Below are 458618 nucleotides of genomic sequence, written 5' to 3' on the forward strand. Positions count from 1 at the left end.
AGATGGCAGACACCCGTGTGAGATGTCGCCGAGCCCTCTGGACTGCGGCTTGCGCCGGTCGGGGCTGAATGTGCGGCGTAGCATACAAGGGCACGCTCTGGATGCCCAGCAAAAAATGGCACAGGGTGTTTCAACCGGGCCGCTGCTGGCGAAAATACGACCAGTGGAACACCCAGCCAAGCACTTCCAGGCCCTGCGCCTGGCGCTGCGCCGGGGTATAGCGCTCAACCGCATAGTTGCGCCGGTCATGGCTGTGCAGGTACAGCGTGCCATGTTGGCCGAGGCTGAGGGTATTCACCCGCAGCGCGCCGTTGTGCAGCAAGGCGTAGGTTTCGCCCTGGAACACCTGGGTCATGCTCACGTCGATCACCAGCACCGCCTCCTGCGGGATCAGCGGCAGCATGTTGCTGTCGGGCATCGTCACGCTGATTGCATCGTCGGCCCGAACCCCCAACCCCTGCAGCGCTTTTGCCGGCAGGCGCAGGTGTTTGCTGGCGACTGGGCTGAGCAGGCCGTCATGCAGTTCGTAGTACGGCACCTTGACCAGCCGGCCATGGTCCACCAGCAGCGGGGACGGCGCAGGCGTGTGCAACTTTCGCGGCCGGGCGTTGCGCAGGATCGGGCTGGGGTGCTTGGGCCCTTCGCCCGTGTGCAGCCAGCGGCGATGCACACAGAACAGGTCTGCCATTTCGTCCAGCCGTGCCAGGGGCACGCCGCGCTTGACCCAATTGTTGACGTGCTGCGGTGTGACGCCGCGTTGGGCAGCGAAATCGGAAGGGGTAAGGCCGCATTCGTGAAGCAGGGCCCTGAGGCGGTCACCGGAGGTCTTCATGCCAGCGAGTGTAGCGGCGCGGTGCCAGCAAGGATATCAACTTGATGTTGACGGGGCTTGTATGAAAAGTGGCTGGTTGTAGGGCACAGCTGTAGGGCTGTGTAGGAGTATTCGCCGAGTACAGCGATTGGCCATAAAAAAACCCCGCCATGGCGGGGTTCTTCCTGCAACCGGTATCAGCCCTTGTAGGCAGCGACCGATTTGGTGATCGCGGCACGGGCAGCGTCAGCGCCTTCCCAGCCTTCGATCTTGACCCACTTGCCCTTCTCGAGGTCTTTGTAGTTGGCAAAGAAGTGCTCGATCTGCTGAATCAGCAGGGCTGGCAGGTCGGTGTATTCCTTCACGTCGACGTACAGCTGCGACAGCTTGTCGTGAGGAACCGCGATGACCTTGGCGTCGCCGCCGCCGTCGTCGGTCATGTTCAGTACGCCAACCGGGCGGGCGCGGATAACCGAGCCTGGGGCGACCGGGTACGGGGTAACGACCAGCACGTCGAGCGGATCACCGTCGTCCGCCAGGGTGTTCGGGATGAAGCCATAGTTGGCTGGGTAGAACATCGGGGTAGCCATGAAGCGGTCGACGAACAGCGTGTCGCTGTCCTTGTCGATCTCGTATTTGATCGGCGCGTGGTTGGCCGGGATCTCGATGGCGACGTAGATGTCGTTCGGCAGGTCTTTGCCCGCCGGAATCTTGCTGTAGCTCATTGGGCAGTGCCCCCATGTTTGACCAAAAAAGTGGCGGCGATTATAGGCACATTCTGCCGGGGCATGCCACGCCTGGCCTGATGTGCGGCCGCGTCAGGCGTGGCTTTCGCGGTAGTCGGGGTGCTCGGCCTGAAGCCGGCGCAGGCGCGCCAGCGGGTCTTGCCGGTAGAACAGCGCCAACTGCTGATAGACCAATGGATAGGCCTGATGGAGCAGGTCGGGGGCACTAAAGAAGTATTCGCTGGTGACGGCAAAAAACTCGGCGGGGTTCTCTGCCGCATAGGGGTCGATGGCGGTTTCGGCGTCGGGGTTGGCATCGAGCTGGCGGTTGAGGTCGTCGTAGGCCTGTTGCATGGCGGTGGCCCACTCGGCCACGGGCATGCCGCTGTGCAGCGGCGGCAGGCCGTTGGCATCGCCATTGAGCATGTCGAGCTTGTGCGCCAGTTCGTGGATGACCAGGTTGTAGGCCTCCCAGCCGCCACTGGCCAGTACGCCGTTCCAGGCCAGGATGATCGGGCCCTGCTGCCAGGCCTCGCCACTGTGCTCGCCGTCCCACACGTGCTCCACGCCACTGGCATCGCGGTGGCGCTGCGGGCTCTTGAAGTCGTCGGGGTAGAGCACGATTTCGTGAAAGCCCTGGTACCAGTTCAGTTCGCCCAGGTGCAGCAGTGGCAGTTGCGCCTGGGCGGCGAGCAGCAGCCGCTGCTGGTCGCCCAGTTCAACGCCCGGCAGGCACGTGAGGTGCTTGTCGAGCAGGAACAGGATGCAGGCTTCGCGCAGCCGGTGGTCTTCTTCGTCGGTGATGCCGTCCAGCATCGGCAGGCATTCGCGTACGGCCTGCCATTGCTGTGGCGTGATCGGGTAGCGTGCCAAGGCCCGCTTGCGCCGCCAGGCGCGGAACGACCACATGCTGGCCGGTCAGTGCGCCTTGGCTGCGCGGCCCAGGCGGGTACGCAGCAGGCCGAGGATCATCGGGACCAACGACAGGATGATGATGCCCACTACCATCAGCGACAGGTGTTGCTTGATGAACGGCACGTTACCGAAGAAGTAGCCCAAGGTGACCAGGCCACCTACCCACAGCAACGAGCCGGCCACGCTGAAGCCCAGGAAGCGCGGGTAATGCATGTGGGCAATACCGGCCACGAACGGGGCGAAGGTGCGCAGAATGGGCAGGAAGCGCGCCATGGTCACGGTCTTGCCGCCGTGGCGCTCGTAGAAGTCGTGGGTCCGCTGCAGGTAATCGCGACGGAAGATCTTCGAATTGGGGTTGTTGAACAAACGCTCGCCTGCCGTGCGCCCGATCACGTAGTTGGTGCTGTCGCCCATGATTGCAGCAGCCATCAGCAGGCCGGCCAGCAAGACCGGGTCCATGCCGCCCCCTGCGGCTACGGCGCCGGCGATGAACAGCAACGAATCGCCCGGCAGGAAGGGCATCACCACCAGCCCGGTTTCACAGAAGATCACGGTAAACAGGATGGCGTAGATCCAGGGGCCGTAATTGGTGACCAGCAAATCGAGGTAGGCATCGAGATGCAGGATAAGGTCGAGCGGGTTGAAATCCATGTACAGCACCTGTGTTCTTGGGCGTAGGCTCGGTTTACCGGCGGATCGGTAAATTTTCACACATGACAGGCCGGCCATTATACGGCTAAGTGACGATCATGCCCGGGGAGTTTGTAGCGGGGGGTTACTGCACGCGGTAGTGCCGTATCCGCCCCTGGGTGGGCTTGCCCGCGCAGGGGCGGACGCAGGTCAATCCGGGTTGATGGGCAGAATGTAGCTCTTGAACTCGGTATCTTCACGAAAACCGATGGACTCGTAGGTCTTGTGCGCCGTGTCATTGTTGCTGCTTGTGGACACCCGCATGCGCACGGCGTTGGTGTCCTTGGCCATTTTCTTCGCTTCGCGCATCAGGTGGTCTGCTACCAGCATGCGCCTGGAGTCTTCGGCCACGTAGATATCGTTGAGGATCCATACCCGCTTCAGCGACAGCGACGAGTAGCTCGGGTACAACTGGCAGAAGCCCAGCAGCTTGTTGTCGTCATCATCGGGGAGTGCCAGGTAGATCACCGATTCGTCCCGCTGCAGGCGTTTTTCCAGGAAGCTGCGCGAGCTGTCGGGATAGGGCAGTTGCCCATAGAATTCACGGTATTTGACGAACATAGGCGTCAACAGGTCGAGGTGTTCCAGTTTTGCCTTGATGATGCGCATGTGCGGCCCTCAGAGTCCATTAGGGAAAACAGCGGATTGCCAGCAGCTTCGAGGGCATGCTGCCCCAAGCCCGGCCCGCGGCGCAATCCGCTTTGCATGACAGGGTGTTCAGCCCTCGCCAAGCAGGAAGTTGCCTCGCTGCGCGGGGCCATGTTCGCTGTCGATGCTATGGACCTCGGCTTCGTCCTTCAGATTCACCCCCGACAGCTGGCGCCGGCAGGCTTCACGCATCAGGTACAGCAGGCGGTGTGCGGCCATGCCATAACTCAAGCCCTCCAGGCGTACGTTGGAAATGCAGTTGCGGTAGGCATCGGTCAGGCCGACCTTTGGCGCATAGGTGAAATACAGCCCCAGGCTGTCGGGCGAACTGAGCCCGGGCCGCTCGCCGATCAGCATTACTGTCATGCGAGCGCCCAGCAGTTCACCCACCTCATCGGCCACTGCCACGCGGCCCTGCTGCACCAGCACCACCGGTGCGCTGGTCCAGCCGTCGGCGGCGGCCTGTTCCTCGAACCGGCTCAGCAACGGCAAGGTATGCCGGTGCACGGCAAGCGCCGATAGGCCATCGGCAACCACGATGGCCAGGTCGACCCCGCCTGGGTTGGCCTGGGCGTGCTGGCGCAGGGTGGCGACCGATGCTTCGTTCAGGCGCCGGCCCAGGTCGGGCCGTTGCAGATATTCGTGGCGGTCGCTGGCGGCGCTGTGCAGCACCAGGCTTTCGCGGCCGCGTTCAGCCAGCTGGGTAGCCAGGCCAGCGTGGTCGAACGCCAGGTGCACGGCATCACGGGCCTGGGCATGGGCGAACTGGAAGTCCAGTTGCGCCCCGGTCGGCAGGCTGGTACCGCTGCGGCCCAGGGCGATACGCGCCGGGGTCAGCGTGCGCAGGGCCAGCCAAGGGTTTTCAGGGGTAGGGGTGTGATGGTCCATGGTGATCCCTATGCAAGCTGTGCCAAGGCCTGGCGGAAGGCCGGCGGCAGGTTGTCACCGAAGCGCACCCGGCCATCGGCCTGGGTGAAGATGCCGGTGTGGGCCAGCCATGCCTCGAATTCCGGCCCGGGCTTCAGGCCCAGGGTCTGGCGCGCGTAGAGCGCGTCGTGGAACGAGGTGGTCTGGTAGTTGAGCATGATGTCGTCGGAGCCGGGGATACCCATGATGAAATTGATCCCGGCCACACCCAGCAGGGTCAGCAGGGTGTCCATGTCGTCCTGGTCGGCCTCGGCGTGGTTGGTGTAGCAGATGTCGCAGCCCATCGGCACGCCCAGCAGCTTGCCGCAGAAGTGGTCTTCGAGGCCGGCGCGGATGATCTGCTTGCCGTTGTACAGGTACTCCGGGCCAATGAAACCGACCACGGTGTTGACCAGGAACGGCTTGAAGTGGCGGGCCACGGCATAGGCGCGGGTTTCGCAGGTTTGCTGGTCGACCCCGTGGTGGGCATTGGCCGACAGCGCACTGCCCTGGCCGGTTTCGAAGTACATCAGGTTCTGCCCCAGGGTGCCGCGCTTGAGCGAAAGGCCGGCTTCGTAACCCTCCTGCAGCACGTTCAGGTTGATGCCGAAGCCGGCATTGGCCGCTTCGGTACCGGCGATGGACTGGAACACCAGGTCCAGCGGCACGCCGCGGTTGATCGCTTCGATGGAGGTGGTGACGTGGGTCAGCACGCAGGACTGGGTGGGTATGTCGTAGCGCTGGATGATGGCATCGAGCATTTCCAGCAGGGCGCAGATCGAGGCAATGCTGTCGGTTGCCGGGTTGATGCCGATCATGGCATCGCCGTTGCCGTACAACAGGCCGTCGAGAATGCTGGCGGCAATGCCGGCCGGCTCGTCCGTCGGGTGGTTGGGCTGCAGGCGGGTCGACAGGCGCCCGCGCAGGCCCATGGTGCCGCGAAAACGGGTGACCACACGGATTTTTTGCGCCACCAGCACCAGGTCCTGCACGCGCATGATCTTCGATACCGCCGCCGCCATTTCCGGGGTCAGCCCTGGCGCCAGGGCGCGCAGGCTGTCCTCGTTGGCCTCTTCACTCAGCAACCAGTCACGCAGGCCGCCGACGGTGAGGTGGCTGACCGGCGCAAATGCCTGGGCATCATGGCTGTCGATGATCAGCCGAGTGACCTCGTCGGCTTCGTAGGGGATCAGGGCTTCGTTGAGAAAATGCGTCAGCGGGATATTGGCCAAGGCCATCTGCGCGGCTACGCGCTCGCCGTCGTTGCTTGCCGCAACGCCTGCCAGGTAGTCCCCGGAGCGCGCCGGGCTGGCCTTGGCCATGACATCCTTGAGGCTGTCGAAGCGGTAGACCAGGTGGCCGACCGTGTGTACGAAACTTGCCATACAGAATCTCCAGAGCCGCGGGTTGCCCCGCGGCGGGTGGCGCCGGTCAGTGCAGAGCCTCTTCGGCCTGCTGGATCGCGGCGAATTCCTCTTCCGGGGTGCCCGCTACCAGGTGGTGGCGGCTGTAGAAAGCAAAGTAGGCAATTAATACCGCATAGATCACTGCGGCGCCAATCACCACGCGCGGGTCCACCAGGAAACCGGCGACCACGGCGATGCACGCCAGCACCAGGGCCAGGCCGGAGGTGAAGATGCCGCCAGGGGTACGGTACGGGCGCTCCATCTTCGGCCGGCGGATGCGCAGGGTGATATGCGCGGCCATCATCAGCACGTACGACAGCGTAGCGCCGAATACCGCGACCAGGATCAGCAGGTCGCCCTGGCCAGTCAGCGACAGCGCAAAACCGATGATGCCAGGAATGACCAGGGCCATGACCGGCGCCTTGCTCTTGTTGGTTTCCGACAGCTTGCGCGGCAGGTAGCCGGCGCGGGACAGGGCGAAAATCTGCCGCGAATAGGCATAGATGATCGAGAAGAAGCTGGCGATCAGGCCGGCCAGGCCGACCAGGTTGACGAAGCTGCCCATCCAGGTAGCGCCGCCGTAGGCTTTGGCCAATGCTTCGACCAGGGGGTTGCCGGAAGCTTTCAGCGCCTCGGAACCCGCGCCGCCAGGGCCGACCACCAGGATCAGCAGGGCAAAGGCCAGCAGCACCAGCATGGCGCCGATCAGGCCGCGTGGCAGGTCACGCTTGGGGTTCTTGGTTTCTTCGGCGGCCAGAGGCACGCCTTCGACGGCGAGGAAGAACCAGATGGCATACGGGATCGCCGCCCATACCCCGACATAGCCGAACGGCAGGAAGCTGCTGGCGCCGACAGCGTCCGTTTTGGCGATGTCGAACAGGTTGGCTGCATCAAAATGGGGCACCATGGCCACCAGGAACACCGCCAGGGCAATGGCGGCGATGGCCGTGATGATGAACATCAACTTCAGTGCTTCGCCCACCCCGAAGATGTGGATGCCGATGAACACCACGTAGAACGCCAGGTAGATCATCCAGCCGCCAATGCCGAACAACGACTGGCAGTAGGCGCCGATGAAGGTCGCGATGGCGGCGGGGGCGATCGCGTATTCGATGAGGATCGCCGTGCCGGTAAGGAAACCGCCCCAGGGGCCGAAGGCGCTGCGGGCAAAGCCGTAGCCACCGCCAGCGGTCGGGATCATCGAGGAAAGCTCGGCCAGCGAGAAGCACATGCACAAGTACATGGTGGCCATCAGCAGGGTCGCGAGGAACATGCCGCCCCAGCCACCTTGGGCCAGGCCGAAGTTCCAGCCGGCGTAGTCGCCGGAAATGACATAGGCCACCCCCAGGCCGACCAGCAGCACCCAGCCGGCCGCGCCTTTTTTCAGTTCACGTTGCTGGAAATAGTCCGAACCGACCTTCTCGAAGTCGACGGAAGAGCCTGCCGGCGAGCCGGCGGATTGATCGCTTGGCATAGTTTCACCTGTTGTTTTTCTTGGTGCGCGGAAGGGATCCGCGCCGATGGTGATGGGTACTGCAGGAAGCGAGCCAGGGAGCTGCAAGACTGAAGCTGCAAGCTGCAAGAGAAAAGCGAGTCGGCGGGCGATTCGCTTTATTCTTGCGGCTTGAAGCTTGAAGCTTGAAGCTTGAAGCTAGTTGCTTAGAAGAAGCCCAGCGGATTGATGTCGTAGCTCACCAGCAGGTTCTTGGTCTGCTGGTAGTGGTCGAGCATCATCTTGTGGGTTTCACGCCCAACCCCGGACTTCTTGTAGCCACCGAACGCGGCATGCGCCGGGTACAGGTGGTAGCAATTGGTCCATACACGGCCAGCCTTGATCCCGCGGCCCATGCGGTAAGCGCGGTTGATGTCGCGGGTCCACACGCCGGCGCCCAGGCCGAACTCGGTGTCGTTGGCGATCGCCAGCGCTTCGGCTTCGTCCTTGAAGGTGGTGACGCTGACCACCGGGCCGAAGATTTCCTCCTGGAACACGCGCATGCGGTTGTTGCCCTTGAGCAGGGTCGGCTGGATGTAGTAACCGGTGGCCAGCGAGCCTTCGAGTTTTTCAACCTTGCCACCGGTCAGCAACTCGGCACCTTCCTGCTGGGCGATCTCAAGGTACGAGAGGATCTTCTCGAACTGCTGCTGCGAGGCCTGTGCGCCAACCATGGTGTCGGTGTCCAGAGGGTCGCCGCGCTTGATCTGCAGCACCTTCTTCATCACCACTTCCATGAACTGCGGGTAGATCGACTCCTGCACCAGCGCACGCGATGGGCAGGTGCACACTTCGCCCTGGTTGAAGAAAGCCAGCACCATGCCTTCGGCCGCTTTCTCGATGAAGCTCGGCTCGGCTTGCATGATGTCTTCGAAGTACACGTTCGGCGACTTGCCGCCCAGTTCCACGGTGGACGGGATGATGATTTCGGCGGCGCATTTCATGATGTGCGAGCCAACCGGGGTAGAGCCGGTGAAGGCAATCTTGGCGATGCGCTTGCTGGTCGCCAGCGCTTCACCTGCTTCGCGGCCATAGCCCTGCACCACGTTGAGCACGCCTTTGGGCAGCAGGTCACCGATCACTTCCAGCAGCACGGTGATGCCCAGCGGGGTCTGTTCGGCCGGCTTGAGCACCACGCAGTTGCCAGCGGCCAGGGCCGGTGCAAGCTTCCAGGCGGCCATCAGGATCGGGAAGTTCCACGGGATGATCTGCCCGACCACGCCCAGCGGTTCGTGGATGTGGTAGGCCACGGTGCCTTCGTTGATTTCGGCGGCGCCACCTTCTTGTGCACGAATGCAGCCAGCGAAATAGCGGAAGTGATCGACCGCCAGCGGAATGTCGGCATTCAGGGTTTCGCGGATCGGTTTGCCGTTGTCCCAGGTTTCGGTAATGGCCAGCAGTTCGAGGTTCTGCTCGATGCGGTCGGCGATTTTCAACAGCACATTGGAGCGGTCCTGCACCGAGGTGCGGCCCCAGGCGTCGGCGGCAGCGTGGGCAGCGTCCAGTGCCTTGTCGATGTCTTCGGCAGTGGAGCGGGGGAATTCGGCAATCGGCTGGCCGTTCACCGGGGACGTGTTGGTGAAGTATTCACCCTTTACCGGAGGAACGAACTCACCACCGATGTAGTTACCGTAGCGGTTCTTGAAGGAAACCTTCGCGCCTTCGGTACCGGGATGTGCGTAACGCATGGTGTGTCTCCTGGCTATTGTGTTTGTTAGGGAGTTGGAAAGCGTAGAGCAAAGGTTGGGCCAGCGTGGGCGGCACCCGTAAAATCAATGGCTTGGGCGGGTGTGGCGGGCACTTGGCAGCCAGCCTGTGCCGGTTGCGGTACGCCTGGGGGTGACATTTTGTGCCGTTCACGACACGTCACCCGTGGGTGCATTGCAATGCCTTCGCCGGTGGAGGATGCTGGTGGCACGCTCTATCTGCGGAGAACTACAACAATGCAGAGCAATCACTTCAGCCGCCATGCCCGGCAGGTCCACACTGTGGCCCATGGTGGTGCTGGCGAGGGCGTCAGCGACCCCTCCATTGCCCGCTCCTGGCTGCGTTGCCTGGAGGACTACCACCTCGACCCAACGGTGATCGAGGCGCCGGTGGTGCTCGAGCACGGGCGCTTGCTGGAAAGCCGCGAGCGCTTGCGCCAGGTGCTGCAGATCGCCGACCACGAAATGAACAGCCTGCACCAGCAGCTCTCCGGGGCCGGCCATGCGGTGTTGCTGACCGATGCCCGCGGGGTGATCCTCAATTGCGTCAGCGCGGCCAGCGAACGGCGCAGCTTCGAGCATGCCGGGCTGTGGCTGGGCGCCGACTGGAGCGAGGCGCGTGAAGGCACCAATGGCATCGGCACCTGCCTGGTCGAGCGCCAGGCGCTGACCATCCACCAGAACGAGCACTTCCGCGGCCGCCACACCGGGCTGACGTGCTCGGCCAGCCCGGTGTTCGACCCCCATGGCGAGTTGCTGGCGGTGCTCGACGTATCCTCGGCACGCCCCGACGTTTCACGGCAAAGCCAGTTCCATACCATGGCCTTGGTCAACCTGTCGGCCAAGATGATCGAAAGCTGCTACTTCCTGCGCCATTTCGAGCAGCAGTGGCTGCTGCGTTTCCACCTGCAGGCGGAGTCGGTTGGCCTGTTCAGCGAGGGCCTGCTGGCCTTCGACGGTGATGGCCGGATCTGCGCGGCCAACCAGAGCGCCCTGAACCTGCTGGGCAGCGTACGCAGTGGTGTGCTGGGCCAGCCGTTGGAGCGGTTTTTTGCCTGCAGCCACGATGAGCTGTTCGGCCGCGCCACGCCCGGGGGCAGCACGGCCTGGCCGCTGCGCACCCTGGACGGCCGCCAGGTGTTCGCCAGCCTGCGCGGGCAGGCGCGCGCGCCTGTATGGTCGGTGCCCGTGGCCCAGCCGCGGCCTACGCGTTCTGCAGAGCCGCTGGTATGCCTGCTCGACCCGGCGTTGCAGAATGATTTCCGCCGCAGTGTGCGGGTGTTCGAGCGCGATGTGCCACTGCTGCTGCGCGGCGAGACCGGCTGCGGCAAAGAGGCCTTTGCCCAGGCCGTGCACCAGGCCAGTGAGCGCCGCAGCCAACCCTTCGTGGCCATCAACTGTGCCTCGATCCCTGAAAGCCTGATCGAGAGCGAGCTGTTCGGCTACCGCGGTGGCAGCTTCACCGGTGCGCGCAAGGAAGGCATGCGCGGCAAGCTGTTGCAAGCCGATGGTGGCACCTTGCTGTTGGACGAGATCGGTGACATGCCGCTGGCCCTGCAGACACGCCTGCTGCGCGTGCTGGAGGAGCGTCAGGTAGTGCCGATCGGCGGCGAGCCACAGGCAGTGGACGTGCGCATCGTCAGCGCCACCCACCGTGACCTGCTGCAGCGGGTCGAGCAGGGCAGTTTCCGTGAAGACTTGTATTACCGCCTCAACGGCCTGGAAGTGGCATTGCCGGCCGTACGCGAGCGCAGTGACAAGGCGCAGTTGCTGGACTTCCTGCTGCGCCAGGAGGCGCAGGGCCAATTGATCGACATCGAACCGAGGGCGCGCCAGGCGCTGCTGGACTTCGCCTGGCCGGGCAACGTGCGGCAGATGCGCAACGTGCTGCGTACCCTGGTGGCGCTTTGCGAAGGTGCCCGCATCACTTTCCCGGATCTCCCTGCCATTGTGCGCAGCCACACCGGGTCTGTGGGAGCGGGCGCGCCCGCGAAGCCGCCTGCCCAGTCGACACAAGGCGAGGGCGTTGCCCCGGTTCGCGGGCTCGCCCGCTCCCACAGGTCCGACAATGGATTAGGTGAGGGTACCGAGGTGTTGCAGGACGCAGAACGGCAAGCGCTCATTGAGGTGCTGCAGGCAAAACACTGGCACCTCACCCGTGTCGCCGAACACTTGGGCATCAGCCGCAATACCTTGTATCGAAAACTGCGCAAACACGGCATCACCCGGGGCGACTGAGCGAAACAGCGGGTGCGATTTGTCGCGCCCTGGGCTACCCTGCCTCGATGTTTTGCGAGGTCGACCATGCATATTCACATTCTCGGTATTTGCGGCACTTTCATGGGCTCGCTGGCAGTGCTGGCCAAGGAGCTTGGCCATCGCGTGACCGGTTCGGACGCCAACGTCTACCCGCCGATGAGCACGCAGCTCGAAGCCCAGGGCATCGAGCTGACCCAAGGCTACGACCCGGCTCAACTGGAGCCGGCACCCGACCTGGTGGTGATCGGCAACGCCATGTCGCGCGGCAACCCGGCGGTTGAGTACGTGCTGAACAAGGGCCTGCCTTATGTTTCCGGCCCGCAGTGGCTGGCCGACCACGTGCTGCAAGGCCGTTGGGTGCTGGCCGTTGCCGGTACCCACGGCAAGACCACCACCAGCAGCATGCTGGCCTGGGTGCTGGAGCACGCCGGCATGAGCCCGGGCTTCCTGATTGGCGGTGTACCGCAGAACTTCTCGGTGTCGGCCCGCCTGGGGGCTACGCCGTTCTTCGTGGTCGAAGCCGACGAGTACGACAGTGCCTTCTTCGACAAGCGTTCAAAGTTCGTGCACTACCACCCGCGCACTGCGATCCTCAACAACCTTGAGTTCGATCACGCAGACATTTTCCCGGACCTGGCCTCGATCGAGCGGCAGTTCCACCACCTGGTGCGCACCATCCCCAGCGAAGGCCTGGTCATCCACCCGACCACCGAACAAGCGCTGGAGCGGGTCATCGGCATGGGCTGCTGGACGCCGGTACACACCACGGGTGAAGGTGGCCAGTGGCAGGCCCGCCTGCTCAGCGCCGATGGCTCGCGTTTCGAAGTGCTGTTCGAGGGCCAGGCGCAAGGCGTGGTGGACTGGGCGCTGACCGGTCAGCACAACGTCGCCAACGCCCTGGCTACCCTGGCAGCCGCCCGCCATGTAGGCGTGGTGCCGGCCATGGGCATCGAGGGCCTCTGCGCCTTCAAGAGCGTCAAGCGACGCATGGAGAAGGTTGCCGAAGTGCAGGGCGTGACGATCTACGATGACTTCGCTCACCATCCTACTGCCATCGCTACTACCCTCGACGGCCTGCGCAAGCGCGTTGGCGAGGCGCCGGTGATCGCGGTAATCGAACCGCGCTCCAACTCGATGAAGTTGGGTGCACACCGCGATGGCCTGCCAGAAAGCGTCAACGACGCCGACCAAGTGATTTGGTACGCGCCGGCCAACCTGGGCTGGGACCTCGCTGCTACTGCTGCGCAGTGCAAGGTACCGAGTGTGGTTGCCGACAGCCTCGAAGCGATCATCGAACGCATCAAGGGCCAGGCCCGCCCGGGCACCCACGTGGTGATCATGAGCAACGGCGGCTTCGGCGGCCTGCATGGCAAGCTGGCCGAGGCGCTGAAGTGAACGGGCCGGAACGCGTTACCCTGGCCATGACGGGCGCTTCAGGCGCCCAGTACGGCCTGCGCCTGCTCGATTGCCTGGTGCGCGAGGACCGCGAGGTGCATTTTCTGATCTCCAAGGCGGCGCAACTGGTAATGGCCACCGAGACCGATGTGCTGCTGCCGGCCAAGCCCCAGGCGATGCAGGCCTTTCTCACGGAATACACCGGTGCTGCCGATGGGCAGATCCGCGTGTATGGCAAGGAAGACTGGATGTCCCCAGTGGCCTCGGGCTCGGGCGCGCCAGCAGCGATGGTGGTGGTGCCGTGTTCCACCGGCACCTTGTCGGCGATTGCCACCGGGGCCTGCAACAACCTGATCGAGCGCGCAGCCGACGTGACCCTCAAGGAGCGCCGCCAGTTGATTCTGGTGCCCCGCGAAGCGCCATTCTCCACCATTCACCTGGAGAACATGCTCAAGTTGTCGCAGATGGGCGCGGTGATTCTGCCGGCGGCGCCGGGCTTCTATCACCAGCCGCAAACCATCGACGACCTGGTCGACTTCGTCGTGGCGCGTGTTCTCAACCTGCTGAACATTCCCCAGGACATGCTGCCGCGTTGGGGCGAGCACCACTTCGGGGTGGATGATTGAAACGGGCGCTGGCCGGCTTGCTGGCGCTGGGGTTGCTCAGTGGTTGTGCCACGGTGCGCACGCTGGATGCCAACAAGCCGGGGGCGCCGGTGGTGTATGCCGGTACGCGTCTGGATCTGTATGTGATCAACGGTGGTTGCTGCCCGCAGGATCGGTTTGGGGCTCAAGCCCCGAGCTATCCGGGGCTGGACCTGCCAGGGAGCATGCTGCTTGATACCCTGTTGCTGCCGTTGTCCTTGCTGACTGCTGCCGGTGTAGGCTTCCAGGCCACAGGGGGGCTGTGAGGGGTTGCACGCTCCCACAGGTACCGTGCAATGCTTGCGGCTTACTTCTTGCCCAGCTTGCGCAGTTCATCCGACTCCACGATCCGCACCCCGTCTTCTTCCTCGAGGGCCAGGCGCCATAGCGCACGGGCCAGGGTGCAGGCCTCGATCCCTCGGTATTTGCCCGGAATCAGCCGGGACAACGGTGAAACCAACTGCTCTGCCAGCCGCGGCTTGATGCGCTCGCCCAGCAGCAGAGACGGCCGCACGATGGTCAGTTGCGGCCAATCCTGCGCTTTGAGCGCCTCTTCCATCTCGCCCTTCACCCGATTGTAGAAAATCGATGATTTCGGGTCGGCGCCCAAGGCACTGACCACCAGCAAATGCCGTGCGCCCATTTCCCGGGCCCGTTTGCTGAACGCCACCACCATGTCCAGGTCCACCGCGCGGAACGCCGACTCGGAGCCGGCCTGTTTGAGGGTGGTGCCCAGGCAGCAATAGGCAACGTCGACCCTGCCGGCCAGCTGCGGCAGGAACACTGCCGGGTCACCCACCGGGTTTTCCAGGTGCGGATGTTCGGCCAACGGCCGGCGGGTCGGGGCCAGCACGCGGGTGATGGTGGGCTCGTTGAGCAGGCGGTCGAGCAGGTGTTCACCGGTGAGGCCGGTGGCACCGGCAAGCAGGACATGCTGAGGCGTCAAGTACATGATGTCTCTCCCTTGTTACACCCAAGTCTAGTGGTTGCCCGGGTTTTTTGCCTGTGCGCCCACCTTGGCCTGGGTCGTGTTGCGCAATGCTTCTTCGGCCTGTTGCCGGCGCAGCTGCTGCCAATGCTCAAGCACCGCCGGCGGCGCCCACAACTGAGGCTCAGAGGCGTCGAAACCTTCCCTTTGTTCCCTTTCGGCAACACTGCCGCGTGCCAGTTCAAACGCCTGTTTCAGGTCGTCGGTCTGGTTCAGGGCCTGGGCGAACAGGGCTTCGCCAAAGTAGGTGAAATCAGCTTCCTCCGAGCAACCGAAGGAGACACGGTCGGCGCGTGCGGCAGTCATGATCAGGGTACGCTCATCTTTCAGCGGGGCGATATACCCCCCTGAATAGCAGGCCGAGATGACAATGACCTTGTCGCGATCCTTCAGCGGCGCAAGGGCCGTTGCCAGCTCGTCGGCGGACAAGTCGGCCAGTTGCAGGCGGGGTTGGTCGAGCACCAGCTGGTGGTCTGCGCTGCCGTGGCTGGTGAGGTAGATGAACACCAGGTCTTCCGGGCCGCTGCGCTCGGCCAGGGTGCGGGCGGCACAGGTGAGGTTCTCGCGGGTTGCCATGGGGCGGTTGGCCAGGTGGTCGCGGTGGTTGACCAGCGTCACCTGGCCGCGGGCGCCAAAGCGTACCTTGAGCATGTTGCTGACGTAGTCGGCTTCACGTAGGAACACACTCTGTTGCCCATCACCGCCCACCACCAGGCTGTACAGCTGAATCGGCGGGGCCGAGCGCGGCACTGCGGCCAGCGCCTGTTGAAGTAGCCGGCCCTGGTTGAGCAGGGCCAGGTCAAGCGGGTCGGGCAGCAGCGTGCCATGCTGGTCGCGCACGCGCACCCCGTTGGCCCACACGCCGCTTTCGACCTTGCCGTTGGGCAGGATCAGGCGCCCCTTGCCGTTGTAGGCATCGTTGAGGAAGCCGCCTACGTACTGGCTGCCGTCGGCCAGTTGCAAGCTGCCTTGGCCAGACAGCCGCCAGTCGGCGAACGTGCCTTTGTAATGGCTGCCGTCGCTGCCCAGCAATTCACCTTCGCCGATCAGCGAGCCGTCCTTGAATTGGCCGATCCAAACATCGCCATCGGCACTCTCGTAGCGGCCACGGCCTTCAATACGGTTGTCCTTGAACTCGCCGATGTACTGCTCGCCATCGACGCTGTCGTAGGTGCCGCTGCCTTGCAGTTGGCCATTGCTGAAATGGCCGCTGAACCGGTTACCGCTGGCGTCGCTGCGCACCCCCGCGCCGTTGGGCTTGCCCTTGGCGAACAGGCCCTGGTAACGGCTGCCGTCGGCCAGCACCAGCTCGCCGGCGCCGTCGTACAGGTCGTCCTTGAATTGGCCGCGGTAGGTTTGGTCGGCTTGCTTGAGGGTGCCTTCGCCATCGCGGCGGCCGTGCTTGAACGTGCCGGCATAGTGGCTGCCCGGTGTGGTCAGGTCGCCCAGCCCCTCGAACAGCCCCGCGGCGAACTGGCCGCGGTACACCTCGCCGTTCTGGCCATGCCATTCGCCCTGGCCATGCCACTGGCCGTCCTTGAAGGTGCCGGCATACCAGCTGCCGTTGGGGTAGTCGATCCGCCCCTCACCCTGCAGCAGGCCATCGACCACCTGGCCCCGGTAGCGCCCACCGTCGGGCAGGCGGGCATCCGGCGGCAGCAACGATTCGCCATCGCCACAGGCGGCGAGCAGCAGGACCAGGGTAATGGGGAGCAGTGGACGCATGGCGAGAACCGGGCAATAGGTCTGCCGATTATGACGCAGATTGGGATCCTGAAACAGCGAGCGCCTGCGCTGACGCACACCCCTGTAGGAGCGGCCTTGCGTCGCGATGGGCCGCGCAGCGGCCCCACGATTTCAGCTTCGCCGCAGATATCGCCGGGGCCGCTTCGCGCCCCATCGCGACACAAGGCCGCTCCTACAGGATTTGTGCTGGCCCTTGGTCTTGTGCAGTACCTGTGGGCTTACCGGAGATGAAGCCAGTCAGCTCAACCTCAATGCCAGGTGATATCCCCGGCCTGGCGATGTAACAGCAACTCGGCCAGTACCTTGGTCATCTGTACGTGATGTACCGCATTGACCAGCATGTTGATACCCGGCTCACCGGCATTGGCGCAGATGTACTCGTCCAGGGTGTCTTCAATGCCGGCCATCAACTGCAGGGTGTGGATTACTGCGTCGACCGAGGGCATGTCCTGGTTGATGGTGTAGAAGGGGCGGGAAGTCAGTGTTTTGGGTGGATCGGGGACAATCTTTTTCATGATCACAACTCACACGTCGGTTCAGGAAATAGTCACCACTGCATCCTTTCTCACGGGATAGGGTGGCGACCGTGCACGGGGTGAGAAACCCGAGGACGTGTGAGCTCGGCCAGACCGAAGCCTGCCCGCGCACGGCTGCCATGACAAATGCCGCAATCACACATCTTCGGGTTTCTCACGCCCGGCCACCATACATGGCGACTCTGTGACGGTATCCCTGAGGTGTTTCCCCGACAATGGAGCGACTTCCGACAAGCTCGTAGGATAATTCGCTAGATGATCCAAGCTGAAGCATTTGGTTTCAGATTCAGAAATGTCTTACATCCCTTGAGCCTTGTTCGATAACTGTGGGAGCGGGCGTGCCCGCGAACACCGGCGAAGCCGGTGCCATCTACCGAGTCGTCGGCTTCGCGGGCACGCTCGCTCCCACAGGTTGAGGTGCAATCAATGCCCGCCTGGTGACACGATGATCTTCACGTTTTCCTCCTTGTTGTTCACCAGTTCCTCAAACCCCAGCTCGACAATCTGCTCCAGCCCGATCCGCCCGGTCACCAGCGGTCGAATGTCCAGCCGCCCGTCTGCAATAAAGGCAATGACATCGGCAAATTCGCCGTTGTACGCCAATGCCCCCAGCACCTGCTTCTCGGTGGATACCAGTTCGAAGAAGTTGAATTCGCTGGGCTCTTCAAAAATGCCTACCAGCACGCACTTGCCGGCCTTGCGGATGGTGTCGATGGCCAGCTTGGCCGTGTGCTTGTTGCCGATGCACTCGAAGCTCACATCCGCCCCCAGGCCGCCGGTAAGCGCGCGAATCTCTGCCAGGGCATCGCACTGGCTCGGGTCGAGCACCACACTGGCGCCGACTTCCCTGGCCTTGGCCTTGCGCGCAGATGACATTTCCAGCGCAATCACCTGCGCCGCACCGGCTGCCTTGGCGCACATGATGGTGCACAGGCCGATGGTGCCGGCGCCCACCACCACCACGGTCTGGCCCAGCAAGCTGCCGGCCTTCTTCACCGCATGCATGCCCACCGCCAGCGGCTCGATCAGCGCGCCAGCCTCTGCCGGAAAGCCCTGCGGCAAGCGGTACAGCAGGTTCGCCGGCACATTGACCCACTCGGCGAAGGCGCCGTTGTTCATAAGGCCGGTGAAGGCCAGGCGTTCACAGATGTTGTACAGGCCATGGGTACAGTAGTAGCAGGTGCCGCAATGCTGGCAGGCGTCTGCAGCCACCGGGTCACCGACGGCAAAGCCTTCGACGCCTTCGCCCAGTTTGGCGATCTGACCACAGAATTCGTGGCCGAGAATGCACTGGCCCTGGATGCCGGTCAGCGGGTGCGGCGCCTCGACCGGGATGAATACCGGCCCGGCGACGTACTCATGCAGGTCGGAGCCGCAAATGCCGCACCAGTCGACCTTGATCTGCACCCAGCCCGGCGCCGGGTCGGCTGGCAGGGGGACCTGTTCTACGCGAATGTCGTTGCGGCCATGCCATACGGCAGCGCGCATGTGGGTGTGGCTCAAGTCATTCATGGTTGTTCTCCAGGCTCACGGAATAGGTTCAGTGCTTGCGCAGGAATGCGAGCAATTGCTGGTTGACCTGGTCGGCCGCCTCCATCTGCACCATATGGCCGGCTTCGGGCAGCACCAGTACTTCGGCCTCCAACCCTTCGGCATGGCTGGCCGGGATGATCGCGTCCTTGCCGCCCCACACCACCAGCGCCGGGTGCTGCCCCAGCACGCCACGCAGGTCGTGGCGTTGGCGGTCGCCTTCGGCCAGTGCCGCAGCCAATTGCTGCAGGGCCTGGTCAACGCCTTCCAGGCGCTTGAACCTGAGCATGTCTTCCAGCATCTGCCGGGTGACCAGCGCCGGGTCGGCGAACAGCTGCACCATCTGTGGCTTCAGGGCATTGCGGTTGGCTGCGCTGACGAAGCCTTGCAGGTATTGCCCGTTGATCGCTTCACCCAGGCCGGCACTGGCCACCAGGCTCAGGCTGGCCACCCGCTGCGGTGCCAGGCGCGCCAGGTTCAGGCTGACTGCACCGCCCATCGAATGCCCCGCCAGGTGCGCCTTGGCAATGCCCAGGTGGTCAAGCAGGGCCAGCACGCTCTCGCTCAGTTCATCCAGATCGCCGCGCTGCAGGGCCTTGGCCGACTCGCCATGCCCCGGCAGATCAAGGGCGATCACCCGCCGCTCGGCCGCCAGCGCCGGGTGGTTGAACAGCCAGTTGTTAAGGTCGCCGCCAAAGCCGTGCACCAGCACCAACGGCGTGCCGCCTTCACCCAGCTCGAACCAGCGCAGCAGGCGGCCGCCCACTTCAGCCTTTTGCGGGGCCGGGCCCTGGGCCTGGTCGGCGCCGCCTTCGGCGACGAACTCGGCCTGGAAGCGCTGCACCACGGCATCGATCTCGGCCTCTGCGGCTTCGCCTTCCACCACCACGGCCAGCAGCGCGCCCACCGGCAGGGTTTCATCCGGCTTGGCCACCTGGCGGCGCAGCACGCCGCTGAACGGGGTCTCGACACTGCTGCTGATCTTGTCGGTCTCGACGTCCAGCACCTCGTCGCCCTTGGTGATCGGGTCGCCTTCCTGCTTGAGCCAGGTGTCTACCCGGCCCTCGGTCATCGACAGGCCCCACTTGGGCATGGTCAGGGTATGGATCTGGCTCTGGCTCATGCGGCACTCCTTGCAGCTTCGATCACTTTGCGCACGGCGGCCTCGATCTTCGCCGCGTCGGGGATGTACAGGTCTTCCAGGGCGTCGGAGAACGGTACCGGGGTGTGCGGTGCGGTGACCATCTCGATCGGGCCCTTGAGCGCAGCGAAAGCCTTCTGCGCCACCAGGGCACTGATATCGGTGGCCATCGAGCAGCGCGGGTTGGCTTCGTCGATGACTACCAGGCGGCCGGTTTTTTCCACGCTTTCCAGAATGCTGTCTTCGTCCAGCGGGCTGGTGGTGCGCAGGTCCAGTACTTCGCAGTCGATGCCCTGGCGGGCCAGGTTGTTGGCGGCCTCCAGGGCTACATGCACCATGCGCCCGTAGGTGACCAGGGTCACGTCATCGCCATCACGCAGGAAGTTGGCTTCGCCGAAGGGGACCGTGTACACCTCTTCCGGCACCTCGCCCTGCATGCTGTAGAGCAGCTTGTGCTCGCAGAAGATCACCGGGTCGTTGTCGCGGATCGCCTGAATCAATAGCCCCTTGGCGTCGTAGGGCGAGGATGGGCACACCACCTTCAGGCCTGGAATGTGCGTCCACAGCGAGGTGAGCATTTGCGAATGCTGGGCCGCTGCGCGCAGGCCTGCGCCGTACATGGTGCGCATCACCAGCGGGGTGACTGCCTTGCCGCCGAACATGTAGCGAAACTTGGCGGCCTGGTTGAGTATCTGGTCCAGGCAGCAGCCGGCGAAGTCCACGAACATCAGCTCGCACACCGGGCGCAGGCCCTGGGTGGCGGCACCGACCGCTGCGCCGACGTAGCCGATTTCCGACAGGGGAGCGTCCAGTACCCGGCCCGGGAACTGGTGGTACAGGCCCTTGGTCACGCCCAGCACGCCACCCCAGGCGTCTTCCTCACCGGGCGCCCCGGCACCGCCGGCAACGTCCTCGCCAATGATGAACACACTGTCGTCGCGGCGCATTTCCTGGGCCAGTGCTTCGTTGATGGCCTGCTGGTAGCTGATCTTTCTTGCCATGGTGGTTCTCCTGTTGTTCTTGTAATGCGCGGCTCAGGGGTAGGCGACGTAGACATCGCTGAGCAGGTCGGCGGGCAGTGGCTTGGGGTCGGACTTGGCGCGGCGCACAGCGTCTTCGATCAGGTCCTCGACGCGTGCGTCGATGGCGTCCAGCTGCTGGGCCGTGAGCAGGCCGGCGCGGGTGGTCTTGTTGCGGAACTGCATCAGGCAGTCGCGCGATTCGCGCAGGTTCTTGACTTCATCCGCCGCGCGGTAGGTTTGCGCGTCGCCCTCGAAATGGCCGTAGTAGCGGCTGAGCTTGACCTCGACCAGCGATGGGCCTTGCCCGGAACGGGCGCGTTCGATGGCCGCACCGGCGGCCTCGTACACGGCAAAGAAATCGAAGCCGTCGATGGTCACCCCGGGCATGCCGAAGCCGGCCGCGCGGTCGGCGATGTGGTCGCAGGCCACCGACCAGTTGGAGGCGGTGGCTTCGGCGTAGCCATTGTTCTCGGCGACGAAGACGCACGGCAGGTTCATGATCGACGCCATGTTCATGGCTTCGAATACCGCGCCTTCGTTGGAGGCTCCGTCGCCGAAGAAGGCCACCGCCACGTCGTCGCGCCCCTTGAGCTTGGCCGCCAGCGCCGCGCCGGCCACCAGGGGGGCGCCGGCACCGACGATACCGTTGGCCCCGAGCATGCCTTTCTCCAGATCGGCAATGTGCATCGAGCCACCCTTGCCACCGCATACGCCGGTCTTCTTGCCGTAGATTTCGGCCATCATGCCGTACACATCCACGCCCTTGGCGATGCAATGGCCATGGCCGCGATGGGTCGAGGCGATGCAGTCGCTGTCGCGCAGGTGGGCCATTACCCCGGCAGCCGAGGCCTCTTCGCCGGCGTAGAGGTGCACGAAACCGGGGATTTCGCCAGTGGCGAACTCCACGTGCAGGCGTTCTTCAAAGGCGCGGATGGTGCGCATCACTTCATAGGCATGCAGCAGTTGTTCGGTACTGAGTTGATTGGACATGTTGTTGTTCTCCGGGGTTGTCTCAACACGGGTTTGCAGGGTGCAGTCGATGGCCGCGAGGCACGGCCAGCAGGTGGTGACGGGCGGCATGCGCCAGCACGGCCTCGACGTCCACACTGAGCGGGCCGCGGTGGTCGAGGGTGATGGTGGGGGTGTCGTGTTCGGCGAATTCGATTTCGCGCTCGCCGTCCAGGGCCAGGGTGCCGCTGGCCAGGCTCAGGCGGTGGGCAACATCGGGCAGCAGCGTGCCGCTGGCGGTGATGCCACAGGCTTGCAGCAGGCCGGGGGCCAGCGGCGCGAGCAGTGCCTGTTCAGCGCCGGGTGCCAGGCGAACCCAGGCGCCGTGCGGGGCCTGGCGCGACACCGGGCACCACAGGCCACACAGCGCCGACAGGCCGATGGCATGCGGTTCGGCGAAGCAGGCGAAAACTTCGGCAAGGTCTTCGCGGCGGCTGAGTGCGCGGGCGCCGATGAAACGCTGCGGTGACACTGCCACTTCCACCAGGGCCCATTCGGCCAGTTGCTGCTGCGGCACTGTCACCACCAGGCGCTTGTTGCGGCGCAGGCCAATGCTGGCCGGTACCCGGCCGGTGGCCAGCAGGCCACCGGCAAGGCCGGCGCTGGTGGCCTCGCGCAGTTCGGGGAAGGCATTGTTGGTGCCGGTGGAGAGGGTCAGCAGTGGCACATCTTGCGCCTCGGCGGCGACGGCCTTGTGGGTGCCATCGCCCCCCAGCACGGCGATCAGCGCCACACCGCGCTCGACCATGCGTCGGGTGGCCAGGCGGGTGTCGGCTACGGTCTGCGACAACGGCAGGTCGAGTATTTCGATGGCTGGCCAGTGCTGGTCGAGCGCAGCCGGGCCGTGGCTGGCCTTGAGCACGGCGGCGGCGATGCCGGTCATGTCGCTGGGCAGCAGCACCTGGCCGATGCCGGTGGCGCCGAAGGCGGCCAGCAGGCGCTGGATTGCCGAAGCCTTGTCGGTGCTCGAATAGAGCCCGGCGCTGGCCGTCAGGCGGCGCAGGTCACGGCCGGAGGCAGGGTTGGCAATGATCCCGACAAGCGGGGCGGGTAGCGGCATGGCGCACCTCGTATTCTTGTTTGCCAAGACAGGAGCAAGGGCGGTGCCAGCTTTGCCCAAGGGCGCCGAAGGGGCCGTTGCAGAGCGCTTTGGCCTGCCTTGGTGGCGGCTGCAGGGCGGGCACGGCGAGACGCGCGGTGCCAGTGCGCAGCCGCGTTGGGCGAGACGCTGAGACGCTGCGTCTCAAGCCAGCCGGTAACCACACAGTGCTTGTCGGGGCGGGCGCGCAAGCGCTTAATGGCCGAACAACGATAAAAACAGCAACGAGAACCGGAGGGCCCGAATGCTTGCCGCGAACTCCCGAGCCCATGTCGATTGCGTCAGCAGGGTGCTGAAGAATGCCGACCGCCTGCCACAGGCGCCGGTACCGCCGCTGATCCTCGATTCATGGCGCCGTTCCATGGAGCTGTACCGCCTGGACCCCGCCTCCCAGCAGGGCCCGCGCATCCTTTCCCAAAGCCTGCTCAATGAGTGCCGTGAACGCGCGCAGCTGTTTCTGCGCATCGCCAGCGACGCCGTGGCCCGCCTGCACGAGCGCGTGCGGGGCGCCGACTATTGCGTGCTGCTGACCGACGCCCAAGGGCGCACCATCGACTACCGGGTCGAATCGGCCATTCGCAACGACTGTCGCAAAGCCGGCCTGTACCTGGGCACTTGCTGGTCGGAGGGCGAGGAGGGTACCTGTGGCGTGGCGGCGGTGCTCACCAGCAAGGCCCCGGTCACGGTGCACAAGCGCGACCACTTCCGGGCGGCATTCATCGGCCTGACCTGCACGGCGGCCCCGGTGTTCGACCCGTTGGGTGAGTTGCTGGGGGTGGTGGATGTGTCGGCCTTGCAGTCACCGGACGACCGCCGCAGCCAGCACCTGATCCGTCAGCTGGTCGAGCAAACCGCTCGCGACATCGAAAACGCCTTTTTCATGCACACTGCCCAGGGCCACTGGGTGATGCGCGCCCATGGCACGCCGGGCTATGTGGAAAGCCAGCCTGATTACCTGCTGGCCTGGGATGCCGATGGTCGCCTGCAGGCCATCAACAGCCTGGCCCGGCAGCGCCTGGTCGAACGCCTGGGCCGTTTGCCGGTGCACATTGGCGAGCTGTTCGACATGGACCAGCTACGCCGGGTCAGCGCGTCGTCGGCCCAGCGCCTGCCTGGCCTGGGTGGTTTGTACGGCCGGGTCAGCGCCCCTCGGCAACGCCAGCGGGCGCAACCGCTGCAGCAGGCCCAGGACAGCCGCATCGAACAGCATCTGCGCTTGGCTACCCGTGTCAAGGACTGCAACCTGGCCGTGCTGGTGCTGGGTGAAACCGGGGCCGGCAAGGAGGTGTTCGCCCGTCAGTTGCACCAGCAGAGCCAGCGCTGTGACGGCCCCTTCGTGACCCTGAACTGTGCAGCCATCCCCGAGAGCCTGATCGAGAGCGAGTTGTTCGGTTATGTGGCGGGGGCTTTCACCGGTGCTTCCAGCAAAGGCATGCAAGGGCTGTTGCAGCAGGCCCACGGCGGTACGTTGTTCCTCGACGAGATCGGTGATATGCCGCTGAACCTGCAAACCCGGTTGCTACGGGTGCTGGCCGAGGGCGAAGTGGCGCCGCTGGGCGCGGCGCGGCGGGAGCGGGTGGATATCCAGGTGATCTGTGCCACCCACCGTGATCTGGCGGCAATGGTAGAAGACGGGCGTTTCCGCGAAGACTTGTACTTCCGCCTGGCCAATGCCCGCTTCGAGTTGCCGCCGCTGCGTGAGCGGGAGGACCGGTTGGGGCTGATTCACCAATTGCTGGCCGAAGAGGCTGCGGCCTGTGGCGTCGAAGTTGTACTGGCGGACGATGCCTTGCAGGCGCTGCTGGTTTATCGCTGGCCGGGCAATTTGCGCCAGCTGCGGCAGGTGTTGCGCTATGCCTGTGCGGTCAGTGAGGCCGGGCAGGTGCGGGTGCAGGATTTGCCGCAGGAGGTGCGGGGTGTGGCGGTAGGCTCGGTCGCAAGCGAGGTGTCGTGCGCGGCGCGGCAACTGTTGCTGGATGCGCTGATTCGCCATCGCTGGAAGCCGGCCGATGCTGCGCGGGCGTTGGGCATTTCGCGGGCTACCCTGTATCGGCGGGTGCATGAGCACCGTATCGAGATGCCGCGGATGAAGGGGTAACCTGCGGTCCCTGTAGGAGCGGCCTTGTGTCGCGATGGGGCGCGCAGCGGCCCCACGATCTCAGCTTCGCCGCAGATATTGCCGGGGCCGCTTCGCGGCCCTTTCGCGACGCAAGGCCGCTCCTACAGGGGGTGTGAGCCTTGGCTAAGCAAAAAAAAACCCCGGCACAAGTCCGGGGTTCTGGTCCATCACACTACACGATCACTCCTGGTTGGCCAGTTTGTGCTCGAGGTAGTGAATGTTGACGCCGCCTTCGCAGAAACCTTCATCACGCACCAGGTCGCGGTGCAGCGGGATGTTGGTCTTGATGCCGTCGACGACGATCTCGTCCAGGGCATTGCGCATGCGCGCCATGGCTTCATCGCGGTCTTTGCCGTAGGTGATCAGCTTGCCGATCAGCGAGTCGTAGTTCGGGGGTACCGAATAACCGCTGTACAGGTGCGAATCCACGCGCACGCCGTTGCCACCCGGGGCGTGGAAGTGCTTGACCTTGCCTGGGCTCGGGATGAACTTCTTCGGGTCCTCGGCGTTGATCCGGCACTCCAGCGAGTGGCCACGGATGACAACGTCTTCCTGGCGGAACGACAGCTTGTTGCCAGCGGCGATGCTCAGCATCTCCTTGACGATGTCGATACCGGTGACCATCTCCGACACAGGGTGTTCAACCTGCACCCGGGTGTTCATCTCGATGAAGTAGAAGCGGCCGTTTTCGTACAGGAATTCGAACGTACCGGCACCGCGGTAGCCGATCTCGATGCACGCATCGACGCAGCGCTTGAACACTTCCTGGCGGGCCTTTTCATCGATACCCGGGGCTGGTGCTTCTTCCAGGACCTTCTGGTGGCGACGCTGCAGCGAGCAGTCACGGTCACCCAGGTGAATGGCGTTGCCCTGGCCGTCGGACAGCACCTGAACTTCCACGTGGCGTGGGTTGGTCAGGAACTTTTCCAGGTAGACCATCGGGTTGCCGAAGGCAGCACCGGCTTCGGTGCGGGTGAGCTTGGCCGAGGCGATCAGGTCCTCTTCCTTGTGCACCACGCGCATACCGCGACCACCACCGCCACCGGCGGCCTTGATGATCACCGGGTAGCCGACGTCACGGGCGATTGCCAAGGCGACTTCTTCGTCTTCCGGCAGCGGGCCATCGGAGCCCGGTACGGTCGGTACGCCCGACTTGATCATCGCGTCCTTGGCCGAAACCTTGTCGCCCATCAGGCGAATGGTGTCGGCTTTCGGGCCGATGAAGGCGAAACCGGATTTTTCCACCTGCTCGGCGAAATCGGCGTTTTCCGCCAGGAAGCCGTAACCCGGGTGAATCGCGGTGGCGCCAGTCACTTCGGCGGCAGCGATGATCGCCGGGATATGCAGGTAGGAATCCTTCGACGATGCAGGGCCGATGCAGACCGACTCGTCTGCCAGGCCCAGGTGCATCAGTTCACGGTCGGCAGTGGAGTGCACGGCGACGGTCTTGATGCCCAGCTCTTTGCAGGCACGCAGGATCCGCAGGGCAATTTCCCCGCGGTTGGCGATCAGGACTTTTTCGAGCTTCCCAGACATCGTTGGCTCTCCGCGATTCAAACGATGGTGAACAGCGGCTGGTCGAACTCAACCGGCTGGCCGTCTTCTACCAGGATGGCGTCGATGACACCGCCAACATCGGCTTCGATGTGGTTCATCATCTTCATGGCTTCGACGATGCACAGGGTGTCGCCCTTCTTCACGCTCTGGCCAACTTCAGCGAAGTTCGGCGAGGTCGGCGAAGGTTTGCGGTAGAAGGTACCTACCATTGGCGAACGGACCACGGTGCCTTTCAGCGCCGGGGCAGCAGCAGCGGCTTCGGCGGCTGGCGCAGCAGCGGCGACCGGGGCAGCAGCGGCCGGGGCGGCAGCCATCGGGGCCGGTGCGTAGAACTGCTGGGCAGCTGGGGTCTTGCTGTGACGGCTGATACGAACCGACTCTTCGCCTTCCTTGATCTCCAGCTCGTCGATGCCAGACTCTTCCAGCAGCTCGATCAGTTTCTTGACTTTACGGATATCCATTAATCATCAACTCCCAAAGGTTCGGTCAGGGGGCGAAATACAAAAACGTATCTAGAACGTTTCTCTGGAACCCCGGCCCATCGGGGCCGGGGTTTTCATCATTTGGGCTGTGCGTTGGCAGCCAGTTGTTCCAGTGCAGACTCCAGGGCCAGGCGATAACCGCTGGCGCCCAGGCCGCAGATCACCCCTACGGCCACATCGGAAAAGTAGGAGTGGTGACGGAACGGTTCGCGTTTGTGCACGTTGGACAGGTGCACTTCGATGAATGGGATGCTCACCGCAAGCAATGCGTCACGTAATGCGACGCTCGTGTGGGTGAAAGCAGCCGGATTGATCAGGATGAAGTCCACACCCTCGTTGCGTGCCGCGTGAATGCGGTCGATCAATTCGTATTCGGCATTGCTCTGCAGGTACTGCAGATGGTGGCCTGCGGCGCGGGCACGTTGCTCCAGGTCCTGGTTGATCTGGGCCAGGGTCACGGCGCCGTAGTGGCCAGGCTCGCGAGTACCGAGCAGGTTGAGGTTGGGGCCGTGAAGCACCAGTAGCGTTGCCATCTGTGGATTCCTTGGATTTGTAGGGCAATTCGACACAGCGCGGCGAGTGTGCCGTAAAGCGACGGCAAGTGTCCAGTTCCCGGCAATAGCCAGCACGATGTCCGAGATTCGCGCGAAGTATGTGACCAAATATTTAAATCTGGTCACCTAATCGAGGATTTTTCCCGGCCCGCGGGAAGTTATAGACCGAGTTTGCCGCGCACGCGCGTGAGAATCTGCGCGAATTCCCCGGCATTTATCTCGCCAATCACCCGATCGGCGGTAATTTCGCTGCCGTTCGCGGCAAAGAACAACAGCGCAGGCGGGCCGAACAGTTGGTAGCGGTCAAGGAGCGAGCGTTGCTCGGCGTTGCTTGCGGTGATGTCGAACCGCAGCAGCTTGAACGCCGCCAGTTGCGGCTGCACCTGGGCGGCGTTGAGCACCTCGTGTTCGATGACCTTGCAACTGATGCACCAGTCGGCGTACCAGTCCAGCAACACCGGTTGGCCGGCTGCCTTGGCCTGTGCCAGCGCGGCATCCAGGGCTTGCGGGGTGGTGATGGTTTGCCAGGCCTGCGCTGTGGCCGCGGTAGTGCCAGCGCTGGCCGCCTGGCTGGGCACGGGCAGGGGCCGCAGCGGGTCGCCCTGGCCACTGAGGGCGCCATACCAGCAAGCCAGCGCGTATACCAGCAAGGCCAGGCCGAGCAGTTGCGCCAGGCGCTGGCGCGCAGTCTTGACCACGAACTCCAAGGCGCCGAGGAACAGTGCCACGCCTGCGGCAAGCAGGCCGACCAACAACAGGGTTACCGGGCCGGGCAGCACCCGGCTGAGCAGGCCGATGGCCAGCCCCAGCAGCAGTACGCCGATGGCGTTTTTCACGGTGTTCAGCCAAGGGCCGCTTTTCGGCAGCCAGGCTGCGCCACCGGTGGCCACCAGCAACAGTGGCGCGCCCATGCCCAGGCCCAGGGCGAACAGTTTGAGCGCCCCGCCCAAGGCATCGCCGCTGGCGCTGATGTACAGCAGCGCGCCTGCCAGGGGCGCCGACACACAGGGCGAAACCAGCAGGCTGGAGAGCACGCCGAGTACTGCAGCGCCCAGTAGCGAACCACCCTTGGTGTGGTTGGCGACGTTGTTCAGGCGGTTATTCAGGGCTTGCGGCAGCTTCAGTTCGAACAGGCCGAACATGGCCAGGGCGAACACAACGAAGAACAGCGCGAAGGGCACCAGTACCCAAGCCGATTGCAGGCGTGCCTGCAGGTTCAGGCCGGCGCCGAACAAGCCCATCAGCGCGCCGAGTGCGGCGAAGCTGGCGGCCATTGGCAGTACGTACGCCAGCGATAGCGCCAGCCCGCGTGGCCCACCGACCTGCCCGCGCAGTACTACGCCGGAGAGAATCGGCAGCATCGGCAGCACACAGGGGGTGAAGGTCAGGCCGACCCCGGCGAGGAAGAATAGCAGCAGCGATTTCCAGCTCCAGGCCTGTTCGATTGCGCCAGGGGTGTTTTTGCCGGCTTCGCCATCGATGCTCAGCCGGGCGGTTTCCGGCGGGTAGCACAGGCCCTTGTCGGCACAGCCCTGATAGCCCACCAGCAGGGTAAAGGCACGCGGATCATTGCGCGGCAGTTCGATATCGAGCACGCCGTGGTACACCTCCACGTCGCCGAAGAACTCATCGTGCTTGGCCTCGCCCTTAGGGATGTTCGGCGTGCCCAAGGCGATGTCGGCGGGTTCGGTGTGGAACTGGAAGCGGTGGCGGTAGAGGTAGTAGCCGTCGGTGGCGATGAAGCGCAGCTTGATGGTATGCGCATCGGCCTGGATCAGGTCGAGCTTGAACGCCTCGTGCACTGGCAGGAAGTCGGCGTTGTTGGCCAGCGAAGCGGCGCCGAGGGTGGCGCTGGGGCGGTTGTCGAGCAGGCTGGTGGCGAAGACAGGGCTGGCCAGCAGCAGGAACAGCAGGAAAAACAGGCGGCGCATGGCGAACTCGCGAGGTGGAACGTGCCGGGCATGATAACGGAGTTGGCGCAGGTTGAAAGGGACGGCGACACCTGGCGCCACTTGTGTATTGTCTGTGCCGGCCTCAGACCCTGAAGGCCCGCACCGCCTTGCTCAGCTCCCCGCCGAGGCTCAGCAATTGCTCACCCTGCTCACGCCCTTCACCAATGCGCTGCAGGTTGTCTTCACCCAACGCGTGAATCCGCTCGCTATGATCACGAATCTCACTCACCGCGCCAGTCTGTTGCGCGGTGACGTCGGCAATGCGTACCGCCGTATCGGCGATCGTGCGGATCGCGCTGACGATCTCATCCAGCGCGCCATCGGCGGCCTGGGCCTGGTTGGCGGTGGTTTCGGCGTGTTCGAGCTGGGTGCGCATGCCGGCCACCGACTCCCGCGCCGCCTGCTGCAAGCGGTCGATCAGTGCCTGGATTTCGCCAGTAGCCCCGGTGGTGCGCTGCGCCAGCGAACGCACCTCGTCAGCCACTACGGCAAAGCCGCGGCCCATCTCGCCAGCCCGGGCCGCTTCGATGGCGGCGTTCAGCGCCAGCAGGTTGGTCTGTTCCGCAATCGAGCGTATCACCGTCAGCACCCCGCCGATGGTGGCCGACTCTTCGGCCAGTTGCTCGATCATGCGCGCATTGCCCTGTACCTCATCGACCAGTTCCCGCAAGCCCGACAGGCTCTGGCCAATCACCGCCTGGCCCTGTTCCACCGCACGCCCGGCATCGCGGCTGGCATGGGCAGCAGCGCTGGCGTCACCGGCCACTTGCTGAATGGTGGCTTCCAGCTCGCCCAAGGCGTCGCGGATCTGCCCGGTATCGCCGGCCTGGCGGTGGGCGCCATCGTGCAACGCGGCGCTCATGTCGGCCAGGGCATGGCTGCTGCCGGCGACCTGCTCGGCATTGTGGCGAATGGTGCCCACCAGATCGACCAGGTACTGGCGCAGGCGGTTGAGCGATGCCTGAATGTCATGCAGTTCGCGGTTGGTCTTGCCCAGGGCGATCACTTGGGCGAAGTCGCCCTCGGCCCAGCACGATAGCGCCGGGGCCAGGCCGGTCAGGGTGCGCGCCAGGCGCCGTTGCAGAGTATCGATCAACAGGGCGATGAACAGGATCAGGGCGATCATCAAACCCTGGATGATGCGCACCTCGCCGGCAATTTGGCCATGTTGGGCGCGCACTTGCGGTTCCAGCGCGGCGATGGCCTGCTGTACGGCTTCCAGGCGCTGGCCGGTGCTGGCAGCCAGGGCGGCACGGCGCTCGATTTGTTCGCGCGTGCGCTGCAATTCGGCCGGGTAGCGGCCCAGCAGGTTTTGCAGCTCACGCTTCAGGCCCACGGCGATGTCTTCCTGCCGGGCGCTGGCCTGGGTTTGCAGGCCCATCATGGCGGCGAAGTCGTCGGCACCAGAGGCCGCAGCGCGGGTGACACCGAGCAAAGGCAGGGCATCGATGGCCTGTGCCTGGCTGCGGATCAGTTGCAACTCACGCTGCACTTCGTCAGCAAGCTCCGGGCGGCCGCTGCTGACCAGCTTGTCGCGGGCCAGTGCCAGCCGGCCCAGGTGCACGCTGGCGTCGAGCAGCGGGAGCAAATAGCGGTCGGCCTCGGCAGTGCCGCTGTCGCGGGCGTATCCGGCCAGTTGCTCGAAATTGGCCCCCAATTCCCGTTCGGCCTGCAACAGCAGCGCTTGCGGGTCGCCAGCCAGCTTCCCGGCCGCCAGCAACTCGTTGCCGGTGAAGGCCTGCAGGCTGGCCAGGCTGGGGCGCAGGTTGGCCGCCAGTTCGGCGGGCCAGTCGGCCAGGGCGCCTTGCAGTTGCTGGATGGCCTGCGTGGCGGCGGCATGGCGCAGGGCATCCCCGCTGCCCAGGTAGGCGTGGATATTGCCCGCCACCTGCTGCTGGAACTGCTGGGACAGGCCCAGGTAGCGCTCCATCAGCTGATAGGGCCGTTCCAGCGCCCGTTGCGACCACCATAGGGTAGCGGCCAGGGTGAAACACACAGTCACCAGCAACAGCGTATTGAAATTGGTCAGCCACTTCAGGCGCATAGCCGCGAACTTCCTGCGGAGGGGAGTGGGGGTAGGCGGCTGAAGTTATTGCGATTGTGTGACCGGATGATGACGCCGAGGGCTTGGCGTCAGAAAAAAGTGGCAGAGTGCCTCTATCTTATGGCGCTATCGATTCCTCGCAGGCAGGGCCGTTTCAGCGCTCTACCCGTACTACACAGTTACGCCCGGCATGCTTGGCGCGGTACAGGGCTTCATCCGCCGCGCTGGCCATGGTCAACGCGTCCAGCCCCTCATCCATCTGCACCACCCCGGCACTGAAGGTGCACTGCAAATCCTGCGGCTGTGCCGGGTAGATGATCTCGGCAAAGCGCCGACGAATCTCGTCAAGCACCTTGTGGGCGGCCTCCAGCGCGGTATTGGGCATGACGATGGCGAATTCCTCGCCGCCGTAACGGCCAATGAAGTCGGTCTTGCGCAGGCGCTGCTTGAGGAACAGCGCCAGGCTCTTGATTACCCGGTCCCCCATGGGGTGGCCGTGGCGGTCGTTGATCTTCTTGAAGTGGTCGATGTCGAGCATGGCGAAACTCAACGGCTGCTGCTCACGGCGGGCGCGGAAGCTGCAATCCTCAAGCAATTGCAGAATATGGGTGTGGTTGTACAGCCCGGTCAGGCTGTCACGCACCATGCGTGCCTTCAGGTGCCGCGCGCGGGCCGCACGGTTGCGCACGGTGGTGATCAGGTGGCGCGAGCGAAACGGCTTGGTCAGGAAGTCATCGCCGCCTTCGCTCATGGCATCCAGTTGCTTGTCCAGGTCGTCTTCGGCGGACAGGTAGATGATCGGCACGCTCACATAGCGGTCACTGTGGCGGATCACCTTGGCCAGTTCCGGGCCGGTGCAAGCCGGCATGTACAGGTCGAGAATGATCAGGTCGGGCTGAAAGTCGGCCAGCTCGGCCATGGTGCGGATCGGGTCGGTCAGGCTGCGGGTCAGCATGCCGGCGCTGGCCAGCACCCGTTCGGTGTGCAGCGCCTGGGTGCGTGAGTCGTCGATGATCAGCACTCGCAATGGGTCGTGCGGGCCGGCGTTGGTCAGCAATTCGACCTTTTCCAGCAGGCTGGATGCTTCCAGGCTGCCGGTCAGAAAGTCCTGCCCACCGGCGCGCACGGCAGCCAGGCGCGTCGGTGTGTCAGCTTCGTGGTGGCTGAAGAACAGCAGCGGAATGTTCTGCGCCAGGCCGTGTTGTACCTGGGCGGCCAGCAGCAGGCCCTGGCCGCTGCCGGTGAAGTCGACATCCATGATGATGGCCGCAGGCGGGTATTCGCCGACCGAAGCCAGAAACGCGGCAGCGTTGGGCAGCGCCTGCACCAGCAGCCCGAAGAATTCCAGTTGCTGGGCCAGGCGCTGGGCCCGCTCGTGGTCCTGCAACAGGATGTACACCGGCTTGCGCAGGGGCACCAGTACCTCGTCAAGGGAGTCGTCCTTGCGCAGGCCGCTACGCGACAGTTGCGGGTCGGGGCACAGCGGGCTTGGCTCGACGGCTTGGCTCATGACCTGGCTACTTGTAGGTTGGGATATGCAGGGGCAATGATGGCTCTATGCTAGCAGCTCTTTTCCCTCGCATGAGTGCCCTGTATCAACATTGCGTTCAGAACGAATATTCAGTTACCGACTGATTGGTCGCTTATGCGTAAGGCGGTGTCTGCTTTATAGTGCTGCCACGCGGGCTTGCCGTGGCACCCTGGCGCAGGCCTGTGGTCAAAGCCCCTGAACCGTCGTGACTGATTAAGGACAAAGCCATGCTGGATTGGAAAAACCGCGAGGCCAAAGCCGAGCCCCGTGAGCGTGTCGACGGCCGCGGCGCTGCCGCCCGTAGCTACCTTGGCGGCCTTTGGAGCCGAGCCCTGGGAACCCTGATCGGGTTGTATCTGCTGGTGTGCATCGGCTTGGGCTGGTACTGGAGCCAGGAACCTGCGCTGTTCCCGGTGCAGCAGAATGCCCAGGCTGCTGCCGAGCGCAATGGCCAGCAGATGGTGATTGGCTACACCACCGTGGAAACCCTCAAGACCGTGGCCGGCACCCTGCTGAACAAGCCGGGCGGCTACATTTCCAACGACCGCTTCCCGCCAGGGCTGTGGATGGACAACATGCCGAGCTGGGAGTACGGCGTGCTGGTCCAGGTGCGCGACCTGTCCCGCGCCTTGCGCAAGGACTTCGCCCGTTCGCAGTCGCAATCTACCGAAGACGCCGACCTGGCCAAGGCCGAGCCGCGCTTCAACTTCGACAACAAGAGCTGGATCCTGCCCTCGAGCGAGTCGGAGTTCGAAGAGGGCATCAAGTCGCTGTCGCGCTACCAGACCCGTCTGGCTGCTGGCGACAAGGGCGCGATCTTCTATACCCGCGCCGACAACCTGAACAACTGGCTGGGTGACGTCGCCACCCGCCTGGGTTCGCTGTCGCAGCGCCTGTCGGCCAGCGTTGGCCGGGTCAAGCTCAACACCACGCTGAAGACCGAGTCGGTGGTTGCCGGCCAGGCGCCGCAAGTGGACGAAGAGCTGGTGGAAACCCCATGGCTGCAGATCGACAACGTGTTCTACGAGGCCCGTGGCCAGGCCTGGGCGCTGTCGCACTTGCTGCGTGCCATCGAGGTCGACTTTGCCGATGTACTGGCGAAAAAGAATGCCACGGTCAGCGTGCGGCAGATCATTCGTGAGCTGGAAGCCTCGCAAGAGCCGCTGTGGAGCCCGATGGTGCTCAACGGCAGCGGCTTCGGCATGTGGGCCAACCACTCGCTGGTCATGGCCAACTACATTTCCCGGGCCAACGCGGCGGTCATCGACCTGCGCCAGTTGCTGTCGCAGGGTTGAGCATGGCCATCAGCGCCAACGAGGCCGCCCACCGGGCGGCTTCCGACCGTGAGCTGGTCACCTGGGTCGACGAAGCCGACAAGGTACTTGGCGCCTTGCCCCGCGCCGAGCTGCGTGAGCGCGGCCTGATTGGCCGCTGCACGTTCATTCTGCTGTTCAACAGTGCTGGTGAGTTGTGTGTACACCGGCGTACCTTGAGCAAGGCGCTGTACCCAGGGTACTGGGATGTGGCAGCGGGTGGCATGGTCACGGCCGGCGAAGGGTATGCCGAGTCGGCGGCGCGTGAACTGGCCGAGGAGCTGGGCATTGAAGGCGCGGCACTGCGTTTTCATGAGCGGTTCTACTTTGACCAGCCCGATAACCGTTTGTGGTGTGCGGTGTATTCGGCGGTGTCGGATGCGCCGCTGCGGTTGCAGCCGGAAGAGGTGATCGAGGCGCGGTTCATTGGCCTGGCGCAGGCTGAGGAAGAAAGCCTGATGAAGCCGTATTGCCCGGATTCGCTGGCGGCGTTGCAGCGCTACAAAGCCAGCCTGGGATGACGTGGGGACCGCTTTGCGGTCCTTTCGCGACGCAAGGCCGCTCCCACATCGATCGGCGTATGCAGGACCTAGTGGGAACGGCCTTGCGTCGCGACAGGGCTGCAAAGCAGCCCCAGTTCCCGGGTAGTCGCAAAACATTCGCAAAATGCCGCAATCCTGTACTTAGCAATCGCCGCATTTATCGTTACACTGCGCGCCCTTTTCGGGCTGCCGCATGTCTTGCAGCAGTAGCGCCGCCCCTGCCAGAGTGGGGCTTCGCGGTCGGCCTCATCCCCAAGGTACGACCAGTTTTTGTCCTCTGCACCGAGGAACAAAAGTGGCCAAGAAAGCTTCTTCCTTCGCCGCCCTTGGCGGTCTCGTTTACTCCACCGACGCCGGTCGGCACTGCCCCGACTGTGGCCAGCCGGTGGGTGCCTGTACCTGCAAGCAGCAGGTCATCCCCGAAGGCGATGGCATTGCCCGTGTGCGCCGTGAAAGCAAAGGCCGCGGCGGCAAGACCGTGACGACCGTCACCGGTGTGCCATTGCCGCCCGATCAGCTCAAGGAGCTGGCCACCACCCTGAAGCGCCGTTGCGGTACCGGTGGCGCGGTGAAGGATGGGGTCATCGAAATCCAGGGCGAGCATGTCGAGCTGCTGATCGCCGAGCTGATCAAGCAGGGCTTCAAGGCGAAAAAGTCCGGCGGCTGAGCCGGCGCGCATTTTTGCCCAGTGCTTTCTAAACTCGTTGCCGTGGCCAGGGTCTACCCTGGGGCACGGACGAATCGTCATTTTCGGCTTTTACACTGCGCCCGCCAGCATGCAGGGCAGTGTCTTCGACTTATCTATAGGGGACTTGAATGTCCGTACGACGCACACGCAAAGACGATGGTAGCCAATGGACCGTGGCCGACAGCCGCAGTGTTTATGGCATCCGCCATTGGGGCGCTGGTTATTTCGCCATCAATGAGGCCGGGCGCGTCGAAGTGCGCCCCAACGGCCCGAACAGCGCGCCGATCGACCTGTTCGAACAGGTCGACGAACTGCGCCAGAGCGGCTTGTCGTTGCCCTTGCTGGTGCGCTTCCCCGACATTCTGCAGGACCGCGTTCGCCAGCTGACCGGCGCTTTCGACGCCAATATCGCGCGCCTGGAGTACCAGAGCCAGTACACCGCGCTGTACCCGATCAAGGTCAACCAGCAGGAAGCGGTGGTGGAGAACATCATCGCCACGCAGAACGTGTCGATTGGCCTGGAGGCCGGCTCCAAGCCAGAACTGTTGGCGGTGCTGGCGCTGGCGCCGAAAGGCGGCACCATTGTCTGCAACGGCTACAAGGACCGTGAATTCATCCGCCTGGCGCTGATGGGCCAGAAGCTCGGCCACAATGTGTTCATCGTCATCGAGAAAGAGTCGGAAGTGGCCCTGGTGATCGAAGAGGCCGCCGAGCTCAAGGTCAAGCCCCAGGTTGGCCTGCGCGTACGCCTGTCGTCGCTGGCTTCGAGCAAGTGGGCCGACACCGGGGGTGAAAAGTCCAAGTTCGGGTTGTCGGCCGCGCAGTTGCTGTCTGTTGTCCAGCGTTTCCGCGATGCCGGGTTGGACCAGGGTATCCGCCTGCTGCACTTCCACATGGGTTCGCAGATCGCCAACCTGGCCGACTACCAGCACGGCTTCAAGGAAGCCATCCGTTACTACGGTGAGTTGCGTGCGCTGGGCCTGCCGGTGGACCACATCGATGTGGGTGGCGGCCTGGGTGTCGATTACGACGGTACCCACTCGCGCAATGCCAGTTCGATCAACTACGACATGGACGACTACGCCGGCGTGGTGGTGGGCATGCTCAAGGAGTTCTGCGATGCGCAGGGCCTGCCGCACCCGCACATTTTCTCCGAGAGCGGCCGTTCGCTGACCGCGCACCACGCCATGCTGGTGATCCAGGTGACCGACGTCGAGAAGCACAACGACCAGGTTCCGACCATCGAGAACAAGGAAGCCTTGCCCGAGACCGTGCAGTGGCTGGTCGACCTGCTTGGCCCGACCGACATCGAGATGGTGACCGAAACCTACTGGCGTGCCACCCACTATATGGGTGACGTGGCTGCGCAGTATGCCGATGGCAAGCTCACCCTGAGCGAGAAGGCCCTGGCCGAGCAGTGCTACTTTGCGGTCTGCCGCCGCCTGCACAACTCGTTGAAGGCGCGCCAGCGTTCGCACCGTCAGGTGCTGGACGAACTCAACGACAAGCTGGCCGACAAGTACATCTGCAACTTCTCGGTGTTCCAGAGCCTGCCCGACACCTGGGCCATTGGCCAGGTACTGCCGATCATCCCGCTGCACCGCCTGGACGAAGAGCCCCTGCGGCGTGCGGTATTGCAGGACCTGACCTGCGACTCCGACGGCAAGATCAACCAGTACGTCGACGAGCAGAGCATCGAGACCAGCATGCCGGTGCATGCGGTGCAGGAGGGCGAGGATTACCTGTTGGGCGTGTTCCTGGTCGGTGCGTACCAGGAAATTCTGGGTGACATGCACAACCTGTTTGGTGACACCGACTCGGTGAACATCTACCAGAACGCCGATGGCAGCGTGTACCACGCGGGCATCGAAACCCACGACACCATCGAGGACATGCTGCGCTACGTGCACCTGTCGCCCGAAGAGTTGATGACCCACTACCGTGACAAGGTTGCCAGCGCCAAGATCACGGCCCGTGAGCGCACGCAGTATCTGGATGCCTTGCGGCTTGGTCTGACCCGGTCGTCGTACCTGTCGTCGTAAATGCCGGGGCCGCTTTGCGGCCCATCGCGACACAAGGCCGCTCCTACAGCTCATCCCTGTAGGAGCGGCCTTGTGTCGCGAAATGAGGGCGAAGCCCTCACCGGCGCTGTCACAGCCACACACAATCCCAATGTGGATATTCACCCGCCTTGCGCACCAGACCGGCGCGAATGGGGTTGGCGATGATATAGCGTGCGGCAACTCTCACATCTTCGTCTTTGCGCAGCGCGCGGTCGTAGAAGCCTGGCTGCCATATGTGCTGGCGCGCAGCACCGGTACGGTAGAGGGCACAACTGCTCCGCGACTTGAAGGCGCACATGAGCTTGCTCAGATGGGTTGGCCCAAGCTCGATCAGCCAATGCAAATGGTCCGGCATCAATACCCAGGCCAGAGTCCGGCAGTCGCCTTGCTGATCGCTGAGTTGCAACTGCCGGATCACCGCGCGCGCAAACCAGAGGTTGCGGAACAAGGGGTACCGCTGGCGAGTAATGGTTGTGAGCAGATACAGTCTGCCCGGCTCTGAGAAGCGCCCTTGGCGCAAACGGTGATTGCCGCGACGATCCATGTCGATTTCCTTTGAACATCCCGTTCGCAGGATAGGAGGCGGGACAAGGATCGGCGCAGGTGGATCATTACTGACTATGACAGTTGGAGCCGCGTTATCCGGTCGATGGGCTATCCCCGCTCAGCCAACCCACAGCCCCCGCTGCTGCAACCGCCACCCCACCCACCCCAACGTCACCGCCCGCAACCCCATGAACCCGAGAAACGCCAACCACAAGCCATGGTTGCCAAACCCGCTCATGGCCACCGCCACCGGCAGCGCAATCAGCACCGAAACCAGCATCGCATTGCGCATCTCCCGCGCGCGGGTGGCGCCGATGAACAAACCGTCCAGCAAGTAGCTCCACACCGCAATCAATGGCAGCAACGCCAGGTAAGGCAAGTACGGGTAAGCCGCTGCGCGGACGCTGTCGATGTCGGTCTGCAGATCGATGAACAGGTGCCCACCCAGCAGGAACATCCCGGCAAACCCGAGACTGGTGATCAGTGACCAACCGCAGGCCACCACCAGCGAGCGGCGCAAGGTGAGGCGATCACCGGCACCGATGGCGTGGCCGCACAGTGCCTCTACCGCATGCGCCAGCCCATCCAGCGCATAGGCGGTCAGCAGCAGGCCATTGAGCAGCAATGCGTTGGCCGCTACGGTCGCCTCGCCCAGGCGTGCGCCTTGCAGGGTGATCAGCAGGAACACCAACTGCAGCGCCAGGCTGCGCAGGAAAATGTCGCGGTTCACGGCCAGCAGCGGTCGCCAGGCGTGCCAGTGCTTCAGTGCTGCCCATGCGACCTGCCCCGGGTAGGCGCGCAGCGCCGGGCGGGTCAGGGCCAGGCCAAGCAGGGCGGCACTCCACTCGGCAATCACCGAGGCCCGCGCTGAACCCAGCACACCCCAGTCCAGGCCCAGAACGAACCACAGGTTCAGCGCGATGTTCAGCAGGTTGGTCGTCAGCAGGATCGCCAGCGGCGCGCGGGCGTTCTGCGTGCCAAGGAACCAGCCGACCAAGGCATAGCTGGCCAGCGCCGCAGGCAGCCCGAGCAGGCGGGTGTGGATGAAGTCTTCGGTGGCTTGCTGCAGCGCGTCGCTGGGTTGCATCGCATGCAATGCCAACTGGCTGAAGGGAATGGCCAGCAGGCCAATCAACAGGGCGAAGCCGACCGCCAGCAGCAGCCCTTGAACCAGCACCTGGCGCAACGCCGCGCCGTCGCGCCGCCCGGCGGCCTGGGCGGCGAAACCGGTGGACCCCATGCGCAGGAAGCCCATGAGCCCGACCATGAACGTGAACAACGTGGCGCCCACGGCCACTGCGCCCAACTGATGGGCGTGGGGCAGGTGGCCGATGACGGTGCTGTCGACCAGGGCTACCAAGGGCACAGAGATGTTGGACAGGATCATCGGCGCGGCCAGCGCCCAGACCTTGTGGTGGGTGGGGCGGTGGCGCCAGTCGGCGGTCAGTGCAGTCATTGCGGTCCTTGGGAATCTGGGGCTGCTGCGCAGCCCAATCGCGACACAAGGCCGCTCCCACATTGATCGGCGTACGCAGGCCTTTGTGGGCTATTCTGAATGGGCACAGTGTAACGGCCAGGCAAGCAAACCGCGCGAACATGATTCCGGCCAGCTATAATTGCGGCCCTCAAGTACCCGCTGCCAAAGAGTTCCTACTCCATGTTCAACAAAGGATTGTTGCTGGCCTGCGCGCTGGCCTTGCTCAGTGCCTGTGACTCTTCCACGCCGGACAAACCGGCGCCGGCCGAGAAGCCGGCAGCCACCGCGGCCGCCGAGGCCCCCGCTGCCAAACGCGAAGACCCTGCTGTGCTCGCCAAGCGCTATGCAGGCCGCGAGCTGACTGTGCTCGACGTTTCCGAAGTGCAGCTCGACGGCGCCGCGACGCTGTCGATCAGCTTCTCTGCCCCGCTGGATGCCAAGCAGGACTTCGCCACCAAAGTGCACCTGGTCGATACCGTCAAAGGCAAACTCGATGGCGCCTGGGAGCTCTCCGACAACCAGATGGAGCTGCGCCTGCGCCACCTCGAACCCCAGCGCAAGCTGGTGCTGACCGTGGACAAAGGCCTGCTGGCGGTGAACGGCGAGCAACTGGCCAGTGAGTCGGTGACCCGCCTGGAAACCCGCGACATGCAGCCGACCATCGGCTTCGCCAGCCGCGGTTCGCTGCTGCCCACACGCCTGGCAGAGGGCCTGCCGGTCATCGCCCTGAACGTCGACAAGGTCGATGTCGAATTCTTCCGGGTCAAGCCGGAGATGCTCTCGAACTTCCTGGCCAGCTGGGGGCGCAACAGCAGCCTGTACTACTACCAGTCCAAGGAAACCCTGGACATGGCCGAACTGGTCTACAGTGGCCGCTTCGACCTGAACCCGGCACGCAACACGCGCGAGACCGTGCTGCTGCCCATCGCTGGCATCAAGCCGCTGCAGGCGCCTGGCGTGTACCTGGCGGTGATGCGTGCCTCCGGCACCTACGATTACTCGCAGCCGGCCACCCTGTTCACCCTCAGCGACATTGGTGTTTCCGCGCACCGCTACCGTGACCGCCTGGACGTGTTCGCCCAGGCGTTGGAAGGCGGCAAGGCCATGAGCGGCGTCAACCTGGAAATCCATGACGACAAGGGCAAGCTGCTGGCCCAGGCCGCCACCGATGGCAAGGGCCACGCCCAGTTGCCGATCACGCCCAAGGCCGACACCCTGATCGCCACCCAGGGTGTGCACACCACGCTGCTGCGCTTGAACACGGCCGCGCTGGACCTCGCCGAGTTCGACATCACCGGGCCCCAGGCCAACCCCTTGCAGTTGTTCATCTTCGGCCCGCGCGACCTGTATCGCCCAGGCGAAACGGTGCTGCTCAACGGCCTGCTGCGTGACCAGGACGGCAAGCCCGTCAAGGCCCAACCGGTGAACGTGGAAGTGCGCCGCCCGGATGAACAGGTCAGCCGCAAGTTCGTCTGGGAGGCCGATGCCAATGGCCTGTTCCAGTACCAGTTGCAGCTGGCCAGCGAGGCCCCGACCGGTCGCTGGCAGCTGTTGCTCGACCTCGGCGGTGGGCGCCAGCAGGTCTACGAATTCCTGGTTGAAGACTTCCTGCCCGAGCGCCTTGCGCTGGAGCTCAAGGGCAGCAGCCAGCCACTGTCACCGGATGAAAACGCGCGTATCCAGGTCACTGGCCGTTACCTGTACGGCGCTCCGGCGGCCGGCAACCGCCTGAGTGGCCAAGCCTACGTGCGCCCCTTGCGCGAGGCGGTGCCGGCGTTGCCGGGTTACCAGTTCGGCTCGGTCACCGAAACCGAACTGAACCAGGACCTGGAGCTGGATGAAGTCACCCTCGACCAGGCGGGCAAGGCCGTGGTCGATATCGAAAGCCGCTGGGCCGAAGCCCGCTCGCCGTTGCAACTGACCGTGCAGGCCAGCTTGCAGGAGTCCGGCGGCCGGCCGATCACCCGGCGCCTGGAACAGCCGATCTGGCCGGGCGAGCGCCTGCCAGGCTTGCGCGGCCTGTTTGACGGTGAGGAAACCGATAGCGACGGGCCAGTGGAGTTCGAGGTACTGGTGGCCGACCACGACGGCAACAAGCTGGCGGCCAACGACCTCAAGGTGCGCCTGGTGCGTGAGCGCCGTGATTACTACTGGAACTACTCGCAAAGCGATGGCTGGAGCTATGCCTACAACGAGAAGTTCCTGACCCAGAACGAAGAGACGGTCAGCGTCAAGGCCGGCTCCACGGCCAAGCTGAGCTTCCAGGTGGAATGGGGCCCATACCGGGTCGAGGTGGAAGACCCGCAGACCGGCCTGGTGTCCAGCGAGCGCTTCTGGGCCGGTTACCGTGCCCAGGACAACGCCGAAGGCGGTGCCGTACGCCCCGACCAGGTCAAACTGGCGCTGGACAAGCCGGCCTATGCTGATGGCGCTTTGGCCAAAGTCACCGTGACCCCGCCGGCTGCGGGCAGCGGTTACCTGATGATCGAGTCCAGTGACGGCCCGCTGTGGTGGCAGGAAATCGACGTGCCCGCCGAGGGCAAGACGTTCGACGTGCAACTGGACAAGGCCTGGGCCCGCCACGACCTGTACATCAGTGCGCTGGTAATCCGCCCTGGCGAGCGCAAGGCCAATGCCACGCCCAAGCGTTCGGTCGGTGTGCTGCACCTGCCGCTGGACCGCGCCGGCCGCAAGCTGGCGGTGAGCCTGCAAGCCCCTGAGAAAATGCGCCCCAAACAGCCGCTGACGGTGAACGTCAAGGCCGCCAACGCCGACGGTAGTGTGCCGCGGCAAGTGCATGTGCTGGTGTCGGCAGTGGACGTAGGTATTCTCAATATCACCGACTTCAAGACCCCTGACCCGTTCGCCAGCCTGTTCGGGCGCAAGGCCTACGGTGCCGACCAGCTGGACATCTACGGCCAGTTGATCGAGGCCGGGCAAGGCCGCCTGGCCAGCCTGGCATTCGGCGGTGACGCGGCCATGGCCAAGGGGGGCAAGCGCCCCAACACCACGGTGACCATCGTCGCCCAGCAAAGCGTGCCGGTTACCCTGGATGACAACGGCCAGGGCCAGGTAACGGTCGATATCCCCGACTTTAATGGTGAACTGCGCCTGATGGCCCAAGCCTGGACCGACGACCACTTCGGCATGGCCGAAGGCAAGACGGTAGTCGCTGCGCCGCTGATCGCCGAGCTGTCGGCACCGCGTTTCCTCGCCGGCGGCGACCGCACCAACCTGGCCCTGGATTTGGCCAACTTGTCGGGCCGGGCCCAGCAGTTGCAGGTTGAAGTCAGCAGCGAAGGGCAACTGAGCCTGGCCGCCAATGCCTTGCATACCGTGGCCCTGGCCGAAGGCCAGCGCTCGACGCTGCTGATTCCAGTGCAGGCCCAGGGCGGCCTGGGGCAGGGCAAGGTCCGGGTGCGTGTCACCGGGTTGCAACTGCCCAACGAGCCAAGCACCGCCTTCGAGCGCGAGTGGGCGCTGGGCGTGCGCCCTGCCTACCCGGCGATGCTCAAGCACTACCGCGTGGCCTTGAAGGACCAGCCATGGACGCTGCCCGAAGCAGACCTGGCGGCCTTCGAACCGGCGGGCCTGGAAGCCAGCCTGGCCTTGTCGAGCCGGCCACCGCTCAACCTGGCCGAGCAGATCCGCGCGCTGGAGGCGTACCCGTACGGTTGCCTGGAGCAGACCACCAGTGGCCTTTACCCGTCGTTGTATGCCGATGCCCAAAGCCTCAAGCGCCTGGGCATCAAGGGTGAGCCGGCAGATGTGCGCAAGCGCAAGATCGAGATGGGCATCGAGCACCTGCTGGGCATGCAGCGCTACAACGGCAGCTTTGGCCTGTGGAGTTCGGACAGCGAGGAGGAATACTGGCTGACCGCTTATGTCACCGACTTCCTCCTGCGGGCCCGCGACCAAGGTTATGGGGTACCGGCCGAAGCGCTGAAGAAGGCCAGCGAGCGCCTGCTGCGCTACCTGCAGGAGCGCAACCTGATCGAGGTCGACTACAGCGAAAACGCCGAACATACCCGCTTCGCCGTGCAGGCCTATGCCGCGCTGGTGCTCGCGCGCAGCCAGCAAGCGCCGCTGGGCGCGTTGCGTGGTTTGTTCGAGCGCCGGGCCGATGCCCGCTCTGGGCTGCCGCTGGTACAGCTGGCGGTGGCACTGGACAAGATGGGCGACAAACCGCGTGCCCAGCAAGCCCTGCAAGCCGGGCTTGGCATCAGCCGCAGCAAAGGTTGGATGGCTGACTATGGCAGCCCGCTGCGTGATCAGGCGCTGATCCTGGCGCTGCTGCAGGAAAGCAACCTGGCCACCAACCAGGTCGACCAGCGTCTGTTTGCCCTGTCGGATGAACTGGCGGCCAACCGCTGGCTGTCGACCCAGGAGCGAAATGCCTTGTTCCTCGCCGGCCGTGGCCTGCTGGGCAAGCCCGAGGGCCAGTGGCAGGCGCGCCTGGACAGTGCCGGCGAAGTGCGCGAAATGAACAACGCCGAGTCTGGCATGAAGCTGGATGGCCCGCTGCTGGCCTCGCCGCTGAGCGTGCAGAATGAAGGCAGCGCGACCCTCTACCAGCAACTGACATTGTCTGGCTACCCGCGCCAGGCGCCTGCCGCCGGCGGTAACGGCATGCAGATCCGCCGCGAATACCTGGGCATGAATGGCCAGCCACTGGACTTGCACAACCTGCGCAGTGGCGATCTGGTCCTGGTACACCTGGCGCTCAAGGCCCAGGACCGCGTGCCCGATGCGCTGGTAGTGGACCTGCTGCCGGCTGGCCTGGAGCTGGAGAACCAGAACCTGGCGCAAAGTGCCGCCAGCCTGGACAACGCCAGCACTGCGGTGAAGGAATGGCGCGAATCGATGCAGAACGCCAGCGTGGTGCATCAGGAGTACCGTGATGACCGTTATGTGGCGGCGCTCAAGCTCGACGGTTATGGCACCACGCACCTGTTGTACCTGGCGCGGGCGGTGACCCCGGGCACCTACCGCGTACCGCCGCCGCAGGTTGAGTCGATGTATCGGCCGAACCTGCAGGCGGTGGGTGATGGGCAAGGCGAGATGACGGTAAAAGCCCGCTAGGCTTGTGCTGCTGTTACCGGCCTCATGCTGGCAAGCCAGGTGCTGCACCTGGCTTCGATGCCGCTGCGGTCACCGTGGCAGCCGGCTTGCTGGCGATCGGGCCGCCGTGCGGTTTCCCGGGTGGCCCCCGGGATGGCTCAGTGGATCACCCAGCTCATGACCCACAACCCCAGCACCAGCCAGATGATCCCAAGGATGATCGACGCACGCATGAATGCGCGGATGGCCGAGTACAGCAGCATCAGGCCGATGATCAGGGCCAGGATGCTGACCAGCGAGGTGTCCATGCCCAAGGTGCGCGCCAGGCCGTCGATGAAATTGCCACCGGCATTGGCCAGCAGGTTGAACAGCCCGCTCAATGCGTCGACGATGAAGCGAATCAACGATCCCAGTGCCTGGCCCAGCCACTCGAAAAAACCTTCTACATGCATAGTTGCTTCCTGATGAACGAGTCGGCGAGTTTGCCGTCCCAAAGCCTTTGGCCATCACCTGGCCAGGTCGGTTCCCGATGCCAAGCTTAGCGCGGCCACGCAGCCGTGCGGGCAGGTTGTTGCGCGCCGTGCTGATCGGCCTGCTGTTGCTGGCTGGCCTGTTGTGGCTGGCAGACCGCATCTGGCCCCTGCCCATGCCGGGTGACGACCTGGCGCGGGTAGTGCTGGCCGAGGATGGCACACCGTTATGGCGGTTTGCCGATACTGATGGCGTGTGGCGTTACCCGGTCAGCCCTGATGAGGTTTCACCGCTGTATCTGCAGGCGTTGTTGACCTACGAAGACCGCTGGTTCTATCACCACCCCGGGTTCAACCCGCTGGCGCTGGCCCGTGCTGCCTGGCTGAACCTGCGCGGTGGGCGAGTGGTGTCGGGCGGCAGCACGCTGTCGATGCAGGTGGCCCGCCTGCTCGACCCGCACGACCGCACCCTGGCTGGCAAACTGCGCCAGCTGTGGCGCACGTTGCAACTGGAATGGCACCTGTCCAAGCGCGAGATCCTGCAAATCTACCTGAACCGCGCGCCGTTCGGCGGTACCTTGCAGGGGGTGGCCGCAGCCAGTTGGGCCTACCTGGGCAAGTCGCCGCGGCACCTGACCCCGGCCGAAGCCGCGTTGCTGGCGGTGTTGCCGCAGGCACCCAGCCGCCTGCGCCCCGACCGCCACCCCGAGCGGGCACAGCGCGCACGCGACAAGGTACTGCAGCGCCTGGCGGAGTATCAGGTGTGGCCGGCACGGCAAATTCGTGAAGCGGCCGAAGAACCGCTGGTGCTGGCCCCACGGCAAGAGCCAGCGCTGGCGCCATTGCTGGCGCGGCGCTTGAACAGCGCCAACAGCCCACCGCTGATCCGCACCACGCTCGATGCCGCCTTGCAACGGCGCCTCGAAGACTTGCTGCTGGGCTGGCGCGCACGGCTGCCAGAGCGCACGTCTGCCGCCATTCTGGTGGTCGAAGCACAGACCATGGCCGTGCGTGCCTACCTGGGGTCGATCGACCTGGCCGACGAGCGCCGCTTTGGCCATGTCGACATGGTGCGTTCGCTGCGCTCGCCCGGCTCTACGCTCAAGCCTTTCCTGTACGGCATGGCATTGGACGACGGCCTGATCCATTCCGAATCGCTGCTGCAGGATGTACCGCGACGCTACGGCGACTACCGGCCCGGCAATTTCTCCATGGGTTTCAGCGGCCCGGTGTCGGCCAGCTCGGCGTTGGCGCTGTCGCTGAACCTGCCGGCAGTGCAGCTGCTGGAAGCCTACGGCCCCAAGCGCTTTGCCGCGCAACTGCGGATGGCGGGTATGCCACTGGCACTGCCGCCTTTGGCAGAGCCCAACCTGTCGCTGATCCTGGGCGGCGCCGGCAGCCGCCTGGAAGACCTGGTTGGCGGCTACGCCGCGTTTGCCCGGGGCGGCAACACCGCGCAGGTCCGCCTGCAGCCGCAGGACCCGCTGGTCGAGCGGCGTCTGTTGTCGCCGGGTGCAGCGTGGATCGTCCGGCGTATTCTCAGCGGCCAGGCACGCCCCGACCGCGACCCGCATGCCGAACTGGTGCAGCGCCCGCAACTGGCCTGGAAGACCGGCACCAGCTATGGCTTTCGCGATGCCTGGTCGATTGGCGTGGGCCCGCGCTACTTGATTGGTGTGTGGATCGGTCGCCCAGACGGTACGCCGGTAGCCGGGCAGTTCGGCCTGGCATCGGCCGCCCCCCTGATGTTGCAGGTGCACGACCTGTTGAGCAATCGCGACAGCCAGCGGGGTATCAGCGTGCCAGTCTTGCCGGTGCCCGCCAGTGTCGGCGTGGCCGCGATCTGTTGGCCGCTTGGCCAGCCCATGGCCAGGCAGGACACTAACTGCCGGCGCCAGCGGTTTGCCTGGACCTTGGACGGCACCACGCCGCCAACCTTGCAGGCCGCCGACCAGCCGCTGGGCCTGGGCTTGCGCGAGACGGTGTGGGTCAACCCGCATGGCTTGCGTGTGGATGGGAGTTGCCCAGGCGCCACGGCCCGCGATATTGCCCTGTGGCCGGCACCGCTGGAGCCTTGGCTACCGCGGATGGAGCGGCGTGCCGCACGGTTGCCGGCCATCGACCCAAACTGCCCGCCACAGGTACCGGCCAGCGCACCACCGCTGTCGATCGTGGGGGTGCGCCCGGGCGACAATCTGCGGCGGCCGGCCACCAGCAGCGAGCCTTTGCAGTTGCATGTTTCGGCCCTGGGGGGCGGCGGCCGGCGTTGGTGGTTCCTCAATGGCCAGCCGCTGGGGGAGACCCAGGGGCAGGACAGCCTGCTGCTGCGTTTGCCCCAGGTTGGCCAGGCCGAACTCAGCGCCCTGGATGAAAGCGGTGAGACTGCCCGGGTGGCGTTTCAGGTCAGTGAGTAGGTGCCCGAGCGCAATGTGGAGCGGTAATACGCCCCGGGTACAACAGGCCGCCGCTCAGTGGGTAGTGAAGCGTTGATGCACTGGCGATGAGCTGGGCGTCAGCGCCAGCGCCAATTGGGTACGGTTATGCATATGTGTCAACCGCAGCACCTGCGACACGTACAGTTTGACCGTGTTCTCGGTGATCCCCAGTTCACAGGCAATCTGGTAATTGGTCTTGCCCTTGCTCACCAGCCGCGCGACCTCCAACTGGCGGGGCGACAGTTTCTCGAACGCTGCGGGTAGCTCGCTCTCGCTCTCTTCGCCATCCGTGGCACGCCGGTGGGCGCCTTGGCCGCGGGCTTTCTCCAGCTCCTGATAGAGCTCGTCCACAGACTCGGCCAAGTCTTGCAAACGCTGGTTCAAGCCGCCCAGGTTGCGGAGGTTGCGCTGGCGCTCGAGCAAGGCCTGCTCCTGCTGGCGCACACCTTCGAGCAGTTCCTCAAGGTCCATGGGTTTCTGGTAATAGTCGGCAAAACCTGCGCGCAGGGCGCGGATCACGTCCTGTTTTTCCCCCCGGCCGGTCAGCATGATGGCCTCGAACATGCGTTGGCTGCCGTCGATCTCCTTCAAGGCGCGCACCAGCTCGATGCCGTCCCGTTCGGGCATTTCGAGGTCGCAGATGATGAGGCCAACTGCGGGGTCCGACGTATACCGCTCTATGGCTTCGTCGGTGGAATAGGCGGGTACGCAGGTGTAACCCGCGGTTTCAAGGTATTCACATAGCTGCTCGACAATGACCGGTTGGTCGTCGACCACCAATACCTTCACTTCACTCACTGGTCTGGACACGATCAACTCCCTGTTCGTATACGGCCCTGCTCCCGGGCCAGACGCTCTGGCAATGTAAAAAGTAGTCGCACACGGCGATTCTGTACAAAACCTGTACACATTGTCCGACCACAGGCATCGCTATTGGATCCATACGGCTGTCAGCAGAAAGCCGGTGAGCACATAGGGGACGAACGCCTGCTTGTCGCCCATTTCCTCGGTCAGGGCTTGCAGGCGCTTCTTGATCTTGGGGTTGAGCAGCAGCCATAGACGCCGACGGGCCAGCAGCCAGACCAGCACGCTGACCCCAGCGCCAATGAACGTGCCAAGCACGTATTGCGTGCCGCTGGCCAAGGCCAGGGCGCCCATCAGCTTGACATCATCGGCGCCGAAGTGGCCGTACATATAGCCGGGCAGGGTCAACAGCATGACGATGGCCAGCGCCCATCCGGCATCGCTGGCATCGGCCCCCATCCAGCTATGGCCAGTGGCGAACAGCCAGAGCAGGGCACAGCTGGCCACACCCAGGGTGAGCAGGTTGGAGATCTGGCGTTGACGCACATCCTGTTCGGAGCACAAGGCAAGCCACAGCAGCAGAACAATGCTTTGCATTGGCAGGTCGCCCTTCCTAAAAGTTGAACACTTCTACCCGGTCAGTCAGGTTTCCTTGACTGAAGATAGACCGGAACGTGCGCACGAGTAGGCCTTGCAACCGAAAAAGGCGTAGTCGGAACGGATTTTGTCGTAGCTGTCACCGGGGGCTGCGCTTGAGCCCCTGGCTGCTTTCGGAGGTTATTTCCGGCTACCCGGCGGGTAATTGCCCATCACCTTGGCCACGGTGTCTTGAATGGCGCTGTTACGCTCTTCAGGGCCCGGTGGGTAGTTGTTCATGATCTGCTCGGCACTGCCGCGCCAGACCAGCTTGCCGTCACGGCCATCGAAAAGGTCGACCTGAATGGTGGCCACCTTGTAATCGACGCTGCGGGTTTCGTTGTACATGGGGCCACCCCAGTACCCGCCCCAATAACCACCCCAGCCCCCGCCGTAATTGGTGGTGATCTGTTGCTGGCGCTGCTCGACGATCAGGTAGGTGCGTACGGTCAGGTCTGGCCGCGCGCCGCCTTGGACCGGGCGCAGGCCGCGCTGGTCGAGCTGCTCGGCCACTGCCGTACGAATGCGCTGCTCGGTCAGGTCGCTCTTGATGCGAGGGTCATCCGGGCGGTACTGCAAACCTGGCTCCTGCCATGCCCAGCTGCGGTAGGCGGCAAAGTCGCGGCTGGCATCGAAATCCTGCTGAACGTTAGTGCTCGAGCAGGCTGACAATACCAGCGCGAATGACAGTAGAACGAGGCGGCGCAACATGATGGTTCTCCGTTGGCTATTAACTGGGAGGATAGCCGCTGAGCGCCTTGTGCACAGCATCGCGCACGGCGTTTTCGCGTTCGCGTGGCGAGTCCTTGTCGCTGCCGCTTTCGGCGCTGGCGCTCCATACCGGTTGGCCGGTACGGGCGTCGTAGAGGTCGATGCGCACCACCATCACCTGCACCTCGTAGGTCCGCACCACTGGCACGCTGGCATAGCCGCCGTAGCCATGGCGGTAACCGCCATAGCCCACGCTGCCGTAGGGGTAAGGGTCATAGGTGTCGTAATCGCGCACTTGCCGCAAGCGCCTTTCCAGGCGCATGTCGGCGCTTACCAGCAAGTCGCCGGGGCCGCCCCGCGCCGGGCGCAGGCCATGCTGGTCGAGGGCACCACCAACGGCATCGGCCAGGGGCGCCGGGTCGGCCCCCGCCGAGCCACTGGGCAACCGGCCGTTACGCCAGTTCCAACTGCGGTAGCGCCCGTAATCGCGTGCCGGTGCCGGGTAGGCGCTGGCATCGAAGGTAGCGGCCGCCTGGGCCGGCGCCGGGGGCAACGGCCGGCTGCTGGCAACATACGGATTGGGGCTCTGGCAGCCAGCCAGGGCCAGCGGCAGCAGGGCCAGGTACAACAGACGGTATGGCATGTATTCCTCCCGGCAGGCCGCTCAGCGAGGGCGGCAAACCCAGTGCAGATAGCGCCCGAGCCGGGCGAACCCAGGGTGGCGGCGGTACGCCAGCTCCATCTCCAGCAGGTCGAGCAGTTCGGCCTTGGCCTGGAACTCTTTGGGCATGTAGTCGTGGAACACCCGCACACCGCTTTCACTTTGCACCTGCCACAAGGGTTCAAGGTGCGCCTTGAGCTCGCGTGGATCAAGCGGTTTCTGTGGCGTCAGGCTCTGCTTTTCACCTTCCAGACGGTTGCTGCGCAGCTTGCGGAAATGGCCTTTGAGCAAGTTGCGGTAGACCAGGGCGTCGCGGTTGTAGAACGCCAGCGACAACCAGCCACCCGTGGCGGTGAGCTGGTGCAGCACGGGCAGGATGCTCTCGGGTTCGGCCAGCCATTCCAGCACAGCGTGGCACAGCACCAGGTCGTAGGGCTCGTTCAATTGGCCGAGCAGGTCTTGCCAGGGGGCCTGGACGAAGGTGGCCGTCTGGCCGGCTTCGGCAAAACGGGCCCGGGCGCCGTCGAGCATGGGTGCAGCCGGTTCTGCCAGGGTCACCTGGTGGCCACGTTCGGCCAGCCACAAGGCCATGTGACCCAGGCCGGCGCCGATATCCAGAACACGCAACGGGCGATCAGGCAGCGCCTCGGCCAGGTCGGCCTGCAAGACGGCCAGGCGGATCGCGCCCTTGGCGCCGCCGTAGATCTTTTCCGCGAAGCGGGTGGCCAGTTCATCGAAATGACGGTCGTTCATCGAGCGAAACGCCTCTCGCTGTCGGCCAGCTTGGCTCGCACCACCTGGTCCATGTCCAGGCCCAGCTCACTGCACAACAGCAGCAGGTAGAGCACCACGTCACCGACTTCCTGCCCGGCGTGGGCCAATTTGTCGGCAGGCAGCTGGCGCGATTCGTCTTCGCTCAGCCACTGGAAAATCTCGACCAGCTCGGCCATTTCGACGCTGGCGGCCATGGCCAGGTTCTTCGGGCTGTGAAAGCCACGCCAGTCGTTGTTGTCACGGATCTGGTGCAGGCGTTGGGTAAGCTCTTGCAGGTTCATCGGGTTTCTCCAAATGCTGCATAGCTTCTGCCCTGGCCCGATGCAAAGCAAGGGGCCGCCGCGTTGCGGCCCCTGGGCCCGGCAATGAGCTCTAGAGCTGATCCCAGCGGCCGAGCATATGCAGTATGCCCCCATGCCCATCCAGCCGCAGCACCCCTGCAGGCCACGCCTCGCTGGCACTGAGCACCACTTCGGAGGGCAACCTGACCGGCTTGCGGAAAGCCACCTCAAAGGCATAGCCGCTGTGCGGCAGGTGCCCGCGCAATGCGGCCAGTGCCATGGCCTTTGTCCACATGCCATGGGCAATGGCCGTGGGAAAGCCGAACAACCGTGCACTCACCGCACTCAGGTGGATAGGGTTGTAGTCCCCGCACACCTTGGCATAACGCCGACCGATGTCACTGTCGGCATACCAGCGGGTGGCCTCGGGCAAGCAGGGCGGTTCGTCGTCGGCACGCCCGCCGGCCTGGCCATCCAGCTTCAGCCCACGTACCAGCATGCGGCTTGTTTCACGCCAGAGCACGCCGATGCCATCTTCGGCTTCGGTCACCAGGTCGAAGGTGCCACCTTTGTCATGCGCCTGCAGGTTGTGCGCATACACCGCAAAGCGCAGCCCTTCGATAGCGCCCAGTGGCCGCAGCACTTCGATGCGATTTTGCAGGTGCACCAGCCCCAGCAGCGGGAAGGGAAAGTCACGGGCGGTCATCAGCTGCAATTGCAGCGCAAAAGCCATGATGTGTGGATAAGTAGCCGGCAGGCGGCCATCGTCGGGGAAGTGGCAAAGCCGCCGATAGGCGTCCAGGTTGGCCGGCTCAACCTGGATGAAACAGCGCAGGCCATCGTCGGGCAGGTGCTCACCGCTGATCGTGCGCTTGCTGGCGGCACGCAGGTACAGGCTGGGGCGGGCAGCCGGGCTATGCAGGTCGTGCCATTGTCGGCTCATGGTCAGGCCCCCATCAGTGCCTGGCCGCAAACACGCAGCACCTGGCCGTTGACCGCCCCCGAGCCCGGCTGGCTGAGCCAGGCAATGGCCTCGGCCACGTCCTGCGGGCGACCGCCCTGGCCCAGCGAACTCAAGCGTCGCCCGGCTTCGCGCAGGCCCATGGGCATGGTTGCGGTCATGTGGGTTTCGATGAAGCCGGGGGCTACGGCGTTGATGCTCGCGCCCCGCTCGGCGAGCCTCGGCGCCCAGGCCTGGGCCAGGCCGATCAGCCCGGCCTTGCTGGCGGCATAGTTGGCCTGGCCGCGGTTGCCGGCAATGCCGCTGACCGAGGCTAGCAAGGTTATGCGCGCATGTTCACCCAACGCGCCACCGTCAAACAGCGCCTGGGTCAGCACCTGTGGCGCCTGCAGGTTGACCGCGAGCACGGCGTCCCAATAGTCCGGGGTCATGTTGGCCAGGGTCTTGTCGCGCGTGATGCCAGCATTGTGCACAACGATGTCTATGGCGTCGGGCAGGGCAGCCAGCAGTTGTGAGGCGGCATCGCTGGCGCAGATGTCCAGCGCCAGGGCCTTGCCGCCAAGCCGGGCAGCGAGCGCATCGAGTTCTCGGCTGGCCTGTGGCACATCCAGCAGCAGAACGTCGGCACCGTCACGTGCCAAGGTTTGCGCGATGGCCGCGCCGATTCCGCGCGCGGCGCCGGTAACCAGTGCACGGCGGCCAGCCAACGGGCGGGTCCAGTCCTCGACCTGGCTGGCGCAGGCTCCAAGGCGCAGCACCTGGCCGGAGATGAACGCGCTCTTGGGCGAGAGGAAGAAGCGCAAGGCACCTTCCAGTTGGTCTTCAGCGCCGGGGCCGACGTACAGCAACTGAGCGGTTGCGCCATTGCGCAGTTCCTTGGCCAGCGAGCGGCTGAAGCCCTCCAGGGCGCGCTGGGCGATACTGGCCTGCGGGTTGTCGAGGCTTTCCGGTGGCCGGCCCAGCAGCACGACGTGGGCGCACGGGCCCAGGCTGCGCAGCAGCGGCTGGAAAAATTCGCGCAACTGCTTCAGCTCATCGCTGTCGGACAAGTGACTGGCGTCGAACACCACGGCTTTGATTTTAGGCCCCAGGCCAGCGACCCAAGGCTCGCCCTGCAGGTGGTCGGCATTGAAACGGTATACGTTATCGGTAAGGCGCGCGGCGAAGGCTTCGACCTGGCCTGCCAGGGGGCCGCCGCCCAACACCAGCGCCCCCTCCACCGGGCGCAGGCGGCCAGCCTGCCAGCGCTCCAGAGGCGCAGGGCGTGGCAGGCCCAGGGCATCCACCAGGCGGCGGCCAAGGTTGGAGTTGGCAAAACCGAGGTAGCGATCGCTCATGAGTAGGTCTCCGCAAAGGCAAGCTTGAAAGTGTGGACCAAGTTTGTGGCATGGTCGTTCGACCATGGGTAAGAACACCCAGGCAGTACGGTTCAATTTGTTTCAGGAGGAACAGGCATATGCGTTCACTTCGCCGGGTCGCGATCTTGGGCGGCAACCGAATTCCCTTTGCCCGCTCCAATGGGGCCTACGCCACCGCCAGCAACCAGGCGATGCTGACCGCGGCCCTCGAAGGGCTGATCGAGCGCTATCGCCTGCATGGGCTGCGCTTGGGTGAGGTGGTCGCTGGCGCGGTGCTCAAGCAGTCGCGCGACATGAACCTGACCCGCGAATGTGTGCTGGGCTCGCGGCTTTCGCCGCAAACCCCTGCCTACGACCTGCAGCAAGCTTGCGGCACCGGCCTGGAGGCGGCGCTGCTGGTGGCCAACAAGATTGCGCTGGGGCAGATCGACAGCGGCATCGCCGGTGGCGTGGACACCACGTCGGAAGCGCCGATTGCGGTCAGCGAAGGCCTGCGTCATATCCTGCTGCAGGCCAACCGTGGCAAAAACCTGGGCGAACGGCTCAAGCCTTTTCTGCAGTTGCGCCCGCACCATCTGCGCCCTGAGTTGCCACGCAACGGCGAGCCGCGCACCGGGTTGTCGATGGGCGAGCATTGCGAACGCATGGCCCAGGCCTGGAAGATTGACCGTGCCGCCCAGGACGAGTTGGCGTTGCTCAGCCACCAGCGGCTGGCGGCTGCCTATGCCGAAGGTTGGCACGATGACCTGCTGACACCATTTCTGTCGCTGATGCGCGACAACAACCTGCGCGCGGACCTGACACTGGAGCAGTTGGCCAAGCTCAAGCCAGCCTTCGACCGCAGTGGCCAGGGTACGTTGACGGCAGGCAATTCCACGCCCTTGACCGATGGTGCGTCGCTGGTGCTGCTGGCCAGTGAAGAGTGGGCCGCGCAACAGGGGTTACCGGTGCTGGCCTACCTGGTCGATGGTGAAACCGCAGCAGTGGACTTCGTCACTGGCCGCGAGGGGCTGCTGATGGCACCGGCGTATGCAGTGCCACGCTTGCTGGCCCGCAACGGCCTGACCTTGCAGGACTTTGACTACTACGAAATCCACGAAGCCTTTGCGGCCCAGGTGTTGTGTACGCTCAAGGCCTGGGAAGACGCTGGGTACTGCCGTGAGCGGCTGGGGCTGGATGCGCCGTTGGGGGCCATCGACCGCAGCAAGCTCAACGTCAAGGGCAGTTCGCTGGCTGCCGGGCACCCGTTTGCCGCGACCGGCGGGCGAATACTGGCCAACCTGGCGAAATTGCTGGCAACGGCAGGGAAGGGGCGCGGCTTGATTTCCATTTGTGCGGCGGGCGGGCAAGGGGTCACGGTCATCGTCGAGCGGTGAAGAACCGCCGTCTGTTTGGCAGGCATGCCCGCGAAGCAGGCGGCAGATATCCCGCAGGCGTCGACCGTAACTGTTAGGCTTGTCTGGTCAGCACTAACAGAAGCCGCCATGCCGATCATCGGACAGCCCCGTCCCATTCCTGAACTCAAGCAGTTGCCCAGGCCACTGTACGCACGTGCCGAAAGCCTGGGCGCCGGCTCCTGGACCACACGCCACCAGCACGACTGGGTACAGTTTTCCTACGCTATCAGCGGCGTGCTCGGTGTTTACACCGACGCAGGCAGCTACTTTGCGCCACCGCAGTGGGGGGTGTGGATCCCGGCTGACGCCGAGCATGCGGTGGTGACCTCGATGCAGGCCGAAATGCGCAGCCTGTATGTACGCCGGGACGCCTGCCCCTGGGCTGCCCCGCAGTGTCGGGTATTGGAGGTGACGCCGCTGGCGCGTGAGTTGATCAAGCAGTTCTGCCTGTACCCAGCCGATTACCCTGAGGGCGATAGTGCGCATGCGCGGCTGGTGGCGGTGCTGCTCGACCAGTTACGAACCCTGCCGGAAGTCGGCTTTTCCTTGCCGTTGCCGCGCCACCCAGGTTTGCTGGCGCTGTGCAATGGCTTGATCGCAGCGCCGGACCAGGCGCAGACCTTGCAGCAATGGGCGCGGCAACTGGGGTGTTCCGAAAAAACGCTGATGCGCCTGTTCCAGCGTGAAACCGGCTTGAGCTTTCGCAACTGGCGCCAGCGCATGCGCTTGCTGTCGTCGCTGGCCTTGCTGGAGGCGGGGGAGAGCGTGACCGAGGCGGCGCTGGGTTGTGGGTATGATTCCACATCCGCGTACATTGCGGCGTTCAAGCAGCTGTTTGGGGCAACGCCGGGGGAGTTGAGGCTCTGACCAGGGGTTGCCGGTGCTGGCCTATGTGTAGCTGAAGCCGCCCCGGTACGGGGCGGCCTGCACCGGCGCCTTGTCAGGTGCGGAACCTGCGCACCAGTACGTCCAGTTCATTGGACAACCCGGCCAGGCTTTCCGAATCCTGGCGTGCTGCCTGGGCCAACTCGGCCACCAACTGCGCATCCCCATGAATCTGGCTGATGTGGCGGTTGATATCTTCGGCTACCTGGTGCTGTTCCTCGGCTGCGGTTGCAATCTGCGTGTTCATGTCACGGATCACGTCCACCGACTCGCGGATCTGCCCGAAACTGTCGCGGGCCAGGCCGATACGGCTGACCGACTGCTGCGAAACTTCCAGGCTGGCGTGCATCTGTGCAGCCACCTCGGAGGTGCGGTTGGCCAGGTTGCCCAGCAAACCGTCGATTTCTGCGGTGGAGTCGGCCGTGCGCTTGGCCAGCGCCCGCACTTCATCGGCTACCACGGCAAAGCCACGGCCTTGCTCGCCGGCCCGCGCGGCCTCGATGGCGGCGTTCAGGGCCAGCAGGTTGGTCTGCTCGGCAATCGAGCGAATGGTGCCGAGGATCGACTGGATGGCATTGCTGTCACGCTCCAGTTGCTGGATCGACTGCGCCGACTGCTCGATTTCCTGGCTCAGGCGGTCAACGCTGTGGACCGCCGCATCGATCTGCTGCTGACCTTCACGGGCCTGTTGCTGGCCGCTGTCCGCAGACTGGGCCGCCTGGCTGCACGAGCGCGCCACTTCGTTGGCGGTGGCAACCATCTCGTGGAAGGCGGTGGACACCATGTCCACGGCCTCGCGCTGGCGGCCGGCCGCTTCGGCCATGTTGCTGGACACCTGGGTCGAGCTGTGCGAGGTGCTGAGGATCTTGCTGGCCGCCGCACCGATATGCTGGATCAGGCTGCGAATGGCACCGAGGAACTGGTTGAACCAGTTGGCCAGCTGGGCGGTTTCGTCGCGGCCTCGAATTTCCAGGCTGCGGGTCAGGTCGCCCTCACCCTGGGCAATGTCTTCCAGCCCGTTGGTGACGCTGTTGATCGGGCGCACGATCAGTTTGGCGAAGGCGGCGCCGACCACGGCGAACAGGGCGGCCAGGACCAAGGCGACCACGCCGATCAGCCAGGTCAGGCGGGTAGTGGTCTGCATCACTTCGCCTTGCTCGATCAGGCCGATGAAGGTCCAGCCCAGGCGCTCGTCGGGGTAGACGTTGGCCATGTAGCGCACACCATTGAGCTCGACTTCGACCAGGCCCTTGCCGGCCTTGGCCAACTCGGCATAGCCGTCGCCAAAACTGGCCAGTTGCTTGAAGTTGTGGCTGGCGTCGCGTGGGTCGACCATCACGTTGCCATTGCTTTCCACCAGCATCAGGAAGCCGCTCTCGCCCAGCTTGATCTGCTTGACGATCTCGGTCAGGCCTTTGAGCGAAACGTCGATGTTGACCACACCGCCGGGGTTGCCCAACTGGTTGGCTACCGTGCGCACGGTACTGATGAGCACCGCGTCATCGGCAGCCCAGTAATAGGCGCCGGTGCGCACGGTCTTGCCCGGGTTGGCCATGGCCAATTGGTACCACGGCCGTGTGCGTGGGTCGTAGTTGACGAACTTCTGCCCGGCTGGCCAGCCGATGTAACCGCCGTCATTGACGCCGTAGGACACGTAGGCATAGTTGGGGTGCGAATCTGCCAGGCGGGTGAAGAAGTCCAGCACTTGCTTGTCCTGATCGCCCAGCTCGTAGGACGGGTTGGCACTCAGGAACTTGTTCAGGTTGCTGCCTGTGGCGGCCACCATCGGTTGCGCGGCCAGGTACTCGACGTTCTGGTTGATGCCCTGGAAGAAGATGTTCATCGCGTTGCTGACCTGGCGGATTTCCCGGCTGCTGCCGTCAAGGAATCCATCGCGGGCTTCGCCACGCAGGTTAAGGACCACCAGGGTGGCCACCAGCACGATGGGCAAACCGGCGATGACCGCGAATGCCCAGGTCAGTTTCTGTTTGATGCTCATCGACGCTCCCGGAATTGTTGTAGTCGATACACGAGGCAGGTAACCAGTGCATCGGCAGCAGCCGGGTTTTATGTAGCCGAAGCGCCCGTATTTATTGGATAAAGTCGTGATTGGTGACTATTCGGTCGTGTATGGACGCTTTTGGCATACCAAACGCTAGTGGCAGCAGTTGCCAGCAGTGCCATTGGCCAGGTCGCTGAGGATCGGGCAGTCCGGGCGGTCGTCCCCCTGGCAGTGGGATACCAGCTCGCCAAGGGTGTTGCGCAGGCTGACCAGTTCCTCGATGCGCCGGTTCAGTTCATCGATATGCTGCATCGCCAAGGCCTTCACATCGGCGCTGGCCCGCTGGCGGTCTTGCCACAGCGTCAGCAGCTTGCCCACTTCTTCCAGGGAAAACCCCAGGTCGCGGGAGCGCTTGATGAACGCTAGGCTGTGCAAGTCCTCGTCCCGGTACAGGCGGTAGCCATTGTCGCTGCGCGTGGCCGGCTTGAGCAGGCCGATGGACTCGTAGTAACGGATCATCTTGGTGCTGAGCCCGCTGCGGCGGGCGGCCTGGCCAATGTTCATTTTGCCTCCTGGGGGGCGCGGGCGGGTTTCCAGGCCTTTAGCCACAGCGCGTTGCTGACCACGCTGACGCTGGACAAGGCCATGGCGGCGCCCGCCAGTACCGGGTTGAGGTAGCCCAGTGCAGCCAGCGGGATACCGATCAGGTTGTAGATGAATGCCCAGAACAGGTTCTGGCGGATCTTGGCGTAGGTCTTGCGGCTGATTTCCAGGGCAGCGGGCACCAGCCGCGGGTCGCCGCGCATCAAGGTGATGCCGGCTGCCTGCATCGCCACGTCGGTGCCACCCCCCATGGCGATGCCGATGTCGGCGGCGGCCAACGCCGGCGCGTCGTTTATGCCGTCGCCGACCATGGCGACCACGCCAGCCTGCTTGAGGGCCGCCACAGTTGCGGCCTTGTCGGCCGGCAGCACTTCGGCGTGCACATCGTCGATGCCCAAGGCTTCGGCGACCACTTTGGCGCTACCCCGGTTATCGCCAGTCAGCAGATGGCTGCTGATGTGCTGCGCATGCAGGGTGTCGATGGCCTCGGCGGCCCCGGGCTTGAGGCTGTCACCAAAGGCGAACAGGCCCAGCACCTGAGTTTGCTGACCGCGTTCGATCAGCCACGACAGGGTACGCCCCTCGGCTTCCCAGGTGCGTGCCTTGTCGGCCAGGCCGCCGGGCTGCAGCCCGCTTTCATCGAGCAGGCGGCGGTTGCCCAGTGCCAGCTCACGGCCTTCGACACGCCCGGCAATGCCGCGCCCGGTGAGCGACTGGCTGTCGCTGACGCTGGGTACCTGCAGGCCTTGCTCGGTGCAGGCCTGCAGCACCGCCTTGGCCAACGGGTGTTCACTCCCCCGTTGCAGGGCGCCGGCCAGGCGATGCAGGCTGGCGCTGTCGCCGACCAGGGCCTTGCTGTGGACTACCCGCGGGCTGCCCGAGGTCAGGGTACCGGTCTTGTCGAACACCACACGGTTCACCGCATGCGCGCGCTCCAGCGCCTCAGCATCCTTGATGAGGATGCCGTGGCGGGCGGCGACGCCGGTACCGGCCATGATCGCTGCGGGTGTGGCCAGGCCAAGGGCGCAAGGGCAGGCGATGACCAGCACGGCCACGGCGTTGATCAGGGCGGTTTCCAGCGCCGCGCCAGCCAGCCACCAGCCGAGCAGGGTCAGCAGCGCCAGTACCAGCACGGCGGGGACGAATACCTGGCTGACCCGGTCGACCAGCTTCTGGATCGGCGCCTTGGCGGCCTGCGCGTCTTCCACCAGGCGGATGATGCGCGCCAGCACGGTCTCGGTGCCCAGGGCTTCGGTACGTACCAGCAACCGGCCTTCGCCATTGATGGCGCCACCGGTGACGCTGTCGCCGGGTTGTTTGGGCACTGGCAGGCTCTCGCCGCTGATCAGGGCTTCATCGGCATGGCTGCTGCCATCCTCGACCACGCCATCGACCGGAAAGCGCTCGCCGGGCTTGACCAGCACCAGGTCGCCCAGGCGCAGCTGGGCGATCGCCACATCTTCTTCCCGGTCGCCAACCACGCGCACTGCGCGCTCCGGGCGCAGTGCCTCGAGCGCGCGAATGGCGCTGGCGGTCTGGCGTTTGGCACGGCTTTCCAGGTACTTGCCCAGCAGCACCAGGGCGATTACCACCGCCGAGGCCTCGAAGTACAGGTGCGGGGCCATGCCGGCGGGGGCCTGGGCCCATTCGTAGAGGCTCAGGCCGTAACCGGCGCTGGTCCCCAGGGCAACCAGCAGGTCCATGTTGCCGGCCCCGGCACGCACGGCTTTCCAGGCGGCGATATAAAAGCGGGCGCCGAGAATGAACTGCACAGGGGTGGCCAGCAGGAATTGCGCCCAGGCGGGCAGCATCCAGTGCAGGCCGAATGGCTGTACCAGCATGGGCAGCACCAATGGCAGCGCCAGCAGCAATGCTGCTGCCACTGCCAGGCGTTCGTTACGCAGGCGGCGCTGGGCGGCGGCCTGCTCGTCTTTGGCGGCTTGCGGCACACTGGCGCTGTAGCCGGCCTTGTGTACCGTTTCGATCAGCAGGTTGTCATCGAGGGCGGCCAGCACTTCAAGGTGGGCACGTTCATTGGCCAGGTTGACACTCACCCGCTCCACCCCGGGCACTTTGCCAAGGGCCCGCTCCACGCGGCCCACGCAACTGGCGCAGGTCATGCCGCCGATCTGCAGTTCCAGCGTGCGCGTGGGCACGCCGTAGCCGGCTTCGCGTACCGCATCGACCAAGGCTGGCAGGCGGTCGGCCGGGGCCTGGACACGGGCTTTTTCAGTGGTGAGGTTGACGCTGACGTGTTCAGCGCCGCTGACCTTGCGCAATGCGCGCTCGACCCGGCCAGCACAGCTGGCACAGGTCATGCCGGAGATCGGCAGGTCATAGGTGGTGGATGCGGGCATGGCTCTCCTCCTTGGACAGGGCTCCAGCATCAACCTTGCCATGCGGGGAAGGTCAATAGCCTAGATCGGCGCGCTTCAATTCCAGCCCATATCGACCCATGGTGATGCGATATTTGTTGATCTGGCCCGCCTGCAGGTTCAAACGTGTGCTGCGTTGGTCCTCGATGCCTGGCGCGCAACCCGGGGTTTGCCCAGGCAACCGGCGCAGGCGCACATCGACCGGGCCAGGCGGCAGGTTGAACGAGGTGGACTGCTCCTGAAACACCCGCCCGGAAAGCTGATCATTGAGGTACACCCCGATTTCACAGCTGGTAGCCACTTCCAGGCGCTCCCGGGAAATGATCAGTACGCTGTAGGCCGAGTTGTCCTCTGCGCTGGCCGGTGGCACCACAGCCAGTGCGCTGACCAACCCGACGACGCCCAATGCTGCCCTGAACATGAAAAATCTCCTGCTTGGCTGATCGTCAAAGGCGCAGCTTGGCCGACGCGCGTGCGGATTTCCACCCCAGCTGTTCCACACGGCACTTGACCTTGCCCTGATGGCAAGCTTGAAACTCGTGGAAAACCTGAAGGAGGCAACCCTATGCAAGTGTTCAATGTACAAGGCATGACCTGTGGCCACTGTGTAAAGGCCGTGACGCGGGCAGTGCAGCAGCTGGATGCGTCCGCCAAGGTAGAAGTCGACCTGGCGGCCAAGCAGGTGCGGGTGCAGAGTGAGTTGGTGCAGGAGCAGGTTCTGTCGGCCATCCGCGAGGAAGGGTATCAGGCTGAGGTGGGGTAACAGGTGTCGACCCGGGTTTTGGGTTGAGGCTTTGACGGTGGTGCCGCTGTGCGGCCCATCGCGACAGGGCCTAGGTTTGTTGCAAATGTTTTCACATTCCTAGGGGCGACAGCAGGTAGAATCATCTACTTGCTTAGCCTGCTATGGATTCCTGATGAACCTGCGAATGGTGCTCATCCTGGGCGCACTCAGTGCGTTCGGGCCCTTGGCGATCGACTTCTACCTGCCGGCCTTCCCGGCCATGGCGCAGGCGTTCGCCACCGACGAAAAACACGTCCAGGCCACATTGGCCGCCTATTTCCTTGGCTTGTCCATCGGCCAGTTGGCTTACGGCCCAGTGGCTGACCGTTTTGGCCGGCGCAAACCGCTGATGTTTGGCGTGACCGTGTTCACCCTGGCGTCGCTGGCCTGTGCCTATGCCCCCAACCTCGACACCCTGGTGCTGGCACGCTTCGTCCAGGCCCTTGGCGGTTGTGCGGGCATGGTGCTGTCGCGGGCCATCGTCAGCGACAAGTGCGACCCGGTCGCCTCGGCCAAGGTGTTCTCGCAGTTGATGCTGGTCATGGGCCTGGCCCCGATCCTGGCGCCGATGCTGGGTGGGGTGCTGGTGAATGTGGCCGGCTGGCAATCGATTTTCCTTACCCTGGGCCTGTTCAGTGCCGCTTGCCTGTTGGCGGTAAGCCTGGGGTTGCCGGAGAGCATGCCTGAGGACATGCCGCGCCAGCCCTTGTCCGGCGCTTTGCGCCAGTACCTGCGCCTGCTGGCAGACCGGGTGTTCCTCGGCCATGCGGTGACGGGCGGTATCGCCATTGCCGGCATGTTCGCCTACATCGCCGGTTCACCTTTCGTGTTCATCAAGCTGTACGGCGTGCCAGCCGAGCACTATGGCTGGCTGTTTGGTGCCAACGCAGCGGGCTTTATCCTGGTGGCGCAGGTGAACGCCCGCTTGCTGGCCAAGCGTGGGCCGGCCTTCCTGCTGGCCCGTGCCGTGTGGCTGTACCTGGGGGCCGGGCTGGCGCTGCTCGGGGTGGCGGCGTTGCGGCCGACCGCGTTGTGGCCGCTGCTGGTGCCGTTGTTCATCTGCATTGCCAGCCTCGGTTGCATCATCCCCAATGCCTCGGCTTGCGCCATGAGCGGCCAGGGCGCGCGTGCCGGCAGTGCCTCGGCGCTGATGGGCTGTGTCCAGTTCAGCGTGGCGGCGGGCGCAGCGGCGCTGGTGGGGCTGCTGCACGATGGCAGTGCCGTGCCGATGGCCCTGGTGATCTGCCTTTGCGGTGTATTGGCAGTCAGTGCCGCGGTACTGACCCGCCGTTTGCAGGCCAGGGTTCGCACTTGAGCGGGTGCGGGGCGCGCAGGCGGGTTTCCAGCGTGGCGACAAAGGCCCGTGCCTCGGCCTCGCTGCGGAACCCGACCACATGCTGATCGAGCTGGACCTGCCAGGGGCAGGCGGGGTTTCGGCGTGAAGCGCTGACGACAATTTTCATCGCGGCTTACCTCCAGAAGGGAGCGGCATCAGTTTAGCGCTGCTGTTCTCGTCTGCCATGCGCTGGGTCAGTGTCCTGACTGGCGGTGCCTGATTGTGTGTTTGCCGGTTGCGCTGCAATGCCTGCAAGGCCGGGAAACGTTCGCTTTAGTTTGCGCTACTTGTAGTACCTGGCTGTCGGCTACGTCCGAACGTGCCGAAGGTTTTTTTCCTGCTGAGTTAACAAGCCCCCTGTCTCAACGGGCCGAAAACGCCTACGCGCAGGGTTTTCGCCGGTCGCGTCGGTCCTGTTCCCGCCTTGCAATGGGTAGGTATACCCAGTGGCTTTTTTACGAGGACTGGGCGGTGTGGGGCTGCCAGATTGGGCATTTCTGCGGCTTATACTGGCGATCCAGGCCAGTGCCAGCGAGAGGTGCTTCCCTGCCAGGGTTGGCCATCGCATCCACACAGTGAACTTGCAGGGAGTTACAGGGACATGAACGCAGTCAGCAGTATCAGCCAGATCGCCAGCCTGATGGCAGACCCCAAGCGCAGTGCCATGTTGTGGGCATTGATCGACGGTACGCCGCGCCTGGCCAACGAGCTTGCGATGATGACCGGCCTGACCTCGTCGTCGGCTTGCGCGCACTTGTCGTTGCTGTCATCGGCTGGGCTGCTGAGGCATGAAGCCCGTGGCCGCAAACGCTATTTTCGCCTGGCTACCCCGCAGGTCGGGGCGGCGGTAGAGGCGCTGGCCAGCGTGCAACTGGAAAGCGCCAGGGGGGAGCGGGCCAAGGCGCCGATGTCACCGCTGCCCATGTCGCTGCGCCGGGCGCGTCGCTGTGGGGATCACCTGGGGGGCGAGCTGGCCAGTGAGCTATACCACCGCATGGTGGTCGCGGGCTGGCTGGAAGGCAGTGGCCGCCTGTTGATGGTCAGCGATGAAGGGCGGGCGCAGCTGGCCCTGGTAGGGGTGTACATCGATGCCTTGGCGCCGCACCAGCAGCGCGGCTGCGTGATCTGCCGCTGTACCGAGTGGAACGACCAGGCGCCGCACCTGGGGGGCGTGTTGGGCCAGGCCCTGTTCAGGCTGTTCCTGCAATCTGGCTGGATGCGCGAGGCCGAGGACACGCGGGCATTGCATATCTCGGCGCTGGGCATCCAGCAGATCAACCGCATAGCCCGCGTTGCCACCTTGCAGGTGGGTTGAGCCGCGCGTCAGGCAAGCCTGGCGTCCAGGCTGTTCTGGGCCAGGCGGCGGGCCTGGTCTTCGGTCATGCCCAGGTGAGTGTGCAGGGCGTGGAAGTTTTCCGTGACGTAGCCGCCGAAGTACGCCGGGTCGTCCGAGTTCACCGTGACTTTCACGCCACGCTCGAGCATGTCGAGGATGTTGTGCTGGCTCATGTGGTCGAACACGCAGAGCTTGATGTTGGACAGCGGGCACACGGTCAACGGGATCTGTTCGTCGATGATGCGCTGCATCAGCCGCTCGTCTTCGATGGCGCGTACGCCGTGGTCGATTCGCTTGATCTGCAGCAGGTCCAGCGCCTCCCAGATGTACTCGGGCGGGCCTTCTTCGCCAGCGTGGGCGACGGCAACCAGGCCTTCGCTCCGCGCGCGGTCGAATACACGCTGGAACTTGCTGGGTGGGTGGCCCATTTCCGAGCTGTCCAGGCCAACGGCAATGAACGCATCGCGGAAGGGCAGCGCCTGGTCGAGGGTTTTTTGCGCCTCCTCTTCACTCAGGTGGCGCAGGAAGCTCAGGATAAGGCCACTGCTGATGCCCAACTGCTCGCGGCCATCCTTGAGCGCCTGGTTGATACCGTTGAGCACCACTTCAAAGGGGATACCCCGGTCGGTGTGGGTTTGCGGGTCGTAGAACGGCTCGGTATGGATCACGTTCTGCGCCTTGCAGCGCTGCAGGTAGGCCCAGGTCAGGTCATAGAAGTCCTGCTCTGTGCGCAATACATCGGCGCCCTGGTAATACAGGTCCAGGAACTCCTGGAGGTTGTTGAAGGCATAGGCCCCGCGCAGGGTTTCCACATCGGCCCATGGCAGGGCGATCTTGTTGCGCTCGGCCAGGGCGAACAGCAGCTCAGGCTCCAGCGAGCCTTCGAGGTGCAGGTGCAGCTCCGCCTTGGGCAGGGCGTTCAACCAGTCATACATAAGGGCATATCTCGATCAGGTACGGTTGCCGGCATTCTACAGGGGCTGGCCGGGTATTGCGCCCGGCCGGGCTGCGACCTGATGAATCACCAGGTCAGGGTTTCGCCTTTGTAATTGATGAAGCGCAGGCCGCCTGTACCGCTTTGCGCCTTGATTTGTTCAAGCATGCCGCGGGTGCTGGTGAGCACGTCGATCTCTGCGTGCTCGCCACCCATGTCGGTCTTCACCCAGCCAGGGTGCATGGCCAGAACGCACAGGTCGGGGCGTTGTTGTTCGACGACGAAGCTGTTGATCATCGAATTCAACGCCGCCTTGCTGGCTTTGTACAAGCAGAGTTCGCCGCCGTCGGGGACAGTGACGCTGCCCAGGACCGAACTCATGAAGGCCAGCACGCCACTGCCGTTGCGAACTTGGCCGACCAGACGGCGGGCGACGCGAATCGGGGCCACGGCATTGGTCATGAACAGGTCGCCGATGGCGTCTTTGTGCACGCTTTCAAGGTCTTGCGGCAGTGGGCCCATGACCCCGGCGTTGACGAATACCAGGTCGAATACCTGGCCTTGCAGGCGTTGCTTCAGGCCATCGAGCTGGGCGGTGTCGTTCATTTCCAGTTGCTTGATGTGCACACCAGGCACAGCTGCCAGGGCTCCGGGCTGCTGAGGGTTGCGGACGGTGGCGGTAATGCTCCAGCCGTCTTCCTGCAGGCGTTGCACCAGGCCCAGGCCGAGCCCGCGCGAGGCGCCGATGATAAGTGCGTGCTTTGCGTCAGCCATGGGGCGCTCCTTGTTGGTTTTTCGGATGGAGGTGGTTAAAAAATGTGCAGCAGCGGTAAACCCCGTGCCGCTGGGGGCTTTGCACGGTGGCGCACGGGTTATCCACAGGCTGCTCCACAGTTAATGTGTGAAACACGGGCTGACCCTGCCGGTTGTGGCGGGTGTGAGGCTGGGGATAACCTGAATTCATTCAATGCCTTGAGCCTGCCGATAGTGCCGATCAAATAATGATCAAAGCGCTACAGGCCATGCCTGCTCTGGCTTGCAGCATGATGCCCCAAGCTTATCCACAGGCACGCCCACAGCAGTTGTGGGCAGATTCAGCGCGCTTGCAGCAGTATACGCCCGCGGCTAAGGTCGGCCAGTTGCTGCTGCAACGCTGCGAGGTGGGCTTCACCCAGAGCGATCAACAGGTCCACGCCATTGGCTGTGAACTGCTCGTCGAGCACCAGCCCATCGACCTCGGCCAGGCGCAGTTTTACCAGTGCCAGTTCGCTGAAGCTGCAACTGCAGGCGAACTCGCTGCGCTGCACCAGCAGCCGCTTGGGGGCCTGTTGCAGGCATTTGTTGGCGCCCCCACCGTAGGCCCTGGCCAGGCCGCCCGTACCCAGCTGGATACCACCGTACCAGCGAATCACCAGGACCACGACCTGATCGCAGTCCTGCGCCTCGATCGCGGCCAGGATGGGCCGCCCGGCAGTGCCACCGGGTTCGCCGTCGTCGCTGCTGCGGTACTGCGCGCCGAGCTTCCAGGCCCAGCAGTTATGGGTGGCGGCCAGGTCGCTGTGGCGTTCGATGAAGCTCATCGCTTCGGCGGCACTGGTGATCGGCCCGGCCAGGGTGATGAAGCGGCTTTTACGGATTTCCTCGCGGTATTCGCAGAGGTCGAGCAGGGTAGAGGGCATAAATGTGGGTCAGGCAGCCGGCTTGATGCCGCAGCCCTTGAGAATGATGTGGATAAGGTTGTTGCTCGCTTCTTCCATGTCTTGCTTGGTCAGGCGGCTACGGCCGGTAACCTGGCAGATCTGGGTGGCGAAATCGGCATAGTGCTGGGTGCTGCCCCATAGCAGGAATATCAGATGCACGGGGTCTACCCGGTCCATCTTGCCGGCATCCATCCACGCCTCGAATACGGCGGCGCGGCCACGGAACCATTCGCGGTAGTCGGCACTGAAGTACTCGGTCAGGCAGGTGCCGCCGCTGATCACTTCCATGGCGAAAATACGCGATGCCTGGGGGTTGCGCCGCGAGAACTCCATCTTGGTGCGAATGTAATGGCTCAGTGCTGCACCGGGGTCGTCCTCGACGCTCAGGGCGTTGAAGGTGCTGTCCCACAGCTCGATGATGTTGCTGAGCACGGCAATGTAGAGGCCCAGCTTGTTGGTAAAGTAATAATGCAGGTTGGCCTTGGGCAAGCCTGCCTTCAGCGCAATGGTGTTCATGCTGGTGCCCTTGAAGCCATGGCGGGCAAACTCGTCTTCGGCGGCCTGGATAATGGCCTGTTCGTTCTTCTGGCGGATGCGGCCCGCGGGCTTGCCCGAGGCGGATAGGCGATGCGCAGGGACTTCTAGGGTCATGGACGATTCCGTACGGGTCAGTGGCTGCGGCTATCGGACAAGATTACCTGCCTGTGCCAAGGTGACAAGCGTTTGCGGCAGAGACAGGCATCAGCGTGTCGCAGCCAGGCTGTCGAGAAAGCTTTCCAGGACCAGGTTGGGTCGCCTGCCTTTGCGTGTCACCCAGCTCAGGCTCAGGTCGTAGAAGCGCTCGCGCGGTTTGAGTGCCCGCAAGCGGCCCTGCTGGACCCAGAACGTGGCGTAGTGGTCGGGCAGGTAACCGATGTAGCGCCCGGTAAGGATGAGAAACGCCATGCCCTCCCGGTCCGAAGCACTGGCCGTGCAGTGCAGCGCCTGGTAATGCGCCTGGATTTCGGCCGGCAGGCGGAACGTGGGGGTGATGGCTTCCTGGCTGTTGAGGCGCTCGTCGTCGATCTGCTGGTCGTCGGCATAGAACAGTGGGTGACCGACCGCGCAGTACAGCAAGGAACGCTCGCTGTACAACGGTTGATATTCCAGGCCCGAAAGCGGGCTGGTCTGTGGCACCACGCCTACATGCAGGCTGCCGTCGAGCACGCCGTGTTCGACCTGGCTGGGCGCGATCATGCGGATCTGGATGCGCACATCGGGGCCACGGTCCTTGAGTTCGGCCAGGGCATGGGTGATGCGCATGTGCGGCAGGGTGACCAGGTTATCGGTCAGGCCGATGTTCAGCTCGCCGCGCAGATGCTGGTGCAGGCCATTGACCTCGGTACGGAAGCTTTCCAGTGCGCTGAGCAGTTGCAGGGCTGAATGGTAGACCTCGCGGCCTTCCTCGGTCAGCGAGAAACCGGCGCGGCCGCGCTGGCACAGGCGCAGCCCCAGGCGTTGCTCGAGGTCGTTCATTTGCTGGCTGATGGCCGAGCGGCCGATGCCCAGCACGTTCTCGGCGGCCGAAAAACCACCGCATTCGACTACGCTGCGGTAGATCTTCAGCAGGCGGATGTCGAAGTCGCTGACCTGCGCAAGTGGATCGGGGCGTCGGCTCATTAGTTTAGTAGCGGCCTGTGTAAAGATTAGAAATGTAGGCTTTTTCAGACTCTATCCGCGTGCCAACTTAGCTGCAACCACATCCATCGTTGCCTGATCGTCTTTCGAGGAACCACCGATGAACATGCCTGAAACCGCCCCCGTGGGTATCGCCAGCCAGCTCAAGCTTGACGCCCACTGGATGCCGTACACGGCCAACCGCAACTTCCAGCGGGACCCGCGCCTGATCGTGGCGGCCGATGGCAACCACCTGGTCGATGACCAGGGGCGCAGGATCTTTGACGCGCTTTCCGGCCTGTGGACCTGCGGCGCCGGGCACACCCGCAAGGAAATCACCGACGCGGTGACCCGCCAGTTGGGCACGCTCGATTACTCCCCGGCGTTCCAGTTCGGCCACCCATTGTCGTTCCAGCTGGCGGAAAAGATCGCCGACCTGGTGCCAGGTAACCTGAACCACGTCTTCTATACCAACTCGGGCTCCGAGTGCGCCGACACGGCGCTGAAGATGGTGCGGGCCTACTGGCGCCTGAAAGGCCAGGCGACCAAGACCAAGATCATCGGCCGTGCCCGTGGCTACCACGGCGTGAACATCGCCGGCACCAGCCTGGGTGGGGTCAATGGCAACCGCAAGATGTTCGGCCAACTGCTGGATGTCGACCACCTGCCTCATACCGTATTGCCGGTGAACGCGTTCTCCAAAGGCATGCCCGAAGAGGGTGGCATCGCCCTTGCCGAAGAAATGCTCAAACTGATCGAGCTGCACGACGCGTCCAATATCGCCGCGGTGATCGTCGAGCCCATGGCCGGTTCCGCCGGTGTGCTGCCGCCGCCGAAGGGCTACCTCAAGCGCCTGCGTGAAATCTGCACCCAGCACAACATTCTGCTGATCTTCGACGAAGTGATTACCGGCTTCGGCCGCATGGGCGCCATGACCGGCTCGCAGGCCTTCGGCGTAACCCCGGACCTGATGTGCATCGCCAAGCAGGTGACCAACGGCGCCATTCCGATGGGCGCGGTGATTGCCAGCAGCGAGATCTACCAGACCTTCATGGACCAGCCAACGCCAGAGTACGCCGTGGAGTTCCCGCACGGTTATACCTACTCGGCCCACCCGGTGGCCTGTGCCGCAGGTATCGCTGCCTTGGACCTGCTGCAGAAGGAAAACCTGGTGCAGGCCTCCGCCGAGCTGGCACCGCACTTCGAAAAGCTGCTGCACGGCGTGAAGGGCACCAAGAACGTCGTCGATATCCGTAACTATGGCCTGGCTGGCGCGATCCAGATCGCCGCCCGTGACGGTGACGCCATTGTTCGCCCTTACGAAGCGGCGATGAAACTGTGGCGCGCGGGCTTCTATGTACGCTTTGGTGGCGACACCTTGCAGTTCGGCCCAACCTTCAACACCCAGCCGCATGAACTGGACCGCCTGTTCGACGCTGTCGGCGAAACCCTGAACCTGATCGACTGACCTTTCTGATTTTGCTGCGCGGCGCGTGCGCAGACGCGCGCCGGCCTCTACCTTCTTCATCTGGAGTTTTGCATGAGCATTGTTCAGCACCTGATTCACGGCGAGCTGGTTACCAAGGGTGAGCGCACCGCCGATGTCTTCAACCCATCCACCGGCCAGGCCGTGCGCAAAGTCGAGCTGGCCAGCCGCGCGACCGTGCAGGAAGCGATCGATTCGGCCAAGGCGGCGTTCCCGGCTTGGCGCAATACGCCACCGGCCAAGCGGGCTCAGGTGATGTTCCGCTTCAAGCAACTGCTGGAGCAGAATGAAGCGCGTATTTCGCAAATGATCAGCGAAGAGCATGGCAAGACGCTTGAAGACGCCGCTGGCGAACTGAAGCGTGGTATCGAGAACGTCGAGTTTGCCTGCGCCGCGCCAGAGGTGCTCAAAGGCGAGTACAGCCGCAACGTGGGCCCGAACATCGATGCCTGGTCTGATTTCCAGCCTTTGGGTGTGGTTGCCGGTATCACGCCGTTCAACTTCCCGGCCATGGTGCCGCTGTGGATGTACCCGCTGGCGATTGCCTGTGGTAACGCCTTCATTCTCAAGCCGTCCGAACGTGACCCTAGCTCAACCCTGTTCATCGCCCAGTTGCTGCTGGAGGCCGGTCTGCCGAAGGGCATCCTCAACGTGGTGCACGGTGACAAGGAAGCGGTGGATGCGTTGATCGAAGCGCCGGAAGTAAAAGCGCTCAGTTTTGTGGGCTCTACGCCGATTGCCGAGTACATCTATGCCGAGGGCACCAAGCGCGGCAAGCGCGTGCAAGCCCTGGGTGGTGCCAAGAACCATGCGGTACTGATGCCGGACGCCGACCTGGATAACGCGGTCAGCGCACTGATGGGGGCGGCCTACGGTTCGTGTGGCGAGCGCTGCATGGCCATTTCGGTGGCGGTGTGCGTGGGTGACCAGGTGGCTGATGCGCTGATCGCCAAGCTGCAACCGCAGATCAAAGCCTTGAAGATCGGTGCAGGCACCTCGTGCGGTCTGGACATGGGGCCATTGGTCACTGCCGCTGCGCGTGACAAGGTGGTGGGCTACATCGATGAGGGCGTTGCAGCGGGGGCCGAGCTGGTGGTGGATGGCCGTGGCTTCCGAGTGGCCGGGAATGAAGATGGCTACTTCGTGGGCGGTACCTTGTTCGACAAGGTCACGCCAGAGATGCGTATCTATAAAGAAGAGATTTTCGGCCCGGTATTGTGCGTCGTGCGGGTCAACAGCCTGGAACAGGCCATGCAACTGATCAACGATCATGAATATGGCAACGGCACCTGCATCTTCACCCGTGACGGTGAGGCCGCGCGTTTGTTCTGCGACGAAATCGAAGTGGGCATGGTGGGGGTCAACGTTCCGCTGCCGGTGCCGGTGGCGTATCACAGCTTTGGTGGCTGGAAACGTTCGTTGTTCGGTGACCTGCATGCGTACGGGCCGGACGGGGTGCGCTTCTATACCCGTCGCAAGGCTATTACCCAGCGTTGGCCGCAGCGGGCCAGCCATGAAGCATCGCAGTTTGCGTTCCCAAGCTTGTAAGGGGTGAGGGGAGCGGGGAGGCCGATAGGCCTCCCCGTTTTGCTTTTTAGGGTTTTCTTGAAATTAAAGGTTGACGCCCTCTCGAATCCCCTTATAATGCGCCCCACTTCCAGCGACAACGGAACGACAAACTCCTTGAAATTCAATGAGTTAATCGATTCGGAAGGTGCTGTAAGGGCTACGATCGAATGATCGAATGCGGTTGAGATGATGGTTGACAGCGCTTCTAAACGCTGTATGATTCGCCTCCCGCTACGAGAGATCGCAGCGAGTCAAGTGTTTGAAGCTAAACGAGTTTCTCGAAAATCTTCAAAATTAACGCTTGACAGGCTCTGAGGAAAGCGTAGAATGCGCGCCTCGGTTGAGACGAAACGCTCTTAACCACCGCTCTTTAACAAATCGAATCAAGCAATTCGTGTGGGTGCTTGTGAGTACGGACTGATAGTCAAAAAGATTATCAGCATCACAAGTGGCCATGCGAGAAATCACATAGTCATTTGAGATTGCTGAGCCAAGTTTAGGGTTTCTTAAAAACCCAAGCAGTATTGAACTGAAGAGTTTGATCATGGCTCAGATTGAACGCTGGCGGCAGGCCTAACACATGCAAGTCGAGCGGATGACGGGAGCTTGCTCCTTGATTCAGCGGCGGACGGGTGAGTAATGCCTAGGAATCTGCCTGGTAGTGGGGGACAACGTTTCGAAAGGAACGCTAATACCGCATACGTCCTACGGGAGAAAGCAGGGGACCTTCGGGCCTTGCGCTATCAGATGAGCCTAGGTCGGATTAGCTTGTTGGTGAGGTAATGGCTCACCAAGGCGACGATCCGTAACTGGTCTGAGAGGATGATCAGTCACACTGGAACTGAGACACGGTCCAGACTCCTACGGGAGGCAGCAGTGGGGAATATTGGACAATGGGCGAAAGCCTGATCCAGCCATGCCGCGTGTGTGAAGAAGGTCTTCGGATTGTAAAGCACTTTAAGTTGGGAGGAAGGGCAGTAAGTTAATACCTTGCTGTTTTGACGTTACCGACAGAATAAGCACCGGCTAACTCTGTGCCAGCAGCCGCGGTAATACAGAGGGTGCAAGCGTTAATCGGAATTACTGGGCGTAAAGCGCGCGTAGGTGGTTTGTTAAGTTGGATGTGAAAGCCCCGGGCTCAACCTGGGAACTGCATCCAAAACTGGCAAGCTAGAGTACGGTAGAGGGTGGTGGAATTTCCTGTGTAGCGGTGAAATGCGTAGATATAGGAAGGAACACCAGTGGCGAAGGCGACCACCTGGACTGATACTGACACTGAGGTGCGAAAGCGTGGGGAGCAAACAGGATTAGATACCCTGGTAGTCCACGCCGTAAACGATGTCAACTAGCCGTTGGAATCCTTGAGATTTTAGTGGCGCAGCTAACGCATTAAGTTGACCGCCTGGGGAGTACGGCCGCAAGGTTAAAACTCAAATGAATTGACGGGGGCCCGCACAAGCGGTGGAGCATGTGGTTTAATTCGAAGCAACGCGAAGAACCTTACCAGGCCTTGACATGCAGAGAACTTTCCAGAGATGGATTGGTGCCTTCGGGAACTCTGACACAGGTGCTGCATGGCTGTCGTCAGCTCGTGTCGTGAGATGTTGGGTTAAGTCCCGTAACGAGCGCAACCCTTGTCCTTAGTTACCAGCACGTTATGGTGGGCACTCTAAGGAGACTGCCGGTGACAAACCGGAGGAAGGTGGGGATGACGTCAAGTCATCATGGCCCTTACGGCCTGGGCTACACACGTGCTACAATGGTCGGTACAGAGGGTTGCCAAGCCGCGAGGTGGAGCTAATCTCACAAAACCGATCGTAGTCCGGATCGCAGTCTGCAACTCGACTGCGTGAAGTCGGAATCGCTAGTAATCGCGAATCAGAATGTCGCGGTGAATACGTTCCCGGGCCTTGTACACACCGCCCGTCACACCATGGGAGTGGGTTGCACCAGAAGTAGCTAGTCTAACCTTCGGGAGGACGGTTACCACGGTGTGATTCATGACTGGGGTGAAGTCGTAACAAGGTAGCCGTAGGGGAACCTGCGGCTGGATCACCTCCTTAATCGACGACATCAGCCTGCTGATGAGCTCCCACACGAATTGCTTGATTCATTTGCTGATGAGAATTCAGAAATGAACATTCGTTGATGAATGTTGATTTCTGACTTTTGTCAGACCGTTCTTTAAAAATTCGGATATGTGATAGATATAGACTGACACGCACTTTCACTGGTGTGTGATCAGGCTAAGGTAAAATTTGTGAGTTCTGCTCTTAATTGAGCGAAATGCGAATTTTCGGCGAATGTCGTCTTCACAGTATAACCAGATTGCTTGGGGTTATATGGTCAAGTGAAGAAGCGCATACGGTGGATGCCTTGGCAGTCAGAGGCGATGAAAGACGTGGTAGCCTGCGATAAGCTTTGGGGAGTCGGCAAACAGACTGTGATCCAGAGATCTCTGAATGGGGGAACCCACTCAGCACAAGCTGAGTATCTTGTACTGAATACATAGGTGCAAGAGGCGAACCAGGGGAACTGAAACATCTAAGTACCCTGAGGAAAAGAAATCAACCGAGATTCCCTTAGTAGTGGCGAGCGAACGGGGACCAGCCCTTAAGTTGATTTGAGATTAGTGGAACGCTCTGGAAAGTGCGGCCATAGTGGGTGATAGCCCCGTACACGAAAATCTCTTATCAATGAAATCGAGTAGGACGGAGCACGAGAAACTTTGTCTGAATATGGGGGGACCATCCTCCAAGGCTAAATACTACTGACTGACCGATAGTGAACCAGTACCGTGAGGGAAAGGCGAAAAGAACCCCGGAGAGGGGAGTGAAATAGAACCTGAAACCGTATGCGTACAAGCAGTGGGAGCCTACTTTGTTAGGTGACTGCGTACCTTTTGTATAATGGGTCAGCGACTTATATTCAGTGGCGAGCTTAACCGAATAGGGGAGGCGTAGCGAAAGCGAGTCTTAATAGGGCGTTTAGTCGCTGGGTATAGACCCGAAACCGGGCGATCTATCCATGGGCAGGTTGAAGGTTAGGTAACACTGACTGGAGGACCGAACCGACTACCGTTGAAAAGTTAGCGGATGACCTGTGGATCGGAGTGAAAGGCTAATCAAGCTCGGAGATAGCTGGTTCTCCTCGAAAGCTATTTAGGTAGCGCCTCATGTATCACTGTAGGGGGTAGAGCACTGTTTCGGCTAGGGGGTCATCCCGACTTACCAAACCGATGCAAACTCCGAATACCTACAAGTGCCGAGCATGGGAGACACACGGCGGGTGCTAACGTCCGTCGTGAAAAGGGAAACAACCCAGACCGTCAGCTAAGGTCCCAAAGTCATGGTTAAGTGGGAAACGATGTGGGAAGGCTTAGACAGCTAGGAGGTTGGCTTAGAAGCAGCCACCCTTTAAAGAAAGCGTAATAGCTCACTAGTCGAGTCGGCCTGCGCGGAAGATGTAACGGGGCTCAAACCATGCACCGAAGCTACGGGTATCATCTTATGATGATGCGGTAGAGGAGCGTTCTGTAAGCCTGTGAAGGTGAGTTGAGAAGCTTGCTGGAGGTATCAGAAGTGCGAATGCTGACATGAGTAACGACAATGCGAGTGAAAAACTCGCACGCCGAAAGACCAAGGTTTCCTGCGCAACGTTAATCGACGCAGGGTTAGTCGGTCCCTAAGGCGAGGCTGAAAAGCGTAGTCGATGGAAAACAGGTTAATATTCCTGTACTTCCAGTTATTGCGATGGAGGGACGGAGAAGGTTAGGCCAGCCTGGCGTTGGTTGTCCAGGTTTAAGGTGGTAGGCTGGAATCTTAGGCAAATCCGGGATTTCAAGGCCGAGAGCTGATGACGAGTTGCCTTTAGGCGACGAAGTGGTTGATACCATGCTTCCAAGAAAAGCTCCTAAGCTTCAGATAACTGGGAACCGTACCCCAAACCGACACAGGTGGTTAGGTAGAGAATACCAAGGCGCTTGAGAGAACTCGGGTGAAGGAACTAGGCAAAATGGCACCGTAACTTCGGGAGAAGGTGCGCCGGCGAGGGTGAAGGACTTGCTCCGTAAGCTCATGCCGGTCGAAGATACCAGGCCGCTGCGACTGTTTATTAAAAACACAGCACTCTGCAAACACGAAAGTGGACGTATAGGGTGTGACGCCTGCCCGGTGCCGGAAGGTTAATTGATGGGGTTAGCGCAAGCGAAGCTCTTGATCGAAGCCCCGGTAAACGGCGGCCGTAACTATAACGGTCCTAAGGTAGCGAAATTCCTTGTCGGGTAAGTTCCGACCTGCACGAATGGCGTAACGATGGCGGCGCTGTCTCCACCCGAGACTCAGTGAAATTGAAATCGCTGTGAAGATGCAGTGTATCCGCGGCTAGACGGAAAGACCCCGTGAACCTTTACTATAGCTTTGCACTGGACTTTGAATTTGCTTGTGTAGGATAGGTGGGAGGCTTTGAAGTGGGGACGCCAGTTCTCATGGAGCCATCCTTGAAATACCACCCTGGCAACTTTGAGGTTCTAACTCAGGTCCGTTATCCGGATCGAGGACAGTGTATGGTGGGTAGTTTGACTGGGGCGGTCTCCTCCCAAAGAGTAACGGAGGAGTACGAAGGTGCGCTCAGACCGGTCGGAAATCGGTCGTAGAGTATAAAGGCAAAAGCGCGCTTGACTGCGAGACAAACACGTCGAGCAGGTACGAAAGTAGGTCTTAGTGATCCGGTGGTTCTGTATGGAAGGGCCATCGCTCAACGGATAAAAGGTACTCCGGGGATAACAGGCTGATACCGCCCAAGAGTTCATATCGACGGCGGTGTTTGGCACCTCGATGTCGGCTCATCACATCCTGGGGCTGAAGCCGGTCCCAAGGGTATGGCTGTTCGCCATTTAAAGTGGTACGCGAGCTGGGTTTAGAACGTCGTGAGACAGTTCGGTCCCTATCTGCCGTGGACGTTTGAGATTTGAGAGGGGCTGCTCCTAGTACGAGAGGACCGGAGTGGACGAACCTCTGGTGTTCCGGTTGTCACGCCAGTGGCATTGCCGGGTAGCTATGTTCGGAAGAGATAACCGCTGAAAGCATCTAAGCGGGAAACTTGCCTCAAGATGAGATCTCACTGGGATCTTGAATCCCCTAAAGGGCCGTCGAAGACTACGACGTTGATAGGTTGGGTGTGTAAGCGCTGTGAGGCGTTGAGCTAACCAATACTAATTGCCCGTGAGGCTTGACCATATAACACCCAAGCAATTTGCTAGCGCAGATTGCGGTGGTGAAGATGACATGAACCGAAAGTTCGCAAGGCATCACAAACATCACATATCCGAATTCGCTGGGCTGTCCATCTGGACATTCTGGCTACAGAATTTCTTGACGACCATAGAGCATTGGAACCACCTGATCCCATCCCGAACTCAGTAGTGAAACGATGCATCGCCGATGGTAGTGTGGGGTTTCCCCATGTGAGAGTAGGTCATCGTCAAGATTCATTTCGCAAAACCCCTATCTGCACATGCAGGTAGGGGTTTTGTCTTTGTGCTCCCAAAAAGTCCCCTGGCCTCACAACAATCCCTGTGGGAGCGGGCGCGCCCGCGAACACCGGCGCAGCCGGTGCCATTCACCGCGCCGTGTGCTTCACCGGCACGCCGGCTCCCACAATTCGAGCCAGAACACTAGAATAGGCCCACGCACCTACTCAGAAGTACTCCATGTCCAATCCCATCGAACCTGAATCGCTGGCCCGGTTGCCGCTGGAAGAGCTTGTGGCCTGCCACGAATGTGACCTGCTGCTGCGCAAGCCCGTGTTACAACATGGTGAAAAGGCCCTCTGCCCGCGCTGCGGTTACGAGCTGTATGCTCACCGGCACAATGTGGTCAATCGCAGCCTGGCCCTGGTATTGACGGCCTTGTTGCTGTTCGTGCCAGCCAATTTTCTGCCCATCATGCAGCTGCACCTGCTTGGCCAAACGTCTGACGATACTGTCTGGAGTGGTGTGCTAGGCCTGTACAACTCGGAAATGCGTGGCGTGGCGGTGGTGGTTTTTCTTTGCAGCATGGCTATTCCATTAACCAAGTTGCTGTGCCAACTGGCTGTATTGCTGAGTATTCGCCTGAACGTGGGGCGCGGTTTGGGCCTGCTGTTCTACCGTATCTATCACCACCTGCGCGATTGGGGCATGCTCGAGGTCTATTTCATGGGTGTACTGGTGGCCATCGTCAAGCTGGTCGACCTGGCTGAATTGACCGTAGGGTTGGGGTTGTTCTGTTTTATCAGCCTGTTGTTGATCCAGGTTTGGCTGGAAGTGGTGATGTCACCGCATCAGATCTGGAGTGCGCTATCGGGGGAGGACCTGCATGCGGGCGATTGATGCGGGCATTCTGGTCTGCAATGAATGCCATGAGCTGAACCGGCAGGCGCCGGACAGTAAATCGCAAAGCTGCACACGTTGTGGCGCTGTAGTGCATGCGCGGCGTCCGAACAGCATCATGCGCACCTGGGCGCTGCTGATTGCCGCGTCGATTCTGTACATCCCGGCCAACGTGTTGCCCATCATGACCGTGAGTACCCTCGGCCAAGGCAGCCCGGACACGATCATGTCCGGGGTCATCACCTTGCTCAAGCACGGCATGGTGCCGATCGCTGCAGTGGTGTTCATTGCCAGCATCCTGGTGCCGACCTTCAAGCTGGTAGGCATCGGTTTGCTGCTGTACTCCGTACAACGGCGGCAACCCCTTTCGGCCCGGCAACGGATATTCATGTACCGCTTCATCGAATTCATCGGGCGCTGGTCCATGCTGGACATCTTCGTCATTGCCATTCTCGTGGCAGTGGTGAATTTCGGCCGAATCGCCAGTGTCGAAGCCAATTTGGGCGCCGTCGCCTTCGCAACTGTGGTGATCCTGACAATGTTTGCTGCTTTAACTTTCGATCCCCGACTGATTTGGGATAACACGGAGTCGGATGACGACCATGAGTGACCTGCCAACGGCTAAAACCCGCCCAGCCTCGAACTGGTCGGCCATCTGGATCCTGCCTTTGATCGCCTTGATGATCGGTGGTTGGCTCGCTTGGCAGGCTTACCGCCAGGCCGGTGTGGAGATTGAAGTGCGCTTCGAGTCGGGCGACGGGATCGTCGCCAACAAGACCGAGGTGATCTACAAAGGGATGCCGGTTGGCAAGGTCAAGAGCCTGGTGCTCGATGCCGAGGGTGAGAACCAGGGTGTTATCGCCACGATCGAAATGAACAAGGATGCCGAGCCGCATCTGACCAAGGGGACGCGCTTCTGGCTGGTGAAGCCCAGTGTCACCCTGGCAGGCATTTCAGGCCTGGAAACCCTGGTGTCTGGTAACTACATCGCAGTCAGCCCGGGCGAAGGTGAGCCTACCAAGCGCTTTACCGCGCTGAAGGTGGCGCCGCCACTGTCGGACAGCGAACCTGGCCTGCATCTTGTACTCAAGGCTGAACGGCTAGGTTCGCTCAACCGTGACAGCCCAGTGTTCTATAAACAGATCCAGGTCGGCCGGGTGAAGAGTTATCGCCTGTCCGAAGACCAGAGCACGGTGGAGGTAAAAATATTCATCGAGCCGGCTTACGCCAGCCTGGTGCGCAAACACACGCGCTTCTGGAATGCCAGCGGGGTAAGCATCGACGCTTCGCTTTCGGGTGTGAAAGTGCGTAGCGAGTCGCTGTCGAGCATCGTTGCCGGGGGTATCGCCTTTGCAACCCCGGAGTATCGCAAGGACAGCCCGCCAACCGACCCCAGCCTGCCGTTCCGCCTGTATGAAGACTTCGATGCAGCCCAGGCGGGGATCCGGGTAAAGGTCAAGCTTACCGATTACGAAGGCCTGCAGGCGGGTCGTACCCCGGTCATGTACAAAGGCATCCAGGTTGGCTCGCTGAAAACGCTGAAGATGGAAGACAACCTGGCCAGCGCTTCGGCCGAGCTGACACTGGACCCGCTCACCGAGGACTACCTGGTGGAAGGGACCCAGTTCTGGGTGGTCAAGCCTTCGATTTCCCTGGCGGGTATCACGGGGCTGGAGGCGCTGGTAAAAGGTAACTACATCGCCATTCGCCCCGGCGAAAAGGGCGCGCGGCCAGAGCGCGAGTTCGAGGCGCGTGCCAAGGCGCCGCCGCTGGACCTCAAGGCGCCTGGCCTGCACATGGTGCTGTTCGCCGATACCCTCGGTTCGCTGGAGGTCGGCAGCCCGGTGATGTATCGCCAGGTCAAAGTGGGGAGCGTGCAAAGCTATCAGTTCGCCCGCAACAGTAACCGCATCCTCATTGGTGTGCACATCGAGAAAGAATACGAAAAACTGGTCAACGGTTCGTCGCGCTTCTGGAACGCCAGCGGTATTACGCTGACTGGCGGCTTGTCCGGCATCAAGGTGAAGAGTGAGTCGCTGCAAACGCTGATGGCCGGTGGCATTGCCTTCGACACGCCGCGTGCGGATGTTCCGCTGAAGCGGCACATTCCGCGCTTCCGGCTGCACGAGAGCCAAGAGGCGGTGAACCGTGCGGGCACCTTGATCACTATCCGTGTCGACCGCGCGGATGGCCTGAAGCCAGGTACAGCGATTCGCTTCCGGGGCCTGGATGTGGGCAGCATCGAGAGCGTCGACTTGACCAATGACCTGCAGGCGGTGCTGCTGCGGGCGCGTATCACCGAAGCGGCAAATCGCATCGCCCGGGCCGGGACGCAGTTCTGGGTAGTCAAACCTGCGTTTGGCCTGGTGCGCACTGAGAACCTGGATACCCTGGTGACCGGCCAGTACCTGGAAGTGCAGCCGGCTACCAAAGACCGCGGGCCGCAAAGTGACTTCATTGCGCTGCCCGAGGCGCCGCAGGTGGCAGGGCCAGAGGTCGGCCTGCCGTTGACCCTCAGTGCACCACGCCGTGGCTCGATCAAGCCTGGGGTACCGGTTACTTACCGCGAGGTAGCGGTGGGTAAGGTGACAGGCTTCGAGCTTGGGCAGAGTGCTGACCGCGTGCTGATCCATATCCTGATCGAGCCGCGTTATGCCGCGCTGGTGCGCAGTGGCAGCCGTTTCTGGAACACCAGCGGCTTCGGCTTCGACTGGGGGCTGTTCAAAGGCGCGACCGTGCGCACCGAGTCGCTGGAAACCGTGATCGATGGTGGCATCGCCTTCGCAACGCCGGACGGCGAGCGGATGGGTAACCCGGCCCGGCCGCAGCAGACCTTCGCCTTGTTCGACAAGGCCGAGGACGAGTGGCTGCAATGGGCGCCGAAGATTCAGATAGGCAAGTAACAGCAGGCAAACACAGTCACTGGGGCTGCTTTGCAGCCCGGTGGCGACCAAGGCCGCCCCTGCAAAATTGCGGTTACACCTTGGCGCATGCCCAAATCGCAGGCAACAAAAAGCCGACCCTAGGGTCGGCTTTTCGACTTTAACGTCGCTTAGGCAGCTGCAGCTTCTTTCAGCGCCTTGATGTGGCCATTCAGACGGCCTTTGTGACGAGCAGCCTTGTTCTTGTGGATGATACCTTTGTCGGCCATGCGGTCGATTACAGGTACAGCCAGAACATAAGCGGCTTGTGCTTTTTCAGCGTCTTTTGCGTCAATGGCTTTAACTACATTCTTGATGTAGGTGCGGACCATGGAACGCAGGCTGGCGTTGTGGCTGCGACGCTTCTCAGCCTGTTTTGCACGTTTCTTGGCGGAAGGTGTGTTGGCCACCGTCGAGCTCCTCGAAAGACTTTAGGTAAATAGCAAACAAAATAGGCCGCGAATCATGCCGATCAGTCGAGCGGATGTCAAGGCCACCTGCAAGGTTCCGCCGAGCGGTGCGCCAACAAGCGGGAAAGATTCCTTTCTGCTGCGCGACCTGTACACTCGGGAATTTTTGGCTCCCCTGCGAAGGCGCGGGAGTATCGCACATTCGGATGCTGTCTGGCAGCGTCCTCTGTCATTGGCGTGAATCTTTTCGATGAACCTGCTCAAATCCCTGGCTGCAGTAAGCTCGATCACCATGATTTCGCGGGTGCTGGGCTTCATTCGCGACACCATTCTGGCGCGTATCTTCGGTGCGGGCATTGCCACCGACGCTTTCTTCATCGCTTTCAAGTTGCCCAACCTGCTGCGGCGCATTTTCGCCGAAGGTGCATTCTCCCAGGCCTTCGTGCCGATCCTGGCCGAATACAAGACGCAGCAAGGCGAGGAGGCGACCCGCACTTTCGTTGCCTATATCACCGGTTTGCTCACCCTGGTCCTGGCGCTGGTGACCGCCATCGGCATCCTGGCGGCACCCTGGGTGGTGTGGGCCACGGCCCCGGGGTTTGTCGACAGCACGGAAAAGTACGAACTGACCACGGCCCTGTTGCGGGTGACCTTTCCTTATATATTGCTGATCTCCCTGTCGTCCCTGGCCGGGGCGATCCTCAATACCTGGAACCGTTTCTCGGTACCGGCCTTTACCCCGACCCTGCTCAACGTGGCGATGATCGCCTTCGCGGTGCTGCTCACGCCGTACTTCAACCCGCCGATCATGGCCCTGGCCTGGGGCGTACTCGCCGGTGGCCTGGCGCAACTGTTGTACCAGTTGCCGGCGCTGAAGAAGATCGGCATGCTCGTGCTGCCCCGCCTGAACCTGCGCGATACCGGCGTGTGGCGGGTGCTCAAGCAGATGCTGCCGGCCATTCTCGGGGTGTCGGTGAGCCAGATCTCGCTGATCATCAACACCATCTTCGCCTCGTTCCTGGTGGCTGGCTCGGTATCCTGGATGTATTACGCCGACCGCCTGATGGAGCTGCCTTCCGGCGTGCTGGGCGTGGCCTTGGGTACCATCCTGCTGCCGACCCTGGCCAAAACCTACGCCAACAAGGACCGCGAGGAGTATTCGCGGATCCTCGACTGGGGCCTGCGCCTGTGCTTCCTGCTGGTGTTGCCGTGCACCCTGGCACTGGCCATTCTGGCCGAGCCGCTGACCGTGGCGCTGTTTCAGTATGGCAAGTTCAGCGCGTTCGATGCCGCCATGACCCAGCGGGCGCTGATGGCCTATTCGGTGGGCTTGCTGGCGATCATTCTGGTCAAGGTACTGGCACCCGGCTTTTATGCGCAGCAGAATATCCGCACGCCGGTGAAGATCGCGGTCTTCACCCTGGTCTGCACCCAGCTGTTCAACCTGGCCCTGGTCGGCCCGCTGGCGCATGCCGGGCTGGCCTTGGCCATCAGCCTGGGTGCCTGCCTGAATGCCGGCCTGCTGTTCTGGAAGCTGCGCAGTCAGCGCCTGTTCGAGCCGCAGCCGGGCTGGGCGATGTTCCTGGCCAAGCTGGTGCTGGCCGTGGCGCTGATGTCGGCAGTGCTGCTGGTGGGCATGCACTACATGCCGGCCTGGGAGCAGGGCATCATGCTGCAGCGCTTCATGCGCCTCGGCGTGCTGATCGTGGCGGGGGTCGTGACCTATTTCGGCTGTTTGTTCCTGTGCGGTTTCCGCCCCCGGCATTTCGCTCGCAAGGCCTTGCACTAGGGCTACCTGCGGGTCAGGCGTCGGTTTTTCGCATTCCACGCCGCCCCTGGGCGCTGCTGCCTGTCACCGGCGCCCGGGTGTGGTTATAATCGGCCACTTTATGAGCAAGAAGCGCGTTATGCAGCTGGTTCGAGGTCTTCACAACCTGCGCCCCGAGCACCGGGGCTGTGTCGCCACCATTGGCAACTTCGACGGGGTTCACCGTGGCCACCAGGCAATCCTGGCGCGCCTGCGCGAGCGCGGCCAGGCCTTGGGCCTGCCGACCTGCGTGGTGGTCTTCGAACCGCAACCGCGCGAGTACTTCGCGCCCGATACCGCACCTGCGCGCCTGGCCCGCCTGCGCGACAAGCTCGAGCTGCTGGCCGCCGAAGGCATCGACCGGGTGCTGTGCCTGGCCTTCAACCAGCGCCTGAGCAAGCTCGGCGCCGATGCGTTCGTCAAGACCATCCTGGTCGATGGCCTGGGCGTGCGTCACCTCGAAGTGGGCGACGATTTCCGCTTTGGCTGCGACCGCGCCGGCGACTTCGCTTTCCTGGTCGAGGCCGGCAAGCAATATGGCTTTACCGTCGAAGCTGCCAACACCGTGATTCAGGACGGCCTGCGGGTCAGCAGCACCGAAGTGCGCCAGGCCTTGGCCGACGGCAACTTCGAGCTGGCCGAGCACCTGCTGGGCCGCCCGTACCGCATTACCGGCCGTGTGTTGCACGGCCAGAAGCTGGCTCGCCAGCTTGGCACGCCCACTGCCAACATCCAGCTCAAGCGCCGCCGCGTACCGCTGTCCGGGGTCTACCTGGCCAGCATCGAAATCGACGGCAAGGCCTGGCCGGGTGTCGGCAACATTGGCGTGCGCCCCACCGTTGCCGGTGATGGGCGCCCGCACCTGGAAATTCATCTGCTGGACTATGCCGGCGACCTTTACGGCCGGCGCCTTACGGTGGAGTTCCACCACAAGCTGCGTGAAGAGCAGCGATTCGCCTCCCTGGAGGCGCTGAAGTCGGCGATCGATGCGGATATCGCCGCCGCACGTGCACATTGGCACGCTCAACCGCTAACGAAGAGCCTGAAATGACCGACTACAAAGCCACGCTTAACCTTCCGGACACCGCCTTCCCCATGAAGGCCGGCCTGCCTCAGCGCGAACCGCAGATCCTGCAGCGCTGGGACAGCATTGGCCTGTACCAGAAGCTGCGCGAAATTGGCAAGGATCGTCCAAAGTTCGTCCTGCACGACGGCCCGCCCTATGCCAACGGCAAGATTCACATCGGTCATGCGCTGAACAAAATTCTCAAGGACATGATCGTCCGTTCCAAGACCCTGGCCGGTTTCGACGCGCCGTACGTGCCGGGTTGGGACTGCCATGGTTTGCCGATCGAGCACAAGGTCGAGGTTACCCACGGCAAGCACCTGTCGGCCGACCGCACCCGTGAGCTGTGCCGCGAGTATGCTGCCGAGCAGATCGAAGGGCAGAAGACCGAGTTCATTCGCCTGGGCGTGCTGGGTGATTGGGACAACCCGTACAAGACCATGAACTTCGCCAACGAGGCGGGTGAAATCCGTGCCCTGGCCGAAATGGTCAAGCAAGGTTTCGTGTTCAAGGGCCTGAAACCGGTGAACTGGTGCTTCGACTGCGGTTCGGCGCTGGCTGAGGCGGAAGTCGAGTACGCCGATAAAAAATCGCAGACCATCGACGTGGCCTTCCCGGTTGCCGATGAAGCCAAGCTGGCTGCCGCCTTCGGCCTGGCGTCGCTGGCCAAGCCTGCCGCCATCGTGATCTGGACCACCACCCCGTGGACCATTCCAGCCAACCAGGCGTTGAACATCCATCCCGAGTTCACCTACGCCCTGGTCGACACCGGTGAGCGCCTGCTGGTGCTGGCTGAAGAACTGGTCGAGTCGTGCCTCAAGCGTTACAACCTGGAAGGCTCGGTCATCGCTACCGCCCAAGGCGCGGCGCTGGAGCTGGTCAACTTCCGTCACCCGCTCTACGACCGCCTGTCGCCGGTATACCTGGCCGACTACGTCGAGCTGGGCGCCGGTACCGGGGTGGTGCACTCCGCGCCAGCCTACGGTGAAGACGACTTCGTCACCTGCAAGCGTTACGGCATGGTCAACGATGACATCCTTACCCCGGTGCAGAGCAACGGTGTGTTTGTCGAGTCGCTGCCATTCTTCGGCGGCCAGTTCATCTGGAAGGCCAATCCGGCCATCGTCGAGAAACTCGGTGAAGTCGGTGCGCTGATGCACACCGAAACCATCAGCCACAGCTATATGCACTGCTGGCGCCATAAAACCCCACTGATCTACCGCGCTACCGCGCAGTGGTTCGTGGGTATGGACAAGCAGCCGACTACCGGCGAGCCGCTGCGTGAGCGCGCGCTGAAAGCCATCGAGCAAACCAAGTTCGTTCCGGCCTGGGGCCAGGCACGCCTGCACGCGATGATCGCCAACCGCCCAGACTGGTGCATTTCGCGTCAGCGCAACTGGGGCGTACCGATTCCGTTCTTCCTGCACAAGCAGACCGGCGAGCTGCACCCGCGCACCGTCGAACTGATGGAAGAAGTGGCCAAGCGCGTCGAGCAGCAGGGCATCGAAGCCTGGTTCAAGCTGGACGCTGCCGAACTGCTGGGCGCTGAAGCCGAGCAGTACGACAAGATCGCCGACACCCTCGACGTGTGGTTCGATTCGGGCACCACCCACTGGCACGTGCTGCGTGGCTCCCACAACATCGGCCACGCCACCGGCCCGCGCGCCGACCTGTACCTGGAAGGCTCCGACCAGCACCGCGGCTGGTTCCACTCGTCCTTGCTGACCGGTTGCGCCATCGACAACCATGCGCCGTACCGCGAGCTGCTGACCCACGGCTTCACCGTGGACGAAAACGGCCGCAAGATGTCCAAGTCGCTGGGCAACACCATCGAGCCGGAGAAGGTCAACAACACCTTGGGCGCCGACATCCTGCGCCTGTGGGTTTCGGCTACCGACTATTCCGGTGAAATGGCCGTTTCCGAGCAGATCCTGCAGCGCAGCGCCGACGCCTACCGGCGTATCCGCAATACCGCACGCTTCCTGCTCTCGAACCTGTCCGGTTTCGACCCGGCCCGCGACCTGCTGGCCCCGCAAGACATGCTGGCGCTGGACCGCTGGGCCGTGGACCGCACCTTGTTGCTGCAACGCGAACTCGAAGAGCACTACAGCGAGTACCGTTTCTGGAACGTGTACTCCAAGGTGCACAACTTCTGCGTGCAGGAGCTGGGCGGCTTCTACCTCGACATCATCAAGGACCGCCAGTACACCACCGGCGCCAACAGTGTCGCCCGCCGTTCCTGCCAGACTGCGCTGTATCACATCAGCGAAGCGCTGGTGCGCTGGATCGCACCGATCCTGGCGTTCACCGCCGACGAAATCTGGCAGTACCTGCCGGGCGAGCGCAACGAGTCGGTCATGCTCAATGGCTGGTACCAGGGCCTGAGCGAGCTGCCGGAAGGCACCGAGCTGGACCGTGGCTACTGGGACCGCGTCATGGCGGTGAAGGCCTCGGTCAACAAGGAGCTGGAAAACCAGCGTGCCGCCAAAGTCATTGGCGGCAACCTGCAGGCTGAAGTGACCCTGTACGCCGATGAGGGCCTGAGCGCCGACCTGGGCAAGCTGGGCGACGAGCTGCGCTTTGTGCTGATCACCTCCGCTGCCAGCGTGGTGCCATTTGCCCAGGCGCCTGCCGAAGCGGTTGCCACCGAAGTCGAGGGCCTGAAACTGCAGGTGGTCAAGTCCGGCCACGCCAAGTGCGGCCGTTGCTGGCACTTCCGCGCCGACGTTGGCAGCCACCCGGAGCACCCGGAAATCTGCAGCCGTTGCGTCGACAACCTGACCGGCTCGGGTGAGGTGCGCCACTATGCCTAACCCTGCAGCGGGCCGCTTCGGGCGCCTCGCATGGCTGTTGCTGAGCTTGCTGGTCCTGGTCATCGACCAGGCCACCAAGCTGTATTTCAACAACGCCCTGACCATGTACCAGCAGATCGTCGTCATACCTGACTACTTCAGCTGGACCCTGGCCTACAACACCGGCGCCGCGTTCAGCTTCCTGGCCGACGGCGCCGGCTGGCAGCGCTGGTTGTTCGCCCTGATCGCCGTGGTGGTCAGCGCAGTGCTGGTGGTGTGGCTCAAGCGCCTGGGGCGCAATGAAACCTGGCTGGCCGTGGCGCTGGCGCTGGTGCTCGGTGGGGCGATCGGCAACCTGTACGATCGCATCGTGCTGGGCCATGTGGTCGACTTCATCCTGGTGCACTGGCAGAACCGCCACTACTTCCCGGCTTTCAACGTGGCCGACAGCGCCATCACCGTTGGTGCGGTAATGCTGGCGCTGGATATGTTCAAGAGCAAGAAGTCCGAGGATCCGGTCCATGACTGACACCCGTATCGGCCAGAACACCGAAGTCACCCTGCACTTCGCGCTGCACCTGGAAAACGGCGACACCGTAGACAGCACGTTCGACAAGGCCCCGGCAACCTTCAAGGTCGGCGATGGCAACCTGTTGCCGGGCTTCGAGAACGCCCTGTTCGGCTTCAAGGCCGGTGACAAGCGTACGCTGCAGGTTGCGCCAGAAAATGCCTTCGGCCAGCCCAACCCGCAAAACGTGCAAGTCATGCCGCGGTCCAACTTCGAAGGCATGGAGCTGTCCGACGGGCTGTTGATCATCTTCAACGACGCCGCCAACGCCGAACTGCCAGGGGTGGTCAAAGCGTTCGACGACGACCAGGTGACCATCGACTTCAATCACCCACTGGCTGGCAAGACCCTGACCTTCGAGGTGGAGATCCTCGAGGTGAAGGCCCTGTAAGCCTGGAGCCGAGCATGCAAATCAAACTCGCCAACCCTCGCGGCTTCTGCGCGGGGGTCGACCGGGCGATCGAGATCGTCAACCGCGCGCTGGAAGTCTTCGGCCCGCCGATCTACGTGCGCCATGAAGTGGTGCACAACAAGTTCGTCGTCGAAGACCTGCGCAACCGTGGCGCCGTCTTCGTCGAGGAGCTGGACCAGGTGCCGGATGATGTCATCGTCATCTTCAGTGCCCACGGTGTTTCCCAGGCTGTGCGCCAGGAGGCTGCTGGCCGTGGCCTGAAAGTGTTCGATGCCACTTGCCCACTGGTGACCAAGGTGCATATCGAAGTCGCCAAGTACAGCCGCGATGGCCGTGAGTGCATTCTCATCGGCCACGAAGGGCACCCGGAAGTCGAAGGCACCATGGGCCAGTACGACCCCAGCAACGGTGGCGCCATCTACCTTGTCGAAGACGAGGAAGACGTGGCCAAGCTGCAGGTGCGCGACCCGGACCACCTGGCTTTCGTCACCCAGACCACCCTGTCGATGGATGACACCAGCCGTGTGATCGACGCCCTGCGTGCGCGCTTCCCGAACATTGGTGGCCCGCGCAAGGACGACATTTGCTACGCCACGCAAAACCGCCAGGACGCCGTCAAGCAACTGGCCGATGAAAGTGACGTAGTGCTGGTGGTTGGCAGCCCGAACAGCTCCAACTCCAACCGGCTGCGCGAGCTGGCCGAGCGCATGGGCACCCCGGCCTACCTGATCGATGGCGCCGAGGACCTGCAGCGCGGCTGGTTCGACCAGGCTGCGCGTATCGGCATCACCGCCGGTGCGTCGGCCCCGGAGGTGCTGGTGCGTGGTGTGATCGAACAGCTCAAGGCCTGGGGTGCTACCGGCGCTGAAGAGCTGGATGGGCGGGAAGAGAACATCACGTTCTCGATGCCCAAAGAGCTGCGGGTTCGCTCGCTGATCTGACCGGCCAGGGCTTAGGTGCACGAGCGGCCTTGCGCGACGCAAGGCTGCTCGATAAGCGCGTTAGCCGGGGCAGCGCTGATTGTCGCGGTGCTCAGCCAGCAAGTTGACCCTCCCTGAAGAGGCCATCACCACTTGGTGGCGGCTGCTGGCCGCCGAGCGCTCGCACACCTCCAGGGTGATGGCGAACCAGCCGTTGCCCAGCTTCATTGGCACACCCAGGGCACTGAACTTGAACTGTTCGTCGCTGTTGCCGACGATTACCAGCGGCCTGGCCAGGCGCTGCTCACGCAGTACCTGCCGGTTGTGCTCCAGGGCTACACGCCAACCATTTCCCCAATTGCCATCCAGCGCCTGCACCAGCACCGGTTGCCCCTGCAACAGCGCGTGGCTACGGGCGCTACGCAGTGCCTGGGCCAAGTCGCGCGCCACCGCCGCCCGCTGCAGGTCATCGCTCATCCTGGCGTAGGCCGGTAGGCCGATTTGCGTCAGCAACGTCGCCACAGCCAAGGCCGACAACATCTGTATCAGTGTTACCCCACGTTGCTTCACCGTGCATTCCTCCCAGGAAGTGCTTCGCTAATAGCTTCTCGGTGGCTGGCCAGGAGGTCCAGTCGCTCAAGTTGAAGGCAATAGCGGGAAAAATCGCAGGAGGTGCAGGGATGCACGCATGGCAAAAGGGCATGACGCTGCTGGAGGTGTTGTTGGCGGTGGTGGTCGTGGCCGTGGGCATGTTCGCCGCTGCGGGGCTGCAACTGCAGGCCTTGCAAGCCACAGACAGTGCGCGCCGCGATGGGCAGGCGGCAATGGCGGCACACAGTGAGCTTGAAAGGGCACGGCGATGAGGCGCCGGCAAACGGGTGCTGGTTTGCTTGAGTTGCTGCTGGCGCTGACCATCGGGTTGATGGTGCTGGTGGCGGCCAGCCAGCTATTCGCCTCTGTGCACCAAGCCTGGCGGCTGCAAGGCACCGCGCTGCGCATGCAAGGGGAGGCGCGCCAGGCGCTGCTGCGCATGGCCCAGGATATTCGCATGGCGGGCATGTTTGGCTGTTTGCGCCTGAAACCTGGCGACTTTCCGGCCCAGGCTGTGCCGCCTGGCTTCGCCCGGCCAATGGAGCTGGGGCCGTCCAGCTTGAGCCTGATGGTCGCCGAGTTGCCGGGGCATACCGGCGACCCGGACTGGACCTTGCTGACCAACTGTATCGACGAGGTCAAGGTGCTGAGCCGCCGGGCACAGGCTAGCGCCACACAGATGGCGGTGCCCATCAGCCATCACCATTATGCGCACAGCGGCGGCAGGCTGTATTTCAAGCGCCGGGGCAACAATCAGCCGCTGGTCGAGCATGTGCGGGAGCTGCGCATCGTGCAGGTTGCCGGTGAGCGGGTGGATATTCAGCTGACCTTGTATGAGCCCACGCTGCAACTTGAGCAGCACCACGCGCTGAGCGTGGCATTACGCAACCCGGTACCGGCTTCATGAGCCGCCAGCGGGGTGTGGTGCTGCTGTTGGCCTTGGTCCTGAGCCTGCTGCTCGGCCTGCTGGCCGCATCGGCGCTGCGCGACGCGCTGGTCGAAACGCGTACGAATGGTTACCTGAGCGATGGCCTGCACGCACTGGAAGAGGCCGAGGCCGCCTTGCAGGCCGGGGTGCGCAAGCTGGAACAGGGCCCGCCGCCGCCCTCGTGCAATGCCTGCCTGCCGCCACCACAGCCACACGACCTGGCTGGCCAGTGGCAAGCCACCCCGACCGGCTATTTCCAGCTACAGAACCTGGGCATCAGCCAGCGTGCTGCGCACGTGCCCGAAGGGCAGGCGGTCACCCTGTTGCGCATTACTGCCGTCAGCAAGCGAAGCCAATCCAGGCATGTATTGGAGGCGGTCTACGCCGCAGCCGACGGCACATTCCAGCGCATCACCTGGCGACAGAGACTCAGAGGAGACTGACATGCAGCAAGGTTTGAGCCTGATGGAGTTGTTGATTGTCCTGGCCGTGACCGGCATTCTGGCAGCCATTGCCTATCCCAGTTACAGCGACCAGCTTCGGCGAGCCGCGCGCAGCGAAGTGGTTGGCCTGCTGCACGATGCCGCCCTGCGCCTGGAGCGCCACCGCGTACGCACCGGCCAATACGCCGAGGGCGACCCGGCGCTGCCCGGCGGCACCCGCCATTACAGCCTGCAGGCGCAACGCGACAGCGACAGCTTCACGCTGCGCGCCCGGCGCTTGCCGCATGGGCTGATGGCGCAGGATGGCTGTGGCGACTTCCAGCTGGACCAGGCAGGGGTGCAGCGCAACCCAGGTGCCGTTGAGCACAGCGCGCACTGCTGGGGGAGCTGAAGGTTGAATGGTGCCCGGCGCATCGCGGTTTTACTTCAGGTGTTGGATCGACAGATGAGCAAGCAAGTAGTGGTGGTTGGCGGCGGGGTGATCGGCCTGTTGACGGCGTTCAACCTGGCGGCCAAGGTCGGCCATGTGGTGGTGTGCGATCAGGGCGAGGTCGGCCGTGAGTCGTCGTGGGCCGGTGGCGGCATCGTTTCGCCGCTGTACCCGTGGCGCTACAGCCCGGCAGTGACCGCCCTGGCGCACTGGTCACAGGACTTTTATCCACAGTTGGGCGAACGCTTGTTCGCCAGCACCGGTGTCGACCCCGAAGTGCACACCACTGGCCTGTACTGGCTGGACCTGGATGACGAAGCTCAAGCGCTGGCCTGGGCCGAGCGCGAACAACGGCCGTTGCGTGCGGTGGATATTTCGGCAGCCTATGACGCGGTGCCGGTACTGGGCCCGGGTTTCAAGCGCGCCATCTACATGGCGGGCGTGGCCAATGTGCGCAACCCGCGCCTGGTGAAATCGCTGAAGGCGGCGTTGCAGGCAATGCCGAACGTGACTTTGCGCGAGCACTGCCAGATCACCGGTTTCGTCCAGCAAGGCGGGCGTGTGACCGGGGTGCAGACGGCCGACGGTGTGCTGGCGGCGGATGAGGTGGTGCTCAGTGCTGGCGCCTGGAGTGGCGACCTGTTGCGTACGCTTGGCCTGGCGCTGCCGGTGGAGCCAGTGAAGGGCCAGATGATTCTGTTCAAATGTGCCGAAGACTTCCTGCCGAGCATGGTCCTGGCCAAGGGGCGCTATGCGATCCCGCGGCGTGATGGGCACATTCTGGTGGGCAGTACGCTTGAGCATGCCGGGTATGACAAGACCCCGACCGGGGATGCACTGCAGAGCCTGAAGGCTTCGGCGGTGGAGTTGTTGCCTGAGCTGGAAGGGGCCACCGTGGTGGCGCACTGGGCCGGGCTGCGGCCGGGGTCGCCTGAGGGCATTCCGTATATCGGGCCGGTGCCGGGGCATGCGGGGTTGTGGTTGAACTGCGGGCACTACCGGAACGGGTTGGTGCTGGCGCCGGCTTCGTGCCAGCTGTTCACCGATTTGCTGACCGGTGCCGAACCGATCATCGACCCAGCGCCCTATGCCCCAGCGGGGCGTTTGGGCTGAGAATGCCGGGGCCGCTGTGCGGCCCTATCGCAGGCAAGCCAGCTCCCACAAATGGACTGCCCCCAATAAGTTGGACACCGATCCAATTTCTTGGGGGCAGTCCACCCTGTGGGAGATTCTATGGTTCCTGGCAAGGGTAGCCGGAGCATCTTCAGCGCCTGTGAGATCGAGCGCCGCCCGCGCGGCGCATCGCGAGCTGCGCTCGCTCCTACGTTTGTTTCGGGCCAGTAACGCCTGTGACAGGCGCGCGCGGCCGCCTGGTTTGTACGGCGCGATATTGAGGCATGCACCAAGGCGTTCGCGCGCGAATCCCACAGGAATAATTGGCCCGAAACAAACGTAGGAGCGAGCGCAGCTCGCGATGCGCCGCGCGGGCGGCGCTCGATCTCACAGGCGCTGCATATCTTGTGACAAACACCTGTCAGCCCTAAGGCGATCCCTGTGGGGGCTGGCTTGCCTGCGATGAGGCAGGGGAGGCCAGTAGCGATATCAGCCTGTAATCGGCGCCTGTAAATGCCGGCTCGGGTAATGCTGCTCATACACCTTGCACACCCGCAGCACCTGATCATCGGCAAAGCGCCCGGCCACGACCTGAAGCCCCACGGGCAAGCCTTCGCGGGTGAACCCGCAAGGCACTGACGCTGCTGGTTGTTGGGTCAGGTTGAAGGGGTAGCTGAACGGCGTCCATTCCATCCATTGCGCCATCCCCGACCCAGGCGGCACATTGTGCCCGGCCTCGAACGCCACCAGCGGCAGCATCGGCGAAACCAGCACGTCATAGCGCTGGTGGAAGGCGTTCATCTTCGCAATCAACTCCGCCCGCGCCTCCAGTGCTTGGGTGTACTGGCTCAGGCTGATGCGAGCCCCCTGTTCGGCAATCCGGCGCAGCCCAGGGTCAAGCAGCGCTCGCTGCTCATCGCTCAACGCACTGGCCAGCCGCGCTGCACCGGCAAACCACAGGGTATTGAACGTTTCCAGCGGGTCGCTGAAGCCGGGGTCCACTTCTTCGACCTGCGCGCCCAGCCGAGCCAGGCGCTGTACCGCTTGCGCCACCAGCGCCTCGATCTGCGGGTCGACCTGCACGTGACCAAAATTGGCACTGTAGGCGATGCGCAGACCATTCAGGTCTTGCTGCTGGCCCAGCCACGGAGCCTGTCGTGGCGCACCGGCCAACCCGTCACGTGGATCGGGGCGGGCGACACAGTCGAGCATCAGCACCGCGTCGTCCACCGTGCGCGTCATCGGCCCCAGGTGCGACAGTACGGTCATGGCACTGGCCGGCCATTGAGGCACATAGCCAAACGTGGGCTTGATGCCGAAGGTGCCGGTAAAGGCGCAGGGTATGCGGATAGAGCCCCCGGCATCGCTGCCCTGGTGCAGTACGCCCAGGTTCAATGCGGCAGCGGCGGCGGCACCACCCGACGAGCCACCGGCAGTCAGCCGTGTGTTCCAGGGGTTACGGGTGATGCCGTACAGCGGGTTGTCGGTTACGCCCTTCCAGCCGAACTCGGGGGTAGTGGTCTTGCCCACCAGGACTGCACCGGCCTCACGCATGAAAGCGCTGAACGGGGCATCGACCTCCCATGGCCCGGCCGCGGACGTGGTGCGGGACCCTTTGCGGGTGGGCATGCCACGGGTCAGGGTCAGGTCCTTGATCGAGGCGGGTAGGCCATCGAGCCGGCCGCAAGGCTCGCCCCGTTGCCAGCGTTGTTCGCTGGCCCGGGCAGCGGCACGGGCGCCTTCGCCGTCGACGTGGCAATAGGCGTTGACCGCCGGGTTGTGCTGGTCGATGCGCGCCAGCACATCGTCGACCACCTCCACAGGCGACAACTGGCGGCGCTGGTACAGTTCGAGCAGTTCGGCAGCGGTGAACTCGCCAATCGCGGTTTTCTGAGGCATTTCAGCGGGCTCCTGGGTTGGCGGCCTGGAACATGGCGCGCAGCAATACGTCGCAACCATCTGCCAGGTCCTGCGGCGCGGCATTTTCGATTTCGTTGTGGCTGATGCCGCCTTCGCACGGTACGAATATCATCCCGGCCGGGCCCAGCTCGGCGAGGAAAATCGCATCGTGGCCGGCACCACTGACAATATCCATGTGGCTCAGGCCCAGCGCACGCGCCCCTTGGCGCACGGCATCCACGCACTGCTCGGCGAAGTACAACGGCGGGAAGTCGGCCGTTGGGGTGAGCTGCCAGGCAAGGCCGTGTGCCGTTGCGCTGGTTTCGATGGCCGTGCGCACTTCACTGACCATGGCAGCGAGGTGCTCTGGGTCGAGGTGGCGCAGGTCGATGGTCATGTGCACCTGGCCGGGAATGACGTTGCGCGAGCCCGGGTGCAGGGTCAGGCAGCCTACCGTGCCGCAGGCATGCGGCTGGTGGGCGTGGGCAACACGGTTGACCGCAGCCACGACCTCGGCGGCACCGACCAGCGCATCCTTGCGCAAGTGCATGGGGGTGGGGCCTGCATGTGCTTCTACACCGGTCAGCACCAGGTCGAACCATTTCTGCCCCAGGCAGCCCTGGACCACGCCGATGGTCGTGCGCTGGTCTTCCAGTATCGGGCCTTGCTCGATGTGCGCTTCGAAGTAGGCACCCACGGCATGCCCGGTAGGTACGCGCGGGCCGGCATAGCCGATGCGCTGCAGCTCGGCCCCCACCGACAGGCCCTGGTCATCGACCTTGTCCAGGGTCTGCTGCAGGTCGAACTTACCGGCGAATACCCCGGAACCCATCATGCACGGTGGAAAGCGCGAGCCTTCTTCATTGGTCCACACCACCACCTCCAGCGGCGCTTCGGTGGCCAGCTTCAAGTCGTTGAGGGTACGCATGACTTCGAGGCCGGCCATGACCCCGTAGCAGCCATCGAACTTGCCACCGGTGGGCTGGGTGTCGATGTGGCTGCCGGTCATGACAGGCGGCAGGGCCGGGTTGCGGCCGGGGCGGCGGGCAAAAATGTTGCCGATGGCGTCGACGCTGACGGTGCAGCCGGCTTCTTCGCACCAGCGTACGAACAGGTCGCGGGCCTGGCGGTCGAGGTCGGTCAGGGCCAGGCGGCACACACCGCCCTTGGCGGTGGCGCCCAGTTGGGCCAGGTCCATCAGCGATTGCCAGAGGCGTTCGCGGCTGACCAGTGGGCCTTGGGCAAGCAGGTGCTGCGGGGGATCGATGCGGGTGTTCATGGTTCATCTCTCCTGAAAGTATTGGGTTGCTGGTACCGGCCTCTTCGCGGGCTTGCCCCCTCCCACAGGTCCTGCGTAGTCCTTAGAAGAGGCCGGTACAGAAAAGCAGGTCTGGGTCAGGCACTCAGGGCCAGATAACGGTTCTTGATACTCGGGTCCTCACGGAACTGCGCTGCGCTGCCCTGGTAGGCAACCCGACCCTGCTCCAGCACGTAGTGGCGGTCTGCAAGGGCATCGCAGACCATCAGGTTCTGCTCCACCAGCAGGATCGACAGCCCTTCGTCCTTGATGCGCCGCAGAATCTTCACCAGCTCGTCGACAATCACCGGCGCCAGACCTTCAGTCGGTTCATCGAGGATCAGCAGCTTGGGCCCGTTGAGCAGGGCGCGGGCGATGGCCAGCATCTGCTGCTCGCCACCGGACAGCGCGAAGCCACCGTTACGGCGCCGCTCCTTAAGCCGCGGAAACATGCTGTACACGTCCTCCAGCTGCCAGCGGCTGGTCTTGCGCACGGCGATCTTCAGGTTCTCCTCGACACTGAGCTGGCGGAAAATGCCGCGGTGCTCTGGCACCAGGGCAATGCCCAGCCGGGCAATGTCGAAGATTTCACGGCCGACCAACTGTTGGCCGTTGAAGCTGATCTGCCCCTGCCGAGGGCGAACGATGCCAAGAATGCTGCGCAAGGTGGTGGTCTTGCCGGCACCGTTGCGCCCAAGCAGTGTGACCAGTTCGCCAGCCTCGACCTTGAGCGAGACGCCTTCGAGCACATGGCTCTTGTCGTAGTAGGAATGGATCGAATCGACGTTGAGCATCAGGCGGCCTCACCAAGGTAGGCAGTGCGCACGCGTTCGTCGTTGCGCACCTGTTCAGGGGTGCCCTCGACCAGGATCTGGCCGTGGCTCATTACCGTGATGCGCTGGCTGATCGACATGACGATGCTCATGTTGTGCTCGATCAACAGCACGGTATGGTCACGGCCCAGGTCGCTGATCAGGTCGGTCATGACCGGGATGTCATCAATGCCCATGCCCGAGGTGGGTTCGTCGAGCATCAGCAGGGTAGGCTTGGCGCAGATGGACATGCCCACTTCCAGCACCCGTTGCTGGCCGTGCGAAAGCTCGCCGGCGAGGGTGTTGGCGCGGCCAGTCAGCTGCAGGCGCTCCAGTACCTGGTCGGCGGTGTCCCAGTGGCTGCGCTTGTGCTCGACGCTACGCCAGAAGTTCAGCGCGCCCAGGCCATCGCGGCCCTGGGCCGCCAGGCGCAGGTTCTCGCGTACCGACAGGTTCTGGAACAGGCTGGTGAGCTGAAACGAACGCGCCATGCCCAGTGCCACACGGCCGTGGGACGGCTTGCGGACGATGTCCTGGCCATTGAACAGGATCTTGCCGGCGGTGGCCTGGCGCTCACCGGTCAGGCAGTGGAACAGGCTGGTCTTGCCGGCGCCGTTGGGCCCGATAACGGTGTGAATGGTGCCGGCGCGCACGTTGAGGTCCACGCCCGCGACCGCCTTGAACGGCCCGTATGCCAGCTCCAGCTGGCGGGTTTGCAGGAGGTAGTCGCTCATCACAAGGTCTCCTTGGTCTTGGCCTGGGGTTTGTCGTGGGAGGCACGGCTAGCGAGCAGGCGCTTGGCCAGTTCGGCCAGGCCGCCCCACAGGCCACCGCGCATGAACACCACGACCAGGATCAGGATCACCCCAAGCAGCATCAGCCAGCGTGGCCACAGTTCGGACAGCACATCGCCCAACAGCACGATGGCGCCGGCCCCCAGCAGCGAGCCGAACAGCGAGCCGGTACCGCCGACGATGGTCATGATCAGAATGTTCTCGCTCATCATCAGGTCGATGTTCGACAGCGGCGCAAAATGCAGCAGCATGGCGTACAGCGCCCCGGCAATCCCGGTGATGGCGCCCGACAGCATGAACACCAGAATCTTGAAATGGCGGGTGTCATAGCCGATGGCAGCAGCGCGGGTCTCGTTCTCGCGGATGGCCAGCAGGGTGCTGCCGAACGGCGAGCGAATGACCCGCAGGGCGCCGGCGAAGATCAGCAGGAACAGCACGGCGACAAACACATAGAAGTGCCGCGGGTCGGCCAGGTCGACCAGCACATGGCCGGCGATCTCGATGTTCGGCCGTGGTACATCGAGCAGGCCGTTGTCGCCGCCGGTCCAGCCACTGAGGGTATAGGCCAGGAAGTAGGCCATCTGGCTGAAGGCCAAGGTCAGCATGACGAAGTAGATGCCCGTGCGGCGTATGGCCAGGGCGCCCACCAGCAGCGCGAGGAAGGCGCCGAATACAGCGGCGCCAAGCAGCGCGGCGAACATGCCCCACTGCAGGTGGATCATCAGCAATGCCGCGCCATAGGCGCCCACACCAAAGAAGATGCCTTGGCCGAACGACAGCAGGCCGGTGTAGCCCAGCAACAGGTTGCAGGCCAGCGCGGCCAGGGCAAAGATCAGGATTTCAGTGGCCAGGGTGGCCGATGGCAGCAGCAACGGCAGCGCCACCAGGCTGGCGACTACCAGCAACAGCAGTGCCGGGGCACGGCCCCTGGCGACTGGCAAAGGGTTTTTTTCACTCATCTCAGGCTCTCCCGAACAGGCCATACGGACGCACCAGGATCACCGCCGCCATGGCGCCGTAGATCATCAGGCTGGCGCCTTGTGGCCACAGGCTGGTCATCATGCTTTGCACCACACCCACCAACAGGCCGCCGACCAGCGCACCGCCAAACGAGCCCATGCCGCCGATCACCACCACCACGAAGGCGATGCCGAGGATTTCCGGGCCGACGAAGGGCTGGGCACCGCGCAGCGGCGCGAACAGCACACCGGCCACGCCGGCCAGGCCTACGCCCAGGGCGAATGTCAGGGAGAACAGGCGGAAGATATTGGTACCCAGCAGCGACACGGTTTCGGTGCTCTCGCTGCCGGCCCGCACCAGGGCGCCGAAGCGGGTGCGCTCCAGTAGCAGCCATAGGCCAACGCCGATCAGTGCGGCGAAACCGATCAGGAACAGGCGGTAGTACGGGTAGATGAAGTCACCCAGGATCAACACCCCGCGCAGCTCGGGCGGCACGGCGATGTTCTTGCCTACCGGGCCCCAGATCAGCACCGAGGCTTCCTGGATGATCAGGGCGATGCCAAGGGTGACGAGGATCTGGAAGGTGTGTGGCAGGTGATAGATGCGTTTGATCAGCAGGCGCTCGACCGCCCAGGCCAGGGCGGCCACCACCAGAGGGGCGATCAGCAGCGCCAGCCAGAAGCTGCCGGTGATGGCCACGGCGGTGTAGCACAGGTAGGCGCCAAGCAGAAAGAACGCACCATGGGCGAAGTTGACGAAGTTGAGCAAGCCGAAAATGATCGTCAGGCCTACGGCGATGAGGAAGTAGATCATCCCCAGGCCCAGGCCGTTGAGCAGTTGGAACAGGTACAAATCGAGCATGAGCGTGCCCTCGACAGCGCGCGGCGCGGCTGCCTGTACGAGTGTGAGTGACTAACGCCGCGGCTTCAGGCCAAGGCGCAACCGGTGTGGTCGGGCTCGACGAACGAGCGGCCCGAGCTGATGATTTCGGCCAGGTCGTCTTCGTCGCGCATCTGCCCTTGGGGCTTGCCGCGCAGCAGGTAGTAATCCTTGAGCACCTGGTGGTCGCCCGGGCGGATCAGCTCGTCGCCGGTCGGCCCCTGGAAACGCATGCCCTGCAGTGCTGCAGAGACGGCGGCCCCGTCCAGGCTGCCGGCCTTGACGATGGCTTCGAGCATGACCTTGGTGCCGATGTAGTCGGCGGCCAGCGGGTAGTTGGGGTTGATGCCGTAGGCCTTGCGGGTGGCGGCAACCAGTTGCTGGTTCAGCGGCGTATCCACCTGGTGCCAGTACTGCGCGCCCAGGTACACGCCTTCGAGCACGTCGCTGCCCAGTTCCTGGAACTGGTCGAGGCCGGCTGACCACACCATCAGCACTTTCATGCGGTCCTTGATGCCGAAGTTGACCGCCTGGCGCAGCGCGTTGGAGGCCTGGCTGCCGAAGTTGAGCAGCACCAGCACGTCGGGTTTGGCCGCGATGGCATTGGTGAGGTAGCCCGAGAATTCCTGCTCTTGCAGCGAGTGATAGCTGTTGCCGATATGTTCCACGCCCTGCTCGGCGAAGACTTTGCGGGCGTTGTCCAGCAGCGCGTCGCCGAACACGTATTGCGGGGTGATGGTGTACCAGCGCTTGGCCTGCGGAAGTTGGCGAATCATCGGCACCAGGGTTTCGCGGATGGCGCCGTAGGTCGGCACCGACCAGCGGAAGGTCGAGGCGTTGCAGTCCTTGCCGGTGATTTCGTCGGCGCCCACCGGGGTCATGAACACGCCACCGGCCTTGTGTATTTCCTTGGAAACCGCCAGCGCCGAAGACGACAGGGTGCAGCCCTGGAAGAAGCGGGCGCCATCCTGGCCAATGGCTTCCTGTACCTTGCGCACGGCCTTACCGGCGTTGCCTTCGGTGTCGATGACTTTGTACTTGAGCGGGCGCCCCAGCAACTGCGGGTATTCGGCGATGGCCAGGCGCGAGCCCATGTCGGCGTACTTGCCGTAGCTGGCGAAGGCACCCGACATGGACTTGAGCCCATAGAAGGTCAACGGTTGATCGGCGAATGCCCGGTGTGCTCCCAAGGGGAGGCTACCGAAGGCACCCAGGGCAAGGCCTGCCTTGAGCAGGGTACGTCTTTGCATGGGTAACTCCTTGGTTGTGGTTATTAGGCAGGAGTGGCAATGACAAAGCGGGTACGGCCGGGCCTGTGAGCAGGCCTCTTTCCAGGCGGATCAGTGGTGGTGGTTGAACTCCAGCAGGAAGTGGCGGGCGACCTCGCCCTCCAGTGCGGTCATGTGGTGTTCGGCGTCGCACATGTGCTCGTGCATCAGCCGGCGTACGCTGGGCTCGTCACTGGCGCGCAGGGCGCTCAGCAGTTGTTTGTGGTAGTCGATGTTGGCTGCGGCGAACTGCTGGCGCTTGGGCAGGTAGGCCTTTTTCAGCACCACCAGGTCGCGCAGCAGGTCGTTGAGGAACACCGCCATGAAGCGCAGCAACGGGTTGGGGCAGCGGTGGGCCAGCAGGGTGTGGAACTCCAGCTCCGCCAGGCGCTGTTCGCGCTGGCCCTCTTCGCTGTCTTCCGGCGCACTGCAGAAGTCGATGTTGGCCTCAAGCGCGGCATAGTCCGCTTCGCTCAGCTGGCCCATTACCGACACTGCCAACTCGACCTCGATGACTTTGCGCAGCTGGTAGACCTGCTCGCCGTCCAGGTGCTGAAAGTGCAGGTAGTTGCGCAGCGCTCGGCTGGCGGGCTCGGTGCCGACCTCGGCCAGGTAGGCACCACCGGCAGGGCCGGTGCGGGTGCTGACCAGGCCTTCGACCTCAAGTGCCTTGAGTGCCTCGCGGGCAGTGCCCTTGGAGCACTCGAAGTGCTCCATCAGCTCACGCTCGGTGGGCAGGCGGTCGCCGGGGTGCAGCGCTTCGGTGACGATCGAGCGCTTGACCGATTCGACGATCACATCCGACAGCTTTTGGCGCTTGCGTTTGGGTTTGAGCATTTCGCTATTTTTCATATTTATGCGGATAAATAGGATTTAGCGAATTTTGCCGGGGTGGGTCAATGCTGGGGGAGGGGGAGGGGTCGTATTTGGTGTGAAAGGGTCGGGGAGGGATATGTGAAGAGGTGTAGGACTGCAGACCCTGTGGGTGCGGGTAAACCTGCTCCCACAGGGCTCTTTGTTCAGCCTTGGCGGCCAGGACCTTGCTGCAGGTGGGCCTGGCTGCAATACCACTCGTTGCCCTGCTGCAGCGCCCGATCATTGGGCAGGTGCACGCCGCAATGGGCGCAGCGCACCATCGTCAGTGGCGCATCGAGCTTGGCGTCGGGGCGCGACTGCTGGCTGATTTTGAATTTGCGCCACAGCCAGAACGCGGCGGCGATCAGGGCGATCCAGAAAAGTAGGCGAACCATGGTGTCCAGCTTGTTGATGGAAGAAGCCGACAGTCTAGGATGCAGCCGACAAAAAAGGGAGGCCCGAGGCCTAATGCCAGTCAGTTAAGCGTTACTGGGGCTGCTTTGCAGCCCTTCGCGGGCACGCCCGCTCCCACACGTTTGGCGCTCAACTCAAGAAATGCGCAATGCCCTGTGGGAGCGGGCGTGCCCGCGAAGGGTCGCAAAGCGGCCCCAAATCACTTAACTGACGGGTATTGGCCCAAGGCCTCCCTTTCACTTACCGCGGTCGGTCAATCGAACAGACCAAAGGTCATGTAGCTGAACCAGGAGCGGTCTTTCTCGGCCTCTTTCGGGCCCTCGGGCACGATCGGGTCGCCGTTTTCATCCTTGGGCAGCAGCTCTTGCGGCATCTCGTCGCGCGCGTCCTGGAACTGCTTGACCACGTCCTGGTTGGCGCGGGTTTCACCCGGCGGCAGCGGCGTGTCGGTCTCGATCAGGCCCAGGGTGGCCTTGGACAGCCAGCCGCGGCCGTCAGACTCGGTCTGCTTGGGCTGGAACTCGCCATCGACCAGGCTTGGGTGGTCCGGATAGTTGAGCTTGAGGGTTTCCAGGCTGGTGGCGGCCAGTTCGTCCAGGTGCATCTTCTGGTACGACTCGACCATTACCGCCAGGCCGTCGCCGACCGAAGGCGTTTCCTGGAAGTTCTCGACCACGTAGCGGCCACGGTTGGCGGCAGCCACGTAAGCCTGGCGGCTCAGGTAGTAGTCGGCCACATGGATTTCGTACGACGCCAGCAGGTTGCGCAGGTAGATCATGCGCTGCTTGGCATCGGGCGCGTAGCGGCTGTTGGGGAAGCGGCTGGTCAGCTGGGCGAACTCGTTGTACGAGTCGCGGGCAGCACCCGGGTCACGCTTGGTCATGTCCAGCGGCAGGAAGCGCGCCAGCAGGCCACGGTCCTGGTCGAACGAGGTCAGGCCCTTGAGGTAGTAGGCGTAGTCCACGTTCGGGTGCTGCGGGTGCAGGCGAATGAAGCGCTCGGCAGCCGACTTGGCAGCCTCGGGCTCGGCGTTCTTGTAGTTGGCGTAGATCAGCTCGAGCTGCGCCTGGTCGGCATAACGGCCGAACGGGTAGCGCGACTCCAGGGCCTTGAGCTTGTTCACGGCGCTGGTGTAGCTGGAGTTGTCCAGATCAGCCTGGGCCTGCTGGTACAGCTCGGCCTCGCTGAGGTTCTCGTCGATGACTTCCTTATTCGAGGAACAGGCCGCGGTGAGCCCAAGGATGGCGATCAGCAGCAGGTGTTTCACTTGCATGGCGGCTTGCGTCCCTTTGACGGCCGCTGTTTTGGGCGGTGCCGTCCTGTTATGATGAGCGCCCCGGCCAACCCCGGGACAAAAGAAGCCGTATTTAACCACAAGCTCGCAGCCGAAACCAAAGGCTGTGCGCCCGCCGAATCGAGCATGTCCGAGATCATTCAACTTAGCGCAGAGGTCCCGTCCGAATTGGGCGGCCAACGCCTCGACCAGGTCGCCGCCCAATTGTTCGCCGAGTACTCGCGTTCGCGGCTAACTTCGTGGATCAAAGAGGGCCGCCTGACGGTCGATGGTGCCGTCGTGCGCCCTCGCGACCTCGTTCACGGTGGCTCCCAGCTTGCCCTGCAGGCCGAACAGGAAGCCCAGGGTGAGTGGGTAGCAGAAGATATCGAACTGGATATCGTCTACGAAGACGACCACATCATGGTCATCAACAAGCCCGCCGGGCTGGTCGTGCACCCGGCTGCCGGGCACGCCAGCGGCACCCTGCTCAATGCGCTGCTGCACCACGTGCCAGACATCGTCAACGTACCGCGTGCCGGTATCGTTCACCGCCTGGACAAGGACACCACCGGGCTGATGGTGGTGGCCAAGACCCTGCAGGCGCAGACCAAGCTGGTCGAGCAGATGCAGGCGCGCAAGGTCAGCCGTATTTATGAGTGCATCGTCATCGGCGTGGTCACCGCCGGTGGCAAGATCGACGCCCCGATCGGTCGCCACGGCGGCATGCGCCAGCGCATGGCGGTCACCGACGGCGGCAAGCCAGCCGTCAGCCACTACCGGGTGCTCAAGCGCTTCCGCTCGCACACCCATGTACGGGTCAAGCTGGAAACCGGCCGCACCCACCAGATCCGCGTGCACATGGCCCATGTGGGCTTTCCGCTGGTCGGCGACCAGACCTACGGTGGCCGCTTCCGCATTCCGCCGGCTGCCAGCCCAACCATGGTCGAGGCAGTGAAAAGCTTCCCGCGCCAGGCGCTGCACGCGCGGTTCCTTGCCCTGGCCCACCCGATCACCGGTGAAGTCATGAAGTGGGAGTCGCCACTGCCCGACGACTTCGTCTGGTTGCTGTCGCTGCTCAACCAGGACCGTGAGAGCTTCATCGGATGAGTGACCTGGCGCAGACGCTGCTGTTTCCCGACTGGCCAGCCCCGGCCTCGGTACGCGCCTGTGTCACCACCCGTCAGGGCGGTGTGAGCCTGCCGCCCTACGCCACGTTCAACCTGGGTGACCATGTGGGGGATGACCCTGCCGCGGTTGCCGAAAACCGTCGCCGCCTGCGCGAGCAATTCGCCATCCAGCCAGCCTGGCTCAAGCAGGTGCATGGGCTGGAGGTGGCGGATGCCAACCCGGCCCTGGTAGCCGAGGCCGATGCCAGCTGCACCAGCCAGCCCGGCATTGCCTGCACCGTGATGACGGCCGACTGCCTGCCTGTACTGTTCTGTGACCGTGCGGGCACCCGCGTGGCGGCGGCGCATGCGGGCTGGCGCGGGCTGGCGGGTGGCGTGCTGGAAGCCACCCTCGACCGCCTGGCGCTGGCGCCCCAGGAGGTGCTGGTGTGGCTGGGGCCGGCGATCGGGCCCAAGGCTTTCGAAGTGGGGCTGGAAGTGCGCGATGCCTTTACTGCCGTGCACCCTGAAGCCGCCCGGGCTTTTGTCGAGGGCGAGCGGCCAGGCAAGCTGATGGCAGACATCTACGAATTGGCGCGCATTCGCCTGGCGGCCCGTGGGGTATCGGCTGTTTATGGCGGTGGCTGGTGCACGGTCAGTGACGAGCGGTTTTTCTCCTACCGCCGTACGCCGCAGGGTGGCCGCTTCGCTTCGCTGGTGTGGTTGCAGCCGCTCTAGCCTTGATGGGCACCGCCTGCCCCAAGCGCTAATCCAACCCGTTGATCCCGGTCAACCCCGCTACGCTTGAATCTTCCAGAATCAGCCTTATCTATAAAGTCATCTCAGGCAGGTTTCTTTATAAACAGGCGCTGTCCATCGCTCCGACCTGCCCTTTAAAGGAAGGTACACCATGCGAATAGACCGTTTGACCAGCAAGCTGCAACTTGCAATATCCGATGCCCAATCCCTGGCCGTGGGCATGGACCACCCTGCCATCGAGCCCGTGCACCTGTTGCAGGCATTGCTCGAACAGCAGGGCGGCTCGATCAAGCCACTGCTGATGCAAGTGGGCTTCGATATCAATAGCCTGCGCCAGGCACTGGTGAAAGAACTCGACCAGCTGCCGAAAATCCAGAACCCCACCGGCGACGTCAACATGTCGCAGGACCTGGCGCGCCTGCTCAACCAGGCCGACCGCCTGGCCCAGCAAAAGGGCGACCAGTTCATTTCCAGCGAGCTGGTGTTGCTGGCCGCCATGGACGAGAACAGCAAGCTGGGCAAGTTGCTGCTCAGCCAGGGTGTCAGCAAAAAGGCCCTGGAAAATGCCATCAACAACCTGCGCGGTGGCGCGGCGGTGAACGACGCCAACGCCGAAGAGTCACGCCAGGCGCTGGACAAGTACACCGTCGACCTGACCAAGCGTGCCGAAGAAGGCAAGCTGGACCCGGTCATTGGCCGCGACGACGAAATCCGCCGTACGGTGCAGGTGCTGCAACGCCGTACCAAGAACAACCCGGTGCTGATCGGCGAACCCGGCGTGGGCAAGACCGCCATCGCCGAGGGCCTGGCCCAGCGCATCATCAATGGCGAAGTGCCCGACGGCCTGAAAGGCAAACGCCTGCTGGCGCTGGACATGGGCGCGCTGATTGCGGGTGCCAAGTACCGCGGTGAGTTCGAGGAGCGCCTGAAAGGGCTGCTGAACGAGCTGTCCAAGCAGGAAGGCCAGATCATCCTGTTCATCGACGAACTGCACACCATGGTTGGCGCCGGCAAGGGCGAGGGTGCCATGGACGCAGGCAACATGCTCAAGCCGGCCCTGGCCCGTGGCGAACTGCACTGCGTGGGCGCCACTACGCTGAACGAGTACCGCCAGTTCATCGAGAAAGACGCTGCCCTGGAGCGCCGCTTCCAGAAAGTGCTGGTAGAGGAACCGAGCGAAGAAGACACCATCGCCATCCTGCGTGGCCTGAAAGAACGCTATGAAGTGCACCACAAGGTGGCCATCACCGACGGTGCCATTATCGCTGCGGCCAAACTCAGCCACCGCTACATCACCGACCGTCAGTTGCCGGACAAGGCCATTGACCTGATCGACGAAGCGGCCAGCCGCATCCGCATGGAGATCGACTCCAAGCCGGAAGTGCTCGACCGCCTCGATCGCCGCCTGATCCAGTTGAAAGTGGAATCGCAGGCGCTGAAGAAGGAAGAAGACGAGGCAGCGAAAAAGCGCCTGGAGAAGCTGACCGAAGAAATCGAACGGCTGGAGCGCGAGTATTCCGACCTGGAAGAAATCTGGGCTTCGGAGAAAGCCGAAGTACAGGGCTCGGCGCAGATCCAGCAAAAGATCGAGCAGGCCCGCCAGGAGCTGGAAGCTGCCCGCCGCAAGGGCGACCTGAGCCGCATGGCCGAGCTGCAGTACGGGGTAATCCCGGACCTGGAGCGCAGCCTGCAGATGGTCGACCAGCACGGCAAGACCGAGAACCAGTTGCTGCGCAACAAGGTGACCGAGGAAGAGATTGCCGAGGTGGTGTCGAAGTGGACCGGTATTCCGGTATCCAAGATGCTGGAGGGCGAGCGCGAAAAACTGCTGAAAATGGAAGCGTTGCTGCACCAGCGCGTGATCGGGCAGGGCGAAGCGGTAACCGCCGTGGCCAACGCTGTGCGCCGCTCACGTGCCGGGTTGTCCGACCCCAACCGGCCAAGTGGTTCGTTCCTGTTCCTGGGCCCTACCGGTGTGGGCAAGACCGAGCTGTGCAAGGCACTGGCCGAGTTCCTGTTCGACACTGAAGAGGCCATGGTCCGCATCGACATGTCCGAATTCATGGAGAAACACTCCGTGGCTCGCCTGATTGGTGCGCCACCCGGGTACGTAGGGTACGAAGAGGGCGGTTACCTGACCGAGGCGGTACGGCGCAAGCCCTACTCGGTGGTGCTGCTGGACGAGGTGGAGAAGGCCCACCCGGATGTGTTCAACGTGTTGCTGCAGGTGCTGGAAGACGGCCGCCTGACCGACAGCCACGGGCGCACCGTGGACTTCCGCAATACGGTGATCGTGATGACCTCCAACCTGGGCTCGGCACAGATCCAGGAGCTGGTCGGCGACCGCGAGGCACAGCGTGCGGCAGTGATGGATGCAGTAGGGGCGCACTTCCGTCCGGAGTTCATCAACCGTATCGACGAAGTGGTGGTGTTCGAGCCGCTGGGCCGCGAGCAGATCGCCGGCATTACCGAGATACAGCTGGGCCGCCTGCGCAGCCGCCTGCTGGAGCGCGAGTTGTCGCTGAGCCTGAGCCCGGAAGCGTTGGACAAGCTGATCGCCGTGGGTTACGACCCTGTCTACGGTGCCCGCCCGCTGAAACGGGCGATCCAGCGCTGGATCGAAAACCCGCTGGCGCAATTGATCCTGGCAGGCAAGTTCATGCCGGGTACCGCGATCACTGCCAAGGTGGAAGGCGACGAAATCGTCTTTGGCTGACCTGCTTCACCATGAGCCCCGCGTTTGCGGGGCTTTTTTTTCCTGGCTGCCTGCGCTGGCCTGTTAGGGGGTCATACGTTTACCTGCAGCCTTGAAGCCTGCGCATAACCCTGGAGGAGCGGGTTCACCCGCGAAGAAGCCGGCACCGCCCCAGCAAATTCGGGCTTTCCCAGCCTGTCTGGATAACCCGCTGAAATTTTTGAAATTTTTGCTTGCATCAAAAAACGAGTGCCCCTAATATACGCCGCGTTGTCAGGCACTAAGCGAATCATCAGCAGTAACGATGGCCGCAAAACAACTTACAAATCAGTAAGTTGAATGAAAAAAAGTGGTTGACAAGCTAAACGAAGAATGTAGAATAGCCGGCCTCAGCAGCTACAACGCGAAAGCAGCGAAGCTCAAGAGTCCGAAGCGAACACAGTCTTCGGAGTAGCAAATCGGAAAGTAGTACCGAAGTTCAGTTCCGCGATAGCTCAGTCGGTAGAGCAAATGACTGTTAATCATTGGGTCCCTGGTTCGAGTCCAGGTCGCGGAGCCATCTCGGGGTGTAGCGCAGTCCGGTAGCGCGCCTGCTTTGGGAGCAGGATGTCAGGAGTTCGAATCCCCTCACCCCGACCATTTTCCGGGTCGTTAGCTCAGTTGGTAGAGCAGTTGGCTTTTAACCAATTGGTCGTAGGTTCGAATCCTACACGACCCACCATGTAAAGAAGGGCATCTCAAAGAGATGCCCTTTTTTTTGAAAGACCTCGGGGTGTAGCGCAGTCCGGTAGCGCGCCTGCTTTGGGAGCAGGATGTCAGGAGTTCGAATCCCCTCACCCCGACCATTTTTGGGTCGTTAGCTCAGTTGGTAGAGCAGTTGGCTTTTAACCAATTGGTCGTAGGTTCGAATCCTACACGACCCACCATGCAAAAAAGGGCATCTCCTACGAGATGCCCTTTTTCTTTGCCTCGGGAAAATGCACCCTTGCCTTGTTGGAGCGGGTAAAACCCGATCCAACAAGGGGCAAATCAAGGCCTTGAGCCTGTGGCAGCCTCTGGGGCGGGCTGGCCGGCGATGAGGCCTGTACAGGCAGCCTCTATTGCATGTGTGTCAGTGCAACTTCAACCGCGGCTCGGTACCCCGGCCAATCTTGCTGCCCAACATCATCAATGCCGTACGGAAGAACCCGTACAACGCCATCTGGTGCATGCGGTACAGCGACACATAGAACATCCGCGCCAGCCAGCCTTCCAGCTTCACGCTGCCCATCAGGTTACCCATCAGGTTGCCCACCGCCGAGAAACGCGACAGTGAAACCAGCGAGCCGTAGTCCTTGTAGGCATACGTGGGCAGCGGCTTGTTCTCCAGCCGTGCTTTAAGGCTTTGCGCCAGCATCGACGCCTGCTGGTGCGCTGCTTGCGCGCGTGGCGGTACATTGCGGTCGCTGTCTGGCTGCGGGCACGCCGCACAGTCGCCAAAGGCGAAAATGTTGTCGTCGCGGGTGGTTTGCAGGGTAGGGCGTACCACCAGCTGGTTGATGCGGTTGGTTTCCAGGCCATCGATGTCCTTGAGGAAACCGGGCGCACGGATACCGGCCGCCCACACCTTCAAACTGGCCTGGATCACCTCGCCGTCCTTGGTTTTCAGGCCGTCTTCGGTGACTTCGCTGACAGCGGCATTGGTCATTACCTTGACCCCGAGTTTTTCCAGGGTCTTGTGCACCGGTACGCTGATGCGCTCCGGTAGCGCCGGCAGAACGCGCGGGCCGGCCTCGATAATGGTGATGTGCATGTCCTTGGGCTGGATGCGGTCCAGGCCATAGGCCGCCAGCTCGTGGGCCGCGTGGTGCAGCTCGGCCGCCAGCTCCACACCGGTGGCGCCCGCACCCACAATGGCTACGCTGATTTTCTCGCTGGCCACGTCGCCGGCGTGGGCACGCAGGTAGTGGTTGAGCAGTTGCTGGTGGAAGCGCTCGGCTTGCTTGCGGGTGTCCAGGAACAGGCAGTGCTGCGCCGCGCCCAGGGTGCCGAAGTCGTTGGTATTGGAGCCCACGGCAATGACCAGAGTGTCGTAACCCAGGGTACGTGCAGGCAACAGCTCGCGGCCCTCTTCGTCCAGGGTGGCGGCCAGTTGGATCTGCTTGCCTTCACGGTCCAGGCCGCTCATGCGCCCCAGCTGAAAGTTGAAGTGGTTCCACTTGGCCTGGGCCACGTAGTTCAGTTCGTCTTCCGAGGAGTTCAGCGAGCCGGCGGCCACTTCGTGCAGCAATGGCTTCCAGATGTGCGTGAGGTTGGTGTCGACCAGGGTGACATCGGCCTGCTTGCGCTTGCCCAGGGTTTTACCCAGGCGGGTCGCCAGTTCCAGGCCGCCGGCGCCGCCGCCGACAATCACGATGCGATGAGTCATGGGGATATCTCATAAGGTTTACGGAATGCTTGCCCTTTGGGGGCGGCCGCAAACTGCACGAGGGGAGGGCGAGCGCAAGGCAGCTCATAGCACCAGTCCACTCAGCAGGCGGCTGACAAGGCCCAACCCGATGGTCACGGCCACCACCAGCACAAGGAGCAGCCATGGCCGGAAGGGCCGGCGCTCGACTTGGTGCTGAGGGGCTCGCAGATACTCATCGACACGACGCTGATCTTCCGGGTTCAGGCGGCTGGTCATGGTAGGGCCTCGTCAGGTAGACGTAAGAGACTGCACAAACGCTACAGCGTTCGTGCAAGCGCTTGAAACAAATGATAATGCTTTCTATCCCTGGCGCCGAGTGTACGCCATCGCAAACACTCGCTGCACTGGATCAAAGACTGATGCCAACGTCGAAGACGATGCTGCGCCCCAGGTTGCTGCGCAGGAAATCCGGTGCATCGGGGTGAGCGAACAGCACGCGGGCAAAGGTTGGCCCGACCAGCGATAGCGAGCGCCAGCCCTGGCGCAGGTATTCGGTGGGCGGCGGGAAGTGGGTGTTCAGGTCCAGCACCTCGCGCTTGAGGCTGGAAAACGCAATGATGTCCAGCTCGTTCAGCTCCAGCCCGCGCTCGCGGTAATTGCGCGCCTTCTTGCGCAAGGTGGGCGCCAGCCGCCCGAGCAGTTCGGTGGCACTGATGCGCCGTGGGCGGGCTTCGCGGCGCACCAGTTGCGCCAGGGAAAATGCACTGCGCCGGCGCTGCAGCTCCTCGCGCCATTCATCATTCAGGCGGCGGCCCTCGTCGAGCACGAAAAACACCTCGAAGGCGGCGTCGCGGAACAGCACATCGGGCGGCTCTTGCCCGGCCGGGGTGAAGTCTTCGCTGCGGTAGGGAATGTTCAGCCCCTGCAACAGGCGCTGGCACACCCACCGCTCCCGCTCCCACTTGCGGGCGTTGGAGAGGAAGGCATTGGCTTGTTCGGCCTGAATGGTCAGCAGGCGCAGGTAGTCGGAGTCATCCATGCACACAAGCTTAGCCGTTAATCGATGACAGCAAGAGGCACGCATGCGGCCGCAGGCCATCCGCCGCAAAGGGGCCGGGAAGTTTGCGTGTACACTGCCCTTATCCACAGGCCGGCAGGGGGCATTATTCAGGTGATCAGCGCACAGGTGTTGTCTGGCACCACCCTGAGCCTTGGCTGGCTGGGTTACGTGCAGCTGCTGGCCTGGGCCGCCAGCCAGGTTCGCTGGGTGGAACTGCTTACCGACCGGCGCCGCCAGCACCTGCTGTTTGGCACGGTGTTCTGCCTGTTCGCGTTGTGGCTGGTAAGGCGCGATTTCGATACCGGCGTGGCGTACCACTTCATCGGCATGACGGCGGTTACCCTGTTGCTGGACTGGCCACTGGCCGTGCTGGGCGGTTTCATGGCCCAGCTTGGCCTGCTGGTGCTGGGGCGCCAGGACCTGGCGGCGTTGGGGGTCAATGGTCTGTTGCTGGTGGGTTTGCCGGTGCTGATCACCGAGGTGTGCGCCCTTGTAGTGGAGCGGGCACAACCGCGGAACCTGTTCGTTTACATCTTCTGCTCAGGGTTTTTCCCTGCCGCACTCACGGTGCTGGTCTGCGTGCCGGTGGCGCTAGGGCTATTGTGGCTGGACGGGCGCTTTGCGCTGCCAGAGTGGCTTGGCGACTTTATTGGTTACCTGTGGCTGATGATGTTCCCCGAAGCGTTCATCAACGGCATGGTGATCAGTGCGCTGGTGGTGTTTTGCCCGGACTGGCTGGAAACCTTCAACCGCACGCGGTATTTGCAGGCGCCGTGGAAGGACGATGAGCACTGAGCCCGCAGGCTAGGCCGGTGCATCATCGCCTAGCCCGGCAGGTGGATCAATTCAATGCCGCGACTCCAGGTCACCTGAATACAGCTCGTCCTCGGACTCCTGCGCCCCAGGAATCTTGTGTTCCTCCGCTGCCCAGGCACCCAGGTCGATCAGCTTGCAGCGGTCTGAGCAGAACGGCCGGAACGCGCTTTTCTCGGTCCATTCCACAGGTGCGCCACAGGTCGGGCAATCGACGGTCAATGGCTGGCTCATGGCTGGCCTCCTTTCAAAGTCAGGTAAAAGTGGTGCAGGCGGTCAATCTGCTGATGCAGCGCGGCGAGGTCGCCGTCATTGACCAGCACATCGTCGGCATGGCGCAAGCGTTCCTCACGGGCCAGTTGGGCCTTCAGGATCGCCTGCACCTGCTCGGTACTGGTGTTGTCCCGGGCCAGCGTACGCGCCACTTGCAGCGCCTGCGGCGCATCGATCACCAGCACGCGCTGGGTCTTGTGGTGCTGCCCCGACTCGATCAGCAGCGGCGACACATAGATCGCATACGGCGACTCTGCCTTGGCCAGGTAGCTGAAAATCTCTTGCCCGATCAGCGGGTGCAGCAGTTGCTCCAACCATTTGCGCTGCGCGGGGTCGGCGAAAATCAGCTGGCGCAGCGCGGCACGGTCGAGCTGGCCATCGGCCTGCAGCACCCCCGCGCCAAAGCGCTCGACAATGCTGGCCAGGGCCGGGCGGCCGGGCTCGACCACCCAGCGCGCAGCCTGGTCGGCGTCGACCAGGTGCACGCCAAGCTCGACGAAGCGCTCGGCGGCGGCGCTTTTGCCGCTGCCAATGCCGCCAGTCAGCCCGAGAATCCAGGGGGTAAACGCCGCAGTGGTCATCAGTATCCCAGCAGTTGCAGGTAAGAGGCGTATATTTCATCACCCCAGAGCACGGCAATCCACCCCGCAATGGCCAGATAAGGGCCAAACGGCATCGCCGCGCCTAGTGCGTGCCGGTGCAAATGCAACAAGCACAGGCCAACCAGCGCCCCGACCACCGACGACAACAGCAGCGTCAACGGCAGCACCTGCCAGCCACCCCAGGCGCCGATCAGCGCCATCAGCTTGAAGTCGCCATAACCCATGCCTTCCTTGCCGGTGACCAGCTTGAACAGCCAGTACACCGACCACAGGCAGAGGTAACCCGCCACCGCCCCCCATACCGCACTGCCCAGCGGCACATACACGGCAAAGGCGTTGACGATCAGCCCCAGCCACAGCATCGGCAGCACCAGTACGTCCGGCAACAGCTGGTGATCGGCATCGATCAGGCTCAGGGCCAGCAGGCACCAGGTCAAGGGCAATGCCAGCAATGCCTCGGCTGACGCACCAAAACGCCAGGCCACCAGCAGCGACAGCAGCGCACTGGCCACTTCCACCAGTGGGTAACGCGGGCTGATGCGGGCCTTGCAGGCAGAGCAGCGCCCACGCAAGGCCAGGTAGCTGAGCACTGGAATGTTTTGCCACGGGCGAATCGGGTGTGCGCACTGCGGGCAGCGCGAAGCGGGCAGGCACAGGTCGAAGCGCGGGTGCTGCGTAGTCGGCAGCCCCAGAACCTGCTGCGCTTCACGCTGCCATTGGCGCTCCAGCATGATCGGCAGGCGGTACACCAGCACATTCAGAAAGCTGCCTACCAGCAAGCCGAGCACGCTCGCCAAGGTGTAGAAGTACGCCGGCTGTTCAGCCAGCAAGGTCCATAAAGTCATGTTCAGATCAAGCTACCCAACTGGAAGATCGGCAGGTACATCGCCACTACCAGGCCACCCACCAGCAAGCCCAGGACCAGCACGATGGCCGGCTCCAGCAAGCTGGTCAACTGGTCCAGCGCCTGGCTGACCTGTTCCTCATAATGGCTGGCGGCTTTTTCCAGCATCGTGTCCAGCGTGCCGCTGGCTTCACCTATGGCCGTCAGTTGCACCAGCAAGGGTGGAAACAGCGGCTCACCCGCCATCGCCTGGTTCAGCCCCTGCCCATTGGCCATACCCTGGCGCAAGCGCAGCACCGCCTGTTCATGCAACTGGCCCCCGGTCACCCGTGCCACCGTACCCAGGGCATCCAGCAAGGGCACCCCGGCCGCATAAGCGGTTGCCAGGCTACGCGCAAAGCGCGCCAACGCCGCCTGCCCCAGCAGCGTGCCGAATACCGGCAAGCCCAACACCAGGCGCCCGAGCCACAACCGCGCAGGCGCATGCCGGCGGCACAGCTGGCGCCCGGCAAAACCTAGCACCAGGCCCAGCGCCAGCAACATCGGCGCAAACCGGCCGAACCCTGTGGACAAGTCGATCACCCACTGGGTAAATGCCGGCAATTGCGCGCCCATGCCTGCGAACATGTCCTCGAACCTGGGTATTACCTCCAGCAACAACACCGCCGACACACCCAGCCCGGTCAGCAACAGCAGCAACGGGTAGACCATCGCCTTGCGCACCTTCTTCTGCAGCGCCCGCCGCTGTTCCAGCATGCCTGCCAGCTGCTTCAGCTGCCGGTCCAGCGTGCCCGACTGTTCGCCCACCCGTACCAGGTTGCAGTAAAGCGCATCGAACCAGCCCGGGTGGCGCTGCAACGCATTCGCCAGCCCCAGGCCCGCAGCTACATCCTGTTTCAATCTAACCAGCAGCGCAGCCAGGGCGGCACCACAGCCACTGCGCCCCATCACCTCGAACGCCTGCAACAGCGGCACCCCGGCCTTGAGCAAGGTCGCCAACTGCCGGCTGAAACCCGCCGGGTCGGCCTTTTCCCGGCGCTTTGGCAGCTTGAGGCCGAGCCCGCTGGCCGGCCGCAAACTGGCCACGTTGATGCCTTGGCGAATCAACCCGGCACGTACATGGGCCGGGCTGGGCCCAGGCGTTTGGCCACTGACCGGCGCGCCATTGGCGTCGGTGCCGTGCCAGCTGTAGAGGGGGGTGGTAGTGGTCATGCGAAGGTCCTTTTGTTGCCCGTGCGACAAGCCTGGAAACAGCTTGCCGCGCCTATGCCAGGGCGCGCGTCCATGATGCTCACTAGAGTAGTTCAGCGATGATGAAGCCCAAGCAGGCAGGAGTGACAAAAGGTGACTGTTCAGGCCTACTGCGCCGCTGTCGCTTGGGGCGAGATTGACCCTAACGAGTACGCGTATCAAAAAGGAAACTGTTCATGAAAGGGCAACGCGGTATCACCCTGATCGAACTGATGATCGTTGTGGCGATCATCGGCATTCTGGCGACCATCGCCTTACCGATGTACACCAACCACCAGGCCCGCTCCAAGGCTGCGGCTGGCTTGCTGGAAATCAGCGCCCTGAAAACGGCGATGGACCTGCGCCTGAACGACGGCAAGGATGTAGCCGGCGTAGCCGAACTGGGCGGCCAGCCGGCAACGGCCCATTGCGCGATCACCGCCAACGGCAAGGCGGCCGATAGCAGCGGCAGCCTGGTTTGCACCCTGGTGGACGCACCGGCCACCGTGCTGGGCAAGGCCCTGACGTTGACCCGCTCGGCGACGGGCTGGGCGTGCACCACCGACATCGAAGAAGATCTGGCGCCGAAGGGCTGCAAGGGGGTCTGAGGGCAGGGCAATAAAGTAGTGGAAACAGGGGTTTGCGTAACAGGTGCGAGCAGTGGTACGTTGCGCTACACGCCGGTGTAGCTCAGTCGGTAGAGCAGCGCACTCGTAACGCGAAGGTCGCAGGTTCGATTCCTGTCTCCGGCACCAGTAAAATCAAGGCTTTAAGCGGGAAGATCAGCTTCCTAAGTTCCACGCTGACAGCAGCGTGACAGCAGATTTATCCGCAGACCTAGTCGATCGACCTAGATTTCGCGGTGACCCTCTTTTCTGATTCATCATTATCTTTTGCATGGATGCGCTAATCATTTTGGGCTAGATGCCCTGGATAGGTGAAATCTGCCATGACAGCATTCTCCGAACGCGTTGCTGCTAATATCCTCCCCCTTTCTCAAAGCCAGACTCTCAGTGTGGCTTTCAAAGAGTGGGCGGTAACTGATGGCATGATCGATCATGAGCAGGCGATCGAAACGTGTCAGCTATGCGATCAAGAGGACCTCAGATATCAGTACGAGATTGCGAATCGCATTACTCGTCGCAGGCTATGGGTAGGCTCAAGCTGCATTCTAAGGTTTGATGTGGCCGTTCTTGAGAAGGGCGTTTTGCTCTCGGGTAAGGACCGAGAGCGCAAGTTAAATCGCTTGCTCACCGAGACGCGACGGCGCACCTGCATTGCATCACTGGAGCGACTGGCGGCAGCCGAAAAGGATGAGCGACTTATCGCAGCACTTGCTTACTATCGAAAGCACGAGCATCTGACTCCAAAGTTCGCTGCCATGGTCCTTTGGCGGTTGAGCGTGGCGAAAATCGAGCACTCACCGACTTTCTTTAAGGTGTGCCTGAGGCGTGATCAGCACAAACGAGACTTGCAAGCCATGAGGCTGCAGCAAGTCCACACGCTGTGGCCTGCTTTGACTTCTGCTCAGCGTCAAACAGCGATTGCCTTGGGGCATCGTCCACCTCCACCGCCACCAAGCTCCTGAGGTCAATCGCCAGCTTGCTGTCTGATCCGAAGGACCGTAGTGGTTGAGCAGTTCGCGTGCCTGGCCGTCGCCCGGATGCCCAGGCCGGCGCCTAGCAGCTCCTTGACGCGCTTGTGCAGCTCCTCGTCCACCGGTCGACCTTGGTATTTACCTGCCGCCTTGGCTTTCTGGATACCCTGGGCCTGGCGCTCTCGCCGCTGTTCGTAGTCCTTCCGAGCGATTGCCGCCATCATCTCCACCAGCATCGAGTTGATCGCGGCAAGCATCCGGCATGTTAACTCGTCGCCTTGCGTGTCACGCATACCCTGATGGCTGGTGGGCAGGTCGAGCGCGACGATGCGTAGGCCCTTGGCGTCGATGGCACCCTTGAGCTTGGTCCAGTCATCAGCAGGGAGGCGGGAGAGGCGGTCGATCGATTCGACCAGCAACACGTCCCCCTTGCGGGCATCCTTGAGCAGGCGCAACAGCTCCGGCCGATCTGCGGCGGCACCGCTGGCGCTCTCCAGGTACTCACAGGCGATGACCTTGTTATGGTCGGTGGCAAATTTCTCCAGTGAGGCCCGGGCGCGGCCGGCGTCTTGCTCGTCGGTGGATGCTCGGAGGTAGGCGCGGATGAACATAGTGCAACCTGTATCAGTTAGGGTGTTGTCCTAAGGCTGTTGCATTTTGGGTGGTACTTATCAAGCGAAAAGTCTGGCAAAGGCTCAAATTGCCCGTATCAGCCTAGGCATACCTCGATGTATCATTCCTACCTTTCCCACCAATCCATAGGTCAAGTAATGGCGGTTCATGATTCTGAAGCTGCAGCCCTTGAGTCGCGCCGTCAATACGCAGTCCTAGCCAAACGGGAAAAAGAACTCGACAGCCTGCGTAAACAGTTAGCAGAGCGGGAAGATTACATCGAGAGCAGGATGCAGCAGGAGCGTAATATTTTCGCGCAACGCGAAACAGAGCTTCTGGCCTCGATAGAGCAACGAAATGAAATGCTTTCAAAGCAAGAGCAAATTCTGTCTCAACGAAGAGAAGCTCTCGAGTCGAGGCTAGCTGAGCAGCAGGCTCAAATGATTGCCGATAAAGATGAGCTTATTTCATTCCGTATGACTCTAGAAGAGCAAAGGAAAGAGTTGGAGCTCGAAAAGAAAAGGCTTACAGAAGAGAGCCAAAAAGCTCTGCAAGGAAACTCTAAACGATTTGTGAAGGACGCGCTGGGCCTCCTAAGCTCGAAAGAGAGCCGGTTCCACGGGATATCCATAGCCTGGGCGGTCGCAGGCGCTTTTTCGCTAGTAATCGGTGTTATTATCGCCGTTCTTACTATGGTTAACAGCTCTGATAACTTTCATCATGCATCAGGGGCAGGTCTAGCTTATTACTTTTTCCACCTCTTTAGAGGGTTGGTCGTGGTCGGGCTTTGCGGCTTCCTCGCCAGGTACTCTTTTGTTTTCAGTAAGTCTTATATGCATGAGTCTTTGAAACTTGGGGAGAGAGCCCATGCTATTCGTTTTGGAGAGTTTTATCTTGATACTTATGGGGCTAACGCTCAATGGGAAGAGGTCAAGGAAGCCTTTGCCCACTGGAATATAAGTGGGCAAAGCGCATTTTCAAATGCCGAGACTGGCCCAGCTGATCCGGCAGTTGTAGGTGCTGCCACCAACTTGGTAGAAAAGGCGATAGCCAGCGCAGCGGAGCTTGGCAAGAAGTCCTCGTGAGCTTGCTTTCATTTATCTTGTGCTTCGATTGAGGCGGATATAATCGCTCCGCCCCAGCGTCGTTCTCCGATGCAAATCGGTACAGGGTTGCCGCTGGCAGTGGTGTTCTTGGCGGAACCGAAGGCATACGAAGGCAGGTTTTCTGGGGCGCCGTTTTGAGAAAGCCCTTTTGCCTGGGGGCTGAGCATTTGTATCACGCCGCCGACCATCATTGAGGCGCCCATCGTTATCATGGCTGAGCCGAATGGAGCCCCGGCGCCGAACGTGCCGCCGGTAATCACAAGGCCGACCACGACCATCACAGCCCCCACGATCGTCTGCAGTGTACCCCCGCGTTTGCTCCCGCCGACTACGGGCACGATTCGGATCTCACTAGCACCGCCACGCTCGAAATCATCTTCACCGACATTCTTCCTGTTTCGGAAGATCGCGAACCGCATAGCCAGCGCTTCCAGGAACGGTGCTCAGGAGGCCAGATCATGAGATGCCCTTGCTCCCCGACGTAAGGAGCCGCCAGTCCCGCGTAGTGGACATTCCCCACAGGTCGCAGGGGCCTTGATCCCTGATAACACTCAGCATTCTTGGCGGGATGACGTGGGGCGAGGATCGGAGAACGGAAGATGAGGTGATCGATATGGCATTGGTGGGCAGGCGCGATGGCCGTAATTTCGGTTACGGCAGACAGTTGAGCTATGCAGGGCCGCAGGCGTTGAAAGATATTTTCGGCGGTGGTCACTACGGCACGGTCAAAGCGCACAGTCATCGGTGGCAGGCATTCGTGAAATGGTGCCGCTCCAAACAGGGGCCTGGTTTCAATGATGCGCGGTAGATTGATCGCAGCGTATCTGTGCGGCGAGGTTGGGCGCGGTGACTTGGCTCAGCACCGCACAAACCGGCTATCCAGCGTTAACAGGACCCTGGCGGCGCTTCGCGGATGATGTGGGAAGTCTTTTGAGGGTTAGAACAGATGACATTTTTTGGCCGACGTTGTTAACGTAATATAACTCACTACGGAATGGCTAAGCTGAAACCATTTCGATGAAATCTCGTATCCGTAGCCGCCCTCAAAGGACTCACAAGCTAGATCATGGACTGCCCAATTCCCCAAAAACCTACATTCAGAGCGGCGTCAGCACCAGCGTGCCCGCCTGAACCAGAAAGCCACTCGCAAAATGTAAGTGATGATCGCAGTATTAGTATCAATATAGGTCAACTGCTTCCTGCAACTGCTAAGGCTGACGCGGCCATGCAAGCGACACTGGAAATTTCTGATAAAAAGGTCTACACCGTAAAAGTAGAGAACGATACTGATTGGCCGGCAGTAACCGCATCTCTTGTAGTAGGGCTTGCCATTGCCTGGTTTGCTAAGCAGTCACAGCAAAGTCAAATTAAGTCTTCGTCCGCAAACTTTAGGCACGAATGGCAAAGTAGCCTCAGGGCAAAAATCGCGGAATTTTCTTCTAAAATTGTTTTGATCCACTTCAAGCTTGAGAGCGATGAGGACTACTTGCTGAAAGATATTTCAGACGAAATATTCAGCGAGTTGATCTACATTCAAAGCGTTATCGAGCTCATGTTGGACAGCAGGAAAGAGTCTTCAAAACAGCTGACGCGCACGATGGAAGAAATCGTGCAAGAATTAAAGTCCGGGCGAACTGAGTTAGGTGCTCTTATTAATAAGTTAAACTCGCAAGCCAGTGAAGTGCTTGAGTTGGCCTGGCAAGACATTCGCCGAGACTTAGGAATGAGAAAATCTAGCAATAGAAGGCGCTTCCTGTTTTGAAGAAATTGGTGATTGTCACTGACAGAGTGACTCTGGATTTTTCAGTAACCTTACGACCCCAGGGGATAGATTCTTTTTTTGATGCATTTCCATGAAAAATAAATCAGTCCTCTTTTTCTTCCAAGTGAGCCTTGCGCGCAGCATCCTTGCCTCTAGAGAAGTGGATATTTCAGTTGGGCAATCTATCCTTCTGAGATTCTCTGGCATCTACACTGAGCAGCTAGACTCACAAGCATTACAAGACCCGATAAATAGTTTGTAACCTCGCATATGCAAGGAGTTCAACATGGAAAATGCCAGCAGCGACGCAAAACGAAAATTCTCAGCTAGATGCAAAGAAATACCCATTGAAGGCAATCAGTGGCCCTGCAGTGAAGACAAGCTTTCAAGGCGGACAGAGATCGAGAACTTAACTCCGCTGCTAATTGATGCGCAAGCACCGCTTGTAATTTGTTTGGATGCGCCATGGGGCGCAGGGAAAACAACGTTCCTTAAATTGTGGTCGCAGTATTTGCGAACACTTGAAATGAAAAGCCTATACTTGAACGCTTGGGAAAATGATTTTGCAGACGATCCACTGCTTCCGCTGATATCGACATTTGATAAGTGGATAGCTGCTGAAAACGAAGAGTCCAAAGCGCAAGCAGCTTGGAAAAAGGCCAAAAAATTTGTTCCTGGTATACTCAAATCTTCTGCTGTCGCTGCGGCCAAAGCGGCATCGTTTGGCATGTTAGACATAGACAAAGAGCTAGAGAAGCTGGCCAGTGACGTAGTCGGAGGTACGGTCGGCGATATCGTAGACAGCTTTAATGTGAAGCAGAAGTCGTTAGAGCAATTTAAAAGCCAATTGTCTTTAGCTCTAGAAGCTCTGCCAGGAGACCAGAACAATCTAGTGATATTTATTGATGAGCTAGATAGATGTCGGCCTACTTATGCAATTGAGATGCTGGAGCGAGTAAAACATCTTTTTGATCTTGATCGAATCATTTTTATACTTGCGATGAATAGAGATCAATTGGGTAAAAGCATTCAAGGAGTCTACGGTACGTCGTTCAATGGCACTCAGTACCTTAAGAGATTCATTGACATAGATTATCTACTTCGCACGCCATCTATCAAGGAGTACATTTCCGCAAGGCTGGACGAGCCAGAGATTTCAGACTATTTCAAAGCGCGAAAAGAAGGTCGTTATGATCTTGAACACATAACCGAACTTATGGCATATCTCGCGCTTCGATTTGAGTACACCCCACGCGACATCAATCAGCTGATTGGCAGGCTAAAGCTTATTTTTCGCAGTATTCCTCATAATCATTATCTTGACGAATCAATCATTGTGCCTCTGTTGGTGTTGAGGCAAGAAAATCCGCAGCTTTACACTCGGTATTCAAAAGATGCACTTTGCGCTAATGATGTAATTGAGTTTTTGTCAGGGAACCGTATTGGTGAGGGCGTATTGGAGCATCGCATCGCTGTAATGTTTGGTTATCTAATAGGTGCTGCTAGAGACCCTTATTTTAAAAATAACATGGAGGGAGTCCTCGCGCCATGGATAAAATGGTCAAAGATGCTGTCGGAAACGGCTGGCGCCTCTCAACTTCGATCAGAGTTACAAAGAGCAGTCACAATGGTGATCGAGTTTGCTACTGAAGATCGTGAGTTTAGAAGTAGAAGAGGCCTTAATGAGCTGGCCTTTAAGCGCATTGAACTAGCCGGGGAAATTAATTTTTCATAATTATTTTATGTGGGCAACAAGGCTACGCTCAATCCTTAGCAACTGAGCTCTATGTGTGGTTTTTTAGAACTGAAGCTTGCTAAGGATGTTGTTCGTACCCTGGAAGCTCCAAGTAGTACTCAGTTTCAAAGTATTTTATGAGTTTCCTTGAACTCTGTACGAAACTTCGAGAAATTCAATCGGCGCCTTCGTAAGCTAAATTTTTATAGGTCTTCTAGCCATTTACGGAAAAACTATGATGGCAAAGTATTCCGAACTCTCGGATGAGGCCTGGACTGTGGCCGATCTCTTCACTAAAACCATGGGCGGAGCAACCCCGCCTGAGCCTCCACAATTCCCGATTCGATTCCACCGAAAGCCATAACTAGCTGATTTTCTTATAGATACCCTATGAGGCACATCAAAAATCCACCAAATTCCAGCCCCGCGAAAACCGGGCTCTCACGTCCAACAACCGTACGTCTGTCTCCTGCACCAGTCTTTAATCCGCGATGGTTCACCACCATACGTGGATCCCAATGAAACCGCCGCCTAGGCGGTTTTTTTGCGCCGACTCGATGGGCGTTAAAACGCCACATTCTGCGGCATTTATGTACATTCGTTAGTACATCCTAGTTTCGGTTAGCAAGCGATGTACTCACGCGTCGTGCCGGTTGCCAGAGGTTGGGTCTGACAATTCGCAGGCCGCTTTCCTAGCTTGTACTGTTCGCCCAGCCCCTCGCCCAATCGACTTATCGCCCCGCCTTTTTTGACTTAATCTTGCAGAGGATTTGAGATAATGCTTTTCTTTGATATGCCTTGAGCCCAGTGTTTACGGGCATAAGAGCAAAAAAATTTGAGATAATGCATTCGCCTCCTAGAGATAACTCCGAGATGCTTCAGTTCTCTCACCACGATCTCCAGCTGTTGAACCCATCCTTTGACTCGCCACTGGTCTACGTGCTGAGCGAGCTTGAGTTCCTGCGTCGCCTGAGGCTGGAGGGCGATACCCCGCAACAGACCAAATTCACATTCATAACCCTGCCTCGCCCCTCGACCGACTATCTACCCACACATTTCCGCGATTTCTCCCACAGCAAACAGCCTTGCTTTTAAGCCCCCGCAGCGATACCTTCCCCCAGTCGCGGCCAATTCCGCGGCCGGGTTTGGCGACCCGAACGAAAAGGCGCATCGGCGCCCCCAACCACGATTGCAGGCGCTTTTTTTGCGTCGGCAGTTTCGTGTAATGGCGGCTGTGCGTGGGAGACCTTCGGGTCTGCCGAGTTCCTTTTCCTCGGTTCGCCAACCTGCGTACAGCTGCCACCCTAACCGTTTGGCGACGGTGAGGGCGGTGCTTCAATCGAAAAGGAAGGCATGCATGCACACTTCAAATCTATTCAGAATCCCCGCATTCGTTCCCCACCGTCGTTTCTCGAAGGCTTTCAGCGACATCACTGTCAATGCATCAGGCCTTAGCTCCCTCCACCAAGGGGTGCGCCATGTCTGACCAAGAACGCCTCTCCACCCTCCAAAGCTACGCCTGGACCCTCGAACTGCTAGGCGAAGCCTTGGTCCAGCACGACGAAATGCTGGAATGCGAAGACAACCCGCGCCTGAGCTTTCGCAATACGGCCGGCATCCACCAGGCGATCCGGATCATCAGCCGGTTGGCCAGCGAGCAGTGTGGCAAGGTAATGGAGCAAGCCGGGCGCGCCTCGACCGATTAGCAGAGTCATGGCTTGCTGGAGGGCGTCTTGGTCGGTTCACGACCTCGGCCGCCCCGGCGAGAGAGTGCCGTAGCGTGCACATCGTTGATCCGGACGTTTCCACAGCGTCGAGTCTGGTCAAGTCAGGCATGAACACCTGCTTTGCGCTTGCTGTCGTGGCCACAGGATTTTCGATCCATACCGCCTGCGTGGTGGGGCAGGCGACAAATGGAATCCGTAGTACGCTCCAATGACTAGGTATTTCCAATACATCTGGCTTGTTCCCTGAATCGCCAGGTTTGCCTTTCAAACGGGAGAAACGCCATGACGGATGACAACAACGATAACCGCCCTGTCTACCAAGCAGCCTGCCATTGCGGCACCGTGCGTTTCTCACTGCGGTTGACCGATGGTCTGCGCACCGCACGCAGGTGCAACTGCTCGCTGTGCCGTATGCGCGGGGCGGTGGCGGTGTCGGTCAATCTGGGCGATATCACGGTCACCCAAGGTGAAGAGGCGCTGACGCTCTATCAGTTCCACACCCGGGAAGCCAAGCACTACTTCTGCTCGAAATGCGGCATCTACACCTTCCACCAGCGGCGTTCCTCGCCGGACCAGTATGGGGTGAACGTTGCGTGTATCGACGGGATGAGCCCGTTCGATTTTGCAGAGGTGGCGGTCAGTGAAGGGCGTGTTCATCCCAAGGATCGGGTGGGGGGTGGCGCGGAGGTTGCGGGGTGGGTGCGGTATGCAGCTAACCCGGCGTGTGATCAGGGCTGAGGGCATCGCCCATGTTCGCGTGGGTCTTCGGGATCTGGCTTTCGCCAACGGGGTAGGTGTAGGCCTTAAACCGCCACAGCCCAGCCCGTGCAGGCCAGCTCGAAAAGCACCAGACTGACGCCATAGCGGGTAATGAACGGCGAGTCCGAGGCTGGCAGTGGGGCCGCTTTGCGGCCCATCGCGACGCAAGGCCGCTCCTACAGGGTGAGGTGGCGACGCAAGGGAATAGCAAATGGCTCAAGTTGAGTGGAGCGCTTGCGCCGCTCTCGGGCATGGTAATCAGGCAAGGCGCACTGCCAGCACTTTGCAGTAACCATTCACTGGCCAATGCCAACTGCCGAGGATTTTGCATGGATCAGAACAGAGACAGCCTGAAAACAACCAACCCTATCGCCGGGCTGCCGGGGGCCAGTATTCGAGAAAGCCTGGGAGGTGCGCTGGGCCCTGAAACTCACCTACGTGTGCCTGTTCATGGATATGGCTTTCATGACAGCCCTAGGGACCACTCTGCTGGATTTCTCGGGGAACATGGCTACGGTTTGGGGGAATATCGGGCGGATCTTTGTGAGTGTCGTGGTGTTTTGCCTGGCCGTGTCGGTGTGCGTTCCAGTGCTTGCGCAGGTCGCGGTCATGCTTGGTTCCTACATCCCTTGGCACTGGCTACAGAGCCGGCGCGATTACTCCCTGCTGCACAACCACGTGACCTATAGCGCCTTGAAAGAGCACAGCCTTCGTGAAGGCAATGAGTTCCTGTTCAACTACTGGCGCAGCAAGAGCCAGCAACGGGAGGTGTGGCGTCAGCAGCGCTACCAGGCCGGTGTCCTGGTATTCGGGCTGGTAGTGATGGCCATTGCCAACGCCAATGTCGGGGCGCATTACCAGTTGCCTGGCTTGATGCATCAGGTCACCGAGCTGATTGGCTGGGAGGGCTATCTGGTGCTGGGGGGCATTACGCTCTGCCTGTTGCACTGGGCGTGGTGGGCTGCGGATGAGATTGGCCAAATCTACTACCCGCCCTTGGCAGAAAAGCTGAGGGAGCGCGGCTACTGACGCCAGGGCATGTGAGCCAGGATAACTGGCTCACCCGCTCACCCGCTCACCCGGCTCAGCCCACCGCAACCGCCGCATTCAGCACCAACACCACGATCAACCCCACCACCGCCACGATCGACTGCACCACCGAGATGGTCTTGGTCGCTTCCCCCATGGTCATGCCAAACGACTCTTTCACCATCCAGAAACCGGCATGGTTGGCATAGTTGAAGAACAGCGAGCCACAGCCGATGGACAGGGCCAGCAAGGGCAGGTTCAGGCTGGGGTCGGCACCTGCCAAGGGGGCCAGCAGGCCGGCAGCGCCGACGATGCCAACGGTGGCCGAGCCGGTAGACACCGACAGCAGCATGGCGATCAGCCACCCCAGAATCAACGGCGGGAATGCCGATTGCTGGGTCAGGTGCACGATGGCATCGCCAACCTTGGCGCTGGTCAGCATCTCCTGGAAGGCGCCGCCGCCGGCAATGATCATGATGATCGAGGCAATCGGCTTCAGGCTTTTGCCCAGCGCATCGCGCAACTGCTCGGCGTTGCCACCGCGCGCCAGTACCAGGCTGAAGCCTGCGAACAGCACGCCCAGCAGCATGGCGATCAGTGGGTTGCCAAGGAAGCTGGCCAATTCCAGCAGCGCATTGCCCTTGGGCAGCAGCATTTCGGCAACGGCGTGCACCAGCATCAGGATCGCCGGCAGCAGCGCGGCCAGCATGCCGATCAATACACCGGGGCGGGGTTGGCCGTCGGCCTGCTCAGCCAGGGTGAACTGGTCCAGCAGTGCCTGATCGGGGCGGGTGCTCATGCGCCGGGAAATGAACATGCCGTACAACGGGCCGCCCAGGACCATGGCAGGGATCGCGGCGAGGAAGCCGTAAAGCATGGTCGGCCCGACCGAGGTCTTGAGCACGGCAATGGCGGTCAGTGGGCCAGGGTGCGGAGGGACCATGCCATGCATGGCCGCCAAGGCGGAAATCACTGGCACTCCCACGTACACATAGGCAGAGCCCTTGAAGCGCGCCTTGCCCTCCAGCTTGCGTGCCACGCTGAAAATCAACGGCAGCATGATCACCAGGCCCACCTCGAAGAACATCGGGATGCCGATGACGAAGGCCACCATCATCATCGCCCAGGGGATCAGCCGGTCGGGGGTGCGTTTGAGGATCACATCGGCGACCTGTTCGGTAACGCCAGCATCCGCCAGGATCTTGCCCAGCATGGCGCCAAGGGCAATCACCACCCCGACCGCACCCAGTGTCTTGCCAGCACCGGTGAGCAGGTGCGAAACGATACTGCCGGGTTGCATATGGGTCGCGAAGCCCACGCCAATGGACACCACCAGCAGGGCCAGAAGCGGGTGCATCTTCAGGCGCGATACGATCAGCGCCACCAGCACCAGAACACTGACCAGGGCGGTCAGCAACAGCTGAATATCTAAGGGAGTCATGCAAGGAGTCTCGGTTGGGCAGGCGCGTCAGCGGCAAACAGAAGGTGCAGGCAGGGCAATCAAATGTGCGGGCTGGCCAGCATGCAAAGGCATCGGGACGAGGAGTGCGATCATGGAACGATTCACCTTGTTATTTGGTCATCTATATGAATCTGGCCAGAGTATTTGCGGTCAACCGGGATACTGTCAAGGGTAGGCCCTGGCAGCGGCAGCGCCAGGCCCAGCCGCGAACAACCCATCAGGTACTGAACAAACGCCGTTCCCGCGCCCACACGATCGCTTCACTGCGGCTGTGCACATCGAGTTTGGAATAAACCGTTGCCACGTGGTTGCGCACCGTGTTCAGCGCCAGGTTCAGGCGCGCCGCAATCTCCTTGTCGGCCAGCCCTTCGCAGATAAGCGCCAGCACATCCCGCTCGCGGCGGGTAAGGTCGGTGAACGAGGCGTCGGGCAACCGGCCGGTGTTGATACGTTTGGCATTGGCCAGCTTCTCGATCAAGGTCTGGCTGAACCACGATGCATCCTGCATGACGGTCTCGATCGCCTCGACCAGTTCCAGCTCCGAGCGCTTGCGCTCGGTGATGTCCATCAGCACCAGCAGGTAGCACGGGGTGTCCAGCAGGCTCACGGTGTCGGCTTGCAGCATGCAGTCGAGCGGGTCGTCACCTTTCTTGCGCAGCTTCACATCCAGCGCCTCGATACGCCCGCTCTTTTCCAGCGCATCGAACACCTGCGCTGCCACCGCGCGGTCGGCAAAGAAGTCGATTTCGGCCACGGTTTTCCCGATCAGCGCCTGGGCGGTGTAGCCCAGGCTGTCGAGGAACGCTTCGTTGGCATCGATCAGTTGCTGCTTGTCGGCGCTGCACAGCAAGGTCGGCACCGGGCTCAGGCGAAACGCCTTGGCAAAGCGCTCTTCGCTCTGGCGCAGGGCGTTCTCCGCCTTGCGCCGGGGCTCCAGGTCGGTGAACGAAAACAGCATGCAATCCTCTTCGTGCATGTCCAGCGGCTGCCCGGCCACGATCACCAGCTTGGTGCCACCTTCTGGCAAGCGCAGCTCGGCCTGCATCTGCGGGATGGTCGCGCCTTCTATCAGGCGCTCGATCGCCAGCTCCTTGCGCTCGGCGTTTTCCAGCACGTCCACTTCATACACCGAGCGGCCAATGACGTTTTCCCGCACATGCCCGGTCATTTCCAGAAAGCCCTGGTTCACCTTGATGAAGCGCAAGTCGCTGAGGCGGCAGATAACGGCGGGGGCAGGGTTGGCGTTGAAGGTTTTTTCAAAGCGCTGCTCTGCGCTGGCCCACTCGGTAGCGTCGGCCAGTATCAGCACCAACGACTCGGCCTCGCCCTTGCTGTCTTCCAGCACCATGCTGCGCACCCGGTGTACCCGGCTGCGCGCCTCCTCATCGCCAACCGGCGAAACCTCGACCACGACATCGCTGAACACCTGCCCCGCCGCCACGCGGGCAATGGGGTACTGGTCGGCTTCCAGTGGATGGTTGTTGCGGTAGCGCAGGGCAAAGCGCTGGCGATAACCCTCGGCGTCACCGCCCAGCTGTTCCAGGCTGTCGACCCCGTGCATGCGCAGGGCGGCTTCGTTCGCCCAGATGATCGTCTGGTCCACTTCCAGCAGCATCACGCCATCCGAAAGCCCGGCAATTATCTGCTGCAGCTGGCGGCGGTTGGTTTCACGGGCAAGCACGGCGTCGCTCATGGGCGTCCCCCGGTCGGTAATGGCTGGTGTGGTGACTGGCGTTGAGCATAAACGCAGCAGGCACCGGCAGATTGGTGCCAATGCACTAGTGCGGGTGGGGCAGATGCATCAATACACCCTTGCATGGGACCCGCAAACTGGCCATGACGTTGCATCAGGCACCCGTGGCCGGTGCAGCCAGTTCCCATTGACGAGGATGCATAGATGACTGAAGCCTATGTAAGCACCCCGGCAAATGCCGTGAGCCCGCTGCGGGTGTCGTGGAGTGCAGTTTTCGCCGGGGGGGCCATTGCCTTGGCTACCTACCTGGTACTCAGTGTGCTGGGCACCGCCATCGGGGCCGGAGCCGTTGACGCGATGGCCGATGGCAACCCGCTGCGTGGTTTTGGCACCGGTGCGGGGGTGTGGTTGTTCGTCAGCACCCTGGTTTCGGTCGCCGCCGGTGCCTGGGTTGCCGGCCGCACGGCGCCGGGCCGCGGTGGCCTGCATGGCCTGTTGAGCTGGACGGTGACCACATTGCTGGCGACCTGGCTGCTGGCTTCGCTGGCCGGGGGCGTGGTCGGCACTGCCGGCAATATTGCCGGTAAAGGCCTGTCGCTTGCCGCGGATGGTGTGGCTGCCGCCGCACCGGCAGTCGGCCAAGGCATCAAAGAGCGCCTGGGTAAGCAGGGCATTTCGCTCGACTGGGACAGCCTGGAAGCGGAGCTGAACAAGACCCTGCAGCAGTCCGGCAAGGCCGAACTGAACCCGTCGAACCTGGAGCAGCAGGCCGATCAGGCGCAGGCGCAGGGTGAGTCGGCGGGCCGTATTGCCGCCGAGGACCCGACCCAGGCCGTTGACCAGCTCAAGCAATGGTTCGACCGGGTACGCAAGGCCGGTGAGCCTGCGCTGAGCGCGGCAGACAAGCAGGCCCTGGTCAACATCGTGGCGGCGCGCACGGGCAAGAGCCAGCAGGAGGCCCAGCAGATCGTGGATAACTATGCCCGTGCCTACCAGCAAGCCGCCGAGCAGGTGCAAGTGCTGAAAGACCAGGCAGAGCAACAGGCGCGTGAAGCTGCCCAGGTAGCGGCCAGCAACGTGTCCAAAGCCGCCTGGGGCACGCTGGTAACCCTGCTGCTTGGCGCTGCCTTGAGCGTTGTGGCAGGCCGCTTCGCCCTGTCGTCACGCAAGACCCGGGTCGTGAATGTGTGATCACCCGCCCAGGTCTGCCCGTTTCACTGGTGTAACCCCAACCCACATGTACGGATGTCGTTGAAGGAGAAAAACCATGAGCAGCACGTCTGACAAAGTCAAAGGCATGGCCAACGAAGTGGTTGGCAAGGTCAAGCAAGCCGTCGGTAAAGCGACTGGCAATACCGAGCTGGAGGTAAAGGGCAAGGTGCAGGAGAAAAAGGGTGAAGCCCAACAAGTGGTGGGCGATGTGAAGGACGCCGTCAGCAAGGACTAGCCGACTGTCGCCCCACCCACCAGCGGTCGCCTTCGGGCGACCGTTCTTGCATGTGCCCGCTGCGCCCAGGCACTGCTCAGCGCTGGTACGCCTTGCCGAAGTGCCGTTCCAGGCGCGCTTGCACCAGCTCCAGCAGAATCGACAGTACCCAGTAGATGATTGCCGCGGTGGTCAGCATTTCCAGGTAACGGTAGCTGGAGCGCCCGTACGACTGGGCCAGGAACATCACTTCCCACACCCCCATCACCGAAATCAGCGATGAATCCTTCAGCATCGAGATGAACTGGTTGGCCGTGGGCGGAATGATCACCCGCATGGCCTGGGGCAGCACGATGTAGCAGAACGTCTGCGGCGGGCGCATGCCCAGCGCCAGCGCCGCTTCGCGCTGGCCGCGCGCCACGCCGAGAATGCCGGCGCGGAAGATTTCACTGAGGTAGGCGCCGTAGTTCAGCGACAACGCAATGATGCCTGCGCTGATTGCGCCGGGCACTAGGCCGACCTGTGGCAGGCCCAGGTAAATCAGCAGAATCTGGATAAGCAGCGGCGTACCGCGGAAGAACGACGTGTAGAAACTGGCGATACCGACCAGCACCGCACTGCCGGACAAGCGCGCCAGGGCTGCGGCAAAGCCCAGCAGCACCGAGACCACCATCGAGCACAGGCACAGGAACAGGGTCAGCGCTGCGCCTTGCAAAAAGCCGTTAGGGCCCAGTTTGAAGCCGGCGAGGTTGGGGAACTTCTCCACAATGATCGCAAACTTCAGGTCGAAGCTGAGGAAGAACGCCACGAACAGACCGAACAGCGCCAGCCAGGTCAGCAGCAGCCGGGTGCGAAAGCCGAACAGGCTGGCGCCCGTGGCTTTGGCCGCGGGCTTGGGGGAAGAAGGGAAGGTGCTCATTTGCTGATGTCGGCGCCAATCCATTTCTGCGACAGCTTGGCCAGCGTGCCATCGGCTTTCAGTTCGGCAAACACCTGGCGCACCTTGGCATCCCATTCAGGGTCGCCTTTTTCGATGGCCACCGAGTTGGGCTCTTCATACAGTGGGGCACCGGCCAGCTTGAAGCGCTTGTCCTGGGTCAGGCGCGGCTGCGCGGTCACCAGGTTGGTAAGAATGGCATCCAGACGCACGCCCGCGCCCAGGCCCAGGTCCTGGAAAGCGACGTTGTCGGTGTCGTAAGGCGCAATCTGCACAAAGTCGAAGGGGTAGTCGATCTTCTGGTCTTCCTTGCCTTCGATCACCAGGTTCTTGTTCAGGTAGCTCTCGTAGCTGGAGGCGCTGGTCAAGCCTACCTTGCGCCCATCCAGGTCCTTGGCCCCATGAATGCGCTCATCCTTGGCATTGACCACGATCACCGCCGGCGATGCGTAGTATTCCACCGGGAAGTCGAACACTTCGGCGCGGGCTTTGCTGGGCGTCATCGAGCAGATGCAGATGTCGTAGCGGCCGCTCCAGCGGCCGGCGGCGATCACGTCCCACGACGGGGTTTCCAGGCGCAGCTTCACGCCAAGCTTGTCGGCCACAGCCTTGGCCACATCCACGTCGAAGCCGTCGAGTTGGTTCTGATCATTGAGGAAGGAGAACGGCGGGTAGCTCTCCATCAACACGTTGACCATTTCCTTGCGCGATTCAACCCGCTCCAGCGTGGTGCCTGCCAGGGCCTGGGACGCAGTGGCGAGCAACACGAGGCCCGCGCCGAGCACAGTAGAAAAGCGCATGTACATACCTGAAAAGTTTGCCAAAAAAGAGAAAGTGTATTTAATAGTTATAAACCTTTCTCTCATAATGAATTTTATTCATAAATACCTTCAGAGTAGTTATATGACACAGCGCGCGATGGTTATTCTCGACGGGGGCATGGGCCGTGAACTGCAGCGCAGCGGCGCACCGTTTCGTCAGCCCGAATGGTCGGCGCTGGCGCTGACCGAGGCGCCCGAGGCCGTGGTGGGTGTGCATGCGGCGTTCATTGCCGCGGGTGCCCAGGTCATTACCAGCAACAGCTATGCGGTCGTGCCGTTCCACATTGGCGAGCAACGTTTTGCTACAGAAGGCCAGCAACTGGCCAATACCGCCGGCCAGCTGGCGCGTCATGCCGCCGATAACGCTGCACACCCGGTCAAGGTAGCGGGTTCGCTGCCACCGCTGTTCGGCTCTTACCGCCCTGACCTGTTCCAGCCTGAGCGGGTCGAAGAAGTATTGAAGCCGCTGCTCGCCGGCCTGGCGCCACACGTTGATCTGTGGCTGGCCGAAACCCAGAGCGCCATCGCCGAAGTACGTGCCATCCATGCGCACCTGCCCGAAGACGGCCGCCCGTTCTGGGTGTCGTTCACTTTGCAGGACGAGGACGTGGATACGGTGCCGCGCCTGCGTTCCGGTGAGCCGGTGGCTGATGCCGTGCAAGCGGTAGTCGGGCTGGGCGCCGCAGCGGTGCTGTTCAACTGCAGCCAGCCGGAAGTAATCGGCGCGGCCATTGACGTCGCCCGTACCGTTATCGGCCAGCAAGGCGCAGAGGTGGCCATCGGTGCCTACGCCAACGCCTTCCCCCCGCAGCCCAAAGAGGCTACCGCCAACGATGGGCTGGACGAGCTGCGTGAAGACCTGGACCCACCGGGCTACCTCGCCTGGGCCAAGGACTGGCGTGAACGCGGCGCCAGCATGGTGGGCGGCTGCTGCGGCATTGGCCCCGAGCACATTGCCGAGCTAAAGCGTCACCTCGGCTGACAGGTTCAAAGCCTTCTGTACGGCAAGCGAAGCGGCTAAGTTTTGGAATTGCTGGAACTGACGGTAAGGTTTCAGCATCTTCCATGCATCATGCGCCACGGGCAGTCGTGTTCGGACTGCCCAATGATGGAGCGCAGCGCTGAACGCCCGAAGGAGTAACGCCTATGCCTGAAAACCAGAAACGCAGGAGCACCATCAACCCACCTGTCTTTTTCACCAGTGCAGTACTGGTGCTGTTACTGGTGTTGTACGCCACAATGTTCCAGGCGCATGCCCAAAGCGTCTTCGAGCATGTTCAGCAGTGGATCGTCACCAATGCAGCCTGGTTCTACATCCTCACCGTCGCACTGGTGCTGATCAGCGTCGTCTTCCTGGCCGTAAGCCGCTATGGCGACATCAAGCTGGGCCCGGACCATAGCGAGCCCGACTACCCCAACAAAAGCTGGTTCGCCATGCTGTTCTCTGCCGGCATGGGCATCGGCCTGATGTTCTTCGGTGTGGCCGAACCGGTGATGCACTTCATCAACCCGCCCGTGGGTGACCCCAACACGGTGGCCGCCGCCCGCGAAGCCATGAACATCACCTTTTTCCACTGGGGGCTGCATGCCTGGGCGATCTACGCCATCGTGGCGTTGATCCTGGCCTACTTCAGTTTCCGCAACGGTCTGCCGCTTACCCTGCGCTCGGCGCTGTACCCCTTGATCGGCGAGCGTATCTACGGCCCTATCGGCCATGCAGTGGACATCTTCGCCATCCTGGGCACGGTATTTGGCGTCGCCACCTCGCTGGGCTACGGCGTGCTGCAGATCAACAGCGGGCTGAACCAGTTGTTCGGCCTTCCGATCAGCACCTCGGTGCAGGTCATTCTGATTGCGGTTACCTGTGCACTGGCCACGCTGTCGGTGGCCAGCGGCCTGGACAAGGGCATCCGTATCCTGTCGGAGCTCAACCTGGGCCTCGCGGTGGTCCTGATGCTTTTCGTGCTGGCGGTAGGCCCTACGGTATTCCTGCTGCAGGCCTATGTGCAGAACACAGGGGCCTACCTGTCCGATATCGTCAACAAGACGTTCAACCTGTTTGCCTACGAACCCACCGACTGGATTGGCGGCTGGACCTTGCTCTACTGGGGCTGGTGGTTGTCCTGGTCGCCCTTCGTGGGGCTGTTCATTGCGCGCATTTCCCGTGGGCGCACCATTCGCGAGTTCGTGTGTGGCGTGCTGTTCGTCCCGGCCGGCTTCACGTTGCTGTGGATGACCGTGTTTGGCGACTCGGCCATCCATATGATCCTGCACGGCGGTGTCAAGGACTTGGCCACGGTGGTGGATCAGGACAGCTCGCTGGCCTTGTTCGCGTTCCTCGAACACTTCCCTTGGTCTACGGCCATCTCGATGCTGGCAGTGCTGATGGTGGTCGTGTTCTTCGTTACCTCGGCCGACTCGGGTGCGCTTGTCGTGGATATGCTGGCGTCTTCCGGCAGGGGCCATTCACCGCTCTGGCAGCGCGTGTTCTGGTCGGTCACCATGGGCGCGGTGGCCATTGCCCTGCTGCTGGCCAACGGCCTGAAAGCATTGCAGGCGGCCACCATTGCCAGCGCCTTGCCGTTCGCGATCATCCTGCTGTTTTCCATCTGGGGTTTGTTCAAGGCCCTGGGGCTGGACGCCACACGGCGTGGGCTGCGCACCCAGGCACTGCCAGGTCAGCGGCAGGGCCGTCAGAACCACGGCGGCTGGCAGCGCCGCTTGCGCAACATCGCCATGATGCCGCGTAGGGCGCACGTTACCCGCTTCATCGCCGATGTGGTCAAGCCCGCATGCGAAGAAGTGGCCCAGGAACTGCGCAAACAAGGCTATGAGGTGACCGTGGATGAGCGTGAAGACGGCCGCATCACGCTCGAGCTTTCCCATGCCGGTGAAGGGCGCTTCAAGTACGAGGTACGCCCCCGGGCATTCAATACGCCGAGCTTCGTCATGCGCGACGCCGATGACAACAGCGATGCGCGCAAATACTTCCGGGCAGAGGTGTACCTGCGCGAAGGCGGGCAGGACTACGATGTCATGGGCTGGAGCCGCGAGGATGTGATCGGCGACATCCTCGACCAGTACGAGCGCCACTTGCATTACCTGCACGTGGTGAGCTGATGCCGTTTACGTGCGGGCGATCGCCGGAATCGCCCGCACGTAGACCAGCTCGCAGACCAGCTCGACCAATGTCTGGGTAATCACCGCCGCTGCCGCCAGCGTGCGCCACTGCTCTGGCAAGGCGAGCGCCAGCGGCAACACCACCAGCGAGTTGCGCGTCGCCGCACTGAACATCACGGCGCGCTTCTGCTGTGCCGGCAAGCCCAGCAGCCTCGCTGTTGCCCAGCCGATGGCCGGTGCCACCAGCGCAAAGCCCAGGTAAACCGGCACTACGGGCAGCAGTTGCGGCAGGTCGTGCAACACAATCCGGATCTGTGAAGCGATCACCACGAACAGCACCAGCGCCATCGCCGGTACGGGCATCCAGGCCCAGGCATCGTTCCATCGGCTCACCCCCCGCCACTTGCCGACCAGGGCACTGGTCCACACGGCCAAGGCCAACGGCACGACGATCATCGCCACGAACGCCTGCACGAAGGGCCCTATCGCCAGGTTCAACGGCTGGCCATCGTCGAGCATGAGCGCCAGGTAAAACGGCAACAGCAGCAGTTGCAGCAGCAACAGCACGGGGGTGGCGGCCAGCATGAGCCGCGCATCGCCTTTGCCCATGTGTGTGAACACCACCACATAGTCGATGCAAGGTGCCAGCAGTACCAGCAGGGCGCCTGCCAGCAAGGCCGGCTGGCCCGTCAGCCCGCGCGTCAGGCTCCACACCAGCAAGGGCACCAGCACGAAATTGGCCAGCAACAAGGCAACCATGAAGCGTCGATTGGCCAGGCTCGCGCGCAGGTCCAGAAAGGGTATCTGCAAGAACATGGCGTACATCAGCACGGCGATGGCGGGTGTGATCAGCACTTCCAGCACTGAAGCACCCGCACCGGCGAAAAGGCCGAAAGCGCAGGCCGCCAGCACGGTGGCGAAGTAGATGAGCGTTTGCCGGGTTTCGAGTTGGTCTCTGGTCAAGGCGCTACCTGCTGAAAAAAAATGGCAGCGCCGGTCTTGCAATGCGGCGAAGCGCGAACGTGCTGCGCCGCAAGCCATATGTAAATCCGGCGCGCAAAAAAACCCGGCATTGAGCCTAATGCCTGTCAGTTAAGCGTTACTGGGGCTGCTTTGCAGCCCTTCGCGGGCACGCCCGCTCCCACACGTTTGGCGCTGAACTCAAGAGATGCGCGATCCCTTGTGGGAGCGGGCGTGCCCGCGAAGGGTCGCAAAGCGGCCCTTAATTACTTAACTGACTGGCATTAGGCCTCGAGCCGGGCTTTTCTTCTGGCGATCAGCGATCAGTTGCCGTAAACCGGCAGCTTCTTGCAGATGGCCTTGACCTTTTCACGCACGGCATCGATCACCGCTTCGTTGTTCAGGTCAGCCAGGATGTCGCAGATCCAGCCAGCCAGTTCCTTGCACTCGGCTTCCTTGAAGCCACGGGTGGTGACGGCTGGGGTGCCGAAACGCAGGCCCGAGGTGACGAACGGCGAACGTGGGTCGTTGGGTACCGAGTTCTTGTTGACGGTGATGTAGGCTTTGCCCAGGGCAGCGTCCGCATCTTTACCGGAGATTTCCTGCTTGATCAGCGACAGCAGGAACAGGTGGTTCTGGGTACCGCCGGATACCACGTCGAAACCTCGCTCGATGAACACTTCGGCCATGGCCTGGGCGTTTTTCACGACCTGCTGCTGGTAAGCCTTGAACTCAGGCTGCAGGGCTTCCTTGAAGCAGATGGCCTTGGCGGCGATGACGTGCTCCAGCGGGCCGCCCTGGGCGCCAGGGAACACGGCGGAGTTCAGCTTCTTCTCGATTTCTTCGTTCTTGCGCGCCAGGATCAGGCCGCCGCGTGGGCCGCGCAGGGTCTTGTGCGTGGTGGTGGTGACCACGTCGGCGAACGGTACCGGGTTCGGGTACACGCCAGCGGCAACCAGGCCGGCAACGTGAGCCATGTCGACGAACAGGTAGGCACCCACCTTGTCGGCGATGGCACGGAAGCGGGCGAAGTCCAGCACTTGCGAGTAGGCGGAGAAGCCGGCAACGATCATCTTCGGCTTGTGCTCGACAGCCAGGCGCTCGACTTCGTCATAGTCGATCAGGCCGTTGCCGTCGATGCCGTACTGGATGGCGTTGTACAGTTTGCCCGAGGAGCTTACCGAAGCACCGTGGGTCAGGTGGCCACCGTGGGCCAGGCTCATGCCCAGGATGGTGTCACCGGCCGACAGCAGGGCCAGGTAGACAGCAGCGTTGGCCTGGGAGCCAGCGTGCGGCTGGACGTTGGCGTAATCGGCACCGAACAGCTCTTTGGCACGGTCGATGGCCAGTTGCTCGACGACGTCGACGTACTCGCAACCACCGTAGTAGCGCTTGCCTGGGTAGCCTTCGGCGTACTTGTTGGTCAGCACCGAGCCCTGGGCTTCCATGACAGCCGGGCTGGTGTAGTTTTCCGAGGCGATCAGCTCGATATGCTCTTCCTGGCGCAGGGCTTCTTGCTGCATGGCTTCGAAGAGCTCGGCGTCGTACTTGGCAATGGTCAAATCACGGCTGAACATGGCGGTCCTCAAGGATCGGGGTAGTTTGGGGGGGCATTCTAACCGATTGATTCGCGGCTGGCATATGAAGTGGCGTCAAGTCGCGGACCAATGGGTCTCATGTTGCATCCCGCGCCGTGTCTGGGCTGGGCTGCGATTGGAGTTGACTCTGAAGTCCGGTTTCTGGGGGCGTTGCGCCCCATCGCCGGCAAGCCGGCTCCCACAAGTTTGCACATGGCCGGAAGTTAATGCGGTCGGTGTGGGAGCGGGCCCGCCCGCGAAGAACCCGGCGCGGTGGCTGGCACCGGCTACGCCGGTGTTCGCGGGCACGCCCGCTCCCACAAGGCCCTCCTGAATCAATAGTTGCGATGAGGCCAGTGCAGGCAGCGTCAATGGAACATGAACAACGTCTCGTTGGCGAACTGTGCCTCGAACTGATGCGCCGGCATCGGGCGCCCGAACAGGTAGCCCTGCACTTCGTCGCACTCGTGCTCGCGCAGGAACTCCAGTTGCTCGTGGGTTTCCACGCCCTCGGCGATGACCGCCAGGTTCAGGCTGTGGGCCATGGCGATGATCGCCCGGGCAATCTGCGCGTCCTGCTCGCCTTCGGGCAGGCCGTCGACGAAGGTTCGGTCGATCTTCAGCACGTCGATAGGGAACTGCTTGAGGTAGTTCAGCGACGAGTAGCCGGTGCCGAAGTCATCCACCGCAATGCTCAAGCCAAGGTTCTTCAGGCTGGCCAGTATCTGCAGCGCCTCGTTCACCTCACGCATCAGGATACTCTCGGTCAGTTCCAGCTCCAGGCACGCCGGCGGTAGCCCGCATTCCTCGAGGATGGTGGCAATCCGGGTGCCCAGCTGGCCATCGGAGAACTGCCGCGCCGAGATGTTCACCGAGACCTTCGGCACCCGCACCTTGGCCTTGTGCCAGGCCTTGAGCTGGCGGCTGGCCTCGCGCAGCACCCAGTCGCCCACATCCACCACCAGGCCCAGTTCCTCGATCACCGGGATGAAGTCGCCGGGCGGCACCAGGCCGCGGGTCGGGTGCCGCCAGCGCAGCAGCGCCTCGGCACCGGTCAGGCGTTTGCCATCGCCACTGAACTGCGGCTGGTAGTACAGGATGAACTCGTTCTGCTCCATGGCGTGGCGCAAGTCGCTTTCCAGCTCCAGGCGCTCCAGGGCGCTGGCGTTCATCTCGGCCTGGTAGAACTGGAAGTTGTTCTTGCCGCGTTCCTTGGCGTGGTACATGGCGGTGTCGGCGTTTTTCATCAGCTGGCTCAGCTCGCTGCCATCCTGCGGGCTGAGGGCGATGCCGATACTGGCGGTGACGAAGAACTCGCGGTTTTCCAGCACGAACGGCCGCACCAGGCTGGCAAGGATGTTCTCGGCCACATGGATGGCGCGGTTCAAGGCCATTTCCCGGGTCGCGCGCGGTTGCAGCAGCAAGGTGAATTCGTCGCCGCCCATGCGCGCCACGGTCTCGTCGTCGTCCACGCAGGCCAGCAGGCGCAAGGCCATGTCCTTGAGCATGCGGTCGCCGGCGGCATGGCCAAGCGAGTCGTTGATCGGCTTGAAGCGGTCGAGGTCGAGGAACATCAGCACCACCCAGGCCTTTTGCCGCTCGGCCTGTTGCAGGGCGTTGTACAAACGGTCCTGGAACAGCGTGCGGTTGGGCAGGTGGGTGAGGGCGTCGTAGTAGGCCAGGCGGTGAATGCGTTGCTCGCTGGCCTTGCGCTCGCTGATGTCGGTAAAGAAGCACACGTAGCTCGCCAGGTCGCCCTCATCGTCCAGCACTGCGGTGATGCCGACCCAGGCCGGGTAGTGGTCGCCGTCACGGCGCTTGAGCCACACCTCGCCCTCCCAGCTGCCGCGCTGGTGCAGTTGCTTGACCACGTAGCGCAGGTGGCTTTCCTGCTGTTCGTCGACCGTGAGCATGCTGGGCAACTGGTCGAGCACGTCGCTGACGGCGTAGCCGCTGACCCGGCTGAACGCTTCGTTGGCCTGGACGATATAGCCGGCCGGGTCGGTGATGAGAATCGCCGAGGTCGAGTGCTCGAATACCGTCGCGGCCATGCGCAGGTCTTTTTCTGCGCGGCGCTGCTGGCTGATGTCGCGGCCGACCCCCAGCACACCTTCGAAGCGCTGGTCGTCGTCCCACACCAGCACCAGGCGCAGTTCGATCGGGATCTTGCGGCCATCGGCGCGCAGGCAGTCGAACAGGAACAGCTGGGTCGGCAGCTGGCTGCGCAGCTGGGCCAACTGCTCGGCGTCGCCCATGGCCTTGCTGACCCGCTCCATCAGGCTGTAGATGCCGGTGAGCTGGGCCGGGTTGGCGATGATCGACTGCCAGCCGTTGGTGAAGATCCACTCGGCCTGGTAACCCAGCACGCTCTGCACCGACGGGCTGACGTAGTTGAGCTGGAGCAGGCTGTCGGTGGAGAAGATCACGTCGCTGATGCTTTCGGCCAGCATGCGGTAGCGCTGCTCGCTGTCACGCAGCGACTGGCTGGCCTCGATCTGTACGGTGACATCCTTGCCAACGCCGATGATGCGCGTTACCAGACCTTCGGCGTTGCGGGTCAGTACCTGCTCACGGATGTCGTAGCAGCGCCAACTGCCGTCCCGGTGGCGGAAGCGCAACTGACAGTGCAATTGCTGGTCGTGGCCATTGTTCCGCTGTTGCTGGCGCAAGGCCTGGTAGTGCGCGGCGTCTTCGGGGTGCAGCAGCAGTTCCCAGAAGCGCTCGCCCATGTGTGCCAGCTCGGTACGGTCGTAGCCCAGTGTCTGGCCGAGGTGGCGGTTGCTGAAGATCATCCGCTGGCTGAGCACATCCTGCACGTACAGCTGGTCGGGTACGGTGCGCACCACGTCGGACCAGAAGCTTTCGCGCTCCAGCAGCGACAGTTCGACCTGCTTGCGGCTGGTGATGTCGCTGATGCTCAGGATCACCGCCTGGTAGTCACGCCGTTGTTGCGGCAGGCGCGCCATCAACCACAGGTGCAACTCGCCACCCAGCGGTGACGGCAGGCGTACTTCCAGCTCCAGCACCTGGCGCTGTTCGATCAGCGCGTCGATCAGTTGCATGCCGATGCTGTCGCGGCCATCGCCGGTGCCGTCGATCAACCGCTGCCAGGCGCCTTCATGGCAGTCGATGTTCAGTAACTGGCGGGCCACCTGGTTGACTTCGGTGATCTTCAGTTCCAGCAGCAGGGACCGGCGCAGGCCTGGATCCAGGGCCAGGCTGTGCTTGAGTGCGGCGCGGTTGCGCAGGTGGTAGCGGTCCAGCTGGCCCGGCAGGCTCGACAAGTCGAGCACGCACAGGGCCACGCCGGTGCCTTCGAAAATTTCCTGGTAGCGCCGGCGGTCTTCCTGCAGCGCACGCTGGCGCCGGCGCATGTTGATCAGGGCCAGCACCGGCAGCAGGGCGCAAAACAGCACCAGCAGGCATTTGCCGATCAGCGCCGGCAGCAGCTTCTGTTGCATCAGCTTGGCGTCGAACAGGCCGCGCAGTTGCCAGGTGCTGTTGTCGATGAAGGCCAGCATCACGCTTTGCAGCGGGTCATCGCTGGTAGCGGTGGGGGCATGGCGCTGCAGCACTTCGCCGGTGCGGCTGTTTTCCAGCAGCCATAACGGGTGGGTGCCGCTGTCCAGGTGCAGGGTGAGCTCGCGGTAGTAGTCTGGCGACAGGCGCAGCAGCCAGTAGCCGCGTTCCTGCTCGGTGGCCTGGCGCAGCAGCATGTACAGCGCGTGGTTGTCGGGCGAATTGGTGAAGAAGTACGCACGCCCCTGGTTCAGCGCCAGCAACTCGTGCAGCCACTGCCGGTCCGGGCTGCCGGCCAGGCTGTCGGCGCGCAGCTGCCCGGTGCTGTCCAGCCAGGCCAGGCTTTGCAGGTCGGGCAGGCGCTGGCGCAGGGTATCCACCAGGCTGGGCATGGCTGCGGGCGTCGGCGGGTTGATGTAGGGCTGTACCACATTCAGCGCCTGCTGGGCCTTGAACGCCATGTTCAGGTTCAGGTGGTCGGCCATTTCCACGCTGGCATCCAGGCTCTGCGCGCGCAGGTCGGCCTGGGTGTGGTTGAACTGGGCGAACAGTTGCCACAGCAGCAGGCCCAGCAGGATCAGGGCCAGCAGCGCCAACGTGCCCTTGATCGACCCGCGCAGGGTAGAGGCGGGTGCTTCAGGCGCGGAACGCAGTGACGACGGGTGAGTAAGATTGATCAAGCGCTGATCCTGCGATTGGGCTGGCGATGGCAGGGACGAAACGTGCACGGCATGTACCGGTGTCCGGCAGTCACACCGTGGTGGCGCACTATAAGGCCGGACAGCCGAAACCGGCTAGCATGCCTACGATTATGGCAAAGTGCCAGCCATCTGGACCGATGGTGACTGCCCGCCGGTTCGGCAAGCCCCTGCAACCTGTGCGAGAATGCCGCCCGCTTTACATGACAACGCATCGGAGATGTTCGCTTTTGGTTACTCACTTTTCCTCCAATGGCCTCGATTCCGCCTGTGGGCGTAGCAGTCAGACCCTTGTCAGCACTGCCGTGACCGAGGACGTATCCTGCAAGTCTTGCCAGCGTTCGCTGAGCAAACCTGAAGCGGCCAGTTCGGCCAAGCCCAAGGCCCCGTCGCTGGCTGAACTGCGCAAGACCGCCAAGGCGGCAGCGCCGGCAGTGGCTGCGGCCCACAAGCCTGCAGCCAAGGTGGTCAGCACTGCCCCTGCGGCCGCCAAACCCGCGAATGTTGCCGAGCAGCAGCCTGCCCGCAGCAGTGGCTTCAGCGTGAAGTCTGCCTGGGCCGCGCGCCTGGCCGAGCAGGGTGACCGTTGCCGGTTGCCGCGTGGCAAGGCCCGGCAGCGTCACGTCTGAGCCATCTCGGCAGCGGTGCCGCCCCTTTCGCGGCTAAAGTCGTGAAAGGGCCGCCACAGGCAGCACATTTCCCCATAGATCACACCGTTCCCTGCCCACCATCGCCCCGCCTATGAAACGCCGTGCGATGGCGTAGAATGGTCGCCTTTGTTCAATTACACCCAAACACACATCTCCCTGGTCAGCGCGCCAGGGCGATCGTCGATGTCTTTACTTACCTGATTAGAGGGCTTGGTTTTGGCTCAATACGTCTACACCATGCATCGGCTGAGCAAGGTCGTGCCGCCGAAGCGGGAAATTCTCAAGAACATTTCCCTGTCATTCTTCCCAGGCGCCAAGATTGGCGTGCTCGGCCTGAACGGCGCCGGTAAGTCGACCCTGCTGCGGATCATGGCGGGCGTCGACAAGGAATTCGACGGCGAAGCCCGTCCGATGCCCGACATCAACGTGGGCTACCTGCCCCAGGAACCGCAACTGGACCCGAGCAAGACGGTCCGCGAAGTGGTCGAAGAAGCGGTCAGCGTGATCAAGGACGCCCAGGCCCGCCTGGACGAGGTGTACGCTGCCTACGCCGAACCAGATGCCGACTTCGACAAGCTGGCCGCCGAACAGGCCAAGTTGGAAGCCATCCTGCAGGCCGCCGATGGCCACAACCTGGAGCGCCAGCTGGACGTCGCTGCCGACGCCCTGCGCCTGCCGGCCTGGGACGCCCGCATCGAGCACCTGTCCGGTGGTGAGAAGCGCCGTGTGGCCCTTTGCCGCCTGCTGCTGTCGGCCCCCGACATGCTGCTGCTCGACGAACCAACCAACCACCTGGACGCCGACTCGGTGGCCTGGCTGGAGCGCTTCCTGCACGACTTCCCGGGCACGGTGGTGGCGATTACCCACGACCGTTACTTCCTCGACAACGTCGCTGGCTGGATCCTGGAACTGGACCGTGGCGCCGGCATCCCGTACGAAGGCAACTACTCGGGCTGGCTGGAAGCCAAGTCCGAGCGCCTGGCGCAGGAGTCCAAGCAGCAAAGCGCCCATGAAAAGGCCATGAAAGAGGAACTGGAATGGGTGCGCAAAGGCGCCAAGGCCCGCCAGTCCAAGTCCAAGGCCCGCCTGCAGCGCTTCGAAGAAATGCAGTCGCAGGAATTCCAGAAGCGTAGCGAAACCAACGAGATCTACATCCCGGCCGGCCCACGCCTGGGTGACAAGGTCATCGAGTTCAAGAACGTCACCAAGGGCTATGGCGACCGCGTACTGATCGACAACCTGTCGTTCGCCATGCCAAAAGGCGCGATCGTCGGCGTGATCGGTGGTAACGGTGCTGGTAAGTCCACCCTGTTCCGCATGCTGATGGGCAAGGAACAGCCGGATTCGGGCAGCATCGAAATCGGCGAAACCGTGCAACTGGCTTGCGTCGACCAAAGCCGCGAAGACCTGGACGGCAGCAAGACCGTGTTCCAGCAGGTGTCCGACGGTTCCGACATGATCAAGATCGGCAACTACGAGATCCCGTCGCGCACTTACGTTGGCCGTTTCAACTTCAAAGGCGGCGACCAGCAGAAGTTCGTCAAGGACCTGTCCGGTGGTGAGCGGGGTCGCCTGCACCTGGCGTTGACGCTGAAGGAGGGCGGTAACGTCCTGCTGCTCGACGAACCGTCCAACGACCTGGACGTGGAAACCCTGCGTTCGCTGGAAGAAGCCCTGCTGGACTTCCCGGGCGCCGCGATCGTGATTTCCCACGACCGTTGGTTCCTGGACCGTGTGGCGACCCACATCCTGGCGTACGAAGACGACTCGAACGTGGTGTTCTTCGAGGGTAACTACACCGAGTACGAAGCCGACCGCAAAAAGCGTCTGGGTGACGCTGCTGCCCAGCCGCACCGGGTACGGCACAAGAAACTGGCCCAGTAAGCCAGTGTCTTGATGCACAGGAATGGGGCCCTTGGTGGCCCCATTTTTGTGCCTGACGTTTACGGGTGTGGCTGTTTGAAGGCCAGTATTGCGGCTTTTTTTGTATACACTTATATAAAACGCACCAAATAAATTCAGAAAAACGACATGTCGCCCTGTTCCGGTGCGATTGCTTCTTGGTACATTCCCCGAAAAACCAATAAGTCCAAAATCTTCGGTGAGATGTCTACCATGTTCGAATCTGTCGACAGTTTCCTCGCGCGCCTGCAACAGCGCGACCCAGGCCAGCCCGAGTTTCATCAGGCAGTGGAAGAAGTGCTGCGCACGCTGTGGCCCTTCCTGGAAGCCAACCCTCATTACCTGCAGTCCGGCATCCTGGAGCGTATGGTCGAGCCGGAGCGTGCGGTGCTGTTCCGCGTGTCGTGGGTCGATGACCAGGGCAAAGTGCAGGTCAACCGCGGCTACCGTATCCAGATGAGCAGCGCCATCGGCCCGTACAAGGGCGGCTTGCGCTTCCACCAATCGGTCAACCTCAGCGTGCTGAAATTCCTGGCCTTCGAGCAGGTCTTCAAGAACTCCCTGACTTCGCTGCCCATGGGGGGTGGCAAGGGCGGGTCGGACTTCGACCCCAAAGGCAAGAGCGACGCCGAAGTGATGCGCTTCTGCCAGGCGTTCATGAGCGAGCTGTACCGCCACATCGGCGCCGACTGCGACGTGCCGGCCGGTGACATCGGCGTGGGTGCCCGCGAAATCGGCTTCATGTTTGGCCAGTACAAGCGGCTTGCCAACCAGTTCACGTCGGTACTGACCGGCAAGGGGATGACCTACGGTGGCAGCCTGATTCGCCCCGAAGCCACCGGCTACGGTTGCGTGTATTTCGCCGAGGAAATGCTCAAGCGCCAGGACAAGCGCATCGACGGCCGTCGCGTGGCGGTGTCGGGCTCGGGCAACGTTGCCCAGTATGCCGCGCGCAAGGTCATGGACCTGGGCGGCAAAGTGATCTCCATGTCGGACTCCGAAGGCACGCTGTATGCCGAAGCCGGCCTGACCGATGCCCAGTGGGAAGCACTGATGGCGCTGAAGAACGTCAAGCGGGGCCGTATCAGCGAGCTAGCCGAGCAGTTCGGCCTGGAGTTCCGCAAGGGCCAGACCCCTTGGAGCCTGGCATGCGACATCGCCTTGCCGTGCGCCACGCAGAATGAACTGGGCGCCGAAGACGCCCGTACCTTGCTGGCCAACGGCTGTATCTGCGTGGCCGAAGGCGCCAACATGCCGACCACCCTGGAAGCGGTGGATATCTTCCTGGAAGCCGGCATCCTCTATGCCCCGGGCAAAGCATCCAACGCCGGCGGTGTGGCCGTGTCTGGCCTGGAGATGTCGCAGAATGCCATGCGCCTGCTGTGGACTGCCGGCGAAGTGGACAGCAAGCTGCACAACATCATGCAATCGATCCACCATGCTTGCGTGCATTATGGTGAAGAGGCGGATGGCCGGGTCAATTACGTGAAAGGTGCGAACATCGCCGGCTTTGTCAAAGTGGCGGATGCGATGTTGGCTCAGGGCGTGGTTTGATCCGGGATCGCAGGGGGCCGCTTTGCGGCCCGTCGCGATACAAGGCACCTCACCCTTCAGCGATCACGTCAGTCACTTCGATCAGCAATTCCCCAACCGGCCGCTGCCACACCACCTCATCCCCCGGCCCCGCCCCCAGCAAGGCCCGCCCCAACGGCGACCCCCAGTTGATCAGGCCGCGCCCGGCATCCGCCTCATCCTCGCCCACCAGCCGTACCTCATGCGCCTGGTCTTGCGCGTCGACAAAGCGTACCCGGCTGCCAATCTGCACCTTGCTGTGCGACGTCGCGGGCGGTACCACCTGGGCGCTCTGCACCCGCGCGCTGAAGTACCGCAGGTCGCGCTCGGTATCGGCCAGCCGCTGCTTGTCCACACGCTCGCCCTGCGCCTGCAGGTCGCTGCGCAAGGCATTCAACTCGGCCACACGTTCCTGCAACTGGCGCAGGCCGCTGGCGGTCACATAGTTGGGTTGCTCACTGACGCGCCGCTCTACCGGTTGATCGGCCTGGGCGGCGGCCTGGTCCTCATTGACGAATGCTCGGCTCATGCAAGGCCTCCTTGTGCAGAAGACCATCATGGCAGGCCGCAGGTTTAAAGAAATGTCCGTTAACGACCTCAGTCGTGGCGATAGGCCTTGGCGGCGCCACGGTCCTTTTCCTGCTGCCACTCGCGGTCGCGCTGGTCCCAGAAGCGCTCGTGGTACTGGCGCTGCTCTTCAGTGTTCTGCATGGCCTGGCACTGGCGAAAGCCATCGTCCCAGCCGGTTTCGTACTGGCGCTCGTGCAGGTAGCGGGGTACGTCCTTGCGAAAGTCGCCGGCCATGGTGCCGGCGGCCTGGTGGCCACTGCTGCAACCGTCCTGAAAGCCATCGGCATAGGCAGGGGGATAGCCGTTGGCGAGCATTTGCTCGTGGGTGGTTTCACAACCTGACAGCAACAACGCAATGCACACGCCGAACCAGTACCGCGACATAACCACCTGACCCTCCCGTCGATAGGGGCAAGTCTAGGTGGCGATTTGTCGGGTTGGTGTCAAAACAGTGTCAAAGACTTGGTTGGGCCACACTGTTGCCTGTGCAGGCAACCCGCAATCTTCAGTAGTGGTACCACTTCAGCTCCAGCATCACCTCATTCTGCGCAGTGGCCAGGTGGCTGAACTCACGCGAAGCACTCAACCTCACCCCCAGGTTCTGGCTGATTTCCCATTGCTGGTTCAGGCTCAGGCTGCGTCGTACTTCGCCATTGGTGAAGTAATCACCTTTGGCCTCCAGGGTCATGTTGCCCAGCCCGTTGCGCCACAGCAGCCCGCCATTGAACCCCGCGGCCGGGGCAATGAATTCGGCGAAGTCGTTGTGGTGTTCGACCCGCACCGTGCCCAGGGCAAAACCGAGCAAGCCATCGGCCAGTTGCCAGGTGCCGCCGGCGCCACCATTCACATGGCTTACCAGCACCTCGTCATCATGCTTGCCGGGTACCCGCTCCAGGCCGCCAGCCACTTGCCATGACCAAGGCTTGAGCAAGGCGTTGCGTGGGGTCAGCGAGCGGATGGTGGCCAAGTCCAGGCGTTGTACCTGCCAGTCGTTGCCTTCGTACTGGCGCACCTTCAATTGCAGGATTTCGATCTGGGCGCCCAGCGGGAAGCCATAGGAGTTGTCGTTCAGGTCGTGGTAGGCCATGCGCAGGCCATACTCGGCGTAGGCACGGTCCTCGCGGGTGCCCGCCCCCAGTTGCCAGGTCCGTGAGTCATGGCCGTCTTCGGGCAGGCCGGGGCGCTCTACCTGCAGCGGCGGGGGCGGGTTGCCGTTGATCGCCCGCAGCAGTTCGAAGCTGCGCTTGGCTTGGCCCGGGTCACGCTCCTGACCGTTGGCACGGTAGCGCTCGAGGCGATAGGCGGCGTCCTGCACCAGCGCCTGGCGCTCGCGGGGCAGCGCCTTGAACGCAGAGCTCTGCAGTTGCGCGGTGTCGGCGCTGACCGCCAGCACCTGTTGCTTTTCGTTGTGGTCCAGCGGCTCGGCGCGGGCCAGCAGCTCACGTTCGCGCGAAGGGCGGTAGGTTTCGCTGGCGACCAGGCCGGACTGCTTCACGGCCTTGACCGTGTCGGTGGGGATAGCGGTCAGCGGAAACTGCGATGTCAGGTCCAGGCTTGGGCGGGCCACCTGCAGCAGTTCCAGCAGGCGGTACGAGCAGTTTTCGTCGAAGAAGAAGTAATCGAACTGGATCTGCTTCAGTTCCCACACATGCTCGACCATGCGCCCGGTTTCCTGTGGGGTCAGGTCCAGCTGGTATTCCCACAGGTCGCGGTTTTCGAGGCTGCGGTATTCGGAGAGCTTCTCTTGGTAGGGCATCAGCGCGAACAGCCCCGGGTAGCCGCCCATCAGGCCTTTCCAGGCATACAGGATGCTGTTGTCGCTGCCTTCGATGTAGGCGCCGAAGTTGATCGCGTAGCTCAGCAGCGTGGTGTCGTCGCTGCGGGTATTGGACTGGTCGATGCGCAGCAGGGTATGGCCGAACATCGACGAGGGGCTGTTCAGGTAGGCCGCCGGGAAAATCAGCGCGGCACTGTGCGGGTCGACCGACTTGTACCAGGTGTTGAACGCCTGGCAGTCCGGTTGTGGCAAGCCTTGCAAATTCAGCTGCTCACGCAGCCAGCGGGTGCGTGCGGGGAATACGCACTGGGCATGTTTGTCGCCGAGGCTGGCCGGGGCGTACAGGGCTTGCACCGTGGCTTGCAGCTCCTGGTCGGGGTGGTGCGCACCGTCTTTGGCCAGGAAGAACGCGTCATCGTCCACATAGCTGCGCCAGCCGCCGAGCTTGGCGGTTTCGTAATGACCCAAGGCAATCCAGTAGGGGGTATTGGCCAGTTGCTGGAGGCGGCCTTGATCCAGCACAGGGGCGGCGTGAACAGGGGCGGCGTGAACAGGGGCGCAGACACACAGCGCGAGGGCAGCGAAGCGTTTGAGCATATCGGGCAACTACTTCTGAACGATGCCGAAAAAGGCGAAACCCGCCCCCGAAGGGGCGGGAGCTGCAGCTTAGGCCTCGGTAGCGTATTTAGCCAGGCGTGGGTCGCCCTTCAGTACAGCGAGGGTGTTGCTGTGGACAGTTTCAGCGGTGACGTCGGCGCTGCTGAAGATCTGGTTGAAGTGCTGGTGGGTGACCGAGTTGAAGTAGCCACGGTCTTCCGGGGCCACGCCGAGTACCACGGCATAGGTGGTCAGTGCTTCACCTTGGCCCATGGCCATGTCTTCGGAAAGCTCGTTCATCATGCCGTTCATGGCGAACCAGGACTTGCCGCCGTAGGTCAGCGAAGCCTTGGTCGAGCAGCCGTTGGTGCCGGAGGTCATACCGAAGGTGGCGTTACCAGAGGTGCCGTTGGTGGTGGAAGCCAGGAAGTGAGCCGGCGTGCCGCGCTGGCCCTCGAACAGCATGTTGCCCCAGCCGCAGTTCGGGCCGCCTGGCGCTTCTGCCATGGCGTTGAGCGAGACCACGGTGAACAGAGTACCCAGAAGAATCCGTTTCATAGCTTTTTTCTCTTTGTCATAACCAAGGGTCAGGGTTTCTGGCAACTCGGTTGCCAGGTCGGGAAAGCATTTCACCCACCCGCGCAGCTTGGAGTTTAGGCACGATCTAAAGGTTGCGTTGTTGATTGCGAAAAATTTGCTGTTCGAATACCTGCTCTGGCGGTGAGGTGCGGCGATATAAAGTCCCCTGGAGCCTTGCAAGGCGCGCGCGGGCAGCGCCAGAATGCTGCGTATCTGCCCCGCCGAAGTAAGGAAACCCAATGCCCGATCCTGTCGCTGCGCGCCTGCGTCTTGCGCCTGAAGCCCTGACCCGGCGTTTCTCACCCGAGCAGTTTGCCTTTACCAATACCGACGATCTGGAGCCGTTTCGCGGAGTCCTGGGCCAGGAACGTGCTGTCGAGGCCCTGCAGTTCGGCGTGGCCATGCCACGCCCTGGTTACAACGTGTACGTGATGGGCGAGCCCGGCACCGGGCGTTTCTCGTTCGTCAAACGCTACCTCAAGGCCGAAGGCAAACGCCAGCAGACCCCGGCCGACTGGGTATACGTCAACCACTTCGACGACACCCGCGAGCCGCGGGCACTGGAGCTGCCGTCCGGCACCGCCACCGAGTTCATCGCCGACATGGGCGGGCTGATCGACAACCTGCTGGCCACCTTCCCGGCGGTGTTCGAGCACCCGTCGTACCAGCAGAAGAAGGGCGCCATCGACCGCGCCTTCAACCAGCGCTATGACCGTGCCCTGGATGTGATCGAGCGGGCGTCGCTGGAGAAGGACGTGGCCTTGTACCGCGACTCCAGCAACGTCGCCTTTACCCCCATGGCCGATGGCAAGGCGCTGGACGAAGCGGAATTCGCCCAGTTGCCGGAAGAGGTGCGCGAGCAGTTCCACGAAGACATCGCCCAGCTCGAGGAGCAGCTGAACGAGGAGTTGGCCAGCCTGCCGCAGTGGAAGCGCGAGTCGAACAACCAGTTGCGCCAGCTGAACGAAGAAACCATCACCCTGGCCTTGCAACCGCTGCTGGCGCCGCTTTCGGAAAAGTACGCCGAGAACGCCGCGGTCTGCGCCTACCTGCAATCGGTGCAATTGAACCTGCTGCGCACCGTGGTCGAGCAACTGGTCGATGACAGCAAGACCGACGCCGTTGCCCGCAAGCTGCTGGAAGAGCAATACGCGCCAAGCCTGGTCGTGGGCCACTACGCCAACGGTGGCGCACCGGTGGTGTTCGAGCCGCATCCGACCTACGACAACCTGTTTGGCCGCATCGAATACAGCACCGACCAGGGCGCGCTGTATACCTCGTATCGCCAGTTGCGCCCGGGGGCGCTGCACCGGGCCAATGGCGGCTTCCTGATCCTCGAAGCCGAGAAGATGCTGGGCGAACCGTTCGTGTGGGACGCGCTCAAGCGTGCGCTGCAATCGCGCAAGCTGAAAATGGAATCGCCGATCGGTGAGCTGGGCCGGGTGGCTACTGTCAGCCTGCAGCCGCAGATGATCCCGCTCAATGTCAAGCTGGTGATCATCGGCTCGCGGCAGCTGTACTACGCACTGCAGGACCACGACTCGGACTTCCAGGAGATGTTCCGCGTGCTGGTCGACTTCGACGAAGACATGCCCATGGTCGACGAGAACCTGGAGCAATTCGCCCAGCTGTTGCGCACCCGCACCAACGAAGAAGGCATGGCGCCGCTGACCAGCGATGCGGTGGCGCGCCTGGCCACGTTCAGCGCACGCCTGGCGGAGAACCAGTCGCGCTTGTCGGCCCGTATCGGCGACCTGTTCCAGCTGGTCAGCGAAGCCGACTTCATCCGCCAGCTGGCCGGTGACGAAATGACTGACGCCGGCCATATCGAGCGGGCGCTCAAGGCCAAGGCCACTCGTACCGGCCGGGTATCGCAGCGGGTACTGGACGACATGCTTGCCGGCATCATCCTGATCGACACTGAGGGTGCGGCGATTGGCAAGTGCAACGGGCTGACGGTGCTGGAAGTCGGCGATTCGGCGTTCGGCATGCCGGCACGTATTTCGGCCACGGTATACCCGGGCGGCAGCGGTATCGTCGACATCGAGCGAGAGGTCAACCTGGGCCAGCCGATCCACTCCAAGGGGGTGATGATCCTCACCGGTTACCTGGGCAGCCGCTACGCCCAGGAATTCCCGTTGGCGATTTCCGCGAGTATCGCCCTGGAGCAGTCCTACGGCTATGTCGACGGTGACAGCGCCTCGCTGGGCGAGGCGTGCACGCTGATCTCGGCCTTGTCGCGTACACCGCTCAAGCAGTGCTTCGCCATTACTGGCTCGATCAACCAGTTTGGTGAAGTGCAGGCCGTGGGTGGGGTGAACGAGAAAATCGAGGGCTTCTTCCGCCTGTGCGAAGCGCGTGGCCTGACGGGCGAGCAGGGGGTCATCATCCCGCGTGCCAACGTGGCTACCCTGATGCTGGACGAGCGTGTGTTGCAGGCTGTGGAAAACGGCATGTTCCACGTCTACGCCGTCAGCCAGGCCGACGAGGCGCTCAGCCTGCTGGTGGGTGAAGAGGCCGGGGTGCTGGATGACAAGGGCCAGTTCACCGAGGGCAGTGTCAACGCCCGGGTGGTGGAACGCCTTCGGGAAATCGCCGAGATGATCAGTGAGGAGGAGATCGAAAGGGCGGAAAAGGAGCGCCTTGAGGAAGTCATCGCCCAGGCCAAGCCCGCCTGAGTCAATAAACCGGCGCTGGCGGCCATGTGCTACCGTTCAGCGCCGGTTTTCCAACTTTCTGTTTTCCTCTTCTATGCTGGAACTTAAGGAAGGAACAGCGTTCAGGATGGAAACAGCCTGAGGGTTTCAGGCTGAACAAGGCTCATTGGAGGGGACGCGGCCATGCGCAACCTCAGCCTCACACGCCAGTGCCTGGGCCTGGTGACCCGCATCGAATGCAGCATCCGCCCATTGGCCGGCGACACCGGCATGTGGACCTTGCTGTTCGCCGCCGGCATGGCCGGTGAACAACCCTCTGCAATCAAGGCCCAGGGGCCGTTCCATGGGCCAATGGTGGCCGAGTCGGTGCTGCATGCCATCGTCGACAGCCTGACCCTGCACGGGTACCAAGTGGCAGAAGACCCGCAGATCTGGTGTTTGCACCTGCAGGCGCAGCTGCGCCGGATCAACGGCGAGCGCTGCCGGAACCTGGGGGACTACCAGTTCCATCCGGAGACCTGAGCGAGCGCTAGGGCCGCTTTGCGGGCCGATCGCGACGCAAGGCCGCCCTACAGGGGGTCGTGGTCGCCTGGATCGGGCTTTTGCTGCAACAGGTGGCTGGCTATACTCGCCGTCGCTTTTTTAGTCACCTGATGAGTCCCGAACTTCATGGAACGTATCCTCGAAAACGCGATGTATGCCTCGCGCTGGCTGCTCGCCCCGATCTACTTCGGCCTGTCACTCGGCCTGCTGGCCCTGGCGCTGAAATTTTTCCAGGAAGTGGTCCACGTCCTGCCCAACGTCTTCGCCCTCAGTGAAGCCGACCTGATCCTGGTGATCCTGTCGCTGATCGACATGTCGCTGGTGGGCGGCCTGCTGGTGATGGTGATGATTTCCGGCTACGAGAACTTCGTCTCGCAACTGGACATCGACGAAAGCAAGGAAAAGCTCAACTGGCTGGGCAAAATGGACTCTTCGTCGCTGAAGATGAAGGTGGCCGCATCGATCGTGGCCATTTCGTCCATTCACCTGCTGCGCGTGTTCATGGACGCACAGAACATCTCCACCGACTACCTGATGTGGTACGTGATCATTCACATGACCTTCGTGGTTTCGGCGTTCTGCATGGGCTACCTGGACAAGCTGACCAAGCACTGAGTCGTACAGGGCTGTTCGCGCGCGCAGCGTTCGGCCTGGTAGCTGCTCGCGGCGGCCCAGTGTGCTAGGCTGCTCGCCCTTTTCATCAAGGGCGCGGCTGCACTGCGCCCTGCAGTGGAGCACGACAATGTCCGAACTCAACCTGTCCACCGACGAAACCCGCGTCAGCTACGGCATTGGCCGTCAGCTGGGCGGCCAGCTGCGCGACAACCCACCACCAGGCGTCAGCCTGGAAGCGATCCTGGCCGGCCTGACCGACGCTTTCAACGGCGCCGACAGCCGCGTCAGCGAAGCCGACCTGTCGGCCAGCTTCAAGGTCATCCGCGAAGTGATGCAAGCCGAAGCGGCGGCCAAGGCCGAAGCCGCTGCTGCCGCGGGCAAGGAATTCCTGGTCGAGAACGCCAAGCGTGACGGCATCACTACCCTGGCTTCCGGTCTGCAGTTCGAAGTGCTGACTGCCGGCGACGGCGCCAAGCCAAGCCGTGAAGACAACGTGCGCACGCACTACCACGGCACCCTGATCGACGGCACTGTGTTCGACAGCTCCTATGAGCGTGGCCAGCCGGCTGAATTCCCGGTCGGCGGCGTGATCGCTGGCTGGACCGAAGCCCTGCAGCTGATGAACGCAGGCAGCAAATGGCGCCTGTACGTGCCGAGCGAGCTGGCTTACGGCGCCCAAGGCGTGGGCAGCATCCCGCCGCACAGCGTGCTGGTGTTCGACGTCGAGCTGCTCGACGTTCTGTAAGATCGCCGGGGCCGCTTTGCGGCCCATTCGCGGGCTCGCCCGCTCCCACAGGTGTCGCGTTAGCAGTACTTGTGGGAGCTGGCTTGCCAGCGATGAGGCCGGCGCTGCCAACCTCAATTCCAATCCGTTCCCCCGGGGCGCAACGCCCGCGCATAGCAGAACAGAAACAGATTGCGCACCAGCTCCTTCAATACCCCCGGTTCACTCGAATTCAACCCGCTCATGTCCAGGTCGCCCTGGTCACGCAGTTCGTCGAGGGCTTCTGCTTCGAGTACCGCGCACACCTCGCCGGTTTCCCGATGAAGAATGCGCAGGTAGGGGTGAGGGCGGTCCAGCCAGGCGTCGATCAGATAAGTCATGGCTACTCTCCTTGGAAATCGATTCCAATGAGAATAATTCTTATTATCAGAATAGCAAGCGCCAATTGGCGGAATTCATGTAATCAGACTTTGCGAACGAACTCGGACTTCAGCTTCATGGCGCCGATGCCGTCGATCTTGCAGTCGATGTCGTGGTCGCCATCGCACAGGCGGATGTTCTTGACCTTGGTGCCGACCTTGACCACCAGGGATGAACCCTTGACCTTCAGGTCCTTGATCACGGTGACGGTGTCGCCATCCTGCAGGATGTTGCCGACCGAATCCTTTTTCACCACCTCGTCGCTGGCAGCCTCGGCATCGCCGCTGGCCGACCACTCGTGGGCGCATTCAGGGCAGATCAGCTGAGTGCCATCCTCATAGGTGTATTCGGAATTGCATTTCGGGCAGGGTGGCAGAGTGCTCACTTCGGTTCCTCAAACAAACAGACGGGCGGTAGAAAGCCCGCATTGTAAAAGGTATTTTTCCAGAAGGGATTATGTCCGGACAAAAGCAACCGCGGGCTTGCCCGCTCCCACAGTGTCGGTATCAACCTGTGGAAGCGGGCAAGCCCGCGAAGAAGCGGCTCGGTGTGTCAGTGCGTGCGCGCGACTGCAAACTCGCTCAGCTCAACCAGCGCATCGCGGTACTCGCTGGCTGGCAGCACCTCAAGGCATGCAATGGCGCGCTTCACGTAATCACGAGCCAGCTCTGCGGTGTACTGCAGCGCACCCGATTCCTCGACTGCCACGCGAATCTGCTCGAGGTCTTCCAGGCCGCCCTTCTGAATGGCCTGGCGCACCAGCGCCGCCTGTTCGGCGGTGCCTTCGCGCATGGTGTAGATCAGCGGCAGGGTAGGCTTGCCTTCGGCCAGGTCGTCGCCAACGTTCTTGCCCAGCGTCTGCGAGTCGCCCTTGTAGTCCAGCAGGTCGTCGACCAGCTGGAAGGCCACGCCCAGGTGGTCGCCGAAGGTTCGCAGGGCTTCGCGCTGCGCGTCCGTGGCTTCGGCCAGCGCCGCGGCGCTGTGGGTGGAGGCTTCGAACAGCATGGCCGTCTTGCCCCGGATGACCTCCATGTAGACTTCCTCGGTGGTGCTGGCGTCGCGTACCCGCGACAGCTGCAGCACCTCACCCTCGGCGATCACCCGGGTGGCCTTGGACAGGATCTGCATGACCGGCATCGAGCCCAGCTCGACCATCATTTCGAACGAGCGCGAATAAAGGAAGTCACCCACCAGCACGCTCGGCGCGTTACCCCACAGGGCATTGGCGGTGGAACGGCCGCGGCGCATGCCGGACATGTCGACCACATCGTCGTGCAGCAGGGTGGCGGTGTGCAGGAACTCGATGGTGGCAGCCAGCAGGCGCAGGTCGTCGCCTTCACGGCCCAGGGCCTTGCCACACAGCAGGACCAGCAGGGGGCGCAGGCGCTTGCCGCCGGCGGACGTGATATAGTCGCCGATCTTCGATACCAGCGGCACGCGCGAGGTCAGCTGCTTCTTGATGATCTCGTCGACGGCGCTGAAATCATCAGCTACCGCGCGGTAGAAGGTTTGGGGTTGCATCGGCTGCTCCAGTGAGGTTGCGCGGCATGCTAGGTCGCAGGTCCCGGTGTGTCAAGGCGCGGTGCCAGCTGGCCGGGGGCGGCACTTGCAAGCAAAACCGTGGTTGCGTACAATCGCGCACCCTAACTTCCTGGGCAGCACCTGCCTTACGCAATTGCGCCGGGCCGTTCCAGCCCTGTGCAGCCATGCCAGCCAATACTCATCATATAAAGCGCTGGGTGAGCAGGATTATCGGAGAAATACCATGTCTTACGCAGTAATCGTTACCGGCGGCAAGCAGTACAAAGTCGCTGAAGGTGAATTCCTCAAGATCGAAAAACTGGAAGTCGCCACTGGCGAATCCGTGACTTTCGATCGCGTCCTGCTGGTCGCCAACGGTGAAGAAGTCACCATCGGTGCTCCAGTTGTTGCTGGCGCTAAAGTAGTGGCCGAAGTCGTTTCGCAAGGCCGCCACGACAAGGTTCGCATCATCAAGTTCCGTCGTCGTAAGCACCACATGAAGCGTATGGGCCACCGCCAGTGGTTCACCGAGATCAAAATCACCGGCATCCAGGCTTAATCCCCTAGATCCCCTGAATTTATTTGGAGAATTGAACCATGGCTCACAAGAAGGCTGGTGGTAGTACTCGTAACGGTCGCGACTCAGAATCGAAACGCCTTGGCGTGAAGATGTATGGCGGCCAGGTTATCAAGCCAGGCAACATCATCGTCCGTCAGCGCGGCACCGAATTCCACGCTGGCTACGGCGTTGGCATGGGCAAGGATCACACCTTGTTCGCCAAGATCGAAGGCGTGATCAAGTTCGAGAAGAAAGGCGAGTTCATGCGCCGTTACGTGAGCATCGTCGCCGCTTAATCGCGACGTCGCTCCAGAAGCCCCGTCATGCGACGGGGCTTTTTCGTTTGTGGTGAGCCTCTTGCAAAGCTGTTTGTCTGGGTTGCCGGCGTTGGTTTCTACGGTCGTACGGGGCCGCCGCGCTCATTTTTGCAAGAGCCTCATGTTTTTGAGTCATTCAGCTCGTCTGCCGACGAGAGGCGGTTTTAATGAAGTTTGTTGACGAAGTATCTATTCGGGTCAAGGCCGGTGACGGCGGCAACGGTTGCATGAGCTTCCGTCGCGAGAAGTTCATCGAGAACGGTGGCCCCAATGGCGGGGATGGCGGTGACGGCGGCTCGGTGTACATGGTTGCCGACGAAAACCTGAACACCCTGGTCGACTACCGCTACACCCGTCACCACGAAGCCCAGCGCGGCGCCAACGGCGGCAGCACCGACTGCACCGGCAAGAAGGGTGAAGACCTGTTCCTGCGTGTGCCGGTCGGTACTACCGTGATCGATGCTTCCACCCAGGAAGTGATCGGTGACCTGGTCACCCCGGGGCAGAAACTGATGATCGCCCAAGGCGGCTGGCACGGCCTGGGCAACACGCGCTTCAAGTCCAGTACCAACCGGGCACCGCGCCAGACCACCCCAGGCAAGCCGGGTGAGCAGCGTGACCTGAAGATGGAAATGAAGGTGTTGGCCGACGTGGGCCTGCTGGGCCTGCCAAACGCCGGCAAAAGCACCTTCATTCGCTCGGTTTCGGCCGCCAAGCCGAAAGTGGCCGATTACCCGTTCACCACCCTGGTGCCGAACCTGGGTGTGGTCAGCGTCGACCGCTGGAAGAGCTTCGTCATCGCCGACATCCCCGGCCTGATCGAAGGAGCTTCCGATGGCGCCGGCCTGGGTATCCGCTTCCTCAAGCACCTGGCCCGCACCCGCGTGCTGCTGCACCTGGTGGACATCGCGCCGCTGGACGAGAGCAGCCCTGCCGACGCAGCCGAAGTGATCGTCAACGAGCTGACCCGCTTCAGCCCGTCGCTGGCCGAGCGTGAGCGCTGGCTGGTGCTGAACAAGGCCGACATGGTCATGGACGACGAGCGCGACGCACGCGTGCAGGAAGTGGTCGAGCGCCTGCAGTGGGACGGTCCGGTCTACGTGATTTCGGCCATCTCCAAGCAGGGCACTGAAAAGCTCAGCCACGACCTGATGCGCTACCTCGAAGACCGCGCCGACCGCCTGGCCAACGACCCGGCCTACGCCGAAGAGCTGGCCGACCTCGACCAGCGCATCGAAGACGAAGCCCGTGCCCAACTGCAGGCCCTGGACGACGCCCGCACCCTGCGTCGCACCGGCGTCAAGAGCGTGCACGACATCGGCGACGATGACGGTTGGGACGATGATTTCGAGGACGACGAAGACGGCCCGGAAATCATTTACGTGCGTGACTGACCGGTTGCAGTACACTAAACGCCGCTCTCTGGAGCGGCGTTTTTGTATCCACGGTATCTACAGATTCGACATAGGTTGGAAGAAGATGCGAAGCAAGGTGACGGGCGCCAAGCGCTGGGTCGTGAAGATTGGCAGTGCTCTGCTGACCGCCGATGGCAAGGGCCTCGACCGCGGGGCCATGGCCGTTTGGGTCGAGCAGATGGTCGCGCTGCGTGAGGCGGGCGTGGAGTTGGTACTGGTGTCCTCCGGGGCCGTTGCTGCCGGCATGAGCCAGCTGGGCTGGACCTCGCGACCGAGCGCGATGAACGAGCTGCAGGCCGCTGCGTCGATCGGCCAGATGCGCCTGGTGCAGGCCTGGGAGTCGAGCTTCGGCGAGCACGGCAAGCACACCGCGCAGATCCTGCTGACCCATGACGACCTGTCCGACCGCAAGCGTTACCTGAACGCCCGCAGCACCCTGCGTACCCTGGTCGACCTGGGTGTGGTGCCCGTCATCAACGAAAACGACACCGTGGTCACCGACGAAATCCGTTTCGGCGACAACGATACCCTGGCGGCGCTGGTGGCCAACCTGGTCGAGGCCGACCTGTTGGTGATCCTTACCGACCGTGATGGCATGTTCGACGCCGACCCGCGCAACAACCCCGAGGCCCAGCTGATCTACGAAGCCCGTGCCGACGACCCGGCGCTGGATGCCGTGGCCGGCGGCACCGGTGGCGCGCTGGGCCGTGGCGGCATGCAGACCAAGCTGCGCGCCGCGCGCCTGGCGGCCCGCTCGGGTGCCCACACCATCATCATCGGTGGCCGCATCGAGCGCGTGCTCGACCGCCTGAAGGCTGGCGAGCGTCTGGGGACCTTTCTGTCGCCCGAGCGCGGCATGCTCGCGGCGCGCAAGCAGTGGCTGGCTGGCCACTTGCAAACCCGTGGCACCCTGGTGCTGGATGCCGGTGCCGTGCAGGCGCTGCGCCAGGCCAACAAGAGCCTGCTGCCGGTGGGCGTGAAAACCGTGCAGGGCAGTTTCCGCCGTGGCGAGATGGTGGTGTGCGTCGGCCCGGACGGTGCAGAGGTCGCCCGTGGCCTGGCCAACTATAGCGCCCTGGAGGCGCAGAAGATCATTGGCCAGCCTTCGGATGCCATCGAGAGCACCTTGGGCTACATTGCGGAGCCAGAACTGGTGCACCGCGACAACCTGGTTCTGGTCTGAGGGTTTGGCTGTGTTGAAAAGGATGATTGCCGTTGCCGCGTTGGCTTTGCCCATGCTGGCCGGGGCTGAGGAAATCGGCCAGGTGTCCACCGTGTTCAAGTTCCTTGGGCCGAACGACCGCATCGTGGTGGAAGCCTTCGACGACCCCAAGGTCGAAGGTGTGACTTGCTACCTGTCGCGGGCCAAGACGGGCGGGGTGAAAGGCGGGTTGGGCCTTGCCGAAGATCGGGCGGAGGCCTCCATCGCCTGCCGCCAGGTCGGGCCGATCAGCTTCAAGGGTGAGCTCAAGGATGGCGAGGAGGTGTTCAAGGAGCGCACCTCGCTGGTGTTCAAGACCATGCAGGTGGTGCGCTTCCTCGACAAGAAGCGCAATACCCTGGTGTACCTGGTGTACAGCGACCGCATCGTCGAGGGCAGCCCACAGAATGCGGTGACGGCGATTCCGATCTTGCCTTGGGCGCAGTGATCGCCTGGTAGATGGCCGGGAGGCCTTTGGCCTCCATCGCGACGCAAGGCCGCCCCCACAAAGGTCCTGCATATGCCGGTCAATGTGGGAGCGGCCTTGTGTCGCGAAAGGGCCGCAAAGCGGCCCCAGGTTCCTCAGGCCAACTCTTCGGCCTGATCCTCACGCACAACCGCTTTCACCTCATCCAAGCGGCTGATGAACTTCCAGTCCGCCTCGTCGATGTAGATGCCATTCGGCCCGCTGCCACCTTCCAGGTCGATCGCCACACGTGCCGATACCTGGGGCTTCACGCTCGCCAGAATCGGCACGAAGCCCAGCTGCAGGCTGGTTTCCAGCAGTGCCGCCTGGTTGCGCTCGTCGATGTCGGCCGCTTCGTCCAGGTAGTACGGCAGGCGAATACGGCCGGCCAGGTCGCGGTCCATCAGGTGCAGCAACAGGTACATGTTGGTCAACGCCTTGATGGTCATGGTGGTGCCGTTGGACGCCGCACCATCGATGTCGGCATGGATGACCGGCTGGCCGTTGACCTTGGTGATCTCGAACGCCAGCTCGAACAGGTCCTTCAAACCCAGTTGGTTGTGGTTGGCCGCCACCAGGCGCGCCAGGTACTCCTTGGCCTCTTCGTTCTTGTTGTCCTGCTCGGCGCTCTGGGTCAGGTCGAATACCGACAGGGTTTCGCCTTCCTCGTACTGGCCGGCGCTGTGGATGATCTGGTCGATATGCTTGAGCGCTTCCTTGTTCGGCGCCAGCACCACGCGGAAGCTTTCCAGGTTGGATACCTGGCGCTTGTTGATCTCGCGGTTGAACAGCGCCAGCTGGTGCTCGAGGCTGTCGTAGTCGCTGCGGATGTTGCGCAGGGTGCGGGCGATGTCGGTCACCGCCGCGCGGCGCGCCTTGGCCAGGGTCAGGGCTTCATCGGTGCGGTGCGCATAGGCGTTCACCAGCAATTGCAGGCGGCGCTCCATGTCGTCTTCACTGTCGAACTTGGCCACGCCTTTCAGGCGCACCTGGGCATACAGTGCCTCGATCTGGTTATCGACGCGCTGCAGGCTCTGCCAGCTGTCCTGGTAGTCGTTGAGCAGCGGCAGCAGGTTGTCCATCGAATCGTCGATGGCTTCCATGAAAGGCGTACCGTAGGGCAGGTCGGCCGGCAGCAGTTGGCGGCGGCGCAGGGCGTCTTCCAGGGTGCGCTGCTTGGACTCGAGGTCGCCGAGCTGGCGGCCGACCAGTTGCAGCTTGGCCGACAGTTGCTGGACGCGTTCGGTGAACGCGTCGCTGGAGCGCTTGAGCTCGTCCTGGGCGGCTTCCAGTTGCGACAGTTGCTCGAGTTTTTCCGGCTCTTCGGCCGCGAGGGTCTGGCTGCGGCGGTAGTCTTCCAGGGCCTTCTGGGCGTCCAGCACTTCCTGATACAGGGTTTCGGTCTGGGCTTTGGAGGCCGAGCGGTCGGCGGCTACGGCCTGCTGGGTCTTGAGCTGTTTCAGCTCTTTCTCCAGGCGCTCTTTCTGGTCGCGCAGGGCGGCGCGGTCGGCCAGGGCCTGCAGGGCCGGCGGGTCGATGTTGGTCAGGTCGATGGCCAGGCCCGGCGCCTCGAAGCGCTCGCCCTTGAAGCCGTCGAGCACCGCTTCCAGCGATTTTACCCACAGGTCGCTGTCGTCCAGCTCGATGCCGCGCTCGCCCAGTGGCAGGCTGAACAGCGCACCGTTGAACAGGCGCATCAGGCGGTCGACGTCCTGCTGCGAGAACTCTTCGCGCAGGCGTGCATAGCTGTTGTTGTCGGCATGGTCGAGCTGCTGCTTGACCTGCTTCAGGCGCTTTTCCAGGTCGCGCACACGCTCGTCGAGGTCTTCGGCGCTGAACTGCCGCGACTGGGCCAGGGCACCGGCCAGTTCGTCGTGCGCGTCCTTGGCTGCCAGCAGTTGCTGCTCCAGCACCTTCACGTCCTCGACCAGCGCAAAGCGGTGCTTGAGGACCGACAGCTCACCCAGCCAGCGCTGGATACCGGTGATTTCGCGCTCCAGGCGCATCAGCTCCTGGGTGCCGCCGCGCTGGTCGTTCTGCAGGCGGTCCTGCTCGCCACGGTAGTGCTCGGCCTGGATCACCAGCTCTTCCTTGCGCGCCATGGCGTATTCCTGCCAGGTGCCCAGCAAGGTGTCGAGCACCGGGGAAATGCGGTGCAGCTTGCCGCGCAGGATGTCACGCTGGGCCACGCCGCCCGCCAGCGCCTCGACCAGCGGGCCGGCCGCGACCAGGGCGTTGTAGTCCTGTTCCATGCGGCGTACGTCGCGGAAGGCCTCTTCGCAGGCGGCGATGTAGTCGACACTGCCCGAGCGCAGGCTGTGCTCGAAGGCATCGAGGAACAGTTGCTTGAGCTTGGCCGCAGTGATTTCGCGCATGTGCAGCAGGTTGATGAACAGTGCGCGGAAGGTTTTCAGGCTTTGCTCGCTGGTGGAGCGCAGCGGGATCATGGTCAGGTCCAGCGGCACCGACGTGTGGCCGCCGACCAGCAGCCGGCGCAGCTCGTCGGGCTTGACCTCGTAAGCCTTTATGCCCAGGCGCTCGAGGTTGGTGAAGAGCTCTTTCTGGCGCAGGCAGGTGTCGTTCTTCTGGTAGTGGGCCAGGTCCAGTTCGCCCTTGTAGGCGAAGAACTGGTGACCGAAACCACCGCCCGGCCCGCGGCCGACCACGCCAATCACGTGGGGGCCATGGGGCAGGCTCAGTTCGCAGAGAATGTACGAGGTGTCGCTGGCAAAGTAGAAGCGGCGCGACTGCTCGAGGCTGTACTTGCCGAAGCTCATGTCTGACATGCGTGCCAGGATCGGGAACTGCAGCGCGTTGATCGACGCCGATTTGCCCAGGTTGTTGGCGCCGTAGACCGACAGCGGGTGCTCCAGCGGGAACAGGCCAAGGCTGTAGCCTGCAGTGTTGAGCAGTGCGAAGCGGCGGATGCCGTAGCGTTCCTGGCTCATGCGTCAATCTCCTGTTGCTCTTCGCGGATGGCCCGGGCCAGGGCGTCCTCTTCGCTTTCCTCGCCCTCGAACGGCGTGAGGTCCAGCGGGTCGTCGGTGCGGTTGAGTTCTTCGGGGCTTTCTTCCTCGACCAATACCGGGGTCGGCAGCGGCAGGTCGCTGTGCAGCGTGGCGGCCAGGTCGCGGTCCTGCTGCACCGACAGGCACACGTCGAGGAAACGGTGCATGGGCGGCAGGAAGCGGTAGATGCCGCCTTCTTCGTGGGCGAAGCCCAGCTGGGTCATGCGCCGCAGGATCTTCTCTTCAAGCTCGTCGACGGTCTGCACCTCGGCCTGCAGGAACAGGTCGCGGTACTTGTCCAGCAACGAGGGCAGCTCGTCGCGGCCGATACTGCCGCCGTCCAGCACTGCCATGGGGTCGCGGCCCTGGTCCGCCAGGTGCTCGACCAGGATGAAGGTGAATAGCGACAGGCGTTGCGCGGTCTTGTTGACCTGCGCGGCGGTCATGTCCGGCACGAAGTAGTAGAAACCACGGGTGTCGCACACCAGCTCGAAGCCCAGGGCCTTGAACAGGGTGCGGTATTGGTCCTGGAAGTTCGACAGCTGAGCATACAGCTCGGGGTCGCGACGGCTGATGTGGAAGCCTTTGAACAGCTCGCGGAAGATCGGCGCGAGCTGGGACAGTTCGGAAAGATCAAGATGCATGGGCTGGGCTCGCGTTGGGGTCGGTAGGCGCGCTGTTGGCGTCTTCGCGGCTGGAGGTCAGGGCGAACGAGCGCAGGCTGACCAAGTGTTCCTGGGTGGTGTACTCGCGCCGGTCCAGGCGTTCGCGCTTGAAGCGCTTTTCCCGCGACAGGCGCGAGAACCAGTACAGCAACTCGTCGGTGGCGCCTTCGGGCTCCTGCTCCAGCAGCCAGACCATCAGGTCGGGCAGGGGCAGCGCCTGTTCGCAACGTTCGGCCATTTCCTTGACCGTGCGTGGGGCGCGGGGCAGGGCACCGGACTGCGTCTTGTGGGCCTTGGGGAAGCGCGCCGGCTTGGGCTCGAAGCGGGCCAGGGCGTACACGTAGGCTTCGACCTGGCTGGCACTGCCGAGGAAGGTGCTTTGCGGGCGGGTGAACATCGGCATGGCCGCTTGCGGCACGGCATCCAGGCCCTTGCGCCGGATCACCGACAGGGCCAGTGCGGCGCCACGGGTCACGGCGTTGTGCCGACGGGCTTCTTCGCGCAGCGGCAACAGCAGTTCGCGGGCGTGGCGCAGAGTGAGCTGAGCGTTGGTCTGCATCTCCAGGATGCGTGCATGGGTGCGCAGCAGCATGTCGTCATCGACCAGGTGGCCCAGGCGCGCCTGTTCGCCCAGCAGCTTGAGCAGCACGGTCTCGACCTTGCGCACGCCTTGCTCGAAGGCGCCGTCGGCGTTGACCAGCTGGATCATCGGCTCGACGTACTCGTCCCAGGTGGCCAGGACCTCGGCATAGCGCTGGCGCAGCGGGATCTGGCGGTTGCTGGTCTTGGCCCGTTCGGCCACGGCCACCAGCGCCTGCTCGTCGTTGTCGAGCTTTTTGAGCACATCGCGCACGCGCATGTCGAGCAGGCGCAGCTGGCGCGCCAGGTCGTCGCTGTCGCGGTTGTCGAAGGCGTCCTGGATGTGCCCGGCAAGGCGTTCCAGGTGGCGCAGGTAGGCTTCGATCTCCAGGCACAGGCCCAGCCGGTGCTCGCGGCGCAGGTAGGCGAGAAAGTCGTGTATCTGCGCGTTGAGCTCGAAACGGTTCGGGCTTTTTGCCACCGGGACCAGGATGTCCAGGCGGATCCACACGTCGAGCAGCTGGGTGATGTCCTGCGGGGTGCTTTCTACTTGCTGGCGGGCCACATGCTGGCGCAGCTCGACCAGGCTCAGGGTGCCCTGGTCGAAACGCTCGCACAGCGGCTCGATCAGGGCCCAGTGTTCGGCTAGGGCGCGCAGGACGCGCTTGGGTTCGATCATTGGCTTCGACTCGTTGCCAAGAAAAAGGGGCGATTGTACTGCATCCGGGGGGCAGGGTTTCACCCCTTGGTCTGTAATGGGGGATAACCTCATGTCATATGGGTGTATGGCGTGGTTTTTGTGGTGGCAGTGAGATCGAGCGCCGCCCGCGCGGCGCATCGCGACGCAAGGCCGCTCCTACATCTGTTTCGGGCCAATTACTCCTGAGTCCTTGGCGCGCGCACCCTGGGTGTATGACTGGAAACTGTAGAAAAGCAGCAGCGCCCCCTTCGATATCGAAGGGGGCAAGCAAGGCGGGCAGCGATGACTTCACAGGAGCGACTGGCCCGAAACAGATATGGGAGCGGCCTTGCGTCGCGATGCGCCGCGCGGGCGGCGCTCGGTCTGATAGACGCTGCAAAAACCAAGGCGTACACGTTAGAATGCCCAACTGCCTCCCCCCCTCGGACCCTGCCCCTTGCTCACCGAACCCCGCCGCCGCGCCTTCCTTTCCGCCATGCAAGTGGTGCACTGGCTGCCGCGCGCCGAACTGCCGTTCGCTGCGCCGTCGCGCCCCGAGTTGCTGCTGCCGGTGGCCCCGGTCGAGGACCTCGACTTCGATGTGCTGCCGCCAGCCTCTGGCAACGAAAAGCCGATCGCGCCCCAGGCGCGCTCCGCCGAGAGGCCCAAAATCGAGATCCCGCGGCCCGGCAGTGGGCCCAAGCCGGCGGTCAAGGCGGTCGAGGCCGAGGCGCAACCCGCACCACCAAGGCCGGCGCCGGTGCCGCCGCCACGTTTCGCGCTGCAGTTGCTGCGCGCCGGCAGTTGCCTGCTGCTGGTCGAGCTGGCCACCGGCCAGCCGTTCCAGAGCCGCGACCCTTCCTACCTGCTGCTCAAGGACATGCTGCGCGCCGCCGGGCTACCCGATGCACCGCAGATCATCGGCGAGCCGGTGCGCTGGCCGTTGCTGGTACGCGGCAACATGGACCAGGGCCCGGAGGCGGCACGTGATTTTGTCCAGGGCTTTGTCCAGGCGCGCCTGGAAGACGCGCCGTGCACCTGCCTCTGGCTGGTGGGCCTGCCAGCGGTGCGCTTTGCCGCCAACGCCGACGCCCAGGCCTATTACCAAACCCTGAAGCTCGACGGCCTGGGCGATGCCTGGGTCTTGCCGGGCCTTGAACTGTTGATGGACGAGCCGCAGCGCAAGGCGGACGTCTGGAAAGCCATGCGCCAGCTGATGGCGCGCTGGAAGAGCGTTGAATGAGTGACTCGATCAGTTTTCGCCCGATGACCGAGGCGGATCTGGATGCCGTACTTAAGATCGAATATGCCGCGTTCAGCCACCCCTGGACCCGAGGGATTTTCCAGGATGCGCTCAAATCCTACGAAGTCTGGCTGATGTTCGATGGCGAGCAGCAAGTGGGCCACGGGGTGATCAACGTGATCATCGACGAAGCGCACCTGCTCAACATTACCGTCAAACCTGAGAACCAAGGCTGCGGCCTGGGCCTGCGCCTGCTGGAGCACCTGATGGCCCGTGCCTACCAGCTCAATGGCCGCGAATGCTTCCTAGAAGTGCGCGCCAGCAACCAGTCGGCCTACCGCTTGTACGAGCGCTATGGCTTCAACGAAATCGGCCGTCGCCGTGACTATTACCCAGTGGCGGGTGGCCGTGAAGATGCCCTGGTGATGGCTTGTACCCTGCTTGAAGACTGACCCTGCGTGCTGCCTGGTTAACATCGCCTAGCGCGGCTGCCCCGGCACCGGTGGTGCTGGGGCGTCAGGCTGCAACAAGCCCAAATGAGCCAGACAGGCATGGCACTCTTCCATGACCCAGCCTGTGAAGCGCTGGCGCTTGCCACCATCGTTCAACGGCTGGGGGCTGAGCAGGTGGTAGGCCGAGCCATCGCGGATAAACCCAAACGGCGCCTGCAACTGCCCGCTGTCGAGTTCGTCGCGCACCATCAAGGCAGAGGCCATGGCCACGCCCAAACCGGCGCTGGCGGCCTGGATCGACAGATAGAAATGCTCGTAGTCGCTGCGTTCGCAGTGCCGCGCCCGTTGGCCGCTGAGGCGCAGCCAAGTGGGCCAGGCAGCGGGGCGGGTGGTGCTGTGCAGCAGGCGTTGGCCGTCGAGCCGGAACCCGGCGCTGGGGCGGCACACCGGGCCGACCCACTCATCGCAGACCTTCTGGTTGAACAACTGGTTACCCCAATGGAAGTCGTCACGGCGGATGGCCAGGTCGACGCCGCCGCGGGCGAAGTCCAGCGGACCGCCAGCGGCTACCAGGTGCAACTGCAGGTCGGGGTGGGCTGCATGGAAACGCGGCAGCCGCGGGATCAGCCAGCGCATGGCGATGGTCGGTTCGCAGGACAGCACCAGCACATTGTCGCGGGCCTGGTGTTGCAAGCGCTGCACGGCGCCTTCCAGTTGTTCGAAGATCGCCTGGGTGGTGCCGTGCAGCGCGCGGCCGGCGGCGGTGAGAAAAATGGCCCGGTTGCGGCGCTCGAACAGTTCTACGCCAAGGCTTTCTTCGAGCAAGCGCACTTGCCGGCTGACGGCGCCGTGGGTGACGTGCAGGTGTTCGGCGGCGCGCACGAAGCTTTCGCTTTGGGCGGCGATGTCGAAGTAGCGGAAGGCGTTGAGTGGGGGCAGTTTCATGGCAGCTCTCCAAGCCGGCACTGCAGCGTTGGCCAGCCTGCACAATCACACGCTGGCTGGAGCAGGCGCTAGCTATCTGTGACTGAAACTATCAGATTTGCACCACGATAAATCGATTTTTCCTGCACCGTAAGCTCCCGATAATCCTCGGTCTGTGCATTTTCATCGCCTATCGAGAGCTATCCCCATGACCGAACTCGTCGCCGTCGCCGTATTCACCCTGCTTGCCGTCATCAGCCCCGGTGCCGACTTCGCCATGGTGACCCGCAGCAGTTATGCACAAGGCCGCAAGGCCGGGCTGGCTGCCGCAGTGGGGATCGCCTTGGGGGTCCAGGTGCACGTGCTATACACGGTACTGGGCATTGCCGTGATCATCAGCCAGAGCCCGATGCTGTTCCTGGCCATGAAGGTGGTGGGCGCCGGGTATCTGATCTACCTGGGGTACAAGTCGGTCACCAATACCCGGCGCATCAGCCTTGAGGGTGGGGCGCCTAACAGTGCCTCGGTGCTGCAAGCCCTGCGCACGGGGTTTTTGACCAACGCACTGAACCCCAAGACCATGTTGTTCGTGGTCAGTGCCTACACCCAGGTCGTGCAACCGGGCAGCTCGTTGCAGCTGGCATTTGCCTATGGTGCGTTCATGTCGTTCGCGCACTGGCTGTGGTTCAGCCTGGTCGCGGTGTTTTTTTCCAGCACTGCCTTGCGCAAGGCCATGATCGACCGCCAAGTGCTGGTGGACCGCGTGATCGGCCTGGCGCTGATCGGGCTCGGGTTGACCGTGGCAGTGAGCGGCATGCGCTGACGCCCAAGGGGCAAGAGGGGGTAGCAGCGCCGGGGCTGCTTTCGATGCGGCAGTTCTCGCAGGCAAAGAAAAAGGGCTTACCTTGCGGTAAGCCCTTCGTCTTGTTTGGTGGCTACACAGGGACTTGAACCCCGGACCCCAGCATTATGAATGCTATGCTCTAACCAACTGAGCTATGTAGCCGATGGCGCGCATTATTCTCTTGAACGCCCCCCCTGTCAACACTCATTTCAAAAAAATTTGCACGCTTTCAAAAACTTAGCGGCCAGGGCCGGTTCTAGCGCACCACAAGCCAGTGCCCGAGCACGCCTTGTAGCTGCAGATGCTGGGCGGCGGCCAGGGATTGCAGGGTTTCCCCGGCGCGGTCGAGGTTGAAATCGCCGCTTACACGGCGATGGGTCAGTTGTTCATCCATAAGCCATACCCGCTGGCCCTGGTAGCTGGCCAGGCGCTCCAGCACCTGCCCCAGCGGCATGTCGCTGGCCTTCAGGTAGCCGCTGCGCCAACTGTCTACGGTTTTCAGGTCCGCTGGGCGTACCGTGCCGATGCGCGTGTCATCGAAGGTTACCCGTTCACCCTTCGAGACCAGGCGCTGCTCACCCCCCTGCACGACCATGGCCTTGCCACTGATGACCACCAGTTCGTCATGGTTGGCATGGCGGGTGACTTGCAGGCGGGTGCCGAACACCTGGATGCGTGCGTTACCCACTGCCACCTCCAGGGCGCGCCCATCGAGCGCCACCTGCAGGTACACCTGGCCCTGTACCAGATGCAGCTGGCGGGTACGGCCGCGCAGGTCCACGTTCATCGCACTGGCGCTGTCCAGGCTCAAGGTCGTGCCATCGGCCAGGCGCGTGCTGCGCCGCTCGCCCACATCGGTGTGCAGCTCGCTGGCCAGGCGCTGCATCCACGGCCAGTAAAGATAGGTAGCGGCGGCCAGGCCCAGGAGAAAGCACAGCGCCACCCATTTGCCCAGGTGACTGCGGCGCTCGCTTGGCGGCCGTGGGCGAGGGCGGGCGGGTGAGGGCTGCACCTGCTGCCAGAATCGCTCCAGCTCGGCATAGGCCTGGGCGTTTTCAGCGGCTTGGCACCAGGCCGCGAAGGCCCGGCGCTGGGCGTCGTCACAGTTGGGGTGGCGCAACGCCGAGAACCACTCGAGCGCTTCCTGCTCGGGGTCGGGTTGCAGCTGTTTGGCGGGCATCGGGCTCATGGTTACGGTCTGCTCGCGAGTGGGGCCAGTGGGCCCAACGATGACAGGAGAAGTAGACAAGGATGCTAATTATATTGAGAACCATTTTCAAGAACGTCGCGACAGAGGGAAAAAAAGGTAGCTATGTATCTATTTGTTTCCCGATAATCGGATCCCAAACCTGAGGACGGAGATTTAGGCAAATGGCCACCAGTAGCGCCTCCACCGCATCCAGCCAGGCACCGGCCAACCAGGCCACGCCGCTGGTGATGCGCATCATCGGTTTCTGCGCGCTGGCGCACCTGATCAACGACCTGATCCAGTCGGTACTGCCGGCGATCTACCCGATGCTCAAGGCCAATTACAACCTGAGCTTCGCCCAGATCGGCATGATCACCCTGACGTTCCAGATCACCGCCTCGCTGTTGCAGCCCTGGGTCGGCTTTTTCACCGACCGTCGGCCGGCACCGAACCTGCTGCCGCTGGGCACCTTGTGCACCCTGGTGGGGATCGTGATGCTGGCCTTCGTCGGCAGCTTCCCGATGATCCTGCTGGCGTCGGCACTGGTAGGCATCGGTTCCTCCACCTTCCACCCCGAAACCTCGCGTATCGCGCGGCTGGCCTCCGGGGGGCGCTTCGGCCTGGCCCAGTCAACCTTTCAGGTGGGGGGCAACACCGGTTCGGCGCTGGGCCCGTTGCTGGCGGCGGCCATCGTCATTCCGTTCGGCCAGACCCACGTGGCCTGGTTCGGCCTGGCGGCGTTGTTCTTCCTTGGCGTAACCCTGATGCTGCGTGGCTGGTACAAGGAACACCTTAACCAGGCCAAAGCACGCAAGGCGGTGCAGGCCACCCATGGCATCTCCCGCCAGCGGGTGATCGTGGCGCTGATCGTGTTGGGCTTGCTGGTGTTCTCCAAGTACTTCTACATGGCCAGCTTCACCAGCTACTTCACCTTCTACCTGATCGAGAAATTCGCGGTATCGGTAGCCAGCTCGCAGTTGCACCTGTTCCTGTTCCTCGGGGCCGTGGCGGCGGGGACATTCTTCGGTGGGCCGATCGGTGACCGTATGGGGCGCAAGGCGGTGATCTGGTTCTCGATCCTGGGCGTGACCCCGTTCACCCTGGCGCTGCCCTATGCCGATCTGTTCTGGACCACGGTACTGAGCGTGGTGATCGGCTTCATTCTGGCTTCGGCGTTTTCCGCCATCGTGGTGTATGCGCAGGAGCTCGTGCCGGGCAGCGTGGGCATGATTGCCGGCATCTTCTTCGGCCTGATGTTCGGCTTTGGCGGCATCGGTGCGGCACTGCTGGGGTACGTCGCAGACTTGCGGGGCATCGAATACGTCTATGGCGTCTGTTCGTTCCTGCCGCTGTTCGGATTGCTGGCGGTGTTCCTGCCCAATACCGGCAAGCGCTGATTTCGTCGGGGCCGCTGCATGCGGCGGCCCCTGCCGATTGACGACCGGACTGTCCTTGGCCTAGAGTGCCGCCACTTTCCCCTCCCACCTGCGTAGTAGCCAAGCAATGCGCCGTACCCCGTCACTGCCCAGCGCCCGCCAGCCTGCCCTTCAGGGCTTGCGCCATGCGTGGCCGAGCGACACGGTACTCAAGCGCCGCCGCAGCGTGCTGTTTGCCTTCACCTTCTCGCCACACTTCGCCTGACCTGATCTGCGCGTTCGCGCCGCTGGCCACTTTGGCCTGCGCGCCTGTGTCTGCACGTTTTTCCGGTTTGCAAGGAGTGGTACATGAACATGCGTTTGCTGGCGGGCCTGTTGTTCGCCGTTTCGGTCGTGGGTTTCAGCCTGGGGGCGAGCCTGCCCCTGGTTTCGTTGCGCCTGCATGAAGCAGGGGCGGGCACCCTGGAAATCGGCATCATCTCGGCTATTCCTGCTGCCGGCATGATGCTTTCGGCGTTCCTAGTCGATGCCTGCTGCCGCCACCTCACCCGGCGCACCATCTACCTGCTGTGTTTCAGCCTGTGCACACTCAGCATCGCCCTGCTCGAAGCGGCCTTTGGCTCGCTGTGGCTGCTGGCGCTGCTGCGCCTTGGCCTGGGGCTGGGCATGGGTATCGCCATCATCCTGGGCGAGTCGTGGGTCAACGAACTGTGCCCGGAGCACAACCGCGGCAAGATCATGGCCCTGTATGCCACCAGCTTTACCGGCTTCCAGGTGCTCGGCCCGGCCATGCTGGCAGTACTGGGGGCGGACAGCCCATGGATCACTGGCGTGGTCACCGTTGGCTATGGCCTGGCCTTGCTGTGCATCGTGCTGACGGTGCCCAATGACCATGTGGCGCACGAAGAAGGCGAGAAAAGCTTTGGCCTGGCGGGGTTCTTCCGGGTGGCGCCGGCGTTGTGCATGGCGGTGCTGTTCTTCTCGTTCTTCGACGCCGTGGTGCTGTCGTTGCTGCCGGTATACGCCAGCAGCCATGGCTTCGCCGTGGGTGTGGCGGCGTTGATGGTGACGGTGGTGTTTGCCGGCGACATGTTGTTCCAGCTGCCGCTTGGCTGGCTGGCCGATCGGGTCGAGCGCACCGGGCTGCACCTGGTGTGCGGGCTGGTGGCGATGTCGATCGGTATAGGTTTGCCCTGGTTGCTGGACCTGACGTGGCTGTTGTGGCCGCTGCTGGTGGTGCTGGGGGCGGTGGCGGGGGGGATCTATACCTTGGCGTTGGTGCTGATCGGCCAGCGCTTCAAGGGCCAGGACCTGGTCACCGCCAATGCCAGCGTGGGCCTGCTGTGGGGCGTAGGCAGCCTGGTAGGGCCGTTGGTCAGTGGCGCCGCCATGGGCGTGGCGCCGCATGGCCTGCCAATGGCGCTGGCGCTGATGGCCGGGTTGTTCGTGTGCTTTGCCCGGCAGTCGTTTCGGGCTGCGGGCCGCCTGCCCGCGTTGGCGGACTGACGGCTTCGGGGTTGCTTCGATCATGAATGGCCGCGTTGCGGCCCATCGCGATACAAGGCCGCGCCCGCGCGCGTCAGGCGGCTGCGATGCTGACCCAATACCGGGTATGGTACTCGACCCGCACCGGCAGGCTACGGCTGAGCAGGTGCAGGATGGCGCCGGTGTCGCTCAACTGGAAGGTGCCAGACACCATCAGGCTGGCCACTTCCGGCGCACAGCGCAGCAGGCCCGGGCGATAACGGCCCAGTTCGGCGACAAACTCGCCAAGCGGCATCTGCTGCACGCTGAGTACGCCGTCAGTCCAGCCCCACGGGTCACTGTGCAACGTTACGGCCTGGACACGGCCGTCGCGCCACACCTGCAAGGTCTCGCCCGGCTGTACTTGCCTGCGCAGTGCCGAGGCGGGGAACAGCGTGACCTGGCCACGGCGCACCGCCAGCAGCAGGCCTTGGCGGTTTTCACGCAGCAGCAACTGGCCGTCCAGGGTGACCAGCCGCCCAACCGGCGTTTCGATCAGGAACGGCCGGTGGTCGTTGGCGTTGCTCTCCAGGCTCACTTCACCGCGTAGCAGCGCCAGCTGGCGCTGTTCAACGCTGTAGTCCAGGTCGATGGCGCTGGCAGTGTTCAACTGGATACGGCTGCCGTCGCGCCCCTGCACCTGGCGACGCTCGCCGACGGCGGTGCTGTTGTCGGCCAGCAGCTCAGGTAAACCCAGTGGTTCACGCGCCGCCAGGCCCAGGCTGCCGCCGACGGCCAGCAGCGCCAGCAGCTTGAGGTGGTTGCGTCGGCTGCTACGCTGCTGCTGGCTGCCTTCCAGGGTGCGCCGGCTCAGGTCCTTGGGCAGCCCTGCCAGTTCGTCGCTGAGCAGGCTTACGCGCTGCCAGGCCAGTGGGTGATGCGGGTGGCTGGCCAGCCATTGCTCAAACTGTTGCCGGGTACGCGGGCAGGGGCTGTCGAAGCGCAGCTTCACCAGCCAGTCGATGGCCTGGTCAACCTGGGCTTGGGTGGGGGTGGCATCAGGCATCGGCGTAGCGCAACCGGTAGCAGACGCCCAGGGCGCTGGCCAGGTCGCGCTCGATGGTCGCGCGCGACACGTGCAGCTGCCGGGCGATCTGGACAATGCTCAAACCGTCCAGCTGGGCCAGCAGGAAGGCCTGGCGCGCCCGCGGTTTGAGCTGATGCAGGGCGCGGTCCAGGCGCGCCAGGGTATCGAGGATGAGTAACCGGGCCTCTTCGCTGGGCGCTTCGGTTTCTGGCACCTGGGCCAGGCTCTGCTGGTAGGCCCGCTCCAGTGCGCGTCGGCGGAACTGGTCGATCATCAAGCCGCGGGCAATGCTGCTCAGGTAGGCGCGCGGTTCTTTCAACGGCGATGCCTGGCGCGCGCGCAATACCCTCACGAAGGTATCCTGGGCCAGATCGGCCGCATGTTCACTGCACCCCACGCGGCTGCGCAGCCAGCCACGCAGCCAGGCATGGTGGGACTGGTAGAGCAGAGCGACCTCGGCCGGTTTGAGCGTGTCGTTGATCTGCATCGTTGCCAAGGCCGGTCCCGTGAGGTGTGCGAATGTGAACAGTTCTCAATTCTATGCGCGGAGGATGGCGCGGGGCAATGGTGGGCCAGGAATTAGCCGCGCAAGAACCGGCGTTCCCCCGATGAACGGCTGCGCTAAGCTGCACCTGCACTCGACTTGATGGAGCCGCCATGATTCTGGCCGACCTTTCCCCTGCGGCTTACCGCCAAGCCGGCGAATACCTGGCGGCGCTCGACCCTGACTGGGCGCGACATGTCGCCGCGACCGGGCCATGCCTGCACCAGGCCACCCCTGGCCGGGAACCTTACGAGGCGCTGGTGCGCGCGATTGCCTACCAGCAGCTGCATGCCCGGGCGGCTGAGGCTATCCTGGGCCGGTTGCTGGCGTTGTTCCCGCAGCATGCGTTTCCGCCGCCCGAGCAGTTACTGGCCGCAAGCCCGCAAACCCTGCGCGCCTGCGGTTTTTCGGCGAGCAAGATGGCGACTATCCAGGGCATTGCCCAAGCCAGGCTGGACGGCCTGGTGCCGACCCGCGAAGCAGCACTGGCCATGAGTGACGACGCCCTGATCGAACGCCTGGTAGCGCTGCGCGGGATAGGGCGGTGGACGGTGGAAATGCTGCTGATCTATAGCCTGGAGCGGTCGGATATCCTGCCCGTCGACGATTTTGGCGTGCGCGAGGGGTATCGCCGCCTCAAGGGCCTGGACAAGGCGCCGACCCCGGCGCAGATGCGTTCGCTGGGCGGCGCCTGGCGGCCATACCGAACCGTGGCGGCCTGGTACCTGTGGCGCGCCTGAGGTTTTTACACCGCCAAGGCCGGAGCCGGCCGCACGAGTCTGGAAGTATACCCAATGACCGCCTACACCACCCCCGACCAACGCTGGCAAGCCGTCGAAGCCCGCGACCCCGCTGCGGTCGGGCACTTCGTCTATGCCGTGCGCACCACCGGCATCTATTGCCACCCCAACTGCAAGTCGCGGCTGGCCAAGCGCGGCAACGTCGAGTTCTTCGATACCCCTGCGTTAGCCGAAGCCGCTGGCTACCGTGCGTGCAAGCGCTGCACCGCTGGCGCCAAGCCCAGTGCGGCGCGCCATAGCCAGTTGGTCATCCGCGCCTGCCGCCTGATCGAAGCCAGCGACCCCAGCCCCAGCCTCGACCAGCTCGCTGCGCAACTGGCCGTCAGCCCGTACCACCTGCACCGGCTGTTCAAAGCCGAAACCGGCGTTACCCCCAAGGCCTACGCCACCGCTTTTCGCGCCCGGCGCCTGCGCGCACACCTGGAAGATGCTCGGTGCTCGGTCACCGATGCCATCTACGACGCCGGCTACACCTCCAACAGCCACTTTTATGCCAGCGCCGACCAGCGCCTGGGTATGCGCCCCCGGCAGTACCGCGCCGGGGGCGCAGGGGCCACCATTCATTTTGCCCTCGGCCAGTGCTACTTGGGCGCCATCCTGGTGGCCCAAAGCGACAAAGGCATTTGCGCGATTCTGCTGGGCGACGACCCTGAAACCCTGCTGCACGAACTTCAGGATCAGTTCCCCAAGGCCCGGTTGATCGGCGGTGACCGCGGTTATGAGCAACTGGTTGCCGAGGTGGTGGGGTTCGTCGAGGCCCCGGCGCTGGGCCTGGGCCTGCCGCTGGATGTACAAGGCACAGCGTTCCAGGAGCGCGTGTGGCAAGCCCTGCGCGAGGTGCCGGCTGGCAGCCGCATCAGCTACAGCGACCTTGCCGAACGCATTGGCGCGCCCAAGGCGGTGCGGGCGGTAGCCCTGGCGTGTGCGGCCAATCGCATCGCCGTGGCCATACCTTGTCACCGTGTGGTGCGCCGGGATGGCGACATCAGCGGCTACCGTTGGGGCGTGGCGCGCAAGCAGCTACTGCTGACGCGAGAAACGGCACTCTCCTGATGCCTTGAAGCCGCGTAGAATCCCCCGCCAAATCGGATTGTAAAGAGGAATATTCGATGAGGCGTCTGAGCCTTGTTCGTTTTTGCCCTGGCCTGATGGCCATGCTGGCGCTGCTGCTGGTGCTCACCGGCCCGGCCGCGGCGGCCCCTGCCACGCCGTTGTCCAACCCGGCCAATGCGGCAGCCCCGGCAGTGGATGAAAACGCCAGTATCGAGCAGTTGAGCGATAGCCTGGACCAGATTCGCCAAGGCGTCAGCAGTAACGCCAACGACGACCTGCTGTCGCAGTTGCGGCTGGCGGCCATGCAGGTTCAGCGCCAGGCTGATGCCTTGAGTGCGCAGCGCACCACCGATGTGGAAAAGCTCGACGACAAGCTCAAGGTGGTTGGCCCGGCCCAGCCCGACGAGCCTGCGGCCCTGACCCAGCAGCGCAAGGCCCTGGAGGCCGAGAAAAAGGCCTTGGTCGCCCAGCAGGACCAGGCCACCAAGCTGACTCAGTCGGCGCGCGACCTGTCCACGCAAATCGTCAACTTGCGCCGCAGCCAGTTCAACTCGCAGATCACCAGCCGCGCCGCCTCGCCGTTGAGCCCGGCATTCTGGCAGAGCATCATCCGCCCAACCCAGGATGACGTGGCGCGCCTGCGCGACCTGCGGGGCGAAGCAGCCGTTGCCATTGGCAGCGCGTTCAGCCCCGAGCACCGCTGGCCGTTCATGGCCAGCCTGGTAGCGGCCATCCTGGTCTGGACCCTGGTGCGCCTGTGGATAGAGCGGCTATTGGCCCGTGCCATGGTCCGCTGGTTGCCCGAAGGCCGGCTGCGCCGCAGTGCCCTGGCGCTGGGGGTCAGCCTGGCAACACTGGGCACCATCGCCGGTTCGGTTTCCCTGCTGCGCTGGGGGTTGGAGAGCAATGCCGAACTGGGCAGCGATATCGCCAGCCTGGTCAACCACATCCTGGCGCTGGTGGTGTTCAGCGCGTTCATCGCGGGCCTGGGCCGTGCCATGCTGATGCTGCAGCGCCCGTCCTGGCGCCTGCCGGCCATTAACGACGAAGTGGCCAGCGCGCTGGGCTGGTTCCCCAAGGTGCTGGCCCTGGCACTGATGGTCATGATGACCATGGAGCGCATCAACACCGTGATCGGTGCCAGCCTGGCGCTGACCGTGGCGGTGAACGGCCTGACCGCGCTGGTAGTGGCGATGATCTTCGCCGGCGCGTTGCAGCGCTACCGCCGCACCCTGCGCAAGCTTGAACTGGAACGCCCCACCGGCCTGGGCGGGTTGATCCCGTTCGTGATGGTCATCTGGCTGGGGGGGATCATGCTGGCCATGGTGACCGGCTACCTGACCCTTGCCTACTTCCTTACGGCCAAGCTGCTGTGGGTCAGCCTGGTGATCACGTGCGCCTACCTGTTGACCAGCTTCTTCGGTGACCTGTGCGAAACCCTGCTGTCGCCACGCCAGCCCGGCGGCCTGGCACTGGCGTCGACCCTGGGGCTGGCGCCACGTCACCAGGCCCAGGCCAGCACCATCCTGGCCGGTATCGGCCGCACCGTAGTGCTGTTCCTGGCGCTGCTGCTGGCGTTGATGCCGTCGGGCACCAGCCCCAGCGAACTGCTGCTCAGCCTGGGCGACTGGGACGGCACCGGTGGCAAATTGCTGGGCAACCTGAACATCGTGCCGCAGGACATTCTGCTGGCGATGGCGATTCTGCTCGGCGGCTTGTTCGCCATCCGGGTGGTCAAGCGCTGGCTCAGCGAACGGCTGTTGCCGGAAACCGACATGGATGCCGGCATGCGTGCCTCGCTGGTCACCCTGGTGGGCTACCTCGGGTTCATTTTCCTGGCCATGCTGGTGATGTCGACCCTGCGCATCAACCTGACCAGCCTGACCTGGGTGGTCAGTGCCTTGTCGGTCGGTATCGGTTTTGGCCTGCAGCAGATCGTGCAGAACTTCATCTCGGGCCTGATCCTGCTCACCGAACGCCCGGTGAAGGTCGGCGATTGGGTCAGCCTGGCCGGCGTCGAGGGCGACATTCGCCGCATCAACGTGCGCGCTACCGAAATCCAGATGTCCGACCGTTCCACGGTGATCGTACCCAACTCGCAGTTCATCTCGCAGAACGTGCGCAACGTGACCATGGGCAACGCCCTGGGGGTGGTCGGCATCACCTTGACCCTGCCGCTGGATACGGATGCCAACCGTGTACGTGAGTTGCTGCTGGCGGCCTACCATGAACACGAGGCAATTCTGGACGCGCCCGCCAGCTCGGTGTCGTTCAAGGACCTGACCAGCAATGGCATGGTGATCGCGGTCAGTGGCTATGTGGCCGGGCCGCGCCAGGTGTCGGGTACCCGCAGTGACCTGCTGTTCACCATCCTTGGGCGGCTGCGTGACGAGGGTATCGCCTTGTCTTCGCCGCAGAGCATGGTGCTGGTACAGGAAGCTGCGCGCCCGGCTGACGAAGCGCCGTGATGCGCTTCATGCCAGTGGCACGCGACTAGATGAATGGCAGAAGCTGTCGAAAGGGGCCGCCAAACGGCCCCGCACGGTTCAGCCCAGGCACCGCGTCACATGCTTGACCGACTGGTAGCCCGACAAGCCCCAAGGCCCCAGCTCACGGCCTATACCGCTGCCCTTGGTGCCACCCCATGAGGTCTCGACGAACACCGCCTGCACCGAGTTGATCCACACATGGCCCACCTCCAGCGCATCGGCCACCCGCTCTGCGCGCGCCAGGTCTGTGGTGCACACTGTCGCCACCAGGCCGAAGCGGCTGTCGTTGGCCTCGGCAATCGCCTGCTGTTCGCTGGCGAAGCGCCGTGCGCACAATACCGGACCAAAGATTTCTTCGTTCCACAGGCGGCTGCCTTCAGGCACATCGGCATACAGGGTAGGGCTGACGAACCAGCCGCCACGGTCCAGCACTTTGCCACCGACCAGGCACTGCAAGCCTTCCTCCCGCGCCGTGGCAAAGTAGCCGGCCACCTTCAGCCACTGGGCCTGGCTGGTCAGTGGGCCCATGTCGGCTTCTTCGCTCAGCGGGCTGCCCACCCGCAGGTTTTCCAGCGCTGCCTGCAGGCGTGGCAGCAGGGCGTCGGCGATGCCGTCCTGTACCAGCAGGCGTGATGTGGCCGAGCACATCTGGCCCGCATTCCAGCAGATGCCGGCAACGATCCATTGCACCGCCGCGTCGACGTCGCAGTCATCGAACACCAGGATCGCCGACTTGCCGCCCAACTCCAGCGTGACCGGCCGGCATTGTGCCGCTGCGCTGCGCATCACCTGGCTGCCAACGTTATTGCTGCCTGTGAACGACAGTTTGTCCAGGCCGTTGTGGTTGCTCAGCGCGGCACCCGTCTCGGCTTTGCCATTGACGATATTCAGCACCCCGGCCGGCAGGCCCAGGGTGTCGGCGATCTGGCCGTAGGCGAGTTCGCACAGCGGGGTCACTTCCGAGGGCTTGAGCACCACGGTGCAGCCAGCCGCCAGGGCCGGGGCAAGCTTCCAGGCGCTGGTCACCAGTGGGAAGTTCCAGGGTACGATCAGGCCGACCACGCCCACCGGCTCCAGGCGGGTGCGGGCGGTGAAGCCCGGGGCAGCCAGCGGTACGTCGCGGTTTTGCCCAGGCAGTTGTTCAGCCAGCTCGGCGTAATAGCCGAAGGTCGCGATGGCATCGTCCAGGTCGACTTCTGCCTCGTGGCGCGGCTTGCCGTTGTTGCGCATCTGCAGGGCGACCAGCGCTTCGCGGCGTTGCCCAAGCTGTTCGGCGAAGCCGCGCAGATACGCTGCGCGCTCACTGGCGCTGGTGCATTTCCAGGCGGGCAGGGCTGCACGTGCGGCGGCCACGGCCTGGTCGACCTGCTCGGCACTGGCAGCCATCAGTTCGGCAAACGGTTGGCCCAGCGCAGGGTCGTTGACGCTGATGCAGTCGCTGCCCTGGCCGTCGAACCAGCGGCCGGCAATGTAGTGGGATGTGGTCATGGTGGTTTCCAGTCAGGCCATTTCGGCAGTGGTTACAGGCGTGTGCGCAGCCTGTTTGCAACGCACCCAGCGTGGGCCCTGCGGGCCATACACGTCGGCAGGTTCGGGGAACAGGTTGAGCAGCAGCAGGTACAGCACCCCGGCCAACCCCAGGGTGACCGGCAGGCTCAGGTCAATGCCACCGGCCAGGTCGCCCAACGGTCCGACGAATTGCCCCGGCAGGTTCACGAAGCACAGGCCGACCACTGCGCTGGGGACCCAAGCGCCCATGCCGCGCCAGTTCCAGCCGTGCAGGAACCAGTAGTGGCCACCCCGCTGGCCGCGGGTGAATACCTGCAGGTCATCGGCGTGGTAGAAACCACGGCGGGTGACCAGGCCGAGGATCATGATCACCATCCACGGGCTGGTGCAGGTGATGATCAGCACGGCAAAGGTCGACACGCTCTGCACCAGGTTGAAGGTAAAGCGGCCGATGAAAATGAAACCGATCGCCAGCACCCCGATCAGCAGCGTGGCGCCGGCACGGCTGAGCAGGCGTGGGAACACGCTCGACATGTCCAGGCCTGTCCCATACAACGCCGTGGTGCCGGTGGACATACCGCCGATCACCGCAATCAGGCACACCGGCAGGAAGAACCAGCTGGGGGCGACAGCCAGCAGCCCGCCGACATAGTTGTTGGCGGCAATGTAGTCCGGTGCCTGGGTGGCCACCAGGGTGGCGGTGCACAGGCCGAACAGGAATGGAATCAGCGTGGCACCCTGGGCCGCTATCACCGCCAGCATGATGCGCGCCTTGGGGGTTTCGCGTGGAATGTAGCGCGACCAGTCACCGAGGAAGGCGCCGAATGACACCGGATTGCTCATGGCCAGGATCGCAGCGCCGACGAAAGCTGCCCAGAAGCCCGCCTGGCCCAGGTTGACGCTGCCTGCGTAGCCGGCGTCGAACGGCCCGGCAAAAGCAGCGATACCCAGCAGGAACAGCAGGCTCGACGCCCACACGGCAATCTTGTTGACCCACAGCATGAAGCGGAAGCCGAAGATGCAGACCACCAGTACCAGCACCGCGAACAGGCCGTAGGCCATGCCCAGGGTCAGGTCGGTTTCCGGCAGGCCGACCAGGCGCTTGGCGCCGCCGACCAGGGCATCGCCCGAACTCCATACCGACAGCGAAAAGAATGCCACTGCCGTGAGCAGCGACAGGAACGAGCCGACGATGCGCCCGTGCACGCCGAAGTGCGCGCCCGAGGAGACCGCATTGTTGGTGCCGTTCAGCGCGCCGAACAGGCCCATCGGTGCCAGGATCAGCGCGCCAACGGCAACGCCGAGCACGATGGCCCACACCCCCGCCTGGAACGACAGCCCGAACAGCACCGGGAAACTGCCGAGCACGGCGGTGGCGAATGTGTTGGCGCCGCCGAAGATCAGGCGGAACAGGTCCAGCGGGGAGGCGTCGCGTTGATCGGCGGGGATCTGTTCTACGCCGTTGGTCTCGATACCGGTCGAGTGGCTCATGGTGATGCTCCAGCGCGGTTGTTGTGGGCCAGCGCAGTGCGCAAGCCTTCTTGTGGGTGCGATGGCAGGGCGGCAGGGCCGCAAAAAGGTGATCAGGCCGGCGATACGGCCGACAGGTGTTCGTGGCAGGCCAGCCACTGGTCAGCGTGGCGGCGGAACACGATGGTCTCGCGCTCGTTCAACTGGTGCTCGGCACCGCCGATGCGCAGATGCGTGGCCACATCATGCATGAAGATCGCCACGTCGCCTTGCAGGCTGACCTGGGCGTTGCTGGACGCGCAGGCGAGCACGGCAAACCCTTCGGCCTGCCACTGGGCCCAGACCTTCTCATAGGCCCGGCGTGACAGCAGGGGTTGCGCCAAGGTATGGAAAAGGAACGTGGCGTCTTCGCTGAAGCAGGCGAAGTAGCGGGCGGTGTCGTTGCTGGCGAAGGCGGCAACAAGGTCGGCGGCGGCTTGCCGTACCTGCAGGGTCTGGTCCACGGGGTGGCCTCACGGGTTTTTATGATTGTGGTGAAGCGATTCTGGTGGGGCTTGCCGGGGGGAAAAATCGCTGGCGACAAATAATCAGTTCAGGAATTTGTGAAGTGATGCGCTGGCAGCCCGGCGTTTAGCCATACCCGACTGGCGGAGCAGGTCGGAGCAACTGTCTTTCTCAAAATTCGCAAAGCCTGCGCGATTCATTGTGGGAGATTACCCAGCGCTACGGGCTGGGCTGTCACGCAGAGAACTCAATTCGTAAGCGCGACGCGGCCGGTGTGGGAGCGGGCGTGCCCGCGAAGCAGGCGACGCGGTGTCTGGCACCGGCTGCGCCGGTGTTCGCGGGCACGCCCGCTCCCACAAGAACCGTGTAATCTTCAAGTGCTGCATTTTGGCTGTTGATTTACACCCTCTTCGGCTGAGGCAACACCAGATCCAGCCAAGGCTCGCCAGTCCTGAGCATGGCATTGAGTCGCACCAGGACGATCCCGCGTGCGCGCAGCACCTCATAACGGGCCTTGAGCGCTGGGTTGTAGTTCATCGCCACCACTCCAATGTCTTTGACCTGAGCCCGCTAGCCGACCGTCACCTCAGCCGCGCACTCCACCGGGAAATTCACGGAGTTGGCGATAAAGCACTCATGATGCGCATCCTCATGCAGGCGTAGGGCAACTTCCCGGTCCGAGTCTGCGCTGATGGTAACCTGCGGGCGCAGCAGCACATGGGTAAAACGGCCCTTGCCCTGATCGTCACCTTCCACCATGCGCCCCAGTGGAAGGTCGACATACGCCAGTACATTCACGCCGTTGACCGCGCACAGGTGCAGGTACCAGAGCTTGTGGCATGCCGACAGCGATGCCACCAGCATGTCTTCCGGGCTCCAGCGCTGCGGGTCGCCACGGAATGCCGGGTCTGCGGAGCCTTGCAAGGCAACCTTGCCGGCGGCGTCGACATTGAAGTCACGGTTGTAGGCGGTATAGCCGGCGGTGCCGTAGCCCTTGTTACCTGTCCACGTCACCTGAACCACATATTGATGTTCTTTCATGCATCATCCTTGAAATGATCAGCCCGTGTTGTTTCGCCGACTCACCGTGCGAGGGTATTTCTGGTTGGTGTGTTACCTGTAGCGGCCTCGTCGCAGGCAAGGCAGCTCTCATGGAACAATATAAAACTTATTGTTTTAGCATGGCGTGTCTAGAAATCGACCCGCCGCGAAGAATACAACGCGGTGTCTGGCACCGGCTGCGCCGGTGTTCGCGGGCACGCCCGCTCCCACAAGGGCCCTGTTAAATCAAAAAGTTATATATTGTCCTGCAAAAGCCCGGCCGCCGCCTTGCGATAAGGCCGGCACGGGCCACATAAAACGAAAATCCCTTGAGGCATAAGCCGCAAGGGGTTTCTGGTTACTGCAGGCTACCGCTTAGACGTTGAAACGGAAGTCAGAGCGCTCAGGCCTCACAAGGTCTGGGTTTTAGTACGGGTCAATATGTGTCATACCCGGTTTAGCGCCCGGTTTGAGTGGTGTGTGACTTTGCTTTCACTGCGGTTGCGTTTTTCTCCGCACGCTGAGGCATTAGACCAAACCTCTCTGCTATGGTGAGCCCGGTGTAAAGGTGTGTAGCAGTTCGGTGCTCAGCTCCATTTGTGAACCGTGGCGCGTGCCAAGTCAGGTGAATTTGCCCCGGTGGAGCGGACGTCCCGTCAAGCAGATGCCCAAGCCGTCGTGTATCGGGGCTTTCTTTCTGAGAGGGGCGAGTGACGAGGTCGGCGGCATTCAAGTAGACTGATAAACTTGACAATTTGTAGAAACTCGAATGGTCAGTCTGAAGGACATCGCAAAAGACGCTCAGACTCGCGGCCTGCATGGCGACGAGGTGGTTAAAGGCACAAGTGTCGACAAGGCTGGTGACTCGGCGGTCCACGTCGGCTACCAGACATGTGCCGGTGGTCACGGTGACCAGATACTGCTTCGCAGCGACGAGCCCCGCCTTGAGCTGGCCCAGGCTAGTAAAGCTCTGGCGGTTGATGCCCCACCTAGCGAATTCAAGCTGGCCTTGGAGGCGTGGTGTATCCAACTGGCGCATTTATTCGATCCGATGAGCGCGGAGCACACCAAGAACGAGATCTTCTCCCGCTACAATCCGGGCGAAAAATACATTCTTGCCAATTTACTGGTGGATGGCCGATAGGTGAGTAGCCTTTATTACATTAAGCATCCATTCAAGAGCGAGCTGGAGTTCTACATTGCCGGAGTCAAATGTGACTTGAGTGAGATGTTATCCCTAGTGATTAAGCCGGAGGAAAGCCTGTGAAGCTGGATCTGTTGCGTCTGGAAAACTTCCGCTGTTACGCAGATCTGGAAGTCCCCTTGCATTCACAGCTAACTGTATTGGTGGCTGAAAATGGCCAGGGTAAATCAACCCTGTTGGATGCTATTCGTATCGCGCTCTGGCCCTTTGTCAATAGCTTCGACCTCGCACGTAATGCATTCAATGACCCTGGTAACGCTATCGCTATTGATGACGTGCGCCTGTTGCGTCTGACCAGTGGAGATATGGCCCGGCAGTTACCAGCTCGGGTAACTATGTCTGGAGACTTTGGTAGCGGGGCAGTCTCTACATGGGTTCGCTATCGAGATAAAGAAGCCAGAGCTACCAAGACCAAGGATGGCGGAGACACCGGGTTTATGCGGCAGTGGGCTGGTGCTGTCCAGGATCAAATTCGAGACCCGGAAAAGCCGACTTTGGATCTGCCGGTATTTGGCTACTACGGTACTGGGCGGCTCTGGGCGCAGAAGCGCCTGACTGAAAACTTGAAAGGCAAAGATGACACTCGCGAAACCGACTTTTATGTCCGCACATTCGCCTACCTGAACTGCCTGGATCCGGCCTCATCCTACAAGCACTTCAAGGAATGGTTCATCTGGGCATTTCAGAGTCTGCGCGAACAGCAAATTCGCCAACTTGAAAGACGCGCACGTGTTGAGGAACTGCAGGCTGCAGAAGATCGTGTTCGGGTTGTTCAGCAGGCCATCGATAGCTTTCTCAGTACGACGACCGGATGGCACCAGTTGGAATTCAGCGTAACTCAGGAAAGCTCGTTGGTACTAAGCCATGACCTACATGGCACCTTGGATGTTGACCAACTCAGCGATGGCATCCGAAGTGTCCTAGCCATGATCGGTGATATCGCCTATCGCTGTATCAAACTCAACCCTCATCTGGGGGGCGATGCAGCAAGGCAAACACGCGGCGTGGTGCTGATCGACGAAGTGGACATGCACCTGCACCCACGTTGGCAGCAAATCATCCTTACCCAATTGCGAGAAGTATTCCCGCAAATCCAGTTCGTTATAACCACTCATAGCCCACAAGTGTTGACGTCCGTGCCTTCCGAGTGCATCCGCATACTCAAGGACAATAAGGTCTATTCCGCGCCACCAGGCACCGAAGGCTCGGAGCCGGAGCGTATGCTTCGGCAGGTGCTGGGTCTTGATGAGGTACGTCCTCCGGCCAGCCTTGCGACTCAAGAGTTGAAGGAGTACCTAGCGTTGGTTGATAGAGACCAGTGGAGTAGTCCGCGAGCTCTGGAACTGCGCAAAAAGCTAGATGAGCGCTATCAGGGGCAGGAGCCAGCACTGCTTGATGCTGATCTTCAGATTGAAAATCGTAAGTGGGAGTTGGGTGAATGAAGCAAGTCATTAGGCTTGATGAACCCGATGAGCTGGCGGGGTATCGTGCAGGGAATTTGCGGAGTACTTGGGATCAGATGCGGGGCGACGCAACTGGTCGAACTGCGTACGAGGCTATCCGGTTTCGGTTAGTCAATGGGCAGGGCGGACTGTGTGGCTACTGTGAAATTGACATCCGCGACAATGATTCACTTAAGTGTCGAGTCGAGCATTTTCACCCCAAATCGGATACCGCGACGGCCCATAATTGGGCACTTGATTGGCAGAACATGATCGCAGTCTGCATGGGCGGATCTCAGCGCCATGTGCCTGCGCCCTATGCGCTAGATCCGTTACCGTCCAACCTCAGTTGTGATGCCTACAAGGATCAGATGATTGGTACTGGCAAGCTTGCTGAAAACTGCGAGGGCTGGGTCATCAATCCAACAGATTTACCTTCTTTCCCAAGCCTGTTTTTCTTGGAGAGAAGTACAGGACGATTGCTTCCCGATGAGCAGGCCTGTGCCCGCACGGTGCTGCCGGGGAACAAGCACCCTAGTACCCAGGAGTTGGTGCAGCACACAATCGATATGCTCAATCTCAATTGCGTTCGCTTGTGTGAGGCGCGCTTACGTGTTCACTGGGATATAGAGCGCAATAAGAAGAGCTTGCGCCTTCAGAACATTCGTCCTGAGGAAGCCTTGCGCTCACTTGCGGAGCGCTATTACCGTCAACGTTGGCCGGGTTTTTTTACCACCATTCGTTTTTGTCTGGGCACTACTGCCGAGCAGTACCTGACTGATATTGGGTTTCGAGTGTAAGCGGTTAACGACCCGGCTATTGGGGATAACTATGGTTTCGCGATTGCAGCGGGGTAGTGGCGTATTAGCCGTCAAACCGTATTCAAAGTAAGTCCATGGTAATCAAGGCGTCGGCCATACGGTAGCCCATCGCTTTGTAACCTGCTTGGCGCTTATCCCACATTCTCACCAGCGCGGCATTCCCTTCGTCAACGAAGTCGATCACTCGCACGTCAGCTTTGTCGGCATGCGATCGATGCAACCGTCCTGCATACTGCTGGAGGATTCCCTTCCATGAGATAGGCATTGCCAGCACCAGCGTGTCCAATGGCGGATGATCGAAGCCTTCACCCACTAGTTTTCCCGTCGCCAAGAGTACTCGTGGTGCATCAGGGGGCAGGCACTCAAGCTCATGCATACGGGCAATTCGTTGTTTTTTTGGCACTCGCCCATGAAGTGTGAAAAGGTTGTTCACGCGCTGCTTCAACTCCAACTCCAAGGTATCCACATGCTCCGTCCGCTCTGTTAGCACCAGAATTTTTCTACCTTGGCTGTACGCCAGCTCAATCTCCGAGACGATTTTGGCTGTGCGCTCAGAGTCGTCTGCTAACTTCCGAAAAACGTCTTGGATTCCAGAACCGTCGGGGACCACCACAGGCTTTGGCAGCAGTCGAGGTACGACAGATAGATCATGAGGTGCGCTCGCCGGTCGAGCGGCAGAGTGTCGGATCGGTCCGCATTGCATGAAAATGATTGGCTGTTGCCCATCTCGTCGCACTGGGGTTGCCGTGAGGCCCAGCACGTATCGCGCAGTCGCGGTTCTCAGTAGCGTCTCGAATGACACTGCTGACAGGTGATGACACTCATCGACGATAATTTGCCCGTAGTTTTTTACGTGATCGCTGATCTCACCTTTTCGCGATAACGATTGCATTACGGCAATATCGATAATGCCTGTAGGTTTTGCTTTTCCGCCCCCAATCGTTCCAACCACACCCTTGCCAACATCCAAGAACGCTTGCACGCGTTCTTGCCACTGTCTTAATAATTCGGTCCGATGCACAAGTATTAATGTGTTAACGCCACGTCTAGCAATCAATGCAGCAGCGCTGACCGTTTTGCCGAACGCCGTAGGTGCGCAAAGAATTCCGGTGTCATGATTCAGCATTTTGCCGATGGCATCTTCCTGGTCTGGACGCAAGGTCCCGAGGAAATTCACGTCAATCGGGTCACCGGCGAAGCGTTCATCTTGAAACTCAGGGGAGATGCTATTTACCCCTAGCAGCTCCAGTGCAGCATCCAGGCAGCCACGTGGCAGCGCAAGATGTTTGGGGAAGTTCTGGGCGCAACCGATTATTCTCGGCTTGTTCCACACCGACATGCGCATGGCTTGAGCTTTGTAGAATTCGGGATTTTGAAACGCGGCTAGCCGGACAAGCTGGTTTGCTAATGGTTGCGGCAACGCCGACTTTTCAAAGTAAATCATGTTAGCCAGCGTGACGTTGATAGAGGCTGGCAATGGGCACGTCAATTTTGGTGACTTTGACTCACGAGCCTTCCAAGGTTCTGCATCGCCGTCGTCGTCAACATACATGACTCCTGTAGGGTCCTGCTTCCCCATCGCTTGGGTGACAACGAACGGAATATCCTCCGGAGGCATTTTCTGAACCGATGCTAAGAAGGCCCACTGATCGAGATAAGGTTCAAGCTCGCTGTCGACAAAAACGCTGTTGTTGTGAGCTCTGGCTCGCTTTTGCAATGGAAGCGCGATGAGATTTCCGAAGCCGCCTTTAGGCATGTAGTCCTGATTTGGGAACAACCGATCATAAGAAGTTAGTGCCAATTGGCGTGTACGTTCACATGCATGGCTGATGATTGCCGCACCAAGACGTCGGGCATCATGAGCGGGAACACTTTGCTTGAAGAAAATCCAGCAATGAGCGCCTTTACCTGAACGGGATATTTCCAGTGCCATTGGTACGTTCAGTTCATGACACGACTGAGCGAAGGCTCGTGCATCATCACGCCATTCGGCTTCATCAAAGTCGACCGCCAGAAGATAGCAGGTGTCATCCGCGAGCAGGGGGTAGATGCCAATAACCACTTCACCAGCTAGATGGCGATAAACGACCTCATCGGTGAGAGGAAGTAGCTGACGATTACCGCAGTCCCCGCATTTAATTCGGGGCTTTTCACAAACGCCAGGTTTCCATTCATTTGCGCAGGCGGGTGTGTATCCTGATTTGCCTGCCTTGCTTTCCCAGCGAATTGGATAAACGTCTGTCCTACCACGAAACAAGCTCCGGAATAGGGCAAGCTTTGCTTCTGTGCCGAATTGTTGTGTGTGTTCTGCTTGAACAACCTCGATCTTGACTGGCTCGGCCGGCAGACGCCAATCGATGCCATGAGCCTCCAGCAAGGCGACCAATCTTGCATTCTCAGCCTTTAGCTTCGCCATCAGGCTAGTATCTATCACCGTCTTCAGCCTCTACGTCCCAGGTGAAGCTTGTAGCCTCTCGCTACAATCTTCAGTGAACCAGTAAGCGTAGAGGTTACCAAACAATAGCCCTTGCGATGACGAGGTGTCCAACTTCAGGTTTTCGTGAAGCTTGAATGGGCCCGGCTTCGCTAGTCTTGGGACTGACCTTCCACCCACCTCGCGTTTCAACTACAGCCATGATCTGTGTCCTCTCTTAGCTAGCCTGAAGTCCATCCTCACGTCATCCCGCCAAGAATGCTGAGTGTTATCAGGGATCAAGGCCCCCGCGACCTGTGAGGGTGTCCACTGACGCGGGACTGGCGGCTCCTTACGACCAAGAGCAAGGGCATCTCATGATCTGGCCTCCTGAGCACCGATAGCGGTGGGCGGGTGGAGGCTGCACTGGCTGACGAGACCAGCGCCGCGAGATCCTGAGCCACAAGCAAGCAGCAATGCGATGACCGGGGCATGCCTGACTGTCAGTCAGGTGCAGTCCATTCCCTGGGCTGCGGCACCATCATCTACAGCGCTGTTGCTGGTGATATCGGCGTTTGTCACGCCGATTGTCACGAGGGGGATTGCCGCAAAGCCATGTGCGATCAGGGCTGCAGCAGTGTCAGGAGCGCCCGTCTCTTTTCTGGAAAAAGAGACGGGCGCAAGTTGGCGCAAGAATCGGCCAAGCGATTAGGTTGCTGCAGGACAGCGCAGTACGGTGTAGCTGGCGCACGAGGGCCATGAGGTTAAAGAGCACCCATCACCGGGAAGGTGACCGGGCGAGCTGCCGGATGCTAATCGCCCTTGGGAGAACCACCGCATAAAGCGGCGTGACCTCGAAGGTTCGGGTCACCTGGGTGCTGCCAGCGGCAGCGCTTCGAGGCTTGTTTCTAGCGCCGGTGGGATGGCTGGGTCAATCAAGTTAGGCACTGCTCATTGCGCCAAAATTCGATAGCGGAAAGAGGTAGCCGTGAGTGGTGGTGAGTGGACGATGGGCCGTTTGTCGCCTTCTTGATGCGAGCCCCTGTGCATGGGAATGCGGACCCTTCCTATGCGCAGGGACTTTGACTGAAAGCCGTCGTTCACGTCGTACCACGGCGACAGTCGCCACCGATGTCGCCTGCTGCCGGCCAAGTCGCACGTGGGATGTCGCCAGTGTCGCCGCTGTCGCCACACCGTGGACGCGTCATAATCGGGCCATGCTCTTGGTGATCGGCGTAATATTCGTTTCCCCGCGCATCCATGCGTCGAGCATATCTGCCCACTGCTGCATCATGACTGTGCGATCTGCCAAGTATTCCGCCTGATTGTAGGTGCGTCGCACCGCGTTCGGTTCAGCATGGGTAAGTTGACGCTCAATCCAGTCTCCCGGATAGCCCAATTCATTGAGGCGGGTGCTCCCCGTGGTCCTGGTGGCATGAGGGCTGGACTTCCCACTCCAGCCCAGGGATTTCAGCATCTGGCGAAACGACGCCGCGACCATGGGTTTCGAGCGTTCATCTCGATGGGGGAAGAGGTGCTCGTATTTGCCAGTGACGGTTTGCAAGCCTCGTAACATTGCGACAGCCTGAGTTGGCAGGGGCACGTTGTGCTCTTTACGCTTCTTCATTCGCTCGGCCGGGATACGCCAGCGAGCTGCATCCAGGTCGAACTCTGCCCAGCGGGCTTCGACTGCTTCATTGGGTCTGCATAGCGTCAGCCACATCAGGCGAAAGGCGATTTCTGTTTCATGACGCCCGCAGTGGCCTTCCACGTCGCGTAAAAGCTGGCCAATTTCATCGGTTGTTAGCGGACGTTTGTGCTGAGTTTTGTTAGCGGGCAGGGCGCGGCGGACTGGATAGACCGGGTCTGTATCTGCTCGCAGCGTCGAGACGGCGAGTTCGAAAATACCGGACATGCTCCGTTTAGCCGCCGCAGCGACCGTCAGGCCGTTTTTCTTGGCGGAAGTAGTGAGCACATCAAGGATGTGGGCGGGGGTAATGCTCTTGATCGGCCACGGACCAATCTTCTGGAATACTACGCGCTCGAGCATTTCCAGACGCTTGACCTTGGTGATGTCTTCCCAGTCTTTGAGTGCCAGCCACTCCCGCGCGACCGCCTCGAATGTAGTGGCATTGTCTTGCTGCTGCTTGATGCGGAGCAGTTGTCGATGTCTGGTGGGATTGATGCCTTGTTTCACCAGGTCTCGGGCCTTGAGTCGTTCTTCGCGTGCTTCTGCCAGTGTGAAGCGTCGACCTTTACGGCGTGCCAGGGCGTCCTCATCACTCTCGCCACGGGGGGCTATGGCATAGTCACCAACCGCGAAGGTGCTTTCCTTGGTGGTGTCTGTGATACGGATGCTGAAGCGGTAACGCCACGCTTTGGTGCCGTTGGGTTTGACCTCGAGATACAGGCCTTTTCCATCCGTGAGTTTGTAAGGCTTGTCCTTGGGCTTCGCGGTGCGGCATTGGGTATCAGTAAGCCTCGTCTGATCTCCGGTTTTCGCCATACCCGGTTTTTGAAATCGGGTTATGGGTGTCGTACCCGGAAGACTATTCAAGGAACGCTCGGATCTCAATGGATGAAAATGGTGGCCAAAAAACACAAAACCCCCGTGTCGCCTCGCGATCACGGGGGTTTTGAAGTCTTTCAAGTACCGTGGAATTCCACGGCATCCATCAGACGTTGAAGCGGAAGTGCATCACGTCGCCATCTTTGACGATGTAATCCTTGCCTTCCAGGCGCCACTTACCGGCTTCCTTGGCGCCGCTTTCACCCTCGAACTGGATGAAGTCGTCATAGGCCACGACTTCAGCGCGGATGAAGCCTTTTTCGAAGTCGGTGTGGATAACCCCGGCCGCCTGGGGTGCGGTGGCGCCCACGCGTACGGTCCAGGCGCGAACTTCCTGCACGCCAGCAGTGAAGTAGGTCTGCAGGTTGAGCAGTTCGTAACCGGCGCGGATCACGCGGTTCAGGCCTGGCTCTTCCAGGCCCAGGGCCTCGAGGAACATGTCTTTCTCTTCGCCATCGTCGAGCTCGGCGATTTCTGCTTCGATCTTGTTGCACACCGGCACCACGACCGCGCCTTCTTCCTCGGCAATGGCCTTGACCACGTCCAGGTGCGGGTTGTTGTCGAAGCCGTCTTCGGCGACGTTGGCGATGTACATCACCGGCTTGCTGGTCAGCAGGTGGAAGCCGCGGATGACCGCCTTGTCTTCGGCGCCCATGTTCTTCATCAGGCTGCGTGCCGGCTTGCCTTCGGTGAAGTGCGGGATCAGCTGCTCGAGGATGGCCTTCTGTGCCAGCGCCTCTTTGTCACCGCCCTTGGCATTGCGCGCAACCTTCTGCAGTTGCTTCTCGCAGCTGTCCAGGTCAGCGAAGATCAGTTCGAGGTCGATGATCTCGATGTCACGCTTGGGGTCCACACTGTTGGAAACGTGGATCACGTTCTCGTCTTCGAAGCAGCGGACCACATGGGCAATGGCGTCGGTCTCGCGGATGTTGGCGAGGAACTTGTTGCCCAGGCCTTCGCCTTTCGATGCACCGGCCACCAGGCCGGCAATGTCGACGAACTCCATGGTGGTCGGCAGGATGCGGTTCGGCTTGACGATTTCAGCCAGCGCAGCCAGGCGCGCGTCGGGCATCGGCACGATGCCGCTGTTCGGCTCGATAGTGCAGAAAGGGAAGTTCTCCGCCGCGATGCCAGATTTGGTCAAGGCGTTGAACAGGGTGGACTTGCCGACGTTGGGCAGGCCGACGATGCCGCAATTGAAACCCATGGGTATTCCCCTCTCTAAAGGAAATCAGGCCTTCTGGCTGTGCAGTTCGCGCATCGCCTTGGCGAAATCGCCGGCAAGCACGTCCGGCAGCACGCCGAGGGCAAAATCGATGCTGGCGTCGAGCTTCTCCTGCTCGGCGCGCGGCGCGCGGCCCAGGACGAAGTTGGAGACCAGTTTGGCGTCGCCCGGGTGGCCGATGCCAAGCCGCAGGCGGTGGAAGTCGTTCTGGTTGCCGAGCTGCGCGATGATGTCGCGCAGGCCGTTGTGCCCCCCATGACCGCCGCCGCGCTTGAGCTTGGCAACGCCCGGGGGCAGGTCGAGTTCGTCGTGCGCCACCAGGATCGCTTCCGGCTTGATGCGGAAGAAATTGGCCAAGGCCGCCACGGCCTGGCCGCTACGGTTCATGTAGGTGGTGGGGATCAACAAACGAACGTCGTTGCCCTGATGGCTGAACTTAGCCGTCAGGCCGAAATATTTTTTGTCAGCGGTCAGCGAAACACGCTGGGCGCTGGCAATGCGTTCAACGAAAAGAGCCCCTGCGTTATGCCGGGTCTGTTCGTATTCGGGGCCGGGGTTACCCAGGCCGACGATCAACTGGATGGCGGTCACGTCAGGGGCTCTTCCTTGGAGTTGGTGGGCTACAGTGCGCGCGGCACTGTAACCCGATCAACGCCGGCGTGCGAGTGGATTACTCGGCAGCGCCTTCTTCAGCAGCTTCGGCGGAAACGCGCGGAGCGTGAACGTTGGCAACAGCTTTGTCATCACCGTGGGCCAGAGCGACGAACTCTACGCCTTTCGGAGCTTTCAGGTCCGACAGGTGGATGATGGTGCCGATTTCAGCGTTGGCCAGGTCGACTTCGATGAACTCTGGCAGGTCTTTGGCTTCGCAGGAAACTTCGATCTGCGATTCAACGTGCGAAACTTCGCCGCCTTTCTTGACCGGTGCTTCTTCGTTGATGAAGTGCACTGGAACAACAGCGGTCAGCTTCTGGCCAGCTACGACGCGAACGAAGTCAGCGTGCATGATGAAGCCTTTGGCTGGGTGACGCTGCATGGCCTTGACCACGACGTTCTGCTTGGCGCCGTCGACGTTCAGTTCGATAACGTGGCTGAAGGCAGCTTCGTTTTCGAACAGTTTGGCGATTTCCTTGGCCACGATGGTCAGGGACTGGGCTTCTTTATCGCCACCGTAAACTACGGCAGGGATGCTGGCGGAGTGACGCAGGCGGCGGCTCGCACCTTTCCCCAGGTCAGTACGCGCTTGGGCGTTCAGGATGAAATCGGTCATTTTACTTCTCCAAAATAGCCTCCCGAATGGCGTTTGCGACCAGCGCCAGACGGGGATGGCAAAAAAGCCCCGCCCCAACACAGGTTGGGGCGGGGCGCTTCATATCAACACGGGTTCCGCTTAGCGGAACATCGCGCTGATCGATTCTTCGTTGCTGATACGGCGTACCGCTTCAGCGACAACCGGTGCGATATCCAGCTGGCGGATACGGTCACAGGCTTGAGCAGCGGCGGACAGCGGTACGGTGTTGGTCACCACCAGCTCGTCCAGTACCGACTTCTCGATGTTCTCGATCGCGCGGCCCGACAGGACAGGGTGCGTGCAATAGGCATAAACCTTGGCAGCGCCGTGTTCTTTCAGGGCTTTGGCCGCGTGGCACAGGGTGCCGGCGGTGTCGACCATGTCGTCTACCAGGATGCAGGTGCGCCCTTCGACGTCGCCGATGATGTGCATGACCTCGGAGTGGTTAGCCTTTTCACGGCGTTTGTCGATGATACCCAGGTCGACACCCAGGGACTTGGCGACGGCGCGTGCGCGCACAACACCACCGATGTCCGGGGATACGATCATGAGGTTCTCGAAACGCTGGTCTTCGATGTCGTCTACCAGTACGGGCGAGCCGTAGATGTTGTCGACGGGAATATCGAAGAAGCCTTGGATCTGGTCAGCGTGCAGGTCGACAGTGAGTACACGGTCGATACCGACGACAGTGAGCATGTCAGCGACGACTTTGGCGCTGATGGCTACACGTGCCGAACGCGGACGGCGGTCCTGGCGGGCATATCCGAAGTAAGGAATCACGGCGGTGATTCGGGATGCTGAGGAGCGGCGGAAGGCGTCGGCCATCACTACCAGTTCCATCAGGTTATCGTTGGTCGGGGCACAGGTCGGCTGAATAATGAAAACGTCTTTACCGCGAACATTTTCATTGATCTCAGTGCTGATCTCGCCGTCGGAGAATTTACCGACAGAGACGTCACCGAGAGGGATATGCAGCTGACGTACTACACGCCGAGCCAGATCGGGGTTAGCGTTCCCCGTAAAGACCATCATCTTGGACACGCGCAGTACCTGGAGGCTGAGGGTATACCTGGATGAGTATAAGGAAAATGGCAGGGGCGGCTGGATTCGAACCAACGCATGGCAGGATCAAAACCTGCTGCCTTACCGCTTGGCGACGCCCCTGTATCTGTTGCTTGCGAACGCTTATGCGCCCGACTTCTTGACCAGACTTTGCAGCTTGCGATGCAACATCGAAACATTGCTTCCTTTCGCCACAAACCCTGTTTGGGTCGCTGAAAGAAGGGCCAGAACTTTATCAGCTTCGGCTTTGCTTGGGAAGGCCCCAAACACACAGCTTCCAGTGCCGGTTAATCGAGCTTCGGTGAATTTTCCCAATGAATTCAACGCATTGCGAACTTCTGGGTAATTCTGCTCTACCACCGGTTGGCAGTCATTTCGACTGTTTCCCTTGGGAACGGGGCGCATCTTAAGGGGCAGTGAATCACGTGTCAACTGCGGATGTGAAAAAATTTCTGCTGTGCTGACAGACACTTGCGGCACCAGCACGACATACCAGGGTTCTTCCGGGTCGACCGGGGTCAGCTGTTCGCCCACGCCCTGGGCGAAGGCTGCGTGGCCGCGCACGAATACCGGTACATCCGCCCCCAGGCTCAGGCCCAGGGCGGCCAGGCGGTCTTCGTCCCAATCCAGCTGCCACAGGTGGGCGAGGGCCAGCAGGGTGGTGGCAGCATCCGAACTGCCGCCGCCGATACCGCCACCCATGGGCAGGACCTTGGTCAGCCAGATGTCCGCACCCAATGGGGTACCTGATTGCGCTTGTAGCTTGCGTGCAGCACGCACGATCAGGTTGCTGTCGTGCGGTACTGCCTCGACAGGGGTATGCAACTGAATCACGCCGTCATCGCGCAGGGCGAAGTGCAGTTCGTCGCCGTGATCGAGAAACTGAAACACCGTTTCCAGCTCATGGTAGCCGTCGGCGCGGCGGCCAACGATGTGCAGCCACAGGTTGAGCTTGGCCGGTGCCGGCAGGGTCAGCGTGTGCATGGGCTCACTGCCCCAGCTGGCGCGGCTGCCAGTCTTTGATCACCAGGGTCACGTCCAGGTCCTGGCCATGCAGCTTCAGGCGCTCGGGCAACCAGTAGCCGTTCTGCTCGGTGTAGCTCAGGTACTGCACCTGCCAGCCATCCTGGTCGAGGGTGGCCAGGCGGCTGTCGCCGTCAAGGCTCAGTGTGCTCTTGCTGTCAGGGGCGGGCAAGCCGCGTACCCACCAGACCAAGTGCGAGACCGGCAATCGCCAGCCCAGTTGCTCTTCCAGCAGGGCTTCAGGGCTGGGGGCTTCGTAGCGGCCCTGGTTGGCCACTTCCAGCACCACGCCGCCGGGGCGACCGGTGAGGCGGGCGGCACCTCGGCCCAGCGGGCCGGCCAGGCGAATGTCGTAGTAATCCTGGCGTTGCAGCCAGAACAGCGTGCCGCTGCCCGAATCGCGCGGTGCGCGGATGCCGACCTTGCCGTTGATCTGCCAGCCGTCGAGGCTGCTCAGTTGCTCTTTATGGGCGCGCCACTGCTGTGGGTCGCCATGGCCCTGCAGGGCCTCGCGGCTTCCAAAGCCGGCGCAGCCGGCGAGCAGGGCGATCAGGGTGAAGGTAATGCAATGGCGCAGAAACATGGCGTTAAAGGGTCTCGGATCCGGTCAGGCGCAGAAGGGTCTTGCGCAGGAGGGGGCTGTCGGGCTGGGCATCGAAGCCCTTGGCCCAGACCTGGCGGGCTTCGCGGCGTTTGCCGTTGGCCCACAGCACTTCGCCCAGGTGGGCGGCCACTTCGTGGTCGGGGAAGTTGGCAAACGCCTGGCGCAGGTAGGTTTCAGCCACGTCGAGGTTGCCCAGGCGGTAATTCACCCAGCCCAGGCTGTCGAGCACTGCCGGGTCGTCGGGGGTCAGCTGGTGGGCCTTTTCGATCAGCGTCCGGGCCTCGGCGTAGCGGGTTGTGCGGTCGGCCAGGGTGTAGCCCAGGGCATTCAGGGCCATGGCGTTTTCCGGCTCGCGGGCGATGATCGCGCGCAGGTCTTGTTCCATCTGCGCCAGGTCGTCGCGTTTTTCGGCCAGCATGGCGCGGGTGTAAAGCAGGTTGAGGTCGTCCGGGTAGCGCTGTATGGCCTGTTGCAGCACCTGGTTGGCCTGGGTGTCCTTGTTGTTGTTGCTGTAGCTTTCCGATTCGATCAGGTACAGCTGGATGGCGTAGTCCGGCTGCGCTTCGCGGGCCTCGGCAAGCAGGCGCGAGGCCTCGCTGCCACGGCCGTTGGCGATCAGAATGTCGGCCTGGCGCAGTTGCGCCGGCAGGTAGTCGGGGCCCGGGCCGACCAGGGCGTATTCACGCAGGGCGCCTGCGGGGTCGTGGCGCTCTTCGCGGATACGGCCCAGGTTGAGGCGCGCGGCGTCGACGTTGCTGTCGCGCTCGACCAGTTCCTGCAGGTAGCCCTCGGCCTCGTCCCAGTCCTTGTTCTCCAGGCACACCAGGGCCAGGGAGTAGCGCAGTTCGTCGTCGTCGGGGTATTGCTGGACCAGGCTGAGGAATTCGCCCTTGGCATCGGCGATACGGTCCTGCTCGACCAGGGTGCGGGCGTAGGTCAAGCGCAGGCGTTTGTCGTCCGGGTTGTCGCGAATGGCCCCGCGCAGCAGGGGCAGGGCCTCGGGGCCGCGGTCCAGTGCCTGAAGCAGGCGGGCGCGCAGCAGGATCGGGGCAATTTCGCCGTTTTGCGGCGGGTGTGACTCGAGCAGTTCCAACGCCTCTTCGGGCTTGTTGTCCTGGTTCAGCAGCAGGGCCTTGCCGAACACCAGTTGGCTGTTGTCCGGGTACTTGACCAGCAGGCGGTCGAAGCTTTGCAGCAGGCCGTCGCGGGTGCTCTGGTCAGTCTCGGCTGCCGACAGGGCGAGGAAATCGAAGTGGGTGTCGCCTTGGCCCTGCAGCACCTTTTCCATGTACGTCATGGAATCGTCGTAGCGGCCGGCGCGGGCTAGTTGGATGGCGGCGGCGCGCTGGGCGTCGAGGTTCTGCGGGTCGTTGCGCGCCCAGACCAGTGCGTTGTCCAGGGCCGGCTCGTCGGCGCCGAGGTACTCGGCGATGCGATAGGCGCGTTCGGAAACCCCTGGGTCCTGGGTTTTCTCGGCCTGGTCGGTGTAGTTGGCCAGGGCGATGTCGAAGCGGTTGCGCTGGCCGGCCAGTTCCGCCACCAGCAGGCTGTAGAGCGTGTCTTGTTTGAACGATCCATACACCACGGGCTTCTCGGCCTCAGCCTTGGCGGCATCGGCAACGGGAGGCTCGGCCTTTTGCGGGGCCAGGCTCTGGCAGCCCTGGAGCAGGGCGAAGGCAAGCAGCAATGCGTATGGTTTGTTCATAGAAGGCTTAATAGGAGGACTCACCGGCGGTCGCAGCATGATGACACAAGCGCGGGGGCAAACCCACCTGTGTGGTGTCTGGTTAGCTGCGACCTTCGTGGTGGGAGAGGGTTCCGTGATGTAGTGGCTGTACCGGGTGTTTGGCTTTGGGTTTTTTGGCGGTTTATGAGATCGAGCGCAGATGGTGTAAAGGCGGACACCCGCGAAGCGCACCACTGCGTGGCGTTTACCCCAGAGCAGATGGTAGACGCCCTGCTGTAGCTCTCCGGCTGACGTTATTCTCTCGCTACCAACTGCGGCTTGGGTCCAGGGTATGCAGCCAAATGCGGAATAGAATAAGTGCTCCGATAAGTGTTGGGTGCATAGCCCCTAAGACGATCAGGGTGCGCTTCATGCGTATAGGGAAGCTCGTGACCTCATCAAGGTCAACTAAGCCTTTCCGTGCATATATCTTTGGTACTGTTAGCAGTATTGATATTGAGAGTGTGCGCATTACCTTGCCAATAAGGCCTGCTTGTGAAAAGGTTTTCTTATTTCCGCTTACGAATGCGCTATTCGGTAGTAGTGATTCGATCCTACCAAGATGATAGGTTGATATGTAGAGGGATGCGCAAAGCGTGATGATCATGGCGGCCAAAATTATAAATGCAACAATGCCCACAGCAGTGCTCATTGGGTGCCTACCTTTTCATACAGTACTTCGCCGAGCGCTTCCCCTACAGCACCGCCAAGCATGCTTCCTCCCGTGGCTCCCGCAGCCCCACCAATAACAGCGCAGAGGAGTGCGCCTGTACCGGCTGTTGGCACGCCAAGAGCGAGATACATACTAGTGGCAATAGCACCGCCGTAGCTTGCTGCTATCCCTCCCCCGGCGACACTGCCTGTCAAGGAAGATCCATGGACGTATTTAGCTCTTCTACACTCATTATCGCGGCCATCGGTACAGGTTTTTGTAGGAAATTTCCCCTCGTTACGTTGCCACGTCAGGTTTCGATTCGGGTCAAGTCGTATCGGCATGAAGTCATAGATAATGCGACAGCATCAAGGCAATGAACAAGGTGATGTGAATAATCCATAGGATTAACAAAATGCGCTTTTCGCGGAGGGGGAGTTTTTTACTTCCTCAATTTCAGCGTAACCCCTGTAAATGAAGATTTTGGGTATAGCCAACAGTGTTGCAATCTGGCCGGTTCTTATTGTTTTGCCCAAGAGTCCGGCGTGCTGGTAATTTTTGATGTTGTCAGATACGAGGCGAGAGGTGGGGAGGAAAGATTCAAAATGCTCGGTGTATTTGTGTGAAATAATAATTTGCGCGCTAGCGGCAATTAACATTGCTGTAATCAGGATCAGTGCGATCAGTCCTGGCTCTATGTTAGTCATTTTGAGAACTCGTGATACAAAAAGTCACCTAATACCTCGCTTTTTTTCTGCGAAATCACCGGCTAACTTCGCCCCGGCAGTGCCACCGATGACCGCGCAGGTGAGTGCCCTAGTCCGGCAGTCCCTACTCCTAGTGCCGGATACTGCGGGTGCAACAATATTCCCTCCTAGATAACCGCCTACAGCGCTACCAGCCAGGCCTCCAGCTAATGATGCAGAGTTTACATATGCGGCTCGCTTCAAGCATGGCGAATTTATAGACCGGTTACTGCTATGTTAAGCATTATGCCAATATAGGTTCACGCATATGCTATTGGCGCTGTTATTAGCAATAACAACGGGAGCGTTTGCTCGAGCTTCAATACTGGTTTTCAAAGGGTTTGGTAGTGATCAGCAGCATATAGGCATGCCCTAAATAATAGCAGTGTGAGAAAAAGTGCTAAGCACATAATGACGAGTCTGCTAAGTAATTTTTTTATGCGGGCCGGTAGTTGGTTTACTTCATTAATGTCTATCAGGCCTTTACGTGCATAGGCTTTTGGGGGGACTAACATTAAAGATATTGTCCCGAATCGAAAAACTTTTCCGATAAAGCCAAGTTCAGCGTATGTTTTTCTGTTCTCACTGATCAGCTTGCAGTTGGGTAGCAGAGATTCAATGTGTTCAGTCAGGCGATGGGACAAATATAGCGTTATCGACATGGATATGAAGATCGCGGTGATAAGGAGGGCGAACACCGCTCCCAAAATTTCATGAGCTGTGGTCACTTTATCACCCGTTCGTAGAATAAATCTCCCATGAATTCTCCACCATCGCTTCCGAACATCCCGCCTAGCATCCCCCCAAAGGCTCCGCCCGCTACACCGCAAGCGATAGCTCCAGGCCCGCCCGATACGGTTCCGAGAACCACGCCGCAAGCTGCTACGCCAACTATGTTGCCTGCATATGCGCCAACTACGCCTCCACCTACGCCACCTGCCAATGAACTACTCTCCACAATTTTAGCTCTTCTGCACTCTTCCTCTCTCCCTTCCGTGCAGGCTTTATTGATTGATAGGCCTGTACTCGAAACTTCCAGTGCAATGCCTAAATAAGTTCCTTTTTTTATCAGGTTAGCAGCCTTGCTCACACCGGCAACCTTATCCGCATACCCTGCAATCTCACCCGTATGCAAATAGCTTTTCGTGGAAATGGCTAGCATTCTTTTGATGGAGCCATTGTTGCGCAAGCCTGAGCCGAACGCCGCCAACCTGCGCAACTGCTCATCCAGCTTCGTGAAAAGCCCCGCCCGCTTGGCGTAAAACTGCTCGCGGGCTTTGAGGGACCCTGAGCTCATGTGCTCTCTATGCAGCGTCTCGATTTCCAGCAAGGTGTCTTGAATCGCTTTGAGATACTTGCTCCAACTATCGCTTACCACGCCCGTGCCCATGGACGCATGGGCGAGCAGACTCTTCAACAGCTCGAAATTGTCTACGAAAAACTCATCGGCACCCTGGCCGCTATGCATCAACCCCATATGGGTCACGGTAGCCTTCGACATCAAATACGCCTCCTGACTGGTACAGGAAGGCGTTGACCAGTCACCGACGATCACCAGTTCGCCGCTTCTGACCACGCTGTTGCAAATGTGCGAATTCAGGATGTCGAACTTGCTGGCCGAATGCCCAGTCAGCGCAAGGCCGGCCTTGAGGGTGTGGTAGTTCTGCATCCTGGGGTTGATGAACGCACGGGCTTCAGACATGGCGACCCCCTCAGGCGTACTTCTTGTTTCCGATCCGGTCCCACCCGCCAGCGATGTTGCCGCCGCCGGAGCCGTCAATGCGTTTTTGCTGGGTATAGGTGGTTTTGATTCTCCCGTAATCGAGCTGCACCACCTCTATCGGTACTCCATCGGCGGCGCTTTGGGTGTAGTCGGCAATGATCACTTCTTCGAGAATGATTTAGTAATATTTGAGCTTGTCGCCGCCCGCGCGGCAGAGTGCGAGTTTAACTTCCTTGAGATGTTGGCCTGCGCAGCTGGCTTCCATCAATTTGCAACTGGCACTGTCGAGAAACTTGGTGAAGGTGAAATGGCTGACGGCCGTGCGGCCTGATGTGGCGCCACCGGCAGAGCTTGCGGTGGCTGAAGTGCTTTGGCTTACACCGAATTGGTAACCTGTGACTTCGATCCATTTGTTGTATTTTTCGTCCAAGGCCTCGCCTGGGATATCATCGATTTTTATATAAGCGTCAAAAGCCATGCTTACCTCTCTTTGGTAATCATTGTCAGGTTTTAATTTTCTGGTGAGGAACCAAATCCAGATCAGTGATGGGAAAGGCTAGGCATTGAAATTGGGTGAAGCAATAGCTGGATCCGCAATTCAGAAATGGACTACAAGTCGATGGAAAAAATCGATACAGATATGTCGAAAAAAGTAATTCACATAAGCTTTTGTAGGAAATATCCCCTCGTTACATTGTCACGTCGGGTTTCGATTCGGTCAGGTCAAGGCGTCTGTTATGTGCCGCTGCTTCAGTGGCGTAGCGGGCTTCGGTTTTGCTTCTAAGCACGCGGTAGTTCACGCGCCGCAGATTGCGACTTCAGGAGGCCGAGCGAAGGGCATGCGCAGGGAGGTGACGGGCATGGATGCCCGTCAAGCGCTGAGGCCCCATGGATGGGGCCTGCAGCGCGTACCCCCGGGAGCATGCCCGTAGCGAAGGGACCCCGGAGCGCAGCGTAGGGGCCGGATGATGGGAGCGGACGGCTTTGGTTGCTTTGGCCACGACCAAAGTAACCCGCCGGAAGGGCGCAAAGGTGACTCAGCGCCACCATCGCGAACGAATACCTACTCGGTGTGAATGCCCACATCTTGCTAAAGCTAAAATCCGAGCCAGATCAAAATCAGGATCCGGGGCTGGAATCACAGCTGGTGCGGGCGTGCAGCCGGCGATAGCCGCCGCGCTATCAGCGCAATAGCGAACGGTGGTTGTCCTGAAACCTGCGAAAGAGGACAATTATCGGCTTCCTGTCACAACCAGCGACTTCGCATGGCCTTTCTTGCACTCGGTATCAACCATAAGACTGCCTCGGTAGACGTACGCGAGCGCGTGGCGTTTACCCCAGAGCAGCTGGTAGACGCCCTGCAGCAGCTCTGCCGACTGACGTCCAGCCGCGAAGCGGCGATTCTGTCGACGTGCAACCGCAGTGAACTCTATATAGAGCAGGACCACCTGTCCGCCGACGCCGTACTCAAATGGCTGGCCGATTACCACCGCCTCAGCCTCGACGAACTGCGCGCCAGTGCCTACGTGCACGAAGAGCACGACGCCGTGAAGCACATGATGCGCGTGGCCTCGGGCCTCGACTCGCTGGTGCTCGGCGAGCCCCAGATCCTCGGCCAGATGAAGTCTGCCTACGCCGTGGCCCGCGAAGCCGGTACCGTCGGGCCGTTGCTCGGGCGCCTGTTCCAGGCCACCTTCAGTGCTGCCAAACAGGTGCGTACCGACACCGCCATTGGCGAGAACCCGGTGTCGGTGGCCTTTGCCGCCGTCAGCCTGGCCAAGCAGATCTTCGCCGACCTGGGGCGTAGCCAGGCCCTGCTGATCGGCGCCGGCGAAACCATCACCCTGGTCGCCCGCCACCTGCATGAGCAGGGCGTGCGCCGCATCGTGGTGGCCAACCGCACCCTGGAACGCGCCAGCATCCTGGCCGAACAGTTCGGTGCGCATGCCGTTCTGCTGGCCGACATCCCCCAGGAGCTGGCCAACAGCGACATCGTCATCAGCTCCACTGCCAGCCAGTTGCCGATCCTTGGCAAAGGCGCGGTCGAAAGTGCGCTGAAGCAGCGCCGGCACAAACCGATCTTCATGGTCGACATCGCCGTGCCCCGCGATATCGAAACCGAGGTCGGTGAGCTCGATGACGTCTACCTCTACACCGTCGATGACCTGCACGATGTGGTGGCGGAGAACCTCAAGAGCCGCCAAGGCGCTGCCCAGGCTGCCGAAGAACTGGTGACAGTCGGCGCCGAAGACTTCATGCTGCGCCTGCGTGAACTGGCTGCCGTGGATGTGCTCAAGGCCTATCGCCAGCAAAGCGAGCGCCTGCGCGACGAAGAACTGCAAAAGGCCCAGCGCCTGCTGGCCAACGGCGGCAACCCCGAGGACGTACTGGCCCAATTGGCCCGGGGCCTGACCAACAAACTCCTGCATGCGCCCAGCGTGCAGTTGAAAAAGCTCTCGGCCGAGGGGCGCGTCGATGCGCTGGCCATGGCCCAGGAACTCTTTGCCCTCAACGAGGGCTCGACGGACAAAACCCCGCAATGAAAGCGTCGCTGCTGAACAAACTGGAAATTCTCCAGGACCGCTTCGAAGAACTCACCGCCTTGCTCGGCGATGCCGAGGTCATTTCCGACCAGACGCGCTTTCGCGCGTATTCCCGCGAGTACGCCGAGGTCGAGCCGGTCTATGCTGCCTATAAAGAGTGGCGCAAAGTCCAGGACGACCTCGAAGGTGCCCAGGCGCTGCTCAAGGACAGTGACCCGGACATGCGCGAAATGGCCGTGGAAGAAGTGCGTGAAGCCAAGGAGCAGTTGCTGACCCTGGAGGCGCAGCTGCAGCGCATGCTGCTGCCCAAGGACCCGAATGATGGCCGCAACGTGTTCCTCGAGATCCGCGCCGGCACCGGTGGCGACGAGGCCGCGATCTTCTCGGGTGACCTGTTCCGCATGTATTCGCGTTACGCCGAAAAGCGTGGCTGGCGCCTGGAGATTCTGTCCGAGAACGAAGGCGAACACGGCGGCTACAAAGAAATCATCGCCCGTGTCGAAGGTGAAAACGTCTACGGCAAGCTCAAGTTCGAGTCCGGCGCGCACCGCGTGCAGCGTGTGCCGGAGACCGAATCCCAAGGCCGCGTGCACACTTCCGCCTGCACCGTGGCGGTACTGCCCGAGCCAGACGAACAAGCGGCCATCGAAATCAACCCGGCTGACCTGCGCGTGGACACCTACCGCGCCTCCGGTGCCGGCGGCCAGCACGTCAACAAGACCGACTCGGCGATCCGCATCACCCACTTGCCCACCGGCATCGTGGTGGAGTGTCAGGAAGAGCGCTCGCAACACAAGAACCGCGCCCGCGCCATGTCCTGGCTGTCGGCGAAGCTCAACGACATGCAGACCAGCGCCGCCCAGAACGCCATTGCCAGCGAGCGCAAACTGCTGGTCGGGTCGGGTGACCGCTCGGAACGTATTCGTACCTACAATTACCCACAGGGGCGGGTGACCGATCACCGTATCAACCTGACCTTGTATTCGCTGGACGACATCCTCAGTGGTGGCGTGGACGCGGTGATCGAGCCGCTGCTGGCCGAATACCAGGCCGATCAACTGGCTGCCCTGGGGGACTGATGACCATCATCGCCAGCCTGCTGCGCAACGCACAGTTGCCAGAATCGCCTACCGAACGCCTGGATGCCGAACTGCTGCTGGCAGCGGCCATCGGCAAGTCGCGCAGTTATCTGCACACCTGGCCCGAGCGGATCGTCAGCAGCGAAGACGCGCAGACCTACGCCGGGTACCTGCAGCGCCGCCGCGGCGGTGAGCCGGTGGCGTATATCCTTGGCCAGCAAGGTTTCTGGAAGATCGACCTGGAAGTCGCGCCGCACACGCTCATCCCACGGCCGGATACCGAGCTGCTGGTCGAAACCGCCCTCGAACTGCAGCCCGCAGCCCCAGCCAGGGTTCTCGACCTGGGCACTGGCACGGGCGCCATCGCATTGGCTCTGGCCAGCGAGCGCCCCGCCTGGCAGGTCACGGCCGTAGACCGGGTGGCAGAGGCCGCTGCGCTTGCCGAGCGTAACCGGCAGCGCCTGGGCCTGAGCAATACCCAGGTGCGCCTCAGCCATTGGTTCGACAGCCTGGCCGGTGAGCGTTTCGACCTGATCGTCAGCAACCCGCCCTACATCGCCGCCGCAGACCCACACCTGGTGGCTGGCGACGTGCGTTTCGAGCCCAGCAGTGCGTTGGTGGCTGGTCCCGATGGCCTGGACGACCTGCGCGTGATCGTCACCCAGGCCCCTGGGCACCTGGTGCCGGGTGGCTGGTTGCTGCTGGAGCATGGCTATGATCAGGCCGCGGCAGTACGGGCCTTGCTGGTCGAACAGGGCTTCAACGAGGTGGCCAGCCGGACCGATCTGGGTGGCCATGAACGCATCAGTCTGGGGCGCCTGCCATGCTGAGTGATCTGGAACTGCTGCGCTACAGCCGCCAGGTGCTGCTGGCGCAGATCGACATCGACGGCCAGCTACGCCTCAAGCACAGCAAGGCATTGATTGTCGGGCTGGGTGGCCTGGGTTCGCCGGTCGCCCTGTACCTGGCAGCCGCGGGGGTTGGCGAACTGCACCTGGCGGACTTCGATACCGTCGACCTGACCAACCTGCAGCGCCAGGTGCTTCACGACAGCGACAGTGTCGGCATGAGCAAGGTCGACTCGGCGCTGCAGCGCCTGCAGGCCATCAACCCTGAAGTCACCCTGGTTGCCCACCGCCAGGCGCTGGATGACGACACCCTGGCAGCCGCGGTGGCGGCCGTCGACCTGGTACTGGACTGCTCCGATAATTTCTCCACGCGCGAGGCGGTCAACGCCGCCTGTTTCGCCGCCGGCAAACCCTTGGTCAGCGGTGCGGCAATCCGTTTGGAGGGGCAGCTGTCGGTGTTTGACCCGCGTCGCGACTACAGCCCTTGCTACCACTGCCTGTATGGGCATGGCAGTGAAGCCGAGCTGACCTGTAGCGAGGCGGGGGTGATCGGCCCACTGGTGGGCCTGGTCGGCAGCCTGCAGGCGCTGGAAGCGATGAAGCTGCTGGCAGGCTTCGGCGAGCCGCTGGTCGGCCGGCTGCTGTTGATCGACGCCCTCGGCACCCGTATTCGCGAACTGCGCGTCAAGCGCGACCCGGCGTGTGCCGTGTGCGGCAAGCGCGATGGCTGAGCGCTCGGCGCCGGTCGGCGTGATGGACTCAGGTGTTGGTGGCTTGTCGGTGCTCGCCGAGATCCAGCGCCTGTTGCCCAACGAGACACTGCTGTACGTGGCCGATTGCGGCCATGTGCCTTATGGTGAAAAATCCCCGGACTACATCCGTGAGCGCTGCCGGCGCATTGCCGGGTTCTTCCGCGAGCAAGGCGCCAAGGCCCTGGTGCTGGCCTGCAACACCGCCACGGTGGCGGCCGCAGCGGATCTGCGCGAGCTATACCCGAACTGGCCATTGGTGGGGATGGAGCCTGCAGTAAAGCCTGCCGCGGCTGCGACACGCTCAGGCGTGGTTGGCGTGCTGGCCACCACCGGCACGTTGCAAAGTGCCAAGTTCGCGGCTTTGCTCGACCGCTTCGCCAGCGACGTGCTGGTGATCACCCAGCCTTGCCCGGGGTTGGTCGAGCTGATCGAGACCGGCGACTTGTGCAGCCCCACGCTGCGCCAGATGCTGTGGGGCTATGTCGAGCCGCTGCTGGCCGCTGGTTGTGACACCTTGATCCTGGGCTGTACCCATTACCCCTTCCTGCGGCCGCTGCTGGCCGGCATGGTGCCGCCAGATGTGGCCATCATCGATACCGGTGCCGCCGTCGCCCGCCAGTTGCAGCGGCTGCTAGGCAACAATGGCCTGCTGGCCGCCGGACCGGCGCAGGCTACCCGCTTCTGGACCAGCGCCGATCCCTCTTCCCTGAAAAAAATCCTGCCTGTGCTGTGGCATAAGTCTGACGATGTGCAAAGCTTTGCCATGTGAAAAAAACGTGAAGAAAAGCTGAACTATCGTACCACTGCCGCTTTCTATGCCTTGCCTGAGATGAGGCGCTTATTAAAACAGCACTAGGATGAAGGATGTTTCTCATGAAGAAACTGCTGGGCTTGGCGGCGGCTGCCGTTTTCACCATGGGGCAGGCAGTATTGGCGCAGGCTGCTGATGTATCGGTTTCGGTAGGGCAGACCGGTGACTCGACGATGGTCTACCGGCTGGGGCTGCAGTCGAACTGGGATGCCAGCTGGTGGCAGACCAGCGTCGGCCGCGTGACCGGCTATTGGGACGGTGCCTACACCTATTGGGACGGCGACGACACGGCTAGCAACCACAGCCTGTCGTTCGCACCCGTGTTCGTGTACGAGTTTGCCGGCCAGTCGGTCAAGCCCTACATCGAGGCGGGCATCGGCGTGGCAGCTTTCTCCAGCACCGAGCTGGAAAGCAACGAACTGGGTTCGTCGTTCCAGTTCGAAGACCGCATCGGCTTCGGCCTGCGCTTCGCCGGTGGGCATGAAATTGGTGTGCGTGCGATTCACTACTCGAACGCCGGCATCAAAGAACCCAATGACGGGGTTGAAAGCTACAGCTTGCATTACCGCATGGCGCTCTGACCCGATCGGGTCAACCATCAACCGCCAAGCGCGACCCAGGTTCGCGCTTGGCGGGGAGCCTGCCGTCACCTTGGCGGCAGCGGCCATAGCCCACTGAGGTCAAGCGTCTCCAGTACCAACTCGGGCTCAGCCGCGGGCCAGCGCCGCAACAACTCCTGCGCGGCGCTTTGCGGCGTCCACTGCTCCGGAAAGGCTTGCGCAGGCGTCACTGGCGTTTTCAGCGACTGCGGTCCTACCACGGTCAGCGATATCCCCAACGCCTGGAGCGCATCACGTTGCTCACGTACCCACTGCGGCAGGTGGTTCCAACCGGCGGTTACCTGGGTTGGCGCGTACAACTGCAGGGCCGAATAACGGTTGAAAATAGCCATCACCTGGGGTGAATCACCCTTTGCCAGCAAGGGCGTCACCGCTGTCAGGCAGTGCTTGCCCGCCAGCTGGTTGCTGGTGACGATGGCCTCGATCAATTCGCTGTCAGCCACATCGCCCGGCAGGTAATCGCTGGTGCCGGCATTGATGATCACGCCGTCCAGTGAGTGCCAGTGACGGGCGATCAACTGACAAGCGTCAGCGGCTTGCTGTGCATCGTGCAACTGCCAGGGCACTTGCAGGAATTGCTGGCCATAGCGTTCGCCCAGCGCTTCGAACGCAGGCGCATCCTTGCCACTCGCGGCCACCCGGTGGCCTTGGTCGAGCAGCCCTTGCAACAACGCCAAGCCAAGTCCATTGCTTGCGCCTGTAACCCAAAAACTGCGTGAGTTATTCAAGACGTTCTGCCCCTTTTGTTACCGTCGCGGCAGGCCTTTGAAGGCCTCCAATGCACGTTGGCGACTACTGCCCAGATCAACTATTGGATTGTGATACGAATTACCAGCGAAAAGATCCGTAGATTTCATCGGACCATGAATTGTTTTTTCATCGATATCGCGAAGCTCCGGCAGCCAGTGACGAATGAAACGCCCCTCAGGGTCGAACCGCTGCGATTGTGAGACCGGGTTGAAAATGCGGAAATAGGGCACCGAATCGGTGCCGGTAGAGGCGCTCCACTGCCAGCCGCCATTGTTGGCGGCCAGGTCACCATCGATGAGGTGGCGCATGAAGTGACGCTCGCCCTTGCGCCAGTCGATCAACAGGTTTTTGCTGAGGAACATGGCGACGATCATGCGCAGCCGGTTGTGCATCCAGCCCGTGTGCAGCAGCTGGCGCATGGCCGCGTCGATGATGGGGAAGCCGGTGCGGCCCTGCTCCCACGCCTCGAGATCGCCCGGCGCATCGCGCCAGGGCAGGGCTTCGGTATGGCTGCGGAAGGCGCGGTGCCGCGAGACCTGTGGGTAGCCGGTAAGGATATGCTTGTAGAATTCGCGCCACAGCAGTTCGTTGACCCAGGTCTGCACACCCGTGCTACCGCTGTCGAGCTCGCCCTTGTTGGCGGCAAGGGCCCCATGCAAGCACTGGCGCGGGGAAATTACCCCGGCGACCAAATAAGGCGAAAGCTGGCTGGTCCCCGGCATTGCCGGCAGATCCCGGGTTTTAAGGTAATCGTCGATGGTTTCGTCCAGAAACTGAGACAGGCGCTGCTGTGCATGGGCCTCGCCCGCCGGCCAGTGCTCACGCAAGGCGCGCGGGGTTTTTTCGAAGCCGTCGATATGTTGCGGGATCGGGTCACTGTGGATCTTCAGCGCAGCCTGGCGCTTTACCCGCCGGGCCAGCGCAGGCAGGCTGCGGTGCAGGTGTTCAAGGCAGGTTTTCTTGAACTGGCTGAATACCTGAAAGTAATCGCCACTGCGGGTCAGGATGGTGCCTGGGCGAAACAGCAGTTGGTCGAGATAGCTGTGCGCCTGGACAGACGCTTTTTCCAGCAACTTGCGCGTAGCAGCGTCCCGGCGCTGCTCGTTGATGCCGTATTCCTCGTTCCAGTGCACGCTTTGCACCTGGTGTTGCTGGCAAACATCGAGTACGGCCTGAGGCGCCTGGTCCCAGGTGTCGATCTTGCGGATCAGCAGCGGGATGTTCATCTTTTCCAGCGCCTGGCGCAGGTCGCGCAGGTTGCGTAGCCAGAAATCGACTTTGCAGTCGGCGTCGTCGTGCGCACGCCATTGCCCGGGGCTGACCAGCCACAAGGCGATGGTCGGCCCGCGTTCGGTCGCAGCGCTCAGTGCGGTGTTGTCATCGATGCGCAGGTCACTACGCAGCCAGGTCAGGTGCATGGGGCATTGATCTCTACAGGCTGGCGGTCATGGGCTTGAAGCAGGCGCAAGGCCGCTTGCGGGGTATCGAACAGGAAAAGGTCAGGCAGTTCGCTGTCTTTGAGGCGGGTTTCATGCAGTGCAACCATGCTGCCACCAAGCAACTTCGGCCCCGGCACCCCTTGCAGGGCACGCAGCAAGGCTTTGTCGTCCATGCGCGGGCCCAGGTGCAGCAGCACGGCCCGGGGTTGGAAGATGCTGACTGCGCTTTGCAGTTGCGCTGCGCTGACAGGCTGCTCGAGCACCTCAACGGGGATGCCATTGCTGGTGAACAACCAGGCGCACAGCCACAGCCCTGGGCTGAAGGCGCGCTCGCTGTCTTCGGCCAGAAGCACGGCGGGGCCGTGCAGCAACTGGTTGTCGTGGTAGACGCGGGCGCCCAGCTTGCTGCGTAGCCAGCCGTAGAAGAACACCTGCTCCAGCCGCGCGTTGAAGTAACTGCCCCAGCGCAGGTCGAGCAGGTCGAGCAAGGGCAGCAGCAATTGTTCGCACAGGGTCAGAGCCGGATACAGCGCCATGGCCTGGTTAAGTTGCTGGTCCAGGTTACGTTGCGACAGGCCGGCGATGGCTTCGACCAGCTCGTACTGACGGGCTTGCCAGTCGCCTTTGGGCGCGCTGCTGGTTGGTTTGTCGAGCAACTCGCGCACTTGGCCAACAGAGGCACCCCGCTGCAACCAGGCCAGGATCGTTTCTACCCGTTCCACCTGGCTTTGTGGGTACAAACGGTGCCCCTTGGCTGTGCGTTGTGGTTTCAGCAGGCCATAACGGCGCTCCCAGGCGCGCAGTGTGACCGGGTTCACCCCGGTGCGGCGGGCCAACTCGCCTATTGGTAACAGCACCTCAGACCGCATTGCGTAAACCCAGGCTTTCAGGGTGGGGTTGCAGGTAGGTTTGCTGAAGCAGGTACGGGTCCGGGTGCTTGCGCAGGTGGTGTTTGAGCAGCGTCAGTGGCACCACCAGCGGCACGACGCCCTGCTGGTACTGGCTGATGATCGTCTGCAGCTCGGCTTTGTCCTGCTGGGTGAGGGTGTCCTTGAAATAGCCGCTGAGGTGCTGCAGCACATTGCAGTGGGTGCCACGGCTGGCACAGCGGCGCAGCGCCTGCATCAGCTGGCTGAAATACCGCTGGCCCACCTGTTGTGGGTCATCGTCCTTGCTCATGCTGCCGAGCAGGCGCCCGAGGGTGCGGTAGGCCTGAGGGTTGTTGGCCATCAACAGGTATTTGTAGCGCGAATGGAAGCTCACCAAGGCACCCCGGCTGAGGCCCTCGGCCAGCAGGCGTTGCCAGTCGGCATAGGCATAGACACGGCTTATGAAGTTCTCGCGCAGCACCGGGTCATGCAGCCGGCCTTCCTCTTCCACCGGCAGGTCGGGGCGTAGCGCGCAGAAGGCCTGGGCAAAGGCGCCGCGACCACTCTGCACCGCAGGGTGGCCGTTTGGCTGATAGACCTTGACCCGTTCCAAGCCGCAGGACGGCGATTTCTGCATGAAAATGTAGCCGCAGATGTCACCCAGCTCCGCGGCCATCTGTTCGCCATAGCTGCGTAGCGGCCCGGTCAGGTCCATGCCCGGGTTGCGGGTGCCGACCACTTCAGGGTTGTTCGGGTCGCCAACCAGGCGGATCGGATCGCGAGGCACGCCTAGCCCGATGGCTACCTCTGGGCAAACAGGCAGCCATTCGAAATGTTCTTCCAGTTGCGTGCGACACAGGTCGGAGGCCTTGTGGCCGCCGTTATAGCGCACGCTGTGCCCGGTGAGGCAGGCGCTGATGGCAATACGCGGCTTGCTGTGGGTGGGCGGGTTTTGCATGACTGCCTCCGAAAACCTGTACGTTTGTAAAAACTTGTACAGGTTTATTCCAGCACAGTGCGGAAGTTATGCAAACCAGTTTTTTTGTATAAGGTGAAATCAGTCCAAATGTTCGAGCAGTCGCCGTGCTGCTTCCTGGCCGCTAAGCCAGGCGCCTTCTACACGCCCCGACAAGCACCAGTCGCCGCATGCATACAAGCCCTGGTCGGCATCGGCCAGGGCGCCCCACTCATGGTTGCTGCTCGGGCGGGCATACAGCCAGCGGTGGGCCAGGGAGAAAGCAGGCGCGGGCACCACGCAGCCGATCAGTTCGGCGAATTCGCCGTACAGATGCTCGATCACTGCCTCTCTGGGCAGGTCGATATGCTGCCGGCTCCAGTCTGCCGTTGCGTGCAATATCCAGGTATCGGGCTGCTCGTCACGGCCAGGCTTGCTGCGGTTGCGTGCCAGCCAATCGAGGGCGCTGTCCTGCACGAAGCAGCCTTGCATCGGTGTATCCAGCGGGGCCTGGAATGCCAGGGCCACGGCCCAGGTGGGTTCCATCTGCACGCCGGCCGCCACGGCGGCCAACTTGGGCGTGGCGGCCAGCAGCGGTGTCGCCTGGGGCGCCGGCACGGCAATTACCACGCGGCTGAAGGGGCCGTGGCTGCAGCCGTCGGTATCCTGCAGGTGCCAGTACTGCTTGCCGCGAAACACCTCGGCAATGCGGCAGTCGAAGTTCACCGTCACGTCCTTGAGCAGGCCGCGGGTGATCGCGCTCATGCGCGGCACGCCTACCCAGCGTGTCTGCTCGTCGGGGGAGGGGCTGAGGGTGCCGTCGCGGTAGTTGTACAGCTGGGGTTTCCACTGTTCTGCCCAGCCTGCGGCCACCCATTGCTGGACCTGCTCGACAAAGCGTCGGTCGCGGGCAGTGAAATACTGCGCGCCAAGGTCGAGGGCGCCGGCCTCGCTGCGCTTGCTGGCCATGCGCCCGCCGCTGCCCTTACCTTTATCGAACAAGTGCACCGACTGCCCGGCCTTCTGCAAAGCCTGGGCGGCAGACAAGCCGGCGATACCGGCACCAATGATGGCAATAGGTACTGTCATGATGGCCTCTTCAAACCTTGCTATGAGCAGACTACGCTGTCAGGAAAACCTGTACAAAGCAAAAATATTGTATAAGGTAATTCCGCTTTGCCGGACAGGTTGGCCTATGTTTATCCGAGAGCGTCGGGTCAAAAAAGTGCCTTGATGTTAAAAATAGACCACCGCTGCAATCTGCGAGGACACAGGCATGCATATATTGCTGACAGGCGGTACCGGGTTGATTGGCAAGCACCTGTGCCAGTACTGGCTCAGCCAGGGTCACCGGCTGACAGTCTGGAGCCGGCGGCCACAGGAGGTGGCAAAACTCTGCGGCGCCGGGGTGCGGGGCATCGCCAGGCTTGAGCAACTGGAGGCAGACGATCAGCTCGATGCAGTGGTCAACCTGGCGGGGGCGCCGATTGCCGAACGGCCCTGGACGGCCGCCCGGCGCAACCTGTTGTGGGCTAGCCGCATTGCCCTGACCGAGCAGCTGCTGGCTTGGCTGGGTACCCGCGAACAGCGCCCTGAGGTGTTGCTGTCCGGGTCAGCGGTGGGCTGGTACGGAGACGGCGGTGAGCGCGAACTGACCGAGGCCTCGCCCCCGGTGCGGGAAGATTTCGCCAGCCAGTTGTGTATAGCCTGGGAAGAAACAGCCCAGCGCTCGCAGGCCCAGGGCATCCGTGTGGTGCTGGTGCGTACTGGGCTGGTGCTGGCCAGCGATGGCGGCTTTTTGTCGCGCTTGCGCATCCCTTTCAAGCTGGGGCTGGGTGGGCCGTTGGGCAACGGTCGGCAGTGGATGCCGTGGATCCATATAGACGACCAGGTCGCCCTGATTGATTTTCTCTTGCAGCATAAGGACGCCAGCGGTCCTTATAATGCCTGCGCTCCAGCGCCCGTGCGCAACCGCGAGTTCGCCAGGCGGCTGGGCCGTGCGCTGCATCGGCCGGCGCTATTGCCGGTGCCGGCACTGCTGCTCAAGGCCGGCTTGGGCGAGCTGTCGACTTTGCTGTTGGGCGGCCAGCGTGCGCGCCCGGTACGTTTGCTGGAGGCGGGCTTCGCCTTCCGCTTCAATGATCTGCAATCGGCCCTGGACGACCTGTCCAGCCGCCTCTGACATAGGACGCTGCATGACTGATCACGCCCTGCTGCTGGTCAACCTGGGTTCCCCGGCCTCCACTTCGGTGGCCGATGTACGCCGCTACCTCAACCAGTTTCTGATGGACCCGTACGTGGTGGACCTGCCTTGGCCACTGCGGCGGCTGCTGGTGTCGTTGGTCCTGATCAAGCGACCGGAGCAGTCGGCCCATGCCTATGCGTCCATCTGGTGGGAAGAGGGCTCGCCGTTGGTGGTGCTGACCCGCCGCCTGCAGGCTGCCATGGTCGAGCATTGGCCGCATGGGCCGGTTGAAATAGCCATGCGTTACGGCCAGCCGGCGCTGGAGGATGTGTTGGCGCGTCTGGCAGCGCAGGGCGTGCGCAGGGTTACCCTGGCGCCGTTGTATCCACAGTTCGCGGACAGTACGGTGACCACGGTCGTGGAGTTGGCGAAACAGACCATCCAAGAGCGCCAGTTGCCGTTGCAAATGCGGGTGCTGCAGCCGTTCTACGAGCACCCCGCGTATATCCAGGCACTGGCGGCCAGCGCCGAACCTTACCTGGCACAGGATTACGACCACCTGTTGCTGAGTTTTCATGGGCTGCCGGAGCGGCACCTGAAAAAGCTGTACCCGCGCGGCAAGCATGATCTGCGTGCAGCCGACTGCTGCAAAGATGCCAGCGCCGAGGTGCGCGCGGTGTGTTACCGGGGTCAGTGCCTGGCGACCGCCAAAGCGTTTGCGGCGCAGTTGGGTATACCCGACGGCAAGTGGTCGGTGAGTTTCCAGTCGCGGCTGGGGCGTGACAAGTGGATCGAACCGTACACCGAAACACGCCTGGACGAGCTGGCCAAGGCGGGGGTCAAGAAGTTGCTGGTGATGTGCCCGGCATTCGTGGCCGACTGCATCGAAACGCTGGAAGAAATCGGCATGCGCGGCAGTGAGCAGTTTGTCGAGGCCGGCGGGCGGGAGCTGGTGCTGGTGCCGTGCTTGAACGACCACCCGCAGTGGGTGAGGGTGTTGGCGGACATGTGTGAAAAGGCCTGAGTGAACCGGCCTTTTCGCGGGTGAACCCGCTCCCACAGGGTGTTTTGCTGCCCTGTGGGCGCTCAGGTCAAGGGTGGCTCAAGGCTGCTGATCCTCGAGCTTCTTGTGCTTCCAGCCGTCATTGCCAGGCAAGATCAGGTTCAGGGCAATCGCCACGATGGCACACAGTGCAATCCCCTTCAGGCCCCAGTCATCCGGGCCATCACCGCTGCCGATCAGTACCCCGCCAATACCGAACACCAGGGTCACCGACACGATCACCAGGTTGCGCGCTTCGGCCAGGTCGACCTTGTGGCGGATCATGGTGTTCAAGCCTACCGCGGCGATCGAGCCGAACAGCAGGCACAGGATACCGCCCATCACCGGCACCGGAATACTCTGCAGCAGCGCGCCGAACTTGCCGATGAACGCCAGGGTAATGGCGAATACCGCCGCCCAGGTCATGATCTTCGGGTTGTAGTTCTTGGTCAGCATCACCGCACCGGTCACTTCGGCGTAGGTGGTGTTGGGCGGGCCGCCGAACAGGCCGGCGGCGGTGGTGGCCAGGCCGTCACCCAGCAGGGTGCGGTGCAGGCCGGGCTTCTTCAGGTAGTCACGGCCGGTTACGCTGCCAACCGCGATAACCCCGCCAATGTGCTCGATCGCAGGTGCCAGGGCTACTGGAACGATGAACAGAATGGCCTGCCAGTTGAACGCTGGCGCCGTGAAGTTGGGCATTTCCAGCCAGGGGGCAGCGGCAATTCTGGCCGTGTCGACCACGCCAAAGGCAAATGACAGGGCAAAACCCACCAGCACGCCAGCGATGATCGGCACCAGGCGGAAGATGCCTTTGCCAAACACAGCGACGATCAGTGTGGTCAGCAGCGCCGGCATGGAGATCAGCATGGCTGTCTTGTACGGCAGCAGCACGCTGCCGTCGCCAGCCTTGCCCATCGCCATGTTGGCGGCAATCGGCGCCATGGCCAGGCCGATGGAGATGATCACCGGCCCGATCACCACGGGCGGCAGCATGCGGTCGATGAAACCGGTGCCTTTGATTTTCACCATCAGGCCCATGAAGGTATACACGAAACCTGCGGCCATCACGCCGCCCATGGTCTCGGCCAGGCCGAATTGACCTTTGGCGAGAATGATCGGGGTGATGAAGGCGAAGCTGGAAGCCAGGAACACCGGGACCTGACGGCCGGTGACCAACTGGAACAGCAAGGTACCGATACCCGCGGTGAACAGCGCGACGTTCGGGTCCAGGCCGGTGATCAGTGGCATCAGTACCAGCGCACCGAATGCCACGAAGAGCATCTGCGCGCCCGAAACGACCTGGCGCCAGAGCGGGTCGTTGAAGCCGTCCTGCATGTTCAGGCGTCCTTTTGCTTGGTGCCGAAGATCTTGTCACCGGCATCGCCGAGGCCCGGCACGATATAGCCGTGCTCGTTCAGGCGCTGGTCGACCGAGGCGGTGTAGATCTGTACATCGGGGTGAGCTTTTTCCACCACGTCGATGCCTTCTGGTGCCGCGACCAGGACCATGGCGCGAATCTCTTTGCAGCCAGCCTTCTTCAACAGGTCGATGGTGGCAACCATCGAGCCGCCGGTTGCCAGCATGGGGTCGATGATCAATGCCAGGCGCTGGTTGATGTCCGGGGCGAGCTTTTCCAGGTACGTATGGGCTTCGAGGGTCTCTTCGTTGCGGGCAACACCGACCGCGCTCACCTTGGCACCCGGGATCAGGCTGAGTACGCCGTCGAGCATGCCGATGCCGGCACGCAGAATGGGCACTACGGTGATCTTCTTGCCGGCGATTTTCTCTACCGCGACCTTGCCACACCAGCCGTCGATCTCGTAGGTTTCGAGCGGCAGGTCCTGGGTGGCTTCATAAGTCAGAAGAGCGCCGACTTCCTGGGCGAGTTCGCGAAAATTCTTGGTGCTGATATCGGCACGGCGCATCAGGCCGAGCTTGTGGCGGATCAGCGGGTGGCGGATCTCACGAGTGGGCATAGGGGGGCTCCGAAAGGCGGGCAAAAAAACCGCGCTAGATTAATCTATTCAGCCTGCGCTGTCGTCTGGTCATTCTGCACGTTAGTCCATAAACGCTTGATCTGTGACGAGCGGATGCGTACCTTTGCCCGCTTTTCCAAAATCCCCCGGAGCGCGCCATGTCCGCCGATCTCGAGCATATCCGTCAAGTCATGCGTGAAGCTGACTGCCTGTACACCGAAGCTGAGGTCGAAGCGGCCATCGCCAAGGTGGGCGAGCAAATCTGCAAGGACCTGCACGACAAGAACCCTGTGGTGTTCTGCGTGATGAACGGTGGCCTGATCTTCTCCGGCAAACTGCTGACCCACCTGCAGTTCCCGCTGGAAGCTTCCTACCTGCACGCCACGCGCTACCGCAACCAGACCAGTGGCGGCGAGCTGTTCTGGAAGGCCAAGCCCGAGGTGTCGTTCATCGACCGCGACGTGCTGATCGTCGACGACATCCTCGATGAAGGCCATACCCTCAGTGCCATCATCGAGTTCTGCAAGCACGCCGGCGCGCGCTCGGTGTACACCGCCGTGCTGATCGACAAGGACCACGACCGCAAAGCCAGCCCGGACCTCAAGGCCAACTACGTGGGCCTGCCCTGCATTGACCGCTACATCTTCGGCTATGGCATGGACTACAAAGGGTACTGGCGCAACGCCAACGGCATCTTCGCCGTCAAGGGCCTGTAAAAACGTCCACGTGCTAGAGTGCGGCTTCATACAAGGAGCCTCACATGCGTGCGTTTCTCCCCCTTCTGGTGGCCATCAGCCTGCCGCTGGCCGCTGCACCGCTGCACAGCCAGTTCCTGCCCCCGGACGACCTGGCCCTGCGTCAGGAAGCACCCACCAGCCAGCAGTTGCTGCAAGTGACCGACTACTCGGTGGTAGTCGGTGCCCAGCGGCAGTCCGACCAGCAGCCGATCCCGATCACCTCGTCGCTGCAAGTGCGCCTGAAGGGCAAGCCGCTGAGCAAGGGGGCGACCATTGCCCAGGTGCTGCTGACATTCGACGGTGAGGCCGCCAAGAGCCTCAAGAAACCGGTGTACGACGACAAGACCCGCACCTTGAGCCTGAATTACCCCCTCAGCGACTACCGGGTGATCATGGACCTGCTGCGCAACGAAACGCTGTATGTGCAGTTCCTCACCTATGGCAACGGCCATATCTGGGCCGACCTGCACACGGGCACCGTACGTACGCGTTGAGGCGCGCGGCCTGCGGGGGGTAAACTGCCGGCCTTCGAAATTCCGTGATGGTCCAGATGGAGCCGGCAATGCGTAAAGACAAGAAACAGGTAATCGGTGACGAAATCAGCGACGACTACATCAAGTCGTTCCTTCAGTTCGAGCCGGCCGATGGCGTCACCTCACCCTCGCTGCACAAACTGGTGAAAGCCTACCGCGGCCTGCGTGTGGACGACTTCCAGCGTTTTGTCGGGTTCTTCGTCGAAGCCGGCCTGGACCTGGATGGCAAGGACGAACACGGCAAAACCTTCGTCGAGCAGATCGCCGACCAGCGCAATGCGCAGGAGTACATCGAGATCATCGCCCAGGCCCGTGGTTGATCGTTGGCCTGTGCCGCTTCCTCGCGGCCCAGGCTGACCAACACGCCGGCAAAAAAAACGCCCCGAAGGGCGATGCCTGTCCTTTAAGCGTTATTGGGGCTGCTTTGCAGCCCTTCGCGGGCGCGCCCGCTCCAACACGTTTGGCGCTGCACTCAAGAAATGCGCGACTCCTGTGGGAGCGGGCGTGCCCGCGAAGGGCCGCAAAGCGGCCCCCAATTACGTCACTGACTGGCATTACCCCGAAGGGCGTTGTTTCGTTACCGGGCCAATCAGGCGTAATGCTTGGCTGCCGGGCTGCTTTCCACCAGGTCCAGTGCCGCGTCGTTATCTGCACTGATCTTGCGGTACAGGGCCGCATCGGTCGCCAGGGTCTTCTCGCGTGCGGGGAAGATTTCCTTGAGTTTTTCGGCCCAGGCCCCTTTGGCCTGCTCAGGGAAGCAACGCTCGATCAGTTCCAGCATGATCGAAACGGTCACCGAAGCACCTGGCGAGGCGCCGAGCAGTGCAGCCAGGCTGCCGTCCTGCGCCGAGACCAGCTCGGTGCCGAATTGCAGCACGCCGCCTTTCTTCGGGTCTTTCTTGATGATCTGCACGCGCTGACCTGCGACTTCCAGGCGCCAGTCTTCGGCCTTGGCCTGCGGGTAGAAGCGCCGCAGGGCTTCCAGGCGCTGTTCCATCGACTGCATCACTTCGCTGACCAGGTACTTGGTCAGGTCCATGTTGTCGCGGGCCACGGCCAGCATCGGGCCGATATTGCCCATGCGCACCGACAGCGGCAGGTCCATCAGCGAACCGTGCTTCAGGAACTTGGTGGTAAAGCCGGCATAAGGGCCGAACAGCAGCGAAGTCTTGCCGTCTACAACCCGGGTGTCCAGGTGCGGTACCGACATCGGTGGCGCCCCCACGGCGGCCTGGCTGTAAACCTTGGCCTGGTGCTGCTTGACGATTTCCGGGTTGTCGCAGCGCAGCCACTGGCCGCTGACCGGGAAGCCGCCAAAACCTTTGCTCTCCGGGATGCCGGACATCTGCAGCAGCGGCAGGGCCGCGCCGCCGGCGCCCAGGAACACGAAGCGGGCGTCCACTTCACGGCTGCCGCCGCTGTTGACGTCCTTGATGCTGACGGTCCAGCCGCTGCCGTTACGGCGCAGGCCGACGACCTTCTTGCTGTATTTGACCTGCGCGTGCGGCGCGTCACCCAGCAGCTTCAGCAGCTTCAGGGTCAGGGCGCCGAAGTTGACGTCGGTGCCTTTGGCAACGCGGGTCGCGGCGATGTGCTGGTCGGCAGGGCGGCCAGGCATCATCAGCGGCATCCAGTCGTTCATCACGGCCTTGTCTTCGGTGTACTCCATCTCGGAGAAGGCATGGTGCTGCTTGAGCAGCTCGAAGCGCTTCTTGAGGAAGGCAACACCCTTGTCACCCTCGACGTAGCTCAGGTGCGGGACAGGGTTGATGAACGCACGCGCCGAGCCGAAGTTGTCCTTCTTGCTCAGGTAGGCCCAGAACTGGCGCGAAACCTCGAACTGGGTGTTGATGTGCACGGCCTTCTTGATGTCGATGCTGCCATCGGCGGCCTGCGGCGTGTAGTTCAGCTCGCACAGGCCGGCATGGCCGGTGCCTGCGTTGTTCCAGGGGTTGGAGCTTTCCGCGGCTCCGGAGTCCATCGCCTCGACGACCTCAAGCTTCAGGGTCGGGTCAAGCTCCTTGAGCAGTACGGCCAGGGTGGCACTCATGATGCCCGCGCCTACCAATACCACATCAACCGATTCGTTCTGCGCCATTTAACGCGTCTCCACAATCTACAGCTACCTAATTGACAGCATAGGACCTGGGGTTGCCAGGGTCGCCATGTCCGGCTTTTCGCAGTTCTTGCAACTTCCGCGGACACCGCCAACCAGTCTTCGGGTTCAGGTATTGAACGCCGTTTGCCAGTGCTGCGGCAATTCGACTTATGGTCAAGGTGTCGTGCGTGCGTTATGGAGCGGGTCAGGCACTCATGAAGGATGAGCGCATTTGCCGCCTGTTCAGGGCTGTTCGGGACACATCTGCCGCTTTTACACATGCCAGACTGTTCATTTGCTCGCCACACTCTTGTGAAGTTGTGAAAACCGTTTTTTCACGCTCTTTTGGAGACGTGAACCTCAAAAAGGGACTGCGCGATGGCAACCCGCAGGTTCATGCAGCGTGAAGGGCCGGAAAAGCAGGCACGACAGCCGATGCAAGACCTGAGTGGAAGGCTCTCTGTGGGCGAAGCGTTGAAGTTGCCGGGGTCAATCGGCGAGTGCGGGGCCCGATCAGGAGACGTCCTTATAATCGGGGGGAGATTATAACGATGTCGCGGGCAGAAATGTCGCCATTCGTGGTTTTTATTGCAGCGTTTGTCAGGCCAGGCGCATGCGCGGCTGCCAATGCCGGCTTGCACAGGCGCAAAGTACAGGCCCGGGCAGTGCATGAAAGCATTGTCACAAGCGGGCTGGGACCGATGACTGGCCGATGCGGGGCTGGGTATACTGTGCGCCTTAGCCGCATTTTCTGGAGAAACGCGCATGTTGCAACGTCTGTTGTTCGGTTTGCTTGCCGTGGCCAGCCTCAGCCTGGTCGGTTGTGCCCACAGCCCGCAACAACTCAACCCGCAACCCACGCTCAAGGCTCAACTCGCGCCGGTCGGTCATGGCCAGCCGGTGGTGGTCCGGGTGGTTGACGGTCGCCCATCGCAGTCGCTGGGTACCCGTGGTGGCATGTACCCTGAAACCAGCACCATCAGCGTCAGTGGCAACGACGTGGTGCCCAAGCTGCAGGCCCAGGCTGAAGCGGCTGTGCGCCTGCTCGGCTTCACGCCTACGGCCAACGCCTACAACGCGCCGCAGTTGACCGTGACCCTGGCCGAGCTGAAGTACCAGTCGCCCAAAGACAACCTTTACGTGACCGAAGCCACGATCGGTGCCACCTTCCGTGCCGACGTGAAGAATGGCGGCCGCAGCTACAGCGGCCGTTACGGTGCGTCGCTCGACCAGCGCTTCGGCATGGCACCGAACCAGGACACCAACACCCAGTTGGTAGGCGACGTTCTGAGCGATGCGCTGACCCGCATGTTCAAAGACCCGAGCATTGGCCAGATCCTGGCCCAGTAAGCCCTCGGCGCTGCTGAAAACCCGCTGCCTGGTCGTCAGGCAGCGGGTTTTTTGTGCCTCGCCAGCGCTTGCGGGTGCGCTGGCCGGCGCAGGTTCACGCCGCCTCTATGTGGAAATCCAGCAGGCTGAAGCCAGTGCCGGCGTCCACCTCCGGCAGGTCTGCATGCACATGCCCGCCCAGCGCGCAGTAGACCAGCCACTGGCGGTCTTGCACATTGATGGCAAAACCATCGATCAGCGCCTGTTGCTCCTCGCTTTGGGCAACGAGGTAAAGGCGGTCCTGGTTTTCGGCGTGCAGCATGAAGTAGCTCCGGCTCATGGGAAGGTCGACAGGGTGGCCTGCCCAGATGACGAGCCGATGACAGATGAAATTAAATGACAGTTTGTCGCCAATGCCGGGCAGCGGAGGGTGATTTGCGTAGAATGCGGGCCTTTGCCGTCGCTTACACCGAGGTTGCGTGATGTCCTTGCAAGTGCTTTGGGGTTTTCTGGCCGCCCATCCCACCAAGTTGATCAATGTGCTGGCGCTGCTGCTGACCTGCCCGGGCGGGTTGCTGCTGCAAAGCGCTAGGCGGCGCGCGGCCGAAACCCGCGAGAGCCTGGCGCTTGAGGAGGGGGTAGTGGATGCCTTCGACCTGCGCGTGCCCAAGTACTTCTACATTCTGGGCTTCGCTTGCCTGGCCATGGCGCTGCTGCTGTCCTGGTTCAGCACCTGGGTTTGAGATTGCGGGGCTGCAAGGCAGCCCCGCAATCGGTCAGGCAACCGGCGCCTGCTGCCTGACCTGGTACTGGTTGCGCACCGGTGTCGCATACTGCAATACCAGGTACGGCCGCTGCTCTTCAGGGCAGGCCGCCAGCCGACGTTGCCATTCTTCCTTGGCCTTGGCCAGTTCGTCGGCCGGGAACATCTGTTCGGCGCCAGGTACCTGCAGGGCTTCGTCCTTACCCTCCCACATTGCGTAGGCCAGGTAATGCACCGGGAACAACCGGTAGCCAGCCAGGATCTGGCGGTCGATCTCCGCGGCCAGCTGCTTGGTATCCTCGTAGTACTCGGTCACCGGTGGCGCGAAGTTGATGTGCACCCGGCCCTTGTAGCCGGTGATGCCCTTGGCGATGCTGTTGTCGTCCTCCCCTGGGGCCTTCTGGTAGCTGCCAGTGGTAGCGCGGATATACAGCTCGCGGGCTTTGGCCTGGTCGCACGGGTCGTACTCGTAGCTGATCGACACCGGCGTCAGGTTCAGGCTCTGGATGACGGCGCCAAACGCCTCGTCCTTGCGGCTCATGTGGAACATCTTGAGGATCGCCGAGTCGGTGCGGTCGTCACCGTCCTTGGCGCGGCCCTCGGCCTGGGCGATCCAGATCGAGGTGGCGTCGTTGCGGATCGAGTGGTTGATGTAGGCCGAGAGCAGCTGATAAGCCGCCAGCTTTTCACGGAGCCCGCTGATCGAACGGTGCACGATGAAACTCTTGTTCAGGCGCATCATGTCGCTGACGAACGGCTTTTGCAGCAGGTTGTCGCCAATGGCGATGCGCGGCGTGGGCAGGCCGGCGTGGTACACCGCATAGTTGACGAAGGCCGGGTCCATCACGATGTCGCGGTGGTTGGCCAGGAACAGGTAGGCCGTACCTGCCTTCAACTGCTCCACACCGGAATAGGTGACGCCGTCGGTGGCGCGGTCGATGGTCTGGTCAACGTAGTACTCGACCTTGTCCTGCAGGGTGGAAACGCAGGTCACACCGGCGAATTCCTTGCGCAGGCGGCGGGCGATCAGCGGTTTGAGCAGCCAGCCGAAAGCCCCGGCTGCCCGCGGGAAGCGGAAGTGGGTGAGGATATCGAGGAATGCCGGGTCGCTGAGCAGGCGGGCCAGAACCGCAGGTACCTCAGCGTCGTCGTAGGGTCGGATGGCATCGAATTCGCCCATCATGCTCTCTTGTTGGAAACGGCTAGGGTAATAAACAGGGGCAGGCTCCGAAAAACGGCTCGGACGCACACGGGCCCCGTAAACAGACCGACAATTATACGCATAAGTCACCCCGGAGGCCGCGATGCTCGAAACTGCGTTCTACGATTGCCCTTATTGCGGCGAAGAGGTCGAAACCACGGTGGACCTGTCCGGTGGCGATCAGGAGTACATCGAGGACTGCCAGGTGTGCTGCAGGCCGATTCGTTTCGTGCTGCAGGTGCATGGCGAGGAATGGATGCTGGATGTCTACGGCGAGAACGAATGATGCGGCGGATCTACGAACCGGAGAACCTGCTTGAAGCCGAAATGCTGGCCGGGATGCTCGCCAGTGAAGGCATCGCGGTGCAGGTGGTGGGCCGTGACCTGATCGGTGCAGTCGGCGAGCTGCCCATGCAAGGGTTGCTAGGGCTTGCGGTCGCCGATGAGCAGGCCGAGTACGCACGGCAGCTGATCGATGCGTACAATGAAGCCCAGCCACTGTTTGGCGACGAACCGGAGAGTATCCCCGGTACCTTGATCTGCTAGGTTCTGAATTCGCTCATGTGTGGACGTTACGCCCTGTTTCGCTGGCCCCAGGCCCTTGCCAGCCTGCCGGGGTTCCCCGCGGGCCAGCCGGCCCAATGGAATATTGCACCTGGGGCATCGGTGCTGATCCAGCGCCAGCTTGACGGCCAGCAGCAACTGGCCATGGCGCGTTGGGGGCTGACCCCGGCGTGGCTCACCGACCTGTCCCGCACCCCCGCTCATGCCCGCGCCGAAACCCTGGCCGAGCAACCGATGTTCCGTGAGGCGTTTCGCCAGCGCCGCTGCCTGATGCCGGCCAACGGCTTTTACGAGTGGCGGGGCACGGTACGCAAGCGTCCTTATTGGCTGACGCCGGGGGAGGGCGCCTCGTTGTACTTTGCGGCCATATGGGAAGCCTACCCCGTGCAGGACCAGGTGTGGCTGAGTTGCGCGGTGGTGACCCAGGCGGCCCTGAACCAGCGCCGGCCGCTGATCCTCGACGATGCGGGCCAGGCTGCCTGGCTCGATCCGGATACGCCGGTTACCCGCTTGCACGAACTGCTGGCCAGCCCGCCTGCGCCACTGCGCGAAAGGGCCTTGGCGAATTTCGTCAACGACCCGAAGCTGGATGCGCCGGAGTGTCTTACCCCGCTTTGATGGGTGGCCGGTGCTGGTGATGAAAATCTTCCCTGCGGCTATGGCGGCTACCGGCGAGTCGGCCTAGGATACGGCGCATGCAAAAAGGGAGTGTTTTCATGCGTAAGTCTTTTGTCGTCAGCCTGTTGAGTGCTGGCATCGTGCTGGGCGGCTGCCAGGCGGTGAATACCACCAGTGGCGGTGCTGTCGGCGTCGAGCGCCAGCAGTACATGTTCAGCATGCTCTCCACCGATGAAGTCAACCAGATGTACGCCCAGTCGTACCAGCAGACCCTCGGTGAAGCCTCCAGCAAGGGGGTGCTCGACAAGTCCAGTGCCGATGCCAAGCGGGTGCAGGCCATCGCCAGCCGGCTGATTGCCCAGGCCCCCAAGTTCCGCCCGGATTCCGCGCAGTGGGACTGGCAAGTCAACGTGATCAAGAGCGACGAACTGAACGCCAACTGCGGCCCTGGCGGCAAGATCATCGTGTATACCGGCCTGATCGACCAGCTCAAGCTCACCGATGCGGAAATTGCCGCCGTTGTCGGTCACGAAATCGCCCACGCCCTGCGTGAGCACAGCCGCGAGGCGATGTCCAAGGCCTATGGTGTGGAAATGGCGCGCCAGGGGGCGGGTGCCATCTTTGGCCTGGGCCAGAACAGCATGGCCATTGCCGACACCGTGGTGAACTACGCCATGACCCTGCCCAACAGCCGGGCCAACGAAAACGAAGCCGACCTGATCGGCCTGGAGTTGTCGGCCCGTGCCGGCTACGACCCGAACGCCGCAATCACCTTGTGGAACAAGATGAGCAAGGCGTCCGAAGGCGCCCCGCCCGAGTTCATGAGCACTCACCCGGCATCCTCCAGCCGCATTGCCTCGCTGCAGGCGGCCATTCCCAAGGTGATGCCGCTGTATCAGGCCGCGGCCAAGCCATGATCGCTTGAAGCGTGGGGGCGCACGGCGCCCCCGTGTTTTCCGGTTACCCGACCCAGCCACTGGCCTTCATCGCCGAGTACACGGCCACGATCGCCAGTACGAAGAACGCCGCGGCCGCCAGGCGACGGATCAGCGTCAGCGGCAGCTTGTCGGCTGCAAAGTTGCCCGCCAGCACCACGGGTACGTTGGCAATCAGCATGCCCAGCGTGGTGCCGATGATGACCATGATCAGGTGCGGGTATTGGGCCGCCAGCATTACGGTCGCGACCTGGGTCTTGTCACCGATTTCGGCGAGGAAGAACGCAATCAGCGTGGTCAGGAACGGGCCGAAGCGGCGCGCCGGGTTCTCGTCATCGTCCATTTTGTCCGGTACCAGGGTCCAGAGCGCCGTGGCGGTGAAGCTCGCGGCCAGGATCCAGTGCAGGGCCGAATCGCTGAAGAAGCTACCGACCCACGCCCCTACGGCACCGGCTGCGGCATGGTTGGCCAGGGTGGCGGCGATGATACCGGCAATGATCGGCCATGGCTTGCGGAAGCGCGCGGCGAGAATGAGTGCGAGCAGCTGCGTCTTGTCGCCGATTTCGGCGAGCGCAACGATGGCGGTGGGGACCAACAGAGATTCCAGCATCAGGATTCCTACGGGGGGCGGGTCGACACGGCTATGACACGTACAGCCTTCCCGCCCCGGGTAAGGTGTGCGTGTCATAGGTCTTGTCAAACCCCGGATCCGTCTATGCGGATCTCTCCATGCACGTGGGCATGGGGGTCGCACGCGCCATGGTCTGTGGACCAAGTATGTTGACGCGTACCGGGCGAGCGGTGGGCTCGCGGGAGACTACTCCCCTAGGACGGAGCGGATTCTGCCTTGGCAAAACGCTTTCGGCAAGCGCTGTTTTCAGCCATGCACGGCCTGGTAGATTCGGAAGCCTTCCGCCTCGTCGCGTATCTGGCAGTTGCCCAGCGCCCCTTCTATCAGCGGCTGGTAGCGCAGGAAGCTATTGGCAACCAAGCGCATTTCGCCCCCTTTTCGCAGATGAACCGCTAATTTTCTCAGCAAGTTTTCCGAGGCCTGGTAATTGGTGTGCACCCCGGTATGGAACGGCGGGTTGCTGAGAATCAGGCTCAGGTCGAGCGGTGCTGCATCAATGCCATCACCGCTGATCACCTCACCTTCCAGGCCGTTTGCAGCCAGGGTCAGACGGCTGGCAGCCACGGCGAAGGCATCCACGTCCAGCAACGTCACCCGGTTGTGCGGGTAACGGCGCTTGACCGTGGCCCCCAGCACCCCGGCACCGCAACCGAAGTCCAGCATGTGGCCGCTGGGCAGGTTGTCCAGGTGCTTGAGCAGCAGCGCAGTGCCGCGGTCCAGGCGGCCGTGGCTGAACACACCGGGCAGGCTGACCACTTGCAGCGGGCCGTCTTCCAGGGCCAGTTCGAAGCGCTGGGCCAGGCTCTGCAGCGGTGTCGCCTGCGGGGCCTGGTCGACCGTCACCTGCCACAGCTGGCAATGCCGCGCGCTGTCAAGCTTGCGCGGCTTGCCGAAAGCCTGCAACAGCTTGGCCGCGCCCTCGATGCCACCGCGTTTTTCACCGACCAGGTACAGCGCGCGACCCGCCAGGCGGGAAGCCAGGGCGTTGAGCAGGTAGGCGGCCAATTCGCGGGATTTGGGCAGGAACAGCACGGCGCTGTCGAACGCGCCCGCCGGGGGCTCTACGCCATACTGGCTGCGGCCCGCAAAGCGGCCTTCGAGCACGGCCTGGTCGCCGGCGTGCCACGACCAGGCGCGGGCTTCGGGCAACTGCCCGAGCAAGCCGTCGGCGGGGGCGCCTGCGAGCAGCAGCGGGCCCTGGAACAGCTCCGCCTGGCGGAGCAATACTTCACTGCGCGGGTCCATGAACGACGCCTCCTGGAAAAAAGTGGCGCAGTGTAGCAGAGCCCGGCGCCTGGCTCAGCTGACCACGCGGCGTGGCTGCCCGGCGAAAAAGGCCTGGGCGTTCTCGCTGAGCTGGCCGACGATACGCTGGCGCGCCTCCACCGCGCCCCAGGCGCTGTGTGGGGTGATGATCAGGCGCGGGATACCGGCTTCGAGCAGCGGGTTGCCGTTGACTGGCGGCTCCACGCTCAATACGTCGGTGGCAGCGCCGCCCAGGTGGCCACTGCGCAGCGCATCGGCCAGGGCCTGCTCATCGATCAGGCCGCCGCGCGCGGTGTTCACCACCAGCGCCCCAGGCTTGAGCAGGGCCAGCTCGCGCGCCCCCAGCATGTGCCGGGTGTGCTCATTCAAGGGGCAGTGCAGGGTCAGCGCGTCAACCTGCGGCAACAACGCCTCCAGCGGCAGCCGGTCGGCGCGCTGCGGGCGGCCGGGGATCAGCCCGCTCAGTACGCGCATGCCGAACGCTTCGGCCAGCCGCGCCACCGCGCCGCCCAACTCACCGTGGCCAAGCAGGCCAAGGGTTTTGCCCTGCAGTTCGACAATCGGGAAATCCAGCAGGCAGAACTGGTTGGCCTTGGCCCATTGCCCCTCTGCCACCGCCTGGTGGTAGTCGCACAGCCGCGTGGCCAGCGCCAGCAGCAGCGCGAGGGTGTGCTGGGCGACAGACGGCGTGCCGTAGCCCTGGCAGTTGCACACCGTGATGCCCTGGGCGCGGGCGGCGGCCAGGTCGACGTTGTTGGTGCCGGTGGCGGCCACCAGAATCAGCTTCAATTGCGGATTGGCGGCCAGCACGGCGGCGTCGAGCACAACCTTGTTGCTGACCACCGCTACCGCGCCCTGCAGGCGCTCGGCGACCTGTTCCGGGGCGGTGGCGGCGAACAGCTCGAACTGGTCGAACTGCTGCTGCAGGGGCGACAGATCCAGGTCGCCGAGGTCCAGGGACTGGTGGTCGAGAAACACGGCGCGACGCGGGCTGGGCATGAACATCTCCTGGGCAGGGGCGGGTTTGTGGTGGGCTCCCGGCGCAGTGTCCAGCTCAACCTCGCCGCCCGTCAACGCCTTGCGGCTCATACCTTGGCCAGGCAAATCATTCCTTCGGCTGATTTGGCCGTCACATTGGCGAACTACAGTAACTCCCCAGATCAGCTCCCCACCGACTTTTCCGGCCCGCTTCCAAGAAAAGGGATATCCATGTTGCAGACCCGCATCATCAAGCCCGCCGAGGGCGCCTATGCCTATCCATTACTGATCAAGCGCCTGCTGATGTCTGGCAGCCGCTACGAGAAGACCCGCGAAATCGTCTACCGCGACCAGATGCGGCTGACCTACCCACAGCTCAACGAGCGTATCGCCCGGCTGGCCAACGTGCTGACCGAGGCCGGGGTCAAGGCCGGTGACACCGTGGCGGTCATGGACTGGGACAGCCACCGCTACCTGGAATGCATGTTTGCCATCCCGATGATCGGCGCCGTGGTGCATACCATCAACGTGCGCCTGTCACCCGAGCAGATCCTCTACACCATGAACCACGCCGAAGACCGGGTGGTGCTGGTCAACAGTGACTTTGTCGGCCTGTACCAGGCCATCGCCGGGCAGTTGACCACTGTCGACAAGACCGTGCTGCTGACCGATGGCCCGGCCCAGGCCGCCGAACTGCCCGGGCTGGTGGGTGAGTACGAACAACTGCTCGCCGCTGCCAGCCCGAGCTACGACTTCCCCGACTTCGACGAGAACTCGGTGGCGACCACGTTCTACACCACTGGCACCACCGGCAACCCCAAGGGCGTGTACTTCACCCATCGGCAGCTGGTGCTGCACACCCTGGCCGAGGCTTCGGTCACCGGCAGTATCGACAGCGTGCGCCTGCTGGGCAGCGATGACGTCTACATGCCGATCACGCCGATGTTCCACGTGCATGCCTGGGGCATTCCCTACGCGGCCACCATGCTCGGCATGAAGCAGGTGTATCCCGGTCGTTACGAGCCCGAGATGCTGATCAGGCTGTGGCGTGAAGAGAACGTCACCTTCTCCCACTGTGTGCCGACCATCCTGCAGATGCTGCTCAATTGCCCGACTGCCCAAGGCCAGGACTTCGGCGGCTGGAAAATCATCATCGGCGGCAGCTCGCTGAACCGGTCGCTGTACCAGGCGGCGCTGGCCCGCGGCATCCAGCTGACCGCAGCGTACGGCATGTCCGAGACCTGCCCGCTGATATCCGCCGCGCACCTGAACGACGAGTTGCAGGCCGGCAGTGAGGATGAGCGCGTCACCTACCGTATCAAGGCCGGGGTGCCGGTACCGTTGGTGGAGGCGGCGATTGTCGACGGCGACGGCAACTTCCTGCCCGCCGATGGCGAAACCCAGGGCGAGCTGGTGCTGCGTGCACCGTGGCTGACCCAGGGTTATTTCAAGGAGCCGGAAAAGAGCGAAGAGCTGTGGCTGGGCGGCTGGCTGCACACCGGCGACGTCGCCACCCTCGACAACATGGGTTACATCGACATACGCGACCGTATCAAGGATGTGATCAAGACCGGTGGCGAGTGGGTGTCGTCACTAGACCTGGAAGACCTGGTCAGCCGCCACCCGGCCGTGCGCGAAGTCGCGGTGGTGGGGGTGGCCGACCCGCAGTGGGGCGAGCGCCCGTTTGCCCTGCTGGTGGTGCGCGAGGGCATGGCGATCGATGCGAAAGCGCTGAAGGACCACCTCAAGCCGTTCGTCGAGCAAGGCCATATCAACAAATGGGCGATTCCCAGCCAGATCGCCGTTGTTACTGAAATTCCCAAGACCAGTGTCGGCAAGCTGGACAAGAAGCGCATACGCCAGGACATCGTGCAGTGGCAGGCCAGCAACAGCGCCTTCCTGTCCACCCTGTAAACCTGGGGCGGGTCGCGTGCGACAGAACGCGACCCGCGTTCTAGAGCGGCTGGCGCCTTGCCAAATGGTAAAAATGCGCCATCCTTGAGCACTGCCAGCACGCGATCAAGGAAAAAACCCAACGAGTGGTTGGCACGGAGCGCAAATCACACTTTAGAGGGATCAAGCGCCTGTGCCTTGCTGGCTATAGTCGGGGCCAGGGGATTTTCAGGAATGGGGCAGGGCGTCACGCGCTAGCCGTGCCGCCGCAGGCGCAAGCCTGCAAACCGGTCACTCGGCCGTTCTTGAAAGGACTCACTGCCATAACAATAAAGTACATGGAGTAGCGTCGATGAAATCTGCAAATCCGTTCTGGCGCCGGGCCAAGCTGCCCTTGGCCGTCAGCATCGCTTCCACGCTCGCAAGTCCTGCTTTCGCTGTCAGTTTCAACATCGGTGAAATCGAAGGCCAGTTCGACTCGTCGCTCTCCATTGGCGCCAGCTGGTCGACCGCCAACCCCAACCGGAACCTGATCGGGGTGAACAACGGCGGCAAGGGCCTGTCGCAGACCTCCGACGACGGTCACCTGAACTTCAAGAAGGGCGAAACCTTCTCCAAGATCTTCAAGGGTATCCACGACCTGGAGCTCAAGTACGGTGATACCGGCGTATTCGTGCGCGGCAAGTACTGGTATGACTTCGAGCTGAAGGACGAAGGTCGCGAATTCAAGGACATCAGCGATTCCAACCGCAAGGAAGGGGCCAAGTCGTCCGGCGCCGAACTGCTCGACGCCTTCGTCTACCACAACTACTCGATCGGTGATCAGCCGGGCTCGGTTCGCCTCGGCAAGCAGGTGGTCAGCTGGGGCGAAAGTACCTTCATCGGTGGCGGCATCAACGCGATCAACCCCATCGACGTGTCGGCGTTCCGCCGCCCGGGTGCCGAGATCAAGGAAGGCCTGATTCCGGTCAACATGTTCTACATCTCCCAGAGCCTGACCGACAACCTGTCGGCCGAGGCCTTCTATCAGCTGGAGTGGGACCAGACGGTCGTCGACAACTGCGGCACGTTCTTCTCGCAACCCGACATCATCGCCGATGGCTGTACCGACAACCTGCGCGTGCTCAACAGCAGCCGCACGGTACCGGGCGCCGCCCAGCAGTTTCTTGCCACGCGCGGCGTGAACATCAACGAAGAGGGCGTGATGGTGCGCCGTGGTGCCGACCGCGATGCGCGTGACAGCGGGCAGTTCGGTGTGGCCATGCGCTACATGTTCGAGCCGCTGGACACCGAGTTCGGTGCCTACTTCATGAACTACCACAGCCGTGCGCCAATCTTCAGCGCCACAGGGGCCGCACCTTCGGTATTTGCAGGGCTCAGCGCGCTGCCTGCGCAACTGCGGGCGCTGGCGCCGCTGATCGTGGCCGGCAATTCCGAGTACTTCGTCGAATACCCGGAAGACATTCGCCTGTATGGCTTGAGCTTCTCCACCACATTGCCCACTGGCACCGCCTGGAGCGGCGAAATCAGCTACCGGCCCAACGCACCGGTGCAGCTCAATACCACGGACATCCTGTTTGCCGGGGTTCGCCCGATTGGTGGCGCATTGAGCAACGCCTCGCTGCTGACAGGCACCCCTGGCCAGGACCTGCATGGCTACCGTCGCAAGGAGATCACTCAGTTCCAGACGACCCTCACGCACTTCTTCGACCAGGTGATGGGCGCCAGCCGCATGACCGTGGTCGGCGAGCTGGGTGTGACCCACGTCGGTGGCCTGGAGAACGCGCACGATACCCGTTACGGCCGTGACCCGGTATTCGGCCCAGGACCGCTGCCCGCCACCGGCGGCGCAGATACCTGCCAGGCACTCAACAGCAGCACCATCGCCGGCGCGGGTGCGGGTGCCTCCACCGCCAACCTGAACCGCAAGTGCGAGAACGACGGCTACACCACCAGCACTTCGTGGGGCTACCGCGCCCGCGTGATCTGGGACTACAACGACGTGTTCGCCGGGGTCAACCTGAAACCGAGCGTGGCCTGGTCGCACGACGTGTCGGGCTATTCGCCAGGCCCTGGCGGCAACTTCGAGGAAGGCCGCAAGGCAGTCAGCCTGGGCCTGGACGCGGAGTACCAGAACACCTACACGGCGAGTCTGTCGTACACCAACTTCTTCGACGGCAAGTACAGCACCGTGGATGACCGCGACTTCGTCGCCCTCAGCTTCGGCGTGAATTTCTAAGCCCACAGATCCAGGACAACACGACATGAACAAGACCAGAAGTCTGCTGCAAGCCGGTGTGCTGGGCCTGTCCCTGCTGGCGACCAGCGTCATGGCTGCGGTATCCGCCGACGAGGCGGCCAAGCTGGGTAGCACGCTGACCCCGATGGGCGCCGAAAAGGCCGGTAACGCCGATGGTTCGATCGGCCCATGGCAGCCCTTGTCGAAAACCGCAGGCAGCGTCGATGGCAAAGGCTTCCTGTCCGACCCGTACGGCAGTGAGAAGCCACTGTTCACCATCACTGCGCAAAACGCCGAGCAGTACAAGGACAAGCTCTCGCCAGGCCAGATGGCCATGCTCAAGCGTTACCCGGACACCTTCAAGATCCCGGTATTCAAGACCCACCGCGGTTCCACCGTGCCTGCCGACGTGTTCGCCGCCATCAAGGAGAACGCCACCAAGACTACCCTTGTGGAAGGCGGCAACGGCCTGAGCAACTTCCGCACCGCGATACCGTTCCCCATTCCGAAAAACGGCCTGGAGGTGATCTGGAACCACATCACCCGCTACCGGGGTGGCAGCGTCAGCCGCCTGGTTACCCAGGCCACGCCGCAACAGAACGGCTCCTTCAACCCCGTGTACTTTTCTGACCAGTTCGTCTTCCGCGACAAGATGAAGGATTACGACCCGAACAACCCGGGCAACATCCTGTTCTACTTCAAGCAGGAAGTTACCGCCCCGGCGCGTCTGGCCGGTACCGTACTGCTGGTGCACGAAACCCTCGACCAGGTCAAGGATCCGCGCAAGGCCTGGATCTACAACGCCGGCCAGCGCCGAGTGCGCCAGGCGCCACAGGTGTCGTACGACGGCCCGGGTACCGCCGCCGATGGCCTGCGCACGTCGGACAACCTGGACATGTACAACGGCGCGCCAGACCGCTATGACTGGAAGCTGGAGGGCAAGAAGGAGCTGTACATCGCCTCCAACGCCTTCAAGCTCGATGACCCCAAGCTCAAGTACACCGACATCATCAAGGCCGGGCACATCAACCAGGACCTGACCCGTTATGAGCTGCGCCGTGTCTGGCATGTGGTCGCCACACTGAAGCCGGGGCAGCGGCATATCTACGCCAAGCGTGACTTCTACATCGACGAAGACACCTGGCAGGCCGCAGTGATCGACCAGTACGATGGCCGTGGCCAGCTGTGGCGCGTGTCCGAGGCGCACGCCCAGCCTTACTACAATGTCGAGGTACCGTGGTACACCCTGGAGGCCATCTACGACCTGCAGTCTGGTCGTTACCTGGCGCTAGGTATGAAGAACGAAGAGAAGCGTGCTTATGACTTCGGCTTCAGTGCCAGCAAGGCCGACTTCCAACCGGCGGCACTGCGTCAGTCCGGCATTCGCTGAGCAGAACGCATTCAAGCGTCGGTTTACCGTAATGTTGTTCACTTGTGTGTGATGTCACACTGATTGGGGCTGCTGCGCAGCCCATCGCGACACGAGGCCGCTCCTACCAGGACCGTGCAGTTCTTGAGGCCTGCGCTGTACCTGTGGGAGATTCTATGGTTCCTGGCAAGGGTAGCCGGAGCATCTTCAGCGCCTGTGAGATCGAGCGCCGCCCGCGCGGCGCAATCGCGAGCTGCGCTCGCTCCTACGTTTGTTTCGGGCCAGTAACCCCTGTGCCAGATGCGCGCGACCGCCTTGTTCGTACGACGTGATAATGAGGCATGCGCCAAGGCGTTCGCGCACAAATCCCACAGGCATAATTGGCCCGAAACAAACGTAGGAGCGAGCGCAGCTCGCGATGCGCCGCGCGGGCGGCGCTCGCTCTAACAGGCGCTGCATACCTTGTGGCAAACACCTGTCAGCCCTGATGCGATCCCTGTGGCTGCCTTGCCTGCGATGGGCCGCAATGCGGCCCCAGTTGCTTGAGGGAGCAGCATTACCGGTTTACCGGGGCGTTTTCATTGGCCGCTCTATGCCCTCGGCGTGCAAGCCTGAACGGGCGATAAGTCCGCTGAATACCTGCCCAAACCCGCCGCCCACCCCCGTGTCCATCAGCCATGTCGCTTTTTGTCGCAGTCTTTTCTATGGCAATTGTTTCCATCATCTTCAAATGCGTAGCGTTACCGGCTAGTCTCGCAGGCATCCATATCGCCGTAGTCTTCCAACCAGAACGAGCCGGCCATGACAGAACTGTCCCGCACGCATGGATTCGCGACTCAGGCCTTGGGCCTGCTGGACGGGCGTTTCTTCCGGCCGCCATTGCCGGACGGGCACGTGCCGCGCCCGCGTTTGTGCCAGCGCTTGTACGCCGGCCTTGGTGGCCGCTTGCTGCTGGTCAATGCGCCGGCCGGCTTCGGCAAGAGCTCGCTGGCCATCGAGTTCTGCGAGTCGCTGCCCGATCACTGGCGCAGCCTCTGGCTGGGCCTGAGCCAGCGCGATGCCGACCCTGGGCGCTTTCTCGAGCGGCTGCTCGAAGGCCTGCAGCAGTACTGCCCGGCCTTGGGCGGCCAGGCCATGGGCCTGTTGAAAATGCGCCAGCGCCATCAGCCATTCGCCTTCGAGGAGTGGCTCGATGGCCTGCTCGACGAGCTGGCGCAGTACCTGCGTGCCGATACGCCGTTGCTGCTGGTGCTCGACGACTATCACCTGGCCCAGGGGCCGGTGCTCGACCGCTGCCTGCAGTTTTTCCTCAACCACCTGCCGCCGGGCCTGGTGTTGCTGGTTACCAGCCGGCAACGGCCGGACTGGCACCTGGCACGTCTGCGCCTGTCACGGCAGTTGGTGGAGCTCAACGAACAGGAGCTGCGGCTGACCGCCGAAGAAGCGCTGGCGGTGATCGGTCGCCAGCCCAACGGCTTGCGAGGCCAGGCGCTGGACAACCTGATCCAGCGCAGCGACGGGTGGGTGGCAGGGTTGCGCTTCTGGCAACTGGCGGTCAGCGAGAGCGCCGACGAGCAGGGCTTGCCACAGGCCCTGCACGGGGGCGAGGGCCTGATCCGCGACTATCTGCTCGAAGAGGTCATCGACATGCTGCCTGCCGACGTGCAGGCCTTCCTCGATGAAACCGCCTGCCAGGAGCGCTTCTGCGCCCCGCTGTGCGATGCGTTGCGGGGGCGCGACGACAGCGCCGCGATCCTGCGCTTCTTGCAGGCACACCAGGTGTTCCTGGTACCGCTGGACGAGCATGGCCACTGGTTCCGCTACCACCACCTGTTCTCCGACCTGCTGCGCAGCCGCCAGGCCAGTGAGCCACTGGCCGACCTGCACCTGCGTGCCTGCCGCTGGTTCGAGCGCCAGGGGTTGCTGGATGAAGCTGTGGAGCAGGCCCTGCGTGCCGGCCACCTCGACGTCGCTGCCGATCTGGTACAGAGCCTGTCCGAGGAACAACTGCTGGCCGAACAGAATGTCGGCATGCTGCTGCGCTGGAAGATGGACCTGCCCGACAGCCTGCTGATCAGTACCCCGCGGCTGATCGTGCTGTACAGCTGGGCGCTGGGCCTGGCCTGCCAGCTGGACGCGGCTGAAGAACTGGCAGGCCACCTCAGCCGCTTCCTGCCTGCACCTTCGGCGACCGCGCAAAAGTCCATGCTGGCCCAGTGGCTGGCACTGAGCGGTGTCATCGCCCGTGGCCGCGGTGATCGTGAGCGCACCCTGGCCTATTGTGGCGAAGCCCTGCAGAGCCTGCCCGGCAAGCGCTATGGGCAGCGCCTGGTCTGTTTGTCGACGTTGTCCAACCTGGCGATTGCCGATGGCGACTTCTGGCGCGCCCGTGGCTGGAACCGTGAGGCGCTGGAGCTGGCCCAGCGGGTCGGCAACCCGTTGTTCGAGGCGTTGGCGCATTATGATCGGGCGCGGGTGTTGCACGCCCGTGGCGAGGTGCTGCGCGCACTGGATGAAGTGCGCCAGGGGCTGCAGCGTCTGCAAGGGCTCTCGGCGCAGCGGCTGTATGCGGTGCGCGCCCGCCTGACGCTGTATGAAGGCTACCTGCTGGTCTCGCGCCTGCAACCGGCCCAGGGCCGTGCACGCTTGCGCGCGGGGTTGGGCGAGGCACGTGCCTGCCGCGACATGAGCGTGCTTATTGGCCACTGCGTGATTGCCACCCTTGATGGGCGCGACGGGCAGTTCGCCGAGGCCTTTGCCGAACTGGCCGAGGCGGAACGGCTGATGCATATCTGGGATGTGCCGCCGGTTTACTACCTGGCCATGATCACCCTGGTCAAATGCGAGCTGTGGCTGGCCCAGGGGCGCGTCGACCTGGCCGAGTCCTGGTTGCTGCGCCTGGGCCAGACCTATGGCGGTGAGCAGCCGGCGGCGGCGCCAGAGTTTCACCCGCTGCTGCCGGTGCATATCGCCCTGCAGCAGGCGCTGCTCGAACGTGTGCTGTCACGCCGCACAGAGGCGCTCGAGCGCCTGGCCGGGCTGGTCGAGCGCGGCCAGGCCAGCGGCGGCATGATGCTCACCGTCAGCGCGCTCAGCCAGTGGATGCTGCTGTTGCTGGACGAAGGCCGCGATGGCCAGGCCGCGCAGTTGTTGCCCGGCTTGCTGGAGGCCGCACGCGGGGGCGTGCTGCAACCGTTCCAGCCGTTGCTGCAACGGCACCCGCAGTGGCTGCAAGAGCAGTTGCTGGCCAGGGCCGGCTGCCCGGTGCAGGTCGACCTGCTGGGGCATTTGCCAGCGTTGCCAAGCGCCCCATGCGGTAGCAGCGAGGCCCTGAGCGGGCGGGAGCTGGCAGTCCTCGAACTGATCGCCCAAGGTTGCTCCAACCAGCAGATCAGCGAGCGCTTGTTCATTTCCTTGCACACGGTCAAAACCCACGCCAGCCATATCAACAGCAAGCTGGGCGTGGAGCGGCGGACCCAGGCGGTGGCCAAGGCCAAGTCACTGGGGTTGCTGGCGTAGTGCTGGCGGTGCTGGCTACCGCCCGTTAAAGTAATGGCCTCGGGCCATGTTCGCGGCCGATAATGCTCGATGCTCATCTTTCCCGGCCAGCTGCCGATACAGCGATCGGTGGCATCGCCTCGCGCGATTTTTCAATCATTCCAGGGCAGGTCGTGTTGATGCTGCAGTACGGGCAAAAGAGCTTTCTGATCGTCGACGATTTCACCGACTTTCGCACGTCGACCCGGTCCATGTTGCGCGAGTTGGGTGTGCGCGACGTCGACACCGCCGACAGCGGCGAGCAGGCGCTGCGCATGTGCGCGCAGAAGCGCTATGACTTCATCCTGCAGGACTTCCACCTGGGCGATGGCAAGAAGAATGGCCAGCAGGTACTCGAAGACCTGATCATCGACAAGCACATCAGCCATGAGTGCGTGTTCATCATGGTCACCGCCGAGAGCAGCCAGGCCATCGTTCTCAGTGCCATCGAGCACGAGCCCGACGCCTACCTGACCAAGCCGTTCAACCGGGTGGGGCTGGCCCAGCGGGTCGAGAAGCTGTTCCAGCGCAAAACCCTGCTCAAGCCGATATTGCAGGCGCTGGACCGCAACCGCCCGGGCGAGGTGCTGGCGGCATGCGCCGAGCTGTGCAAAAGGGACCCGCGCCTGGCACCCCTGTGCCTGCGCTACCGGGCCGATGCCTTGCGCAACCTCAACCGCTTCGATGAGCTGGAGAAATTCCTCAAGGCCATTCTCGCCAGCCGCCCGCAACCGTGGGTGTACGCGGCGCTGGGGGCCCTGATGCACAAACGTGGCCAGAATGCCCAGGCCCAGGGCGTCTACGAGCAGGCGCTCAAAGCCTTCCCGATCATGCCATCCTTGTACGATGGCATGGCCGAAGTGCTGGTGGCCCAGGGCGAAAGCAAGCGTGCGCAGAGCCTGCTGGAAGAGGCTGTGCGCCTGTCGCCACTGTCGGTGCGGCGGCAGTCGACCCTGGGCAAGCTGGCGTTGGAAAACGAAGACTTCGAAAGCGCTTCCAAGGCCTTCCGCCATGCGGTGAACCAAGGGCAGAGTTCGCGCTACAAAGACCCGGAAAACAACCTGGGCCTGGTGCAGGCGCTGATGAGCAAGAATGCAGGCTTTGGCCTGGACGCCCGTACCCGCGTCGAGATCAACACCACGCTCAGTGAAGTGGCCAAGGAAAACCCCGAAGACCAAGGCTTGCAGGTGCGTGCGCGGATGATGAAGGCCGCCAGCCTGCAACAGGCCGGTGACCCGGAGACGGCTGCCAAGCTGACCGATCAGGCCATTCTGCGCCTGGACAAGATGAACCAGTTCTTCTCGGTCGATTCGGCCCTCACCGTCGCCGCGCAGTTGCAGGCGATGGGCCAGGAAGCCGCCGCCATCGGCGTACTGAAAAGCTGTGTGGAAAGTTATGGCGATGACCCCAAGGTCATGGAAAAAGTGGGCAAGCTGACGGACGACCCGAGTGTGCTCAACGCCATTACCGAAGCGGTCACCCTCAATCGCCAGGGTGTGCGCAGTTACCAGGGAGGGCAGCTCGGCGAGGCGTTGCAACTGTTCCGCAAGGCGCTGGGTCTACAGCCCAGGAACATCAGCATCGCCCTGAACACCGCCCAGGCGCTGCTGCGCATTGGTGGTGAAACCCCCCAGCCCGCGATCATGCAGGAATGCCGCGACGCCTTGACCAGCGTGGCCGGTATCCCTGCCAGCGACAATCGCTATGACCGTTACCGCAAACTGCACATCCGAGTGTTCGGCGCATGAATCAAGACAATCAGGGGCTGGATTTTTCCACGGTGATCGCCTCCACCGTGCACGACCTCAAGAGCTCCCTGGCGGCGTTGATCCAGTGCCACGGCCAGTGGGTGGAGCGTCTGCCCGAGGAACTGCGCGGCGGCGCCGAGCAAGGGATCATGGAGCACGAGTTTCGTCACCTCAACGGCATGCTGGTGCAGCTGCTGGGGTTGTACAAGCTTGGTGTGAACCAACTGCCGGTGTGCCCGGACTACCACGAACTGGACGATTTCATCGAGGCCCAGCTGGCGGCGCATGAGGAAGTGCTCAAGCACAACGATATTCTCGCCACCTGGCGCATCGACACGGATAACCCGCTGGGTTTCTTCGACCGCGAGCTGGTGGCCTCGGTGATCGCCAACGTCATCACCAATGCCACCCGCTTTGCCGGGCATGCCTTGTTGATCAGCATCGAGGAGGCGGACAACCAGTTGGCCATTTGCGTGAACGATGACGGCCCGGGTTATCCACAGCGTATGCTCGACCGCCAGGAGGAATATACCCAGGGTATCGACTCGACCAGCGGCAGCACCGGCCTGGGGCTGTACTTTGCTGCACGCATCGCGGCGCTGCATGAAAGTGGCGGGGTGCGTGGGCGCATCGAGATCTCCAATGGCGGTGCACTGGGCGGTGGCTTGTTCAAGTTGTTTCTGCCGTAGGGATTGGGGTGCACCTGCCGGCTTTTCCTGGCAGGCTTTGCGCAGAACCCCGGCTTTACCTGCGAGAACACCATGACCCAAGCCCTGCCTGCGCTCATCCGCGAAACCTTCCCTGTCGGGCCTTTGCAGTGCAACTGCACGCTCATCGGCGACCCGTTGAGCAAAAAGGCCATCGTCGTCGACCCGGGCGGTGATCCAGACAAGATTCTGGCCCGCCTGCAGGCCCATGGCCTGACGCTGGTGAGCATCATCCACACCCACGCCCACTTCGATCATTTCCTCGCCTCGGGCAAGCTCAAAGCGCTGACCGGTGCCACGCTGCATCTGCACAAGGCCGACCAGGCGCTGTGGGACAACCTGGAGATGCAGTGCCAGATGTTCGGCGTGCCCTACACCCCGGTGCCGTCGCCTGATCGCTGGCTGGCCGATGACGAAGAACTGGCGTGCGGCTGCGGCGTGGCCTTGCATACACCCGGGCACACGCCCGGCTCGATGAGCTTCTGGTTCGCCGACGCCAAGCTGTTGATCGCAGGTGACACCTTGTTCCGTCGGGGTATTGGCCGCACCGATTTGTGGGGTGGCGACCAGCGGGCCATCGTGCGCTCGATCAAGGAGCGGCTGTACCGGCTGGACGAGGAGGCCACCGTGGTCACCGGCCATGGGCCTGATACCCGGCTGGGTGACGAGATGCGCGAAAACCCGTTCGTGCGTGCCTGATGGCACATGAAGGCGCTTTCATGGAATTTTTCGTTGCCGGTGCGTTCCAAGGCTGGCATAGATGCATTTGCGATCTGTCGCATTCATGAATTGAGTAGGAGCTTGTCCATGTTCACCATGCGTCGTCTGATTATCGTCGCAACTGCCGCTGCCCTGATGACCGGCTGTGCCAGTCAGAACCCTTACGACAACCAGGGGCAGGCGCAGGGCTCTACCGGGATGAGCAAGACCGCCAAGTACGGTGGCCTGGGTGCGCTGGCCGGTGCGATCGCCGGTGCCGCCATCGACCACAACAACCGTGGCAAGGGCGCCCTGATCGGCGCTGCCGCCGTGGGCGCTGCCGCCGCCGGTTATGGCTACTATGCCGACAAGCAGGAAGCCGAGCTGCGCGCGCAAATGGCAAACACCGGTGTGGAAGTGCAGCGCCAGGGTGACCAGATCAAGCTGATCATGCCGGGCAACATCACCTTCGCCACCGATTCGGCCAACATCGCGCCAAGCTTCTACCAGCCGCTGAACAACCTCGCCAGCTCGTTCAAGCAGTTCAACCAGAACACCATCGAAGTGGTCGGTTTCACCGACAGCACCGGCAGCCGCCAGCACAACATGGACCTGTCCCAGCGCCGGGCGCAGGCCGTCAGCACCTACCTGACTTCGCAGGGTGTGGACAGCTCGCGCCTGTCGGTACGTGGCATGGGCCCGGACCAGCCGATCGCCAGCAACGCCGATGCCAATGGCCGTGCGCAGAACCGCCGTGTCGAAGTGAACCTGAAGCCGATTCCAGGCCAGCAATATGACCAGCAGCAGGGCCAGGTGCAGCAGTATCCCTGAATAGGCATGGGGCCGCGTTGCGGCCCCGTTTGTTTCAGCGCCCTACGCTGGCCTGAATCGCCGTGAGGGCAATGGTATGGACGATATCGTCCACCTGCGCCCCGCGTGGCAGATCGTTCACCGGCTTGCGCAGGCCCTGCAGCATTGGCCCCAGGCTGACCCCGTCGGCACTGCGCTGCACCGCCTTGTGCGTGGTATTGCCGGTGTTCAGGTCGGGGAATACGAAGACCGTGGCGCGCCCGGCCACCTGGCTGGTGGGCGCCAAGTCCCGGGCAATTGCCGGGTTGGCTGCAGCGTCGTATTGCAGCGGCCCATCGATCAGCAAGCCTTGCGTGGCGGCCTGCGCCAGGCGGGTCGCCTCGCGCACTTTCCCCACTTCCTCATCGCTTGCCGAATCGCTTGAATAACTGATCATCGCCACCCGTGGCGCGATGCCGAAGGCTTGCGCCGATTCGGCACTTTGCCGGGCAATCTCCGCCAGTTCGGCGGCGCTTGGGTGAGGGTTCATCACGCAGTCGCCGTACACCAGTACCTGCTCGGGGAACAGCATGAAGAATACCGACGATACCAGGCTCGCCCCCGGCGCGGTCTTGATCAACTGCAGGGCAGGGCGGATGGTGTTGGCGGTGGAATGCACCAGCCCCGACACCAGGCCGTCCACCTCATCCAGGGCCAGCATCATGGTGCCGATCACCACCGGGTCCTCCAGTTGCTGCTCGGCCATCGGCGCGTTGAGGTTCTTGCTTTTGCGCAGCTCCACCATCGGCTCCACATAGCGCCCGCGAATCAGCTCCGGGTCCAGTATTTCCAGGCCTGGTGGCAGGGTGATGCCCTGCGCGCGGGCGACGGCGTCGACATCTTCGGGCTTGGCCAGCAGCACGCAGCGGGCGATGCCACGGGCCTGGCAGATGGCCGCTGCCTGCACCAGCAGCGGCTCTGCACCTTCTGGCAGAACGATGCGCTTGTTTGCCTGCTGCGCGCGCTGGATCAACTGGTAGCGGAACACCGCCGGCGACAGGCGCAGCTCGCGCGGGGTGCCGCAACGTTGGTGCAGCCAGGCTGCGTCGAGGTGGCTGGCGACAAAGTCGGTAATGAACTCGGCGCGTTCGCGGTCGTCCACCGGGATTTCCCGGTTGAGCGAATTGAGCTGGTTGGCGGTGTCGTACGAACCGGTACTGACCGACAGGATCGGCAGGCCCGCCTGCAGCGCGCCGCGGCACAGCCCGAGGATGCGAGCGTCCGGTTTGCTGTCACTGGTCAACAACAGGCCGGCCAGCGGTACGCCATTGATCGCAGCCAGGCTGACGGCCAGGATGATATCGTCGCGGTCGCCCGGTGTGACGACCAAGGTGCCGGAGGTGAGCAGTGGCACGGTATTGGCCACGGTGCGCGCACAGATGATGATCTTGCTCATGCGCCGTTGTTCGTAATCGCCGGCATTGAGCACCTGGGCGCCAAGCAACTCGGCCACGTCGCGGGTGCGCGGTGCGTTCAGCTCGGGTTGATAGGGGATGCAGCCCAGCAGGCGAAAGTCATTGCCGCGCAGCAGCGGCGAGTGTTCGCGCAGGCGGGTGGCGAAGTCGGCCATGCTTTCGTCGGTGCGGACCTTGTTGAGGATCACCCCCAGTACTTTCGGGTCGCGTGGGCCGCCGAACAGTTGCGCCTGCAGTTCGACCCGCCCGGACAGCTCGCTGAGCACTTCGTTTTCCGGCGCCGAGACCAGGATCACCTCGGCATCCAGGCTCTTGGCCAGGTGCAGGTTGACCCGCGCGGCATAGCTGGCGTGGCGCGTGGGCACCATGCCTTCGACCACGACCACGTCATTGCCGATGCAGGCTTGCTGGTAAAGCCGGATGATTTCTTCCAGCAGTTCGTCCAGTTGGCCATCGCCGAGCATGCGCACGACCTGGGCCAGGCTCATGGGCACGGGGGGCTTGATGCCGTGGGTACGGGCGACCAGTTCGCTGGAGCGTTCGGGGCCGGTGTCGCCCGGGTGGGGCTGGGCGATGGGCTTGAAGAAACCCACCTTCAGCCCGGCCCGTTCCAGGGTACGCACCAGGCCCAGGCTGATCGACGTCAGGCCGACACCAAAGTCGGTCGGCGCAATGAAAAATGTCTGCATGCGTGCTTCTCGAAATAAGCGGTGCAAGAAATTAACGGCCAAGGGTAGCGCTATCGGCCCCTTGTGCGCACCAGCCACATGCGAACGGCTGGCCGATACGCTGCAGGCGCTGGGCCGGGTCGAGCACCCACGGGCGTGCCTGCCACGGCGGTTGGTGGCGCAGGTGCTGGGTGTGGCCGCAGGACAGCTCGGCTACCCAGTGGCCGTCTTCGTCTTGGTGAAAGCCGATGATCCGACTGATGGACCGTTGCTGCACGCCAGTGCGTTCGCAATCGGGCGATGGCTTGGTTACACTGGTGCGCTCTACATTCTTTTGCAAAAGGTCTTGCCCCATGCTGATCGCCGCCAACAAGGCTGTCTCCATCGACTATACCCTGACCAACGACGCCGGGGAGACCATCGACAGCTCCGCCGGTGGCGCGCCGCTGGTTTACCTGCACGGTGCCGGCAACATCATCCCAGGCCTGGAAAAAGCCCTGGAAGGCAAGCAAGCCGGTGACGAACTGGAAGTTGCCATCGAGCCGGAAGACGCCTACGGCGAATACCTGGCCGAGCTGGTCAGCACCCTGAACCGCAGCCTGTTCGAAGGCGTCGACCAGCTGGAAGTGGGTATGCAGTTCCACGCTTCGGCGCCGGATGGCCAGATGCAGATCGTGACCATCCGCGACGTGGACGGCGACGACATCACCGTTGACGGCAACCACCCGCTGGCTGGTCAGCGTCTGAACTTCAAGGTCAAGGTCGTCAACGTGCGTGACGCCAGCGACGAAGAAATCGCTCACCGTCACATCCACGGTGAAGGTGGCCATCACCACTGATTTTCTGCGCTAAGCTCAGAAAGTCGCCAGGCGCTCGGGCAAGCCGATCTGCCTTCCTACGGGAGGTGGGCGGTTTGAACGGGCGCCTTTTTAGTGGGCGCGATTTGCCTGCGCGGCAACCCGGAAGCTGAGAGGGGGTTCATCATGAGTGCATTTCACGAGCTGAAACTGGAGGCGCTGAACGGCGGGGAGCTGCCCCTCGCACCGTTCAAGGGCCAAGTGGTGCTGGTGGTCAACGTCGCTTCCAAGTGTGGTCTCACGCCGCAATACAAGGCCCTGGAAAACCTCTATCAGGTTTACAAGGACAAGGGCTTCAATGTGCTTGGCCTGCCGTGCAACCAGTTTGCCGGGCAAGAGCCGGGCAGTGAAAAGGAAATCCAGGACTTCTGCAGCCTGAACTACGGGGTGAGCTTCCCGCTGGCGGGCAAGCTGGAGGTCAACGGGGCGCAGCGCCATTCGCTGTATCGCCTGCTGGCGGGTGAGGGCGCCGAGTTCCCCGGCGACATTACCTGGAACTTCGAAAAGTTTCTGGTGGGCAAGGACGGCCGAGTGCTGGCGCGTTTTTCTCCCCGCACGGCGCCAGATGACCCGGCGGTGGTGCAGGCCATCGAGAAAGCGTTGGCCTGACGAGGCCGCTCCTACACAGATCGCGTAGCACCCAGCCTCGAAGCAGGTGAAGTCGCAGCCTGGTTCCGGGCTGCGTGCAAATACCCCTCGAACTGCTCGACAATCGCCGGCCAGCCCTGGCGGCTGGCATGCTGCCGCGCATTCAGGCGCACGCGACGCAGCGTTTCCTCTTCCTCCAGCAGCCAGCAGGCGGCATCGATGAATGCGGGCTGGTCGCCCGGCATGGCCAACGCACCGTTGTGGCCATGGCGGATATGTTGCGCAGCTGCCGCCTGGTCACAGGCAACCACCGCCAACCCCGAAGCCATGGCCTCGAGCACTACGTTGCCGAAGGTTTCGCTTGTGCTGGGGAACAGGAACAGGTCGCCACTGGCGTAGTGTTGTGCCAACATTTCGCCGCGCTGGGCGCCGCAGAAGAGCGCCTCGGGGAGCTGCTGCTGGAGGGCGGCGCGCTGTGGGCCGTCACCCACCAGAACAAGGCGCAGGCGTTTCTGTGGATAGGTTTGCTGCAAGGCCTGCAGGCAAGGCTGTAGCAGGCGAAGGTTCTTTTCTGCCGCCAAGCGCCCGACGTACAGCACGGCGATGTCGTCTGCACCCAGCCCCCAGCTTTCGCGCAAAGCCTGGCTGCGCCGGGCCGGGTTGAACAGGCAGGCGTCGACCCCGCGGGCCAGCAACCCCAGGTGCTGGAAGCCGCGGCGCTCAAGCTCAAGGCGCTGGCTTGCGCTGGGCACCAGGGTGACCGCCGTGCGCCGGTGGAACCAGCGCAGGTAGAGGGTGAGCAAGCGGCTCAGCAAACCCAGGCCGTAGTGGCCGGAGTACTGCGGGAATTTGGCGTTGAAGCCACTGACCACCGCCAGCCCCAGGCGCCGGGCAGCGCGCAGCGCGCTCAGCCCGAGCGGCCCCTCGGTGGCGATGTAGAGCACGTCCGGGCGCTGCCGGCGCCAGCGGCGTAGCAGCGTGTGCATCGACACCTCGCCCCATTGCAAGCCTGGGTAACCCGGCAGGCCCCAACCGCGGCACAGCACCAGCTGTGGATTGTGCTGTGCGTGGTTATCGCCGGCCTGGCGTGGGCGAACCAGCTCAACCTGATGGCCGCGCTGGCGCAACCCTTCGCTCAAGCGCCCAAGGGTGTTGGCCACGCCGTTGATTTCGGGTGGGAAGGTTTCGCTGACGAGGGCGATGCGTAGCGCAGGTGTGTTCATGGCAAAAGTTTCTGCCTGCTCGATTGCGTCAATGTGACGGTCACGTGGCGCGCAGGTGACAGCTGACCATCGGCTTGTGCAGCGTGCAGATTATTTCCTGGTGCGCCGCTCAAGGGGCCGTGCCGTCGGCCGATGAAGATGCATTCGACCACCTGTTGCGCTCCAGGAGAGCGGTGATGTTCAACAACAAGCTCAAGCAAGAAAACCGGCAACTGCGCGAAGACCTGATGTGTATCGAACAGGTCAAGAGCAGCCTCGACAGCGAGATGCTGGTGCTGCAACTCGACCCCCAGGGACGGATCGAGATGGTCAATGACAACTTCGAGAGCGAGATGCTCTACCGGGCCGACCAACTGCTTGGACGCAACATCGAGGACATCGTCCCCGCTCATGTGCGGTCGCTGGATTTCTACCAGCGGATGAAAGCCGCCATCACTCGTGGCGAGCACCTGAACGGCGCGTTTCGCCTGTTGCGCGGCAATGGCCAGGAAGCCTGGCTGCGCTCGATCCTGCAGCCGGTCAAGAACAGCGAGGGGCGCATTCGCTACTTCACCCTGCATTCCAGCGACCTGACCCGCACCATCGAGGCTTCGCGCGAACACGAGAGCCTGATCAAGGCGCTGATGCGCTCCACGGCGGTCATCGAGTTCGACCTCGACGGTAACGTCCTCACCGCCAACGAGCGCTTCCTGGCCACGGTCGGCTACCGCCTGGAGCAGATTCGCGGCAAGCACCATCGTCTGTTCTGCACGCCGGAAGAGGCCAACTCAACCGCTTACCAGGCGTTCTGGGACAGGCTGCGCCGCGGCGAATACGTGGCTGACCGCTTCAAGCGCATCGATGCCCACGGTCGGGTCATCTGGCTGGAGGCCTCCTACAACCCGATCTTCGATGCCCACGACGTGCTGTACAAGGTGGTCAAGTTCGCCACCGTGATCACCGACCAGGTCAACCAGGAACAGGCGGTGGCCGAAGCGGCGGATGTGGCCTACACCACCTCGTTGGGCACCGATGCCAGCGCGCGCAAGGCTACCGAAGTGGTCACCCAGAGTGTCAGCGTGATGCGCGGCCTGGAAGCTTCGATGCAAGAGGCGGCCGAGGGTATCCAGGCGCTGGACACGCAGTCGCGGGTGATCGGCTCGATCATCAAGACCATCAGCGATATTGCCGGGCAGACCAACCTGTTGGCGCTCAACGCGGCCATCGAGGCCGCCCGTGCGGGCGAGCAGGGGCGCGGGTTTGCCGTGGTTGCCGACGAAGTCCGGCAACTGGCCTCGCGTACCAGCAGCGCCACCGAGGAAATCGCGCGGGTGGTGCAGCAGAACGAGCAGTTGGCGCAAGCGGCGGTGACGATCATCGACACCAGCAAGCGCCAAGCCGAACAGGGGCTGGCGCTGGCCGATCAGACGGGCAGCGTGATTGTCGAGATCCAGGACGGGGCGAAGCGGGTGGTGGACGTGGTTGGGCAGTTTTCCAGCCGGTTGGGGCACTGAAACCCAAACCAGACGCGCTCTGCTTTTTGTAGGAGCGGCCTTGTGTCGCGATAGGGCCGCAAAGCGGCCCCAACAATTTGTGCATTAACGTTGAGATCCTGGGGCCGCGTTGCGGCCCTATCGCGACACAAGGCCGCTCCTACAGAGATCGCGTAACGCCCAGGGATCAGTCCCGCTCCCGCACCCAGAACAACGTAGCGCCGGCCACCGCCGCCGGCATCATCAGCACGTTCACCCCCGGGATCAGCAACGCCAGGTACGTCACCCCGCCAAAGCCCAGGCTCTGCCAGCGCTTCTGGCGCAGCCAGGCCAGCATGTCCTGCCAGCTCATCTTGTTGTTGTCGGCCGGGTAGTCGATGTACTGGATGGCCATCATCCATACGCCGAAGATCAGCCACAGCGGCGCGGCTACCACGTTGACCACCGGAACCAGTGAGAGGATGAACAGGCCGATGGCCCGTGGCAGGAAGTAGCCCAGCTTGCGCATTTCGCGACTGAGCGTGCGCGGTACCATTGCCACCAGTTCGCCCCAGCTGAATGCCGGGAAGTTGTCTTCGCCACGTATCACCACTTCAACCTTTTCGGCGAGAAAACCGTTGAACGGTGCGGCGATGACGTTGGCGACCAGCGTGAAGGTGAAGAACACCATCAACACCACCAAGGCGACGAACAGCGGCCAGAGGATGTAGGTAAGGAAGCTCAGCCAGCTCGGCAAGCTTGGCATCAGGGCATCCACCCAGAGGCTGAACTGATGGCCGGCGAAGTAGATCAGGCCACCGAACAGCAGCAGGTTGACCGCCAGCGGCAGCAGCACGAACAAGCGCAGGTTGGGGCTGAGCACCAGTTTCAGGCCCTCGCGCAGGTATTGGGGGCCAGAGAGGACAGGGGCTTGCATCAAGGTACTCCGCAGAGAAGGGAAACGCGCTGACCTTACCGAGTTTGGCGTGCCGACGAAAGGCAGCGGGTGGTTGGGAAACCGGCTGTAACAAAAGCATCGACAGTATGATCACCGATGAAATCGCAGCATAGACGATGCCTATGAGGTGGATTGTCGAAGGATATTTCCTTAATCTTTGCGACCTCGCTACAGTGCGTTCACCTTTCCGCTTTCCGGGCCTGCGCGTTGTAGCCTTCCCCAAGTGCTGCGTGGGTCCTTTTAAATTTTCCAGCTGGCGCCGCCGGTGTATCGACATCGGCCCGCTCGACAGGAGTTCGACATGTCTGAAGTACGTCATTCGCGCGTCATCATTCTGGGTTCCGGCCCTGCCGGTTACAGCGCTGCGGTGTATGCCGCCCGTGCCAACCTCAAGCCGCTGCTGATCACCGGCATGCAGGCCGGCGGCCAGCTGACCACCACTACCGAAGTCGACAACTGGCCGGGCGACCCGCACGGCCTGACTGGCCCGGCCCTGATGCAGCGTATGCAGGAGCATGCCGAGCGTTTCGAAACCGAGATCGTGTTCGACCACATCAATGCTGTCGACCTGGCCAACAAGCCATTCACCCTGCAGGGTGACAGCGGCAAGTACACCTGCGACGCACTGATCATCGCCACTGGCGCCAGCGCCCGCTACCTGGGCCTGCCGTCGGAAGAAACCTTCATGGGCAAGGGCGTTTCGGCCTGCGCTACCTGCGACGGGTTCTTCTACCGCAACAAGCCGGTCGCTGTGGTGGGCGGTGGCAACACTGCCGTGGAAGAGGCCTTGTACCTGGCCAATATCGCCAGCAAGGTGACCCTGGTGCACCGCCGCGAAACCTTCCGCGCCGAGAAGATCCTGGTCGACAAGCTCAACGCCCGCGTGGCCGAAGGCAAGATCGAGCTCAAGCTCAACGCCACCCTGGACGAAGTACTGGGTGACAACATGGGCGTGACCGGTGCGCGCCTGAAGAACAACGACGGCAGCAGCGATGAAATCAAGGTCGATGGCGTGTTCATCGCCATTGGCCATACCCCGAACACGTCGCTGTTCGAAGGCCAGCTGACTCTCAAGGACGGCTACCTGGTGGTCAACGGCGGCCGTGAAGGCAATGCTACCGCCACCAATGTCGAAGGCGTATTCGCGGCAGGTGACGTGGCCGACCACGTGTACCGGCAGGCGATTACCTCGGCCGGTGCTGGTTGCATGGCAGCGCTGGACGTCGAGCGCTACCTGGACGGGTTGGCCAACGCCTCGTTCTGATTTGCCAAGCGCACGGGGGCCACGCGCCCCCAACTGGAAACCGGCTCGCCGCAGCATCTTCAGCGCCTGTGAGTTTGAGCGCCGCCCGCGCGGCGCATCGCGAGCTGCGCTCGCTCCTACGTTTGTTTCGGGCCAGTAATCCCTGTGCCAGGCGCGCGCGGCCGCCTTGTTCGTACGGCGCCATATTGAGGCATGCGCCAAGGCGTTCGCGCGCAGATCCCACAGGCATAATTGGCCTGAAAAAAACGTAGGAGCGAGCGCAGCTCGCGATGCGCCGCGCGGGCGGCGCTCGATCTCCCAGGCGCTGCATATCTTGTGGCAAACACCTGTCAGCCCTGATGCGATCCCTGTGGGAGCTGGCTTGCCTGCGATCAGCTCACAGGCTCAGCCGCATCGACAGGTCGACCGCCTTCACATCCTTGGTCATCGCCCCGATCGAGATGTAGTCCACGCCCGTTTCGGCAATCACCCGCAGGGTGGTCTCGTTGACCCCGCCGCTGGCCTCCAGCTTGGCCTTGCCGGCCGTGATGCGCACAGCCTCACGCATTTCTTCCAGGCTCAGTTCGTCGAGCATGATGATGTCAGCCCCCGCCGCCAGCGCCTCGCGCAGTTCGCCAAGGCTCTCCACTTCTATTTCCACCGGTTTGCCCGGGGCAATGCGGTGCGCAGCCGCCACGGCCTGAGCCACGCCACCGCTGGCGGCGATGTGGTTCTCCTTGATCAGGAAAGCGTCGTACAGGCCGATGCGGTGGTTGTCGCAGCCGCCACAGGTCACCGCGTACTTTTGCGCCAGGCGCAGGCCAGGCAGCGTTTTGCGGGTGTCCAGCAGGCGCACCTGGGTGCCTTCTACCAGGCTGGCAAGAAAGCGCGCACGGGTGGCGACACCCGACAGCAGTTGCAGGAAGTTCAGGGCACTGCGCTCACCGCTGAGCAGCGAACGGGCTGGGCCTTCGAGGTGAAACAGGGGCTGGTTGGCGCTGGCACGGTCACCGTCAGTGACTTGCCAGTGCACCGCCACCCGCGGGTCGAGCTGGCGGAATACCGCATCGACCCAGGCAGTGCCGGCGATCACACAGTCCTCGCGGGTGATGATGGTCGCCTTGGCCAGGCGCTCGGCCGGGATCAACTGTGCGGTGATATCGCCACTGCCGATGTCCTCCAACAGCGCACGGCGCACGTTGGCTTCGATTTCAGCGGTCAGGTCGGCAAGGCGTAGGTTCGGCATGGTCGGCTCCACAAGCAAGATGCCCGCGATTATAGGGCAGGGGGCTGGTGTGTACAGCCGCCTTGGCGCCGACCTTTGGTCGGCGCGTGGGGGGCGCCTGCCTGGGGTGAATCCGTGCTGGCAGCGCTGAGGGTTTTTGCCGATAATGGCGACCAGTATTTGGCGTCATAGCTTTGACGATACCTGCTGCGGCGGGCAACCCACCCTGCAAGGAGTCCAGGATGCATGAAGAAGGCAAGGTGGTGCCCCTGGCGGCCGCCATCGACCGGGGCCGGCGTGCGCCTCTGCCTTGCCATCCGGTGTTGCTGCTGCAAGTACGCGACAAGGCCGCCCTGCAGTTGCGCCTGGGCTTGCAGGCGCTGTTCGACAACGCTGACGACACCCTGTTCGAGATGGCTGACAAAGCCTTCGAGCACGCCGACCAGAACTTGTATTTCGAGGCCATGCGCGACCTGCGCCTGAAGCGCAAAAGCATTGAGCGTGGCTTTCTCGACATCTTCCATACGACTTTCGCCCGCATCGGCCAGGCGGACCTGTTGCTGCACCTGGCCCAGCCGGGGAACACGTGCGGCAAAGCGCAGGCCGAGCGGGTCGCTGCTGTCGAAGGCATGGTGGGGCGCGTGCTGGCACGTCATCGCCCGGCCTTGCAACAGCTCGGGCTGCGCTTGCAGGTGCTGCTCGACCGCCCCGTGTACGAGGGCGACAACCCGCTAGGGCCCGCCGCATTATGTGGTTACTTCCTCGATGCCGGGCGTAACCTGGGGGTTTGCCTGCGGGTGAAGCTGGTGTTGCTCACGCTGTTCGAGCGCTATGTGCTCAGTGATGCCGATGTGATCTACGGCGAGGCCAACCAGCTGCTGGCTGCCGCCGGCGTGCTGCCCGAACTGCAACCGGTACCGCGCCGGCCTGCCGAGGAGCGGCGCCTGGGCGCGCGACGTTGCCCGCCCATGCCAGGCCAGGATGTGGGCGCGGACGCAGCCGGGCAGGCGTTTTTTGCCTCGTTGCAAACCCTGCTGGCGCCGGTGCGGGGGCAATTTGCCCCACGTTTGCAGGGGGTGGCTGCCGCCCAGCCGATCAGCACCACCGACCTGCTGCGGTTACTGACCCATTTGCAGCATTATGTGCCCGCCACGCACGAGGCAGATGACTTCGAGCTTGGCCAGCAGCTTGAGCAATTGCTGCTGCGGGTCAGCGTGCGCAGTGGCATACGCAGGCGTATCGCGGTCGCCGACGAAGACATGATCAACCTGGTGAACCTGCTGTTCGCGTTCATTCAGCAGGACGACAACCTGCCGGCCAGCCTGCGGGCGCTGATCATCCGGCTGCACATCCCGCTGCTGAAGGTGGCGCTGCTGGACAAGGGGTTGTTCTGCCGGGCTGGCCACCCCGCACGGCGGCTGCTCAACGAAATCGCAGCGGCGGCCATCGGCTGGGAGAGTGGCCGCGAAGATGTGCGCGACAGTCTGCACGTGCGGGTGGCGCTGATCGTGCAGCGCGTGCTCAATGAATTTGACGAAGATACCCGCGTGTTCGACCACCTGCTGCAAGATTTTCTCGCGTTCAGCCAAGAGGAGCGGCGGCGCAGCGATTTGCTCGAGCAACGTACCCGCGACGCCGAAGAGGGCCGCGCACGCACCTTGCAGGCCAGGCACCAGGTGCAGCAATTGCTCAACCAGCGCCTGCGCGGCCAGGTGTTGCCCCAGGTGGTGGTGCAGATGCTGGTACAGGCCTGGAGCCAGGTCCTGCTGCTGGCCTGGCTGAAGCACGGCGAGGGTTCCGGGGCCTGGTGCGATGCGGTGCAGACCATGGACACGCTGCTGCTCAGCGTTACCCCGGGCCGTGAGCCGCAAACCCTGTTGCAGCAGGTGCCAGGGCTGCTCAAGGCGTTGCGCGACGGCTTGGCCAGCGTGGCGCAGGACTCGCTCACGACCCGCGCATTCTTCCAGCAGCTTGAGCGGTTGCACCTGTGCGCCTGCGGGGGAGGCCAGTGGCAACCCCTGGACCAGGTGCGGGTGACGCAAGCGATTGTCCTGGCAAGTGCCGAAGAACCAGGCTGCCCGCCGCCAGGGGGCGACAGCGGGCACGCTGCGGCAGTGCGCCAGGCGCAGCGCCTGCGCGTCGGAACCTGGGTCCAGGTGCTGGATGAAGACCCACCGCTGCGCTGCAAGCTGGTAGCACGTGTCGAGAACAGCGACAGGCTGGTGTTCAGCAACCGCACCGGCCTGAAAGTGCGAGAGTGGAGCAGCGCCAGCCTGGCCAGGGCACTGCAGCGCGGCGAAGTGCGGGTGCTGGGGGACGGGCTGTTGTTCGAGCGTGCACTGGAGGCCGTACTTGACGGCCTGCGCCCGTGATCATTCACCTGCACAGGGCGTGAGCCGCAAGGCATACTGTTGTCCTGTTCAAGGCGTTTTCAGGATCTGCCCCATGCAATTGGACCGTGCCACTGGCTGGTTCCACGGAAACGGAATCACCCATTGCCCTTCGCCCAACTTCAATGCTCGGCCGGAGGGCGAAGCGATTTCCCTGCTGGTGATTCACAACATCAGCCTGCCGCCGGCGTGTTTCGGTACCGGCAAGGTTCAGCAATTTTTCCAGAACCGCCTGGACCCCCAGGAACACCCGTACTTTGCCAGCATCAGCCACCTGACCGTGTCCGCCCACCTGTTCATCGAGCGTGATGGCGCGGTGACCCAGTTCGTGTCGCTGTGCGACCGCGCCTGGCACGCAGGTGTTTCGTGTTTCGACGGGCGCGAAGGCTGCAATGACTTCTCCATCGGCATCGAGCTGGAAGGCACTGACGACCTGCCCTATACCGATGCCCAGTACACCGTGCTGGAACAGCTTACGCGGCACATCTGCGGTGCCTGGCCGGCCATCGACCTGGGCCGTATCCAGGGCCATAGCGACATTGCCCCGCAGCGCAAGACCGACCCCGGCCCGGCATTCGACTGGCCGCGCTACCGTGAAGCGCTGCGGCACAACGAGGACAAGGCATGAGTTTTCTGGTGTTGGTGCTGGCGCTGTGGGTCGAGAAGTTCTCGGCCCTGCGCCATCAGGTTCAACGTGACGGTTTTTTCCTTGGTGAGCTGGTGCGCCTGGAGCGCAGCGGCAAGGTTCACCCGTGGTGGACGCTGACGCTTCTGGTGCTGGCGCCGGTCGCCCTGCTGGTCTTGCTGTTGCACGTACTGGAGCCCGTGGCCTATGGCCTGCTGGCGCTGCCGGTGCATCTGCTGGTGTTGGTCTACAGCCTGGGCCGCGGTGACGCCAAGGCCTCGCTCGGCCCGTTCCGTGACGCCTGGCGCCGGGGCGATGACCAGGCCGCCTTGCACGTGGCAGAGCGCGACCTTGGCCTGGCGGCCGATGAGCCGCACACGTTGTTGGTGCGGGTGCAGGGCAACTTGCTGTGGCAGGTGTACCAGGGCTTCTTCGCCGTGATCTTCTGGTATTTCGTGCTGGGGCCGGGGGCAGCGTTGGCGTATCGGTTACTGGCGCTGTGCGCTGGTCGCAGCGGGCAAGCGGTGCTGAAGGCGCGCGCCGAGCAGTTGCGGCACATCATGGACTGGCTGCCGGTGCGCGTGCTGGCGTTGAGCTTTGCCTTGGTGGGCAATTTCCTGGCGGTGACGCGGGTGATGCTGCACGAGGTGCTCAACTGGCACATCAGCGCCGCACACCTGGTGGCCCGGGTCGGGCGCGTTGCCGACGACATTCCCGACGATGAAGACAGCCAGCGTGGGTTGGGGCGCCTGGACAGCCTGTGGGAGCTGCTGCTGCGCTGTGGGGTGTTGTGGTATGCCGCGTTCGCGCTGTGGACGGTGCTGGCCTGAAATCAGGCGGGCGCAGCGCGGCTACCAGCCGAACAGCTCACACGCGTTGCGGGTACTCGCTGCAGCCAGCTCGCCGGCCTCGACACCCATCACTTGTGCCAGCGCACCGGCTATCTCGGGCAGATGCTCCGGGCTGTTCCTCACCCCTGGGAACATGGCCGGCGCCATGTCTGGCGCATCGGTCTCCAGCACCACGCTGTACAGCGGCAGGCGCGCCAGGGTCTTGCGCAGCCGCAATGCCTGCGGCCAGGTCGCTGCACCGCCCAGCCCCAGCCGAAAGCCCAGCTTGATGTACTCGCGGGCCTCTTCATAACTGCCGGCAAAGGCATGCACCACACCCGCCCGTGCCGGTTTGTAGCGCTTGAGCGTGGCAATTACCTGGGCATGGCTGCGGCGCACGTGCAACAGCGCCGGCAGCTGGAAATCACACGCCATCTGCAGTTGTGCTTCGAACAACGCCTGTTGGCGGGCCTTGTCCAGGTGTTCGAGGTAATAGTCCAGGCCAAATTCGCCCACTGCACACAGCCGTGGGTCACCGCGCAGGCGCTCCAGCCACTCGCGCAATTGCTGCAGGTGCTCGGGCCGATGCTGCTCCAGGTAGACCGGGTGCAGGCCCAGCGCGGCGTACAGGCCTGGTTCGGCGCCGGCCAGCGCCCACACCCGCTGGAAGTTCGCCTGGTAAACCCCGAGCACGACCATTCGCTCCACACCGCGGGCCGCTGCGTTGGCCAACAGGCGCGCGCGGTCGGCGTCGAAGTCGGGGAAGTCCAAGTGGGTGTGGGTGTCGATCAGGCGCATGTTCAGCCTGCGGCGATACGTTGTTTGAACGTACGGCCTATGGCATGCACGCCAGGTTCGTAGCGCTTTTCCTCGATGGCGGCCAGCGCCAATTCCAGCGCAGTGGCGGCGATCAGGCCGTGCTGCTGGGCCATGGCATTGACCGGCAGTGGCAGGAAGTCCAGCAACTGGTTGTCGCCAAACGTGCCCAACTGCAGCTGCCGGGAGCCGGCGGGGCGCGCCTGCAATGTGTCGAATACCCCTTGCAGCAGCACATACGAGGTGGTCACCAGGGCATCGGGCAGGCCCCCCAGGTCGTCGATCAGTTGCTGCATCAGGCGCTGGCCGCAGGCCCGGCTGAAGGCTTCGCCCTGGTAGCGGCGCACGTCACCGGCATAGCCTTGCAGCGCTTCATCGAAACCACCTGCACGGGCCTGGCTGACCGACAGCTCCGGGCGGGCGCCGAGCAAGGCAATGCTGCGTGGCGCGGCGCGCAGCAGGCTGGCGGCCAGCTGGCGGCTGGCGTCGCGGTCGTCGCTGATCACCGAACAGAAATGCGCAGGGTTCAGGCGGCGGTCGATGGCGATCACCGGCAGGCCTTTGTTCTGCAGTTCGCGGTAGCTGTCATCTTCGGCTGGCAGGCAACTGGCAACGAACAGCGCATCGCAACGACGGGCGCGGAACAGTTGCTGCAACTGGCGTTCGCTTTCGGGTTGGTCATCGCTGCTGGCGATCAGCAACTGGTAGCCGCGGGCGCGGGCGCCCTGTTCCAGTTGCTTGGCAATGCGCGCGTAGCTGGGGTTCTCCAGATCCGGGAGAATGAACCCCAGGGTACGGGTATGCCGGCTGCGCAGGCCAGCAGCCTGTGGGTTGGGGGTGAAGCCGTGGGCCTCGACCACCGCGCGCACCCTGTCGACCGTGCTGCTGCTGATGCGTTGCTGTTCAGCCTTGCCATTGATGACGTAGCTGGCGGTGGTCACGGACACACCGGCCAGACGGGCGATATCGCTGAGTTTCACCGAATTTTCCTTGTTGTTACCGGGGCTGGCGGGCAGGCCGGGCCGGCTAGTTTGACCGCCTACCGGCCATCCGCGCAGACGACTATTGTCGCAATTGTCCGACAAGATGGGGCTTTTTCCTTGGCAGATTATCGAGTAACGTGGCCGCCTGGTCAGATTAAACGTTTCAGCTGCCGATTTTCTGCCTCGGCCGAGAAAGCTGCAAGCGTTAGGCTGGCAGCCCCAAGCTGCAAATTTCAACTTGCAAGCTATAAGAAAAAGCGTGTCGGTGCACTGTCCGCTTTCGCTTGCAACGCGCAGCTCGAGGCCTGCAGCCCGCCGCTGGCCGTTACGTGAATTTCACAACAATACTCCAGTACCCCAACGGGAACTGTATAAGGAGAAGGTCATGCTCGAGCTCGCCAAGGAGCAGATAGCCATGGGTCAGACGGCAGCCGACAAGGCTGAGGCCTTGCGCCTGCTGGCCGACCGGCTGGTTACCGATGGCCTGGTTGCCGAAGGGTACTTGCAAGGGCTGCAAGCCCGTGAGGCGCAAGGCTCTACCTTCCTTGGCCAGGGCATCGCCATTCCCCATGGTACGCCGCAAACCCGTGACCTGGTGTATGCCACCGGCGTACGCCTGTTGCAGTTCCCTGAAGGGGTGGACTGGGGTGATGGGCAGATGGTCTACCTGGCCATCGGCATCGCTGCGCGTTCCGATGAACACCTGCGCCTGCTGCAACTGCTGACCCGTGCGCTGGGCGAAACCGACCTGGCCGAAGCGCTGCGCCGCGCCAGCTCCGCCGAGGCGTTGCTTAAGCTGCTGCAAGGCGCGCCGCAAGCGCTGGCCCTGGATGCGCAACTGGTCGGCCTGAACCTGCCGGCCGAAGACTTCGACGAGCTGGCCTGGCGTGGGGCCCGGCTGTTGCAGCGCGCCGACTGCGTCGACAGCGGTTTTGCCGCCGTGCTGCAGCAGGCCGAGCCGCTGCCGCTGGGCGAAGGCCTGTGGTGGCTGCACAGCGAGCGCCAGGTGCGCCAGCCAGGCCTGGCCTTCGTCACCCCGCAACAGCCGCTGCGCTACCGTGACCAGCCGCTCAATGGCCTGTTTTGCCTGGCCAGCCTCGGCGCGGCCCACCAGGCCTTGCTGGAGCGGCTGTGCGAAGTGCTGATCGAAGGCCGCGGGCAGACGCTCTACCAGGCCACCAGTAGCCGTGCGGTGCTGGAGGTTCTGGGAGGCGAGGCGCCGCCAGACTGGCCCTGCGCCCGCGTGGTGCTGGCCAACCCGCATGGGCTGCATGCCCGCCCGGCCAAAGTGCTGGCGCAACTGGCCAAAGGCTTTGAAGGGGACATCCGCGTGCGCCTGGCCGACAGCGCCCAGCCAGCGGTGTCGGTGAAGAGCCTGAGCAAGCTGCTCAGCCTGGGCGCCCGCCGTGGCCAGGTGCTGGAATTGCTGGCCGAACCCGCGGTTGCCGCCGATGCCTTGCCAGCGTTGCTGGCCGCCATCGAGCAGGGCCTGGGCGAGGAAGTCGAGGCGCTGCCACAGGGCACCAGCGCTGAACCGGAGGCCGCGCCCGAGGTGGTACAAGCGCCACCGGCCGGGAGCCGCATTCAAGGCGTGGGCGCCGCCCCAGGCATCGCCAGCGGCCCCGCGCACGTGTGTGTCGAGCGCGAGTTCGACTACCCCCTGCGTGGCGAGTCGTGCACGCAGGAGCGGCAGAAGCTGCGCGACGCCCTGGCGGTCGTGAGCAGTGAACTGCAGGCGCTGGTGCAGCGCAGCGACAAAGCCATTGGCGAGATTTTCGTCACCCACCAGGAGATGCTTGCCGACCCCGCCCTGACCGACGATGTCGAACAGCGCCTGGCCCAAGGCGAGAGCGCCGCCGCCGCGTGGATGGCGGTTATCGAGGCCGCGGCCCGCCAGCAGGAGGCCTTGCATGATGCCTTGCTGGCCGAGCGCGCCGCCGACCTGCGTGACGTGGGCCGTCGCGTGCTGGCGCAGTTGTGCGGGGTGCAGGCGCAAGTGGAACCCGAGCAGCCCTACGTGCTGGTCATGACCGAAGTGGGCCCCTCCGATGTCGCCCGGCTGGACCCGAGCCGGGTGGCCGGTATCGTCACCGCCCAGGGCGGTGCGACCGCGCACAGCGCCATCGTCGCCCGGGCCCTGGGTATCCCCGCCGTGGTTGGCGCAGGGGCCGCGATACTGCTGCTGCAAAGCGGTACACCGCTGCTGCTCGATGGCCAGCGCGGTACGGTCAGCGTGGCGCCGCCGGCAGATGAACTGCAACGCGCGCTGGCCGAGCGCGACCAGCGCGAGCAGCGTTTGCAGGCTGCCTGGGCCAGCCGTTTCGAGCCCGCGGTTACCCGTGATGGGCATGCAGTCGAGGTGTTTGCCAACATCGGCGAAAGCACTGGCATCGCCAAGGTGGTGGACCAAGGTGCCGAGGGCGTGGGCCTGTTGCGCACCGAGCTGATTTTCATGGCGCACCCTCAAGCGCCGGACGTGGCCACCCAGGAGGCCGAGTACCGCCGTGTGCTCGATGGTCTGGACGGGCGGCCGCTGGTAGTGCGTACCCTGGATGTCGGCGGTGACAAACCGTTGCCGTATTGGCCGATTGCAGCCGAAGAAAACCCGTTCCTTGGCGTGCGCGGCGTGCGCTTGACCCTGCAGCGCCCGCACGTCATGGAAGACCAGTTGCGTGCGTTGCTGCGGGCCGCCGACCAGCGGCCGCTGCGTATCATGTTCCCCATGGTCGGCCAGGTGCACGAATGGCGTGAGGCGCGGGCCATGGTCGAGCGTTTGCGTGCCGAAATCCCGGTCGCCGACCTGCAACTGGGCATCATGGTCGAGGTCCCCTCGGCAGCCCTGCTGGCGCCACAGCTGGCCCGCGAAGTGGACTTTTTCAGCATCGGCACCAACGACCTGACGCAGTACACCCTGGCCATCGACCGTGGCCACCCAAGCCTCTCGGCCCAGGCCGACGGCCTGCACCCGGCGGTGCTCAGCCTGATCGACATGACGGTGCGTGCCGCCCATGCCCATGGCAAATGGGTAGGTGTGTGCGGTGAGCTGGCGGCCGACCCGCAAGCGGTCGCCGTGTTGCTGGGCCTGGACGTGGATGAACTCAGCGTCGCCGCGCGCAGCATTGCCGAAGTCAAGGCCCTGGTCCGCCAGGCCGATCACCAAACGGCCCGCGCCCTGGCGCGCGAGGCCCTGCAACAGGACAGCGCGGCAGCGGTACGCGCGCTGGTGGAGCGTTACTGAATGGCCAAGATCCTCACCCTTACCCTGAACCCGGCGCTGGATCTCACTATCGGCCTGGGCACCTTGCGCCCAGGGCAAGTCAACCGCAGCCAGGCGCAGCACAGCCACGCCGCCGGCAAGGGGCTGAATGTCGCCCAGGTGCTGGCCGACCTGGGGCACAGCGTAACCGTGGGCGGCTTCCTCGGGGGTGACAACCTGCAACCGTTCGAGGCGCTGATCGAAACCCGCGGCTTCGCCGACTGCTTTGTCCGCGTGGCGGGTGAAACCCGCAGCAACATAAAGCTGGTCGAAGCCGATGGCCGCGTGACCGACATCAACGGCCAAGGCCCGCTGGTGGACCAGGCGGCGCGCGATGCCTTGCTCAGCCGCCTGGCCCAGGTCGCGCCAGGCCACGATGCGGTGGTGGTGGCCGGCAGCCTGCCGCGTGGGGTCAGCGCCGAGTGGTTCCAACAATTGCTCGAACAGCTCAAGGCCCAAGGCCTCAAGGTGGCCCTGGACAGCAGCGGTGAAGCTTTGCGGGCCGGTTTGCAAAGCGCGCCGTGGCTGGTCAAGCCCAATACCGAAGAACTGGGCGAAGTGCTCGGCGAGGCAGTGGTTACCCAGGCCCAGCAAGGCGCCGCTGCCGAGCGCCTGTTGGCCAGCGGCATCGAACACGTGGTGGTATCGGCGGGTGAGCAGGGGGTCAGCTGGTACATGCGCGACCGCGTGCTGCACGCAGTCCCGCCCACGGTGCGGGTCGCCAGCACGGTGGGGGCAGGGGATTCCCTGGTCGCCGGCATGGTGCATGGCCTGCTGCAGGGCGAAGCGCCCGCGCAGACCTTGTCCCGGGCCACCGCCATCGCCGCCCAGGCCGTCACCCAGGTTGGCTTCGGCATCTGCGACCGTGAGCAACTGGCTCGGCTGCAGGCGGCCGTGCAACTGACAGAACAACAAGAGGGTTGCCGATGAACATTGCCATTGTCACCGCCTGCCCTAATGGCCAGGTGTCGAGTTTGCTGAGTGCCCGCTTGCTGTCTGCCGCAGCCCAGCGGCGCGGTTGGAGCACCAGTGTCGAGGTGCAGGATGCCGAACACCCCGAGCGGCAACTGAGCGCGACGCAAATCGCCGAGGCCGACTGGGTGCTGGTGGTCAGCACCGGCCCGGTTGACCTGTCCCGCTTCGTCGGCAAGCGCCTGTTCCAGAGCACGCCGTCGCAGGCCCTGGCCGACCGCGAAGGTTTCCTCGATGAGGCGGCGGCCAACGCCCGCTTGCTGACGGATGTGCCAGGCAAGCCGGCGCTGGAAGAGCGTTCTGCCGGCGTTAAGATTGTTGCCGTCACAGCCTGCCCGACCGGTGTGGCTCACACCTTCATGGCCGCGGAGGCTTTGCAGCAGGCAGCGCAACAAGTGGGCTACCAGCTCACCGTGGAAACCCAGGGCTCGGTCGGCGCACGCAACCCGTTGTCTGCCGAAGCCATCGCCCAGGCCGATGTGGTGCTGTTGGCCGCCGACATCGAGGTGCCCACCGCCCGCTTTGCCGGCAAACGTATTTACCGCTGTGGTACTGGGGTCGCCCTCAAGCAGGCGCGGGCCACGCTGGACAAGGCCTTGGCCGAAGGCAAGGTGGAAAACAGCGCCGATGCCGCGGCGGCCGCGCCCGCCAAGGGTGAAAAGACCGGTGTGTACAAGCACCTGCTGACTGGCGTGTCGTTCATGCTGCCGATGGTGGTGGCGGGCGGCCTGCTGATCGCGCTGTCATTCGTGTTCGGCATCGAGGCCTACAAGGAGCCCGGCACCTTGCCGGCGGCGCTGATGCAGATTGGTGGCGAAGCGGCCTTCAAACTGATGGTGCCACTGCTGGCGGGCTATATTGCCTGGTCTATCGCCGACCGCCCCGGGTTGGCGCCGGGCATGATCGGTGGCCTGCTGGCGAGCACCCTGGGTGCCGGCTTCATTGGCGGCATCGTGGCCGGTTTCCTGGCGGGCTACAGCGCCAAGGCCATCGCCCGCTGGGCTCGTTTGCCCAGCAGCCTGGAGGCGCTCAAGCCGATCCTGATCATCCCGTTGCTGGCGAGCCTCTTCACCGGCCTGGTGATGATCTACGTGGTCGGCCAGCCGGTTGCAGCCATGCTGGAAGGCCTTACCCGCTTCCTGGACAGCATGGGCACCACCAACGCCATTCTGCTGGGGCTTTTGCTGGGCGGCATGATGTGTGTCGACCTTGGCGGGCCGATCAACAAGGCCGCCTATGCGTTCTCGGTGGGGCTGCTGGCCTCGTCGAGCTACGCCCCCATGGCCGCGACCATGGCGGCGGGCATGGTGCCGCCGATCGGCCTGGGTATCGCCACCTTCATTGCCCGGCGCAAGTTCGCGCAAAGCGAGCGCGAGGCCGGTAAGGCGGCCCTGGCGTTGGGGCTGTGCTTCATCTCGGAAGGGGCGATCCCGTTTGCTGCCAAAGACCCGCTGCGGGTTATTCCGGCCAGTGTCGCCGGTGGTGCGTTGACCGGGGCATTGTCGATGTACTTCGGCTGCAAGCTGATGGCCCCGCATGGCGGCTTGTTCGTGCTGCTGATCCCTAATGCGATCAACCACGCGCTGCTGTACCTGTTGGCGATCGTCGCGGGCAGTTTGCTCACGGCGGTGGTCTATGCCGTGATCAAGAAGAGTGAGCGGGTAGAGCTGGCTGTGGCGCCCGTTAAAGGCTAGCGGTTTGTATAGGCAGTACTGGCCTCTTCGCGGGTAAGCCCGCTCCTACAGGAATTTCGCAGGCTTGCAGAGTGCGCGGGCCACCTGAGGGAGCGGGTTCACCCGTGCTTCTGCCGCAATGGCTTTAGCAGATCACCCAGGCCGTTATGGTCGATCTCATGCATCAACGCCAGCAACCCCCCCAGTTCCCCCGTAGGGAAACCCTTGCGTGCGAACCAGGCCAGGTAGTCTCCCGGCAAGTCGGCAATGCATCGCCCCTGGTATTTGCCGAAGGGCATCGTGCGGGTCACCAACAGTTCCAGGGTTTCGGGTTTCATCAGAAGAGACCGGGTTGTGACGAAGCGCCGACCATACTGCAATCTGCACGAGCGCCCAAGCGGTAATCATGCAGAACACCGGTATCCGGCTTTTCTGGTTGTTATCTAAGCTGTTGATATTAAAGAATATTCAAGATCATTCCAGGTTGGCACGAACACTGCTCCTATCCAGATGACTATCACCTGCCAAGGAGCTTTACCATGAGCAACCCGAACAAAGACGTGATCGATGTACTGAACGACCTGATCGAGTACAGCAAGGACGGCGAGAAAGGTTTTCGTGAGTCGGCCGATGATGTCAAGAACCCGGAGCTGAAATCGTTCTTCGCCCAGCGCGCCGGCGAATGCGCCAATGCGGCCGGTGAACTGCAAAGCGAAGTGCGCCGCCTGGGTGGCGACCCGGAAACCTCTACCAGCTTCAGTGGCGACCTGCATCGCGGCTGGGTCAACCTTAAGTCGATGGTCACCGGCAAGGATGAAGAAGCAGTGCTCAACGAAGTGGAGCGCGGCGAGGACCATGCCCTGAAGGCTTATAAGGAAGCCCGTGAGAAGCTGGTTAAACTGGGCCGCACTGCCTCAGACACTACCTATGCCCTGGTGGAGAAGCAGCTGCAAGGCGTGCAGCGTAATCACGACCAGGTGAAAGCCCTGCGCAACGCTGCTCGCGCCCGCTCTTAAGCCTCTGGGCCCTCTACCCGGTTACGGCCTTTGGCCTTGGCCCGGTAGAGGGCCTCGTCCGCGGCACCCAGCAACCTGGCCAGGTCGTACTGGGTGCCGGACAGACCGATGCCGATGCTGACCGTGACCCCACGGGCATCATCGGCAAACGGTACAAGCTCTTCTACACTCCGGCGGATGCGCTCAGCCATTACTTGAGCACCTGCCAGGTCGGTCTCCGGCAGTACTACCTGAAACTCCTCCCCGCCGTAGCGCGCAGCCAGATCTGCAGGCCGTCTCAGGCATGCCTCGATGGCCTTGGCCACCTCGCGCAGGGCATGGTCGCCACCGGCATGACCATGGCGCTGGTTGAATGCCTTGAAATGGTCGACATCCACCATCAGCAACGCCAACGGCATGTGATTGCGCTGCGCCCGCGCCCACTCCTGCCGCAATACCTGATCCAGCCGCCGGCGGTTTGCCAAGCCGGTGAGGCTGTCGGTTGCTGCCAGTGTCGCCAAGCCCTGTTCGGCTTCGTGGCGGCGGCGCAATTCCCGGCCCAGCAGCAAGGTGAGCCAGAGGATGCCGATGCACAATACGCCCGTGGCGACACTGACCACCGTGGCGGTACGGCGCCACGATTGGAACACCTCGTCAGCTGAATGCTGCACCAGCACGATCAGCGGTAACTGCGCTACCCGGGCGAAGGTGAACATGCGTGGCTGGCCGTTACTGGTCGCGGGGGCGGTGAAACTCCCGTGCTGCTCGCGGAGAATGCGTTTGAAATTCGGCCGAGTGGCAAAATTGGTACCGATCTCAAGCGTTTCCGGGCGCGAGGTTTGCCGGGCGAGCAATTGCCCATCCGTGTTCAGCAGGCTGATGCTGCTGTCGTCGCCGATGTCCAGGCGCCGGAACAGCTCGTTGAAGTACGACAGGCGCAGCGCCCCGGCGGCGACCCCGGCAAACTCGCCTTGCGGCCCGGAAATACGCCGGCTGAAGCTGATGCACCAGTCCAGGTCACCCAGTTTGGCCTTGAATGGCGGGCCCACCAGCAGCCCCAGGTGAGCATTGTGCTGGTGCGCCCTGAAGACCCCGGTATCGCCAAAGTTGGCCTGGCGCGGCACGCTGCTGGTGGAGTCACCGACCACGTTGCCTTGCTTGTCCAGCCAAAGCACGTCACCGCGCTGGCGGTCGACGAACGCCTCGTTGAACAGCAGACGCTGGCGCAACGGGCCGGGAATTTCCGGAAGCTCCTTGCGCCCAACGGCCCAGATCAACCCTTTGAGCGATTGGTCGTACAGCTCGGCATTGCGCAGGATGTCGCTTTCGATCAGTTGCACGATGTTGTTGGCTGAACGCACGGCCGACTGCTCGACGCTGTCCCGCTCGCGGGCCAGCAGGTAGCTGACGATCGCCACGATAGCGAGCACGGCAAGGCAACTGCCCAAATTGAGGGTCAGCTCGGGGTGCGACCTGTAAAATGCTCGAGGCGGGGATTGGGTGGGCATGGTCGCTACTGCAGGGGCAGGGCTATTCGCGGCGGCGGTATTCTAGGGAAGCAAGGATTGTCGGACAAGATTTGTCCGACGGAATCACGCTGTACTGCATGTTGGATTTACGCTGAACCCTGTGGGAGCGGGCGTGCCCGCGGAGCAAGTGTTGCGGTGTATGGCACCGGCTTCACCGGTGTTCGCGGGCATGCCCGCTCCCACAGGCGTTCAGGTGTGCTGCCTGCAAACGAGGGTCAGAACACGTTCACGGGGTAATCGACGATCACCCGCAGTTCATCGTTGTCGCTGTTGCTGTCGATCGAGGCATAGCCCTGGCTGCCACGGTGGGTGGCATAGCGCACCAGCACCGACAGGTCCTTCAGGTCACCCTCCTGGAACACGTACTTCAAGTCCAGGTCGCGTTCCCAATGCATGGCGTTCTTGCCATCGGCACGGTAGTAGTCGTAATGGGTGGTGTCCTGGGTGGCCTTGGTCAGGTCCGCTTCGCCGCGCGAATAGGACAGCGAGCTGGTCAGGCCAGGCACGCCGACACCTGCGAAGTCATAGTTGTACTGCAGCTTCCACGACCGCTCGTTGGGGGCGTTGAAGTCCGAGTACATGCGCGAGTTGTCCAGGTACACGCTGTCGCCCAGGTTGATGTAGTCGAACGGGGTGTTGCCATTGACCCGCTGGTAGGCGGCGGTGACGCTGTGGTACCCGGCGTTGACGGTGAAGTGCACGCTGTAGGTGTTGTTGTCGATCTTGCCCAGCAGGGCCTGGCCGGTGTCCTGGGTGTGATAGAAGTGCACACCGGGGTTCAGGCTGACCAGATCGCTGACCACGTAGGTGTAGTCGAAATCAGCGTAGTACTGGTTCCAGATGTCCTTCAGTTCGGCGGCGTACAGGTTGGCGGTGATGTTCGGCGTACCGCTCCAGGAGGCACCAGCCCAGTTCAGGTGCTTGCTCTTGTCGTGTTCGTCGAGCGAGCCGTAGTAGGTGTCGATGCGGCGGTGGCCACTCTGGTTGTACGGGTGGGTGAAGCTCACCTGGCCGCCTTCGAGCAGCAAACCGTCGACGCTGGTGTTGGTCAGGCTCACACCGCGGAAGGTTTGCGGCAGCATGCGGGTTTCGCCGCCGGCAATCACCGGGTTGGTGAGGAACAGGTCACCGGCCTTCAGTTCGGTGTCGAAGGCTTTGAGCTTGACTGCAGCGCCAGCGGTGGAAAACGAATGCGGCGCAGCACCCAGTTCGCCGTCGTCCTTGATGTGCGCTGGCAGGATGCTGGTGCCGGCATGGCCGCCGCCACCGTCGAGCTTCAGGCCCAGCATGGCATGGGCGTCCAGGCCAAAACCGACCGTGCCTGGGGTGTAGCCCGACTCGAACCGCGCTACTGCGCCCTGGCCCCACTCGCGGGTATCGCGCACGCCGGCGTTGTGGTTGTCGCGGTTGAAGTAGGCATTGCGCAAATGCAGATTGAAGGACGACCCTTCGATGAAGCCATCAGCCTTGTCTTCATCTGCCTGGGCGGCGCAAGGGATCGTTGCAGTCAATGCAATGAAAAACGGGGTGAAACGAAACGCGGAAGGCACCGGTAGAAGCTCCTTTGGTCTGACGGTGGGGCAGTTTTTATTTTGAATGTGCGTCTTTCTTATGGGTAAACGTTACAGCCGGGCTGAGAGTTACGGGCACATAAAAAAAGCCGCTGATGAGCAGCGGCTTTAAAAGGCTAACATATCGGCACAGGCTGTGCCCATGGCGTAGCCAAGGGAAAGTGGAAGCAACAACAGCGCCTGATCAGCTGTCGGCTTTGGCATCGACAGAGGCTTTGGAAGCTGTCTGTTCAGCATCTTTCATCACGTCGGCCTTATGTGCGGCAACGCTTTCGCGGGCCTCTTGGTGCACGGCGGCGAGTTCGCTGTTACGGTTGACGAACGCCGGCGATTCTTCGGCCATGGCCAGGGGCGACAACAACAGGGACGACAGGACGAAAACGCTGGCAATACCCATACTGTTGGACATTTGAAACTACCTTCTTGCTGTGCAAGTGCTAATGAAGACGGGCTAAAGTTAGTCCTTTCATTGCACTTGATACAGAGCGAAGTGCGATAAGCACTGTTGCGCAAAAGGTAACGATCTACGCAAAAAGCAATAGGGCTTTCGTCTGCAAGCCGCAGGCTAGACGCGGCCTTTGCAGCCCCGACAATTGCCGCCCGGTCAGTGAACCAGGGGCTGCTTCGCACCCCATCGCGACACAAGGCCGCTCCTACAGGTCGGGAGCTGGATACCGAATGTATTCGCCCCGGCTTCACTGCGCACGAACACGTCCCCGCCATGCATCAGCGCAATTGCCTTGACGATGGCCAGGCCCAAGCCATGGTTCCCGCCCCCGCTGTTGCTGCGCGCCGCATCCACCCGGTAGAAACGCTCGAACAGCAGCGGCAGGTGCTCGTCGGCAATCGCAGGCCCCGGGTTGCTCACGGCAATGCTGACCTGCTGCGGCCCGGGGACGATCCTTACCTGGATCACCTGGTGCGGCGCCGTATGCTGCACGGCATTGTTCAGCAGGTTGATCAACGCCCGGCGCAATTGGGCTTTTTCGATGGGAACCTGGGCATCGCCACTGACGCTGACGCTGACTTGCGCGTCTTCGAGAATGTAGGAGCGGCCTTGTGTCGCGATGGGCTGCATGGCAGCCCCGGCAATTGCCGCCCTGTCACTGAACCAGGGGCTGCTTCGCACCCCATCGCGACACAAGGCCGCTCCTACAGGTCGGGAGCTGGATACCGAATGTATTCGCCCCGGCTTCACTGCGCACGAACACGTCCCCGCCATGCATCAGCGCAATTGCCTTGACGATGGCCAGGCCCAAGCCATGGTTCCCGCCCCCGCTGTTGCTGCGCGCCGCATCCACCCGGTAGAAACGCTCGAACAGCAGCGGCAGGTGCTCGTCGGCAATCGCAGGCCCCGGGTTGCTCACGGCAATGCTGACCTGCTGCGGCCCGGGGACGATCCTTACCTGGATCACCTGGTGCGGCGCCGTATGCTGCACGGCATTGTTCAGCAGGTTGATCAACGCCCGGCGCAATTGGGCTTTTTCGATGGGAACCTGGGCATCGCCACTGACGCTGACGCTGACTTGCGCGTCTTCGAGAATGTAGTCAAGGTAGTCGAGTGTGGTCGCCACCTCTTCGGCCAGCGATGCCTGGGTCAGGGCAGTGGCTTTGCTGCCCTGGTCGGCACTGGCCAGGAACAGCATGTCGTTGATGATGCTGCGCAGGCGCTCCAGCTCTTCCAGGTTCGATTGCAGCACTTCGAAGTAGTGCTCGGCGCTGCGCCCGCGGGTCAGCGCCACCTGGGTCTGGCCGATCAGGTTGGTCAGCGGCGAACGCAGCTCGTGGGCAACGTCGGCATTGAACGCCTCCAGCCGTGAGTAGGCCTGGCTGACCCGGTCGAGCGCGGCGTTGAAGGCACTGGCGAACTGCGCCAGCTCAGGGGCCAGGGCCTGGGTTTGCAGGCGTCCGTCCAGGCGTGGCGGGGCCAGTGCCTGGGCCTCCCTGGAAAGCGCCAGCAAAGGGCGCAAGCCGATGCGCGCGACCCAGTAGCCCAGCACCGAGGCCAGCAGCACGCCAAGCACCGCCAGCCCGATGATCGCCAGCAGCAGGCTGTGCTGGGCTTGCCAGAAGGTTTCGGTGTCGATGCCGATCATGAACCGCAGTGGCGGGCGCTGGCCTAGCGCCGGCAGCTCGCTGACCAGCACTTTGTACGGGTAGGGGTGGTCCGGCAGGCGCAGGTCGCGCATGCCCTGCGCGCCCTCGGCGAACTGGCGCACCCGCGCGCTGGGCTTGCCATATTCATAGCCGGGGTCGCTACCGACCACCCAGAAACGGATGCGCTTGTCTTCCTCGCTCAGCAGGTTCAGCTTGTTGATGATCTTGGCCCAGTGCTCGGGCGTGCCGTAGCGGTTGAGTGTGGATTCGAGCACGCTGAAGCGCGCCTCCAGCTCGGCTTGCGGCAACAGGTCGAGGCTGCGGTCGACCTGGCGATACAAGGCCGAGCCGATCAGCAGGAACACGGCCAACGCCACCAGGATGAACAACGCCGACAAACGCAGCGCAATGGAGTTACCCCGCACGGTTTTCCAGGACATAACCCATGCCTCGAATGGTGTGCAGCAGTTTCTGGTCGAACGGCCCGTCGAGCTTGGCCCGCAGGCGTTTGATCGCGACCTCGACCACGTTGGCGTCGCTGTCGAAATTGATGTCCCAGACCAGTTCGGCAATTGCCGTCTTCGACAGGATTTCCCCCTGCCGGCGGGCCAGCACGCTGAGCAGCGAGAACTCTTTGGCGGTCAGGTCCAGGCGCTGGCCGGCCCGCGTGGCCTTGCGTGCCATCAGGTCGATCCACAGGTCGGCCACCTGAACCTGCAGGGGCTCATGGCTGCTACTGCGGCGGGTCAGTGCCTGTAGCCGGGCCACCAGTTCCAGAAACGAAAATGGCTTGCCCAGGTAGTCATCGGCGCCTTCGCGCAGGCCACGGACACGGTCTTCGACCCGCTCACGGGCGGTCAGCATGATCACCGGGGTCTGCTTGCGCGCACGCAGGGCGCGGAGCACGCCGTAGCCGTCCAGCCCGGGCAGCATCACATCCAGCACAATGACGGCATAGTCGCCCTCCAGTGCCAGGTGCAGGCCATCGATGCCATCGCGCGCCAGGTCCACACTGAAGCCTTGCTCGGTGAGGCCGCGATGCAGGTAGTCGGCGGTTTTTTCTTCGTCTTCGATGATCAGCACACGCATGGTCTTGTCCTAACTGGCACTTGGCGCTGCCGCGCGGGCAGCCTGACGGCGATGGAACAGGCGCTCCAGGGCCAAGTATATGACCGGGGTGGTGAACAGCGTCAGCGCCTGGCTCACCAGCAGGCCGCCGACCACGGCAATGCCCAGTGGCTGGCGCAATTCGGCGCCGGTGCCAAAGCCGAACATCAGCGGGACCGCGCCGAGCAGCGCGGCCAGGGTGGTCATGATGATCGGCCGGAACCGCGTCAAACAGGCCTGATGAATCGCCTGCTCCGGTGAAAGGCCCTGCTGGCGCTGGGCTTGCAGGGCAAAGTCGATCAGCAGGATGCCGTTTTTCTTGACGATGCCGATCAGCAGCACGATGCCGATCAGCCCCATGATGCTGAAGTCCTGGCCCATGGCCCACAGCAGGATCAACGCGCCAAGGCCCGCCGAGGGCAGGGTGGAGATGATCGTCAGTGGGTGGACAAAACTTTCGTACAACACGCCGAGAATGATGTACACCGCCACCAGTGCCGCCAGGATCAGCCAAGGCTGGCTCGCCAGCGAGCTTTGGAAGGCCTGCGCCGCGCCCTGGAAGTTGCCGCTGATCGAATCGGGCATGCCCAGCTCGCGCTGGGTGCGTTCAAGGATGCTCACCGCATCGCCAAGGGCCACGCCCGGGGCCAGGTTGAACGACAGGTTGGCGGCCGGGAACAGGCCGTCGTGGCTGATCGACAGCGGCCCGGTGCTGGGCGGCGCCACATGGGCCACGGCCGCCAGGGGCACCATTTCATTGCTCAGGGGCGAACGCAGGTAGAAGTAGTTGAGGCTCTCGGCTTTACCACGCTGGCGCGCATCCAGTTCCAGAATGACCTTGTACTGGTTGGTGTCGGTCTGGAACTCGCTGATCTGGCGCTGGCCGAAGGCGTCGTACAGTGCCTGGTCGACGTCTGTAGTGGTCAGGCCGAAACGGGCGGCGGCCTGGCGGTCGATGTCGATGCGGGTGACGCTGGCCCCCAGTTGCAGGTCATTGGACAGGTCGCGCAGCGCCGGGTTGTTGCGCAGCCGCTCGGTCAGGCGCTGGGTCCAGAGGTTGAGCGCCTCGGCGTCGTTGCTCTTGAGCACGTACTGGTACTGGGTGCGTGAAGGGCCGGAGCTGAGGTTGATGTCCTGGCCGGCGCGCATGTACAGCACGATCCCCGGCACCTGGGCCAGCTTGGGGCGCAGGCGGTCGATCAGTTCGCTGGCCGAGACATCCCGCTCGCCACGGGGCTTGAGGGCAATCCAGAAACGGCCGTTGGCGATGGTCTGGTTGCTGCCGGTAACGCCCACCGAATGCGAGAACGCGCGCACCGCCGGGTCGGCACCGATGATTTTCGCCAGCGCCTGATGTTTCTCGATCATCGACGGGTACGACACATCCGCGGCCGCCTCGCTGGTGCCAAGGATGAAGCCGGTGTCCTGCAGCGGGAAAAAGCCCTTGGGGATGGCCACGTAGCCCACGACCGCCAGCGCCAGGGTCACTGCGAACATGCCCAGCGTCACGCGCTGGTGGGCGAGGGCACGGTCCAGGCCCCGCTCGTACCAGTTGACCAGGCGTTCGCCGAAACCGCCCTGGTGCCCGTCAGGTGGGCGGTGCATGAACAGCGCACACAAGGTCGGCGCCAGGGTCAGCGACACCACCACTGAAATCAGGATGGTGGATGTGGCGGTCAGGGCGAATTCCTTGAACAGCCGGCCAACCACCCCGCCCATGAACAGCAGTGGGATGAACGCTGCGATCAGCGACAGGCTGATCGAGACCACGGTGAAGCCGATTTCCCCTGCACCCTTGAGCGCTGCGGTACGGCTGTCGTCGCCGGCTTCCAGGTGGCGGTGGATGTTCTCCACCACCACGATGGCATCGTCCACCACGAAACCCACGGAAATGACGATGGCCACCAAGGTCAGGTTGTTCAGGCTGAAGCCCAGCACGTACATCAGTGCGCAACTGGCGATCAGCGATACCCCGAGTACGCTGGATACCACCAGCGTCGCCGACCACTGGCGCAGGAACAGCGCCATCACCCCGATGACCAGCGCCACGGCGATCATCAAGGTCAGTTCCACCTCATGCAGCGAGGCGCGGATGGTTTGCGTGCGGTCCTGCAGCACCGACACCTCCACCGAGGCCGGCAGCATTTCCTGCAGCTTGGGCAGCGCGGCCATGACCCGGTCCACGGTGTCGACGATATTGGCGCCGGGCTGGCGGAAGATCACCAGGTTCAGCCCCGGCTGGTCGCCGGACCAGGCCTTGACGTAGGCGTTTTCCGCGCCGCTGACGACCGTGGCCACGTCGCGCAGGTACACCGGGCTACCGTTGCGGTACGAGACGATCAGTTGCGCGTAGTCCTCGGGGTGGAACAGCTGGTCGTTGGCGGCCAGGGTCGACACGCTGTGTTCGCCGTACAGGGCGCCCTTGGCCAGGTTCAGGCTGGTTTGCGCAATGGCCTGGCGCAGGTCGGCCAGGGTCAGGCCGATGGCGGCGAGTTTTTCCGGCTGCGCCTGCACGCGGATCGCCGGGCGCAGTTGCCCGGTGATGTTGATCAAGCCGACCCCTTCGATCTGGCTCAACTGCCGAGCCAGCAAGGTTTCGGCGTAGTCGCTGAGGTCGTTGCCGGGCATCTGGCTGGAGCTGACTGTCATCACCAGCACCGGGCTGTCGGCCGGGTTTACCTTGCGCCAGGTGGGCGGGTTGGGCAGGTCTTGCGGCAGGCGCGCAGTAGCGGTGTTGATCGCCGCCTGCACTTCCTGCGCGGCCGTGTCGATGTTCTTGTCGAGGGTGAACTGCAGCACCAGGGTGGTCGAGCCCAGCGCGCTGCTGCTGGTCATCTGGGTCATGCCGGGGATGGCACTGAATTGCACCTCCAGCGGCGTTGCCACCGACGAGGCCATGGTTTCCGGGCTGGCGCCGGGCAGTTGCGCGGTCACCTGAATGGTGGGGAAATCGGCCTCGGGCAAGGGGGCCACCGGCAGCCGTGGGAAGGCGATGGCGCCCAACAGCACCAGGGCGAAGGTCAGCAGCAAGGTGGCGATGGGGTGGTCGATGCACCAGGCCGAAACACCGTTGCGCGTGTTCATGGCTGGCTCCGCTGGTCTGCCATGGCCGGGGCTGTAGGCGCAGCGGGGCTGACCTCTACCCGTGAACCGGGCTTGAGCCGCGACTGGCCATCGAGCACCAGGCGCTCACCCGGCTCGACCCCGGCAATAACGTTCAGCTCGCTGTCCTGGTACAGCACCTTGACCGGCACGCTGGTGACCTTGTCGCCGTCCAGGCGGTAGACGAAGTGCCCGTCCACCCCACGTTGCAACACCGGCGGCGGGACCACCAGGGCGTTTTCCTGCAGGGCGGTGCGCAGGCGGACGGTGACCAGTTGCCCCGGCCACAGGCGGCCGTCCTTGTTGTCGAATTCGGCTTTGACCCGCACGGTGCCGGTGGTGGCGGAAACCTGGTTGTCGATCAGCGCCAGGTGGCCTTCGCCAAGCAGGCTGCGTTCGCCGTCAGCGTCCATGTACGCCTGCACCAGCGCAGGTGCCGGTGCCGTGAGCAGGCGTTGCAGGGTTGGCAGCATTTGCTGGGGCAGGGCGAACTCGACGGCGATCGGGTCGATCTGCGTCACGCTGAACAAGCCTTGCGTGTCGCTGGTGCGTACCAGGTTGCCCGGGTCGACGTTGCGAATGCCCACCCGGCCAGTCACCGGCGAGCGGATTCGGGTATACGACAGCTGCACCTGGGCGTTGGCGATGGCTGCCTGGTTGCCTTTGACGGTGGCCTGCAACTGGTTGACCAGTGCCTGTTGCTGGTCGAGCTGTTGCCTGGACACGCCGTTATCGCGGCTGAGCAGGCGGTAGCGCCGCAAGTCCACTGCCGCCACCTGGATCTGCGCCTGGCTTTGGCCGAGCAGGGCGCGCGCCTGGTCGAGCTGGGCCTGTATGGCGCGGTCGTCGAGGGTGGCGAGCAAGTCGCCCTGCTTGACCCACTGGCCTTCCTTGACCAGAACCTGGGTCAGTACCCCCTCGACCTGCGGGCGCACCTCGACGCTGTGCAGCGACAGCACCGAACCGATGGCGCTGGCGTAGCGGGGTACGTCCCGTTGGACGACGGTTACCACCCGCACCGGGATGGCCGTTTGCGAGCGGGCGGCGGGGGCAGGCTGGCGCTGGGTGTACCAAGTTCCCGCTGCTACCAGGATGAGCAGTACCAAGGCGGCAAGCAAGGCAGAGCGGAACGGACGTCGCATTGGTGCGGGCACCTTGGCCAATGGGGAGGGTGGTCAGTCATTCCATCTTATAGCCGCCGAACCGGGTCGGCAGCGTGACCGCTGGCTGACAACCGTGTCAGTTTCAGATAACCGGCTGCACGGTCTGCTCCCTCGCGGGTGAACCCGCCCCCACCACCTGCAGGGCTAGAAACCGATAAAGGCGTAATACACCGGGGGCTCGTTGGTGGTGTGCAAACCCTGCCCCTGCAAGCCCGCCGCCAGCGTCTCATCCTCCACATGCAAGGTCCACTGTGTACCGTCATCATCCGGCACCTGCGCCAGCGCCCCGGCAAACGCGCCCATGTCCGGCAGGTAGGCGGTAAACCCGTTGCCCTTGAGCGCACTGGTGGTCATGCCCAGTGCCTGGCACACCGCCACCTTGGCGCCAATGTCGTCACGGTCGGCCTGGCGCGAAGCCTGCACCAATGCCTCCAGCCCGGCATCCACCAGTTGCGTGCCGTGAAGCAGCGCAGGCCCCTGCTGCCAGGCTTCTGGCGGGCAGTCCTTGGCCTCTGGGCGCAGGGGGAGGTGCGGGTTGATTTCCACCGGGTAGATGCGGCAAACCAACGGCCGTTGCTCATAGATGCTGCAGCGGTCGTTGTCGTCCAGGTTGCGGCAGCGGCCGGGGTTGAACGCGGCAAAGGTCACCGACACCCGCGCCTGGCCATTGCCGCAGGCTACCGGGTACGACCGGCGCAGCACATGCTCACGTTGCTCCACCGGCATGCCCGGGCCATCGGTGACGAAGGCTTCGATCAGCACAACCACCTGACCGCCGTCATGTGCCCAGCGGCCTGCCTCGGCCAGGGTCAGGGGGACATGGTGGCCGCTGCAGCACTTGCCGCATCCGGTGCAGCCAAAACGCAAGGTGGCGGTCACTTGGCTTGCGGGCTCCATTCGCTGACGAAGGCACGCTGCTGTTGGCGGTCGTACAGGCACAGCTCGGTGCCAGTGCGCTGCTGCATGTGCTTCTGCGGGTAGACACCTTCGACCAGCAAGGCACTCATGCCTACCTGGTCATCGAATTCGGCGGGCTTGCCGCGGGCGTGGGCGTCCTTGAACTGGCTGGCCGCCAGGCAGGCTTTGAGCATCTGCTGGCGCTGCGTGTTCCAGGCCTGGCTGCTGGAAGCCTGGGCGATACCGCTGAAAAGGGCGCAGCCGATCAGGATGGAGCTGAGATACTTCATGGCGGGTTCCGGCAAATTTTTTGCGAGGGCCCGAATTATGCCCGACTTGCCCCCGGCAGCAAGCCGGGGAGTTTGTCGCTGAATATATCAGTGCTCGGCGAACACCACGGCACGTGCTGCCACCACCAGACAATCGGTCAGCTCCGGCGAGGAAAACTTGGTGAGGATGGCATTCGCCCCGGCCTGGGTTGCCTTCTCGCTGCTCATGGCGCTGTCCAGCGAGGTGTGCAGCAGCACGTACAGGTGCTGGAAGTCGGGGGTTTCACGCAGGGTTCGGGTGAAGGCGTAGCCATCCATCTCGCTCATTTCGATATCGGAGACGACCACGTTGATCTCCTGTGCAGTGCCTTGCAGTTCCAGCAGCACATTGATCGCGTCCTTGGCGCTGCGCGCGGTGTGGCACTCGATGCCCAGGTTGCGCAGGGTGTGCACCGACTGCTGCAGGGCCACCTGGCTGTCGTCCACCACCAGGATATTGGTGGCGGCCAGCAGGCTGGCGTCTTCTGCGCTTACTGAGCCGCGCGCTGGCTCTGGCGCAGGCGGGGCAATGCCGTGGATGACCTTCTCGATATCCAGCACCTGCACCAAGGAGTTGTCGACGCGGGTAACACCGGTGATGAACGAGCGGTTGCCCGAGGCATAGGGCGGCGGTTTGATGTCGGTGCTCAGGCAATGCACGATGCGGCTTACGGCCTGCACGTGCAGGCCCTGGCGCGAACGGCTGATCTCGGTGACGATCAGGCAACCGCCTTGCGGGTCCTCCAGCGGCTGCTCGCCGATGGCACGGGACAGGTCGATGACCGACAACGAATGGCCACGCAAGGTGGCTACGCCTTTCACGTGGGGGTGCGACTCGGGCAGCTTGGTCAGCGGCGGGCAGGGGATGATCTCGCTGACCTTGAGCAGGTTGATTGCCATCAGCTTGCCGCTGCGCAGGGTGAACAGCAGCAGCGACAAGGAGTCCGCGCGGGCTTTTTGCGTGGCCATGGTGACCTTCGGTGGGAAACAGGGGGGATAACCGGTTATCGGCCAGGTCAGGCTGGGCTTTAGGGCGCAATCCGCCGCAGATCAAGAAGGCTGAGCAACCCTGTAGGAGCGGCCTCGTGTCGCGAAAGGGCTGCAAAGCAGCCCCGGGGTTTCAGCACAGATGCACAAACTGCAGGGGCTGCTTTGCAGCCCTCTCGCGACACGAGGCCGCTCCTACAAGGGCCAGCGCTTGGCAGCAGTGTGGATCAGCGCTCGCGCAGGGCCTCCTTGGCCCGGTTCAGCGGTTTGATCAGGTAATCGAGGATGGTTTTTTCGCCAGTGCGGATATCCACTGTGGCAATCATCCCCGGGACAATCGCGAAGTGCTTGCCGGCCTTGTTCTTCAGGCTGTCCTGCTCGGTACGGATGAACACGCGGTAGTAGTAGATTTCCGGTTTCACCTCGTCTTGCAAGGTATCCGGCGAAATACCCACCACCTTGCCATCCAGCCCGCCATACACCGAATAGTCATAGGCACTGATCTTGACCTTGGCCGCCTGGTCCGGGTGGATGAAGGCAATGTCGCGCGGGGCGATGCGGGTTTCGATCAGCAGGCGCTCGTCCATCGGCACGATTTTCATCACCTGGCCACCGGGCTGTACCACGCCGCCCAGGGTGTTCACCTCGATGTCCTTGACGATGCCGCGCACCGGCGAACGCAGGGTCAGGCGGGTGAGCGAGTCGCTGCGCCCGCGGATTACCTCTGACAGGCTGTCGGCCTCGGCGCTGGCCTTGGCCAGCTCCTCCCGGGCGCGCACCAGGTAGTCGGACCGGGCCTCGTTGGCTTTGAGTTCAAGCTCCGAACGCTGGCGGTTCAGGCGGATGACCTCGACCCGGCTGGAGGCGCCCATTTTCGCCAGGTTTTCGGTGATCTTCAGCTCACTGCGCACCAGCCGCAGCGAATCCTCGATGCCGGCCAGGGTCTGCTCCAGGCCACGGCGGCGGGTCTGGTACAGCGCCGTTTCCGCTTCGATCAGTTCGGGCGAGTCGCGCAGGCTGGCCGGGAAGGCCAGCGGTTTGCCGGTCACCTCGGCCTGCAGCCGGGCCTGGCTGGCCTTGGCGGCGCGGTACTTGGCCTCGCTTTCGCCCACGCTGGAGGCGGTCTTGGTCGGGTCCAACTGGGCCAGTACCTGGCCGCGCTCGACCAGGTCGCCTTCGGCCACGTTCATCTGCGCGACGATCCCCCCTTCGAACGACTGGATCACCTGCTCCCGGGAGCTGGGGATGACCTTGCCGGTACCGGTGGAAACCTCGGTCACCTCGAACCAGGCGGCCCAGGCCAGGAACGCGGCCAGCATCAGTGCGCTGAGGGTGATGAGGCGCCCGGCGCGGAATACGGCCCGGTCGTCCTGCCCGTCCAGGTAGGACGCCGGGAGTTCGTGGTTGCTCATGCCTGCGCTCCTTGCAGTTTGGCCAATGCGGCATCGCGGGTGTCATCGATGACGATGCGCCCACCGTCGAGCACCACAATGCGCTCCACCCGTTGCAGCACGCTCAGGCGGTGGGTAGCGATCACCAGCGTGCGGCCCTGGCAGAAGCGCTCCAGGTTATCCAGCAGTTTGCGCTCGGTCATGTCGTCCAGCGATGCCGTAGGTTCATCCAGCAGCAGCACCTGTGGCTGGCGCACCAACAGGCGCGACAGCACCAGTGCCTGGCGCTGGCCGCCAGACAGGCCCAGGCCGCCTTCGAGGATCAGGTGGTCCATACCCTTGGGCAGGCGGCGGACAAAGTCCAGCGCCCCGGTGGCAGCCAGCGCGGCCACCAGTTCCTGGTCGCTGGCCTGGCCGGCACCGAGGGTCAGGTTTTCCCGCAGGGTGCCGTGGAACAGCCGCGCGTACTGCGGCAGCAAGCCTACGTCGCGGCGCAGGTCGGCAGGGTCGAGGTGGGCCAGGGCGATGCCGTCCAGGCTGACCTCGCCCTGTACCAGGTCCATGGCCCCGCCCAACGCCTGCAGCAGGGTGGACTTGCCCGCGCCGTTGCGGCCGAGCACTGCAATGCGTTCGCCCGGCTGAATATCCAGTTGGCCAATGTTGAGCACCGGGGGAGATTCTTCGCTGTAGCGGAAGTTGGCCTGGCGCAGGCGATATTCACCGCGGATTGCCGGCAGGTGCACGCGCGCTTCGCCTTCGGGGTGGTCGACCGCCGACTGCATCAGTTTGTCCAGGCCTTGCAGGGCGACCTTGGCCTGCTGCCAGCGGGTCAGCACATGGGTCAGCTGGGCCAGCGGCGCCATCATTCGCGACGACAGCATCGACGCCGCCACCAGGCTACCGGTGGTGAGGTCGCCGGCGATCACCATCGGTGCACCGACCACGATGACCACGGCAAACACGGCACCTTGCACGTTCTGGGTCCAGGTCACCAGGCCGTTGGTGAGCGTGCGCAGGCGCAGGTTGGTGTGTGCACAGGCTGCGTTGTACTGGTTCCACTGGCGCTCGAAGCGTGCTTCGGCCTGCAGCGCCTTGATTTCGTCCAGGCCCTGGATGCTTTCCACCAGCATGGCGTTGCGCAGCGCCGACTCGCGCATCGAGGCGTTGGCCAGCCGCGCCAGGCGCCGCTGCGCCAGTAGGCCTGGCAGCAGCATGGCCAGCAGCGCCACCAGCGGAATGAACACCAGCACGCCGCCGATCAGCCAGAACACGAACAAGAACAGCAGGAAGAATGGCAGGTCCGCCAACGCCGTGGCAGTACTGGAGGTGATCAAATCGCGGATCGACTCCAGCTCGCGCAGTTGCGAAATGAACGAACCGGTGGACTTCGGCCGCACCGAGTTGCGCAGGCGCAAGGCATGGCCATAGACCAGGTCACTCACCCGCAGGTCGGCGCGCTTGCCGAGCAGGTCGGTGACCTTCAGGCGCAGCAGGCGCATGCTGAAGTCGAACACCAGCGCCAGCACCACGCCGCCGAACAGCACGTACAAGGTGGGCAGTGATTCTGCCGGGATCACACGGTCGTAGACCTGCATCGAAAACAGCACCCCGGCCAGCGCCAGCACGTTGGCCACCAGCGAGGCGACCATCACCTGCCCATAGGGGCGCAGGTCGCGCAGCACGATACGGGCGAACCAGTGGCGGTCGTAGGGGGCGGTGTAGTCATCGGTGCGTACATCGCGCAACGGCCGCGCCGGGCGCAACAGCGCAACCCGGGTGATGCGGCCCTTGAGCGTGTCGCGGGGCAGGCGTGTGGTCAGGCCCTGGTCACCGGCGAACACCACCGCCAGGTCATCTTCTTCGGTGACTGCCTCGACCACGGCCAACTGGCCATCGTCCAGCTCCAGTACCAGCGGTGTACGCCATTGCCGCAGGCCCTTGGCATCGAAGCGCACGAAGCGCAGTGCCAGGCCGGCCTGGCGGGCCATGTGGCGAAGAATTTCGTCCAGCGGCCGGGCATCCTCCACCGCCGCCAGGCGAATACGCTGGGGCGACACGTCCAGGCGGTAGTGGTGCGCCACCTGCAGCATCACCTCCAGCCACGGCCCCAGGTCTGGCCGGTGGGCCGCCTCCGGCGCTGCTGCCGCTGGCTGGGTGGGCAGGGTTACATTGATCGAATCGCTCATGGCTGGATCTCCACACCTTGCAGGTTGCGCCCCTCAAGGCCAAAGGCCGCGCGCAGCGCGCCGGTGTTGTACAGGCAGTCGACATCCAGGCGCAGCAGGTCGGAGCGGGTGCCGGCAAGTTCGAACCGTGACTGGTAGATCTCCTGCTCGGCGTTGAGCAGGTCGAGCAGCGGCCGTGTGCCCAGGTCCAGATACTGGCGGCCATAGAGCATGCGCGCCTCCTGGATGCTGACCTGGCGCGCTTCCAGCGAACTCAGCCGGCGGCCCAGCCCGGAGGTTTGTGCCTGAGCCTCGGCCAGGCCACGCCGTGCCTGCAGGCGCGCGGCATCTTCGGCGGAGTCGGCGGCGCTCAAGGCGTGGCTGGCAGCGCGGCTGCGGGCGCTGATCGCACCGCCTTGGTAGATCGGTACCTCGACGTTGAGGTAGATGCCCGCCTGGGTGCGGTCCATGCGTGAGTTATCGCGGTTGTAGTCGTTGTCCAGGTAATGGTTGACCTGGGGCTGCAGCGACACGGTCGGGTAGGCCTCGGCCTTGGCCTGGGCCAGCTCTGCCTGGCCTTGCGCACGCTGGGCCAGGGCCATCAGCACGGCCGGCAGGCGATCATCGCCTTGCGCAGGCCGCTTGCAGGCCTGGTTCAACGCCGCAGGCGACTGCTCGGCCAGGGCCGGCGGGGTCACGCGGCCCATCAGCGCGGCCAGGGTGGAGCGCCAGCGCTCGTATTGCGACTGATATTCCTCCAGGGTGGCGCGGGCGCTTTCCACGCGGGATTCGGCCTGTACCACGTCGGAGCGGGTGCTGGCGCCCATGTCGCTGCGCTGGCGAGCCATCCCGGCAATGTCGCCCACGCCGCGGATCTGCTCGCGGGCAATGGCCATCAACTGTTCGTAGCGGCGGGTTTCGATCCAGGCATAGGCAGTGTCACGGGCCAGGTCGTCCACCACCAGCAGGATATTGGCCTGGGCCCGCGCGGCGGCGGCCTGCGCCGCGTTGACGGCGCTGTCGACCTTGCCGAAATCGTAGAGCATCTGCTTGAGCGACAGGTTGAGGGCCTGGCTGTTGCGATCGCCCCCGTAGCCGGTGTCATAACCGGTGCGGATACCGCCGGAAATCTGCGGGTAGTAACCCGCGCGGGCGACGTTGATGCCTTCGCCCTGTTTGTACAGGTTGCCGATCGCTTCGGCGATGCTGGGGTGCCATTGCGCGGCCTGCAACACCGCCTCGGTCAGGCCCAGGCGCTCGCCACTGGCGACCGGGGCCATGCCGGTCGGTGGCCGCGCAGGCACCGCCGCGGGCGCATCGCGTAGCAGCGATGGCCCGATGTGGCGCAGGTGGGGGTCTATATCATCGGCTGCCTGGGCAACCGGTTGGAGATTCAGGGCCAGGAGCCCGCAGGCTCCAAGCAACAACGGTGACAGCGGACTGCTTCGCTTCACATAGTTCCCTTACTGCTGGTCGTCCATGCCGCCGGGCGTTTGCCCGGCGGGTTTGCCGCGGCCTCAGACGACGTGAATGCCGTTCTGTACCCACAGGTGGTGGCTCGGGTCCTCCTGGGCCGTGTATTGGTTATAGTCGATCCCGTCGGCGGTCTGGTTGCCGACCAGGTTCCAGTTGTCAGTCATGTGCACCGAGTCATGGTTGTCGCCCTTGATGATCAACGTGTCGGTGCCGGTTTCGGTGATGGCCACCACGTCGGCCAGGTTGAGTGTCAGGGCCACCGCGCTGGTGTCGTTGAGGTCGATGGCCTCGATGCCGTGCACGCGGCCGACCAGGTTGCCCAGGTCGATGCTGACATCGCCGCCACCCCATTGCAGGGTGTCGGTACCCGTGCCACCGCCGACGCTGGCGAAGTTCTGGTCGACGATCACCAGGGTGTCGTCACCCGCGCCACCTTCAAGCGTGATGTGCCCGCCCTGGCTGCCCACCAGGTGGTCGTTGCCGTCGCTGCCAGCAACCACATCGCTGACAGAGGCGACACTGGCCAGGGCGACTGCCTCTTCACCGCTGTCGGCCAGCAGCGACGTGGTGCTGACCAGGCCAGCGGCATTTTCCAGGTTGATGGTCAACGTTGCCGTGTCGGTACTGCCGTTAGGGTGGGTCAGCTCGTAGGTGAAGGTATCGTGCTGGCCGACCGCTGCGGCGCTGACCCCCGAGTTGAGGGTGTAGGTGTAGCTGCCATCGGCCTGCACCAGCAAGGTGCCATAGGTGCCCGCCACGCTCACCCCGTTGTAGCCGGGTATGGTGTAGGTGTTGGCTGCGGTCAGCACGCTCAGCACGGTCAGTGCCGAACCCAGGGTATCGTCCGCCAGCAGGTTGCCGGTGGCCGCCGTGGCGCCACTGACCACGAACTCGTTCAGGTGGGTGGTAGTGGCGTTGACGCTGGTGGTGATCGAGCTGGCCAGGCCAATGCCGCCGGCGGTCACCCGCACGTGGTAGGTGCCGGCGCCCTGGTTCTGGAAGGTATACCCTGCGCCCCCGCCCAACAGGCTGATCAACGAGCCTCCGCCTACCGATTGCACCAGCACGTACTGGCCCGTGGCCGGGTTGAGCTTGAGCAGTTCAAGGGTGGTGCCGTTGAGCAGGCTCAGCAGGTTGGCGGAATTGAGTACCACTTGCAGGTTAGCCGTGGTATCGGCAGCCACTGTAGTGGTGTAAGTGGCCTGGCGGCTGCCGATCAGCGGCAGGGTCAACGAGCCCAGCGTACTGCTGCTGGTGTCTACCCGGTTGGCCAGGGTGAGGTTGCTGAAGCCTACGTCGTTGACTGCGTCAAGTACCGTGGCTGGCGCCGCGTAGTTACTGTCGCTCCAGACTTCCGTGGCTTGTGGGCTATCGATGCGCACATACAGGTTGGCGCTGTCGGACAGGCCGTTGGGGTGCACCAGCTGGTAGCTGAACACATCCACTTTGCCGACGCTGGCCGGGCTGCCGTTGGGCGTATAGGTGTAGCTGCCGTCGCCGCGGATCACCAGCGTGCCGTACAGGCCTTGCACCGTGGTGGCACTGCCGGCCGAAACGTAGCTGCCGCCTTTGAGTACCTGCAGCACCGCGGCGCTGTCCGGGCCCCGCGCATCCACCACGCCATCGGTGCCCACGTCGGTGATGACGTTGCCAGAGGTGGCTGTGCCAGTACCGGTGAACTCGGTCAGGCTGGTGGAGGTGATATCCAGCGAGGTACTGACATTGGTGATCAGGCCAATGCCACCGCTGCCCACCGTCAGGCGGTAATCGCCCGCCTGCAGCACGCCGATGTCAACTTGCAGGCCTTGGCCCAACGGCAACAGGATCAGGTCCAGCAAGCCCTGGCTGTTACCGGTGGCCAGCGTGACCCAGGTTCCGCTGGCATTCTTCACCTGCAGGGTGAAGGTGGTGTTGTCCAGCAGGGCCAGTGCGCTGCTGGTGGTCAGGGTCAGCGTGGGGTCGGCCGTGGTGCCGGCGGCTACCGTCCAGGTGTAGGTCTTGGTGAACCCTGCCAAGAGGGTGGTGAAGCTGTCGGTGTAGGTCCTGCTGGCGGTGACCGCGGCCAGGTCGACCGTCGCGGTGGCCAGGTTATCGCTGGCGATGACCGGGGCGTTGGCATCCACATCCGGCGCAGTGATGCTGGCGTTGCCCGACACGTTGCCGCGTGGGTCGCTCAGTGTCACCGCAAGCACCTGCCCGTTGTCCTGAGGGGGGCTCAGGGTCACGGTAAAGCTGCCATCGGCTTGCACGGTAGCGGTTTGCAGCACGGTGCCGCTGGCGCTGCGCACGGTCACCGTGGCGCCCACTTCACCGGTACCGGTCAGGGTGCTGCCGTCGGTACTGATCGCCAGGTTGGCGGCCGCAGCCGGCGGGGTCAGGTCCGGGGCGGTCAGTGCGGTACCGGTAGACTCATTGCCGGCACTGTCGGTGAGCGTGACGCTGAGTGCCTGGTTGTCGATCTGCGCGGCATTCAGGCTGACCACAAACAGGCCGGTGCTGCCCACGGTTGCCGTACCCAGCACGGTCCCGGCACTGTTGCGCACGGTAACCGTGCTGCCAACCTGGCCAGAGCCGCTGACCATTGTGCCATTGGTATTGATGGTGGCCAGCGGCGCCGCCGGCGGGGTGGTGTCCGGGGCGTTGAGGTTGACGCTGCTGGACAGGTTGCCCGCAGCGTCCGCCTGGCGCACCACCAGCAATTGCCCGTCGTTCTGTGGCGTGGTCAGGGTGATGCTGAAGGTGCCGTCGGCTTGCACCACGCCACTGCCCACCGGTCCGTTGGCGCCTTGCACGGTGACGGTGGCGCCAGCTTCACCATTACCGGTCACCACGGTACCTGCGCCGTTGATGGTGACATTGGTCGGTAGCGCAGGCGGTTGCAGGTCGGCAGCGGTGTAGCGGGTGCTGCCGGACGTATTGCCCGCAACGTCGGCCTGGCTCACCGCCAAGACCTGGCCATTGAGCTGCGCGGCGTTGAGGTTGACGGCGTACACGCCACCGCCATTGACCACGGCGCTGCCGAGCACGTTGCCACCGGCATCGCGCACGGTCACCGTGGCACCGGCCTCGCCAGTACCGCTCAGCACCAGGCCGTTGGTCGACAGGCTGGTCACCAGCGGGTCGGCTGGTGCGGTGGTATCGGCTGCCTGCAATAAGGTTGGCTGCGACTCGCCGCCCACCAGGGCCACGGCGGTGACCTGCAGGTACTCGCCGTTGAGTTGCGCCGAGTCGAGCGTCAACGTGAAAGTGCCGTTCAATGTCGCGCCGCCGGTACCGATCACGTTGCCTGCGGCATCGTACACACGGATGCCTACGCCGCTGGGCGCGTTACCCGACAAGGTCAGGCCGTCGCTGCCCAGCGTCACGTTGGTCGGCGGTGTTGGCGGAGCCACCAGCGGTGTGACATAGGTCGCCACCGCCGACGTATTGATGCCGTCAGACTGCGTGATGGCCAGCGTTGCCAGCGAGCCTGCTGCCGGCGTCAGGGTGATCTGGAAGTTGCCAGCGGCGTCTACCGTGCCAGTGCCTAGCACGCTGCCGCCCAGGCTGACGGTGACCGTGGCATTGGCCTCGCCCTTGCCGGTGAGCACGTTGAAGGTGTTGTTGATTGCCAGGTTGGTCACCAGGTCAGGTGGCGAGGTGTCGTTGGCCTGGTAGGGCGCAGCAACCGAGACGTTGCCGGCGTCATCGGTAGACACCACGCTGAGCAACTGGCCATTGTTCTGCGCCGGGCTGATGGGCACGGTGAAGCGCCCGTCGGCACCGACCTCCACCTGGCCCACGAGGGTGTTGTCCGGGCCACGCACGGTGATCAGCGTGCCGGCCTCGGCAGTGCCGGTCATCGACGTACCGGCCGGGTTGAGCAGCAAGTCGCTTGGCTGCACCGGTGCGGTCAGGTCGGGGGCGGTCAGCTCCAGGGGGGCCGACGGGTTGCCGGTGGCGTCCTGGGCAATGATGGTCAGCGTTTCGCCGTTGATTTGAGGCTGGCTCAAACCGAGGACGAAGGTGCCATCCAGGTCGACAGTCACCTGGCCCAGCAGGTCACCGTTGTTGTTTATCACCGTGACCCGGGTACCGGCCTCGGCGGTGCCGATCAACTGGGTACCGCTGTCGTTGATGCTGGCAATGACGATGGCCGGCGGCGTTACGTCGACTGCCGTGACGGTACTGATCGGCGACACGTTGTCACTGGCGTCGGTGAGGGTTACCTGCACCTGCTGGCCATTGAGCTGGGCGGTGTCCAGGCCGACGCTGAAGGTGCCGTCGGCAGCGACCGTGGTGGTGCCGATTTGCGTTGTACCCACATAGACGCGCACCGTGGTACCCGCTTCGCCAACCCCGGTCAGCACATCGCCTGCCGCATTGAGCCGCAACTCGGTTGCAGCCGCGGGGGGCGTGAAGTCCGGCGCCTGCACGCTGACCGGAGCGCTGACGTTGCCGGGCGGATCGGCCTGCAGTACTGACAGCACCTGGTTGTCGATTTGTGCAGGCGACAACACGACGCTGAAGCTGCCGTCGGCCAGCACCGTAGCGGTTCCCAGTACGCTACCGGCGGCGTTGCTCACGATCACCGTGGCGCCGGCCTCACCCAGGCCAGTGACCACACTGCCGTCGGCGTTGATCGCCACCTGGGTGAGCGGGGCAGGTGGGGTGAAGTCCGGGGTCTGCAGGGTCGCTGCTGCCGACACGTTACCGGCGGCGTCGGCCTGGGTGAAGCTGAGCAGCTCGGCATTGCCCAGTGCCGGGTTCAGGGTAATGGTGAAGTGCCCGCTGGCATCGACGATGGCGCTGCCGATCGGCGCGCCGCTCGGGTCGGTCACGGTCACCTCGGCGCCGACTTCGCCGCGGCCGGTCAGGGTGACACCATCGCCGGAAACCGCCAGGTCGCTCGGCGCCGCAGGTGGTGTAGTGTCTGGCGCAGTGATGGTGCTGGCGGCCGACTGGTTGCCGGCCGCATCGGTCAGAAGCACCTGTAGCGGCTGACCGTTGGCTTGCGGCGAGGCGAGCACGACCTGGAAGCTGCCGTCGGCGCGCACTACGGCCGTGCCCAGCACGCTGCCATCGGCAGCCATTACCCACACGCTGGCGCCGGCCTCGCCGCTACCGTTGAGCAGGCTGCCGCCCCCGGCGAATGCCAGGTCTGCGGCGGCATCCGGTGCCACGCGATCGGGGGCAGTGATGCTCACGCTGTTGGACTCGTTGCCGGCTGCATCGGCCTGGCTGGCGCTGAGCTGTTCGCCGTTGAGCTGCACGCTGCCCAGGGTGGCGCTGAAGTTGCCATTGGCATCGACCACTGCCGTGCCCAGGTCGATACCGCCTTCACCGACCACGGTAACGGTGGCGCCTGGTTCGCCGCGCCCGGTCAGGACCAGGCCGTCGCTGGACAGCACCAGGTTGCTGAGCGGTTGTGGCGCCGTAGTGTCCGGCGCCTGCAAGGTTGCCGGCAGCGACAGGCTGCCATCGCTGGCCATTGCGCTCACATGCAGCACTTCGCCATTGGCCTGGGCGCTGCCCAGGTTGACGGTGAAGGTGCCGTCGTTGGCGACCGGGCTGCTGCCCAGCACCGCGCCGTTGGGGCCGTAAACAGTGACCGTGCTGCCCGCCGTGGCGGTGCCGGTGACCGATAGACCGTCTGCAGCCAGCACCAGGTTGTCTGGCGTGGCGGGGGCCAGAATGCCTGGCGCAGTCACGTTTTGCTCAGGCGAGGCGTTTTGCGCGCCATCGGTTTGCACCACGCCCAGGCGTTCACCGGTGAGCGCCGCAGGCGACAAGGCCACGCTGAAGCTGCCATCGGCGGCCACGGTTGCGGTACCCAGTATGGTCGCGTCCGGTGCGCGTACGGTGACCGTCGCACCTGCTTCGCCCTGGCCGGTAAGGGTCGCGCCGTCGGCAGACACCGCCAGGTTACTGACCGCCGCGGGCGGCGTGGTATCGGCGGCCGTGTACGGCGCCGCTGGCGATACATTGCCCGCCGCATCGGTGGCGGTTACCTGCAGGGTCTGGCCGTTGGTCTGGGCACTGTTCAACGTGACCTGGAAAGTGCCATTGCTGCTGGCCACCGCGCTGCCCAGCACACTGCCGCCGGCATCGCGGACGGTCACGGTGCTGCCGGCTTCGGCGTTACCGGTCAGTTGCAGCCCGGTCGCCGACAGGGCCAGTGCCGTGGGTGCTGCTGGCGGGGTGAAGTCCGGTGCGGTCACCGCCACGGCGCTGGAGGTGTTGTTGCCGGCATCGGTCTGGGTCACGCTCAGTTGCTGGGCGTTGAGCTGGGCAGTGGTCAAGGTCAGGCTGAAGCTGCCGTTGGCCGCGACCAGGCCGGTGCCGATGATGGTGCCGTCAGGCCCGCGCACGGTCACGCTGGCGCCGGCTTCGCCCAGGCCACTGAGGGTCAGACCGTTGTTGTTCAGCACCACATTGGTCAGCGGTGCTGGCGGGGTCAGGTCTGGCGTGGCCACGTTCACCGCTGGCGAGGTATTGCCGGCGGCGTCCACTTGCGTCACACCAATGGCCTGGCCGCTGTTTTGCGGCGTATCGAACGTCACGGTGAAGCGGCCATCGGCGCCCACCGTGGCGCTACCCAGCACAGTACCGGCGGCATTGCTGACCTGTACCGTAGCGCCCACTTCACCGCTACCGGAAAGCTGCCTGCCGTCGGCACTGAGCAGCGGGTCGACAATGGCGGCAGGTGGCGTGCGATCCGGGGTCGCCAGGCTGGCGGGGCCTGATACGTTGCCTGCGGCATCACTGAGGGTGACCTGCAGCGGGCTGCCGCTGACTTGCGCGCTGGGCAGGGTGATCTGGAACTGGCCGCTTTGGTTGACGGTGCCGGTAGCCAGGATGGCGCCACTGGCATCGCGCACAGTGACACTGGCACCGGCTTCGCCCTGGCCGCTGACCACAGTGGCGGCAGCGTTCAGGCTGAGGTTGCTGGCGGCGGCTGGGGCCTGCAGGTCGGGTGCCTGCAGGCTGGCGGCCAGCGACACGTTACCCGCAGCATCGGCCTGGGTGACGATCAGGTTCTGGCCGTTGGCCGCCGCCGGCGACAGGGTGATGCTGTACAGGCCATTGCTGCCGACCACGCCGCTACCCAGCACATTCCCCTGGGCGTCGGTGACCCGCACGTTGGCACCCACTTCGCCTTGGCCGGTCAGCGTGCTGCCGGTGCGGTCGATGGTGGCGCTCGGGGCTTCAGGTGCAGTGATATCGTTGGCGACCACGGTGGCCGGTACCGAGGGCTGGCCGTCGGCGCCGATCCGCGCGCTGACCTGCAAGGTCTGTGCGTTGAGCTGGGCGTTGCTGAAGAACACCCGGAAGACACCATCGCTGCCCACCGTCGCCGTGCCCAGCGTGGTGCCGGCGGATGTCACGGTGATCAACGCGCCCACCGTGCCGGTGCCCGTCAGCACGAAGCCGTCGGCGCTGATGGCCAGGTCCGCCGGGGTGGCCACTTCGCTGCCGGTCGGGCCAGTCAGGGTCACACCGTCGGATTCATTGCCGGCCGGGTCGATGACCACCACGCTGACCTCTTCGCCAGCGGCCAGCGGCGGGTCGACCGGCACCACGAAGGTACCATCCGGCCCTGCGGTGGTGGTGCCACGGTCACTGTTGTCCGGGTTGCGGATGACCACGGTGCTGCCCGGCTCTGCAGTGCCGCCGACGCTGCTGCCGTCGGGGCTCACAGTCACGCCGCTGGCAGGTTCCGGGTCGGTGGTGTCGGGTGCGGTAACGGTAACCGGTGCCGAGCTGTTGCCCGCCGGGTCGGTGACGATCACGGTCACGCTTTCGCCGTTGTTCTGCGGGGTTGGCAGTGGCACGTTGAAGCTGCCGTCGGGATTCACTTCAACCGTGGTTTCCACGCCTGCGCCGTCACGCACCGTCACGGTATCAGCGCCCGGTGCATTGCCGCTGACCGTGCTGCCGTCTTCGCTGACCACCACCCCGGTGGGCAAGGCCGGCGGGGTGAGGTCGGGTGCAGTGATCGGGGTGCTGTCGGAGACATTGCCCGCCACATCGGTCAAGGTCACCTGCAGCGCCTGGCCATCGAGCTGGGCCGGGCTGACCGCGACAGTGAAGCTGCCGCCAACCGGCACCACCACGCTGCCCAGCAGGTCGCCGGCGGCGTTGCGTACCTCGACGGTGCTGCCTGCTTCGCCCGTACCCTGAAGGGTGTCGCCGCCCGCGCTTATGGTCAGGCCACCCGGTGCTTGCGGTGCGGTGCTGTCGTCGGCAGTGAACGCTACGGATGGCGACGTGTTGCCGCCAGCATCAACCACTACCACCGACACGGTTTCGCCGTTGGTCTGGGCGGGGGCCAAGGGCACGCTGAAGCTGCCGTCCTCTTCCACCTGCGCGGAGCCCAGCAGGTCGCCAGCGCCGTTGCGCACCTGCACGGTACTGCCTGGTTCGGCCTGGCCGGTGAGTGCCGTGCCCGTGCCATTGATGCCCAGGCCTTCAGCGGCTACCGGGGCTTCCAGGTCCGGCGCGGTGACGCTGCCGGCGGTGGAGGTATTGCCGGTCGCGTCCGCCTGGGTGACGGCCAAGGTCTGGCCATTGAGCTGCGGTGGGTCGATGGTCACCTGGAAGCTGCCGTCCGTTTGTACGGTGGCAGTGCCCAGCACGGCGCCGCCGGCGCCGGTCACGGTTACCTGCGCCCCCGGCTCGCCGCTACCGCTCAGGCTGCCACCGTCACCCGCCAGTACCAGGCCGGTGGGTGTGTCGGGGGCCTGGGTATCCGGTGCCGACAGATCGACCGCGGTCGACAGGTTGCCACTGGCGTCGCGCTGCTCGACGGTCAGGGCCTGACCGTTGGTTTGCGGGGTATCGAGGCTGATTTCGAACGCACCACCGGCGCCTACCACGATGCTGCCCAGTACGCTGCCGTCCGGCCCGCGTACGGTCACGGTCGCACCCGGTTCACCGTTGCCGGTGACCATGACGCCGTCGCCATCGATGGCCGGGTTGGTCACTGCTTGCGGCGGGGTACTGTCTGGTGCGGTGAAGTCCACTGGCCCGGCACTGTTGCCTTGGCTGTCGGTGGCTTCCACGGTCAGGCTTTCGCCATTGCGCTGCGGTGCGTTGAGGGTGACGTCGAAGCGCCCGTCCCCGCCCACGGTGGCGGTCCCCAGTACATTGCCGTCGGCATCGCGCACGGTGACCAGCGAGCCGCTCTGGCCCTGGCCGGTGAGGTGGATGCCGGCGCTGTCGATGGCCAGCGCCGACGGTTGCAGCGGGCCATCCAGGTCAGGTGCGATGACAGTAGCGGTCGAACTGTTGCCTGCGGCGTCACGCAGCACCACGTCCAGCTCCTGGCCATCGGTTTGCGCCGGGTTCAGGACCACGCTGATCACGCCATCGGCGCCCACCTGGGCATTACCCAGTACGTTGCCCTGGGCGTCCACCACCTGCACGCGGGTGCCGGGTTCGCCACGGCCGGTCAATACGCTGCCATCGTTGCTCAGTTGCAACTCGGTGGCCTCGTTGGGCGGGGTGATGTCCGGTGCGCTGATCTGGGTCGGCAGTGAGCTGTTGCCATCCGCGTCGATGGCTACCACATCCAGCAGCTCGCCGTTCGCCTGGGCAGGGCTGAGGGGGATGTTGAAGCTGCCGTCGTTGCCGACTTGCACGCTACCCAGCACACCGCCTTGGGCATCCCGCACTTCCACCAGGCTGCCAGCCGGGGCCATACCACTGATGGCGCTGCCATCGGCAGCTACCACCAGCCCCGTCGGGCTGTCCGGCACGGCGATGGCCGGTACGGTGACCGTCAGGGCAACCGAAGGGTTGCCGGCGGCATCGGTCTGTTGCAAGGCAATGGCGTCGCCTGCGGCCAGTGGGCTGTCGAGGTCGATCAGGAAGGTGCCATTCGCTGCGACCACCCCGGTGCCGATCACGTTGCCATTGCCATCCCGGATTTCAACCGTGGCACCCGCTTCACCACGGCCGGAAACGACCAGGCTGCCAGCACCCAGCACCACATTGCTGATAATGCCGGGCGGGGTGATGTCCGGGGTTACGTAGCTCAACGGCAGCGAGGTGTTGCCTGCGGCGTCGGTCACCCGCACGCTGACGGTTTCGCCATTGGCCTGCGCCGGGTCGAGGGTGAGGCTGAAACTGCCATCCGCTTCGGCGAGGGTACTGCCGATCACGTTGCCAGCAGCGTCGCGTACCTCTACCCGGGCACCGGCCTCGGCATTGCCGGTCAGGCTGACGCCATCGACCAGCGCCAGGTCGGTGGGTTGCAGTGGCGCCACCTGATCCGGTGCGGTCAGCGGGCTTGGGCTGGACACGTTGCCAGCAGCATCGGTCAAGGTCACTTGCAATGACGAGCCATCCACCACCGGGGTGGGCAGGGTAACGTTGAAACTGCCGTCCTGCTGCACGGTGCCGCTGGCCAGCAGTTGGCCTTGGTCGTTGCGTACCTCTACGGTGGTGCCGGCTTCGCCGCGGCCGGACACGGTGCGGCCGTCATTGCTGATCGCCAGGTTGGTGGCAGGCTCTGGTGGCGTGGTGTCGCCGCCGTTGTCGATGACCGGTGCGGTAAGGGTGCCGGCCTGCGAGGCATTGCCGGCTGCGTCGGTGGCAACCACTTGCAACTGTTCGCCCGCCACCTGGGCAGGGCTGAGGGTGATTTCAAACGCACCACTGGCGCCCACCACCACAGTACCAAGTACGGTGCTGCCATCGGCCGCCAGCACGCGCACGGTGCTGCCGGGTTCGGCACGGCCGCTGACGGCGGTACCGTCGGCGGTAATGGCCAGTTCGCTAGGCGCCACCGGTGGCGTGATGTCTGGTGCGCTGACCTGTACCGGCAGCGACGAAGTGCCGTTGTTGTCGATGGCTACCACATCCAGCAGTTGGCCATTGGCCTGGGCCGGGTTGAGGACCACGGTGAAGGTGCCTTCGGCGCCGACCACCACGCTACCGATCAGCGCACCCTCGGCATCATGCACTTCCACGCGGCTGCCCACGGGGGCCGAGCCACTGACGCTGGTACCGTCTTCGGCGACCACCAGGTCGCTTGGGCTGAGCGGTACGGTTACCAGCGGCACGTCATAGTCCAGCGCCAGCGAGGCGTTGCCGCTCGGGTCGGTCTGGACCAGGCTCAGGCGTTCACCCGGCAACGCGGGCGGGTCGAGGTCGAGCAGGAAGGTGCCGTTCGCGGTCACCACGCCGCTGCCGATCAGGGTGCCGTTGGCGTCGCGCACCTGCACGGTAGCGCCGGCTTCGCCACGCCCGCTCAAGGCCAGGCCATCGGCGCCGACCACGATATTGCTGACCTGCGCGGGGGCAGTGGTGTCTGGCGCCTGGTACTGCAGTGGCGAGGAAATGTTGCCGGCAGCATCCACCAGGCGAATGTCCAGCACTTCGCCATTGGCCTGTGCTGGGGTCAGGGTTACGCTGAACGTGCCGTCGTCGTTGACCTGAGCGCTGCCCAGCAGGGTGCCCGCGGCATCGCGCACCTGCACGCTGGCGCCTGGCTCGCCGCTACCGCTGAGGGTGACGCCGTCGACCAGCGCCAGACCGGTGGGCTGCGCGGGCGCCTGCAGGTCCGGTGTCACCACCGACGCAGGGGCGGAGGCATTGCCGGCGGCGTCGGTCAGCACCACTTGCAAGGTGCTGCCGTCCTTGACTGCAGGTTCCAGGGCCAGGGTGAAGCTGCCATCCGGGTTGACCGTGCCGTTTGCCAGCACGTTGCCTTGGGCGTCGCGCACTTGCACGCTGGCACCGGCTTCACCGCGGCCGCTGAGCTGGGCACCGGCCAGGCCGACAAGCAGGTTGGTGGCGGCTTCCGGTGGCGTGTTGTCGCCACCGTCAATGTCTGGTGCGGTGACGGTGCCGGCCGTAGAAGCATTGCCGGCGGCATCGGTAGCGGTAACTTGCAGCACCTCGCCGTTCAACTGGGCGGGGTCCAGGGTAATGCTGAAGCTGCCGGTGGCACCGACTACCGCGGTGCCAAGCACAGTGGTGCCATCGGCCGCCAGCACGCGTACGGTGCTGCCAACTTCTGCGCGGCCGGTGACCACGCTGCCGTCGGCGCTGATTACCAGCTCGCTGGGGATGACCGGTGGGGTGATGTCCGGTGCGGAGACCTGGGCTGGAAGGGACGAAGCACCGCTGCCATCGATGGCCACCACCTCCAGCAGTTCGCCATTGGCCTGGGCCGGGTTGAGAATGACCGTGAAGGTGCCGTCCTGGCCAACCTGCACACTGCCAACCAGCGTTCCGTCGGCGCCGTAGACGTCCACGCGGCTGCCGGCCGGCGCGGCGCCGCTGATGCTGCTGCCATCTTCGGCGACTATCAAGTCGCTCGGGCTGGCAGGGGCAGGGGTGACCGGCACCTCGAACTGCAGCGCTTCGGAGGTATTACCGCTCGGGTCGGTTTGCACCAGGCTCAACTGAGCGCCGGGCTGCGCGCCGGGATTCAGGTCGATCAGGAAAACGCCATTGGCAGCGACCACGCCGCTGCCGATCACGGTGCCGTCGGCATCTCGCACTTCAACGGTGGCGCCGGCTTCACCACGCCCACTCAGTGCCAGGCCGTCGGCGCCGACCACGATGTTGTTTACGGCAGCCGGTGGCGTGGTGTCGGGTGCGGTGAATGCCAGCGGTGTCGAGCTGTTGCCGGCAGCATCGACCAGGCGCACATCCAGGGCTTCGCCATTGGCCTGGGCAGGTGACAAGGACAGGCTGAACGCCCCGTCCGCACCGACCACGCCGCTGCCGATCACGGTGCCATCCGCATTGCGCACCTGCACGGTGGCGCCAGGTTCGCCACGGCCAGTGAAGGTGACGCCATCGGCCAGGGCCAGGTCGGTCGGCTGGGCCGGGGCCTGCAGGTCCGGTGCGGTGACCGTGCCAGGTTGCGAAACGTTGCCGGCAGCGTCGGTCAGGGTCACTTGCAGGACGCTGCCGTCGTCGACGGCTGGGCTCAGGGTGAGGACGAAGCTGCCATCCGGGTTGACCGTGCCGTTGGCCAGCACATTACCTTGGGCGTCACGCACCTCCACGCGGGTGCCGGGTTCGCCGCGACCGCTCAGCTGGCCGCCGGCCAGGCCGATCACCAGGTCTGTGGGTGCCAGCGGTGCGGTGTTGTCGCCACCGTCAATGTCTGGGGCGGTGACGGTGCCGGCCGCAGAAGCGTTGCCGGCATTATCGGTAGCGGTAACTTGCAGCACCTCGCCGTTTACCTGGGCGGGGTCGAGGGTGATGCTGAAGCTGCCGGTGGCACCGACTACCGCGGTGCCAAGCACCGTGGTGCCGTCGGCCGCCAGCACGCGTACGGTGCTGCCGGCTTCGGCGCGGCCGGTGAGCACGCTGCCGTCGGCGCTGATCACCAGCTCGCTGGGGGTGACCGGTGGGGTGATGTCCGGTGCGGAGATCTGGGCTGGCAGGGAGGAAGCACCGCTGCCATCAATGGCCACCACGTCCAGCAGTTCGCCATTGGCCTGGGCGGGTTCGAGGGTGACGGTGAAGCTGCCATCGTCCCCTGCAACCCCACTGCCAAGCAGCGTGCCATTGGCATCATGGACCTCCACGCGGGTGCCGGCCGGCGCGGTGCCGCTGATGCTGCTGCCGTCTTCGGCAACCACCAGGTCGCTGGGGCTGGCGGGCGCAGGCGTGGTCGGCACTGCGAACTCCAAGGCCTCGGAGGCATTGCCACTCGGGTCGGTCTGCACCAGGCTCAGTTGCGCGCCGGGCTGCACGGCCGGTTCGAGGTCGATCAGGAAGGTACCGTTAGCGCTGACCACGCCGCTGCCGATCACGGTGCCGTCGGCATCTCGCACTTCTACGGTGGCGCCGGCTTCACCACGCCCACTCAGCGCCAGGCCGTCGGCGCCGACCACGATGTTGCTTACGGCAGCCGGTGGCGTGGTGTCGGGTGCGGTGAATTCCAGCGGTATCGAGCTGTTGCCAGCAGCATCGACCAGGCGCACATCCAGGGCCTCGCCATTGGCCTGGGCAGGTGACAAGGACAGGCTGAACGCCCCGTCCGCACCGACCACGCCGCTGCCGATAAGGGTGCCAGCCGCGTCGCGCACCTGCACGGTGGCGCCGGGCTCGCCGCGGCCATTGAAAGTGACCCCACCAAGCAGGGCCAATTCGGTTGGCGGCGCAGGTGGCTGCAGGTCGGGTGAGGTGACCGAGCTGTTGGGCGACTGGTTGCCGGCAGCATCGGTCAGGGTCACTTGCAGGACACTGCCGTCGTTCACCGGCGGGTCCAGGGTGATGGTGAAGCTGCCGTCGGCACCCACGCTGCCGGTGGCCAGGATATTCCCGGCCGCATCACGGACTTGCACGCTGGCGCCCGGTTCGCCACGCCCGCTCAGCTGGCTTCCGGCCAGCGCTATGGCCAGGTCGGTCGGCGCTGCTGGTGGCGTGGTATCGACCCCATCGAGGTCCGGCGCGGTCACCGCGCTGGTGGCTGAGGTGTTGCCCGCCGCATCGGTGGCGGTGGCTTGCAGCACTTCACCGTCGGTTTGTGGTGGGGCCAGCTCGATGCTGAACACCCCGGTCGGGCCGACCACGGCGCTGCCCAGCTCGGTACCATCGGCAGCCACGATGCGCACGGTGCTGCCGGGTTCGGCGCGGCCGGTGATCACGCTGCCGTCGGCACTGACGGCCAGTTCGGCAGGTGCCGCGGGTGCCGTGATATCGGGCGCGGTGATCTGGGTGGGCACGGAGGACACGCCCTCGGCATCGAGGGCCAGTACGTTCAGCAGTTCGCCGTTGGCCTGGGCAGGGGTGAGCTCGATGCTGAAGCTGCCGTCGGCGTTGGCTACGGCGCTGCCAATCAGCGTGCCGCTGGCATCGCGTACTTCCACTCGGCTGCCGGCAGGGGCGCTACCCGTGAGGGTAGTGCCATCGGCATCGATGGCCAGCCCGCTGGGGCTGGCCGGGGCAGTGGTGAGCGGTACATCGTACTCGACGGCCACCGAAGCATTGCCGCTGGGGTCCACTTGCAGCAGGGTCAGCTGGTCGCCGGGTTGCACGGCCGGGTCGAGGTCGATCAGGAAGGTGCCGTTGGCCGTGACCACGCCACGACCCAGCAGGTTGCCGTCGGCATCCCGCACTTCCACAGAAGCCCCGGCTTCACCATGGCCACTGAGGCGGGTACCGCCCGCACCGACCAGGATATCGCTGACGGCATCCGGCGCAGTAATGTCCGGGGCGTTGAATTGCAGGGGCGTCGAGCTGTTGCCGGCGGCGTCGACCAGGCGTACGTCAAGCGCTTCACCGTTGGCCTGGGCAGGGGACAGGCTCAGGCTGAACGTTCCGTCCTGGTTGACCACCGCCGAGCCGAGCAGGTTACCGGCAGCGTCGCGCACCTGTACGGTGGCCCCCGGTTCGCCGCGGCCGGTGAAGGTCACCCCGTCCGCCAGTGCCAGGTCGGTGGGCTGTGCCGGTGGCAGCAGGTCGGGCGACGTCACTGCGCCTGGCTGCGACACGTTGCCGGCAGCGTCGGTGAGGGTGACTTGCAGGGTGCTGCCATCCTTGACGGCCGGGTCCAGGCTAATGACGAAGGTGCCATCCGCGCCGACGGTGCCGGTCGCGATGACCGTGCCTGCGGCATCACGCACCTGCACGGTGCTGCCGGCTTCGCCACGGCCGCTGAGCTGGCTGCCGGCCAGGCCGATGGCCAGGTCGCTGGGTGCTTGCGGTGGGGTGGTGTCGCCGCCGTCGACGCTCGGCGCGGTCACCGAACTGGCGGTAGAGGTGTTGCCAGCTGCGTCGGTGGCCGTGGCTTGCAGTGTTTGGCCATCCACTTGCGCCGGGCTGAGGGTAATGCTGAATACGCCCGTGGCGCCGACCACTGCGGTGCCCAGCTGGCTGCCGTCGGCGGCGAGGATACGTACGGTGCTGCCGGGTTCGGCACGGCCAGTGAGTACCGTACCGTCCTGGCTGACCACCAGTGCGCTCGGTGCAGCCGGGGCGGTGATATCCGGTGCTGTGAACACCAAGGGTGTCGAGCTGTTGCCGGCGGCATCTACCTGGCGTATGTCCAGGGCTTCACCGTTGGCTTGTGCGGGGGAAAGCGTGAGGCTGAAAGTGCCGTCGGCGTTGACCACGCCGCTGCCAATCAGGTTACCGGCAGTATCGCGCACCTGCACGGTGGCACCCGGCTCGCCGCGACCGCTGAGGGTAACGCCATTGGCAAGGGCCAGGTCACTCGGCTGGTCAGGGGCCGTGGTGTCGGGCGTGTCGATATCTGGCGCGTTGATGCTGGCCGGCGGTGAAACATTGCCGGCGGCGTCGCTGGCACTGACCTCCAGGGCCTGACCATCGGTTTGCGCAGGTTGCAGGGTGATGCTGAACTGGCCGTCGGCGCCGGCTACGGCAGTGCCCAGTACTGCGCCGTCGGCCCCGCGTACGGTTACCGTCGAGCCGGCTTCGGCACGGCCGGTCAGGCGCAGGCCATCGGGCGATACCAACAGGTCGATGGGCGTGGCCGGTGGGGTGGTGTCCGGGTCGGCGCCACCCCCGCCACCGCCACCCCCGCTGCCGGCCGCCGCCGCCGCACCGCCGGCACCGAGCAGGCTGAGCCCGGCAATCGCCCAGGTGGGCATGGCGCTGCCAGCGGTACCCAGGCCTGCAACCAGCTCATCCAGGGAGTTTACGTCTTCGAAGGTGAAGCCCTCGAATGCCGCAGCATTGTACTGGGCGTGCCACAGGGTGCCGTCCTCGCCAACGAAGACAATGTCGCTGCCGACACCGGCCTGGTCCACTGCGAAGAAATTGCCGATGGTGATTTTTTCCCCGGACTTCAGGGTGAGGACCAAGTCCTGCCCGCGCTGGGTGACGGTGGCCAGCTGATCGGGAGCCACGGGCATCTGCACGACGCCTGGCCCTTTGAGATTGATATTGCCCCAGGCGCTCTGAGTGGCGACTTCAGTTTGCTTATCGGCGACGACGATGTTGTCCATGGATGCTCCCTGCTGGTGTCCGGATCCCCCAGCCCGCTATCGGGCTACAACCGCGGTAACAGGACCCGTGCAGGGGTGTTACGCACAGCCTCGACCAGGCAGCCGAGAGTGGGGTGGTTAGGGAGATATAGCAGCCAGGCGGGAAGCAACCAGATGGCTTTCTGGGTTAATCCTTTTGTAGATAAACCTCAGCGAAGCCCCAGCCGACGGGCCAATCGGCTGAGGTTGGCACGGTCCAGACCCAGCTCGCGCGCCGCTGCCGCCCAGTTGTCCTGATGCCGTTGCAGGCACGCTTCGATCACCTGGCGCTTGTAGCTGTCGACGGCCTCGCGCAGGCCACCCTCGGGCAGGTTGGCTACCGACAGCGGCGGGGCAGGGAGGGTCGTGGCTGCGGCCGCCGGTGCCGTTGTACGCACGTCCAGGTCGCTGACCTCAAGGGTCAGGATACGTGGCCGGTCGGGGTGTTGGCCCAGCGCCTTGAGCGCTGAACGGCCGATCAGGTGTTCCAGTTCGCGCACGTTGCCAGGCCAGGCATACGCCAGCAGCGCGGCCTGGGCCTCACTGCTCAGGCGCAGGCTGTTCAGGCCCAGGCGCGAACGGTTCTGTTCGAGGAAGTAGCCGGCCAATAGCAGCACATCACGCCCACGTTCGCGCAGTGGCGGTACCTGCAGCGGGTACACGCTGAGGCGGTGATAGAAGTCGGCGCGGAAGTTGCCGTTGCGCACTTCGGCCGCCAGGTCACGGTTGGTGGCGGCGATCAGGCGCACGTCCACGCGGTGCTCGCGGTCCGACCCCAGGCGTTGCAACTGACCGCTTTGCAAAACGCGCAGCAGCTTGGCCTGCACGGTCAGCGGCAGTTCGCCGACTTCGTCGAGGAACAGCGTGCCGCCGTTGGCCAGTTCAAACTTGCCGCGGCGCTCGCCGTGCGCGCCGGTGAAGGCCCCGCGCACATGGCCGAACAGCTCACTTTCCACCAGGGTGTCCGGCAGGGCTGCGCAATTGAGGCTGACCAGCGGCTGGTTGGCGCGGCTACTGGCCTGGTGCAGGGCCTGCGCCACCAACTCCTTGCCAACACCGGTTTCGCCGGTGATCAGTACGGTCAGGTCGCTGCCACCGACCAGGCGGATCTCTTCCACCAAGCGTTTGTGGGCCGGGCTTTGGCCGATCAGCTCCTGGTGCTGGCCACCGGCCTGGCGGTAGATTTCGGCGCGGCGGTGTTCGTCTTCGGCACGCAGGGCCAGGTGGTGGATACGCTCGGCCACGGTTACGGTCGCGGCGGCCAGGCTGGCGAAAGCTTGCAGGGCGTCCAGCTCCAGGCTCTGGAACTGCCCCGGGGTCAGCGCATCGAGGGTGACCAGGCCCCATGGGCGCTCATCGACCATCAACGGGCAGCCCATGCAGTCGTGAACTTCGAGCGAGGCCGCGACGGCGGTCACCAGGCCATCATAGGGGTCGGGCAGCTCGGAATCGCTGGCGAAGCGGGTGGGCTCGGGGCGGCTGAGCAGGATCTGGAATCGCGGGTGTTCGCTCACCCGGAACCGCCGGCCGAGGGTATCGGGGCTCAGCCCGTCCACGGCCAGCGGTACCAGCCATTCGCCGTCCAGGCGCAGCAGCGCGGCGGCATCGCATGGCAGCAGGCTGCGCATGGCCTGCAACAGGCGGCGGTAGCGCTCCTGGTCGGGCAGTTCGCGGGACAGGTCACTGACCAGTGGCAGCAACGTGGTGAGCAAAGGCTTTGTAGTCATATGGACTCCAGTAGGTCTTTGTGACTATACGGCGTGCTGGGTCTTTTTGACATGGTAAGCCTCAACTGTTTGATTTAGTTGGAAATTTAAGTTGGCACGATAGGTGTAATGACCTAGGCATCATTTAAAACCCTAGGCCCAGGAGTCACCGCAATGCTCAATGCCGACCAACGCGCTATCATCAAGGCCACCGTCCCCCTGCTGGAAAGCGGCGGGGAAGCGCTGACCACTCACTTCTACAAGATGATGCTCAGCGAGTACCCCGAGGTGCGTCCGCTGTTCAACCAGGCCCACCAGGCCAGCGGCGACCAGCCGCGCGCGCTGGCCAACGGCGTGCTGATGTATGCCCGCCACATCGACCAGCTGGAGCAACTGGGCGGCCTGGTCGGGCAGATCATCAACAAGCACGTCGCCCTGCAGATTCTGCCGGAGCACTACCCGATCGTCGGCAGTTGCCTGCTGCGCGCCATCGAGGAAGTGCTGGGCAAGGACATTGCTACCCCGGCGGTGATCGAGGCCTGGGGCGCTGCCTATGGTCAGTTGGCCGACATCCTGATCGGTGCCGAAGAAAACCTTTACCAGCAAAAGGAAGCGGCCCAGGGTGGCTGGCGCGGGACCCGCGAGTTCCGCCTGGTGCGCCGCGAACAGGAAAGCAGCGAAATCGTTTCGTTCTACTTCGCCCCTGTAGACGGCAAACCGGTGCTCAAGGGCGAGCCCGGGCAGTACATTGGCCTGAAACTGAACATCGACGGTGCCGAACAGCGCCGCAACTATTCGCTGTCGGCGTTGTGCGACGGCAAGGAGTACCGCATCAGCGTCAAGCGCGAGGCGGGCGGCAAGGTGTCCAACTACCTGCATGACCACTTGCAGGTTGGCGATACCCTGCAACTGTTCCCGCCAGCAGGTGACTTCACCCTGGCTGCCAGTGCCAAGCCGCTGGTACTGATCAGTGGCGGTGTGGGCATTACCCCGACCCTGGCGATGCTGCAGGCCGCCCTGCACACCGGGCGTCAGGTGCATTTCATTCACTGCGCACGCAATGGTGCGGTGCATGCCTTCCGTGACTGGATCGATGGCCTGGCGGCGCGCCACCCGCAGCTCAAACGCTTCTACTGCTACGCCGAGGCGGATGGTGGTGCGGCCGATGCCGTCGGCGTGCTGAGCGAAGACCTGCTGGCCGAGTGGCTGCCGCGTGAACGGGACGTGGATGCGTACTTCCTTGGGCCGAAGGGCTTCATGGCGGCGGTCAAGCGCCAGCTCAAGGGCCTGGGCGTGCCGGAACAGCAGAGCCGCTACGAGTTCTTCGGGCCGGCGGCGGCGCTGGAGTGATGTAGTGGCCGTACCGGCCCTATCGCCGGCAAGCCGGCTCCCACGGGGACTGAGCAGGTTTTGGGGCTTGTAATGTTCCCTGTGGGAGCCGGCTTGCCGGCGATAGGGCCGGTCCAGGCTTATGCATTTCCAGCGGCATGCCACGCATCACACCTTTCTGCCTATATATAAAGGAAAGATGAAAGCACCAGCGCCGCTTTCATTCTTAATCATCCTTTAATCACGGTATCCTTCACTCCCGGGTGTCGAGGGGCTTGCCCCTGCGCGGCGCCCGGGCGCTGGTTTTTTGCCGCCCGCCGTTGAACCGACCTCGTTCTGGCCGGTCTCAGCCACACCGGATAGCCCTGCGCAGTGCTATCACGCCGCTTCCTCGGCACGCTCACAGGCCCCGCTCAGCGTGTAGACTTGCGCCAGGGCAGGCGGGCCACGCTGCCACTTTCCATCGAAGGAACCGGTAATGAACGAACAAACATCGCGCCTGAATCGGGAACGGCGCTTTCTGGTGCTGCTGGGCCTGATCTGCATTTCGCTGATCGGCGGCGCGCTCTACATGCAGGTGGTACTGGGCGAGGCGCCGTGCCCGTTGTGCATCCTGCAGCGCTACGCACTGCTGTTCATTGCCGTGTTCGCGTTCATCGCGGCGGCCATGCCCGGGCGCCGTAGCCTGACCTTCTTCGAGGCCCTGGTCGTGCTCAGTGCCATTGGCGGAATGATTGCGGCTGGCAACCATGTGTATATACTCGCCAACCCGATGGTCAGTTGTGGTATCGATACGCTCCAGCCGATCGTCGATGACCTGCCGCTGGCCAAGCTGTGGCCCTTGGCATTCCAGGTCGACGGCTTCTGCAGCACGCCATACCCGCCGATCCTCGGATTGTCGCTGGCGCAATGGGCGCTGGTAGCCTTCGTTCTGACCGCTGTGCTGGTGCCGCTTGGCATTTACCGAAACCGCCGCCAGGCTTAGACAAAAGTCCCGATTTGCGTGGGGTCTTTTACAGGCCGCGAGAACAGGAAAAAGTTGCCGCCCGCTTGATGTGGATCAATCTCAAAGCCTTGCAGCATGCGGCTTTGAGGCCTGGCAAGCGGGGTGCGACAAACTGTCGCGAAGTTGAATAATCACTCGCCATTGTTGCAGATTCTGTAAAAGACTGTTGCTCAATAAGTCATAGTCAAGGGTTGGCGACCTAACTACAATCGCCCCCAATTCCCGTTCGGCACTGCTTGCGAGTCGCAGGATTGAAGGAAGCCCCAGCGCTTCTTTTTGCTGACTTCGTCAAGTTTCGCCCAACGGCGATACCGGGCGGACCCCCCTCCGCGTTTTCCCGCACCAAATGGACTTGGTCTGAAGTACAGGCCTGTTGCCTACGAAACCAAAAGCACCGCTAACCCGCTTGAGCCAAGGTCCTGCAGTCAGACCCAGGCAGGAGCGAGTACGGGCGCGACATGCCTCACTTGGCAGGACGAAGTGTTGGCTACCAAAACACAAATTGCATTGAAGCAAGCTGATCTAGAGGTCGTGAGATGAGTAAAAAGCGTTACCCCAGACTGTTTGGCATATTGCCCTTTTTAGGCATGCTTTTACTCAGTGGGTGCAACTGGACCCTGCTCGACCCGAAGGGCCAGGTCGGCATTGAGCAAAAGAACCTGATCCTGATCGCTACCGGGCTTATGCTGCTGGTGGTGGTGCCCGTCATCATCATGACCCTGGCGTTCGCCTGGAAGTACCGTGCTTCCAACAAGGCTGCCACCTACACCCCTGACTGGTCGCACTCGACCAAGATCGAGGCCGCGGTGTGGATCATCCCGATCCTGATCATCATCGCCCTGGGTTACGTCACCTACAAGTCCACCCACAAGCTGGATCCGTACCGTCCGCTGGACTCCGACGTCAAGCCGGTACAGATCGACGTGGTCGCGCTGGACTGGAAGTGGCTGTTCATCTACCCGGAGCAGGGCATTGCCACGGTCAACAAGATCGTCTTCCCGGCTAACACCCCGGTCAACTTCCGCGTCACCTCCGACGCCGTGATGAACTCGTTCTTCATCCCGGGCCTGGGCGGCCAGATCTACGCCATGGCCGGCATGACCACCAAGCTGCACCTGATCGCCAACGAAAACGGTGAATTTGACGGTATCAGCGCCAACTACAGCGGTGCTGGCTTCACCGGCATGAAATTCAAGGCTACTGCCACTTCCCAGGAAGACTTCGACAAGTGGGTCGCCGAGGTCAAGCAGTCGCCGAAGAAGCTGGACAAGGCCGAATACGACGCCTTGGCCAAACCAAGCGAAAACAACCCAGTCGCGCTGTATAGCGAGGCATCGCCAGAGCAGTTCCAGCTGATCGTAGACAAGTACGAAGGCATGAACCGCGGCCGTAGCCACGAAGAAGCTGGCAGCAAAGATCTGGCCACAACCAAGGGTGTGGAATCGAGTATGCAACCAGCTGCCGGTGCAGAGGAGTAAGAGATGTTCGGTAAATTAAGCCTGGAGGCGATACCCTATCACGAGCCGATAGTCATGGTGACGCTTGCCATGATCGCGCTCGGCGGTATCGCTGTCGTCGGTCTTATCACCTATTTCCGCAAGTGGACCTACTTGTGGAGCGAGTGGCTGACTACTGTCGACCACAAAAAGATCGGCGTGATGTACATCATCGTCGCGATGGTCATGCTGCTGCGCGGCTTTGCCGACGCCATCATGATGCGTACCCAGCTGGCTGCCGCAACCGGTGGCTCCGAAGGCTACCTGCCGCCTGAACACTATGACCAGATCTTCACCGCCCACGGTGTGATCATGATCATCTTCATGGCGATGCCGTTCTTCACCGGCCTGATGAACCTGGCGGTTCCTCTGCAGATCGGTGCACGTGACGTTGCCTTCCCGTTCCTGAACTCCCTGAGCTTCTACCTGCTGCTGGCAGGCGTGCTGCTGGTCAACATCTCGCTGGGCGTTGGTGAATTCGCCAAGACCGGCTGGGTTGCCTATCCGCCGCTCGCAGGCATCCAGTACAGCCCTGGGGTAGGTGTCGATTACTATATCTGGGCGCTACAGCTATCCGGATTGGGTACGACGCTTACCGGCGTGAACTTCCTCGTCACCGTGATGAAGATGCGCGCACCTGGCATGAAGCTGATGGACATGCCGATCTTCACCTGGACCTGCACCTGGGCCAACGTCCTGATCGTTGCATCGTTCCCGATCCTGACTGCTGCACTTGCGCTGCTGACTGTTGACCGTTATCTGGACTTCCACATTTTCACCAACGAGCTTGGTGGGAACCCGATGATGTACGTCAACCTGTTCTGGGCGTGGGGCCACCCTGAGGTTTACATCCTGATCCTGCCGGCCTTCGGCGTGTTCTCGGAAGTGACTTCGACGTTCTCGGGCAAACGCCTGTTCGGCCACCACTCGATGATCTACGCATCGGGCGCGATCGCCATCCTTGGCTTTGCGGTATGGCTGCACCACTTCTTCACCATGGGTGCCGGCGCCAGCGTCAACACCTTCTTCGGCCTGGCGACGATGCTGATCTCCATCCCGACCGGTGTGAAGCTGTTCAACTGGCTGTTCACCATGTACCAGGGCCGCGTGCGCTTCACCCCGCCGATGCTCTGGACCCTGGGCTTCATGGTCACCTTCTCCATCGGTGGCATGACCGGCGTACTGCTGGCCGTTCCAGGTGCTGACTTCGTTCTGCACAACAGCCTGTTCGTTATTGCGCACTTCCACAACGTGATCATCGGTGGCGCGGTATTCGGCTATATCGCCGGCTTCGCCTTCTGGTTCCCGAAAGCCTTCGGCTTCACCCTGAACGAGAAGTGGGGCAAAGCTGCCTTCTGGTTCTGGCTGTCGGGCTTCTACGTTGCGTTCATGCCGCTGTACGCCCTGGGCTTCATGGGCATGACCCGTCGTCTGAACCACTCCGACAACCCACTGTGGGAACCCTACCTGTACGTAGCCGTTGTCGGCGCCGTGCTGATCCTGTTCGGTATCGCTTGCCAGCTGATCCAGCTGTACGTTTCGGTCCGCGACCGCAACCAGAACCTGGACGTGACCGGCGACCCATGGGGCGGCCGTACCCTGGAATGGTCGACTTCTTCGCCACCTCCGTTCTACAACTTCGCTCACATGCCTGAGAAAGTTGGCCTGGACTGCTGGCACGAAGCCAAGGAAGAAGGCGTTGCGTACAAGGTTCCGGCCAAGTACGAAGCCATCCACATGCCGAGCAACACTGCTACCGGTCTGTTCATGGGCCTGTTCCTGACCGTCTTCGGCTTCGCTTTCATCTGGCACATCTGGTGGCTGGTGGGCGCGAGCCTGGTTGCAACCATCGCGGTCTTCGTTCGCCACGCTGCACGTGACGACCAGGGCTACATGGTTCCGGCCGAAGAAGTGGCGCGCATCGAAGGCGAGCGTATGAAAGCGCTGGCCAAAGCAGGTGCTCTGCCTGCCGGCGCACGTGTCGAATCGTTTGAGCGGGTGTAATCAATGTCCAGTCAAGTAATGCACGGCGGCGCAGCTCATGGTCACGACCATGGGCATGACGACCACCACCACGACTCGGGCCAGATGACCGTACTGGGTTTCTGGCTGTACCTGATGACCGACTGCATCCTGTTTGCGTCGCTCTTCGCCACCTACGCGGTGCTGTCCGGCAGTTTTGCCGGCGGCCCGTCGGGTCACGACATCTTCCAGCTCGACTTCGTAGCTGTTGAAACGCTGTTCCTGCTGCTGTCCTCGATCACCTTCGGCTTCGCCATGCTGAAGATGTTCGATGGCAAGAAAGCAGGTGTGCTGGGCTGGTTGGCTGTGACCTTCCTGTTCGGTGCAGGCTTCATCGCGATGGAAATCTATGAATTCCATCACCTGATCGGCGAGGGCTTCGGCCCGCAGCGCAGTGGCTTCCTGTCGGGCTTCTTTGCCCTGGTAGGTACCCACGGCCTGCACGTGACTGCTGGTCTGATCTGGATGGCAATCATGATGTACCAGATCAACAAGCACGGCATCACGCCGACCGCCAAGACCCGCATGAGCTGCCTGAGCCTGTTCTGGCACTTCCTGGACGTGGTCTGGATCTGCGTATTCACCGTCGTTTACCTGCTGGGGGTTCTGTAATGGCTAACGCACACGACACTCATCACGAAGGTAATCACGGCAGCGTCAAGTCGTACATGATCGGTTTCGTACTGTCGATCATCCTGACCGCGATCCCGTTCGGCCTGGCCATGACCGCCAGCCTGCCGAAGAACCTGACCGTTCTGATCATCGTTGCCATGGCCGTGATCCAGGTGGTTGTGCACCTGGTGTACTTCCTGCACATGGACCGCTCGAAAGAGCAACGCAACAACGTATCGACGTTCCTGTTCACCACGCTGGTGATCGCACTGCTGGTCGGCCTGTCGCTGTGGATCATGTTCAGCATCCACTTCGAAATGCTGGCCAAGTGAGGTAAGACTGCATGTCCGTTAAGCACTTTATCCAAATCACCAAACCGGGGATCATTTTCGGTAACGTGCTTTCCGTGGCAGGCGGTTTCTTCCTTGCCTCGAAGGGCCATGTGGACTTCGCCCTGTTCCTGGCGGCGGTGATCGGTACTTCGCTGGTGGTAGCGTCCGGGTGCGTGTTCAACAACTGCATCGACCGTGACATCGACCACAAGATGGAGCGCACCAAGAACCGCGTGATGGTTCAGGGCGGCATGTCGCTGCCCCTCGCGCTGATCTACGCCACCCTGCTTGGGGTGGCGGGTTTCAGCCTGCTGTATGTCCAGGCCAACCCGCTGTCGGCGTTCTGCGCAGCAGTAGGGTTCGTCGTCTACGTCGGCTTCTACAGCCTGTGGCTGAAGCGCAAGTCGGTGCACGGCACCTTGGTCGGCAGCCTGTCGGGTGCCATGCCCCCGGTGATCGGTTACTGCGCCGTGAGCAACAGCTTCGACCTGGCTGCGGTAACCCTGCTGGTGATGTTCAGCCTGTGGCAAATGCCGCACAGCTTTGCCATTGCCATCTTCCGCTTCAAGGATTACAGCGCTGCCAACATTCCGGTGCTACCGGTGGCGCGCGGCATTCTGGCGGCGAAGAAGCAGATCGTGCTGTACGTACTGGCTTTCGTGCTCGCTACCTTGATGCTCACCCTCGGCGGTTACGCCGGCCTCGGCTACCTGGCCGTGGCAGCTGCCATGGGCCTGTACTGGCTGTACATGGCCTGGGGTGGCTACAAGGCCGAGGACGACAGCAAGTGGGCGCGCAAGGTGTTCGGCTTCTCCATCCTCACCGTCACTGCCCTGAGCGTGATGATGGGTGTGGACAGCCAAACTGCTGCGGACGTGCTGATGACATACGCACGCTGAAATAGCTGCCTGTTTCACGAAAACCCTGGCCATGTGCCGGGGTTTTTTTATGGGTGTTTTTCCTGTGCCGGCCACGGCGCAGGTCCCAGGGGCTGCGGGTAACCCTGTGGGAGCGGGCGAGCCCGCGAAGAGGCCAGCGCAGGAAAACATAAATCCTGTATTTTCAAAAAATACTTCTGAAAAGATCTAACAAAACAGGTTTTTGTCCTTTACAGGTATCCTCTCTCGGCACTATCTTCTGATCCAGGCCGCCATATCGGCCAGCGTCGCTCGGACGGTTCCGGGCGCTTACGTTCTCAGAGGAAACCATGGCCAACCCAGGTTCGCCGCGCCGCTTTGCGCGCATCGATCGTCTCCCCCCTTACGTCTTCAACATCACTGCCGAGCTCAAGATGGCTGCCCGCCGCCGTGGCGAGGACATCATCGACCTGAGCATGGGTAACCCCGATGGCGCCACGCCGCCGCACATTGTCGAGAAGCTGGTGCAGGTTGCCCAGCGTGAAGACACCCACGGCTATTCCACCTCGCGCGGTATTCCGCGCCTGCGCCGGGCCATCGCCAACTGGTACAAGGAGCGCTACGAAGTCGACATCGACCCGGAGAGCGAAGCCATTGTCACCATCGGTTCGAAGGAAGGCCTGGCGCACCTGATGCTCGCCACCCTCGACCAGGGCGACACCGTGCTGGTGCCCAACCCCAGCTACCCGATCCACATCTACGGCGCGGTGATCGCCGGCGCCCAGGTGCGCTCCGTGCCGCTGGTGCCGGGGGTGGACTTCTTCAACGAGCTTGAGCGCGCCATTCGCGAGTCGATACCCAAGCCGAAGATGATGATCCTTGGCTTCCCGTCCAACCCCACCGCGCAGTGCGTAGAGCTGGACTTCTTCGAGCGTGTGGTTGCACTGGCCAAGCAGTATGGTGTGCTGGTGGTGCATGACCTGGCCTATGCCGACATCGTCTATGACGGCTGGAAAGCCCCGTCGATCATGCAGGTGCCGGGCGCCAAGGACATTGCGGTGGAGTTCTTCACCCTGTCCAAAAGCTACAACATGGCGGGTTGGCGCATTGGCTTCATGGTCGGCAACCCCGAGCTGGTCAATGCGCTGGCGCGGATCAAGAGCTACCACGACTACGGCACCTTCACCCCGCTGCAAGTGGCGGCCATCGCTGCCCTGGAAGGCGACCAGCAGTGCGTGCGCGACATTGCCGAGCAGTACCGCCAGCGCCGCAACCTGCTGGTCAAAGGCCTGCACGAGTTGGGCTGGATGGTCGAGAACCCCAAGGCGTCGATGTACGTCTGGGCGAAGATTCCGCCGGCGTATGCGCACCTGGGGTCGCTGGAGTTTTCCAAGAAGCTGCTGGCCGAGGCCAAGGTATGCGTGTCGCCGGGCATCGGTTTTGGTGATTACGGCGATGATCATGTGCGCTTTGCCCTGATCGAGAACCAGGACCGCATTCGCCAGGCCATCCGCGGCATCCGGCAGATGTTCCGGGCTGACGGGCTGGTCCGCAAGTAAGACCATCGCGACCCAAGGCCGCTCCCACAGTGACCACGCAGCATCCGAAAGCTGCGCTGTACCGGTGGGAGCGGCCTTGCGTCGCGAAAGGGCTGCAAAGCAGGCTCAGGATCTTCAGCCGGGCGAGCTTTCCGCCTGCATTCCAAGCTTCAGCCAACCTACCTTCGGCACTCATTTCTCACCGAAGGGATCCCCCCATGAGTGTCTTCACCGCCTATTTCTGCGGCACCGGCTCGCACCGCTTCGACCACGCCAACCCCAACTTCTGGAACGGCGAGCTGGTTTCAACCCTGGCCAGCAACGAGCAGGGCCACGAGTTCGCCCATTGGATTGCTGTGGATGGTCCAGGCAGCGGCAACCTTCAGGATGACAACCTGTTCGTGGAACCTGGTGGCTATTACAACTGGACCGGGCAGCTGTTTGGCCGCGGCTGGGAGGAAAACGTCAACCACGTGCTGCAGGTGATGAAAGGCGAAAGCAACTGGCAGCGCAACGAACTGAGCAAGGAAGAATACGAGCGGCTGAAGCAAGCCGGGGTGCCGATACCGGATGCAGGGTCTGCGGCCTCATGGTTCTGGCGCAACTACAACTACGGCGCCCGCCACCCCACACCGCAGCAATTGCAGGAGGGCATCATCAGCATGTTCCGCAAGCCGCGCCTGCCGACCCAGGTCAACCTGGTGGGCTGGAGCAGGGGAGGGATCAGCTGCCACATGCTGGCCAATGCCTTGGCACAAGACCCTGTACTGCGCGACATACCGGTGAACATCTTTGCCATCGACCCGGTACCGGGCGTTGGCAATGTGCAGCAGCAGCGGGTCAGCCTGACCGGCAACGTGAAGGAGTACGTGGGGTTCTATTCACGGGATGAGCGTTCCAAAGGGTTTGCCTGCGTGGTTCCTGCCGTGGCGAGCACTACACGCATCTGCATTTATCCAATGCCTGGCCGGCACGCCACGCTGGTAGGCAACGCATCGCTTGACGGCGCGGGCGCGGGCAAGGTGTTGGCTGAGCCGGGGTTGATCGTTCGCCACTTTGCCGAAGTCTGCCTGGCCCGCTGGGGTGTGCAGTTGGGCAAGCGCCTGGCGTTGACCAACAGCCAGCTGATGCAGTATCACCAGCAAATGGCGGCGGCAGACGACCAGTACCAGGCCATGCGAAAGGCGTCCTATACCGTGCTCACCGAGGGTGAGAAGGACGACCGCCTGGTGCACTGTGGCCAAGCGCCCATGCGCTTCAGCGAGGTGCAGGGTGCAGCCTACGAACCCAGCACGGGCCTGGCCTTGCAGCGCTGGGACGCCGACACTTACAAAGCCATCTGCTAGCGTTGCCAGGCGGCCGGATCAGCGGCAATTTTTTTTGCATTGCCCCTCTATCCAGCCGCCCCTGCTTGGACTGAGAATGGCGCCGCGGGCCAGACCCGATAACAACAACCTTCCCTCCGTGCCATCATGTCCGAATACAACCCTTGCCTTGACTGCGGCGCCTGCTGCGGGTACTTCCGTGTGTCTTTCTTCTGGGGCGAATGCCAGTCTGCCGGGGGCGTTGTCCCGGATGACCTGGTGGTGCAGGTCAACCCTACCCGTGTGGCCATGATCGGCACCGATGCCAAGCCGTGCCGCTGTATCGCCCTTCAGGGCGAGGTCGGCAAAGAGGTGGCCTGTACCATTTATGCCAACCGCTCCAGCCCGTGCCGTGAGTTCGAGGCGTCGTGGGAGGGTGGGGTGCACAACCCCAGTTGTGACGCCGCCCGGGCAGCGTATGGCCTGCCACCGCTGACACCGCCTGGGGCCAACGAGCCGCATTGGCCGGATGATGGGGCCGAGGTGGCCTGACGCTTTTTCGCTGGCCTGAACTGGCCCTATCGCCGGCAAGCCAGCTCCCACAGGCGTTGCATATCTCGTGGCAAACACCTGTCAGTCCTGATGCGATTTCTGTGGGAGCGGCCTTGTGTCGCGATGGGCTGCGTAGCAGCCCCGGGATGCCGTAACCTCGCGCTTGACGTTAAACTGTCATCTCCCCAGCAATGGACAGGAGATCCGGCGTGACCCCACCCCGCAGTTTCCCCAGTGACCTCTGCCTCGACAGCCCGCGCCTGCAACTGCGCCCCATGCGCCATGCCGATGCCGCGCAGTGGCTGGCGATCATGGCCGACCCCGAGGTCATGCGTTATTGGCACCATGCCCCTTGGCAAAACCTGGCCGAGGCCGAAAGCGCCCTGGCCGCCGACCGCGAAGCCTATGCCAATGGCGACCAGCTCAAGCTGGGTATGTACCGCCGCGACAACGGTGAACTCATCGGCATGGTCCAGCTGTTCAACATCGACGATGTTTCCCGCCGTGGCGAGATCGGCTACTGCCTGGCCAGCGCCGTGCAGGGCAGGGGCTACATGGACGAAGCGCTCACCTGCTTCATCGATTACCTGGCCAACACCCTGCACATGCGCCGCCTGGAAGGTGAGATCGACCCGCGCAACCAAGGCTCGGCACGCACCCTGGAACGGCAAGGTTTCGTGCTTGAAGGCACCCTGCGGGCGCGCTGGTGCGTGGCCGGTGAGTTGTCCGACTCCGGCATCTATGGTCTGCTGCTTGAGCCCCCGGTCGCCTAGGAATTTGCCCTTTGCCCGTTTTCTACCTGAGCATCAGCCTGCTGCTGTACTTGCTCGCCCTGTTCTTCAACGGCGCGCACATGAATGGCGGGCATCACATGCCGGCGCTGCAGATGCTGCTGTACGGGCCATGGGGCTTGCCCTTCGGCTTGCACCAATGGTTTGCCAACCCGCTGCTGGCGTTGGCCATCCTTGCCCACCGGCGCTTTCGCCGGCTGGCATTGCTGGCCGGGTTGGCGGCGGTTTACCTGGCGGGCAGCAGCTTCGGCATCACCCGTCTGCCGGATAACCAGACTTATGAATTCCATGACCTGAGCGGGTTTGGTGCCGGCTTCTACCTGTGGCTGGCGGCGATGGGCGTGTTCTGCCTGGGCCAGGCCTGGCATTGCTGGAAGGCCCGCAGCGCTGAGGATATGCCCGGTTGGAACTGGCTTGATGTGGCCTTGATTGCGGCGTTGGGTGTGGCGGTTTATGCCGCCACACAGATGCCAGCGCTGCAATTCGAGCCGGGCAAGGTGCTGATGCCGCCGGTGCAACCCCAGACGCTTTGATACCTAAAAGGAGAGTTGGCATGTGCAAGCAATACCTGGCAGGGCTGGCACTGACCTGCGTGCTGCCATTGGCCGTGGCCGATGACTACACGGCGGCCTACGTGCAGTGCATGGACAAGGCCTCCAGCACGGTGGCCATGAGTGAGTGCATCGGGGCCGAGACGCAGGTGCAGGACCAGCGCTTGAACCGGGTGTACGAGCAACTGATGGGCAAGCTGGATGCCGGGCAGGAGAAAAGCTTGCGCGATGTGCAGCGCAAGTGGCTGGCGTACCGCGATGGCAATTGCCAGTTTCATGTGCAGGCCAGTGGCGGGACCATGGCGCAGCTGGAGGGTGGTACCTGCATGATGAGCATGACCCGCGACCGCGCGGCGGAGCTGGAGCGGGTGCTTAGCCCGGGGCAGTGAGTTGCCTGTACGGGCCTCTTCGCGGGCATGCCCGCTCCCACAGGGGTAGTGTTGGGAGCAACTGTCTTGTATTGCCTGGACTGGCCTCATCGCCGGCAAGCCAGCTCCCACAGGGGTTGCGCCAGCTTATGGCTTTTGAGCAAGACAGTTGCTCCCCCAGGGATTGCACAGGATTTGAAGTCGATGCGATCGAAGTGGGAGATTCTATGGTTCCTGGCAAGGGTAGCCGGAGCATCTTCAGCGCCTGTGAGATCGAGCGCCGCCCGCGCGGCGCAATCGCGAGCTGCGCTCGCTCCTACGTTTGTTTCGGGCCAGTAACGCCTGTGACAGGCGCGCGCGGCCGCCTTGTTTGTACGGCGCGATATTGAGGCATGCACCAAGGCGTTCGCGCGCGAATCCCACAGGAATAATTGGCCCGAAACAAACGTAGGAGCGAGCGCAGCTCGCGATTGCGCCGCGCGGGCGGCGCTCGCTCTAACAGGCGCTGCCATACCTTGTGGCAACCACCTGTCAGCCCTGATGCAATCCCTGTGGGAGCTGGCTTGCCTGCGATGGGGCGCGAAGCGACCCTGGTTTTACAGGTGTGGCTGGCGCAGTGCCCGGGCCTTGAGGTACTCACGCACCTCCACGGCATCCCCGGCAAACTCGATGCGCTCGGCCTTGGCTGCCCGCTGGTAGGCATACATCGGGTCGTAGTACTCGTTCAGCAAACCCTCGATCCAGCCCCGGTGCAGGTCCACCGCGCCGCTGCGCTGCTGTTCTTCCAGGGCCTGGCGCAGAACTTCCGATAGCCGTTGGTAGCGTTCGCCACCCAGGCGCTTGTGGATGTTGGCCATGCTCTTCAGCATGCGCTCGGCAAACAGGCGGCGACCGTCTTCCTCGCCATGCACGGCCATAAACTCGGCACTCAGGTTGATCACATAATCGCGAAGAATGCGTTCCACGCGGTTAGCGAAGCTGTCCTCCAGCCACACCAGCGGATACCGCTGCATGCCTTGGTATAGCTCCAGCGGCAACGTGCAACTGCCGACAATACGGCCCTCATCTTCCAGCACGAACTGCTCGACCCCTCGGGCACGCTTCTTCAGCACATCGATGGCCAACTGGTTCTCGAAATCGATCTGCGCCGGCTGCGCCGTGGCGCGCTTGCCGAAGCTGGAGCCGCGGTGATTGGCGTGGCCTTCCAGGTCGAGCACGTTCTCCAGTTGCTGCAGCACATCGGTCTTGCCGGTGCCGGTCAGGCCGCCGACCAGCACGAAATCGCATTGGGCAACCGCCTGCTGGGTCGTCCCCAGCAGAAAGTTACGCATGGCCTTGTAGCCACCTTTGACGCGTGGGTACTGGATGCCCGCTTCATCGCGCAGCCAGCCCTGCACGATCTGCGAGCGCAGGCCGCCCCGGAAGCAGTACAGGTAGCCCTCGGGATGCGCCTGGGTAAAGGCTACCCAGGCTTGCAGGCGTGCCTGCTTGGTAGCACCGCTGACCAACTGGTGGCCCAGCGCGATGGCGGCGGCCTGGCCCTGTTGCTTGAAGCAAGTGCCGACCTTCTGCCGCTCCTGGTCGTTCATCAGTGGCAGGTTGACCACGCCAGGGAAGGCGCCTTTGGCGAACTCGACCGGCGCGCGCATGTCCATCATCGGCACGTCGTGGAGGAACAGCTGGCGAAAATCGGTGCAGTCGGGGCGCATCAGATCACCTCGACCGCGTGGCTCTGTCGCTCGACCAGCTTGCCGATCGGCGCCAGTTGCAGGCCCAGTTCGGCGGCCACCGCCAGGAACTCTGCTTCACCTTGCGGGGTAACTGCCACCAGCAGGCCACCGCTGGTTTGCGGGTCGCACAGCAGGTGCTTCTGGTCGTCGCTGAGCGTACCGATCTTGTGCCCGTAGCTGTCGTAGTTGCGCAGGGTGCCGCCGGGGATGCAACCCTCGGCCAGGTAGTGGTCGACACTGGGCAGGCGCGGTACAGCGGCGTAGTCCAGGTGCGCGGTAAGGCCGCTGCCTTCTGCCAGTTCGACCAAGTGGCCGAGCAGGCCGAAGCCGGTGACGTCGGTCATGGCCTTGACCCCGTCCAGCTTGCCAAAGCGGCTGCCGGGGGTATTGAGGGTGCACATCCAGTCACGGGCCAGGCCTTGGTCCTGCGCGCGCAGCTTGGCCTTTTTCTCGGCAGTGGTGAGGATGCCGATGCCCAGTGGCTTGGTCAGGTACAGCTGGCAGCCGGCGCTAGCGGTGTCGTTGCGCTTGAGGTGGCGCTTGCTGACCACGCCGGTGACAGCCAGGCCGAAGATGGGCTCGGGAGCGTCGATGGAGTGGCCGCCGGCCAGTGGAATACCGGCTTCAGCGCACACGGCACGGCCACCGCGGATGACTTCGCGGGCGACTTCCGGTGGCAGCACGTTGACTGGCCAGCCAAGGATGGCGATGGCCATCAGCGGGTCGCCGCCCATGGCGTAGATGTCGCTGATGGCGTTGGTGGCGGCGATTCGACCGAAGTCATAGGGGTCATCGACGATCGGCATGAAGAAGTCGGTGGTCGAAACCACGCCACGTTCGTCGTCCAGTGCGTATACCGCGGCATCATCGCGTGAGGCGTTGCCGACCCACAGTTTCGGGTCCAGGGCCTGGGTGCCGCTTTCAGCGAGGATCACGTCCAGCACCTTGGGGGAAATCTTGCAGCCACAGCCGGCACCGTGGCTGTACTGGGTCAGGCGAATCGGCTCGCTCATACGTACCTCAGCAGGTCAATTTGTTGCGCGATTGTAGCAAAGCTGGCCTTTGCGCCTGTGCCTCTTATAATTCCTTGGGCCAGCTTCAAGCTTCAAGCTTCAAGCTGCAAGCTGCAAGCTTGAAGCTTCAAGCTTCAAGCTTCAAGCTTCAAGCTTCAAGCAAAAGCAAAAGCAAAAGCCACATGCAGGCTGCTTTTGCTTGCAGCTTGCAGCTTGCGACTTGCGACTTGCGACTTGCAGCTTGCAGCTTGCAGCTTGCGACTTGCGACTTGCGACTTGCGACTCGCAGCCGCTTTTCCCGCCATTGAACCGGAGAACCCCCCATGCTCAAACGCCCCCTGGCGCTCGCCGCTGGCCTTGTGCTGTCCTGCTGTGCCGTTGTCGTGCAGGCCGCTGAAACTTTGCGGGTCAGCGCCATCCCAGATGAAGCACCCACCGAACTGCAGCGCAAGTTCAAGCCGTTGGGCGAGTACCTGGCCAAGCAGTTGGGCATGGAAGTGAAGTTCGTGCCGGTGGCCGATTACCCGGCTGTGGTCGAGTCGCTGGCTTCCGACCGCCTCGACCTGGCCTGGCTGGGTGGGTTCACCTTCGTCCAGGTTCACCTGAAGGACCCGACCGTCACGCCGTTGGTGCAGCGTGAGCAGGATGCGCAGTTCACCTCCAAGTTCATCAGCGCCGACCCCAACGTGAAAAGCCTGGCTGACCTGAAGGGCAAGTCGTTTGCCTTCGGCTCCATCTCGTCCACGTCGGGGAGCCTGATGCCGCGCTACTTCATGCTCAAGCAAGACAACATCAAGCCTGAGGACTACTTCAGCCGTGTGGCCTATTCCGGTGCCCATGACGCCACCGTGGCGTGGGTGCAGGCGGGCAAGGTCGACGCAGGTGTGCTCAATGCCAGCGTCTGGCAGAAGCTGGTGGACGCCGGCAAGGTCGATACCAGCAAGGTGAAGGTGTTCGCCACCACACCGACCTATTTCGACTACAACTGGACCGTGCGCGGCAACATGGACCCGGCGCTGAAAGAGAAGATCAAACAGGCCTTCCTCGCCCTCGACCCGGCCAACCCGGCGGACAAGGCGATTCTCGACCTGCAGGCCGCCAGCCGCTTCATCGAGACCAAGGCCGAGAACTACGTGGGCACCGAGCAAGCGGCGCGTGAGGCCGGCCTGCTCAAGTGACAGCCTCGAACGCGGCCATCCAGCTGCATGGCGCCGGCCTGCGCCACGGTCAGGTGCGCGCTCTCGATGCCGTCAGCCTGCAGATCGACCAGGGCGAGCGCGTGGCCATCATCGGGCCTTCGGGCGCGGGCAAGTCCAGCTTGCTGCACCTGATGGCCACGGCCGTGCGGCCTGGCAGCGGGCGCCTGGAACTGCTCGGCGAGCAGCCCTGGGCGTTGTCGGTGCGGGCGCGTCAACGCTTACGTGCGCGGGTCGGCCTGGTACACCAGGCGCCACCCTTGCCGCCGCGCCAACGGGTGGTCACGGCAGTGCTGGCAGGGCGCCTGGGGCAGTGGGGGCTGCTGCGCGGCTTGTTCAACCTGCTGTACCCCAGCGATGTCGCAGGCGCTCGGCAGGTTCTGGCTGAACTGGGCCTGGCCGACAAGCTGTTCGTGCAATGTGGGCAACTGTCCGGCGGGCAGTTGCAACGGGTCGGCATCGCGCGCGCGTTGTATCAACGGCCGCAGGTACTGCTCACCGACGAACCCGTGTCGGCCATGGACCCGGTGCTGGCCGACCACAGCCTGGCTTTGCTCAACCGCCATGCCCAGCGCCATGGCGTTACCCTGGTGGCCAGCCTGCATGCGGTGGAGCTGGCGCTGGCGCATTTCCCTCGGGTGGTCGGTATTCGCGAGGGGCAGGTGGCGTTCGACTGCCCGGCCACTGCGGTCACCAGGCAGATGCTGGATGCGTTGTACGCCAACGAACACCTGGCTTCGCCGCCAACCCCTGGGGCACCCCTGACCGTGCAGATTCCGCGATGCTGACTGCCAGCACCCGCGACCCGGCCTTATTGCCGCGGTTGCTGCTGGCCGTGCTGGCTGTGGCAGTCCTGTGGCCGGGTATCCAGTTGAGCGAGCTGAACCCCGGTGTGCTGCTGCAGGCAGAGAACCGGCAGCAGATCGCCCAGTTCACCCGCGCGTTCTGGCCACCGGCCCACGACGCCGATTTCCTTGCGTTGCTGTACGACGCCACGTTGCAGACCCTGGCCGTGGCGACTGCCGGCATGGCGCTGGCATTGCTGCTGGCGATCCCGGCTGGCTTGCTGGCCAGCCGGGCGTTGTCGTTGCGCGCTGCATCCAGGGGCGGACGGGCCGGGTTAGGGTCACGGGTGGTACGCCTGCCTGTGCGCGGGTTGCTGATTTTCCTGCGCAGCGTGCCCGAGATAGTCTGGGCGTTGCTGTTCGTGCGTGCGGTGGGGTTGGGGCCGACGGCAGGGGTACTGGCCATTGCCATTACCTACAGCGGCATGCTCGGCAAGGTCTATGCCGAGATTTTCGAATCGGTCGACCAGCGCCCGGCACATGCCTTGTTGCAGGCGGGCAGCGGGCGCTTGGCGGCGTTCCTCTACGGCATCCTGCCCAATGCCGCCGCCGAGGTGGTGTCGTACACCGTTTACCGCTGGGAATGCGCGGTACGGGCTTCGGTGGTGATGGGCTTTGTTGGCGCCGGGGGGCTGGGGCAGCAGATCGACCTTTCGATGCGCATGTTTGCAGGTGCCGAGGTTGCCAGCATGCTGCTGACCTTCCTGTTGCTGGTGATCCTGGCCGACCTGCTCAGCCGCTTGCTGCGTTGGAGGTTGGCATGAACCGGGTGATCAACCTGGTACTGCTGGGGGCCATCGTGGCGGCGGTAGCGGCCTCGTTTGCCTACCTGCAGCTGGACTTGCAAGCACTGGTCGGCAATGGCGGCCTGGGGCAGATGGGCGAATACGCCGGGCGCTTCCTGCACCCTGACTGGTCTGCCGGGCACCTGAAGGCGGTATGGCACGGGGCGCTGGAGACCCTGGCCATGTCCGGGCTGGGCACCCTGTTGGCGATGGTGCTGGGGATGCTGCTGGCGCTGCCGGCGGCGGGCCGCTTCGGTTGGCCGTTGCAGGGCGCTGCGCGGTTGCTGCTCAATGCCCTGCGCGCCATTCCGGAGCTCGTGTGGGCGGCGCTGACCGTGCTGGCCGCCGGGCTTGGGCCCAATGCCGGCACCCTGGCCCTGGCGCTGCACACTGCCGGGGTACTGGGGCGGTTGTTTGCCGAGGCGCTGGAGAACGCGCCGCCAGAGCCTGCGGCGGCGATCCGTTTGCAGGGGGGTAGCCAGGTGGCGGCCTTCTGCTTTGGCACGTTGCCCAATGTGTGGCCGCAGTTGCTGGCGTATAGCTTGTACCGCTGGGAGAACAACATTCGCATGGCCAGCGTGCTGGGGTTTGTCGGGGCGGGGGGGCTGGGGCAGCTGCTGTACACCACCTTGAGCCTGTTCCAGGAAGCCCAGGCCAGTACGGTGATCCTTGGCATGCTGGTGCTGGTGTTGCTGGTGGACATGCTCAGTGATGTGTTGCGCCAGCGTTATGTGCGGGCCTGACCGATAGCCAGGGCCGCCAGGCAGCCCCAAAATCCATCAGGCTCCCACCACCTCGCCACACTGCGCCTCGCGCTGCATGGATTCCAGGTTGCGCTCAATCGTCTCGCAAATGGTGTCCATCTGGATCTGGTGCTCACTGAACCTGAACGGGCTCTGCAAGTCGGTACCGATCCGCTCGATGGCCAGCAACATGAACCCCACCACCGTCGACGCCAGCGGTGTGAACCAGCCCAGCGACTCCACCAGCCCCACCGGCACGATCAGGCAGAACAAGGTGATGAACAGGCGCGGAAAATACACATAAGGGTACGGCAGCGGCGTATTGGCAATCCGCTCCATGCCGCCCTGGGCATTGGACAGGTCCACCAGGGTTGCCTCCAGCCGCGCCAGGCGAATGCTGTCCAGCCGCCCGGCCTGGTATTCCCGGGCCAGCAGGGCCGCCGAGCCGCTGAGGATGTCGTTGGCGAAGTTGTTCGAGCGGTTGCGCCGTTCGAACTCCGCCGGCGGGATAAAAGCCATCAGTTCATCCGGGCAGGGTTCACCTTTCAGGTGTGCCGCCAGGCAGTTCACATAGGCGACATGCCGGCGCAGCAGGGTGGCCTTGACCGGGTTCAGGCCGTCGTCCGTGTCATCGATCAGGGTCAGCGTCTGCCGGGCAAAGCTGCGCGAGCTGTTCACCAGCGCGCCCCATAACGTGCGTGCTTCCCACCAGCGGTTGTAGGCACTGCTGTTGCGAAAGCTCACCAGCACCACCAGCGCAGAACCCAACAGGGTCAATGGGATCAGCGGCAAGGTGAACTTGCTGTTGAAGAACAGCATGAAGTCGATGGTGACCAGCACATCCCAGATCAGCAGCCAGAACAGCGACCAGCCGATGTAGCCGATGGTCTTCACCACCAGGCGGTACTTGCGGGCGATGACGTCTTTCACGCGGGGGTACCTCGGAACGCGGGGGATGCAGGATGGGACGTCGAGGGGCGCCGAAGGTTCGCCATCCTTTGAGCGGGTGTATCCATAAGGATACGATTGGGTGCCACTTGATGATGCCGAATGGTGTGAAGCCCAGCTGTGGATAGAGCAGCAGGCCGGCGGTGTCGTGATTGAGGCATGGCACTCGGGCCTCCCGAGCGCAGGCTCAAATCCCGCGCAGGCCCTGTAGGAGCGGGTTTACCCGCGAAGAGGCCATCAGCCTCACATCATAGGCCGCTTTCCATCCAGCACCGCGCCCCGATTCACGGCTTGGCGGCCACCGCCACGTAGCCTTTGACCGCAGCCGGCGCCCTCGGCTTGGCCTTGCGTGCCAGCAGGTACTGATAGCGCCGCCACTCCTTGTCGATCTCGTTGAACGACATGAACACGCTGATGCGTTCCTTGCCGATCAGGTCGGGGCGCCTGCCGGCGTCGATCTCGCTGGTCGGGATGATGGCCACGTTGATGCCTACGACCTTGCCATCGTCGGCAAACACCGGCCCACCCGACATGCCTTTGGTGATCGGGCCATCGTGTACCGAGTAGAAGACACTGCCAGGCGTACCTTCCAGCCGAACCAGCGACGGCAGGGCATGGCCCTTGCCTTGCATCGGCATCATCAAGCTGTTGTAGCCGACCGCCGTCACGGCCTCGCCCGGCACGTACTGGCGCCAGGCCGGTAACGTCGCAGCCTTGTGCTTGAAGAACACCACATCACCGAGGCCTTCGTGAACCACGTTGGGCAGGAAGGGGGTGTGTTTGGCGGTTACTGCGTAATCCTCATTCCACTGGATGGCGCTGGCCATCAGCAGCATTGGCAGCGGAGCACCGGAGGTGACCACGAATGCCTGGCTGTAGACGGGATCGGAAACGTAAGACGTTGGCACTCCATTGCACCCACCCAGCAGCATCATTGCTGCCACACAGGGCGCTATAGCTTTCATGGTTCACACAGGATTGAGGGGAAGGGTGCGCAACTATGGCTAAGTGCCATTATTCGGACAATCCTTTCGTGATATATCCGACGAATGACAGCTTAAGTGCTAATCAGAAGGGTAGCCAATAGAATCGGGGTATCGGGGTGAGGCGCCGTGGCGGTGGCGTCAAGGCGAAGGGTGGTTTTGGCGAGACGAAAAAAAAACCGACCATAAGGTCGGCTTTTTCCGGATTTTGGTGCCCCGAGGGAGACTCGAACTCCCACTCCTTTCGAAAACGGATTTTGAATCCGCCGCGTCTACCAATTCCGCCATCAGGGCGTGTGGCGCGCAGTATAGAGAGCTGCCGCTGGTCGGTCAATCGGCTTTCATGGTCAATTTTCACACATTGGGCTAAACTTCCCGGCCCTGCCGAACCGAACATCATCATGCGCGTCGCCGATTTTTCCTTCGAACTCCCCGATTCCCTGATCGCCCGCCACCCACTGGCCGAGCGCCATGGCAGCCGTCTGCTGGTCCTCGATGGGCCGAGCGGCGTGCTGGCACACCGGCAATTTCCCGATTTGCTCGAGTACCTGCGCCCCGGCGACCTGATGGTGTTCAACAACACCCGGGTCATCCCGGCCCGCTTGTTCGGCCAGAAAGCGTCTGGCGGCAAGCTGGAGGTGCTGGTCGAACGCGTGCTCGACAGCCACCGGGTGCTGGCTCACGTAAGGGCCAGCAAGGCGCCGAAAGAGGGCGCGGTCATCCTCATCGATGGCGGTGGCGAGGCCGAAATGGTCGCCCGCCACGACACACTGTTCGAGCTGCGCTTCACCGAAGAGGTGCTGCCACTGCTCGACCGCGTCGGCCACATGCCGTTGCCGCCCTATATCGACCGCCCTGACGAGGGCGCCGACCGTGAGCGCTACCAGACCGTCTACGCCGAGCGTGCCGGTGCAGTGGCCGCGCCTACCGCCGGCCTGCACTTCGATGAAGCGTTGCTGGAAAAAATCGCCGCCAAGGGCGTGGAGCGCGCCTTCGTCACCCTGCACGTGGGCGCTGGCACGTTCCAGCCGGTGCGTGTCGACAAGATCGAAGACCACCATATGCACAAAGAGTGGCTCGAAGTGAGCCAGGACGTGGTCGATGCCATCACGGCCTGTCGCGCTCGGGGTGGCCGGGTGATCGCCGTGGGCACCACCAGCGTGCGTTCGCTGGAAAGTGCCGCGCGCGACGGCGTGCTCAAGGCGTTCAGCGGCGACACCGATATTTTCATCTACCCGGGTCGGCCGTTCCATGTGGTCGACGCGCTGGTCACCAACTTCCACCTGCCGGAGTCCACGCTGTTGATGCTGGTCTCGGCCTTCGCCGGCTACCCCGAGACCATGGCCGCCTACGCCGCGGCGGTGGAGCAGGGGTACCGCTTCTTCAGTTACGGTGATGCCATGTTCATCACCCGCAATCCGGCGCCACGCGGCCCCGAGGATCAAGCATGAGTCGCACCTGTCGAATGTCCTTCGAACTGCTGGCCACCGACGGCAAGGCCCGTCGCGGTCGCATCACTTTCCCTCGTGGCACCGTGGAAACCCCGGCGTTCATGCCGGTGGGCACCTATGGCACGGTCAAGGGCATGCTGCCACGCGATATCGAGGCCATTGGCGCCGAGATGATCCTCGGCAATACCTTCCACCTGTGGCTGCGCCCCGGCACCGAGGTGATCAAGAAGCACAACGGCCTGCACGATTTCATGCAGTGGAAGGGCCCGATCCTCACCGACTCCGGTGGTTTCCAGGTGTTCAGCCTGGGCGCCATGCGCAAGATCAAGGAAGAGGGTGTGACCTTCGCCTCGCCGGTCGATGGCTCCAAGGTGTTCATGGGCCCGGAAGAGTCGATGCAGGTCCAGCGTGACCTGGGGTCGGACGTGGTGATGATCTTCGACGAGTGCACCCCGTACCCGGCCGAGCACGATGTCGCGCGCACCTCCATGGAGCTGTCGCTGCGCTGGGCCCAGCGCTCGAAGAACGCCCACGCCGACAACACCGCCGCGCTGTTCGGCATTGTCCAGGGTGGCATGTACCAGGACCTGCGCATGCGCTCGCTCGAGGGCCTGGAAAACATCGGCTTCGATGGCCTGGCCATTGGTGGCCTGTCGGTTGGCGAGCCCAAGCACGAAATGATCAAGGTGCTGGATTACCTGCCTGACCAGATGCCGGCTGACAAACCTCGTTACCTTATGGGGGTAGGCAAACCGGAAGATCTCGTTGAGGGTGTGCGCCGCGGCGTCGACATGTTCGACTGCGTGATGCCAACGCGCAACGCGCGCAACGGGCATCTGTTTGTCGATACAGGGGTGATCAAGATCCGCAATGCGTTCCATCGCCACGATGAATCGCCGCTGGATCCGACCTGTGACTGCTACACCTGCACCAACTTCTCGCGCGCCTATCTGCACCATTTGGACAAGTGCGGCGAAATGCTGAGCAGCATGCTGAATACCATCCACAACTTGCGCCATTACCAGCGCTTGATGGCCGGTTTACGCGAGGCCATTCATCAGGGTAAATTGGCCGCCTTTGTCGACGCCTTCTACGCCAAGCGCGGGCTTCCGGTTCCGCCCTTGGACTGACTGTCTGCATCCATTATTAGAAAATTACATTAGGAGTGCCCAATGAGCTTCTTGATCCCCGCCGCATACGCGGACGCTGCAGCACCTGCCGCCGGCCCAGCCGGTACCGGCTTCGAGTGGATTTTCCTGGTCGGTTTCCTGGTCATCTTCTACCTCATGATCTGGCGCCCACAGGCCAAGCGTGCCAAAGAGCAGAAGAACCTGCTGAGCAACTTGCAAAAAGGTGACGAAGTTGTCACCAACGGCGGTATCGCCGGCAAGATCGTCAAGGTTTCCGATGACTTCGTGGTATTGGAAGTGTCCGACACTGTCGAACTGAAGTTCCAGAAGGGTGCCATTGCTGCGACCCTGCCAAAAGGTACGCTCAAGGCTATCTGAGTTACCGGTTTTATTTTCCAGTCGGGGCGCGCAACGCGCCCCGCGTCTTGAACGGGCGGCGTGATGCTGAACAAATACCCTCTGTGGAAATATGCACTGATCGTGCTGGTACTGGTGGTCGGTTTCATTTATTCCGCACCCAACCTTTACCCGGACGACCCGGCGGTGCAGATCAGTGGTGCCAGCTCGGCGCTGCAGGTGAACCAGGCCGACCTCGACCGCGTCAGCAAGGCGTTGGTCGATGCCAAGATCCCAGTCAAGGGCACCAGCCTGGGCGAGAAGGGCAGCGGGCTGATCCGCCTGACCAACCAGGAAGACCAGCTGCCGGCCAAGGATGTGGTGCGCAAGGCGCTGGGCGATGATTACGTCGTGGCCCTGAACCTGGCCCAGACGACTCCGCAATGGCTGCGCAACCTGGGTGCAAGCCCGATGAAGCTGGGCCTGGACCTGTCCGGTGGTGTGCACTTCCTGCTGGAAGTGGACATGGACAAGGCCATGAGCGCCCGCATGAAAGTCTACGAAGGCGAGGTCAAGACCTTGCTGCGTAAAGAGCGTGTGCGCTACCGCAGCCTGCCTCAGCAGGATGGTGGCATCATGCTGGGCTTTGCTGACGATGCAACCCGCGAACAGGCGCGAGCCCTGATCCGCAAGAATTTCAATGATTTCGACCTGACCACCACCGAGCGCAACGACCTTGCGGTGCTGCGCCTGGCGCTGACCCAGGCGAAGGTCGCCGAAATCCGCGAATACTCGATCAAGCAGAACCTCACCACCGTGCGCAACCGCGTCAACGAGCTGGGCGTGGCCGAGCCGCTGGTACAGCGTCAGGGCGCCAACCGCATCGTGGTCGAGTTGCCGGGTGTGCAGGACACTGCCGAAGCCAAACGTATCCTGGGTAAAACCGCCAACCTCGAGTTCCGTTTCGGTGCCGAACCGGGTGCGTCCAAGGCCACTACCGAGGTGTTCGAGTTCCGCGAAGGCGGCCGGTCCGCTGCGGTCGAGCGCGGGCTGATCATTACCGGTGACCAGGTTACCGACGCCCAGGCAAGCTTCGATGAACACGGCCGCCCACAGGTGAACATTCGCCTGGATGGCCACGGTGGCGAGCTGATGAGCCGCGCTACCCGCAGCAACGTTGGCCGCAGCATGGCGGTGATCTTCATTGAGCAGAAGCCGGTTACCCGCTACGTCAAGCAAACCGTCGACGGCGTCGAGAAAGACGTGGCCGTGCAAAGCTTCGTCGAAGAAAAGAAAATCATCAGCCTGGCCACCATCCAGTCGCCGCTGGGTAGCCAGTTCCGCATCACCGGCCTGAACGGCCAGGGCGAATCGTCCGAGCTGGCGCTGTTGCTGCGTGCCGGTGGTCTGGCTGCACCGATGTACTTCGCAGAAGAACGTACCATTGGCCCAAGCCTGGGTGCCGACAACATCACCAAAGGTATCGATGCATCGCTGTGGGGCATGCTGTTCGTCTCGCTGTTCATCATCGCCATCTACCGTGGTTTTGGCGTGATCGCCACCATCGCCCTGGCGGGCAACATGGTGCTGCTGCTGGCACTGATGTCGCTGCTGGGGGCCACCCTGACCCTGCCGGGCATTGCCGGTATCGTGTTGACCATGGGTATGGCGGTAGACGCCAACGTGCTGATCTTCTCGCGCATACGCGAAGAGCTGAAGGCCGGCATGTCGGTGCAGCGCGCCATCCACGAAGGTTTCAACCGCGCCTATACCGCGATCATCGACGCCAACCTGACCAGCCTGCTGGTCGGCGGCATCCTGTTCGCCATGGGTACCGGCCCGGTCAAGGGCTTTGCGGTCACCATGTCCCTCGGGATTTTCACCTCGATGTTCACCGCCGTCATGGTGACCCGCGCAATGGTCAACCTGACCTGTGGCGGGCGTGACATCAAGAAGCTGTGGGTTTGAGGGAGCTGCGATGAAAACCATCAACTTCATGGGCGTGCGCAATGTCGCGTTCGCCATTACCGTGCTCCTCACCGTGCTGGCGCTGTTCAGCTGGTGGCAGAAAGGCCTGAACTTCGGCCTGGACTTCACCGGTGGTACGCTGATCGAGCTGACCTACGAGCGCCCGGCAGACCTCAAGGCGGTACGCGCCGAGCTGGTCGACTCCGGTTTCCACGAGGCCGTGGTGCAAAGCTTTGGTGCTACCACCGACCTGTTGGTGCGTATGCCGGGTGATGACCCGCAACTGGGCAACAAGGTAGCTGCCGCACTGCAGAAGGCGGGCGGCGACAACCCGGCCACGCTCAAGCGCGTCGAGTTCGTTGGCCCGCAGGTGGGTGAAGAGCTGCGCGACCAGGGTGGCATGGGCATGCTGCTGGCGCTGGGCGGCATCCTCATCTACCTGGCCTTCCGCTTCCAGTGGAAGTTCGCGGTGGGGGCGATCATCTCGCTGATTCACGACGTGGTGGTCACACTGGGTATCCTGTCGTTCTTCCAGATCACCTTCGACCTGACGGTGTTGGCGGCAGTGCTGGCGATCATTGGCTACTCGCTGAACGACACCATCGTCGTGTTCGACCGGGTGCGGGAAAACTTCCGCGTCATGCGCAAGGCTTCGTTGATCGAGAACATCAACGTGTCCACCACCCAGACCTTGCTGCGTACCATCGCCACCTCGGTTTCGACCTTGCTGGCCATCGCGGCGCTGTTGTTCTTTGGCGGTGACAACCTGTTCGGCTTCTCGCTGGCCTTGTTCATCGGGGTGATGGCAGGTACCTACTCGTCGATCTATATCGCCAACGTGGTATTGATCTGGCTGAACCTGAACAGTGAAGACCTGATCCCGCCGACCAAGGCAGAAGGCGTGGACGATCGTCCGTAGCGGCTAGCCCAACACCGCCTGGCGGTGCAAAAGGCGCGAGTATTGAACTCGCGCCTTTTTTTTTGCTCCAAGGCTGGGAGAAGCGCGGGTTGCGACCCGCTGTTACGATCAGGAGGTTGACGTGAATAAATCAATGCTGGTGGGTGCGGTACTGGGTGCTGTCGGTGTGACTGCCGGAGGTGCTGTCGCGACCTACAGCTTGGTCAACAAGGGGCCTGAATATGCCCAGGTCACCGACGTGCAGCCGATCAAGCAACAGGTGAAAACCCCGCGTGAAGTGTGCAAGGACGTTGCCGTAACGCGCCAGGCGCCGGTCAAGGACCAGCACCAGATCGCCGGTACCGTGGTAGGCGCCCTGGCGGGCGGCTTGCTCGGCAACCAGATCGGTGGCGGCACAGGCAAGAAGATCGCCACCGTTGCCGGTGCGGTCGGTGGTGGTTATGCCGGCAACAAGGTGCAGGAAGGCATGCAGCAGCGTGACACCTACACCACCACGCAAACCCGCTGCAATACGGTCAATGACATCAGTGAAAAGGTGGTGGGGTACAACGTGAAGTACACCCTGGGTGATCAGGTAGGGCAGGTGAAGATGGACCGCGAGCCAGGGTCGACCATTCCGGTGGACAAGAATGGCAAGCTGATCCTGAGCGAGGCCGGGCAGTAAGTCTGAATGTGGTCCGCTCTTTTATGTGGGGCGGCCTTGCGTCGCGAAAGGGGCGCGGAGCGGCCCCAGGGTCTGTGACCCATCAGAGAGTGTCGGGGCTGCTTTGCAGCCCTTTCGCGACACAAGGCCGCTCCCACAAAATGCGGATTGTGGACGGCTTCGGCAGGCACAAAAAAGCACCCCGAGGGGTGCTTTTTGTTTGCCAGCAATCCGCGCTTAGCGCTTCAGGCTTTCTGGCAGGTGTGGCTGGATAGCGGTCAGCACGGCCTTGAAGCACTTGATGTTGCCCGCAACGATGTGGCCTTTGTCGAGGAAGTCGTGGCCACCGTTGAAGTCGCTCACCAGGCCACCGGCTTCCTGGATCAGCAGCACGCCGGCGGCCATGTCCCACTCGGACAGCCCCGATTCCCAGAAGGCGTCGAAGCGGCCGGCAGCAACGTAGGCCAGGTCCAGGCTGGCAGCGCCGGCGCGGCGGATGCCGGCAGTCTGGCCGGTCAAGGCGCGGAACATGCCCAGGTAGTTGTCGAGGTCGGCCATCTGGCTGTCGCGGAACGGGAAGCCGGTACCCAGCAGGGCGCCTTCCAGGCTGGTGCGCGAGCTGACACGCAGGCGGCGGCCATTGAGTTGGGCGCCACGGCCACGGCTGGCGGTGAATTCTTCCTGGCGAACCGGGTCGACGATCACGGCGTGCTCAAGGCGGCCACGGTATTTGCAGGCAATGCTGACAGCGAAGTGCGGGATGCCACGCAGGAAATTGGTGGTGCCGTCCAGCGGGTCGATGATCCACAGGTAATCCTTGCCCTCTTCACCGGTGCCGGCGTGCAGGCCGGTTTCTTCACCCTGGATGGAGTGGTTCGGGTAGGCCTTGCGCAGGGCGTTGACGATGGTCTGCTCGGCGGCGCGATCGACTTCGGAAACGTAGTCCTTGGCCTCTTTCTCATCGACCTTGATGCTATCCAGGCGTTCGATGGAGCGGAAAATCAGTTCACTGGCGCTGCGAGCGGCGCGCAGGGCGATATTCAGCATAGGCTGCATGGGCGGGTCACCTGGAGATGTTAAAGAAGAAAGCCGATCATTCTAGCAGAAAACTGTGGCGGCAGAAGGGGCACATTTGCTTTCGTGGCGTTACGTCTGTCGGTTCTGTAAGATCCAAGCCCCTGATTCCTGCATCTGTGAGCGCAACACCTTGCTGCAAAATATTCGTGTTGTTCTGGTCAATACCAGCCACCCCGGCAACATCGGCGGCGCTGCGCGTGCCATGAAAAACATGGGCTTGTCGCGTCTGGTGCTGGTGCAGCCGAAAGAGTTCCCCGCCGTGGATGCCAGTGCCCGCGCCTCTGGTGCCGACGACGTGCTGGGCAATGCCCAGGTGGTCGACAGCCTCGAACAGGCCCTGGTCGGCTGCAACCTGGTGATGGGCACCAGCGCCCGCGAGCGCAGCATTCCCTGGCCGTTGATCGGCCCGCGTGAATGTGGCGAAAAGGCGGTGGTGCATGCCAATGGTGGCGAAGAAATCGCCCTGGTGTTCGGGCGCGAACACGCCGGCCTGACCAACGAAGAACTGCAGCGATGTCACTTCCACGTGCACATTCCCTCCAACCCCGACTTCAGCTCGCTGAACCTGGCTGCCGCCGTGCAAGTGCTCGCCTATGAGGTGCGCATGGCCTGGTTGGCCGCCGGTGTGGCACCGGCCCAGGTCGAGAAGGTGGATGCCAGCGAGCTGGCGACCATGGACGAAATGGAGCTGTTCTACGACCACCTGGAGAAAACCCTGGTGGGCATCGGCTTCCTCGACCCTGCAAAGCCCAAGCACCTGATGCCGCGCTTGCGCCGGCTGTACGGGCGGGTGGCGGTCGAGCGTTCGGAGATGAGCATTTTGCGCGGCATCCTCACCGAGACCCAGAAAGTGGTCCGGGGCGAGCCGCATAAACGGAAGGACTGAAAGATGTTTGAACGCCTGCGTGAAGATATTCAAAGCGTATTCCACCGTGACCCGGCTGCGCGCAATGCCTTCGAGGTGCTCACCTGCTACCCGGGCATGCATGCCATCTGGCTGCATCGAATGGGTAATGCCTTGTGGCGGCGCGACTTCAAGTGGCTGGCGCGCCTGGTCTCGAACTTCGGCCGCTGGCTCACCGGTATCGAGATTCACCCGGGTGCCACCATCGGCCGGCGTTTCTTCATCGACCACGGCATGGGCATCGTCATCGGCGAAACCGCCGAAATCGGCGATGACGTCACCCTGTACCAGGGCGTTACGCTGGGCGGCACCAGCTGGAACAAGGGCAAGCGCCACCCCACCCTGGAAAACGGCGTGGTGGTAGGGGCGGGGGCCAAGGTGCTGGGCCCGTTCACCGTGGGTGCGGGGGCCAAGATCGGCTCCAATGCGGTGGTGACCAAGGCGGTCCCGGCCGGTGCCACGGCAGTGGGTATCCCCGGGCGCATCATCGTCAAGCGCGAAGACAGCGAAGTGGAGGCCAAGCGCAAGGCGATGGCCGAGAAGATCGGCTTCGACGCCTACGGTGTGAGTGGCGACATGCCTGACCCGGTGGCGCGCGCCATTGGCCAGATGCTCGACCACCTGCAGGCCGTCGACGAGCGGCTGGAGGGTATGTGCGGCGCGTTGACGAAAATGGGCAGTGACTACTGCGCCAAAGAGCTGCCGGCCCTGCCTGAAGATGACTTCACCGAAGCGGCCCAGGCCGTCAGGCGCGACACTCAGCCGCATTGATTGCGCCGCGGCGCACCGAGGTAGACATACGGGGCGTGTGCTCACGCCCCTCGTCTGCTACAATCGCGCCGCCTCCCAGATGCAAACCCGACTAAAGCAGTAGGTCTAATAGTTGACTTAAATGCTCGGGAATCGCATACTTGCACACATCCCGAAACTCCCGTGGTACCCAATAGCCATGCGACTGACTACCAAAGGCCGATACGCCGTGACTGCCATGCTCGACCTGGCGTTGCACGCGCAGCATGGGCCGGTGTCTTTGGCCGATATTTCCGAGCGCCAGGGCATTTCCCTCTCTTATCTGGAGCAGCTGTTCGCCAAGCTGCGCCGTAGCAGCCTGGTTTCCAGTGTGCGCGGCCCAGGTGGCGGCTATCAGCTGTCGCGCGGTATGGAAACCATCCAGGTGGCACAGGTCATCGACGCGGTCAACGAATCGGTCGATGCCACCCGTTGCCAGGGCCTCGGGGACTGCCATGCCGGTGATACCTGCCTGACCCACCACCTGTGGTGCGACCTCAGCCAGCAGATCCATGAATTCCTCAGCGGCATCAGCCTGGCCGACCTTGTCATGCGCCGTGAGGTGCAGGAAGTCGCCCAGCGCCAGGACTTGCGTCGTGTCGCAGGCCGAACCGCCCAGCTGGACAAGATTGAGACGTCTGCCGTCGATTGACCCTTAGCCACGACGAGCGACGCCACCGCCTGATAGGAGAGACAAATGAAGTTGCCGATCTACCTCGATTACTCCGCGACCACGCCGGTTGACCCACGCGTCGCCCAGAAAATGGCCGAATGCCTGCTGGTCGACGGAAACTTCGGTAACCCGGCTTCGCGCTCCCACGTGTTCGGCTGGAAGGCCGAAGAAGCGGTCGAGAACGGCCGTCGCCAGGTTGCCGAGCTGATCAACGCCGACCCGCGCGAGATCGTCTGGACCAGCGGTGCCACCGAGTCCGACAACCTCGCCCTCAAAGGCGTGGCGCACTTCTATCAGACCAAGGGCAAGCACATCATCACCTCCAAGATCGAGCACAAGGCGGTACTGGATACCGCTCGCCAGCTGGAGCGTGAAGGTTTCGAAGTCACCTACCTGGAGCCAGGCGAAGACGGTATCGTCACCCCGGCCATGGTCGAGGCAGTGCTGCGTGACGACACTATCCTGGTGTCGCTGATGCACGTGAACAACGAAGTCGGCTCGATCAACGACATCGCCGCCATCGGTGAGCTGACCCGTGCGCGTGGCGTGCTGTTCCATGTCGATGCCGCCCAGTCGGCCGGCAAGGTGGAAATCGACGTGCAGAAGCTGAAGGTCGACCTGATGTCGTTCTCGGCGCACAAAGCCTACGGCCCGAAAGGCATCGGCGCGCTGTACGTCAGCCGCAAGCCGCGTGTGCGTCTGGAAGCCATCATCCACGGTGGTGGTCATGAGCGCGGCATGCGTTCGGGCACCCTGCCGACCCACCAGATCGTCGGCATGGGCGAAGCATTCGCCATCGCCAAGCAGGAAATGGCCGCCGAAAACGTACGCATCAAGGCCCTGAGCGACCGCTTCTTCAAGCAGGTCTCCAGCCTTGAAGAGCTGTACGTCAACGGTAGCCAGACTGCCCGCGTACCGCACAACCTGAACCTGAGCTTCAACTACGTCGAAGGCGAATCGCTGCTGATGTCACTGAAGGACATCGCCGTATCGTCTGGTTCGGCGTGCACCTCCGCGTCGCTCGAGCCGTCGTACGTACTGCGCGCTCTGGGCCGCAACGACGAGCTGGCGCACAGCTCGATCCGCTTCTCCTTCGGCCGCTTCACCACCGAAGAAGAAGTCGACTACGCCGCGCAGAAAGTCTGCGAGGCCGTCAACAAACTGCGTGAACTGTCGCCGCTGTGGGATATGTACAAAGACGGCGTTGACATCTCCAAGATCGAGTGGGCCGCCCACTAAGCAGTCGCCGGCAAGAGCGGCTCCCTGATGAGGAAGGAATTGCACCATGGCATACAGTGAAAAGGTCATCGACCACTACGAAAACCCACGCAACGTCGGCAAGATGAATGCCGAAGACCCGGATGTCGGTACCGGCATGGTCGGCGCCCCTGCGTGTGGCGACGTGATGCGTCTGCAAATCAAGGTCAACGAGCAGGGCGTGATCGAAGACGCCAAGTTCAAGACCTACGGTTGCGGTTCGGCCATCGCTTCCAGCTCCCTCGCTACCGAGTGGATGAAGGGCAAGACCCTGGACGAAGCCGAAACCATCAAGAACACCCAGCTGGCAGAAGAACTGGCGTTGCCGCCGGTCAAGATCCACTGCTCGGTACTCGCCGAAGATGCCATCAAGGCAGCTGTGCGCGATTACAAGCAGAAGAAAGGCTTGATCTAAGCCGCCTGTTGCGAGGTAAGGAGTCCTGATGGCTATCAGCATGACAGAAGCCGCCGCCAACCACATTCGCCGCTCCCTCGATGGGCGCGGCAAAGGTGAGGGCATTCGCCTGGGCGTGCGCACCACCGGTTGCTCGGGCCTGGCCTACGTGCTGGAGTTCGTTGACGAACTGGCCGACGAAGACCAGGTGTTCGAAAACCACGGCGTCAAGGTGATCATCGATCCCAAGAGCCTGGTGTACCTCGACGGTACCGAGCTGGACTTCGTCAAGGAAGGGTTGAACGAAGGCTTCAAGTTCAACAACCCCAACGTGCGCGGTGAGTGTGGCTGCGGCGAAAGCTTCAACGTTTGAGGCCGGCTGTGGGTACTCCTTGTCACTACGCATTGTTTGACCTCCAGCCAAGCTTCCGCCTGGATCTCGACAAGCTGGCCACTCGCTACCGCGAGCTGGCCCGCGAAGTCCATCCCGACCGTTTTGCCGACGCCTCCGAGCGGGAGCAGCGGGTCGCGCTGGAAAAGTCCGCAGCCCTCAACGACGCCTACCAGACGCTGCGCAGTGCGCCGCGTCGTGCCCGCTATCTGCTGGCCATCAGCGGTCACGAAGTGCCCCAGGAAGTCACGGTCCACGACCCGGACTTTTTGTTGCAGCAGATGCAGTGGCGCGAAGAGCTGGAAGAGCTGCAGGACGAAGCCGACCTGGACGGCGTAGCGGCATTCAAGAAGCGCTTGAAGGCCGCCCAGGACTCGCTGAACGAGGATTTCGCTGCCTGCTGGGACGTTCCCGCCGAGCGCGACAAGGCTGAGCGCCTGATGCGCCGCATGCAGTTCCTCGACAAGCTCGCCCAAGAAGTGCGCCAACTGGAAGAGCGCCTCGACGATTAACCCGGTGTCGCCCGTGATGGCACCTAAGGTACTCAGATAAGCATGGCCCTACTGCAGATTGCCGAACCCGGTCAAACCCCTCAACCGCACCAGCGTCGCCTGGCGGTGGGCATTGACCTGGGTACCACCAACTCCATGGTCGCCGCATTGCGCAGCGGCCGCAGCGAGCCCCTGCCCGATGCGCAGGGTAACGTCATTCTGCCGTCCGCGGTACGCTACCTCGACGGGCGTATCGAGGTGGGGCAGGCCGCGCGTGAGGCCGCTTCCAGCGACCCGCTGAACACCGTGCTGTCGGTCAAGCGCCTGATGGGGCGCGGCGTTGCCGACGTCAAGCAGTTGGGCGAGCAACTGCCTTACCGCTTTGTTGGCGGTGAGTCGCACATGCCGTTCATCGATACCGTGCAGGGCCCGAAAAGCCCGGTGGAAGTGTCCGCCGACATCCTCAAGGTGCTGCGTGAGCGGGCCGAAGCGACCCTGGGTGGCGAGCTGGTAGGCGCGGTGATCACCGTGCCAGCCTATTTCGACGACGCTCAGCGCCAGGCGACCAAAGACGCTGCACGCCTGGCAGGCCTGAACGTGCTGCGCCTGCTCAATGAGCCGACCGCCGCTGCCGTTGCCTACGGCCTGGACCAGAACGCCGAAGGCGTGGTGGCCATCTATGATCTGGGCGGCGGTACCTTTGACATTTCCATCCTGCGCCTGACTGCCGGTGTGTTCGAAGTGCTGGCCACCGGCGGCGATACCGCCCTGGGCGGCGACGATTTCGACCATGCCATCGCCGGCTGGATCATCGAGCAGGCCGGTCTTTCCTCCGACCTGGACCCGGCCACCCAGCGCGCACTGCTGCAGACTGCCTGCGCTGCCAAAGAGGCCCTGACTGACGCCGACGTGGTCACTGTCAGCCATGGTGCCTGGCAAGGTGAGCTGAGCCGTGTTGCCTTCGACGCCATGATCGAGCCGATGATCGCCCGCAGCCTCAAGGCTTGCCGCCGCGCGGTGCGCGACAGCGGCGTTGAAATGGACGAAGTCAGCGCCGTGGTCATGGTCGGTGGCTCGACCCGCGTGCCGCGTGTGCGCGATGCGGTGGGTGCGCTGTTTGGCCGTACGCCGCTGACCTCGATCGACCCGGACCAGGTGGTGGCCATCGGCGCCGCGATTCAGGCCGATACCCTGGCCGGCAACCGCCGCGAAGGTGGCGAACTGCTGCTGCTCGATGTCATTCCGCTGTCGCTTGGCCTCGAAACCATGGGCGGGCTGATGGAGAAGGTGATCCCGCGCAACACCACCATTCCGGTGGCGCGTGCCCAGGAGTTCACTACTTACAAAGACGGCCAGACGGCCATGATGATCCACGTGCTGCAAGGCGAGCGTGAGCTGATCAGCGACTGCCGCTCGCTGGCGCGTTTCGAGCTGCGTGGCATTCCGGCCATGGTCGCCGGCTCGGCAAAAATCCGCGTCACCTTCCAGGTGGATGCCGACGGCCTGCTCAGCGTTGCCGCGCGCGAGCTGGGTTCGGGCGTGGAAGCCAGCATCCAGGTCAAGCCGTCCTACGGCCTGACCGACGGCGAAATCGCCCGCATGCTGAAGGACTCGTTCGAACACGCCGGCTCCGACAAGGATGCCCGCCAGTTGCGCGAGCACCAGGTGGACGCCGAGCGCCTGCTCGAAGCGGTACAGGGCGCCCTGGACGCCGATGGCGAACGCTTGCTCAGCAGTGACGAGCGCGACGCCATCGAATTCCAGATGCAAGAACTACGTGATTTGCTGGCGGGCACCGATGGCGCAGCCATCGAGCAACAGACCAAGCGTCTGTCGCAGGTGACCGACGCATTTGCCGCCCGTCGCCTTGATTCGACGGTCAAAGCCGCACTGGCCGGGCGCAACCTGAATGAGATCGAGGAGTAATCGATGCCGCTGGTAACCTTCCTGCCGCATGAGAAGTTCTGCCCTGAAGGCCTGACCGTGGATGTGCCAGCCGGGACCAACATCCTGGAGCTGGCCCACGACCATCACATCGAGATGGAAAGCGCCTGTGGCGGGGTAAAGGCTTGCACCACCTGTCACTGTATTGTTCGCAAAGGTTTCGATTCGCTCGAAGAAGCCGATGAGCTGGAAGAGGACATGCTGGACAAGGCCTGGGGCCTGGAGGCGCAGTCGCGCCTGGGTTGCCAGGTGGTGGTCGCCGACCAGGACCTGACCATCGAGATCCCCAAGTATTCGCTGAACCACGCTGCCGAAGCACCGCACTGAGGGCCTGTACATGAGTCTGAAATGGGTTGATGTACTTGAAATCGCCATCCAGCTTGCAGAAAGCAAGCCGGAAGTCGATCCTAAATATGTGAATTTCGTCGACCTGCACCGCTGGGTGCTGGCATTGCCAGAGTTCAGCGACGATCCGTCACGCGGCGGTGAGAAAGTGCTTGAGGCAATCCAGGCCGCCTGGATTGACGAAGCCGACTAAGCGTTGCGTGCAGGTTAGGCAATCCCCTCGAACCCGCGTATAATTCGCGGGTTTAATTTTTCGTAACACTCATATTCTGGAGTTTTCCATGGCTGTTCAACGTACTTTCTCGATCATCAAGCCTGACGCCGTTGCCAAAAACGTCATCGGCAAGATCACCACCCGTTTCGAAGAAGCCGGCCTGAAAATCGTTGCCTCGAAAATCAAGCAACTGTCCAAAGCCGAAGCCGAAGGCTTCTACGCTGAGCACAGCGAGCGCGGCTTCTTCGGTGACCTGGTTGCCTTCATGACTTCCGGTCCGGTAGTTGTTCAGGTCCTGGAAGGTGAAAACGCCATCGCCAAGAACCGTGAGCTGATGGGCGCTACCAACCCTAAAGAAGCTGCTCCTGGCACCATCCGCGCCGACTTCGCCGAGTCCATCGACGCCAACGCCGTTCACGGTTCGGACTCCGAAGCTGCTGCTGCTCGCGAAATCGCTTACTTCTTCGCTGCTACCGAGGTAACCACTCGCTAAGCGAAAGCTTACGGGTGAGGGTGAATCCATGACGACATCTACTGGCAAAATCAACCTGTTGGGCCTGACCCAGCCGGAAATGGAACAATTCTTCGACTCTATCGGGGAGAAGCGCTTCCGCGCCGGCCAGGTGATGAAATGGATTCACCATTTTGGCGTGTCCGATTTTGCGGCCATGACCAACGTTGGCAAGGCCTTGCGCGAGAAGCTCGAGGCCGTTGCCGAGATTCGCCCCCCGGAAGTGGTCAGTGAAGACATTTCCGCCGACGGCACCCGCAAGTGGGTGATCCGCGTTGCCTCCGGCAGCTGCGTCGAAACCGTCTACATTCCTACCGACGACCGCGGCACCCTGTGCGTATCGTCGCAAGCCGGCTGTGCCCTGGACTGCAGCTTCTGCTCCACCGGCAAGCAAGGCTTCAACAGCAACCTCACCGCCGCCGAAGTGATCGGCCAGGTGTGGCTTGCCAACAAATCCTTCGGGACCGTCCCTGCCAAAATCGACCGCGCCATTACCAACGTGGTGATGATGGGCATGGGCGAGCCTCTGCTGAACTTCGACAACGTCATCGCCGCCATGAAAATCATGATGGATGACCTGGGCTACGGCATTTCCAAGCGTCGCGTCACCTTGTCCACCTCGGGCGTGGTGCCAATGATCGACGAACTGGCCAAGCACATCGACGTGTCGCTGGCACTGTCGCTGCACGCCCCTAACGACGAACTGCGCAACAAGCTGGTGCCGATCAACAAGAAGTACCCGCTGAAAATGCTGCTGGAATCGTGCATGGGCTACATGGCCACCCTGGGCGGCAAGCGCGTGCTGACCATCGAGTACACCCTGCTCAAGGACGTCAACGACCAGCCAGAGCATGCCGCGCAAATGATCGAGCTGCTGCGCGACGTGCCGTGCAAGATCAACCTGATCCCGTTCAACCCGTTCCCGCATTCGGGCTATGAGCGGCCTAGCAACAATGCCATTCGTCGTTTCCAGGACCTGCTGCACCACGGTGGTTTCAACGTCACCACCCGTACTACCCGTGGCGACGACATCGACGCTGCCTGCGGTCAGTTGGTGGGGCAGGTCAACGACCGCACGCGCCGCAGTGAGCGCTATATTGCTGTGCGCCAACTGTCTGCGGATGTCGAGCTGCAAGACAGCGCCGCCAGCCACTGACCGGGACCTTGCCCATGAGCCTGCGCGCCGCGCTGTCGATTCTTGCGCTTTCGCTGCTGGCCGGCTGCGTGTCGGGCGGCGCGAGCGACCCGCTGGGCAGCCGCCAGGGCAGGGCCGAAGCGGGGCGTGCCTACGTGCAGCTTGGGCTGGGTTATTTGCAACAGGGTTTGACCGAACAGGCCAAGGCGCCACTGGGCAAGGCCCTGGCCCTGGACAGCAGCGATGCCGATGCGCACGCGGCCCTGGCGCTGGTGTTCCAGGCCGAAGGTGAGCCGGCACTGGCCGAAACACACTTTCGCAAGGCCCTGCAAAGCAGCGGCGGCAATACTCGAATTCGCAACAACTACGGCAGTTTCCTTTATGCTCAGGGGCGATTTGCCGAGGCCGAGCAGATGTTTCGCCTGGCCAGTGCCGATACCCTGTATCCTGAGCGCTCGCGCGTATACGAGAACCTTGGCCTGACTGCCTTGAGGCTCGAACGCCGCGACCAGGCACAGGCATATCTGGTGAAAGCATTGCAGCTCAACCAGCGGCAACCCAGGGCGTTGCTGGAAATGGCTGAGTTGTCCTACGAAAACAGGCATTATGTGCCGGCCCGGGACTACTACGATCGTTTCAGCGAGCTGAGCGCGCACGATGCCCGTAGCCTGCTGCTGGGCAGCCGCCTTGCCAGGGTGTTCGACGAGCAGGGCGCACTGGCCGAAACGGGCCAGCAATTACAACGACTTTATCCCGGTACGCCGGAATATCAGCAATACCTGTCGGAGCAACGATGAACGCCGCGCATCCCGAAGTAGCAGTAGCGCCTGGCCAGAACCCCGGTGAGCTTTTGCGCCTGGCCCGTGAGAAACGGGACTGGTCGCAAGCCGAGGTGGCCCGCAAGCTAAACCTCACTGTCAGTTCGCTGAACCACGTGGAAACCGGTGCCTTCGACAAGCTGCCCGGGCATACGTTTGCCCGTGGCTACATACGTGCCTACGCCAAGCTGCTGGACCTGGACCAGGCTGCGCTGGTCGATGCCTTCGACCGCTACACCGGTACCCATGCCAAGGGCAGCGACGTGCATTCGCTGGGCCGCATCGAAGAGCCGACGCGCCTGTCGCACAACATCCTGCGCGGCGTCAGCCTGCTGTTGCTGCTCGCCGTGGTCGGTGGCGGTTTCGTCTGGTGGCAGGACCAGGGCAGCCTGCGCGGCAAGGACCTGGCCAAGATGGCCCTGGAGCATGTCGAAGTCGAAAGCGCCGACGGCACCACCCAGATCCACCCGCTCGATGAGCCTGAAGACCAGGCCGTTACCGCCGGCCAGCAGGCTGAGACCGCACCGCTGCCGTTGGCGCAAGGCACGGGCGAACAACCCGCTGCAGCTGGCGAGCAGCCGGCGGCCGGTACAGCCACAGAGCCAGCCGCTGGGGCGGCAACTGCCCAGCAGGCGCCCGTGCAGGCAGCCGCCAGCACCCCGGCGGCCACAGCGGCGCCTGTAGCTCCCGTTACGGCCGCGCCGGCCGCAGCCAGTGAGCCTGCGCCAGTGCCGGCCGGTAGCGGCAAGGTCGCCATTCAGTTCACCGCCGATTGCTGGACCCAGGTTTCCGACGGCAACGGCAAGGTGCTGTTCAGCGCCATCAAGCGCAAAGGGGACAACCTCGAACTGACCGGCAAGCCGCCGTTCGCGGTACGCCTGGGCTTCGCCCGGGGCGCCCAGGTCAGCTACAACGGCCAGGCCGTCGATGTTGCCCCGTTCACCAGTGGCGAGACTGCTCGCCTGAAGTTGGGACAGTAAGTCATGCACGGCGAATCTCCGATCAAACGTCGCGAATCCCGCAAAATCTGGGTCGGCAATGTGCCGGTGGGTGGTGATGCCCCCATCGCGGTGCAGAGCATGACCAACACCGACACCAACGATGTGGCCGCCACCGTGGCGCAAATCCAGCGCCTGGTCGATGCCGGCGTGGACATCGTGCGGGTATCGGTGCCAGACATGGACGCTGCCGAAGCCTTCGGCAAGATCAAGCAACAGGTGAGCGTGCCGCTGGTAGCCGATATCCACTTCGACTACAAGATCGCCCTGCGGGTTGCCGAGCTGGGCGTCGATTGCCTGCGTATCAACCCAGGCAACATCGGCCGCGAAGACCGTGTGCGCGCAGTGGTGGACGCCGCCCGCGACCGCGGCATCCCGATCCGCATCGGTGTCAACGCCGGTTCGCTGGAAAAAGACCTGCAGAAGAAGTACGGCGAGCCTACCCCGGCCGCGCTGGTCGAGTCGGCCCTGCGCCATGTCGAGCACCTCGACCGCCTGGACTTCCAGGACTTCAAGGTCAGCGTCAAGGCCTCCGACGTGTTCATGGCCGTGGAGGCCTACCGCCTGTTGGCCAGGCAGATCGTGCAGCCGCTGCACCTGGGCATCACCGAAGCCGGTGGCCTGCGTTCAGGCACGGTGAAATCCGCCGTCGGCCTCGGTATGCTGCTGGCCGAAGGCATTGGCGATACCATTCGCATCTCGCTGGCCGCCGACCCGGTCGAAGAAGTGAAGGTCGGCTACGACATCCTCAAGTCGCTGCACCTGCGCTCGCGCGGCATCAACTTCATCGCCTGCCCGAGCTGCTCGCGGCAGAACTTCGATGTGGTCAAGACCATGAACGAGCTGGAAGGGCGCCTGGAAGACCTGCTGGTACCGCTGGACGTGGCAGTGATCGGTTGCGTGGTCAACGGCCCGGGTGAAGCCAAGGAAGCCCATGTCGGCCTGACTGGCGGCACGCCGAACCTGATCTACATCGACGGCAAGCCGGCGCAGAAACTCACCAACGACAACCTGGTCGATGAGCTGGAAAAACTCATCCGCCAGAAAGCGGCCGAAAAGGCCGAAGCCGACGCGGCGCTGATCGTCCGTGGCTGACACACAGAATTCGTAAGGACTTTTCGTGAGCAAATCGCTGCAAGCCATCCGTGGCATGAACGACATCCTGCCAGAACAGTCGCCGCTGTGGCGCTACTTCGAAGGCACTGTCGCCGGCCTGCTGGACACCTACGGGTACAGCCAGATCCGCACGCCGATCGTCGAGTTCACTGAGCTGTTCAAGCGCTCGATCGGCGAAGTGACCGATATCGTCGAAAAAGAGATGTACACCTTCGAGGACCGCAACGGCGACTCGCTGACCTTGCGCCCTGAAGGCACCGCCGCCTGCGTGCGTGCCGTGCTCGAGCACGGCATCACCGGTAACGGCCAGGTGCAGAAACTGTGGTACATCGGCCAGATGTTCCGCCACGAACGCCCGCAGAAGGGCCGTTACCGCCAGTTCCACCAGATTGGCGTGGAAGTGTTCAACCTCGACGGCCCGGACATCGACGCCGAGCTGATCATGCTGACCTGGCGCCTGTGGGGCCTGCTGGGCATTCAGGACGCGGTCAAGCTCGAACTCAACAGCCTCGGCACCAGCGAGGCCCGCGCCCGCTACCGTGATGCGCTGGTCGAGTTCCTGTCCGCACGCCTGGAGCAACTGGATGAAGACAGCCAGCGCCGCCTGAAAAGCAACCCGCTGCGCATCCTCGACAGCAAGGACCAGAACACCCAGGCGGTGCTGGTTGGGGCGCCAAAGCTGGAAGACTATCTGGACGAACCGTCGCGCGTGCACTTCGAGGGCCTCAAGGCTCGCCTGGAGGCCACCGGCATTCCGTTCGTGATCAACACCAAGCTGGTGCGTGGCCTGGACTACTACAGCAAGACCGTGTTCGAGTGGGTGACCGACAAGCTTGGCGCCCAGGGCACCGTGTGTGCCGGTGGCCGCTACGACGGCCTGGTCGAGCAGATGGGCGGCAAACCGACCACCGGCGTTGGTTTCGCCATGGGTATCGAGCGTCTGATCCTGCTGCTGGAAACCCTGGGCAAGGTGCCGGAGTCCATCAGCCGTACTGTCGACGTCTACCTGTGTGCCTTTGGCGAGCAGGCCGAGCTGGCCGGGCTGCGCCTTTCCGAAGGTTTGCGCGACCGTTTGCCGGGCTTGCGCCTGGCCGTCAACGCCGGCGGCGGCAGTTTCAAGAGCCAGTTCAAGAAAGCCGATAAAAGCGGTGCGCTGTTCGCCCTGATCCTCGGTGAGGACGAACTGGCCAAGCAAGTCATCGGCTTGAAGCCACTGCGTGGCCAGGGCGAGCAAAAGAACATTGCCTGGGATGCTCTTGCCGAGCACCTGGAAACCGCGATCGCGCAGGCGTAACGCGGTTCAACAACGAATAGGCGAAAAGGAGTATTGGGGTGTCGAGTACTGATGATGATGACCTGGCAGGGGTCAAGGACTGGTGGAACCGCAATGGCAAGCCGCTGCTGACCGGCGCATTGCTGGCAGGTGTGGTGGTGCTGGGCTGGAATACCTGGCACAAGTACCAGAACAACCAGTCGCAAGGGGCCTCGCAGTTGTACCAGGCCCTGCTCGAAACCAGCCTGACGCCAAGCGGTCAGCCCGACGCCACCAAGGTCGCGGAACTGGCCGGCAAGCTCAAGAGCGAGTTTGGCGGCACGGCCTATGCCCAGTACGGTAGCCTGTTCGTGGCCAAGGTCGCGGTCGAGAGCGGCAAGCTCGACGACGCCGCCGCCGAGCTCAAAGGTGTGCTGGACAAGCCTGCCGATGCCACCCTGGGCGAAATCTCGCGCCAGCGCCTGGCTCGCGTGCTGGCTGCCCAGAACAAGGCCGAAGATGCCCTGAAGCTGCTTGATGGTGATGCCGACAAGGCGTTCCTGGCCAGCCGTGAAGAGTTGAAGGGTGACCTGCTGGTGCAACTGGGTCGCGCCAGCGACGCGCACAGCGCTTACGAGAAAGCCAAGGCTGCGTTGTCCGATGACGCCGCAGTCGGTGGCCTGCAATTGAAGCTGGATGACCTGGCTAAAGGGGACGCGTAAGTGATCGGTTGGAAACATGCAGCAGTGCTGACCCTGGCCGTACTGGCCGCAGGTTGCAGCAGCAACAGCAAGAAGGAACTGCCCCCGGCCGAGCTGACCAAGTTCACCGAGGAAGTGGTGCTGAAGAAGCAGTGGAGCCGTTCGATCGGTTACGGCCAGGGTGAAACCTACAACACCCTGGTACCGGCCATCGAGAACGACCGCATCTACGCCTCCGACGTTCACGGTGACGTCTATGCCCTCGATCGCATCACCGGCGACGTGGTCTGGAACAAGGACCTGGAGCTGCCGGTTTCCGGCGCAGTGGGCGTGGGTTACGGCCTGGTCATGCTCGGCACCCTCAAGGGTGAAGTCATTGCCCTGGATTCCAGCACCGGTGAAGAACGCTGGCGCTCCCGCGTGACCAGCGAAGTGCTGGCCCCGCCTGCCAACAACGGTGACGTGGTCGTGGTGCAGACCCAGGACGACCGCCTGATCGGCCTGGACGCCGCTACCGGCGACCGCCGCTGGATCTACGAAAACACCCCGGCAGTACTGACCCTGCGTGGCACCGGTGCGCCGATCGTCACCAACCGCCTGGCCATTGCCGGCCTGTCGACCGGCAAGGTCGTGGCGGTGGACATCAACAACGGCGTGCCGGTGTGGGAAAGCCGCGTGGCGATTCCCCAGGGCCGTTCCGAGCTGGAGCGCGTGGTCGACATCGATGGCGGCCTGCTGCTGTCTGGTCAAACCCTGTATGTCAGCACTTACCAGGGCCGCGTAGCGGGCCTGGACCTGGAAAGCGGCCGTGTGCTGTGGCAGCGTGATGCCTCCAGCTACGTGGGTGTCGCCCAGGGCTTCGGTAACGTTTACGTCAGCGAAGCTTCAGGCACTGTCGAAAGTGTCGACGAGCGCACTTCCAGCGCCCTGTGGTCCAACGACAGCATGGCCCGTCGCCAGCTCTCTGCGCCGGAAGTGTATTCCAGCTACGTGGCCGTGGGCGACTTCGAAGGTTACCTGCACCTGCTGAGCCAGGTCGATGGTCGCTTCGTGGGCCGTGAGCGTATCGACAGCGATGGCCTGCGCGCCCGCCCACTTGTGGTCGGTGACACCATCTATGTCTTCGGCAACAGCGGCAAGCTCGAGGCACTGACCATCCGCTGAAGCTATGCTTGAAGCCTTGGCGGGCTTCAAGCCGCGGCGCAGGAAGCGCCGCCCGTACTCCGGCCGCTGCCTTGCAGCGGCCTTTGCATTTTCAAGAATTCGAGAGTGGAGAGCCGATGGTTCCCGTAATTGCCCTGGTGGGCCGCCCGAACGTCGGCAAATCCACCATGTTCAACCGCCTGACCAAGACCCGCGATGCCATCGTCGGCGACCTGTCGGGCCTGACCCGTGACCGCCAGTATGGTGATGCCAGCTGGCAGGGTCGTTCCTTCATCCTGATCGACACCGGCGGTATCACCGGTGACGAAGTGGGCATGGACGAGAAAATGGCCGAGCAGTCGCTCATGGCCATTGAGGAGGCCGACTACGTCCTGTTCCTGGTCGATGCGCGCGCCGGCATGACCGCCGCCGACCAGATGATTGCCGAGCACCTGCGCAAGCGCAACAAAGAGGCGATTCTGGTCGCCAACAAAATCGACAACATCGACGCCGACGTGGCCCGCGCCGAGTTCTCGCCGCTGGGCATGGGCAACGCCATTCCGGTAGCCGGTTCCCAGGGCCGCGGTATCAACGCGCTGATGGAAGCCGTGCTCGGCCACCTGCCGCGCGACCAGGTCGAGGAAGCCCTGGACGCCGACGTCGCCGAAGGCGAAGAGGCGGTGCGCATTCCCGGCCCGAGCGAAAAGGATGGCATCAAGATCGCCATCATCGGCCGCCCGAACGTCGGCAAGTCGACCCTGGTCAACCGCATGCTCGGTGAAGAGCGTGTGGTGGTGTACGACCAGCCGGGCACCACCCGCGACAGTATCTATATTCCGTTCGAGCGCGATGGCGAGAAGTACACGTTCATCGACACTGCTGGCGTGCGCAAGCGTGGCAAGATCCACGAGGAAGTCGAAAAGTTCTCGGTGGTGAAGACGCTGCAGGCGATCAAGGACGCCAACGTGGTGATCTTCGTCATGGACGCCCGCGAAGGTGTGGTCGACCACGACTTGAACCTGCTGGGCTTTGCCCTGGACGCCGGGCGCGCGATCGTCATTGCCCTGAACAAGTGGGACGGCATGCAGCCGGGCGAGCGTGACTACGTCAAGACCGAGCTGGAGCGCCGGCTGTTCTTCGTCGACTTCGCCGACATCCACTTCATTTCCGCCTTGCATGGCACGGGCGTGGGCAACCTGTACAAGTCGGTGCAGGCTGCCTTCAAGTCGGCGGTCACCCGCTGGCCGACCAGCCGCCTGACGCAAATCCTCGAAGATGCGGTGAGCGAGCACCAGCCGCCGCTGGTCAACGGTCGTCGCATCAAGCTGCGTTATGCCCACCTCGGCGGGGCCAACCCGCCGCTGATCGTGATCCACGGCAACCAGACCGAGAAGATTCCCAAGTCGTACTCGCGCTACCTGGAAAACACCTACCGCCGTGTGCTGAAGCTGGTCGGCACGCCGATCCGCATCGAATACAAGGGCGGTGAGAACCCGTACGAGGGCAAGAAGAACACCCTCACAGACCGCCAGGTCAACAAGAAGCGCCGGCTGATGTCGCACCACAAGAAGGCCGAGAAGAAGCGCCGCGACAAGCGCTGAATGCGCGTCGACTGCTTCGCGGGCTCGCCCGCTCCCATAGGTACAGCGCTGGCTTCAAGGAGTGCTATCTGTGTGGAGCAGGTTGACCCGCGAAGACGCATTTTGGTCCAGCGCAATACCTTTACCGTTTCAAACTTCCCCTCCCCAAAAAATCCGCTACGCACATCCGTTGTCTGTGCTGCATGTGTATGAGCGTGTGCGTCATCCCTCTTTGCAGTATGAAAGACCTGTCATTTCTACCAGTTTCCCTTTACGGTTTGGCGTGGGATCTTAGCTCGCAAACCATCCCGTTAATGCTGGAGATCGTCAAGATGGCAGCGAAATTCTTCTATCAAGATAATACGCTAGTCAATGTTATAGCGAGTGAGCGTGCCTCGCGCTATGTACGCACTAAAGAAGTGATCTTGTCCGATCGGTCTGGTGACGTTTTTCCAGCATCATTGCTCGCTTGCGAACTCGGCGGCACGGTGGGCGGGGCTGTGAGTCAACATAGGTTATCGGAGTTCCGGTACGCACCTTACGGTCTGAGGTCTGAAACCTTGTCTGAGGTGACTCAGTTGGGTTTCAATGGAGAGTATTGCCTTCCGGGGGTAGCGCTATACTTATTAGGTAATGGTTATCGTGCCTATAATCCTGGCACGATGCGGTTCGTTTCACCAGATAGTATTTCACCCTTTCACGTTCTCAATGCTTATAGCTACTGCAGGAATGACCCGATCAATAATGCAGATCCTAGCGGGCATCGTCCTGAGACGCGTGCGGCCAGGTTGAGAGCGGCAAGTCAGTTCCTCGACGGAAAGTCTGGAATAATAGCGTCGTGGGCTGCTACCGTGAGAATGCTTGGCAAGCAGACGTTACTGGAGGATGCACGGGATACTAAGAGGCGTGCCCTAGAAGGGATGCAGCTTGCTTATGCAGAATCGGGCGATAAAATAAAATGGTTGTCGAAAAAGCTGAGAAAACGGGATTACAATGATAGCGTTGATATGGTTAGGGAGATGCTGGATAAATTCGTAGATGGTTATGAGTGGCACTTGAAGGCAGTTAATCGAGAGTTCAATTCTAAGGTCAAGTTGTGGGCAGAAAATGAGGCGAATATCAATGATATTGTCCAACAAGCTAGATTGACGCGTAGTAACCTTAACCTTGATCAGGAGGCTAATGGGAGTAATGGGAGTAATGGGAGTAATGGGAGTAATAAGAAGACGAACTGGCTTCGGCGCCTCACTAACCGTATTCGAAGGTGAAATCGGCGAATAGGCCTGCTCTACACAGCTCGCCTTTTGATCCAGCGCATCCCCTCATGGTTTCAACCTTTTTCCTGACCGCTCGATCCGCTATGCTCGGATTCCACCCCGTGCCGGATACACCCCAGGAAAGAGGGCTTCATGATCCGCAGCAAACTGCCGAATGTCGGCACGACCATCTTCACCACCATGTCCCAGCTCGCCGTGCAAACTGGCGCGTTGAACCTGTCGCAGGGGTTTCCCGATTTCAATGGCCCACAGGCACTGCTCGATGCAGTAGGCCGGCATGTGGCCGCCGGGCATAACCAGTACTTGCCGATGACCGGCCTGCCGGCGCTGCGCCAGCAAGTGGCGGCCAAGGTGGAGCGCTTGTACGGGGCGAAGGTGGATGCCGACCAGGAAGTGACCATCACCCCGGGCGCCACCGAGGCCATCTTCTGCGCCATCCAGGCGGTGGTGCATGCCGGTGACGAGGTGATCGTCTTCGATCCGTGCTACGACAGCTACGAGCCTTCGGTGGAACTGGCCGGTGGCCGTTGCGTGCATGTGCAATTGAGCGATGGCGACTTCCGTATCGACTGGCAGAAGTTCAGCGATGCCCTGAGCCCGCGCACGCGCATGGTCATCCTCAATTCACCCCACAACCCCAGCGGCGCCCTGATCACCCGCGAAGACCTCGACCAGCTGGCGCAGCTGATCGCCGACCGGGATATCTACCTGGTCAGCGACGAGGTCTACGAGCACCTGGTCTACGATGGGGTACGCCACGCCAGCGTGCTGGCCCATGCGCAGCTGTACCCGCGCGCCTTCGTGGTCAGTTCGTTCGGCAAGACCTACCACGTCACCGGCTGGAAGACCGGTTACATGATCGCCCCGCCGGCGCTGAGCGCCGAACTGCGAAAGGTGCACCAGTACGTCAACTTTTGCGGCGTCACCCCGCTGCAGTGCGCGTTGGCCGACTTCATGGCCGAGCACCCGGAGCACATCGATGAGTTACCGGCCTTTTACCAGGCCAAGCGCGACCTGTTCTGTGGCTTGCTGGAGGGTTCGCGATTGCGCTTTACCCGCACGGCGGGCACTTATTTCCAGCTGGTTGATTATTCGCAGATACGCCCGGACCTGAATGATGTCGACATGGCGCTGTGGCTGACCCGTGAGCACGGCGTGGCGACCATTCCGGTGTCGGTGTTCTACCAGCAACCCATCCCCGAGCAACGCCTGGTGCGCCTGTGCTTTGCCAAACGAGAGGAGACGCTGCGCCAGGCAGCGGAAAAACTATGCGCGATCTGAGCACATTGCCGAACCTGAAAATCGCCCTGGTGCAGACTACCCTTGCCTGGCATGACCGCGAGGCCAATTACGCGCACTTCGAGGTACTGCTTGAGCAGGCCGGTGAAGTGGACCTGGTGATCCTGCCAGAGATGTTTACCACGGGGTTTTCCATGCAATCGGAAAGCCTGTGCGAGCCTGAGAATGGCCCCACCTACAAATGGCTCAAGGCGCAGGCGAAAAAGTACAACGCGGTGATTACCGGAAGCGTGATCGTGCAGGCGGCCGATGGCAGCCACCGCAACCGGCTGCTGTGGGCGCGCCCGGATGGCGAGATTCTGCACTACGACAAGCGCCATCTGTTCCGCATGGCGGGCGAGCACAAGCATTACACCCCGGGCGAGCGCCAGGTGCAGTTCGAGCTCAAGGGCTGGCGGATTCGCCCGCTGATCTGCTACGACCTGCGCTTCCCGGTATGGAGCCGCGACGCCCAGGACACCGACCTGCTGCTGTACACCGCCAACTGGCCGGCCGCTCGCCGCCAGCACTGGAACCGCCTGTTGCCGGCGCGGGGCATCGAGAACCTGTGCTATGTGGCCGCGGTGAACCGGGTGGGTACGGACGGCAAGGGCTTTGCCTATTCAGGTGACAGCCAGGTGCTGGACTTCCAGGGTGAGAGCCTGCTGAGTGCCGGCGAGGCGGACGGGGTGTTTACCGTGGTGCTGAGTGCGGCGGAACTGGCGGCGTACCGCACCAAGTTCCCAGCCAACCTGGATGCCGATACCTTCGAGCTGCATTGATTGCAAGACCGGCCCTATCGCCGGCGAGCCAGCTCCCACCTGTGGGAGATTCTATGGTTCCTGGCAAGGGTAGCCGGAGCATCTTCAGCGCCTGTGAGATCGAGCGCCGCCCGCGCGGCGCATCGCGAGCTGCGCTCGCTCCTACGCCTGTTTCGGGCCAGTAATGCCTGTGACAGGCGCGCGCGGCCGCCTTGTTTGTACGGCGCGCTATTGAGGCATGCACCAAGGCGTTCGCGCGCGAATCCCACAGGAATAATTGGCCCGAAACAAACGTAGGAGCGAGCGCAGCTCGCGATGCGCCGCGCGGGCGGCGCTCGATCTCACAGGCGCTGCCATACCTTGTGGCAAACACCTGTCAGCCCTAAGGCGATCCCTGTGGGAGCTGGCTTGCCAGCGATAGGGCCCGTGCCGGCTACATCAAAGGCTGATCAGTACACATCCCGCCGATACCGCCCATCCTCGATCAATTGCTGCACAGCAGCCTCCCCAAGGATGCCATTGAGCGCCGCATCCACCCCCGCAGCCATGCCTTGCAGGCTGCCGCAGACATACACACACGCACCCTCTGCCAGCCAACGCTTGAACGCCTCGGCCTGCTGCAGCAACACATCCTGCACATACACTTTCTCGGCTTGATCGCGAGAGAACGCCAGGTCCAGCCGTGCCAGGTCGCCGTTGGCCAGCCAGCCTTGCAGCTCTTCACCACACAACAGGTCATGGGCGCGGTTACGCTCACCGAACAGCAGCCAGTTGCGCTGCTCCCCCGCATTCACCCGCGCCCGCATCAGGCTGCGCAGGCCGGCCAGGCCAGTGCCGTTGCCGATCAGGATCATGGGTGCGGCGTGGCCCGGCAGGTGGAAGCTGCTGTTGCGGCGCAGGCGCAGGCTCAAGGTGCCATTGAGCGGCAGGTATTCGGTCAACCAGCCGGAACCCAGGCCCAGCTGCCCATCGGCGTGGCGCTCCTGGCGTACGATCAACTCGAGCACGCCATCGCTGGCAATCGAGGCGATGGAGTATTCACGGCTGCCAATCGGCACCAGGGCATCGACCAGCGCCTGCGGCTGCAGCCCGACCAAGTGATCACGGCGCGTGGGCAACTGGCGACCGGCCAGCGCCTGGGCCAGGGTTTCACTCAGGCCATTGACCTGCACCGCTGTGGTTGCATCGACCGCCATGCCCTTGAGGAACGCGGCTACCCGCGGTGGACCATTGAGTGGCAGCACTTCCACCAGGTCGCCAGCCTCCCAACTGACCGCGGTTTGCGGTTGCAAGCCGAGCAGGTAGACCGGCCGGCCCTGGCTGCCGGGGTTGAGCAGCTTGCGCTGCACCAGCGTCCAGTTGGCGAAACTTGGGGCTTGCCAGGCGGCCACCGGCTGGGCCCCGGTCAGTTGCGCCAGCGCTTGCTGCCACTGCTGCAGGGCAGACTGGTCGGCATTGTCCACTTCCACCGGGCTGAACGCGCTGTTGGCCCCGCGCTCGGCGAGCCACGCTTGCAGGCGGCGGGCGAAACCGCAGAAGTGCGGGTACTGGCGATCGCCAAGGGCGAGCAGGGCGTAGCTGAGGTTGTTCAGCGCCCAGGGCTGCCCGAGCACTTTGCGCTCGAAGGCGCGCGCGCTGTCGGGGGCTTCACCGTCGCCGAAGGTGCTGACTACAAACAGTGCGCGGCGGGCCTGGCGCAAGTCTTCCTCACCCAGTTCGGCCAGGGCGCGGACCTGCACCGGCAGGCCGGCTGCCTGCAACTGGCCGGCGCTCTGCCAGGCCAGTTGCTCGGCCAGGCCGCTCTGGCTGGCGAAACCGATCAGCCAGCTGTCGCCGTTGCCACTGTTGGCGGCCACGCTGCCGCGAGCGGCGCGCACCTGGCGCTTCTTGCGGCGGCGGTCGAGGTACAGCAGCCAGCCGGTGACGAAGAACAGCGGCATGGTCAGGCTGGCGATGGTGACGATGATGCGCCCCGGCAGGCCAAAGTATTCACCCACATGCAGGGCGTAGACGCTTTGCAGCAGTTGGGCCTTGAAGGATTTGTCGGTATAGCGCTCCTGGCGCCTGACCTGGCCGGTGGCCGGGTCCAGCACCAGGGTGTTGAAGGCCCGTGGGTGGTCGGCGCTGTCCAGCAAGTAGAACAGGTTGGCCGGCTGACCGCCTGCCGCTGGCAGGCGCAGGTTGTACGCCGCCAGGCCGGGCCCGGCAGCCTGTTTGAGGCTGGCCCAGATGGCATCGTAGTCGACCACCCGCGGCGGCGCATTGGGGTCGACCTTTTGCGGCCCGTGGCGGCCGCGGCCCTCACCGCGTTTGTGCTGCTGGCCAGCGGCCGGGACATCGGCCAGCAGCCTGTTCAGGCCTTCGCGGTACCACTCGTAGGACCAGAACAGCCCGGTCAGGGCAAACAGCAGGTAGAACAGCAGGCACCAGGTGCCGGCCACGGCGTGCAGGTCCCAGTTGAAGGCGCGGCCCTTCTTGGCCCAGTCCAAGGTCAGCCATGTGCGCCAGTTAAGCGCCTTGCGCGGCCAGCGCAGGTACAGGCCGGACAGGCAGAAAAACACCAGCAGCAGGGTGCAAGCGCCCGTGATCTGCCGGCCGGTATCACCCATCGCCAGGAAGCGGTGCAGGGTGAGCATGAGGTTGAAGAAGCCTTGCCCGGCCACTTCGCCCTTGAGCTCGCCGGTGTACGGGTCGGCGTAGCGCAGCAGGCCACGGCGTTCGCCCGGTGCGGGCATGAAGAAGATACGGGCGGCATTGCCTTCGCGCACATCCACCCACAGCATCGATACCTTCTCGTGTTGCTGGGCTTCGACCCGTTGCACCAGCTCGGCTGGCGGCAGTACGCCTTCGGCGCGCACCTCGACCTTCAGCACGTCGGCATTGAAGGCGCGCAGCAGTTCTTCCTGGAACGAGTACAGCGCTCCGGTAATGCCCATCAAGGCCAGCACCAGGCCAGCGGTGATGCCAAAGAACCAGTGCAATTGGAACAGCGTCTTCTTCACCACATCATCACCTTGTGTTTCTGCCGCATGCTGCGCGGCGTGCATTATGCCTTGATACGCAAAAGCCCCGCTCACGGAGATGAACGGGGCCGGGGTGGGTGTTTTTTAGCGTGTTGCGGTTTACCAGCGCCGCCCGGTCAACCCAACCCCTGTCAGAAGTGCACGCTGGTGGTCAGCAATGCCGTGCGCCCAGCCGCCTGGTTGGCGAAGTGGGTGGAGAAGGTCTTGTCGTAGTAAACCTCGTTGGTCAGGTTCTGCACGTTCAATTGCAGGTCGATGTTCTTGGTCAGCTTGTAGGCAGCCATGGCGTCGTAGCGTACATAGCTGTCGACCATGGTGGTGTTGGCTACGCTGCCGTACACGTCATCCACGTAGAACGCACCGCCGCCCACGGTCAGCTTTGGTGTAATCGCGTAGGTGGTCCACACGCTGGCGCTGTTGTTCGGGGTGTTCGGCAACTGGTTGCCGTCGTTGGCCTTGCCCAGCGGGCCGCCGTCGATCTGGCGGGCCTGCATGTAGGTGTAGCCAGCGAACACTTGCCACTTGGCGGTGATCTTGCCGCTGGCCGACAGTTCGATACCCTGCACGCGGGTTTCGCCGACGTTCTCGTAGCTTGTGGTACCGACCTGAACGCGCGCGTTTTCCTTCTCGGTGCGGAACAGCGCGGCGGTCAGCGACAGGCGCTGGTCGAGCAGGTCCCACTTGGTGCCGATTTCGTAGTTGGTGGTTTCTTCCGGCTCCATGTCGCTGCTCAACAGGTTGCCGGCACGGTCGGTGGTGTTGCCCAGTGGGTTGGCCTCCATGCCTTCGCCCAGCATTGCACCCGGTGGGGTAGCAGAGGTGGCGTAGGACACGTAGACGCTGCCGTTGTCGGCCGGTTTCCATACCAGGCCCAGCTGGCCGGTGACGAACTCGCTGGTATCCTTGCCTTTGGCGGCTACGCCCTTGGCATTGACCACGGTGGCGCCAGCAGCGTCATAGGTGCGGTACTGGGTATCGAAGTGGTCGTAACGCAGGCCCATGTTCACCAGCCATGCAGGCGACAACTCAAGGGTGTTGAATACATACAGGGCGCGGGTGTCGCTCTTGGTGTCGGTGCCGGCGTAGTTGCGGGCGATGCTGCCGTTCCACGGGTCATCCGGGTTCGGGTTGCTCAGCGAGGTGCAGTTGTAGCCGCTGTTGGCGCCGATCAGGCCGGGGTTGCACACGGATGCGTTCAGCCCGGTGTTGGTGTTGACGGTGTAGCTGGAGCGGTCGCTTTCTTCGCGGCCCAGCTCGATGCCGGTGGAGAAGCTGTTCTTCATGCCGCCCAGGTAGAACTCGCCAAACAGGTCGGTCTGGTTGGTGGTGGTGGCGGTGTTGCCAACGCGGGTGTTGGCCCGGCGCCAGACGCTGCCGTTGTTGACGTTGCCCTTGCTGTCGTCCGGTTGGGTGAGGATGTAGTCCTGCATGCTGTTGCCGTGGCGCAGGGTGTTCTTCACGGTCAGCGCGTCGGTCAGGTCGTGTTCGATGGCGAAGGTGGCGATATCCACCCGGCTCTTGCGGAAGTCGCGACCGCTCAGGCCATAGAAGTTGTCGCTGTCGCCGCCATCATCCGGCTTGCTCGGGTGGGCCGAAGTACGGGCAGCGCTGCCAGCCAACGGAATGCTGTACGGGATGCCCGAGTCCGGCAGGTCGTCGCTTTCCAGGTGGTAGTAGTCGAGGTTGACGCGGGTTGGCGTGCCCAGGCCGAAGGCCAGCGACGGGGCGATGCCCCAGCGGTCGTAGTTCACCTTGTCGCGGCCGGCGACGTTGCTTTCATGGGTCATCAGGTTCAGGCGGCCGGCCACGGTATCGCTGAATTGGTAGTTACCGTCGAAGGTATAGCGTTGGGTCTGGTCGCTGCCCCAGGTCCAGGCACCGTCCAGCGAGTTGCCCAGGTGCGCGCGCTTGCTCACCAGGTTGATGGTACCGCCCGCTGCCCCGCGGCCACCTACGGCGGAGTTCGGGCCCTTGGCCACTTCAACCGACTCGATGGCGAAGATTTCGCGGGTTTGTGCGCCAGTGTCGCGCACGCCGTCCAGGTAGGTGTCGCCCTGGGCGTCGAAACCGCGAATGAACGGGCGGTCGCCTTGCGGGTTGCCACCTTCGCCGGCGCCGAAGGTAATGCCTGGCACGGTGCGCAGCGCGTCTTGCAGGGTCAGGGCGTTGGTATCCTTGATCATCTGTTGCGGGATCACCGTGACCGAGCGCGGGGTGTCCACCAACGGCGCAGTGTACTTCTGCGAAGCAGCGCGCTCGGTTTTGTAGTCGCTGCTGGCCTGCTCAGCCTTGCCGTTCACGCTGGTGGCATCCAGGGTGATGGCACTGCTGGCAGCCGGGTCGGCGGCGTAGGCCGACGATGCGCCAAGCGCGATGCCTATGGCGCTAACGATCAGACGCGGTGAGCTTACTGCAGATGGTACGGACTGGCGCATTGCTGGAAACCTTCCCCAAGGTGGTGAGGCGGCGGATACTAATGTAATCGATTGTGACTAACAATTGAGATTCGTTACCATTCGTGAAGAATTTACAATCTTTACAATTTGCCCTTAAATTTCCAATCGGCTGAAACGTCCTAAGCGGCGAAAAGGCTTGTGTAGCGCAAAAGGGAATCAATATCATTGGGCCTTTACAGTTCCCGACGGTAACCTTGCCATGCTGCTGCACATCCCAGGCCTGTTCGCCGCTGACGAACTGGCCCGTATTCGCGAGGCGCTGGAGCAGGCTGACTGGGCCGATGGCAAGGTGACTGCCGGCTACCAGTCGGCCAAGGCCAAGCACAACCTGCAACTGCCAGAAGGGCACCCGCTGGCCAAGGAAATCGGCACCGCGCTGATCGACCGCCTGTGGAAGACCCCGCGCTTCCTGTCGGCGGCGTTGCCGCACAAGGTGTTCCCGCCACTGATCAATTGCTACCGCGAGGGCGGCAATTTCGGCTTTCACATCGACAATGCCCTGCGCCAGCCCAAGGGCAGCCCGGAGCGCGTGCGTACCGACCTGTCGTCCACGCTGTTTCTCAGCGACCCGGGCAGCTACGACGGGGGGGAACTGGTCATTCAGGACACCTATGGTGAGCAGCAGGTCAAGCTGGCGGCCGGAGACCTGGTGCTGTACCCCGGCACCAGCCTGCACAAGGTCAACCCGGTCACCCGCGGGCAGCGCTATGCCGCCTTCTTCTGGACCCAGAGCCTGGTGCGTGAGGACAGCCAGCGCGCGCTGCTGTTCGAAATGGACAATGCCATCCAGCAACTGACGGCCGATGTGCCAGAACACCCTGCGTTGCTGCAATTGACGGGCACCTACCACAACCTGCTGCGCAACTGGGCCGAGGTCTGACCGTGGGCTATCAGTTGCGGCGTGAGGAAGTGCTGGACGTGGCCGGGTTGCGGGCCATGCTTGAGCAAAGCCCGGGCAAGGCGGCCCAGGCCATCCTGGCAGCGGCGGGGCAGGGCGTGGTCGAAGCGCAGTTGCTGCTCGGGCAGATCCTGCTCGATGGGCGCGGGATTGAAGCCGACGCCGAGGTTGCCCGGCGCTGGTTTGCCATTGCCGCGCAAGGTGGCAACGCCATGGCGCATAACATGCTCGGGCGTTGCCTGGAGCATGGCTGGGGCGGTGCGGTAAACCTGGCTCAAGCCGCCGTGCACTATGCCCGCGCCGCCGATGCCGGGCTTGCCTGGGGGCTGTACAACCTGGGTAACCTGCTGGCGACCGGGCGTGGTGTGCCGGCCAACCAGGCGCAGGCTCTGATGTGCTACGAGAAGGCCGCACAGCAGTGGCATGCCAAGTCGATGAACCTGTACGGGCGCTATCTGGAGCAGGGCATTGCCACCGCGCCCAGCCCCGCGCGTGCGGTGCGCTGGTATCGCCGGTCGGCCGAGGCAGGGGATTTTCGCGGCATGTTCAGCCTGGGGCTGGTGCTGGTCGAGCGTGGCCAGGTAGCCGAGGCTGCGCCTTGGCTGGAGCGTGCGCGGGTCGAGGGTAACCTGAATTTCCTGCGTGCGGCGCTGGTGACCCTGCAGGGCGCGGGGCCGGTGCTCATGGCGTTTGCCGCGCGCTATGCCGAGGAAATCGAACGGCGCGAAGCTTGAAGTTGCCTGTGCTGGCCCAATCGCCGGCAAGCCGGCTCCCACCTCGACAGCGCTGATCTCGGCATCTGCACACATGAAAACGGGGCCTCGCGGCCCCGTTGTGCATTACAGGTAGTAGGCCTTCAGCGGCGGGAAGCCGTTGAATTCCACTGCGCTGTAGCTGGTGGTGTAGGCACCGGTCGACAGCCAGTACAGGCGGTCACCAATGGCCAGGTTCAGCGGCAGGCCGTACTTGTAGTTCTCGTACATGATGTCGGCGCTGTCGCAGGTAGGGCCGGCGATGACCACTTCTTCGGTTTCGCCTTTCTTCTCGGTCCAGATCGGGAACTTGATGGCTTCGTCCATGGTTTCGATCAGGCCGGAGAACTTGCCCACGTCGGTGTAGATCCAGCGCTCGACGGCGGTACGCGACTTGCGTGCAACCAGCACCACTTCGCTGACCAGGATGCCGGCGTTGGCGATCAGCGAACGGCCAGGTTCGAGGATGATTTCCGGCAGCTCGTCACCGAAGTCTTCCTTGAGGAAGCGAATGATTTCTTCGGCGTAGGTTTCCAGGCTGTTGGTACGGGTGATGTAGTTGGCCGGGAAGCCACCGCCCATGTTGATCAGCTTCAGTTCGATGCCGTCTTCTTCCTTCAGGCGCTCGAAGATCACCTTGACCTTGGCGATGGCGGCGTCCCACACGCTGATGTCGCGCTGTTGCGAACCGACGTGGAAGGAGATGCCGTAGGGCACCAGGCCCAGGTCGCGGGCCAGGATCAGCAGGTCCATGGCCATGTCGGTCTGGCAGCCGAATTTGCGCGACAGCGGCCAGTCGGCAGTGGTCGAGCCTTCGGTGAGGATACGCACGTACACTTTCGAGCCCGGGGCGGCCTTGGCGATGTTGCGCAGGTCGGCTTCGGAGTCGGTGGCATACAGGCGCACGCCCTTCTCGTAGAAGTAGCGGATGTCCTTGGACTTCTTGATGGTGTTGCCATAGCTGATGCGGTCAGCGCTGACGCCGCGGCCCAACACCTTGTCCAGCTCGTAGATCGAGGCGATGTCGAAGCTCGAACCTTTCTCCTTGAGCAGGTCGATGATCTCGACAGCCGGGTTGGCCTTCACCGCATAGTAGACCTTGGCGAATTCAAAACCCGCGCGCAGGTCGTCGTAGGCCTGGCTGATCATCTGGGTATCGATGAGTACGAACGGGGTTTCCTGCTTGTCGGCGAACGCCTTCATTTTCTGGAAGGTATCACGCGCGAAGTAGTCTTCGACCTGGATCGACATGCTCAGGGACTCCATGGGCAAACTGAAAGATTAAGTGGCTGCAAACTGAACGTCCTCCGTATCCCCACTTTGGTTCGCCTACTCAGTACTTGAGCCGGATGGATCGTTTCCAGCATGGACGTTCGGCGCGCACTTTAGGGCGTGAAGAATGCAGAATCAACAGGCAATCCTGGCGTGATCGGCGTTGATCGGCCACCTGTCGTTTGAATAAGCGACTCATATGACCGGCTGATGTTCCCGGTGGTGTTTCAAGCGTAAAAAATTGTGGAATGGACCACGCCGGCCCATGTGCGGGTGAAGCCGCTGCTACAGGGTTTTGACCTACCCTGTGGCAGCAGCTTGATGCCCGATGGCACCGGAGGTGTTCATATTTATGGCCACGCTTTTCTGGTACCCACGTACCGAAAATCGCGCATAAATTTTTTGTTACCGACCAACGGATGCGACGTTTCAGGTGCGGGAAACCCGTATCCGCACCTTGCTGCGCATCACTGGGCAGCGCTCCTCAGGATGCCACCGCCTCGGCCGGGGAGACGATGCTGGTCTTGGCGCCGCGCGAGCGGCCGGAACTCAGGTACGCCGCAATCGACTCCTGGGTCACCTCGCCGAGGAACACCTGCTCGGCATCCAGCACCGGCAGCCACGCCCGGTTGAACTCGTACATGCGCGACAGCAGGATGCGCAGGTGCTCGTCGTGCGAGGCAGTGGCGTTGAACGGGCGCAGGAAGTCACCACAGGTGCCCTGCTGGCGGTGCATGTCCCGCCGGCGTACATAGCCCAGGGCCTTGTTCTGCGCGTTGGTGACCACCACGTAGCGGCGGTCGTGTTCGTCGAGCAGTTCCAGCGCATCGCTTACCGGGGTTTCCGGGCTGACCGCCGGGGCGTTGTCTGCCGCATCTTCGGCGCGCACCAGCAGCAGGCGCTTGAGGGTGCTGTCCTGGCCTACGAAGTTGCTCACGAACTCGTCTGCCGGGTGCGCCAGCAGGGTGTCCGGGTGGTCCAGCTGCAGCAACCTGCCGGCACGGAAGATGGCAATCTTGTCGCCAAGCTTGATCGCTTCGTCGATGTCGTGGCTGACCATGATCACGGTCTTGTTCAGCGCCCGTTGCATTTCGAAGAATTCGTTCTGGATCATTTCACGGTTGATCGGGTCGACCGCGCCGAACGGTTCGTCCATCAACAGCACCGGCGCATCGGCCGCCAGCGCGCGGATCACGCCGATACGCTGCTGCTGGCCACCGGAAAGCTCGCGCGGGTAGCGTTGCAGGTACTGTTTGGGCTCGAGCTTGATCATGTGCATCAGTTCGCGGGCGCGTTCGTGGCATTTCTGCTTGTCCCAGCCGAGCAGGCGCGGCACCACGGTGATGTTCTCTTCGATGGTCATGTTGGGGAACAGGCCGATCTGCTGGATCACATAGCCGATGTGCCGGCGCAGGGTCACTTCGTCCAGCCCGGTGGTGTCCTCGCCATTGATGAACACCTGGCCCGAGGTTGGTGTGATCAGGCGGTTGATCATTTTCAGCGTGGTGCTTTTGCCGCAGCCCGATGGGCCGAGGAACACGCAGATTTCCCCTTCGTTGACGGTGAGGCTTACCGCGTCGACGGCTTTGACGTCCTTGCCGTTGACGTTGAAGGTTTTGCTGAGGTTCTTCAGTTCGATCATGAGCGCAGTCCTTCTGGAGTCAGGGCACGTTGCAGGGTTTGCAGCAGCAGGTCGGCGATGATGGCCAGCAGGCTGACCAGTACCGCGCCGACCAGCAGCATCGACATGTCGCTGCGGCTGATGGAGGTCAGGATCAGCACGCCAAGGCCGCCGGCGCCGATGGTGGCGGCAATGGTCATGACGCCGATGTTCATCACCACGGCGGTACGCACGCCGGCGAGGATCACCGGCACGGCGATGGGCAGCTCGACCATGCGCAGGCGCTGGCCGAAGGTCATGCCGATGCCGCGCGCGGCTTCGCGGATGCCGGGTTCGACATTGGTCAGGGCCAGGTAGGTGTTGCGCATGATCGGCAACAGCGAATACAGGAACACGGCGGTAATCGCTGGGAGCGGCCCGAGGCCTTGGCCGAATTTGGAGTAAAGCGGCAGCAACAGGCCGAACAGGGCGATCGACGGGATGGTCAGCAGTACCGTGGCGCTGGCCTGCAGCGGGCCGGCCAGGGCAGGGAAGCGGGTCATGAGGATGCCCAGCGGCACGCCCACCAGAATCGCCAGGCCCACGGCCACACCGACCAGCATGATGTGTTGGCCGGTCAGGTTCAGTACCTGGGTCCAGTCGAGGTGGTTGAAGGTATCGATCAGGTTCATGGCTGGCCCTCGCTGGTCAGTGGGTGATCGCGCAGGAAGGCGGCGGCCACGGCGGTCGGGTTCTGGTGCTCAACATCGACCTTGGCGTTGAGCTGGCGCATGGTTTCATCGTCCAGTTGCTCGGCCAGCGGTTTGAGCAGCCCCGCCAGCTGCGGGTTGGCGTCGAGCACGGCCTTGCGCACCACCGGCGCGGCCGTGTAGTCAGGGAAGTAGTGCTTGTCGTCTTCCAGCAGCTTCAGGTTGAAGGCGCTCAGGCGGCCATCGGTGGTGTACACCAGGCCGGCGAACACCTGGTTGTTGCGCATGGCGGTGTAGACCAGGCCCGCGTCCATCTGGCGGATGTTGGCGCGGCCCAGTTGCAGGTCGTACATCGCCTTCAGGCCGACCAGGCCATCGGGGCGGTTGGCGAACTCGGTGTCCAGCGCCACCAGGTGCTTGCGCTCGCTTTCGTCACGCAGTACCTGGTTAAGGTCGCTGATGCTGTTGACCTGCGGATAGGCCTCGGCCACTTGCTTGGGCAGGCCCAAGGCGTAGGTGTTGCTGAACTTCGACGGGGTCAGCCAGACCAGGCCTTTTTTCGCGTCCAGCGCCTTGACCTTGGCGTAGGTGGCTTCGGCGCTGGGCATGCGTTCTTCGATGTGGTTGTACGACACCAGCGATACGCCGGTGTATTCCCACATCAGGTCGAGCTGGCCGGTTTCCTGGGCCTGGCGCGCGATGTTGCTACCCAGGCCGGTGGTGACGCGCACGTCGAAACCGTTGGCACGCAGGTACTGCGCGGTGATTTCGGCCAGTACGGTCTGTTCGGTGAACACCCGCGCGCCGATGCGGATCTGGGGCTTTTCCGCTGCCTGGGCAACTCCTGCGAACAGCAAGGCCGCGCCCAGCAGCAAGGCGATTGTTTTCTTCATGCGTTCCCTATCCTTAGTGGGCCAGGCCACGTTCCAGCCAGCGCTTGCTGGAGAAACTCACCGCCGCGTCCAGTAGCAGGGCCAGCAGTGCGGTACAGGCGGCCCCCAGCAGCAGCTGGGGCTGGTTGTTCAGGGCGATGCCGGGGAAGATCAGGCTGCCCAGGCTATTGGCGCCAATCAGGAATGCCAGCGGTGCGGTGCCCACGTTCAAGGCCAGGGCCACGCGAACACCGCCGACAATGATTGGCACGGCGTTGGGCAGCTCGACCTGCCACAGTTGCTGGCGTGGGGTCATGCCAATGCCCGTGGCGGCTTCCTTGAGCGAGGCGGGGACGTTTTTCAGGCCTTCGTAGGTGTTGCGCACGATGGGCAGGAGGGAGGCGAGGAACAGTGCGAAGATCGCCGGCCCGGCGCCGATGCCCAGGATACTCAGGGCGATGGCCAGAACGGCCAGGGGAGGAATGGTATTGCCAACGTTGAAGAACTGCATGAAGCGCTCGGCTTGGTCGACCCGGTGCGGCCGACTGAGCGCAATGCCGGCGGGGATGCCCACGGCCAGTGCCGCCGCCATCGAAGCCAGCACCAATACCAGGTGCGCTTGCAGGTAGAACCCAAGATCGTCGCGATACCGCGCGATCGTATCGATGCCGATCCAGTGGACCAGCAGGGCCAGGATGACGAGCACGGCGGCCCATCCCAACAGCCCTTTACCGTAGCGTTTAGCCACAGGCGGACTCCTTGTGTTGTCGGCGAGCACACTTCTTGGTTGCCGGCCAGGGGTGGCGGCGGGTGGTGTGTTCGCGAGTAGCAGCCAGATGCAAACCGAAGGCTGCGATCTGGCCATGAGCCGAACCCCGTCGGGCCCGAAAATGCTGATGAAACCAGCCCTCAACCGAAGCGGGTTGCAGGGGAGTGGACGTCTCCAGGGCCCTAAAGGTTCCCATTTGAGGCGGCATTTGGCCAGCGTTAATCACTGGGGGAATGCAAATCTGGCGAGAGAAAACAGCGGCTTAGCGCGCTGCAGGCGTTGAAATAACTGCCCTGTGGCCATTTGTCGTGATAAAGCGATTGTGTGGTGAATCTGCTGCCAGACCTGCAACCTCTCAATCAGCAGATTTTGGTCCCCGCCCAACTTCAGGTATGATATCGCCCCTTTCAAATCCCCCAGTCAGGCGATTTCCCATGACCAACCAGGCCGCCGAAGTCGCGAAGCGCCGCACTTTCGCAATCATTTCCCACCCCGACGCCGGTAAGACCACCATCACCGAAAAGCTGCTGCTGATGGGCAAGGCCATTGCCGTCGCCGGTACCGTGAAGTCGCGCAAGTCCGACCGCCATGCCACTTCCGACTGGATGGAAATGGAGAAGCAGCGCGGCATCTCCATCACCACCTCGGTGATGCAGTTCCCGTACCGCGAGCACATGATCAACCTGCTCGACACCCCCGGCCACGAAGACTTTTCCGAAGACACCTACCGCACCCTGACCGCCGTGGACTCGGCGCTGATGGTGCTGGACGGCGGTAAAGGTGTAGAGCCGCGGACCATCGCCCTGATGGACGTCTGCCGCCTGCGCGACACGCCCATCGTCAGCTTCATCAACAAACTCGACCGTGACATTCGCGACCCGATCGAACTGCTCGACGAGATCGAGGCGGTGCTGAAGATCAAGGCCGCGCCGATCACCTGGCCGATCGGTTGCTACCGTGACTTCAAGGGCGTGTACCACCTCACCGGTGACTACATCGTGGTCTACACCCCTGGCCACGGCCATGAGCGCACCGAGGCCAAGATCATCCAGAAGCTGGACTCCGACGAGGCCCGCGCCCACCTGGGTGACCAATACGATTCGTTCGTCGAGCAACTGGAGCTGGTGCAGGGTGCTTGCCACGAGTTCAACCAGGAAGAGTTCATCAATGGTCAGCTGACCCCGGTGTTCTTCGGTACGGCACTCGGTAACTTCGGTGTCGACCACGTGCTCGACGCGGTGGTCGACTGGGCGCCGCGGCCGCTGGGGCGTGTGGCCCACGAACGTACCGTAGAGCCGGTCGAAGAGAAGTTCACCGGTTTCGTGTTCAAGATCCAGGCGAACATGGACCCGAAACACCGCGACCGTATCGCGTTCATGCGCATCTGCTCGGGCAAGTACGAAAAGGGCATGAAGATGCGCCACGTGCGCCTGAACAAGGACCTGCGTATCGGCGATGCGCTGACCTTCTTCTCCTCCGAGCGTGAGCAACTGGAAGAGGCCTTTGCCGGCGACATCATCGGCCTGCACAACCACGGCACCATCCAGATCGGTGATACCTTCACCGAAGGCGAGGCCCTGGGCTTTACCGGTATCCCGCACTTCGCCCCGGAGCTGTTCCGCCGTGTGCGCCTGAAGGACCCGCTGAAGTCCAAGCAGCTGCGCCAGGGCTTGCAGCAGCTGGCGGAAGAGGGTGCCACGCAGGTGTTCTTCCCTGAGCGCAGCAACGACATCATCCTGGGTGCGGTCGGTGTGCTGCAGTTCGACGTGGTCGCCAGCCGCCTGAAGGAAGAGTACAAGGTCGAGTGCGCCTACGAGCCGATCACCGTGTGGTCGGCCCGCTGGATCAGCTGCGACGACAAGAAGAAGCTCGAGGAATTCCAGACCAAGGCCATGGAAAACCTGGCCATCGATGGTGGCGGCCACCTCACTTACCTGGCGCCGACCCGGGTCAACCTGGCGCTGATGGAAGAACGCTGGCCGGACATCAAGTTCCGCGCTACCCGCGAGCACCACTGACTATTGGATTTGGGGCTGCCTTGCAGCCCTTCGCGGGCACGCCCGCTTCCACAAGGCTATCACTGCCCTCAGCTCTGGTGATATCCCTGTGGGAGCGGGCGTGCCCGCGAAGGGCCGCAAAGCGGCCCCATTTCAATTCCCGGCCTTGATACTGGTCCAGATCCGCGTCCTGATACGGTCGATCTTGGCCGGCATCGCCTCCAGCGCATACAGCTTGCCCATCACGGCCTCGCTCGGGTAAATCATCGCATTGCCTTTCAGCGCAGGGTCCACCAGCCCGTCTGCCTTGAGGTTGCCGTTGGCATACTGCACATGGTTGCTGATGTTGGCCATCACCTCCGGCTGCATCAGGTAGTTCATGTAGGCATAGCCAGCCTTTTCATCCGGCGCATCGGCCGGCATGGCCACCATGTCGAACCACAACGGCGCGCCTTCCTTGGGTATCGAATAGCCCACCTTGACGCCGTTGTGCGCCTCTTCGGCGCGGTTCTTCGCCTGCAGCACATCCCCCGAGAAGCCCACCACCACGCAGACATCGCCGTTGGCCAGGTCGCCAGTGTATTTCGAGGAGTGGAAGTAGCTGATGTAGGGCCGTACCTGCATCAACAGCGCCTTGGCCTTGTCGTAGTCTGCCGGGTTCTGGCTGTGGTGCGGCAGGCCCAGGTAGTGCAGGGCAATCGGCAGCAGCTCGGGGCCGTTGTCCAGCACCGCTACACCGCAGCTTTTCAGCTTGCTCATGTATTCGGGCTTGAAGATCAGGTCCCACGAGTCCAGCGGCGCGTTGTCGCCCAGTACCGCCTTGACCTTGTCGATGTTGTAGCCGATTCCGGTGCTGCCCCACAGGTAGGGGAAACCGTACTGGTTGCCCGGGTCATTCACCTCCAGCGCCTTGAGCAGCACCGGGTTGAGGTTCTGCCAGTTGGGCAGCTGCGACTTGTCCAGGCGTTTCAAGGCCTTGCCCTGGATCTGCCGGGCCATGAAGTGGTTGGAGGGGAACACCACGTCGTAGCCAGAGTTGCCGGTCATCAGCTTGCCGTCGAGGGTTTCGTTGCTGTCATACACGTCGTAGGTGGGCACGATGCCAGTGGCTTGCTGGAAATTTTTCAGCGTGTCGGGTGCCACGTAGCTGGACCAGTTGTAGATTTTCACCGTTTCGGCGGCACTGGCCACACTGGCGGCCAGCATCAAGGGTGCAAGAAGGCGTGTGCGCATGTCGGGGTTACCTTGCTTTGTCTGTCGTTATCGAAGGCAGGCGATTAGCGGATCAGAAAATCAGTACGTAGGTCTTGCGCACGGTTTCCTGGATGTCCCAGGTGCCGGTGCTATTGGCCGGTAGCATCAATGCGTCTCCGGCTTCTATAAGCAGGGGCTCGCCACCGTCGGGGGTGAAGGTGCAGCGGCCCTTGATGAAATGGCAGAACTCCTGTTGCACGATCTGCCGCCGCCAACGCCCGGGGGTGCACTCCCAGATACCGGTTTCGACGCCGTCGTCGCGTTCCACGCTGGTGACCGAAGCCACTGCCACGGGTTCGCCGAGCGGCACCGCTACCGGGCTGGCGCTAGCCAGTGCGACGCTGTCGGTATTCTTGAACTGGGTGATGCGCATGACCGGTGGATCCTGTGTTGGGGAAAGGGAATCAGTGCATGAAGCCTTCCATGAAGTCCGCGAGCGAGCTGGCCAGGCGCCGCCTCCAAGGCGCGCTGGCGGGGTTGGCGAGGGTCCGGTCCTCGTGGACGAAGCTCTGGATGATTGCGTTGTAGCCCAGCCAGCGGCAGGGCTCGGGGGGCCAGCTGGCCAGGCTTGAAACCGGGCGGTTGTCGAGCACCCACGGTTGCGCCGTCAGCGCGTTGTGCTGGTTGAGGATCAGGGCCGCCAGGGTCCGCCCGCCCAGGTTGGTGGCGCCAACGCCTTCGCCGCCGTAACCGCCGGCCAGGGCGATGCCGCGCTGGCGGTCGCAGAGCATGTGTGGGCGGAAGCGCCGCGCCATGCCAAGGTTGCCACCCCACGAGTGGGTGATGCGCACATGCTTGAGCTGTGGGAACAGTTCGCTGAACAGGTAGCGGCGCAGCTCGATTTCGTGTTCGTCGAGGTTGAAGTTTTCACGCAGGCGGCCGCCGAAGCGGTACCCGCCCCGGGCGCCGAATACCAGCCGGTTGTCGGCCGTGCGCTGGCCATAGGTGACCTGGCGGCTGCTTTCGCTGAAGGCCTGGCCCTGGCTCAGGCCGATCTGTTCCCAGGTCGCCTCGGGTAGTGGCTCGGTGGCCACCAGCAGGCTCTGCACCGGCAGTTGGTGTTTGCCCAACGGTGGCAGGCTGGCGGCGTAGCCTTCCACGGCGGGCACCACCCATTGGCAGCGAATGCGCGCCAGTGGTGTACGCACCTCACCCGGTTGCCAGTCGATGGCTGGGGTATTTTCGTAGATCGGTACACCCAGCGCTTCCAGCGCCCGGGCCAGGCCCCGGGCGAGCATGGCCGGCTGAATGGTCGCCGTGTGCGGGCTGTAGATCGCGCCATAGGCGTTGCTGACCCGTAGCTGCGCGTCCAGCTGTTCGGGGCGCAACCAACGGTAGTCGTCTTCGGTCATGCCCTGGCGGTACAGGTCGTCGAGGTAGGCGCGCAGGCTGCGTTCCTGTTCCGGGTAGCGCGCGGCGCAATACAGCACGCCCCCTTTGCGGTAGTGGCAGTCGATGCCTTCGCGCTGCAGCACGCTGTGCACCTCGTCCGGAATCCCGTGCAGCAGGTCGATGCTGGCGCGGCGCTGCTGCGGTGACAGGCTGGCGAGCAGGCGGTCTTCGCCGAGCAGGTTGCCCATCAGCCAGCCACCGTTGCGCCCAGAGGCGCCGAAACCGGCGATGTTGGCATCGATCAGTGCAATGTTCAGCTGGGGTGCCTGGCGCTTGAGGTAGTAGGCGGTCCACAGCCCGGTGTAGCCCGCGCCGATGATGCACACATCCGCGTCCAGGTCGTCGCGCAGGGCCGGGCGGGCGCACAGCGGCTCGTCGAGCTGGTCCATCCACAGGCTGAGCGTGCGCAGGGGTTGCATCGGGTTCGGCTCCACGTCCGTCAAGGTCTGTGGCCGATCCTAGTCGGGCGAGTGGGCGGCTGTCTTACGTGCGTGCACGCAGGGAAATTTGCTTCAGGTAGGCCTTGGGTGTGAGCCCGGTGTGTTCACGGAAGCACTTGTAGAACGCCGACAGCGAATTGAAGCCAGCGTTGAACGCCAGGTCATCGATGGGTGTTCCGGCGCTGTTGTCATCAAGGCTGGCCATCAGGTGCTGCAGGCGCGCCTGGTTGACGTAGCGGTAGAAGCTTTGCCCAAGCACCTGGTTCAGCAGGTAGGAAATCTGGTTGCGACTGTAGCCACTGGCATCGGCAACTTGCTGCAGATCCAGTTCAGGGTCCAGGTAGGGGCGCTGGCGCTGAAAATAGTGTTCCAGGTCCTGGGCCATGGTCGACAGCTGCCGCGGTGACAGGCCCAGGCGGCTGGTGGCTGGCCGCGCGCCGCCGGTGCCCGCGGTGTTGCCGTGCTGGCGCACCAGGGTCGCATATTCGTTGACCCGCCAGATCAGGCCGTCCCTCACCGTAATTGCCTCGCTGGACTGAAACGCCACCAGGCCATCGCCGCCCTGCACCGTAACCTGGTACTGGATGAACGCGGTGCAGCCATCGACGCGGATACGGTCACTGTGGACGATGTCTTCGCCGGCTTCGTGGGGTAGGCAGGCGCGCACGTAGGCGCGCAGTTCGCGATAGCCCAGCACGCGGTTCTGGAAGAAGTCGTGATACTGGACATCGGGGTGATAAAGCGCCATCACGCCGTCGAGGTCACGGTGCTTCCAGCACAGGTGGTAGCGCAGCACGGTCTCGGCGGTGAGTGGGGTCTGGGCGGGGTCATCGGGAAGCGTCATGGCTGGATCATGCCTTGCCGGCCAAGCCATCACAAGAATGCAGAACACCTGATGGATAGGGCGCTTTCGCGCATTTTGCACGGTTCAGCAGGCGGCCAGCGAGCTAAGCCACTGATTTGTATGGGCGTCATTTTTTGTCACAGCTGGCACAGCTACTGCAAAGGTTACTGCGCGAATGGAATTCTCGCTAACAACATAAGGCGCACACATCATGATCACCTCTGCCGACTACCCCGCTGTCGATACGCAAAGCCGTTCAGGTGTTTCCTGGGCGGCCATCTTCGCTGGCGCGGCTGCTGCCGCATCCGTTTCCCTCATCCTTGTGGTACTGGGCGCGGGATTGGGCTTCGCCGCCACCTCGCCTTGGGCTGACGAAGGGGCGAGTGCCAAAGCCCTGGGCGTTTCTACCATTGTCTGGCTGCTGCTCACGCAGATCATCGCATCGGGCATGGGCGGTTATATTGCCGGCCGGCTGCGGGTGAAGTGGGCGAACCTGCACGGTGACGAGGTGTACTTCCGCGATACCGCGCATGGCTTCCTGTCGTGGGCAGTGGCCACCCTGGTCGCCGCCATGCTGGTGCTGGGTGCGGCGGGCAACCTGGTAGGTGCCGGGGCCAGCGCTGCGTCGCAAGCGGCCACGGTGTCTGCTGCCGCAGGTGCATCGGCGGCTACCGGCAGCAACAATGACTCGATGGGGTACTTCGTCGACAGCCTGTTCCGCGGTGACGGCCCGGCGCCAGTCAGCGAAGACGCCGCCAATGGGGTTGCCGCGCGCATTCTGGCCAAGGGCATTGCCGGGGACGGCGCATTGCCTCCGGAGGACCGTACCTACCTGGCGCAGTTGGTGGCGCAGCGTACCCGCCTGACCCAGGCCGAAGCCGAAGCTCGCGTGGACCAGGTAATGGCTCAGGTGCAGCAGCTGAAAAACGATGCCAAGCAAGCGGCCGACACTGCCGCCAAGGTAGCTGCCTGGACTGCCCTGTGGACCTTCGTCGCGCTGCTGTGCGGCGCCTTTATCGCCAGCGTCGCGGCCCTGTATGGCGGCCGCCTGCGCGACCGCGTGCAGTGGCTGGAAGGCGACTACGTCACTACCCGCACCGTTCAACGTTAAGCAAGGAGAATTATCATGCGCTCGATATTGCTGTGGATGCTTGGAGTACCGATTCCCGTGATCATCCTGATTGCACTGTTCATGCACTGACAGTAAGGGCGGCCCAGGCCGCCCTTTGCTATTGCCACCATTGACGGAGGTTGAACATGCGCTCGATATTGCTGTGGATGATCGGCGTGCCGATACCGGTGATTATCCTGATCTGGATTTTCATGCATTGAGCGGCTGGGGGCCGCGGTGCGGCCCATCGCGGCGCAAGGCCGCTTCTGCAGAGGTCGCGTGAACCTCACGCCAGCGCAGACCGCTCTGGCAACTGATTAAAGAAACTGCTCCGCGTAATGACAGGCCACTTGCCGTGTACCGACTTGCCTGAACGCCGGCACGTCCTTGGCGCAGCGCTCAGTGGCATGTGGGCAGCGCGTGTGGAACGCGCAGCCGTCCGGCGGGTTCAGCGGGTTGGGCAACTCCCCGGCAATTCTGATTTTCGGCTTCAGCGGGTCGGGATGAATCGCCGGTGTCGCTGACAGCAGTGCCTGGGTGTACGGGTGCAGCGGCTTCTCGTAGATGTCCTCCTTAGGCCCCATTTCCGCAGGCCTTCCCAGGTACATCACCAGCACCTGGTCGGCCACGTGCCGCACCACCGCGAGGTTGTGCGAGATGAACACGTAGGCGGTGTTGAACTCCTTCTGCAAGTCCATGAACAGGTTCAGTACCTGTGCCTGGATCGACACGTCCAGCGCGGAAGTCGGTTCGTCTGCCACCAGTACCTTGGGCTGCAGCATCATCGCCCGGGCCAGGGCGATGCGCTGGCGCTGGCCGCCAGAGAACATGTGCGGGTAGCGCTGATAATGCTCGGGGCGCAGGCCGACCTGCTCCATCATCTTCTGCACCTTGTCTCGCCGTTCGGCCTTGCTTAGCGAGGTGTTGATCAGCAAAGGTTCGGCCAACTGGTCGCCAATCTTCTGCCGCGGGTTGAGCGAAGCGTAGGGGCTCTGGAATACCATCTGCACGTCGCGGCGCAGTTGCTTGCGCTGGGCCTTGCTGGCGCCAGTGACTTCGGTGCCGGCAATTTGCAGGGAGCCGGAAGACGGCTCTTCGATCAATGTCAGGGCGCGGGCCAGGGTCGACTTGCCGCAGCCAGACTCACCCACCACCGCCAGGGTCTTGCCGGCCTCCAGCTCGAACGACACGCCGTTGAGCGCGCGGACCAGTGCGTGGCCTTTGAACAGCCCGCGGGATACTTCGTAATGCCGGGTCAATTCCCGGGCAGTCAGAACCACGGCCATTACGCCACCTCCTGGTTCAGCGGGTAGAAGCAACGCACCAGGCTGTGCGCCTGAGGGTCGAGGGGCGGGCGCTGGCGCCGGCAGTTGTCCTGTACATAAGGGCAGCGCGGCGACAGCAGGCAGCCCACGGGCCGGTCGTAGCGGCCAGGCACGATGCCGGGCAGGGTAGCCAGGCGTTCGGCGCCAAGGCTGTGTTCGGGGATGGCCGCCAGCAGGGCTTCGCTGTAAGGGTGGGCCGGCAGGTCGAACAGCTCCGGAACCTGGCCAACTTCCACCGCCTGGCCGGCATACATCACGCACACCCGCCTGGCCGTTTCGGCGACCACGGCAAGGTCGTGGGTGATGAGGATCAGCGCCATGTTGCGCTCTTTCTGCAGGTTCACCAGCAGTTCCATGATCTGCGCCTGGATCGTCACGTCCAGCGCGGTGGTGGGCTCATCGGCGATCAGCAGCTTGGGTTCGCCGGCAATCGCCATGGCAATTGCCACACGCTGGCTCATGCCGCCGGACAACTGGTGCGGGTAGGCATCCAGGCGGCTTTCCGCCGCCGGGATCTCGACCTTTTTCAATAGCTCAAGGGCACGTTGGCGCGCTGCCTTGCCCTTCAGGCCCAAGTGTTGGCGCAACACCTCCTCGATCTGGAAGCCTACCGTGTAGCTGGGGTTCAGTGCGGTCATCGGGTCCTGGAAGACCATGGCGATGTCCTTGCCCACCACCTTGCGCCGTTGCCGGCCGCTGAGCTTGAGCATGTCGGTGCCGTCGAACGTGAGGGCGTCGGCGGTAATGCGCCCAGGCGCATCGATCAGGCCCATCAGGGCCATCATGGTGACCGATTTACCCGAGCCGGACTCGCCAACGATCGCCAGGATCTCGCCGGCGTCCACCGCCAGGTCCAGGCCATCGACCACCGGTACGGCAGTGGCGTCGCCGAAGCGCACGTTCAGGTTGTTGATCTGTAACAGTGACATGGCGTTCTCCTCAGGCGGCGTTCTTGAGTTTCGGGTCCAGCGCATCGCGCAGGCCGTCGCCCATCAGGTTGATTGCCAGCACACTGAGCAGAATGGTCAGGCCGGGCAGGCTCACCACCCACCAGGCACGCTCGATGTAGTCACGCGCCGAAGCCAGCATGGTGCCCCACTCGGGGGTGGGCGGCTGCACGCCCAGGCCAAGGAAGCCCAGGGCGGCGGCGTCGAGGATCGCCGAGGAAAAACTCAAGGTGGCCTGCACGATCAACGGTGCCATGCAGTTGGGCAGCACCGTGACGAACATCAGGCGTGGCAAGCCGGCGCCGGCCAGGCGTGCGGCCGTGACGTAGTCGCGGTTCAGCTCGCCCATGACGGCGGCGCGGGTCAGGCGCACGTAAGAGGGCAGCGATACGATGGCGATCGCAATCACCGTGTTGATCAGGCCTGGGCCGAGAATGGCGACGATCGCCACCGCCAGCAGCAGCGACGGCAGGGCCAGCATCACGTCCATCAGGCGCATGATCGACGGGCCCAGCAGTTGCGGGAAGAACCCGGCCAGCAGGCCTAGCAGGATGCCCGGGATCAGCGACATCACCACCGAGGACAGGCCGATCAGCAGCGACAGCCGCGCGCCCTGGATCAGGCGTGAAAGCAGGTCGCGGCCGAGTTCGTCGGTGCCAAGGATGAACTGCCAGGTGCCGCCCTCCAGCCACACCGGTGGGGTCAACAGGAAGTCGCGGTACTGCTCGCTTGGGTCATGGGGGGCGACCCATGGCGCGAACAGCGCGCAGAACACCACCAGGCACATGAACGCCAGGCCCATCACCGCGCCTTTGTTGCGCGCGAAGGCTTGCCAGAATTCTTTGTACGGCGAAGGGTAGAGCAGGCTTTGGTCCACCGGGCTGGCCGGCGACACGGATTTCGGAATCGGGCTAGTCATGGCAAGGGCCTCAGCGCTGATGACGGATGCGTGGGTTGGCCAGGCCGTAGAGAATGTCCACGACGAAGTTGACCAGGATTACCAGGCAGGCGATCAGCAGGATGCCGTTCTGGACCACGGGGTAGTCACGGGCGCCGATGGCTTCGATCAGCCATTTGCCGATGCCCGGCCAGGAGAAGATGGTTTCGGTCAGCACCGCACCGGCCAACAGCGTGCCGACCTGCAGGCCGAACACGGTGAGCACCGGGATCAATGCGTTGCGCAAGCCATGCACGAACACTACCCGGGCCGGCGACAGGCCTTTGGCACGGGCTGTACGGATGTAGTCCTCGCGCAGCACTTCAAGCATCGATGAGCGGGTCATGCGCGCGATTACCGCCAGCGGGATGGTGCCGAGCACGATGGCAGGCAGAATCAGGTGCATCACTGCGTCCTTGAATGAACCTTCCTCATCGCTGAGCAGGGTGTCGATCAGCATGAAGCCGGTTTTCGGCTCGATGTCGTAGAGCAGGTCGATGCGCCCGGACACCGGGGTCCAGCCCAGGCTCACCGAGAAGAACATGATCAGGATCAGACCCCACCAGAAGATCGGCATCGAATAGCCCGCCAGGGATATGCCCATTACCCCGTGGTCGAACAGCGAGCCGCGTTTGAGCGCCGCGATCACCCCGGCCAGCAGGCCGACCACGCCAGCGAACAACAGCGCGGCAAAGGCCAGTTCCAGGGTGGCCGGGAACAAGGTCAGGAACTCGCGCCACACGCTTTCGCGGGTGCGCAGCGATTCACCCAGGTCGCCCTGGGCCAGCTTGCCGACATAGTCCAGGTACTGGACCGGCAGGGGTTTGTTCAAGCCCAGGCGCTCCATGGCCTGGGCATGCATTTCGGGGTCGACCCTGCGCTCGCCCATCATCACTTCCACCGGGTCGCCGGGGATCAGGCGTATGAGCGCGAAAGTCAGCAACGTGATGCCGAAAAAGGTCGGTATCAGCAGGCCAAGGCGCCGGGCAATAAAACTCAACATTGTCGGGGTTACCTCATCAGACCGTACGGCCAGCAGCACGCTACGGCAGTGCCGCCGGTTCCCTGCTGGGCGCCGGCGGTCGTCGTTGTTCTACTTCACCCGGGTGGTGGCGAAGTTGTTTTTGGCCAGAGGGCTGATCACGTAGCCCTCTACATTGTCACGCATGGCGGTGAACATCTTCGGGTGGGCCATGCTGATCCACGGTTGGTCGTCATCGTACACCTTCAATGCCTCGCTATAGAGCCTTGCCCGTTCGTCGTTGTCGACCACCTCGCGGGCTCGGCTGATCAGCTCCTGAAACTTAGGGTTGCACCAGCGCGCATAGTTCTCGCCGGTCTGGGCCGCCTCGCAACTGAGCAGGGGGGTGAGGAAGTTGTCCGGGTCGCCGTTGTCGCCCGCCCAGCCGGTGGACACCAGGTCGGCTTCACCGCGCTTGGCGCGGCGCAGCATCTCGGCCCACTCCATCACACGGATATCCAGCTTCAGGCCGATCTGGCCGAGGTCGGCCTGCAGCATCTCGGCCGACAGGCGCGGGTTGGGGTTGGTCATGCCACCGCCGTTGCGGGTGAACAGGGTGATGACGGTGCCCTCCGGCACACCCGCCTCCTTGAGCAGGGCGCGCGCCTTGGCAAGGTCACGCGGCGGGTTCTGGTTGGCCGGGTTGAAGCCCATCATGCTGGGCGGGTAGGGGTTCACCCCGACCAAGGCATTACCTTTGCCGAACAGCTGGTCGACGTGGGTCTGGCGGTCGAATGCCATGTTGATGGCTTTACGCACACGCACGTCGCTGAGGTACTTGTGCTGGGTGTTCATGGCAACATAGCCGGTCACCAGCGCTTCGGTTTCGGCCACCTTGAGGGTGCGGTCGGCCTTGATCGAGGGCACGTCGTCCGGCTTGGGGTACAGCGCCACCTGGCACTCGTTGGCGCGCAATTTCTGCAGGCGCACATTGCTGTCGGTGGCAATGGCGAAGATCAGGGCGTCGGCCGGCGGTTTGCCGCGGAAGTAGTCGGGGTTGGGTTTGAAGCGGACCTGCGCGTCCTTGTTGTAGCGCTGGAAGATGAACGGCCCGGTGCCGATGGGTTTGCTGTTCAGCTCGGCGGTCTTGCCGGCCTTGAGCAACTGGTCGCCGTATTCTGCCGAATAGATAGAGGTGAAGCCCATGGCCATGTCATGCAGGAACGGTGCTTCGGGGCGGGTGAGGGTGATCACCACGGTATGCTCGTCGGTCTTGTCCACCGCCTTGAGCAACTGGCTGAAGGCCATGCTCTCGAAGTACGGGTAGCCGACGCTGGTCTTGTCGTGCCACGGGTGCGCCGGGTCCAGCTGGCGCCGCAGGCTCCACAGCACATCGTCGGCGTTGAATTCGCGGGTGGGTGTGAAGTAGTCGGTGCTGTGGAACTTCACGCCCTTGCGCAGGTGAAAGGTATAGGTCAGGCCATCTGCTGAAATGTCCCAGCGCTCGGCCAGGGCCGGCTCGATGTCGGTGGTCCCGGGCTTGAAGTCCACCAGGCGGTTGAACAGTGTTTCAGAGGACGCATCGAAGGTGACGCCGGTGGTGTACTGGACCACGTCGAAGCCCTCCGGGCTGGCTTCGGTGCAGACCACCAGCGGCTTGGCCGCCAGTTGCGTGGCACTGCCGAGCACCAGCGCAGCCAGCGCCAGGCGTAGCGGTCGCGACTTGATGAAAACTCTGTGCATGGGTTGAAGACTCCCTGCGTGCATTGATTCCAGCGTAGCCGCCAAGGCCCGCCGTGCAGCGGGCCGTGGCGCAAACGGTCAGAGAATGTTGAATGGGATGGTGGTGACCACGCGGAACTCGTCCAGGCTGCCATCGGCCTGCGCCTTGCTGGCGCGGTGCGTGGTGTAGGTGGCGCGGATACTGGTGTCCTTCAACGGCCCGCTCTGCACCGCGTAGCTGGTGCCGATACCCCACTCGTAGTGGGTTTCGCCATCCAGGCCCCTCACGTCATAGGCGGTGCCACGGTAGTGGGTGCCATCGATGCCCCAGCCGCGGGCGTTGTACAGGTTGAACTTCAAGCCTGGCACGCCGTAGGGCGCCATGTTCAGCACGTAGGAAATCTGCAGGGATTTCTCGTTCGGGCCGTTGAAGTCCGAGAGCAACGAGTTGGCCAGGAAAATGCCGTTGGTTTCGTGCAGGTAGTCGAAGTATTCGTTGCCGTTGACCTGCTGCCACGAAGCACTGAGGGTGTGCGCCTGGTGGGTCAGGCCGAACGACAGGCTGTAGGTGTCGTTGTCGATCTTGCCCATTTTCTGGCTGCCGGCGTCGACTGTCTTGTAGTAGTTCAGGCCAGTGGTCAGGCTGAGCACCGCACTGTCGCCAAGCACGTGGTTGGCGCCGAAGTAGTACTGGTTCCAGAAGTCATCGACTTTGGTGGCGTACAGGCTGGTGCTCAGGCTCTTGAACGGCTGGTAGTTGATGCCGGCAGTGCTGGCACGGTCGGTTTCCACGCCAGTGGCGCTGTACTCGCTGCGGAACTTGCTGAGGCTTTGCTCGGTACGCGGCGAGACGCGGTCGAAGGTGCCCAGGTCGAAGTTGAGGTTGTCGAACTCGGCACTGTGCAGGAACACGCCCTGGAAGCTCGACGGCAGGGCACGGTTGCCGATGTAGGCGATCATGGGTGTGTCCACCGATTGCCGGCCCAGGGTGAGGGTGGTGTTGGACACGCGTGCCTTGATGTTGCCCAGGCCCAGCTTGCTCCACTGGCCGATGGGGTCGCCGTCGCTGTGGGTGAGGGTGCGGTTGTTGGGGCCGGCTACGGCCTGGCGGCTCTGCTGCAGCGCAATCGCATTGTAGCCGGCGGCCTCGACGGCGATGCCGACGGTACCCTCGGTAAAGCCGGAGCTGTAGTTGAGGATGGTGCCCTGCACCCAGTTCTCACGGCTGTGGGTGTCGTGGCGGGTGCCGTCGTTCTTGTAGTACTTCCACAGGGGGGCGCGCGCCGCGCGTTCGCGGGCGTACCAGTTACGGGTGCTGCCGGACAGGTTCTGCCCCTCGATAAAACCGCTGGCCTGGGCTTGCTCGCTGGTGCTCTTGAGGGTGATGGGAATGAACGCCTGGCTTTGCGGGTCAGCCTGGGCCACGGTGGTCACTGCACTGATGGATAAGGCCAGTGCGCTCAAGGTGAATAGTTTCAAGTTGAAGCTCCCTTTCTTTTCTAGTTATGGCCGGCCTTGTGGGCCGGGTGCTTGCTGCGGTGTTGCCAGGGTTGCCGCGGGGTTGCCGGGCTTGATCCGGACGCTGTGTTGCCTGTACCGGCGAAGCGGCCGGTGCAGGTTGGCCATCAGTCAACACTCACACCGGAGAAATCATTGCGCCCAAACGGGCTGACCTTGAATTGGGAAACCTTGACGCTGAGCGGCTGGTTGACGGTGGAATGGGCCACCGGGGTGATCGGCACCTGCTGCTTGAGGCGCTGCTGTGCCTGCTGGTACAGGGCGCTGCGTTGCACCGGGTCGCTCACGCGCTTGGCCTGCATGACCAGGCTGTCGTACTGCGGATCGCACCACTGCGAGTAGTTGTTGCTGCCAATGGCGGCGCAGCTGTAGAGGGTGCCCAGCCAGTTGTCGGGGTCGCCGTTGTCACCGGTCCAGCCGATCAGGGCGATGTCGTGCTCGCCGTTTTTCATGCGCTTTATGTATTCCCCCCACTCGTAGCTGACGATGCGCACCTTGAGGCCGAGTTTGTTCCAGTCGGCCTGCAGCATTTCGGCCATCAGCTTGGCGTTGGGGTTGTACGGGCGCTGCACCGGCATGGCCCACAAGGTGACCTCGGTACCTGGCGCTACGCCGGCCTGGCGCAGCAGTTGGCGGGCCTTTTCCGGGTTGTAAGGGGCATCCTTGAGGCTGTTGTCGTAGGACCATTGGGTCGGTGGCATGGCGTTGACTGCCAACTGGCCGGCGTCCTGGTACACCGCCTGGATGATGGCTTGCTTGTTCACCGCCATGTCCAGCGCCTGGCGTACTTCCAGGCGGTCGAACGGTGCATGGCGGGTGTTGTAGGCGATGTAGCCGAGGTTGAAGCCCGGCTGCTGCAGCACCTGCAGCTGGCTGTCGGCGCGAAGGGCCGGCAGGTCGGCCGGGCGCGGGTGCAGGGTGACCTGGCATTCGTTGCGGCGCAGTTTCTGGATGCGCACCGAGGGGTCTACGTTGATCGAAAACACCAGGTTGTCGAGCTTTACCTGCTCGGGGGCCCAGTAGGCCTTGTTGCCCTTGTAGCGGATCTGCGAGTCTTTCTGGTAGCGCTGGAACACGAACGGGCCGGTGCCGATCGGGTGCTGGTTTATGTCACTGGCACGCCCGCTGGCCAGCAGCTGCTCGGCGTACTCGGCAGAGAGGATCGAGGCGAAGCTCATGGCCAGGTTCTGAATGAATGCGGCATCCACCGCGTTCAGGGTGAACACCACGGTCAGAGGGTCGCGTTTCTCGACCCGGGCGATGTTCTTGTCCAGGCCCATGCTGATGAAATAGGGGAACTCGGTGGGGTAGGCCTGGCGGAACGGGTGGCCTTTGTCGAGCATGCGGTTGAAGGTGAACAACACGTCGTCGGCATTGAAGTCGCGGCTGGGCGTGAAGGCCTTGTTGCTGTGGAACCTGACCCCTTCACGCAGGTGGAAGGTGTAGTTCAAGCCGTCGTCGGACACCTCCCAGCGGGTAGCCAGGGCAGGGTGCACGGCGGTGCCGCCACGTTCGAACTCGACCAGGCGGTTGTAGATCGGTTCGGCGGCGTCGTTGTCGGTGGCGGTGGTGTACTGGGCGGTGTCGAAACCGGCAGGGCTGCCTTCGGAGCAGAACACCAGGCTGTTGGCGTACAGGTGGGGGGCCTGGCTGATCAGGCCCAGGGCCAGCAGGGCAGCAAGTCGGGTGGCGTGGCGCATGGCAAGTCCTTTTCCTCTGTTTGCACCGCCTACGGGTACGAATGGCGGCAACAGTGTGCCGACCCCGCAGCGGATAGCTGCAGGCCGACAGAAATCAGTGATTGGAGGGGAGGGCACCCACCGCCTGGCGGGTGCCGGGGCTACCCTATTTGTCCACGCTGACGCCGTAGAAGGCGTTCAGCGCGAACGGGCTGATCTTGAAGTCCTTCACCTTGACGCTCATCGGCTGGTAGACGGTGGAGTGGGCGATCGGGGTGATCGGCACCTGCTCCTTGAGGATGCGCTGTGCCTGCTGGTACAGCTCGGTGCGCTTGGCTTGGTCGGAGGTGGCCTTGGCCTGTTTGATCAGGCTGTCGTAGGGCTTGTAGCACCACTTGGAGAAGTTGTTGCCGTCAATGGCATCGCAGCCGTAGAGGGTGCCTAGCCAGTTGTCCGGGTCACCGTTGTCGCCGCTCCAGCCAATCAGCATGGCGCCCTGTTCGCCGGCTTTGGAGCGCTTGATGTACTCGCCCCACTCATAGCTGACAATTTTTGCCTTGATGCCGATCTTGGCCCAGTCGGACTGCAGCATTTCGGCCATCAGCTTGGCATTGGGGTTGTACGGGCGTTGCACGGGCATGGCCCACAGGGTGATTTCGGTGCCTTCCTTGATGCCGGCTTCCTTGAGCAGTTGTTTGGCTTTTTCCGGGTCGAACGGTGCGTCCTTGATGCTGGTGTCATACGACCACTGCGTGGGCGGCATGGCGTTGACCGCCAACTGGCCGGCGCCCTGGTAGACCGACTCGATGATGCGCTTCTTGTCCACGGCCATGTCCAGCGCCTGGCGCACTTTCAGCTGGGCCATGGGGTTGGGCTGGTTGCTGCCCTTGATCTGGTCCATCACGTTATAGGCGATGTAACCCAGGTTGAAGCCGGCCTGCTGGGGCATCTGCAGGTTCTTGTCGGCCTTCAGCGGCTCGATATCGGCCGGGCGTGGGAAGAGGGTGACCTGGCATTCGTTCTTTTTCAGCTTCTGCATGCGTACCGAGGCGTCGGTGGTGATGGCGAAGATCAGGTTGTCGATCTTCACGTCCTCGGGCTTCCAGTAGTCCTTGTTGCCCTTGAAGCGGATCTGCGCGTCCTTCTGGTACTTGCTGAACACGAACGGGCCGGTGCCGATCGGCTTCTGGTTGATGTCGGCGGCCTTGCCGTTCTTGAGCAACTGGTCGGCGTATTCGGCGGACTGGATCGAGGCAAAGCTCATGGCCAGGTTCTGGATGAACGCTGCATCGACCTCGTTGAGGGTGAACTTGACGGTGTGCTCGTCAAGCTTCTCCAGCTTGGCGATGTTCTTGTCCATGCCCATGTCGGTGAAGTACGGGAACTCGGTCGGGTAGGCCTTGCGGAAGGGGTGGTCCTTGTCGAGCATGCGGTTGAAGGTGAAGAGCACGTCGTCGGCGTTGAACGGGCGGGTCGGCTTGAAGTAGTCGGTGGTGTGGAACTTCACCCCCTCGCGCAGGTGGAAGGTGTAGGTCTTGCCATCGTCGGACACGTCCCAGCGGGTGGCCAGGCCGGGTATCACTGCAGTGCCGCCGCGTTCGAACTGCGTCAGGCGGTTGAAGACGGTTTCGGCCGAGGCGTCGAAGTCGGTGCCGGTAGTGTATTGCCCTGGATCGAAGCCGGCCGGGCTGCCTTCGGAGCAGAACACCAGGTTGGACGCGGCAAGTGCCGACGGAGCACCGGTGAGCAAGCCTGCACCGAGCAGGAACGGTATGACTGCGTGTTTGAGCATGGTGGCCTCATTTTTGTCATTTTTCGAGTGAGGTGGCCTCGTGAGCCGACCTGCGGATACTTATGCAGGGGATGTTCCCAATGCAACAGGTACAAGGATAGTTGGCGCCTGGAATGTGGCACGAACGTACATGGATGTCGCATCGCTATAACTTTCGGCGAAGTTAAACGTTTGCGTGGGCAAAATGATGGCTTTTTTCGAGGTGTTTCGAGGCGGGAATTTTGTAGGATGCACCTGAACGGTGCGTAAGAAAGGTCTGAAACGCTTTTTTCAGCCCCCCACACGGCCCCTGTAGGAGCGGCCTTGCGTCGCGATGGGCCGCGCGCAGCGGCCCCCTGTGCAGCACACTGCTACAACAGGGGAGCGCCCCCGCCCCGTCGCGACCCCAGGCCGCGCATATCGGCGCTAGTTGCTTAAGGCATCTGCACTTCAATCAACCCATCAGCATTCATGCTCACCTCGCTGGTACCGGCTTCGATGTCGGGCGCCGGCGCCGCTTCATCTGCGCTCATGGCCTTCATGGCCATGGGGGCGCTGCGCAGGTACGGCCGTGGGTAGCCGCTGCTGTTCAGGTTCAGGCTGACCACTTTGTAGCCTGTGCCGCCCAAGGCTTGCGTGGCCAGTTGTGCACGGGCCTTGAACGCATCCACGGCATCCTTGAGCAGCTCGTCTTCGCTGGACTTGCGCGTGGCCGGCGCGATGGAGAAGTCCATGCCACCCATTTTCAGCTCTTGCAGCAGGTCGGCGGTCAGTTGCGAGAGGGCCGGGAAATCGGCGCTTTCCAGGCGCAGCTCGGCGCGCTCACGCCAGCCGGTGATCTTCTGGCCTTTGCTGTCGTAAACGGGGTAGCTGTTGCGGCTGCCCTGGCTGATCTTCACATCCTTGACCTGGCGCGACTGCTGCACGGCCTTGTTCATGGTTTCTGTGATCTGCTTGGCGAGCTTGCCGGGGTCGCTGTTCTGCGCTTCGCTATACAAGGTCACGACCATCAGGTCGCGCGCCACTTCCTTGCTGACCTCGGCGCGCAGCGATACCTGGTTGTAGCGCGGTTCATCGGCCGCCAGTGCCGGCAGGCTGGCGAGCAGGCCGCAAGACATGATCAGGGCGGCGCCGTGACGTGGAATGTGCATGTGGTACTCCTTGGCAATAAAAGGCGTGGTCGCTGGTCATCCATGCCACGCATGGCCAATCAGACCGGCATCAGTGTAGTGGGTTCAACAGTGCCATCATGACAGTGTGACAAAGTGTGGCGCTTTGCCGCAGCGCTGCAGCAGGGGGCCCGGCTTCGGTATACTCCAGCCGATTTTCTGGAGCACTCATCAGGAGAGCTCATGCTCGCCGCCGTACAACCGTTGTCCGCTACCCGCCAGAACCTCTGGCGCCTGACCGTCATTCGTGTGCTGGTCCTGGCTGCCCAGGCCGGCTCGGTCGGTGTCGCCTACTGGACCGAACTGCTGCCCTTACCCTGGCTATCGCTGGCCGGTACCTTGGCCTTGTCGTCGCTGCTGTGTGCCTTCACCGCCCTGCGCCTGCGCTTGTCGGTGCCCGTCACCGAAATGGAATACGCCCTGCAGCTGGCCTGTGACCTGTTGATCCACAGTGCCTTGCTGTATTACTCCGGCGGTTCGACCAACCCGTTCGTGTCCTACTACCTGGTACCGTTGGCCATTGCCGCAGTGACCCTGCCGTGGCTGTATTCGCTGATCCTGTCCGGTATTGCCCTGACCGCCTACAGCTTGCTGCTGGTGCAGTTCTACCCGCTCGAAGGCCTGCCCATGGCGCGGGACAAGATGCAGGTGTACGGCATGTGGCTGAGTATTGCCCTGGCGGCGGCGGTGATCACCTTCTTCGCGGCACGCATGGCTGAAGAGCTGCGGCGCCAGGAGCAATTGCGCTCCGAGCGGCGTGAAGAAAGCCTGCGCGACGAGCAGTTGCTGGCCGTAGCCACCCAGGCCGCCGGCGCCGCTCATGAGCTGGGCACGCCGCTGGCCACCATGAGTGTGCTGATCAATGAAATGCGCCAGGACCACACCGACCCGCTGTTGCAGGAAGACCTGCAAATCCTTCAGGACCAGGTGAAGCTGTGCAAGGAAACCCTGCAGCAACTGGTACGCGCCGCTGAAGCCAACCGCCGCCTGGCGGTGGTCGAGCAGGATGTCACCGCCTGGCTGGACGAAGCGCTGAACCGCTGGCACCTGATGCGCCCGGAAAGCAGCTACCGCTTCCAGCGCCTGCGTGACGGCCAGGTGCCGCGCCTGACCCCGCCACCGGACCTGACCCAGGCGCTGCTGAACCTGTTGAACAATGCGGCCGATGCCTGCCCCGATGACCTTGAAGTGCGCCTTGACTGGGACGCTCAGGATATCGTGATCAGCATCCGCGACCATGGCCCTGGCGTGCCGCCGGCCATTGCCGAAGCCATCGGCAAACCCTTCATTACCACCAAGGGCAAAGGTTTCGGCCTGGGCCTGTTCTTGAGCAAGGCCAGCGTGACCCGTGCGGGCGGTTCGGTAAAACTTTATAGTCATGAGCAGGGTGGCACCCTGACCGAACTGCGCCTGCCCTATGGCAAGCGAGGAGATGAATGATGAGCGAAGAAAACCAGGTCGAGAGCGAAGAGCTGCCGCACCTGCTGCTGGTGGATGACGATGCCACCTTCACCCGGGTCATGGCGCGCGCCATGAGCCGTCGCGGGTTCCGCGTGAGCATTGCCGGTTCCGCCGAAGAGGGCTTGATCCTGGCCCAGCAGGACCTGCCGGATTACGCCACGCTGGACCTGAAGATGGACGGCGACTCCGGCCTGGTGCTGCTGCCCAAGCTGCTGGAGCTGGACCCGGAAATGCGCGTGGTGATCCTGACCGGTTATTCGAGCATTGCCACGGCAGTGGAGGCGGTCAAGCGCGGCGCCTGCAACTACCTGTGCAAACCGGCTGATGCCGACGACGTGCTGGCGGCGTTGCTGTCGGAGCACACCGACCTGGACACGTTGGTGCCGGAAAACCCGATGTCGGTCGACCGCCTGCAGTGGGAGCATATCCAGCGAGTGCTGACCGAGCACGATGGCAATATCTCGGCCACCGCACGGGCGCTGGGCATGCACCGGCGGACCTTGCAGCGCAAACTGCAGAAGCGTCCGGTTCGGCGCTGATTCATATTGCCTGTACCGGCCTCATCGCTGGCAAGCTGGCGATAGGGCCGGTGTGGACAGAAATTTATCTGTAACACCCCGCGATCCCCGCAAATCCCGGCTGTTGGCGTATCATTGCCACCTGACGGCAACCCCTCCAGGATCGCTAGCGCATGCTCGCCCTTCTCATCCAGACGCTGAATATCACGGCACCGGTTTTCGCCATGCTGTTCATGGGCGTGCTGCTCAAACGCATTCGCCTGATCGACGATAACTTCAACCAGGTCGCTTCGCAGCTGGTGTTCAACGTGTGCATGCCGGCCCTGCTGTTCCTGGGCATCTACCACGCTGACCTGGCTACGGCGGTCCAGCCCGGGGTCATCCTGTACTTCATCGCAGCGACCCTGATCGGCTTCGCCCTTGCCTGGGGCATGGCTATCTGGCGCAGCCCCATGGCCGATCGCGGTATCTATGCCCAAGGCGCCTTTCGCGGCAACAACGGCGTCATTGGCCTGGCCTTGGCCGCCAGCCTGTACGGGGACTATGGTATTTCTCTGGGGGCGGTACTCGCCGGCGTGGTCATCCTCATGTACAACTCGCTGTCCGCGGTGGTGCTGGCGGTGTACAGCCCGGACCTCAAGTCCGACCCCTGGAGCATCTGCAAGAGCATTTTCAGCAACCCGCTGATCATCAGCGTATTGGTGGCCACCCCGATGGCCTACGGCCAGGTGCCGCTGCCCAACTGGCTGCTCACTTCAGGCGACTACCTGGCGCAGATGACCCTGCCACTGGCGCTGATCTGCATCGGCGGCACCCTGTCGCTGGCGGCACTGCGCGACAGTGGCCGCCTGGCCATCGATGCCAGCCTGGTGAAGATGGTGTGGTTACCGCTGCTCGGCACCCTGGGTGCCTGGCTGTGTGGTTTTCGCGGTGCCGAGCTGGGCATCCTGTTCCTGTACATCGGTAGCCCGACGGCGGCCGCCAGCTACGTGATGGCGCGCGCGGCCAACGGTAACCACCAATTGGCGGCGTCGATCATCGTGATCACCACGTTGATGGCAGCAATCACCACCAACATTGGTATTTTCATCTTGCAGTGGGGCGGATGGATCTAGATCCTTGACTGCAAACAACAGCAACAGCACTGCCTCACTGAGCTAAAGGACACTTCATGCAAGACCAGAGCACGCCCGAGCGGTTACAGCGCGGGCTGAAGAATCGCCACATCCAGCTGATTGCGCTGGGTGGGGCCATCGGTACCGGGCTGTTTCTGGGCATCGCCCAGACCATCCAGCTGGCTGGCCCATCGGTACTGCTGGGTTACGCCATCGCCGGCCTGATGGCCTTCCTGATCATGCGCCAGTTGGGTGAAATGGTGGTGGAAGAGCCGGTTGCCGGTAGCTTCAGCCATTTTGCCCACCAGTACTGGAGCGAGTTCGCCGGTTTCGTCTCGGGCTGGAACTACTGGGTGGTGTACGTGCTGGTCGGCATGGCCGAGCTCACGGCTGTGGGTATCTACGTGCAGTACTGGTGGCCGGAATTCCCGACCTGGGCCACTGCGGCGATCTTTTTCGTGGTGATCAACCTGATCAACCTTACCCAGGTCAAGGTCTATGGCGAAATGGAGTTCTGGTTCGCCCTGGTCAAGGTGGTGGCCATCGTTAGCATGATCGGCTTCGGTGCCTGGTTGCTGAGCAGCGGGCAGGGCGGCGCCGATGCCAGCGTTGCCAACCTGTGGCAGTACGGCGGGTTCTTCCCTAATGGCGTCAGCGGCCTGGTGATGGCGTTGGCGGTGATCATGTTCTCGTTCGGCGGCCTGGAGCTGGTAGGCATTACCGCTGCCGAGGCCGACAACCCGCGCCAGAGCATTCCCAAGGCCACCAACCAGGTGGTGTACCGTATCCTCATTTTCTACATCGGCGCGCTGGCCGTGCTGCTGTCGTTGTACCCGTGGCAGAAGGTGGTGCAAGGCGGTAGCCCGTTCGTGATGATCTTCCACGAACTGGACAGCGACCTGGTGGCCACCATTCTCAACATTGTGGTGCTTACCGCGGCGCTGTCGGTGTACAACAGCTGCGTGTATGCCAACAGCCGCATGCTGTTCGGCCTGGCCAGCCAGGGCGATGCGCCGCGCCAGTTGCTGAAGGTCAGCCGCAGCGGCGTGCCCCTGACCGCACTGGGGGTATCGGCGTTCGCCACCGGCTTGTGCGTAGTGATCAATTACCTGATGCCGGGTGAGGCCTTTGGCTTGTTGATGGCCCTGGCGGTATCGGCGCTGGTGATCAACTGGGCGAGCATCAGCATCACCCACCTGAAGTTCCGCAAAGCCAAGCTGGCCGCGGGCATCACCCCGTTCTACAAGAGCCTGGGGCACCCGCTGACCAACTACCTGTGCCTGGCATTCATCGTGTTGATCCTGGTGGTGATGTACCTGACCCCGCCGATTCGCATTTCAGTGATGCTGATACCGGCATGGATTGCCGCGCTGTGGGTGGCCTTCAAGCTGAAGAAGGCTCGCCAGGGGAAGTACTGAGTCGGGCTCATGCCCCTCAATGCTGCCGCCGCCAGGCACGCACGGTGGTGTACAGCAGCACCAGGGCCATTACCGGCAGCACGTAGAACAGCATCAGCCGCTCAAGGCGGCCGGCCAGCGGCAGCCCCATGGTGAAGGCCGCGACGTGCAGGCCATAAGCCAGGTACAGGCACAGGAAGACCAGCCCTTCGGCGCGGGTAATGCGGTAGCCGGAATAGAACACCGGCATACTCAGTACGGCAACGCCGAGCATCACGGGCAGGTCGAACGACAGCGCATTGGGTGAAATCGACAGCGGCTGTGGGGTCACCAGTGCGGTCAGGCCCAGCACCGCCAGCAGGTTGAACAGGTTGCTGCCAATGACCGTGCCCACGGCGATCTCCCGCTCGCCCCGCAGGGCCGCAATCAAGGCAGCGGCCAATTCCGGCAGGGAGGTGCACACAGCGACCACGGTCAGCCCGATGACGCGCTCGGACAGGCCCAGGTCGGTGGCCACCTCGACGGCGGCTTCAAGCAGCAAGTGGCCTGCCAGGGTCAACAGGCCCAGGCCGAACAGCACCTGCAGCACGGTGGCTGGCCAGAAGCGCCCGGCGCTGGCCTGGGCGGCATCGGGGGCAGGGTAGGTGCGTGCGTAATGGCGCGACTGGTGCCAGAGCATGGCCAGGTAGCCCGCCAGGCCCAGCAACAGCAACCCACCTTCGAACCGGCCCAGCTGGCCGTTGGCGCACAGTGCGTAGACCAGGCCGCTGGCGAGGATCATCAGCGGTATGTCCAGGCGTACCAACTGGCGCGAAACCCGCAGCGGAATGATCAATGCGGCCAGGCCGAGCACTACCAGCACATTGAAGATATTGCTGCCGACCACGCTGCCGACCGCTACATCCGGCGCGCCCTGGTAGGCCGCCTGCAGGCTGACGGTCAACTGTGGTGCGGTGCTGCCGAAGGCGACCAGGCTCAGGCCGATGATCAGCGGGCGCACGTGCAGGCGCTGCGCCAGGCGCAGGGCGGCGCGCACCAGCAGTTCGGCGCCGCCTACCAGCAACAGCAGGGCTGTGCCCAGTTGCAGCAGGCTGAAGGTGGGAAGGGTGGCCAAGTCGAAAATGGTCGAACTCCTGTCGCGTCAGTCGCTAAGCCCTTGTACCCGCACCCGCGCTGTGCCGCTACGCAGCATGCCGATTTTTTCGGCGGCGGCGCGTGACAGGTCGATCAGCCGGCCGCGGGTATGCGGGCCACGGTCGTTGATGCGTACCACCACACTGCGCTGGTTGGCCATGTTGGTCACCAGAACGCGGCTGCCAAACGGCAGGCTGCGGTGGGCGGCGGTAAGGCCGTGCTGGTTGAACGGTTCGCCGCTGGCGGTGCGTTTGCCGTGGTGGCGCGAGCCGTAATAGGAAGCGGTGCCGGTCTGGTCGTAACCGCGTGGGTCGATGTCATGGCTGGCGCAGCCGGCCAGGAACGAAAACAGGGCGAGGGTGCCGAGGGATCGTTTTAGCAAGTCAGGTGCTCTCCTAGTGCGACGCTCCCACAGGTCGGCGCTGTACCTGTGGGAGCGGGCATGCCCGCGAACGAGGGCGAAGCCCTCGCAGGACTACAGGGATAAAACAATCACCCTTCGAGCTTGGCCTTGAGCATTTGGTTCACCTGCCCCGGGTTGGCCTTGCCTTTGGAGGCTTTCATGGCCTGGCCGACGAAGAAGCCGAACATCTTGCCACGCTTGGCTTCATCAGCCGCGCGGTACTGTTCCACCTGCTCGGCATTGGCGGCCAGCATTTCGTCGAGCATCTTCTCGATTGCGCCGGTGTCGGTGACCTGCTTCAGGCCTTTGCTTTCGATGATGCTGTCGGCATCGCCTTCACCGCCAGCCATGGCTTCGAACACGGTCTTGGCGATCTTGCCGCTGATGGTGTTATCGCGGATGCGCAGCAGCATGCCACCCAGTTGCGCAGCGCTGACCGGTGCCTGGTCGATCTCCACGCCCAACCTGTTCAGCAGGCTCCCCAGTTCGACCATGACCCAGTTGGCGGCCAGCTTGGCGTCACCGCCAATTTTCACCACTTCTTCGAAGTAGTCGGCCTGTTCGCGGCTGGAGGCCAGCACGTTGGCATCGTAGGCCGACAGGCCGTACTGGTGCTGGAAGCGCTCGACCTTCTGCGGCGGCAGCTCGGGCAGGGCAGCGCGGATGCTGTCGAGGTAGCTGTCTTCGATCACGACCGGCAGCAGGTCCGGGTCGGGGAAGTAACGGTAGTCGTTGGCTTCCTCTTTGCTGCGCATGGACCGGGTTTCATCTTTGTTCGGGTCGTACAGGCGGGTTTCCTGCACCACCTTGCCGCCATCCTCGATCAGGTCGATCTGGCGCTGGATCTCGCTGTTGATGGCACGCTCGATGAAGCGGAACGAGTTGACGTTCTTGATCTCGCAGCGGGTACCGAATTCAGCCTGGCCTTTCGGGCGGATCGACACGTTGCAGTCGCAACGCAGCGAGCCCTCGGCCATGTTGCCGTCGCAGATGCCCAGGTAGCGCACCAGTGCGTGGATCGCCTTGACGTACGCCACGGCCTCCTTGGCGCTGCGCATGTCAGGCTCGGACACGATCTCCAGCAGCGGTGTGCCGGCGCGGTTCAGGTCAATGCCGGTAGAGCCGCTGAAGTCTTCGTGCAGGCTTTTGCCTGCGTCTTCTTCCAGGTGCGCGCGGGTGACCCCGATGCGCTTGATGGTGCCGTCTTCCAGGGCGATGTCCAGGTGGCCCTTGCCGACGATCGGCAGGTCCATCTGGCTGATCTGGTAGCCCTTGGGCAGGTCCGGGTAGAAGTAGTTCTTGCGCGCGAACACGTTGCGCTTGCCGATCTCGGCATCGATGGCCAGGCCGAACATGCAGGCCATGCGCACGGCTTCCTGGTTCAGCACCGGCAAAACGCCCGGCATGCCCAGGTCAACCAGGCTGGCCTGGGTATTCGGCTCGGAGCCGAAGGTGGTAGCGCTGCCGGAGAAGATCTTCGACTGGGTGGCGAGCTGAGTGTGGATTTCCAGCCCGATCACAACTTCCCATTGCATGTGTGAACTCCTCAGAAGCCGTTGGGGGCACGGGTGTGCCAGTCGGTCACTTGCTGGTAGCGGTGCGCGACGTTGAGCAACCGGCCTTCCTGGAAGTACGGCGCCAGCAGCTGTACGCCGACCGGCAGGCCGTCGACGAAGCCCGCGGGCATCGACAGGCCCGGCAGGCCTGCCAGGTTGGCGGTGATGGTGTAGATGTCTTCGAGGTAGGCGGCGACCGGGTCGCTGCTCTTGGCGCCCAGCTTCCAGGCCGGGTTCGGCGTGGTCGGGCCAAGGATCAGGTCAACCTCGTTGAAGGCGGCCATGAAGTCGTTCTTGATCAGGCGGCGGATCTGTTGCGCCTTCACGTAGTACGCGTCGTAGTAGCCGGCCGACAGGGCGTAGGTGCCGACCATGATGCGGCGCTGGACTTCAACGCCGAAACCTTCGCCACGCGAACGCTTGTAGAGGTCGGTCAGGTCCTTGGGCGCCTCGCAGCGGTAGCCGAAGCGCACACCGTCGAAACGCGACAGGTTGGACGAGGCCTCGGCAGGTGCGATCACGTAGTACGCGGCAATGGCGTGCTGCATGTTCGGCAGGCTGATTTCCTTGACCACGGCACCGAGCTTTTCCAGCTCCTTGACGCTGGCCTGCACCAGGTCGGCAATGCGTGGGTCCAGGCCTGCACCGAAGTACTCCTTGGGCAGGCCGATGCGCAGGCCCTGCAAGGAGGCGCCGAGGTTGGCGCTGTAGTCCGGCACCGGCTCTTCGATGCTGGTGGAGTCCTTGGCGTCGAAGCCGGCCATGCCTTGCAGCAGCAAGGCGCAGTCTTCGGCGGTGCGCGCCAGTGGGCCACCCTGGTCGAGGCTGGAAGCGTAGACGATCATGCCCCAGCGCGAAACACGACCGTACGTCGGTTTCAGGCCGGTGAGGTTGGTCAGCGCCGCCGGCTGGCGGATCGACCCGCCGGTGTCGGTGCCGGTGGTGGCTGGCAGCAGGCGCGCCGCCACGGCCGCGGCAGAACCGCCGGACGAGCCGCCTGGCACGTGTTCCAGGTTCCATGGGTTCTTCACCGCGCCGTAGTGGCTGGATTCGTTGGCCGAACCCATGGCGAACTCGTCCATGTTGGTCTTGCCCAGGGTGACCATGCCGGCTTCGGCCAGCTTGGCGACCACGGTGGCGTCATACGGCGCCTTGAAGTTGTCGAGCATCTTCGAGCCGCAGCTGGTGCGCACGCCGTTGGTGCAGAACAGGTCCTTGTGGGCGATGGGCGCACCCAACAGCGCGCCGGTCTCGCCAGCGGCGCGACGGGCGTCGGCGGCACGCGCCTGGCCCAGGGCCAGCTCGTCGGTGACGCTGATGAAGCTGTTGAGCTGTGGGTCGAGCTGCTTGATGCGCGCCAGCAGCGTGCCGGTCAGCTCTTCGGAAGAAAACGACTTGTCGGCGAGTCCGCGGGCGATCTCGGCCAGGGTCAATTGGTGCATGGCAGGCTCTATCCCTTACTCGATGACTTTGGGAACCAGGTACAGACCGCTTTCGGTCGATGGCGCGATGGCCTGGTAGGCGTCGCGCTGGTTGCTTTCGGTGACCTGGTCGGGACGCAGGCGCTGGCTGGCCTCCAGCGGGTGAGCCAGAGGCTCGATGCCAGTGGTGTCGACAGCTTGCATCTGGTCGACCAGCCCAAGAATGCTGTTGAGGGCGTCGGTAATGCGTGGCAGTTCGCCATCATTCAGGCCCAGGCGGGCCAGATGGGCGATCTTTTCCACGTCGCAGCGTTCAAGCGCCATGGGGATCTCCAAGGGAAACAAAGAACGGAATTTAGGTCCGCAGTGAGGAACATGTCAGCTTTTTGGCGGTCTAACAGCCGCGAATTTCTGCTGGCGTGCTCGGAAAAACAGCCAATTTAACATATTGGCTCCTTGCCCAAAATCCCTGCCATTGTTAGAGTTTGCCGCACTTTTTTACCCACGCTTTCCCCAGGGTCACTTTCCCATGTTCAAGAAACTGCGTGGCATGTTTTCCAGCGATCTTTCCATCGACCTGGGTACTGCCAACACCCTTATTTACGTGCGTGAGCGCGGTATCGTCCTGAATGAGCCCTCGGTTGTTGCCATCCGTACCCATGGCAACCAGAAAAGCGTCGTCGCCGTCGGTACCGAAGCCAAACGCATGCTGGGCCGTACGCCTGGCAACATTGCAGCCATTCGTCCGATGAAGGACGGCGTGATCGCCGACTTCAGCGTTTGCGAAAAAATGTTGCAATATTTCATCAACAAGGTTCACGAGAACAGCTTCCTGCAGCCAAGCCCGCGCGTGCTGATCTGCGTACCGTGCAAATCGACCCAGGTAGAGCGCCGCGCCATTCGCGAGTCGGCCCTGGGTGCCGGTGCCCGTGAAGTGTTCCTGATCGAAGAGCCAATGGCTGCCGCCATCGGCGCCGGCCTGCCGGTAGAAGAGGCCCGCGGTTCGATGGTCGTCGATATCGGTGGCGGCACCACCGAAATCGCCCTGATCTCGCTCAACGGTGTGGTCTACGCCGAGTCCGTACGTGTTGGCGGTGACCGCTTCGACGAAGCCATCGTGACCTACGTGCGCCGCAACTACGGCAGCCTGATCGGCGAGTCCACCGCCGAGCGCATCAAGCAGGAAATCGGCACTGCCTACCCGGGCGGCGAAGTGCGCGAAGTCGACGTGCGTGGCCGTAACCTGGCCGAAGGCGTGCCGCGTGCCTTCACCCTGAACTCCAACGAAGTGCTCGAAGCGCTGCAGGAGTCGCTGGCGACCATCGTTCAGGCAGTGAAGAGCGCCCTCGAGCAATCGCCGCCCGAGCTGGCCTCCGACATCGCCGAGCGTGGCCTGGTGTTGACCGGTGGTGGTGCGCTGCTGCGTGACCTCGACAAGCTGCTGGCCCAGGAAACCGGCCTGCCGGTGATAGTCGCCGAAGACCCGCTGACCTGTGTCGCCCGTGGCGGTGGTCGCGCCCTGGAGATGATGGACAAGCACGCGATGGACCTGCTCTCCAGCGAGTGATCCTGCTCGCGGTTCATGAGCGCCCGGTTTACAGGTAGTACGCACAGTGCTACCTGTATGTGCTGGGCTGGCGCCCACACGGGCGCCGTATCCGTCAACCCGCAACCAGGCTGGTGCGTTGTCCCATGTCCAATGACCTCCTGAGTCGTCCACGAGGAACGGCCCATTAAACCGCTTTTCTCCAAGGGCCCTTCGCTGGGCGTTCGCCTGCTCGTTCTGGTGGTGCTGTCAGTCGCGTTGATGGTTGTCGACGCGCGCTTCGACGTGCTCAAACCGGTGCGCAGCCAGATGGGCCTGGTGCTGATGGAGTCGTACTGGATCACCGACTTGCCGCAGCGTGCCTGGCAGGGCGTGGCGGGCCAGTTCGGTAGCCGCACCGAACTGATTGCCGAAAACGAGAAGCTCAAGACCGAGGCCCTGCTGCTGCAGGGGCGCCTGCAGAAGCTGGCGGCCCTGACCGAGCAGAACGTGCGCCTGCGCGAATTGCTCAACTCCTCGGCGCTGGTCAACGAAAAGGTCGAAGTGGCCGAGCTGATCGGGGTCGACCCCAACCCCTTCACGCACCGTATCCTGATCAACAAGGGCGAGCGTGACGGCGTGTTCCTTGGCCAGCCGGTGCTCGATGCCCGCGGCCTGATGGGGCAGGTGGTCGAGTTGATGCCCTATACCTCGCGGGTGCTGCTGCTGACCGACACCACCCACAGCATTCCGGTGCAGGTCAACCGCAATGGCTTGCGCGCGATCGCCAGCGGTACCGGTAACCCCGAGCGCCTGGAATTGCGCCATGTGGCCGATACCGCCGACATCAAGGAAGGCGACCTGCTGGTCAGTTCCGGCATGGGCCAGCGCTTCCCGGCCGGCTACCCGGTGGCCACCGTCAATGAAGTGATCCACGACTCCGGGCAGCCGTTCGCTATCGTGCGTGCCATCCCCACCGCCGCGCTCAACCGCAGCCGCTACATGCTGCTGGTGTTCAGTGACCGGCGCACCCCAGAGCAGCGTGCCACCGATGCTGCCATGGCCCAGGAAGAAGCCGACCGCAAGGGCACCGCGCCCGCCGGCCAGCCAGCCACAACCGGCGAGCAGGCCGCACCGGCCACGGGTACCCCTGCAGCGCCGGCCAGCCCGGCCACGCCAACGGCCCCGGCCGCGCAGCCTGCGGCCCCAAGTGCTGCCCCGGCGGCAGCGCCGGCTGCCCCCGCCCACACCCGGAGACAATGATGGCTGCATCGCGCCGCAACAACGGCTGGGTGATCTGGCTGACTTTCGCCATCGGCCTGCTGCTCAGCGTCTCGCCCATGCCGCAGTTCATGGAAGTGTTCCGGCCCATGTGGCTGGCCTTGCTGGTTTCGTTCTGGACCCTGGCCATGCCGCACAAGGTGGGCATGACCACAGCGTTCGTGCTGGGTCTGGCCGAGGATGTGCTGTACGGCACCTTGCTCGGGCAGAACGCACTGATCCTTACCCTGATCACCTTCCTGGTGCTGTCCTTGCAGCAGCGCCTGCGCATGTTCCCCATGTGGCAGCAAAGCCTGGTCATTCTGGTGATCTTCGGCATTGCCCAGCTGATCCAGCTGTGGCTTAGCGCCCTGACCGGCAACCGTCTGCCCACCCTGGCACTGGTCTGGTCGGCGGTGATCAGCGCCTTGCTCTGGCCGTGGATCAGTTTCGCCCTGCGCGACCTGCGTCGCCGCTTGCGTATCAACTGACGGCGATGCGCCGCTGACAGGGAGATGTCTGCATGAACCCGCTTTACCTGGCCTCCGGCTCGCCTCGCCGCCGTGAATTGCTGACCCAGATCGGCGTGCCGTTCAGCGTCATCAGCGCCCCCATCGACGAAACCCCGCTGGCCGATGAAAGCGCCCAGGCTTACGTCGAGCGTCTGGCCCGGGCCAAGGCTGCCGCCGGCCTGGCCTGCCTCGCCCACCCCGACAACGCCACGGCCCCCGAGCGCCGTGCTGTGGTGCTTGGTGCAGACACGGCAGTGGTGCTCGAGGGGCGTATTCTGGGTAAACCGCAAAGCCGCGAAGATGCCTTGGCCATGCTGGCTGATCTGGCTGGCCGCGAGCACCAGGTGCTGACCGCCGTCGCTTTGACCGATGGCCTGCGCGTGCGCAGCCTGTGCGTGGCCAGCAGCGTGCATTTTCGCCCGATCGGTGCCGACGAAGCGCAACGTTACTGGGCCAGCGGCGAGCCGGCGGACAAGGCAGGCGGTTATGCCATCCAGGGCCTGGGTGCGGTGTTCGTCACCGGCCTGGCCGGCAGCTATTCGGCAGTGGTCGGTTTGCCCCTGTGTGAAACCGCAGAATTGCTCGGCCAGTTTGGCATTGCCTGCTGGCAGCCGCTCGTGCCTGCAACAGAGGTAACAAACCCGCGGTAGCCAGCTCTGCCTTCGCCATCCATCATTACAAGAAACTTTTGACGAGAGCCTGCCATGAGTGAAGAGATCCTGATCAACATCACCCCGATGGAGTCACGCGTGGCGGTGGTGGAAAACGGGGTGCTGCAGGAAGTGCACGTCGAGCGCACTCAGCGCCGTGGCATCGTCGGCAATATCTACAAGGGCAAGGTGGTGCGTGTGCTGCCAGGCATGCAGGCCGCCTTCGTCGACATTGGCCTGGAACGCGCGGCGTTCATCCATGCTTCGGAAATTTCCCAGCGCGAAGGCTCGGCGGTCGAGAACATCACGGCGCTGGTGCACGAGGGCCAGGCGCTGGTGGTACAAGTGACCAAGGACCCGATTGGCACCAAAGGCGCGCGCCTGACCACGCAGTTGTCGATCCCTTCGCGTTATCTGGTGTACATGCCGCGCAGCAGCCACGTTGGCATTTCCCTGAAGATCGAAGATGAAGCCGAGCGTGAGCGCCTCAAGCAGGTGGTCAGCAACTGCATGGAGAGCGAGAACATCAAGGATGCCGGCGGGTTCATCCTGCGCACTGCCGCCGAAGGCGCGCGGGCCGAGGAAATCCTGCAGGACATCCGCTACCTGCGCCGCCTGTGGGAGCAGATCGGCAGCCAGATCAAGACCTGCGGTGCACCGACGGTCATCTACGAAGACCTGGGCCTGGCCCTGCGAACCCTGCGGGACCTGGTCAACCCGAAGATCGAGAAGATCCGCATCGACTCGCGGGAAACCTTCCAGAAAACCATGCAGTTCGTGAGCGAACTCATGCCGGAAATCGCCGACCGCCTCGAACATTACCCTGGCGAGCGGCCGATCTTCGATCTGTATGGCGTCGAGGACGAAATACAGCGCGCGCTGGAGCGCAAGGTGCCGCTCAAGTCGGGTGGCTATCTGGTGGTCGACCCGGCCGAGGCGATGACCACCATCGACGTCAACACCGGGGCTTTCGTTGGGCATCGCAACCTTGAAGAAACCATCTTCAAGACCAACCTCGAGGCCGCTACCGCCATCGCCCGGCAGCTGCGCCTGCGCAACATCGGCGGCATCATCATCATCGACTTCATCGACATGGAAGATGAAGAGCACCAGCGCCAGGTTCTGCGCACCCTTGAAAAACAGCTGGAACGCGACCATGCCAAGACCAACATCATCGGCATCACTGAGCTGGGCCTGGTGCAGATGACCCGCAAGCGCACGCGCGAAAGCCTGGAGCAGGTGCTGTGCGAGCCCTGCCTGGCTTGCCAGGGGCGTGGCAAGCTGAAAACCCCCGAGACCATCTGTTACGAAATTTTCCGCGAGATCCTGCGTGAGGCCCGTGCTTACCAGGCCGAAGGCTACCGTGTGCTGGCCAACCAGAAGGTGGTTGACCGCCTGCTGGACGAAGAGTCGGGCAACGTTGCCGAACTGGAAGCCTTCATCGGTAGAACCATTCGCTTCCAGGTCGAGTCGATGTATTCGCAGGAACAATACGACGTGGTGCTGCTCTGAGGCCCTCAGCAACACGTCGCTGCCTCGTCGCGCTGGCGAAACCCGTGCGACGGGCCATCATGGATAAACGACTTGGAGGGCCACGGCCATGGGACGTCTGACCCGCGTTCTTGTTGCCTTGACCCGTTGGGGGCTGGGCATATGCGCCTTGTTGGCGGTATTGGTGGCGCTGTATGTCAGCCTCGGCCGTGCATTGATACCCCTGGTAGCCGAGTACCGTGCCGACGTGCAGAGCAAGGCCGAGCAAGCGCTTGGCATGCCGGTACATGTGGGCGCCCTGGAGGGGCGCTGGAGCGGCCTGGCGCCGGTATTGCGGGTGCGCGACCTGCAACTGGGCGAAGGTGCCAAGGCGTTGCGCCTGGATGAGGTCATGGTCGTGCCTGATGTATGGGCCAGCCTGCTGGCGCGTGAGGTGCGCCTGTCGCGTATCCAGCTCGGTGGCCTGCAATTGATCGTGCGCGAGAACGGGCAGGGCGCCTGGAACCTTGAGGGCCTGCCGCAGCAGGACGATACGCCGCTGAACCCTGCCGAGTTGCTGCAGCGCCTGCGCCAACTGGGCCGCGTCGATGTGTTCGACAGCCAGGTCACCGTGCACCCGTGGCAGCGTGACCCGCTGACCCTGACGTATGTGAGTGCCGGCTTGCAGGCCGGCCCCTCGCGGCAGGCCCTGGACCTGCGGGCGACGCTGCCCGATGGCCAGCCCCTGGCGATGAACCTGCGCAGTCGTGTTTCTGCCGAGGCTTGGCGTGACGGCCAGGTCGAGGCCTACCTGAGCCTGCCGCAAAGCGACTGGTCGCAGTGGTTGCCGCCCAGCCTGCTGGGCCAATGGCATGCCGACGCACTGCGTGCAGGCGGCGAGTTCTGGGTCGATTGGGGCAAGGGGCAGTTGCAGAAGGCCGTGGTGCGGCTCAATGCCCCTGAGCTCAAAGGCGCCTACAGCGGGCGCAAGGCCGCCATGTTGAGCAACCTGGCCATGGGCGCCTGGTTCCAGCGTCGCGACCAGGGCTTCGACGTTGTGGTCGACTCGCTGGCCATGGACCTCGGTAAAAGCCGTTGGGAGACGCACCTGCGGGTGCAGCAGCGCCCCGGTGAGCAGGCGGCCGATGAGAGCTGGCAGGTGCAGGCCGACCGGCTCGACCTCACGCCCCTGAGCCCGCTGATCGAGGCCCTGGCACCGCTACCCGACGCAGCCATGGCTGCGGTCACTGGCCTGAAGGTGACCGGTGGTCTGCGCAACGTGCGGCTGCAGGCCCGGCCCAAGGCCGAAGGCGACCAGCGCCTGCAGTTCGAGGCCAACCTGGACAAGGTCGGTTTCAATGCTTATCACAGTGCCCCGGCTGCGGGTAACGTCAGCGGCAGTATCAGTGGCGACCTGGGCCACGGCGAGCTGCGCCTGGACACTGAAGCCTTCATGCTGCACTTGTACCCGATCTTCGCCAAACCCTGGCACTACCAGAAGGCCAACGCGCGCCTGACCTGGGTGCTGGACAAGCAGGGCTTCACCCTTGTCGCGCCCTACCTGAAGGTGCTGGGCGAAGAAGGCAAGATTGCCGGCGATTTCCTGATTCGCCTGCTGTTCGAGGAAGGCCGCGAGGACTACATGGACCTGCGCGTCGGCCTGACCGACGGCGATGGCCGTTATACCGCCAAGTATCTGCCCGAAGTGCTCAGCCCGGCCCTCGACGAGTGGCTGCGCAGCGCCATCGTCAAGGGCGCGGTGGACGAAGGCTATTTCCAGTACCAGGGCTCGCTGAACCATGGCGCGGCGCCAGAGGCACGCAGTATCAGCCTGTTCTTCAAGGTGCATGACGCCGCACTGGACTTCCAGCCGGGCTGGCCGCAAGTCCAGCATGTGGATGGCGACGTCTTCATCGAGGACAGCGGCGTGCGGGTCAAGGCCCGGCGAGGGGTGCTGCTGGACACCCAGGTCAGTGACGTCGACGTCGACATCCCGCATGTCGACGAGGGCCAGCAGAGCCACCTGTTCCTGACGGGCAATTTCGATGGCAGCCTGGGTGATGGCCTGAAGATCCTCAAGCAAGCGCCTATCGGCACCGGTGAGATCTTCGCCGATTGGGAGGGTGAAGGGCCGCTGAAGGGTAAGCTCAAGCTCGATATCCCGCTGGCTCACGGGCAGCGGCCCAAAGTGCAGGTAGATTTCGCCACCCATGACGCGCGCCTGAAGGTCGCCCCGCCCACGCTTGAGCTGAGCCGCTTGAAAGGTGACTTCAGCTTCGATTTCGACAAAGGCCTCAGCGGCAAGGGCATCAGCCTGCAGGCCTTCGGCAAGCCCGTCACGGCGCAGATAACGGCCGAGGGCCAACCCGGGCAGATGCAGACCCGCATCGATGCCAATGGTCAGGTAGCGCTCAAGGCGTTGACCGACTGGCTGCAGTTCAAGCAAGCCCTTCCGGCTTCCGGCGACCTGCCTTACCAGTTGCAACTGAGCCTGGGCAGCCGCGACAATCGTTTGAGCGTCAACTCCAACCTCAAGGGGCTGGCGGTCGATTTGCCAGCGCCATTCGGCAAGGCGGCCGCGGAAACCCGCGACAGCCGCTTCAGCATGACGCTACAGGGCCCGGAGCGGCGTTTCGACGCCGGCTACGGTGACCTTGCCCGTGCTGCCTACGCCGCGCCGGCCGACAAGCTCGGCCAAGGCCGGGGCGAGTTGTTGCTGGGCGCCGGTGACGCCCAATTGCCCGCTGCACAGGGCCTGCGCGTGCGTGGACGCCTCGAAACGCTGGACCTGGCCCCTTGGCAACAGCAGGCCTCACGGCTGGGCGGAGACGACCCAGGTGGCAGTGCGCGGCAGATGCTGCAAAGCGTGGACCTGAGCATTGGCCAGCTCAAGGCGTTTGGCACCGAGCTGAACCAGGCCCTGGTACGGTTGAGCCGAGGCGGCCCCGCCTGGGACCTGCGCCTCGACAGCCAGGAAGTCATCGGCGATGCCCGCGTGCCGGATGCCAAGGGTGCGCCGATGGTCGTGCGCCTGCAGACGCTGCGGCTGCCAGCGCCCAGCCCTGCGGAAAAACAAGCCCAGGAGCGCGCCGAAGATGGGCCGGACCCGCTTGCCACCTTCGACCCACGCAAAGTCCCGGCGCTGGACCTGAGCATCGACAAGCTGTACCGCGGTGACGACCTGTTCGGCAGCGCTTCGATCAAGCTGCGGCCCACTGCACGCGGGGTTGCCGCCAGCGATATCGCTCTTGACTTCAAGGGCCTGCGCATTGGCGGTGGCGGTGGCTGGGAGGGCGAAACGGGCAAGACCAGCAGCTGGTACAAAGGCCGCCTGCAAGGCAAGAACCTGGGCGACGTGCTCAAGGCCTGGGGCTTTGCCCCGACCGTCACCAGCCGCGACTTCCGCCTGGACGTGGACGGCCGCTGGCCAGGCTCGCCGGCTGCCGTCAGCCTGACGCGCTTCTCGGGCAGCATGGACGCGGCGTTGCGGTCTGGCCAGTTCGTCGAGGTCGATGGCAGTGCCCAGGCGTTGCGGGTCTTTGGCCTGCTCAACTTCAATTCGATTGGCCGACGCCTGCGGTTGGACTTCTCCGACCTGTTCGACAAAGGCCTGGCCTATGACCGTGTCAAAGGCCTGCTGGCGGCCAGCAATGGTGTGTACGTGACCCGCGAACCGATCACCATGACCGGCCCGTCGAGCAGCTTCGAGCTGGAGGGCACGTTGGACCTGGTACGTGACCAGGTCAATGCCAACCTGCAGGTGAGCCTGCCGGTGACCAACAACCTGCCGCTGGCCGCGTTGATCGTGGGGGCGCCAGCCGTGGGCGGGGCGTTGTTCCTGGTCGACCGGCTGATCGGTGACCGCGTCTCGCGTTTTGCCAGCGTGCATTACCGTGTCGAAGGGCCGTGGAAAGAGCCTAGAATCACCTTTGTGAAACCCTTCGAGAAATAGTGCCAGGAGTGCCCATGAAGGCAGCGGTGATCCAGATGGTCAGCCAGGACGACGTGCTGGCCAACCTGCAGCGTGCCGGTGCCTTGCTGGAGCAGGCTGCACAGGGTGGTGCGCGGCTGGCGGTGCTGCCGGAAAACTTCGCTGCCATGGGCCGCAAGGACGCCGCTGCCATCGGCCGAGCCGAGGCATCGGGGAACGGGCCTATCCTGCCATGGTTGAAACGTACCGCCCGCGACCTCAGGTTATGGATAGTCGCCGGTACCATGCCCTTGCCACCGGTCGACCAGCCCGACGCAAAGGCACATGCCTGCTCGCTGCTGATCGATGAGCACGGTGAAGTGGCTGCGCGCTATGACAAGCTGCACTTGTTCGACGTGGACGTTGCCGATAACCGCGGCCGCTACCGTGAATCGGATGATTTTGCCCATGGCGCACACGTGGTGGTGGCGGACACGCCGGTCGGGCAGCTGGGGTTGAGCGTATGTTACGACTTGCGTTTCCCAGAGTTGTACAGCGCGTTGCGTGCCGCTGGCGCGGAACTGATCAGCGCACCGGCGGCCTTCACTGCGGTAACCGGCGCAGCACACTGGGACGTGCTGGTGCGCGCCCGGGCCATCGAGACCCAGTGCTACCTGTTGGCGGCAGCGCAGGGCGGTACCCACCCAGGCCCACGGGAAACCCATGGCCATGCGGCGATCGTCGACCCTTGGGGGCGGATCGTGGCACAACAGGCGCAAGGCGAAGCGGTATTGCTTGCCGAGCGCGACATTGAAGAACAGGCGTCCATCCGGGCGCGCATGCCGGTGGTATCGCACCGGCGCTTTTTTTCGCAGGACGCATTGCGGCCTGCGCCCACCTTGGAGTGACTATGAGCCAGATGTTATCCACCGTCAGTGAGCAGCTCCTGGCCCCAGGCGGCTTGACCCTGGACAGCCTGCAAAGCGTGCTCGGTGAATTGGCCGGCCCCGGCATCGACGCTGCCGACCTGTATTTCCAGGGCCAGATTTCGGAAACCTGGGCGCTGGAAGACGGCATCGTCAAAGAGGGCAGCTTCAACCTGGACCAAGGCGTGGGCGTGCGTGCCCAGTCCGGTGAAAAGACCGGCTTCGCCTACAGCAATGCCATCAACCTTGAAGCGCTGACGTCGGCCGCGCGCGCCGCGCGTTCGATTTCCCGCGCCGGGCAGAACGGCACCGTGCAGGCCTTCCGCAGCCCGTCAGTGACCGCGCTGTATGCGGCGGACAACCCGCTCGATGTACTCAGCCGTGCCGAAAAGGTCGAGTTGCTGAAGCGTGTCGATGCCGCGACCCGCGCGCTTGACCCGCGTATCCAGCAGGTCAGCGTGAGCATGGCCGGGGTCTGGGAGCGCATCCTCATCGCTGCAGCGGACGGCAGCCTGGCTGCAGATGTGCGGCCGCTGGTGCGTTTCAATGTGAGCGTCATCGTTGAGCAGAACGGCCGTCGCGAACGCGGCGGGCAGGGTGGTGGCGGGCGTACCGACTACCGTTTCTTCACCGAAGAGCGGGTCATGGGCTACGCCCGTGAGGCGCTGCGCCAGGCCCTGATGAACCTCGAAGCGATCCCGGCGCCGGCCGGTACCTTGCCAGTGGTGCTGGGCTCGGGATGGTCGGGCGTGCTGCTGCACGAGGCGGTCGGCCATGGCCTGGAAGGTGACTTCAACCGCAAGGGCAGCTCGGCGTTCAGTGGCCGGGTTGGCGAGAAAGTGGCGTCGAGCCTGTGCACCATCGTCGATGACGGCACCCTGGAAGGCCGCCGCGGTTCGCTGAGCGTGGATGACGAAGGTACGCCGACCGAGTGCACCACCCTGATCGAGAACGGTGTGCTCAAGGGCTACATGCAGGACAAGCTGAACGCGCGGCTGATGGGCATGGCAGTGACCGGCAATGGTCGCCGCGAATCCTACGCTCACCTGCCGATGCCACGCATGACCAACACCTACATGCGTGCCGGCGAAAGCGACCCGCAGGAAATCATCGCCTCGGTGAAGAAGGGCATCTACTGCGCCAACCTCGGGGGTGGCCAGGTGGACATCACCAGCGGCAAGTTCGTGTTCTCGACCAGCGAGGCCTACCTGATCGAAGACGGCAAGATTACCGCACCGGTGAAGGGCGCGACCTTGATTGGCAATGGTCCGGAGGCGATGAGCCGGGTGTCGATGGTCGGCAACGACCTGGCGCTGGACAGCGGGGTAGGGACGTGCGGCAAGGACGGGCAATCGGTGCCGGTCGGGGTTGGGCAGCCGACCCTGAAGCTGGATGCGATCACCGTGGGCGGTACCGGCGCGTGATGGCCTTTGGGGCCATTGTGGGGGCGGGCTTGCCCGCGAACACCGGCGAAGCCGGTGCCGGGCACCGCGTCGCCTGCTTCGCGGGAACGCCCGCTCCCGCAGGGCCTCAGCCTGTCAGCGCAACCCGCGCTGCAACTCGTCGAGGTCGCGGATGTACTTGAACACCTTGCGCGCGGCGGCCGGCGGTTTGTTCCGCGCCTTCTCGTGCTGGGCATGGCGCACCAGCGAACGCAGTTGCTGGCGATCGGTGTCGGGGTATTCGTTGACGAAGCGTTCAAGGTCTTCGTCGTTACCGTCGATCAACCGGTCGCGCCAGCGTTCCAGGCCGTGGAAGCGTTCGTTGTACTGGCGAGTCGAGCTGTCCATCTGCTCGAGCAGGGCATGGATGGCATCCAGGTCCTGCACGCGCATCAGCTTGCCGACGAACGACATGTGGCGTTTACGCGCACCATGAGCCGTGTGCTTGCTGGCCTCGGCCAGGGCCTTGCGCAGCTCGTCGGTCAACGGCAGGCGGGCCAGGGTATCGGCCTTGAGCGTAGTCAGGCGCTCGCCGAGTTCGACCAGCGCATGCAGCTCGCGCTTGATCTGGGTTTTGCTTTTTTCGCCGTCGAAGGCGTCGTCGTTTGAATCAACCATGGTGGCAGTCCGCTAGAAATCGCCGCCATGATAACCAGTCGGGGGCCGCTTGTCCGGCCCGGTCGTAGAATGACCCTCGCCGAACGCAGAATTTGAGTGGAGAGAACCATGAGTGCAGTCCAGAGCGTAGGTCCGAAAGACCTGCCAGCATTGCAAGAGCAGGTCGAGGCGATCATCGCCGAAGCGCGCCGCCAAGGGGCCAGTGCCTGCGAAGTGGCCGTGTCGCTGGAGCAGGGCCTGTCCACCACGGTACGTCAGCGCGAGGTCGAAACGGTTGAATTCAACCGCGACCAGGGCTTTGGCATCACCCTCTATGTTGGCCAGCGCAAAGGCTCGGCCAGTACCTCGGCCAGTGGCCCGGAGGCGATCCGGGAAACCGTCGCGGCAGCGCTGGCCATTGCCAGGCACACCTCCGAGGACGACTGTTCGGGCCTGGCGGACGCGGCGTTGATGGCCCGGGAAATTCCGGACCTGGACCTGTATCACGACTGGGCTCTCGAGCCCGAGAAAGCCATCGAGATGGCCTTGGCGTGCGAAGCGGCGGCGTTCGATGCCGACCCGCGCATCCTCAATGCCGATGGCACCACCCTCAACACCCACCAGGGCTGCCGCGTGTATGGCAACAGCCACGGGTTCATCGGTGCTTACGCCTCGACCCGGCACAGCCTGAGCTGCGTGATGATCGCTGAAGGCGACGGGCAGATGCAGCGCGATTACTGGTATGACGTCAACCGCCAGGGCAACCTGCTGGCCGACCCGCGCAGCATTGGTGTGCGGGCCGCGCAGCGGGCCGCCAGCCGCCTCGGCGCGCGCCCGGTGCCAACCTGCGAAGTGCCGGTGCTGTTTTCCGCAGAACTGGCAGGCGGTTTGTTCGGCAGCTTCCTGTCGGCGATTTCCGGCGGCAATCTGTACCGCAAGTCGTCGTTCCTCGAAGGCAGCATCGGCCAGCGCCTGTTCCCGTCCTGGCTGACCCTCGACGAGCGCCCGCACATTCCCCGCGCGCTGGCCAGTGCAGCGTTCGACGCCGACGGCCTGGCGACCTACGCCAAACCGTTCGTCGACAAAGGCGAGCTGGTGTCGTATCTGCTGGGTACCTATTCGGGGCGCAAGCTGGGCTTGCCCAGCACGGCCAACGCGGGGGGTGTACACAACCTGTTCGTCAGCCACGGCGTCGAGGACCAGGCTGCCCTGATCCGGCGTATGGGGCGTGGGCTTTTGGTGACCGAGCTGATGGGCCATGGCCTGAACATGGTGACGGGTGATTACTCCCGTGGGGCAGCGGGTTTCTGGGTCGAGAATGGTGAAATCCAGCATGCGGTGCAGGAAGTGACGATTGCCGGCAACATGAAGGATATGTTCCAGCAGATTGTCGCGATTGGCAGCGATCTTGAAACCCGCAGCAATATCCACACCGGGTCGGTGCTGATCGAGCGGATGACTGTGGCAGGTAGCTGATTCATTGCCTGTACCGGCCCATTCGCGGGCTCGCCCGCTCCCACAGCTTGAAGCCTATGCAATCCCCTGTGGGAGCGGGCAAGCCCGCGAAGAGGCCGGTACCGGCAATAAAGAATTTCAGTGGAATAGAAGACCCGGCCCTCGCGCCGGGTTTTTTCTTTCATCAGCTCCCCTTGAAGTGATTCTATTTATCAATTAATAATGAATATCATTATCCAGTAACTCGGCGATGATGTTCATGAATTCCGTCCTCCGCGAACTGCCCTACCTGGAAAACTGGCGCTGGCTCAGCCGCCGGATCCGCTGCGCGCTCGAACCTGACGAGCCGCGCCTGATCGAGCACTACCTGGCCGAAGGCCGTTACCTGGTGTGCTGTACCGAAACCTCGCCATGGACGGTGGCGTTGACCTCCTTCCGCCTGCTGCTCGACACCGCCTGCGACCGCATGTTGCCCTGGCACTGGCGCTGCCTGTGCCTGGACCAGGCCTGGCGGCCGTTGCTGGACCTGCGCAACCTCGACCGCCAGGCCCAGAACCAGCGTTGGCAGCCCTACGCCATTCAGTTGGCGAACTGCAGCCTGCTGCCGTCGATTTCTCCCGATGAACTGATGCAAGGATTTGATGATGAGTGATACCCGTATCGAGCGCGACAGCATGGGTGAATTGCAGGTGCCGGCCCAAGCCCTGTATGGCGCCCAGACCCAGCGCGCGGTCGACAATTTCCCGATCAGCGGCCAGCGCATGCCGGCCCAGTTCATTCGAGCCTTGCTGCTGGCCAAAGCGGCTGCGGCCAAGGCCAACGTAGAGCTGGAGCAACTGTCCGCCGGCCAGGGGCAGGCCATCGTCAAGGCGGTGGAACAGCTGCTGGCGCAGGACTACATCCAGCACTTCCCGGTCGACGTGTTTCAGACAGGCTCGGGCACCAGCTCGAACATGAACGCGAACGAGGTGATCGCCACCCTGGCCAGCCGTGTGCTCGGCGAGCCGGTCAATGCCAACGACCACGTCAATTGCGGCCAGAGCAGCAACGACATCATTCCCACCACCATTCACGCCAGCGCTGCCCTCGCCGTGCATGAGCAGCTGTTACCTGCCCTGGCGCACCTGGTGCAGGTGATCGAGGCCAAGTCCAGGCAGGTGCATCAGTACGTGAAAACCGGCCGTACCCACCTGATGGATGCAATGCCCGTGCGCCTGAGCCAGGTGCTGGACGGTTGGGCAGCGCAGATCGAAGGTGCCAAGGCGCACATCGAAGCCACCCTGCCAAGCCTGCAGGCGCTGGCCCAGGGCGGCACCGCAGTGGGCACCGGCATCAATGCCCACCCGCAATTCGCTGCCGCTTTCGCGCGCCAGCTCAGCGGCCTGACCCAGGTCCAGTTCACGCCGGGGCACAACCTGTTTGCCCTGATCGGTTCGCAGGATACCGCGGTAGCCCTGTCCGGCCAGCTCAAGACCACAGCGGTGGCACTGATGAAGATTGCCAACGACCTGCGCTGGATGAACTCGGGCCCTCTGGCCGGCCTTGGGGAAATCGAACTGCAGGGTCTGCAGCCGGGCTCTTCGATCATGCCAGGCAAGGTCAACCCGGTCATCCCGGAGGCTACGGCCATGGTCGCCGCGCAGGTCATCGGCAACGACGCCACCATCGCCGTGGCTGGGCAGTCGGGCAACTTCGAACTGAACGTGATGTTGCCGCTGATCGCACGCAACCTGCTGGAGAGCATCGAGTTGATGGCCAACGTCAGCCGCCTGCTGGCCGACAAAGCCATTGCCAGCTTCAAGGTCAACGAGGGCAAGCTGAAGGAGGCGCTGGCGCGCAACCCGATCCTGGTCACTGCACTGAACCCGATCATCGGCTACCTGAAGGCCGCTGAAATTGCCAAGACCGCCTACCAGCAAGGTCGCCCGATCATTGATGTCGCGCTGGAGCATACCGACCTGTCGCGGGACCAGCTGGAAACGCTGCTGGACCCGGAAAAACTCACCGCTGGCGGCATCTGACACTGCCTTACCGCCGAGGAAACAGACATGCAGCACTGGAAACGCACCATGGAACTGGCCAACCGCCTGTTCGAACAAGGCGAGCTGGTCGATGCCCGGGAACATTACCTGCAAGCCCTGGCCCTGGCCCAGGTGCTGTTCGAGCGCTGGCATGACGTCGACGAAGCGGTGGCTGCCCTGGTCGTCGCTCACCATAACCTCGCCGACCTGCACCTGCGCCTGAACCAGCCGCATGAAAGTGCCGATTACCTCTGTGCCGCGCACCAGTGGCTGCTACAGGCCAGCCAGCAAGCCCGCTTGCCACAGGCGCTGCGGGACGCAGCCCTGCGCCACAGTGGGCGTACCTACACCGAACTGCTCGGTTTCATCGCGGAGTACGGCCAGTACCCGCGTACCGAACGCCTGCTCAACCGCCACAACATCGGGGCCAGCGAACTCGCTGCCCCGGCCGGCGTGGTACCCAGTACTCAAGCCTACGGAATTCACTGACATGCCCCATACCTTGCCTGCTTTGCCTTACGCCTACGACGCGCTGGAGCCGCACATCGACGCGCAGACCATGGAGATCCACCACACCAGGCACCACCAGACTTACGTCAATGGCCTCAACGCCGCCGTCGAAGGCACCGAGTGGGCTGAGTGGCCAGTCGAAAAACTGGTCGCTGCGGTCGGGGACTTGCCGGAGCAGCTGCGTGGCGCCGTGACCAACCACGGTGGCGGTCACGCCAACCACAGCCTGTTCTGGACCGTGATGTCGCCGCAGGGCGGGGGTGAGCCCACGGGCGAGCTGGCACAAGCCATCACCACGCAACTGGGCGGTTTCGACGCGTTCAAGGAAGCCTTCACCAAGGCCGCCCTGACCCGCTTCGGCAGCGGCTGGGCCTGGCTCAGCGTAACGCCGCAGAAAACCCTGGTCGTGGAAAGCAGCGGCAACCAGGACAGCCCACTGATGCATGGCAACACGCCGATTCTCGGGTTGGACGTGTGGGAGCATGCGTATTACCTGAAATACCAGAACCGCCGCCCGGAATACATTGGTGCCTTCTACAACGTCATCGACTGGGCGCAAGTGCAACACCGCTATCTCGAAGCCCTGAAGTGAGTCGAACCGGTATGCGCTCAGAGGTCATGTCGGTCAGCAGTGTGCGCCTGTTTCGCCAGGCGCTGGGTGCCTTGCTGTTGCTGGCGGGTACCGCGCTGCTGGCGGCGCGCGGTCTTGCCTGGCTGGACTTGGCGCCGCGCATGCTGCGCGCCCTGGAGGGCGGCGCTTTGTGTGCGCTGGGCACGGCGCTGGGCGCAGTACCGGTGCTGGTCATTCGTAACATGCCGGTGGCGTTGGCCGACACCTTGCTGGGCTTCGGCGCCGGGGTCATGCTGGCGGCTACGGCATTTTCATTGATCATGCCCGGGCTGGATGCGGCCCAGGCCATCGGCTTCAGCCCATGGGGTGCGGGTGGCTTGATCAGCTTCGGCTTGATGTTCGGCGCGTTGTGCCTGTTCCTTATCGACCTCAAGGTCTCCAACGCCTCGCCGCAAGCGCTGGTTGGCAGTGCGCAGCAGCCGGTGATCGCCGCGCGAATCTGGCTATTCGTCATTGCCATCATTGCCCACAACATTCCCGAAGGCATGGCGATTGGTGTGTCAGCCGGGGGTGGCATGGCTGACGCAGACAGCCTGGCCATGGGCATCGCGTTGCAGGATGTGCCCGAGGGGCTGGTGATTGCCCTGGTGTTGGCAGGGGCGGGCATGCCGCGCTTCAAGGCGTTCATGATCGGCGCGGCTTCGGGGTTGGTCGAGCCTGTGGCTGCGGTGATCTGTGCCTGGCTGGTGAATGTCGCCGAATTGCTGCTGCCCCTGGGGCTCGCCTGCGCAGCCGGCGCGATGCTGCTGGTGGTAACCCAGGAAGTCATCCCCGAATCGCGCAGCAACGGCCATCACCGCCTGGCCAGCCTGGGGCTGTGCATCGGCTTTTGCCTGATGATGGTGATGGATACCGCGCTGTCCTGATCTTTGGTCAGGTTGAAGGGGTGCACACTGTGGGCGCGGTGCAGGGCTTGGAGGCTTACTCGCCTTCGTCGAAGTAGTTGTTGATCAACTCGACCAGCGCGTCCATGGCATCGTTGTCCTGCTCACCCTCGGTATGCAGGTGCACCTGGGTACCCTTGCCAGCCGCCAGCATCATCACGGCCATGATGCTTTTGCCGTCTACCAGTTTGTCCGGCGCGCGGCCGACCCGCACCTGGCAGGGAAAGCGGCCGGCCACGCCGACGAACTTCGCTGCCGCCCGGGCATGCAGGCCCAGCTTGTTGATGATGGTGATTTCGCGGGCGGGCATCGTGGGGCGGATCCTTGGGCTAGAGGTCGCGGTGGCGGACCTGGACGTTTTTCAGGGACTGTTGCAGCAACTGGCCGAGGCGTTCGGTGATGTACACCGAACGATGGTGGCCGCCGGTGCAGCCAATGGCAATGGTCACGTAGGCACGGTTACTGGCTGCGAAGCGGGGTAGCCACTTGAGCAGGTAGCTGGAAATATCGTTGAACATGTCCTCGACGTCTGGCTGCGCGGCCAGGTAGTCGATCACCGGCTGTTCCAGGCCGGAGTGCTCACGCAATTCGGGCTTCCAGTAGGGGTTGGGCAGGCAGCGTACGTCGAACACCAGATCGGCATCGACCGGCATGCCGCGTTTGAAGCCGAATGACTCGACCAGGAATGCGGTACCAGGCTCGGGCTTGTTGAGCAGGCGCAACTTGATCGTGTCACGCAACTGGTAGAGGTTCAGGCTGGTGGTGTCGATCTTCAGGTCGGCCAGGTCGGCAATCGGCCCCAGCAGTTCGCTCTCCACGCGGATGGCCTCTGCCAGCGAGCGGTCGGCGTTGGTCAGCGGGTGGCGGCGGCGGGTTTCTGAAAACCGCTTGAGCAGGGTATCTTCATCGGCATCCAGGTACAGCACATCGCACTGGATGTGGCGGGCACGGGCGTCGGCTAGCAGCTCGGGGAAGCGCGACAGGTGGCTGGGCAGGTTGCGGGCGTCGATCGACACTGCCACTTTCGGCTGCAGCAGTTCGGTGTTGATCAGTGCATTTTCCGCGAGCTGCGGCAGCAGCCCGGCGGGCAGGTTGTCAATGCAATAGAAACCGTTGTCTTCCAGGACATCGAGGGCGGTGCTCTTGCCGGAGCCAGACCGGCCGCTGACGATGATCAGGCGCATGTTCAGTGCTCGTTCTGTACGTCCAGGACAACCTGGTACAAGGCCTCGTTGCTGGTGGCCGAACGCAGGCGATCACGCACGTCCTTGCGGTCGAGCATGCTGGCGATCTGGCGCAGCAGTTCCAGGTGGGCATCGGTGGCGGCTTCAGGGACCAGCAGGACGAACAGCAAGTCTACCGGCGCGCCATCGATGGCATCGTAATCGATGGGTGCTTCCAGGTGCAGCAGGGCGCTGACTGGCGCGGAGCAGCCTTCAAGCCGGCAGTGCGGAATGGCGATGCCATTGCCGAAACCGGTTGAACCGAGTTTTTCCCGCGCGACCAGCTTTTCGAAGACGACTTGCATCTCCAGTTCCGGCACTTGTTCGGCGATGATGGTGGCGACCTTTTCCAGGGCGCGCTTCTTACTGCCGCCCGGCACGTTCACGAGGGAACGGCCGGGGGTCAGGATGGTTTCAAGTCGGATCATGGATGAGGGGGATCAGCGGGCAGCTGCACCTTGCAGCAGGCTTTGCTGTTTTTCCTTGTGTTTTTTCAGTTGGCGGTCGAGCTTGTCGGCCAAGGCATCGATCGCTGCATACATATCTTCGTGTTCGGCGTTTGCTACCACTTCGCCGCCGGGAATCTGCAGGGTCGCCTCGACCTTCTGCTGCAGCTTCTCGACCTTCATGATGACCTGCACGTTGGTGATCTTGTCGAAGTGACTTTCCACGCGGGCGAGCTTTTCCAGCACGTAATCGCGCAGTGGCTGGGTGACTTCTACATGCTGTCCACTGATATTGACTTGCATACAGCTTCTCCTTTGTTGCCCGTGCATAAAGAGGCAGGTTTTGCACCTGCCCCGCAAACGCTATGGCAGATCTCAGGGGCTACATCAGTCGCTTGCGCTCACTCGACGGTGCGATGCCGAGAGACTCGCGGTACTTGGCGACGGTGCGGCGGGCCACCTGGATGCCTTGTGCCTCCAGTAAACCAGCGATCTTGCTGTCACTCAATGGCTTTTTCTGATTTTCCGCTGCAACCAGTTTCTTGATGATCGCGCGGATCGCTGTAGACGAGCATTCTCCGCCTTCGGAGGTGCTGACGTGGCTGGAGAAAAAGTATTTCAGTTCGTAGATGCCGCGGGGCGTGTGCATGTATTTCTGCGTGGTCACCCGGGAAATGGTCGACTCGTGCATGCCCACCGCTTCTGCAATGTCATGCAGCACCAGCGGTTTCATCGCTTCGTCGCCATGATCGAGGAAGCCGCGCTGATGCTCGACGATCTGCGTGGCGACTTTCATCAGGGTTTCGTTGCGGCTTTGCAGGCTCTTGATGAACCAGCGCGCCTCCTGCAGCTGGTTGCGCATGAAGGTGTTGTCGGCACTGGTGTCGGCGCGGCGCACGAAGCCGGCGTATTGAGCGTTCACGCGCAGGCGCGGGATGGCTTCCTGGTTTAGTTCCACCAGCCAGCGGTCGCTGTCCTTGCGCACGATTACGTCCGGTACCACGTACTCGGGCTCGCTGGACTCGATCTGCGAACCCGGGCGCGGGTTGAGGCTTTGCACCAGTTCGATCACCTGGCGCAGTTCGTCTTCCTTGATTTTCATGCGCCGCATGAGCTGGCTGTAGTCGCGGCTGCCGAGCAAGTCGATGAAATCGCAGACCAGCCGTTTCGCCTCGTTCAGCCACGGCGTGCTGGCAGGCAGTTGGCGCAGTTGCAGCAACAGGCACTCGCCAAGGGTGCGTGCCGCGACGCCTGCCGGTTCGAACTGCTGAATGCGGTGCAGCACCGCTTCGACTTCGTCTAGCTCGATATCCAGCTCCGGGTCGAAGCCAGCGCAGATTTCTTCGAGGGTGTCTTCCAGGTAGCCCTGGCCGTTGATGCAGTCGATCAGGGTCACGGCGATCAGGCGGTCGGTATCCGACATCGGCGCCAGGTTCAGTTGCCACAGCAGGTGGCTTTGCAGGCTTTCGCCGGCCGATGTCCGCGTGGTGAAGTCCCACTCGTCGTCATCGTTGCTCGGAAGGCTGCTGGCGCTGGTCTGGTAGATGTCTTCCCAGGCGGTGTCGACCGGCAGCTCGTTGGGGATACGCTCGCTCCATTCACCGTCTTCGAGGTTGTCGGCACTGACCGTGCTTTCCTGGAAGCTGTTGTCCTGAACGTCGGCGGCCGGCTTGTTCTCGGCGTTGTCGGCCATCGGGTCGCTGTTGTCGAAGTCTTCGCCGTCTTCCTGGCGTTCGAGCATCGGGTTCGACTCCAGCGCCTCCTGGATTTCCTGTTGGAGGTCCAGGGTGGAAAGCTGGAGCAGGCGGATGGCCTGTTGCAACTGCGGTGTCATCGTCAGTTGCTGGCCCATTTTTAGGACGAGCGATGGTTTCATGGCTGGGGCTTAATACCTTGTTCGCCGGCGCGCATGCGCCATCCACTACACGAGGGCGCCGGGGCGCCAGATCAAGCAAGTTTTATGCCTTAAATCGTAGCGTTTGCCTAGAGTACGTAACAATTTTAACCCCGGCTTCAGGGCAGGTTGCCAGTACCCCAGGCAGGGGTGGGTCAGAGCCGGAACTCGTGGCCCAGGTAAACCTCTTTGACCAGTTCGTTGGCCAGGATGGTTTCGGCGTCGCCTTCGGCGATCAGCCGGCCATCGTTGACGATGTAGGCGGTCTCGCAGATATCCAGGGTTTCGCGCACGTTGTGGTCCGTGATCAGCACACCGATACCCTTGGCCTTGAGGTGGTGGATGATCTGCTTGATGTCACCGACCGAGATCGGGTCCACGCCGGCGAAGGGTTCGTCCAGCAGGATGAACTTGGGCGCGGTCGCCAGGGCGCGGGCGATCTCGACACGGCGGCGTTCGCCACCGGACAGGCTCATGCCGAGGTTGTCGCGGATGTGGCTGATGTGGAACTCCTGCAGCAGGCTTTCCAGTTCCTTGCGCCGGCCATCGCGGTCGAGGTCCTTGCGGGTCTCGAGGATGGCCATGATGTTGTCGGCCACCGAAAGCTTGCGGAAGATCGAGGCTTCCTGCGGCAGGTAGCCGATGCCGGCGCGCGCGCGGCCGTGCATGGGCTGGTGGCTGACATCGAGGTTGTCGATCAGGACACGACCCTGCTCGGCCTGGACCAGGCCGACGATCATGTAGAAGCAGGTGGTCTTGCCGGCACCGTTCGGGCCGAGCAATCCGACGATCTGGCCGCTGTCGATCGACAGGCTGACATCACGTACGACCTGGCGCCCCTTGTAGCTTTTGGCCAGGTGCTGGGCTTTTAGGGTTGCCATTTACTCGGCCTTCTTCTTGGGCTGGATCACCATGTCGATGCGCTGACGTGGCTGGGTCACGTTACCGCCACGGCCGGCGGTAGCCACCTGCGACTTGGTGTTGTAGACGATCTTCTCGCCCTCGGTGGTGTTGCCTTCGTTCTCGACCTTGGCGCGGTCGGTGAGGATCACGGTGTCTTTTTGCGCCTGGTATTGGATGGTCACTGCCCAGCCCTTCATCTTGTCGGGCTTGGCGGCGCTCTGCTGCTGCTCGAAGTAGGCCAGGTTGCCAACCGAAGTGACCACGTCGATGTCGCCGTTGGCGGCGCGGGTCATGGTCACGGTATTGCCTTTGATCATCATCGAGCCTTGAGTGATGATCACGTCACCGGTGTACGTCGCGACACCCTGCTTGTCGTCCAGATGCGCGTTGTCGGCCTGGATACGGATTGGCTGGTCACGGTCATTCGGCAGGGCGAAGGCGCTCGCGCTTCCCAGTGCTGCGCTCAGGCTGAGCAAAAGGGGGAGGGTTTTAACGAGCCTCATACTGTCCTCTTACGTTAGAGAGCAAGTCCATCTTGCCTTCTTTCAAATACGCTTTCATGCCCTTGCCCGTGGTTGTGCCACCGGCGCCGTCGATTCTAACGGCTTGCTCGGTCTGCGCATATTGCTTCTGCGGGAATACGGTCATGCGTGAGCTGGTGATGATGGTGTCGCGTTGCTTTTCGTCGGTGCGGGCAACGCGGACCTTGTTGATCAGTTCGACCTCGTTGCCGTCCGGGCTGACCTCGGCGCGCTCGCTCTGAACATGCCACGGGTATTCGGTGCCGCGGTAAAGGCGCAGGTCGGGCGTGGTCACCAGGGTAACTTCGGTCGCCTTGACGTGCTCGACCTTGTCGGCGGTCATTTCGTACTGCAATTTGCCGTCCGGCAAGAACTGCACACTATGGGCGTTGATCGCATAGTAGTCGATGGCGCTTTCGTCGACCTGGGCCACAGGCTGGTCGAGGAAGCTTTCAGGGCTGACATTCCAGTAGCCAATGGCAGCGAGCACGGCAGCAATCACCGCCAGCAGCGCAATATTGCGGACCTTCTTGCTGAACATGGGCGGCCTTACAAGTAGTTGGCGTTGGCAGCGTCCAGGGTGCCCTGGGCCTGCATGATCAGTTCGCAGAACTCGCGGGCAGCGCCTTCGCCGCCGCGCGCCTGGGTCACGCCGTGGGCATGCTGGCGAACGAAGGGCGCGGCGTTGGCCACTGCCATACCCAGACCGACGCGGCGAATCACCGGCAGGTCGGGCAGGTCGTCGCCCAGGTAGGCGACCTGTTCATAGCTTAGGCCGAGTTCGGCAAGCAGCCCGTCAAGAACCACCAATTTGTCTTCGCGGCCCTGAAACAGGTGCGCGATACCCAGGTTCGCAGCCCGCCGCTCGACCACCGGGGTCTTGCGCCCGCTGATGATGGCCGTGGTCACGCCCGACGCCATGAGCATCTTGATGCCCTGGCCGTCGAGGGTATTGAAGGTCTTGAATTCGCTGCCGTCTTCGAGAAAGTACAGTCGCCCATCGGTCAGTACGCCGTCGACATCGAACACGGCCAGCTTGATGGCCTGGCCACGTTGCATGAGATTCTGGCTCATCACATAACTCCTGCACGCAACAGGTCGTGCATGTTCAGGGCACCTGTCGGCCGGTCGTCCTGGTCGACGACCACCAGTGCGTTGATTTTGTTGTCTTCCATGATTTTAAGGGCCTCGGCGGCGAGCATTTCGGCCCGTGCAGTTTTGCCATGCACGGTCATGACGTGGTCGATCAACGTGGTATGCACGTCGATATTGCGGTCCAGGCTGCGGCGCAGGTCTCCATCGGTGAAGATACCGGCCAGCTTGCCGTCTGCCTCGAGCACAGCGGTCATGCCCAGCCCTTTGCGCGACATTTCCAGCAGGGCATCCTTGAGCAACGTGCCACGCAGCACCTTGGGCAACTGGTCACCGCTGTGCATCACATGCTCGACCTTCAGCAGCAGCCGCCGCCCCAAGGCGCCGCCAGGGTGCGAAAAGGCAAAGTCCTCGGCAGTGAACCCGCGCGCTTCGAGCAGGGCAATGGCCAGCGCGTCACCCAACACCAGTGCCGCAGTGGTCGAGGAGGTAGGGGCAAGGTTCAGCGGGCAGGCCTCCTGTGCGACCCGGGCATCCAGGTTCACCTCTGCTGCCTGGGCCAGGGTGGAGTCCGGGTTGCCGGTAAGGCTGATGAGGGTGATGCCCAGGCGCTTGATCAGCGGCAGCAACGTGACGATCTCGGCCGTGCTGCCTGAGTTGGACAGCGCCAGGATGATATCGTTGCCGGTGATCATGCCCATGTCGCCATGGCTGGCTTCGGCCGGGTGCACGAAAAACGCGGGGGTGCCGGTGCTGGCGAGGGTCGCGGCAATTTTGTTGCCGATATGCCCGGACTTGCCCATGCCAAGCACCACGACGCGGCCCTGGCTGGCCAGGATCAGTTCGCAGGCTTTGACGAAATGCTCGTCGATGCGCGCCAGCAGGCCCTCTACGGCCTCGAGTTCCAGGCGCACGGTGCGCTGTGCGGATTGAATCAGCTCGCTGGATTGGCTCATGTCGATAAAGCACTGCCTGATGAAAAGTCGGCGATTATAGCCGCAATCGACGAAACCCTCACCTTTTCCATCTGCCTGGTCACGGGCGCCCCAGCCTGTCTCGTAGCTGAACGGGGCATGCATGACCTTGGGGGCGCGCGGGCAGCGGTGCTATAGTTCGCCGCTATTCGGCCTGCCAAGGGCGCGTGTGCCTTCTGCAGGGAGGCTGGCGTCCATAAGGACGAGGCTGCATCAGCAAGGAGTCTAGATGAGTGTGGATAGCGCCTACGCGGTGGAATTGAAGGGTGTTACCTTCAAGCGCGGTTCGCGTAGCATTTTCAGCAACGTCGATATTCGCATCCCGCGCGGCAAGGTCACCGGCATCATGGGGCCATCGGGTTGCGGCAAGACCACGTTGCTTCGCCTGATGGGCGCGCAGCTGCGCCCCGCCAGTGGTGAGGTATGGGTCGCCGGGCAGAACCTGCCGACGCTGTCGCGCAGCGACCTGTTCGACGCCCGCAAGCAGATGGGCGTGCTGTTTCAGAGCGGCGCGCTGTTCACCGACCTCGATGTGTTCGAGAACGTCGCATTTCCGCTGCGCGTGCATACCCAGCTTGCAGACGACATGATCCGTGACATCGTGTTGATGAAACTGCAGGCCGTGGGGCTTCGTGGGGCCATCGACCTGATGCCCGATGAGCTGTCCGGTGGCATGAAGCGCCGCGTGGCGCTGGCCCGGGCAATCGCCCTGGACCCGCAGATCCTCATGTACGACGAGCCGTTCGTCGGGCAGGACCCGATTGCCATGGGGGTACTGGTGCGCTTGATCCGCCTGCTCAACGATGCCTTGGGCATTACCAGCATCGTGGTGTCCCATGACCTCGCAGAAACCGCCAGCATCGCCGACTACATCTATGTGGTGGGCGACGGCCAGGTGCTGGGGCAGGGTACCCCCGATGAGCTGATGGGCTCGGACAACCCGCGGATCCGCCAGTTCATGAAAGGCGACCCGGATGGCCCGGTGCCGTTCCATTTCCCTGCGCCTGACTACAGCGCCGACCTGCTGGGGGCGCGTTGATGCGCAGAAAATCCTTACTCGAACGTGTCCGGCTGCTGGGCCGCTCGGCCATCGACGTGGTGGCGGTACTCGGGCGTTCCTGCCTGTTCCTGTTCCATGCCCTGGTCGGGCGCGGCGGCATTGGCGGTGGCTTCCAACTGCTGATCAGGCAGCTGTACTCGGTGGGCGTGCTGTCGCTGGCGATCGTCGTCGTGTCCGGGGTGTTCATCGGCATGGTGCTGGCGCTGCAGGGCTACAGCATCCTCACCAAGTACGGCTCCGAGCAGGCCGTGGGCCAGATGGTGGCCCTGACCCTGTTGCGGGAACTTGGGCCGGTGGTCACGGCGTTGCTGTTCGCGGGCCGTGCCGGTTCTGCACTGACTGCCGAAATCGGCAACATGAAGTCCACCGAGCAGTTGTCCAGCCTGGAGATGATCGGCGTCGACCCGCTCAAGTACATCGTGGCGCCACGCTTGTGGGCCGGTTTCATCTCGTTGCCGCTGCTGGCGCTGATCTTCAGTGTGGTCGGTATCTGGGGGGGGTCGTGGGTCGCCGTGGACTGGCTGGGCGTATACGAGGGCTCGTTCTGGGCCAACATGCAGAACAGTGTTTCGTTCACCGACGACGTGCTCAACGGGCTGATCAAGAGCCTGGTGTTCGCATTCGTCGCGACCTGGATCGCCGTATTCCAGGGGTACGACTGTGAGCCCACTTCAGAAGGGATCAGCCGTGCAACCACCAAGACCGTGGTCTATGCCTCGTTGGCAGTGCTGGGTCTGGACTTTATTCTGACCGCCTTGATGTTTGGAGATTTCTGATGCAAAACCGCACCCTGGAAATCGGTGTCGGCCTGTTCCTGCTGGCCGGGATCCTGGCGCTGCTGCTGCTGGCCCTGCGTGTCAGCGGGCTGTCGGCCAGCCCGAGCAGCGATACCTATAAAGTTTATGCCTATTTCGACAATATCGCCGGTTTGACGGTCAGAGCCAAGGTGACCATGGCGGGCGTGACCATCGGCAAGGTCACCGCCATCGATCTGGACCGTGATTCCTATACCGGTCGGGTGACCCTGCAGCTGGACAAGTCGGTGGACAACCTGCCGACCGACTCCACTGCCTCGATCCTGACCGCCGGTCTGCTCGGCGAGAAGTACATCGGTATCAGCGTGGGCGGTGAGGAAGACGTGCTCAAGGATGGCTCGACCATTCACGACACCCAGTCTGCCCTGGTGCTGGAAGACCTGATAGGCAAGTTCCTGCTCAACTCCGTTGGCAAGGAACCGAAAGAAGCGCAACCGGCTAATTGAGGAGTTTCCATGATTTCGATCTTGCGACGTGGCCTGCTGGTGTTGCTGGCGGCTTTCCCCCTGATGACCTTGGCCGCGCAGTCGCCGCATGACGTGGTTCAGGGCACCACCACCGAGTTGCTGGGTGAACTCAAGGCCAACAAAGAGCAGTACAAGGCCAACCCACAAGCGTTCTACGACACCCTTGACCGGATTCTCGCGCCGGTGGTCGATGCCGACGGTATTTCCCGCAGCATCATGACCGTCAAGTACTCGCGCAAGGCCACGCCCGAGCAGATGCAGCGCTTCCAGGAAAACTTCAAGCGCAGCCTGTTCCAGTTCTACGGCAATGCGTTGCTGGAGTACAACAACCAGGGGATCGTCGTCGACCCGGCCAAGGCCGATGATGGCAAGCGCGCTTCGGTGGGCATGAAGGTTACCGGCAACAATGGCGCCGTGTACCCGGTGCAGTACACCCTGGAAAACCTGGGTGGCGAGTGGAAGGTGCGTAACGTCATCGTCAACGGCATCAACATCGGCAAGCTGTTCCGTGACCAGTTCGCCGACGCCATGCAGCGCAACGGCAACAACCTGGACAAGACCATCGACGGCTGGGCCGGCGAAGTGGCCAAGGCCAAGCAGGCCGCCGACAACTCGCCAGAAAAGGCGGTGAAATGAGTGAGGCCGCGGTAAGCATGGCTGAGCCGGGCGTGCTGAGCCTGTCCGGCGTGCTGGACTATCGCAGCGGGCCGCAGTTGCGCAAGCAAGGCAAGGCGCTGATCACTGCCAGCCGGGATGCGCAACTGGTGCTCGATTGCTCGGGCGTGCTGCGCTCCACCAGTGTCGGCCTGTCGTTGCTGCTGTCGTTCATGCGCGATGCCCAGGCCGCAGGCAAGGCCTGTCGGGTGCGGGGCATGCCCGACGACATGCGGGAAATTGCCGAGGTCTACGACCTCGATCAAGTGCTGGCGACCTGATGGCCCGGCACGGATGACGGCCCCTCGGTCAGCGAAGCCCTCGTTGGGCTTCGCAGGCGAGGGGCTTTTTTGTATGATGGCCGACCCGTGCGCATCGGGCGCCGATTGAGGTTGAGCATGCAGGCCGTAGAAGTTAAAAGCTTCCTTGAAGAGAAATTGCCGGGTTCCCGGGTCGAAGTTGAAGGCGAAGGCTGCAACTTCCAGTTGAACGTGATCAGCGACGAGTTGGCTGGCCTGAGCCCGGTCAAACGTCAGCAGGCTATCTATGCTCATCTGAATCCATGGATCGCCAATGGCAGCATCCATGCGGTAACCATGAAATTTTTCAGCAGCGCAGCCTGGGCTGAGCGCACCTGAGCCAACTTGGCGGCGAGATTCCAATGGACAAACTGATTATTACTGGCGGCGCTCGTCTTGATGGCGAGATCCGTATTTCGGGTGCGAAGAACGCGGCCCTGCCGATTCTGGCGGCGACCCTGCTGGCCGATGGCCCGGTCACCGTAGGCAACCTGCCGCACCTGCACGACATCACCACCATGATCGAGCTGTTCGGCCGCATGGGCATCGAGCCTGTGATCGACGAAAAGCTGGCGGTGGAAATCGACCCCCGCACCATCAAGACCCTGGTCGCGCCGTACGAGCTGGTCAAGACCATGCGCGCCTCGATCCTGGTGCTGGGCCCGATGGTCGCCCGCTTCGGCGAGGCCGAGGTGGCACTGCCTGGCGGTTGCGCGATCGGTTCGCGCCCGGTCGACCTGCACATCCGTGGTCTGGAGGCCATGGGTGCGAAGATCGAGGTCGAAGCCGGCTACATCAAGGCCAAGGCGCCTGAGGGCGGCCTGCGCGGTGCGCATTTCTTCTTCGACACCGTCAGCGTGACCGGTACCGAAAACATCATGATGGCCGCAGCGCTGGCCAAAGGCCGCAGCGTGCTGCAGAACGCTGCGCGTGAGCCGGAGGTGGTCGACCTGGCCAACTTCATCAACGCCATGGGCGGCAAGGTGCAAGGTGCCGGTACCGACACCATCACCATCGATGGCGTCGAGCGCCTGGCGTCGGCCAGCTACCGTGTGATGCCGGACCGTATCGAGACCGGTACCTACCTGGTTGCCGCTGCCGTGACCGGTGGCCGCGTCAAGGTCAAGGATACCGACCCGACCATCCTTGAGGCCGTGCTGGAAAAGCTCAAGGAAGCCGGCGCCGAGATCACCACCGGTGAAGACTGGATCGAGCTCGACATGCAGGGCAAGCGGCCAAAAGCCGTGAACCTGCGTACTGCGCCGTACCCGGCGTTCCCCACCGACATGCAGGCGCAGTTCATCTCGCTGAACGCCATTGCCGAAGGCACCGGTGCCGTCATCGAAACCATCTTCGAAAACCGTTTCATGCACGTGTACGAAATGCACCGCATGGGGGCGCAGATCCAGGTCGAAGGCAACACCGCGATCGTTACCGGTGTACCGGCCCTCAAAGGCGCCCCGGTCATGGCCACCGACCTGCGCGCGTCGGCCAGCCTGGTGCTCTCGGCGCTGGTGGCCGAAGGTGACACGCTGATCGACCGCATCTACCACATTGACCGTGGCTACGAGTGCATCGAAGAAAAACTGCAGATGCTCGGCGCGAAAATCCGCCGCGTACCGGGCTGATCGCCCTCTGGTGCAAGGACGCACCGTTCGAATTGAAAGCGGCCAGGTCCCTGACCTGGCCAGCAGTAGCCGCTTAAGGACCGACGTTCCAATGTTGACCATCGCGCTTTCCAAAGGCCGTATTCTCGACGATACCTTGCCGTTGCTGGCCGAGGCCGGCATCGTGCCGACCGAGAACCCGGACAAGAGCCGCAAACTGATCATCCCTACCACGCAGGACGACGTACGCCTGCTGATCGTGCGTGCTACCGACGTGCCGACCTATGTCGAGCATGGTGCTGCCGACCTGGGTGTGGCCGGCAAGGACGTGCTGATGGAGTACGGCGGCCAGGGCCTGTACGAGCCACTGGACCTGCAGATTGCCCGCTGCAAGCTGATGACCGCAGGCGTGGTCGGCGCCCCTGAGCCCAAGGGCCGCCTGCGCGTGGCCACCAAGTTCGTCAACGTCGCCAAGCGTTACTACGCCGAACAGGGCCGCCAGGTCGACATCATCAAGCTGTACGGCTCGATGGAGCTGGCACCGCTGATCAACCTCGCCGACAAGATCATCGACGTGGTGGATACCGGCAACACCCTGCGGGCCAATGGCCTGGAGCCCCAGGAAATGATCGCCACGATCAGCTCGCGCCTGGTGGTCAACAAGGCCTCCATGAAGATGCAGCACGCCCGCATCCAGAGCCTTATCGACACGCTGCGCGCGGCGGTCGAATCGCGACACCGCGGTTAATTCCCTACCGATTGCGCGCGGCCGTTGCTGCCGCGCCCATCTATCCGCGTCATAGCCACTTTTCTCGGGTGCCCGCGCGGATGGACTGGTAGCCTAGGGCGCCTGAGCATTCGCTAATCATCGAGGCCCTCGCCATGACCGTGTCCACTGCAATTGCCCGTCTCAACGCTGCTGATCCGGATTTCGCCCGACATCTGGATCATCTGCTGAGCTGGGAAAGTGTGTCCGATGACGCGGTCAACCAGCGCGTGCTGGACATCATCAAGGCCGTGCGCGAGCGTGGCGACGCAGCGCTGGTGGAGTTCACCCAGCGTTTCGATGGCGTTCAGGCCACATCGATCGATGACCTGATCCTCGATCGCGAGCGCCTGGAGCTGGCGCTGACCCGTATCACCCCCGTACAGCGCCAGGCCCTGGAAAAGGCCGCCGAACGTGTGCGCATCTACCATGAGCGGCAGAAGCAGGATTCCTGGCAGTACACCGAAGCCGACGGCACCGTACTGGGGCAGAAGGTTACCCCGCTGGATCGGGCCGGCCTGTATGTGCCCGGCGGCAAGGCCTCGTACCCCTCGTCGGTGCTGATGAATGCCATCCCGGCCAAGGTGGCCGGCGTGGCCGAAGTGGTGATGGTGGTGCCGACCCCGCGCGGTGAGGTCAACGAGCTGGTGCTGGCCGCTGCCTGCATCGCTGGTGTCGACCGCGTGTTCACTGTCGGTGGCGCCCAGGCGGTCGCGGCACTGGCCTATGGCACCGAAAGCGTGCCACAGGTCGACAAGATCGTCGGCCCGGGCAACATCTACGTCGCCACTGCCAAGCGCCATGTATTTGGCCAGGTGGGCATCGACATGATCGCCGGGCCTTCGGAAATCCTGGTGGTGTGCGACGGTCAGACCGACCCGGACTGGATCGCCATGGACCTGTTCTCCCAGGCCGAACACGACGAAGACGCACAGGCCATTCTGGTCAGCCCGGATGCCGCCTTCCTCGACCGTGTCGCTGCCAGTATCGACAAGCTGCTGCCGACCATGGAGCGTGCGCAAATCATCCAGAAGTCGGTCAACGGCCGTGGTGCATTGATCCAGGTAAAAGACATGCAGCAGGCCATGGACGTGGCCAACCGCATTGCCCCCGAGCACCTGGAGCTGTCGGTGGCCGACCCGCAGGCCTGGCTGCCGCACATTCGCCACGCCGGGGCGATCTTCATGGGCCGCCACACCAGCGAAGCACTGGGTGATTACTGCGCCGGCCCCAACCACGTGTTGCCAACCTCCGGCACTGCACGCTTCTCGTCGCCGTTGGGTGTGTACGACTTCCAGAAGCGGTCGTCGATCATCTTCTGCTCCGAGCAAGGCGCGTCCGAACTGGGCCAGACTGCCTCCGTGCTGGCCCGTGGCGAATCGCTGACCGCGCACGCCCGAAGCGCTGAATACCGCATCCTGACCCAACAGAAGGGGAACTGAACATGAGCCGATTCTGGAGCCCCTTCGTCAAGGACCTGGTGCCTTACGTGCCGGGCGAGCAGCCCAAACTGGCGCGGCTGGTCAAGCTGAACACCAACGAGAACCCCTACGGCCCGTCGCCCAAGGCGCTGGAGGCCATGCGCGCGGAGCTGAACGACAACCTGCGCCTGTACCCCGATCCTAACGGTGACCGCCTGAAGCAGGCGGTGGCCGAGTATTACGGCGTTACCCCGGCGCAAGTGTTTGTCGGCAATGGTTCGGACGAGGTGCTGGCGCACATCTTCCACGGCCTGTTCCAGCACGATGCACCGTTGTTGTTCCCCGATATCAGCTACAGCTTCTACCCGGTGTACTGTGGTCTCTACGGCATCGCGTTCGAGCAGGTAGCCCTGGACGAGCAGTTCCAGATCCGTATCGAGGACTACAACAAGCCCAATGCCGGGATCATCTTCCCCAACCCTAACGCGCCTACGGGTTGCCTGATGCCACTGCAGGCGGTAGAGCAACTGCTGCAGGCCAACCGTGACTCGGTGGTGGTGGTGGATGAAGCGTACATCGACTTCGGCGGCGAAACCGCCATCAGCCTGGTCGACCGCTACGACAACCTGCTGGTGACCCAGACCTTGTCCAAATCGCGCTCGTTGGCGGGGCTGCGTGTCGGCTTGGCCGTGGGGCACCCGGACCTGATCGAGGCATTGGAGCGCATCAAGAACAGCTTCAACTCCTACCCGCTGGACCGTGCGGCCATTGTTGGCGCTGCCGCGGCTTTCGAGGACCGAGAGTACTTCGAGCAAACCTGCCGCAAGGTGATCGACAGCCGCGAGGCGTTGGTTGGCCAGCTACAGGCCAAGGGCTTCGAAGTGCTGCCGTCGGCGGCCAACTTCATTTTCGCGCGCCACCCGCAACAGGATGCCGCCGAGTTGGCAGCGCGCTTGCGCGAGCAGGGCGTCATCGTGCGCCACTTCAAGCAGGCACGTATCGCCCAGTTCCTGCGGATCACCATTGGCACCCCGGAGATGAACCAGGCGCTGCTGGATGCCTTGAACTGACTGGGCCCTTTTTAGTGCCTGTCACACCGAGCGCCGCCCGCGCGGCGCTTGGTGCCTACTCAAAAACAATTCTGTGAAGCGTTGCAGCCTGTTGATTCAGCGCTTATGGCTAGCCCTAATTCGTCCGATGACTGGATGTATCGATGTCGTTATTGATCAAGCGCTCCCTCGTCGAGCAGGCCGTTGAGCAACTGCGTGAGCGCATCGCACAGGGTGACTGGCAGATAGGCCAGCGCCTGCCGACCGAGCCGGAACTGGCCCTGCAACTGGGCATCAGCCGTAACACCGTGCGCGAAGCCATGCGCGTGCTGGCCTTCAGCGGCCTGGTCGAAGTACGCCAAGGCGACGGCAGCTACCTGCGTACTTCGCAGGACCCGTTGCTGGCGATGCAGGCCATGGCCCGCTGTACCGCCGAGCAGGCCCGTGAAACCCGCCACATTCTCGAGGCGGAGGCGATTGGCCTGGCCGCGCTGCGGCGCACCGATGCAGACCTGCAAGGGCTGCGCGAAGCGCTGGCCGGCAGCGCCGGGCATTTTCATGGTGATGTCGATCACTACATAAGGTGCGACCTGGTGTTTCACCAGCGGCTGGTCGATGCCGCCCACAACCCCGCCCTCAGCGAGCTTTACCGCTATTTCTCCGGCGTGGTCGCGGCGGCGCTGCAGCACAGCATGGCGACCGTGCCGCGCTGCCAGGCCACGTTCGATCTGCATGGGCAGATCCTCGACGCCATCGAACAGCGTGATGCGGACCGGGCCAAGCGCCTGAGCCGTACCCTCATCGAATCCTGACCCCGAGAACACCATGGCTGAGTCCCTACCCCGCAACACCCCACCGCACGCGCGTGACCTCGATGAACTGCTGATCGACGCCGAGGCCGACGACGAGCAAATCCAACAGCAGCCGGTGCAATTACGTCGGCCGTGGCTGCTGTTGCTCGGCCTGGTGCTGGTGGCGCTGAACCTGCGCCCGGCGCTGTCGAGCATGGCGCCCGTGTTGGGCCAGGTGTCCGAAAGCCTGGGGCTGAACGCTTCGCAAGCCGGTTTGCTGACCACCTTGCCGGTGTTGTGCCTGGGGCTGTTTGCGCCGCTGGCACCGATGCTGGCAAGGCGCTTTGGCAGTGAGCGGGTGATCGTCGGCATTCTGCTCACCCTGGCGTTGGGCATTGTCGTGCGCAGCAGTTTGGGCGTGGCGGGGGTGTTTCTAGGCAGCCTGATGGCTGGCGCCAGCATCGGCATCATCGGGGTGTTGTTGCCCGGTATCGTCAAGCGCGACTTCCCCCAGCACGCAGGCACGCTGACCGGGGTGTACACCATGGCCTTGTGCCTGGGCGCGGCCATGGCGGCGGGTGCCACCGTGCCCTTGGCCAGCCATTTCGGTGGCAGCTGGGCGTTGGGCCTGGGCTTCTGGGTGCTCCCGGCGCTGCTGGCCATGCTGGTCTGGCTGCCACAAGCCCGCCAGGGGCACGGCCTGCACAAGGTGGCATACCGCGTGCGTGGCCTCTGGCGTGACCCGTTGGCCTGGCAGGTGACCCTGTACATGGGCCTGCAGTCGTCGCTGGCCTACATCGTGTTTGGCTGGCTGCCGTCGATCCTGATCGGTCGTGGCCTGAGCCCGACCCAGGCCGGCCTGGTCCTTTCCGGGTCGGTCATCGTGCAGTTGCTGAGTTCGCTGAGCGCGCCGTGGCTGGCCACTCGCGGCAAGGACCAGCGGCTGGCAATCGTGGTGGTCATGCTGACCACTCTGGCGGGCCTGTTCGGTTGCCTGTATGCCCCGCTTTCCGGGCTGTGGGGCTGGGCCGTGGTGCTGGGCCTGGGGCAGGGTGGTACATTTGCCCTGGCGCTGACCTTGATCGTGTTGCGCTCGAAGGACGCCCACGTGGCGGCCAACCTGTCGAGCATGGCCCAAGGCGTGGGTTATACCCTGGCGTCGATGGGGCCGTTCGCGGTGGGGTTGGTGCATGACCTGACGGGCGGCTGGGCGGCCGTGGGCTGGATCTTCGCTGTGCTTGGCGTCGGCGCCATCGTCTTCGGGTTGGGGGCCGGGCGGGCTTTGCATGTGCAGGTGACCAGCGAAAAAGTCTGAATCTGTGCTGGGCAGCACCGGCCCTGTCGCCGGCAAGCCAGCTCCCACAGGGATCGCCTTAGGGCTGACAGGTGTTTGCCACAAGGTATGGCAGCGCCTGTTAGAGCGAGCGCCGCCCGCGCGGCGCAATCGCGAGCTGCGCTCGCTCCTACGTTTGTTTCGGGCCAGTAACCCCTGTGACAGGCGCGCGCGGCCGCCTTGTTTGTACGGCGCGATATTGAGGCATGCACCAAGGCGTTCGCGCGCGAATCCCACAGGAATAATTGGCCCGAAACAAACGTAGGAGCGAGCGCAGCTCGCGATTGCGCCGCGCGGGCGGCGCTCGATCTCACAGCCGCTGAAGATGCTGCGGCGGAAGCTGGCATAAGCAACCGGGTCAGATTATCGTGCTGCTTTCGACCCCAGGATGGACCAGCCCCCATGTGTGACGCCCACCGCGATTTGATTACGCGCTTCTACCAGGCCTTCCAGCGCCTGGACGCCGAGGCAATGATCGCCTGCTACAGCGACGATATCGTTTTCAGCGACCCAGTTTTCGGTACGCTGCGTGGCAAGGACGCGGGCGACATGTGGCGCATGCTGACCACGCGCGCCAAAGACTTCACCCTCACCTTCGACAGCGTACGCGCCGACGAGCGCAGCGGTGCCGCACACTGGGTGGCGACCTACCTGTTCAGCCAGACGGGGCGGGTGGTGGTCAATGATATCCAGGCACGCTTCATCATCCGCGATGGCTTGATCTGCCAGCACGACGATACGTTCGACCTGTGGCGCTGGTCGCGGCAGGCGTTGGGCATGCCAGGGGTATTGCTGGGTTGGTCGCCGCTGGTGCAGAACAAGGTTCGCGCACAGGCCTTCAAAGGGTTGCGCGCGTTCCAGCAGGCCCAGGGTGTGTGAAGCTGCCCCCGCAAGCGTTGGCAAGCCTTGGTATGTCTACCTGGTCAGGGCGGCCAACGGTTCGTTGTATTGCGGGGTCAGTGATGACCCGCAGCGGCGTTTTCTGGCCCATCAGAAAGGGCGGGGGGCACGGTACTTCAAGACCAGCCCGGCACAGGCGCTGGTGTATGTCGAGCAATGGCCGGACAAGGGCGAGGCATTGCGCCAGGAGCGGTTGGTGAAACGGCTGCGCAAGTCGGCGAAAGAGGCTTTGGTGGCGGCTTATCTGATGGGTTCGGCTTGAGGGTGCTGGGGCCGCTTTGCGGCCCATCGCGACGCAAGGCCGCTCCTACAAGAGGTCGCGATGCTTGCAGGAGCAGGTCGCGCGGCCCATGGGCCGTCAGTCCTTGCGTCGCTTCAGCTGGTCCACCAGGGTGGTCGGCAGCCCCTTGATGATCAGGGTGCCGGCGGCCTCGTCATACTCCACCTTGTCGCCCAGCAGGTGCGCCTCGAAGCTGATCGACAGCCCTTCGGCACGCCCGGTAAAGCGACGGAACTGGTTGAGGGTGCGTTTATCCGCCGGAATCTCCGGCGACAAGCCGTAGTCCTTGTTGCGGATATGGTCGTAAAACGCCTTGGGCCGGTCTTCGTCGATCAGGCTGGACAGCTCTTCCAGCGTCACCGGTTCACCCAGTTTGGTCTGGGTAGTGGCGTACTCGACCAACGTCTGGGTCTTTTCGCGGGCGGATGCTTCCGGCAAGTCTTCGCTCTCGACGAAGTCGCTGAAAGCCTTGAGCAGGGTGCGGGTTTCACCCGGGCCGTCGACACCTTCCTGGCAGCCAATGAAATCGCGGAAATAGTCCGAGACTTTCTTGCCGTTCTTGCCCTTGATGAACGAGATGTACTGCTTGGAGTTCTGGTTGTTCTTCCACTCGGACAGGTTGATGCGCGCCGCCAGGTGCAACTGGCCAAGGTCAAGGTGACGGGATGGGGTGACGTCGAGTTCGGCATTCACCGCCACGCCTTCACTGTGGTGCAGCAGGGCGATGGCCAGGTATTCGGTCATGCCCTGTTGGTAATGGGCAAACAGCACGTGACCGCCGGTGGACAGGTTGGACTCCTCCATCAGCTTCTGCAGGTGTTCCACGGCCTGGCGGCTGAAGGCGGTAAAGTCTGTGTCGCCTTCCAGGTACTGCTTCAGCCAGCCGCTGAGCGGGTAGGCCCCCGACTCGCCGTGGAAGAAGCCCCAGGCCTTGCCTTGCTTGGCGTTGTAGCTGTCGTTCAGGTCTGCCAGCAGGTTTTCGATGGCGTCGGAAGCCGCCAGTTCGCTATCGCGGGCGTGCAGCACGGCGGGGCTGCCATCAGGCTTCTTGTCGATCAGGTGAACGATGCAATGACGGATAGGCATGAAATTCTCGGCGGGCTGCAAAAGTCGCCAAGTTTAACCCAGACACCCAGTGGTGCAGTGGCCGGATGTTGGCCGAAATGCCGGTTGTTCGTTTTTTGTTCATTTTTGTACGTTTTAAGCCAAAACCCCTGAAAAACCTGCATTTAATCGAAGTGCGCTGCGGATATTTATCCACTCCTGTGGTAGCTTTGCGCGGTCTTGCGCCCCACGCGTGGCGCATTGCTGGCAGCGTGCTGCCGTCGTGTCGAACCAAACGCCGATTTAAGTATCTACATACCCAATTGGCGCGGCCCTCCACTACAAGGGGCTGGCCCGATAACGTCGTCGTTCGCTGCATAACCATCGAATTTGATAGGGAAGGAACACCACCATGGCATTGACCAAAGACCAACTGATTGCCGACATCGCCGAGTCGATCGCCGCGCCGAAAGCCACCGCCAAGAACGCACTGGAGCAACTGGGCCAGATCGTTGCTGACCAGCTGGAAAACGGCGCTGAAATCACCCTGCCAGGTATCGGCAAGCTGAAAGTCTCGGAGCGTCCTGCCCGCACTGGCCGCAACCCTTCGACTGGCGCTGCCATCGAAATCGCTGCCAAGAAAGTCGTCAAGTTCGTGCCAGCCAAAGTGCTGACCGACGCTATCAACAAGTAATTGTTGCTGCTTTGACGAAACCGCGCCCGGCTTGCCCGGGCGCGGTTTTTTCATGCCTGTGATCGGCCCTGGGCGTACCAGCCCTGGCGTGCCGCTTCGTCGTGGAAGCTCCAGGCAACCATGCGGCTCTGCTTCTGGCCCTGGCCCATTTCGACGACACGTACGACCTTGGCACCGGCCTTCTTCAGTGCAGCCTCTATGCCCGGCAGGTTGCTGGCCTTTGACACCAGGCTGGTGAACCACAACACGCTTCCGGCGTACTGCACGCTTTCGCTCACCAGTTGGGTGACAAAGCGGATTTCGCCACCCTCGCACCACAATTCATTGTTCTGGCCACCAAAGTTCAGCAGCGGCAGCTTGCGTTTGGGGTCCTGCTTGCCCAGGTTTTTCCACTTGCGTTGGCTACCGCGGGTGGCTTCGTCGCGGGAGGCGTGGAAGGGTGGGTTGCACAGGGTCAGGTCGAAACGCTCCTCTGGCTGCAACAGACCGGTGAGGATATGGCCCCGGTTCGCCTGCTGGCGCAGGGCAATGGCCTTGCCCAGGCCGTTGGCCTGGACGATGGCCTTGGCCGAGGCCAGCGCTACCGGGTCGATATCCGAGCCGAGAAAGCGCCAGCGGTAGTCGCTGTGGCCCAGCAGCGGGTAAATGCAGTTGGCACCCACGCCGATGTCCAGCGCGCGTACCTGGGCGCCCTTGGGAATTTCCCCCGCGTTGTCCGTGGCCAGCAAGTCCGCGGCTACGTGGATGTAGTCGGCGCGGCCGGGAATGGGCGGGCACAGGTAGTCGGCGGGGATATCCCAGTGCTGGATGCCGTATTGGGCCTTGAGCAGGGCACGGTTGAATACCCTTACGGCTTCTGGGTTGGCGAAGTCGATGCTGGGTTTGCCGTGGGGGTTGGTAATGGTAAAGCGGGCCAGGTCAGGGTGGGCCTTGATCAGGCTGGGGAAGTCGTAGCGCCCCTGGTGCCGGTTGCGCGGGTGCAGGGTAGGTTTGTCGGTCATGGCGGGGTCCGGTGTTGCAGGCCTTGGGGCTGCTGTGCAGCCCTATCGCGACACAAGGCCGCCCCTAAAGGATAGCGGCGCCTGTGAAACCGGCACCGTCCTGTAGGGGCGGCCTTGTGTCGCGAAAGGGCCGCACAACGGCCCCAGCGGTCTATCAGGTTGTCACAGCGCTGCAATGCGCGCGTGCTGCTCGGTGAAGTTGGCCAGGGCCTGTTCGGACTCGGCCAGCTTGGCGCGCTCCTTCTCGATCACCGCAGGCGGGGCCTTGTCGACGAAGGCAGCGTTGGACAGCTTGCCACCCACGCGTGCCACTTCGCCCTGCAGGCGCTGAATTTCCTTGTTCAGGCGCGCCAGCTCGGCATCCTTGTCGATCAGCCCGGCCATCGGTACCAGCACTTGCAGGTCACCCACCAGCGCAGTAGCCGACAGCGGTGCCTCTTCGGCATCGCTCAGCACGGTGAACGATTCGACCTTGGCCAGCTTCTTCAGCAAGGCTTCGTTCTCTTGCAGGCGGCGCTGGTCGTCGGCGTTGGCGTTCTTCAGGAACAGCGGCAGCGGCTTGCCCGGGCCAATGTTCATTTCGGCGCGGATGTTGCGCAGGCCGACCATCAGCTCTTTCAGCCATTCGATATCACCTTCGGCGGCAGCATCGATGCGGCTTTCATTGGCCACCGGCCATGGCTGCAGCATGATGGTCTTGCCTTCGATACCGGCCAGCGGTGCGATGCGCTGCCAGATTTCCTCGGTGATGAACGGCATGAACGGGTGTGCCAGGCGCAGCGCCACTTCCAGCACGCGCACCAGGGTGCGGCGGGTGCCGCGGGCGCGCTCGACCGGGGCATTTTCGTCCCACAGCACAGGCTTGGACAGCTCCAGGTACCAGTCGCAGTACTGGTTCCAGATGAACTCGTACAGCGCCTGGCTGGCCAGGTCGAAGCGGAACTGCTCCAGCTGGCGGGTCACTTCGGCTTCGGTGCGCTGCAGCTGCGAAATGATCCAGCGGTCAGCCAGGGACAGCTCATAGGCCTCGCCGTTCTGGCCACAATCCTCGCCCTTGTCCAGCACGTAGCGGGCAGCGTTCCAGATCTTGTTGCAGAAGTTGCGATAGCCTTCGACGCGGCCCATGTCGAACTTGATGTCGCGGCCTGTGGAAGCCAGCGAGCAGAAGGTGAAGCGCAAGGCGTCGGTGCCGTAGCTGGCGATGCCTTCGGGGAATTCGGCCTTGGTCTGCTTGGCGATTTTCTCGGCCAGCTTGGGCTGCATCATGCCGCTGGTGCGTTTTTCCAGCAGGGCGTCGAGGGTGATGCCGTCGACGATGTCCAGCGGGTCCAGCACGTTGCCCTTGGACTTGGACATCTTCTGGCCCTGGCCATCACGCACCAAGCCATGCACGTACACGGTCTTGAATGGAACCTGCGGGGTGCCGTCCTCGTTCTTGATCAGGTGCATGGTCAGCATGATCATGCGCGCAACCCAGAAGAAGATGATGTCGAAGCCCGTCACCAGTACGTCGGTGGAGTGGAACTTCTTGAGGAATTCGGTCTGCTCCGGCCAGCCCAGGGTAGAGAAGGTCCACAGGCCCGAGCTGAACCAGGTGTCGAGCACGTCGTCGTCCTGGCGCAGCACCACATCGGCGCTCAGTTGGTGCTTGGCGCGCACTTCCTGTTCGTTGCGGCCAACGTAGACCTGGCCGGCCTCGTCGTACCACGCCGGAATGCGGTGGCCCCACCACAGCTGGCGGCTGATGCACCAGTCCTGGATGTCGCGCATCCACGAGAAGTACATGTTCTCGTACTGTTTGGGCACGAACTGGATGCGGCCGTCTTCTACGGCAGCAATGGCAGGCTCTGCCAGCGGCTTGGTGGACACGTACCACTGGTCGGTCAGCCAGGGCTCGATCACGGTACCGGAACGGTCGCCTTTCGGCACTTTCAGGGCGTGGTCGTCGATGCTGACCAGCAGGCCCTGGGCGTCCAGGTCGGCCACGATCTGTTTGCGCGCCACGAAGCGGTCGAGGTTGGCGTACTGCGCCGGCAACTGGGTGTCGACCTGCTCGTTGACGCTGCCGTCGAGGTTGAAGGCCTGGGCGTTGGCCAGCACGACGGCATTCTTGTCGAAGATGTTCAGCAGCGGCAGGTTGTGCCGCTTGCCGACTTCATAGTCGTTGAAGTCGTGGGCCGGGGTGATCTTCACGCAGCCGGTGCCGAACGCCGGGTCGCAGTAGTCGTCGGCGATGATCGGAATGCGGCGGCCCACCAGCGGCAGCTCGACGTACTTGCCGATCAGTGCCTGGTAGCGTTCGTCATTCGGGTTGACCGCCACGGCGGCGTCGCCCAGCAGGGTTTCCGGGCGAGTAGTGGCAACCACCAGGTAACCCTCGCCTTCGGCGGTCTTGGCGCCATCGGCCAGCGGGTAGCGCAGGTTCCACAGGTGGCCTTTTTCGTCGTGGTTTTCCACTTCAAGGTCGGAGATGGCCGTGTGCAGCTTGGTGTCCCAGTTGACCAGGCGCTTGCCGCGGTAGATCAGGCCATCTTCGTGCAGGCGCACGAAGGCTTCCTTGACCGCTTCGGACAGGCCGTCGTCCATGGTGAAGCGCTCGCGGCTCCAGTCGACCGACGAGCCCAGGCGGCGGATTTGCCGGCTGATATTGCCGCCGGACTGATCCTTCCATTCCCAGACCTTCTCCAGGAACTTCTCGCGGCCCAGATCATGGCGGTTCTGGCCCTTGGCCTCGAGTTGGCGCTCGACCAGCATCTGGGTGGCGATACCGGCGTGGTCGGTGCCTGGCTGCCACAGGGTGTCGCGGCCTTGCATGCGGCGGAAACGGATCAGGGCATCCATGATCGCGTTGTTGAAGCCGTGGCCCATGTGCAGGCTGCCGGTGACGTTCGGCGGCGGGATCATGATGGTGTAGGACTCGCCTGCACCTTGTGGAGCGAAATAGTTCTCGGACTCCCAGGTGTTGTACCAGGAAGTTTCGATGGCGTGCGGCTGGTAGGTCTTATCCATGCGCGGCGGGACCCTGTGCATTTATTCGGGAAAGCCGGGAAGTATAACCAAGCTGGGGGCCGCAGGCGACAAGCTGCTGACAACTGTCGGAACTGTGTTGCCTGCTGCCACAAGCCCACCACAGGCATTGAGGTCCCTGTAGGAGCGGGCATGCCCGCGAAGCAGGCACACCGATGTGCGGTTTTACTCGGAACGCTTGATCAACCGCTCGATGCGCGCATCCAGCCGGCGCTTGATTTCGTTCTCGATATGCGGGGTGAAGTCGTTGATCACGTCCTGCATGATCATCTGCGCCGCGGCGCGCAGCTCACTCTCCAGGTGCAGCAGGGTGTCCTGGCGGCGCGTCTGCGGGTCTTCCTCGGGCGCAGCCGCCTCGGTAACCGGCGCGTCCGGCAACAACGGAAGTTGCTCGACCGTTTCGGTCAGCAGGGGGGGTTGCAGGTCGGCATCGCCGAGCAACTGGCGGATCGACTCAAGGTCGTCGAGCAGGTGAGCCGAGTCGGGCAGGGGGGAGTGCTTGTCCATCGTCGTCAAAGTCGCTGTAAGCGGTGGTCTTGCAGAGCATAGCCCTGTTCACGGTAGAAACGGAATCGCTCTCGCGCCGATTGGCGAATGTCGGGCGCCTCGACGACGATTTCCGCCACCCGCTCGAACTGGCCGACAAAGCCCGGCACGCTGGCGCCCAGGTTGATCAGCAGGTCGTGATGGTCACCGGCGTGTTCCGCCAGGCCCAGGGCCACGCCGGCGTCGGCATGCACCTCGGCCAGGTCGTGGGGCACGAAGGCTTCGCCCTTGAAGCGCCACAGGCGCAGGTCCAGTTCGTCGCGTTGCTCGGCATCCTGGCAATGCAGGTAGACCCGGTGGCCAAGGCGCCAGGCCTTTTCACACAGTTTGCAGGCGAAATCGAGCCGCGCCGACAGCGAGTCGGTAGGCAGAATATAGAAGTCGACTTTGCTCATGGTCGGTATGGCCGGCCGGTGGCGCGCCAGGCACCACCGGCGTCATGGCCTCAGGCGCCAGCGCGGTCCAGCAGGTACTGGGTCAGCAGCGGCACCGGGCGACCCGTGGCGCCCTTGTCCTTGCCGCCGCTGACCCACGCCGTACCGGCGATGTCCATGTGCGCCCAGTTATAGGCCTTGGCGAAACGCGACAGGAAGCAGCCTGCGGTAATGGTGCCGGCCTTCGGCCCGCCGATGTTGCCCATGTCGGCGAACGGGCTGTCCAGTTGTTCCTGGTACTCGTCGAACAGCGGCAGTTGCCAGGCGCGGTCGTCTGCGCGCTTGCCCGCGTCGAGCAATTGCCCGACCAGGTCGTCGTTGTTGCCCATCAGGCCGGAGGTGTGGCTGCCCAGGGCGACGATGCAGGCGCCTGTCAGGGTAGCGACGTCGATCACCGCCTGTGGCTTGAAACGCTCGGCGTAGGTCAGGGTATCGCACAGCACCAGGCGGCCTTCGGCGTCGGTGTTGAGGATTTCCACGGTCTGGCCGCTCATGGTGGTGACGATGTCACCCGGGCGGGTGGCGCCGCCACTTGGCATGTTCTCGGCGCAGGCCAGCAGGCAGACCAGGTTGATGGGCAGTTGCAGTTCCAGCACCGCACGCAGGGTGCCCATGACGCTGGCGGCACCGCACATGTCGTACTTCATTTCGTCCATGCCGGCGCCGGGTTTCAGGCTGATGCCGCCGGTGTCGAAAGTGATGCCTTTACCTACCAGCACGAAGGGCTTGTCGGCCTTCTTGCCGCCCTGGTAGTTGAGCACGATCAGGCGTGGCGGCTGGTCGCTGCCCTGGCCCACGGCGTAGAAGGCGCCCATGCCCAGGTCCTTGATTTTCTTCTCGTCGAGCACTTCGACCTTCAGTGCCTTGTGCGCCTTGCCCAGGTCCTTGGCCTGCTCGGCAAGGAAGCTCGGGTGGCACAGGTTAGGTGGCAGATTGCCCAGGTCGCGGGTGAACGCCATGCCGGTGGCGATGGCGCTGGCGTGCTTCACCGCGCGCTCGACGTCGGCCTGGCCGGCCTTGTCTGCCAGCAGGGTGACTTTTTTCAGTGCGCGCGGCTCGACCTTCTGGCTCTTGAAGCGGTCGAACACGTATTCGCCGTCCTGCAGGGTTTCGGCCAGCAGGCGGTACTTGCCGTAATGGGCATCGCGGTTGCTGACGGCGATATCGTCCAGGGCCAGCACGGCATCGGCGCCGTTGAGCCCCTTGAGCACACCGGCGACGCTGGCGACCAGCTTGCGCCAGGCGCGGTCGCCCAGGGCTTCGTCCTTGCCACTGCCGACCAGCAGGACGCGTTCGGCCTTGAGGCCCGGAAGGTTGTGCAGCAGCAAGGTCTGGCCCGGTTTGCCGGCCAGGTCACCGCGTTTGAGTACCGCGCTGATGGCACCCTCGGTGGCCTGGTCGACGGCCTTGGCCACCGCGCCAAGTTTGCGATTTTCACCGACTGCAATGACCAGGGTGGCGGTTTTTACCGATGCAGCAGCTACGCTTTTTACAACCAGTTCCATGTCAGGGTCCCCGAATGATCGATACAAATGGCGCTGTACATTGCAGCGCTCTGGACGGGCCTGGCCGCGTCGTCGCGCGCCAGCGGAAAAGCTGCCAGTTTGAGCCTGCCGCCCGCGTGCTGACAACCCCGTTATGCGCCTTCACGCGCCGCCAAGTGACAGGCGCAGCCAATCACAGGATAATGCGCGCACTTTACATGGAGGTTCGCCTTTGGCGAACCGGCATTGGTCTTGGATGTACTAAGTCATTGTTTGGCGCCATTGCATGGCAGTCCACCCTGACAACCCAGGAGTGTCTGGTTTGATCGTCTTTCGTTATCTGTCCCGCGAGGTCCTGGTGACCTTGAGCGCCGTCAGCGCCGTGCTGCTGGTGATCATCATGAGTGGGCGCTTCATCAAGTACCTGGCCCAGGCCGCCCAGGGCGTGCTCGACCCGGGCGTATTGTTCCTGATCATGGGTTTCCGCCTGCCGGGTTTCCTGCAGCTGATCCTGCCCTTGGGGCTGTTCCTCGGCATTCTGCTGGCGTACGGCCGCCTGTACCTGGAAAGCGAAATGACCGTGCTCTCGGCCACTGGCATGAGCCAGCAGCGCCTGCTGGGCATGACCATGGCGCCGGCTGCACTGGTGGCGCTGCTGGTGGCCTGGCTGAGCCTGAGCCTGGCGCCACTGGGCGTGGCCCAGGTGCAGCAGATCATCGCCCAGCAGGACACCCTGACCGAGTTCGACACCTTGGTGCCAGGCCGTTTTCAGATGCTGCGTGACGGCTCGCGGGTCACCTACACCGAGCAACTGTCGGACGACCGCGTCAAGCTCGGTGGCGTGTTCATCTCCGAGAAACGCTTCAATCAGGACAAGACCAAGGACCGTGCGCCGTCGGTGCTGGTGGCGGAAAAGGGCCACCAGGAGATCCAGGCCGATGGCAACCGTTACCTGGTGCTGGAAAACGGTTACCGCTACGACGGTAACCCCGGCCAGGCCGACTACCGGGCCATCAAGTACGACACCTATGGCGTGTTGCTGCCCAAGCCGGAAGTGGCCGAGGAAGTGACCGAGCGCGAGGCCATTCCGACCCTCGACCTGTTCGGCAAGACCGACCTGCGCGAACGCGCCGAACTGCAATGGCGGCTGTCATTGCCGATCCTGGTCTTCGTGGTGACCCTGCTGGCGGTGCCGCTGTCGCGGGTCAACCCGCGCCAGGGCCGCTTCCTCAAGTTGCTGCCGGCGATTCTTCTGTACATGGCCTACCTGACAATGCTGATTTCCGTACGTGGCGCCCTGGAGAAGGGCAAGTTGCCGATTGCCTTGGGCATGTGGTGGGTGCACGGGCTGTTCCTGCTCATCGGCCTTGGCCTGATGTACTGGGAGCCATTGCGCCTCAAGCGTGCCGCCCGCCGTGCGGAGGTGGCCCATGGCTAAGCTCGACCGCTACATCGGCCAGAGCGTGCTGCTGGCCATCCTGGCAGTGCTGGGGATCATCCTCGGCCTGGCCTCGTTGTTCGCGTTCATCGATGAGATGGGCGACCTGAGCGACACCTACACGGTGATGCAAGCCGGTTACTACGTCTTGCTCACCGCGCCACGGCGGCTGTACGAAATGCTGCCCATGGCTGCGCTGATCGGCTGCCTGATTGGCCTGGGCAGCCTGGCCAGCAGCAGCGAACTGACCATCATGCGTGCGGCCGGTGTGTCCATCGGGCGTATCGTCTGGGCGGTGATGAAGCCCATGCTGGTGCTGATGCTGGTCGGCCTGCTGATTGGCGAATACGTGGCGCCGGTCACCGAGAACAAGGCCCAGGCTGACCGCTCGCTGGCCCAGGGTGGGGGCGAGGCGCAGAGCTCCAAGCGTGGCATGTGGCATCGCCAGGGCGAGGAGTTTGTGCACATCAACGCCGTACAGCCCAACGGCCTGTTGCTCGGCGTGACCCGCTACCGCTTCGACAGCGAGCGCAAGATCCAGACGTCGAGCTTTGCCCGGCGTGCCCAGTACACCGACGATCACTGGTTGCTCAGCGACGTCAGCACGACCTTCTTCCGCGGGGACCACACCGAGGTGGTGAAGGCCCCCACCGAGCGCTGGGACGTGTCGCTGACTCCGCAACTGCTGAACACCGTGATCCTGGCGCCGGAGTCGCTGTCGATCACCGGCCTGTGGGACTACATCCACTACCTGTCCGACCAGGGCCTGAACAACGCCCGTTACTGGCTGGCGTTCTGGACCAAGGTCCTGCAGCCGATGGTGACTGCGGCACTGGTGTTGATGGCCATTTCATTCATCTTCGGCCCGCTGCGCTCGGTGACCTTGGGCCAGCGGGTGTTCACTGGCGTGCTGGTGGGCTTCGTATTCCGCATCGGCCAGGACCTGCTCGGCCCTTCGAGCCAGGTGTTCGGCTTCCCGCCCTTGCTGGCGGTGGTCATCCCGGCGGGCATTTGTGCCCTGGCCGGTGTGTGGTTGCTGCGCCGGGCGGGGTAATGGCTTGAGCTGGAGATAATGCTTGTCTGTTAAGCGTTACTGGGGCTGCTTTGCAGCCCTTCGCGGGCACGCCCGCTCCCACAGGTTTGGCGCTGAACTCAAGAAATGCGCGATCCCCTGTGGGAGCGGGCGTGCCCGCGAAGGGTCGCAAAGCGACCCCAAATTACTTAACTGACAGGCATTAACCCTAGGTCGGCTTTTTCATTGGGGCTTTCTATTTCTTCTGTTTCGGCACACGCACCAACTGGCTTTCGGAATAGATGTCATGCCAGCCCCGCTTGCGTTTGTCGATCAGCGCCCAGAAGAAACCCAGCCCCAGGCACAACCACGACGCGATCGACACCACAAAGCGCAGCAGTGCCTGCCACAGGCTGATCGCCGAACCATCTGCGTTCTGTACCCGTACGCCCCACACCTGCATGCCCAGCGTCTGCCCGCCGTGGGTCCAGAACTTGGCGAAAAAGCCGAACAAGGCGAACAGCAGCACCGTGGACAGCAACGGGTCGCCGTCCAGTGCGCCTGCCTCGGTCAGCTCGCGCATGCGGGCTTCGCCAATGATCGCCATCTGGATCATCTTGTAGGCCCCAGCGGTCACGATCAGCAGCGCGGTGCACAACAGGAAGTCGTAGAACATCGCCGCCAGGCGTCGGCCCAGGCCGACCGGCGGAAAATCACCCTGGGGTGTGAGCAAAGGCTTGGACATGCAAAACGGCTCCAGAAGATGAAGCCGCTATTCTACGGGCAAAAAAAAGCCCCTGCACTTGGCAGGGGCTTTTGCAGTCGGGTTCGGCTTAGCTTGCAACCTGGACTTTATCCGCTTGCATGCCTTTCTGGCCCTGCACGGCCTCGAAAGTGACCTTTTGGCCTTCTTTCAGGCTCTTGAAGCCGTTGCCTTCGATTGCGCGGAAGTGCACGAACAGATCCGGACCGCTTTCTGGGGTGATGAAACCGTAACCTTTTTCGTCATTGAACCACTTGACGGTACCGTTCTGACGTTCAGCCATTGTCTTATTTCCTATGGAGCTCGAATTTTGATGACAGTTACTTTCGCACGTTGTGTAAGCGAAAGATTACTGGGCTGGGTTGCAGGAAAGTAAGAGACGTCGAACGGGTTGTAGCAACGCTTGGCTACTGGCCCAGGTCACGAACTATTGCGACCCATGCAAACACAGTGGAATGACTCTACGCCAACTCCCGAGCGAAAAACAAGCCCTCGGCCACGCGGAAAAACGGCCTTTTTTCACGCACCGATCACCATCGTGCAAACGGCATGGTGGCTGGCCTGGCGCCATGTTCAAAAGTTACCGGGCAGGTTTCGGAAACGAATATGCCACGCCTGCCCGCAACCTTTACAAAGCCGATTCACCCACGGTAGTAACGTTGCGCCACGAAAGGCATTTTGCTGACTTTCAAGGCCACCTTCTTGCCACGCACCACGGCAAATAGCGCGGTGTCGATTGCCGCATGTTCACTATCGATATAACCCATTGCAACGGGCGCCCCAAGTGTCGGGCCAAAACCGCCGCTGCACACTTTGCCGACCAGTTTATCGTTGGCATCGACAATGTCCGCGCCTTCGCGTACAGGCGTTCGCTCTTGCGGCAACAGGCCGACACGTTTGCGTGCCACACCGTCGCGCTGCTGGGTAAAGATGGCCTCGGCGCCCGGGAACCCACCCGCACGCTGGCCGTCGGCGCGGCGCACCTTGGAAACCGCCCACAGCAAGCTGGCCTCGACTGGGGTGGTTTCGCTGTTCATGTCGTGGCCATACAGGCACAGGCCGGCTTCCAGGCGCAGCGAATCACGGGCACCCAGCCCGATCGGCTGTACTTCCGGTTCGGCCAGCAGGCGGCGGGCCAAGGCTTCGGCAGCGCCGGCCGGCACCGAGATCTCGTAGCCATCTTCGCCGGTGTAGCCCGAGCGGCTGACGAAGCAGTCTTCGCCCAGCAGTTTTACCTCCCGCAACTGCATGAAGGTCATGTTGGCCACTTCCGGCGCCAGCCGCGCGAGTACATGCGCTGCCGCCGGGCCCTGCAGGGCCAGCAGCGCACGCGCCTCGAACAGCGGCTGCACGTCGCAGGCGTTGCCGATCTGCGCTTGCAGGTGAGCCAGGTCCTGCGCCTTGCAGGCCGCGTTGACCACCAGGAACAGCTTGTCGTCGCCCAGGTTGGCGACCATCAGGTCGTCAAGAATGCCGCCTTGCGCATCGGTGAACATGGCATAGCGCTGCATGCCCACTGGCAGGTCGATGATGTCTACCGGCACCAGGCTTTCAAGGGCTTTGGCAGCGTTGGCACCGTGCAGGATGATCTGGCCCATGTGCGACACATCGAACAGGCCGGCCTGTTCACGGGTATGCAGGTGCTCCTTGAGGACGCCCAGCGGGTACTGCACCGGCATGTCATAGCCCGCGAACGGCACCATGCGCGCCCCCAGCTCCAGGTGCAAGGCATGCAGTGGGGTCTTGAGCAGTGTTTCGGACATCGGTGACTCCTTGCTTTCGTTAGTGGGTCAACACTCGATGATGTTGACGGCCAGGCCGCCACGGGCGGTCTCTTTGTATTTGCTTTTCATGTCGGCGCCGGTCTGGCGCATGGTGCGGATGACCTTGTCGAGCGACACGTAGTGCTGCCCGTCGCCGCGCAAGGCCATGCGCACCGCATTGATCGCCTTTACCGAGCCCATGGCGTTGCGCTCGATGCAGGGCACCTGGACCAGCCCGCCAATGGGGTCGCAGGTCAGTCCCAGGTTGTGTTCCATGCCGATTTCGGCGGCGTTCTCCACTTGCTGCACACTGCCGCCCATCACCTCGCACAGCGCCCCTGCAGCCATCGAGCAGGCCACCCCGACTTCGCCCTGGCAGCCCACCTCGGCACCGGAGATGGAGGCGTTTTCCTTGTACAGGATGCCGATGGCCGCAGCCGTGAGCAGAAAACGCACCACCCCGTCTTCGCTGGCACCGGGCACGAAGCGCATGTAGTAGTGCAGCACCGCGGGGACGATACCGGCGGCGCCATTGGTGGGCGCGGTGACCACCCGCCCGCCATAGGCGTTTTCCTCGTTCACAGCCAGCGCATACAGGTTCACCCAGTCCAGTACCGACAGGGCATCGCGCAGGCTGGCCTCCGGGTGCCGGCTGAGCTGGCGGTACAGTGCCGGTGCCCGGCGCCTGACCTTGAGCCCACCCGGCAGAATGCCCTCATGCTGGCAGCCGGCTTCGACGCAGTCCTGCATCACTTGCCAGATGCGCAGCAGCCCGGCGCGGGTTTCTGCCTCTGGGCGCCAGGCCTGCTCGTTGGCCAGCATTACCTGGCTGACCGCCAGGTTGTGTGTGGTGCAGTGGCCAAGCAGCTGTTTGGCGGTGGTGAACGGGTAGGCCAGGGCGGTGCTGTCCTCGACAATGCGGTCGTGGCCGGCGGCGGCTTCGTCAACCACGAAGCCGCCGCCCACCGAGTAGTACTCGCGGCTGCGGATTTGAAGGCCGGCGTTGTCGAATGCGCGGAAGATCATGCCGTTGGGGTGGTAGTCCAGTGGCTTGCGGATCATTGCCAGGTGCTGCTTTTCATTGAAGGCAATGGTGTGCTCGCCCAGCAGCTTGAGCTTGCCACTGCTGCGGATCGCCTGCAGGCGGGCGGGGATGCTGTCGGTATCGAGGGTGTCCGGCTGTTCGCCTTCAAGGCCGAGCAACACAGCCTTGTCACTGCCGTGGCCTTTGCCGGTGGCACCCAGTGAGCCATACAGCTCGGCCTTGACGCTGGCCGTTTTGGCCAGCAGGCCATCACGGCGCAGCCCTTCGGCAAACCGCGCAGCGGCGCGCATCGGGCCGACGGTGTGGGAACTGGAGGGGCCGATGCCGATCTTGAACAGGTCGAAGACGCTCAAAGCCATTGCTCGTTCCCTCCAGAAAGAAAAGGCGAGTGCTGCGCACTCGATCGCCGGCAAGCCAGCGCCCACAGGTACGACGTTCCTGTGAGAGCAGGCTTCTTACAGGTGCAGCACAACCCTTGCAGGCAGTGGAGCCCTTGTGGGAGCCGGCGAGCCGGATCAGGCGTCCTGATAGCTCTCGATCGACGGGCAGGCGCACACCAGGTTACGGTCGCCGAATACGTTGTCGACGCGGCCGACCGGTGGCCAGTACTTGCCTTCCACCAGGCCAGGCAGCGGGTACACCGCCTGCTCGCGGCTGTAACCGTGCGCCCATTCGCCAACCAGCTCGGCCGCGGTATGCGGGGCGTTTTTCAGCGGGTTGTCGTCTTTGTCCAGGCTACCGTCCTCGACCGCGCGGATTTCTGCGCGGATCTGGATCATGGCGTTGCAGAAGCGGTCCAGTTCTTCCTTGGACTCGCTTTCGGTCGGTTCGATCATCAGCGTGCCGGCCACCGGGAAGGACATGGTCGGGGCGTGGAAGCCGAAGTCGATCAGGCGCTTGGCCACGTCGTCGACGCTGATGCCGCTGGTGTCCTTCAGTGGGCGCAGGTCGAGGATGCATTCGTGTGCTACCAGGCCATTGCCGCCGCTATACAGGACAGGATAGTGCTCTTCCAGGCGGCGGGCGATGTAGTTGGCGTTGAGGATCGCCATCTGCGACGCACGCTTGAGGCCGGCACCGCCCATCATGCGGATGTACATCCAGGTGATCGGCAGAATGCTGGCGCTGCCGAACGGCGCGGCGCACACCGCACCCTGGGTATTTTGCAACTGCGCATGGCCGGGCAGGAACGGCGCCAGGTGCGACTTGACGCCAATCGGGCCCACCCCCGGGCCGCCGCCACCGTGCGGAATGCAGAAGGTCTTGTGCAGGTTCAGGTGCGACACGTCGCCGCCGAACTTGCCCGGCGCGCACAGGCCGACCATGGCGTTCATGTTGGCGCCGTCGATGTACACCTGGCCACCGTTGTCGTGAATGATCGCGCAGATTTCGCCGATCGCTTCTTCGAACACGCCGTGGGTCGATGGGTAGGTGATCATGATCGCGGCCAGGCGCTCGCGGTGTTCGATGGCTTTGGCGCGCAGGTCCTCGACATCGACGTTGCCGCGGGCGTCACAGGCGGTAACCACCACCCGCATGCCGGCCATGTTGGCGGTAGCGGGGTTGGTGCCGTGGGCCGACGAGGGAATCAGGCAGATGTCGCGGTGGCTTTCGCCACGGCTGCGGTGGTAGGCACGTATGGCCAGCAACCCAGCGTACTCGCCCTGCGAGCCGGCGTTGGGCTGCAGCGACACGGCATCATAGCCGGTAGCAGCGCACAACATTGCTTCCAGCTCGGTGGTCATCTGCAGGTAGCCCTGGCTTTGCTCGGCCGGCGCAAAGGGGTGCAGGTTGCCGAACTCGGCCCAGGTCACCGGGATCATTTCGCTGGCTGCGTTCAGCTTCATGGTGCAGGAGCCCAGCGGGATCATGCTGCGGTCCAGCGCCAGGTCCTTGTCGGCCAGGCGGCGCAGGTAGCGCATCAGCTCGGTTTCGCTGTGGTAGCGGTTGAATACCGGGTGTTCGAGGATGGCCGACTGGCGCAGCAGGGCCGCGGGCAGCAGCGAACCGGTGCTGGCAGCCAGCGCGGCGAAGTCTGGCAGGGGCTGGTTGCCGGCGAACAGTTGCCACAGGGCCTGCACGTCAGCCTGGGTGCTGGTCTCGTCCAGCGACAGGCCCAGGTGGGCGGCGTCGACCTGGCGCAGGTTGATACCTTGGGCGCGGGCCTGCTCATGCAGGTTGGCAGTGGCGGTGCCGGTGGCCAGGGTCAAGGTGTCGAAGGCTGTTGCACCGACCACTTGCAGGCCCAGGCGGTTCAGGCCGGCTGCCAGAACCGCGGTCAGCGCCTGGGTGCGCTCGGCGATGCGCTTGAGGCCGGCCGGGCCGTGGTACACGGCGTACATGCTGGCGATATTGGCCAGCAGCACCTGGGCGGTGCAAATGTTGCTGGTGGCCTTCTCGCGGCGGATGTGCTGCTCGCGGGTTTGCATGGCCAGGCGCAGGGCGGTCTTGCCGAAGCGATCGATCGACACGCCGACCAGCCGGCCTGGCATGTCGCGCTTGAAGGCGTCACGGGTGGCGAAGTAAGCCGCGTGTGGGCCGCCGAAGCCCAGGGGCACGCCAAAGCGCTGGGCGCTGCCGATGGCCACGTCGGCATCGAACTCACCCGGTGGGGTCAGCAGGGTCAGGGCCAGCAGGTCGGCTGCCACGGCGACCAGCGCGTTGGCGGCATGGAAGCGCTGCACCACTTCACGGTAGTCGAACACCTCGCCATTGCTGGCCGGGTATTGCAGCAGCGCGCCGAAGAAGGCACTGGCATCGCCCAGCTCGCGTTCGTCGCCGACCACCACGTCGATGCCCAACGGCTCGGCGCGGGTGCGCAGTACGTCCAGGGTTTGCGGGTGGCAGTGCACCGACGCGAAGAAGCTGTGGCTGGCCTTGTTCTTCGACAGGCGCTTGCAGAAGGTCATGGCCTCGGCTGCGGCGGTCGCTTCGTCGAGCAGCGAAGCGTTGGCGATCGGCAGGCCGGTGAGGTCGCTGATCAGGGTCTGGAAGTTCAGCAACGCTTCCAGGCGGCCCTGGGATATTTCCGGCTGGTAGGGCGTGTAGGCGGTGTACCAGGCCGGGTTTTCCAGCAGGTTGCGCAGGATGGGGGCCGGGGTATGGGTGTTGTAGTAGCCCTGGCCGATGAAGCTCCTGAACAGCTGGTTCTTGCCGGCGATGGCCTTGAGTGCTGCCAGCGCGTCGGCTTCACTCTGGCCGTCGTGCGCGCCGAGCACGCTGGTGCCCTTGATGCTGTCGGGGATGACCGCCGCGGTCATGGCGTCCAGCGATTCGAAACCGAGGGCGGCGAGCATGGCCTGCTCGTCGGCGGTGCGCGGGCCAATGTGCCGGGCGATGAATTCGTTGGCGGTGCTGAGGTTGATGGTCATGGCGCAGTCCTCAGGCTTCAGCGTTGGCTTTGATCAGGCGGTCATAGGCGTCCTGGTCGAGCAGGGCGCTGACTTCGCTGATGTTGGCCGGGGTGAAGCGGAAGAACCAGCCTTCGCCCATCGGGTCTTCGTTGACCAGCTCCGGGCTTGAGTCGAGCTGTGCGTTGACTGCAACCACCTCGCCGGTCAGGGGCATGTACACGCCGCTGGCAGCTTTCACCGACTCGACGGTGGATGCTTCGCTGCCTTTCTCGTACTGCTGCAACTCGGGCAGTTGCACGAACACCACATCGCCAAGGGCGTTCTGGGCGAAGGCGGTGATGCCCACGGTGACACTGCCATCGGCTTCGACGCGCAGCCATTCGTGATCTTCGGTGAAACGCAACTCGCTCATGCGGAATCCTCGGGCGTTGGGCGCGGTGTGCCCGCGCTCTTGGGTCGGGATTCCCATAGCAATAATGCGGCCAATTTCAAAAAAGGCTTATAAAACAATAAGTTAAATTTTTATTGAGGCGCTCGATTTTTGGCGGTGGAACGAAAACGCTACATCGCACGCGGGTTGAAAAAGCGTTTCTCTATCAAACCCTTGTGTAACCGCATGCGTACACCGATGTAGCGTTTTCCATACGGTGTAATCAAAGCGTTACAGTGCCGCGACGCCTGTTTGGCACGTTACTGCCAACCCCATAGTCGGGCGACGCCACAGGTACGGTAAATGGCATCAACCTGCCATGAACAGCGGCAGTGCCAGATAGAGTTTGATCACGATGACATTGATGATGTCGATGAAGAACGCCCCCACCATGGGCACCACCAGAAAGGCAATGTTCGAAGCGCCGTAGCGCTGGGTCACTGCCTGCATGTTGGCAATGGCAGTGGGCGTGGCCCCCAGACCAAATCCGCAATGGCCGGCAGCCAATACCGCTGCATCGTAATTGCGACCCATCACCCGGAACGTCACGAAAATTGCGAACAGCGCCATGACCAGTGTCTGTGCGGCCAATAATGCGAAGAACGGCAAGGCCAGCGCTGCCAGGTCCCATAGTTTGAGCGACATCAAGGCAATGGCCAGGAACAGCGACAAACTGACATTGCCCAGTACCGAAACTTCCCGTTCGAACACACGGTAGAAGCCGAATGCGGATAGCCCATTGCGCAGCAATACACCCACGAACAGCACACACACAAACGTCGGCAGTTCGAATGCAGTTCCTTTGAGTGCGCCATTGAGCAAAGAACCGGCAAGCAGGCTTACCGCAATCAGCGCCAGTGTTTCTACAAATGAAAACGATGTTATCGGGCGCTCTTTGTCAGGCCGCTCGAAACCCTGGGGCAGTTGCGGCAGTTCCTCATCGGCCCCCGGCGTTTTCACCCGCTTGATCAGCAGCCGGGCAACCGGCCCGCCGATCAGGCCGCCCAGCACCAGCCCGAAGGTGGCCGAGGCCATCGCCAGTTCCGCAGCCGAGGCCAGTCCGAACTTTTCGCTGAACGTGGCGCCCCAGGCGGCGCCGGTGCCGTGGCCGCCGGACAGGGTGATCGAACCGGCCAGCAGGCCCATCAATGGGTCCAGCCCCAATGCCGAGGCCAGGCCGATGCCCATGGCGTTCTGCACCAGCAACAGGCTGGTGACCACCAGCAGGAAGACCACCACCACACGGCCGCCTTTTTTCAGGCTGGCAAAGTCTGCGCTCAAGCCGATGGTGGCGAAGAAGGCCAGCATCAAGGGTGTTTGCAGTGAGGTATCGAACTGCACCTGCACATCGAAACTGCGCAACGCCAGCAGGGCAAAGGCGACGACCAGGCCACCGGCAACGGGTTCCGGAATATTGTAGACGCGCAACAAACCAATCCGTGCAACCAGCCCGCGCCCCAATAACAGGACGAGAGAGGCGGCTACAAGTGTCCCGTAAAAATCGAGTTGAAACATCAGGTGCTCTCGTTATATCCAGTAGCGAACCACGCTCCGCACTTGGGCGGATCAGTGGGATGACAAGTGGCAATACACCGTCACCATTCTACGAGGCATATGTGGGAGAGTATCTTTCACGCGCGTAGGAAAGGTCTGAACAACTACCGAGTTATTGCAACGACTATCAGCCTTTGCCGGGTATTCCATATTTACGCAAGCGCTGGGCAATGGCGGTGTGCGAAGTGTGCAAGCGCGCAGCCAGTTGCCGGGTGGAGGGGTAGCTGGCGTACAGACGTTGCAGCAGCTCACGCTCGAAATCGCCCACGGCTTGCTCCAGGCTGGCCACTTCGCCATCTTGCCCGCGCGCCACCGAGGTGCCGGCGATGTCCAGGTCATCGATGTCCACCAGGTTGCTTTCGCAGATGGCCGCCGCACGGAAAATCACGTTCTGCAGTTGGCGCACGTTGCCCGGCCACGGGTTGGCCAGCAGCGCCGAATGGGTGGCCGGGGTCAACCGGCAGGCTGGGCGCTGGATCTGCGTGCAGGCCTGCTGCATGAAGAAGTGCGCCAGCATCAGGATGTCCTGGCCGCGGTCGCGCAGGGGCGGTACCTGCAGGTTGAGCACATTCAGGCGGTAGAACAGGTCTTCGCGGAAGCTGCCTTCGGCCACCATGCGCTCCAGGTCGCGGTGGGTGGCGCTGATGATGCGCACATCGACCTTCACTTCGCGGTCGCCGCCCACCCGGCGGAAGCTGCCGTCACTGAGGAAGCGCAGCAGCTTGGCCTGCAGGTACGGTGACATTTCGCCGATCTCATCCAGAAACACCGTACCCTGGTTGGCCAGCTCCATCAGCCCCGGCTTGCCGCCGCGTTGCGCGCCGGTGAAGGCGCCGGGTGCGTAGCCGAACAGTTCGCTCTCGGCCAGGCTCTCGGGCAGGGCGGCGCAGTTCAGCGCCAGGAACGGTGCCGCCTGGCGGCTGCTGATGGCATGGCAGGCGCGGGCCACCAGCTCTTTGCCGGTGCCGGTTTCGCCATGCACCAGCAGCGGCGCATCGAGCGCGGCAACGCGCATGGCGCGTGCTTTGAGGGTACGGATGGCCGGTGACTCGCCCAGCAGGGCGTCGAAGCCCTCGGCGTGGTCGTGGTGCAGGGCCGACAGGCGTTCGCCCATGCGCGATGGCGGGTAAAGCGTCAGCAGGCCACCGGCGTTGGTAATGGGCATGGCATCGAGCAGCAGGCTGTGGCCGTTCAGTTGCATCTCGCGCATGGGCAGGTGGAAGTTGTTGTCCAGAAGCGCCTGCAGCAGCCCGGCGTCGCCGAACAGCTCGCCCACCGAGCGCCCGGCCGATTCGCGGCCGCACAGCTCGATCAGCGCCGGGTTGGCCAGCAACACCTTGCCGGCGCTGTCCACGGCCAGGACCGGGTCGCTCATCGCTGCCAGCAATGCATCCAGTTGCAGGTGCCGACGTTGCCCGGGAAGGATGTCGACCACGTCCACCGACTGAACCCCGTGCACTTCGAACAGTGCGTCGTGCAGCTCTTCGAGCACCGCGGGGCTGAGCGTCGGGGCGTCGATGTAGACGTTCGGCGGGACCATCTCCACGGCGTCCAGGTTGAGGTTGCGGGCACCGAGCAGGGCTAGCACTTCCTGAGTGATGCCGACGCGGTCGATGAAGCTGACGTGGATGCGCATGGGAACGTAGAGGGTGGTTGCCGGGGAGGGCGGTAGTATGCCTCAACATCGCCGGGGCTGCCTTGCAGCCCCAAACTTGTGAAAATCACTCCAGGTGTTCTGGCTTGATCGGGTCGCCCGACTTCACATCCAATTTTTCGCGAATGTCCGCGAACATATGGTCATAGAGCTTGTGCGGTGAACTCAGGTTTTCGAATTTCTTCGGCGACGGCAGGTACGCTTGCGCCCTGCGCGTCAGCAGCATGAGAAAGCTGGGCAGGGCCTGGTCCTTGGGCAGGAAGAACGCTTCATCGACTGCCTTGCCTTCGATGCTGCCATGCATGCGGAACTGAATGCCTCTACCTTCCTTGGGGTCCGACACTGCCTCGTATTCGATGTTCAGGTCATAGCTGTGGTCATCTTTGTTCAGCGCAATGCGCTCGATGTGTACATGACCGGGGTGGTACTGGGCCATGGAAAGCTCCTTGGGAAGGTCGAAAATGACGGGCCGCGCAGGCCCGCCCATTGCATTCAACGGTAGCTGATCCCCGGCTTCGCGGTCGAAACCCGGGTGCCGGCTGTGCCTTTGACAATTTCCTCGATGTTTTCCAGCGAACTGATCACTGCCACCTTGCCGGTATGGCGGGCAAAATCACAGGCGGCCTGCACTTTCGGCCCCATGGACCCCGCGGCAAAACCCAGCCGCTGCAGTTCGTCGGGGTGCGCTTGGGCGATGGCTTTCTGCGTAGGTTTACCCCAGTCAATGTACGCCGCATCCACGTCGGTGGCGATGATCAGAAGGTCGGCTTCCAGTTGCTCTGCCAGCAGCGCCGAGCACAGGTCTTTGTCGATGACCGCCTCCACCCCTTTGAGCTTGTGGTTTTCATCGTACAGGGTGGGGATGCCGCCGCCGCCCGCGCAAATCACGATGCTGCTCTTTTCCAGCAGCCACTTGATCGGGCGGATTTCAAAGATGCGCTTGGGTTTCGGGCTGGCCACCACGCGTCGGTACTTGTCGCCGTCAGGCTTGACCACCCAGCCCTTCTCGTTGGCCAGGCGCTCGGCCTCGTCTTTGCTGTAGACCGGGCCGATGAACTTGGTCGGGTCCTTGAAGGCCGGATCGTTGGCGTCGACTTCAACCTGGGTCAGCAAGGTCGCGAACGGCACTTCGAAGGCCAGCAGGTTGCCCAGCTCCTGCTCGATCATATAGCCGATCATGCCCTCGGTCTCGGCGCCCAGCACGTCCAGCGGGTAAGCCTCGTCCGGTTTGTAGGAAAGGCCCTGCAACGACAGCAGGCCGACCTGCGGGCCGTTACCGTGGGCAATGACCAGCTCGTTGCCGGGGTGGATCTTGGCGATCTGTTCGGCGGCGGTGCGGATATTGGCACGCTGGTTGTCAGCGGTCATGGGTTCGCCGCGGCGCAGCAGGGCGTTGCCGCCCAATGCAACAACGATACGCATGGGGAATGTCCTTTTGAGGTGGGCTTGGGGGTGCAAGCGGCAAGCGGCAAGTTGCAAGTTGCAAGTTGCAAGTCGCAAGTCGCAAGCAGAAGCAGGCCGGTGTGATCAGCTGCTTTCAGCTTGCCGCTTGCTGCTTGCCGCTTTCAGAGGTCAGCCAGGGTCGAAACCAGGATCGCCTTGATTGTGTGCATGCGGTTTTCCGCCTGCTCGAAGGCAATGCAAGCGGGCGACTCGAATACGTCGTCGGTCACTTCGATGCCGTTGGCCAAGTCCGGGTACTGTTCGGCAATCTGCTTGCCCACCTTGGTTTCGGAGTTGTGGAACGCCGGCAGGCAATGCATGAACTTGGTGCGGGGGTTGCCAGTGGCCTTCATCAGTTGCGCATTCACCTGGTAAGGCTTGAGCAGCTTGATACGCTCGCCCCAGGCCTCGATCGGTTCACCCATCGATACCCACACGTCGGTGTGCACGAAGTCCACGCCCTTGACCGCGGCCAGCGGGTCTTCGGTCAGAGTGATACGCGCGCCACTTTCTTCTGCGTACTGCTTGCAGCGCTCAACCAGGTCCTCATGTGGCCACAGCGCCTTGGGCGCGGCGATGCGCACGTCCATGCCGAGTTTGGCGCCGATCAGCAGCAGCGAGTTGCCCATGTTGTTGCGCGCATCGCCCAGGTAGGCGTAGCTGATGTCGTGCAACGGCTTGTCGCTGTGCTCGCGCATGGTCAGCACGTCGGCGATCATCTGGGTAGGGTGATACTCGTCGGTCAGGCCGTTGAACACCGGCACCCCGGCGAACTTGGCCAGCTCCTCGACGATTTCCTGCTTGAAGCCACGGTATTCGATGGCGTCGTACATGCGCCCGAGTACGCGGGCGGTGTCCTTCATGCTTTCCTTGTGGCCGATCTGCGATGAGTTGGGGTCGATATAGGTGACATTGGCACCCTGGTCGTAGGCCGCCACTTCGAAGGCGCAGCGGGTGCGGGTGGAGGTTTTTTCGAAGATCAGGGCAATGTTGTTGCCCTTCAGGTGTTGCTGTTCGGTGCCGGTGTACTTGGCGCGCTTGAGGTCGCGGGACAGGTCCAGCAGGTAGCGCAACTCGCGCGTGGTGTGGTGTTCCAGGCTCAGCAGGTTGCGGTTGTGAATGTTGAACGCCATGACTTTTCTCCTTGGGTAGGGTGAACGCACCGGCCGCCGCTGGGTAAGCGCGGCCGGGGTAATGGGCGTTAGTAATCGATGGGGTCACGAATGATCGGGCAGGTCATGCAGTGGCCGCCGCCCCGGCCCCGGCCCAGTTCGCCGGCGCTGATAGTGATGACCTCGATGCCAGCCTTGCGCAGCAGGGTGTTGGTGTAGGTATTACGGTCGTAGCCGATGACCACGCCTGGTTCGAGGGCCACCACGTTGTTGCCGTCATCCCACTGTTCGCGTTCGGCGGCGAAGCTGTTGCCGCCGGTTTCGACCACCCGCAGCTTGACCCCGAGCTGTTCGCCGACCACGTCGATGAACGACTTGTTCACGCGGCGCACGTCCATGCCATACGGCTTGCTTTCGTCCGGGCGAATGATGAACGGCACGATTTCCTTGACCACTTCCGGGAAGACCGTGACCAGGTCGCGGTCGCAGAAACTGAACACGGTGTCCAGGTGCATGGCGGCGCGCGACTTGGGCAGGCCGGCGACCACCACTTCCCTGACCGCACCGTGGGCGAACAGGCTCTGGGCCAACTGACCGATGGCCTGGCGCGAGGTGCGCTCGCCCATGCCGATCAGCACCACGCCATTACCGATCGGCATCACGTCGCCACCCTCGAGCGTGGCGTTGCCGTGGTCCTTGTCCGGGTCGCCATACCACACCTGGAAGTCGGCGCTGGTGAACGCCGGGTGGAATTTGTAGATGGCGGTGGTGAGTAGCGTTTCCTGGCGCCGTGCTGGCCAGTACATCGGGTTCAACGTGACGCCGCCGTAGATCCAGCAGGTGGTGTCACGGGTGAACTGGGTGTTGGGCAAAGGTGGCAGGATGAAGCTGGAGTGCCCCAGGTAGTCGTTGTACATCTTGACCACTTCGGCGCCTTCGCTCTGCGGCAGGTCCTGGCCGGCCACGCCGCCGATCAGGAATTCGGCCAAGTGGCGCGGTTCGAGACCTTCCAGCCAGCTGCGCACTTCATTGGTCAGGCCCACGCCGACGGTATCGGCGGTGATCTTGCGGTCCAGAACCCACTTCAGCGCTTCAGGTTGCTGCACGATGTCGGTCAGCAGGTTGTGCATTTCCAGCACATCCACGCCACGCTCACGCATCTTGGTGACAAAGTCGAAGTGGTCACGCTTGGCCTGGTCGACCCAGATCACATCGTCGAACAGCAGTTCGTCACAGTTGCTCGGCGTCAGGCGCTTGTGCGCCAGGCCCGGTGCGCACACCATGACTTTGCGCAGCTTGCCGGCCTCGGAGTGCACACCGTACTTCTGTTTTTCAGCGGACATGGTTTCATTCCTCCAATGGGACGAAAGCGTGGTCAAAGGGTCAGGAAGCCGTCGTACAGGCCATAGGCTGCCACCAGGGCGCCGATCACCACGGCGGCGAAGATCAGTTTTTCCACGTTGGTGAAGATGGGTTGGCCCACTTCACGCTTGGCCTTGGCGAACAGGATCGCGCCAGGGGCGTACAGCAATGCCGACAGCAGCAGGTATTTCACACCGCCGGCGTACAGCAGCCAGATGGCGTACAGCAGGGCGATAGCGCCGATGATCAAGTCTTTCTTGCGTTCGGCCAGGGCCTGCTCATAGGTTTCGCTGCGCAGCGCCAGCAGGAAGGCGTAGGCCGCCGACCACAGGTAGGGCACCAGAATCATCGAGGTGGCGAGGTAGATCAGCGACAGGTAGGTGCTGCTGGAAAACAGCGTGATCACCAGGAAGACCTGCACCATGGCGTTGGTCAGCCACAGCGCATTGGCAGGTACCTGGTTGGCGTTCTCGCGGCGCAGGAATGCCGGCATGGTGTGGTCCTTGGCGGCGGCGAACATGATTTCGGCGCACAGCAGCACCCACGACAGCAAGGCCCCCAGCAACGAGATGATCAGGCCGACACTGATCAGTACCGCCCCCCAGTGGCCGACCACATGCTCCAGCACGGCGGCCATCGACGGGTTCTGCAGCTTGGCCAGTTCCGGTTGGGTCATGATGCCCAGCGACAGCACATTGACCAGTACCAGGAACAACAGCACCGTCACGAAGCCGATGACCGTGGCCTTGCCCACGTCGGCGCGCTTTTCGGCGCGTGACGAGAAGATGCTCGCACCCTCGATACCGATGAACACCCATACGGTGACCAGCATCATGTTGCGAACTTGGTTCATCACACTGCCCAGTTCGGGCGTGCCCCGGCCCCAGATGTCTGCTGTGAAGATGTCCAGCTTGAAGGCGAACAGGCAGATAAGGGCGAACAGCACCAGCGGCACCACCTTGGCCACGGTGGTCACCAGGTTGATGAACGCCGCTTCCTTGATGCCGCGCAAGACCAGGAAATGCACGGCCCATAGCAGTAGCGAGGCACCGATGATGGCGGCTGGCGTGTTGCCCTCGCCAAAGACCGGGAAGAAGTAGCCCAGGGTGCTGAACAGCAGCACGAAGTAGCCGACGTTGCCCAGCCAGGCACTGATCCAGTAGCCCCAGGCCGAAGAAAAGCCCATGTAGTCGCCAAAGCCGGCCTTGGCGTAGGCATACACCCCGCCATCGAGGTCTGGTTTGCGGTTGGCCAGGGTCTGGAACACGAAGGCCAGGGTCAGCATGCCCACGGCAGTGATGGCCCAGCCGATCAATACCGCGCCAACCCCTGCGCTGGCCGCCATGTTCTGCGGCAGCGAGAATATGCCGCCGCCAATCATCGAGCCGACCACGAGTGCGACTAATGCACCGAGTTTCAATTTTCCGGATGAATCAGACATTTAACAACTCCTGCCAGGAGAAAGTTGACGACAGCATAAATCCGCCGTCTCAGCCATTCGCTGACGTGGGTCAGGTCATGGTGCCGTGAAGTAGGAAAAAACCTTCACGGTGCTCCTGGAGTGTGCCGACATCTCAAGCTGCAGGCCTTGCGCACTGGCACCTCCATGTCATTCTAGAGCAAACGCTCTGTTCAACCTGCGATGCTTGACGCTAGTCGCTTTCGCGGCTTTCGCCACTTTTTTACGCATATTTCGAGTTTTATCGATTTCTTTTCCAGTGACTATCTAGCTGCTAGTTTTTACAGGATCTATTTATAGATAAAACTGTTATTACCGCGCGTCTTTTTGTGAATGGGTTCATTATAAGCAAGCGTCTCTATATGGCCGCGAACGCTGTTGCATTCGTATGACATTGGCGAAAAAACGGGGGATACATGAGCGAACCGGGTCAGAAGCTACGCTTGGGCGCGCTGATCGCGTTGGTGGTCGGCTCGATGATTGGCGGCGGCATATTCTCGTTGCCGCAGAACATGGCGGCGCGTGCCGATGTAGGGGCGGTGCTGATCGGCTGGGCCATCACTGCGGTGGGCATGCTGGCCTTGGCCTTCGTGTTCCAGACCCTGGCCAACCGCAAGCCGGAACTGGACTCGGGGGTGTACGCCTACGCCAAGGCCGGTTTTGGCGACTACATGGGCTTTTCATCGGCATGGGGCTACTGGATCAGTGCCTGGCTGGGCAACGTCGGTTACTTCGTATTGCTGTTCAGCACCCTGGGTTTCTACTTCCCTGTATTTGGCGAGGGCAACACGCCTGTCGCCATCGGTTGTGCCTCAGTCCTGCTGTGGGCGGTGCACTTTCTGGTCTTGCGCGGCATCAAGGAGGCGGCGTTCATCAACCAGGTGACCACCGTGGCCAAAGTGGTGCCCATCCTGATTTTCGTGGTGATTGCCGCATTCGCCTTCCGCGCCGATATCTTCACCCGGGATATCTGGGGGTTGAGCAACCCTCAGTTCGGAGGTGTGCTGGAGCAGGTGCGCAACATGATGCTGGTGACCGTATTCGTGTTCATCGGCATCGAGGGCGCCAGCGTCTACTCCGGGCGGGCCCAGCGCCGCTCCGATGTGGGCAAGGCCACGGTCATCGGCTTTCTCGGTGTGCTGGCGCTACTGGTGCTGGTCAACGTGCTGTCCCTCGGGGTGATGACCCAGCCGGAGCTTGCCGGTTTGCAGAACCCTTCGCTGGCGTCGGTGCTGGAGCATATCGTCGGCCCTTGGGGCGCATTGCTGATCAGTATCGGCCTGGCGGTTTCGCTGCTGGGGGCGTTGCTTTCCTGGGCATTGTTGTGTGCCGAGATTCTTTACGCCACCGCTCGTGACAAGACCATGCCGCGCTTCCTGGCCAAGGAAAACGCCAACCATGTACCGGCCAATGCCCTGTGGCTCACCAACTGCATGATCCAGGGTTTCCTGCTGATCACGTTGTTCTCGGCCGGCACTTACACCAGCCTGATCTACCTGGCGTCGTCGATGATCCTGGTGCCTTACCTGTGGTCGGCGGCCTATGCGCTGCTGCTGGCGGTGCGTGGCGAGAGCTACGCCGCGCAGCCACGGTTGCGGCGCAAAGACGTGCTGGTGGCGCTGGTTGCCTTGCTCTACGCCATCTGGCTGCTGTATGCCGGCGGGCTCAAGTACCTGCTGTTGTCGGCATTGCTGTATGCCCCGGGCGTGATCCTGTTCGCCAGGGCCAAGCATGAGCAGCGGCAAACCCTGTTCACCACGTGGGAAAAGCTGATTTTCGCGGCCGTGCTGGCAGGCGCGGCGCTGGCCGCCTACGCCCTGTATTCAGGGTTGCTGAGCTTGTGATGGGGCTGCGCAGGCGTGCTCCGGGCGTGACCAGATCCACAGGTTGCCCAGGGTCATGCCGGCGATGGCGAGGAATACCGGCCAGTGGTGTTCAAGAAAGGTCAGCATCAGGCCTGCACAGAGCAGCATGCTGAGGGTAGCGCTGACCTTGGCGCGGCGCTGGATCACCTTGCCGTTGCGCCAGTTGTACAGAATCGGCCCAAACAGGCGGTGGTTTTCCAGCCAGGCCGACAACCGTGGCGAACTGCGCGTTGCAGCCCACGCTGCCAGCAGGATGAATTCGGTGGTTGGCAGGCCGGGAATGACGATCGCGACCAGACCCACCCCCAGGCTCACGTAAGCCAGTATTCCATACAGCAGGCGGGCGAGTTTCGAGCGGGCGGGTCGGGTCATGGTCTCACTGCAAAAAACGGTGCGGCCACCAGAAGGGTGGCCGGCTAAGGCGTATCAAACCAGCGCAGCATCTGCAGCATAGGCATGCTTGAGCAGCTCGGTGAAGCGCTCGAATGCCGCTACTGCGCCGCGCTCGGCAGCCGCGTCTTCTTCGGCCGACAGGTCCAGGGCATCCAGGATGCGGGTGAACTGCTTCCAGCCTTCAGCACGGCCACCGGCCGGCTCGCCCAGGTGCCGGGCGCCGAAGCTGTCGGACAGGCCCAGCGCTGCGGCCCGTTTGATCAGAAACGCAGCGCCCAGTTTGGAGCCTTCGGAGACGAAGATCCAGCCCATTGCCTCGCCCAGGCTCGGATTGGCCAAGGCACCCGGCACCGCGGCCGGCACCTGGGTGTCGAGGTCGGCGAGGTCGAGGCGGGCTTGGTCGGCCCGGCAGCGCGCGGCCAGGTCGGGGACGATGGCGATCAGTTGCGGGTCGTTGTACAGGGCCTGCAGCTCGGATTGGAACAGGTACTGGGCGACCACGAAGCGGGCAAAACTTTCGCGGCTGTCGAATGGGGCGTGGGACTTGACCAGGGCATCCAGCTCGGCGTGCGGGGCGTGGGTGATCTGGTTCAGGCGCTGGGAGCGCAAGGCTGGGCGGTCGGTCATGGGGCAGTCCTTGGAAAGAGGGCGTCTAGAGACAAGACGAAGCAGCGGGGGCGGAACAGTAAAAAAAACCGGGTATCTACAGACGGGTCGTTGCGTTGCCTGTGGGATCGGGCGCCGCGCGGGCGGCGCCTGATCCCACAGGCGCTGCAAACCCGAAACCTTCAGATATCCCACACCACATTGATGCCGAAGTTGCGCCCCGGCATGCTCAAACGGTCGATGTTGGCCGGCTGGGTCACAGCCGCTTCACCCTGGCCGTCATAGCTGCGTACCGAGTCCCACTGCCAGTATTTCTTGTCGGTCAGGTTGTACAGCCCGGCGTTGATGGTGACGTCGTCGGTCACCTTGTAGAAACCGGTCAGGTCCAGCACGCCATAGCCTGGCGTGCGGAACTTCGTGCTCGAACCGTCTGGCGAGTAGAAGGTGCTGTCGTCGACCCGGGTCTTGCGCTTGACCAGCGTCCAGCTCAGCAAGCCACCATAGTTGTGTTGCTCGTAACCCAGGCCGAACACGCCTTTGAGCGGGTTGACCGTGTTCAGCGGTTCGCCGGTGTCATCGTTACGGCCATAGGTATAGGCAATCGAGCCCTGGGTATACAGGCCTTGTGGCGCTCCGAAGTGGTCAAGGTTGAGGCGGCCCTTGACCTCGGCGCCCTTGATGGTGGCGTGCTTGATGTTGTTGGCCTGGAAGGTCTGTTCCAGGTTGGCGCTCTGCACAGCGTCTTCGTCGATGAAGTCGCGGTACTTGTTGTAGAACACCGCCACGTCGAAGTTACCGGCGTCGAAGTTGCCGCGCAGGCCGGTTTCGTAGCCCTTGCTCTTTTCAGGCTCCAGCCCTGGGTTGCCTTCTACCCGGTAGCCTTGGTCTAGGTTGACGAATTTCCCGTACATGGACTTGGCGGTCGGCGTGCGGAAGCCCTCAGCGTACTGGCCGTACCAGGTGTAGTGGTCATCGAAGGCGTAGGTCAGGCCGAACTTGGGCGAGACGCGGTGCCACGTCTTGTCCGAGTCGTCCTGGGAGGTGGGCGCGGTGGCGGTGGACTCCAGGCCACGCAGGAACGCCTCGGTGAACTTGGGCTGCATGCGCGTGTAGTCGTAACGGGCGCCTGGCAGGAAGGTCCAGCGGTTCCAGCGGATTTCATCCTGCACGAACAGGCTGTAGGTGTTCACGGTCGGGTCCGGGAAATCACTGACCAGCACCTGGCCGTCGGCCGGGCGCGGCGCGCCGGCGGCAGCGCAACCCGAGCCTACGGCCAGGCAGGTGCCCGTGCCGCTGCGCGACCCGGTGATTTTCTCGTGCTTGAGGGTGGTGCCGTAGGTCAGCAAGTGGTCGGTGCTGCCGATGCTGAAGGCTTTGTCCAGCTGGGCATCGAATACCCACTGGCGGTCCTTGTAACGTGTGTCGCGGGTGCGCAGTACCTGGCGGCCAGGTGGCGCATAGATTTCATCGGTGTGCTGGTCGGTCTTGGCGACCTGGTAGTTCAGGCTCCACTTCACCTGGTCAGCGAACAGCGTGTCCAGGCCGAATTCATGGTTGATGCCGAAGCGTTCGCGGGTGATGGTGTCGTTGCCGCTGCGCGCCTTGTAGTAGCCCATGCCCCCGAACCCGGGTATGAACGGCCCTCCCGCGGCGCTGAGGATATTCTGGTCGCGGTCATCCTTGTAGCGCTCGTAAGTAACGCCCAGGCGGGCGTCGTCAGCGTAGTTCCAGCCTGCCTTGGCCAGCACGTTGGTGGTGCGCACGTCCATCGGGTTGGCTTCGGTACGGGCCAGGCCGGCGCCGCTGTGATGGCCTTGGGTCTCGGTCTCGTGGCCATTGCGCTGGCTCAGGTGCAGCAGGCCGTCGACATCGCCCTGGCGCCCGGCGACGGTGGCCGAGGTCAGCCAGCTTTCGTCCGCCGAGCTGTAGCCGCTTTTCAGGCGTGCGCCAACATCCTTGCCTGGCTTGATGATGTCGTCGGGGTCGAGGGTGAAGTAGCTGACCGCGCCGCCGATCGCATTGCTGCCATACAGCACCGAGGCCGGGCCGCGCAGGATTTCCACGCGCTTGACGATTTCCGGGTCGACATAGTTGCGTTGGGTTTGCGCGTAGGGGCCGTAGAAGAAACTGTCGGGGATCGCCACACCGTCGACCTGGGTGAGAATCCGCTCGCCGTCGATACCGCGGATGTTGTAGCCGTTCAGGCCACTGCGCTGGCCGGTGCCGGCCACCGACACACCCGGTTCGTAACGCACCAGGTCCTGGATGTTGTTGACGTTCTGGCGGTCCAGTTGCGCTCGGGTCTGCACGCTGACCGTGCTCGGCACCTGGCTCACGTCCTGGGCACTGCGGGTGGCGCTGACGGTCACTTGCTGCAGCGCGATCACATTGTTCGCGGCCTGGCGTTCGAGTACCACATTGGCATTGCCGATCTTGCGAAAGCTCAGCCCGGTGCCCTGCAACAGGCGCTTGAGCGCGGCATCTGGCGGCAGCGCACCCTGTACACCGGGTGAGGCCACGCCTTCGGCCAACTCGGCGCTGAAGCCAACCTGCCAACCGGTGACCTGGCTGAAGGCGTTGATGGCCGACACCAGCGGTTGCTGGCCGATGCTGAAGCGGTAATCGCCCATGCGCGGGCTGCTGGCGCGGGCCGGTTCGGCAGCCAGCGCCGGCAGGCTGCAGGCGCCGCTGGCGAGCAATGCCAAGGTCAGCAGCGAAAGCTGCCCGGTACGGCGGGGAAGGGAAGACGAGCGGGTAATACCTGTGTACATCGAAAGCGCTCCCAAACGTGCAGACAGTTATAGGTGTCTGTTCTCGTTTGTTAAACAAGAATCAGTTGCATTGGCTATAACGAGACGGATGGGGGCGCAAAACCGCGTAAAAATAAATGCAAAAGCGTTGAACAGGCATGCCGGGCTGCGCGGCGGCGTGGCCGCAGGGGAGGCAAACAGTCAGTTCAGGATGACCAGCGCCGGGTACTCATGCAACTGGGCGGAGGTGATGTGAGCCAGCGCGCGCAGGGTTTCCAGCGGCTGGTCGAGGCGGTAGTTGCCGGTTACGGCAACGTCATCCAGCTGGGTATTGCGGTTGATGATCCAGCCGGGGTAATAGCGCCGGACTTCGGCCAGTACCTGGCTCAGCGGGCAGTTTTCGAACACCAGGCGGCCATCGACCCAGGCCAGGTCCTTGTGCATGTCGGGGCGCTGGCGCTGGCCAATGCCCTGGGGGCCCACACTGATGCTGTCGCCAGCGCTGAGGCGTATGCGCTGGTCACGCGCACCTTGCAGGTCGACATCGCCGCGCTGCACCCGCAGTTGCGCTTCACCGTTGAGGTAGCGCACGGCGAAATCGGTATCGCGTGCTTGCGCGCGCAATGGCCCGGCCTGGACTTCCAGCGGCATCGGCGCGTTCTGCGGCACCTGGAAGTAGGCTTCACCCTGCAGCAGGCGCGCGACCTGGCGGCCGCCGCGGCGGTCACTGGCGAACGCCGAATTGGTATTCAGCAGCACCTTCGCGCCATCGTCCAGTTGCAGGCGCTGGCGTTCGCCGACCACGGTCAGGTGGTCGGCCTGCAGGCGTGTCGGCAGGTTGCCGAAGGTCACCAGCCCAACCAGCAGCACGGCTGCCGTCGCCAACGGCTTCCAGTGGCTGCGCAGGCGCCCGCGCCACGACCGACGCTGCTGCCGGTGCATCTGCGTGGCCACCTGGTGCAGCGGCATACCGTTCCACAGCGCTTCTGCCTCGACATAGGCTTCGGCGTTTTCTAGCGCTGCGCTCAACCAGGCCTGGAAGGCGAGGGTGTCGTCGGCATCGGCGCCTTGCAGGCGTACCAGCCATTCCAGCGCCTCGTCCATGGCACGCGCACGGGCATTGGGCCCGGCAGGTGACGGGCGAGGGGCGGGGCTGTCGGTCACGGGGAATCCTTGCGTGGTTTTTTGCAAATGATCAAGGCTGCGGCGTGGTGT

Annotated in this window: 392 protein-coding genes, 9 tRNA genes, 3 rRNA genes, 10 pseudogenes and 1 riboswitch; of the genes and pseudogenes, 205 read left to right on the forward strand and 209 right to left on the reverse strand. The window is 63.0% G+C overall.

Translation table 11 applies throughout. The features are described from left to right. Positions 1-130: 130 nt before the first annotated feature. From L1P09_RS02580 to exaC, 9 genes are all read right to left on the reverse strand, one after another. Positions 131-832: an XRE family transcriptional regulator gene (locus tag L1P09_RS02580; protein ID WP_235768420.1), complete on the reverse strand. Its 702-nt coding sequence runs from the start codon at positions 830-832 to the stop codon at positions 131-133. Positions 833-1008: 176 nt separating this feature from the next. Beyond that, a complete protein-coding gene (gene ppa, locus L1P09_RS02585; protein WP_003255365.1) occupies positions 1009-1536 on the reverse strand; it encodes an inorganic diphosphatase in 528 nt (175 codons plus the stop codon). 93 nt (positions 1537-1629) lie between these two features. Continuing rightward, the gene (locus tag L1P09_RS02590; RefSeq protein ID WP_235768422.1) at positions 1630-2445 is read right to left on the reverse strand and encodes a M90 family metallopeptidase; all 816 of its coding nucleotides are present in this window, start codon (positions 2443-2445) and stop codon (positions 1630-1632) included. A gap of 9 nt (positions 2446-2454) precedes the next feature. Beyond that, on the reverse strand, positions 2455-3102 hold the full coding sequence (locus tag L1P09_RS02595) for a DedA family protein (RefSeq protein WP_009685738.1): 648 nt from the start codon (positions 3100-3102) through the stop codon (positions 2455-2457). A 189-nt stretch (positions 3103-3291) separates the two neighbouring features. Continuing rightward, positions 3292-3750 (reverse strand): GNAT family N-acetyltransferase, encoded by a 459-nt coding sequence (locus L1P09_RS02600; RefSeq protein WP_029886280.1) that lies wholly within the window; start codon positions 3748-3750, stop codon positions 3292-3294. A 108-nt stretch (positions 3751-3858) separates the two neighbouring features. Further along, complete coding sequence (gene eutC, locus L1P09_RS02605; RefSeq protein WP_054904357.1) at positions 3859-4677, reverse strand: ethanolamine ammonia-lyase subunit EutC; 819 nt, start codon at positions 4675-4677, stop codon at positions 3859-3861. 8 nt (positions 4678-4685) lie between these two features. Beyond that, positions 4686-6080, reverse strand: coding sequence for an ethanolamine ammonia-lyase subunit EutB (locus tag L1P09_RS02610; protein ID WP_009685741.1), 1395 nt, complete (start codon positions 6078-6080; stop codon positions 4686-4688). A gap of 46 nt (positions 6081-6126) precedes the next feature. After that, complete coding sequence (gene eat / locus L1P09_RS02615) at positions 6127-7575, reverse strand: ethanolamine permease (protein ID WP_009685742.1); 1449 nt, start codon at positions 7573-7575, stop codon at positions 6127-6129. Between the two features lie 185 nt (positions 7576-7760). Further along, a complete protein-coding gene (gene exaC, locus L1P09_RS02620) occupies positions 7761-9281 on the reverse strand; it encodes an acetaldehyde dehydrogenase ExaC (RefSeq protein WP_235768424.1) in 1521 nt (506 codons plus the stop codon). Between the two features lie 255 nt (positions 9282-9536). On the opposite strand from exaC, the gene L1P09_RS02625 reads away from it, so the two are divergent. The 4 genes from L1P09_RS02625 to L1P09_RS02640 all read left to right on the forward strand — a co-directional run bounded on the left by L1P09_RS02625 (position 9537) and on the right by L1P09_RS02640 (position 13863). Continuing rightward, on the forward strand, positions 9537-11537 hold the full coding sequence (locus L1P09_RS02625; protein WP_235768426.1) for a sigma-54-dependent Fis family transcriptional regulator: 2001 nt from the start codon (positions 9537-9539) through the stop codon (positions 11535-11537). 66 nt (positions 11538-11603) lie between these two features. Further along, positions 11604-12953, forward strand: a complete 1350-nt coding sequence (gene mpl / locus L1P09_RS02630; protein WP_009685746.1) for a UDP-N-acetylmuramate:L-alanyl-gamma-D-glutamyl-meso-diaminopimelate ligase — start codon at positions 11604-11606, stop codon at positions 12951-12953. Further along, entirely contained in the window at positions 12950-13579 is a 630-nt protein-coding gene (gene ubiX / locus L1P09_RS02635) for a flavin prenyltransferase UbiX (protein ID WP_029886945.1), read from the forward strand. Before mpl ends, ubiX begins: the two co-directional genes overlap by 4 nt. Beyond that, positions 13576-13863, forward strand: a complete 288-nt coding sequence (locus L1P09_RS02640; RefSeq protein ID WP_054904355.1) for a YceK/YidQ family lipoprotein — start codon at positions 13576-13578, stop codon at positions 13861-13863. Before ubiX ends, L1P09_RS02640 begins: the two co-directional genes overlap by 4 nt. Positions 13864-13904: 41 nt before the next feature. Here L1P09_RS02640 and L1P09_RS02645 read toward each other — a convergent pair whose 3' ends face one another. The 8 genes from L1P09_RS02645 to L1P09_RS02680 form a co-directional block, all read right to left on the reverse strand. Next, a complete protein-coding gene (locus L1P09_RS02645) occupies positions 13905-14549 on the reverse strand; it encodes an oxidoreductase (RefSeq protein ID WP_009685749.1) in 645 nt (214 codons plus the stop codon). A 27-nt stretch (positions 14550-14576) separates the two neighbouring features. Continuing rightward, positions 14577-16310 (reverse strand): C13 family peptidase, encoded by a 1734-nt coding sequence (locus L1P09_RS02650; RefSeq protein WP_235768428.1) that lies wholly within the window; start codon positions 16308-16310, stop codon positions 14577-14579. Positions 16311-16579: 269 nt separating this feature from the next. Then, positions 16580-16846: a hypothetical protein gene (locus tag L1P09_RS02655; RefSeq protein WP_235768429.1), complete on the reverse strand. Its 267-nt coding sequence runs from the start codon at positions 16844-16846 to the stop codon at positions 16580-16582. A 444-nt stretch (positions 16847-17290) separates the two neighbouring features. Continuing rightward, positions 17291-18355, reverse strand: coding sequence for a 2,3-butanediol dehydrogenase (locus L1P09_RS02660; protein ID WP_223809663.1), 1065 nt, complete (start codon positions 18353-18355; stop codon positions 17291-17293). Positions 18356-18407: 52 nt separating this feature from the next. Continuing rightward, positions 18408-19520 carry an acetoin dehydrogenase dihydrolipoyllysine-residue acetyltransferase subunit gene (locus tag L1P09_RS02665; protein WP_235768430.1) on the reverse strand — a complete coding sequence of 371 codons (1113 nt, stop codon included), beginning with the start codon at positions 19518-19520 and terminating at the stop codon, positions 18408-18410. Next, positions 19517-20539 (reverse strand): alpha-ketoacid dehydrogenase subunit beta, encoded by a 1023-nt coding sequence (locus tag L1P09_RS02670; RefSeq protein ID WP_009685756.1) that lies wholly within the window; start codon positions 20537-20539, stop codon positions 19517-19519. The genes L1P09_RS02665 and L1P09_RS02670 overlap by 4 nt, the downstream gene beginning before the upstream one ends. 33 nt (positions 20540-20572) lie before the next feature. Then, positions 20573-21550, reverse strand: coding sequence for a thiamine pyrophosphate-dependent dehydrogenase E1 component subunit alpha (locus tag L1P09_RS02675; RefSeq protein ID WP_125854944.1), 978 nt, complete (start codon positions 21548-21550; stop codon positions 20573-20575). A gap of 22 nt (positions 21551-21572) precedes the next feature. Further along, the gene (locus tag L1P09_RS02680; RefSeq protein WP_047149809.1) at positions 21573-22628 is read right to left on the reverse strand and encodes an ATP-NAD kinase family protein; all 1056 of its coding nucleotides are present in this window, start codon (positions 22626-22628) and stop codon (positions 21573-21575) included. Between the two features lie 283 nt (positions 22629-22911). Between L1P09_RS02680 and L1P09_RS02685 the strand changes: the two genes are divergently transcribed. Continuing rightward, the gene (locus tag L1P09_RS02685) at positions 22912-24765 is read left to right on the forward strand and encodes a sigma-54-dependent Fis family transcriptional regulator (protein WP_054904352.1); all 1854 of its coding nucleotides are present in this window, start codon (positions 22912-22914) and stop codon (positions 24763-24765) included. Positions 24766-24966: 201 nt separating this feature from the next. On the opposite strand, the gene accC is transcribed toward L1P09_RS02685, so the two are convergent. From accC to L1P09_RS02715, 6 genes and pseudogenes are all read right to left on the reverse strand, one after another. Beyond that, a complete protein-coding gene (accC, locus tag L1P09_RS02690) occupies positions 24967-26322 on the reverse strand; it encodes an acetyl-CoA carboxylase biotin carboxylase subunit (RefSeq protein ID WP_054904351.1) in 1356 nt (451 codons plus the stop codon). A 17-nt stretch (positions 26323-26339) separates the two neighbouring features. Next, positions 26340-26804 (reverse strand): acetyl-CoA carboxylase biotin carboxyl carrier protein, encoded by a 465-nt coding sequence (accB, locus tag L1P09_RS02695; RefSeq protein ID WP_029886935.1) that lies wholly within the window; start codon positions 26802-26804, stop codon positions 26340-26342. A 98-nt stretch (positions 26805-26902) separates the two neighbouring features. Then, a complete protein-coding gene (gene aroQ / locus L1P09_RS02700) occupies positions 26903-27358 on the reverse strand; it encodes a type II 3-dehydroquinate dehydratase (protein ID WP_003255330.1) in 456 nt (151 codons plus the stop codon). A 179-nt stretch (positions 27359-27537) separates the two neighbouring features. After that, positions 27538-29310 carry a protein-disulfide reductase DsbD gene (locus L1P09_RS02705; protein WP_235768431.1) on the reverse strand — a complete coding sequence of 591 codons (1773 nt, stop codon included), beginning with the start codon at positions 29308-29310 and terminating at the stop codon, positions 27538-27540. Between the two features lie 103 nt (positions 29311-29413). Beyond that, positions 29414-29938: pseudogene (locus tag L1P09_RS26500) on the reverse strand (methyl-accepting chemotaxis protein); the annotation flags it as partial. Between the two features lie 1591 nt (positions 29939-31529). After that, positions 31530-32885 carry a diguanylate cyclase gene (locus tag L1P09_RS02715; RefSeq protein ID WP_054904349.1) on the reverse strand — a complete coding sequence of 452 codons (1356 nt, stop codon included), beginning with the start codon at positions 32883-32885 and terminating at the stop codon, positions 31530-31532. 248 nt (positions 32886-33133) lie between these two features. Here L1P09_RS02715 and L1P09_RS02720 point away from each other — a divergent pair, with 248 nt between their 5' ends. From L1P09_RS02720 to speA, 4 genes are all read left to right on the forward strand, one after another. Next, positions 33134-34201, forward strand: coding sequence for a DUF2333 family protein (locus L1P09_RS02720; RefSeq protein ID WP_009685766.1), 1068 nt, complete (start codon positions 33134-33136; stop codon positions 34199-34201). Between the two features lie 2 nt (positions 34202-34203). Continuing rightward, positions 34204-34740: an NUDIX hydrolase gene (locus tag L1P09_RS02725; protein WP_054904348.1), complete on the forward strand. Its 537-nt coding sequence runs from the start codon at positions 34204-34206 to the stop codon at positions 34738-34740. A gap of 316 nt (positions 34741-35056) precedes the next feature. After that, entirely contained in the window at positions 35057-35428 is a 372-nt protein-coding gene (locus tag L1P09_RS02730) for a translation initiation factor Sui1 (RefSeq protein WP_054904347.1), read from the forward strand. A 149-nt stretch (positions 35429-35577) separates the two neighbouring features. Next, complete coding sequence (gene speA, locus L1P09_RS02735; RefSeq protein ID WP_029885908.1) at positions 35578-37491, forward strand: arginine decarboxylase; 1914 nt, start codon at positions 35578-35580, stop codon at positions 37489-37491. Between the two features lie 109 nt (positions 37492-37600). On the opposite strand, the gene L1P09_RS02740 is transcribed toward speA, so the two are convergent. Next, positions 37601-38056: an REP-associated tyrosine transposase gene (locus L1P09_RS02740; RefSeq protein ID WP_054904346.1), complete on the reverse strand. Its 456-nt coding sequence runs from the start codon at positions 38054-38056 to the stop codon at positions 37601-37603. A gap of 120 nt (positions 38057-38176) precedes the next feature. Continuing rightward, the gene (locus L1P09_RS02745; RefSeq protein WP_235768433.1) at positions 38177-39514 is read right to left on the reverse strand and encodes an MATE family efflux transporter; all 1338 of its coding nucleotides are present in this window, start codon (positions 39512-39514) and stop codon (positions 38177-38179) included. A gap of 201 nt (positions 39515-39715) precedes the next feature. Here L1P09_RS02745 and L1P09_RS02750 point away from each other — a divergent pair, with 201 nt between their 5' ends. Further along, positions 39716-44617 (forward strand): alpha-2-macroglobulin family protein, encoded by a 4902-nt coding sequence (locus L1P09_RS02750; protein WP_192441585.1) that lies wholly within the window; start codon positions 39716-39718, stop codon positions 44615-44617. Between the two features lie 137 nt (positions 44618-44754). Here L1P09_RS02750 and L1P09_RS02755 read toward each other — a convergent pair whose 3' ends face one another. Next, positions 44755-45048 (reverse strand): hypothetical protein, encoded by a 294-nt coding sequence (locus L1P09_RS02755; RefSeq protein WP_009685776.1) that lies wholly within the window; start codon positions 45046-45048, stop codon positions 44755-44757. A 77-nt stretch (positions 45049-45125) separates the two neighbouring features. Here L1P09_RS02755 and pbpC point away from each other — a divergent pair, with 77 nt between their 5' ends. Continuing rightward, the gene (pbpC, locus tag L1P09_RS02760; protein ID WP_235768434.1) at positions 45126-47480 is read left to right on the forward strand and encodes a peptidoglycan glycosyltransferase PbpC; all 2355 of its coding nucleotides are present in this window, start codon (positions 45126-45128) and stop codon (positions 47478-47480) included. 54 nt (positions 47481-47534) lie between these two features. On the opposite strand, the gene L1P09_RS02765 is transcribed toward pbpC, so the two are convergent. The 8 genes from L1P09_RS02765 to L1P09_RS02800 all read right to left on the reverse strand — a co-directional run bounded on the left by L1P09_RS02765 (position 47535) and on the right by L1P09_RS02800 (position 53666). Continuing rightward, positions 47535-48311: a response regulator transcription factor gene (locus L1P09_RS02765; protein ID WP_178126201.1), complete on the reverse strand. Its 777-nt coding sequence runs from the start codon at positions 48309-48311 to the stop codon at positions 47535-47537. A 120-nt stretch (positions 48312-48431) separates the two neighbouring features. Then, positions 48432-48902, reverse strand: a complete 471-nt coding sequence (locus tag L1P09_RS02770; RefSeq protein WP_009685779.1) for a prepilin peptidase — start codon at positions 48900-48902, stop codon at positions 48432-48434. 180 nt (positions 48903-49082) lie between these two features. Next, positions 49083-49652: a DUF4136 domain-containing protein gene (locus tag L1P09_RS02775; RefSeq protein WP_232892494.1), complete on the reverse strand. Its 570-nt coding sequence runs from the start codon at positions 49650-49652 to the stop codon at positions 49083-49085. Positions 49653-49671: 19 nt separating this feature from the next. Next, entirely contained in the window at positions 49672-50295 is a 624-nt protein-coding gene (locus L1P09_RS02780; RefSeq protein ID WP_235768435.1) for a DUF4136 domain-containing protein, read from the reverse strand. 21 nt (positions 50296-50316) lie between these two features. Further along, positions 50317-51066: a methyltransferase domain-containing protein gene (locus tag L1P09_RS02785; RefSeq protein WP_054904339.1), complete on the reverse strand. Its 750-nt coding sequence runs from the start codon at positions 51064-51066 to the stop codon at positions 50317-50319. Beyond that, the gene (locus tag L1P09_RS02790) at positions 51063-51368 is read right to left on the reverse strand and encodes a MazG-like family protein (protein ID WP_009685784.1); all 306 of its coding nucleotides are present in this window, start codon (positions 51366-51368) and stop codon (positions 51063-51065) included. Before L1P09_RS02790 ends, L1P09_RS02785 begins: the two co-directional genes overlap by 4 nt. A 91-nt stretch (positions 51369-51459) precedes the next feature. Further along, the gene (locus L1P09_RS02795; protein ID WP_192441590.1) at positions 51460-52311 is read right to left on the reverse strand and encodes a MaoC family dehydratase; all 852 of its coding nucleotides are present in this window, start codon (positions 52309-52311) and stop codon (positions 51460-51462) included. A 2-nt stretch (positions 52312-52313) separates the two neighbouring features. After that, positions 52314-53666 carry a 3-oxoacyl-ACP reductase gene (locus tag L1P09_RS02800; RefSeq protein ID WP_192441592.1) on the reverse strand — a complete coding sequence of 451 codons (1353 nt, stop codon included), beginning with the start codon at positions 53664-53666 and terminating at the stop codon, positions 52314-52316. Positions 53667-53785: 119 nt separating this feature from the next. Here L1P09_RS02800 and L1P09_RS02805 point away from each other — a divergent pair, with 119 nt between their 5' ends. Beyond that, positions 53786-55063, forward strand: a complete 1278-nt coding sequence (locus L1P09_RS02805) for an acetyl-CoA C-acetyltransferase (protein ID WP_192441593.1) — start codon at positions 53786-53788, stop codon at positions 55061-55063. A gap of 108 nt (positions 55064-55171) precedes the next feature. After that, on the forward strand, positions 55172-55951 hold the full coding sequence (locus tag L1P09_RS02810; RefSeq protein WP_232892491.1) for an AraC family transcriptional regulator: 780 nt from the start codon (positions 55172-55174) through the stop codon (positions 55949-55951). 73 nt (positions 55952-56024) lie between these two features. Here the strand turns inward: L1P09_RS02810 and L1P09_RS26280 are convergent, their stop codons facing one another. The 5 genes and pseudogenes from L1P09_RS26280 to L1P09_RS02830 all read right to left on the reverse strand — a co-directional run bounded on the left by L1P09_RS26280 (position 56025) and on the right by L1P09_RS02830 (position 61370). After that, the gene (locus L1P09_RS26280; RefSeq protein WP_370593767.1) at positions 56025-56792 is read right to left on the reverse strand and encodes a methyl-accepting chemotaxis protein; all 768 of its coding nucleotides are present in this window, start codon (positions 56790-56792) and stop codon (positions 56025-56027) included. Between the two features lie 90 nt (positions 56793-56882). Beyond that, positions 56883-57968: pseudogene (locus L1P09_RS26285) on the reverse strand (HAMP domain-containing protein); the annotation flags it as partial. Positions 57969-58124: 156 nt separating this feature from the next. Next, on the reverse strand, positions 58125-58535 hold the full coding sequence (gene cueR / locus L1P09_RS02820; RefSeq protein WP_009685791.1) for a Cu(I)-responsive transcriptional regulator: 411 nt from the start codon (positions 58533-58535) through the stop codon (positions 58125-58127). Then, complete coding sequence (locus tag L1P09_RS02825) at positions 58532-60931, reverse strand: heavy metal translocating P-type ATPase (RefSeq protein WP_235768436.1); 2400 nt, start codon at positions 60929-60931, stop codon at positions 58532-58534. The genes cueR and L1P09_RS02825 overlap by 4 nt, the downstream gene beginning before the upstream one ends. A gap of 52 nt (positions 60932-60983) precedes the next feature. Then, positions 60984-61370, reverse strand: coding sequence for a hypothetical protein (locus L1P09_RS02830; RefSeq protein WP_054904333.1), 387 nt, complete (start codon positions 61368-61370; stop codon positions 60984-60986). Positions 61371-61514: 144 nt separating this feature from the next. On the opposite strand from L1P09_RS02830, the gene L1P09_RS02835 reads away from it, so the two are divergent. Continuing rightward, positions 61515-61712, forward strand: a complete 198-nt coding sequence (locus L1P09_RS02835; RefSeq protein WP_054904332.1) for a heavy-metal-associated domain-containing protein — start codon at positions 61515-61517, stop codon at positions 61710-61712. A 154-nt stretch (positions 61713-61866) separates the two neighbouring features. After that, entirely contained in the window at positions 61867-63048 is a 1182-nt protein-coding gene (locus L1P09_RS02840) for a multidrug effflux MFS transporter (RefSeq protein WP_054904331.1), read from the forward strand. On the opposite strand, the gene L1P09_RS02845 is transcribed toward L1P09_RS02840, so the two are convergent. Further along, positions 62999-63196 (reverse strand): hypothetical protein, encoded by a 198-nt coding sequence (locus L1P09_RS02845; RefSeq protein ID WP_082414567.1) that lies wholly within the window; start codon positions 63194-63196, stop codon positions 62999-63001. The genes L1P09_RS02840 and L1P09_RS02845 overlap by 50 nt on opposite strands. Before the next feature lie 474 nt (positions 63197-63670). Between L1P09_RS02845 and L1P09_RS02850 the strand changes: the two genes are divergently transcribed. Further along, on the forward strand, positions 63671-64384 hold the full coding sequence (locus tag L1P09_RS02850; RefSeq protein ID WP_054904330.1) for an ArsR/SmtB family transcription factor: 714 nt from the start codon (positions 63671-63673) through the stop codon (positions 64382-64384). Positions 64385-64392: 8 nt separating this feature from the next. Here the strand turns inward: L1P09_RS02850 and L1P09_RS02855 are convergent, their stop codons facing one another. The 5 genes from L1P09_RS02855 to L1P09_RS02875 form a co-directional block, all read right to left on the reverse strand. After that, a complete protein-coding gene (locus L1P09_RS02855) occupies positions 64393-65340 on the reverse strand; it encodes an adenosine deaminase (protein ID WP_154211895.1) in 948 nt (315 codons plus the stop codon). An 86-nt stretch (positions 65341-65426) separates the two neighbouring features. After that, positions 65427-66113, reverse strand: a complete 687-nt coding sequence (locus tag L1P09_RS02860) for an SDR family oxidoreductase (protein ID WP_192441600.1) — start codon at positions 66111-66113, stop codon at positions 65427-65429. A gap of 320 nt (positions 66114-66433) precedes the next feature. Continuing rightward, positions 66434-67018 carry an IMPACT family protein gene (locus L1P09_RS02865; RefSeq protein ID WP_029885178.1) on the reverse strand — a complete coding sequence of 195 codons (585 nt, stop codon included), beginning with the start codon at positions 67016-67018 and terminating at the stop codon, positions 66434-66436. A 9-nt stretch (positions 67019-67027) separates the two neighbouring features. Beyond that, positions 67028-67690 (reverse strand): TetR/AcrR family transcriptional regulator, encoded by a 663-nt coding sequence (locus tag L1P09_RS02870; RefSeq protein WP_235768437.1) that lies wholly within the window; start codon positions 67688-67690, stop codon positions 67028-67030. Positions 67691-67780: 90 nt separating this feature from the next. Continuing rightward, positions 67781-68698: a LysR family transcriptional regulator gene (locus L1P09_RS02875; RefSeq protein ID WP_009685803.1), complete on the reverse strand. Its 918-nt coding sequence runs from the start codon at positions 68696-68698 to the stop codon at positions 67781-67783. 118 nt (positions 68699-68816) lie between these two features. Here L1P09_RS02875 and L1P09_RS02880 point away from each other — a divergent pair, with 118 nt between their 5' ends. From L1P09_RS02880 to L1P09_RS02915, 8 genes are all read left to right on the forward strand, one after another. Next, entirely contained in the window at positions 68817-70163 is a 1347-nt protein-coding gene (locus L1P09_RS02880; RefSeq protein WP_009685804.1) for an aspartate aminotransferase family protein, read from the forward strand. Between the two features lie 72 nt (positions 70164-70235). Further along, positions 70236-71729: a CoA-acylating methylmalonate-semialdehyde dehydrogenase gene (locus L1P09_RS02885; RefSeq protein WP_009685805.1), complete on the forward strand. Its 1494-nt coding sequence runs from the start codon at positions 70236-70238 to the stop codon at positions 71727-71729. 547 nt (positions 71730-72276) lie between these two features. Next, positions 72277-73813, forward strand: a 16S ribosomal RNA gene (locus L1P09_RS02890). A 281-nt stretch (positions 73814-74094) separates the two neighbouring features. Next, positions 74095-76987: ribosomal RNA gene (locus L1P09_RS02895) — 23S ribosomal RNA — on the forward strand. Between the two features lie 134 nt (positions 76988-77121). Next, positions 77122-77237: ribosomal RNA gene (gene rrf / locus L1P09_RS02900) — 5S ribosomal RNA — on the forward strand. The 16S, 23S and 5S rRNA genes sit together here, the layout of an rRNA operon. A 223-nt stretch (positions 77238-77460) precedes the next feature. Beyond that, a complete protein-coding gene (locus tag L1P09_RS02905) occupies positions 77461-78120 on the forward strand; it encodes a paraquat-inducible protein A (RefSeq protein WP_054906122.1) in 660 nt (219 codons plus the stop codon). Then, complete coding sequence (locus L1P09_RS02910; protein ID WP_009682078.1) at positions 78107-78730, forward strand: paraquat-inducible protein A; 624 nt, start codon at positions 78107-78109, stop codon at positions 78728-78730. The genes L1P09_RS02905 and L1P09_RS02910 overlap by 14 nt, the downstream gene beginning before the upstream one ends. Further along, entirely contained in the window at positions 78723-81023 is a 2301-nt protein-coding gene (locus tag L1P09_RS02915) for a PqiB family protein (RefSeq protein WP_054906123.1), read from the forward strand. Before L1P09_RS02910 ends, L1P09_RS02915 begins: the two co-directional genes overlap by 8 nt. 149 nt (positions 81024-81172) lie before the next feature. Here L1P09_RS02915 and rpsT read toward each other — a convergent pair whose 3' ends face one another. Continuing rightward, the gene (rpsT, locus tag L1P09_RS02920) at positions 81173-81451 is read right to left on the reverse strand and encodes a 30S ribosomal protein S20 (RefSeq protein ID WP_003247625.1); all 279 of its coding nucleotides are present in this window, start codon (positions 81449-81451) and stop codon (positions 81173-81175) included. A gap of 250 nt (positions 81452-81701) precedes the next feature. Between rpsT and murJ the strand changes: the two genes are divergently transcribed. The 6 genes from murJ to ispH all read left to right on the forward strand — a co-directional run bounded on the left by murJ (position 81702) and on the right by ispH (position 89037). After that, a complete protein-coding gene (murJ, locus tag L1P09_RS02925) occupies positions 81702-83240 on the forward strand; it encodes a murein biosynthesis integral membrane protein MurJ (RefSeq protein WP_009682080.1) in 1539 nt (512 codons plus the stop codon). 118 nt (positions 83241-83358) lie between these two features. Then, positions 83359-84309 (forward strand): bifunctional riboflavin kinase/FAD synthetase, encoded by a 951-nt coding sequence (ribF, locus tag L1P09_RS02930; RefSeq protein ID WP_009682081.1) that lies wholly within the window; start codon positions 83359-83361, stop codon positions 84307-84309. Then, positions 84306-87137 (forward strand): isoleucine--tRNA ligase, encoded by a 2832-nt coding sequence (ileS, locus tag L1P09_RS02935; RefSeq protein WP_235768439.1) that lies wholly within the window; start codon positions 84306-84308, stop codon positions 87135-87137. The genes ribF and ileS overlap by 4 nt, the downstream gene beginning before the upstream one ends. After that, on the forward strand, positions 87130-87645 hold the full coding sequence (lspA, locus tag L1P09_RS02940; RefSeq protein ID WP_235768441.1) for a signal peptidase II: 516 nt from the start codon (positions 87130-87132) through the stop codon (positions 87643-87645). The genes ileS and lspA overlap by 8 nt, the downstream gene beginning before the upstream one ends. Further along, entirely contained in the window at positions 87638-88075 is a 438-nt protein-coding gene (gene fkpB, locus L1P09_RS02945) for an FKBP-type peptidyl-prolyl cis-trans isomerase (protein ID WP_009682083.1), read from the forward strand. Before lspA ends, fkpB begins: the two co-directional genes overlap by 8 nt. A gap of 14 nt (positions 88076-88089) precedes the next feature. Next, positions 88090-89037 carry a 4-hydroxy-3-methylbut-2-enyl diphosphate reductase gene (gene ispH / locus L1P09_RS02950; protein ID WP_029886696.1) on the forward strand — a complete coding sequence of 316 codons (948 nt, stop codon included), beginning with the start codon at positions 88090-88092 and terminating at the stop codon, positions 89035-89037. Positions 89038-89097: 60 nt separating this feature from the next. Here ispH and L1P09_RS02955 read toward each other — a convergent pair whose 3' ends face one another. Continuing rightward, positions 89098-89586, reverse strand: coding sequence for a GspH/FimT family pseudopilin (locus L1P09_RS02955; RefSeq protein WP_029886697.1), 489 nt, complete (start codon positions 89584-89586; stop codon positions 89098-89100). 110 nt (positions 89587-89696) lie between these two features. Between L1P09_RS02955 and L1P09_RS02960 the strand changes: the two genes are divergently transcribed. The 5 genes from L1P09_RS02960 to thiO are packed head-to-tail and all read left to right on the forward strand — an operon-like array spanning position 89697 to position 92521. After that, positions 89697-89879, forward strand: a complete 183-nt coding sequence (locus tag L1P09_RS02960) for a prepilin-type N-terminal cleavage/methylation domain-containing protein (RefSeq protein ID WP_009682085.1) — start codon at positions 89697-89699, stop codon at positions 89877-89879. Then, positions 89876-90514, forward strand: coding sequence for a PilW family protein (locus L1P09_RS02965; protein ID WP_115293340.1), 639 nt, complete (start codon positions 89876-89878; stop codon positions 90512-90514). The genes L1P09_RS02960 and L1P09_RS02965 overlap by 4 nt, the downstream gene beginning before the upstream one ends. After that, positions 90511-90978, forward strand: coding sequence for a hypothetical protein (locus L1P09_RS02970; protein ID WP_235768442.1), 468 nt, complete (start codon positions 90511-90513; stop codon positions 90976-90978). Before L1P09_RS02965 ends, L1P09_RS02970 begins: the two co-directional genes overlap by 4 nt. Before the next feature lies 1 nt (position 90979). Then, on the forward strand, positions 90980-91369 hold the full coding sequence (locus L1P09_RS02975; RefSeq protein WP_009682088.1) for a type IV pilin protein: 390 nt from the start codon (positions 90980-90982) through the stop codon (positions 91367-91369). Between the two features lie 54 nt (positions 91370-91423). After that, positions 91424-92521 (forward strand): glycine oxidase ThiO, encoded by a 1098-nt coding sequence (gene thiO / locus L1P09_RS02980; protein ID WP_235768444.1) that lies wholly within the window; start codon positions 91424-91426, stop codon positions 92519-92521. A gap of 489 nt (positions 92522-93010) precedes the next feature. Here the strand turns inward: thiO and L1P09_RS02985 are convergent, their stop codons facing one another. The 10 genes from L1P09_RS02985 to L1P09_RS03030 form a co-directional block, all read right to left on the reverse strand. Then, complete coding sequence (locus L1P09_RS02985) at positions 93011-94420, reverse strand: amidase (protein WP_235768446.1); 1410 nt, start codon at positions 94418-94420, stop codon at positions 93011-93013. 1 nt (position 94421) lies between these two features. Beyond that, positions 94422-95699, reverse strand: coding sequence for a Zn-dependent hydrolase (locus L1P09_RS02990; RefSeq protein WP_235768447.1), 1278 nt, complete (start codon positions 95697-95699; stop codon positions 94422-94424). Between the two features lie 116 nt (positions 95700-95815). Beyond that, the gene (locus L1P09_RS02995) at positions 95816-96511 is read right to left on the reverse strand and encodes an ABC transporter ATP-binding protein (RefSeq protein ID WP_009683015.1); all 696 of its coding nucleotides are present in this window, start codon (positions 96509-96511) and stop codon (positions 95816-95818) included. Further along, complete coding sequence (locus L1P09_RS03000) at positions 96511-97263, reverse strand: ABC transporter ATP-binding protein (protein ID WP_029887334.1); 753 nt, start codon at positions 97261-97263, stop codon at positions 96511-96513. Before L1P09_RS03000 ends, L1P09_RS02995 begins: the two co-directional genes overlap by 1 nt. Next, the gene (locus L1P09_RS03005) at positions 97263-98282 is read right to left on the reverse strand and encodes a branched-chain amino acid ABC transporter permease (protein WP_182390037.1); all 1020 of its coding nucleotides are present in this window, start codon (positions 98280-98282) and stop codon (positions 97263-97265) included. Before L1P09_RS03005 ends, L1P09_RS03000 begins: the two co-directional genes overlap by 1 nt. A 1-nt stretch (position 98283) precedes the next feature. Continuing rightward, a complete protein-coding gene (locus tag L1P09_RS03010; RefSeq protein ID WP_029887332.1) occupies positions 98284-99144 on the reverse strand; it encodes a branched-chain amino acid ABC transporter permease in 861 nt (286 codons plus the stop codon). A 65-nt stretch (positions 99145-99209) separates the two neighbouring features. After that, a complete protein-coding gene (locus L1P09_RS03015) occupies positions 99210-100412 on the reverse strand; it encodes an ABC transporter substrate-binding protein (RefSeq protein ID WP_054903876.1) in 1203 nt (400 codons plus the stop codon). A gap of 90 nt (positions 100413-100502) precedes the next feature. Continuing rightward, positions 100503-101267 (reverse strand): FadR/GntR family transcriptional regulator, encoded by a 765-nt coding sequence (locus tag L1P09_RS03020; protein ID WP_029887330.1) that lies wholly within the window; start codon positions 101265-101267, stop codon positions 100503-100505. Positions 101268-101449: 182 nt separating this feature from the next. Beyond that, complete coding sequence (locus tag L1P09_RS03025) at positions 101450-101680, reverse strand: PP0621 family protein (protein WP_009683009.1); 231 nt, start codon at positions 101678-101680, stop codon at positions 101450-101452. A 272-nt stretch (positions 101681-101952) separates the two neighbouring features. Beyond that, complete coding sequence (locus tag L1P09_RS03030) at positions 101953-102972, reverse strand: outer membrane protein assembly factor BamD (RefSeq protein WP_009683008.1); 1020 nt, start codon at positions 102970-102972, stop codon at positions 101953-101955. A gap of 147 nt (positions 102973-103119) precedes the next feature. On the opposite strand from L1P09_RS03030, the gene rluD reads away from it, so the two are divergent. The 8 genes from rluD to L1P09_RS03070 all read left to right on the forward strand — a co-directional run bounded on the left by rluD (position 103120) and on the right by L1P09_RS03070 (position 108461). Beyond that, entirely contained in the window at positions 103120-104082 is a 963-nt protein-coding gene (rluD, locus tag L1P09_RS03035) for a 23S rRNA pseudouridine(1911/1915/1917) synthase RluD (protein ID WP_009683007.1), read from the forward strand. Beyond that, positions 104079-104819 carry a peptidoglycan editing factor PgeF gene (pgeF, locus tag L1P09_RS03040; RefSeq protein ID WP_054903877.1) on the forward strand — a complete coding sequence of 247 codons (741 nt, stop codon included), beginning with the start codon at positions 104079-104081 and terminating at the stop codon, positions 104817-104819. The genes rluD and pgeF overlap by 4 nt, the downstream gene beginning before the upstream one ends. A 172-nt stretch (positions 104820-104991) precedes the next feature. Further along, the gene (clpB, locus tag L1P09_RS03045; RefSeq protein ID WP_009683005.1) at positions 104992-107556 is read left to right on the forward strand and encodes an ATP-dependent chaperone ClpB; all 2565 of its coding nucleotides are present in this window, start codon (positions 104992-104994) and stop codon (positions 107554-107556) included. Positions 107557-108018: 462 nt separating this feature from the next. Further along, positions 108019-108094 (forward strand) — tRNA-Asn (locus L1P09_RS03050). Positions 108095-108097: 3 nt separating this feature from the next. After that, a tRNA-Pro gene (locus L1P09_RS03055) sits at positions 108098-108174 on the forward strand. A 6-nt stretch (positions 108175-108180) separates the two neighbouring features. Continuing rightward, a tRNA-Lys gene (locus tag L1P09_RS03060) sits at positions 108181-108256 on the forward strand. A gap of 47 nt (positions 108257-108303) precedes the next feature. Further along, positions 108304-108380 (forward strand) — tRNA-Pro (locus L1P09_RS03065). 5 nt (positions 108381-108385) lie between these two features. Further along, positions 108386-108461: transfer RNA gene (locus L1P09_RS03070), tRNA-Lys, on the forward strand. Positions 108462-108646: 185 nt separating this feature from the next. Here L1P09_RS03070 and L1P09_RS03075 read toward each other — a convergent pair. From L1P09_RS03075 to L1P09_RS03085, 3 genes are all read right to left on the reverse strand, one after another. Beyond that, on the reverse strand, positions 108647-109942 hold the full coding sequence (locus L1P09_RS03075) for an NAD(P)/FAD-dependent oxidoreductase (RefSeq protein WP_009683004.1): 1296 nt from the start codon (positions 109940-109942) through the stop codon (positions 108647-108649). A gap of 84 nt (positions 109943-110026) precedes the next feature. Further along, positions 110027-110200 carry a DUF3094 family protein gene (locus tag L1P09_RS03080; protein ID WP_033744188.1) on the reverse strand — a complete coding sequence of 58 codons (174 nt, stop codon included), beginning with the start codon at positions 110198-110200 and terminating at the stop codon, positions 110027-110029. A 133-nt stretch (positions 110201-110333) separates the two neighbouring features. Next, positions 110334-110963, reverse strand: a complete 630-nt coding sequence (locus tag L1P09_RS03085; protein ID WP_009683003.1) for a DUF1780 domain-containing protein — start codon at positions 110961-110963, stop codon at positions 110334-110336. 132 nt (positions 110964-111095) lie between these two features. Between L1P09_RS03085 and L1P09_RS03090 the strand changes: the two genes are divergently transcribed. Continuing rightward, positions 111096-111779 carry an energy-coupling factor ABC transporter permease gene (locus tag L1P09_RS03090; protein WP_235768937.1) on the forward strand — a complete coding sequence of 228 codons (684 nt, stop codon included), beginning with the start codon at positions 111096-111098 and terminating at the stop codon, positions 111777-111779. Between the two features lie 51 nt (positions 111780-111830). Here the strand turns inward: L1P09_RS03090 and yacG are convergent, their stop codons facing one another. Genes yacG through L1P09_RS03110 form a run of 4 tightly spaced genes read right to left on the reverse strand, consistent with a single transcriptional unit; the run spans position 111831 to position 114728 of the window. Beyond that, entirely contained in the window at positions 111831-112031 is a 201-nt protein-coding gene (yacG, locus tag L1P09_RS03095; RefSeq protein ID WP_009683001.1) for a DNA gyrase inhibitor YacG, read from the reverse strand. Beyond that, positions 112028-112651 carry a dephospho-CoA kinase gene (coaE, locus tag L1P09_RS03100; protein WP_235768448.1) on the reverse strand — a complete coding sequence of 208 codons (624 nt, stop codon included), beginning with the start codon at positions 112649-112651 and terminating at the stop codon, positions 112028-112030. Before coaE ends, yacG begins: the two co-directional genes overlap by 4 nt. Beyond that, complete coding sequence (locus L1P09_RS03105; RefSeq protein ID WP_033690441.1) at positions 112651-113517, reverse strand: prepilin peptidase; 867 nt, start codon at positions 113515-113517, stop codon at positions 112651-112653. Before L1P09_RS03105 ends, coaE begins: the two co-directional genes overlap by 1 nt. Positions 113518-113519: 2 nt before the next feature. Further along, positions 113520-114728 (reverse strand): type II secretion system F family protein, encoded by a 1209-nt coding sequence (locus tag L1P09_RS03110; protein ID WP_235768449.1) that lies wholly within the window; start codon positions 114726-114728, stop codon positions 113520-113522. Between the two features lie 215 nt (positions 114729-114943). On the opposite strand from L1P09_RS03110, the gene L1P09_RS03115 reads away from it, so the two are divergent. The 3 genes from L1P09_RS03115 to L1P09_RS03125 all read left to right on the forward strand — a co-directional run bounded on the left by L1P09_RS03115 (position 114944) and on the right by L1P09_RS03125 (position 116334). Then, entirely contained in the window at positions 114944-115354 is a 411-nt protein-coding gene (locus tag L1P09_RS03115) for a pilin (RefSeq protein WP_235768450.1), read from the forward strand. Between the two features lie 71 nt (positions 115355-115425). After that, a tRNA-Thr gene (locus L1P09_RS03120) sits at positions 115426-115501 on the forward strand. Positions 115502-115695: 194 nt separating this feature from the next. Then, entirely contained in the window at positions 115696-116334 is a 639-nt protein-coding gene (locus tag L1P09_RS03125; RefSeq protein ID WP_235768451.1) for a hypothetical protein, read from the forward strand. 2 nt (positions 116335-116336) lie between these two features. Here the strand turns inward: L1P09_RS03125 and L1P09_RS03130 are convergent, their stop codons facing one another. Next, positions 116337-116954, reverse strand: coding sequence for a recombinase family protein (locus L1P09_RS03130; protein WP_235768452.1), 618 nt, complete (start codon positions 116952-116954; stop codon positions 116337-116339). A gap of 117 nt (positions 116955-117071) precedes the next feature. Between L1P09_RS03130 and L1P09_RS03135 the strand changes: the two genes are divergently transcribed. Further along, positions 117072-118040, forward strand: coding sequence for a hypothetical protein (locus L1P09_RS03135; protein WP_235768453.1), 969 nt, complete (start codon positions 117072-117074; stop codon positions 118038-118040). Between the two features lie 8 nt (positions 118041-118048). On the opposite strand, the pseudogene L1P09_RS03140 reads toward L1P09_RS03135, so the two are convergent. Continuing rightward, positions 118049-118495, reverse strand: a pseudogene (locus L1P09_RS03140) (tail assembly protein); the annotation flags it as partial. 179 nt (positions 118496-118674) lie between these two features. Here L1P09_RS03140 and L1P09_RS03145 point away from each other — a divergent pair. The 7 genes and pseudogenes from L1P09_RS03145 to L1P09_RS03175 all read left to right on the forward strand — a co-directional run. Then, a pseudogene (locus tag L1P09_RS03145) lies at positions 118675-118975 on the forward strand (integrase domain-containing protein); the annotation flags it as partial. A gap of 152 nt (positions 118976-119127) precedes the next feature. Beyond that, complete coding sequence (locus L1P09_RS03150; protein ID WP_235768455.1) at positions 119128-119823, forward strand: hypothetical protein; 696 nt, start codon at positions 119128-119130, stop codon at positions 119821-119823. Between the two features lie 286 nt (positions 119824-120109). After that, entirely contained in the window at positions 120110-121558 is a 1449-nt protein-coding gene (locus L1P09_RS03155; RefSeq protein WP_235768457.1) for a KAP family P-loop NTPase fold protein, read from the forward strand. A gap of 873 nt (positions 121559-122431) precedes the next feature. After that, a pseudogene (locus L1P09_RS03160) lies at positions 122432-122581 on the forward strand (Fic family protein); the annotation flags it as partial. A 455-nt stretch (positions 122582-123036) separates the two neighbouring features. Beyond that, positions 123037-123264, forward strand: coding sequence for a hypothetical protein (locus L1P09_RS03165; RefSeq protein ID WP_235768459.1), 228 nt, complete (start codon positions 123037-123039; stop codon positions 123262-123264). Positions 123265-123567: 303 nt separating this feature from the next. Further along, a complete protein-coding gene (locus tag L1P09_RS03170; protein ID WP_235768460.1) occupies positions 123568-124023 on the forward strand; it encodes a GFA family protein in 456 nt (151 codons plus the stop codon). A gap of 486 nt (positions 124024-124509) precedes the next feature. After that, positions 124510-125073 (forward strand): hypothetical protein, encoded by a 564-nt coding sequence (locus L1P09_RS03175; protein ID WP_235768461.1) that lies wholly within the window; start codon positions 124510-124512, stop codon positions 125071-125073. A 55-nt stretch (positions 125074-125128) separates the two neighbouring features. Here L1P09_RS03175 and L1P09_RS03180 read toward each other — a convergent pair whose 3' ends face one another. Next, on the reverse strand, positions 125129-126514 hold the full coding sequence (locus L1P09_RS03180) for a GntP family permease (RefSeq protein ID WP_232892558.1): 1386 nt from the start codon (positions 126512-126514) through the stop codon (positions 125129-125131). A 238-nt stretch (positions 126515-126752) separates the two neighbouring features. Then, on the reverse strand, positions 126753-128228 hold the full coding sequence (locus tag L1P09_RS03185; RefSeq protein WP_235768462.1) for a PAS domain S-box protein: 1476 nt from the start codon (positions 128226-128228) through the stop codon (positions 126753-126755). 204 nt (positions 128229-128432) lie between these two features. On the opposite strand from L1P09_RS03185, the gene L1P09_RS03190 reads away from it, so the two are divergent. After that, complete coding sequence (locus L1P09_RS03190; protein WP_009686079.1) at positions 128433-129419, forward strand: hypothetical protein; 987 nt, start codon at positions 128433-128435, stop codon at positions 129417-129419. Between the two features lie 76 nt (positions 129420-129495). After that, positions 129496-129675: a CsbD family protein gene (locus tag L1P09_RS03195; RefSeq protein WP_029884902.1), complete on the forward strand. Its 180-nt coding sequence runs from the start codon at positions 129496-129498 to the stop codon at positions 129673-129675. 76 nt (positions 129676-129751) lie between these two features. Here L1P09_RS03195 and L1P09_RS03200 read toward each other — a convergent pair whose 3' ends face one another. Further along, complete coding sequence (locus tag L1P09_RS03200) at positions 129752-130573, reverse strand: amino acid ABC transporter permease (protein ID WP_029884901.1); 822 nt, start codon at positions 130571-130573, stop codon at positions 129752-129754. Then, the gene (locus L1P09_RS03205) at positions 130570-131391 is read right to left on the reverse strand and encodes an ABC transporter substrate-binding protein (protein ID WP_009686082.1); all 822 of its coding nucleotides are present in this window, start codon (positions 131389-131391) and stop codon (positions 130570-130572) included. The genes L1P09_RS03200 and L1P09_RS03205 overlap by 4 nt, the downstream gene beginning before the upstream one ends. A gap of 118 nt (positions 131392-131509) precedes the next feature. On the opposite strand from L1P09_RS03205, the gene L1P09_RS03210 reads away from it, so the two are divergent. Beyond that, entirely contained in the window at positions 131510-132394 is an 885-nt protein-coding gene (locus L1P09_RS03210) for a homocysteine S-methyltransferase family protein (RefSeq protein WP_177331320.1), read from the forward strand. A gap of 164 nt (positions 132395-132558) precedes the next feature. Next, positions 132559-134532: a BCCT family transporter gene (locus tag L1P09_RS03215; RefSeq protein WP_235768463.1), complete on the forward strand. Its 1974-nt coding sequence runs from the start codon at positions 132559-132561 to the stop codon at positions 134530-134532. 6 nt (positions 134533-134538) lie between these two features. On the opposite strand, the gene L1P09_RS03220 is transcribed toward L1P09_RS03215, so the two are convergent. The 3 genes from L1P09_RS03220 to L1P09_RS03230 form a co-directional block, all read right to left on the reverse strand. Next, the gene (locus L1P09_RS03220; protein ID WP_235768464.1) at positions 134539-135495 is read right to left on the reverse strand and encodes an arsenic resistance protein; all 957 of its coding nucleotides are present in this window, start codon (positions 135493-135495) and stop codon (positions 134539-134541) included. 320 nt (positions 135496-135815) lie between these two features. Continuing rightward, the gene (glyA, locus tag L1P09_RS03225) at positions 135816-137069 is read right to left on the reverse strand and encodes a serine hydroxymethyltransferase (protein WP_009686086.1); all 1254 of its coding nucleotides are present in this window, start codon (positions 137067-137069) and stop codon (positions 135816-135818) included. 368 nt (positions 137070-137437) lie between these two features. Beyond that, the gene (locus L1P09_RS03230; RefSeq protein WP_235768465.1) at positions 137438-141268 is read right to left on the reverse strand and encodes a sensor domain-containing protein; all 3831 of its coding nucleotides are present in this window, start codon (positions 141266-141268) and stop codon (positions 137438-137440) included. 248 nt (positions 141269-141516) lie between these two features. Between L1P09_RS03230 and L1P09_RS03235 the strand changes: the two genes are divergently transcribed. The 3 genes from L1P09_RS03235 (at position 141517) to gdhA (ending at position 145392) form a co-directional block, all read left to right on the forward strand. Next, complete coding sequence (locus tag L1P09_RS03235; RefSeq protein ID WP_029884888.1) at positions 141517-141915, forward strand: hypothetical protein; 399 nt, start codon at positions 141517-141519, stop codon at positions 141913-141915. Positions 141916-142152: 237 nt separating this feature from the next. After that, positions 142153-143820, forward strand: coding sequence for an energy-dependent translational throttle protein EttA (ettA, locus tag L1P09_RS03240; protein ID WP_009686092.1), 1668 nt, complete (start codon positions 142153-142155; stop codon positions 143818-143820). Positions 143821-144051: 231 nt separating this feature from the next. After that, positions 144052-145392 (forward strand): NADP-specific glutamate dehydrogenase, encoded by a 1341-nt coding sequence (gene gdhA, locus L1P09_RS03245; RefSeq protein WP_235768466.1) that lies wholly within the window; start codon positions 144052-144054, stop codon positions 145390-145392. A 49-nt stretch (positions 145393-145441) separates the two neighbouring features. Here the strand turns inward: gdhA and L1P09_RS03250 are convergent, their stop codons facing one another. The 4 genes from L1P09_RS03250 to L1P09_RS03265 form a co-directional block, all read right to left on the reverse strand. Further along, positions 145442-145939, reverse strand: a complete 498-nt coding sequence (locus L1P09_RS03250; RefSeq protein ID WP_029884886.1) for a GreA/GreB family elongation factor — start codon at positions 145937-145939, stop codon at positions 145442-145444. Between the two features lie 68 nt (positions 145940-146007). Next, on the reverse strand, positions 146008-146364 hold the full coding sequence (locus L1P09_RS03255; RefSeq protein ID WP_009686095.1) for a hypothetical protein: 357 nt from the start codon (positions 146362-146364) through the stop codon (positions 146008-146010). A 121-nt stretch (positions 146365-146485) separates the two neighbouring features. Further along, a complete protein-coding gene (locus L1P09_RS03260; RefSeq protein WP_235768468.1) occupies positions 146486-148354 on the reverse strand; it encodes an Lnb N-terminal periplasmic domain-containing protein in 1869 nt (622 codons plus the stop codon). Positions 148355-148423: 69 nt separating this feature from the next. After that, positions 148424-148912 carry a DUF3015 domain-containing protein gene (locus L1P09_RS03265; protein ID WP_009686097.1) on the reverse strand — a complete coding sequence of 163 codons (489 nt, stop codon included), beginning with the start codon at positions 148910-148912 and terminating at the stop codon, positions 148424-148426. Positions 148913-149172: 260 nt separating this feature from the next. On the opposite strand from L1P09_RS03265, the gene L1P09_RS03270 reads away from it, so the two are divergent. The 4 genes from L1P09_RS03270 (at position 149173) to L1P09_RS03285 (ending at position 153493) form a co-directional block, all read left to right on the forward strand. Then, positions 149173-151611, forward strand: a complete 2439-nt coding sequence (locus tag L1P09_RS03270; protein WP_154211140.1) for a Lon protease family protein — start codon at positions 149173-149175, stop codon at positions 151609-151611. A 162-nt stretch (positions 151612-151773) separates the two neighbouring features. After that, a complete protein-coding gene (locus L1P09_RS03275; RefSeq protein WP_009686099.1) occupies positions 151774-152112 on the forward strand; it encodes a PA4575 family protein in 339 nt (112 codons plus the stop codon). A gap of 147 nt (positions 152113-152259) precedes the next feature. Continuing rightward, on the forward strand, positions 152260-152748 hold the full coding sequence (locus L1P09_RS03280; RefSeq protein WP_003247486.1) for a TIGR00645 family protein: 489 nt from the start codon (positions 152260-152262) through the stop codon (positions 152746-152748). A 127-nt stretch (positions 152749-152875) separates the two neighbouring features. Continuing rightward, positions 152876-153493, forward strand: coding sequence for an FKBP-type peptidyl-prolyl cis-trans isomerase (locus L1P09_RS03285; protein ID WP_009686101.1), 618 nt, complete (start codon positions 152876-152878; stop codon positions 153491-153493). 113 nt (positions 153494-153606) lie between these two features. On the opposite strand, the gene L1P09_RS03290 is transcribed toward L1P09_RS03285, so the two are convergent. From L1P09_RS03290 to L1P09_RS03300, 3 genes are all read right to left on the reverse strand, one after another. Further along, a complete protein-coding gene (locus L1P09_RS03290) occupies positions 153607-153852 on the reverse strand; it encodes a PA4570 family protein (protein WP_009686102.1) in 246 nt (81 codons plus the stop codon). A gap of 83 nt (positions 153853-153935) precedes the next feature. Further along, positions 153936-154277, reverse strand: coding sequence for a zinc ribbon domain-containing protein YjdM (locus L1P09_RS03295; protein ID WP_009686103.1), 342 nt, complete (start codon positions 154275-154277; stop codon positions 153936-153938). Between the two features lie 167 nt (positions 154278-154444). Beyond that, entirely contained in the window at positions 154445-155413 is a 969-nt protein-coding gene (locus tag L1P09_RS03300; RefSeq protein WP_029884883.1) for a polyprenyl synthetase family protein, read from the reverse strand. Positions 155414-155657: 244 nt separating this feature from the next. Between L1P09_RS03300 and rplU the strand changes: the two genes are divergently transcribed. The 5 genes from rplU (at position 155658) to L1P09_RS03325 (ending at position 159353) form a co-directional block, all read left to right on the forward strand. After that, the gene (gene rplU, locus L1P09_RS03305) at positions 155658-155972 is read left to right on the forward strand and encodes a 50S ribosomal protein L21 (protein ID WP_003247466.1); all 315 of its coding nucleotides are present in this window, start codon (positions 155658-155660) and stop codon (positions 155970-155972) included. 38 nt (positions 155973-156010) lie between these two features. Continuing rightward, complete coding sequence (rpmA, locus tag L1P09_RS03310) at positions 156011-156268, forward strand: 50S ribosomal protein L27 (protein WP_003247464.1); 258 nt, start codon at positions 156011-156013, stop codon at positions 156266-156268. A 188-nt stretch (positions 156269-156456) separates the two neighbouring features. Then, the gene (cgtA, locus tag L1P09_RS03315) at positions 156457-157683 is read left to right on the forward strand and encodes an Obg family GTPase CgtA (RefSeq protein ID WP_235768470.1); all 1227 of its coding nucleotides are present in this window, start codon (positions 156457-156459) and stop codon (positions 157681-157683) included. Between the two features lie 85 nt (positions 157684-157768). Beyond that, entirely contained in the window at positions 157769-158887 is a 1119-nt protein-coding gene (gene proB, locus L1P09_RS03320) for a glutamate 5-kinase (protein ID WP_235768472.1), read from the forward strand. A gap of 22 nt (positions 158888-158909) precedes the next feature. Further along, positions 158910-159353, forward strand: a complete 444-nt coding sequence (locus tag L1P09_RS03325; RefSeq protein ID WP_161892746.1) for a CreA family protein — start codon at positions 158910-158912, stop codon at positions 159351-159353. A 134-nt stretch (positions 159354-159487) separates the two neighbouring features. On the opposite strand, the gene mksF is transcribed toward L1P09_RS03325, so the two are convergent. From mksF to mksB, 3 genes are read right to left on the reverse strand one after another with little or no spacing between them, the layout of a single operon-like run. Next, a complete protein-coding gene (gene mksF, locus L1P09_RS03330) occupies positions 159488-162319 on the reverse strand; it encodes an Mks condensin complex protein MksF (protein ID WP_235768474.1) in 2832 nt (943 codons plus the stop codon). Next, positions 162316-163023 (reverse strand): Mks condensin complex protein MksE, encoded by a 708-nt coding sequence (mksE, locus tag L1P09_RS03335; RefSeq protein WP_009686110.1) that lies wholly within the window; start codon positions 163021-163023, stop codon positions 162316-162318. Before mksE ends, mksF begins: the two co-directional genes overlap by 4 nt. Continuing rightward, positions 163013-164302, reverse strand: coding sequence for an Mks condensin complex protein MksB (gene mksB, locus L1P09_RS03340; protein WP_009686111.1), 1290 nt, complete (start codon positions 164300-164302; stop codon positions 163013-163015). Before mksB ends, mksE begins: the two co-directional genes overlap by 11 nt. 457 nt (positions 164303-164759) lie before the next feature. On the opposite strand from mksB, the gene L1P09_RS03345 reads away from it, so the two are divergent. Both L1P09_RS03345 and rimI read left to right on the forward strand, forming a co-directional pair. Then, positions 164760-165545, forward strand: a complete 786-nt coding sequence (locus L1P09_RS03345; protein ID WP_235768476.1) for an energy transducer TonB — start codon at positions 164760-164762, stop codon at positions 165543-165545. Beyond that, positions 165542-165997 carry a ribosomal protein S18-alanine N-acetyltransferase gene (gene rimI, locus L1P09_RS03350; RefSeq protein WP_029887538.1) on the forward strand — a complete coding sequence of 152 codons (456 nt, stop codon included), beginning with the start codon at positions 165542-165544 and terminating at the stop codon, positions 165995-165997. Before L1P09_RS03345 ends, rimI begins: the two co-directional genes overlap by 4 nt. 27 nt (positions 165998-166024) lie before the next feature. Here the strand turns inward: rimI and L1P09_RS03355 are convergent, their stop codons facing one another. After that, the gene (locus L1P09_RS03355) at positions 166025-166942 is read right to left on the reverse strand and encodes a LysR substrate-binding domain-containing protein (RefSeq protein ID WP_110679460.1); all 918 of its coding nucleotides are present in this window, start codon (positions 166940-166942) and stop codon (positions 166025-166027) included. Between the two features lie 187 nt (positions 166943-167129). Here L1P09_RS03355 and L1P09_RS03360 point away from each other — a divergent pair, with 187 nt between their 5' ends. Then, positions 167130-167744 carry a LysE family translocator gene (locus L1P09_RS03360; RefSeq protein ID WP_235768478.1) on the forward strand — a complete coding sequence of 205 codons (615 nt, stop codon included), beginning with the start codon at positions 167130-167132 and terminating at the stop codon, positions 167742-167744. Positions 167745-167850: 106 nt separating this feature from the next. Here L1P09_RS03360 and L1P09_RS03365 read toward each other — a convergent pair. Both L1P09_RS03365 and L1P09_RS03370 read right to left on the reverse strand, forming a co-directional pair. Continuing rightward, positions 167851-167927 (reverse strand) — tRNA-Met (locus tag L1P09_RS03365). Between the two features lie 94 nt (positions 167928-168021). Next, the gene (locus L1P09_RS03370) at positions 168022-168945 is read right to left on the reverse strand and encodes a FecR family protein (RefSeq protein ID WP_235768938.1); all 924 of its coding nucleotides are present in this window, start codon (positions 168943-168945) and stop codon (positions 168022-168024) included. Positions 168946-169136: 191 nt separating this feature from the next. Here L1P09_RS03370 and L1P09_RS03375 point away from each other — a divergent pair, with 191 nt between their 5' ends. From L1P09_RS03375 to L1P09_RS03385, 3 genes are all read left to right on the forward strand, one after another. Beyond that, positions 169137-170351, forward strand: coding sequence for an MFS transporter (locus L1P09_RS03375; RefSeq protein WP_235768480.1), 1215 nt, complete (start codon positions 169137-169139; stop codon positions 170349-170351). A 106-nt stretch (positions 170352-170457) separates the two neighbouring features. Next, the gene (locus L1P09_RS03380) at positions 170458-170595 is read left to right on the forward strand and encodes a hypothetical protein (protein WP_165944152.1); all 138 of its coding nucleotides are present in this window, start codon (positions 170458-170460) and stop codon (positions 170593-170595) included. A gap of 83 nt (positions 170596-170678) precedes the next feature. Further along, positions 170679-171836, forward strand: coding sequence for an MFS transporter (locus L1P09_RS03385; protein WP_235768481.1), 1158 nt, complete (start codon positions 170679-170681; stop codon positions 171834-171836). Positions 171837-171909: 73 nt separating this feature from the next. Here the strand turns inward: L1P09_RS03385 and L1P09_RS03390 are convergent, their stop codons facing one another. After that, positions 171910-172860 carry a FecR domain-containing protein gene (locus tag L1P09_RS03390; protein WP_235768482.1) on the reverse strand — a complete coding sequence of 317 codons (951 nt, stop codon included), beginning with the start codon at positions 172858-172860 and terminating at the stop codon, positions 171910-171912. Next, positions 172853-173368: a sigma-70 family RNA polymerase sigma factor gene (locus tag L1P09_RS03395; protein WP_225786174.1), complete on the reverse strand. Its 516-nt coding sequence runs from the start codon at positions 173366-173368 to the stop codon at positions 172853-172855. Before L1P09_RS03395 ends, L1P09_RS03390 begins: the two co-directional genes overlap by 8 nt. A gap of 170 nt (positions 173369-173538) precedes the next feature. Between L1P09_RS03395 and L1P09_RS03400 the strand changes: the two genes are divergently transcribed. From L1P09_RS03400 to L1P09_RS03410, 3 genes are read left to right on the forward strand one after another with little or no spacing between them, the layout of a single operon-like run. Beyond that, positions 173539-174165, forward strand: a complete 627-nt coding sequence (locus L1P09_RS03400) for a DNA-3-methyladenine glycosylase family protein (RefSeq protein WP_235768483.1) — start codon at positions 173539-173541, stop codon at positions 174163-174165. A gap of 54 nt (positions 174166-174219) precedes the next feature. Next, positions 174220-175278, forward strand: coding sequence for a bifunctional DNA-binding transcriptional regulator/O6-methylguanine-DNA methyltransferase Ada (gene ada / locus L1P09_RS03405; RefSeq protein WP_235768484.1), 1059 nt, complete (start codon positions 174220-174222; stop codon positions 175276-175278). A gap of 56 nt (positions 175279-175334) precedes the next feature. Continuing rightward, on the forward strand, positions 175335-177746 hold the full coding sequence (locus tag L1P09_RS03410) for a DUF3772 domain-containing protein (protein ID WP_054903918.1): 2412 nt from the start codon (positions 175335-175337) through the stop codon (positions 177744-177746). Between the two features lie 78 nt (positions 177747-177824). Here the strand turns inward: L1P09_RS03410 and L1P09_RS03415 are convergent, their stop codons facing one another. The 5 genes and pseudogenes from L1P09_RS03415 to L1P09_RS03435 all read right to left on the reverse strand — a co-directional run bounded on the left by L1P09_RS03415 (position 177825) and on the right by L1P09_RS03435 (position 182291). Then, a complete protein-coding gene (locus L1P09_RS03415) occupies positions 177825-179255 on the reverse strand; it encodes an aldehyde dehydrogenase family protein (protein ID WP_054903919.1) in 1431 nt (476 codons plus the stop codon). A 12-nt stretch (positions 179256-179267) separates the two neighbouring features. Further along, entirely contained in the window at positions 179268-180767 is a 1500-nt protein-coding gene (locus L1P09_RS03420) for a purine-cytosine permease family protein (protein ID WP_235768485.1), read from the reverse strand. 92 nt (positions 180768-180859) lie between these two features. Further along, positions 180860-181249: a YybH family protein gene (locus tag L1P09_RS03425; RefSeq protein WP_029887927.1), complete on the reverse strand. Its 390-nt coding sequence runs from the start codon at positions 181247-181249 to the stop codon at positions 180860-180862. 400 nt (positions 181250-181649) lie between these two features. Beyond that, a pseudogene (locus tag L1P09_RS03430) lies at positions 181650-181796 on the reverse strand (IS110 family transposase); the annotation flags it as partial. Positions 181797-181820: 24 nt separating this feature from the next. Beyond that, the gene (locus L1P09_RS03435; RefSeq protein ID WP_235768486.1) at positions 181821-182291 is read right to left on the reverse strand and encodes an OsmC family protein; all 471 of its coding nucleotides are present in this window, start codon (positions 182289-182291) and stop codon (positions 181821-181823) included. A 769-nt stretch (positions 182292-183060) separates the two neighbouring features. On the opposite strand from L1P09_RS03435, the gene L1P09_RS03440 reads away from it, so the two are divergent. The 3 genes from L1P09_RS03440 to L1P09_RS03450 all read left to right on the forward strand — a co-directional run bounded on the left by L1P09_RS03440 (position 183061) and on the right by L1P09_RS03450 (position 185737). Continuing rightward, positions 183061-183435 (forward strand): hypothetical protein, encoded by a 375-nt coding sequence (locus tag L1P09_RS03440; RefSeq protein ID WP_235768488.1) that lies wholly within the window; start codon positions 183061-183063, stop codon positions 183433-183435. A 119-nt stretch (positions 183436-183554) separates the two neighbouring features. Next, entirely contained in the window at positions 183555-184937 is a 1383-nt protein-coding gene (locus L1P09_RS03445; protein ID WP_235768490.1) for an AAA family ATPase, read from the forward strand. After that, positions 184934-185737: a retron system putative HNH endonuclease gene (locus tag L1P09_RS03450; RefSeq protein WP_235768492.1), complete on the forward strand. Its 804-nt coding sequence runs from the start codon at positions 184934-184936 to the stop codon at positions 185735-185737. Before L1P09_RS03445 ends, L1P09_RS03450 begins: the two co-directional genes overlap by 4 nt. 82 nt (positions 185738-185819) lie before the next feature. Here the strand turns inward: L1P09_RS03450 and L1P09_RS03455 are convergent, their stop codons facing one another. The 13 genes and pseudogenes from L1P09_RS03455 to L1P09_RS03515 all read right to left on the reverse strand — a co-directional run bounded on the left by L1P09_RS03455 (position 185820) and on the right by L1P09_RS03515 (position 201270). After that, positions 185820-188192, reverse strand: coding sequence for a TOTE conflict system archaeo-eukaryotic primase domain-containing protein (locus L1P09_RS03455; protein ID WP_390898583.1), 2373 nt, complete (start codon positions 188190-188192; stop codon positions 185820-185822). A gap of 1183 nt (positions 188193-189375) precedes the next feature. Next, entirely contained in the window at positions 189376-190677 is a 1302-nt protein-coding gene (locus L1P09_RS03460; protein ID WP_235768939.1) for a tyrosine-type recombinase/integrase, read from the reverse strand. A 169-nt stretch (positions 190678-190846) separates the two neighbouring features. Then, positions 190847-191947: a redox-regulated ATPase YchF gene (ychF, locus tag L1P09_RS03465; protein WP_235768495.1), complete on the reverse strand. Its 1101-nt coding sequence runs from the start codon at positions 191945-191947 to the stop codon at positions 190847-190849. Positions 191948-191971: 24 nt separating this feature from the next. Then, positions 191972-192556, reverse strand: a complete 585-nt coding sequence (pth, locus tag L1P09_RS03470; RefSeq protein ID WP_009686183.1) for an aminoacyl-tRNA hydrolase — start codon at positions 192554-192556, stop codon at positions 191972-191974. Positions 192557-192635: 79 nt separating this feature from the next. After that, the gene (locus L1P09_RS03475; protein ID WP_009686184.1) at positions 192636-193235 is read right to left on the reverse strand and encodes a 50S ribosomal protein L25/general stress protein Ctc; all 600 of its coding nucleotides are present in this window, start codon (positions 193233-193235) and stop codon (positions 192636-192638) included. A 120-nt stretch (positions 193236-193355) separates the two neighbouring features. Continuing rightward, positions 193356-194297, reverse strand: a complete 942-nt coding sequence (locus L1P09_RS03480; protein ID WP_003247410.1) for a ribose-phosphate pyrophosphokinase — start codon at positions 194295-194297, stop codon at positions 193356-193358. Between the two features lie 48 nt (positions 194298-194345). Then, positions 194346-194420: transfer RNA gene (locus L1P09_RS03485), tRNA-Gln, on the reverse strand. A gap of 21 nt (positions 194421-194441) precedes the next feature. Further along, positions 194442-195302, reverse strand: coding sequence for a 4-(cytidine 5'-diphospho)-2-C-methyl-D-erythritol kinase (gene ispE / locus L1P09_RS03490; RefSeq protein ID WP_182337334.1), 861 nt, complete (start codon positions 195300-195302; stop codon positions 194442-194444). A gap of 4 nt (positions 195303-195306) precedes the next feature. Beyond that, the gene (gene lolB / locus L1P09_RS03495) at positions 195307-195924 is read right to left on the reverse strand and encodes a lipoprotein insertase outer membrane protein LolB (RefSeq protein WP_047149785.1); all 618 of its coding nucleotides are present in this window, start codon (positions 195922-195924) and stop codon (positions 195307-195309) included. Positions 195925-195928: 4 nt separating this feature from the next. Next, complete coding sequence (locus L1P09_RS03500) at positions 195929-197650, reverse strand: tetratricopeptide repeat protein (RefSeq protein ID WP_235768497.1); 1722 nt, start codon at positions 197648-197650, stop codon at positions 195929-195931. 1080 nt (positions 197651-198730) lie between these two features. Further along, on the reverse strand, positions 198731-199030 hold the full coding sequence (locus L1P09_RS03505; RefSeq protein ID WP_232108607.1) for a hypothetical protein: 300 nt from the start codon (positions 199028-199030) through the stop codon (positions 198731-198733). A 763-nt stretch (positions 199031-199793) separates the two neighbouring features. Continuing rightward, positions 199794-200771, reverse strand: a complete 978-nt coding sequence (locus tag L1P09_RS03510) for a hypothetical protein (protein ID WP_054903922.1) — start codon at positions 200769-200771, stop codon at positions 199794-199796. A gap of 10 nt (positions 200772-200781) precedes the next feature. Then, positions 200782-201270, reverse strand: a pseudogene (locus L1P09_RS03515) (Hcp family type VI secretion system effector). A 787-nt stretch (positions 201271-202057) separates the two neighbouring features. Between L1P09_RS03515 and hemA the strand changes: the two are divergent. From hemA to L1P09_RS03545, 6 genes are all read left to right on the forward strand, one after another. Continuing rightward, positions 202058-203335, forward strand: coding sequence for a glutamyl-tRNA reductase (gene hemA / locus L1P09_RS03520; RefSeq protein WP_009682968.1), 1278 nt, complete (start codon positions 202058-202060; stop codon positions 203333-203335). Then, complete coding sequence (gene prfA / locus L1P09_RS03525; protein WP_009682967.1) at positions 203332-204414, forward strand: peptide chain release factor 1; 1083 nt, start codon at positions 203332-203334, stop codon at positions 204412-204414. Before hemA ends, prfA begins: the two co-directional genes overlap by 4 nt. Beyond that, positions 204414-205244, forward strand: a complete 831-nt coding sequence (gene prmC, locus L1P09_RS03530; protein ID WP_054903924.1) for a peptide chain release factor N(5)-glutamine methyltransferase — start codon at positions 204414-204416, stop codon at positions 205242-205244. Before prfA ends, prmC begins: the two co-directional genes overlap by 1 nt. After that, entirely contained in the window at positions 205238-205993 is a 756-nt protein-coding gene (locus L1P09_RS03535) for a molybdopterin-synthase adenylyltransferase MoeB (RefSeq protein WP_029886863.1), read from the forward strand. Before prmC ends, L1P09_RS03535 begins: the two co-directional genes overlap by 7 nt. Continuing rightward, positions 205986-206783 carry a glutamate racemase gene (gene murI, locus L1P09_RS03540; protein WP_029886862.1) on the forward strand — a complete coding sequence of 266 codons (798 nt, stop codon included), beginning with the start codon at positions 205986-205988 and terminating at the stop codon, positions 206781-206783. Before L1P09_RS03535 ends, murI begins: the two co-directional genes overlap by 8 nt. 104 nt (positions 206784-206887) lie before the next feature. Further along, a complete protein-coding gene (locus L1P09_RS03545; RefSeq protein WP_033744719.1) occupies positions 206888-207406 on the forward strand; it encodes an acyloxyacyl hydrolase in 519 nt (172 codons plus the stop codon). Between the two features lie 65 nt (positions 207407-207471). Here L1P09_RS03545 and L1P09_RS03550 read toward each other — a convergent pair whose 3' ends face one another. The 5 genes from L1P09_RS03550 to L1P09_RS03570 all read right to left on the reverse strand — a co-directional run bounded on the left by L1P09_RS03550 (position 207472) and on the right by L1P09_RS03570 (position 212547). Continuing rightward, positions 207472-208173 carry an SDR family NAD(P)-dependent oxidoreductase gene (locus tag L1P09_RS03550; protein WP_054903927.1) on the reverse strand — a complete coding sequence of 234 codons (702 nt, stop codon included), beginning with the start codon at positions 208171-208173 and terminating at the stop codon, positions 207472-207474. Positions 208174-208191: 18 nt separating this feature from the next. Continuing rightward, positions 208192-209613, reverse strand: coding sequence for a deoxyribodipyrimidine photo-lyase (gene phrB / locus L1P09_RS03555; protein WP_235768499.1), 1422 nt, complete (start codon positions 209611-209613; stop codon positions 208192-208194). Beyond that, entirely contained in the window at positions 209604-210503 is a 900-nt protein-coding gene (locus L1P09_RS03560; RefSeq protein ID WP_009682959.1) for a MerR family transcriptional regulator, read from the reverse strand. The genes phrB and L1P09_RS03560 overlap by 10 nt, the downstream gene beginning before the upstream one ends. Further along, positions 210493-211461 carry a YbgA family protein gene (locus L1P09_RS03565; protein WP_064314336.1) on the reverse strand — a complete coding sequence of 323 codons (969 nt, stop codon included), beginning with the start codon at positions 211459-211461 and terminating at the stop codon, positions 210493-210495. The genes L1P09_RS03560 and L1P09_RS03565 overlap by 11 nt, the downstream gene beginning before the upstream one ends. 99 nt (positions 211462-211560) lie before the next feature. Beyond that, complete coding sequence (locus L1P09_RS03570; protein WP_009682957.1) at positions 211561-212547, reverse strand: NAD(P)/FAD-dependent oxidoreductase; 987 nt, start codon at positions 212545-212547, stop codon at positions 211561-211563. 187 nt (positions 212548-212734) lie between these two features. Here L1P09_RS03570 and L1P09_RS03575 point away from each other — a divergent pair, with 187 nt between their 5' ends. Together L1P09_RS03575 and hemH are read left to right on the forward strand one after the other, a co-directional pair. After that, positions 212735-213640 carry a TIGR01777 family oxidoreductase gene (locus tag L1P09_RS03575; RefSeq protein WP_064314335.1) on the forward strand — a complete coding sequence of 302 codons (906 nt, stop codon included), beginning with the start codon at positions 212735-212737 and terminating at the stop codon, positions 213638-213640. Positions 213641-213653: 13 nt separating this feature from the next. Next, positions 213654-214667 carry a ferrochelatase gene (gene hemH / locus L1P09_RS03580; protein WP_235768501.1) on the forward strand — a complete coding sequence of 338 codons (1014 nt, stop codon included), beginning with the start codon at positions 213654-213656 and terminating at the stop codon, positions 214665-214667. Positions 214668-214745: 78 nt separating this feature from the next. Here hemH and L1P09_RS03585 read toward each other — a convergent pair whose 3' ends face one another. Both L1P09_RS03585 and upp read right to left on the reverse strand, forming a co-directional pair. Beyond that, entirely contained in the window at positions 214746-216020 is a 1275-nt protein-coding gene (locus tag L1P09_RS03585; protein ID WP_009682954.1) for a uracil-xanthine permease family protein, read from the reverse strand. 2 nt (positions 216021-216022) lie between these two features. Beyond that, a complete protein-coding gene (gene upp, locus L1P09_RS03590) occupies positions 216023-216661 on the reverse strand; it encodes a uracil phosphoribosyltransferase (RefSeq protein WP_235768502.1) in 639 nt (212 codons plus the stop codon). Between the two features lie 158 nt (positions 216662-216819). Between upp and L1P09_RS03595 the strand changes: the two genes are divergently transcribed. The 3 genes from L1P09_RS03595 to L1P09_RS03605 all read left to right on the forward strand — a co-directional run bounded on the left by L1P09_RS03595 (position 216820) and on the right by L1P09_RS03605 (position 218251). After that, positions 216820-217377, forward strand: coding sequence for a hypoxanthine-guanine phosphoribosyltransferase (locus tag L1P09_RS03595; RefSeq protein WP_009682952.1), 558 nt, complete (start codon positions 216820-216822; stop codon positions 217375-217377). Positions 217378-217421: 44 nt separating this feature from the next. Continuing rightward, the gene (locus L1P09_RS03600; protein ID WP_054903932.1) at positions 217422-217892 is read left to right on the forward strand and encodes a hypothetical protein; all 471 of its coding nucleotides are present in this window, start codon (positions 217422-217424) and stop codon (positions 217890-217892) included. A gap of 68 nt (positions 217893-217960) precedes the next feature. Further along, positions 217961-218251: a PA4642 family protein gene (locus tag L1P09_RS03605; protein WP_009682950.1), complete on the forward strand. Its 291-nt coding sequence runs from the start codon at positions 217961-217963 to the stop codon at positions 218249-218251. 269 nt (positions 218252-218520) lie between these two features. On the opposite strand, the gene mqo is transcribed toward L1P09_RS03605, so the two are convergent. After that, positions 218521-220029 carry a malate dehydrogenase (quinone) gene (mqo, locus tag L1P09_RS03610; RefSeq protein ID WP_064314333.1) on the reverse strand — a complete coding sequence of 503 codons (1509 nt, stop codon included), beginning with the start codon at positions 220027-220029 and terminating at the stop codon, positions 218521-218523. 765 nt (positions 220030-220794) lie between these two features. Between mqo and L1P09_RS03615 the strand changes: the two genes are divergently transcribed. Further along, complete coding sequence (locus L1P09_RS03615; protein ID WP_029886852.1) at positions 220795-221379, forward strand: YajG family lipoprotein; 585 nt, start codon at positions 220795-220797, stop codon at positions 221377-221379. Between the two features lie 94 nt (positions 221380-221473). Here L1P09_RS03615 and L1P09_RS03620 read toward each other — a convergent pair whose 3' ends face one another. Further along, complete coding sequence (locus tag L1P09_RS03620) at positions 221474-221680, reverse strand: hypothetical protein (protein WP_009682946.1); 207 nt, start codon at positions 221678-221680, stop codon at positions 221474-221476. A gap of 160 nt (positions 221681-221840) precedes the next feature. Between L1P09_RS03620 and L1P09_RS03625 the strand changes: the two genes are divergently transcribed. Further along, the gene (locus L1P09_RS03625) at positions 221841-222101 is read left to right on the forward strand and encodes a hypothetical protein (protein ID WP_054903934.1); all 261 of its coding nucleotides are present in this window, start codon (positions 221841-221843) and stop codon (positions 222099-222101) included. Between the two features lie 33 nt (positions 222102-222134). Here L1P09_RS03625 and L1P09_RS03630 read toward each other — a convergent pair whose 3' ends face one another. Continuing rightward, the gene (locus tag L1P09_RS03630; protein WP_235768503.1) at positions 222135-223301 is read right to left on the reverse strand and encodes a 1-acyl-sn-glycerol-3-phosphate acyltransferase; all 1167 of its coding nucleotides are present in this window, start codon (positions 223299-223301) and stop codon (positions 222135-222137) included. 124 nt (positions 223302-223425) lie between these two features. Between L1P09_RS03630 and L1P09_RS03635 the strand changes: the two genes are divergently transcribed. The 4 genes from L1P09_RS03635 (at position 223426) to L1P09_RS03650 (ending at position 225421) form a co-directional block, all read left to right on the forward strand. Continuing rightward, positions 223426-223608 carry a CPXCG motif-containing cysteine-rich protein gene (locus tag L1P09_RS03635; protein WP_009682943.1) on the forward strand — a complete coding sequence of 61 codons (183 nt, stop codon included), beginning with the start codon at positions 223426-223428 and terminating at the stop codon, positions 223606-223608. Next, entirely contained in the window at positions 223608-223868 is a 261-nt protein-coding gene (locus tag L1P09_RS03640; protein ID WP_235768940.1) for a putative signal transducing protein, read from the forward strand. The genes L1P09_RS03635 and L1P09_RS03640 overlap by 1 nt, the downstream gene beginning before the upstream one ends. Before the next feature lie 15 nt (positions 223869-223883). After that, positions 223884-224504: an SOS response-associated peptidase gene (locus L1P09_RS03645; RefSeq protein WP_054903936.1), complete on the forward strand. Its 621-nt coding sequence runs from the start codon at positions 223884-223886 to the stop codon at positions 224502-224504. 98 nt (positions 224505-224602) lie between these two features. Beyond that, the gene (locus L1P09_RS03650) at positions 224603-225421 is read left to right on the forward strand and encodes a M48 family metallopeptidase (protein ID WP_054903937.1); all 819 of its coding nucleotides are present in this window, start codon (positions 224603-224605) and stop codon (positions 225419-225421) included. 43 nt (positions 225422-225464) lie between these two features. On the opposite strand, the gene L1P09_RS03655 is transcribed toward L1P09_RS03650, so the two are convergent. The 3 genes from L1P09_RS03655 to L1P09_RS03665 all read right to left on the reverse strand — a co-directional run bounded on the left by L1P09_RS03655 (position 225465) and on the right by L1P09_RS03665 (position 228335). Further along, the gene (locus L1P09_RS03655) at positions 225465-226049 is read right to left on the reverse strand and encodes a TMEM165/GDT1 family protein (RefSeq protein ID WP_009682938.1); all 585 of its coding nucleotides are present in this window, start codon (positions 226047-226049) and stop codon (positions 225465-225467) included. 88 nt (positions 226050-226137) lie between these two features. Continuing rightward, positions 226138-226278: riboswitch (yybP-ykoY riboswitch) on the reverse strand. A 38-nt stretch (positions 226279-226316) separates the two neighbouring features. After that, on the reverse strand, positions 226317-227315 hold the full coding sequence (locus L1P09_RS03660; RefSeq protein ID WP_009682937.1) for a class I SAM-dependent methyltransferase: 999 nt from the start codon (positions 227313-227315) through the stop codon (positions 226317-226319). Between the two features lie 54 nt (positions 227316-227369). Next, positions 227370-228335 (reverse strand): 2-hydroxyacid dehydrogenase, encoded by a 966-nt coding sequence (locus L1P09_RS03665; protein WP_029887160.1) that lies wholly within the window; start codon positions 228333-228335, stop codon positions 227370-227372. A 210-nt stretch (positions 228336-228545) separates the two neighbouring features. On the opposite strand from L1P09_RS03665, the gene L1P09_RS03670 reads away from it, so the two are divergent. The 8 genes from L1P09_RS03670 to L1P09_RS03705 all read left to right on the forward strand — a co-directional run bounded on the left by L1P09_RS03670 (position 228546) and on the right by L1P09_RS03705 (position 241337). Further along, the gene (locus tag L1P09_RS03670; protein ID WP_054881703.1) at positions 228546-230228 is read left to right on the forward strand and encodes a fatty acid--CoA ligase; all 1683 of its coding nucleotides are present in this window, start codon (positions 228546-228548) and stop codon (positions 230226-230228) included. Positions 230229-230559: 331 nt separating this feature from the next. After that, positions 230560-232446, forward strand: coding sequence for a DUF1302 domain-containing protein (locus L1P09_RS03675; protein WP_009682933.1), 1887 nt, complete (start codon positions 230560-230562; stop codon positions 232444-232446). A gap of 25 nt (positions 232447-232471) precedes the next feature. Beyond that, entirely contained in the window at positions 232472-233836 is a 1365-nt protein-coding gene (locus L1P09_RS03680) for a DUF1329 domain-containing protein (protein WP_054881702.1), read from the forward strand. Positions 233837-234616: 780 nt separating this feature from the next. Then, the gene (locus L1P09_RS03685) at positions 234617-237334 is read left to right on the forward strand and encodes a LuxR C-terminal-related transcriptional regulator (RefSeq protein ID WP_235768504.1); all 2718 of its coding nucleotides are present in this window, start codon (positions 234617-234619) and stop codon (positions 237332-237334) included. A gap of 158 nt (positions 237335-237492) precedes the next feature. After that, positions 237493-239100, forward strand: a complete 1608-nt coding sequence (locus tag L1P09_RS03690) for a response regulator (protein WP_054881933.1) — start codon at positions 237493-237495, stop codon at positions 239098-239100. Then, positions 239097-239789 carry a sensor histidine kinase gene (locus L1P09_RS03695; protein ID WP_009682688.1) on the forward strand — a complete coding sequence of 231 codons (693 nt, stop codon included), beginning with the start codon at positions 239097-239099 and terminating at the stop codon, positions 239787-239789. The genes L1P09_RS03690 and L1P09_RS03695 overlap by 4 nt, the downstream gene beginning before the upstream one ends. Before the next feature lie 72 nt (positions 239790-239861). Then, positions 239862-240506, forward strand: a complete 645-nt coding sequence (locus L1P09_RS03700; RefSeq protein WP_029887745.1) for an MBL fold metallo-hydrolase — start codon at positions 239862-239864, stop codon at positions 240504-240506. A gap of 108 nt (positions 240507-240614) precedes the next feature. After that, on the forward strand, positions 240615-241337 hold the full coding sequence (locus tag L1P09_RS03705) for an OmpA family protein (RefSeq protein ID WP_029887746.1): 723 nt from the start codon (positions 240615-240617) through the stop codon (positions 241335-241337). A 34-nt stretch (positions 241338-241371) separates the two neighbouring features. Here L1P09_RS03705 and pta read toward each other — a convergent pair whose 3' ends face one another. Further along, a complete protein-coding gene (pta, locus tag L1P09_RS03710; protein ID WP_054905510.1) occupies positions 241372-243459 on the reverse strand; it encodes a phosphate acetyltransferase in 2088 nt (695 codons plus the stop codon). Between the two features lie 31 nt (positions 243460-243490). Further along, a complete protein-coding gene (locus tag L1P09_RS03715; protein WP_054881935.1) occupies positions 243491-243793 on the reverse strand; it encodes a DUF3565 domain-containing protein in 303 nt (100 codons plus the stop codon). Here L1P09_RS03715 and L1P09_RS03720 point away from each other — a divergent pair. Beyond that, on the forward strand, positions 243792-244277 hold the full coding sequence (locus tag L1P09_RS03720; RefSeq protein ID WP_029887748.1) for an FKBP-type peptidyl-prolyl cis-trans isomerase: 486 nt from the start codon (positions 243792-243794) through the stop codon (positions 244275-244277). The genes L1P09_RS03715 and L1P09_RS03720 overlap by 2 nt on opposite strands. A 144-nt stretch (positions 244278-244421) precedes the next feature. Beyond that, positions 244422-244904 (forward strand): glutathione peroxidase, encoded by a 483-nt coding sequence (locus L1P09_RS03725; protein ID WP_009682696.1) that lies wholly within the window; start codon positions 244422-244424, stop codon positions 244902-244904. Positions 244905-244915: 11 nt separating this feature from the next. Here L1P09_RS03725 and L1P09_RS03730 read toward each other — a convergent pair whose 3' ends face one another. Further along, entirely contained in the window at positions 244916-246106 is a 1191-nt protein-coding gene (locus L1P09_RS03730) for a glycosyltransferase family 4 protein (protein WP_235768505.1), read from the reverse strand. A 266-nt stretch (positions 246107-246372) separates the two neighbouring features. Here L1P09_RS03730 and L1P09_RS26290 point away from each other — a divergent pair. Continuing rightward, positions 246373-247059, forward strand: a pseudogene (locus L1P09_RS26290) (PAS domain-containing protein); the annotation flags it as partial. Positions 247060-247188: 129 nt separating this feature from the next. After that, a complete protein-coding gene (locus L1P09_RS26295) occupies positions 247189-247599 on the forward strand; it encodes a methyl-accepting chemotaxis protein (protein WP_371262797.1) in 411 nt (136 codons plus the stop codon). 166 nt (positions 247600-247765) lie between these two features. Here the strand turns inward: L1P09_RS26295 and cysZ are convergent, their stop codons facing one another. After that, positions 247766-248494 (reverse strand): sulfate transporter CysZ, encoded by a 729-nt coding sequence (gene cysZ / locus L1P09_RS03740; RefSeq protein ID WP_029887751.1) that lies wholly within the window; start codon positions 248492-248494, stop codon positions 247766-247768. 322 nt (positions 248495-248816) lie between these two features. Between cysZ and trxB the strand changes: the two genes are divergently transcribed. Next, positions 248817-249779, forward strand: a complete 963-nt coding sequence (gene trxB, locus L1P09_RS03745) for a thioredoxin-disulfide reductase (RefSeq protein ID WP_003247318.1) — start codon at positions 248817-248819, stop codon at positions 249777-249779. Between the two features lie 376 nt (positions 249780-250155). On the opposite strand, the gene nadC is transcribed toward trxB, so the two are convergent. Further along, the gene (gene nadC, locus L1P09_RS03750) at positions 250156-251004 is read right to left on the reverse strand and encodes a carboxylating nicotinate-nucleotide diphosphorylase (RefSeq protein ID WP_029886922.1); all 849 of its coding nucleotides are present in this window, start codon (positions 251002-251004) and stop codon (positions 250156-250158) included. Between the two features lie 221 nt (positions 251005-251225). Between nadC and L1P09_RS03755 the strand changes: the two genes are divergently transcribed. The 3 genes from L1P09_RS03755 to ampE all read left to right on the forward strand — a co-directional run bounded on the left by L1P09_RS03755 (position 251226) and on the right by ampE (position 254828). Then, positions 251226-253355, forward strand: coding sequence for a DUF1631 domain-containing protein (locus L1P09_RS03755; RefSeq protein WP_235768507.1), 2130 nt, complete (start codon positions 251226-251228; stop codon positions 253353-253355). Between the two features lie 73 nt (positions 253356-253428). Next, positions 253429-254001, forward strand: a complete 573-nt coding sequence (ampD, locus tag L1P09_RS03760; protein WP_029886924.1) for a 1,6-anhydro-N-acetylmuramyl-L-alanine amidase AmpD — start codon at positions 253429-253431, stop codon at positions 253999-254001. After that, positions 253998-254828, forward strand: a complete 831-nt coding sequence (gene ampE / locus L1P09_RS03765; protein ID WP_009682704.1) for a regulatory signaling modulator protein AmpE — start codon at positions 253998-254000, stop codon at positions 254826-254828. Before ampD ends, ampE begins: the two co-directional genes overlap by 4 nt. 21 nt (positions 254829-254849) lie before the next feature. On the opposite strand, the gene L1P09_RS03770 is transcribed toward ampE, so the two are convergent. Together L1P09_RS03770 and cra are read right to left on the reverse strand one after the other, a co-directional pair. Further along, complete coding sequence (locus L1P09_RS03770; RefSeq protein ID WP_192441685.1) at positions 254850-255626, reverse strand: TatD family hydrolase; 777 nt, start codon at positions 255624-255626, stop codon at positions 254850-254852. A 2-nt stretch (positions 255627-255628) separates the two neighbouring features. Then, entirely contained in the window at positions 255629-256624 is a 996-nt protein-coding gene (gene cra, locus L1P09_RS03775; protein WP_029886926.1) for a catabolite repressor/activator, read from the reverse strand. A 388-nt stretch (positions 256625-257012) separates the two neighbouring features. On the opposite strand from cra, the gene ptsP reads away from it, so the two are divergent. The 3 genes from ptsP to L1P09_RS03790 are packed head-to-tail and all read left to right on the forward strand — an operon-like array spanning position 257013 to position 262549. Further along, entirely contained in the window at positions 257013-259865 is a 2853-nt protein-coding gene (gene ptsP / locus L1P09_RS03780) for a phosphoenolpyruvate--protein phosphotransferase (protein WP_182337328.1), read from the forward strand. After that, complete coding sequence (pfkB, locus tag L1P09_RS03785) at positions 259866-260813, forward strand: 1-phosphofructokinase (RefSeq protein WP_009682709.1); 948 nt, start codon at positions 259866-259868, stop codon at positions 260811-260813. It abuts the gene before it with no gap. Continuing rightward, entirely contained in the window at positions 260810-262549 is a 1740-nt protein-coding gene (locus tag L1P09_RS03790) for a PTS fructose-like transporter subunit IIB (protein ID WP_009682710.1), read from the forward strand. The genes pfkB and L1P09_RS03790 overlap by 4 nt, the downstream gene beginning before the upstream one ends. A 98-nt stretch (positions 262550-262647) precedes the next feature. On the opposite strand, the gene L1P09_RS03795 is transcribed toward L1P09_RS03790, so the two are convergent. Continuing rightward, positions 262648-262866, reverse strand: a complete 219-nt coding sequence (locus L1P09_RS03795) for a DUF3820 family protein (protein ID WP_009682711.1) — start codon at positions 262864-262866, stop codon at positions 262648-262650. A gap of 201 nt (positions 262867-263067) precedes the next feature. Here L1P09_RS03795 and L1P09_RS03800 point away from each other — a divergent pair, with 201 nt between their 5' ends. Next, positions 263068-263544 (forward strand): ferritin-like domain-containing protein, encoded by a 477-nt coding sequence (locus L1P09_RS03800; protein WP_009682712.1) that lies wholly within the window; start codon positions 263068-263070, stop codon positions 263542-263544. On the opposite strand, the gene L1P09_RS03805 is transcribed toward L1P09_RS03800, so the two are convergent. The 16 genes and pseudogenes from L1P09_RS03805 to norR form a co-directional block, all read right to left on the reverse strand. Further along, entirely contained in the window at positions 263541-265031 is a 1491-nt protein-coding gene (locus L1P09_RS03805) for a sensor domain-containing diguanylate cyclase (protein ID WP_235768508.1), read from the reverse strand. The genes L1P09_RS03800 and L1P09_RS03805 overlap by 4 nt on opposite strands. Before the next feature lie 236 nt (positions 265032-265267). After that, positions 265268-266602: an OprD family porin gene (locus L1P09_RS03810; protein ID WP_029888075.1), complete on the reverse strand. Its 1335-nt coding sequence runs from the start codon at positions 266600-266602 to the stop codon at positions 265268-265270. Positions 266603-266807: 205 nt separating this feature from the next. After that, the gene (locus L1P09_RS03815) at positions 266808-267032 is read right to left on the reverse strand and encodes a hypothetical protein (protein WP_029888076.1); all 225 of its coding nucleotides are present in this window, start codon (positions 267030-267032) and stop codon (positions 266808-266810) included. A gap of 195 nt (positions 267033-267227) precedes the next feature. Continuing rightward, positions 267228-267671, reverse strand: a pseudogene (locus tag L1P09_RS03820) (ATP-binding protein); the annotation flags it as partial. Between the two features lie 55 nt (positions 267672-267726). Continuing rightward, on the reverse strand, positions 267727-269160 hold the full coding sequence (locus tag L1P09_RS03825) for a heavy metal sensor histidine kinase (protein WP_192441691.1): 1434 nt from the start codon (positions 269158-269160) through the stop codon (positions 267727-267729). Then, positions 269135-269809: a heavy metal response regulator transcription factor gene (locus L1P09_RS03830; protein WP_054881694.1), complete on the reverse strand. Its 675-nt coding sequence runs from the start codon at positions 269807-269809 to the stop codon at positions 269135-269137. The genes L1P09_RS03825 and L1P09_RS03830 overlap by 26 nt, the downstream gene beginning before the upstream one ends. Before the next feature lie 9 nt (positions 269810-269818). After that, on the reverse strand, positions 269819-272911 hold the full coding sequence (locus tag L1P09_RS03835; RefSeq protein ID WP_235768510.1) for a multidrug efflux RND transporter permease subunit: 3093 nt from the start codon (positions 272909-272911) through the stop codon (positions 269819-269821). Then, entirely contained in the window at positions 272908-274071 is a 1164-nt protein-coding gene (locus L1P09_RS03840; RefSeq protein ID WP_192441694.1) for an efflux RND transporter periplasmic adaptor subunit, read from the reverse strand. The genes L1P09_RS03835 and L1P09_RS03840 overlap by 4 nt, the downstream gene beginning before the upstream one ends. A 165-nt stretch (positions 274072-274236) precedes the next feature. Further along, positions 274237-274971: a YkgJ family cysteine cluster protein gene (locus tag L1P09_RS03845; protein WP_054905374.1), complete on the reverse strand. Its 735-nt coding sequence runs from the start codon at positions 274969-274971 to the stop codon at positions 274237-274239. After that, positions 274968-275279, reverse strand: a complete 312-nt coding sequence (locus tag L1P09_RS03850; protein ID WP_009685180.1) for a hypothetical protein — start codon at positions 275277-275279, stop codon at positions 274968-274970. Before L1P09_RS03850 ends, L1P09_RS03845 begins: the two co-directional genes overlap by 4 nt. Before the next feature lie 87 nt (positions 275280-275366). Further along, positions 275367-276266, reverse strand: a complete 900-nt coding sequence (locus tag L1P09_RS03855; protein ID WP_029886117.1) for a chemotaxis protein — start codon at positions 276264-276266, stop codon at positions 275367-275369. 245 nt (positions 276267-276511) lie between these two features. Further along, positions 276512-277696 (reverse strand): HlyD family type I secretion periplasmic adaptor subunit, encoded by a 1185-nt coding sequence (locus tag L1P09_RS03860; protein ID WP_029886116.1) that lies wholly within the window; start codon positions 277694-277696, stop codon positions 276512-276514. Beyond that, complete coding sequence (locus L1P09_RS03865; protein WP_054881692.1) at positions 277693-279861, reverse strand: type I secretion system permease/ATPase; 2169 nt, start codon at positions 279859-279861, stop codon at positions 277693-277695. Before L1P09_RS03865 ends, L1P09_RS03860 begins: the two co-directional genes overlap by 4 nt. Next, a complete protein-coding gene (locus L1P09_RS03870) occupies positions 279858-281294 on the reverse strand; it encodes a TolC family outer membrane protein (protein ID WP_029886114.1) in 1437 nt (478 codons plus the stop codon). Before L1P09_RS03870 ends, L1P09_RS03865 begins: the two co-directional genes overlap by 4 nt. Positions 281295-281357: 63 nt before the next feature. After that, positions 281358-298238, reverse strand: a complete 16881-nt coding sequence (locus L1P09_RS03875; protein WP_235768512.1) for a BapA/Bap/LapF family large adhesin — start codon at positions 298236-298238, stop codon at positions 281358-281360. Positions 298239-298426: 188 nt separating this feature from the next. After that, positions 298427-299983, reverse strand: coding sequence for a nitric oxide reductase transcriptional regulator NorR (gene norR, locus L1P09_RS03880; protein WP_235768514.1), 1557 nt, complete (start codon positions 299981-299983; stop codon positions 298427-298429). 153 nt (positions 299984-300136) lie between these two features. Here norR and hmpA point away from each other — a divergent pair, with 153 nt between their 5' ends. The 13 genes from hmpA to L1P09_RS03945 all read left to right on the forward strand — a co-directional run bounded on the left by hmpA (position 300137) and on the right by L1P09_RS03945 (position 312741). After that, positions 300137-301312 carry an NO-inducible flavohemoprotein gene (hmpA, locus tag L1P09_RS03885; RefSeq protein WP_235768516.1) on the forward strand — a complete coding sequence of 392 codons (1176 nt, stop codon included), beginning with the start codon at positions 300137-300139 and terminating at the stop codon, positions 301310-301312. 457 nt (positions 301313-301769) lie between these two features. Beyond that, positions 301770-302276, forward strand: coding sequence for a disulfide bond formation protein B (locus L1P09_RS03890; protein ID WP_009685199.1), 507 nt, complete (start codon positions 301770-301772; stop codon positions 302274-302276). A gap of 557 nt (positions 302277-302833) precedes the next feature. Further along, positions 302834-303775 carry a ubiquinol oxidase subunit II gene (gene cyoA, locus L1P09_RS03895; RefSeq protein ID WP_009685200.1) on the forward strand — a complete coding sequence of 314 codons (942 nt, stop codon included), beginning with the start codon at positions 302834-302836 and terminating at the stop codon, positions 303773-303775. A gap of 3 nt (positions 303776-303778) precedes the next feature. Next, on the forward strand, positions 303779-305797 hold the full coding sequence (cyoB, locus tag L1P09_RS03900; protein ID WP_009685201.1) for a cytochrome o ubiquinol oxidase subunit I: 2019 nt from the start codon (positions 303779-303781) through the stop codon (positions 305795-305797). A 3-nt stretch (positions 305798-305800) separates the two neighbouring features. Beyond that, entirely contained in the window at positions 305801-306427 is a 627-nt protein-coding gene (gene cyoC, locus L1P09_RS03905) for a cytochrome o ubiquinol oxidase subunit III (RefSeq protein ID WP_029886722.1), read from the forward strand. Next, positions 306427-306759, forward strand: coding sequence for a cytochrome o ubiquinol oxidase subunit IV (cyoD, locus tag L1P09_RS03910; protein ID WP_003248599.1), 333 nt, complete (start codon positions 306427-306429; stop codon positions 306757-306759). The genes cyoC and cyoD overlap by 1 nt, the downstream gene beginning before the upstream one ends. 11 nt (positions 306760-306770) lie before the next feature. Continuing rightward, complete coding sequence (gene cyoE / locus L1P09_RS03915) at positions 306771-307658, forward strand: heme o synthase (RefSeq protein ID WP_029886721.1); 888 nt, start codon at positions 306771-306773, stop codon at positions 307656-307658. Between the two features lie 308 nt (positions 307659-307966). Further along, positions 307967-309175: an alanine transaminase gene (gene alaC, locus L1P09_RS03920; RefSeq protein ID WP_009682133.1), complete on the forward strand. Its 1209-nt coding sequence runs from the start codon at positions 307967-307969 to the stop codon at positions 309173-309175. Between the two features lie 197 nt (positions 309176-309372). Then, positions 309373-310500, forward strand: a complete 1128-nt coding sequence (locus L1P09_RS03925; RefSeq protein WP_235768517.1) for a hypothetical protein — start codon at positions 309373-309375, stop codon at positions 310498-310500. 126 nt (positions 310501-310626) lie between these two features. Beyond that, complete coding sequence (locus L1P09_RS03930) at positions 310627-311010, forward strand: YkgJ family cysteine cluster protein (RefSeq protein WP_029886718.1); 384 nt, start codon at positions 310627-310629, stop codon at positions 311008-311010. A 209-nt stretch (positions 311011-311219) separates the two neighbouring features. Then, positions 311220-311783 carry a GNAT family N-acetyltransferase gene (locus L1P09_RS03935; RefSeq protein WP_009681616.1) on the forward strand — a complete coding sequence of 188 codons (564 nt, stop codon included), beginning with the start codon at positions 311220-311222 and terminating at the stop codon, positions 311781-311783. 11 nt (positions 311784-311794) lie between these two features. Further along, a complete protein-coding gene (locus L1P09_RS03940; RefSeq protein WP_009681617.1) occupies positions 311795-312334 on the forward strand; it encodes a hypothetical protein in 540 nt (179 codons plus the stop codon). Positions 312335-312354: 20 nt separating this feature from the next. Further along, positions 312355-312741, forward strand: a complete 387-nt coding sequence (locus L1P09_RS03945) for a lysozyme inhibitor LprI family protein (RefSeq protein ID WP_029886717.1) — start codon at positions 312355-312357, stop codon at positions 312739-312741. A 575-nt stretch (positions 312742-313316) separates the two neighbouring features. Here L1P09_RS03945 and mnmH read toward each other — a convergent pair. Then, positions 313317-314429 (reverse strand): tRNA 2-selenouridine(34) synthase MnmH, encoded by a 1113-nt coding sequence (mnmH, locus tag L1P09_RS03950; RefSeq protein WP_029887424.1) that lies wholly within the window; start codon positions 314427-314429, stop codon positions 313317-313319. Continuing rightward, a complete protein-coding gene (gene selD / locus L1P09_RS03955; RefSeq protein WP_029887425.1) occupies positions 314429-315463 on the reverse strand; it encodes a selenide, water dikinase SelD in 1035 nt (344 codons plus the stop codon). The genes mnmH and selD overlap by 1 nt, the downstream gene beginning before the upstream one ends. Before the next feature lie 323 nt (positions 315464-315786). Between selD and L1P09_RS03960 the strand changes: the two genes are divergently transcribed. The 4 genes from L1P09_RS03960 to phnE are packed head-to-tail and all read left to right on the forward strand — an operon-like array spanning position 315787 to position 319032. After that, positions 315787-316641 carry a putative selenate ABC transporter substrate-binding protein gene (locus L1P09_RS03960; protein WP_232893107.1) on the forward strand — a complete coding sequence of 285 codons (855 nt, stop codon included), beginning with the start codon at positions 315787-315789 and terminating at the stop codon, positions 316639-316641. Next, a complete protein-coding gene (locus tag L1P09_RS03965; protein WP_009682056.1) occupies positions 316638-317447 on the forward strand; it encodes a phosphonate ABC transporter ATP-binding protein in 810 nt (269 codons plus the stop codon). Before L1P09_RS03960 ends, L1P09_RS03965 begins: the two co-directional genes overlap by 4 nt. Then, the gene (locus tag L1P09_RS03970) at positions 317441-318268 is read left to right on the forward strand and encodes a PhnE/PtxC family ABC transporter permease (protein WP_182336480.1); all 828 of its coding nucleotides are present in this window, start codon (positions 317441-317443) and stop codon (positions 318266-318268) included. The genes L1P09_RS03965 and L1P09_RS03970 overlap by 7 nt, the downstream gene beginning before the upstream one ends. Beyond that, positions 318265-319032, forward strand: coding sequence for a phosphonate ABC transporter, permease protein PhnE (phnE, locus tag L1P09_RS03975; RefSeq protein ID WP_029887428.1), 768 nt, complete (start codon positions 318265-318267; stop codon positions 319030-319032). Before L1P09_RS03970 ends, phnE begins: the two co-directional genes overlap by 4 nt. 36 nt (positions 319033-319068) lie before the next feature. On the opposite strand, the gene L1P09_RS03980 is transcribed toward phnE, so the two are convergent. The 4 genes and pseudogenes from L1P09_RS03980 to L1P09_RS03995 form a co-directional block, all read right to left on the reverse strand. Beyond that, entirely contained in the window at positions 319069-319962 is an 894-nt protein-coding gene (locus L1P09_RS03980; RefSeq protein WP_029887429.1) for a bestrophin family protein, read from the reverse strand. A gap of 112 nt (positions 319963-320074) precedes the next feature. Beyond that, positions 320075-320161: pseudogene (locus L1P09_RS03985) on the reverse strand (GNAT family N-acetyltransferase); the annotation flags it as partial. 103 nt (positions 320162-320264) lie between these two features. Beyond that, positions 320265-320912 (reverse strand): trypsin-like peptidase domain-containing protein, encoded by a 648-nt coding sequence (locus tag L1P09_RS03990; protein WP_029887430.1) that lies wholly within the window; start codon positions 320910-320912, stop codon positions 320265-320267. Between the two features lie 260 nt (positions 320913-321172). After that, positions 321173-321257: transfer RNA gene (locus L1P09_RS03995), tRNA-Leu, on the reverse strand. 107 nt (positions 321258-321364) lie between these two features. Here L1P09_RS03995 and queA point away from each other — a divergent pair. From queA to L1P09_RS04025, 6 genes are all read left to right on the forward strand, one after another. Further along, on the forward strand, positions 321365-322414 hold the full coding sequence (queA, locus tag L1P09_RS04000) for a tRNA preQ1(34) S-adenosylmethionine ribosyltransferase-isomerase QueA (protein WP_009682050.1): 1050 nt from the start codon (positions 321365-321367) through the stop codon (positions 322412-322414). 14 nt (positions 322415-322428) lie between these two features. Then, on the forward strand, positions 322429-323544 hold the full coding sequence (tgt, locus tag L1P09_RS04005; protein WP_009682049.1) for a tRNA guanosine(34) transglycosylase Tgt: 1116 nt from the start codon (positions 322429-322431) through the stop codon (positions 323542-323544). A gap of 42 nt (positions 323545-323586) precedes the next feature. Further along, a complete protein-coding gene (yajC, locus tag L1P09_RS04010; protein WP_008092587.1) occupies positions 323587-323922 on the forward strand; it encodes a preprotein translocase subunit YajC in 336 nt (111 codons plus the stop codon). 63 nt (positions 323923-323985) lie between these two features. Continuing rightward, positions 323986-325848, forward strand: coding sequence for a protein translocase subunit SecD (gene secD / locus L1P09_RS04015; RefSeq protein ID WP_029885472.1), 1863 nt, complete (start codon positions 323986-323988; stop codon positions 325846-325848). A gap of 10 nt (positions 325849-325858) precedes the next feature. Beyond that, positions 325859-326767: a protein translocase subunit SecF gene (gene secF, locus L1P09_RS04020; RefSeq protein WP_009682047.1), complete on the forward strand. Its 909-nt coding sequence runs from the start codon at positions 325859-325861 to the stop codon at positions 326765-326767. A 121-nt stretch (positions 326768-326888) separates the two neighbouring features. Continuing rightward, entirely contained in the window at positions 326889-327431 is a 543-nt protein-coding gene (locus L1P09_RS04025; RefSeq protein WP_033744396.1) for a glycine zipper 2TM domain-containing protein, read from the forward strand. Between the two features lie 216 nt (positions 327432-327647). On the opposite strand, the gene suhB is transcribed toward L1P09_RS04025, so the two are convergent. Continuing rightward, a complete protein-coding gene (gene suhB, locus L1P09_RS04030) occupies positions 327648-328466 on the reverse strand; it encodes a type III secretion system regulator SuhB (RefSeq protein ID WP_009682045.1) in 819 nt (272 codons plus the stop codon). A 151-nt stretch (positions 328467-328617) separates the two neighbouring features. Between suhB and trmJ the strand changes: the two genes are divergently transcribed. From trmJ to L1P09_RS04140, 22 genes are all read left to right on the forward strand, one after another. Further along, complete coding sequence (gene trmJ, locus L1P09_RS04035; RefSeq protein WP_054881954.1) at positions 328618-329373, forward strand: tRNA (cytosine(32)/uridine(32)-2'-O)-methyltransferase TrmJ; 756 nt, start codon at positions 328618-328620, stop codon at positions 329371-329373. Positions 329374-329376: 3 nt separating this feature from the next. Continuing rightward, positions 329377-330162 carry a serine O-acetyltransferase gene (cysE, locus tag L1P09_RS04040; RefSeq protein WP_029885475.1) on the forward strand — a complete coding sequence of 262 codons (786 nt, stop codon included), beginning with the start codon at positions 329377-329379 and terminating at the stop codon, positions 330160-330162. A gap of 178 nt (positions 330163-330340) precedes the next feature. Further along, positions 330341-330832, forward strand: a complete 492-nt coding sequence (gene iscR / locus L1P09_RS04045; protein WP_008092572.1) for a Fe-S cluster assembly transcriptional regulator IscR — start codon at positions 330341-330343, stop codon at positions 330830-330832. Between the two features lie 45 nt (positions 330833-330877). Next, positions 330878-332092, forward strand: coding sequence for an IscS subfamily cysteine desulfurase (locus L1P09_RS04050; RefSeq protein WP_009682042.1), 1215 nt, complete (start codon positions 330878-330880; stop codon positions 332090-332092). A gap of 46 nt (positions 332093-332138) precedes the next feature. Next, complete coding sequence (gene iscU / locus L1P09_RS04055) at positions 332139-332525, forward strand: Fe-S cluster assembly scaffold IscU (protein ID WP_003248539.1); 387 nt, start codon at positions 332139-332141, stop codon at positions 332523-332525. Positions 332526-332553: 28 nt separating this feature from the next. Continuing rightward, positions 332554-332877: an iron-sulfur cluster assembly protein IscA gene (gene iscA, locus L1P09_RS04060; RefSeq protein WP_003248536.1), complete on the forward strand. Its 324-nt coding sequence runs from the start codon at positions 332554-332556 to the stop codon at positions 332875-332877. Between the two features lie 8 nt (positions 332878-332885). Continuing rightward, positions 332886-333407, forward strand: coding sequence for a co-chaperone HscB (gene hscB, locus L1P09_RS04065; protein WP_054911407.1), 522 nt, complete (start codon positions 332886-332888; stop codon positions 333405-333407). 42 nt (positions 333408-333449) lie between these two features. After that, entirely contained in the window at positions 333450-335312 is a 1863-nt protein-coding gene (hscA, locus tag L1P09_RS04070; RefSeq protein ID WP_029885477.1) for a Fe-S protein assembly chaperone HscA, read from the forward strand. A 3-nt stretch (positions 335313-335315) separates the two neighbouring features. Further along, positions 335316-335657, forward strand: coding sequence for an ISC system 2Fe-2S type ferredoxin (gene fdx / locus L1P09_RS04075; RefSeq protein WP_023533300.1), 342 nt, complete (start codon positions 335316-335318; stop codon positions 335655-335657). A gap of 10 nt (positions 335658-335667) precedes the next feature. Then, positions 335668-335868, forward strand: coding sequence for a Fe-S cluster assembly protein IscX (iscX, locus tag L1P09_RS04080; RefSeq protein ID WP_009682037.1), 201 nt, complete (start codon positions 335668-335670; stop codon positions 335866-335868). 88 nt (positions 335869-335956) lie between these two features. Further along, the gene (gene ndk, locus L1P09_RS04085) at positions 335957-336382 is read left to right on the forward strand and encodes a nucleoside-diphosphate kinase (protein ID WP_009682036.1); all 426 of its coding nucleotides are present in this window, start codon (positions 335957-335959) and stop codon (positions 336380-336382) included. Positions 336383-336410: 28 nt separating this feature from the next. Further along, positions 336411-337556: a 23S rRNA (adenine(2503)-C(2))-methyltransferase RlmN gene (gene rlmN, locus L1P09_RS04090; protein WP_009682035.1), complete on the forward strand. Its 1146-nt coding sequence runs from the start codon at positions 336411-336413 to the stop codon at positions 337554-337556. Between the two features lie 14 nt (positions 337557-337570). After that, positions 337571-338332: a type IV pilus biogenesis/stability protein PilW gene (gene pilW, locus L1P09_RS04095; protein ID WP_029885479.1), complete on the forward strand. Its 762-nt coding sequence runs from the start codon at positions 337571-337573 to the stop codon at positions 338330-338332. Continuing rightward, positions 338329-339333, forward strand: a complete 1005-nt coding sequence (locus L1P09_RS04100) for a RodZ domain-containing protein (RefSeq protein ID WP_009682033.1) — start codon at positions 338329-338331, stop codon at positions 339331-339333. Before pilW ends, L1P09_RS04100 begins: the two co-directional genes overlap by 4 nt. A 3-nt stretch (positions 339334-339336) precedes the next feature. Continuing rightward, the gene (ispG, locus tag L1P09_RS04105; RefSeq protein ID WP_009682032.1) at positions 339337-340446 is read left to right on the forward strand and encodes a flavodoxin-dependent (E)-4-hydroxy-3-methylbut-2-enyl-diphosphate synthase; all 1110 of its coding nucleotides are present in this window, start codon (positions 339337-339339) and stop codon (positions 340444-340446) included. A gap of 25 nt (positions 340447-340471) precedes the next feature. Next, the gene (gene hisS, locus L1P09_RS04110; RefSeq protein ID WP_054906165.1) at positions 340472-341761 is read left to right on the forward strand and encodes a histidine--tRNA ligase; all 1290 of its coding nucleotides are present in this window, start codon (positions 340472-340474) and stop codon (positions 341759-341761) included. Positions 341762-341799: 38 nt separating this feature from the next. Then, positions 341800-342441 carry a tetratricopeptide repeat protein gene (locus tag L1P09_RS04115; RefSeq protein ID WP_009682030.1) on the forward strand — a complete coding sequence of 214 codons (642 nt, stop codon included), beginning with the start codon at positions 341800-341802 and terminating at the stop codon, positions 342439-342441. Continuing rightward, on the forward strand, positions 342442-343584 hold the full coding sequence (bamB, locus tag L1P09_RS04120; RefSeq protein ID WP_235768518.1) for an outer membrane protein assembly factor BamB: 1143 nt from the start codon (positions 342442-342444) through the stop codon (positions 343582-343584). It begins immediately after the preceding gene. 116 nt (positions 343585-343700) lie between these two features. Beyond that, the gene (gene der, locus L1P09_RS04125; protein WP_029885482.1) at positions 343701-345164 is read left to right on the forward strand and encodes a ribosome biogenesis GTPase Der; all 1464 of its coding nucleotides are present in this window, start codon (positions 343701-343703) and stop codon (positions 345162-345164) included. Positions 345165-345475: 311 nt separating this feature from the next. Then, entirely contained in the window at positions 345476-346411 is a 936-nt protein-coding gene (locus L1P09_RS04130) for an RHS repeat-associated core domain-containing protein (protein WP_225624745.1), read from the forward strand. Positions 346412-346552: 141 nt separating this feature from the next. After that, positions 346553-347701: a pyridoxal phosphate-dependent aminotransferase gene (locus L1P09_RS04135; RefSeq protein ID WP_054906168.1), complete on the forward strand. Its 1149-nt coding sequence runs from the start codon at positions 346553-346555 to the stop codon at positions 347699-347701. Further along, on the forward strand, positions 347689-348480 hold the full coding sequence (locus L1P09_RS04140; RefSeq protein WP_029885485.1) for an amidohydrolase: 792 nt from the start codon (positions 347689-347691) through the stop codon (positions 348478-348480). Before L1P09_RS04135 ends, L1P09_RS04140 begins: the two co-directional genes overlap by 13 nt. Positions 348481-348908: 428 nt before the next feature. On the opposite strand, the gene L1P09_RS04145 is transcribed toward L1P09_RS04140, so the two are convergent. Continuing rightward, positions 348909-351464 carry a PepSY domain-containing protein gene (locus L1P09_RS04145; protein WP_235768941.1) on the reverse strand — a complete coding sequence of 852 codons (2556 nt, stop codon included), beginning with the start codon at positions 351462-351464 and terminating at the stop codon, positions 348909-348911. Between the two features lie 149 nt (positions 351465-351613). Continuing rightward, a complete protein-coding gene (locus L1P09_RS04150) occupies positions 351614-353917 on the reverse strand; it encodes a TonB-dependent receptor (RefSeq protein ID WP_054905879.1) in 2304 nt (767 codons plus the stop codon). 220 nt (positions 353918-354137) lie between these two features. On the opposite strand from L1P09_RS04150, the gene L1P09_RS04155 reads away from it, so the two are divergent. Both L1P09_RS04155 and L1P09_RS04160 read left to right on the forward strand, forming a co-directional pair. Next, positions 354138-354818, forward strand: a complete 681-nt coding sequence (locus L1P09_RS04155) for a Fe2+-dependent dioxygenase (RefSeq protein ID WP_054905880.1) — start codon at positions 354138-354140, stop codon at positions 354816-354818. A gap of 2 nt (positions 354819-354820) precedes the next feature. Beyond that, entirely contained in the window at positions 354821-355570 is a 750-nt protein-coding gene (locus tag L1P09_RS04160; RefSeq protein WP_054882129.1) for a tetratricopeptide repeat protein, read from the forward strand. A 105-nt stretch (positions 355571-355675) separates the two neighbouring features. Here L1P09_RS04160 and L1P09_RS04165 read toward each other — a convergent pair whose 3' ends face one another. From L1P09_RS04165 to L1P09_RS04185, 5 genes are all read right to left on the reverse strand, one after another. Beyond that, positions 355676-356839 (reverse strand): type III PLP-dependent enzyme, encoded by a 1164-nt coding sequence (locus L1P09_RS04165; RefSeq protein ID WP_029885071.1) that lies wholly within the window; start codon positions 356837-356839, stop codon positions 355676-355678. 505 nt (positions 356840-357344) lie between these two features. After that, a complete protein-coding gene (locus L1P09_RS04170; protein ID WP_054882130.1) occupies positions 357345-358502 on the reverse strand; it encodes an osmoprotectant ABC transporter ATP-binding protein OsmV in 1158 nt (385 codons plus the stop codon). After that, positions 358499-359152, reverse strand: a complete 654-nt coding sequence (locus L1P09_RS04175) for an ABC transporter permease (RefSeq protein WP_054905881.1) — start codon at positions 359150-359152, stop codon at positions 358499-358501. Before L1P09_RS04175 ends, L1P09_RS04170 begins: the two co-directional genes overlap by 4 nt. Beyond that, positions 359149-360063, reverse strand: coding sequence for a glycine betaine ABC transporter substrate-binding protein (locus tag L1P09_RS04180; RefSeq protein ID WP_029885068.1), 915 nt, complete (start codon positions 360061-360063; stop codon positions 359149-359151). Before L1P09_RS04180 ends, L1P09_RS04175 begins: the two co-directional genes overlap by 4 nt. Before the next feature lie 13 nt (positions 360064-360076). Then, positions 360077-360790 carry an ABC transporter permease gene (locus L1P09_RS04185; protein WP_054905882.1) on the reverse strand — a complete coding sequence of 238 codons (714 nt, stop codon included), beginning with the start codon at positions 360788-360790 and terminating at the stop codon, positions 360077-360079. Between the two features lie 455 nt (positions 360791-361245). Between L1P09_RS04185 and L1P09_RS04190 the strand changes: the two genes are divergently transcribed. After that, the gene (locus L1P09_RS04190) at positions 361246-362829 is read left to right on the forward strand and encodes a peptide chain release factor 3 (RefSeq protein ID WP_003248481.1); all 1584 of its coding nucleotides are present in this window, start codon (positions 361246-361248) and stop codon (positions 362827-362829) included. Positions 362830-362961: 132 nt separating this feature from the next. Here L1P09_RS04190 and L1P09_RS04195 read toward each other — a convergent pair whose 3' ends face one another. From L1P09_RS04195 to L1P09_RS04210, 4 genes are all read right to left on the reverse strand, one after another. Continuing rightward, positions 362962-364041 carry a polyamine ABC transporter substrate-binding protein gene (locus tag L1P09_RS04195; protein WP_029885066.1) on the reverse strand — a complete coding sequence of 360 codons (1080 nt, stop codon included), beginning with the start codon at positions 364039-364041 and terminating at the stop codon, positions 362962-362964. Positions 364042-364093: 52 nt separating this feature from the next. Continuing rightward, positions 364094-364435: a cupin domain-containing protein gene (locus tag L1P09_RS04200; protein WP_009685143.1), complete on the reverse strand. Its 342-nt coding sequence runs from the start codon at positions 364433-364435 to the stop codon at positions 364094-364096. Positions 364436-364466: 31 nt separating this feature from the next. Further along, complete coding sequence (locus L1P09_RS04205; protein WP_029885065.1) at positions 364467-365873, reverse strand: NAD(P)/FAD-dependent oxidoreductase; 1407 nt, start codon at positions 365871-365873, stop codon at positions 364467-364469. A 64-nt stretch (positions 365874-365937) separates the two neighbouring features. Beyond that, positions 365938-366738: an AraC family transcriptional regulator gene (locus L1P09_RS04210; protein ID WP_235768519.1), complete on the reverse strand. Its 801-nt coding sequence runs from the start codon at positions 366736-366738 to the stop codon at positions 365938-365940. Between the two features lie 211 nt (positions 366739-366949). Between L1P09_RS04210 and L1P09_RS04215 the strand changes: the two genes are divergently transcribed. Continuing rightward, positions 366950-367849: a hypothetical protein gene (locus L1P09_RS04215; RefSeq protein ID WP_029885064.1), complete on the forward strand. Its 900-nt coding sequence runs from the start codon at positions 366950-366952 to the stop codon at positions 367847-367849. A 317-nt stretch (positions 367850-368166) separates the two neighbouring features. Here the strand turns inward: L1P09_RS04215 and L1P09_RS04220 are convergent, their stop codons facing one another. From L1P09_RS04220 to L1P09_RS04260, 9 genes are all read right to left on the reverse strand, one after another. Then, on the reverse strand, positions 368167-369135 hold the full coding sequence (locus L1P09_RS04220) for a peptide ABC transporter ATP-binding protein (RefSeq protein ID WP_029885063.1): 969 nt from the start codon (positions 369133-369135) through the stop codon (positions 368167-368169). Further along, positions 369135-370103: an ABC transporter ATP-binding protein gene (locus L1P09_RS04225; RefSeq protein ID WP_029885062.1), complete on the reverse strand. Its 969-nt coding sequence runs from the start codon at positions 370101-370103 to the stop codon at positions 369135-369137. Before L1P09_RS04225 ends, L1P09_RS04220 begins: the two co-directional genes overlap by 1 nt. Positions 370104-370113: 10 nt before the next feature. After that, the gene (locus tag L1P09_RS04230; RefSeq protein WP_009685150.1) at positions 370114-371040 is read right to left on the reverse strand and encodes an ABC transporter permease subunit; all 927 of its coding nucleotides are present in this window, start codon (positions 371038-371040) and stop codon (positions 370114-370116) included. Between the two features lie 10 nt (positions 371041-371050). Beyond that, complete coding sequence (locus tag L1P09_RS04235; protein WP_009685151.1) at positions 371051-372061, reverse strand: ABC transporter permease subunit; 1011 nt, start codon at positions 372059-372061, stop codon at positions 371051-371053. Positions 372062-372151: 90 nt separating this feature from the next. Continuing rightward, on the reverse strand, positions 372152-373762 hold the full coding sequence (locus L1P09_RS04240) for an ABC transporter substrate-binding protein (RefSeq protein ID WP_029885061.1): 1611 nt from the start codon (positions 373760-373762) through the stop codon (positions 372152-372154). Positions 373763-373840: 78 nt separating this feature from the next. Continuing rightward, a complete protein-coding gene (locus L1P09_RS04245; protein ID WP_029885060.1) occupies positions 373841-375220 on the reverse strand; it encodes an OprD family porin in 1380 nt (459 codons plus the stop codon). Positions 375221-375366: 146 nt separating this feature from the next. Then, complete coding sequence (locus tag L1P09_RS04250; RefSeq protein ID WP_029885059.1) at positions 375367-376959, reverse strand: ABC transporter substrate-binding protein; 1593 nt, start codon at positions 376957-376959, stop codon at positions 375367-375369. A gap of 145 nt (positions 376960-377104) precedes the next feature. Then, a complete protein-coding gene (locus tag L1P09_RS04255) occupies positions 377105-378730 on the reverse strand; it encodes an ABC transporter substrate-binding protein (protein WP_009685156.1) in 1626 nt (541 codons plus the stop codon). A gap of 413 nt (positions 378731-379143) precedes the next feature. Next, a complete protein-coding gene (locus L1P09_RS04260) occupies positions 379144-379860 on the reverse strand; it encodes an SIMPL domain-containing protein (protein WP_009685157.1) in 717 nt (238 codons plus the stop codon). 201 nt (positions 379861-380061) lie between these two features. Here L1P09_RS04260 and L1P09_RS04265 point away from each other — a divergent pair, with 201 nt between their 5' ends. The 4 genes from L1P09_RS04265 (at position 380062) to L1P09_RS04280 (ending at position 384390) form a co-directional block, all read left to right on the forward strand. After that, a complete protein-coding gene (locus L1P09_RS04265) occupies positions 380062-381318 on the forward strand; it encodes an ATP-binding protein (protein ID WP_009685158.1) in 1257 nt (418 codons plus the stop codon). Beyond that, positions 381318-381878: a response regulator transcription factor gene (locus L1P09_RS04270; protein ID WP_029885058.1), complete on the forward strand. Its 561-nt coding sequence runs from the start codon at positions 381318-381320 to the stop codon at positions 381876-381878. The genes L1P09_RS04265 and L1P09_RS04270 overlap by 1 nt, the downstream gene beginning before the upstream one ends. A gap of 152 nt (positions 381879-382030) precedes the next feature. Continuing rightward, a complete protein-coding gene (locus L1P09_RS04275) occupies positions 382031-382972 on the forward strand; it encodes an AEC family transporter (protein WP_029885057.1) in 942 nt (313 codons plus the stop codon). A 56-nt stretch (positions 382973-383028) separates the two neighbouring features. Further along, entirely contained in the window at positions 383029-384390 is a 1362-nt protein-coding gene (locus L1P09_RS04280; RefSeq protein ID WP_054905734.1) for an amino acid permease, read from the forward strand. Between the two features lie 16 nt (positions 384391-384406). Here the strand turns inward: L1P09_RS04280 and L1P09_RS04285 are convergent, their stop codons facing one another. The 5 genes from L1P09_RS04285 to gatC form a co-directional block, all read right to left on the reverse strand. Next, complete coding sequence (locus tag L1P09_RS04285) at positions 384407-385450, reverse strand: calcium/sodium antiporter (RefSeq protein WP_235768942.1); 1044 nt, start codon at positions 385448-385450, stop codon at positions 384407-384409. 60 nt (positions 385451-385510) lie between these two features. Continuing rightward, positions 385511-385885: a septal ring lytic transglycosylase RlpA family protein gene (locus L1P09_RS04290; protein WP_054881438.1), complete on the reverse strand. Its 375-nt coding sequence runs from the start codon at positions 385883-385885 to the stop codon at positions 385511-385513. A 110-nt stretch (positions 385886-385995) separates the two neighbouring features. After that, the gene (gene gatB, locus L1P09_RS04295) at positions 385996-387441 is read right to left on the reverse strand and encodes an Asp-tRNA(Asn)/Glu-tRNA(Gln) amidotransferase subunit GatB (protein ID WP_029885532.1); all 1446 of its coding nucleotides are present in this window, start codon (positions 387439-387441) and stop codon (positions 385996-385998) included. 11 nt (positions 387442-387452) lie between these two features. After that, entirely contained in the window at positions 387453-388904 is a 1452-nt protein-coding gene (gene gatA, locus L1P09_RS04300; RefSeq protein ID WP_235768521.1) for an Asp-tRNA(Asn)/Glu-tRNA(Gln) amidotransferase subunit GatA, read from the reverse strand. A 15-nt stretch (positions 388905-388919) separates the two neighbouring features. Continuing rightward, positions 388920-389207: an Asp-tRNA(Asn)/Glu-tRNA(Gln) amidotransferase subunit GatC gene (gatC, locus tag L1P09_RS04305; protein WP_003255165.1), complete on the reverse strand. Its 288-nt coding sequence runs from the start codon at positions 389205-389207 to the stop codon at positions 388920-388922. A gap of 205 nt (positions 389208-389412) precedes the next feature. Here gatC and mreB point away from each other — a divergent pair, with 205 nt between their 5' ends. The 8 genes from mreB (at position 389413) to tldD (ending at position 400560) form a co-directional block, all read left to right on the forward strand. Continuing rightward, on the forward strand, positions 389413-390450 hold the full coding sequence (mreB, locus tag L1P09_RS04310; RefSeq protein ID WP_003255163.1) for a rod shape-determining protein MreB: 1038 nt from the start codon (positions 389413-389415) through the stop codon (positions 390448-390450). A 195-nt stretch (positions 390451-390645) separates the two neighbouring features. Continuing rightward, entirely contained in the window at positions 390646-391671 is a 1026-nt protein-coding gene (mreC, locus tag L1P09_RS04315) for a rod shape-determining protein MreC (RefSeq protein WP_154211449.1), read from the forward strand. Then, the gene (mreD, locus tag L1P09_RS04320; protein ID WP_029885529.1) at positions 391671-392159 is read left to right on the forward strand and encodes a rod shape-determining protein MreD; all 489 of its coding nucleotides are present in this window, start codon (positions 391671-391673) and stop codon (positions 392157-392159) included. The genes mreC and mreD overlap by 1 nt, the downstream gene beginning before the upstream one ends. A gap of 32 nt (positions 392160-392191) precedes the next feature. After that, positions 392192-392830 (forward strand): Maf family protein, encoded by a 639-nt coding sequence (locus L1P09_RS04325; protein ID WP_029885528.1) that lies wholly within the window; start codon positions 392192-392194, stop codon positions 392828-392830. Positions 392831-392884: 54 nt separating this feature from the next. Next, positions 392885-394342 carry a ribonuclease G gene (gene rng / locus L1P09_RS04330; protein ID WP_009683058.1) on the forward strand — a complete coding sequence of 486 codons (1458 nt, stop codon included), beginning with the start codon at positions 392885-392887 and terminating at the stop codon, positions 394340-394342. Positions 394343-394430: 88 nt separating this feature from the next. Further along, positions 394431-398252: a YhdP family protein gene (locus L1P09_RS04335; protein ID WP_154211450.1), complete on the forward strand. Its 3822-nt coding sequence runs from the start codon at positions 394431-394433 to the stop codon at positions 398250-398252. Positions 398253-398266: 14 nt separating this feature from the next. Continuing rightward, positions 398267-399118: a carbon-nitrogen hydrolase family protein gene (locus tag L1P09_RS04340; protein ID WP_029885526.1), complete on the forward strand. Its 852-nt coding sequence runs from the start codon at positions 398267-398269 to the stop codon at positions 399116-399118. Positions 399119-399120: 2 nt separating this feature from the next. After that, positions 399121-400560 carry a metalloprotease TldD gene (gene tldD / locus L1P09_RS04345; RefSeq protein ID WP_235768522.1) on the forward strand — a complete coding sequence of 480 codons (1440 nt, stop codon included), beginning with the start codon at positions 399121-399123 and terminating at the stop codon, positions 400558-400560. A gap of 114 nt (positions 400561-400674) precedes the next feature. Here the strand turns inward: tldD and yjgA are convergent, their stop codons facing one another. Further along, positions 400675-401196, reverse strand: coding sequence for a ribosome biogenesis factor YjgA (gene yjgA, locus L1P09_RS04350; RefSeq protein ID WP_009683052.1), 522 nt, complete (start codon positions 401194-401196; stop codon positions 400675-400677). A gap of 108 nt (positions 401197-401304) precedes the next feature. On the opposite strand from yjgA, the gene pmbA reads away from it, so the two are divergent. The 6 genes from pmbA (at position 401305) to L1P09_RS04380 (ending at position 406658) form a co-directional block, all read left to right on the forward strand. Beyond that, a complete protein-coding gene (gene pmbA / locus L1P09_RS04355; RefSeq protein ID WP_054881434.1) occupies positions 401305-402651 on the forward strand; it encodes a metalloprotease PmbA in 1347 nt (448 codons plus the stop codon). 229 nt (positions 402652-402880) lie between these two features. Further along, positions 402881-403282, forward strand: a complete 402-nt coding sequence (locus L1P09_RS04360; RefSeq protein ID WP_029887554.1) for a hypothetical protein — start codon at positions 402881-402883, stop codon at positions 403280-403282. Beyond that, positions 403275-404651: a class II fumarate hydratase gene (locus L1P09_RS04365; RefSeq protein WP_054881433.1), complete on the forward strand. Its 1377-nt coding sequence runs from the start codon at positions 403275-403277 to the stop codon at positions 404649-404651. Before L1P09_RS04360 ends, L1P09_RS04365 begins: the two co-directional genes overlap by 8 nt. A 27-nt stretch (positions 404652-404678) precedes the next feature. Then, complete coding sequence (locus L1P09_RS04370; RefSeq protein WP_029887552.1) at positions 404679-405140, forward strand: hypothetical protein; 462 nt, start codon at positions 404679-404681, stop codon at positions 405138-405140. A 1-nt stretch (position 405141) separates the two neighbouring features. After that, on the forward strand, positions 405142-405753 hold the full coding sequence (locus L1P09_RS04375) for a superoxide dismutase (RefSeq protein WP_125854839.1): 612 nt from the start codon (positions 405142-405144) through the stop codon (positions 405751-405753). An 11-nt stretch (positions 405754-405764) separates the two neighbouring features. Beyond that, entirely contained in the window at positions 405765-406658 is an 894-nt protein-coding gene (locus L1P09_RS04380) for a ZIP family metal transporter (RefSeq protein ID WP_009683044.1), read from the forward strand. 55 nt (positions 406659-406713) lie between these two features. Here the strand turns inward: L1P09_RS04380 and L1P09_RS04385 are convergent, their stop codons facing one another. The 10 genes from L1P09_RS04385 to L1P09_RS04430 form a co-directional block, all read right to left on the reverse strand. Then, positions 406714-406986: an HPr family phosphocarrier protein gene (locus L1P09_RS04385; RefSeq protein WP_009683043.1), complete on the reverse strand. Its 273-nt coding sequence runs from the start codon at positions 406984-406986 to the stop codon at positions 406714-406716. Between the two features lie 19 nt (positions 406987-407005). Next, a complete protein-coding gene (gene rapZ, locus L1P09_RS04390) occupies positions 407006-407860 on the reverse strand; it encodes an RNase adapter RapZ (protein WP_009683042.1) in 855 nt (284 codons plus the stop codon). Positions 407861-407862: 2 nt separating this feature from the next. Continuing rightward, positions 407863-408327, reverse strand: a complete 465-nt coding sequence (ptsN, locus tag L1P09_RS04395; protein WP_009683041.1) for a PTS IIA-like nitrogen regulatory protein PtsN — start codon at positions 408325-408327, stop codon at positions 407863-407865. 12 nt (positions 408328-408339) lie between these two features. Beyond that, entirely contained in the window at positions 408340-408648 is a 309-nt protein-coding gene (gene hpf, locus L1P09_RS04400) for a ribosome hibernation-promoting factor, HPF/YfiA family (protein ID WP_003255135.1), read from the reverse strand. Between the two features lie 79 nt (positions 408649-408727). After that, positions 408728-410221 (reverse strand): RNA polymerase factor sigma-54, encoded by a 1494-nt coding sequence (locus L1P09_RS04405; RefSeq protein ID WP_235768524.1) that lies wholly within the window; start codon positions 410219-410221, stop codon positions 408728-408730. A gap of 173 nt (positions 410222-410394) precedes the next feature. After that, positions 410395-411120 (reverse strand): LPS export ABC transporter ATP-binding protein, encoded by a 726-nt coding sequence (gene lptB / locus L1P09_RS04410; RefSeq protein ID WP_010952146.1) that lies wholly within the window; start codon positions 411118-411120, stop codon positions 410395-410397. Continuing rightward, a complete protein-coding gene (gene lptA / locus L1P09_RS04415; protein ID WP_029887549.1) occupies positions 411121-411645 on the reverse strand; it encodes a lipopolysaccharide transport periplasmic protein LptA in 525 nt (174 codons plus the stop codon). Continuing rightward, the gene (lptC, locus tag L1P09_RS04420; protein WP_029887548.1) at positions 411632-412204 is read right to left on the reverse strand and encodes an LPS export ABC transporter periplasmic protein LptC; all 573 of its coding nucleotides are present in this window, start codon (positions 412202-412204) and stop codon (positions 411632-411634) included. Before lptC ends, lptA begins: the two co-directional genes overlap by 14 nt. Before the next feature lie 8 nt (positions 412205-412212). Further along, positions 412213-412737, reverse strand: coding sequence for a KdsC family phosphatase (locus tag L1P09_RS04425; protein WP_009683034.1), 525 nt, complete (start codon positions 412735-412737; stop codon positions 412213-412215). Then, positions 412737-413711: a KpsF/GutQ family sugar-phosphate isomerase gene (locus L1P09_RS04430; protein ID WP_054881447.1), complete on the reverse strand. Its 975-nt coding sequence runs from the start codon at positions 413709-413711 to the stop codon at positions 412737-412739. The genes L1P09_RS04425 and L1P09_RS04430 overlap by 1 nt, the downstream gene beginning before the upstream one ends. A 247-nt stretch (positions 413712-413958) precedes the next feature. On the opposite strand from L1P09_RS04430, the gene L1P09_RS04435 reads away from it, so the two are divergent. The 14 genes from L1P09_RS04435 to L1P09_RS04500 all read left to right on the forward strand — a co-directional run bounded on the left by L1P09_RS04435 (position 413959) and on the right by L1P09_RS04500 (position 425153). Then, positions 413959-414768, forward strand: coding sequence for an ATP-binding cassette domain-containing protein (locus L1P09_RS04435; RefSeq protein ID WP_009683032.1), 810 nt, complete (start codon positions 413959-413961; stop codon positions 414766-414768). Beyond that, positions 414768-415565 (forward strand): lipid asymmetry maintenance ABC transporter permease subunit MlaE, encoded by a 798-nt coding sequence (gene mlaE / locus L1P09_RS04440; RefSeq protein ID WP_009683031.1) that lies wholly within the window; start codon positions 414768-414770, stop codon positions 415563-415565. The genes L1P09_RS04435 and mlaE overlap by 1 nt, the downstream gene beginning before the upstream one ends. Next, positions 415565-416050 (forward strand): outer membrane lipid asymmetry maintenance protein MlaD, encoded by a 486-nt coding sequence (gene mlaD / locus L1P09_RS04445; RefSeq protein WP_009683030.1) that lies wholly within the window; start codon positions 415565-415567, stop codon positions 416048-416050. Before mlaE ends, mlaD begins: the two co-directional genes overlap by 1 nt. A gap of 9 nt (positions 416051-416059) precedes the next feature. Next, entirely contained in the window at positions 416060-416707 is a 648-nt protein-coding gene (locus tag L1P09_RS04450) for an MlaC/ttg2D family ABC transporter substrate-binding protein (protein ID WP_009683029.1), read from the forward strand. Then, entirely contained in the window at positions 416704-417006 is a 303-nt protein-coding gene (locus L1P09_RS04455) for an STAS domain-containing protein (RefSeq protein ID WP_009683028.1), read from the forward strand. The genes L1P09_RS04450 and L1P09_RS04455 overlap by 4 nt, the downstream gene beginning before the upstream one ends. A 117-nt stretch (positions 417007-417123) precedes the next feature. Continuing rightward, a complete protein-coding gene (locus tag L1P09_RS04460; RefSeq protein WP_003255121.1) occupies positions 417124-417363 on the forward strand; it encodes a BolA family protein in 240 nt (79 codons plus the stop codon). Between the two features lie 23 nt (positions 417364-417386). Further along, complete coding sequence (gene murA / locus L1P09_RS04465; RefSeq protein ID WP_009683027.1) at positions 417387-418652, forward strand: UDP-N-acetylglucosamine 1-carboxyvinyltransferase; 1266 nt, start codon at positions 417387-417389, stop codon at positions 418650-418652. Between the two features lie 91 nt (positions 418653-418743). Then, positions 418744-419379 carry an ATP phosphoribosyltransferase gene (gene hisG / locus L1P09_RS04470; RefSeq protein ID WP_009683026.1) on the forward strand — a complete coding sequence of 212 codons (636 nt, stop codon included), beginning with the start codon at positions 418744-418746 and terminating at the stop codon, positions 419377-419379. Between the two features lie 134 nt (positions 419380-419513). Further along, positions 419514-420839 carry a histidinol dehydrogenase gene (gene hisD / locus L1P09_RS04475; RefSeq protein WP_029887545.1) on the forward strand — a complete coding sequence of 442 codons (1326 nt, stop codon included), beginning with the start codon at positions 419514-419516 and terminating at the stop codon, positions 420837-420839. 2 nt (positions 420840-420841) lie between these two features. Next, positions 420842-421888: a histidinol-phosphate transaminase gene (hisC, locus tag L1P09_RS04480; RefSeq protein WP_009683023.1), complete on the forward strand. Its 1047-nt coding sequence runs from the start codon at positions 420842-420844 to the stop codon at positions 421886-421888. Between the two features lie 143 nt (positions 421889-422031). Further along, positions 422032-422679 (forward strand): FadR/GntR family transcriptional regulator, encoded by a 648-nt coding sequence (locus L1P09_RS04485; RefSeq protein ID WP_029887544.1) that lies wholly within the window; start codon positions 422032-422034, stop codon positions 422677-422679. 13 nt (positions 422680-422692) lie between these two features. Then, positions 422693-423973, forward strand: a complete 1281-nt coding sequence (locus L1P09_RS04490; protein ID WP_054881430.1) for a CynX/NimT family MFS transporter — start codon at positions 422693-422695, stop codon at positions 423971-423973. A 420-nt stretch (positions 423974-424393) separates the two neighbouring features. Next, complete coding sequence (locus L1P09_RS04495; protein WP_054881582.1) at positions 424394-424870, forward strand: nuclear transport factor 2 family protein; 477 nt, start codon at positions 424394-424396, stop codon at positions 424868-424870. Next, a complete protein-coding gene (locus L1P09_RS04500) occupies positions 424863-425153 on the forward strand; it encodes a GIY-YIG nuclease family protein (protein WP_054881583.1) in 291 nt (96 codons plus the stop codon). The genes L1P09_RS04495 and L1P09_RS04500 overlap by 8 nt, the downstream gene beginning before the upstream one ends. 96 nt (positions 425154-425249) lie before the next feature. On the opposite strand, the gene yejK is transcribed toward L1P09_RS04500, so the two are convergent. Further along, positions 425250-426257, reverse strand: a complete 1008-nt coding sequence (gene yejK, locus L1P09_RS04505; protein WP_009687046.1) for a nucleoid-associated protein YejK — start codon at positions 426255-426257, stop codon at positions 425250-425252. 370 nt (positions 426258-426627) lie between these two features. On the opposite strand from yejK, the gene L1P09_RS04510 reads away from it, so the two are divergent. Continuing rightward, positions 426628-426909 (forward strand): HU family DNA-binding protein, encoded by a 282-nt coding sequence (locus L1P09_RS04510; RefSeq protein WP_003255106.1) that lies wholly within the window; start codon positions 426628-426630, stop codon positions 426907-426909. A 50-nt stretch (positions 426910-426959) separates the two neighbouring features. On the opposite strand, the gene rlmF is transcribed toward L1P09_RS04510, so the two are convergent. The 5 genes from rlmF to L1P09_RS04535 all read right to left on the reverse strand — a co-directional run bounded on the left by rlmF (position 426960) and on the right by L1P09_RS04535 (position 433422). Then, a complete protein-coding gene (gene rlmF / locus L1P09_RS04515; RefSeq protein WP_192439706.1) occupies positions 426960-427910 on the reverse strand; it encodes a 23S rRNA (adenine(1618)-N(6))-methyltransferase RlmF in 951 nt (316 codons plus the stop codon). Between the two features lie 162 nt (positions 427911-428072). Further along, on the reverse strand, positions 428073-430919 hold the full coding sequence (locus L1P09_RS04520; protein ID WP_029886779.1) for a valine--tRNA ligase: 2847 nt from the start codon (positions 430917-430919) through the stop codon (positions 428073-428075). A 183-nt stretch (positions 430920-431102) separates the two neighbouring features. Next, complete coding sequence (locus L1P09_RS04525) at positions 431103-431444, reverse strand: hypothetical protein (RefSeq protein WP_009687043.1); 342 nt, start codon at positions 431442-431444, stop codon at positions 431103-431105. Positions 431445-431449: 5 nt separating this feature from the next. Continuing rightward, positions 431450-431878: a DNA polymerase III subunit chi gene (locus L1P09_RS04530; protein WP_009687042.1), complete on the reverse strand. Its 429-nt coding sequence runs from the start codon at positions 431876-431878 to the stop codon at positions 431450-431452. Between the two features lie 50 nt (positions 431879-431928). Next, positions 431929-433422: a leucyl aminopeptidase gene (locus L1P09_RS04535; protein WP_009687041.1), complete on the reverse strand. Its 1494-nt coding sequence runs from the start codon at positions 433420-433422 to the stop codon at positions 431929-431931. 301 nt (positions 433423-433723) lie between these two features. Between L1P09_RS04535 and lptF the strand changes: the two genes are divergently transcribed. Next, the gene (gene lptF, locus L1P09_RS04540) at positions 433724-434839 is read left to right on the forward strand and encodes an LPS export ABC transporter permease LptF (protein WP_029886778.1); all 1116 of its coding nucleotides are present in this window, start codon (positions 433724-433726) and stop codon (positions 434837-434839) included. Continuing rightward, positions 434832-435893: an LPS export ABC transporter permease LptG gene (lptG, locus tag L1P09_RS04545; protein WP_029886777.1), complete on the forward strand. Its 1062-nt coding sequence runs from the start codon at positions 434832-434834 to the stop codon at positions 435891-435893. The genes lptF and lptG overlap by 8 nt, the downstream gene beginning before the upstream one ends. Positions 435894-436107: 214 nt before the next feature. Here the strand turns inward: lptG and L1P09_RS04550 are convergent, their stop codons facing one another. From L1P09_RS04550 to arcD (L1P09_RS04610), 13 genes are all read right to left on the reverse strand, one after another. Then, positions 436108-436596 (reverse strand): RDD family protein, encoded by a 489-nt coding sequence (locus L1P09_RS04550; RefSeq protein WP_029886776.1) that lies wholly within the window; start codon positions 436594-436596, stop codon positions 436108-436110. 88 nt (positions 436597-436684) lie between these two features. Beyond that, positions 436685-436897, reverse strand: a complete 213-nt coding sequence (locus tag L1P09_RS04555) for a cold-shock protein (RefSeq protein ID WP_054905899.1) — start codon at positions 436895-436897, stop codon at positions 436685-436687. 358 nt (positions 436898-437255) lie between these two features. Next, a complete protein-coding gene (gcvT, locus tag L1P09_RS04560) occupies positions 437256-438377 on the reverse strand; it encodes a glycine cleavage system aminomethyltransferase GcvT (RefSeq protein WP_054881586.1) in 1122 nt (373 codons plus the stop codon). A gap of 27 nt (positions 438378-438404) precedes the next feature. Further along, positions 438405-439781, reverse strand: a complete 1377-nt coding sequence (locus L1P09_RS04565) for an L-serine ammonia-lyase (protein ID WP_054881587.1) — start codon at positions 439779-439781, stop codon at positions 438405-438407. 156 nt (positions 439782-439937) lie between these two features. Further along, entirely contained in the window at positions 439938-442793 is a 2856-nt protein-coding gene (gene gcvP, locus L1P09_RS04570) for an aminomethyl-transferring glycine dehydrogenase (RefSeq protein WP_235768526.1), read from the reverse strand. 10 nt (positions 442794-442803) lie between these two features. Beyond that, positions 442804-443187 carry a glycine cleavage system protein GcvH gene (gcvH, locus tag L1P09_RS04575; protein WP_009687031.1) on the reverse strand — a complete coding sequence of 128 codons (384 nt, stop codon included), beginning with the start codon at positions 443185-443187 and terminating at the stop codon, positions 442804-442806. Between the two features lie 327 nt (positions 443188-443514). Continuing rightward, positions 443515-444720, reverse strand: a complete 1206-nt coding sequence (gene gltS / locus L1P09_RS04580) for a sodium/glutamate symporter (RefSeq protein WP_235768528.1) — start codon at positions 444718-444720, stop codon at positions 443515-443517. Positions 444721-444886: 166 nt separating this feature from the next. Continuing rightward, positions 444887-446395 carry a sigma-54-dependent transcriptional regulator gene (locus L1P09_RS04585; RefSeq protein ID WP_029885501.1) on the reverse strand — a complete coding sequence of 503 codons (1509 nt, stop codon included), beginning with the start codon at positions 446393-446395 and terminating at the stop codon, positions 444887-444889. Positions 446396-446480: 85 nt separating this feature from the next. After that, positions 446481-446849, reverse strand: a complete 369-nt coding sequence (locus L1P09_RS04590) for a DUF5064 family protein (protein ID WP_009683384.1) — start codon at positions 446847-446849, stop codon at positions 446481-446483. A gap of 56 nt (positions 446850-446905) precedes the next feature. Next, a complete protein-coding gene (arcC, locus tag L1P09_RS04595) occupies positions 446906-447835 on the reverse strand; it encodes a carbamate kinase (protein ID WP_009683385.1) in 930 nt (309 codons plus the stop codon). Between the two features lie 143 nt (positions 447836-447978). Further along, positions 447979-448989, reverse strand: coding sequence for an ornithine carbamoyltransferase (locus L1P09_RS04600; protein WP_009683386.1), 1011 nt, complete (start codon positions 448987-448989; stop codon positions 447979-447981). Between the two features lie 68 nt (positions 448990-449057). Further along, complete coding sequence (arcA, locus tag L1P09_RS04605) at positions 449058-450311, reverse strand: arginine deiminase (protein ID WP_054881590.1); 1254 nt, start codon at positions 450309-450311, stop codon at positions 449058-449060. Positions 450312-450343: 32 nt separating this feature from the next. After that, positions 450344-451771 carry an arginine-ornithine antiporter gene (gene arcD / locus L1P09_RS04610; protein WP_009683388.1) on the reverse strand — a complete coding sequence of 476 codons (1428 nt, stop codon included), beginning with the start codon at positions 451769-451771 and terminating at the stop codon, positions 450344-450346. Between the two features lie 434 nt (positions 451772-452205). Between arcD (L1P09_RS04610) and arcD (L1P09_RS04615) the strand changes: the two genes are divergently transcribed. Beyond that, positions 452206-453633: an arginine-ornithine antiporter gene (gene arcD, locus L1P09_RS04615; protein ID WP_235768530.1), complete on the forward strand. Its 1428-nt coding sequence runs from the start codon at positions 452206-452208 to the stop codon at positions 453631-453633. On the opposite strand, the gene L1P09_RS04620 is transcribed toward arcD (L1P09_RS04615), so the two are convergent. From L1P09_RS04620 to L1P09_RS04635, 4 genes are all read right to left on the reverse strand, one after another. Next, positions 453613-454026, reverse strand: a complete 414-nt coding sequence (locus tag L1P09_RS04620; RefSeq protein WP_009683390.1) for a YbaN family protein — start codon at positions 454024-454026, stop codon at positions 453613-453615. The two genes, arcD (L1P09_RS04615) and L1P09_RS04620, sit on opposite strands and share 21 nt — an antisense overlap. Before the next feature lie 54 nt (positions 454027-454080). Then, positions 454081-454674: a biliverdin-producing heme oxygenase gene (locus L1P09_RS04625; protein ID WP_054881593.1), complete on the reverse strand. Its 594-nt coding sequence runs from the start codon at positions 454672-454674 to the stop codon at positions 454081-454083. A 161-nt stretch (positions 454675-454835) separates the two neighbouring features. Further along, positions 454836-457424 carry a TonB-dependent receptor gene (locus L1P09_RS04630; protein WP_054881594.1) on the reverse strand — a complete coding sequence of 863 codons (2589 nt, stop codon included), beginning with the start codon at positions 457422-457424 and terminating at the stop codon, positions 454836-454838. Positions 457425-457604: 180 nt separating this feature from the next. Beyond that, on the reverse strand, positions 457605-458567 hold the full coding sequence (locus L1P09_RS04635; RefSeq protein WP_054881595.1) for a FecR family protein: 963 nt from the start codon (positions 458565-458567) through the stop codon (positions 457605-457607). Between the last annotated feature and the right edge of the window lie 51 nt (positions 458568-458618).

It is taken from the genome of Pseudomonas juntendi, from assembly GCF_021560075.1.
Classification (GTDB): domain Bacteria; phylum Pseudomonadota; class Gammaproteobacteria; order Pseudomonadales; family Pseudomonadaceae; genus Aquipseudomonas; species Aquipseudomonas juntendi.

Excerpts from the sequence above, each read along its gene's own strand:
- L1P09_RS04135 (WP_054906168.1), top strand. The coding sequence starts at position 346,553 with ATGATCCGCAGCAAACTGCCGAATGTCGGCACGACCATCTTCACCACC.
- L1P09_RS03360 (WP_235768478.1), top strand. The coding sequence starts at position 167,130 with ATGACCGAACTCGTCGCCGTCGCCGTATTCACCCTGCTTGCCGTCATC.
- L1P09_RS03400 (WP_235768483.1), top strand. The coding sequence starts at position 173,539 with ATGATTCTGGCCGACCTTTCCCCTGCGGCTTACCGCCAAGCCGGCGAA.
- L1P09_RS04050 (WP_009682042.1), top strand. The coding sequence starts at position 330,878 with ATGAAGTTGCCGATCTACCTCGATTACTCCGCGACCACGCCGGTTGAC.
- gcvP (WP_235768526.1), bottom strand. The coding sequence starts at position 442,793 with ATGACCATCAACCTCAGCACCGCCAACGAATTCATCGCCCGGCACATT.
- L1P09_RS04250 (WP_029885059.1), bottom strand. The coding sequence starts at position 376,959 with ATGCGCCACGCCACCCGACTTGCTGCCCTGCTGGCCCTGGGCCTGATC.
- L1P09_RS03805 (WP_235768508.1), bottom strand. The coding sequence starts at position 265,031 with ATGCCCACCCAATCCCCGCCTCGAGCATTTTACAGGTCGCACCCCGAG.
- arcD (WP_235768530.1), top strand. The coding sequence starts at position 452,206 with ATGAGCGAACCGGGTCAGAAGCTACGCTTGGGCGCGCTGATCGCGTTG.
- L1P09_RS04195 (WP_029885066.1), bottom strand. The coding sequence starts at position 364,041 with ATGCGCACACGCCTTCTTGCACCCTTGATGCTGGCCGCCAGTGTGGCC.
- L1P09_RS04270 (WP_029885058.1), top strand. The coding sequence starts at position 381,318 with ATGAGCGAAGAAAACCAGGTCGAGAGCGAAGAGCTGCCGCACCTGCTG.
- L1P09_RS03080 (WP_033744188.1), bottom strand. The coding sequence starts at position 110,200 with ATGACCAGCCGCCTGAACCCGGAAGATCAGCGTCGTGTCGATGAGTAT.
- L1P09_RS03565 (WP_064314336.1), bottom strand. The coding sequence starts at position 211,461 with ATGCAAAACCCGCCCACCCACAGCAAGCCGCGTATTGCCATCAGCGCC.
- L1P09_RS04265 (WP_009685158.1), top strand. The coding sequence starts at position 380,062 with ATGCTCGCCGCCGTACAACCGTTGTCCGCTACCCGCCAGAACCTCTGG.
- L1P09_RS02595 (WP_009685738.1), bottom strand. The coding sequence starts at position 3,102 with ATGGATTTCAACCCGCTCGACCTTATCCTGCATCTCGATGCCTACCTC.
- L1P09_RS02580 (WP_235768420.1), bottom strand. The coding sequence starts at position 832 with ATGAAGACCTCCGGTGACCGCCTCAGGGCCCTGCTTCACGAATGCGGC.
- L1P09_RS04255 (WP_009685156.1), bottom strand. The coding sequence starts at position 378,730 with ATGCTCAAACACGCAGTCATACCGTTCCTGCTCGGTGCAGGCTTGCTC.
- L1P09_RS02915 (WP_054906123.1), top strand. The coding sequence starts at position 78,723 with ATGAGTGACCTGCCAACGGCTAAAACCCGCCCAGCCTCGAACTGGTCG.
- L1P09_RS03460 (WP_235768939.1), bottom strand. The coding sequence starts at position 190,677 with ATGGCGAAAACCGGAGATCAGACGAGGCTTACTGATACCCAATGCCGC.
- gdhA (WP_235768466.1), top strand. The coding sequence starts at position 144,052 with ATGTTCGAATCTGTCGACAGTTTCCTCGCGCGCCTGCAACAGCGCGAC.
- mksB (WP_009686111.1), bottom strand. The coding sequence starts at position 164,302 with ATGATCGAACCCAAGCGCGTCCTGCGCGCCCTAGCCGAACACTGGGCC.
- pta (WP_054905510.1), bottom strand. The coding sequence starts at position 243,459 with ATGCAGACATTTTTCATTGCGCCGACCGACTTTGGTGTCGGCCTGACG.
- L1P09_RS03440 (WP_235768488.1), top strand. The coding sequence starts at position 183,061 with ATGGTCAGTCTGAAGGACATCGCAAAAGACGCTCAGACTCGCGGCCTG.
- L1P09_RS02795 (WP_192441590.1), bottom strand. The coding sequence starts at position 52,311 with ATGAGCCGACAATGGCACGACCTGCATAGCCCGGCTGCCCGCCCCAGC.
- L1P09_RS04150 (WP_054905879.1), bottom strand. The coding sequence starts at position 353,917 with ATGCGCCAGTCCGTACCATCTGCAGTAAGCTCACCGCGTCTGATCGTT.
- L1P09_RS04510 (WP_003255106.1), top strand. The coding sequence starts at position 426,628 with ATGGCATTGACCAAAGACCAACTGATTGCCGACATCGCCGAGTCGATC.
- L1P09_RS02770 (WP_009685779.1), bottom strand. The coding sequence starts at position 48,902 with ATGCAAAGCATTGTTCTGCTGCTGTGGCTTGCCTTGTGCTCCGAACAG.
- L1P09_RS02975 (WP_009682088.1), top strand. The coding sequence starts at position 90,980 with ATGCAGCAAGGTTTGAGCCTGATGGAGTTGTTGATTGTCCTGGCCGTG.
- mqo (WP_064314333.1), bottom strand. The coding sequence starts at position 220,029 with ATGGCGCAGAACGAATCGGTTGATGTGGTATTGGTAGGCGCGGGCATC.
- L1P09_RS03825 (WP_192441691.1), bottom strand. The coding sequence starts at position 269,160 with ATGTCCTGGAAAACCGTGCGGGGTAACTCCATTGCGCTGCGTTTGTCG.
- L1P09_RS03725 (WP_009682696.1), top strand. The coding sequence starts at position 244,422 with ATGAGTGCATTTCACGAGCTGAAACTGGAGGCGCTGAACGGCGGGGAG.
- mnmH (WP_029887424.1), bottom strand. The coding sequence starts at position 314,429 with ATGCGCCCCGACTGCACCGATTTTCGCCAGCTGTTCCTCCACGACGTG.
- L1P09_RS04210 (WP_235768519.1), bottom strand. The coding sequence starts at position 366,738 with ATGACGCTTCCCGATGACCCCGCCCAGACCCCACTCACCGCCGAGACC.
- prmC (WP_054903924.1), top strand. The coding sequence starts at position 204,414 with ATGACCATCATCGCCAGCCTGCTGCGCAACGCACAGTTGCCAGAATCG.
- thiO (WP_235768444.1), top strand. The coding sequence starts at position 91,424 with ATGAGCAAGCAAGTAGTGGTGGTTGGCGGCGGGGTGATCGGCCTGTTG.
- L1P09_RS03840 (WP_192441694.1), bottom strand. The coding sequence starts at position 274,071 with ATGCGACGTCCGTTCCGCTCTGCCTTGCTTGCCGCCTTGGTACTGCTC.
- ribF (WP_009682081.1), top strand. The coding sequence starts at position 83,359 with ATGCAGCTGGTTCGAGGTCTTCACAACCTGCGCCCCGAGCACCGGGGC.
- L1P09_RS03505 (WP_232108607.1), bottom strand. The coding sequence starts at position 199,030 with ATGACTAACATAGAGCCAGGACTGATCGCACTGATCCTGATTACAGCA.
- L1P09_RS04165 (WP_029885071.1), bottom strand. The coding sequence starts at position 356,839 with ATGTCGATCCAGGTCGAAGACTACTTCGCGCGTGATACCTTCCAGAAA.
- L1P09_RS04380 (WP_009683044.1), top strand. The coding sequence starts at position 405,765 with ATGCGCTCAGAGGTCATGTCGGTCAGCAGTGTGCGCCTGTTTCGCCAG.
- L1P09_RS02970 (WP_235768442.1), top strand. The coding sequence starts at position 90,511 with ATGAGCCGCCAGCGGGGTGTGGTGCTGCTGTTGGCCTTGGTCCTGAGC.
- L1P09_RS04220 (WP_029885063.1), bottom strand. The coding sequence starts at position 369,135 with ATGGCCGTGGTTCTGACTGCCCGGGAATTGACCCGGCATTACGAAGTA.
- gcvH (WP_009687031.1), bottom strand. The coding sequence starts at position 443,187 with ATGAGCGAGTTGCGTTTCACCGAAGATCACGAATGGCTGCGCGTCGAA.
- eutC (WP_054904357.1), bottom strand. The coding sequence starts at position 4,677 with ATGGACCATCACACCCCTACCCCTGAAAACCCTTGGCTGGCCCTGCGC.
- L1P09_RS02665 (WP_235768430.1), bottom strand. The coding sequence starts at position 19,520 with ATGAGCCAGAGCCAGATCCATACCCTGACCATGCCCAAGTGGGGCCTG.
- L1P09_RS02750 (WP_192441585.1), top strand. The coding sequence starts at position 39,716 with ATGTTCAACAAAGGATTGTTGCTGGCCTGCGCGCTGGCCTTGCTCAGT.
- pfkB (WP_009682709.1), top strand. The coding sequence starts at position 259,866 with ATGGCCAAGATCCTCACCCTTACCCTGAACCCGGCGCTGGATCTCACT.
- rlmN (WP_009682035.1), top strand. The coding sequence starts at position 336,411 with ATGACGACATCTACTGGCAAAATCAACCTGTTGGGCCTGACCCAGCCG.
- L1P09_RS04385 (WP_009683043.1), bottom strand. The coding sequence starts at position 406,986 with ATGCCCGCCCGCGAAATCACCATCATCAACAAGCTGGGCCTGCATGCC.
- L1P09_RS03250 (WP_029884886.1), bottom strand. The coding sequence starts at position 145,939 with ATGAGCCGAGCATTCGTCAATGAGGACCAGGCCGCCGCCCAGGCCGAT.
- L1P09_RS03155 (WP_235768457.1), top strand. The coding sequence starts at position 120,110 with ATGGAAAATGCCAGCAGCGACGCAAAACGAAAATTCTCAGCTAGATGC.
- cgtA (WP_235768470.1), top strand. The coding sequence starts at position 156,457 with ATGAAGTTTGTTGACGAAGTATCTATTCGGGTCAAGGCCGGTGACGGC.
- L1P09_RS04520 (WP_029886779.1), bottom strand. The coding sequence starts at position 430,919 with ATGGATAAGACCTACCAGCCGCACGCCATCGAAACTTCCTGGTACAAC.
- lptA (WP_029887549.1), bottom strand. The coding sequence starts at position 411,645 with ATGAGGCTCGTTAAAACCCTCCCCCTTTTGCTCAGCCTGAGCGCAGCA.
- L1P09_RS04370 (WP_029887552.1), top strand. The coding sequence starts at position 404,679 with ATGCAGCACTGGAAACGCACCATGGAACTGGCCAACCGCCTGTTCGAA.
- tldD (WP_235768522.1), top strand. The coding sequence starts at position 399,121 with ATGAGCCAGATGTTATCCACCGTCAGTGAGCAGCTCCTGGCCCCAGGC.
- cyoB (WP_009685201.1), top strand. The coding sequence starts at position 303,779 with ATGTTCGGTAAATTAAGCCTGGAGGCGATACCCTATCACGAGCCGATA.
- L1P09_RS02705 (WP_235768431.1), bottom strand. The coding sequence starts at position 29,310 with ATGCGCCGCCTGTTTTTCCTGCTGTTCCTGCTGCTGGCCAGCCCTGTC.
- L1P09_RS04325 (WP_029885528.1), top strand. The coding sequence starts at position 392,192 with ATGAACCCGCTTTACCTGGCCTCCGGCTCGCCTCGCCGCCGTGAATTG.
- hscA (WP_029885477.1), top strand. The coding sequence starts at position 333,450 with ATGGCCCTACTGCAGATTGCCGAACCCGGTCAAACCCCTCAACCGCAC.
- L1P09_RS03205 (WP_009686082.1), bottom strand. The coding sequence starts at position 131,391 with ATGCGCTTTTCTACTGTGCTCGGCGCGGGCCTCGTGTTGCTCGCCACT.
- ndk (WP_009682036.1), top strand. The coding sequence starts at position 335,957 with ATGGCTGTTCAACGTACTTTCTCGATCATCAAGCCTGACGCCGTTGCC.
- L1P09_RS03650 (WP_054903937.1), top strand. The coding sequence starts at position 224,603 with ATGCGTAAGTCTTTTGTCGTCAGCCTGTTGAGTGCTGGCATCGTGCTG.
- rapZ (WP_009683042.1), bottom strand. The coding sequence starts at position 407,860 with ATGCGCCTGATCATCGTCAGCGGCCGGTCTGGCTCCGGCAAGAGCACC.
- L1P09_RS03075 (WP_009683004.1), bottom strand. The coding sequence starts at position 109,942 with ATGACTCATCGCATCGTGATTGTCGGCGGCGGCGCCGGCGGCCTGGAA.
- pbpC (WP_235768434.1), top strand. The coding sequence starts at position 45,126 with ATGCCAAGCTTAGCGCGGCCACGCAGCCGTGCGGGCAGGTTGTTGCGC.
- L1P09_RS03600 (WP_054903932.1), top strand. The coding sequence starts at position 217,422 with ATGCGTGCGTTTCTCCCCCTTCTGGTGGCCATCAGCCTGCCGCTGGCC.
- L1P09_RS03210 (WP_177331320.1), top strand. The coding sequence starts at position 131,510 with ATGGTTATTCTCGACGGGGGCATGGGCCGTGAACTGCAGCGCAGCGGC.
- L1P09_RS04435 (WP_009683032.1), top strand. The coding sequence starts at position 413,959 with ATGAGTGTGGATAGCGCCTACGCGGTGGAATTGAAGGGTGTTACCTTC.
- L1P09_RS02865 (WP_029885178.1), bottom strand. The coding sequence starts at position 67,018 with ATGCCCTCTACCCTGCTCGACCTCTGCGAATACCGCGAGGAAATCCGT.
- cyoA (WP_009685200.1), top strand. The coding sequence starts at position 302,834 with ATGAGTAAAAAGCGTTACCCCAGACTGTTTGGCATATTGCCCTTTTTA.
- L1P09_RS03025 (WP_009683009.1), bottom strand. The coding sequence starts at position 101,680 with ATGGTTCGCCTACTTTTCTGGATCGCCCTGATCGCCGCCGCGTTCTGG.
- L1P09_RS04215 (WP_029885064.1), top strand. The coding sequence starts at position 366,950 with ATGATCACCTCTGCCGACTACCCCGCTGTCGATACGCAAAGCCGTTCA.
- tgt (WP_009682049.1), top strand. The coding sequence starts at position 322,429 with ATGTCCTTCGAACTGCTGGCCACCGACGGCAAGGCCCGTCGCGGTCGC.
- L1P09_RS03195 (WP_029884902.1), top strand. The coding sequence starts at position 129,496 with ATGAGCAGCACGTCTGACAAAGTCAAAGGCATGGCCAACGAAGTGGTT.
- hpf (WP_003255135.1), bottom strand. The coding sequence starts at position 408,648 with ATGCAAGTCAATATCAGTGGACAGCATGTAGAAGTCACCCAGCCACTG.
- ampE (WP_009682704.1), top strand. The coding sequence starts at position 253,998 with ATGAGTTTTCTGGTGTTGGTGCTGGCGCTGTGGGTCGAGAAGTTCTCG.
- L1P09_RS03270 (WP_154211140.1), top strand. The coding sequence starts at position 149,173 with ATGCCCGATCCTGTCGCTGCGCGCCTGCGTCTTGCGCCTGAAGCCCTG.
- L1P09_RS04600 (WP_009683386.1), bottom strand. The coding sequence starts at position 448,989 with ATGGCGTTCAACATTCACAACCGCAACCTGCTGAGCCTGGAACACCAC.
- L1P09_RS03125 (WP_235768451.1), top strand. The coding sequence starts at position 115,696 with ATGACAGCATTCTCCGAACGCGTTGCTGCTAATATCCTCCCCCTTTCT.
- L1P09_RS02670 (WP_009685756.1), bottom strand. The coding sequence starts at position 20,539 with ATGGCAAGAAAGATCAGCTACCAGCAGGCCATCAACGAAGCACTGGCC.
- L1P09_RS04275 (WP_029885057.1), top strand. The coding sequence starts at position 382,031 with ATGCTCGCCCTTCTCATCCAGACGCTGAATATCACGGCACCGGTTTTC.
- secF (WP_009682047.1), top strand. The coding sequence starts at position 325,859 with ATGAAAACCATCAACTTCATGGGCGTGCGCAATGTCGCGTTCGCCATT.
- L1P09_RS04100 (WP_009682033.1), top strand. The coding sequence starts at position 338,329 with ATGAACGCCGCGCATCCCGAAGTAGCAGTAGCGCCTGGCCAGAACCCC.
- accB (WP_029886935.1), bottom strand. The coding sequence starts at position 26,804 with ATGGATATCCGTAAAGTCAAGAAACTGATCGAGCTGCTGGAAGAGTCT.
- L1P09_RS03830 (WP_054881694.1), bottom strand. The coding sequence starts at position 269,809 with ATGCGTGTGCTGATCATCGAAGACGAAGAAAAAACCGCCGACTACCTG.
- L1P09_RS03770 (WP_192441685.1), bottom strand. The coding sequence starts at position 255,626 with ATGCGCCTGATCGACACCCACACCCACTTGGACTTCCCCGACTTCGAC.
- L1P09_RS04335 (WP_154211450.1), top strand. The coding sequence starts at position 394,431 with ATGGGACGTCTGACCCGCGTTCTTGTTGCCTTGACCCGTTGGGGGCTG.
- L1P09_RS02910 (WP_009682078.1), top strand. The coding sequence starts at position 78,107 with ATGCGGGCGATTGATGCGGGCATTCTGGTCTGCAATGAATGCCATGAG.
- L1P09_RS04225 (WP_029885062.1), bottom strand. The coding sequence starts at position 370,103 with ATGTCACTGTTACAGATCAACAACCTGAACGTGCGCTTCGGCGACGCC.
- cueR (WP_009685791.1), bottom strand. The coding sequence starts at position 58,535 with ATGAACATTGGCCAGGCCGCCCGCCGCAGCGGGCTCAGCACCAAGATG.
- L1P09_RS02885 (WP_009685805.1), top strand. The coding sequence starts at position 70,236 with ATGAGCATTGTTCAGCACCTGATTCACGGCGAGCTGGTTACCAAGGGT.
- gatB (WP_029885532.1), bottom strand. The coding sequence starts at position 387,441 with ATGCAATGGGAAGTTGTGATCGGGCTGGAAATCCACACTCAGCTCGCC.
- clpB (WP_009683005.1), top strand. The coding sequence starts at position 104,992 with ATGCGAATAGACCGTTTGACCAGCAAGCTGCAACTTGCAATATCCGAT.
- mreB (WP_003255163.1), top strand. The coding sequence starts at position 389,413 with ATGTTCAAGAAACTGCGTGGCATGTTTTCCAGCGATCTTTCCATCGAC.
- pgeF (WP_054903877.1), top strand. The coding sequence starts at position 104,079 with ATGAGTGACCTGGCGCAGACGCTGCTGTTTCCCGACTGGCCAGCCCCG.
- L1P09_RS04235 (WP_009685151.1), bottom strand. The coding sequence starts at position 372,061 with ATGTTGAGTTTTATTGCCCGGCGCCTTGGCCTGCTGATACCGACCTTT.
- L1P09_RS03670 (WP_054881703.1), top strand. The coding sequence starts at position 228,546 with ATGTTGCAGACCCGCATCATCAAGCCCGCCGAGGGCGCCTATGCCTAT.
- L1P09_RS03625 (WP_054903934.1), top strand. The coding sequence starts at position 221,841 with ATGTCCTTGCAAGTGCTTTGGGGTTTTCTGGCCGCCCATCCCACCAAG.
- cysE (WP_029885475.1), top strand. The coding sequence starts at position 329,377 with ATGTTTGAACGCCTGCGTGAAGATATTCAAAGCGTATTCCACCGTGAC.
- L1P09_RS02790 (WP_009685784.1), bottom strand. The coding sequence starts at position 51,368 with ATGAACCTGCAAGAGCTTACCCAACGCCTGCACCAGATCCGTGACAAC.
- L1P09_RS03990 (WP_029887430.1), bottom strand. The coding sequence starts at position 320,912 with ATGCTGCTGGGTGGGTGCAATGGAGTGCCAACGTCTTACGTTTCCGAT.
- hmpA (WP_235768516.1), top strand. The coding sequence starts at position 300,137 with ATGCTCAATGCCGACCAACGCGCTATCATCAAGGCCACCGTCCCCCTG.
- L1P09_RS02830 (WP_054904333.1), bottom strand. The coding sequence starts at position 61,370 with ATGTTCAGGGCAGCATTGGGCGTCGTCGGGTTGGTCAGCGCACTGGCT.
- L1P09_RS03130 (WP_235768452.1), bottom strand. The coding sequence starts at position 116,954 with ATGTTCATCCGCGCCTACCTCCGAGCATCCACCGACGAGCAAGACGCC.
- L1P09_RS03960 (WP_232893107.1), top strand. The coding sequence starts at position 315,787 with ATGCTCAAACGCCCCCTGGCGCTCGCCGCTGGCCTTGTGCTGTCCTGC.
- L1P09_RS03665 (WP_029887160.1), bottom strand. The coding sequence starts at position 228,335 with ATGCCCAGCCCGCGTCGCGCCGTGTTTCTCGACCACCAGTCCCTGGAC.
- hisG (WP_009683026.1), top strand. The coding sequence starts at position 418,744 with ATGTTGACCATCGCGCTTTCCAAAGGCCGTATTCTCGACGATACCTTG.
- L1P09_RS03795 (WP_009682711.1), bottom strand. The coding sequence starts at position 262,866 with ATGAAACCCGAAACCCTGGAACTGTTGGTGACCCGCACGATGCCCTTC.
- L1P09_RS02675 (WP_125854944.1), bottom strand. The coding sequence starts at position 21,550 with ATGTCCAATCAACTCAGTACCGAACAACTGCTGCATGCCTATGAAGTG.
- L1P09_RS03290 (WP_009686102.1), bottom strand. The coding sequence starts at position 153,852 with ATGACTTATCTGATCGACGCCTGGCTGGACCGCCCTCACCCCTACCTG.
- L1P09_RS04565 (WP_054881587.1), bottom strand. The coding sequence starts at position 439,781 with ATGGCTTTGAGCGTCTTCGACCTGTTCAAGATCGGCATCGGCCCCTCC.
- hisD (WP_029887545.1), top strand. The coding sequence starts at position 419,514 with ATGACCGTGTCCACTGCAATTGCCCGTCTCAACGCTGCTGATCCGGAT.
- L1P09_RS03730 (WP_235768505.1), bottom strand. The coding sequence starts at position 246,106 with ATGAACACACCTGCGCTACGCATCGCCCTCGTCAGCGAAACCTTCCCA.
- L1P09_RS03835 (WP_235768510.1), bottom strand. The coding sequence starts at position 272,911 with ATGAACACGCGCAACGGTGTTTCGGCCTGGTGCATCGACCACCCCATC.
- L1P09_RS03500 (WP_235768497.1), bottom strand. The coding sequence starts at position 197,650 with ATGAACAAACCATACGCATTGCTGCTTGCCTTCGCCCTGCTCCAGGGC.
- arcC (WP_009683385.1), bottom strand. The coding sequence starts at position 447,835 with ATGCGTATCGTTGTTGCATTGGGCGGCAACGCCCTGCTGCGCCGCGGC.
- L1P09_RS04205 (WP_029885065.1), bottom strand. The coding sequence starts at position 365,873 with ATGCAACCCCTGCGCACGCTCAGCCTGTGGATGGACCAGCTCGACGAG.
- L1P09_RS02840 (WP_054904331.1), top strand. The coding sequence starts at position 61,867 with ATGAACCTGCGAATGGTGCTCATCCTGGGCGCACTCAGTGCGTTCGGG.
- L1P09_RS03200 (WP_029884901.1), bottom strand. The coding sequence starts at position 130,573 with ATGAGCACCTTCCCTTCTTCCCCCAAGCCCGCGGCCAAAGCCACGGGC.
- L1P09_RS04130 (WP_225624745.1), top strand. The coding sequence starts at position 345,476 with ATGGCAGCGAAATTCTTCTATCAAGATAATACGCTAGTCAATGTTATA.
- rimI (WP_029887538.1), top strand. The coding sequence starts at position 165,542 with ATGAGTGACTCGATCAGTTTTCGCCCGATGACCGAGGCGGATCTGGAT.
- L1P09_RS26295 (WP_371262797.1), top strand. The coding sequence starts at position 247,189 with ATGCAAGAGGCGGCCGAGGGTATCCAGGCGCTGGACACGCAGTCGCGG.
- L1P09_RS04260 (WP_009685157.1), bottom strand. The coding sequence starts at position 379,860 with ATGCACATTCCACGTCACGGCGCCGCCCTGATCATGTCTTGCGGCCTG.
- L1P09_RS03700 (WP_029887745.1), top strand. The coding sequence starts at position 239,862 with ATGACCCAAGCCCTGCCTGCGCTCATCCGCGAAACCTTCCCTGTCGGG.
- rng (WP_009683058.1), top strand. The coding sequence starts at position 392,885 with ATGAGTGAAGAGATCCTGATCAACATCACCCCGATGGAGTCACGCGTG.
- iscA (WP_003248536.1), top strand. The coding sequence starts at position 332,554 with ATGGCTATCAGCATGACAGAAGCCGCCGCCAACCACATTCGCCGCTCC.
- L1P09_RS03545 (WP_033744719.1), top strand. The coding sequence starts at position 206,888 with ATGAAGAAACTGCTGGGCTTGGCGGCGGCTGCCGTTTTCACCATGGGG.
- L1P09_RS04530 (WP_009687042.1), bottom strand. The coding sequence starts at position 431,878 with ATGAGCAAAGTCGACTTCTATATTCTGCCTACCGACTCGCTGTCGGCG.
- L1P09_RS02880 (WP_009685804.1), top strand. The coding sequence starts at position 68,817 with ATGAACATGCCTGAAACCGCCCCCGTGGGTATCGCCAGCCAGCTCAAG.
- mksF (WP_235768474.1), bottom strand. The coding sequence starts at position 162,319 with ATGAGCCAGGAACGCTACGGCATCCGCCGCTTCGCACTGCTCAACACT.
- L1P09_RS04190 (WP_003248481.1), top strand. The coding sequence starts at position 361,246 with ATGACCAACCAGGCCGCCGAAGTCGCGAAGCGCCGCACTTTCGCAATC.
- L1P09_RS02805 (WP_192441593.1), top strand. The coding sequence starts at position 53,786 with ATGCGTTCACTTCGCCGGGTCGCGATCTTGGGCGGCAACCGAATTCCC.
- L1P09_RS03135 (WP_235768453.1), top strand. The coding sequence starts at position 117,072 with ATGTATCATTCCTACCTTTCCCACCAATCCATAGGTCAAGTAATGGCG.
- L1P09_RS04365 (WP_054881433.1), top strand. The coding sequence starts at position 403,275 with ATGAGTGATACCCGTATCGAGCGCGACAGCATGGGTGAATTGCAGGTG.
- mpl (WP_009685746.1), top strand. The coding sequence starts at position 11,604 with ATGCATATTCACATTCTCGGTATTTGCGGCACTTTCATGGGCTCGCTG.
- L1P09_RS04180 (WP_029885068.1), bottom strand. The coding sequence starts at position 360,063 with ATGAAGAAAACAATCGCCTTGCTGCTGGGCGCGGCCTTGCTGTTCGCA.
- L1P09_RS04490 (WP_054881430.1), top strand. The coding sequence starts at position 422,693 with ATGGCTGAGTCCCTACCCCGCAACACCCCACCGCACGCGCGTGACCTC.
- L1P09_RS03585 (WP_009682954.1), bottom strand. The coding sequence starts at position 216,020 with ATGCAGGACGGCTTCAACGACCCGCTCTGGCGCCAGGTCGTTTCGGGC.
- L1P09_RS03185 (WP_235768462.1), bottom strand. The coding sequence starts at position 128,228 with ATGAGCGACGCCGTGCTTGCCCGTGAAACCAACCGCCGCCAGCTGCAG.
- L1P09_RS03695 (WP_009682688.1), top strand. The coding sequence starts at position 239,097 with ATGAATCAAGACAATCAGGGGCTGGATTTTTCCACGGTGATCGCCTCC.
- L1P09_RS02905 (WP_054906122.1), top strand. The coding sequence starts at position 77,461 with ATGTCCAATCCCATCGAACCTGAATCGCTGGCCCGGTTGCCGCTGGAA.
- yajC (WP_008092587.1), top strand. The coding sequence starts at position 323,587 with ATGAGCTTCTTGATCCCCGCCGCATACGCGGACGCTGCAGCACCTGCC.
- L1P09_RS02995 (WP_009683015.1), bottom strand. The coding sequence starts at position 96,511 with ATGCTCAACGTCGATTCGATCCATTCCTACTACGACAAGAGCCATGTG.
- L1P09_RS02985 (WP_235768446.1), bottom strand. The coding sequence starts at position 94,420 with ATGCCTCAGAAAACCGCGATTGGCGAGTTCACCGCTGCCGAACTGCTC.
- L1P09_RS03325 (WP_161892746.1), top strand. The coding sequence starts at position 158,910 with ATGATTGCCGTTGCCGCGTTGGCTTTGCCCATGCTGGCCGGGGCTGAG.
- coaE (WP_235768448.1), bottom strand. The coding sequence starts at position 112,651 with ATGACCACTGCGGCGTTTACCCCCTGGATTCTCGGGCTGACTGGCGGC.
- L1P09_RS03605 (WP_009682950.1), top strand. The coding sequence starts at position 217,961 with ATGCGTAAAGACAAGAAACAGGTAATCGGTGACGAAATCAGCGACGAC.
- ychF (WP_235768495.1), bottom strand. The coding sequence starts at position 191,947 with ATGGGTTTCAATTGCGGCATCGTCGGCCTGCCCAACGTCGGCAAGTCC.
- L1P09_RS03420 (WP_235768485.1), bottom strand. The coding sequence starts at position 180,767 with ATGAGCCACTCGACCGGTATCGAGACCAACGGCGTAGAACAGATCCCC.
- trxB (WP_003247318.1), top strand. The coding sequence starts at position 248,817 with ATGTCTGAAGTACGTCATTCGCGCGTCATCATTCTGGGTTCCGGCCCT.
- hisC (WP_009683023.1), top strand. The coding sequence starts at position 420,842 with ATGAGCCGATTCTGGAGCCCCTTCGTCAAGGACCTGGTGCCTTACGTG.
- L1P09_RS02600 (WP_029886280.1), bottom strand. The coding sequence starts at position 3,750 with ATGCGCATCATCAAGGCAAAACTGGAACACCTCGACCTGTTGACGCCT.
- L1P09_RS03280 (WP_003247486.1), top strand. The coding sequence starts at position 152,260 with ATGGAACGTATCCTCGAAAACGCGATGTATGCCTCGCGCTGGCTGCTC.
- L1P09_RS02810 (WP_232892491.1), top strand. The coding sequence starts at position 55,172 with ATGCCGATCATCGGACAGCCCCGTCCCATTCCTGAACTCAAGCAGTTG.
- L1P09_RS02785 (WP_054904339.1), bottom strand. The coding sequence starts at position 51,066 with ATGAACGACCGTCATTTCGATGAACTGGCCACCCGCTTCGCGGAAAAG.
- L1P09_RS04140 (WP_029885485.1), top strand. The coding sequence starts at position 347,689 with ATGCGCGATCTGAGCACATTGCCGAACCTGAAAATCGCCCTGGTGCAG.
- L1P09_RS04495 (WP_054881582.1), top strand. The coding sequence starts at position 424,394 with ATGTGTGACGCCCACCGCGATTTGATTACGCGCTTCTACCAGGCCTTC.
- L1P09_RS03690 (WP_054881933.1), top strand. The coding sequence starts at position 237,493 with ATGCTGCAGTACGGGCAAAAGAGCTTTCTGATCGTCGACGATTTCACC.
- gltS (WP_235768528.1), bottom strand. The coding sequence starts at position 444,720 with ATGTTTCAACTCGATTTTTACGGGACACTTGTAGCCGCCTCTCTCGTC.
- L1P09_RS02645 (WP_009685749.1), bottom strand. The coding sequence starts at position 14,549 with ATGTACTTGACGCCTCAGCATGTCCTGCTTGCCGGTGCCACCGGCCTC.
- L1P09_RS03265 (WP_009686097.1), bottom strand. The coding sequence starts at position 148,912 with ATGAAACGGATTCTTCTGGGTACTCTGTTCACCGTGGTCTCGCTCAAC.
- ampD (WP_029886924.1), top strand. The coding sequence starts at position 253,429 with ATGCAATTGGACCGTGCCACTGGCTGGTTCCACGGAAACGGAATCACC.
- L1P09_RS03890 (WP_009685199.1), top strand. The coding sequence starts at position 301,770 with ATGAACGAACAAACATCGCGCCTGAATCGGGAACGGCGCTTTCTGGTG.
- L1P09_RS03020 (WP_029887330.1), bottom strand. The coding sequence starts at position 101,267 with ATGCTCAAACCCAAACGCAAGCGCCAAAAGCTGTCGGATGTGATCGTC.
- L1P09_RS03945 (WP_029886717.1), top strand. The coding sequence starts at position 312,355 with ATGTGCAAGCAATACCTGGCAGGGCTGGCACTGACCTGCGTGCTGCCA.
- L1P09_RS02960 (WP_009682085.1), top strand. The coding sequence starts at position 89,697 with ATGCACGCATGGCAAAAGGGCATGACGCTGCTGGAGGTGTTGTTGGCG.
- L1P09_RS03000 (WP_029887334.1), bottom strand. The coding sequence starts at position 97,263 with ATGAGCGACTACCTCCTGCAAACCCGCCAGCTGGAGCTGGCATACGGG.
- L1P09_RS03175 (WP_235768461.1), top strand. The coding sequence starts at position 124,510 with ATGACAGCCCTAGGGACCACTCTGCTGGATTTCTCGGGGAACATGGCT.
- L1P09_RS02825 (WP_235768436.1), bottom strand. The coding sequence starts at position 60,931 with ATGCCCGCATCCACCACCTATGACCTGCCGATCTCCGGCATGACCTGT.
- phrB (WP_235768499.1), bottom strand. The coding sequence starts at position 209,613 with ATGCACCTGACCTGGCTGCGTAGTGACCTGCGCATCGATGACAACACC.
- L1P09_RS03595 (WP_009682952.1), top strand. The coding sequence starts at position 216,820 with ATGTCCGCCGATCTCGAGCATATCCGTCAAGTCATGCGTGAAGCTGAC.
- queA (WP_009682050.1), top strand. The coding sequence starts at position 321,365 with ATGCGCGTCGCCGATTTTTCCTTCGAACTCCCCGATTCCCTGATCGCC.
- L1P09_RS03660 (WP_009682937.1), bottom strand. The coding sequence starts at position 227,315 with ATGGACCCGCGCAGTGAAGTATTGCTCCGCCAGGCGGAGCTGTTCCAG.
- L1P09_RS03370 (WP_235768938.1), bottom strand. The coding sequence starts at position 168,945 with ATGCCCGCCAAACAGCTGCAACCCGACCCCGAGCAGGAAGCGCTCGAG.
- L1P09_RS02965 (WP_115293340.1), top strand. The coding sequence starts at position 89,876 with ATGAGGCGCCGGCAAACGGGTGCTGGTTTGCTTGAGTTGCTGCTGGCG.
- L1P09_RS03635 (WP_009682943.1), top strand. The coding sequence starts at position 223,426 with ATGCTCGAAACTGCGTTCTACGATTGCCCTTATTGCGGCGAAGAGGTC.
- gatA (WP_235768521.1), bottom strand. The coding sequence starts at position 388,904 with ATGCACCAATTGACCCTGGCCGAGATCGCCCGCGGACTCGCCGACAAG.
- cyoD (WP_003248599.1), top strand. The coding sequence starts at position 306,427 with ATGGCTAACGCACACGACACTCATCACGAAGGTAATCACGGCAGCGTC.
- iscX (WP_009682037.1), top strand. The coding sequence starts at position 335,668 with ATGAGTCTGAAATGGGTTGATGTACTTGAAATCGCCATCCAGCTTGCA.
- L1P09_RS04590 (WP_009683384.1), bottom strand. The coding sequence starts at position 446,849 with ATGGCCCAGTACCACCCCGGTCATGTACACATCGAGCGCATTGCGCTG.
- L1P09_RS03380 (WP_165944152.1), top strand. The coding sequence starts at position 170,458 with ATGCGCCGTACCCCGTCACTGCCCAGCGCCCGCCAGCCTGCCCTTCAG.
- norR (WP_235768514.1), bottom strand. The coding sequence starts at position 299,983 with ATGACTACAAAGCCTTTGCTCACCACGTTGCTGCCACTGGTCAGTGAC.
- L1P09_RS03800 (WP_009682712.1), top strand. The coding sequence starts at position 263,068 with ATGAGCAACCCGAACAAAGACGTGATCGATGTACTGAACGACCTGATC.
- L1P09_RS03620 (WP_009682946.1), bottom strand. The coding sequence starts at position 221,680 with ATGCTGCACGCCGAAAACCAGGACCGCCTTTACCTCGTTGCCCAAAGC.
- L1P09_RS02835 (WP_054904332.1), top strand. The coding sequence starts at position 61,515 with ATGCAAGTGTTCAATGTACAAGGCATGACCTGTGGCCACTGTGTAAAG.
- gatC (WP_003255165.1), bottom strand. The coding sequence starts at position 389,207 with ATGGCGCTTGAACGCTGCGACGTGGAAAAGATCGCCCATCTGGCCCGC.
- L1P09_RS04585 (WP_029885501.1), bottom strand. The coding sequence starts at position 446,395 with ATGCGCATCCACGTCAGCTTCATCGACCGCGTCGGCATCACTCAGGAA.
- L1P09_RS03260 (WP_235768468.1), bottom strand. The coding sequence starts at position 148,354 with ATGCTCAAACGCTTCGCTGCCCTCGCGCTGTGTGTCTGCGCCCCTGTT.
- L1P09_RS03970 (WP_182336480.1), top strand. The coding sequence starts at position 317,441 with ATGCTGACTGCCAGCACCCGCGACCCGGCCTTATTGCCGCGGTTGCTG.
- iscR (WP_008092572.1), top strand. The coding sequence starts at position 330,341 with ATGCGACTGACTACCAAAGGCCGATACGCCGTGACTGCCATGCTCGAC.
- L1P09_RS02845 (WP_082414567.1), bottom strand. The coding sequence starts at position 63,196 with ATGAAAATTGTCGTCAGCGCTTCACGCCGAAACCCCGCCTGCCCCTGG.
- L1P09_RS04360 (WP_029887554.1), top strand. The coding sequence starts at position 402,881 with ATGATGTTCATGAATTCCGTCCTCCGCGAACTGCCCTACCTGGAAAAC.
- ispH (WP_029886696.1), top strand. The coding sequence starts at position 88,090 with ATGCAAATCAAACTCGCCAACCCTCGCGGCTTCTGCGCGGGGGTCGAC.
- mlaD (WP_009683030.1), top strand. The coding sequence starts at position 415,565 with ATGCAAAACCGCACCCTGGAAATCGGTGTCGGCCTGTTCCTGCTGGCC.
- hemH (WP_235768501.1), top strand. The coding sequence starts at position 213,654 with ATGACTGATCACGCCCTGCTGCTGGTCAACCTGGGTTCCCCGGCCTCC.
- L1P09_RS04230 (WP_009685150.1), bottom strand. The coding sequence starts at position 371,040 with ATGACTAGCCCGATTCCGAAATCCGTGTCGCCGGCCAGCCCGGTGGAC.
- murI (WP_029886862.1), top strand. The coding sequence starts at position 205,986 with ATGGCTGAGCGCTCGGCGCCGGTCGGCGTGATGGACTCAGGTGTTGGT.
- L1P09_RS03615 (WP_029886852.1), top strand. The coding sequence starts at position 220,795 with ATGTTGCAACGTCTGTTGTTCGGTTTGCTTGCCGTGGCCAGCCTCAGC.
- cyoC (WP_029886722.1), top strand. The coding sequence starts at position 305,801 with ATGTCCAGTCAAGTAATGCACGGCGGCGCAGCTCATGGTCACGACCAT.
- L1P09_RS03630 (WP_235768503.1), bottom strand. The coding sequence starts at position 223,301 with ATGGGCGAATTCGATGCCATCCGACCCTACGACGACGCTGAGGTACCT.
- L1P09_RS04525 (WP_009687043.1), bottom strand. The coding sequence starts at position 431,444 with ATGGACAAGCACTCCCCCCTGCCCGACTCGGCTCACCTGCTCGACGAC.
- L1P09_RS04620 (WP_009683390.1), bottom strand. The coding sequence starts at position 454,026 with ATGACCCGACCCGCCCGCTCGAAACTCGCCCGCCTGCTGTATGGAATA.
- rpmA (WP_003247464.1), top strand. The coding sequence starts at position 156,011 with ATGGCTCACAAGAAGGCTGGTGGTAGTACTCGTAACGGTCGCGACTCA.
- L1P09_RS03860 (WP_029886116.1), bottom strand. The coding sequence starts at position 277,696 with ATGAGCAACCACGAACTCCCGGCGTCCTACCTGGACGGGCAGGACGAC.
- ada (WP_235768484.1), top strand. The coding sequence starts at position 174,220 with ATGACCGCCTACACCACCCCCGACCAACGCTGGCAAGCCGTCGAAGCC.
- lptG (WP_029886777.1), top strand. The coding sequence starts at position 434,832 with ATGGCTAAGCTCGACCGCTACATCGGCCAGAGCGTGCTGCTGGCCATC.
- L1P09_RS02625 (WP_235768426.1), top strand. The coding sequence starts at position 9,537 with ATGCAGAGCAATCACTTCAGCCGCCATGCCCGGCAGGTCCACACTGTG.
- L1P09_RS04175 (WP_054905881.1), bottom strand. The coding sequence starts at position 359,152 with ATGAACCTGATCGATACCTTCAACCACCTCGACTGGACCCAGGTACTG.
- L1P09_RS03850 (WP_009685180.1), bottom strand. The coding sequence starts at position 275,279 with ATGAAGTATCTCAGCTCCATCCTGATCGGCTGCGCCCTTTTCAGCGGT.
- L1P09_RS02725 (WP_054904348.1), top strand. The coding sequence starts at position 34,204 with ATGGCCATCAGCGCCAACGAGGCCGCCCACCGGGCGGCTTCCGACCGT.
- L1P09_RS03855 (WP_029886117.1), bottom strand. The coding sequence starts at position 276,266 with ATGGCCACGCAAAAAGCCCGCGCGGACTCCTTGTCGCTGCTGCTGTTC.
- L1P09_RS03715 (WP_054881935.1), bottom strand. The coding sequence starts at position 243,793 with ATGGGGCAAGACCTTTTGCAAAAGAATGTAGAGCGCACCAGTGTAACC.
- mksE (WP_009686110.1), bottom strand. The coding sequence starts at position 163,023 with ATGCATCTTGATCTTTCCGAACTGTCCCAGCTCGCGCCGATCTTCCGC.
- L1P09_RS03925 (WP_235768517.1), top strand. The coding sequence starts at position 309,373 with ATGAGTGTCTTCACCGCCTATTTCTGCGGCACCGGCTCGCACCGCTTC.
- L1P09_RS02745 (WP_235768433.1), bottom strand. The coding sequence starts at position 39,514 with ATGACTGCACTGACCGCCGACTGGCGCCACCGCCCCACCCACCACAAG.
- L1P09_RS03435 (WP_235768486.1), bottom strand. The coding sequence starts at position 182,291 with ATGAAAGAACATCAATATGTGGTTCAGGTGACGTGGACAGGTAACAAG.
- L1P09_RS04630 (WP_054881594.1), bottom strand. The coding sequence starts at position 457,424 with ATGTACACAGGTATTACCCGCTCGTCTTCCCTTCCCCGCCGTACCGGG.
- L1P09_RS04375 (WP_125854839.1), top strand. The coding sequence starts at position 405,142 with ATGCCCCATACCTTGCCTGCTTTGCCTTACGCCTACGACGCGCTGGAG.
- L1P09_RS02775 (WP_232892494.1), bottom strand. The coding sequence starts at position 49,652 with ATGTTGCGCCGCCTCGTTCTACTGTCATTCGCGCTGGTATTGTCAGCC.
- L1P09_RS04455 (WP_009683028.1), top strand. The coding sequence starts at position 416,704 with ATGAGTGAGGCCGCGGTAAGCATGGCTGAGCCGGGCGTGCTGAGCCTG.
- L1P09_RS03395 (WP_225786174.1), bottom strand. The coding sequence starts at position 173,368 with ATGCAGATCAACGACACGCTCAAACCGGCCGAGGTCGCTCTGCTCTAC.
- yjgA (WP_009683052.1), bottom strand. The coding sequence starts at position 401,196 with ATGGTTGATTCAAACGACGACGCCTTCGACGGCGAAAAAAGCAAAACC.
- L1P09_RS03150 (WP_235768455.1), top strand. The coding sequence starts at position 119,128 with ATGGACTGCCCAATTCCCCAAAAACCTACATTCAGAGCGGCGTCAGCA.
- lolB (WP_047149785.1), bottom strand. The coding sequence starts at position 195,924 with ATGTTTCTGCGCCATTGCATTACCTTCACCCTGATCGCCCTGCTCGCC.
- L1P09_RS03705 (WP_029887746.1), top strand. The coding sequence starts at position 240,615 with ATGTTCACCATGCGTCGTCTGATTATCGTCGCAACTGCCGCTGCCCTG.
- L1P09_RS04280 (WP_054905734.1), top strand. The coding sequence starts at position 383,029 with ATGCAAGACCAGAGCACGCCCGAGCGGTTACAGCGCGGGCTGAAGAAT.
- L1P09_RS02650 (WP_235768428.1), bottom strand. The coding sequence starts at position 16,310 with ATGCGTCCACTGCTCCCCATTACCCTGGTCCTGCTGCTCGCCGCCTGT.
- L1P09_RS03475 (WP_009686184.1), bottom strand. The coding sequence starts at position 193,235 with ATGACCGATTTCATCCTGAACGCCCAAGCGCGTACTGACCTGGGGAAA.
- speA (WP_029885908.1), top strand. The coding sequence starts at position 35,578 with ATGTCCGTACGACGCACACGCAAAGACGATGGTAGCCAATGGACCGTG.
- L1P09_RS04170 (WP_054882130.1), bottom strand. The coding sequence starts at position 358,502 with ATGATCGAACTGAAGAACCTCAGCAAAACCTTCAACGTCAACGGCAAG.
- L1P09_RS04200 (WP_009685143.1), bottom strand. The coding sequence starts at position 364,435 with ATGCGCATCACCCAGTTCAAGAATACCGACAGCGTCGCACTGGCTAGC.
- L1P09_RS02860 (WP_192441600.1), bottom strand. The coding sequence starts at position 66,113 with ATGGCTGACGCAAAGCACGCACTTATCATCGGCGCCTCGCGCGGGCTC.
- L1P09_RS03875 (WP_235768512.1), bottom strand. The coding sequence starts at position 298,238 with ATGGACAACATCGTCGTCGCCGATAAGCAAACTGAAGTCGCCACTCAG.
- L1P09_RS03375 (WP_235768480.1), top strand. The coding sequence starts at position 169,137 with ATGGCCACCAGTAGCGCCTCCACCGCATCCAGCCAGGCACCGGCCAAC.
- L1P09_RS04485 (WP_029887544.1), top strand. The coding sequence starts at position 422,032 with ATGTCGTTATTGATCAAGCGCTCCCTCGTCGAGCAGGCCGTTGAGCAA.
- exaC (WP_235768424.1), bottom strand. The coding sequence starts at position 9,281 with ATGCGTTACGCACATCCCGGTACCGAAGGCGCGAAGGTTTCCTTCAAG.
- L1P09_RS03300 (WP_029884883.1), bottom strand. The coding sequence starts at position 155,413 with ATGCAACCCCAAACCTTCTACCGCGCGGTAGCTGATGATTTCAGCGCC.
- L1P09_RS03190 (WP_009686079.1), top strand. The coding sequence starts at position 128,433 with ATGACTGAAGCCTATGTAAGCACCCCGGCAAATGCCGTGAGCCCGCTG.
- L1P09_RS03930 (WP_029886718.1), top strand. The coding sequence starts at position 310,627 with ATGTCCGAATACAACCCTTGCCTTGACTGCGGCGCCTGCTGCGGGTAC.
- L1P09_RS02680 (WP_047149809.1), bottom strand. The coding sequence starts at position 22,628 with ATGCCGCTACCCGCCCCGCTTGTCGGGATCATTGCCAACCCTGCCTCC.
- L1P09_RS04550 (WP_029886776.1), bottom strand. The coding sequence starts at position 436,596 with ATGTCCAAGCCTTTGCTCACACCCCAGGGTGATTTTCCGCCGGTCGGC.
- ptsP (WP_182337328.1), top strand. The coding sequence starts at position 257,013 with ATGCTCGAGCTCGCCAAGGAGCAGATAGCCATGGGTCAGACGGCAGCC.
- L1P09_RS03410 (WP_054903918.1), top strand. The coding sequence starts at position 175,335 with ATGAGGCGTCTGAGCCTTGTTCGTTTTTGCCCTGGCCTGATGGCCATG.
- yacG (WP_009683001.1), bottom strand. The coding sequence starts at position 112,031 with ATGAGCCAGCCATTGACCGTCGATTGCCCGACCTGTGGCGCACCTGTG.
- L1P09_RS03385 (WP_235768481.1), top strand. The coding sequence starts at position 170,679 with ATGAACATGCGTTTGCTGGCGGGCCTGTTGTTCGCCGTTTCGGTCGTG.
- L1P09_RS03675 (WP_009682933.1), top strand. The coding sequence starts at position 230,560 with ATGAAATCTGCAAATCCGTTCTGGCGCCGGGCCAAGCTGCCCTTGGCC.
- L1P09_RS03255 (WP_009686095.1), bottom strand. The coding sequence starts at position 146,364 with ATGTCGCGGTACTGGTTCGGCGTGTGCATTGCGTTGTTGCTGTCAGGT.
- L1P09_RS03390 (WP_235768482.1), bottom strand. The coding sequence starts at position 172,860 with ATGCCTGATGCCACCCCCACCCAAGCCCAGGTTGACCAGGCCATCGAC.
- L1P09_RS02590 (WP_235768422.1), bottom strand. The coding sequence starts at position 2,445 with ATGTGGTCGTTCCGCGCCTGGCGGCGCAAGCGGGCCTTGGCACGCTAC.
- lptB (WP_010952146.1), bottom strand. The coding sequence starts at position 411,120 with ATGGCAACCCTAAAAGCCCAGCACCTGGCCAAAAGCTACAAGGGGCGC.
- L1P09_RS03180 (WP_232892558.1), bottom strand. The coding sequence starts at position 126,514 with ATGACTCCCTTAGATATTCAGCTGTTGCTGACCGCCCTGGTCAGTGTT.
- L1P09_RS03355 (WP_110679460.1), bottom strand. The coding sequence starts at position 166,942 with ATGAAACTGCCCCCACTCAACGCCTTCCGCTACTTCGACATCGCCGCC.
- L1P09_RS02855 (WP_154211895.1), bottom strand. The coding sequence starts at position 65,340 with ATGTATGACTGGTTGAACGCCCTGCCCAAGGCGGAGCTGCACCTGCAC.
- aroQ (WP_003255330.1), bottom strand. The coding sequence starts at position 27,358 with ATGGCAACGCTACTGGTGCTTCACGGCCCCAACCTCAACCTGCTCGGT.
- L1P09_RS03685 (WP_235768504.1), top strand. The coding sequence starts at position 234,617 with ATGACAGAACTGTCCCGCACGCATGGATTCGCGACTCAGGCCTTGGGC.
- L1P09_RS02655 (WP_235768429.1), bottom strand. The coding sequence starts at position 16,846 with ATGAAAAAGATTGTCCCCGATCCACCCAAAACACTGACTTCCCGCCCC.
- L1P09_RS03010 (WP_029887332.1), bottom strand. The coding sequence starts at position 99,144 with ATGCTCGATTTGTACCTGTTCCAACTGCTCAACGGCCTGGGCCTGGGG.
- rplU (WP_003247466.1), top strand. The coding sequence starts at position 155,658 with ATGTCTTACGCAGTAATCGTTACCGGCGGCAAGCAGTACAAAGTCGCT.
- L1P09_RS02870 (WP_235768437.1), bottom strand. The coding sequence starts at position 67,690 with ATGACCCTAGAAGTCCCTGCGCATCGCCTATCCGCCTCGGGCAAGCCC.
- accC (WP_054904351.1), bottom strand. The coding sequence starts at position 26,322 with ATGTCTGGGAAGCTCGAAAAAGTCCTGATCGCCAACCGCGGGGAAATT.
- selD (WP_029887425.1), bottom strand. The coding sequence starts at position 315,463 with ATGAGCGAGCCGATTCGCCTGACCCAGTACAGCCACGGTGCCGGCTGT.
- L1P09_RS03215 (WP_235768463.1), top strand. The coding sequence starts at position 132,559 with ATGCCTGAAAACCAGAAACGCAGGAGCACCATCAACCCACCTGTCTTT.
- eat (WP_009685742.1), bottom strand. The coding sequence starts at position 7,575 with ATGCCAAGCGATCAATCCGCCGGCTCGCCGGCAGGCTCTTCCGTCGAC.
- L1P09_RS03815 (WP_029888076.1), bottom strand. The coding sequence starts at position 267,032 with ATGTCCAACAGTATGGGTATTGCCAGCGTTTTCGTCCTGTCGTCCCTG.
- L1P09_RS02850 (WP_054904330.1), top strand. The coding sequence starts at position 63,671 with ATGAACGCAGTCAGCAGTATCAGCCAGATCGCCAGCCTGATGGCAGAC.
- cysZ (WP_029887751.1), bottom strand. The coding sequence starts at position 248,494 with ATGCAAGCCCCTGTCCTCTCTGGCCCCCAATACCTGCGCGAGGGCCTG.
- gcvT (WP_054881586.1), bottom strand. The coding sequence starts at position 438,377 with ATGTCCGAAACACTGCTCAAGACCCCACTGCATGCCTTGCACCTGGAG.
- proB (WP_235768472.1), top strand. The coding sequence starts at position 157,769 with ATGCGAAGCAAGGTGACGGGCGCCAAGCGCTGGGTCGTGAAGATTGGC.
- L1P09_RS03015 (WP_054903876.1), bottom strand. The coding sequence starts at position 100,412 with ATGCAAAGACGTACCCTGCTCAAGGCAGGCCTTGCCCTGGGTGCCTTC.
- L1P09_RS04430 (WP_054881447.1), bottom strand. The coding sequence starts at position 413,711 with ATGAGCCAATCCAGCGAGCTGATTCAATCCGCACAGCGCACCGTGCGC.
- L1P09_RS26280 (WP_370593767.1), bottom strand. The coding sequence starts at position 56,792 with ATGGCCGAAGCGGCCGGCCGCCAGCGCGAGGCCGTGGACATGGTGTCC.
- L1P09_RS02755 (WP_009685776.1), bottom strand. The coding sequence starts at position 45,048 with ATGCATGTAGAAGGTTTTTTCGAGTGGCTGGGCCAGGCACTGGGATCG.
- suhB (WP_009682045.1), bottom strand. The coding sequence starts at position 328,466 with ATGCAGCCTATGCTGAATATCGCCCTGCGCGCCGCTCGCAGCGCCAGT.
- L1P09_RS02875 (WP_009685803.1), bottom strand. The coding sequence starts at position 68,698 with ATGAGCCGACGCCCCGATCCACTTGCGCAGGTCAGCGACTTCGACATC.
- ispE (WP_182337334.1), bottom strand. The coding sequence starts at position 195,302 with ATGCACACGCTGACCCTGCCGGCACCGGCCAAGCTCAACCTGTGGCTG.
- hemA (WP_009682968.1), top strand. The coding sequence starts at position 202,058 with ATGGCCTTTCTTGCACTCGGTATCAACCATAAGACTGCCTCGGTAGAC.
- L1P09_RS03720 (WP_029887748.1), top strand. The coding sequence starts at position 243,792 with ATGCTGATCGCCGCCAACAAGGCTGTCTCCATCGACTATACCCTGACC.
- ileS (WP_235768439.1), top strand. The coding sequence starts at position 84,306 with ATGACCGACTACAAAGCCACGCTTAACCTTCCGGACACCGCCTTCCCC.
- L1P09_RS03680 (WP_054881702.1), top strand. The coding sequence starts at position 232,472 with ATGAACAAGACCAGAAGTCTGCTGCAAGCCGGTGTGCTGGGCCTGTCC.
- L1P09_RS03115 (WP_235768450.1), top strand. The coding sequence starts at position 114,944 with ATGAAAGGGCAACGCGGTATCACCCTGATCGAACTGATGATCGTTGTG.
- L1P09_RS03165 (WP_235768459.1), top strand. The coding sequence starts at position 123,037 with ATGTCTGACCAAGAACGCCTCTCCACCCTCCAAAGCTACGCCTGGACC.
- L1P09_RS02800 (WP_192441592.1), bottom strand. The coding sequence starts at position 53,666 with ATGAGCGATCGCTACCTCGGTTTTGCCAACTCCAACCTTGGCCGCCGC.
- L1P09_RS03645 (WP_054903936.1), top strand. The coding sequence starts at position 223,884 with ATGTGTGGACGTTACGCCCTGTTTCGCTGGCCCCAGGCCCTTGCCAGC.
- pilW (WP_029885479.1), top strand. The coding sequence starts at position 337,571 with ATGAGCCTGCGCGCCGCGCTGTCGATTCTTGCGCTTTCGCTGCTGGCC.
- rlmF (WP_192439706.1), bottom strand. The coding sequence starts at position 427,910 with ATGACCGACAAACCTACCCTGCACCCGCGCAACCGGCACCAGGGGCGC.
- L1P09_RS02715 (WP_054904349.1), bottom strand. The coding sequence starts at position 32,885 with ATGAGCCAAGCCGTCGAGCCAAGCCCGCTGTGCCCCGACCCGCAACTG.
- L1P09_RS02990 (WP_235768447.1), bottom strand. The coding sequence starts at position 95,699 with ATGAACACCCGCATCGATCCCCCGCAGCACCTGCTTGCCCAAGGCCCA.
- L1P09_RS03510 (WP_054903922.1), bottom strand. The coding sequence starts at position 200,771 with ATGTCTGAAGCCCGTGCGTTCATCAACCCCAGGATGCAGAACTACCAC.
- L1P09_RS03575 (WP_064314335.1), top strand. The coding sequence starts at position 212,735 with ATGCATATATTGCTGACAGGCGGTACCGGGTTGATTGGCAAGCACCTG.
- L1P09_RS03640 (WP_235768940.1), top strand. The coding sequence starts at position 223,608 with ATGCGGCGGATCTACGAACCGGAGAACCTGCTTGAAGCCGAAATGCTG.
- L1P09_RS04625 (WP_054881593.1), bottom strand. The coding sequence starts at position 454,674 with ATGACCGACCGCCCAGCCTTGCGCTCCCAGCGCCTGAACCAGATCACC.
- fkpB (WP_009682083.1), top strand. The coding sequence starts at position 87,638 with ATGACTGACACCCGTATCGGCCAGAACACCGAAGTCACCCTGCACTTC.
- L1P09_RS04340 (WP_029885526.1), top strand. The coding sequence starts at position 398,267 with ATGAAGGCAGCGGTGATCCAGATGGTCAGCCAGGACGACGTGCTGGCC.
- L1P09_RS03275 (WP_009686099.1), top strand. The coding sequence starts at position 151,774 with ATGCGCAACCTCAGCCTCACACGCCAGTGCCTGGGCCTGGTGACCCGC.
- yejK (WP_009687046.1), bottom strand. The coding sequence starts at position 426,257 with ATGCCTATCCGTCATTGCATCGTTCACCTGATCGACAAGAAGCCTGAT.
- L1P09_RS03110 (WP_235768449.1), bottom strand. The coding sequence starts at position 114,728 with ATGACCACTACCACCCCCCTCTACAGCTGGCACGGCACCGACGCCAAT.
- pmbA (WP_054881434.1), top strand. The coding sequence starts at position 401,305 with ATGAGTGCAGTCCAGAGCGTAGGTCCGAAAGACCTGCCAGCATTGCAA.
- L1P09_RS03535 (WP_029886863.1), top strand. The coding sequence starts at position 205,238 with ATGCTGAGTGATCTGGAACTGCTGCGCTACAGCCGCCAGGTGCTGCTG.
- L1P09_RS03450 (WP_235768492.1), top strand. The coding sequence starts at position 184,934 with ATGAAGCAAGTCATTAGGCTTGATGAACCCGATGAGCTGGCGGGGTAT.
- L1P09_RS02780 (WP_235768435.1), bottom strand. The coding sequence starts at position 50,295 with ATGCCATACCGTCTGTTGTACCTGGCCCTGCTGCCGCTGGCCCTGGCT.
- L1P09_RS03030 (WP_009683008.1), bottom strand. The coding sequence starts at position 102,972 with ATGCAAGTGAAACACCTGCTGCTGATCGCCATCCTTGGGCTCACCGCG.
- L1P09_RS02610 (WP_009685741.1), bottom strand. The coding sequence starts at position 6,080 with ATGGCAAGTTTCGTACACACGGTCGGCCACCTGGTCTACCGCTTCGAC.
- L1P09_RS04425 (WP_009683034.1), bottom strand. The coding sequence starts at position 412,737 with ATGAGCCAGAATCTCATGCAACGTGGCCAGGCCATCAAGCTGGCCGTG.
- L1P09_RS03170 (WP_235768460.1), top strand. The coding sequence starts at position 123,568 with ATGACGGATGACAACAACGATAACCGCCCTGTCTACCAAGCAGCCTGC.
- L1P09_RS03865 (WP_054881692.1), bottom strand. The coding sequence starts at position 279,861 with ATGAGCGATTCGATCAATGTAACCCTGCCCACCCAGCCAGCGGCAGCA.
- secD (WP_029885472.1), top strand. The coding sequence starts at position 323,986 with ATGCTGAACAAATACCCTCTGTGGAAATATGCACTGATCGTGCTGGTA.
- L1P09_RS04450 (WP_009683029.1), top strand. The coding sequence starts at position 416,060 with ATGATTTCGATCTTGCGACGTGGCCTGCTGGTGTTGCTGGCGGCTTTC.
- mreD (WP_029885529.1), top strand. The coding sequence starts at position 391,671 with ATGGCTGCATCGCGCCGCAACAACGGCTGGGTGATCTGGCTGACTTTC.
- L1P09_RS04405 (WP_235768524.1), bottom strand. The coding sequence starts at position 410,221 with ATGAAACCATCGCTCGTCCTAAAAATGGGCCAGCAACTGACGATGACA.
- phnE (WP_029887428.1), top strand. The coding sequence starts at position 318,265 with ATGAACCGGGTGATCAACCTGGTACTGCTGGGGGCCATCGTGGCGGCG.
- L1P09_RS04155 (WP_054905880.1), top strand. The coding sequence starts at position 354,138 with ATGCTGCTGCACATCCCAGGCCTGTTCGCCGCTGACGAACTGGCCCGT.
- nadC (WP_029886922.1), bottom strand. The coding sequence starts at position 251,004 with ATGCCGAACCTACGCCTTGCCGACCTGACCGCTGAAATCGAAGCCAAC.
- ispG (WP_009682032.1), top strand. The coding sequence starts at position 339,337 with ATGCACGGCGAATCTCCGATCAAACGTCGCGAATCCCGCAAAATCTGG.
- L1P09_RS04555 (WP_054905899.1), bottom strand. The coding sequence starts at position 436,897 with ATGGCTGAACGTCAGAACGGTACCGTCAAGTGGTTCAATGACGAAAAA.
- murA (WP_009683027.1), top strand. The coding sequence starts at position 417,387 with ATGGACAAACTGATTATTACTGGCGGCGCTCGTCTTGATGGCGAGATC.
- L1P09_RS03790 (WP_009682710.1), top strand. The coding sequence starts at position 260,810 with ATGAACATTGCCATTGTCACCGCCTGCCCTAATGGCCAGGTGTCGAGT.
- L1P09_RS02720 (WP_009685766.1), top strand. The coding sequence starts at position 33,134 with ATGCTGGATTGGAAAAACCGCGAGGCCAAAGCCGAGCCCCGTGAGCGT.
- iscU (WP_003248539.1), top strand. The coding sequence starts at position 332,139 with ATGGCATACAGTGAAAAGGTCATCGACCACTACGAAAACCCACGCAAC.
- L1P09_RS04535 (WP_009687041.1), bottom strand. The coding sequence starts at position 433,422 with ATGGAACTGGTTGTAAAAAGCGTAGCTGCTGCATCGGTAAAAACCGCC.
- L1P09_RS03755 (WP_235768507.1), top strand. The coding sequence starts at position 251,226 with ATGCATGAAGAAGGCAAGGTGGTGCCCCTGGCGGCCGCCATCGACCGG.
- L1P09_RS02740 (WP_054904346.1), bottom strand. The coding sequence starts at position 38,056 with ATGGATCGTCGCGGCAATCACCGTTTGCGCCAAGGGCGCTTCTCAGAG.
- arcA (WP_054881590.1), bottom strand. The coding sequence starts at position 450,311 with ATGTCCGCTGAAAAACAGAAGTACGGTGTGCACTCCGAGGCCGGCAAG.
- L1P09_RS03415 (WP_054903919.1), bottom strand. The coding sequence starts at position 179,255 with ATGACCACATCCCACTACATTGCCGGCCGCTGGTTCGACGGCCAGGGC.
- L1P09_RS04460 (WP_003255121.1), top strand. The coding sequence starts at position 417,124 with ATGCAGGCCGTAGAAGTTAAAAGCTTCCTTGAAGAGAAATTGCCGGGT.
- cyoE (WP_029886721.1), top strand. The coding sequence starts at position 306,771 with ATGTCCGTTAAGCACTTTATCCAAATCACCAAACCGGGGATCATTTTC.
- arcD (WP_009683388.1), bottom strand. The coding sequence starts at position 451,771 with ATGTCTGATTCATCCGGAAAATTGAAACTCGGTGCATTAGTCGCACTC.
- L1P09_RS04240 (WP_029885061.1), bottom strand. The coding sequence starts at position 373,762 with ATGCACAGAGTTTTCATCAAGTCGCGACCGCTACGCCTGGCGCTGGCT.
- L1P09_RS02660 (WP_223809663.1), bottom strand. The coding sequence starts at position 18,355 with ATGCGCGCTGCCGTATGGCATGGCCGCAACGACATTCGCGTAGAACAG.
- L1P09_RS03655 (WP_009682938.1), bottom strand. The coding sequence starts at position 226,049 with ATGCTGGAATCTCTGTTGGTCCCCACCGCCATCGTTGCGCTCGCCGAA.
- alaC (WP_009682133.1), top strand. The coding sequence starts at position 307,967 with ATGGCCAACCCAGGTTCGCCGCGCCGCTTTGCGCGCATCGATCGTCTC.
- prfA (WP_009682967.1), top strand. The coding sequence starts at position 203,332 with ATGAAAGCGTCGCTGCTGAACAAACTGGAAATTCTCCAGGACCGCTTC.
- L1P09_RS03560 (WP_009682959.1), bottom strand. The coding sequence starts at position 210,503 with ATGCGGTCTGAGGTGCTGTTACCAATAGGCGAGTTGGCCCGCCGCACC.
- ptsN (WP_009683041.1), bottom strand. The coding sequence starts at position 408,327 with ATGATCCGACTTGAAACCATCCTGACCCCCGGCCGTTCCCTCGTGAAC.
- murJ (WP_009682080.1), top strand. The coding sequence starts at position 81,702 with ATGAACCTGCTCAAATCCCTGGCTGCAGTAAGCTCGATCACCATGATT.
- L1P09_RS03285 (WP_009686101.1), top strand. The coding sequence starts at position 152,876 with ATGTCCGAACTCAACCTGTCCACCGACGAAACCCGCGTCAGCTACGGC.
- L1P09_RS03105 (WP_033690441.1), bottom strand. The coding sequence starts at position 113,517 with ATGACTTTATGGACCTTGCTGGCTGAACAGCCGGCGTACTTCTACACC.
- der (WP_029885482.1), top strand. The coding sequence starts at position 343,701 with ATGGTTCCCGTAATTGCCCTGGTGGGCCGCCCGAACGTCGGCAAATCC.
- fdx (WP_023533300.1), top strand. The coding sequence starts at position 335,316 with ATGCCGCTGGTAACCTTCCTGCCGCATGAGAAGTTCTGCCCTGAAGGC.
- ppa (WP_003255365.1), bottom strand. The coding sequence starts at position 1,536 with ATGAGCTACAGCAAGATTCCGGCGGGCAAAGACCTGCCGAACGACATC.
- rluD (WP_009683007.1), top strand. The coding sequence starts at position 103,120 with ATGTCCGAGATCATTCAACTTAGCGCAGAGGTCCCGTCCGAATTGGGC.
- L1P09_RS03005 (WP_182390037.1), bottom strand. The coding sequence starts at position 98,282 with ATGAGTGAAAAAAACCCTTTGCCAGTCGCCAGGGGCCGTGCCCCGGCA.
- lptC (WP_029887548.1), bottom strand. The coding sequence starts at position 412,204 with ATGTTCAGCAAGAAGGTCCGCAATATTGCGCTGCTGGCGGTGATTGCT.
- glyA (WP_009686086.1), bottom strand. The coding sequence starts at position 137,069 with ATGTTCAGCCGTGATTTGACCATTGCCAAGTACGACGCCGAGCTCTTC.
- L1P09_RS03570 (WP_009682957.1), bottom strand. The coding sequence starts at position 212,547 with ATGACAGTACCTATTGCCATCATTGGTGCCGGTATCGCCGGCTTGTCT.
- lspA (WP_235768441.1), top strand. The coding sequence starts at position 87,130 with ATGCCTAACCCTGCAGCGGGCCGCTTCGGGCGCCTCGCATGGCTGTTG.
- L1P09_RS02685 (WP_054904352.1), top strand. The coding sequence starts at position 22,912 with ATGCTTGCCGCGAACTCCCGAGCCCATGTCGATTGCGTCAGCAGGGTG.
- mlaE (WP_009683031.1), top strand. The coding sequence starts at position 414,768 with ATGCGCAGAAAATCCTTACTCGAACGTGTCCGGCTGCTGGGCCGCTCG.
- L1P09_RS03085 (WP_009683003.1), bottom strand. The coding sequence starts at position 110,963 with ATGGATGACTCCGACTACCTGCGCCTGCTGACCATTCAGGCCGAACAA.
- upp (WP_235768502.1), bottom strand. The coding sequence starts at position 216,661 with ATGCCCACTCGTGAGATCCGCCACCCGCTGATCCGCCACAAGCTCGGC.